This window comes from Peribacillus frigoritolerans, from assembly GCF_001636405.1.
Taxonomy (GTDB): Bacteria; Bacillota; Bacilli; order Bacillales; family DSM-1321; genus Peribacillus; species Peribacillus frigoritolerans.
In genome coordinates this window covers 2,044,037-2,505,409 of the sequence record NZ_KV440950.1, presented here as the reverse complement: position 1 = coordinate 2,505,409, position 461,373 = coordinate 2,044,037, and the positions used below count along the sequence as shown (strand labels likewise).

The window sequence follows — 461,373 nt, the reverse complement described above, 5'->3', positions numbered from 1 at the left end:
TGGGGTTTTCTAAAATATATTGTGCAATTTTCTTTTCTGATTTGGGCAGTTGGTTCAATAAACTTTCAATTCTCAATATAATATTTTCGCCTTGCATATGATTTACTCTCCTTGATCTTTACTTACTTTAAATGCTTCATTGCTATGTAGTAACAACCCAAGGTAGCTGATACGTCTTCTAAAACAAATTTCACATTTGGGTTTTCAAGTTTAATATGATTGATGAATGAGCTTTGCACCAATGGTATATTAGTCAATATGCTACCTTTTAATGCAATTGTAACATTCTCACACAACTTTAACTTCTTGATAACCTCAAGCGTTTGTATTGCAAGGTGGTACCCGGCCTGATTCAGAATATTTTGTGAGAAGTCATCACCCTTCTCCGCATGTTGGACAATTAGGGGAACAAACGCGGCAATCTCGGATTTCGTGGCGGAATAAATGAATTTCTTCAGTTCCATTACACTAAGATAGCCAAGTTTTTTCAGTATCGACTCGGTTAAATGGCTATATTCATACCCTTCATCCTCTTCTTTCGTCATTCTTATAAAAACCTGCATGGCGATCCAATAGCCACTTCCTTCATCCCCAAGAATGTGTCCCCATCCACCAGCCGATTTCTCGATTCCTTCATGGATGCCGATACTTACAGATCCCGTTCCGGATATGGTCAAAATGCCATCATTTCCTTTTAGCAATGCAGCATGAGCGATAATTGCATCATTTACAATGGTGAACGGGACCTTAAATGCCTTGCTTAATGCACTTTTTATGCCCTGCGGATTTTCAACTCCTCCATACCCGGCTAATCCTAAACAAATGTATAGGCAGCTGCCATCATCAATAGGAGTCATGCTTTGTTCAATTGCCTGTATAATGTTAGCGGTGGCTTGTTTTTCATTAATAAGCAGGTTTCCAAACCCCGCTCTGCCTTCACTAATTTTATTACCATCCATATCATAAGCCACTGCTTCAGTTTTGGTCCCTCCGCCGTCAACACCGATAATATAATTCATGTCATTCTCCTATTCAGTAAAAAAGGAAGGAATATCACCGTTCCTTCCCTGATCCATTAATATTGAATTGGAATTTCCCCCATGGTTCCAAATAATCGAGGAGAAAAATTTCCTCTTCTGCTATTCGGCCAACTACATTCGTTTTCCCCGAATTCTTCATTTCCTTCAATGCAATCTGCAATTCCCCTTTATATTGTCCATAGAGCTCGTTTTCAATTAATATATCACCGCGTCTAATATCAGGCGTATATGTTGGTTTAAATTCTTCGCTCTTATATTTAACGCGTGATTGAGTCGAGCGAATTAGATAATCGGAAACATCTCCACGGTAAAAATGGAATTCTTCCAATACTATTTTTTTCTCCAAATCTGTTATGGTTTCGTGAAGGTTAACATTAAATGTTAACAGACCGCTGTTTAACAAGCTAAGCTGTTTCAATTCATCTTCAGATGCGTAAGCATTTGCTATGATTACATCATCAATCAATCCTGTAGCATACAAATGTTTCGCTTGTGTTGTAATCGGTAATTCCCGGTGCATTTCCAATGTACATAATCCTTCCATTATAGGCCAAGGTCCGTACGTTGCTGCATGTGAGCTGATGAAAGCTGCCGTGCGGATATTATGCTTTTTGAATGACTCACAGCATTTAATGAAATGCGGATAGCTCAATCCTGCATAGCGATGGGGATAGAAGTTGTGCGATCCAACTAAATTTTCTATATTTGGTTTGTAATCCATGATATTTTCTAGATACTTCGTTGCATTACTCATGTTTATTTCAATTTTTAGACCATATGGATTATGTGTCATGATCGACTCTTCGCTGCCTGTAAAACCCATGTCCAGCCTGATTCCATACGCACCTAATTCTGCAAAAAATGATAAGTCATTATACGAAATGCCTAGTGAACCGAATACTCGGGGAGCAATATCGACCATCACTTCCATATTCAATTGATTGGCATAATGAATCGTTTCTTTAAATTCTTTTAAAATCTTCTCTTTGTCTCCTTCGACAGAAAGCAAGCAAGTAAAGATCTTTTTAAAGCCATATTTGTGTGCAAGTGCAATGTATTCCATGTCTTTTTCAACGGTTGAATGCTCTGGATAGATAGATATTCCGAGTTTACCCATTTTTAAACACCTCTTTACTGTTGTGGGGCTAGCTTTTTTACTATGCGAATCATGTGTTCTATTAGTTTTTGTTCGCTCATTGCTGTCATCAAATGATCTTGAGCATGAATCATCAATAAAGTTTTCTCACTTGGAACTCCATTCAATTCTGCTTGAATGAGCTTGGTTTGTGTCTTATGGGCCATGTTCAATTCTTCCTGGCCTTGTTTAATTAGTTCCTCTGCCTTTTCAAAATTAAATTCTTCCGCTTCTTTCAGTGCTTCGAATGCTAATCCTCTTGCATTTCCACTATATGATATTATTTCAAAAATTTCCATTTCGTTATTGTTCAGTTCAGTTGACATATCATTACACTCCCATTTTATGTTAGATTATGAAGGTTCATTGGATTACTGTAATCCAGATTCACTGCTTAAAAACACCATTCACTTGATGTTCGGAACAGCACTTTCACTGAAGAATCGCGGTAAGTATTCTTCATGCGCCTTTAAAAGTTTTTGTAAAACCATTTCCGCCAGGTCATCACTTGGGATGAGCGGGTTGATCGTTAAAGCCAATAACGCTTTATCATAAGAACCTGTAACGGCTGCCTCAGCACCAATTCTCTCAAATGATTTGATTTGTTGGATCAAGCCATGCACTTGTACGGGTAATTTACCCATAGCCAAAGGAATTGGTCCATTCTTGGTGACGATACAGCTTACTTCGACTGCTGAATCATAATCAATATCAGTAAGCGCTCCTTTGTTTTGTACATTTAGCACTTGAATGTCTTTTTTATCATTATAAATAGAAGAAATGACGTTACATGCTGCATCACTATAGTAAGCTCCACCGCGCTGCTCTAGTTGTGGAGGCTTGATGTCAAGGGTTTCATCCTTGTATAGGTCAAATAAATCTTCTTCTAATTTTTTCACAACTTCAGCTCGGGTTTTCCCTGATTTGAATGCTTCCAACTCTTCTTCTAAAATCGTTTTTGTTTTGTAATAATACCGATGGTACGGGCAAGGCACCACTCCTAAAGATTTCAAAAACCTTCTGTTCCAAGCCAATGGGGCAATATTCTTCATCGTCAGCTGAATTTCAGGATTGCCAAGCATTTCAAGCACTTTATCTGTTACTTCTTGATCATCAACGAACACATGCATCCCGAATACCATGTGGTTTAAACCGGCGAAATCTATGTGCACTCTTTTCATATCGACACCAAGCATGCTAGAAATAGACATATGCATATTAAATGGAACATTGCATACTCCAATGACTTTTTTATGTTTACTGTAGCGGAGCAGGGCTTCCGTTACCATCCCCGCTGGATTTGTGAAGTTAATTAACCATGCATCAGGGCAGAGCTCCTCCATTTCTTCTGCAATTTCCAGAAGTATGGGTATCGTTCGTAATGCCTTGGACAATCCTCCTGCCCCATTTGTTTCTTGACCAATTAATCCTAATTCCAACGGGATCCTCTCGTCCTTGATTCGTGCATCAAGTAAACCCACTCTCATTTGAGTTGTGACAAAATCAGCATCTTGCAAGGCTTGACGGCGGTCTAACGTCAGATGTATTTCCATTGGAAGTCCTGCTTTTTCAACCATCCGTTTTGCCAAGGTTCCTACAATCCCCAGTTTTTCTTTTCCTGCCTCAATATCCACTAACCACAGTTCCCTAATAGGCAGCTCATCATATCGTTTTATAAATCCTTCTATTAATTCTGGCGTATAACTGGAGCCTCCACCGATTGTGGCAATCTTCAGCCCTTTTTTCATTTCCATTTCCCCAACACCTCATCGTAAGCTAATCTGGATTCTTCATTCATTTATAGATTATTTCATAACAAACCAGTGCACTTACCGCTAATAAAGACAAGAATAATAGCGTTGCTTGTTTCTTGTTTTTAAACTTACCTTCAACAAAACAAACAACCATCGTCAATCCTGCGCTTATGGCAAAGGTATTTCCTAAGTACAGTGATAATTGTTTATCTATCTCAAAGGCATCCATTAATCTGTTAAAGATAAAATTAAAAACAAGAATGAAGCCAAAAAATAGAAAGGCACTTTTGTAACTGAAAAAGTGAATTCTGGATGTTGAATTCATGTCCTTTCCCCCCCTCAATTAATAAAAGGAGCTTGGAGCATTAGTCCCAAACTCCCTTTTAGGTATTCCTTATAAAGCGATATTTTTGTTATCCGTTGTTTCTACCATGTTTTCCTGTGCTAAAAGCTTTTTATCGTACATCTTAAAGAATGGCAGATATATAAGGACCGAAATGGTTAAATTCACCATCACGAGAACAATGGCTCTCCAATCACCGCCCGTTGAAAGGTAGGCACCTATTGGAGCGGGCAATGTCCAGGGAACCATTACATATGTCGGGTTCACAAGTCCGATGGACGTTGTTATATATGCAAGTGTTGCTCCAATCAGCGGTGTAATGATGAATGGAATAATCAGTACCGGGTTTAGTACAATCGGCATCCCAAAGATAACAGGTTCATTGATGTTAAAAATGCTCGGCACAATTGTTGCTTTCCCCATTGCTTTACTATAGCTGGACTTCGCCGTTAAGAGCATGGCTATTACTAATCCCAATGTTGCACCAGATCCACCAATCCAAATAAACCATTGGAAGAATGTTTCAGGAGCTATGTGGGGAATTGCCTTTCCGGCTGCAACTGCTGCCGAGTTATTCCCCAAGTATACTTCCCATACCGGACGAGCTACGGCACCTACTACCGATACGCCATGAATACCAAATGACCAGAAGAATGTAATCAAAAATACTGGAATTAATACACCTGGCAATGTATCGCCAGCACTGATGAGCGGTGCAACCGCTTTATCAACAAGTGAATGTAAATCAACAGCAAAAACGACTGTAATTAAAGTCATGACAAGCAGGACAATTGAAACTGGAATTAATGCTTCAAATGAACGGGCTACTGAAGTTGGTACAGAATCCGGCATTTTAATCGTGATATTTTTCGTCTTACAAAGACGTAGAATTTCGACAGCAAAAATGGATACAAGCATTCCTACAAAAAGGCCATGGCCTCCGAGATTTGTCATTGGCATAACAAACCCCACATCATCCATCATCTCTACCCCAATTGTGAACAAGAAGGCTGCCAATGATAGTAAACCTCCAGATAGCGGATCAAGTTTATAGCTTTGAGATAAGCTGTAGCCTATACCAAAAGTAATATATAGCGTCATGATAAACATCGTTAATCGATATGGAATTAAAATTTCAGCTATATGTTTTGCAGACCATTCACCTAATGCAGTATCTGCTGCAACGGGCGGAAATGCAATGATCAAGAATAAACTGCCAAAGATGATGAATGGTAACGCGGAAACCACACCATCCCGAATTGCGCGTAAATGCTTTTGCTCAGACAATTTAGCCATAGGTGTTGAAAGATTATTTTCTAAAAAAGCTACAAACTTGTCCATTCGTGTTTTCCCCTTTTACGTATAGTGATATAGTGGTCCGTTTATTATTTTGCTAGTTCCGTTACAAGTTTAAGTAGCTTAGGTCCGCCTAGAGGGCTGTAGGCTTGAGCTGGAATGGCTTCACATGGGACGCCCGCTTCATCTGCAGAAGCCTTAAAGCCATCGAAACGATGTTTGACTTGCGGAGCTACCATCGCAACATCCCAGCCATTTCGTACTTCTGCATCGAATTCTTGTGTGCCGACCGCCAATACTTCTATGTTTATACCTTGTTTTTCCCCTTCCTTTTTTAAAGCGCTTACAACGATTGCACTGGACATTCCACCTGAACATACGAATAATACCTTCATTATTTGTTCCTCCAATTTTTAATTTTTTTTATAAAAAGCGTTAAATCGTTTTTCTTATGAATCCTTGTGCCTTCACTAAACGATTTGAGGCTTCTTCATATGATACATTCGTTAATATCATGACAATGGCGATTTTAGGCTGGGCATGTGCCTTTTCTAAAAATTCATCTGCAATTTCATAGCTACAGTCAGTGGCATCCATGATAATACGTTTTGCACGTTCAACCAGCTTTTCATTAGTTAACTGTAAATCTACCATTAAATTCCCATAAACTTTTCCAACTCCAACCATTGAGGCAGTGGAAAGCATATTGCATACTAACTTTTGCGATGTTCCAGCTTTTAAACGTGTAGAACCCGTCAGGACTTCAGGCCCATTTACCACTTCAATCGCAACTTTTGCAATCTTACCTATTTCGGAACCTTTGTTACAGCTTATCGACACAGTTCCTGCACCAACTTGATTGGCATATTCCAATCCAGCAATAACATATGGAGTGCGTCCACTAGCTGCAATGCCCACTACGACGTCCCTGTCTGTCAATTCGATTTTCTTCAAATCTTCAGGACCTAATTCAAAACTGTCTTCAGCACCTTCAACCGCCTTAATGAAAGCCTTTTCCCCACCAGCTATGAGACCCACTACTTCACTCGGATCGGTATTGAATGTTGGGGGACATTCTACTGCATCCAATAAACCGATGCGTCCGCTTGTTCCTGCACCCATGTAAATTAATCTGCCGTTTTTATTCATGGCTTCAACGATCATGTCCACAGCTTTAGAAATTTGCGGAAGTTCTTTTTTTACACAATGGGCAACTTTAATGTCTTCTTCGTTCATCACTTCTAAAAATTCAAGAGTTCCCATTTCATCTAAACTCATGGTCTTTTCATTACGACTCTCTGTCGTTAAATGCTCTAGCATACATATCATCCTTTTTTATTTCAGTGGTGAAAGTGGTGAAACTTTATTAGCTAAAGAGACTATATCACTATTAAAATTTAATTTCAATATTGTGTATACATTTTTAAAAATTAATTTTAAAATAAATGTAAGGTAACTAATTGATTGTTATCTTTCTGCTAAAAATAAAGGTGAAACGAGTAGCCATTTCGTGAACCAAACCTACGATTCTTTTTATTGTTGGATTTTATCTCAGTTTTCATAGGTGATAGATTTCATATATTCATTATTTGTTAACGCTTACAAATAATTAAATATAAATATTAGTAATGAAATGAGGTTGTACTATTGATGCATGAAAGAATGACAAAGAAAAAATTCGGTTCATTGGCACTAGCCGCTTTGGTGGGAGGATCACTTCTCCTTCCAGCTGATTTGATTGCAAAAGCTGAATCAGGGACAATCCCGCAAGCAACTACTTATGTAAAACAGGAACTGCGGGCAACTTGGATTGCAAGTGTGTTAAATATTGACTGGCCGTCCAAACCTGGTTTAACCATATCAGCACAGAAAGGGGAATTCATAAAATATTTGGATGAACAAAAAGCGATGGGGATGAATGCTGTCGTTATGCAAATCAAACCCACTGCGGATGCTTTTTATCCTTCTGAATACGGTCTTTGGTCAAAATATTTAACAGGGGTCCAAGGAAAAGATCCTGGGTATGACCCTCTTGCATTCATGGTAGAAGCGGCACATGATCGCAATATGGAATTCCATGCGTGGTTTAATCCGTACCGCATTACGATGCCTTTAGGTAAAACAGCTGAAATAGCGGATATTGATAATCTTCCAGAATCTCATCCTGCTAGAAAGCATCCGGATTGGGTCATACCATATGGACAGCAATTGTACTTCGACCCAGGCATTCCTGGCGTACAACGGTTTGTGATCGATGGAATATTGGAAGTTGTTAAGAATTATGATATCGATGCAGTCCATATGGACGATTATTTCTATCCTTACAAGATTGCAGGAGTACCTTTCCCAGATGATATTTCCTATCAAAAATATGGAGCAGATAGATTTACAAATGTTGAAGATTGGCGCAGGGATAATGTAAATAATCTTGTTAAGAATATAAATGAAGAAATCAAGGCAGAAAAATCATATGTGAAGTTTGGTATAAGTCCATTTGGAGTTTGGCGCAACAAAGCAGTTGATCCCACAGGATCTGACACTGCCGCTGGACAAACGAATTATGATGATTTATATGCAGATACCCGAACATGGATCAATAACGGATACATTGATTATATTGCCCCTCAATTATATTGGAATATAGGATTGCCAGTAGCTGACTATGCCAAACTTCTGGATTGGTGGACAAAAGAAGTCGCAGGTAAAAATGTTCAACTCTATATTGGACAGGGAGACTATAAAATTAATACAGAGTCCAATGGTGTGCAAAACTGGTTCAACCCTGAAGAAATGCCAAACCAGTTAAAACTGAATCGAACATATAAGGAATTTGATGGAAGCATGCATTTCAGTGCCAAGGATTTACGGAAAAACCCTCTTGGGATAGCGGATCGCTTAAGCGAGGATATTTATAAGCATCCCGCATTGGTTCCAGCCATGCCTTGGATTGATGATCATGCACCAAAGGCCCCAAAGGTGAGCAAGGCCACACAATCAGGAGATGGGATACAATTCGAAATTCAAGATCATAAGCAATCAGATGCAACCTATTATGCCATTTATCGTTTTGATGGGAAGAAAAAAGGAAACATTGAAGATTCAACGAACTTACTTGCCACAGTGCATAAAGAAAATACAAGTCAATTGTTTAATGACGGCAGTGTAGAAAAAGGAAAGACTTACACATATGTTGTGACAGCATTGGACCGCACCCACAATGAAAGCAAACAAACTAAACAGATTGATATAAAAGTAAAATGATCTACAAGAAATAGCATGATAGTTTAAAAGACCCTCTCAGTGAACAATGGACGTAAAGCATCCATAAACAATATATTGGAAAAGGTTTTATCTTAATAGCATACACTGTTGCATATTATGCTATATCAGGATGATAAAAGAATCGAAGTAGGTGGAATGACGATGTACATAGTTGGATTAATGTCCGGAACATCACTGGATGGAATTGATGCCGCACTCGTTCGGGTGAATAATAGTGGACTCGAGACTGAAATGGAAATGATTGAGTTCATGACATGCCCGTTTCCAAAAGAAATTGAAAAAGAAATTATGCAGTCTTTATCTGCAGATACATCCAATGTACAGTTAATATGCAGTTTGAATTTTAAATTAGGGAAATTATTTGCCAATGCCGTAAAGGAAGTTTGTCATAAAGCTGGATTTCCCATTAATAAACTGGATCTTATTGGATCCCATGGCCAAACCATTTACCACCAGCCTTTACAAGAACAAAATTATATACCCTCCACTTTGCAAATTGGGGAAGCTGCAGTAATTGCTCACGATACAAACACACTTGTAATCTCTAATTTCCGGACGATGGATATGGCTGCTGGTGGACAAGGAGCTCCTCTTGTTCCTTTTACCGAATACATTCTTTATAGAAGTGAAGCAAAGGGACGATTACTTCAAAACATAGGTGGCATTGGAAATGTAACCGTCTTACCCCAGCAAGCATCTTTGGATGACATGTACGCTTTTGATACAGGGCCTGGGAATATGATCATTGATGAAGTATGCCGCCAATTGTTCAATATAAGCTATGACGAAGGTGGAAACATAGCTAAACAAGGACAAATCAATGACGAACTTTTATCTTATTGTATCAGTCATCCTTATATTATGAGCCCTCCACCAAAATCAACGGGCAGGGAATTGTTTGGAAAGCAATATGTAGTAAAACTATTAAAGATGTTTGAATCGCTTCCAAACCAAGATATTTTGGTAACAGTAACGATGTTTACAGCAAAGTCCATTGTGGAAAACTATAGAAATTTCATCTTTCCAAAAACCAGTATTGAAGAAGTGATCATTGGCGGAGGTGGCAGCTATAACAAAACGCTATTAAACATGATTCAATCACTGCTTGGAAATTCTATTCGAGTTATGACTCAAGAAGAGTTGGGATACTCTTCTGAAGCAAAAGAAGCGGTGGCTTTTGCATTACTTGCAAATGAGACTTTCCATGGTCATACAAGTAACGTTCCCATGGCTACCGGTGCTGACTCCGTTGTCATCCTTGGAAACATGACCTTTCCTCCTTCCTATCTGAAGGGACGTAAAAATGTATTTTAACCATTCAAAAAGAGTGGAAGGCACATCGATAATTGATGTGCCTTCCACTCTTTTTTTGCCTTAAGAATCATGGCGGACCCTTCCGTTTTTTACTGGCCAAGCTGCATGGAGACATACTTCACTTCTAAATATTCATCCATGCCGTAGTGTCCGCCTTCCCTGCCTATACCGCTTTCCTTCATGCCTCCAAATGGCGCTTGTGCAGTGGATGGGGCACTGTCATTAATACCGACAATCCCATATTCAAGTGCATCCGAGTAGGCAACCGCCTTATTAAGTGACTCGGTATACACATAAGCTGCCAAGCCAAAATTCGTGTTATTGGCTCGATCTATCGCTTCTTTATCGGTTCTGAATGTACTGACTGGCGCAATTGGCCCAAACGTTTCTTCCTGCATGCACAGCATATCATCCGTTACATTGGAAAGTATGGCTGGTGCTATGAAATGGCCTTGTTTTTCATCGACTTTTGAAGTGTTATGGATTATGGCGCCCTTACTTGCAGCATCCTCCAATTGAAGCCGAACCTTTTTAACTGCGGCTCCATCTATTAATGGACCAAGATCGGCTCCTTCCATTCCATTTCCAACCTTCAAAGCTAAAACGGCTTGTTCGAATGCTTGTAAAAACGGCTGTTCAATTGTCTCATGGACGAATATCCTGTTCGCACAAATACATGTTTGTCCAGCATTCCTGAATTTCGATTGAATCAAACCATTTACTGCTTCTTCGATATTCGCATCCTCAGCAATGATGAACGGAGCCAATCCACCGAGTTCAAGCGAGACTTTTTTCACTGTTTCTGACGCCTTTTTCATTAAATGTTTCCCTACTGGAGTGGAGCCGGTAAATGTGATCTTCTTAACACGTGAATCATTCATCCACACGTCTGATACATCTCCCGGTTTTCGTGTAGTTACAATATTTATCACACCAGCCGGAATGCCCGCTTCATGAGCACTTTCAACCAATAGCAAAGCGGTCAAAGGTGTTTGTTCCGCGGGTTTTATGACCACGGTACATCCCGCAGCAAGAGCTGGCGCCACTTTTCTCGTGATCATGGCAGCAGGAAAATTCCACGGGGTAATGGCAGCAATGACACCGACTGCCTGCTTTTGCACTAAAATACGCTTTGATGCAACGGAGGCTGGTATGATTTCCCCATAGTTGCGCTTTGCTTCTTCAGCGTACCATTTCACGAAACTTGAGGCATACTTCATTTCACCTTTTGCCTCTGCCAATGGCTTTCCTTGTTCCAGGGTCATGATCGTTGCGATTTCATCCAGCCTGTTCTCAATGATTGTATACCATTTCTCAAGTAATTCCGCCCTATGGTATGCACTCGTTTTCGACCAAGTCAGAAAAGCAGCTTGAGCTGCATCCACAGCAGCCTTTGCCTCTTTTTCGTTAGCGTCCGGAACATAGCCCACAGGCTCCAATGTTGCTGGATTTTCCACTACAAAATGACTTTCTGTATGAATAGGTGCTCCGTTAATATAAATTGGCCATTTTTCCACTACTTTTTTCATGATGCTTTACTCTCCTCTTCTTCTCCATGATCTGTAAAAGTCTTATCATTCTCTCCTTTGAAAAAGTCCTTGCCATATAATAGGGCACATAATAGAATGCCTGCAGCAAACGCCATGCCAGCACCTTTTATAACAAGGATGGCAGCAACGACACCTGCAATTCCGAGGTCGCGTTGGCTCTTCGCCTGCATCACGCCTACGCGTACGCTAACATATCCCTGAACCAAAAGCGTCAAGGCCAAGGCGACACCGAGAATGGGTTCCACCAGGCTGACTACCGGCAATAAGAACAACCCTGTATTCGTACCCCAACGGAACGAGCCGGCACCGCCGAAGAAAGAATTCAAGGCTTTCTTGCCATTCTTGAACCGTTCCACAACCACGACCTGCATGGCTGCCCACAACGGACCGCACATTGTTATATCAGGTCCGATAAAACTCATGATCACATTACGGCCGCCGAAAATTAAATGGGCTCTGTTTGGATTGTAGTCCACTTTTTCATCTTCCCTGACCTCATCGGATTCAGAAAGCAGCGCTTTTGTTTTGAGCACATCACCGAATACGACTAAATAAGTAGCAAATACAGCTGGAATCGCACTTAAAAAGAAGGTCAAGGCAGGAAAACCTAAACCGAAAACAGTATAGTCTGACCAAAGCGTAGCAAAATCCGGACTGCTGAATCCCCATTGGATATCAGGCCATTTTGCTTCTCCAAAAATGGGGGCTACAAAGACCGCGAGCAAAATTGCCGGCAATATCCCTAAATTCCCTATGAATACCCAAACTTTATTTCGCATTTTCAATTTTCCAAAACTTTTCGAAAAAAGCAGATAAAAAGCAAAGCCGATACAAATGCTAATTGTATAAGGAAATAAATCAAACTTTCCACCCACTTCAAAAATGGAAACGACAGCACCAATACCCGCCCCTAAAATAATGCCTGATTTGATTGCATTCGGCACTAATCGCACGACCTTACTGGCAAGCCCGGTCATCCCTAGCAATATCGATAAGATACCTAATGTTAATTGAAACGCAACGAGTGCATAGACCCGATCAGGCCCCTCCGGAAATTGCCCGACGAACAATACAAGTAATGGAACCGCAGGTGTAATCCAACCTGGTATAACCGGGTCTCCGAGTAAATGATGCGCCAAGTATAATAATCCATTCAAGATAACGACGGCCAGGGCCACATCAAAAGGCATACCGAGATGGTCTGCAAGCAGCGTTATCGCTCCAAGGTCAACTGCACACATCAATAATCCTTGAACGTAGTCAGGCCACTCAAAACGATAATGGACAAATGGCAGTCTAATCTTAAAAGGTCCCGCAGGTATATACGATGTCTCTTCTCCGTAGCGGCGTTTTTTCCATTTCATATTGTTCCCTCCACTTACAAGCCATAGGCTGAACGATATATTTTTTCGATATCCCGAACGTTTAACGCACGGGGATTATTGCGAAGTAAACGGACTTGTTTGATGGCCTCGGCAGCCATTTCACTTAAAGCCGATTCAGGAATCTCAAATTCACTTAGTGACTGTGGTATATCAACATGGCGACATATTCTGGTCATGGCTTCTATCGCTTTATCCGCTGCCTCATCATCATTTAAATGATTGACTTTCTCTCCAAGTGCTTCAGCAATGTCGCGAAACCTTTCCAAACAGGCAATTTTATTCCACTTCATGACAAATGGCAGTAATAATGAATTGCTGACTCCATGTGATAAATGGAAGCGGCCTCCAAGCGGATAAGCTAAGGCATGAACAGCTCCAACACCCGCATTGCCAAAAGCTAACCCTGCCATTAGGCTTCCAGTGATCATCGCTTCCCGTGATTCCAGATTATCCGGCGCAGCATAAGCCTTTGGTAAATGTACGGCGATTAACTTCATGGCCCCAATTGCCAACGCGTCCGTAACGGGCGACGCAAATTTGGAAATATAGGCCTCTACGGCATGAACAAGTGCATCCACTCCGCTCGCAGCAGTCACACTTGGCGGGCAAGTCAGCGTCATGACGGGTGATACAATCGCTACATCCGGTAAAAGGTACGGACTTACGATTCCCTTCTTAACCTGTTCTTTTTTGTCCGATAAAATCGAAATATTCGTCACTTCTGACCCGGTCCCTGCCGTCGTGGGTATAGCTATTAAAGGGAGACCTGGAACTTCAATCAAGTTCGTACCGAAATAGGCCTCGATGCTGTCTGAATTCGTAGCCATGACGGAAGAGGCCTTTGCAATATCAATCGCACTTCCACCGCCTACCGCAATCAGTCCATCATGTTTTCCGTCCTTGATTGTCCGTACACAATGCTCAACGATTTCAATTTCCGGTTCTGGATTCACATCCGAGAAAATACCGTATGCTGATGAAAGTAATTCCTCAACCCTTTGTACAACCCCGGCACCCACTAAAACTTTATCTGTAACGATCAACGGATTCCTCATCCCTAATCGCGTAGCCTCATCAGTCAGCTGCTGTAAAGAGTCTGCTCCTGTCATCAATTTGTTAGCCATCGAAAATATAGAAATATTCATGGTTATCTCCCCTTTCATGTTTTTACTAATGCAGGAATCATGCCAAAGTGAAAACGCTTAATTTATAAGGGAGATACCCTTTTTTCATGGGTAACAGGATCAATAATGAGTAGAAATCAAATCAAAAAAACTAATTCGATTCGTTTTCTAATCGAATGTGAAATTTTTTCATTTTTTGCACCAAAGCGCTTTGACTGATATCCAAAGAGATGGCGGCGGCCCTTGTAGTCCCATATTTTTTCATCGCATTCAATATCAGTGAACGCTCCAGCTCGGAAACGGCTTCCTTCAAAGAATGTGTTGTAGTTTTTCTTGATAAGACCGGCTGGATGAAAGATGGTAAATTAGGTAAATCTATCGTATCATCATAAGTCGTGACGACCAGCCGCTCTGCAAGACTCGCAAGCTCACGTATATTACCAGGCCACGAATAGTTCGTCAGCCATTCATAGCATTCCGGTGTCATCTTTTTCTTCTCATTATATTTTTCATTGAATTTTTTCAAATACATTTCTAAAAGCGGGATCGTTTCTTCCTTTCTCTGGCGTAAAGGCGGGACTTCAAAGGAAACGATATTAAGCCGGTAATAAAGATCTTCGCGGAAGGATCCTTCTTGCACGAGGGAGGCCAGATCACGATGGGTGGCTGTAATTAACCTGACATCCACTTCTTTCATTTCGGTAGAACCCACTCTCATAAACTTGTTTTCTTCTACCACTTTCAAAAGTTTCACCTGTAACTCTAAAGGTAAATCCCCAATTTCGTCCAAAAATAACGTGCCACCATTCACTTTTTCAAAAATCCCCATTTTTCCATTCTTAAGGGATCCGGTAAATGCCCCTGGTTCATATCCAAAAAGTTCAGATTCCACCAAGTTCGCTGGAATGGCTCCGCAATTTAATTCAAGGAAAATCTTTTCCTTCCTGGAGCTTTTGGCATGTATGTACTTGGCGATTAAACTCTTCCCTACACCCGTTTCCCCCTGTAACAAGATCTTCGCATCCGTTTTAGCCACTTTATCAGCCAGTTTGAATAATGGAGTTGTAGAAGGACCAATGATTATTTCCTGAAAATTCACCTGTTCCGAGCCAGGCAATAATTGGGAAATAGGTTGGAAAGATAACTTTTGGCTGTCAATCGTATACTTCATCCGGATTAATTCAGTAATATCCCTGACACTATTTATGACAAATATGACTTCATTTTGTGGCGATAGAATAGGTGTGGCCGATACGATAATCTTTCTTCCATTTCGAATTCTTTGTGTCAAAGTAACTTGATTCTTCGTTCGAATGGAATCTAATGAAGCTGAAACGGATATCATACCTTGCTCAATTAAATAACTCATCGGTTTTCCGATGATTTCCTCTTCTCTTATTCCAGTAATACGTTGATAGGCTTGATTGATAAATAATGTCGTTCCATCACCATCCGTGATATACACGCCATCATACAGAGCATTAAAAACAACCCTGCATAAATCACTCTCAAAGAATGCTTGAAATTGATCATATGGTATTGAGTAATTCCGTAAATTTTGCAGCGGTGCATTAACCGTAATGAAATGAGAAATGGGCTTCGTCAAATCACTCTGCTGCACTGCAGCTGATAAAGCTTCTATTGTCAAAAATCCGATGAAATCCTCTGAATCATCCAAAACTTCCACTTCTGTGCTTCCTATCGGGAAACACGATATTGCTTCCTCCACTGTCATATCCGAATAAAACTTAGTCATCAATATCCACTCCCTGACTGGTCTTTACTATTTGATAGAACGCTTCCTCCTTGATTGAAGACTTTTTGAAGGTCCTGTCGGCTTCCTAGTCTTTTCAAATTAAAGAAGGCAATAAACTTATTAACTTATATAGTGTAGGCATTATTGTAATGTTTTTTCCTTTTTCTTTTTAATGATACTATGTACGACAATCAACGACACCAAGAATAAATGCTGTACCGGTAAAACGATTCAATCTCATTGCCCTATTTCTGATTAAAACGATAAATAGCAATGGTATGTTACTTTTATCATATCAATGGTGTTTTTTATGCTCAAATCCATTTTCAATCATCACAGGAAAACTTGTCCTTTTGTTGCATAATAAAAATGCCTGCGAAATGGCTTATACCTTAAGATTGTTTAATTTCAGATACTTTAAGGGTTAAGAACTATTTGTTAAGTGTTTTAAAAAGTTTCTCGACAGTTTGAAAAAACCTAATCCGTATTTGGATTAGGTTTTTGGTTTGATTAAAGAAAGTAAGTGACGATTATTTTGGAAACCAGCCAACGGGTTTTACATTGAGATTGATGTTGATTTGTTTAATTTCCTGGTATTCGTCCAAGCCGTATTTTCCTAAACTGCGTCCAATCCCGCTCTGTTTGTAACCGCCCCATGGCGCCTCGACATATGTTGGATGATAATCATTTACCCATGTGATGCCTGCCCGTACCTTCTTGATCACACGCAATCCTTTTGCTCCATCGTTAGTGAAGACGCCGCCTGCAAGTCCGTAGTCTGTATCATTTGCCAGTTTAATAGCTTCTTCTTCATCTTTGAACTTTTGAATGACAACGACTGGACCGAAGATCTCCTCTTGTACGATGCGCATGTCAGGTGTTACATCGGTGAAGACAGTCGGTGCAATGAAATACCCTTTGTCAAGACCGTCATCAACAAGACGGTAACCACCTGCCGCAAGTGTCGCACCTTCCTGTTTGCCGATTTCAATATAGTTCAAAATGCTATTCATTTGCGCTTCGCTGACAATGGCCCCCATATTGCTGTCTTCTGCAAGTCCAGGTCCAACTTTAATTTTATTTGCGCGTTCAACATAACGTTTTACATATTCATCATAAATACTTTCTTCAACTAGAATTCGGCTGCCTGATGAACAAACTTGGCCGGCACCGAAGAAGATGCCAAATAATCCGTAATCGACGGCCGTCTCTAAATCTGCATCTGCAAAAACGATGTTAGGTGATTTACCGCCAAGCTCAAGGGAAATTTTCTTTAAGTTCCCCGCTGCCGCTTTCATGATGGAGCGGCCAACATCCGTACTTCCTGTAAATGAAACAATGTCAACATCGTTGCTTTCCGCAATGGTTTGACCGACAACGGTGCCGCGGCCCATCACCATATTAGACACACCTTTCGGGATGCCTGCTTCCTCCAGGATTTCGAATAATTTCATTGCTGTTACAGGTGTCACTTCAGCCGGTTTATATACAATGGTGTTTCCTGCCGCAAGCGCCGGTGCGATTTTCCAGACACTCATTAGAAGTGGGAAATTCCAAGGTACAATCAAACCGGCTACACCTACTGGCTCACGAACAACCATCGCTTGCACGGGAGCGGGAACTTGATACGTTTCCCCTTCTGGATGAAGGACCAAACCAGCGTAGTAACGGAAACACGCGGCGGCATCAGCAATATCGAAACCTGCCTCTGCTTTAAGTTTCCCGTTGTCCATTGTTTCAAGAATCGTTAACTCTTCGGCACGTTCATCGATTTTATCAGCGATTTTATATAGGTAGGAAGCACGCTCCTGTGCTGTTAGGCCTGACCAGATTCCACTTTCAAAGGCTGCCTTCGCTACTGAGATTGCCCTTTCTGTATCTTCTTTGGTGGCACGCGGAGCTTTTGCGATGATTTCCTGTGTTGCAGGATTGATTACCGGGATTACTTCATTTGAAGATGAGGCCTGCCACTTACCGTCGATGTAATTTTTAAGCTCTAATACTGCCGTTTCTAATATTGTCATGTTTCATTCCTCCGGTTTTCATTATTTTTTATTAATCTTAACGGAATTTAATCGTTACAGTTTTAGGACCAGTCTGTCTTCCTTCGCGCGTGAGCAGCATGTCAGGATTGACTTCCGTGTTTGACGGTTTTCTTCGCTAAGGAAGAAATCCCGGTGATCCACTTCACCTTCTGCAACATCCACCTCACAACTTCCGCACCCGCCGACTTTACAAGAATAAGGTGCATCGATCCCTTCCCTTAAAAGCGCATCAAGCAGTGTTTCACCCTCATGAACGTGGATGGACCGATCGCTGTCTGTAAGGTCGACGATGAAAGGATCTCTCGCCCCATCATTTTTTGCCGCAAATAATTCGAAGTGGATCGCATGTTCCGGATAACCATAGGAACTGGCAGCTTTTCGATACTCTTGCACCATCTCGATTGGTCCGCAAAAATAGACGTGCGTGCCAATGCGATGATCCATCATCGTCTCGGGCATCATTCTGCGTTTGTCTTCTGCCTGCGAAAAATAAAAGGTACATTGATCATTGTATTTGGCTTTCAGCAGATCATAAAAAGCACATAACTCCGGAGTGCGTGCTGCATAATGGAGTTCGAAGGTTTGCCCTTCGGCGGCCATGTCTTCCATCATTGCTAGAAATGGGGTTATGCCGATTCCAGCTGCATAAAAAGCATGATGCTTAGCTCGAAAGCTGAGAGGGAAGTTATTTTTGGGAAAACTGACTTCCAACCTGGAATCTACCTTTACTTGATCATGCCAGAAAGCCGAACCTCCGCGTGATGCCTCATCACGCCGAATGGAAATTGTATATTTATTGCGGTCCCTTGGGTTGCTGATAAGGGAGTACTCTCGCTCGAAAATCTTATCTCCAGACGGCATGTAAGTGGTCAAATGCGAACCGCCTGTAAATGCAGGCAACGGCTTTCCATCAACTGGAATCAACTCGAACTGTTTCACGAATGGAGTTTCTTGAATGATCTTGTTTACTTTCATTTGAATATTTCCTACTACCCGCATGATGATCAGCTCCCTACTTCTACTTTTCCGATCGGGATGTATGGGTAACCAATATAACCTTCCCGTACGATTGAATAAAAAGGACCTATTTCAAGACTGGCTTTGCAATGGTCACATTCTGCAATTTCTGCTTCTTCTTCGACTTCCGACACTTCGAAACATTTCATGCAATATACGTATCGCCGTTTAGGTCCGATAATCACCGTCTGGATCTCAGCTTCAGATAGACCAGCCTCCACTCCGAGCGAGAAGATCATCACGGCATTGTTCCATGCAGCCGCAATATAAAATTGGGTGCCCATCTTTTGTGACAGGATGAGTCTCTTAATCTCCTCTTTATCTTCCATTCCGTTAATGGATAGACATTCAACAGGCACAGTACCTTCGATTTCAGAAGTGAAACTTTTCGCCTGATCATATCCGGCTTGATCGGAAATGACGACAAACTTTCTTCGTTCATTCCGAGGGGTAAATTTATTTACGATCGTAATGGATTTATCAAACAATACTGGACTATTGTACAAGGCCCTATCCTCCTACTTATTATTTATCTTCGCTTTTTTCTTTTCATCGATACTCCTCAAATATTCGACCGATTGTGGAAGGAATGGGGCAATTCCTTTGTATTCAGCCATTGGTCCGGGAATATCCTGCAGTACGCTATATGTCAGATCAAACCACTCCTGGCGCAATGTCAAATCCTCTAGCGGCAGGAATTGAGTATTCAATACGAATAGAATGGCATTGCTTCGTGGCATGCGATAAAATTTTTGTTCTTCAACACGCAAACGAACAAGTTTACCTGCATTTTCCGGTGTTATTTCAGAACGTTGCGGTCCCCAGACATCCATCGTTTCATAGTTGACATCCCAACGGTCCGCCATCAGGTTCCAATTGATGCGTGTCCATGGCTTTCCTGGCTCGATGGATAATAAAAACTTACGAACGCGATCTGCGAGTTCATCACCTTTCCGTGATACGAATGGAACAGGTGCATGTATCTCATCAAAGGACATCCCTTTATTCCAGTTAGCCGAGAAGAGTGCAGCGTATGAAACTTGACCCACTTCCAAATAGAAATTACTATCGCGATGAACCATTAAAACAAAATCATTATGGAAATGGCGGCCTATATAGTCAAGCGGCTCATTTGGAAGCGTGCTGGCATCGCCATACACGAATGAATCGGTTTCCCCGAAAATGTGGTTCTTGAAAGTCCATTTGTCCCCATCTTTAATGACCTCGAAATGCTCCGGATAGCGATCAGCTGCCATGTCAATCAGCATTTCCAACACTTCCCATTGCATTTCCATTGTGTGTGAAAAAGATTGAAACCTTATATGCGGCTGTTCTTCAAGGAGACGACGCTTCGTTTCCACTTGGAGTTTGTATTCTGGTGTAACTTCAATACAGTTAACGTTTGAGAGTTTTTTCAAGTCGTTTGAATAACGATAGTTACCTGAAGTGAATGGAAATGGGAATGTATTTAAATCTGTTGTTTTGAAATCTAAACTTTGTGTAAACATTGAACAATCTCCTCTCGTTCCCTAGATTCTTTAAAGTGAGTTTTTTTCTACTTAGCTTCCTTTAATTCCACGGATGGACGCACCATGTCAACTTCATAACGGAAAATGTATTTAGATGAAACATAGTAGGTGACTAAAGCGACAAAGTATGTTGGAATTCCGGCAGCTGTATAAAGGAAAAAGTCACTTGCTTCAAAAGTCAATGGATTATAGAGTGCCCAGTAAACGATCGTTCCAATGACCACCGTGAGAACGGCAGACGGGTTAATGCCTTTCCAATAAGTATAAGAGCCTTGTGTGTCATACAAATCCCTTATTGAAATGCGTTGGCGCTTTACAAAAAAGTAATCTGCCACGACAATGCCGCCAAGTACAGCCATAATGAAGGAAATGACAGCAATGAATGAGCCAAATGCATCGTAGAACGTTGAGCTTAGAAGTAAGAATATAGTCGGTACGGTCGTTCCCATCGCAATCATCCATGATTTTTTCGGGAATACAGTTTTAAAGCTGACAGCTTGTGAGTACATAAGGAAAATGGCTGCTCCGACATTCCCTACCGAAAGTAAAATCAAGCCAATGAAGCCGCCCCAACTTCCTGCGATGGAAAACATCCATTCAGAAGGATTAAGTGAACCAGCGACTAATGCAGCAAGGGCCCCAACTAAAGCAGCGATACAGACGATGATTCCATAGCTGTAGAATCCCGCTTTAAATGCGCCTCCTTCTGTTTTGGACAAACGGCTGTATTGGCCAAGATACGGAAGCCATGAAAAGCCGAGACCGATATTTAATTCCAGGGCTGTCGCGAATGAACGAGAAGTCGTTTCAAAGGGTTCAGAAGGAAGTATATGGGCAACTTTCGTGAATCCCTGTCCAAACAAGACAATTGCGAGAAGGCCAAACATGAGAACCATAAAAACCGGCACGGCCACTGCGGTATATTTTTGAATCGCTACCGGTCCCCTCACGGTTACAAGAAATGCACAGATAAAGAGTAAAATCGAGAAAAACGGCGCCCCCATTGCTTGGCTTGAAAAAATCGCGGGCATCCCCAGCCAATTGGCAGCCTCTGCCAACGCCTGGCCGGACATAAAGAGCGCAATGGAAATGTAGCCGAGGGTTAAAATAAGAAAAACAAAGAAAAAGATATTGGATCCTAAATAACCAAGTGAACTTCGAAACCCTACAAAAGTGTCTATGCCATAACGCGCAAAATAAAGGGTAATGGGAACAATCAACAGCATAGGGAAGGCGTTACCGAATAAAATCGCTGCAAGTGACTGCTTCGCGTCAAGCATTGTACCTGTATATCCGCCAGTCAACAGCCCAAAAGATGAGAGGCCAATAACAACTTGAACTAAAATTAAATCCCGTAGGTTAAAAATCCGGTCGTTTTTACTTGCCGGTAAGAACCCAAAGGCCACATCCTTTGAAATGGAGGAATTCTCTTTGCTCACACGCTTCTCTCCCAACTATTAAAATAATGATTGTATGGCTTGGAATGAGGCTGTCATTGTTCTTCGTGACCTAAACAACATTTTAGACAAATGAATAGATTAGGTAGGCGATGATTAAAATCATGAAAAAAATAGAACCTGTCGCATCACTCCATTTCATTTTTTCGATTTTCACGGCATCTTCCTGCTCATACGCATTGATCCGCTCATTCAAATCTGAATATAGATTTTTAATAAAGGGATCTTCAGAATTGATATTCTGTTGGAACTGATTCTCTTTATTCAAAATCGCTTCTCCCTCCTTTGCAATCATGCTTCCTAGTCCCTTCTCTTTACTTATTGCAATAACCATGCCAATCAGAAAGCACTATGCTAACAAGGTTTTCAATAGGAAGAATATTCATTTTTGAAACTATTGAACAATTGTGAAATTTCTGTAATATGAAACTAGGAAGTTAAATGAAAGGCAGGTAGACATAAATGGATCACTTCACCTCTGCACTCTTGTCTATTTACGATCAGCTTATTGTGACAGATAAAAATGGCACCATCATGAAATCGACCGGTACAGGGAAAACCTTATTCCATACAATCAAATCCGCTAATGTCGGTGGTTCCATCAAGGATGTTGAACAAGATTTATTTTCCACAAGCTTGGCAGAAGAGATAATGGCCAAAAATGAGAAAAGATCTTTCATGCAGTCCTCATGGCAGGGTCATGAGCTGCTGATGACGGCATACCCAATTGAATCCGGGGCATGGGTCTGGGCTTACAAAGAAATTAAAGACTCATATCCAGATACATCAAGGGGGCAATCGGGACCATTAATGGAATCGAAAAAGCCAACTTTTCCATTTGTGATCCGCAGTAAACCGATGCTTGATGTTCTGCATAAAATGCAAATGGTTTGTGATGTCAGCGCAACCGTCCTTTTATTGGGGGAATCCGGTGTAGGAAAGGAAATAGCCGCCAGGGCCATACATAATATGGGTAATAGAAGCAACGGACCATTTATACCTGTCAATTGCGGCGCCATTCCGGAAAACCTGATTGAAAGCGAACTGTTTGGCTATGTAGAAGGGGCTTTTACCAGCGCACGGAAAGAAGGCGCCAAGGGAAAATTCACACTGGCCCATAAAGGTATCTTATTTTTGGATGAAGTGGGCGAGTTACCGCTTAACGTACAGGTAAAACTGCTTCGTGTCCTTCAGGAACGAGTCGTCACACCAATTGGAAGTACGACCTCACACCCTGTTGACATTCAAGTGATTGCCGCAACAAATAAATCGCTCGAAAAAATGGTGAAAAAAGGTGAATTCCGAGAAGACTTATATTATCGTCTTCATGTCGTGCCTATCCATCTTCCGCCGCTAAGAAATCGTGTGGATGAGATCCCCCACCTGGTTCAGTTTTTTTTACAAAAGTACAATACACTGTACAATCGAAAGGTAGCGTTCACCCCGGATGCAATCGACTTGCTTTGCATCTATCAATGGCCCGGTAACGTGCGCGAACTTGAAAATACAGTTGAAAGACTTGTGATTACTAGCGGAATACCGGAAGTGGATGTTGCTTTGGTTAAAGAGGTGCTTCCATTTAAAGGGCCCAAACCTCTTTCACTACCTGTCATCGATTTCCTAATGCCCTTGCAGGAAGCCGTTGACCTTGTGGAAGAACAACTCCTCAACATGGCGATGGAACAATATAAATCATTGAAACTGGCGGCAAAGGTATTGGAAGTCAGCCAGCCGACGATGAGCAGGAAATATAAAAAATTACGAAATAAAATGGAAGAGGCAAGCTTTTCACCAGTGGATAAACGGGCCATTTTAGAAGAACAAATAAACCAGCGGCTTCGATCCATTGCCGTTGTTACCGCAGCTATCATTCCAGCTGAAGAGGTTATCAGTCTACAAAAAAATATGAACCGGCAAACTTCCTATTCCCAGAAATTAAAACAAAAACTTACCATGATTCAAGAAAAGGAAGGCGTAATTGAATGGGTCTTTATATTTATCATGTCGGAGGAGGGACGTCTGATTCACCTTGTTGCAGACAAAGGCTTTGTAATTGAACCGGGGGAAGAATATATGGGTCCCCCGGAAATGGTCAATGTCGCTTACCAGGCGTTTAATGGTAAAGCGGGTGTTACTCCCATATACGAAGACAGGTACGGTGAGTGGAAAACAAGCTTTGCGCCAATCATCGATGATGACGGCAATATCGTAGCTATTGTCGGATGTGATTACAGCAAAGCCTATTTCAATTCAGAAATGCAGCGTCTCCGCAAACAGCTAAACATACATGTTTGATTTCGGCGTGCAGTCCCATTATCGAATTGGAGCCCATGGTAAAAAAGAAAAGCTGATAACAGGAGCCGGTTTGAACGGGCTTCTGCAATCAGCTTTTTCGTTATTATCAAACCATATATATAAATTAAAATGGCTGTAGGCTTATATAGGCAATATGGCATCTTGTTCCTCCACCAACCGTCCTCAAGAATGAAACGGTTAAGCGTATCCCGCCGAATATGGATAATCATTTGCAAAAAAACAAAGACTTACTCCGATTATACAAATGAGTGGTCATAAGCCTTTTTGCCATGAACCTATATAGCTTTCTCTTTATTTTCTCCTTTTTTCACCAAAAAATAAGCAGTAATCAAGGCTGTAATAGGAATGATCAGGGCTACTCCGGTTCCAGCACAAAATATAGTGATCATTTCAGCACTGAATATTTTTGAGTTTACGATTTCCCCAACAGAATAGGATAAATCTTTAAACCATATAAGCAATGCCAAATAGCCTCCAAAGAAAGCAAAAAATAGCGTATTCGTAGATGTTCCTAAGATATCCCTCCCAATACTCAATCCAAATGTGAATAATTCCTTCTTGCTAATGGATGGATGGTGATGATGCATTTCTCGCATGGGAGATGCAATGGCCATGGCTGTATCGATAATCGCGCCAATAGTACTCATAATAATTACTGAAGCTCCAATTTTAACAAAATCCACCCCAATATAAAGGGAAAAGACGCTAAGCTCTTCTATTTCTTCTTCACCGAAACCTTGTATCATCGCATTTTCCGTCACAATGACAATAAAAAAGAGTACAATAACAATCGTGATAATAGTAGAAATGAATGCTGTTTTTGTTGTACTGTTCACTTCGTTAATGAAAAATAAATTAATATAACTAATCACCGTACATGCAATCAATGTCACGATATACGGATCAATATATGGATTAGTCATAAAAATGATGGTGAAAAGTAACACACCAAAGTTTAGGAACAAAGCAAAAAATGAACGTGCCCCTTTTTTTCCGCCAATCAAGATCATTAATATAAATAGTATAAACGCTAGCAACACTAATACATTCATTATCTTTCCCTCTTTCGATTAATGAAAAAAATAGAGACATATAGACCGATCGGGATAGTTAACACGATTCCGATACCACCAGCTAGGGCACGGGCCAATTCCAATGTGAGGTTCATGGAAAGGGTAAAACCCAATGCGGAATCATTTTTCAAATACAAAATAATCATAGGAATGGAACCACTTATATAGGCAAAAAACAAAATATTTGTCATGGTTCCCATTATGTCTTTTCCAATCTCTAATCCTGAAGTTTTAAGTGCTTTTACTGATATGTGGTTATTCTTTTCATACAACCCGAAAATCGAAGAAGACATGGTAATGGCTATATCCATTACGGCTCCTAAAGAACCGATAAATAACCCTGCCAAAAACACCATTTTATAAGGACGAGTGATAAATTGCATCTCTTCATATCGAAGGCCCTTTTCGGAAGTTAACCACATAACAAGATAAGCGATGAGCAGAGATAAAAATGTCCCTAACAGTGTCGCAATAACGGCTGCATATGTTTTTTCATTAAAACCATTAACGAGTAAAAGGGAAAAGACCGTAAATAGTATGATGCTTATACTGCATATCAAAACCAAACCAATGTTTGATGTATTCAAATAAAAATCTAATGCATATGACAATAGTATGGCATTGACTGCCAAACTAATAATTGAAAGCAGGCCTTGTTTTTTTCCAACGATAAGTAATGTCAAGATAAAAACCCATGCTACAATCAACACAAATTTATCACGTTTTACGTCTTTTATGGTTCCAGTTAACTCTGAATTTTCTTTAGTCTTCGTATCAATCGAAACAAATAAATCATTTCCAACTCGATATTCTTGATCAAAAGCTCCGGATGAGGAATATTCATTTTTTAAATGAATTAGCTTTCCTTTTTCTTCTCCATTTTGTATTTCGGCTATTATACTCTGGGTAAATAGTCGATCTTCATTTTGATACATATCATTCAATTCAGTTGTATTTTCCAGATTTGTTTTGATGACTTTGGCTATCGGTCGTTCATAGAATGAATAATTGTGATGAACAAAGATAACAGACAAGACAAAACAAAGTGCTATGACGGCGTACAAAGAAACATGCTTGTATCCCATTTTTTTAAATTTATTTACGATAACATTCAAAATAAAACCTCCAGATATCGGGTGGGCAAAAAAAGCAGGGAGGAGCCAGAATTGATTGGCTCCACCCCGCCTTACTAGTATTTGATTTTATTTATCTTATCATGAATGAATTTGGTTTGCGAAAACAAAGTCCGATTTACCGCCTTAACGTCTCCCCGGTAGGATGGGAAGAACTAAATTTCATAAAATACTTGTCAAGCCCCTTCATTCCTGATTTTCTCACTTCATTGTCAATATCATCAGTTGTGAAAAACTAAGGGCAATACTACAATTTCCTATGTAGTATTGCCCTTAAATTCGTATAATTATCGTTTAGTAAAATCGCGAATGATTCAAGAATACTTTGAAGATCTTTTTAAAATCTAGTATCCTAGAGATGCTTGGTGGATTTCTAGAGCATGACTACTTCCATCGCTCCAACTTTGAATTCCCCTAGATTGCAATGAATGTAGGTATTTTCATTTTTTCCATCAATTGATTTTGAACAAATTCTTGCATTTCCATTGCAGTAATATTTTGTGTAAATCCAGCATTTTTAGCACTATCACTACCATCTTTTTCAGTTTCTCCACCTAATTCATCTTTAGAAACATCTCCATATACTTTTAACACAGTACTTCAACATTAAATCCTCCGGGTGCTTCTACGTAGAAAGTATATCTGTGTAAGTGTTGTGGAGGTTTTACCTTGAATCCATCCTCCTTCAACCTCTGATTGATCCTGTTAACTTGTTCTTCATTTTCTTGAATGAATCCAACATGAAAAGTTTTGGGGTATTGTACATTGCTTCCTTTCATCAGAGTCAATATGGAACCATCATCATCTTTCATTGCAGCGAACCCCTCTCCCCTGCTTCCTGCACATGTCAATCCAAAGTATGTTTCTAAAAAATCACGTGAAGCTGTAACATCATTAACTGTTAAATTTATGTGATTGATTTTCATTACTTCCCCCATTTTTAATAGTATAGTTTTCTTTTCCTTCTCTCCACATGCTTCATTGTCCTTAGCTGCATAATAAAAAAGCGATCCTGCTTAAGTAAGAATCGCATATGTTCAGTTCATATGACACGAGTTGTTAAATAGACCCATACCTTTTTACCACAGCTCCTGAAGCTTATCCAGAAGGTCGTCGAGGCGGTAAAATTGCGAGGCACATCCTTGGAATATACCCATTCCCATTACTTGCTGAAGCCCCTCGACCGAAGCGAATCGAGAACGCATGATGAGTTTTGTCTTACCCTCGTGTTCAACAAACGTCAACGTTACCAGTGTAACTGGCATACCTTCGGCTGCGTTGCCTTCTTCATCTGCAAACATGTCCGTTAAGACAATCTTCCCGGGTACGGTTATTTCTTGATAAACAGCTTTCCCCCAAGATTCTTGGCCAAAAAATTCACCTTGGTTTTCATCTGTGCACCACATGCAATAATGCCATACGCCGTCAGCTTAAAATTAAACGCCCGATTTTCCGTTTGCCATCCACTCGGTCCCCACCATCCAGCCAAGTGCTCAGAATTTGAAAATGCTTTAAAAACAAGGTCCCGCTGCCCGTCAAATATACGCTCCATGACGAGATCCCGCCCCTCAATACTCGTTATCATGTTATTAGTCACTTTGTTATCAGACATTTCCATTCCTCCTTCCTATTTTCGTAATATGATATTCCTTCTATTTCGTCAAAATGTCAGTATTCCCCTCCCGAATAATCATTCAAGTGACCGCAGCTACAAGATTAAAAAAAGGTTAACCAGTAATAACTGGCTAACCTTTTATACGAACGGGCAATCAATATAGGGACTCTATTACAATATTTTTTCATTTTCCAAGTTCGTGTTCGACTTTGCTTTCTTAGCCAATTTAAATTTATAGAATAATATACAGGCTACCAAAAATCCTATTCCATAAAACAGTCCAACTCTTTGAGTAGGGTCAAAGGCAAGGAATACTAGAATCAGCGAACAAAAGCCTAAACAAAACAACGGGACGAATGGGTAAAACGGTACTATGTATTGTAAGTCTTCCGTTTTGCCACCCGCTTTAATAAATTTCTTTCTAAACATATATTGCGATAAAGCAATTCCCATCCATGAAATCGTGACGGAGATACCCGCTATGGACATTAGTATCACGAACACAGTATCCGCCGCAATGAAGCTCGTCAATAACGAGAGAAGCGAAAAGCATATCGTAAAAAGAAGGGCATTCAAGGGTACTTTCCTTTTGGACAATAGACCAAACACTTTTGGTGCCATCCCATCATGGGCCATCGACCAAAGCAACCTTGTAGATGCATAAAGACATGAATTCCCCACTGAAAGAATGGCTGTTAATATAATGAAATTCATGATACCTGCTGCATAAGGTATCCCCGCTATCTTCATCAAAGTTACAAAAGGACTTTCCAATAAGCCTAATTCCGAAGAAGGGAATATGGCGGAAAGGATGATAATGGATGAAATGTAAAAAACAATGATTCTAAATAGTACGTTTCGAATGGCTTTAGGAATGTTTTCTTCAGGTTTTTCACTTTCACCTGCCGCAATTCCTATAAGTTCCGAGCCTTGATAAGAAAATATAACATTCATCATTGTCACAAAGATAATCGTAATGCCGCCAGCTGGAAAAAGACCAGAAGGTGCCAAGTTCTCGAAGAATGGGGTTGGACGATCAGATAAAGAGACAAAACCAAAGATACCAGCGATTCCAATCAAGATAAACAAAATCACTGCAACGATTTTTATTCCAGCGAACCAATATTCCGCCTCTGCAAAACCTCTTGTCGTTAATGCATTCAATGTAAATAAAAGCACTATGAACAAAGCACACCAAATCCAGGTAGGACTATGGGGGAACCATTGTTTCATCAATATTCCCGCTGCCGTAAATTCAACTCCTGCAGTTGCGGCTGAACCTACGAAATACATCCATCCAAGAGAGAAACCAGCGGAAGGCCCAATATATTCGGCAGCATATTTTTGGAATGATCCTGTAACCGGCATATGAACGGCTAGCTCGCCAAGGCAGACCATGACCATATACAAAATAAGACCGCCTGCTAGATAACCGATCAGGGCTCCTCCTGCCCCCGCTTGGTTAATTGTATAGCCAGCATTTAAAAAAAGGCCTGTACCAATTACGCCGCCAAGTGAAAGCATAAATAAATGGCGTCTTTTCATTGAGCGTTGCAGCTGATCATTATTCTCCAGTCCATACCCCATATAATCACGTCCTTATCTTATCTATTAGCCTATGCCTTCTCCCAAACCATCTTAGAACCTCAATGAGAGACAACTAAGACCGCCATCTTGTTTTTGAAATTCAGTCATTTCCACTTCAATCACTGTGTATCCCAATTCTTCAATCTTTTTCTTTGTACCCTCAAACCCTTTCGGGACAATAACGCAGTCGTTCATTCTGACGCAGTTACCGGAATATTCTTCTTCCTCTTTTACGATGATTTGATTAAAGCTAGAAAAAGCCTCATGATTAATGAATTCCCCTGCCACTAATAAATTATTGTCTCCCAGATAATTGACACCCGTTTTTAAATGAAAGAATTTCTTAAGGGGAATGATGGTCGTGCCATACCCATACTTACCCATGATGTCTTTGAACTGCAGAGCACCTGCTTCATTCGTTCTGGTTGAAAGGCCAACATAGAAGTGATCCTCAACTTGCATTACATCCCCGCCATCTAACATACCTGGAGATTGAATATATTCGATTGTGTCATAAAAGTCCTTTAAAACTTCTTTCATTTCATTAATCTCGCCATTCCGGCTTTCTGCTCCAGGATTGGTTACAAGGGCACATTTTGGCGTCAAAACCGCGGTATCTTCTACAAACGTGGAATCAGGATACCTCTCATCCGATTCGAGAACGGTCACTTTCACACCGCATTGTTTTAATGCTTCTACATAAGCCTCGTGTTGTACAAGCGCTTTTTCATAATTCGGGTTTCCTAAATCGGATGTTGTTAAGCCATTTACAAAACTTTTTCCAATCTTTCTTACAATCGCGTGATTAAACATATATATTCCTCCTAAATAGGTTGCTTATTTTTTAAAATGTGGGAAATTCACCTTTTTGAAATGAAATCCCTTTTTGACCTTTTTGCTGTTCAAGCAGTTGCTTAACTATGACAAAAGCGAGAGAAGAGACAACCGAAAGCCTTTCTAAATATAAGGGGTATCTCTTCTTAGTCCATGCTTTCTCGATTATTTTGATGACCGCATAATTTATCCGCTATTCCTACAAAATATCTTACTCCATACCCTAAAGCCTTCTCATCGACTTTAAATTTAGGATGGTGCAAAGGATAAGCTTTTCCAAACTCATTATCATGGACGCCTAGAAATTGCATGGAAGAGGGAACGATTTCGGAAAAAGCCGAAAAATCTTCTGTCCCAAACATGGGATCATCAACCTGGATGATATTATTTTCCTCAAAAATACCTTCCATGACCGTTCTTGAAATATCAACGGCAGCTTTATCATTCACCACCGCTGGATACCCTAAATACCAAGTGACTTCACATTTTGCCCCATGCGCTTCTGAAACCCCCTTAACGATTTGCTCTAGATACTCCCTTGCTTTCACTCGGCTATCAGCGTCCAAGGAACGAATGGTGCCGCCGATTTCTGCATATTCAGGTATGACATTGAGCGCACTTCCGGAATGGAATTGGGTGACTGAAATGACAGGTGTCCTAAGAGCTGAAATTTTTCTGGAAACGATATGTTGAATATTCGTCGTAATTTCTGCACCAATGATAAGCGGATCTACCGTTAATTCCGGAGTCGACGCATGACCGCCCTGCCCAATGATTTTAATTTCAAAATCATCGGCTGCTGCACAGAATACCCCTTCCCTTAAACATATGGTTCCTGTTCGTTCATAAGGAGTAACATGCAATGCAAATGCATAATCAACTCCTTCCATGACCCCTTTTTTCACCAATTCCTGAGCTCCTCCTGGCAGAACCTCTTCGGCATGTTGGAAAATAAACCTGATTTCTCCATTAATCTCGTCTATTTTCCCGGAGAGGACTTTTGCAGCACCTAATAACATCGCAGCATGTGCATCATGTCCGCATGCATGCATAACCCCAGGGTTTTTTGATTTATATTCAATATCTGCTTCCTCTTCAATCGGGAGTGCATCAATATCTGCACGAAAAGAAATGGTATTCGATTTTCGGGGTGATTTTTTTGCTCCTTTGAGAACCGCTAAAACACTCGTTTCGGTAGGTCTTGTCACATCTAATCCTGTAAAGGTTTTTAATTTCCTAAAAATGAATTCGGAAGTCTGGTGCTCCTGATACGAGAGCTCCGGATTTTCATGAAAATGACGTCTCCATGAAATCACTTCATCCACAACTGTCTCCTGTATTGTCTTCATCATAAACGCCTCCTAGATCAATTAGTTCGAATATTCGGATATTTCAGATCTTTAAAAAGGGCCATACTTTATGCTTTGAGCAATGATCAAAAAGATAATTGCTACGGCAACCTGTATCAAAAGATAGGGAAATACCCATTTCACCCATTTCGTAAATGATATGCCGGCCACTGCCAGTCCAGCCAATAGCACTCCAGAAGTCGGAAATATCATATTCGAAATCCCATCCCCTAATTGGAAAGCTAAAACTGCCGTTTGTCTTGTCACACCCATTAAATCCGCTAATGGAGCCATGATCGGCATCGTCAATGCTGCTTGTCCGCTTCCTGAAGGAACAATGAAGTTAAGGAATAATTGGACAATGAACATTCCGATTGCATTTATGGCGGGAGGAAGCTGCTCAACCAATCCTGCAGCATAATATAAAATGGTATCAAGCAATCCGCCACTTGTAATGATGACCAAGATTGTCTGAGCAACACCTATTATCAATGCCCCGGAAACCATATCGCCTGCTCCTGAAATAAAACCATTAGCCATCTTGGACGGAGTCAAGCCTCCGATTAGGCCCATTATGATCCCGCTTAATAAAAACAAGCCGCCAATTTCACTTATATACCATCCTAATTTAATAACTCCATAGACTAATAGGATGAAATTCACCAATAAAATAATTAAAGCAGCGCTATGTCTTTTGCTCATCCTAAAGTTTTTATCAAGTTGTCCATGTTCTTCACGCCTGAATTTCCCATACTCCCCCAGTTCAGGGTTCCTTTTAACCTTCATTGCATGAAAATAGATGTACAATACTGTAACGACATAAAAAACTGCAAGAAGAGCGATTCGCAATCCCATTCCCGAATACATGGGCAATTCTGCAATGCTTTGGGCAACTCCAACATTAAATGGGTTCGTAATGCCCGAAATGAATCCAGTCGCCAATGTTCCAAGGATGACGATCGCAAAACCAGTAAGTGCATCAAAGCCTAATGCGATCGTCATCGGAACAATGATGGCGATATAAACTAATGCATCTTCAGCAGAGCCGATCAGTGTCCCTAATGATGCGAAGATTAATACCATCAACGGAATAAGCAATTTTTCTTTTGTTCCGAATCGGATAGCCACAAACTTAATGAAAGAATCCAGTGCTCCTGTTGCCTGCATGATTCCCAGTGCTCCGCCAAACAAAAAGACGAACAAGATAATTGACGCTCCTTCAATCATCCCTGCATGAATACTGCTGAACATTTCCAATAATCCCACAGGTGTTGATTCTACGAATTCAAAAGAAGTGGGATCGACTACACTTCGGCCATCCTTTTCAATTCTTTCATATTGGCCTGCTGGTAAGATATAGGTTAGAACCGTCACTATCACAATTACGATAAACATTAATACAAAAGGATTTATCCCTTTTTCCGGCAACTCCGTTAGTTGGTTAAGTGGCTTATTATTCTGATCAAGCGGCTTGGAAGTGATTGGACCATTAGGCAGGTCATTCATCTTAATACCCCCAGTTAAAGTTTAATGCTATTAATCCAGTTTTCCTGTCGGACCATCACTTCTCAACCAAACACTTAAACATACTCTTTATTAACTTCTCAAGCAAAACGGGCGTATGGACAAAGGCGCTATCGATGTGAAGGCGCTCAGTACGCTGATGGGCATCCTTGCCGAATGGCCCCACATTAAGTACGGGTGCCTGAAGTTTTTTCATATCGGCAAAAGGAATGCTGTAAGTATCGCCCCAGACTGGTGTATTTTTTTCAAAAGCCGTCCAGCCGTCAGAGTCATCAGTATATTGAACATAGCTTAAATCGCAAAGGCCATTAAAATAATGAATTTGTCTGACTTCTTCATCAAACTTTCTGGCAGTTTCCTTCATTAATTTCACAGATTCGATGATAAGCGGATCATCGGACGAATTGACGGCTGGATAATATGGCGGTGCGAACAGCAATACAATGGCGGGTGAAAGCTCATGACATTGTATCATCAATTTTTCAGCGATCCGCACTGATTTTTCCCGTTCATCCAAATCCTTGTTTCCTTTAACTTCACTCTTTATTTGCTGAACAAAACTCCCGCCAAATTTGCCCTCGGCATATGAAAGTAACTTTTCGTAGCGCAATACTTGTACTTCGCCTACACCTTCAATTTGTTCACGCAGACAAAGTTCTTTATAAGATTCATTGCATTTCATCGCTGCTTCGTTCGCAACCTGCTCGAATAAATCCATTATTTCTGCAGCTGTTCTTTTCATGATGAACACATTATAAAGCGCGGCTGCCCGATAAGGTGTCTGTGTTGAATATTGTAGTTTTAGATCTTTTTGCTGAAGCGATACGGGTAAAGGTGTTTCCTCGCCAAGGTCACTTTCCAGAAAAAGAGTGTTCCACTCCATGAGCTGCGTGAGAAACGAGGCTATATAGTTAGCGGTTATGCCCTTTAATGGCTCACCTACATGAGTTTCTTTCCCATAAAAAAGGGCAGCGGGCATGATTTTCCCCAAAGTTCCGGAATAAATATAATGATTATTATCACCCGGTTTCTGTGAAAAGGACGGTTCACTATTAAAAAACATTTTATAGGAAAGGTCATATTTATCCCGTAAAGCCACAAGTTCTTTAACTGCAGCCCTCATTCCCGCAGAATTCACTTCCTCATCCGGAACCGTTAACAGCAGGAGATTGATCGGCCATTGTTCGATGCTTGCCTTTTCGATGATAGCCATATGAAGGGCAAGCCCCATTTTCATATCCATCGTTCCTCTACCAAACAAGTACCTTCCTGATTCCAGATCAATGCGCGCTTCTTCAGGCAGATCATCTTTCCTATCGTGAAGTTTTTTCGTGAGCTCCTCTGGTTGAAATGCAAGAGTCTCAAGGTCACCGTATTCTTCAGTATGAACCGTATCAAAATGGCTAATTAATACTACGGTCTCCCTGCTATCGGGATGTTTATAAAAGGCATTCACAAAATTCCTTCCTAAATCTGCCTCGTGAAGCGATAAGTGTGCCGGGTTCCTTTTAAAATAATCAAGCTCCCTTAATTTCTCTTGCACCTTATAAGGGAACGTTCGCTCCCCTGGTGTAAGAGTCCGGCTTTCCCAGCTAACAAGTTCACACAACAAAGCACGGAGCGTTTCTGGAGTATCCCATAGTAATTGACTCATTTCAATCCCCCTTCATCAATATTTGTACGCACCACCGGGCAGGTTAAACAGGTAGGACCTCCAGTGCCCTTGAAACTGATTTCAGTTCCTTTGTACTCATAAACTGTCGCTCCCGCATCAATTAACTTTTGCTTCGTGTAAGCGTTGCCAGAAGGTATCACGCAAACCCGCGGAGCAATGGCAAGCACATTACAACCCAAGTTCAAGTACTCATCAATCGGCACTTCGATAAGCTGAATGCCTCGCTCAATAAGCAGTTTTCTGAAAAAGACAGGCATAAGGCGGGAATGAACTACCGCTAAATCATGGTCGACCATGCTGATGAAAGACATGAGATGGAGACACTCTGCCTCTCCTTGATCATGCGGAAGCTGAACTACGATGAATTCATCCACAAGATGTGCGGTCATTTCCTTTAATTGCCGAATGGCTTCAGCGTTTGTACGATAACCATGCCCGACAACCAAGGTCTTATCATCAAGCCAAACGATATCACCGCCATCCGCGACCGCATCACCCGTTAAATACCCAATGATCGGGATGTTCTTTTCCTTACAGTATTCCTTGTATACAGTCGCTTCAGGCTGCCTCGATTTTTTCCCCGACTTTAAAATAATGGCCCCTTGGCTAGTGAATTTTACTGGATCATGCGCATATAAGGAGTCAATGCCAACTACCGAAGATGCTGGCAAATAATCGATGTTTGGGACATATTTCTCCAAAATGGATATAAAGTCACCATACTCTGTTAGCGCTTCGTTGAAATCTGGCTCTTCCAAAAAGTTGAAGTTCTCCCATGTTTGGCTTAAATGCTCTTGACTAATAAAAGCTTCTTTCGGATGTTTTACAATGACACGTTCCAATGGTTTGTACATAGACGAACAAAATGTCACTGCCTCCCCCTCCTTTTCCGCATAGCGGAAAACGTTTCCGCCAATAGGAATTTTTCTTTTATTATAAATTTAGATTTGGTATAATGTCAATATGTTTTAAATTTTCAAATAAATTAACTTTTTATTTAACTTGTATGGAAAGATAGGTGGTTTTTATATGCAATCAATTGACCGCGCCATGAACGTTATAAAGGTGCTGGTATCCAATTCTTCGGAAAACTGGCTGTCAATTACGGAACTTTCCCAAGAATGTGATCTTCCTGTCAGCTCCATGCATCGTTTGTTAAAGGCAATGTCCTTGCATGGATTAATTCAACAGGACGGACAATCCAAACAATATGGTTTGGGGAATATTTGGCTCGAATATGGTTTGCGCATGTATGACAAAATGGATTACATTAGTCAAATAAGGCCTGAACTCGAAAGGCTGATGAACAAAGTGGAGGAAAGCGTCTATCTAAGCCAACCAATCGGGATGGAATCACTCGTTATCGAAAGGATCGACAGTGAAAAGAGCCAAATCCGGGTTTATGACCAGCTTGGCTCACGTGTACCTATGCATATCGGGGCTGCCAATAAAGCGATGCTCGCCTATATGCCATATAATCAAACGAAAAAAATCGTAGATGCTCTTCTGCCAGCTCAAGAAAGAGCAGCTTTTTGGGATATATTGCAAGAGACTAAAACGAAGGGACATGGGATCAGTCACAGTGAAAGAACAGAGGGAACATGTTCTGTTGCCGTACCGATATTGAACCATTTTGGTGAGGTTCACGGTGCGGTGAGCATTGGTTTTGTCAGTTTTAACCTGACAGATGAAAGACTCGATTTCCTCATTAAGAATGTGATGGAAACTGGGAATCGGGTTTCTGCAAAATTGGGGTATAGGGGACCATGAAAATAAGAGAGAAGTGGAGGATTATCGGATAAAACAAAAAGAAGATGAATCATCTCATCTTCTTTTTGTTTGGCTCTTTTCGTAAAGATTGTTGTTTTTAAAACGAAACTATTTTAGGTTGATTGGAGCGGAAGTGCGAGACTCCTGCGGGAGCTGCGGGACAGGTGAGACCCCACAGGCGTTTTCGCCGAGGAGGCTCACCGCCCGCCCCGCGGAAAGCGAGCATCTGGAGGGGAAATCAACCACACTGCACTACTTCATAAATAGCAATAAAGTATGCGAAAACAGCCTTTCGTTTTATATTAATCGCTGCCGGTCACAAATAAATCTTCTTTAAAATAGGCGAGTACCTCGCCGGCCACCACTGGTTCGCCTTCCAATACCTCCAAAGTTTCTATTTTCCCGCTGACACCAATATCAATGATTTCCACACTTCCATCTGCCTTCTTAATCTGAAATAATTGATCCCATTCGTAAAATCTGGAATTTTTGGATATTGAAATTTTTTCAACCCTGCCATCACAAGGGCTAAGAATCACATCAACGTACATTTACATCATTCCTTCCTTCAGTATTCTTCAAAATGAAATGGGGTTTGTAAAACTAACCTTAGAAAGTTTTGGAACTCAGATATATCTTCTTGTTCAATGCCAAGAGTCGGAGCCCAGTACTGATCCAAATTAATATCATTGGCACAAAGCAGGATCATTCTTCCGCTTTGCATGGAAGTCACCATTGCTTTACCGAAAAACTGGGCCGAATATACAATGGTTACATCATATCTATAATCTTGTGACAATAAGCAATAATGATGAATAGCCTGGTTTTCTTTATTTTCGGAAAGAATATCAAAATTCAACGGATTGCCTCCTTTCTTGTAAACCCTAATTCGTTCAGAACCTGATCCACCCCCGAAGCTGGGATGCTTCTGCTATTTTGCGAATCCCTTCAATATAAGCAGCCACTTTCATGTTCACGGAATATTTTTGTGAAGTATGGTAGACATTCAAAAAGCTGGCCGTTATCTTTTCCTTCAATCGTTCATCTACAAGCTCTTCCGTCCAGTAATAACCTTGATTGTTCTGGCACCATTCAAAATACGAGACTATCACCCCTCCTGAATTCGCCAAAATATCCGGGACTAGCACTATACCTTTATCATCGAGAATCTTGATCGCTTCCTTTGTCGTCGGCCCATTTGCTGCTTCAATCAGGATTTCACATTTTAGTCGTTTTGCATTATCCTTATTCACCACTCCGCTAATGGCTGCGGGGATCAGCACATCACACTCTTTTTCCAATAATTCTTGATTGGATAATGAATCTTTGTATAAGTTCGAAACGACCCCAAAAGAGTCCCTGTTCTCCAAAAGGTAAGGAATGTCCAATCCATTCGGATCATATAAACCTCCAAGTTCATCCGCTATTCCGACAACCTTTGCCCCCATTTCATGTAAATACAATGCTAAATGACTGCCAACATTCCCGAATCCCTGGATGATTACCCGCATGCCTTCAATGGGAATCCCCTTTAAATCACAAATCATTTGAAGTGTATATAATACGCCCTTGGAAGTGGCTTTTTCCCTGCCCTTCGATCCTCCTAATCTCAGAGGCTTTCCTGTAATGAAGCCCGGTGAATCGAATTCCCTGATGTGATCATATTCATCCAGCATCCAGGCCATGATTTGTGAATTCGTATACATATCTGGTGCCGGGATATCTTTTGTAGGGCCCACTATTTGACTTACTGCCCTGACATACCCTCTGCTTAATCGTTCAAGCTCAGATGAACTCATCTGTCTCGGATCACACACAATGCCGCCTTTTGCTCCTCCGTATGGAAGATCGGTTATTCCGCATTTCAAGCTCATCCATCCGGCCAATGCCTTAACTTCTTCAGGAGTGACATCCGGGTGAAACCGGATTCCCCCTTTCGTTGGACCTGCTGCATCATTATGTTGAGCACGATACCCTTGAAACATCCTTGTCTCGCCATTATCCATTTGAATAGGAATACAGACTTCCAGAAAACGCATTGGCGCTTTCAGAAAATCAAAAACCTGCTCTGGATAGTCCAAAACATGAATCGCTTCTTTTAAGATATCCTGGAATTCTTGCAGCGGATTATCCAATTGACGTTTTTCAATAACCTTAATTTTCTCTGTCATTTTAGCACCTCTCTTTTATTCTTATTACTTATTAAGCAACTTTCATGCCAGCTTTGAGGATATTGTATGAATAGCACCATACCGCCATTTGCCCTCATCCATATCACACATACACTCATCAGGACATATGTATTAATTCATAAGCAATTCAGATTTGCATATGTAAAAAGTGATGATTAAATACAAAAAAAAGCACCAGATAAATGTATAAACATTCAGTGAGTGCTCTTTTTTTGTTTATCTTGAAAAAGAAAGTGTTGACCTGTAGCAGATGCCAAATGATGGTACAAATCTAATCAAAGGCAGCCAATCCTAGGAACCAACTGTTAAGCTTAAAAAAATACTCAAAATATATATTGAAACTTCTATTTTCCAACCAACAGGTTTAACTCATCTACAAACCTTTTTGTGATAATTTCCGGGCGAGTAATGGCCGTTCCTACTACGACTGCAAAAGCTCCACTTTCAATAGCTTTTCTAGCATGATCTTTCGTATGAATATGCCCTTCAGCGATGATGGGGATATTTAAGGCAGAAGAGAGTTTTCGAATAAGGTCATAATCAACCTCCTTCACGTATTTTGTTTCCTCTGTATACCCACACAATGTGGTTGATATTATATCAGCACCGAACTTTTCTGCGATTAGTCCCTCTTCAAAAGTCGCACAATCTGCCATCACTAAAATATTGGGATGCTCACTATTTATTTTACCTATGATTCTTTCTACCGTTTCTCCATGGGGGCGCTTTCGTTGAGTCCCATCTAATGCTACGATTGACGCTCCAGCCTCAATAATGCTTATAGCACTTTCATAGGTAGGAGTAATATATACTTCACATTCTTCGGTCCATTGCTTGTGAATACCTAATACAGGCAGTTTTGTTACCTTTTTAATCGCTTTAATATTTTCTGGCCCGGTAGCCCTAATACCAACTGCGCCTCCCTTTTCTGCAGCCTTGCTTAATGCGCCCATGATTTCCGCCCCATACATCGGCCATCCCCTTCTAGCCTGGCACGAAACTATCAATCCATTCCTAATAGATTCCAGTACGTTTTTTTTATCCATAATTACCACCTAAACAACCCCCAAGAATTTACCAGCTAATCCTACCATAAAGCAAAGGAGGATTAACCAGTAGATAGCTTTTTGATATTTAAGTAATGCCCATAAGAAACCAAGTGTTAAGAGGAGGGGTAAAAGCCCAGGTAAAATTGAATCAAGAAGTTCTTGTAAATTTATTTCTTTTCCACCAAAGTTCCATTTAGCAGCCACGGCCACTTTAACAAAATTCACTACCATTGATCCTGTTACCATTAATCCTACAATGGTAGCTCCCTGAACAAACTTATTTAGCACATCAGAGTCTTTCATTTTAAGGATGAGGCTTATCCCAAACTGGTACCCATAGACAATACCGTAGTAACGAGAAAAAATATTGAGCAAGACGTTTGGCACAATAAATATAATGGGTCCAAGTGAATTTCCATCCAACGCCAAACCAGCGCCGATTGCAGCAAAAATGGTCATAAAAGTTGCTTTAAAAACAGAATCGCCAATTCCAGAGAGCGGTCCCATCAATGCGGCTTTCGTAGAAGAAATTGTGTCGGATGTGATGGGATTACCTTGTGCCCGTTGTTCTTCAAGTGCTAGAGTAACACCTATGATGGCATTGGAAGTATACGGATGGCAGTTAAAAAATTCATTATGACGAACAACCGATTCTTTTAAATCCTGATTATTTGGATAGAGTTTTTTGAGTGCCGGCAATATCGCATAGCAGAATCCTAAACTGCCATAACGCTCATAATTTATAGACGTCATACTGAAGAATGTGCGGAAGAATGTTTTCATTAAATCCTTCCTTGTCAGAATCGTCGTTTTAGCTGTACTCTTGCGGGAGGAATCACGGGGAATTCCACTATCATTTCCTTTCGTTCCCACTGCTGTAATGCTGACCGCGATTCCAAGACCCAAAAAGGCTATCGATAGTACATTTAGTTCCAAGTAGACTGCCAGAACAAATCCAATTAGGAAAAATGACCAAAACTTCTTGAAGTTCATCATTTTCAGGAGCATGGCCATTCCAATTGCAGGTAGGATCCCTGCTGTAATCTTTAACCCTTCCATAAACCAAGAAGGCATTGAGCCTACGATATTATTTACAAATTCACTACCAAAATAAACGGCTAAAAAAGTTGGAATGAACATCACTGTAAAAAAAACGATTATTCCAAAAAGGTGAAGCCGTTCTGCCCTTTTTAGATTTAGCTCTTGTAAAGCATTGTCTGCCCGATGCACTAGATAAATATTAAAGTTCCAAGCTAGCATGATTAAAAATTGTGCTAAAATACCGATTGGTAATGCCAGAGCAATTCCAACCTCAGGCTTCCCCCCAGCACTAATCGCGAAAATAGTCCCAATTAGACCAGCAATTTGTGCATTAGGAGGAACACTACCTCCAATGGGCAAGACACCCATAAACATCAATTCCACACTGGCCCCTACAATCAATCCAGTCTGTAGGTCTCCCATTATTAGTCCCAACAATGGCCCAGCAAAAATGGGACGGCTAATCATCCAATATCCATATCCATAATTTTCGGTCATGAGAATTGCAACAAAACCACTTAACAAAATCGCTGATATTAACTCAATTTCCACTTTTCCTCCCCCTTTTTACTCTGACTATCTTTTCGACCATTAAATCTTGGTGAATAAATCAATCGATTTATCATTAGGAGAGGTTCTGATCTCACAAGGGATCCCGTGATCTCTAATCTTGAGAAAAATAGATTTATCTTCTTCATCCAAATAGACTGTTTTACTTATTTCCTGTTTTCCTACTTTATAGTACATGCCACCTACATTTATAGAAGGCAGAATGATACCTTTTTCAATGAGAGATAAAAGGACTCGAGGACTTTTTACTACAATAAACGTTTTTTCCTGATCAGACTGCTCAACCAGATATTTGACTGCATCTTCGACAGAAAGGATAGCATGTCTTTTCCCCGAAGGTACTGCCAAGCTTAGTAACAAAAGTTGTGTAGGGTCGGTTGCAACCCTATCATCAATTACAATAAATTCTGTGACTTGATAAGCAACACTCCATGAATAAGCAACTTGCCCATGTATGAGGCGTTCATCGATACGGGTAACAACGATACTCATTACAATTCCTCCTTTATGGGGTTAACTGTAGAGTTTATATAGCTAATACTCATAGAGGTATTAGCTATAAGCTCTTCGGGACTTACCGGTGAAAGGCAAGATTCAATAACTAAACCTAAATGAAAACCAGCGATTACTTGTACCCGGCTACCTTTCAACACTTGAAGTGTAGCTGCATTGCATGGGGTACCCCCTTTAATATCTGCCAGAATGATTATTTCTTTGTACCAATCCAACAATTGATTGACGGCCGATTCCAGTTCTCTTGCAAATGAATCTAACGTTACTTGATCATCCATGCTCAATGCAAAGAGTTGCTTCTGTTTCCCTGCTATAAGCTCTACACAGTCTTTCATAGTCGAAGCTAAATTTCCATGACTTACAAGTAAAATGGCCCGATTCAAACTATCTCCTCCTTATAACGTAATTTTTTGAATATTCACACAAACCAATCTTATTGAAAAAGAATTAAAAAATCAAGGTTTTATTAAAAATAAAAGAAATAAAATTTCTTTTATGGCATTTTTTTTTGCATTATGTGCAAAAAACATTTCATTTATGATATAAATGAAACAATAGGGATTTACATCATTTAATAAAATATTTAATAAAGGAGACATATCATGAGCTTAACTTTATTACAAAAAATAAATGAAAAAGCGGATTCCTTGTCTCGTGCTGAACGGCAAGTAGCCAAATATATATTGGACCATGCAGATTTGGTGCAAACTTACACGATTTCTGAAATATCTACCAACGCAAATGTTTCCCAAGCTAGTGTTGTGCGTTTTTGTAAAAGAATGGGTATAGACAGCTTTAAAACCTTTCAACATACATTGGTGAAAGAAATGAGTTCAAATAATGCCAACATTAATGACCTTTCTTTACTGCGTGAAAATGATACGCCCTATCAACTTTTCCAAAAAGTAACTATGAGCAATAAATTTGCTTTAGACTCTTTAGTACAAACGCTTAACAAAAAAGAGTTTGAAAAAGCAGTGGAATGCTTAAGCCTAGCAAAGAAAATTGCATTTTTTGGTGTTGGGGGCTCCTCTACGGCTGCATTGGATGCTAGTAATAAATTTGCTAAACTTGGCGTTACTACAGGAATGAACACTGACTTTCATACAGTTATTTCCCATATTTCCAATTTCACACCAGAAGACGCGTTGGTCATTTTCTCCACATCCGGAAAAACAAAAGATATATTGGAGATGGCTTCATATGCGAAAAAGATAAACGTACCAGTATTGGCAATAACCGCTTATACAAAGTCTCTTTTATTGAAAATAGCAAGTATACAACTTTGTTTTCCTGACATCGAACATGATCAACGAATCGGTAGTATAGCATCTAGAATCATGCAACTTAACATGGTTGATGCTCTTTACTTAAGTGTTTTTCATCGAATCGATAAAAAAACCATAGATAACTATCAAAAAGCACGTGAAGAAATTCTACGACTAAGAAGATAGCCTGCTTAAGGATGTGTTTTACTACATTTCGTTAAGAGGCTTGGTATGTATTAATTCATAGGCATTTCAGGATTGCATATAAAAAAACGCATCCTTATCGGATGCGTCAGTTTGTAGACAAAAGGAGCTTCCATCTAAAATTTTAAACATAGTTGATTGGAACGGAAGGTGCGAGACTCCTGCGGGAATAGCGAGTCTAAGGGAGCCTCCTCGGCGCAATTGCGCCGAGGAGGCTCCCGGACCGCCCGCGGAAAGCGAGTACCTGAAGTGGAAATCAACGTCCAAATTTGTAAAAGCCAAAAAAAAATGTAGACAAACTCGATTTTCATCGAGTTTGTCTACAGTCTGAAGCATCCTTATCGGATGCGTTTTTCCTTGCAAAGTCTTATAGCTGAATTTCTTCAACTTGGTATTGGGGCGGTGCCTTCCTGAATGCCTTTGTGATATATAATAGATAACAAAAACCAATAATGAACCAACTTGTCCCCATTATTAGGGAACTTGCCTCAAGGTTGATCCATAGAATGCCAATTGCTATAGCTCCAATTAAAGGCATAATTAAGTATTTAATACACCCCTTTACCGTTCGGTGCTCCTTTTCCCGAATGATAAAATGGCTGATCACTGAAAGATTTACAAAGGTAAATGCCATTAATGCACCAAAGTTGATCAGTGACGTTGCTGTCACTAAATCAAAGAATAAAGCTGACATTGAAATGACTCCAACTATGAGTACATTAATGGCTGGTGTCTTCCACTTGGGATGAATGAATCCAAACCATTTTTCAGGAAACACTTTATCACGGCCCATAACATACAAAAGACGGGAAACGCTGGCATGTGATGCTAGTCCCGAGGCTAACGTATTGACGAAAGTCGTACAAAGAAAAATGGATTGAAATAGCTTCCCGCCTACATAAAGGGCGATTTCCGGTAATGCAGCATCCGGTTCCTTAAAACGGGATATATCCGGAAAAAAGAGCTGAATAAAGAAAGATGCGGTAATGAAGATGATTCCACCCCATAGCGCAGTTAAAAATATCGCTTTTGGAATCGTTTTTTTCGGATCCGGCGTTTCCTCAGATAGGGTCGTTACCGCATCGAATCCCAAAAAGGAAAAACAAAGGATTGTAGCCCCGGTTATTATGGCCGAGAAGTCCATCCCTTCATTTACGAAAGGCATTAATGTAAACACTTCTCCTGTACCTTCTCCATCATTTAAACCTTTGACGACAAGAATGATGAACACTGCCATGATGGCAATCTGAATTATAACAAAAAGCGCATTAAAGTTAGCAAGTACATTGACGCTCCTGAGATTGAGAATGGTGACGATTGCTACGAACAATACTACCCAAATCCATGTAGGAACTCCTGGAAATAATGCTGTCAGATAAATTTTGGTCAACAATGCATTGACCATAGGTAAAAACAAATAGTCCAACAACGAAGACCATCCTACCAGGAATCCTACATGCGGGTTTATCGCCTTTTGCGTATAAGTGTAGGCAGAACCTGCAGCAGGAAAAACCTTTACAAGTTTTCCATAGCTGGCTGCTGTAAAAAGCATCCCCACCAATGCAACGATATAAGCAGTCGGCACATGGCCGCCCGTAATCCCAGATACAATGCCGAATGTATCAAATACGACCATGGGGGTCATATATGCTAACCCCATCATAACGATTTGCCATAATTTCAGTGATCTTTTCAATGTAACCTCATTTTCCACCTATCATTCCTCCTTGAAACCGCTTTCAAACCAGTGAGTTCAATTTCTTAACTAGAATAATCCCCATGCCTCCCTCTTTTTTAAAAGTTTTACCTGTATACCTTTATGCAATTTCTGTGCCACATGATTTCGGTTTATTTTGACAAACGAAAAACGCCTTAATTCCTGTATTCTTACCGGCAAATGATTGATTCACAGATATGAAGTCTTTCAGCATCTTCATTGACGATTCAATTTCCCATAACTTATTCGCCTTTGCATACACAATGCCCATGTTATCTTGTAAAAACCCTAATTAAATCACTCACAGTGACTTGGCATGATAATTGCTGATTAATCATCTATAGGAATTCATTTAATGAGTTTCAAAACTACTATAGTTATAAGAAAATGGAGGAATAGAAAAATGAAATATCCTTTATCACCTGATGTTAAACCAGAGTTTTGTACCACCGGATCATTTATGCGCTTACCTTCTTCAAGGGAAAATGCCAAATTGGCAGTGGTAGGTATGCCTTTTGATACAGCTGCTTCATTCAGGGTAGGAGCCAGGTTTGCCCCACAGGCAGTCCGCCAAGCATCCATGACGTTGTTTCCTTATCATCCCATTCACAAGGTATTTCCGTTTGACGAATGTAATGCAATTGATATCGGGGATGTTTCGGTGATTCCCCATAATATACATCGAAGCTATGAGTTAATTGAAAAGGCTATGTCAGACTTGATGAAAAATGGCATCATTCCAATAGGCATCGGAGGAGATCATTCAGTAACATTGGCTAATTTAAGAGCAGCCGCAAAAATCCACGGTCCTGTTGCACTTCTTCATTTTGATTCACATACAGATACTTGGGATACTTATTATGAAGAAAAATACTGGCACGGTTCCCCGTTTATCCGTGCATATGAGGAAGGTTTGCTCCAAACGGATAAAGTTTTCCAGATTGGCATCAGAGGTACGCTCAATCATCCAGGAGATTTAGATTCCAGTACAGAACTAGGATACAATGTGATAACTACGCCCGAGCTGAAGAAGAGAGGAATCGAAGATGTCGTGAAGGAAGTCAAGAAAACCATTGGGGATACACCATGTTTCTTGACATTCGATATTGATTTTGTCGATCCATCCTGCGCTCCTGGAACTGGCACATTGGAGGTCGGCGGTCTAAATAGCTTTGAAACCCTTGAAATGATACGCTCTCTGCAAGGATTCAACTTTATTGGGTTCGACCTGGTGGAAGTCCTCCCGCCGTATGATCCAACACAAATTACATCACTATTGGCAGCCACCATCATTCATGACTTTGCCAGTCTAGTAGCCTTACAACTAAAAGAAGAAGAAAAAAAGGAGAATTCAGCCGAAAAAAGTTTATAGGACAAACACTGGCCATACAGGCCGATACTGTTAATCGATCTGAAAGATCCAAGCTAATGATATAAAAGTCCTGAAATTCAAAAAGCACCTGTTTATGAAAACAGATGCTCAGACTGTAGACAAATTCGAAGAAAGCGAATTTGTCTACAGTCTTTTTTCTTTAAAAATGTTCCAGCTGATTTCGGAAATCCGCTCCCTTTCCGCCGACTGTCTGCCAATCCTCCTCGACGCAAGCGTCTGTGGGGTCTCGGCTAGCCAGCTATTCGGCAGGAGTGTCGCAAATTTCTTCAATCCATTGAGGGTTTCATAAAACAGAAAAAAACATTAAGGATCATCTAATCTTCCTTTAAAATCATGGTTATATGTGAAATCATTCCGAGCCCCCTTTTATCGACAAATTGAGCATCTTCTTAGGTGAAAGCAGATGCTTTTTTTCTATGTTATCTTTTACTATAGTACTGCTATTTTAACTGTAAATAATGTCATATCGGGTTGGGAAAATTGGCTCCTCATCCTGTTTCCGGCGACATAAGGAATCAAAAAAACACATCCCATCTGATAGAATGGAATGTGTCTTCATTTTATTCGTCCGATTCTATCCCGGGACGATTGGATTGTGTTGGCAGGGTGTCCCAAAAACTTGCATCGACAGTTTCAATTGAATCATCGGCAATAGCTCTGACAGCTGCATCCAAAGTGGTTACCGTTTGCTTAATTAGATAGCCATTACTTTTTTGTCCAAGCGCTACAGACTCGACATTGTGGTCCGACATACCTCGCATCTCAAAGAGCAGTGTGGCAATGTCATAACGGACAGCTGCACCATTACGGCCTATATTTTCTCCAGAACCGCCATCATACCTACCAATATGCCCCCAACCAGTTGGTTCAATGGAGTTATATACGACAGCACCCAGTTTCTTTGACGCTTCTAACACTTCAGGCTTTACGCTCGCGTTTGTAGGATGAAGAATCGAACCTGAAACAAGTTCACCATCTGTTTCGCTTAGCGTCCCTTGATGATGTAAATCTATCATGTAATCTATATCGTATTTCGCAAATACTTTTTCGTGTAAAGCCTTTACTTCTACTTGCATGGAATCAGTTTTTTTATCATGCTCACGGTTTAAGTCGATCCCATTTGCATTTGCCCGTGTTAAATGCCGATCACCTTTTGCTAAATAGTCATCAAGAGGGAAATTGACATCTCCCATGGCTCCATCTGCATTTAACATGGGAATGATCAGTATATTAACATTTTCCAATAAACCTTTAGTCTTATTCGTGCCTAGATGTTTAATGAATTCGAGAGCACCCTCGGTAGTCAGTTGTTCATTTCCATGCTGTTGCGTTAAAAATAGTATGGTTGGATTCTTAGGATTTGACATGTACTTCGCTAGGTAAATGTCCCTTCCTTTTACCGTTTCCCCGATTACTTCCAGTGCCAGCCTTTCTTGTTTAGCATCCTGCGTTTCAAGATAGCTCACCAGGCTTTCATATGTATGAAGATTTGAAGTTGTCACTTGACCATTTCCAGCACTGGGGCCATTTCCAACCGCTCCGACTGGTAACGCAACAGCTGTTACTGCGCCTAACGTCATTAAACTAGATAATGAAACTGATAGAACTTTCTTTTTAAAATTCAAAATAAACCCTCCTCATTAAATATAACAATCAAGAAATATAACTATTATTAATATTCTGACATTTTTACTACTTTATGTTAATAGTGAAAAATGACTATGTTTCCAAATAGTTTTCTTCTACCAAAAAACATTTTTGTTCCCGATGAAGAAAAACCAGACGGACACCAGTCTGTTCAGACTTTAGACAAACTTGATGAAAATCTAGTTTGTCTATTTTTATGGCTTGTACAATTTGGACGTTGATTGGAACGTAGGGCACTCGCTTTCCGTGGGCGGTCGGCCCTCGGCTTTCGCCTGCGGGGTCTCCCCTAGACGCGCTTTTCTAAGCAGGAGTCTCGAACACCCGCTTCAATCAACTTTGTCTTACCTTTTAGATAGAACACTTTTTCCTAGAGTTCCGTCTGGTTACTTCAATATAGGCTGGAAGTTGATAGAACTATCATTTCCTCAATTTTTATTATTGCCTGCCCTCCGTCAGTGGAATGGACTCGTATTGTTCCGGATTGATTTTATATACAGAGCCATCAGTAACTCCATCAATTATTCCATATAACCCTCTTTCAACTGCTTTAATAAGCATGCCTTTTTTCTTTTGGCCAAAAGACTGTGTTTGACCTCTAACTTCAAAGAGTACTGTCCCGCTTCCGTTTAAAGCAAAGGCTCCTAAAGCCGTTCCAGGAAGGTTTTGATTTTGCGGATACAAGGATATATTCCCATATGGAGAATTACCTTGTGCTTTCATGGCATTATATACCGCCACATTCAATTGTCTGGAAAAATCATAATTATAGTTTTTTGCATATTTTGCATAATCCTGCCCTGAAGGCGAGCTTGGATCAGGAACAAATTGAGCAGAAATCGAGTAGGTGACTAAATCATCCGTTCCATCAACTTCATAATAGGGAGCTTGGTGATGCAGGTCCACAAAAATCTCCACCTTACCGTATTGCTTCAGTAGAGACTTGTAAACATCACGTGTTGTTTGTGATTCAGGTGTTATGAACCAACCAGGGGTGGATGATTTTCCAGGGAAGTCTTTAGCTTGGGGAATATAATTTAAATCAGGATTAAAGTCACGATTAACATCGAAACCTGGTTTGGACTCATAATCGAATGATTCATTTTTGTATGTATAGTAATTCCAAGATGGTTTCGCTCCTGCTAACTGCGGAAACTGGTCGACGACCTCTGCCCAGGTCATATCATTTCCGCGACGGTTCAATTCAGCGGCATCGGGATTCATTTTAGGCAAAGCTACCAAGGTAATTTCTTTACGAATTTTTTCCGCTTCAGGTGTGTTGGTCCCCAAAAACTTCAAGATATTCAAGATGGCATCCGTACCAGTTTTCTCATTCCCATGGATCTCACTTTGAATGAAAACGACTTTGTCGCCAGTTCCCACGGTTGCTTTATAGATTTCTCTATGTCTATTGGAATATCCAGCTACATCCACTTTTACTTTACCTTGGCTATCACTCGCAATTTGTTCTAGCTTTTTCCCTAGTTCAGCATGATCTGTAAAACCTGAAACCGAATAAGTTTGTTGAATGGGTGTTCCCGGGGATGTTTCATTAGCTGCAAATGCTGGTGCCGCAATACTCGCCGAAAGAACGGCAACTCCCAGAGTTGAAATAACCTTCCTGTTTTTCATATGACAATAATCACTCCCTAAAAATATTCTTCTATCTCATTATACAAAATGGAAAAGTAGAAATATGTTGGAATTTGATGTCGTATTATGGCTATTTTATGACGCGGGCACCTGCTTTAGCTAAAAGTTGGGTGCTGCACTAATATATACTCTTTAATGTTAGTGCAAAAATGCATATTTTCCCACAACAACGATCTCCGACATTGTTATCTCGGACCGTTGTTGCCGGATGCCTTTAACCATATATATATATTGGCTATGCATTTAGTCGAATTGATGATTTGTACTATAACATCACAATACGTTATAATAAAAGAAAAAAATAAGAGAAAGGGGAAAATATGAAACTCAACACTCATAGTTCTACGCCATTATATATGCAATTGAAACAATCTATTATTGAAGATATAAACAAAGGGATTTACTCTCCTGGCGAAAGATTACCAACCGAAACAGAATTATGTGACATATATGGAGTAAGTCGCATTACTGTTAGAAAAGCGGTTTTGGACTTGGTGGAAGAGGGTCTTCTAATACGCCAACAAGGAAAGGGAACATTTGTCCAATATCCTAAAGTAAAAAGGGAACTATTTGCTGTTAACGGCCATGCTGAATATATGTCAGAATTAGGGAAGATACCTCAAACTAAAATCCTTTCATTTGGAATCATACCCGCACCGGCTAATATTTCTAAATCCTTGGAGATTATTCCTGAAAGTGATGTTCTTGAATTACAACGGATCTTATACTATGATAATCAACCTCTCACCTTGGAAATTTCTCATTATTCCTTAAAGGTTCTGCCTAATTTAAATGAACATGTCCATAACTCCGTTTCCATGTATGACATCATAAAGCATAAATATAATATAACTCCTGTTCATAACACGAAACTCTTAAATATGGTATTGGCAAATGCAGATGAAGCAAAATTTTTAGAGTGCGAAGTGGGAGATCCCCTTTTCAAAGTGGAGAAAGTGGCATATGACGCAAAGAAGCAGCCCATCCATTCCTCCTTCTTATATTATCCTGCCAATCGCGTGACCTTTACGATTGATAGTTCCATGTCGCAAGAAAAAGGTAACGAATCCCCCTCCTAATCCGGGATCTCGTTACCTTTTTCCATCTATAAATCATGTTAAACCAGCATATGGTCAGGAATATATTCTTTACCATACCCAAATGCTCCATAATCCTGACAGGTTTGGGAGGCAGCTAAAGCTCCTTTTTGTAAAGCTTTATTTACATCTTGCCCTTGGACATACGATGAGAGAAAACCAGCAATAAATGAATCTCCCGCCCCCAATGTATCTACAACTTTGGTTTGGATAATAGCTTGTTCATATAATTGATTTTCAATTGATAAGAGTGCTCCCTTTTCCCCACGAGTAACACATACCACTTTTGAGCCGAACGAATGCACTTTTTGAATCAGTGCATGGCACTCTGCAGTGTTTAAATTACTTCCTGAAAAAAATGCATATGTCACATACGGACAAACTTTTTGTAAATAGTGTTCCTCTTGGTTTGTCGAAAAATCAAAAGAAATGTCAATGAGTTGACTTAATGATGGGAGGTTATGCTCAATATGGCTATAAACACTTGTATGAAGAAGGTCGTGTTGCCGAATATAATCCAAATCCTTGTCATTCAGTACAATCCCCAATCTGGATTGAATTCCCCCTCTATTGGAACCAATGAAAATTCGGTCCCCGTCCTTATCCAACGCGACGACGGCCATACCATTCTCCCCTACCGCTTGTCTTACTCTACTAATCTCCATCTTTTCCTTTTGCAATACCTCCAACACATGGTCTGCCGCCCCATCATTTCCTACAATGCCAATATATGAAGATTGCTCATCATTTAAACGATTGTACATGACTGCCACATTCAATGAATTGCCGCCGGGATATATCTTTCCTTGGTCTTTATAAAAATCTACTACGTTATCTCCAATTCCAATTAGCTTCATGCCCGTTCCCCCTGTAATCATTTTACACTTCCACTAGCAATTCCACGGATAAAATACTTCTGCATGAATAAAAATAAAATGACGATAGGTGCCGCTGAAATCGTTAATCCAGAAAGCAACACTCCCCAATCGGTTTGCAATGCATCTCGGAATTGCATTAAACCGGCAGGTATCGTACGCAAACTATCATCGTCTATAAAGATGATGGCGAACATGAATTCATTCCAAGTATAGTAAGCTGTTAAAATTACCGTCGTTAATAAAATAGGTTTACTCATGGGTATGAAAATCCTAAAAAGGATTCCAAGGTTTGTGCACCCATCCAGCCGGGCAGCCTCTTCCAGTTCTTTTGGAATGGACAGGAAGTAGGCACGAATCAACAAGATGGTTAGCGGAATTCTGTATGCTACATAAGGTAAGATTAGCGCCCAATGGGTGTTATATATCCCAAGCTTCTGAATGATATTATACAAAGGGATCAGGCTTACTTGGGGAGATAGCATCAAACCGCCTAAGCATATGACCAAAATGAAAGCCTTTCCACGAAAATCGAAGCGAGATAATCCGTATGCACCTAACGCACTTACTAAAACCGTTAGCATACAAGTCATGCCAGTAACCATGACACTATTTAAAAAGTAGGAAGAAATCCCACTATTCCAAGCTGTAACATAATTTTCAAACAACCATGTATGAGGAAGTGACCAACTATGGTTGAAAATTTCCTCTGTGCTTTTGAAAGAACTGATGACCATCCATAATAAGGGATATGCAACAACAAGAAAGTAGGCGATCAAACCTGCATAAACAAGGGCTATTCTCATATTATAGGTTTTTCTTTTCCTTGCATACTCTAGATCTTCCACAACTAATTCCGGTACTCCGATCGTTGATTTAGGCATCTCCATTATTAGTCCTCCTTTCCCGTTTTAAATATTTTCATTTGAACAAGAGAAATAAGTAACGTAATAATTAAGATAACCGTTGCTATGGCAGAAGCATATCCCATCATATCTTTTGAAAAAGCCGTTTTATATAAATAGGTACTCAGGACTTCCGAAGAAGTTCCCGGTCCCCCTCCGGTTAAGATATATGGCTCATTAAACACTGTAAAGGCACCTGTCAATGTTAATATTACGGCGACGAATGTCATTTCCTTTGTTGCTGGAACCGTAATGTGAAAAAACGTTTTTATTTTATTCGCTCCATCCATTTCAGCTGCTTCATATAGTTCAGGTGAAATTTTTTGAATGGATACGATATATAGCATGGCTATATAACCAATTGATTGCCACTGTGAGACAGCAATGACTGCATAGATTGCCGTTTCACTATCACCCAACCATGGCAGTGCTAAATTATTCAATCCAATCATTTTAAGAAACTGATTTAACAACCCTACTTCCGGGTTGTAAAAAAATGAAAACAGCAATGCGATGACTGTCATTGAAACGACGACCGGCAAAAAATAGACTGTGCGAAATATAGGTGAAAATTTACGGATTAATTTATCTTCTAAAACAGCTGCAATAATTAACCCTCCAAAAACCTGGAAAACAATCGAAATGACAGCATAAAGAATATTATTTTTTAAAGCTTCATAAAATACGGGATCTTTAAATAAAGTAAAGTAATTATCCATCCCTACAAATGCTTTATCTGGTGAAAATGTACTCCAATTATACATACTATCGCCAATATTCTGGAAAATGGGAATATAAACAAGCAATAAAAAAACTAATGCTGGAAGAAGATATAGATAAGGTACAAATTTATCGGGTTTTATCATTAAAATATCACTCCCTTAATAAAACGGAAAAATGAATTCCCTTATTTCCCCGCTTCAAACCTAACGGTATCAGCAGCTTTTTGAACATCACGCATAATTTGTTTAGGTGTTTTATCTCCATTTAACATCATTTGTGTTCCGGTTAAATAGGCATCTGCAATACGCGCATCGATGCTCATGTCAAACCATGGGGCCATTTCTTTTGTGTTTAATATGCTTTGAACCGCTTCCAGCTGTTCCGGGGAAGAATTATTTTCATTCACCGTACCTTTAACTGCACTATACTTGCCTACATCAGTGACTAGTTTCTCTCCCATATGTTTAGTGGTTAGAAACTTTAAAAACTCCATCGCTTCTTTGGGATGCTTTGTCTTGGAAGAAACCATAAAGCCTTCAGGCGATCCAGTTAGATTTGTTTGATTACCCTTTCCTCCTTCTACCTCAGGAAAGTTAAACATTCCAAGTTCAAACTTAGTGGGTCCAAATAACTTGATCTCTGCCGTTTCTGCATAAAACATAGGTGCTTTACCATTTGAAAATTGCTGCCTTGCATATTCATGATCTATTGAATTAGTATTCTCATTAAAGTAAGGTAACAACTCTTGGAATTTCTCAAGCGCTTTTATGTAGTCGTCATCCTTGAATTTTCCGGTTTTCCGATTATAATCCATTGCCAGCACTTCCGGACTAACCAGACGTTGATTCAGTGTGCCCACATAATGGGAAATTGTCCAAGTATCTTGACTGCCGAATTGAAGAGCTGTGTAGTTATTCTTTTTTAACACTTTTAATACATCGATAAAATCATTCCAGGTTTTAGGTGGGTGTATGTTCAATTTTTCGAAGACATCCTTGTTATAGAAAAACATTTTCCCATCCATTGTTACGGGGACACCATACACCTTATCATTAAATGTATATGGTTTGACTTGGGATGGAACGAGTTGAGAAGACCATGTCGGATCGTTTTTATAATAAGAAGTTAAATCCAAAGCTTTATCGCCTCGCACAAACTGACTGGCAAATTCATCACTCCAAGAGAAATAAATATCAGGTGGATTATTTGTACCTGTCATTACTTTAATTTTGTCTTTATACGAATCGTTTAGGACTGCTTCGGTTTTAATATGGATATCGGGGTTTTGTTTTTCAAATTCTTTTACAACTTCATTAAAGTAGGTTTTTTCCGGTTCCTTTGGCCACCTATGGAAAAATGTTAAGGTGGTTTTTCCAACATCTGATTCTGAAGATGTTCTTTCACCAGAACATCCCCCAAGCATTAAAGATAAACTTAAAAATGATGCGAATATAAGTTTTGTTTTTCTCATGAATACCCTCCTTTTTATAAATGCTTTTATCATCAGGAAATTATACTATAATGTTATAAAACATTATAGTATAATTCGCAAATAAAATATACAGAATATTAAGTTTCCTCTGGCTATCAGTATTCTACTTTCCACATATAACGCCTTTTGCTTAATGGATGATTACGCGCTTCCGCTAATTCTTCTGCATATTGACGTAATACACGATTTAAGATAAGCGGTGCAATATATCCTTTTACTTCATCATCAATACCATCAAGATCATACTGTTTTGCATCTAACACCGTTAGCTTTTTGCCATAACGCTGAGAAAAAGATAATGCTCTTTCTTCCAATGGTCTTGTTTCATCCAATCCCAAAAGAATGATAAACGGTACATTTTCGTCAATAATTTCGAATGGTCCATGGAAGTACTCACCAGCATGAATGGCATGTGAGTGTATCCATTGCATTTCCATTAAGATACAAATGCTGAAAGAATAGGCTGTCCCATAGTTTGAACCACTTGCCATTGTATAGATAACAGGTTCTTTTGCATGAGATTGTGCGAATACCCTTGCATTTGAAGCTTCTTGCTCCAAGGCTTTTTCATACACTGGCTGTAAGTTCTCCAAACTTGATACCAGTTTTCCGAACTTTTCATTGTTTTCCGCCATATGAAGTACACCAAAAACTAATTGATATAAAACACTGAGGTTTGTATCGAAGGCGTTTACACCGTTCCCCCATTCATATTTAATATAAAGGTCAGCATTTTGGGCCAATGGTGATGCTGGTTCGTTCGTTAATGCCACTGTAAACGCACCTTTACTTTTTGCAAACTTAGCCGCTTCGGCTGTTTCAGGAGTTGTTCCGGACATCGAGCATAAAATGACTAAAGATTCCTTCCCTAGTTGTTGCGGATTGCGATGTATAAACTCATTTGAACTATACAGATCGGAGGTTATATTTTTAGCTTCACGATCCAGTATATACTTAGCTGAATACATAATGGCAGAAGATCCCCCGCATGCTACCAAATAAATATTGTTAATTTTCCTACCCTTTAATTGATCCAATACTGTTTTTACATTACTTTTTACATTCATAACCGATTTACTCATTTCCCCACTCCTTTAATATTTGATATACAACATTATGTAATGTTATATATTGTTATATTAAATCATCAGGTTTCTTTAGTCAATGAATTTGTCAGAATATTTTATTTACTACCTTTCCATGTCCCATCTAAATTTTTATGGTAATTTTTTTCATATGTAAGAAATGTCCACATGAACAAGTGACGCCCCCCTTACCTTCCCCTAATTTTCCCAACTGTTAATAATAACAATGGCAGAATAAAACATATCGTTAAGGATAATGGTGTCCAAGCTGTAGCCATAAAGTTTTGATAATGCACGATATCGGGATGCGAAAAGATGGTAAAAGTGAGAATGAGAAAAGCTAATGGGAATAGAAGAATTTTGTAATTTTTCATACCCAGCAATTGAGCTAGTCCCAAGGCGAGCCCATAAAAGCATATGGTCAACTTAAAATACTCTGTAAAAATCCATATGAAGGCCACAATGACCTCGACCCTTTCAAAAAAATCACCAATGCCTATCCTCATTCCCAGTTTATATGAAGGGTAGGTCAATCTTGTAGTATTTTCAGCACCCAATACAAGGATACAGAAAATGATCACTAAGAATAGAACGCCGCCACCTAATATAGTCCCTAAATAAAAGTTTTTCTTCATATCAGCCTTTTCCTGTACATATGGAGTGATCATTAAAAAGAAAACAAGCTGAACATAAGGCAGGGCTAAAGAGTGATATGCCCCCCTCATTATCGGTTTCATGCCTCCTTCAAATACAGGTTGCAAATTTTCGATTTTGATGTCCGGGATAAGAAATACGAATAATATGAAAAGCAGCAGTACAAGCCAAGGAAAAAAGATTAATGCCGTTCGGCAGATGACTTCCAATCCTAGCCGTGCACCAAATAAGCTTGTTATTATAAACAAGATCATAATCATTTCCATAGGTGTCTCAACCAGAACCTGTGTTGAAAAAAAATTCCCAATTTCACTAAGTAACGCTGAAGAAAGGTAATATAAATATAATAGGAATAGCAGTGCCGAGATCTTCCCGATCCATATCCCAAATATTTTTTCATTAACTTCTATATAATTCATGGATGGGTAAAGTAAGGCGAGCCGGGTAAATAAGAGAACGAAACATAACCCGATGAGAGTAGCTATAATATACGCAATCCAGCCATCCTGTTTCGCTAATGAAACAAGTACGGAAGGTAAAGTAAGTATCGCTCCTCCAATGGTGAATATGATGACCATTATAAGAAATTCACCAGAGTTGATTTTTCCTTTTTCAAGCATATTCGATACCTCCCTAGGATAAAATGCGATCCATGAAATGAGCGAGTGGACTATATATTTTCGTTATCCAGTCGATGGGGGTGGGAATGGTAATATCCTTGATTATTAAAATACTCAACGTCATGCCAATTAAAAGCAATAAAATAAAAATGACAATTTCCTTCCAGCATTTCTTTTTAATAAGAGGGGGTATTTCAAAAAATGAAATAATAGCTCCAGTACAAACTGTTCCAATAATTGCCCACATTGGTCTTTACTCCTCAATTTCTTTTTGAAAAGAATCTGATATCGTCCCTAAATTGCGAATCTTTGCAGTAACGGTTACATTCACATCCAATTTTGCGAATTCCTGTTCCCAATTTCCTTCTAAACGTTTCCATGCTTTAGGATCGGTTCTATGAATTTCTTCACCAAAACCGAGGATGTCACTTTGATACTTCTCTTGAAGCGTTTTTATCGATCCTTCTATTTTATCCCTAATGTTTTTTGCGTATCTTTTATTCAATTCTTCGATTTTTTCAGGTTTGGTTAAATCGATAGTGCATTCCACTTCACCTATACTCCCTTCTGACGTGACATTTATATCAATTTTCGGATTTCCGTTTTTCACTTCCCCCTTGATTTTCGTTTTTGAACTAGTCGTGTTGACCGTAATTTGCTCCCCTTCACATGGTATATTTACCGCAGTGGACTTAATATGATCCGTAATGTAACTAACACCTTTACTGTCGTTCCTGTTTAACCAGCCGACAAGTTTATCCTTCTTGAATACTCCAAGATAATCCAAACGCAAACCGGATTTCGGCGAGATATTTTGTGCATTCGTAACCTTGCTTCCGGATTCGGGATCACCATAAACATAAATCCCCGTTAGCATGGCCTGTCTGCCTTTGCTGACGATACTGCTGACCAGCTCATCCAAAGTGACCGTCCTTGTCGCCGCCCACCTTTTATCTGAATTTTCCAAGGAGTCAAAAACCTTATTTGCCGGTATTTTTTCAAGGGCCGTTTGCACATTAAGCGTTTCATAAGCAGTTGCCCCCTTCGCAACGGTCATATAGAAATCCGAACGCAACTCCTTTTGCCGGGAAAGGACATCCAGAGGCTTTGCAATTCCTGCCCTGGCCATTTCCTCACCAAAGACAATTTCACGAAGATGTGCGACATATAACCTTCTTGGTACATCAGTTGATAGGCTTCTTATTGCTTCAGCAATGGTTGCACCGCTTTTCCTGAAGGTTACAACTTCCGTGCGGCCAGACCTGGCATCACCTGCCAGCTCACTCGAATTCAGAACTTGGACGCTTACAAGATATCCGTCTTCCGTTTTATCGATTCCCATGGCAGTAACGATGGCAAGTTCATTCAACTCAATGCTGCTCCAACAGCCCGATAAACAAATCATAGGTAACATTAAAAATACCTTTAGCATTTTTTTCATCGTAAGACCCTCATAATTTCATCATTTTATCTAGGTGGTTTCGGAGGACTGACATCTCCTCTATCTGTATCATTTTTACTGATCAATCGGGGCCTCTTTAATAATGACCAATGTGGCATTCGAATGATGTTGTCTTTTTGATCTTGTAAAATGAATGGTGCATTTGGAGCTAAATATGGTAATCCAAAAGATCGTAAGCTATTTAAATGCAGGACCATCACGATCAGCCCCAAAATGATCCCGTACAATCCAAATGTAGCGGCAAGGATCATAAACAAGAATCGAAGCATCCGAAAAGCGCTGGCCATACTATTGGCTGGAAACACAAAGCTGCTGATGGCTGTTAAGGACACGATGATAACCATTGTTGCTGAAACGAACCCTGCTTCCACAGCAGCCTGTCCAATTACTAATGCACCAACGATGGAAATGGATGAACCGATTGCCCTTGGCATCCTCACACCTGCCTCACGCAAAATTTCAAACACTACCTCCATCAGCATCGCCTCCACAAAAGCAGGAAAAGGAACTCCCTCTCGTTGGGAAGCTAGACTTATGAGTAATGGAGTAGGAAGCATTTCTTGATGAAAAGTCGAAACAGCTACATAAAGTGACGGTGTTAGCAAAGCTAGGAAAAAGGATAAGTACCGTAATACTCGAATTAATGTGGCAATATCTGCCCGTTGATAATAGTCTTCACTGGACTGGAAAAAATGCACCATCAGTGCTGGAACGATAAGGACAAACGGCGTTCCGTCAACCATTATCGCAATCCTTCCTTCTAAAATGGCAGCGGCTACAGCATCAGGACGTTCCGTATTATAAACCGTTGGAAATGGAGTGTATACTTCATCCTGAATAAGCTCTTCAATGTATCCACTCTCAAGAATCGCATCTATATTGATTCGATTTAACCGGCTTTGCAATTCTGAAACAGTTTTATCATTGGCAACACCTTTTAAATACATAATCGCAACGTCCGTTTGCGTTTTTTCTCCAATCTGCTTTGTTTCAAGCCAAAGGTTAGGATCTTTTATTCTCCTTCGTATTAAGGCAGTATTTGTTCGCAGCGTTTCAGTAAATCCATCCTTTGGCCCTCTTACTACTGTTTGGGAGGAAGGTTCTTGAACTCCGCGATCGACCCAGCCTCTCGAGCCGAGTGCCAATCCTTTTGGGGAGCCGTCCATCAATAACATCGTGTCTCCCGATAAAACATGGTTGAAAAGCTTTTGAAAATCAGTTATTTCCACTATTCCCCCTACAGGAAGAGTATGTGATTTTATCAATTCAAAACAATCAGGGACCGCTACGTCCAAGTCAGAGTTCCGAATTTCGACCATCAAAGTGTCGAGGATTAAATCCTGGATGGAAGCAGAATCCGTTAATCCATCTGTGTAAACGATGCCTAACTTTATTTCCCCATTTTTACCTGCTTGGAAATCCCTTATAACGATGTCTGAACTATTTCCTAACGTTTTCTTAATATGGTCTATATTATATTGAAGATCAGGGGATATAAGTTTTGTTTGATGATTCTTTGAGTCCTTACTTCTGTTTTGGGATGTAACTGGATTTTGGTTTTGATTTTTAGTTTTGCTGGAGTTTGGATTTTCGCTTTGATTTAGGCTTTCTTGTTGTTTTTTATTTTTCACCGATTGTTTATCTTCAATTAACTTCCTCAATGGGATAGGAACTCGAGATTTCAATGCTAACCCCCTCATAACCAAAAGCATGTTAAAATTAGGTTTTCACCTTCGCTGCAATTATATCCATATAAGTAAAATAAATTGCTGTACAAAAAACATTATATACATGATAATCTTTTACCAAAATTTCACTTAAATCCACGATTGTTATCAACCACTTCCCGCCATCTTTTCAAACTCGGAAACAATTTGCCTTTTAGAGTCAATTCGGCAGGTTGCACAATCTAAATCAAATTCATTGGAAGTTATGTATAAAAGAATCCTATGAGTAAATGCATAGATTGCCAATATTCGCATAATCCATTATTGGACTAAATTGACAAAAGGATGGTATAGAGCAAAAAAAACCCTGCAGATTTCCACAGAGTTTTTAAAAGCTTTCAACTAATTTTTGGATGGCAAGAATTAGGGAGTAAAGAACTTTTTCCTTCAACTTGTTTTCATTCCAAGTATATTAATACCTGGTTATTCCAAACTCAACTTCATAATTGTTTTGTCCCCATTTTCCCAACACTCTTGAAGTCGCAACATTTCATTTCCGGTACATATGTACGATAAAAATACTACGCCCAATAAGTCCTCTTCCCCATCCTAATATGGGTGACAAGGCGCCGATTTCAAGCTTCCAATGTAATATATTCAGCTCCTTGTTCTTTTGCCCAATTATGTATATAACTGAGCAGATTATATCCAAGGCCACTAGGACGATGATTTACATCAGTAACCAAATCTTGTACATAAACATAGCGTTCATTATATGAATCTTCACGCCAGCTAATACCTGCTAATGCTACGATGCTTGTATCATGATATAAAGCAAATAACTGTTTACCCTCCTTACGCATATCATTTAATAAATCTAGATATTCCTTTAAAGTCAAATCTGTACGTAACTGACTCAATATAGGAAAAGCCTGTAAAAATTGATGTTCTACAGTTAACTCCACTATATTTTCCACTGGTATTTTCATATTAATTTCTCCTAACATTTTAAGTTTAACCGCTTCTCCTTGCCCTTTATGAATCCGGATTAAGTTTCTGACATTTAAGCTTATCAAATATGCTTGATAACCTAGAGCTTAAATATTTTTCAATATGTCCAACAGTTCCTCTTCCTTTCTCCAAATATTAGATATACCAATAAATCATTTGCAAGAATTGTGCCATACCAAAGGAAATGTACAAGTTCAGTGCAGTTAATATTTTCCACGAAAGTCAAGAAGGTCCCTATCAAGTACTATGAGGAATTTCTGAAAAATTAGGCCATAGTTAAAACAATATACGGTTCCTGAACCATTAAGGTTCGGGACTAAGGAATTAAATTACTTTCTCTTGGACAGTAATTCTATGATTGTATAGTAGAGCTACATCAGTAAAAAGGCAGAAAATTCGCGACCTATTGATGTAACGGGGGTGGATTGTTGAAGATAGGCAATTGATGTCCGTGTGAATAACTTGAACAAGAATAGCCAAAAATAAGGAGTATTAAGAAGGAAGGAACAAATAAATAGGTGAAAAATAATGCCTGGTAGTTTCAAAATTTCATCACATCAATTGATGATTTTAATCCTCTTGTATTCGGTAGGAACGGTTATTTTACATACTCCTTCTCCTTTAGCTGGTTTTGCAAAGCAGGATGCGTGGCTTGCTGCATTATTTGGAACAGGAATCGCATTAATTTTTGTATGGTTTTACATTAGGGTTGGAAATTTATATCCTGATCTCGCTTTAGATCAAATAAATGAAAAGGTTTTCGGTAAGTTAGTTGGAAAGATGATCAATCTCACCTTTTTCTTCTGGTCTTTTTCAACTGCTGCCGAGACCACTTATTATGTGGGGAATTTCATTAAAACTTTTTGGATGCCGGATACTCCTCTTGTAGCTTTAAATATATTGTTGGCTGCAGTAGTGATCTTTACAGTCCACCTTGGTTTTGAAACTTTTACACGCACGTTGGAAATATTCTTCATTCCCGTATTACTATTACTGACTATTTTTTTGGTTTCCATCATTCCTCAAGCAAACATTCAAAACATTCAGCCAGTATTTGAAGGAGGCGCTAAACCCTTAATACGGGCGATACTTTTTTATGTCAGCGTGTTCACGCTTTCCCCTGTTATGTTTTTAATGATTTTCCCTTCAAAAGTCAATGAAAGAAAAAAAGGGGGAAAAGCTTTTTATATTGGCACTTTGATCGGAGGAATCATATTAATTCTGGTTATCATGCTGGATATCTTGGTTCTTGGACCCGATAACACCGCGAGAAATATTGCTCCAAGTTACACGATGGCAAAAAAAATAAATGTAGGGAATTTCCTGATGCGGATCGAAGCAGTAATTGCCGCTATTTGGATTTTCACAACCTATACGAGGACGGTTATGTATTTTTATGTTTCGGTTGTCCTATTTTCAAACATTTTCAATATAAAAGATTATCGGCCGTTTACTACAGCTTTAGGGATGATAATGGTATTTTATTCATTGATTGTTTTTCCGACGGTCTCTTCATCCGGGGAATACAATAAAAATATATGGTTATTCCATGCAGCAACTTATGGTCTGGTCATGCCTTTACTATTGTTTATCACGGCTAAATTAAAAAACATCATTAAAAAGCACAATCATAGCCAATAATAATGTGATCAAATACTGAGTAAGTTGGAGAGTTTAAAAAGAACGTCATAAAAATACCCCAAATAGTCATTTTTTTCGGGTTCAATCTGGCTCGATTGGATGATCGTAATGAATATTTACGAATGAGGTGAGTATATTGAAACATAAAATAATCATTATTTTTAGTTTGGTATTTATAGCATTCATGACTGGTTTACTCATCTTTTACCTCAAAAAAGATGATTCTTCCCGATGGATGGTAGCTCTTGGGGGAATATTGGTAAGTGCCTTGCCCATTTCATTACTGTTTGTAAAAAATAATCCCTTTAACATTCCAATCCTAATCGGCTATTATGTTTTTGTTTTCTGTACGACATTTTTAGGATCCATCGCAAATTTTTATGTTGATTTTAAATGGTGGGACTCTGGACTTCACTTCTACAAAGGCATCTTCGTGGGTTTTGTGGGGATTGCCCTTTATAAACTATACATCCCTCAAAAAGCGAGAAAAGATGTTTCTAGGTGGGTCATTTTCCTTTTTGTTCTTTCACTTTCAGTCACTTCCACTGTTCTTTGGGAAATATATGAGTTCGCCGGAGATCTCACTTTTACTCATACCATGCAGCGAGGCGGTAACAAAGATACCATGTACGATATAATTTTCGGACTAACCGGCGGCCTGCTCATTTCCATTTATTCTAGTGTACAAAAATTAAAATTATGATGATTTGTTGAGGTAATCATATGAATCGTAAGCTAGTTATTTCATTAAGTTTAGTGTATGTACTTTTCATGGGGGCTTTATCTATTTATTACTATACAGCCGATGAAACTTTCAAATCACTGGTTTCGATAGGCGGTGTGGTATGTGGGGCAATTCCCCTTTCTCTGGCCTTATTTACCAAGCTTCAATTCAATTTGCCAATTATCATTTCCTATTTGATCTTCTTATTCGGTTCACAATTTTTAGGATCTATTTTAGGTTGGTATGGACTGGGTTGGTGGGACACATTTTTGCATTTGTTAAGCGGTTCCCTTCTTGCTTTTACGGGAATTGCTTTATATGAACGATTGGTATACAGAAATGCAGGCAAAGAGATATCCCCTTGGTTCGTCTTTTTGTTCACCCTTTCTTTCTCGGCACTTGGAGGTGTCATATGGGAGATCTACGAATTTAGTTCTGATCAATTATTCGGAATGACACTGCAAGGCGGGGGAAATAAAGATACAATGATCGATTTAATCGCGGATACGATTGGAGGACTTATCATTGCAGTGTGGGCTGGAGTGCGGACAAAGATTAAGTTAAAAAAGCATGCCAGTTGATTTCAGAAACCCGCTCCCTTTCCGCCGACTGTCTGCCAAGCCTCCTCGACGCAAGCGTCTCCGGGGTCTCGGCTAGCCAGTTATTCGGCAGGAGTGTCGCAAATTTCTTCAATCTAATGAGGTTTCTTTCTATTTAAATGAATAAAAAGTCATGGTGTATAACCAAGTCTGTTTTAAAATTATGGTATCCATTCCCTCAGAAAAATCGTGAAAGGGATTCGGATAAGACCATTCACCCCTATTTTGCGAATTAACTGAGACCGCCATATTCCATTATAGGTCTTTTTATTTTAAAGGCTCTTTTCGTAAAGAGTTTTTAATACGAAACTATTTAAGGTTGATTGGAGCGGAAGTGCGAGACTCCTGCGGGAGCAGCGGGACAGGTGAGATCCCACAGGCGTTTACGCCGAGGAGAGGCTCACCGCCCGCCCCGCGGAAAGCGAGCATCTGGAGGGGAAATCAACCACAACTCACTACCTGGTATATTGCAACAAAGTATGGGAAAACAGCCATTTTAAAAAACGTTCCAGTTGATTTCAGGTACCTGCTCCCTTTCCGCCGACTGTCTGTCAAGCCTTCTCGACGCAAACGTCTCCAGTCCGCCAAGGGAAACGAGTGCCCTACGTTCCAATCAACGTCCAAAATTGTACAAGCAAAAAAACTGTAGACAAACTCGATGAAAATCGAGTTTGTCTACAGTCTGAAACGACCATCTTATCGATGGTCATTTTTATGTTCATCTAAATATGATGGAAATTATTTTTTCCGTCGTCATCGCACTATCCACCACATATGTTCCAGGTCGTAATCCGTTGGCCTTGCCTTTCTTTTCAACCGCGTCGGAAAACTCATTGGCATTTTTGATGACTTTTGCTTTTTGCAGGGTTTTACCTACATCGATGCTTGTCGAGCCTTTAGACACAGTAAGAACTGTACGGTATATGATTTTTTCCGTTGGTTCTTTTATCGTTTCTTTTTCCGCCTCCGCCTTATCTTTAACTGACTGTGCTTCAGCAATCTGATCTTCCCATTCTTTTTCGGAATGTATGACATACCCTTCTGAAGCCAGAGACTCTTTCATTTCATCTTCTGATAGTTTCTCAGACGTGCCGGTCGCTTCACCTGGACCAAAGAAGTACACTGCACCGCATAAGCCTGCGGCAACAACAAGGCCTCCGGCAAAGCTGCGCATTGATTTAGATGTCATTGGCCACATTTCTCCTTTCATTCGTCGTTTTCATGTAAGGAGTAAGCATCCGTTCTATTTCTTCTTCCGGCTGTTTTGTCTTAAGTGCGATGCTTTCAAATGAATAGCCTCGCTTATGTAGGTCGAGTACTTCACGCAACATGTTTCGCTTTTCGGAAGACATTGCCAAAATGCCTGCCTCTTGCACCGTAATTTCAGCATCTATCTCGATGTTCCTGATTTTTTCCTGTAATACATTCATTTCATCCCCAAAAGTGCTGGCAATCTGTTCCAATTGACTGTCCACTTTTACAGAATCCTTTTTAATAAACGATAAAATGAACAGTAATACTGCTGCAGCGAACAAAATGATCAGAGCCCATTCCATCATTCTATGTCCCTCCTTAATCTTTGAATCTACTATCTCGCTTTCTAATTATATATTGATTTGTTTCAAAACTCGATTTAAAAGTACTAAATACCACAATAGTCACGTAATTATGACAAAAAAAGGCGCGGGAAGGTCATCCATAACTATTAATAATGAAAAAACGAAAAATAAAACTTCCATTTGAGGACCATTTTACCATAATCTATTCATCGTTCATACCACTATTTGTTTATTAAGGTAAATGATCTTTATTTCGACTCCTTATACTTCAAGAATTTTTTTCAACACATATAACAGGGCATTCCATTGATCATCCACATGTGTCACTGCGTTTACTTTTCCCCCAAAAAGGTCCAAGGGTATATTAAATGACAAACATGTTTCCAAACGATAAGATATATATAGGTTCCTTTACCTATTTCATTAATAAGTGCGATTTTACAGTGCCATTTATTTATTGTTGCAAGATAATAAGGAGGAAACAATGAATATCAAAATAAATAATATACCCAGTTTCATGCAAAACGAAATCGAACAACTTCAATTAAAGTTGTCCCCCTTGTTGAAGAAAAATATGAAATACGGTTTTTTTTCAACGGTAATGATAGGCTTTTCCATCATTAATCTTTTTTTTCTTTTATTTAAGAACGACTCTTTACCCATCTCGAAAATCGCACTTGGAATCTATGCATTGGTGGGAGCTATAGGATTTGCCTTATTAAAAGAAAACAAACACAACCAAAGAGAAATAGTGAAAATGAGTCAAAAATATATGTTGGAGAGAATCAAAAAAAGCAACTATTTAACAGATGCCCGAAAAAACAACTACTTTAAACGAGTAAATGAGCAACCGCTTACTGCCATGAATGTTTTTTTTGAGTTTCTTGCTGAAGAACAACAATGGAAGAACAAATCCTCCCACTCCGAATAAATAAAAGGAAGTTCGCAAATTTCATAACAAATAAGGTAAAAAAGGCAGCACAAAAAAAACAACTCAACCAGTATGCTCCGGTAAACTGCCGAAACACACTGGTTGGTTGCTTAGGTTTTTTTATTTACAAATTCTCCATGAACGTTCCTTTTTTAGTGCATTCCAATAGCGAGCTCAGTGGTTAGTTCTGGAGCTTATTTTCAATGAGTTCATGAAAATAGACTGCAGCATGTTCTGTTGGAGAAAAAATCCCATTTGTAAATGCCTCGGAACTTAATCCTTTTTGAAGTTTTTCCACTAGATCAAAATCTTCCTGCCGTACTTGATCAACAAATTTAAAATATTCTTCTTTTTCTATGGTTGTTTTTTCATCTAAGGAATAATCCCGATAAATACCTAACGACGTCACAGCATCAACGGGAATTACTTGAATGGTATTCACGTTTCCGTCTCCTGGATAAACGTTAATCATCATATTCGGCCAAACCCAATAAAAACGCGCTTGTTCCCCTTCGCCATTCTTGCTTGCTGTCATATATTGATAGGTGAATTTGTCATGTGTCGTTGTGCAAAAGTTTGCTAAATCAAAGGATTTTGCAAAACCAGGATGAGCAATGGAACAATGATCACATTCAAGGTAATTGTCAACAACGGCCTTCCAATTAGCTTTTACTTCACGGCGGGTTTCCCTAACTAATTTCAGTGAATCAAAGAATGGATACTCTTTCATTTCCTCTAAAAATTCCTGATATGCTTCTGCCATAGAAGGTGCATTTTTGTCAAGATTGACAAAAATCATGGCATTCTGAACTTCTAAGCGAATGGATTTCATACAGCTGTGTATTCCCAATTCATTTGTTTTAAAATTAGGGGCTCTATTTACACTTCCGTCTAATTTGAACGTCCATCCATGGTATCCGCATTGTAAAATTTTCTTATTTCCTTTATCGGCGTTTTCTACTTTCATTCCGCGATGAGGGCAAATATTGTAGAAGGCACGCAGTTCACCATCGGTACCATGTGAAACGATAATAGGCTCTCCGGCGATATCCAATGTCATGAAATCGCCTACCTTTTCCACTTGGCTTGCATGCCCCGCCAATATCCAACTCTTTCTGAAGATCTTTTTGCTTTCTTCATTGAATACCTCTGGATCGACATACCGTGAATAAGGCAGAGTTGGGCTGAACTGTACATTTTCTTTCGTGGACATTTTGAAATCCCCTCCTGTTTTTGATCTAATTTAAAAGTTTAAAAACACTTAATTTAATTTTAGTTATACCCGATCCATATAGACTGTCTTGACTTCTGTATAGAATTCAACGGCACTCTTCCCTTGTTCACGGCTGCCCGCACTTGAATTTTTACATCCGCCAAATGGCATTTGCGGTTCGGTTCCTGCCGTTTCCGAATTGACATGAACAAGACCCACTTCAACATCTTCAATAAACCGTTGAGCCGAAGTTAAATTATTCGTACAAATGGCTGCGCTCAACCCATACTCTGTATCATTCGCCATCTTAACTGCTTCCTCATAATTTCCGGCCTTAAAAAGGGCAATGACTGGTCCAAAGATTTCTTCACGCGCAATGCGGGCATGTTGAGGAACATTTTCAAAGATGGCCGGCTTGACATAAAAACCATTCGCCAATTCCGCTTCTGCCGGGATTTCTCCTCCGCACAAAAGTGTAGCTTCTGATTTCCCAACATCGATCATTTCAAGCACGCCATCGCGTTGTGATTTAGATACAGCCGGACCTATATATGTTTCTTCGTTGAGCGGGTTGCCCACTTTTAATTCTTTCGTACGCGCGACAAGCCGTTCCCGGAATGCTTCATAAATTCCTTCTTCCACAATCACCCGGCTAGTGGCTGTGCACTTTTGCCCTGTGGATTTAAAAGCTCCGCCAATGGCTATTTCCACTGCTTTTTCAAGATCAGCATCAGCTAGGACGACGAGCGGGTTTTTCCCTCCCATTTCCACTTGCACTTTCTTACCATGTTCAATGGCTTGTTTTTGAATTTGCTGACCAACTTGATTCGAGCCCGTAAAAGATATAGCCTTCACATCAGGATGTTCCACTAATGCAGCACCAATGACGGAACCCCTTCCGAATACACAATTGATGACACCAGGCGGAAGACCCGCTTCATCAAATGCTTTTATCACATGATAGACAGACTTGGGTGTAAGATCAGCCGGTTTAATCACGACTGTATTCCCGTATATCAAGGCCGGAGCCAATTTCCATACAGGGATGGCGATAGGAAAGTTCCATGGTGTAATCAACCCCACCGGACCGAGCGGGGTACGGGTAGTGTATAAAAATGTATTGGCATTGGCTGAAGGAATTACTTCCCCGAGTGGCTGCCGAGCCTCAGCAGCATAATATTCAAGTATGCTGGCAGCCCGATTGGCTTCCCCCATCCCTTCCAAGAATGTTTTCCCTTCTTCCTTTATCAAATCTTGACCTACTTCCTGCATGTTCTTTTTCAAAATATCAGCTGCTTTTTGCAAATATGAAGCCCGTTGCTGAAACGACAACTTTTTCCAGTCAGGAAATGAATTTTTTGCGGCTGCCACTGCATCATGTAAATCAGCCGCAGCACTTGATGGAAATTCTCCTAAATTTTCACCATCATGGGGACTAAGATTTTCTCTATACTCTCCTGTAGTGGGTTCTTTCCATTTTCCATTAATATAATTTAAGTAACGCATACTATTTCCTCCGTATTCTATTATTCTAGTTCTCTAAATTATAGGTTTTGCTTTTAACTGCACTTCTACATGAATCTTAAACGACCGTTTTCTTATATCTTGGATATAATAATCACTATTGAATAAAATCATTGGTCTGTTCATTTGTTAAGGCTGGCACCTCGACGTTCCTTCGCGCATATCTAAAATAGTAAAAAGTATAGCAAGCAATGACGAAACCTAATCCCCAATACAACGAAGTTCGCTGTGTCGGATCATAAGCGGTAAACACGAAAATACCTAGACACATAATGATGCAGAGAATTGGGGCAAACGGGAAAAAAGGTACTCTAAACTTCAGATTTTCAACCTTTCCTCCTGTTCTGATATACTGCTTACGGAATCTGTACTGTGCGAACGCAATCGCCATCCAAGTAAGCACCCCTCCAACCCCGCTTATGGAAAGCAGCACAACGAATAACGTTTCTTCCGCTACTACACTAGTAAGCAGCGACAGCAAGGCAAAGACCATGGTGACTAGTAAGGCGTTCATAGGTACACCGCGCCGATTGAGCTTTCCAAATGAAGAATGTGCCATACCGTTTTGAGAAAGGGAGAAAAGGATCCTGGTACAAGCAAACAGACCCGTGTTTCCTACAGAGAGGACCGCCGTCAAAATTACGAAATTCATAATGTCTGCTGCATAAGGAATGCCTACCATTTCAAACACGGTAACAAATGGACTTTCCAGTACACCGACTTCTTTCCAAGGAACGATGGCCGATAGAACAAAGATTGCCAGTACATAGAAAAGCAGCACACGTATTACGATGTTTCGAATCGCTCTCGGAATGCTTTTTTGCGGATTTTCCGTCTCTCCTGCTGCAACACCCATGATTTCCGATCCCTGGAAAGCATATACGACTGTCATCATCGATATAAAAACACCCGTCAACCCTGTAGGGAATAGTCCATCTCCTATAAAATTGGAAAGGAACGGGGCAGGTTGTGCATCCTCCATATGAATCAATCCAAACATCGCTGCTGCACCGATAATTATGAAGAGAATGACGGCAAGCACTTTAATCCCGGAGAACCAATACTCGGTCTCTGCAAAACTTCGCGTAGTCAATGCATTTATAGTGAATAAAAGGATCGTAAATATCACACACCATATCCATACTGGTATATCGGGAAACCATCTGGTCATGAGCAAACCGGCCGCTACAAATTCCAGGCCTACGTAAAGAGCCCAGCTTAGCCAGTAAATCCAGCCAATGACAAATCCAGTGGCGGGACCAATAAATTTCGTTGCATGGACCTGAAAGGAACCGGATACCGGCATCACTACCGATAATTCACCGAGACAAATCATCGCCAAGTACATTAATAGACCACCGACCAAATAGGCAACAATCGCTCCTAAGGGTCCAGCTTCACCGATTGCATATCCTGATCCCAGGAAAAGACCTGTTCCAATTACCCCACCTAAGGAGAGCATGAATAAATGTCTACTCTTCATTGAACGCTGTAATTCTTTTGGCTGATTTTCATCTTCTGTTTGCATGAATTCCCCCCCGTTCCTGATTGATAAACTGAACACTTTCATGGTTAACACAAGTTAACGAGAGTTCCCCGATAACGCTTCGGATGGCTCTTCATTTTCCGGCAAGTCGCTGATTGTCGGTTTAAATATTTCATAAGCTACTTCTCTTTGATATTTATTTTCGTTTTTAGCTTGTTTAAACAAGTGATACGTATTTTTCCTGCATAGTCTTTCAATATCATCAACGACAGCTTGTGGATTTGGTTTAACTAGTCCGAAAATAACCGCATCATAAAATCTTATCGCCCCCAGGTTGGCAACGAAATCATTGACAACATCTATTCCTCTTTGTCTTATGATCTCGTCTCCCTCGGGAGAAAGGGGAATGTTTGCCGCCTCCACAATCAAGCTCGCTTTTACGCTTTTGGCATTGGATATGTGGATGACATCCTCCAATGCGGACGGAATTAAAATGTCGCAATCTATGTCGAGCCATTCCGTGTTTGGCCTTACATCATAATGCGGTTCAAAAAAGGCATTATCCATTTCCCCGTACATATTCTTATGATCAATAAGCTTTTGGACATCCAATCCTTCTTCACACGTTACCAAAAGAGCTGCATCAGAAATTCCCACAACTTTATAACCTAACTGGGTCATTTTCAATGCGCAGCTTGCCCCTACACAGCCGAACCCTTGAATGACGACTCTCGCTCCGGCTTTTCCGCCTTTAAATTTCCATGCCTCATCTGCGGAAAATGCCACACCATAGCCTGTTACGACATCGTTTAAAAACAACCCGTCGATTTTTGTCGTCAACAGTTCATCAAAGTCTTTTATCCCTTGCAGAACATTCGGATTCTGTTTCATTGATTTCGTTAGAGGGATATCGATACCAAATTCATTAAATATTTTGAGCACATCTTCATATTTGGTGCCTAAATCACTGCCTAAAGATACCCCTATATCTACATAAGGCATCATCGCAATCAGAAATCTTCTTAACACTGCATATGCGTCTGGCGCTTTATAATCATAGGCAATGCCCGCTTTACAACCGCCAGTCGTCTCAGACTCACAGGCTACATACTTATAAGCCATCGCCTCGGCCAGCCTTTCTACCTCTTCTCTTGTAACAGTTGGGTGCATTCTTGTACCGCCGCCTGTGTATCCTTTTACAAAGTTATGGACGACCAGCCAGCCTTTAGCATCTGTTTCCGTATCATTCCATTCAACAACTATATATGGCTTTAACAACTATGATACCTCCCTTGTATGCCTTTTTTTTTGGGTCCCGCTAACTTCCAATGTTAATTGTTAGACACTAGCTTTTCGTTTACTTCCTTCTTGTCCTGGCCTACAGATAGAATCTTTGGATTGACTGCTACTTCTATTACAGCCGGCAGCCCTGAAGCAATCGCCCTTTGCAGCGCTGGTGCAAAATCAATATTTTTTTCAACCTTTTCACCATGCGCCCCAAATAAGCGGGCCAATCCGGCAAAATCAGGATTGGATAAGTCGGTTCCAACCGCCCGGTTTGGAAAATGCCTTTCTTGATGTGCTCGGATTGTTCCGTAAATATTGTTGTTCACAACAATTGATATGGTCGGAATTTTATACCTTACAGCGGTTTCAATCTCTTGGAGAGTCATCATGAAGCCTCCATCTCCTGAAATAGAAACAACCTGTTTGTGAGGCTGCGCCAGTTTTGCCCCAATAGCAGCAGGCAGTCCATATCCCATTGCACCCGACGTTGGCCCCACGTATGTGTTTTCTTGTTCAAAACGATAATATCTTGATAGCCATCCAAAAAAGTTGCCTGCATCATTTGTAATGATGGTATCCTTCGGCAGGCAGACAGCCAGATCATGCATCAATCCGTCCATATCAACGAAATCTTCTGTGTAATCGGATTTTGGTTCAGAAAATTCAATATATTTATCGTGCATTTCTTTAAGATGATCTTCGCCCGAAATAAAAGATCCTGATTCTGAAGCTTGCAGTGCTTGTTCCAAAAAGCTCTTGACATCCGCTTCAATGGCAAGAGAAGGAGCATACACTTTACCAAAAATATCGGGACAAATATCCACATGGATCAGATTTGAATTTTTAGAAAGCAAGGTGTAATCTTGTGTTCCTACTTGAGAGAATCGTGTCCCTAATGCCAAAACTACATCTGCATCCCGGATTGCATCAAGTAAATATTGAGGTGTCCCAAATCCAAGCCATCCTGCATAGCAAGGATGTGAGTTCGGAAACGCGTCAAATCGACGGAAAGCTGTAATGACAGGAAGTTTCATTGCCTCCGCAAACTGTACAAGCAACCTGTTGGCCTTAGCATGAATCACACCTCCGCCAGCAATCAAAACGGGGCGCTCCGCGTTTCGTATCGTATCCATCGCCTGTATCACTTCTTCCATATGTGGTTGAGGAGGAAGCGAGCGATATGAAGGGGTTATGTTCAACTCTGCCTCGTCTTCCAACATGTCATGCGGCAAAGCCACTAATACAGGGCCCGGACGCCCCGATCTCGCAATATGGAAAGCCCGCTGCAATAATTCCGGGATTCTTTCCACACGATCGATCTCTACCGTCCATTTACATAAATGACTGAAAAAACCCGTCAAATTCACTTCCTGGAATGCTTCCTTTTCTTTAAAAGGACGTTCGACTTGGCCAATAAGCGCAACCAAAGGGGTTGAATCCTGAGAAGCAGTATGAATGCCGATAGCTAAGTTTGTAGCACCCACTCCACGCGTTGCCATACAGACTCCCACCTCTCCTGAAGCCTTGGCATACCCTTCCGCCATAAAAGAGGCACCTCCTTCATGCCTTGCGGAAATAAGTTCTATTTCAGGATGTTGGTACAGCGCATCCATTACACTAAGATAACTTTCACCTGGTACACAAAAAGCTTTTTTCACCCCTTCTTTAGCCATTACTTCTACTACTGCTCTTCCTCCACTGACTTTCATAATCAAGCCTCCCGCTTTCGAAAACGTGTTTTTATTCTAGTAATCTACGATTATATGAATATTGGACTGATTCCCACTGTCATTTAACAATCTTTTCCATTCCTGAAGCCTGTTTATTATCTTCTTTCATCCCAATTGGAGTTTTTCTTGTAACGGCACTCACTCCCAAAGTTACTGCGATGTTGATGAATAATACAGCTAACCCTACATCAAGATCTTGTATTGCTTGCGGCAGAGATGGAAATAATGTAGCAAGTGTTGTACCTGATGTGGTCGAGTATACAACAATTAGAATTCCAACGATCATTCCGGCAAATGCTCCTTGAACCGTGACAGGATTATTTTTCCATAGACTGAAAAAAAGTGCTGGAAACAACTGTGCCATGAAGCTATATGCCATAAGATACAACGTAAAAATCGACTCCCCGCCATTGAACGTAAAATATAGAGTCACTATAGAAATGACTGGTACTAACATCCTGCTCAATCTTTGTAGCTGGTCATCCGATGTATTCGGCTTCCATACCTTATATACATTTTTTGAAAGTATCGTAGCCGTAGCCGTCAACACGAGTGAACTGGGAATAAGGGCGGCCATTGCCCCTGATGCTCCAATAACTCCGACAAACCAGGGATCAAATGACATCTTCGCCATTTTAAATAAAGCTAAATCTGCTTCTGCTCCCTGTAAATTCGGGACTTGGAGAATCGCAGAAAAACCAATAAATAACGAAAAAATGATGATTACTTGATAAATTGGCATAACCCCAGCATTCCAACGAAGTGATTTCGGACTTTTTGCAGAGAACACTCCCGCCAACATATGTGGAAACATATAGAATGCAAGTGCTGTCATGATCGTAGCCGATATGAACCAAGAGATACTCAAACCTTGTTCCGGGAAAATCAAAAATCCTTGTTTTGCTGTATCGATTGCTTCAAACATCGGCTGTATACCACCGTAATAATGAAGTGGAAAATAAATCCCCATAAAGACGACAACAGTCAGAATCATGATATCTTTAATGACAGCGGTCCACGCCACTCCATGCATCCCTGAAGCCGTTACATAAATTGTGATCGCAATTACCCCAACAACTATAGCCACATTCGGAGGAATGGACCCATAGGAGGTTTCCGATACGATAATACCTAATCCTTTTAACTGCATGATCAGATATGGAATAATTGAAATGACGCTAATTACCGCCACAAGGACACCTAGAGCAGGACTGTTGTACTTTTTGTCATAAAAATCAGATTGAGAAATGACATTATTTTTTTTGGCATACCTCCAAATAGGCGGTAACAGCCAATAGGCGATTACAAAATAGAAGCAATTGAAAGCGTATAAGGCAGGAGGCATACCAGATCGATAAGCTCCGCCGCTTGCCCCCAAAAACGTATATGTCGTAAACATTTCACCTGCTATCAAGAAGAAGAGCAAAAAGCTGCCGAAGCCTCTTCCGCCAATGGCCCATTGTTCCAAACTCATATTTTTACCTTTTCGAGCTTGAAGCCCTAACCAAATACACAAAACCAGAAAGAAAAGGATAACAAGCAGGGCTTCATTCATCAGTCTTCTTCCTCCTCGGTTGCAGGATCAAGTTTATTAGCGATTATCAAAAAAACTGATGTAAGACAGACCCATAATATGGCCCAAAAAAGAACAAATGGCATCCCTAACACATAAGGTTCAATTCGATTAATAACCACTAGCGAGCCAAGTGCCGGTATTGCACTTATCACATAGATTATTTTCTTCATTTGTTCACCACCCTTATCAACAAATGCCCAACTCGAACTGTCCAAACCTCATTTTTCAGAAAAAACAGATAATTATTATTGTATTATTACATTGACATCCCTTTAGTTAAGGGCTCATTTACAGCCCAGTTCGGTTTCGCGCCAGTAAGAACTTTTTCCACCTGCATGGCGGCATGTACAGCCATGCGTACGGAACCTTCCTTCGTCAAAGCGGCATTATGAGGACTGACAATCACATTATCCAATTTAAAAAGTGGATTCCATTTATCAGGAGGTTCAACTTCAAATACGTCTATTCCAGCACCGGCAATCTCGCCTGCTTGCAAAGCGTTTACTAAATCAATTTCCTTCACCACACCGCCCCTGGAAGCGTTTACAAAAAAGGCGGAAGTTTTCATCCAGGAAAACTCACGGCTTCCTATTATTCCTTTTGTTGTTTTCGTTAACGGCAGGTGCAGACTAATAACATCGGCGTTTCTGAATACCCATTCTAAATCTGTTGCTATCTCCAACTCCGAATTCGTGCTGGCTGTAACATAGGGGTCGTAGCCCATCACTTTCATATCGAAGCCCTCGGAAGCCTTTTTTGCCAGTATTCTACCGATTCTCCCCAGTCCGATAATCCCCAAAGTCTTGCCTTCCAAGTCCATGCCAAAAAGTTGATTACGGATAGCAAAATTCCCGCTGCGCAGCTCTTTATCAGCTAAGCTTAAGTTTTTGGACAATGATAAAATTAATGCCATTACATGTTCCGCTACAGAATTCGCATTCGCCTCTGGGGTATTTGTTACATATATGCCACGCTCTGTGGCGGCTTCGATATCGATATTGTCCAAGCCCACTCCATACTTAGCTATTACTTTGAGGTTTTCAGCTGCTGTAATAACTTCTCTATTTATTACAGCGGTTGATCTCGTTAGTACTGCATCACAACCCTTGATTTCTTCCATAAGAATTTCTTGCGACAAATCAGACCCTACTTTAATCTTAAAGCCTTTTTCTACTAAATAACTTTTCCCCTCTTTCTCAATATCTTGAGGAATATACACTAAATGACTCACACATTCCCACCAACCTTTCATGTTAACCTTGAAGGAAAAACCTTTCCTACTACATTGTTTATATACAATTATTGTGCCAACATAAAAAACATCTGTTTATTCAAGAAAGAAGCCAATTCGTTCTCAAAGTAAGAGATAAATAAAGTAAACAAATTGTTTCATAATGAATTAATTTGTTTCATTACGTTTCAATTTGTTTCGATATTCAAATTTTTCATCTTTCTCCATAAAGTCGTCCGACTCATCCCTAACTCAAAAGCAGCTTTTCCTTTGTTAAAATTCACCTTGATTAACGTTTGAACAATTCTTTCACGCTCGGATAAATGTATCCCAGGTGTTATATCCATCTCTTCGTTTTGTTCCGAAAGAAGTATTTTCTTATTACTTTTATTCGGAAAATACATTTCGATATCGTACACATCAATTATCTTGTTCTTATAAAGAGCGCATAATCGCTCACAAAAATTTTGCAATTGGCGAATATTCCCTTCCCAATTCCCTTCACTCAGCCTTTTCATGGCAGTTTCCGAAATTTTGATTTGTTTCTGATCCGAATGACCTTTCCGAATAAAGGCATTCACCAATAACGGAATATCTTCTCTGCGTTCCCGAAGCGGAGGCAATACAAGGTCCAGCACACTCAAGCGATAATACAGATCCTCCCGAAACTCATTACTCTTTACCATTTGCATGAGGTCTTTGTTCGTTGCCGACACTATTCTCACATCAACCGGGATTACTTTATCATCACCGATGCGCATGATTTCACGCTCCTGCAGGACACGCAGCAGCCGGCTTTGCATTTTTGGGGAGATTTCTCCTATTTCATCCAAAAAAATCGTACCTCTATGGGCCAGTTCAAAAAATCCTTGCTTTCCGCCTTTCATGGCTCCCGTGAAAGCTCCTTCTGCATATCCGAAAAGCTCACTTTCCAATAGATTTTCGGGAAGGGCTGCGCAATTAATGGCTACAAATGGGTTATTTTTCCGGTTGCTATGATTATGTATGCTTTGGGCGAATATTTCCTTGCCCGTTCCAGTTTCTCCAATTATAAGAATGTTTGAATCTACTTCACTATAACGTTGAGCCGTTTCAATCGTCCTCTTGATTTCCGAACTCCGATACAATATATCATCAAATGTGTACTTCGCCACATGTCCGCGTGAATGAAGCTTTCTAAAGAACTTCCCTTCCATCTCCTGAATGCGGGTAACATCTTGAAAGGCGACCATATCCCCCACTTTTTTACCTTTTAAAAATATCCCGACTTTTTTTACCGATATTTGAATGGATTGGTAAGCAACCGTATCTTTTTCGTATTCATCGTCGTTTAAAAGCATATTACGAAATTTCCCGGGCTTTATTATATCGTATATGGAATTTCCAATTAAGCTCCCCTTGGCAATGGACAAAATCTCCTGAGCCGCCGTATTAAATACGGATATTTGTCCCTTTAAATCTATAGCAATAACCCCTTCATAGGCATAATTAAGAATCGTTTGGTAACGCTTGGTCTTCTCCTGTTCCCTTCTGCTGACAAGAGCTACCCTTTTCGCCTCAATCAACGCCTGCCGAAATGATTCCTTTCCAGTATCAACCAGAATGGCCCCCAGCCCTATCTCTTCAGCATATTTACAGGTACTTAACCCACTTAACACAACCTCACAGCCATCTCTTGCGGCTAAATCCACTAAACTGACTGAGGACTCGATATCATTTAATATATAGGACTGAATTGGCAAATCAACGATATCCGAAAGGTTTTCCACACCATAAATCATATTCAAAGCCCCTATGACGGCCACTTTTTTACTGCCGAAACGTGCCTTGCAATCATGCAGGGAACGAATGAGGTCAATGCCCTGCACAGGTATATCAACGATAGGAATGGATTCATTGCATTCTTTTAATAGTTTCGTGATTAATCCCCTTGAGATGATTACATCGGCATCAAGCTTCAACTTCCCAATCTTATCGGCATCCTCTACTACTTCCTCTAAAACAAACTTCACTGAAACATTACCACCGTTTTCCGATTCTTCCAACTTGTTGAACTCCTCAAATCTTTCAAAAGCATCCGTAATATACCCTTTTCGGGGAACAACGAGTTTTATTTTTATCAAAATACCCACCTCCAGCGTAAAATCAATTTGGCTTATTGGATGTAAGCTCTGGCAGCCTGTTATTCTAGCCCAGGTCAAATAAGGACGAGATATAATAAAGGTAGCTAATACGCCGCAAAAGTTTCATTTAAAGCCGCGATAAGAAAACTAATGGCCATAAGTACGCTTGAGATTATTTCTGCATTTTATTAAGATTTTTCATTATGAAAAATAAAAAACCCTGTTATCCTGGGTTTTTAAGGATTCCGATTGATATTAATTATTACAAAAAGAATGGACATTCAACTCATCTCATTTAAACTTACTTTTCATTACTAGAGAACGATTTTTAACATCAACATCATCATAATGATCCTTATGGTGAAATTCATCATGCCTCTTAATTTCTTAAAGCGGCTTCCATCTACGTTATTTTCCATAATTCCCCTTCCTTTCACGCTAACAGGACTATATTCCTTTTATTCTTCATACAAATGTGGAATTCCTTTTGATTTTATCGTTGGTGACAATAAAATTAGCCTACAAACAGATTAACCCCGTTCAAGAATCCTGAACGGGGTGTTTATCAATAAATAAGAGCTGTTTAATTTTGAGTTTTTATGGCGTTTAGTTCTCAAACATCATAAGTCTGTTCATTCATGGTGGTTTTACTTACGAACTTAAAAAGGATCGGCGATGACAAGGATTTTCCCTGCCTTAATATCCTCTAGATATTGATCGGCTTCGGCTTCCTCCAGTCCAATGTCCATTAATGGCTTTCTCAATCCGCCTGCTCCCGATGCAGCCCCGGCTGCAGCTCCGCCAAATGTGGTGAAAATCGGCCCCGCTGCCAATATCGGACCAATTCCTGGTACGGCCAATGCACTCATTCCAATAAGCAGGCCTGTCAATCCGACAGCTCCGCCGGCTGCTGCCCCGGCTACTAATCCATCAGTTTTTGCCGGGCTGACTTCCTCTGCTTCAGTTGGTAATTTATCGATGTTTTTTGCCACTACTGATATTTGATCGGATGTATATCCTTGTTCCTTTAAATTTTTGACTGCTGAAGTCGCTTCATTTTCATTATCATATATTGCTATAAACCTCTTGTCCATGGTATCTGCTCCTTTAAAAGTAATGTATTGTACAATACCCTTAATTGAGCTTTAATAACCTTCCATGAAAGAGATGAATTTCATTTCCGGATTTGCCCCTGGCCGTATATGAAGTACTTGCTTGATGTTAAGGCAGGTAACCCCATTGGTCCGCGTGCATGCAGCTTTTGAGTGGAAATGCCGATTTCTGCGCCATAACCGAATTCAAAGCCGTCGGTAAAACGGGTGGAAGCATTGTGATAAACGGCTGCGGCATCCACTTTATTCAAAAATGCGTAAGCATTTTGTTCATCCCTCGTTAGGATTGCTTCAGAATGCTTGGAACCGTATCGGTTTATGTGATCAATGGCATCGGATACACCTTTTACAGTTTTCACGCTGAGTTTTAAAGCCAGGTACTCAGTTGACCAATCTTCCTCCGTAGCCGTTTTCGCTCTCGGAAAGGAGCTGCAAACCGCTTCATCTCCATATAATTCAATACCCTTTTCGTCCAGGAGTTCCAGAATACGCACTCCATTTTCTTCAAACCATTTTTCATGGATCAGAAGCCCTTCAATGGCATTACATACGGATGGTCGCTGAGTTTTACCATTTAAGACAATTTTTTCGACCATCGTGATATCTGCGGTCTGATCGATGAAGATATGGCAATTGCCTGCTCCTGTTTCAAGGACGGGGACAGTGGACTCCTTAATCACCGTTTCAATTAAGTTCTTTCCGCCGCGTGGAATCAAGACATCTAAATAGTCATTTAGATGAAAAAGTTCCTTAGCGGTTTCACGACTTGTATCCTCGATCAACTGAACAGCTTCTACAGGGATTTCCGTATTCTCCAATGCTTTATGAATGGAAGAGACTAGTGCGATATTGGAGTATTTGGCTGACGAGCTGCCTCTTAAGATGACAGCATTCCCCGTTTTCAAGGATAATGTAGCTGCATCGATGGTCACATTCGGCCTTGCTTCATAAATCATCCCGATTACCCCGATAGGCACCCGTTGCTTTTTAATCAATAAACCATTCTCTTTTTCGATCGTTTCCAATCGTTCCCCAATCGGATCATTTAAATCGATTAAAAGCATAATGGCCGCTGCCATGTCATCAATACGGTTACCATTCAACATAATTCGATCTAATATAGACTCGCTGAGACCTTTTTTCCTGCCATCTTCCAGATCCTTTTGGTTTTCCTTTATCAAAAAATCTTTATCGATAATAAGTTGTTTCGCAATTTTCCCAAGAGCCTCATTCTTCTTTTCCGTACTCAATCCGATTAGCTGATAACTGGCTTTTTTTGCTGCCTTTCCTTTCGCCGTCACTTCATTCATTTCCAAATGCCCCCTTTTTTCTTGAAATTGATTTTTTATGCTTTCACCCATTTATCGCGATGGATCACTTCTATGGAAGTGATTATAAGCTCGGATGTCCTCTTTCCCATCGCCTGTTTTAATTCTTCGTCGGAATAAAGGACCTCACCCCGCCCTAATAACCCATTTGCACCAAAGACTTCGACAACATCACCCTTATTGAAGGCTCCTTTAATTTCATAAATTCCAGCTGGCAGCAGACTGCTGCCATTTGAAACTAAGGCCCTTTCGGCACCTTCATCAACGAAAATTTTCCCGGATACTTTTGAATGAAGGGATATCCATTGTTTGTTTTTCGTTACCGTCGTCAAGAGATCATTCCCAATATACGTGCCATCACCATTGCCTTCAAGGATTGTTAGAAGTTTATCACTCCCCAAACCAGAACCGATGAATACTTTCACCCCCAGAGACAATGCAGTTTGCGCTGCAATCAGCTTCGATTTCATCCCACCGGTTCCGACATTGGAACCTGCACCTTCTGCCATTTGCAATAAATCATCCGTTATTTCGGATAGCTTATCAAATCGTTTAGCCCCTGGATTTGTCTGTGGATTGGAATCATAAAGCCCATTAATGTCCGTTAATATGATCAAGTTGGACGCGTGGACCAGGCCGCTTACTAAGGCGGATAGCATATCATTATCACCAAAAGTCAACTCCTCGACCGATACTGTATCATTTTCATTTATGATCGGAAGGATGCCTCGTTCAAGCAATTCCATCAATGTGGCATATGCATTTTTATATCGATCTTTTTTCGAGAAATCTTTCCTTGTTAATAAAATCTGCGCCGGAACGATTCCAAAATGTCCCAATTGTTCCATATACGATTGAATCAATAGGCTTTGACCTACAGCTGCAGCAGCTTGTTTTCCTTTGAGAGTGACAGGTCGCGTAGGGTAGCCAAGCTTGCGAAAACCTGTCGCTACAGCACCTGATGAAACAAGGACAACTTCATGTCCGGCTTTCCTTAAAGCTGCCACTGCCTGGATATGATCGGAAAATTTATTCTGGTCGATTTCACCTTGTGTGTTGGTCAAAGAACTACTTCCTATCTTTACAACGATGCGTTTCTTTTCCATCGATTACTTCCTCCAATAAATATCTAAGACATGAAAAAAAGCCCTTTTCATCCTCGAAATAAGGACGAAAAGGGCTGCTCTCCGTGGTACCACCTTCATTGAATGCAAATTCATGCATTCCACTTTGCCTGATAACGCCAGGATTTGCGCCTATGTTTTGCATAGGACTCAAGAAGCAGGTTCAGCGCATTCCTGTCGCGGGCCTTCCAGCAATTGACGCCGCTCTCTGTCACAGTGATTCTCGCATACTAATCTTCTCTCAACGTTCATTGTTTTAATATAGTATGCAAAATTATCTTCTTGATGTCAATAACATTCCTTCGATGAATGAACCTTATAGCGCCATGGCTGGGCCGAAGAATTCATAGTGGATTTTATCCGTATCTACCCCAAGCTCTTTCAGGTAAGTGATTATGGCCTTCATGAAAGGCACAGGGCCGCACACATAATAATCAGCCTCGGGTTTAACAATACTGCTCAATAATTCCTTATCAACATACCCTTGCTTTGCAAAATCCGGCAGGTTCTTATCATCCTCACTCGGATTTTTAAAGACAAAGGATAATTGATAGTTGGTAAGTTTGTGTCCTAGTTCTGTCAGTTCCATTCTGAACGGCTGTAAATGGCCATTATCGGTTGCATGAATGAATTGTACATCACGCTCAGGTGTCTGTTCAGCTACCGCATGTACCATGCTCATGAAAGGCGTTATGCCAACGCCTCCGCTCAAGAATACTGCCGGTGTTCGTTTATCCAAGTCGATGGTGAAATCACCTGCAGGAGCCGTTACGTCAATACTGTCACCCATCTGAATGGATTCATGCAAGTAGTTAGAGACCCTTCCATCAGGAGAGGTTCCCGGCTTTTCTTTTTTAACGGAAATACGGAAATAATCTTTTCCCGGAACATCAGATAAACTATACTGACGGTTGAATAAATGAGATTCACCCGGTATCTCGATCCGAACGGTAATATATTGTCCCGGAAGAAATGCCGGAACCTGATTTCCATCTGATGGCTTTAGATAAAAGGATGTGATTACGTCACTTTCCCGTACTTTTTCCACCACTGTGAATCGTTTGAAATCAGACCATCCGCCGACCTGATTGGAAGCTTCGTCGTACATTTCCTTTTCGATGCTAATGAAAACATCCGCAATGACTCCGTACGCCTCCCCCCAAGCTTGAAGGATTTCTTCTGTAGCCGAATCTTGTAACACTTCTTTGATTGCGCCTAATAGGTGTTCTCCAACAATTGGATAATGTTCGGCTTTGACGGCAAGGCTTCTATGTTTTTGTGCTATTTGCTTCACGGCAGGTAAAATCGTTTCAAGTTGATCTATATATTTAGCTGCTGCCAATACCGTGTTGGCAAGTGCAGTTTGCTGGCGCCCCTTTTTTTGATTGGCATGATTGAAAACATTTAATAATTCAGGATGTGCTTCGAAAAGATTTTTATAGAATACAGTTGTGATAGTTGTACCATGCACTTCTAATACAGGTACGGTTGATTTTATAATATCGATAGTTTTCTGGGATAGCATAGGTAAACCCCTTTTCATAAACAAGTATTTTGAATACATGTTTATATTAGAACTTAAATGCATTAAAAGCAATATTATTTATACATCTTTTCAGATAATAAGTTTTCATGTTTATAAAATGTTCACATTTATGATATAGTCAAATGGGGATAGAATGTGAGGCGATAAACATGAGGTTGACGAGTTATTCCGATTACTCACTTAGAGTGTTGATTTACCTGGCTACCCACGACCACAGCAAATTATCAAATATCAAAGAGATTTCTGAAGTATATCAACTGTCTAAAAATCATTTGATGAAAATTGTTCATAATCTAGGTAAATTAGGCTATATTGAGACGATACGTGGAAGAAATGGCGGTTTCCGGCTTGCAAAATCACCCGCTGAAATAAATGTAGGGGAACTTGTGCGGAGAACCGAAGAAGATTTTTATCTAGTGGAATGTTTTAAAGATCACGATAACTGTGTGATTTCTCCCGTATGTTCATTGAAATTTGTCCTTAACAATGCCTTGGATGCTTTTCTTCAAGTCCTTGATCAATATACGATTGCAGACTTCAGCGAAAATAAAGTGATGCTCAAAACCTATTTTGATTCGGTAAAGCAGAATGACGAAGAGCCCGATTTTTTATAATCGGGCTTTTTTCCATTAACCGATGATTCGTTCGATTTGCCATTCTTTTTCCATTCGCAAATCTATGATCTCTGTACCGGTTTTCAACAAAGCTTTAAGGGGATTATATGGATCCATCATGATGATCGTCCCGAATCGTCCATTGGTAAGCATGACTTCTTTTCCTACCAACGTGGACATAAATCGGCTTTCAAGCTCCATTAGGATCTCAGGATTGAATTTACTGAACATATTCCCTGTTCATTTGCTCAATCACCTTATAAAACGGCATTGCCTGATGATATACACGATTTGATGACATCGCTTGGAATACGTCGGCTATAGCGAAGATTTCCGCATGAAGATGGATATCCTTTCCACTCAGCCCTAGAGGATAGCCTTGCCCATCTTCCCGTTCATGGTGCTGGAGGGCTGTTAATGCAATCGATGGTGGGATTCCAGGGATATTTTTAAGTAATTCATATCCATAAATGGCATGGCGTTTCATATCTTCATATTCTGCCTCATTAGGTTTACCCGGTTTTTCCACTATATTATCCGAAATCCTTGTTTTCCCCATGTCATGCAGCATGGCTGCCAAAGTCAGGGCTGAAAGTTTTTCTTTGGATAATCCAAGCTTCATCCCTAGATAAGTGGCGATTATCCCGACACCGATATTATGCGGATACGTGTACTCGTTATCTGCATGCGGCTCATCGAAAAGGGAATAAATATCAGGATTCATTGCAGCTTCTGCAATGACAGGTGCATCTTTTGCTTTAATCAATACAATCTTTTCAAGCTGTATTTTTCTTCTTTACGTATATCTTGAAAGATGTTTTTCAATTGAAGAGAAGCTTCGTTGATTCTATCCTGAATATTTACGTTAGGTTCGCATGATCTACCCTTAAAGCAAATGCATCTTTTTTCAATTCTTTCCTTATGCAAATCAATTTGGGGTATGGTAAAAGGCTGTTTCACATGCTTCCATCTTCCATTTTCTTACCTACAATACCATATCCTTCATTTCCTTGTGTCTTAATGAAAGCAATTAAGTTCGGTCATTAAGTTCATTGCCAAGCTGTTTTAGTTTTTCACCAACCGTGCATTCTGAAATACAGAACTGATGGGCATACGTACGCCCCTTCTCTTTTCGAAAATGCTTTCTTAAGAAACAATCTTGGCAAAATGAAGCGAGAACATCTTCCACTTCTTCATATATTTTTTTCCTGTTCATTGTTGTTATGGCTCCTTTGACCCAGCAATTTCTATTTTACTGAAAATGGCCTTTCCCTGCAGTGCAAGTGTGGCCAGGCGATCGGCTTCCTGGTTTTCCTTTCGAGAAATCGGCTTGCAGACAGGAATGATCTTTAATTTATCCAGTTTCGCTTCAATGCGGTCCAGCCATTTATTTAAGTTTTCTTCCATACAAGGCCATTCACCGGAAAGTTGATTTAAGACGACGAGAGAATCACCTTTAAAGACACAGCTTTGATGGTGGATTCCAAGTTCGTCCATCTGCCTGACCGCTTCATGAAAAGCCGCATATTCAGCTTCATTATTGGATTCGAATTGCTCCAATTTCACGTTGGTGCGTAACCGCAAGAACTTCTTTCCTTGACGATAATAAATGGCAACACCAATTCCTGCCACCTTTTCATCTTTTTGAAAACCTCCATCAAAGAAGACCGTCACATCCTGCGGTTCTTCCTCAATTTCCGTCAGGAGTTTCTTTAACTCCTTCTTGGTCCATGTTGTATCGAATTCATCCTTGAATTCCACTTCTTTCAGCCTTCCTGCCTTTTCAAGATCTTCCGTAATGACCAGTGCAGTCCCGGCATCAAGCCAATCCGAAACGAAATCGGCAGATGGTTTTTTTGAAGCTTGATATGTCCATTGCATAATTACCTTCAAAGATTTCCAGCTCCTTATCCATTCACGATTCATGCAGAACAGCTTACAATTTTCATACCTTTTTTTCGTCATACCCTTTATAATATATTGTAAGCATTTTAATCACTCTTTTTAATTATAGTTCCCATATCAGCCTGAAATTCTCATGTTTCAATCTTAATTTTACATGAAACGTTATTATATCGAACATTTTAACAGTTAAACTCGAGGAGGAGCACATCTTGATCGAAGTGTATATTGATGGTGCCAGTGCGGGCAATCCAGGGCCTAGCGGTGCAGGTGTTTTCATAAATAATAACGGTGTGGTCGAGAGGCATTCCTTTCCGCTTGGGAATATGGAAAACCATGAAGCGGAGTACCATGCCTTAATTAAAGCATTGGAGATTTGTGTGGCCAATAAGTATCAAGTCGTTTCTTTTCGTACGGACTCCCAAGCCATAAACCAAGCCATTGAAAAAAGATTCGCAAAAAATAAGTATGCCCTTTTGCTGGAACGGGCGTTAAAGCTTTCCGACGAGCTTGATTTATTTTTCATGAAATGGATTCCAAATATCGAAAATAAGTCCGCGGATGAGTTGGCGAGACGGGCCATTCGATTGAATAAGGCTGAGGAAAATCATGAACAAGACAGCTGATTTTTCATTATTATTCGTTGTATTCATTTGGGGCGTCACTTTTGTCATGGTCCAAAATGCGCTATCATTTCTTGACCCCTTCACGTTTAATGCCGTCCGTTTTTTCATGGCGTTCGTATTCTTGCTCATCCCTTATTTATTTACTCAACACAAAAAGGGGAAAAACGGGAGCAAAGGCCTTTTTAAAGCTGGGTTTCATATTGGTGTATGGCTTTTTCTCGGTTATGGACTTCAAACGATCGGATTGAATTATACAACGCCTGCCAAGACAGGCTTCATAACAGGATTAAGTGTTGTCATGGTACCTGTTTTTTCCCTGCTGCTATTAAAGCATAGGCTTTCCCGCAATACAATAATAGGTGTCGCAGCCGCAACCATCGGACTTTATTTAATGACTTTCGCTGACCGCTCCAATTTGAATATCGGTGATTTGCTGGTATTTTTGTGTGCAATCAGTTTTGCCATGCAAATCATTACTACCGCTAAATATGCCAAGACCCTTCCCGCTTTAACGCTGACGTTGATTCAGGTTTCCACCGTATCTTTATTATCATTTGTTTCAGCTTTCATTTTCAAAGAGAATCATTCCGTCATCTTCAGCTCAGAGGTCATGTTACAGAGGGATGTATGGACTGCTTTGTTGGTTACGGCAGCCCTTGCCACGGCCTTTGCCTTTTTCGCACAAACTTTCTTCCAAGCCTATACTACACCTACAAGAGTGGCGCTGATCTTTTCAATGGAACCGGTTTTTGCAGCGTTATCCTCATACATATTGATAGGGGAAAAATTAACTTCCGCTTCCATCATCGGCTGCGCATTCATATTCTTGGGAATGATTTTTGCAGAACTGCCTGTTAAGAAAAAGAAACCGGTGACACAGGGGTTTTCTTGAAAAGCCCAAAATAAATCGGACTTCCAGTTACGAAGTCCGATTTATTTAAGTAGCCCCTGTTCTTTTGCAAACGATACCGCTGCACTACGCGTTTCAATGCCATTTTGTTTTAAGTTTTCCAAAAAGGAGATATAAAAGCTGCCATCAAAATTCTTTTGTACCTTTAATGTCAACTCTATTGCTGCATTGACTAAAATATCACTTGCATCCGTGTAGCGCTTACCAAAATAAATAAAACCAATCGCGTCATTACCAAAAGTGAATCCCTTACCCTCTAAAAAACTAACATACTCTTCAGTTGATTTCGCCACTTCCTCATCCACTCCATACTTCATGCCTTATTTTCATCTTACCGTATATCAAAGAATTTGACTATCCATTTTTCGACAAAAAAATCATCGTACAAAGTAAAGGACCGATGTCCCAGACTGTACAATTTGACCGTTGATTGGAACGTAGGGCACTCGCTTTCCGCGGGCGGCCCGCCCTCGGCGCAAGCGCCTGCGGGGTCTCCCTTCAACTCGCGGGCTAGTAGATCCCCAATCTCTTAAATTCAGGCGGAAATTTAAAGGGAATTTCAAAAGGGGGAGCTCCCATTGGGAAGCTCCCCCTTGTTTGATTAGATCATGCGCAGTAATGTCCTGAATTCATGATCCCTAGCCAGATTTTTGACCTTTTCGCGATCATACTGATAGACCGCATCGTCCAAAGGACATGAAATTGGTACATCACATTTTATTTCTGCTAGCTTTCTGGATAAATGAAGCATATCGACAGCGGATTCAATTTTAGCCCGTTGCCCATTCGTCAATGAAGCAACATTTTCAAGAATGCCTTCGATACTTTGATACTGTATCAATAATTTCAACGCTGTCTTCTCCCCAATTCCTTTAACTCCGGGATAGTTATCAGCTGTATCACCCATTAAAGCTTTTAAATCGATCATTTGCCTTGGTGCAATCCCTTTCCACTCAAAAAAGCTATCGGGATTATGCACCTCATAGTTACCATACCCTTTTTTTAATAATAGTACGGAAATGTTTTCATCTATTAACTGAAGCATATCTTGATCGCCAGTCAATATACCCACTCGGCTATGCTGTGCAGATGCTTTGGCAATTGTTCCGATACAGTCATCCGCCTCATAACCAGATAGTCCTATGTTAGGGATATCGAATGCTTCAACCGCTTTTTTCGCTAAGTCGAATTGAGGGATCATTTCGACTGGAGCTTCTGATCGATTCGCCTTGTATCCATCAAATAATTCATTTCTGAAAGTCTTGCTGCCCATATCCCAGCATACCGCTACATGACTGGGTGAAAAGTGATTCACCGCCGTCAGCATATGCTTCAAAAAACCTTGAACGGCATTGGTCGGGATGCCTTTGGAGTTAATCATGAATTGACCAGTAACGGCCGTTGCATAAAAAGCTCTAAATAAAAGCGCCATTCCATCGACAAGCATAAAGGATGGATGCTGCTCATTTTCTTTCATTAACACATTATCACCTCTATCATGATGTACTTCCATTTTAACATAACTGTCCCTTTTTTTAAGGATCGTTTAATTGGTAAAAATATTATTCAATTGGATTATCATCATACGAGATCCAGTCACTGAAACTGCCAATATAAATCTTCACATCTTTAAAGCCCGCTTCTTTCAGGGCGATAAAATTGGGTGAGGCCGTTACACCTGAACCGCAGTACACAATGATTTCCTTATCTTTACCAATGCTTTTAAAATTCGACTGAAGATCTTCCTTCTTTTTAAAATAGCCATTTTCCATAACGTTCGTCCACACCTTATTTACTGCACCAGGTATATGGCCGGCTTTTTTATCAATTGGCTCCTCGATTCCCTCATAGCGCTTAGATTCCCGTGAATCCATTAATACGATATCGTCAGATCTATTCAAAGTGTAATCCTTCACTTTTCGAAAAGATGCAAAAACGTGCTCATTTAAATCGATACGATATTCGGTTGGCATATAATTCATTTGAATCGAGTCAATCGGATAGCCCGCATCCCTCCAGGCGCGATATCCCCCGTTCAGGACAAAGACTTTCTGATGCCCAAGGTAGCTTAGCAACCAGACAAACCTGGAAGCAAAAGAACCTTCCCCGCCATCATAAGCGATAAGTACAGTATCGTTGGTGATTCCATTTGATTCCAGTTTATCTTTAATGGTTTCCAGGTCAGGAAGAGGATGTCTTCCGCCATGATCTTGAACCTGACCAGATAAGTCCTTTTCAAGATCGAAATAAACAGCGCCTAAAATATGGTCTTTTTTGTAATCATTATACCCTGCATCAGGAGAGCCTAGTTGAAAGCGGCAGTCACAAATTCTGATATCTTTAGAATTCAACAACGGCAACAGCTCTTCTTTTTCGATTATAAAACTCATATCATAACCCCCTATTCCAAAATGGCCCAAATCAATTCATTAAGTTCCATTTCCATGTTCTTCCCTTGATGAAGCCTAGTTATCTCATTCTTTATGGAAAGTGATTTCCCTTCTATTAGCGAAAGATTATTTTCACTTTCATTGTTGCTTATACATCCTTCCATTTGTTTTGTTTTAAATATCCGGGTCATCCTGCTTTTCATTCCTTGATCCATTGAAACCGAATCAAGTAATTCCCATACCGATAATGGTGGCAGCGAACCCCGTTGGATGATATATTCAAGGGTTAAATACGAACGGTATACTTGTACCCATATTTTTAGCCCTTTTCTTTCGGAACCCCTTGTTTTTGTCAATTGTTGAAGATTGTCGCTCATCATCCGATAGTAATGGTGCCCCAGTGCCTTTTTGGAATAGCAATCCGCTATCAAACCAGTCATCTTCCTATAATAATCCGGATGGGTGATCAACCTGATAGGTGACTGAAACAATTCAAATAGAGCAGGGTTACTCTTTAAGGTAAGTCGGGATGATTTAAAGAGATCCCAGCCTTCCATGTCAAATAGGCCTTCTTTCACTTGAATGACTTCAACTGGCTTACTCAAGCTCAAGTATGATCGCTTATCATTATGTACATATATAAACCGAACATCGTAATCCGATTGGACCGATGATAAACCAAAAGAATGGCTGCCAGTAACAGCAGCCATCAATATGGTTATATCCTCATTCTTTTCCAGGTATCTCAAGCGTGAAATAAGGTTTTCTTTCATGAATGAACCTCGTTTCTATTTCGAATGCATTTTAGCCAATTCCGCTACAGCATTTTCATAATACGGTAAATCAACCGTTTCCTCCAATGCTGCACGTAAACCTGCAAAGATATCCGATACTTCCGTCTTAAACTCTTTTTGAATCGCGAGTAGCTCTTGATCGAGGACTTCATTATACATTTCGTAAATCCGCTCCCCCTGTTCTTTTGCATATATAAGGGCAGGTTCATCCAAACGCTTCTGAAGACCTTCGCTCATTTTCGCTTTTTCATTCTTTTCAAAGAAAGATTTTGGATTCTTGAATAATGCCAATTCCTTTTTGAATTCCCCTGTATCCAATTGGGCAAAAGCTCCAGTGAATTCAAGGGATTCCCTTTCATTGGGTTCATATGTCTGTAATGAAAGGGTTCTTCTTATTTTTTGCATTTGCTGAAGCAAACTGCCCTGTTTCTCATTCAGTAATTTATTTACAAACATTTCCGTCCTTAAAGCCGTTGCCCGCATTTCCTGGGCAAGGTCAAAGCCTAACGCATCCAATAAGTTCTTCATCGATTGCTTGAGGACAATTTTCAGATCCCCTCCATCATCTTTTAAAACAGCTGGATTGAACGATTCTTTGAAGAAATCATTAAACCGGAAGAAGACCCTTTGTTTACTATAGAAAGTCAATTCGTCTATCTCTTTTTTCAACCGTTGCTTTTCGGCATCCCCTTTAATGACTGAAAGGAGTTCCGAAATGGCCTGTGACTCATGAGAAAGTGTCTCCAGGGCTTTTCGTTTCGCTTTCTCATCCTGTCTGGAAGCTGTAATTACATCTCGTAGCAATTCTTCGGTTCTTTTTACAGCCGCTTGAGCCGATTCAATCGCAAGTCCAGTTAAATCGTTTTCTATGAAAGAATCGAATTGGCCTTGGAATTCCATGATTCCGCTATTAGGAAGGAATGAATGCTTAAACGAACCAGGCGTTTGTTTTTCCATCAACGCCCCCTTACTCGTAAGCGGGAACAGTTTTGGAAAACGGATTCCGAATCCATTCAATTGATCTGTGACATAATCCATCACTTCGTCCAATTCGTCAGTCGTTTGTGCCAGGTCGACGGCATTGACGATGAAAAACATCTTATCCATAGCGAAAGAATCTTTCACACGTCCAAGCTGTATCAGGAACTCCCTGTCTGCCCGGGAAAATGGATGATTATAATAGGTCACAAATAGGATGGCGTCCGAATTCTTAATATATTCGAAAGCTGCTCCAGTATGGCGTGCATTAATCGAATCGGCCCCAGGTGTGTCAACAAGGACCATCCCCTGCTTTGTCATTTCACAGTCATAACGCAATTCGATCAGATCAACAAGACATGACTTGGACTCTTCCGCAGCAAACCGTTTAAATCCTTCAAGGTCTACCGTAACCACATTTCCTAAATCATTTTGGTACTCGGGAAGCCCTTGATGAAACGCCCTAAGAAACGATAAGTGCGTTTTACCCTTATCAACTTCCCCTGCCTTCGCAATGATTTGCCCTGCTAGTTGAAGTGCTTCATCCAGAGTCTTTGCCGATTTATCAAAAGCTGCCAATGCCAGGCTTACATCTTCCAACAGCATCGCTTCGGTCTTTAATTTGACGGTTGCCGTTCCATGTGGATGCTCAGCGTCCGAAGACATGATTTTGTTGATTGCGGCAGTTGTCGGATTTGGTGAGACAGGAAGGACGCTTTCTCCCATCAAAGCATTGGCAAAGGAAGATTTACCCGCACTGAATGCACCGAAGAGGGCAACCGTGAACGTCTGTTGTTCCAAGCGATTTGCCTTCTCTTTCAATTCTTTATAAAGCGATTGAAACCCTCTCAGAGGTTGGATCAGCTCGGCCGCCTGTTTTAAACTCGCTGCAGTTTCCATCAGCTTTTCTTTTCCGCGTAAATCCGTAGCATCAGATGAAGAAACAGTCACGGAAGGTACAGCTTCCTTGATTTCTTTAACATGATCACTTACAGATTGTTCGTTGACGGACCTTGAATTACTTACTTTATCGGTTGTCATGATTTGGACTGTAATATTTTTTTCCTCTTCATTCCATTCAGTTAACAGCATATCGATTTCACGCTCATCGACCAATGATTCAGTTTGATGGGCAATGGCCTCTAAACGTTCCGTTTGGTACTCGATTTCCGCGTTCATCGCAGCAGTAACTTTAAGAGCTTCCGCAAATTCAGAAAAACCTTCAAGTTCCTTATCGATGGACATGGACTGCTTTTCCACTATTCCTTCCATAACGGTAACCATATCATTCAAAAATCCTTCTGATACATCACGTGCTTTCTTTTTGATGGCTGATGCCAAATCATTCGTATAGTTTAAAACGTATTCACCCGTAATATCGACTTGAGGCTTCAAAGAGTTTTTTATGTAAGATTCCGTTACCTCGATCTGAAGTGCCTGAGCCTTACTTTCAAGTGTTGAATCATGGATTTCCGCTTGATTAAGCGTTTTAACCGCCAGTTCTTTAAGATGCCATTCAAGCTGGGTTTTCACCTTTTCTTGCAGATCGCTCAAGAACGCCTTAATACGTGCCTCACGTTCGGCATCCGTTTTTTTCTTGGCAAATAATAGACCCATTTTAAAGTCCGGCTGAGCCGATTCCAAGAATGATTTACCTAGGTCCCGTGTTGCCGCCGGCATGATGTATGCGCCTTTTAAAATGGTTTCCAATGCATCGGCATACTGGCCCTTGATTTCCTCTATGCGTCCAGTCAATGATTTTTTTTCTTTCAATAGGCTGTCCACCTGATTCGTCAGGTGTATCCGCTCTTCATGAGGCAGTTCTGATAATACTTCAATATCATCGGCATGTTCCTCTTCATACTGCTCCTTCAGCCAATTAAGATGTCTTTCGACAAGGGCATTAGCCGATTGCATGATGGCATCCTTCCCATCATTTAAACCTTTGCCCGCCATTTCATATATGAATTGCTTGACCACTTCTATTTCATTTTCGGTATTGTTCAAGTCTCTTACGGATGTATAAAAAATACCATCAGGATATACATTCCAGTTCGCAAAAGCTTCAGAAACGGAAAGCTTGAAGTCTTGGAATCCAAGCTCCTTCTCATCATGCTTATCGATCATATTGATAATCAAGTATGTCGGTTTTTCAGCCTCCAACAATTCTTTCGTGAATAGGAAGTTCACTTCTGATTGGACGTGATTGTAGTCCATGACATAAAAGACGACATCAGCTAGATGCAGGGCAGATTCCGTAGAAACTCTATGTGCATCGTCTGTCGAATCGATTCCTGGCGTATCCATGATCGCACATGAATCCGGCAGTGAAAAATCATTGGAACTTATCGTTATTGCCGATACTGAATCTCCATCCTTGGCAAATTTCTTGACCTCTTTAAAATCATAAGGTGCGGGAAATAAGACTGGTGGCTTATGATGGTAAAAGACTTTGGCATAGTCTTCCCCTTTTTGTACCTTTACCGTATTTGCACTCGTAGGAATCGGACTTGAAGGCAATACTTGATCACCAAGGAGAAAGTTGATCATACTAGATTTCCCCGCTGAAAAATGACCGCAAAAAGCAATGATGAACTCCTCATTATTCACTTTCATGATTAGCTGTTTCATTTTATCTGCATTGCCTGTATCACCTGCCGATTGAAATTTCTCATACATGGCAGTCAAAATCCCCAATTTGGACTGTTGCTTTAATGTTTCTTGAATCATGAATCCATACCCCTTAATCTATCGTCATTTTGATATTCTTATTGTAAACGATTTCGTTTGTTATTCATACCGTCAGCTTTATTTTACTATATGATTCATTACAGGCCATGTTCAAAAAAAAACCACCAATTGGTGGATTCGCGCAATTTGATCATATTGTTGGAATGCAAAAAAAAAACCAGGATGTTTACCTGGTTGTTGGGGTGGGGTTAAAAGCAGCTCGGTTTTCCATTGGTGACTCGGTATAAGGTTTTACTGCCTTTGCCGGTTTTTGAATATTATTCAATACATGTTTCATCACAAAACCATATGTAGCGATTGTCAATAAAATGAATACCCAAACCATTACCAACACCATCCTCTTTTATATTGATTAGCTTTTAGTTTTTAATTAAAATAAATGATTGAAATCCGAATGAGAATAATTTTCATCTTCATTTAGAATCTTATCACGAACGATAATCATTTTCAATAAGTAATTAAATTTTTTTATTATTCTCCCTTAAAAACCGTAGAATATTCCGTGTTTTCCTTTAATGCCTTCTCTTCCAGTGGGATTCTTACCATCATCATCCAAACATTCAATAAACTAAAGATGATAGCAGTATAATATGCATTGAATAATAAGGAAATAACTAAAATCTCAGTTGCCACTATGATATAGTTCGGATGTTTGAAAAATTTATAAGGACCTTTAATGACTACCTCAGCATCAGGAACCACTATGATTTTTGTATTCCAATGTTTTCCCAATGAACGGATTACCCAAATCCTTCCTGACTGCGCAATTAGAAAAAGGGTCAGCCAAATCGGCCAAAGTCCAGATATATCCCTTTCAAGGGCGACCACTTCAATAATGAGAACAATAAAAAAACTAAGATGCATCAGAACCATCCATTTGTAATGGGACTCACCGTATTCTATTGCTCCTCCAGCTTTCAACTGTTTTTCATTTTGTTTGGCGATATATAATTCAACAAGGCGCTGTATAGCGATCAAGATAATGAAAATGGCGAAGATCATCACTTCCACCTCATTAACACAAGTTCAGATGAAAACCCAGGCCCCAATGCAGCAGCCAGGCCCACCTCACCTTTATTCCCGCCCCGCTGCATGAACCTCTCCAGAACGTACAAAATAGTTGCTGAGGACATATTGCCGAATTCACGCAATACGCTCATTGACTCTCCCGTCATGCTTTCATCGAACCCGAGGGCTTCGTGATAAGCATCAATTACTTTCTTGCCTCCAGGATGAGCGATGAAATCTTTTACATCGTTTAGATCGAATCCATTCTCCATTAAGAACTCTTGAACATTCGGTTTAAGCCAATCCTTGATGATCGTAGGGATATCTTTCGAAAAAATCACGTATAACCCTTGATCTTTAACATCCCACCCCATTACATCCAATGAATCCGGCATTAGTGTCGATTGCGAATCCAAAAATTGCAAATGTCTTGCTTTTTTTGAGAACTGTTCACTCGGCACTTCATCACCGCAAACCAAAACACAGCTTACTCCGTCGGAAAATAGGGAAGTCCCAATTAAATTGCTTTTGGAGATATCATTCCTTTGAAATGTCAGACTGCATAACTCCACGCTTAAAACAATGACCTTCGCAGTCGGGTATGCTTGGCAATATTCAAAAGCACGTGATAGGCCACTCGCTCCCCCTGCACAGCCAAGCCCCCAAATCGGAATCCTTTTAGCATGCGGGTTAAATGTAAGTTCATTCATTATCCTGGCATCAATGGTCGGGGTGGCAATCCCCGTGCTTGAGATAAAGAAGAAAGCATCTAGCTCGTTTGTCTGCAGTCCTTCTTTTAAAAATTCTGTGTTGGCTAAGCATTTTTCTATAGCTTCTTTCCCAAATTTGATTGCCTGCTGTATATATAAATCATTCCGATCGGCAAAAGAATGATCCTCTTTAAACCAATCGAGATCATTTGAAAAATATCGATTTTCCACTTGTCCATTCTTAAAGGCCTTTAGTAACCGTTCTATATTCTTAAATGATGCTCCAAATATTTCTCTCGAAAATTCCATGATTTTTTCTTGTGAAAGCAAATATGGCAGCTTTACATGAGATGCAGATAATAAATACGGCATGATTCCACCCCTAAATATTCATGATATGGTTAATATACCCACCATGACACCAATTATGCTTTATAGCTAAATGGTGATATGTATGGGATGAGTAAAACGGTGAAATCATGTTTGAATCCTTTGCAGCAGAATTCGGCAGCATGCTTGCCGGTAATGTTACCGCCTCTTTAGCAGGAGACAAAACATTGGTTGGTATTACACCCCCCCACGTCATTATGGGCAATGGCGATAAAATGGCGAGGTACCCTTCATATCACCTTAATAATCGAAATGTATACACGATATAATAAAACCCCCTTACCTATAATTTGGTAAGGGGGCGCTTTCAGTCATCTTTCTTTACTGAAGATTGATTTTGCACTTGTATAATGATGTTTTGAAACTCCTCTTTTCCACACACACTGCACCTATACTCCTGGCTTAGTATGGTCCGGCAATGAATACAATATTTTTTCTCCATCCCTATCACTACTTTCCTGAACATATACTATCAATATATTCAAAAAGTGAAGAGAGTTTCCTTTTATCTGAGAAAACTCCAAATTCATTATCAATGATATGCTTCGGTTTAAATGAAAAAAATGCCCAAAATCCTCTTCACTTGAGGATTTTGGGCATGTAAACGGGTGAATCTATCAAGATTACAGAATCTATTTTTAATCAGGCTACATTTTGCCCTTCAATACGGGCTTCCTTCACTTTCCCTTTTGTAGGTATGATGTTAAAAACGATATTCAAGAATATGGCTGTCAAACTTCCGGCAACAATACCGTTTTCCGTTAAGATTTGAAAGCTTTCCGGAATTTGCGCAAATAGCTCAGGAACGACGGTCACCCCTAGTCCCATCCCTACTGAACAAGCGATGATCAATAAATTTTCTTGAGAAGCAAAATCAACTTTGCTCAACATCTTAATTCCAGCGGCAATGACCATCCCGAACATCGCCACCATTGCACCGCCAAGCACGGATGAAGGGATAATTGTCGTGAATGCACCGATTTTTGGAACAAAACCTATGAAAATAAGAATGCCAGCCGTTGTGAATATGACATTTCTTGTTTTAATGCCTGACAATTGAATCAAGCCGACATTTTGTGAAAAAGCTGTATACGGAAACGCATTGAACAAACCGCCAATCATGATGGCAAGTCCTTCAGAACGATATCCGCGAGCCAGATCGTCTTCTGAAATTTCTTTGTCCGTGATTTCACCAAGAGCATAATAAACACCAGTCGATTCCACCAAGCTGACGATCGCCACCAATGTCATTGTAATGATTGCCGTGACGTTGAATGTCGGGGTTCCAAAGTAGAAAAAATGAGGCATATGCAGCCAAGTGGCACTGACAACCGAGCTAAAGTCCACTTTCCCAAGGAAGAAAGCTGCAAATGTTCCTACTAACAGCCCCAATAATATAGAGATGGAGCGTACGAATCCTGATGAGAATTTATACATGAATATAATGAATAACAAAGTTCCGAACCCAAGAGCTACATTATTCAAGTCTCCGAAATCAGCAGCTCCTTGGCCTCCACCAAGATTGTTGATGGCAACAGGAATGAGGGTAATGCCAATAATCAAAACGACCGATCCAGTGACAATGGGCGGGAAGAACCTTGCCAGTTTTCCGAAAAACTTACTAATGATAATGACGATCAATCCCGACGCCAAAATAGATCCATAAATGGAGTTGATTCCATATTGCGTACCAATTGCAATCATCGGGCTAACTGCTGTAAATGTGCAGCCCAGGACGACCGGAAGACCAATTCCAAAGAATTTATTTTTCCATACTTGCAATAAAGTTGCTATCCCGCACATCAAAATGTCTATCGAAACTAAATAAGTTAACTGCGCTGCAGTCAATCCCAGCGCCCCACCGACTATCAATGGAATGACGACTGCACCGGCATACATGGCAAGAACATGTTGTAATCCTAATGAAGCAACTTTTAATGGTGATTGACTAGACATTGACGGCTTCTCCTTCCTTTTCCTCAGCAAACGTAATCTCACCGAATTTCAACTCAGCAATCCGTGCAAGTGATTCCACTTGAAAACCTTGTTCCCTAAGATCCTTACCACCGCTTTGGAATGCTTTTTCAATCACGATGCCGATTCCGGCCACTTCTGCTCCAACCTGCTTACAGATTTCCACCAACCCCCGTGCTGCCTGTCCGACAGCAAGGAAGTCATCGATGATCAAAACCTTATCTCCGGCTTCAATATATTTATTGGAAACCGTAATGGTATTGGTTTCTTTTTTTGTAAAGGAATGAACGGACGCCGTTACTAAATCATTTGTTAAAGTAAGTGATTTACGTTTACGGGCAAAAATGAGCGGAACTTCCAATTCCAGCGCAGCCATCAAACCAGGTCCAATGCCAGAAGATTCAATTGTCAGCACTTTCGTTATTTCCTTTTGTTCGAAACGTTTTACGAATTCTTTACCAATTTCTTTCATTAACATCGGATCCATTTGATGATTTAAAAATGAATCTACTTTTAAAATATCTTCTGATAAAGCTTGACCCTCGGACAAAATTTTATCCTTTAAAAGTTGCATGAAGGTTCCTCCCAATCTTGGATGTTTATTGATCCATAAACTATGCAATTGTTTCAAGGCATATAAAAAAGCCCAAGAAACATCGCTGCACTTTTTTTGAGTGAAGCAATACTTCTTGGGCATGAATGAAAAATGAATCAGCAAAAGCCTTCATTATGCAACAAGATCTATTACTCACCCATAGTCGAATTATTTACGGTAATCCGGTAGAAACTTGCAGGCCATATCCCTGCTATTATACGAGTGAAACTTAATATTTTATTAATATATGAATTATAACAACGCTGACTCTATTTGAAAAGTTATTTTTGTTAAAAACCGAACTTTCAATAAAAAAAATAAGCCATCATTCGTATTAATAGAAAATTGTGAAATCACTAAACCTAAATAGCATGGATTTACCTATAAAGAAAAAACATCGCTGCCACTCTAATTAACATTTTTTGGTATTTTTCTCATACCCTTTTATGGTTTGTACAATTTGACCGTTGATTTCCTCTACAGGTACTCGCTTTCCGCGGGCGGTCCGCCCACGTCGCCTTTGCTCCTGCGGGGTCTCCCCTGGACTCGCTTTTCTAAGCAGGAGTCTCGCATCTTCCGTTCAACTTTGTTTTAACTTTTAGAACCCTTTTTCCTATCAAGCATGATTCTATCCAGCGAAATCAACTGGAAATGATTACTTTATATCAACTAGTGCCAGCGAACCATTTGGTTCGTGAAATGGAGGCTGCCATTGACTTCTTTTTCACTTATGATTTGGTGAAAGATATGTATTCAGAGGTAGGACGCCAAATATTGATCAAGTCATATTAGTTAAACTGCCCTTTGGGTGAGATATTAATGTACTCCACAACATATAAAGAGGGCCATCGTGAGTACAAATCGCCAAAACACATCTGTTCAACATCCTAATCTTTATCACAGTGTACAAAAGAATATCAAAAAGTGGTGACACGGCCTTTCTGGCAAACATATGTGGAGGAGGCGTATCATCTGCGTCATCATTTAGATGTAAAAACTATATATGCGAAACGTAAAGAAACGATTGAGCGTGTATTCGGGAGATGCAAAAGAATGGTACGCAGTGGACTACTTTAAGGGGACATAAAAATTGTCGATATCAGGCGATGCTTACTTTTTTCGCTGGATTACTTTAAAAAAGATGGCCAATCGGACATAGCAAGGTCCAAAAATGGCCTAACCTAGTGGGCTTGTAGAGCCCCAATCGCTTAATTTCAGGCGGAAATTTAAAGGGAATTTCCAAAAGGGGTTCGGAATTTTTAATTCCGAACCCCTTTTGTCTACAAACTGAGAAGGCCTTTACACTTAATGCAAGTCCTTCTTCCTTTGGTTCATTTGATTTTATAAACTTCTTTATATTTATCTTCAAGATACTTTATTAAATACTGAACATTCAGGCCTTCCCCTGTCGTTTCTTTCAAAATCTCCAAAGGTTTTTTTGATTTTCCATATTTATGTATCTTTTCATTAAGCCATTCCCTGATTGGCGCAATATCCCCCGCTTCCAACAGTCCATCAAAATCAGGCAAATCTTTAAGCATCGCTTGCTTGATTTGGGCTGCATACATATAGCCCAATGCATAAGAAGGGAAATAACCAAAGCTGCCATCTGCCCAGTGTACATCTTGCAACACGCCCATGGCATCATTTTCAGGAACAATTCCCAAATAATCCTTATATTTTTCATTCCAGACTTCCGGTAAATCCTTCACTTCAAGTTCTCCATTAAAAAGAGCCTTTTCCAGTTCATACCGAATCATTATATGTAGAGGATACGTCAGTTCATCTGCTTCAATACGGATGAACGATGGTTTCGATTCGTTAATGCCCCGGTAAAATTCATCCAGTGTCACGTCATTGAATTGTTCGGGGGCATATTCTTTTAATAAGGAGAATTTATTTTTCCAGAAGCTATGGTTCCGTCCAATGAAGTTTTCGAAAAATAAAGATTGTGATTCATGGATCCCCATGGATGTCCCGGAATCAAGTAGTGTTCCGGTTAACTCATTGGCGATATTCTGTTCATAAATGGCATGTCCACATTCATGAATGGTACCAAAGATTGCCCCCCTAAAATCATTTTCATCGTATCGGGTCGTCACCCGGACATCTCCCCTATTTATTCTAATTTCGAAAGGGTGAACCGTTTCATCCAGCCTGCCAGCCTTGAAATCGTATCCTAGCTGTTTTAGAATTTCCAAATTGAGTTGATGCTGTTTTTCTTTTGGAAATTCTTTATAAAGGAACTCTGTTTCAGGTCTATGTTCGCTTGTTGCAATCTGTTTTACCAAAGGAACGATCCTCGACCGAAGCTCACTGAATACGCTGTCAAGTACATCTACAGTCATGCCTGGTTCATACATATCCAAAAGGGTATTATATTTCGTCCCTTCATATCCCCAGTATTCTACAAACCTACGGGTATACGCTACAATTTGCTCCAGATAAGGTTGAAATAAAGAAAAATCAGCTTTTTCCCTTGCCTCTTCCCATGCACTTTCAGAACGCGATTGTAAAATGACGAATTCCTTATATTCGTTTGCAGGAATTTTCTTATTCCTTTCAAAATCTTTCTTACACACTTGCACCATTTTATTAGTCGTTTCACTAAGAGGCTCCACCGAAAGTTCTGCAATGAAGGATTCCATTTCTTTACTTGTGCTCATATTAAACACTTCGGAGGAAAGCAACCCGATAACTTCGGAACGCTGCTCAACTCCCTTTTTCGGTGCACCTGTACGCAAATCCCAAAAAATTAACGCGAGTGCTTCATTATACGCCGAGATTTTCTTTACATATTCTTTAAACTCTTTTTCTATCAGATCGATACCCTTTTTATTCATGATCACTGCTCCTTCCAACTACACTTTACCATATTATACAAAAATCATTCCTATCAGAACCACTCCGATTAAATAATTAAAATAAAAAAAGAACCAAGGGGCACCTTGGCTCTTTTTTGGATAGACTTGAGTTAAAGCGTAACAGGAAGAATGGATACAATCTTCTCTTTCACCTGCTCCGAAAGATTCTTATCAATCAAAATCTGGACTGTCCCCGAATCATTGCTCGTCCTGATCAAACGCCCTATTCCCTGGCGCAAGCGAAGGAGCATGTATGGAAGGTCCACTTCTTCAAATGCGTCGGAAACCGAGTTGCGTTTAGCCTCGAAAACTGGATCGCGCGGCGGGAATGGCAGGGAGTGTATCACAACATTTTGTAATGAAGGCCCTGGAACATCAAGTCCTTCCCATAAATGATAGGAGAAAAGAACAGATTGCTCATCCTCTTGGAACTTCTTAACCAGCTCGCTGATTTCCGCTTCCCCTTCAAAATAAAATGGATACGAAGACATTGGGCAGTTTTCCTTGAACCAATGCAATTCTTCTTTTGACTGGAACAACACGAGTGTTCGACCTTCATTTTCCTCAATTGTCTTCATCGTAAATTGAAGTTTAGCCAATTGATCTCCATTTTCGAAGGAAGGCATGTTCATTTTCATGACTTCATCGTAATCAAACGGTGATTCAACGGAAAAGCTGTCATACTTTTCTATCCCTAAACTATCTGCAATGTATTGAAAGGATTTATTATCCGATAATGTTGCCGATGAAAAAATGTAAGGGATTTTTTTAGAGAATACCTGTTCAGACAAAATATCCTGTACGAGCCTTGGCATGATGACCAATGTTTTGGTCATTTCATTTTCTTCAAACCAGGAAACGGCCTGTTCATCCTTTACAAATAGAGAAAGGGAGTAGCCCAGCTGCTCTAAATATTCTTCCGTCACTTTTAAATCATAATCATTGATCGTGTACATTTCCGCTTCAAAAACTAGGTTCTCCTCTAACTCCTCAACCTTTTTGTGAAGCTTATGGGCAAAGCTTGTAATTTCTTTGGACATTGGGATTTCATAACGATTAGATCCGCTGACATGTATCGCTTTTTCATCCAACAAATCAAAAAATTCTTCATTGATATCAATTAAATCCTCAATGATGTATAAGGTTTCTTCACGAACCTGATTGGCTGTAAGCAATTCCAAAACCGAGGCAAGGGTTTGTTCCCCAACTTTATAAGTTAAAGCCTTTTGAGCAGCAAATTCCAATAAGTGGCCTTCATCAAAGACAACGCAGCTATGATCCGGCAGCAATGGCAACTGTCCTTCACGCTTACGCTTTTCCTTGGTCCATACATGCTCCATGAAGAAGTCATGTGAACAAATGATCAAATCACTTGATTTTCGATAGTGGTCCCGTGATAGGGTTTGCCCGCATCGATGGCGTTTATCACAAGTGAAACAGTTTTGGAGTTGATCCCAGCCAACTTTAGACCAGTCTTCATCATTTAAATATGGGTACTGTTTACGGTCCCCATATGCTGTATAGGCGTTCATGGATGAGTTATCATGGACAAACTTGGGAAGTTCATCATATAGCTGATCTATTCCCTCTGAATCTTCATGATTCACAGCGTAATCCAACTTCTTTAGACATACATATTGATCGTGATATTTGGCAAGCCGAACATCCACTTCAATACCTAAAGCATTCTTGATTTTTTGGATGTCGCCTTCCTCTTTGACAAGCTGTTCAATCAACGTTTCATCTGCACACGAAATAATGGCCGGTTTATTCGTATATCTCGCATAACAAATCGCATATAGTAAATAGACCAATGTCTTACCGGTCCCTACCCCTGCTTCAGCAAAACTTACATTCTTTTCCTTAAAGGCTTTTTCTAATTGAAATGCCATGAAGATTTGTTCGTCACGCAGCTCAAATCCTTTTTCGGGAAGAATATCGTAAAAGACATCACCGATCCATTCTGAAAGCTTATCGTAAAAAGAATCTTCCTTTGTTACCGAAAAAGGCAGTGTTTTAAGCATTCTGGTCTCCCCTTTTATCTATCATCAGTATATAGAATCCGAATCATTAAAATCTTAGGCAAAAGTAAATTATCCTTTATTTCACATTAATAGTCAAGATATTTACCAACCATTAGAAAAATGAAACGTATTATGTTTTTTCTATGTATGCTGCCTGGTTGTACCATTCGTAAAATAAAAGACAGGCTCCAAAAGAGAGCCTGTCTGTAAATAATATAGGGTTGAATTAAGCTTTGTTTACGTTTGATGCTTGTGGTCCACGTTGACCTTGTTCTACATCAAATGTAACGTCTTGGCCTTCTTCAAGAGTTTTGAAACCTTCGCCTTGGATAGCTGAGAAATGTACGAATACATCGTCTCCACCTTCACGTTCGATGAATCCAAAACCTTTTTCTGCGTTAAGCCATTTTACTTTACCTTGTTCCATTTTTGTTGCCTCCTAGTGTGTTCTCCACACATTATATTACTATCCTTGTTCAAAAGAATATTAAGGTATTCCTTAAATCTGAACAAAAATAATTCATTATTAGAATAACAGAAAAGGAAATGATAAGCAAGACTGGAACCTATTATGAATAAATCGTCCTGACTAGCAAAATCCTCCGTTATATTCTACCTACTTATTCACCTTGAGGCTGTCTTGGCGGCCTTTTCCCCCAATATTGATAAAGGTCAGCACGGATGAAACCATTGAACAATTTCCTTTTTTTCGTTGCAGGCTTACCATAATGCTGTTCGAAGTCAGGGTTGGAGGTAATCATGTATACTGACCAAGTATCAAGCTTCTTGAAGGCTTGGCCCATTTCCCTATACATCTGCTCAACCGCTTTTTTCTCGCCAAGACGTTCTCCATAAGGCGGGTTCCCGACAATGACACCATACTCTTTCCTGGTTGAGATATCCCTCACCTGCATTTGTTTGAATTCAATCAGATCACCAAGACCGGCTTCAAAACTATTAGCTTTAGCTATATCGACCATTCGATGGTCAATATCACAGCCGGTTATGTCCAAGTACTGATCATAATCCGCTAAATCTTCAGCCTCGATCCGTGCTTCATCCCAAACCTTGCTGTCCATCCATGACCAAGTTTCAGATACGAATTCCCTATTAAACCCAGGTGCTATGTTCTGACCAATTAAGGCCGCCTCGATGGGAATCGTTCCAGATCCACAAAATGGATCTATGAAAGGTTTATCCGCTTTCCAATTGGTCAGCATGATTAACGCAGCCGCCAATGTTTCTTTAAGAGGTGCCTCCCCCTGCCCGGTTCGATATCCCCGTTTATGCAGACCTGCACCTGAAGTGTCTATGGTAAGTGTCACAACATCTTTTAAAATAGATACTTCAATTTTAAACAAAGGACCAGTCTCGGCAAACCAAGACACTTGCTTGTATTTACTTTTCAATCTATCAACAATTGCCTTTTTGACAATTGCCTGACAATCAGGGACACTGTATAGCTTTGACTTAACGGATTTTCCACTCACGGGGAACTCGACATCGGCCGATAAGTAATCCTCCCAATTCAATGCCTTTGTTTTTTCAAACAACTCATCAAATGAATATGCTTTAAATTCCGCGACTTTAATTTTTACCCTATCGGCAGTGCGCAGCCATAAATTAGAGCGGGCAATGGCGGATTGATCCCCTTTATACGTTATTTTACCATTTTCGACTTGACAATCGTAACCAAGATCCCGAACCTCCTTGGCAACAATTGATTCCAATCCCATTGCTGATGTTGCGATAATATCGAATTGTTTCATTAATTCTGCACCTTCTTTCCATTAATCCAAATCAATGGCACCTTTTCGCGAATTTCTTCATTTATGTATTTTTAGAAGCAGGCATTGATTTTTTACATAAACCTTATTTGAAAGGTCCACTACCATTATCTTGTCGTTAGAATTCTTCATTGTTGGCCTAGCTTCTATCATGATCATATAGCGGGAACGTCTATGGATTACCGTTAAATAAAAGCTTTACTCTATTATGCACCCACTCGCTGCAATTATATGATTGAAATCATCCAAACCAATTATGTATGGTTCCCATCCATTATCCGCCTTCAGCTAACAGAAGAGTTAAGGAACCTTTATAAATAGGATACCCAGAATCAAGGAATGCTTAACATTCCAACACTATTTTTAACACCGTTTCCGAAGACTTCATTCATGCCTTTTCTTTACGCTGTACACTTTTCGAATGGTATGAAAAACTTGCCAAGTTCTAAGTTTAACACAGCGGAGTTTCAGAAAACGAAAAATAAAAGGAAATGCCCAATCTTTTTATATTAGGGCAATCTCCATAAACAAAAACTCTCCTTTTAAAAGGAGAGTTGTGCTTTTGGTGTAATATGATAACGTTTTGTAAGCCATGTTTTGTTCCTCAGTACTGCAAGCGACTCGCGTCTCGTACTTCGGCGGTAATCATCTATCTACAGAAGCATGTGCTCCTGTCCTTCTCCTCGTTCATTTCCAAGGAAGAAAGCGCCCCTACCATTAATTTGGGTTTCTCGCTCGTGGGGTTTACCTCGTTCCACCCTTTACATTTCTGTAAAGGCTACGTCACTGTGGCACTTTTATAGGTATTCATGCCATATCCAAAAGGACTTAGGCATTTTCCCAGCCGTCAGCAATCCAAGATTGCTGCCCAAGCTTATTTTTTCGCCAGGCACGAACACTACGGACATCGCAGTCCGTGCGAGCATGGACTTTCCTCTACTGCATAAATGCAGCAGCAATTACCCAAACGTTAACATAACATAATTGATTATACTCCATTATTCACGAAAACACAATACCACAATAATTTTTACTTTTACAATGCAAAACCTCAATCAAAAAGCTTGTTACCAAAAACGTGCTTTTCCAAGTTGGATAACCGTTTAAGGATGTCAAAGTTAGTAGTTCCCGGGGTAGCACTTGGAGCAGGTTGATTTGGACGTTTCGTACTCTCGTCGGCTTGTTTTTTCAATTTAAGATTTTCTTGTTTAAGATCTTCAATTTCCTGATGGAACACTTCATAATCTTTAATGATCAGATCCAGGAATTGATCCACATCTTCAGGTTTATACCCGCGCATGGCTGTTTTAAAATCTTTTTCAAGAATATCTTTAGCCGTTAATTTTATCTTATCGGATAGCATAAGACTTCACCTCAATACTTTCGCCAATACAATCGACTTTTTATTATTTTTTCAAATCTGCTTGGGTTTGTCAACGAAACACCTTTTTGTATCTTACTGTTTCAGTGAACGGTATGTATTCCCAATAAAACTGTATCTAAATTTCATAATAATATGATTATGCTTTAGAAACAACTTTTAATCCATAATTATTTTCTCTCATTCTTCGGACCATCTCGCTTCTTCCGCAGCCGATTGCAAATCATCAAAGTTTATCTGAAAGATGGGGTATGGCTGTGTTTCAGCTTTTTTCATCGCTTCGAAATAAGGATATCGGGCTGATCCTTCTTTTTCGGCTTCGAAAATGATGAGCATGGCATCGCTTTTATGGACCATATACCTATTTTTGATTTTAAGCTGTTCGGGTCCTTCATATGGTTTGTTGAAAATGGATTCAACAAAATCGGCACGGGCCAATATGGATCGGTAAAACTCTTGATTCGTTTCATTCCATGACTCTTCCTGTTTCAGGAAAGGAGTAAGCACCCCTAATTTTAGCTGATGAAATTCTTCCTGTAATTCGAAAACCACTTCGGCACCCCATAGTTCCGTACCCAACTGACCTGAGATGATCACCCATTCCAGCCCATCTTCCACCAATGGCAGGAGACGTTGTTTCATCGCTTTCTTTATATATTTTACGGCTTCATGGTCATTTTTAAATATCCCGAATTCAAAAGCTTTGTAGCCGGTCATATATAAAACCTTCATTACATAGTCAATCTCCCTTATAACATGATTATGTACGAAAACAAGGGCTTAATAAGCCCTTATTTTTTAGTATCCAAAATGCCTAGGCGGACAGCCTGGGTTATGCGGCGGCCTTCCACAGATCAAGTGTTGATTATAGCACTCGTTCACAACGGATTGAGTATGCGGGAAATAATGCTTAAACGTGTTCACATGTTTATTGACATTTGTAGTATGTGATGGATGAACGACAGGAATCACTGTGTTCGATACATTCGTATTGACATATTGCTGTGTTGGAGAGACTTGCGCTGGGGCAACTTGAGATGGAGATGTTTGTGTTGGACCATATTGCGCTGGAGACACAGCCGTTGGACTATAGGCTCCCATTACGTCAGACGCTCCCATTACGTTTGAATTTTTTTTACCGGTTGATGCGCCCATTACATTGTTTTGTGTGCCCATTACATTGTTGTGTGCGCCCATTACATTGCTGTGTGCGCCCATTACATTGCTGTGTGCGCCCATTACATTGTTGTGTACGCCCATTACATTGTTGGATGCGCCCATTACATTGCTGTGTGCGCCCATTACATTGTTGGATGCTCCCATTACATGGGGTTTATTTCCTCCACAATTACGAAAATACATTTATAATACGTCCCCTTTCATCATGATAAGTTTAGTCTTACCATTACAGACTATGAAAAAAAGGGGATACGTGTACTGATGAAATGACCTAATTATACAGAATAAGTATAAAACGATGTATGGCTGTCGATAAGTACACTATTATATGAATGCTATCTCTTCAAATATAGAGGGTGATTTCTACAAAAAGGAATAGAGACTGTCTTTTAATGAAGTAAATAAAACAATCGTTAAACAAAGGACAACAAAAAATAGAAATAAAGTCGTTTTATACATTTCTCCGCTCCGCTTTCACCTTAATTTTATTTGATGTAAAGGTATGAAATGAACACTTGGAATTTCACCCTCAACTCTTTCCATTTTACACACAATAGTTGAAGGCTACAATAATTGTATACATATTTTTTATTTTCATCCTTTTGCACTAAAAGACCATTCTCATTCCTTTATTTTATACAGAAATATCCTTTGAACCTTCTTTCTTTTTGAGCCGCCGAATCCTCTTTTCCAATTCCAATTGTTTTTTTTCCTGAGTGACCCCTTCTTTTACCATCTCTTGATGGGCGATTATTGAACATTTTAGAGCATGACCGACTTCCTTAAATTGATGTTCGTATAATTTTGCACATTCAATCTGTGCCTGTATCCTTATTTGCACATTCCCTTTTAAGGCAACTTCCTTCCAAATCTCTAAAGCTTCATTGAATTGTTTTAGCTTCTTTTTCTGGAAAGCTAAGGCATGACCAGCCATTATCCGATCTTCCTCACTTCCCGCTTCCAATATTTTTTGATATGTCTCAACTGACTCCTCTTTTTTCCCCAAATAATCGAGCCATCGTGCAATCTCCATGGACTCTTCCGTATATCCATCGATTTGGAGGATTTTTCGGGACAAATGAATATACAATGTGATCAGTGATAAGATATCCCATTCATTATGCTTCATGATCCCAAACAGAATTTCCGGATTCTTCCTCTCAACAAAATCAAAATAAATCATCGGCGCCAAATATCCAGGAATATCATCCTCTCTATGTACACCTAAAATATCTGTTTCTACCGCAGATAATTTCACTCGCTCCAATTTGTTTCTCCAAAGGCGTCTTGAAGCATGATACAAATCGAAATGTCCGAACTCCGGTAGTTTTGGTACATGTTCTTTTATCAAGGTATGTCTTGTTTTTAGCTGAGGCCAATCAAAGGATTTACCATTATATGTGACAAGGGTTTCGTAATTGATGTTTTCCAGAAAGCTTTGATAAAGCGGGATTTCACTTCCTGGCTGCGGAAGGATATGTTGCTTCACGACAACTTCTTCACCTTCTAAATACGCATAGCCAAGTAAAAAAATGGTATTGCCTGCTCCGCCTCCAAGCCCTGTCGTTTCCGTATCGAAGAAAAACAGATCTTCACTTTTAACGCCCTTGGCGGAGAGTGGATGCTCAAATGAAGCTTGATTCCACTCTTTTACGACCTTTTTCAGCTCGGAAAATGCATATAAGCCGTGTTTGTGATTTATAGGGTAGCGGACTTCCCTAATGAAACAATAGTCACCATCGAAATGAAAGGAAACGGTATCGTTCTCCAGCCACTTTTCAAAGTAAGGAATTTCTTCATTTTCTTTCTGGTCAATTACTTCTATAGGAGAAGTATGTTTCTCTAGGTTCATATGGGTTTTCATACGGTTTAGTTTATTTTTTAAAGACATGAAATTACACCTCTTTTCACGGATCCCTGTAATCTATTAATGTTTTTGCTTACAAAATTGACCTAATAATTGATTGGCATCACTCTTGGCTGTTTTCGTTGCGGATTCCGTTCCAATACAGGAAGGACAGCCGCTTTCACAAGTGCAATTCTCGATCATTGATATTGTTTCCATCAGGATGACTTCAGAGTTTTCATATACTTTATCACTTAACCCTATGCCACCCGGATAACTATCATAGATGAAAATGGTCGGTTTTTCATTATGCGCTGCCTTAACCTGCGGATACACATGGATATCATGCGGATCGCACATAACATATAGCGGAATCATGTAATTCAGTGCATGGGAGGCTCCTATCATTCCTTGTTCTATTCGATTTTCGTCCCAATTGAATATATCAGAATCCATGGAAAGCATGGCCGAACTCGTATGCAGCTCCATCTCCGGAAGACTGATTGGTCCTGAACCAATATTTTCATGAGTTTCGAATTTGATTTTCTTGAAGATCGTAGGCATTGCCCGGATTGCGACATCACCAAAAGCAGCTGCTGTGGAAGCGAAAGTTCGCTGTTTATCGACTTCCAATACAGACAACTGGACAGCAAGGTTAGCATCCGTATAATAGTCCACATTGACTTCTCGTACATAAGCTTTCTTTTCATCCCAATCAAGTTCTTCCACTTGAAATTGAATTCCCTGGTGCAAATAAATGGCTTCATCGTGGAGAAGGGTCATTGCACTGAACGTATCCATTTCCCCGATGACCCGATTAACCGGTGCATTCGTTTGGTCGATGATCACGACATTTTCCTGTGCCGCTGAACGCAGGCTGATATTGCTTGCAGGAAAAGCATCATTCATCCAATGCCATTTGTCCCCATTCAAGTGTAAGACCCTTTCTTCTGTAAGGAATTCAAGAACGTCCATAATCTCTGTTTTCCCAAATGTATCGCCTTTTTTAAATGGCAGCTCATATGCTGCACATTTCACATGATCAACCAGGATCAAAAGATTATCCGGATTGATTCTTGCCGTTTCTGGATTTCTGGTAAAGAAATAATCAGGATGCTGTACGATATATTGATCAAGGGCACTGGAACTGCCAACCATGATGATCAATGCTTCACCATGTCTTCTTCCTGCCCGTCCCGCCTGTTGCCAGGCACTCGATATGGATCCTGGGTAACCAGTCATTATGCAAACCTGAAGCTGGCCGATATCGACACCCAACTCTAGTGCATTTGTGGATACCACTCCATAAATGGAACCATCCCTAAGGCCTTGTTCAATTTCCCTACGCTGTGTTGGCAAATATCCGCCGCGATAGCCCCTGATTGATTTTGGCCCCAATTGCTTTGACACAAGTTCCTGTAGATATGTCAATAGAATTTCCACACGAACCCTGCTTCGGGCAAAAACGATGGTTTGAATTTTATTTTTCAAAAATTCATTTGCCAGCTTCCTGACTTCCAAAACCGCACTCCTGCGTATGTTCAGCGGTTTATTGACTATTGGGGGATTGTAAAACACAAAATGCTTTTTCCCACTCGGGGCTCCGTTATTATCGATAAGGACCATTTGTTTTTCCGTAAGCTCTTCTGCCAACTCTTTTGGGTTATTGATCGTAGCGGAAGTACAGATGAATACAGGGTCGCTTCCATAAAAATTGCAAATCCTCTTTAACCTTCTAATGACGTTGGCTGTATGACTTCCGAAAACGCCGCGGTAAATATGAAGTTCATCGATGACCACATACTTCAAGTTTTCAAATAAAGAGACCCATTTCGTATGATGGGGCAGGATTCCTGAATGGAGCATATCAGGATTGGTGATCACGATATGTCCGGCCTGGCGGATTTTTTGCCTGATATTTGAAGGTGTGTCCCCGTCGTATGTATAACTATTTATTTCAGCATCCATTTCATGGATCATTTCAGTCAATTCGCTTTTTTGATCATAGCTCAGTGCTTTTGTCGGAAAAATATAAAGCGCCCTGGTTTTTTCATCTTCCAGTATTTTTTGAAGGACCGGCAAGTTATAGCATAATGTTTTACCAGAAGCTGTGGGGGTCACCGCTACAAGGCTATTGCCGCTGACAGCAGTATCAAATGCAGTTGCCTGATGGGTATACAACCCATTAATCCCCCGTATTTCAAGAGCATGCTTGATCTTATCATTCATTGCTTCGGGAAAGGGAACATGTTTTGCCTCTTTTGCTTCAATGACTTGCCAATGTACTATATTTTCTTTAAAATCTTCATTTGTTTTTAGATCCTTTATGACTTCCAGTAAATTTTTTCGCAGTTTCATTTAACCACCTCATCCTCCTATTCTACCGAATGAACGTTCTATGCAAAAGGGAAACTATTTCCTATTCAAAAAAAAAAGCTGGAAACGTCAACATCTCGTTTCCAGCCCGGTCATTTTTTTCACTTAATTCTTCTCGACAAAGCGAATGATTTCTTCAATTAGTCTGCCTGGAGCTTCCAACATTCCCATATGGCCGCTGCCCTTAAGTATTACTTCATTGATATGGCTCCCTTTTACAGAAAAGGTTTTTTCAACGGGAATCACCTTATCCTTTTCACCTGCAACCAAAAGGACAGGCAACTTCGTATCTTTGAGAACATGATTTCTGTCCATTCTGTTCCTCATGGCATGTAAAGACCCTATCGCACCAATTTCACTTGTTTTATATCCGATTTCCTTTGTATGTTCAATATTGGGATCATCGGAATGAGCGAAAAGCTTTGGTATAAGTCCGTCAATGAAAGCAGGGATACCCTCACTTTCGATTTTCTCGACTGATTTTAAGCGCCCTGCCTTTCCAGTCTCATCATCCGGGAAAGCGGTGGAATGCACCAATGAAAAACCAGACAATTTCCCAGGAAACCTTTCTGCGAATGCCAAGGTGATATATCCCCCAAGCGAATGACCAAACATATATACCTGTCCGATTTCCAGTTCTTCCAAAAATGACGCAATATCAGCAGCCATATCTTCAATCGAGAATGACTCCCCTATTTCCTCACTTGCACCATGTCCCCGTAAATCAACGGCAATAACCCGGTATTCTTCCTTTAATCCAGCAATGATGTCACTCCAATATTCATGGCTTCCGCAAAATCCATGGATAAACAACAATGTCTCCTTTCCTTTCCCGGCATCTATGTAGGAAAGCTTGCTATCTGTCATATTAATCCCTCATTTCCTTTATTAATCATTCAGTACCGTTATTCCCTATGGACCTGAATCTGAAACCCAACAGTCCATTCACATTTCTTCATTCCTCACATAGCTTATAGGCAAAGGAATTTTTTAGAAAGGAGCACCGTGATGACCTCTTCTGAAAAAAATAATAACCGGAATCGAATGGAACCCTTTTCCCATTTCATTAACAAAATGGATCGGCTGTTTTCCGAAAGGCCTCCTAAAGGCATGCTGAAATCTCTTGACGATTTCTTCGGTTCGGCGAAAGAACGCAGCTTTCCGGTTGATATTCACGAAACGCATTCAGAATATACCCTTACTGCCACCTTGCCCGGAATTCCACGCAGCCAAATATCAATTGATGTACTGTCCCATGCCGTAACCATATCTGCAAAGCATGTAGATGGAAAGCATAAAAATCAAGGATTGTTCCAAAAGGAAGTTCCGGCCGGTACTCTTTCAAGAACCATCTCCTTTCCAAAACCGATTGATGAAGCAAATGTGACCGCTCGACATCGCGATGGCATCCTCACACTTCACCTACCCAAAATCAGGGGGAATCGGATTGAAATCCATTAGGCATGAATAAAAGCAGACTTAAAAAAGTGGCTGGTCACTTGTAAGTCTGCTTTTTTCTTTTATTCTCCATCTATGCTTTGAAGAAGCCCCCCACTCCTTTGACCATTGAAGATACTTGGGAAACTGTATTCATCATTTGTCCAGCTGTGTTCATCATCTTCGTTATATCCATGGAGCCATCTTGTGTTTTGAATTGATTCATGACCGATTTGAAACCCGATGGCTGGGGTTTTTGCATGAACTGCTGTTTTGGATATGGATTATGAGCCTGCTGCTGACTTTGCGGAGGTCTTTTAGCTGGCTGTAACGGATTTGCGAACGGACTAAAAGCTTGCGGCTGAAGATTGGACTGGATTGGCTGCATTTGTGCCAATGGCTGCATAACACTGTTGCCCGGATAAGCTCCCACGGGCATCGCCTGCTGCGGGACTGGTTGAAATGGGTGATACGCTGCCTGCTGATAAGGATCATGATATGGCGTCATATAGCCCCCTGTATCCTGGTGATGATATGGATACATAAATGGTTGTTCAAGATTATGATTATTTGGCGGAGGATACGGCATTGGCTGTTGGTATCCTCCCCAATTTTCCGACATTGATTGAGGAAACTGTCCTTGATTTGGGGAGATTTGGTTATAACCGGATCTCATCATCACAATAAGCCCTCCTCTTTTTCATTACATGGTTCTGATAATATATGAAAAAAGAAGGAATAAAGTGTAGATGTTTTTATGATAAAATCCGATCGATTTCCGTTTTTACATTATTAAGGATGAATTCGATCGACTGGACATGGCTTTTAAATCGCTTATAACTTGTTTTAGGAAAAAATGCCTGAACGGCCACATCAGAAAGGTTATGGGCGGTTTGTTCGATTTGCTCGGGGAAAAGATGCCTAAATTCGGTTTCTTTCATCCACTCCTTCATTCCTGTTTCCCATTCGATGCATACGGTCCTGACCTGATCTGCAAACGGCTTTACTTCCGAAAAGAAATCCTTTTCCTTTCCTTCCAGGCGTACACCCTCATAAATATCATCTGCCTGCTCCGTATATTTAATCAATTGTTCTGTTAATAGCTGCAGTTTTTCTTTTTGCACAATATATTCCTCCGTACATTTGTTTCCCTTAGTATAATCCAGTTCTCCATAAAATGAAATTCCTGAGGATTATACGTGCAATTCAGTGAAAACCTTGTGTTTTATAATTGTTTTTTCCGGAACAATGGAAAAGGAGTGGTTCACACCTTCAGCATTCACCCAATAATCCTCGGCTTTCTCAATGGCTTCCTGGGCTTCATTAACCAAAGTATATTGTTCCGCCCATAGTTTACACCGCACTGTATTTACAGTTTCCCCATATGAAATTTCCAAACGATCCAGGCTGGTACTGATCTCAGCTATCATCCTTAATATCTCTTCTGTTGCGACACTTTTATTGACCATGCTGATCCCTCCCATTCTTTACCTGTACTATTCTTTTTTTTATCTGAAAGCCCTTCATGACTGACAAAACTAGAAGCGAATCGGCAAAGAAAGTGCAATTCACTTAATTTATTATGCCCTTCGACAACAATGGCAGAATGAAGAATGGAGTTTTAAACAAGAATACAGAAAGGAGGTGATTTTATGCAGTCGAATGAAAGCAGACAGCAGAAAAACGAAAAACGACAAAAGCCGCCCACTAAAGAGGCAGGAACAGGAAACCCGAAACTTAGTGGAGAAAACCGCCCCTCTACGTAAGTAATAAATACTGAACGATAAACAGGGGAAGGCTTCATCGACGCCTTCCCTGTTTCCTATTATAAAATCCAATTTTTGATTATTGCTGCCGTGTGCAGCTGTTTTTGTTTATGATCATACCATTCCGTCAAATGCGGGTCTTTTTCCCATTTGGGTTCAATGAACCATTTTTTTTTAACCTTTTTTTTCATATCCCATTGCTCTGTCTCCCCTGCTTGATGATGAATCAATGGATATACTCCTCTTAGCATCGGGGTTTCATGGTATCTAGGCTTTTTTCGATATTGTTCATAATCATATCTGGCACCCGTTGGTTCAGTCCTGCAGGAAAATTCATAAAATAGTGGAAATAAATCTTCAGAAAATAAAAGCCCAGCCAACCTTTTCCCCAATTCAATCCTTTTATCGATATTTCTAAAATGCGCAACGGACGATCCATACAGTTCTCCATTGCAAGTAGGAAATAAAACGGTGCTAAAATGCATCCAGTCCTGCAGGAAAAATAACAGAGAATGAAAAACGAAGGATTGCTTTTTAATAACCGGTTCTTCAATGATGTTTTGTTCATTTATGATAAGCGCAGTGACTAATTTTTCACGATTTCCATATTTCCAAAAGGAATACCATTCGTTCTTCATGAATTTGGTAATAAAAAAATAATGACATAAGTGAAACAATGGACGTCCATATTTCGTCGAATAATGATAGAGAAGTAATTGCGGATATGCATCTTGGAATATTCTCCAGTTGGCTTCTTCATACGTTAGGAATAATTGATGCCTGTATTTAAGGCCAAGTAAATTGGTAAACCAAATCCCTTCAAGATCACACATATTCCAGCCTGCATTCCTGGAAACCATACCGGCTAAAAAAGACCATTGTATTTCTGGGTGGATTCTAAAAAATTGTTCATATGCTTTCGTTCTTGATATATTATCCCTATTCCCTTTTTCAGTTTGGGCTTTTATGGATTGGAGCAACTGCTTTTCCGTCTTTAACATTCGCATCTAGCCTTTCTATAGCGATGAATTGTGACATATAGTTGTACATAAATCCTATCGTTCTAAGAAACAATTCTTTTTATTCACATATTGGATTCTTTTTTTGCTAATATAGATAAGTGAAAAAAAGGAGGGGTAAAAGTGGCATTTCATTATCCCAACGGAAGAAGATTTGTACCGCAGGCTATGGAAGAAAAGAAAAGTCCACTAAAAAAAATCAGTTACAGCAACCGGGGAAAAACATTGGAAGACGATTTGAACGAAACCAATCAGTATTATTTAGCACACGGCATTGCCGTCATCCATAAAAAACCGACACCCATACAAATTGTCGATGTCCACTATCCGAAAAGAAGTGCTGCAGTCATTAAAGAAGCTTATTTCAAACAAGCATCGACCACCGATTATAATGGTGTTTATAAAGGAAAGTACATTGATTTTGAGGCAAAGGAAACGAAAAACAGCAGTTCGTTCCCGCTGAAGAATTTTCATGACCATCAAATTGAACATATGAAGCATATCGTTCAGCATGACGGAATTGCGTTTGTCATCATCCGGTTTTCCGCAATGGATGATATATATTTAATGAGTTCCGAACAACTGAGTTTTTATTGGAAGAGAATGAAAGAAGGCGGACGCAAATCTATAACTCTTCAAGAGGTTGAAAGCAGTTCACGAAAGATTACTCTTGGCTTTCAACCGAGAATTGACTATATTAAAGTAGTAGATTCGCTCATCTCAGAAAATTTTTAGTTTTTTAGAAAGGCAGGTTAGCTGTAATGGCTGAAAAATATAATACTAGAGAAGAACGCCGAAAGCAGGGGCAGACTCAAAAAAAGGGACAGAATAAAGGTCCTGAAAAGCCAACCAATATGCTTAAGCGCATTTTCCTTATACTTGTTACAATCGGAATAATAGGCCTGGTTGCCGGAGGAGCTGCAATGGCTTATTTTATAAGCGACGCTCCAGAACTTGACGACAAGCTTTTAAAAGATCCGGTCACATCCAAGATTCTCGATGAAAATGGTAAATTACTTGCTGAAATCGGAAAGGAAAACCGGGATTATGTAAATTATGAAGACATACCCGATCTTGTCGAAGAAGCTTTCCTGGCAACGGAAGATTCCCGCTTTTATGAGCATCACGGGGTCGATTTCTTACGTCTGGGCAGTGCCGTCATAGCCAACGTCAAAAACGGATGCGGCTCAGAGGGTGCAAGTACATTGACCCAGCAGGTCATCAAGCGTTCTTATTTAACGCCTGATAAGACCATTAAAAGGAAAGTCCAGGAAATGTGGCTATCCATACAGCTTGAAAGAAAATATACAAAAGAAGAAATTTTCGAAATGTATGTGAATAAGATTTTCTTTGCAAACCGTGCCAACGGGATCTTAACTGCATCGCAAACTTATTATGGAAAAGATCTTAACGAATTGAAATTGAACGAAGCGGCCATGCTTGTAGGATTACCTCAAAGCCCAAGCAGGTATGACCCGTATAAATACCCTGAACGTGCGAAAGAACGCCGTGATATTGTCCTGCACTTAATGAACAAACATGGATATATCACTGAAACGGAAATGAAAAATGCACAAAGCATCGATATAACAGAAGGACTTCAAGAAATCGATAAGAGCCAAATCGATACGACCGCATACGATGCATTCATCGATTTGGTAATTGAGGAAGTCGGAGATATGGGTGACTATAACGTATTTACCGATGGTTTGGAAATCCAGACGACCATTGATAAAGATGCCCAAGAATATGTTTATAACATGTTGAACAGTGATGAAATCATCAATTATCCTAGTAAAGATCTCCAAGCCGGAGTCACATTACTCGATACAGAAACTGGTGAAATTAAAGCAGTGGGCGGCGGCAGGAATACGACGGTTAAACGCGGCTGGAATTATGCAACGGATGCCAAGCGATCACCTGGTTCAACCATTAAGCCGATTCTGGATTACGGTCCTGCCGTGGAATATTTAAATTGGTCCACCTACCACCAAATCAAGGATGAGGAATACACTTACAGTAATGGAACACCGCTTAAAAATGCTTCCGGACGACATTATGGCACTGTAACGACTCGGGAAGCATTGGCACGGTCATTAAATATTCCTGCCTTAAAAACGCTTCAAGCAGTCGGCTTGGACCGGGCACGTGATTTTGCCACTGATCTTGGGATTCCTTTCGACAAGGAAATTACCGAATCGGCAGCATTGGGCGGCGGTAAGGATGTTTCTACACTTGAACTTGCCGGTGCATACAGTTCATTCGGAAACAATGGCATTTATAATGAACCGCATAGTGTGAAAAAGATTGTTTTACGTGATAAAACAACCATCAAAAATAAGACGGAATCAAAACCGGTCATGAAAGATTCTACAGCTTTCATCGTGACGGACATGTTGAAAAGCGTCATGAAAGAACCATATGGAACAGGAAGGTTAGCCAATATCCCTAGCCTCCCGGTAGCCGGTAAAACCGGGTCAACCAATTTCACGCCTGAACAGCGTGCAGCGAACAACATCCCATCTTCGGGTGTAAAGGATAGCTGGATGGCGGGTTATACAACCAATTATACAGTCGCGGTTTGGGCTGGTTATGATAATGCATCTGGTGAGCAAATGGAATATTTGGGTGAATCATCTCAAAGGATCCCTAAATTCATCTTTAAGAATTTAATGGAACATATGGCCCAATCAAAAGAAACGAAAGACTTTGATCAACCTGACAGTGTTGTGAAGGTTGGAGTCATCAAAGGTTCGAATCCAGCTGTTAAAGCCAATGAATATACACCAAGCAGTAAAATCACTTATGAATATTATGTTAAAGGTCACGAGCCTACACAAGTGACGACAGAATATGAAAAAATCGACGTTCCTGGCATTAACGCTTCTTACAACCAGGAAAGCAATGAAATCAATTTATCATGGTCATATCCTAAAGGTAATGGGAATACCCAATTCGAGGTTAAGATGTCCGTGGACGGCGGAGCACAGAGCGTATTGAAAAAATCGAAGGATACTAGTTTAACGATCCCTAATCCAACCCCTGGAAGTAAATATACTTTCTCAGTGGTAGCTCTAGTGGATAACCAACAAAGTGATCCTGCGAGTACATCTGTCAAAATACCTGCTGAAGCGGTAGTCCCTGAGGATACTGAGGACGAGGAAATTGAAGATCCTGCCGAAGGTGAAAATCCGGAACAAGAAACTCCTGCTGAAGGCGAAGAGGATAAACAAGACGAAGACAAAAATAACAATGGCGAAAACGGCAATAACGATAATAACGACAATAACGGTAATAATGGCAATAACGACAATAATGGCAATGGCAACAATGGCAACAATGGTAATAATGGTAATGGTAATGGTAATGGCAACAACACGGATGACGGAAATGGCAATGATGGAGAGGATGTCGAGGGCGGGGATGATACCACTGACCCTGGAACGGTAGAAGAGGAAAAACCAGTCGAGACCCCTGATCCCGATCCTAATCCGGACCCAGATCCAAACCAAGATACCGAATAAATATATATGAAGATTGACCTAAAAAAAACGTCTAAGCTTTTGGCTTAGACGTTTTTTTGGCTGTTCTTATTTTTGATCATGAACTTTACATATTGTTTTTCAAATTCTCGGAACAACTCACTGAGCTGTCTATAAGAATGAAAAAAAGCGGGTCTGGCAAGGATGAAAGAAAGCCTTTCATCCATGTTCACCGGAATATTGTTAAAGGATTGTATTTGGCACCGGATATCATTCAATGCCACTGGCTGCCCATGCATCCAGAAGACTGCGGTTAAAAATAAACCGATCCCCTGCTTCATGAGTCCCAAGGTCTGTCCCGCTTTTCGCTCAGAATATAGCAATCTGCATTCGGAATCAATTCCCTTCCAACTCTTCAGCAGTTCCTTTACATGCATTGCCCCCTTCGTCCAGGGAGCATAGGCTTCTACATTATTATAATAAAGTAACTCATACGGGAAAGCCTCGAATGGAATCGTTTCACTCCAAACTGCATATCGTTCTTTTTCCAAGATGGTTTCCTTTTCAGGAAAAAACAAATGATGGGCCAATTCTTCAGGGACTTTTAATGATATGGACTGCGTCAATTGGCTTCTTTCCTTTTCATTCTTTTTTTTCCTTCACGGCATAAATCGAGAAGCGGGCAGGTTTCACATCTTGGTGACTGGGCCTTGCAATGATAGCGTCCAAAGAATATCAGGCGGTGATGCGTAACGGACCACTCATCCTTTGGTATCTTAGCCATCAGCGTTTTTTCAACGTCGAGGACACTATCCTTCCAACGGCATAATCCCAGGCGCTTGGAAACACGCTCTACATGGGTATCCACAGCGATCGCCGGCACATCATAAGCAACGGAAACGACTACATTCGCCGTCTTTCTGCCAACGCCAGGCAATTTAACAAGCTCATCACGATCTCTCGGAACTTCCTTACCGTATTCTTCGATCAGCATGCGCGACAGCTTTTGTATATTCTTAGCCTTGTTACGAAACAAACCGATTGAGCGAATGTCATTTTCCAACTCTTCAATCGGAACGCTTATGTAATCCTCAGGCGTTTTATATTTCTGAAATAAATCCTTCGTCACTTTATTGACTAATACATCCGTACACTGAGCTGACAGGGCAACAGCAACCACCAATTCAAATGGATTGGAGTGATTCAGCTCACAATGGGCATCCGGAAACATTTCACCCATCGTATCCAGACAATATCGAATTTGAGCTTTATTCAACATATCGGTTCTCCTTCAATTTACATTACTGCTCGAGCCAGTTATAGAAAGGCACATCTTTCAATGGTTGTGCAGTTTCCGTCTTTCGGTCCCTCTTTTGATGAACTCTAAATTTTTGTCCTTGCTCCCTTGCCTGTTCCAAGGTTTTAATTCCATTCTTTTTCCACTCGAATAAAATTCGATCAATGTATCGGAAATTCAATTTTCCGGAAATGACAGACTCCCTCAGAGCTGACTTAATGATTTCAGGTTGATGGTCATCCTCCATCCACATTGCCAATGTCTCACATTCAAAGGGAGATAAAGGGCGGCCGAACTCCTGTTCAAAAATCGTATAAAGGCTCTCCCCCGCTTTTTGAATTTCTGCAGACTCTGCCTGTTTCAAAGTTTTCAAGAAACAGTCCATCATTTTTTCATACAGTGGAGACAACGAATATTTTTCCTGTCCGATTTCTTGGCTCCCCTCAACCACCATTTCAACAAATCCCCTTTGGACCAAACGCTGGATCATGAATAGACATTCCGTTTCCTGCAATGTCATTCGGTCAGAAAGTTGGGAGGGTGCAGGGAAATGATTACCTTTATCGATGAAGCTTTGCAATTGTAATAATAGGACCATTTCTTGTTCATTCAGTCCCATTGCACTATAGTTAGTCAACAAAAAGGATGGAATCGTTATCGTTCCTTCCTTAAACCACGCATATAAATGTTCTTTATTCATGTTTTTGGACACCTCTGGTTTAGTATAACATGAATACGGCTCATCGAATAAGTTTATAATTTTAACAAAAAACGGTTATCTGCCAATAGGCAAGATAACCGCTTCATAACGGAATCAAGGATATAATCGATTTAATAGACGTGGGAACGGGATGGTTTCACGGACATGCTCGACTCCACTGATCCATGCTACGGTGCGTTCCAATCCCAAACCGAAGCCTGAATGCGGCACAGAGCCATATTTTCTTAATTCCATATACCATTTGTAAGCATCTTCGCTCAAGCCATGCTCATTGATTCTCTGTTCAAGCAATTCCTGATCATGAATCCGTTCTGAACCGCCAATTATTTCTCCATATCCTTCCGGAGCGATCAAATCGGCACAAAGAACGACTTCTTCCCTGTCAGGATCCGGCTGCATATAGAAAGGTTTGATTTTGGTTGGGTAATGAGTTATGAAAACGGGCTTATCATAACTTTCCGCTATCGCAGTTTCATGCGGAGCTCCAAAATCATCACCCCATTGAATATCATCAAATCCTTGTTCATGAAGGAACTTAATGGCTTCATCATATGTAATCCGCGGGAAAGGAGCTTGGATTTGTTCAAGCTTCGATGTATCACGGCCCAGTGTATTCAACTCAAGCTCACAGTTTTTCAATACGGATTGGATGATGGAAGAAACGAATTTCTCCTGGACCTCCAGGTTTTCTTTAAATTCGATGAAAGCCATTTCTGGTTCAATCATCCAGAACTCGATTAAGTGTCGTCTTGTTTTGGATTTTTCTGCCCTGAAGGTTGGACCAAAGGAAAATACCTTCCCAAGTGCCATGGCAGCCGCTTCCATATAGAGTTGACCACTTTGTGAAAGGTATGCATCCTCATCAAAGTATTTAGTCGCGAACAATTCACTAGTTCCCTCTGGTGCGCTTCCCGTTAAAATTGGGGGATCCACTTTAACGAAGCCTTCTTCATTAAAGAATTCATATGTAGCACGGATTATTTCATTCCGGATTTTCATGACTGCATGCTGCCGTTTTGAACGCAGCCACAAATGGCGGTTATCCATTAAAAATTCAGGACCATGCGCTTTAGGTGTAATGGGATAATCCAATGATTCATGAATGATTTCAATATCTTTCACCTGTAATTCAAAACCGAACGGCGAGCGTTCATCCTTTTGAATGACACCAGTTACATACAAGGATGACTCTTGCGAAACCGATTTCGCACGAGCGAAAATCTCTTCTCCCACTTCAGCTTTCACGACCACCCCTTGAATAAAACCAGAGCCATCACGTATTTGAAGGAAAGCAATTTTCCCACTGGAACGTTTGCTGGCAAGCCAGCCTCCAATGGTTACTTCTTGATCGACGAATTTGCTAGCATCTTTTATTGTAATTTTCACGGAATTTACCTCCAAAAATAACTTAACTTACTAATGAATTTACTCTACTTATTATACCCATAGCCCTGCTTACAAGCAAATAAATCAATTGAAGCGGAGGTTCCATGCCTTTTATATCATTCTTATTATGTTTTTGTCGCGTATTCGCCAGATTGCATGGTAAATTACTTTTCACTAATGCCCATGCTCTTATTACAGTAAAATCATCTCGGTATATGCATAGGCCGACATTTCTAATATTAAACAAAGGATTGAATCCAATCAACCAATGGTAATCAAATACTCTTTACCATTCATCATCGGAATATCCCCATTCATAATCTTTCAATTTGAACTCCTAGCTTCATACTAACTAAATGTTCCAGGGGGCTTTTCTGTTGAAACCCAGGTTTTTTCTAACATTTTTTGTCTAATTATACTGAATAATCTAAATATGTTGAACTTAAACAAAAAATCATATACGATATCATATATGATTAATTAAAAAATCAAGGGGTGAGTGCCATGGCAAAAGCAAGAGTGAAACTCCAAAAGTCAGATTACTCAGAAGAAGTGGAAATACTGTCGAACCGCTATATATTAATGAACGGTGTTAAGCATGAGGTATCACGAATCAAGTTTGATAACCCTATTTCCGGAACGGTATATGGAACATTATTAAACTATAAAGGGTCATTGGAAGCATTGAAGGGAAAGATCGACCAACCGCCTTATAATGAACCCCCTAAAGGGCCGATCCTTTATATTAAACCTAGAAACACGTTTTCTTCTTATTCAAATCCAGTTCCCCTTCCAACAGGCATACCTGAATTGGAAATCGGGGCCGCACTTGGAATAGTGATCAGTAAAACGGCGACAAGAGTCAAGAAAGAACATGCCTCGGATTATATAGAAGGTTTTACGATCGCCAATGATATTAGCATTCCCCATGAAAGCGTTTTCCGTCCTGCTATCCGCCATAAAGCCCGTGATGGATTTTGCCCGATCGGTCCATGGGTCGTATCCAAGGAATCCATCTCCACCCCCGATTCTTTAGGACTTCGTGTATATATTAATGGAGAGCTAAGGCAAGAAAATTCAACTTCAAATCTAATTCGCTCCATCCCCCGGCTTATTGAGGATGTAACGGACTTCATGACCTTGAGTACGGGTGACGTCCTTCTAGTTGGAGTTCCTGAGAATGCACCGCTGGCCAAAGCCAATGATCAAGTCAGGATAGAAATAGACGAAATCGGTTATTTGGAAAATACGATCATTTCCGAGGAAAAATTATCACTGGAGGGGATTTTATGAAGAGAGCACGTGTAGCCTATGCAGGTGCCATACATCCAGCAAGTGAATATCATGGCCAGCTCCAATTGGCGGATGGCCGGCTTGTCAATGAGCAGGACGTTGTCTGGCTTCCCCCTGTGGAACCACGAACTGTCTTCGCGCTTGGCTTGAATTATGCAGACCATGCGAAGGAGCTAGCTTTTAAAGCCCCGGAAGAACCCCTTGCATTCTTAAAAGGTCCCAATACATTCATCGGCCACCGGGGACAGACAAGGCGGCCTGCTGATGCCGCTTATATGCATTATGAATGTGAACTGGCAGTGGTAATCGGTAAAAAGGCGAAGAACATAAAAAAGGAAGAAGCCTTTAATTATGTAAGTGGATATACGATTGCAAATGATTATGCAATACGGGATTATCTGGAGAACTACTACCGGCCCAATTTAAAGGTCAAAAATCGCGATACGTGCACCCCCATTGGTCCCTGGCTAGTCGATGCCGAAGATATTCCAGATCCTTCGAACCTTGCCATCAAAACTTACGTCAACGGAAAATTGACTCAGCAAGGCAACACTAAAGACATGATTTTCGGCATTGCTGATTTAATTGAATATTTCAGCAGCTTCATGACATTGAGTCCAAACGATATCATATTGACAGGCACACCTGAAGGCTTGGCGGATACTGCTGTAGGCGATGAAATCATCACTGAAATTGAAGGTATCGGAAAACTCGTTAGCACAATAGTCGGGGACGATGTATTTACTGAAATCGGGGATCGGCCTCATCTGAATATCCACAATGGAAGGGACTGATCATATGCCTCATATAATTATTGAATATACGGATAATATCAAAGATGAAATCCAGATTGACGGCTTATTAAGAAAGGTGAATGATGTACTGATATCCTATCCCTCCATCTTTCCAATTGGCGGGATTCGATCCCGGGCCATTGAATTGAAGCATTATCGTGTTGCCGATGGTACAGAGGATGATGCTTTTGTTCATGCCATACTAAAAATTGGCGCCGGACGCCAGGACAGTGATAAAACAAAAGTATGTGACCACCTTTTCGAAACGATGGAGTCCCATTTGGCATCCCTCTTTTCAAAAAGATATCTTGCCCTCTCCATGGAACTTACGGAATTCAGTGATTTTGGCACATATAAAAAGAATAATATCCATAATCGATATAATAAATGAACAATATTTCATATTTAAAGGCCTTCCATCATCGGGAAGGCCTTTAAATTTATATGTTTTGCCAGTGCTACCGGGCTCAGTTGATTTCTGCAAGGTTTTCAGTACGGTTCAAGAACTCCTTGACACGGTCCACATATTCCTGTTTATCATAGCCGTTATATAAAGCGCTAGCCATACGGACCGGATCCCCAAAAAAGAATCTTTCGTACAGCGTTTGCCTGGATCCAAATGAACTCATGCATACATCCCATGCGAGACGATACAATTTAACCCTGTCATAGGCTCCACCATTCGCAGCTTGAAGATATTTATCCAAATCCGGTCGAAGCTCCGAATTGAAATCGGCTTCATTTGGTATCGCCATTAAGCCACTAGCTCCAAGAAGCTGCATTATTTCACTGAATCTAGGGTAAATCTTCGGATAATAATTACGGGCTATGTTTAAAGGTGTGAAATCGGGTGTCATCATTCCCCACTTATCCACTTTCGCGTTTGCCTCCGAAGCTGTTATGAAAGCCTTTACCGTTTCAAGCGCTATGATGACTTCCGAGATTTTTTCCTGAACATGCTGGTATTGCCCGATATTGATGGTTTCCACCATTAGTTGCAGAATCCCCAGAATGAACTCGGTTTTGGCGATATTCTTCGCTACCACCTGATGGGTCATATGAACAACCGCATTGCTTTCATTATAAGCCTGGTTGCAAATGCCGACATCCCCATATGCAAATACCCGATTCCAAGGAACGACTACATCATCAAAAACGATAATCGTATCCATTTCCTCAAATCTTGAACCAAGAGGATGGTCAAAATGTGATTTGCCATAGTCGAATGATTCACGACAGATGAATTTCAACCCTGGTGTATTATTTGGTATGGAGAATGCGAATGCATAAGGGTTTTCTTCTTCCGATTGTTTAAGCAATGTGGAAGGGAATACCATGATTTCATCGGTTATTCCTCCTTGTGTAGCTAATAATCTAGCCCCCTTTATAATAAGCCCTTCTGAATTCTTGCCAGCAATCCGTGCAGCGATGTAAGGGTCCGGAAGCTTTGCGGCACTAACTCCCCTATTAACCTGGGGTTGGATCAGGGTATGTGTCAACGACAAGTCCTTTTCCCTGCAGAGCTCATAATAATCTTTCATATTTTTAGCAAATGCCGAATCCTGAGTGCCGAACATATCAGCTGCAGTACCGTACGCCATCATCCCACTGTTGATATAGTCAGGGGAACGTCCCATCATTCCATTATTATGCCTTGCCCATTCTTGAATCATTTTCCTCCTTTTTTCAAGGTCTTCCTTAGTCCGCGGCTGCATGAATGAGGTCCCTACTCTTTCGTTTGAAGTTGGTGAAATATAAGTCATGATGTCAGTTTTCGCGGAATCATGCTGCAAATCATATAATTCGGCCTGTGATTTCATGACCCCTTTAAAAGCTGGGTGTTGACTGATCTTATTTTTTACTTGCTCTCCATTGATCCATACATTCGCCTTTGCTTTGTCTACCCTATCGATATATTCTTTACCTGTTTTAGCCGGCATGCTTACATCCCCCTTTAGTATTAATTTAATGAAGCGCTTACAATTAAATAAATTCCAAATATTGAATTAATTCCTATAACAAAATATACCATATGTTATGATATATATATAATACTTAAAAAATTCAATATGTATATGTAAATCATATGTATGAGGTGTATATAATGGACATCCGGCAATTAAAGTATTTTGTGACGATCGTTCAGGAAGAGCAAGTAACCAAAGCCGCAAAAAAATTACATATGGCTCAACCGCCCCTTAGCCAGCAACTTAAATTAATGGAAATGGAAATCGGTGAAAAACTTTTCGATCGGAATGGAAAGAAACTTGAACTCACTGAAACTGGCAAAGTCCTTTATAAAAAAGCTGAAGCTCTATTAATCCAGTTCGAAGAATCACTACTGGAAGTGAAGGAAGTCAGTAAAGGGGTAAAGGGTACTCTTTCCATAGGGTCAGTAAAAACCTGCTTTTCTTACATTCCGCAAAGGATGAGAACCTTTAGGGTTAAATACCCTGACATTCGTTTCAAGTTAATGGAAGGTGATACGTTCCGTTTGACAGAAGGCTTAATAAACAGGGAAATCGAGTTGGCCATTGTAAGGCTTCCTATTAACGGTAAGCAATTCTCATCGATTAACCTTCCGCCGGAAGATTTTGTGCTTGTCACCCCAAAAGATTGGGATATCCCAGACTCGATGGAATTCAAACAAATTAAGGAATATCCCCTTTTATTGCTGCATAGGGTTAGCGGTCAAGGTACTTACGAACTTATATTGGATGAATGCCTAAGACATGGATTTGACCCTACGATTGTATGTGAATGTCCTGATGCTGCCATGATCTTATCTTTAGTGAAGGAAGGAGTAGGCGCTACCATCATGCCACGTACCACATCCAAATCGTTTTCAACCCAGGGGATAAAAATAGTCGAATTGATAGATTGTGAAGTACAATCGGAAGCTGCCCTTATTTGGCTCGAAGAACGCTATCTTTCCAAAGGCGCCGTCAAATTCCTAGAAACATTTTCTGAAGGAATGCCCAGTTATCCTTGAATATTAGTGCACCTGTACCTCTTTCTAGTACTCTTTTGTATTTGTTCGAATTTCTTTATCCATTGAAAAGAAAAAGCAGCCTATCATTTGATGGCCACTTTTTCAAATCCATTCACAATTGCGTTTGACGCTTTATTAATAGGCATGCCTTTACTTCATTCAATGTCGCAAAACACCCTTAACATCATGACCGGTATTGGACTTTACCAGGATTTCATTATAATTGTCTTTTGCCACCGTTTTCAAACCGGTCCTGCGATTACCGATCAAGGCACCTAAATAGCAGGCGATGAATCCAAGCGGAATGGAAACGATTCCTGGGGAATTCAAAGGGAAAATCGGGTCACCTGTCATAATGGCTGCTCCGGGGACCGGGTTCCAGACATTTGGACTGAGGGCCACGAGCAAAAGTGTACCAAAAAGACCTGTCATCATACCGACTATCGCTCCAGTTTTATTGAATTTTTTCCAATAGATCGTTAGAAGGATTACTGGCAAATTCGAACTGGCGGCCAATGTAAAGGCGATAGATGCCAGAAACGCTACATTGAATTCCTGCAGACCTAATGATAAAACAATCGCAAGTGCAGTCACACCAATGGAAGCCCATCTAGCCATCTTCATTTGCTGTTTTTCCGTCGCTTTTCCATCTTTTAATATTTCATTATAAAAATCATGTGAAAATGCCGTAGCACCTGTTAAAACGATACCTGCAACTACTGCGAGTATCGTTGCGAAGGAAACGGCCGCGATAAATGCGAATAAGATGTCCCCGCCCACAAGTTGGGCCAATAAAGGTGCAGCCATGTTACCTGCTGGATTAGCGGCCATGATATTCGATGTTCCCACCAACTTCGCAGCACCGAATCCGAGAAAAATGACCATGATATGAAATGCACCCATAATCCACATCACCCAAACAACCGACTTTCTTGCCACTCGTGCATTCGGGACAGTCAAAAAACGTATTAAAATGTGAGGCAAACCTGCCGTTCCCAGAATCAGGCCCAGTGACAAGGATGCTGCATCCCACCCACTGGCATATTTAATTCCTGCCTTCAGGTAATCAGCTCCCATCGGTGTTGCAGTTTTCATATCAGTGAAAATTCCGATGAAACTAAAATTCAACTTCCACATGACGATCATGAATAATATAAACACTCCGCCTATCAGCAGGATGGCTTTAATGATCTGCACCCAGCTCGTCGCCGTCATCCCCCCGAATAGAACAAATACCAGCATTACAATACCTACGATGATGACAGAAATATTATACGGGATGTCTAAAAGCAATTTAAATAAAGCGCCTGCAGCAACAAGTTGCCCCAGCATGTACATGACTGATATCACCAGGGTATTAAAAGCGGTCACTCCCCGGACCTGTTTATATTTAAACCTTGTAGTCACCATATCAGCCAATGTGTATTTCCCTAAGTTCCTTAATGGCTCAGCCACTAGGAATAACACGACAAGAAATGAAACAAGTGCTCCATACATCAGGAAAAATCCATCATATCCCGTTAAGGAAAATGCCCCTATCAACCCTAAAAACGTGGAAGCCGACATAAAATCCCCGGCCAATGCAAGTCCATTTTGCCTAGCGGTCAACCCGCCCCCAGCCGTATAAAAGGAGCCTGCCGTTTTAGTTTTTTTGGAAGCGAAATACGTGATGAAAAGCGTACCTATCGACATTAGCGCAAAGAGAATGATAACTGTCCAATTCATGATTCAAAGCCCTTCTTTCTCGATGATTTCTTTTATTTGTTCATCGATTCTTTCAGATTTCCTTACATATATGCTGCAAACCCATACAGACATAACCGTAATGGAGACACCGTACACCCACGCCCATGTTATGTCCCCAATGAAAGGGTGATCCAGGATATCTGTGTAAAAAACTAAGAAGGGCAAAAGCAAGGAATATCCCATAAAGAAAATCGTAAAAGGGATGACGAACTTCTTTTTGTCGGAAAGCATATTCTGAAACTCTTTGGAGGCAACAATCTTTTCATAATCCACTAGATTGGTTTGTTCCGATTCATCAAGTTTTTTTTCCAGCCGAACCATCTCTACACACCTCTTCTGATATTTATTTTTACAAGGAAGGTCCTGGTAGTATTCCTCCAATGGCACAAATCCCCCTCCATCCCAGAATACCTACAACCTCATCTGCCCAAAGAGGTTATGAAACCCATTCCCTAAGCTTTCCATACTACTTTTGTGAAACCGATGAAACTTACAAATAGGGCAGCAGTAAGCTCCCACTGCTGCCCTGTCCCAGACCATATCTTTTAAAAGGTTTGCACTTTCACAATAGTCTTGGCTCGCCTATCCTTCATCTGTTTCGACTTCTTGATACATTCACTTTTCCATTTGATATGAAACTTCTTTCCTTTCAAGGGAAGAGAATCATTGAAATGTAAGTGCCAACTCCCTTGAAAGGATCCGTCCAGTATTTGATGGGCTATTCCTTCATGAACATTTCCTGCGGTATGGATTTCGATTAAATACACTCCGGGCGGGGGTGTCAGGAATGCTTCCGATAATGAAACGATGACGTGTTGATTATCCTCGGAATCGATTGTCCCTTGACTTTCAAAATATGAGCCAAGATATGACGGGATATCTGCGAACCGACCTTCCGCAATCAAGTTTCTAAGCTAAGTAGAACTTACTTTTTCATGATCAATTTCAAATTTCTTCATTTCCGTCACTTCAAAAAATCGCTTACCTTCGATTTTCAGCGTTTCCATATTTCCTTGCCCTTAATGCCCATAGCGGAAATCGAATCCAGCCACGGCATGTTTGCCTTTAAATCCACATAGATAATCCTCGATAAAGTCAGAAGGTGAAAGAAGGGCAAATGCGGAATCGAAGTTCACGACTATCAAGGTTTCTACACCTAAATCCTGCATTAATTTTGCTTTTTGCCCTAAGGGAGTAATGTATGTTTGAGGCGTTTGATCGTTTCCAATGATTTGCTTTGGATGTGGAAAAAAAGTCATGACTGCCAATTTCAAATCTTGCTGTTTGGCAATCCTTTTGGCTAGATTTATCAATTCTTGATGGCCTAGATAACTCCGTCGAAAAATCCAAGAGCCAGCACACACGGTTCTGCTTCTGCTGAATATATACTGGAAAGTGGGTGCTGAACATCAATGATATCCAAAATCAGCTTCCTTCCTATGCTTCTTGAAAGGTTCCATTTTAGACTTAGTAAAAGGAACCCCCATAATCCAGCAGTCTTCCATCAACTTTTCACCATTTGCACAGGCGCCCTATTGAAAAGACTATGAGAGTCCATGAATTTTTGCTGAATTTACCATCTTTCATCCTAAATCCCGCTTCTTTTTAGATGATGAATTCAGGCTTACTTTTTGCCAGGATCGGTTCTTTAAGAGGAACTTCTTCTCCTGATATTATATCAAGCACAGAAGATGCCTCATCAAACCATGAATCCGGAGCTTGGGCTCCCCAGAATGTCTGGCGTCTTGGATCATTCAAATCCCAATGAATCGGTTCGGTATCCGGGTCAGATGTTAAGTAATCCCCATTGTATAATTCGATCCTGTGACCATCCGGATCTCTTAAATATAGGAAGAATGCATTGGATAGGCCATGCCTCCCTGGGCCGCGTTCGATTGACTTTGCATATCCAAGAGATGCCAGTACATCACAAGCATGGATAAGTGCAAGCGGGTCAGGCAGAAAGAAGCCTACATGATGAAGTCTTGGACCGATACCGTTCATGAATGCCTGGTCATGGACCGTTTGCTTTCTATGTAGCCACGTTGCCCATAATTTGCCCGACTCATCCACAGTATCTTCCGAGCAGGCAAAACCTAATTCTTTCATATAAAAGTCAGAGGCTTTTTGCACATTTGGCACACAACAATTCACATGATCGATTCTTTGGACCCTCGAACCCCTATGCATTTCATATCGTTGCAGCAATCTCTCGGCTTTATCCATTTTGTAAAAAAACTCTAATGGCAATCCTGAAATATCCTGAACTCGCAGTGACTTGCCTAGTGCATGCTGTGTTCCTTCCTGCATCCACTTCATTTTCATTCCCTTGGACAGGAAGAAAGATTCCAACCCTTCAAGGTCTTCCTCTTTTTCAACCTTGTATCCTATTGCTTCAACGCTTGGCTTTTCTGCCTTTTGCAAGATAAGCGAATGATGATGCGCTTCCTCTAAACCACGTAAATATATGTGGTCATTCGTTCTTTCCGTTTCAATAAAACCTAAAGCATCCACATAAAAGGCTCTTGATTTATCTAAATCTGTTACATTAAGTATCGTTCTCGCAACACGAATAATAGAAAAATTCATAGTATTCTCCCCTTCTTTAATGAACCCGGATTATTTTTCAGCAGAAGAAACGGCATTTTGTTTTACGTCGCCAAATTTCGGAATGTGATGTTCTCCAATTGCCACGTGGATAACTTGTGTTTCCGTATAGAATTCAAAGCTATAATGGCCGCCTTCACGTCCTACCCCACTATATTTCGACCCTCCAAAAGGAATCCGCAAATCCCTAACGTTTTGGGAATTCACCCAGACCATCCCACTATCGACAGCTTGAGCAAACCTATGTCCACGTTTCATATCATTGGTCCATACATAAGCAGCTAGCCCATACTTTACATCATTAGCCATTCTCAATACTTCCTCTTCAGTCTTGAAAGGAATGACTGCCATGACTGGTCCAAAAATCTCTTCTTGTGCCACCGTCATATCATTTGTACAGTTCAAAAGAAGCGTCGGGGCAATATAATTCCCTTCCTTGAATGCACTTGGTATGGCACCGCTTACAATTTCCGCCCCTTCATCTTTTGCTATATCCAGATATCGGGAGACATTATTAAAATGGTTACGATGGATCAGCGGTCCGATTTCCGTGTCTGGATCCATTGGGTTTCCAATCTTGATATTATGAACACGTTCCTTCAATTCTGCCACGAACTGGTCGATTATCGATTCATGGACAAATAATCTGGAATTGGCTGTGCAGCGCTCCCCATTGAACGAATAGATTCCCCATACCACTGAATCCAGGGCCTTTTCTAAATCGGCATCTTCAAAAATGACTGCTGGTGATTTACCGCCGAGTTCCATGGAAAAACGTTTCATTGTATCTGCACCATTTTTAATGATTTCAGCGCCGGTTGTCGTTTCTCCGGTAAAGGATATCAATTGGACTTCAGGATGGGCAACCAAGGACGCCCCCGCTGTCTCCCCAAAACCGTGAACAATATTGAATACGCCTTTTGGCAGACCGGATTGATCAATGATTTGAGCTAATTTATTGGCAGTCAATGGAGACCACTCCGCTGGTTTAAGGACACATGTATTTCCTGTAGCCAGGGCCGGGGCGATCTTCCAGGTTTCTAACATGAAAGGTGCATTCCAAGGAGTGATTAATCCTGCCACTCCTATCGGTTTATGAATCGTATAATTGATGAAAGTGTCATCCACTTGATATGACTCTCCTATCAGCCTGCTTTTCACCATTTCAGAATAAAAACGGAAATTCTCCGCTCCCCTTGCCGCTTGTTTTTTTGTCTGGCTAATCGGCAACCCTGTATCCAGTGATTCCAAAAAAGAGATTTCTTCGGCATTTTCTTCAATTAGATCAGCAATCCTATTCATGTACTTCAATCTTTCTTCCACTTTCATCGTTCTCCATGGGCCATTATCGAATGCAGCTCTTGCGGCGGCGACCGCTTGATCAATATCCTCTTTAAACCCTTCTGCCACATTATTGATTGCTTGATTATTAAAAGGGCTTAGATTTTCAAATGTTTTTCCTGAGATACCATCGACAAATTGACCATTGACGTAATGCTTCACATCCCGCACGGGAAAAGTTTGCATGATAAATCCTCCTTTAAAAATTAATTCGGGAAGATGACAAAAATCGTTTGGATTTGTGCAATCTTCCCAACTAGCCATTATGACTGGATTTTTTGGTCAATCAACCCGTATGATTGAAGGGTTTCACGCAGTTCTTTTTCCAATGGTTCCGAAGGCGGTCCCATAGGCGGCCTTAATGCCGGATTGATTTTCCCCATCATCCCCATCGCAGCTTTTAATGGTCCTGGATTGGTTTCTTTAAACAAAACATCATTCAATGGCATTAATTTGTAATGGAGGTCAAGCGCCTTATCTACATCACCCTCCACCCAAAGGTTATAAATGTCCGCCACTTCTTTAGGAGTGATATTGGCAGTAGCACTTATATGTCCTGCCCCTCCAATAGCCAACATTGGATAGCATAATAATTCAATGCCAGAATATAAGAGAAAATCCCTTCCGCAATTCAATAAGACACGGTTCACATGTTCGAAATCTTTATTAGATTCTTTTACACCAATAATATTTTCACAATCTTCAGCAAGACGTGCCAATGTCTTCACTTCTAAATTCGTCGCCGTTCTTCCGGGAATGTTATAAACGATCAGTGGGATATCAACAGCATTGGCTACGGTTTTAAAATGATTATAAAGTGCCTGTTGATTCGGTTTATTGTAATAAGGTACGATGACTAAAGCAGCATCCGCACCCATTTCCTGTGCCCTTTTTGTCAAATGCAACGTTTCTTTCTGATTGGCAGATCCGGTACCTGGTGCAACTGGAACACGGGCTTTTGCTGCTTTAATTGCCGTTTCCATCACTAATTCCCGTTCCTCAATCGTAAGTGAACTCGGCTCGCCTGTAGTCCCGCATACCGAAATTCCATGGGAACCGCTTTCAATATGCCAGTTTACTAGATTTTCAATGGCCTTTACATCAACTTCCATCTTGTCATCAAAGGGAGTGATAACGGGTGCGATGGATCCTCTTAAACGACTTTTGATTTCCTCGTACATTTTTTCTACCACCTTTTTATTATTTGAATATTCCGAATAATCTAAGTGAAAAAATCGGCTTTGCTTTTATCAATAATCAATCGACTATAATAAAACAAAGCCTGGGTCATCAAAGTGCCTGATCTTGATTAGTTTCCGCCCTTTGCTTGAAAGTGCTTATCGCATTCAGTTTATGCTTTCTCACCAATGATTCAATTTCTTCAAAAGATGCTTTTTCCTTTAGGAGCTTTATGATGCTTTCATGTTCGCGAATCGATTGGACTGCGCGTTGCGGCACCATGGTGAACATGGACTTTCTGACTCTATTCATTCTTTGTTGTGCTTGTTTGATTTCCTCCATTAAAAAGGAGTTGCCGCACTTTTCATAAATTTCCGCATGGAAACATTCGTTTAATTTACCAAACAGCTCTAATTCAAAGTTATGGAGGGCTTTTTCCATTTCATTGTTTAAATTAATTAGATTTTCAAAATCATGATCATTCATGGTTAAAGAACTGAGTGCAGCTGCATATCCTTCAAGCAGAGATAAAACAGAAAGAGTTTCAATGTATTCGCTCTCATTTATGCTTGTAACCACCGCTCCACTATAAGGCTTATATTGAATAAGGCCGTCAGATTCCAGTTGCCTGATCGCTTCCCTGACAGGAATCGGACTTAAACTAAGTTCTTTTGCCGTTTGATCGATAATGATCCGCTGTCCAGAACCATATGTTCCATCCAAAATTAATTTACGAAGGTGCTCATAAGCTAGTTGCTTTTTGCTGGGGTTTTTGCTTTTCTCTTCCATATTTTCATCATATATGAAATCATATATGATTGCAATCGATTTTCATTAAAAATCATATATGATTTTCCACATGCTTGTTTTGCATATATGGATGATCTGTGCCTATGAATAAAGAAAATCCGGCAGCCCACCTTTTCCTTTACAATGGTGAGGTGAACTAAGATGCAATGTCCCGCCTTCTTCACGTATCGAAATATAATCCAACTAAAAAAAACCTGCAGACTCAGTCTGCAGGTTTTTAATAAATTAGGCCATTTTTGAATTAACGAATGAATGTATTCTTTCAACGGCTGCTTCCAGCAGCTCCAGAGAAGTTGCATAAGAGAGTCTGATGTTATCAGGTGCACCGAACCCTGAACCTGGAATAACAGCCACTTGAGCTTCTTCAAGCAACGCAGTCGTAAAATCTTCGACATTGCTATACCCTGTTAATTCAACTGCACGTTTAACGTTCGGGAATAAATAAAATGCCCCTTGTGGTTTAATGCAGCTTACGCCTGGAATTTCAACCAATTTATCATAGATTTTATTCAAACGGCCTTCAAATGCTTGACGCATTTCCTCAACAGGCTCCTGTGTACCTTCATAAGCCGCAATCGCACCATATTGAGCGGTTGTGGTTGGGTTGGATGTGCTATGGCTAGCAAGGTTCGCCATTGCTTTAATGATGGATTCATCACCGGCTGCATAACCTATTCTCCAGCCAGTCATCGAGTGCGATTTAGAAACACCATTGATGATGATCGTTTGCTTTTTCAATTCAGGTGAAATCTCTGCAATGGATGTATGTTTAGCATTTCCATAAACCAATTTTTCGTAAATTTCGTCGGAAACGATCAAGATATCATGAGCCAGGCAAACTTCCCCGATAGCCGCCAATTCTTCCCTGGAATAAAGCATGCCCGTTGGATTGCTTGGAGAGTTGATGATAACCGCTTTCGTTTTATCGGTAATTGCTTGTTCTAATTGTTCTTTCGTGATTTTATATTGATTTTCTTCCGTACCGACTATATAAACCGGCTTACCGTCAGCAAGCTTGATTTGCTCAGGATAGCTCACCCAATATGGTATCGGAACAATGACTTCATCTTCTTCATCCAGGATAGCTTGAAACAATGTGTACAGCGAGTGCTTTGCACCTGAGCCAACTGCAATTTCAGACGGTTTGTAATCCAAGCCCTGATCACGCTTCAATTTAGCCGCAATTGCTTCTTTTAACTTCGGCAGACCAGCGGATGGCGTGTATTTAGTTTGACCTTCATTCATGGAAAGAAGTGCTGCATCTATGATATGTTTGGGCGTATTATAGTCTGGTTCACCTGCACCCAAACCAATTATATCTAAACCTTGGGCCTTAAGTTCCTTTGCTTTTGCCGTAATGGCCAATGTTGTTGATGGCGTTAATGACTGAACACGGTTCGCTAATTTCATTTTAAATTTATCCTCCATTCTAAATGCTTCGATAATACTTTAGCCATTCCCCAGTTTTAAAATCATAATAGTCATAATTAAAGCGCTCGGATTCATCAAGATACGTTACTTCCCAAAGCGGGACGTTCTTTTCCATGCCTAGCTTAACCGAAATGATTTTTTGGGGATTTAGCTTTTCTTTGACAATGTTCATGATTTCTTTTTTTGATTTACCATCTTTATAGTTTTCCACTACTATTTCTTTCTTCTTGTCCTCAGGAAGCCAGACTATTTTTTTAGCCCCTTTTTCCCCCTTACCAATGATGACAGAGTATGAATCCTGCCCATTATAAAGGTAGAATTCTTCCATGGTAACAAGGCCGCCCTCTTCCTTTGCCTTTTTAAAAGCCTCATTACCAGCCTCTTTTTTAGGCTGCAACGCTTTAATATATGCCCCGCTGACAAATCCGATAAAACAAAGGACTAGGATAGAAGCAATAATCAACCATTTTTTCAAAGCTGCTTTTCCTTCTTTCTATGTACGATAAATTGTAAATATCGCTTTTTCTTGATCTTGGGAATCCAATGCCAGACCGAACATCAAATCATCTTTTTTCAATGTTCGGTTCAAGGAATCCACAATTTTATACAGATCAGGAGAATGTTGCAACCTGACTGTTGAAATTACTTCGATTTTACTTTCCATGAAAATGCCCCTCCATTTTAATAAATTGTCAACAATCACTGGTATGAATAGGATTTGAAGGCTTTACCACCTATCACATTATACCAGTTCAGTGGTTATTTTTCTTTATAAATTCATAAAAATTCCTGGATTAATGAATTATCAAGATCCTTTAAATCCACTCTTCTATCATTTCAGCCATTTCTGAAATAGTGCCTTGGTGCCAGTCCACTTTCGGAATGGCCTTTTGAAATTCAGTTCCATATTTAGCAGTGATGATACGGCGATCAAGTATAACCAAAATCCCTTTATCTTCTGGAGTCCGTATAAGCCTGCCGAAACCTTGTCGAAACCTTAATAGGGCTTCGGGTAATGAATACTCAGAGAATGGATTGCGCCCCTGCTTCTCGAGAAGTTGGCATTTTGCAGCTGTCACTGGTTCATCCGGTGGCGAAAAAGGCAGCCTGACAATGATTAAACAAGATAAATCCTCGCCAGGGATATCGACGCCCTCCCATAGGCTGGTTGTCCCAAACAGGACCGCTTTCTCGAAGTTTTGGAAATTCCTGAGCAGCCTCATCCGGCTTCCGCCAGAAATCCCTTGTGCAAACAGGGTGAACTCATCCAGAACACCACAATCTTTGACCGAATGATAGGTTGCCCGCAGCATTTCATGCGAGGTGAATAATACCATCATTCTCCCTTTCGCTGCCTGAGCGGCAGCAATAATATGGTTTGCCGCGGTTTCGGAGAATTCCTCCACCGATAAACAATTGATATCTGGTAGATCATTTGGAACGAGTACCTTTACGAGTTTCTTATAAGGAAAGGGTGATGGAAAACTTGCTGTCTGCATAGGCTCATTCTCTAATCCGAGTTGTTCCTTAAAATACTTAAAAGAATCCTTCACCATAAGGGTTGCCGATGTCATGACCACACTTTTTTGGCGCCCGAAATAGGAATCCCATAGCCGTTTACTGCCTGCAATCGGCTGAACCGTCAAAGTCACCCCATGCTGAGGTGCTGCATTCGTATAATCAAGCCAATAAATATTTTCTTCATGCGGCTTGATGAAAAACTCATGCAAGGAGTCCCTGGTATCCTGTAAATGTCCAAGCAGCACCTCGATATCATTCAAGTGAAATAATGAATTTTTCCCTAATGGGGACTCATCATTCAATAAAAGGGCCAATCTTTTCTCTAACTCCGTGATGATGTATCCTAATAAATCCACCAACCGCTCAGCGACAAGAATCGCTTTTCCCCATCTTCCGTCATCTATTTTGAATGAAAGCCGTTTTGGACTTACAGAACGTGAAAGTTTATCCGCCTGATTGGAAAGGTAATAAAAAAGCTGTTCGAATTCATACGAAAAATCACTAAGCTTCTGATCCAATTCATGTGAAGATCTCCCGTCCGTCAGTCCGTTATTCAAAAGCATCCTGTCCAATTTATATAATAATTGCTTTTGATCCGATGTCCCCAGTCTGTTCAAAATCGTCTTCACCGAAATGTAATTAAGCCTGCTCCCAAGCTGTTTGGATGCAGCCTGTTCCAAATGGTGTGCTTCATCGAGAACCAAATACCCTTTTTTGGGAATCAAGGCGTCTTCCGTAAGAAGATCCGTCATTAAAAATGAATGGTTAGTAATGATGATATCCGCCTTTGCAGCTATTTTTTTTGCCCGTTCAAAAAAATCCAATTCAAGCCAGGGCTGTTTTAAACCGGCGTATGTAAGACCATCACTTTGAAGCCTATTCCAAAATAGCTGACCGCCGCTTGTAAGGTTCAATTCATCTTTATCACCTGTTACGGTCTCAGTAAGCCAAACCAATATCTGCATTTTCGTTAAGGCCGTTTCATAATTATCTTCCTTTTCACGCAAAGCCCTTTCGAACTTTGCCAAGCTCAAATAATTGCTTCTCCCCTTCAGTAAAACAGCTTGAAAGGTAAAAGGAAGGATTTTCTTAAGCTTAGGAACCTCGTTTTGAAGTAGTTGGTCCTGCAACTGAAGCGTATACGTCGAAACGACGACAGGTTTTTGATGTTTTTTTGCAAAATAAACGGCCGGAAGCAGATAACCTATCGATTTACCAATACCGGTTCCAGCTTCAATGATTGCATCCTGGCTGGTTTCGAAAGAATTGTGAATCAGGTTCATCATATCAAGTTGTCCGCTTCTTGCTTCGAATGCAGGGAATGCACTTTGGAGCATGGCTATTTTTTCCTCATTGTCGAGCGGGAATTTAGACCCCGTGTCTTTATGATCACCTTCATGTTCAGCCTTTTTAAAGGCAAGGCCCCTATAAGTAATTAGATCAGGTGAATGGACTTCTGCTTTAGCAAGTTTACTTGCAATGCAAGCATCTATTAATTCGGAAACCTCACTTTGTAAGGAATAAGATAATCGATACAACTGTTTAAGTGTCATGACTGGAAGATTCATCAGCTTTTTTTTCAATTCCAACAATAATAAAGCGGTGGCATATGCATCACTATCCGCTTGATGGGGCCTGGAATGATCTAGGTTTTCCTCTTTAGCCAGCTGGTGCAGCTTATATCCATCGGATGTTGGTTTTAATATTTTCGCTAACTCCACTGTATCAAGGGTGGAACCATAAAACGGCTCAAACCCGCATCGCACTAGTTCTTCCTGTAAAAAAGATAAATCAAATAAAACATTATGGGCAACAAAACAAGCCCCTTCTATAAGCCGGGCAATATTTTCTGCAACATCTTCAAAGTCAGGTGCATTTTTTACCGTCTCGTTGCTTATTCCGGTCAATTCTTCAATAAACAAGGAAATTTCCTGTCCAGGGTGGATGAATGTCGAGTATTCATCCACGATTTGGTCATTCTCGATGACCACTCCAGCAAATTGAATAATCCTATCTCCTTTTTTCGGAGAATTCCCTGTTGTTTCCAAATCGACCACTACATATCGTTGCATCATGAATTGTACACCTCAAACTTCGCTTTCTCCACTTCCTGATGGAATTCTCTTATCTTTTTTATACCATAATAATCGTAATAAAGGAAACAAGCCGTTCATCAAAAGACGAAAAGGGCCGGCACCTATATGCATGTTTCATGCACATGTGCCGGCCCTCCGCTTACATGATTGTAGCTGCAGGTTCGTTTGAAATTAAATCAATGATTTTATTGTATTCATCCATGATCGCAACTTTTGGTCTGTGATCTCCCAGTTTATCCTCAGAAACCATCACATAAGAAATGATTATCACGATATCACCCGGCTGCACCAGTCTAGCTGCCGCTCCATTCAAACACACGACACCGCTACCCCGTTCACCCGCAATCACATACGTTTCAAGCCTTGCACCATTATTATTATTCACGATGGCTACTTTCTCATTAGGCAAAATCCCCACCGCATCTATTATATCTTCATCAATCGTAATGCTGCCTACATAATTCAAATTAGCTTCAGTTACCCGTGCACGGTGGATTTTTCCATTCATCATCGTTCGAAACATCTCAATTCCCCCTGATCTTATGATTCATTCTATATATAAGGTGATATTATCAATTAGTCTTGCATGCTTGAACTTTACAGCCATTGCAATGATGATGTTTCCTGCCAGTGATTCAAGTGGTTTAAGTTCCGGGTATTGATAGACTTCAATATAGTCAATCACGCCACTTGTTTGGGCAGTAATATGTTCACTAATTAGAGCCGTGACGGTAGCTGCATTTCTTTCACCTGATTCAACCGCCTCTTTGGCCTTCAATAAACTTTGGTACAGCTCTTTAGCCTCCATGCGTTCTTGATCTGATAGATTCACATTTCGCGAACTCTTCGCTAACCCATCTTCCTCGCGTACGGTATCTACAGCAACAAGCTGGATAGGGAAATTGAAGTCTTTGATCAGTCCATCTATCACGGCGACTTGCTGGGCATCCTTCTTACCAAAGTAAGCTCTATCGGGAAGGATGATATTGAAGAATTTCGTTAAGACTGTCGCTACACCATCAAAGTGTCCAGGCCTTTGTCTCCCGCATAAAACATCCGTCCTGCTTTGGACAACAACTTTCACAGAAGGTTCTTCACCGTACATTTCATGGACTGTTGGATAGAAGAGATAATCCACTCCGCCATTGGCTGCGACATTTTCATCCCGTTCCAAATCCCGCGGATATGTTTCAAAATCCTCATTCGGTCCAAACTGCATCGGATTTACAAAAATACTCAATACCACAATATCATTTTCTTTGCGGGCCTTTTCCAAAAGGGTTGCATGCCCCTCATGCAAAAACCCCATTGTCGCTACATAGCCAATGCTTTTGTGATTGTTTTTTTCCTCTCTAAGTGCCAATTGTAAATCAGCTGCTGATGTAAAAGTTTTCATCTTTTTCCTCCGTAAAGTTCAGAAAGCTGCTCTTCCTTCATCGTGAATGTATGTTCTTCCGACGGAAAATCTTTAGATTTCACTTCATTCACAAAGCTTGTAATCGATTGCCCAATCAGTTCATTTGCATCTCCATAAACTTTTACGAATTTCGCTAGCCGGTCTACCCCATACTTGATGACATCATGGTAAACGAGGACTTGACCATCCGTTTCTGCACCTGCTCCAATTCCAATGGTTGGAATTTCGAGGTTCCGTGTGACGAGTTCCCCCACTTGATATGGAACACATTCAAAAACTACTAGCATCGCCCCTGCCGCTTCACACTTTCTCGCATCTTCCAAGAGTTGTGCTGCACTTTCTGCATCTTTTCCTTGCACTTTATATCCTCCCAGAACGCCGACGGATTGAGGAGTCAAGCCAAGATGGGCTACAACCGGGATGCCTGCCTTTGTCAATGCTGATATTTTTTCAACAACATCATCCGCTCCCTCGAGCTTCACGGCGTCCGCATGACCTTCCTGCATGATCCGGGCTGCATTCTTCAGTGTTTCATCCATAGATAGGTGATAGCTCATAAAGGGCATATCCGTCACGACAAATGTATTTGGTGCCCCGCGTTTTACTGCCTTTGTATGATGGATCATGTCATTCACCGTAACTGGAATCGTTGAGTCATAACCCAATACGACCATTCCTAAAGAATCACCGACTAAAATCATGTCTACACCTGATTGTTCGGCTAACTTTGCTGACGGGTAATCATAAGCCGTGAGCATGACAATCTTCTCTTGATTTTGTTTCATCTTCAAAAAATCTCCGGACAATTTCATTACGTTTCCTCCTTTTAATGGAGGAGATGAAAACATCAGCGAAAACTGGTGTCTATACATTCATGCGCAAAAAAAGGACTGACTAAAAAAGTATCTGTTTCGCTACGAAAAATGGCATGAAAAGCCACAATTCGATCAAAAAACAGCACTTAGCTTTTTAGTCAATCCCTTTGTTTCATCAGAAGTTTCATCCCTCCGTCCCAGTCCAGTTCTCTGGATCAAGGCAGATTTTCAAATAATTTGGTATTTATGGGGGTGCAGTTCACATGAGATACTGCCCACTTGCATTATATCAAGCAAAATTGAAATTTTCTATTTAATTTTCACGAATTTGACAAAAATCTACTGAATTTCAATATCAGCAGAATATATCGAATGTACGGTACCTTTTCCGTCTTCGAGAAGTAAAACGCCTGAATCCGTTATGCCCATTGCTTTTCCGATAATCGTGTCATTAACGGTACTGGCTTTGATTACCTGTCCAAGACTGATCGCATAACTCTCCCATAAATCCTTTATAGGCATGAACCCTTGATCTAAATAGAGTTCGTACAGATTTTCAAGACGAAATAATGCTCGTTGAATGACCTTGGACCTTGAAATCGTCCCTCCACTTTCTATGAGTAGGGAGGACGCTTTTTCCTGCAGTTCTTCAGGAAAATCCTCCAATTGCTGATTGATATTCATTCCAATTCCGATAATGACAGAATGGATTCTATCTGACTCCGCCTGCATCTCAGTCAGGATGCCCACCACTTTCTTGCGATTCACCAAAATATCATTCGGCCACTTTATCTGCGGCTTCAAATCAGTGGTATCCTCTATAGCCTGAGCTACAGCGACCGCGGCCAATAATGTAAGTTGTGGCGCCTCATGAATCGGAATTTTCGGTCTTAGGATCAGACTCATCCATATCCCGCTGAATTTTGGGGAATGCCAAGATCTCATTAGCCTTCCTTTGCCGGATAACTGCTCCTCGGCAACGACGAGGGTTCCCTCCTGAACGCCTTCATTTGCTAGTTGATGCGCAATTTTTTGAGTGGATTCAACAGTTTCCTGATAATGGATCATCTTGCCGATCGTTTTTGTTTCCAAGCCAAGTTGTATTTCGCTCTCGGACACTTTTTCCGGCGCCGATATGATCCGGTAGCCTTTTTTCCTAACAGCTTCGACATTATATCCTTCACTGCGCAGGTCTTCTATATGCTTCCAGACCGCTGTGCGTGAACAGCCAATGTATTCAGCAATTTCCTGACCGGATATAAACGCACCATCCGCTTTTGAGAGGGCTTCCATCAGCTTTGTTCTTAACTCAGATTGCATTTCACCAGCCACCTCTTAATTTCTTCTTTATCATTTCTTAATTCTTCATTCAAGACAGCCTTCAATATTTTTTCCAAGTATTCCTTGACCCATGGACCTGGCTTTTCTTGATGCCAAATCAATAAATCCGTCCCCGTGACGGCAAGATCCGACATTTGTTTTATAATAAGTTCATTGTAGCGTTGGTGTGCATTCTCTTCAGCATCCGATACATTCCCGGCATTCAGTGCAGCTCTGACTTTAGCAGCTTGTACCGTTATGCCATGACCTGCCTGAAATACATCGATGGCTGATGGTTCCTTACTCTTCACCAGCTTTATCGTACGTTGAACGTTTCTTATAGTTTTCAATGGCAGCTTCCATGCCCTCAAAGCCTCTTCGATTTCTTGATCCTTTGTGTGAATCATGATGATAGACCATATTTCTGCCGCATTCAGTTGATGGAGCGGCAGGTTCAGTAAGTCCATCAGATGATCTTTTTTACTTGAGAATAGAGGCAGGTATTGATATAACCCGCTTTCCAGCAAGAGTGAGAAAGCCTTTATCTTATTGGATCCGGCCGCTAGTTTCTCAAATTCAACCAGGATTCTTTCGACAGCGATTTCACTGATGTTCTGAGCATTCTCTTTAAGGGAATCAAAGGTTTCTTGATCCAATTCAAAATCAAGTTGACTGACGAACCTTAAAGCACGCATCATTCTCAATGCATCTTCATGAAACCTTTCATGCGGGTTACCAACCGTGATAATCCTTTTTTTTGCCAAATCGCGCTTACCATTAAATGGATCGATGATCTTTCCGGTCTTATCCATTGCTATTGCATTCATGGTAAAATCTCTTCTTTGCAAATCTTCGGTCAAAGAACGGACAAACTTTACGGCATCGGGCCTGCGAAAGTCCGAATACCCGCTTTCCGTTCTAAACGTCGTAATTTCGTATGTACCCGTATCCGTAATGACAAGCACTGTACCGTGGTCGATTCCGATATCAGCCGTATTAGGAAAAATCCTTTTGATTTCCTGGGGTGTTGCGGAAGTAGCGATGTCCACATCGTTTATTGGCCTGCCAAGGATATAATCCCTTACAGAGCCGCCAACGAAATAAGCCTCATATCCCGCTTCTTCAATCAATTCCAGAATGGGTACTGATTTCAAGAATAATCGATCCATCAGCGTCTCCTCCCTATTCCATGGATTTACCTTCAAGTGCTTGAATGTAGATGGCTTCATACTCTGACATAATCGTATCACTATGGAAATCAGTATTGGCCCTTTCCAGCGCAGCTTCAGAAAACCGTTTATGCAAACTCGGGTCGCTTAAAAGTCCAACCGCTTTTTCAGCAACCATTTTGACATCTCCCAATTCACAAATATAACCAGTCTCCCCATCAACGATGACTTCAGGTATTCCCCCGATATTCGTCCCGATACAAGGAACTCCACATGCCATCGCCTCGAGCAGCACAAGTCCGAAACTCTCTTTTTCCGATAACAGGAATATCAAATCACTGATTGAATATAATTCCGCAAGGTTATCCTGCTTACCAAGGAACAAGACCGCATCATCGATTCCAAGATCTTTAGCCAATTTCAATACGGTTGTCACTTCCGGCCCGTCTCCTACGAGCAGTAGCTTTGCAGGCATTTTCTTTTGAGTTAAATAAAACGCCTGGATGACATCTTTCACTCGCTTGACCGAACGGAAATTCGAAACATGTATGATCACTTTTTCATCTTCCCTGATTCCGTATTCATCCTTAAGGTAATCTGAATCGGATTTATGGTACTCTCTTTCATCAATGAAATTATAAACGGTTTTGATTTCCTTATCCGGCGCGATTAATTCGTGCGTTTGCTGAACAAGGGAATTAGATACTCCTGTAACGACATCTGATTGCTCTATGCCGAATTTAATCAAATTGGTCAATGAGGGATCCTGGCCCAAAACGGTGATATCCGTACCATGCAGTGTCGTTACGATCTTTACTTCATTACCTGACATCTGCTTTGCAAGGATCGCACAAACAGCATGTGGAATTGCATAGTGAACGTGAAGGATATCTAATTTCTCCCGTTTTACGACATCCGCCATCTTGCTCGCAAGCGCCAAGTCATATGGCGGATATTGAAAGACTGAATATGAGTTCACTTCAACCTGGTGATAAAAAATATTACAGTACATCTTATTTAAGCGAAAAGGGATGCTTGAAGAAATGAAATGTATTTCATGTCCTTTTTCTGCAAGCATCTTACCTAATTCAGTTGCTACGACACCAGAACCCCCAACTGTCGGGTAACAGGTAATTCCAATTTTTAATTTCATAAGATTATTATTCTCCTAACAAGTCGGCATCGATCAGTAACGGTTTTTTTGTCATGAATCCCTCCGCAAAGGCGACACCCACTTCTTTGCCAAACATCCGCTCCCGTGCCTCTACAGTCTCGATATAGCCATTAACTAACGGTGTTTCTACAGATACCTGACTTTTTTCGAATTGGCTCCCATATGCCCTAAGGCTATCCAGCTTTTTCGATATTGTAGACGTGATATCCACGACGAAGTCCGGTTTGTGAAACCCATTGATCATATAATAGTGCATATTTTGGATACGATGGGAATCCAGACCTTCTTCTTCCATATACTTTCTTACTCCTGCCGAAAAAACTGCTTCCTCGACTAATTTGGCACAGTTACCATGATCGGGATGGCGATCTTCCAAAAATGGTGCAAATACAAGTGCAGGTTTATATTGGCGAATGACCGTGATGATTTGGTTTATGTATTCCGCCTTCATGTATAGTCCCCTGTCGGGTAGATCAAGGGAAATCCTCTTCACCCCAAGGATTTCAGCAGCCTTATCGGCTTCCTCTTGCCGCAGTGGAACGGTTCCATTGGACGACATTTCAGCTTTTGTCAAATCACAAATGACAATTTTCCTGCCTTGTTGCACATATTTAGCGATTGTGCCACCCATACCGATTTCAACATCATCAGCATGTGCCCCGAAAGCCAGGATATCTATATTACTTTTGTTTATCATTTATCTCACCTTGTTTTTGCCGTAGTTTTAGCCAGTCCATATACCCATGTTTCAAACCTTGTATGAGCACTTCTGCAGTGCCCATATTTGTTGCCAAGGGAATTTCATATACATCTGATAGGCGGATAAGCGCAGATACATCAGGTTCATGCGGCTGTGAAGTTAAAGGATCGCGGAAAAATAGGACCATGTCCATTTCCCCGCGTGCAATCATTGCACCTATTTCCTGATCTCCGCCAAGAGGTCCTGAATGAAAACGATGGACAGGCAGTGATACTTCTTCCATGATTCGTTTCCCAGTCGTACCTGTTGCAAATAATTCATGCTGCTCAAATACATCTTTATAGGCTGTAACAAATTGAATGATATCTTCTTTTTTCATATCATGGGCAATTAAGGCAATTTTCATCGTAAATCCTCCTGATCCCTATTCAATAATATTTTCCAAGCCGTATACAAGAACATCCAATTTCATGACGGTATCGACAGCAAGTTTGACTCCTGACATGAAGGAAGCTCGATTAAAGGAATCATGCCTAACCGTCAATAGCTCTCCATCACTTCCGAAAAGCACCTGTTGATGGGCAACGAGTCCCGGTAGACGGACACTGTGGATGTGCATGCCATCTACATTTGCACCTCTTGCCCCCTGGATGGTTTCTTTTTCATTAGGGTGCCCCTGTTGTTTTGTTTCACGTACCGCTGCAATCATGTCTGCCGTTTTGGAAGCAGTTCCAGAAGGTGCATCCAGTTTTTGATCATGGTGCATTTCTATGATTTCCACATCCGGGAAATACTTTGCGGCCATTTGGGAAAACTTCATCATCAAAATGGCGCCAATTGCAAAGTTTGGCGCGATGATGCAACCAATGCCTTTTTCTTTTGTCAATGAATCCAGCTTTGCTAAATCTTCTTTTGTAAAACCAGTCGTTCCCACTACAGGGCGGATGCCATGATTAAGTGCCGTTTCGGTATGGAACATGCCCACTTCCGGTGTGGTCAAATCGATCAATACGTCTGCCTCTACAGAAGAAAAGCATTCATTTATATCAGAAAAAACCGGTGCTTCAATCCCGTGAAAACCTTCTATCGCGGAAAGGCTTTCCCCGTTATACTTGCGATCTATGACAGCTGCCAATTCAAACCCTTCTGTACTATGTACAAGCTTCACCGCTTCATTTCCCATTCTGCCTCGTGGACCTGCTACAATCACTTTCACTTTACTCATCTTTACCTTCCTCCTCCATTTCCTCTTCTTTTCTTGTCCATCTATCTTTATCGCGGGTTGTGAATTTTTCCATGACCAAATCATGCGAGTTTTGAAGATCAATCCCTAAAGAATTGGCAAAACAAATCAACACAAAAAGCATGTCCCCCAATTCCGCTTCAATGGTATTCTCTTCCTCTGTCGCCTTCTTTGGTTTTTCACCATGGTAATGATTGACTTCCCTAGCCAATTCCCCAAGTTCTTCAGACATGCGGGCGAGCATGGCCAGAGGGCTGAAATATCCTTCTTTAAATTGTCCTATGTATCGGTCGACTTCCGCTTGCATTTGTTGGATCGTCTTTTGCTTTTCCATATGAGTCACCCATTCTTGATTTTCGTTTTCAAACATCATACCTTCTCCATGTTAGCTAAAAGTGAAACAGATGACAACAGATACGTTTGGAATCAAAATTGCCCATAGTTGGTTAATTAGTTATAATAAGTAAATTAATGCTATGCAAACCTTTGGAGGTATGGGACATGCTTTTGGGCTTAAAATTGAAAAACATCATATTTATCCTTTTTGGGGCTGGAATATTCGCTTTTGGCCTTGTGCATTTTAACATGCAGAACAACTTGGCCGAGGGCGGATTCACCGGCCTCACCTTGATTATATATCAACTTATCGGGATAAATCCTTCTTATTCTAATTTGATTTTGAATATTCCCTTATTTTTAATCGGGTGGAAATATTTAGGGCGCACATCTTTCTTTTATACGATTATCGGAACGGTTGGCCTCTCCGTTTGGCTATGGGTTTTCGAGAGATACGAATTCGAAATCAATCTCGGTAATGATTTGATGCTTGTGGCATTGTTTGCCGGGGTCTCGGTTGGTGTCGGGCTGGGCATCATTTTTCGTTACGGCGGTACAACAGGCGGAGTGGATATCATTGCCCGTTTTGCCCATCGTTATTTAGGGATGGGCATGGGTCGGACCATGTTCATCTTTGATGCCGTCGTCATTGGCCTGTCCATCCTTACCTACCTGGATTACCGGCAAGCGATGTATACCCTCGTTGCCGTTTTTATAGGTGCCCGAGTAATCGACTTTATGCAAGAAGGAGCCTATGCTGCTAGAGGTGCAATGATCATAAGTGACAAAAACAAGGAAATTGCCGAAAAAATCATGAATGATATGGAGCGGGGCGTAACTGTATTAAGGGGCTATGGGTCCTTTACACGCAATGACCGGGAAGTCCTCTATTGTGTTGTTGGGAAAAATGAGTTAGTCCGCTTAAAAAATGCCATAACTTCTGTGGACCCTCATGCATTTGTATCAGTCAGTGAAGTTCATGACGTATTGGGTGAGGGCTTTACCCTTGATGAGAACAAGAATCCCATTGAAAGGTGATCCATTGACTGTACATACCGATTGAATGCAACCCTTATGAATGTTGCCCTGTCCAACTGAATTTTATTAGCAATGTGCAGCAAAACTCTTAAAAATGAAAAAAGGACCCCATCCCAAGATGGTGTCCTTTTCTCATTAATCTTCTTCCCTCATTCCTGTATACATAAGCAGAAGACGAACTAATTCCAGTACGGCTACAAGAGCGGCAGCAACATAAGTCATCGCAGCGGCACTTAATACTTTTTTCGTTTCCCGTTCTTCATCGTTCCGGATGACCCCGGCGGAAACGAGTTGATCCATCGCCCTAGAAGAGGCATTGAATTCAACCGGCAGGGTAATCACTTGGAACAATACAGCGGCTGCCATAAATACGATACCCGCCAATAGCAACCCAGAAATTGAAGCTAACATCCCGATTAAAATCAAAATCCAAGATATGTTAGAGCCAAAATTAGCTACCGGTACTAATGCATGACGGAAACGCAAGAATGCATAGGCTTCTTTATCTTGAATCGCATGTCCAACTTCATGGGCTGCTACCGCTACACCGGCAACTGAATGGCCGTGATAGTTATCCGATGATAAACGCACCGTTTTATCCCTTGGGTCATAATGGTCCGAAAGCATTCCAGGTGTCTCTTCGACCCTGACATTGAACAGTCCATTTTGATCTAAAATGGCCCGCGCCGTCTCAGCACCGCTCATACCGGAAGAGGCCGATACCTTTGAATATTTTTTATATGTGCTTTTCACTTTCATTTGTGCATAAATCGGGATTAAAATGATAATCGCCAAATAAATGAAATACATGGTATCCTCCTATAACTATTATTACTCTTAATTCTATGGATTGAAGGCAACCGTGTCAAATATAGTGTTCTCTTCCCCCTGTCTTTTTAATCATTATGTTCTTTCCTTGGTTTTTCCCTATCACCTTTATATTTTCTCCAGCCTACATAAGAAAGCGTCATTATTATGATTGAGCCTGTCGATATGATGACCCACCAAAGGGAAGGATCTGCATCATCTTCACCCATATCATCAAAAATGGAAGTTAGTTCGTTTTGCAACGCATCCAGTTCCTTCTGACTTTCTCCATCACTGATTACCTCCGGACGGTATTGGTTGATGTATTGAATCCTCGTGTCCAGTTGCTGCATCGTTTCTTTAGAAAGGTCGACTTTCAAGCTTGGATATATCATTTCATATTGTGATAGGAATAAGTTCAATTGGCTATTGAAGGTAATTGTGTCTTGATTGATCGCGGCATTCTTTGTCTGCTGGAAAGAATTCATCATTTGGTCCTCCATCTCTGTCCAAAGAGGCTGATGGGTGGACTTGACCGCATCAACAACAAGCCGGAACTTTGTAACAGAATTAACCTTTTCGGAATCTCCCTTGTTCATATCCTTTATTGTCATCAACGCCTCATTATGAGCTACAGTGATAATTCGAAGTTCGTCCATGTCAAGGATCTGCTCTCTCGCTGTCTCTTTTAAAAACCGGTCAGAAAAAAACGTCAGCATCTTTTCCGAATCTCCATATCGCTTCAACTTGGTCATTTCCAAGGCTCTATCGGAAATGTTATCTAATTGCTCCAAACTTGAAGAGGATTCTGCATAGACAGGGAAATGTAAGACGACAAATAAAACAGCAATGGTTAATATGAATTTTTTCAACATGCTACTCGTCCCTCCTCATATCTCTACTAAAACGATATGAAAGAAAAAACATGAGTAGACCTCGTTCAACATAAAAAAGTTAACCCTGCTTTTACAAAGCTGTATTTAGAGTTAACTTTTTAATGGATGATGGATAGGGTGGTCCGCTTTTTTCTATATCCAAAGTACCAGCCGACAAAAATGGATAGTATACTGAGCCAAAAAGTGAAATAACCTATCGATTTCATATATACCAATAAATCACGATAAATTGGCATCATTTCAAAAACATAATCGATTATGTCATTATGTATGGTCCAAATCGCAGCCACTATCAAATGCCAAGGTTTTATTCGATAAAATGGTGCATATAATACCCCTTGTATCGCCATCCCCAAATGAGAAGCCATTAACATATAACCTTCCCATGGCAATGAACCGGTTGTCACGAAGGTCATCAAATTCATTGCAACCGCCCATATTCCATATTTGAATAGTGTTATGATCGCCAACGCTTCCATAAGTCCGAAATTCCTTCTTAACAGGAACCCCAATAAAACAAATACAAAGAACAGGCTAGCTGTCGGGCTGTCCGGTACAAATGCCAAAAAAATCGCCGGAGTGTTTTCCAATTGACTACCGTACCAATAATATCCATAGGCAGTACCGAATATATTTATTAATAATAACAAAGCGAGCATTTGCCGGTTTGCAAGCAAACTGTAAATAACATTCATTCTTTTACCCTCACTTACATTCTCAAGTATATTCATTTTACAGGCCATCAACCAGAAAACCAAGTATTCATTTCAATTTCTTCTCATATACGCTTCAATTTACCAATAAAAAAGCCGACAACCGTAGTCGTCAGCTTCATTTGCAGCCTATGAAAGAAATTGATGTTGATGGCTATATTACTTTGTCGATAAACCAGATACAAATTCAGCTAATGTTTTCAGTTCTTCATCTGTACCTTTGAACATGCCAGCTGGCATGGCACCCTGGCCTTTGACTGCGATTTTAGAGATTTCTTCTGGACTTAAGCCTGTGTCAATTAAGCTTGGCGCTCCTGCTCCACCAGTTAACTCTGCTCCGTGACAGCTAATACAGCCACTGGAATCCATCAGTTTATACCCATCGCTCTCTTTATCAATGTCTGCACCTTCCACGATGGCTCCTTGCTTCTTGGAAGCTTCCCAATCGTGATGGGCTGCGGACTCCCATGTTAGATAGAAAACGCCGGCCATTGCCAATAGCATGAAGCCTACAGCAAAAGGACGTTTTGCCGGGCTCCGCTCTGGACCACGATCTAAAAAAGGTGCCAAGAGCAGCGCTCCGAAAGCCAAACCAGGTATTACCAGTGCCCCGATTGCATTATAAGGACCTGAAGCATAGGTATACTTAAGTAATTGGTAAAGGAATAGGAAATACCAGTCTGGCAGCGGAATGTACGCTGTATCTGTAGGATCTGCTATCCTTTCCAATGGTGACGGATGTGCAATTGTCAGGCAAAGGTAGCCTACAAGAAATACAGCTCCTACCATCCATTCTTTTAAAAGGAAATTAGGCCAAAATGCTTCAGTTTTCCCAGGATATTCTGAATAATCTTTCGGAATATTCGGTTTACGGTCCGCGGAGATACGCGAGTCACCTACGAATTTCATACCTTTCCCACGATGCATTGAACAATTCCCCTCCTTTATGAAAAGGTTTTTTTGGTTTTTGGTTCACCATTCTTTTATAGCGGACCTGAAATACCTTGTTTTCGGATCATCAGGAAATGAGCCGCTAGTAAAGCAAATAATGCTGCTGGCAGGAAGAATACATGAATTGCAAAGAATCGTGTCAATGTCTGTGCTCCAACGATGGTTGGATCTCCTGCTATCAATGTCTTGAGTGCCGGTCCCATCAACGGTACCGATTCGACAATTGTCAACGTAACTTTCGTTGCGAATAGCGCTTTCATATCCCATGGCAATAAATAACCAGTCAAGCCTAAAGCCAGCATGATGAAGAAAATCAATACGCCGACCATCCAGTTCAATTCACGCGGTTTTTTGTAAGCTCCCTGGAAGAAGACACGAAGAGTATGTAAAAACATCATAACGATAACTAGACTTGCTCCCCAGTGATGCATACCACGGACAATTTGACCGAAGGCAACTTCATTTTGCAAATAATAAACAGATTCCCAAGCGTTTTTAATGTCCGGGACATAGTACATCGTCAAGAACATGCCTGACAAGATTTGGATGACCGTAATAAAGAAAGTTAACCCACCAAAACAATATACGAATGCAGAAAAATGATGTGCGGGGTTAACATGTTCAGGAACCTCATGGTCAGCAATATCCCGCCATAACGGCGTAATATCTAAACGCTCGTCCACCCAGTCATATAACTTTGTTAGCAATGTTTACGCCTCCCCGTGCGGTTTTAGTTGACCCAAATAAAGTATTCCATCTTTTTCTTTCGTGTCAAAGACATCCAATGGTGAAACTGGCGGTGTCCCTTTCACATTCATCCCATCTTTCGTATACCTGCCGTAATGGCAAGGACAGAAAAATTGATTCGGATTAGTCTTATCCGTATTCCACCCTACCGTACAGCCTAAATGTTTACAGATTGGAGATAAAGCAACGATCTTACCATCATCCGTTTTGTAAACCCAAGCTGTATTTGTTTCTTCAGACTCATACCACCCATCGACCTGTTTAAAACTAAAGTCGACCCGGGTTGGTTCGGTAGTGAGTTCACCAACCTTTTGCTTAGTTGCAACGTAATCCCCGCCTTTATCAGCTGATAATACAGGATCAATTGCAAACCTAACCATAGGCATCAACATACCGGCCGCCATAAATCCACCAACGCCAGTAAGTGTGTAATTAAGGAATTGACGTCGTGAAACATTATGCTTGCTCATGCGTTTTCCCCCCCTCTATTACTATACTGAGAGCCCAAAGGACCAATAAATAGCGACACTATAAAACTAGGACATTTCCATGATATCTCAATAATTTACCAAGGTCAATATTTGTAAAACCCAAAAGGTGGCAACTATGTGTCAAATAATGCGAAAAATCCTACTTTTTTTCATTTTTCCAATTATAAGAGAAAATATCAAGGATTTGGAGAACTTGCTGGTTAATCATTTCCCTTGCTTGTTCAATTTCAAGCCCCTCTAAGGGAATGGCAGGAATCCATACTAAATTATTTTCTAATTCCCGCTCTTCTTTTTTCCACCCGAAATCCGATGTAAGAAAGAAAACATGCTCGAAATCATTTTCTTTCACTTCATTGGCCCAACGCTTTAACCGTTCAACCTTATCCATTTCATCACTTAAATAATGAAATGTCGGCAATAAAAGAATTCTACCTTTCATCTGCTTTTCAATTTCCAAGCTTAAAATGGTGAGGAATTCATTCATTGAGCCCGTTTGCTTCATTTGCCCTTTAAAAGATAGGGGAACCAAAGGAATCAAAACGGTATCCACATACTCTTTTGATTGCATATACATGTCAAGATCTTTTGCTGTCCACTTCATGTTTTTTCTTCACTCCCGATTTTTGAATCAACTCCTTATCATTTTACCATTATTTTTATAACATCTTTACCATATACCCATAGTCTTTACAAAAATGTGGATTTTATCAATGTTTTATAAAAAATAAAAACCTTTCCTGTTTACGGAAAGGTCAATTTATTTCATCCAAGTACTTTCAATTGATTCAATTGTTCGGTTAAATCCTTAAATGCTTGTTCATCATGCTTATCAAGTGCTTCATCGATTTCCTTAAGAAGACGGTCCCTTTGAAAATACAACATGCTTCTTTCTAAAAATTGTTCAGCTAGCAGCTGATCTTTTTCATTCGATGCCGTCGATTTCGGCATGAAGGGATTGTGCTCAAGTACCGCTGCATATTGATAGGAAGAGTAAGACGATTTAAAATTAAGCTGAATATAAATGTCTTCGTCCCGATTTAAACGGATATCATGAAAAGATTTCTCTGCATCGGTCGTCATGATATTGGACTTATAGAACCTGAAAGGGACCTCATCCACACAATGTGTCGACATGATCAGTCCACGTGGGCAATATTGTGCATTTTCTACAAAATGGACCTTTTTCATCAGTTGATCATGACTCATTAAGTAATTCAATATCCACACGCATTCTCTTCGTTTCAGTTGATAATGATTTAAGAACCACCGAATAAAATCCTTCTTCTCATTCACAGAAACAGGGGCAGCCACCATGAATTCCCTCCTCTGTCTTGATTTAGTTTTATTTCACTTATCTACATTTCCTCTGTGCTTTCACCTAGCCGCTCCAAGATCATTGCATACTCATCATTCGCAGGATTCATCTCAAGCAGCTTATTAAATACTTCTCTAGATGTGGCTCTGTCTCCTTCTTCAATTAAAAAGAAACCATAATCTTCAAGGAAATCTTGATTGCTCTTGAATGAATTATATGCTTTATGATAGCTGGTTAATGACTCTTTAAATTGTTCGGTATGCTGATAAGATACAGCAGCAATCCAGTCAAACTGAGGATCATCCTCTCCATATCGCCTTACTTCACCTATACACTCCAATACATCTTCATACCTTTCTTGGTGCATATACAATTTCAAAAGGGTGAGTGCAGCTTCCAGATATCCCGGATCAATGGCAAGTGCTTCTTTAAATAGATTTTCAGCCTCTTCGTCAAGCCCGCTTTTCAAGGCTATTTTACCACCGAAGAAGTAAAGTTCCTTATTGAATTCATCAGCCTTGATTCCTTCTTTGACCGTTTTCAAGGCATTTTCGAGATCTTCAAGATGTTCATAACTCTTTGCCAGGTACAAATATAGTGAATGATATTCATGATCTAATTCTTTCAGTTCAATAAACTTTCGTACGGCTGTCTCATAAAGACCTGCCTGAAAAGCTGTAAATGCATATTCAAATAGAGTATTGATTTCAAGTCCGTCCTTCAAGGCTTTCTCAAAGTACGGAAGGGCCTCCTCGAACTTGCCCGAGCTGCTTAATGCTTCAGCAAGCCTCTGATTGACATTAACACCAGCGATTTCTTGTTCCTGTTCCAAAACCTTTATGTAATTTGCAATGGCTTCCTGATCCCTGCCTTGATGAAAGAACAGTTCAGCTAGTGCAAAATCAATGATGACCTCATCTGGAAGCATTTCCTTAGCCTGCAGTAATTTCCGTTCGCTGACCTCATCCATCCCCTGCAATTGATATAGGTCCGCTTCCAAAAGCAAAGCACTTGGATATACTTCATCATCTGCACTTACTTTTTCAAGCAACAGCATCGCTTCATCTTCCTGGTCCATATCAATTAGGATTTCCGCCAACGAAACAATCAATTCTCCTTCATCGGGATAGAGTTGCAGAAGATGTTCAAAAAGATCCTTTGCCTCTTCCGCAAAGCCAAGCTGGAGCATTTCTTCGGCCAGCAATAAAATGTCCTCTGCTGACTCTGATGATTTAATTCGATTTATATGTTTAAGAGCTTCTGTTAATTCCCCTTTTTTTAAATGCTGTATAACTTGTTCCACTGTGTTCATTGTTGAATCCTTCCTTTTGCAAGATAGACTTGGTCCCTAGTCATACACACTCACGCCATAATGTAACATACTCTGCCATTAAGAACAAAATACCATGTAATCGCGAGATGCATAGTAAACAGTATTCATTAGTTTACCATACTGCAGCCTTGTATTCCATCGATGAAGTCCCCTCCCATTCTCATTAAAAAAAGGTTACTAGTTAATTCTCCATGCTACGGTAAATCTCCTTTTTGATCTTGAATCCCTTTTTCATTATTTTCATGATCAAATCAGGTACAAAATACCCCTGATGTTAGCGCTTTCAACACTTTTAAGCATTTAAAAAAAGTTTACAGACCAAATAAGGTATGTAAACTTTTTTTATATTTACTTTATCAATTGCGTCAAATGCCCAAAAAATTGTGGATATGATACATCGATGGCATCAGGGTCGGCAAGTTCCACTTCCCCTTCCGTTATCAAAGCCGCTACAGCAAGCATCATCCCGATACGATGATCCCCATGGCTTGTAACCATACCTCCATTCAGGGCTTTACGGCCTTTGATGATCAATCCGTCTGCTGTCGGGGTTATATCCGCCCCCAGGATGGAAAGCTCATTTGCAACAGTATCAATTCGATTCGTCTCTTTCACTTTTAATTCCGCTGCATCCTTGATCGTCGTTATCCCTTCTGCCTGTGTCGCCAGAAGTGCAATTACCGGTATTTCATCGATGAGACGGGGAATTAAATCACCGCTGATGGTCGTTCCTTTTAACCGGGAGCTTCTGACCGTGATGTCACCTGCAGGTTCGCCCTCGCTCGTCTTCTTCTCTATCGTGATATCAGCCCCCATCGATTTCATGACTTCGATGATTCCAGTCCTTGTCGAATTAAGGCCCACATTCTTTAATACCACTTCACTATTTTCCGTAATCGCTGCAGCCACCATGAAGAAAGCTGCCGAAGAAATATCACCCGGCACATGGATGGCCGTCCCTTTGAAGACTTGATTTCCGCTTACTTTAATCGTATGGCCGTCCTTTTCGATTTTACCGCCAAACTCCTGGATCATTCGTTCTGTATGATCACGGGTCTCTTCCGGTTCGATTATGATCGTTTCACCTTCTGCCTGTAAACCAGCCAAGATTATCGCAGATTTCACCTGTGCACTCGCTACAGGCAATTCGTAGCGAAACCCTTGTAATTTGCCTCCTCTTATGGCAAGGGGGGTATATTCGGCTCCTTTTCGGCCATCAATGGTTGCTCCCATCTGACGTAGTGGGTTGACTACCCGGGTCATTGGACGTTTGGCTATCGATTCGTCACCTGCCAAAACGGCTGAAAAATCCTGTCCTGCCAATATGCCCATCATTAACCTGATCGTGGTACCAGAATTTCCGACATCCAGTACTGATTCAGGTTCCTTTAATCCATTAAAACCTTTGCCTTCAATTTTGACGTGCTGGCCATCTTGTTCAATATGGACCCCAAGCTGCTTAAAACAGGAAATCGTACTTAAACAATCAGCTCCTGGAAGAAAATTAGTTACTGTCGTTTCCCCTTCGGCAAGGGCTCCAAACATTATCGAACGATGCGAGATCGACTTATCTCCAGGTATGGCAATCGAACCACGCAATGTTTGGATGTTCGTTTGTAATTTTTTAGTATTCATAAAACCATCCTTCCCTATATTATTATGCCAGGATCGTTTCATAATCTGTATGTCTTGAAATACACTCCGCAGCTTTTATGCGATCAACATCCGTTTGGAAACTGATGACCAGCACGCCGTATATCTCTTCCCTGGTTTCAATGATCCTTATGTTTGTAATGCTGATACCTTCTTGTGCCAAATAGCCGGTAATCTCAGAAATTATTCCGGCATAATCCGGTATATCGATATATAAATCATAAAACGCTGGTATGGCGCCTTTCGCATGTGTCGGCAAATCATCCCTGAAAATCTTGGCATCGGTAAAGAATCGAAGGATTTCTTCACTTTCTTCATTCGCAACCAGACCTTTTATATGCTCCATTTCATTCAGCCAATCATTCATTAATTCAAGCAGCACATCCCGGTTATGTAACAAAATGTCACGCCACATTTCCGGACTGCTTGAGGCGATTCTGGTAATATCCCGGAATCCACCTGCTGCGAGCCTTGAAATCAACTTGTTTTCCTTACTGTAGTTTTCTGCCTGCTTGACGAGCCCTGATGCGACAATATGTGGAAAATGACTAATGACCCCAGTCAGCTTATCGTGTGTGGCAGGACTAACAATAAGAAAGTTAGCTCTTGTCCCCTGCAGCCACCCTTTCAGCTGCTCAACTCTTTCTTCTTTGATGGTGTCCCCGGGAGTAAGCAAATAAAATGCATGTTCGAATAAATGTAATTTGGCTGCCGCAGCGCCGCTCTTATGGGAACCAGCCATAGGGTGCCCCCCAATGAAGGCCACCCCTTTATCTATCAATGGTTTCGCTGCCTTAACGACTGTATCCTTCGTACTTCCTGCATCAGATATGAGGACATCACTTTTTAAATCCATATCAGCCAATTGAGCTAAAATCTTCACGGTTTCATTGACAGGCACAGCAAGTAGAATCAAATCAGCTTCACATGCTCCCGCTTCCAAAGATGATACAGAATCATCAATGATCCCCAATAGCATCGATAGTTGAATATTCTTTTCACTTAGGTCCATACCAACAATCACGGCTTCAGGATGTGCATGGCGTACAGCCATGGCCAATGATCCGCCTATTAGACCTAAACCTATTACAAAAACCTTACCCTTCACTCTTCTCTCCCCCGCATCTTTTATGCTCCTCTAGGTATGATGAAACGTTAAAGCAGCGAATCAGAAGGTGCCTCAACTTCATTCAAAAAAGCCTTAATAGCATGGATCATTCCTTCATTTTCTTCCGTAGAACCAATCGTTACCCTCAGGCTGTTAGGAAAACCGAAAGATTTCCCCGACCTTGCGATGAAGCCGCGCTCAAGCAAATATTGAAATACCACATCGGCATCCTGTTTAAAATGGATAAAGATGAAATTACCTTGTGACGCGTAATAAGCCAAATTTTCCTTATTGCAAAATTCATAGTACTGCTTTAGCCCTTTTTGATTTTCTTCCTTGCATTTTTCAATGAAGGCCTGATCTTCCAAAGCGACGATAGCAATATTCTGTGCAAATGTGTTCACATTGAATGGTTCCCGGGATGGATCTAGTTTCTGGATGATATCCTCATCCGCCAAACCGTACCCTACCCTAAAACTGGCAAGTCCATAAATTTTTGAGAAAGTCCGGAGTATGATCAAATTTTTATATTTATTGATCCATTGATTCGTTCTAGGGTAATCCTCAGCCGTTGCATATTCACAATAAGCTTCATCCAAAACGATAAGAACATCTTCCGGCACTTTTTCGATGAACGATAATAAGTCCTGTTCCGAAATGTATTTACCTGTTGGATTATTTGGTGTACAAAGCCATACAACCGATGTTTCATCATCTATTACTTTAAGCATTCCTTCTAGATCATGAGCACCGTCAATATGAGGAACTTCCCTGATTTCCGCTCCTTCTAGTATGGCATTATGGCGATACTGCGAAAAAGTGCCTGTTGCCATGACCGTATTCTTTCCAGCTCCCAATAGACTCCTGGAGATGATTTGAATGTTCTCATCAGATCCATTTCCAAAAATAAGCTGAGTTTCTTTCACACCTGTATGTTTCGCAACAGCTTCCCTTAGCATCGTTGCATATCCATCTGGATAGATGGCAAACGAATGGGTTGAATTCCTAACGGATTCCTTGACCTTTTCCGAACAGCCAAAAGGATTTTCATTTGAAGCTAATTTCGTGATTTTTTCCAACCCGTATAGTTTTTTCACTTCATCAGTGGATTTTCCCGGTTGATAAGACTTCAAGGAAAGGACCGCTTCATTCCATTTCATGTCAATCACCTCTATATTTTTATCACTTTAAAGTAAGAAAGTGTGAGATTAGTATATCATATTCATAGATTTATGATCATCTTATATCCGCTTTGTCAAATCTGGCCGTAATACCGTAGCCCCTGCCTGGTATACATGCTGTATCTCTTTTTGAGATTTTGTCGTATTTACGTGGATCATGACCCGGATGCAAAATGGCAAGGAATTGCTCACCGGTATTTCTTTCATGCATGTAACCGGTACATAAGTCCAGCCTTCGAATTTCCTCAAGGCTTTGGCAGGGAAGACAGAACGAATCTCTTCCGTAGCAGAAAAAAATACAGAAGCTACCATATCGGGATCAACTTCGTTGACCTGAATGATCTCGGCCATCAACTTTTCGACAGCAGAAATCACTTCCATTTCTGTGTCACTTTCTACTGTAGTGGCACCCCTTATTCCTCTTATCACACATAGTCCCCCTTCTACTGAACTCTAAATCATCTCCGCCATTTCCTCTATCAGCTCAGAGTCGGCTATATCCATTAATAGCGGTGACCCTACTTCGTTTAGCAGGACAAAGGTAGCTGCATCATTGACCGATTTTTTGTCTGTTTTCATTAATTCAAGCAGCATTTCATGTTCAAGTCGGGTTGGAATGGTTATTTGATAACCTAAAGAAGAAACCCAGGCAATAAACTCATCTAGTTTGAAATCGAGATCCACTTTCTTTCTGCTTAGTTTTAGAGCGTATACCATCCCGATTAAAATCGATTCCCCATGCGTAAAGTTTCCGTATCCCATTGAACCTTCCACTGCATGTCCAAGCGTATGACCAAAATTCAAAAAGGCACGAATGCCGTTTTCCTTCTCATCCTCTTCGACAATTTTAGCTTTAATGCTAATCCCTTTTGTAATCATGGTAAGGAATTGCTCATCCGTTATATCATTCAAATCAACAATATTCGACTTTAACCATAGATAAAGCTCATTATCTGCTATCAAGGAATGTTTAATGACTTCTGCAAAACCTGACCTTAATTCTTTAAGTGGCAGAGTCTTTAAAAATTCCAGATCATAAATGACGGCTTCAGGCTGATGAAAGGCCCCAATCATATTTTTCCCCAGCGGGTGATTGATGGCAACCTTGCCGCCCACTGCACTGTCGTGGGCGAGCAAAGTCGTCGGAACCTGTATAAATGGAATCCCTCTCATAAATGTAGCTGCAACGAATCCAGCCAAGTCACCGACTGCACCGCCGCCAAGGGCAATAATCAATGACTTGCGATTAATCTGTTGTGTTAAGCAGAAGCTTTGGCATTCATAAAACACATCGAATGTTTTAGCATGCTCCCCCTCTGGCACTACATGATGCAAGACCGGTTTTCCCGTCTTGATCAGGGCGTCCTTCACAGTCTGCAAATGAAGTGCCGCCACTTTCTCATCAGTTATGATCAGAATCTTGTTTAGATGATTCAGCTCTTGTGTTATTAATTCGGGCAATTCATTGATTGCCTTCTTGCCAATTAAAACCGGATATTGCTTGGAAGCCGTTTTTATTTGGATGGATTCCATGATTTAAAACCCCTTTACTTCTTCCCGATATGATCTTATGTACTCTGCTAATTGCTCATAACGATCTGAAGGGAATTGATCAACGATGGCAGCCGCCAGTTCCCATGCCACTACCGCCTCAGCAACTACTGCTGCTGCAGGAACCGCACAACTATCGGAACGCTCGACACTTGCTTCAAACACTTCCTTCGTATCAATATCAACACTTTTCAAAGGTTTATATAAAGTGGGGATCGGCTTCATCACACCGCGTACAACTATCGGCATTCCAGTTGTCATACCGCCTTCAAAACCTCCAAGGCGATTGGTTTTCCGGTAATAACCCTGTTCTTCATCCCATGCAATTTCATCATGGACATCACTGCCGAATAGATGGGCCGCTTCAAATCCTAGACCTATTTCCACCCCTTTAAATGCATTGATGCTCATTATCGCTGCGGCAAGTTTTGCATCAAGCTTACGGTCATAATGCACATAACTTCCCACTCCCACCGGCATTCCTTCTACAATGACTTCGACGATTCCGCCGATGGAATCTCCTTTTTGTTTCGCTTCATCAATTGCATCCTTCATCTGCTGCTCTACGTTTTTGTCGAAACATCTAACGGAAGATTCTTCTGTTACCTGTTGCAATTGCTGGATCGTTTCGTATTTTGGCGGTTCTGCCTTCACTCCGCCAATTTCCAAAACATGCGATGCCACTTCTATCCCCAATAAAGACAATAGTTTTTTTGCGACAGAACCTGCCGCCACCCTTACTGTCGTTTCACGGGCTGAAGAGCGTTCCAGAACATTTCTCAAATCGCGGTGCCCATATTTAATCCCGCCGTTCAAGTCCGCATGACCAGGACGAGGCCGGGTGATTTTACGTTTAATTTCTTCAGCTTCCTCTTCTGAAAGCCCTTCACTTCCCATAATCTTTGTCCAATGTTTCCAATCATCGTTCTCGACCACCAAAGCGACCGGTGAACCGAGTGTGTAGCCATGTCTGATTCCTGAAGAAATAAAAGCCTGATCTTTCTCGATCTGCATCCTTCTTCCACGTCCATGACCTTTTTGCCGGCGTCCCAATTCTTGATTGATATCCTCATTCGAAATCGGCATTCCTGCCGGTAAACCTTCAATGATAGTAGTCAGTTGCGGACCATGTGATTCTCCCGCTGTTAAATATCTCATCTTCCAGCCCCCTTTTAGCACTTTAAAGTGTATATGTATCAATATACCACAATTTTATGAAATGTGGGTATATGTAAAACGTAAAAACCATATTGTTTGAATTTAATCACTTTTCACTCTATTTTACAAGTACTTAAACATTTTCGATATAGTTTTTCTTTTAAATCAGAGTTCTACTGGATTTGCTATTACTCGACAAACGAAAAGGACTGATCGCCAATGAGCAGAATCAGTCCCTATTTTAAAAAGTATTTACTTTTTCTTATAAAAAAATGTGTCGATCGTTTCAAATTGATATTTTCCAGGGGTGAATATTTGCTCTGTACTTCCTACAAAAAAAACCCCGCCGCTTCTTATTGATGCACTGAATTTATCATATAACAAATTTTTGGCTTCTTATAAATTAGCACATTGCGGCAAATGATTAAATCGAACCCCTGTTCAAAACGATCAGCGAGAAGATTTTGCTTTTTAAATGTCACCCTACTCTTTATTTCTTCATCAACACGATAAAAGTCCGCTTTTTTTTTCAAAGTATTTCCTTTTGATTTCTTCAGGCACTTCATTTAAGGAACGTTCAGGATACATCCCCAATTTCGCTCGCGCCAACACATTTTCATCCAGATCCGTCGCCAATATCTCTATCTGGCTAAGTGGAACCAGATTGGATAAAATCATGGCAAGCGTGTATGGTTCCTCGCCAGTTGAACAGGCCGCACTCCAAATCTTCAACTTTTTTTTGCTTGCTAATAAACCTGGAAGGATTTTCCGCTCCAACACTTCCCATCTTTTCGCATTTCGATAAAATTCGGAAACATTGATTGTCATTCTATCCAGAAACTCATTTAAAACTTCGGGATTGGTTTGAATGTCTTTATGGTATTCACGAAATGAATGATATCCTCTTTTTTCATATAGAGATGTCAATCGCCTTTTCATTTGCCCTTCCTTATATAATGCCAAATCAATGCCTGTCAGCGTTTTGATATTGTGAATAAACTCTTCATATTCTTGATGCATTCCTACGACTCCCCTGCACATAATTATTTAAGTGGTCCTTCCCTTTATATATCGGAGAGTGCCATATTTTCTTTAAACCACAATAATTCCTTACCATCCCGGGAAGCTAAAAAAGCAATGCAAAAAAAAAAACGGGTTCCATCGCATAATGACGATGAAACCCGCTTCCTATATGGTGATGAGTACTAATTAATAAACCCACTCGTTTACAAGTTTAGAATACTCAACAAGTTCTTCTTCTTTGAAGAATAAACCGATTTCACGTACAGCGCTTTCAGCTGAATCAGATCCGTGAATGATGTTTTTGCCGACAGTTACCGCAAAATCGCCACGAATTGTTGCTGCTGCTGCATCTTTAGGGTTAGTAGCACCCATCATTTGACGTGCTGTAGCGATTACATTTTCACCTTCCCAAACCATTGCGAAGACAGGACCTGAAGTAATGAAGTCCACTAATTCGCCAAAGAAAGGACGTTCTTTGTGCTCGCCATAATGTTGCTCAGCCAATTCTTGAGAAATGACCATTAATTTTGCTCCTGCAAGAAGGAAGCCTTTCTTTTCGAAACGGGAAACGATTTCACCGATTAAATTGCGTTGAACGCCGTCAGGCTTTACCATTAAAAATGTTCTTTCCATGAATGTCACTCCTAATATGTATCATTGTTATTTGCCTATATAAGGCAATACTTTTAGAATATTACCATTGTTTGATGAGTTTCGCAACTCCCATTATCAAAACTTTCTTTTTCCGATATTTTTCGCGATATCCGATAAAGTTTTTCTAGCTTTAATGGCAGGAAGACCTTTCAACTCAGTAAAAGCTTTTTCTAAATACATATCACTGATCCTCGCTGCCTGTTCAATGGCACCGGAAGTTTTTATCGCATTGATTATATGGGACATTTCATCTTTTGGCGTATCTTCCCGAACAGTTTCGATAAGCTTTTTTAACTTTGGATCCTCCATAGCGATCAAAACGGGTAAAGTGATATTACCTTGAATCAAATCACTCCCGGCCGGTTTACCAAGCTCTTCTTCCGACGCCGTAAAATCCAATATATCATCGGTGATTTGATAGGACATGCCGACATAATATCCGAATTTAAATAGCTTTTCATGAATTCCCTCTTCAACACCTGCTGAAATGGCTCCCAACTGGCAGCTGGATGCAATGAGCAATGCCGTTTTCCGTTTGATCCGTCTAAAGTATATCCGCCAATTCTGTTCGAAATTATACTTATCTTTAATTTGTTCAATTTCCCCAAGACATAGTTCAACCATGGTATCAGCGAGAATTTGATGCGCAAGCGGAGACTCGATGACCGCCATCATTTCCAGTGCACGAGCAAAAATGAAGTCGCCTGTGTACATCGCGACACGATTATCCCATTTCGACTTGATGGTAGCCGACCCCCTGCGTAAATCCGCATCATCCACAACATCATCATGTACAAGGGAAGCCGTATGAATCAGTTCCAGAGTCGCTGCGACATGCTTTACGACATGAATATCATAGTTGCCAAACTTCGCACCCAATAGGACGAATACCGGACGGATCCGTTTTCCACCGGATTGCAGTAAATGCAGGGAAGCTTCCCTTAAAACCGCGGAATCCGCTTCAATTGCGGCTTCCAGTTCTTTTTCTATTAATTGCAAATCTGCATTCAAAAATGAATACATCATCTTAAATTTCATACATTCCACCCAGCTTTGTCCATTGCTATTCTGCTTATTTTGAAGGCTTGTACCCGAAATGTGTTGCTGCTACCCCACCGAAATGGGCTTTATAACTGACATTTTCCATTCCTGCCTGCTTAAACATGTTTTCAAGCTTTTTCATGCCTGGGAAATCTCGAGCCGATTCCTGCAGCCATGAGTATTCACTATAGCTTTTTGCGAATAATTTGCCGAACATGGGCATGATGAAACGGAAATAAAAATAATATCCCTGTTTAAAGCCTAGCATCGTTGGCTGTGACGTATCCAGGCAAACGACCATACCACCTGGCTTCGCTACACGGTTTAACTCTTTAAGCACTTTCATGTAATCAGGGACATTCCGCAGCCCGAAACCGATCGTGACATAGTCAAAGCTATTATCCTCAAAAGGAAGTTCCATTGCATTCCCATGCATTAGGGAAACTTGATCCAGATTGAGTTCCTTCACCTTTTGTTCGCCGATTTTCAGCATGTTTTTACTAAAATCCAGACCAACAACCTTTCCTTCTGGTCCTACTTCATTAGCAAGGGCAATGGTCCAGTCCGCTGTTCCACAGCATACATCCAGTGCATGGGCGCCTTTTGGGACATTCATGATGGCCATTGTAGCCTTCCGCCATTTAAGATGCTGTTTAAAGCTGATGAGGGAATTCATCTTGTCATAATTTCCGTAAATCTTTTCAAAGACATGATGAACTTTTTGCTCTTTAGACTGCTCCATGATTCACCCTTCTTTCACATATGAATTTGCCATACTCTCTGTTTGTTCCAAGATGGCCTTCACTCTTTCCAGTAGTTCATCATCCAACTTTGCCAGCTTCCGCATCGAGCGCTCTACGGATTGCCTGGCTTCCCTCAGGCACTTGTCCAATTGGGTGCGCACCTGTTCTTCCTTTTCCGAAATGGGAACATCCCCACCGATCGAGTCATCAAAAGGCATTTCCCTTAGGACATTAAAAACTATTGATTCCCCCGACTTCATATACCTTCTCTTCTCGGCATGCAACCGTTTTAAAAGCAGCAGATCTTCCGATATCTCTATCCAGGCAGGCTCATTATAGTAATCCGCAAGTTTCTGAATCAGCGAAGCCTCGATCGCTTTTATCGTCATTAAAAGCGTTGGTACATCTTGAATCGACCCTTGTTGGTATAGAATGATTTTATTATCATTTATTTTTTTTATCGCGCTTGAAAGGATACGGATCATATCAACATTACCTATACTGGCAAGCCCTTGATAATATAAGCCACTATAGTAATCACCGGCAAGCACTTGTAATTGACGATTTTTCAATACTTCGGGCGACTCGATTCCTTCACCCGAATTCGAGACGATTTCATGGGTATCCAGAGCTATTTGCACTAACATGGTTGAAATGATGTATTGATTCCGTTTTTCGCTTGTAACGTCCAAATCGTTAAACAATCCCCAAAGCAACATCAGTTTATCTTCGTCCAAGCTTGGCTTTTGTATATACTTCAACAAATATGGATGTTGAGCTTTCGTTTCTATTAATCGTTTTAATTGCCTTATGTCGTCCGTTATGTTTAACAATTGAGATCACCCTTGCATCCCCGAAAGATAATTTTTTTCATACATATTGGTTTCTGTCTGTGTAAAATACACATTATTATACCATAAAAACAATCAGATGAAATGGTCAACGTTTATAAAATGAAACTTCCAAAAACAAGGAAATCATCGACTTTTGCTCTTCAAAAAATGGATGCGGGAAATTTACAGCTTGTTAAACGCGATATCAGGTGATTGATTTATAATTAACCAAGCATTGAGAAACGATCATTTGTCAGGTGAATTCTTTTTCGAATCACTTTCTATCTCTCCGAATGGAGTATAAACCTTTGCATGGCCCCTGATTTTAATTGCCGAGGTATGCTCCGTGAATTGTGCGATCATCACCTCTCCTGAGTCCAGTTTTTCGGAGTGGTGAAACTTGGTGTCCGTTCCCCTTGTCAACCCGATGACATTCACACTATCCTCAATGGCTTTGATTACGACAAAATCATTCAGAATCTTTTTATCATTCATTTTTTCCTGCCCCCATATCCTTAGTCTTTAATGAATGCCAGTACTTCAGCTCTAGTACGGTGATCCTTCGCAAACGTTCCCCTTACAGCTGAAGTCACTGTTTTAGATCCGGGTTTTTTCACGCCTCGCATGGTCATGCACATATGTTCAGCCTCTACTACAACCATTACACCATGAGGCTCGAGCTTTTCCATTATCGAGTCTGCAACTGTAGATGTGATGCGCTCTTGAAGCTGCGGACGCTTCGATACAGCCTCAACCGCCCGTGCCAATTTGCTTAAACCAGTCACTTTTCCGTTTTTCGGAATATATGCTACATGGGCTTTCCCGTAAAAAGGGACTAAATGGTGTTCACATACCGAGTAAAACGGAATATCCTTTACAAGTACGAGTTCTTCATGGTCCTCCCCAAAAACAGTATCGAAATATTCCTTTGGATCCTGATTAAGTCCAGAAAAAATTTCTTCATACATTCTGGCTACACGAGCAGGAGTATCCAGCAGTCCTTCCCTCGTTGGGTCTTCCCCTACAGCCTCGAGAAGCATTTTAACCGCTTCTTCTAATTTGGCATGATCAACATTCGCCATTTTTTGTACCTCCTAAAAAATCAATAATATTATGTATTCAGATAAAAAAACCAAAGCGCGTTGCACCCGGAAATCCATAATTGCAATTATAAAGCGACCGATTACCCAAAGATTGAAGCCCTTTAAAGGCGGTTTCGGATGGGTATTTTCTTGTGACAGATTTACCATCTGAAGCGTATCTAAAATATTCACTGTCTTTTATATTATCACAGATGGAAATTAAGAAGCAAAAAAAGGACCGCGTTTTCACGCGGCCCTTTTCGGTTAAGCACCCGTATGTAATGGTAGAATTACTTCACTGCATCTTTCAGCGCTTTACCGGGTTTGAAAGCTGGCACTTTGCTAGCTGCAATTTCGATTTCGTCACCAGTTTGTGGGTTACGGCCTTTACGAGCCGCACGTTCACGAACTTCAAAGTTACCAAAACCGATCAATTGGACTTTATCACCGTTTTTTAGAGCTTCTAAGATTGTATCAAAAACAGCATCAACAGCTTTTGTAGCGTCTTTCTTAGAAATTTCAGTTGCTGTAACAACTTCATTAATTAATTCTGTTTTGTTCATGCCATTCACCTCCTCCCAAAAGGAATCTTTATAAAAAATCATTATTACAACACTATAATAGTGATTTGATATTAGGTTCGGTCAAAAAATTTTCATTCCCTGACAATCAAGGATTACCAAGCCGATTTAATTTCCAAATAATTCATTCAGAAATTTATAAATAGGTTGAAATCGCTGTTATAACGCGTTTTCTGTATGTAGATTATCACAAATCCTATAAGCTTAGCAAGGGAATTCAAAAAATAATGGGAATCTTTTCATCAATAATTGTATATATTATAAATTTTGTCTTTCGCTATTCATCATTTCCCTTTTTTATAGAAATTAAACTTATTATATTGCTGAAAATCGCTTAACCACAAGGTTTTTTCAAGATTATACTAAAGAACAGCAGATTAATTCAAATATTAGCGTTCATAAATGATATTTTTCTTTCGATCCTGCGGTTTCTTCCATGTAAAAAGACCAATCCATAAATGGAGTTGGTCCGGCCTTAAACGTTTTCTATAAGATGATGGCAATCAAACCGCCACTGCCCTCATTAATAATCCTCTCAAGTGTTTCTTTTAATTTATAGCGTGCATTGTCTGGCATCATCGCTAATTTCACCTGAATGCCTTCCCTTACGTAGGAACTTAGGCTTCTTCCAAAAATATCGGAGTTCCAAATGGAAAGTGGATTGTCTTCAAAATCCTGCATCAGATACCGTACTAATTCCTCACTTTGCTTTTCCGTACCGATGATTGGCGAGAATTCGGATTCGACATCGACCTTGATCATATGGATGGAAGGAGCTACAGCTTTTAGCCTGACACCGAACCTGGCTCCCTGGCGGATGATTTCCGGTTCATCAAGACTCATATCGTTAAGGGATGGGGCTGCGACACCATATCCAGTTTGTTTAACCATTCTCAAAGCATCGGCCACCTGATCATATTCTGCTTTCGCATACGCAAAGTCCTGCATCAATGATAACAGATGATCCTTGCCCCGAATCTCCACACCGACAATTTCCTTCAGAATATCATCATATAGTTCATCCGGGGCGTATAGGTCTATTTCTGCAACACCCTGCCCCATCTCAATGCCTGCAAGCGCTGCACGGTCAATGAACTCGAATTCATTGAAATGACCGACTACACGATCAACATCCCTCAGGCGCTTAATGTCCTTGACTGTCTCTTTAACCGCTTCCTGGTAACTTTCCCTTAACCAATGATCCTCACGCAGAACCATTACCCAGCTCGGGAGATTAACATTGACCTCGAGAACAGGAAATTCGTACAAGGCCTCGCGCAGTACGCTGTAAACATCCGATTCCCGCATTCCTTCGACACTCATGGCCAATACGGGGATATCATACTTTTCCTGCAAGGATTCCCTCAATGCTACCGTATTCGGGTGGTGAGGCTGAACGGAATTGACAATCATGATAAACGGCTTGCCAACCTCCTTCAATTCTTCGACGACCCTTTCCTCGGCCTCTAAATAATCACTTCGCGGGATTTCTCCTATCGAACCATCCGTCGTAACGACCACGCCTAATGTGGAATGATCCTGAATTACTTTACGAGTACCGATCTCGGCAGCTTCATTGAACGGAATCGGCTCTTCATACCAAGGCGTGTGAATCATGCGGGGACCATTTTCATCCTCATACCCTTTTGCCCCGGGTATTGTATAACCGACACAATCGACTAAACGGATGTTCACGTCGAGACCTTCAGCTACTTGAATCGATGCTGCCTGGTTCGGTACGAATTTGGGTTCCGTCGTCATGATCGTCTTTCCGGCAGCACTTTGAGGCAATTCATCCTGTGCCCTGGCACGGTCCGCCTCAGACGGTATATTCGGAATGACGACTAGCTCCATGAATTTTTTAATAAATGTGGATTTTCCAGTCCTGACGGCACCGACCACCCCCAAGTATATATCGCCACCGGTCCGTTCAGCTATATCTTTAAAAATATCTACCTTTTCCAAGGTATCCCCTCCCGAATTAGAGTTTTGGGATTTCGTTTATCCATTTGCATTTATTTAGGACAATATATATCTATGATGTTGTCCTAAAAATTTATTCCATTTATTTCCCTGGTTCAATCCCTTCCTCCACCAGAAATTTTTATATAAGGGTTGTTATTTTAAAAGTAAGATGAAATAAAGATAAAAGAAATAACCCTTCCCCTACAATATATTTTGCAGAAGAAGGGTTATGCCTATTTTGTAAGAAATATTGGAGTATTTGTTTTTTCATCAATTGTATATGGTAACGAATAGGCAGGGACGAACTCCGAACTCTGCACCAGCAGTTCCCGGATATCTTCACCTTGCTTGATTTTCCCCTCATTCTTCTTCAATGCCTCAAGTAAATCCGGGGTATAATCAACAAAAATGCTGCCTTGACCATCGACTACAAGGTATAAATCTTTTTGTGAAAATGGACTCGTGACCGTCGGAGCTTCCTTCAGGCCCATCTTTTCATAATCAAGCGTGAAGACATTATCGGATAACCTTTCCTTAAACGGCGGGTATCCGTTGCTTTGCTGATAGGCAGTCAATCTCAAGGAAACATCCTGAATCTTCTGCGCCATCCTGACATCCAACAGCTTTACAGTCGGATCTTTTTCAACATTAACGAGGATGTATTGAAAGACACCCCCTGATTCAAAGGCATTGTCCGGCGGTTCAGCCATATACCTCGGCGAAATCTTAGAAAATTTTATGACATATTTTTGATAAATCGGTGTCCCTGCATCTTTAGTAACTATCGGCAGTATGCCGCCTTCATCCTTCTGAAATTGATCCACTGCACTTTGGACGGATTGTATTTGTTCTTTATAAGGCTGTTGGTTTTGCATTTTTTGCTTCTCCGGATATAAGCAGCCGGATAATGATACAGAGATGCATAATAAACATAATATTTTGAAAAAATTTCTCATCATTTCTCCTCACCTATCAAGTGGTTGGCCCGCTAAGAACAACGATAAGGATGATCAAGCCGGCCAGAATCATAAGTATGTATGCGATAATTGCTGTCAAGACTCTCCAAAAACCTTTTAATTTATAGCGGCTTAAGTAGATTAGAAATATAGAGATAACCATAAAGCCCATAGCTATAAAGGATATCCACATTTTTTGCAGAGCAGGTGTCATATCTTCATCACTCCTTTTTCCAGAAATTATTATAACATACCAAATTACGTTAAAGGAATTAAATTGTCCAATCTGTGTAATTCCCGTTTTCATTACTCGTTCTCGTGAAAAAAAATTCTGAGATCCAGTTATATAACGAGAAATATCTAATTATTCCCTCCTCCAAGCAACAAAAAAACAGCGCAATGACTGTTTCAGTTTATAAACAAACTCGATAATAATTGAGTTTGTCGACAGTTTTTTAAGGTGTTTAAAATTTGACCGTTGATTGGAACGTAGGGTACTCGCTTTACCCGGAAGGTCCGCCCTAGGCTCTATTAGCGCCTGTGGGGTCTCTCTTGGCCCCGCTTTCCAGCAGGAGTCTCGTATGTTCCGTTCCAGTCAACCTTGTGTTAACAGGAAGATAAGCTCCTTATTTAAGGATGAATACTCGAGGTGGTGAGGATACCTTTGATCAGCTTGAAATGTTTACTTAGACCACCTCTTGCAGATTAGTAAAATGTAGGTTGCCATTCATGTAAAGAAGATGGCCACCTGGACTTGACGAAGGGGAGAAATGGTCGAAATAATGACCTTGGAGATTTCATCATTATCTAAAACTGCCACAAATTCAAAAAGGTTTCGGAATGATGCCATTCCGAAACCTTTTTATCTACAGTCTGAATCAGCCCAAAGGCTGTTTTTCTGCTTTTTTTAATTAAGATTGAAGAGTCGGCAAGACTTCTTTAAACGCTTTAATTACTGTATCGACTTCATCCAGCTTAATAGTCAATGATGGCTCGATCCTGATTGTTTTGGAATTAATAAGCGTACCTGCCACCAAGATGCCTTTATCAAAAAGGGCTTTTGAGAATTCATAACCCACTTCATCTTTATGGAACTCAATACCGATCATTAATCCTTGGCCGCGGATTTCCAGCACCTTATCTTTGTGCTCAGCAGCCACTTCCCTTAACCCATTTAAGAAGTATTCTCCAACTTCCGCAGCACGCTGCGGTAAGTTTTCTTCCAAAAGTACGTCGATCGTAGCGATGGCCGCAGCACAAGCTAATGGATTTCCACCAAATGTCGTAGTATGCATGAATGGATTGTCGAACCAGCTTTTAAATACTTTCTCATTGGCTACAACAGCGCCGGCAGGCATTACACCGCCACCAAATGCTTTCGCTAAACAAATAATGTCCGGAACAACATCATATAGCTCAGAAGCGAACATTTTACCTGTCCGTCCCATTCCTGTTTGCACTTCATCCAAGATCAATAACGCATCATATTCGTCACACAATGCCCGAACCTGCTTTAAATAATCTTGCGGAGGAAGAATGACCCCTCCTTCACCTTGAATAGGCTCCAACAGCACAGCAGCAACATCTTCACCGACCAATGCGCAACTTTCAAACGTTTTTCTCATCATATCCACATCACCGAATGGTACATGACGCACACCTGGTACCAACGGGATGAACGGTTTTCTGAACATGCCCTTTGCCGTTGCCGATAGGGAGCCAAGGCTTTTGCCATGGAATGATTTTGTCGTGGAAATGATCGTGTATTTGTCACTGTACATTTTAGCCAGCTTAAGTGCAGCCTCCACGCTCTCGGTACCGCTGTTCGTAAAGAACGAATATTTTAGATCTCCCGGCGTGATTTCGGCAAGAATCTTGGCAAGCATTGCACGTAATGGATCAAGCAAGTCCTGGCTATGAAGGGCTTGTCTTTGTAACTGATCGGTTACTGCCTTTACTACTTTAGGGTTACGATGGCCAACATTATAAATACCAAAGCCACCTAAACAATCAATATATTTTTTTCCATTTACATCCGTAAAACAGGAATCTTGATCAGACCACTCCACCGAAGCGAATTGTGTGTCTTTAGTGACCGTCTTCCGGTATTCCAAAAACCCAGGGTTTACATGGTTACGGAAATTCTCGACCGTTTCTCTTGTTACCCACTGTGCATCTTCTTTTGAAATTTCTTTTTGCTCGATTAATTGAAGCACCTTTTTAATATAATCTTGAGTTGCTGATTGGTTAGCTTGAGTGTTTTTACTTTCTACGTTAATTGACATTTTATAATCTCCTTTTTTTATAGTTTTAGTTGATGGGTTAATTAAGTTTGCTTTTTTTTATGAAACTTTGATGCTTACCTCCCTTTTTTCTTATACTTACTAATCAAGCAAGAACCATGCCAAGTTAATTAACCAATAAAAACGCATTTTTTTAAAAAAATCACTCTAAAACTATGCAAATATGCATATCGTTATTTCACTTTGCATAATCGAGTTTGGGAAATCATTGAAAAGCTTCGAAAATGCCTTCATAAAAATAAAAGCCGTTGACAAGTGATTTTCATCACTCGGCAACGGCTTTTAATCAAAATGCATCATTTTCGATTTTCTTACTTTGTTCAGCTAACACTTTTTGATACTTCCTGCTCACTGACGATTGACTTATCCCAAGCGCTTTAGCCGCTTTGGTCGTGGTTTTATACTGTTTCATGGCAAGCATGATCAATTGTTCTTCCACATGATCCTGCGCTTCCTGCAGCGGAAGGATTCTCGTAATGATGGGTTTCGTTTGTTTAAAGTCACTGCCCACAGGTATGAACCTTTGAATGAAGTCAGCATCGATCATCTCTTCATCTGCAGAAACAACCAATCTTTCAATCATGTTCTGCAACTCACGAATGTTTCCCGGCCAAGTATAGACTTCCAGTATATTTAATGCATCGGGGGAAAAGTGATAATTCCGCTGATACCTTTCATTCAGTTTTTGCAGGAAATGAAAGGCTAGCGGCGGTATATCCTCCGGCCTTTCCCTTAATGGGGGCACATGTATGGGTATGACGTTCAACCGATAGAATAAATCTTCCCGGAACGTGCCCATCTCGACCATTTTTTCCAGACTCTTATTCGTGGCCGCAACAATTTGAACATCAATGGAAATGGGTGTAGTGCTGCCAATCGGAATCACTTCCTGTTCCTGGAGTACCCGCAGCAGCTTGACTTGCAGATGTATGGGCATGTCACCAACTTCATCCAGGAATAAAACACCTTTATTAGCCTGCTGAAAGTATCCTACCTTCCCATTTTTATCCGCTCCTGTAAAGGAACCCTTCGTATAACCAAACAATTCACTTTCGAGAAGGTTTTCCGGAATCGCCCCACAATTTATCTTCAGGAAAGGCTGTTTAGATCGCCTGCCCATTTTATGAATGGCTTCAGCTATCACTTCTTTACCTACTCCCGACTCCCCATTGATTAATACAGTAGATGAAAAATGGGCGATTTTCTTGACTTGGCTGATTATCTGCTCCATTTTAGGACTTGCAAAAACCAACTCTTTATAAAATTGATCCTGTTTTTTGAAAGAGTCCAGTTCTTTCCTCATTTCATTTAATTCCGATTTCAATTGTGTCGTTTCCGTTATATCCCTTGATGCAATGACTATTCGATCTATTTCCCCTTTTTCATTGAACACAGGGGTGCCGACGGAAAGGACTTTCTTATTCATTTTCGTATCTTGGACAATCGATACTTTCTTTTTTTGTTCAAGGACTAACCGGGTTACCGAAGGATTAAAAATCCCTTCATCTTCTAATTGCAAGAGATTCTTCCCGATATAATCTTTTAAGTCCTTCCCCCAGAATCCCGAGATGATGCTGTCACTATAGCGCAGCAGCTCTCCTTTTTGATTGACTACAAGTATTTCATCATAGATATTCGCTAAAATGGCATTCAAATCTTTATTCGAGCTTTTTATCAATTCTATTTCCATGGCCATTTCCTCAACCATCGGTAAATCCTGAACGATGATGATCAGGCCCTCGACTTCTTTTTCATGGTTCAGAATCGGGCTATAGTCGACAAGCACACTCATGACATCAGTAATCTCCAACTGATTCAGAATACTGCTCCCGCTGGAAAACACGCTATGTATATGCTGCTTATTGAAGATGTTCGCAGCAGGTTCATTAAGGACTTGTTCAGAAGGTTTTTTTATCATCTTCAAGCCTGATTCATTGAAGTTCACGATATTCTTTTCTTTATCAGCCACAAATATCCCCATAGGAATGGAGGTTAATATAACATTTAGCAGGTCTAAATTTTGTTTGCTGTCCTGCTTGAATAATTCAGCTAATACATCTTCCCTTTTTACATAACCGGTTAGCAGGCCATCATCCGTTTTTATCAGTACGATAGGCTCACCGATAATTTGAAACAAATGCGGCAAGGAAATGTTAGGGTGCAATTTACAGACATTATCAATCGAAAAAGCATACTGTAAAAGCTGATCGACTGTCGTTATTTTTTCATTTAACGGGAGGTCATCCATGCGGATATACGCAAACACTTGATTTTCCTTCATAAGAAAGAAGAAAGGTTCCTGTATCTCATGAATATTTTGGTCTGAAAATGTAGGCTGATCAATTGTTATAGTTATGAATGGTCTAATTTTATCATCCGGAATAGATAACACAGTTTCACTCTCCTTTTGTAACCTAACCTATATTTTATCACAATTCCGAATTGCAAGATAAAAAATAAGAGGCACCATTACTCATATCCAGCATTTACCTTTACTCATCCCACGACAAAAGGGTCCTTAAACGGACCCTTTTGACCTAAAAACCTGATATGCAGCTTAGACTTATTTTATAAAGGACCGTCCACCTTATCTTATACATTCCAATCATGTTTGAATTTTGCTTATTCCTGTTTGTTATGATTCATGGATGGCGTCCCTCGCTAGGGCTTTTTATACAGATAGGACAGCTCCCTCCATACCGTCATTACGGCTTCATACCTGTTTGCAACATTATAAGGAACCAAGGGTAAAATATATGCTTCCAATGCTTCTGCCCCCGTCACTATTCCTTATTCATCCCCCTACATAATTTCCCAGATAAATAAATACCATCAAAAGCAAGGCGACGAACATTAGTACAGCATTGCATTCGCACCCATTTTCCCAACCATAATACGGAAACCGTCACAATAATCAGTAAATTCAATGCTTATGGAAAGGTCAGTACAAAAGGAAATATATTAAAAGCAATATAATTGAAATGAATAATTAATCCATCAGTGTCGACTAACCTGCAAAAACAGGCATATGTATGAATGGACTTTTGCATATAAACCTACACCGAACCTGCCGAAGGAATGACTTTGCCAACATTACATAACCGTACGCCGGGAAAAGCATTACCATGAAAGCTCCCGGGCACCATACTAAGCGACATATTCTTGCCCTAAGCGCTGGATACATGTTGCTAACGCCATGAACGGAATAGACAACAAGCAATAGCATTAATGACCTCTTCATTTCTCATCAGCATATAACACCCTCCCTCGTGTAATGAAACAGTAGAATACATTCACTGTGCTTTTTCAAATTGGAATAGCGGAGGGGATTCCGTAAACCATTTTGTCCGATATAGAAGATAACCAATCCCAATTACCGCCCAGACTATTCCTAAAATCAAGGAACTCATCTCGAGATTAAGCCAAAGGATGAAGACCGAAGCCGCGCCTAAAACCGGGGACAGAATAGTTGAAAGAAATCCTTTAATCGTTCTGAAGCTTTTGTTTCTTATCGAATGGACGATTACACAAATATTCACGAAGGTAAAAGCGATTAATGCCCCAAAGTTTATGAGGGAAGTGGCCGTAACCAAATCAAGGAATAAGGCAACCAGTGATATCGACCCGACAAAGATGACATTAAAAAATGGCGTGTTGTATTTGGGGTGGATAAACCCAAATAGTTTTTTCGGAATCATTTGGTCACGCCCCATGACATATAGCAACCTAGAAACACTAGCGTGAGATGCAAGACCGGAGGCAAGGGTACCGCATAAGGTTCCTGCAAGAAAGAATGCCTGAAATAACTTCCCGCCCACGAAAAGGGCAATTTCCGGAGAAGCTGCTTCAGGATCGCTAAAACGGGAAACATCCGGGAAAAATAACTGTGTAAAGAATGATGCCGTCACGAATAAAACTCCTCCGATCAGGGCAGTCAAAAAGATGGCCCGGGGAACCGTTTTGGATGGATTCGGCGTTTCTTCCGATAAAGTAGTGACTGCGTCAAACCCCAAAAAAGAAAAACAAAGGATTGTAGCACCAGTTATGAGCGTCGAGATCTCCATATGGGGCCCGATGAATGGCTGAACCGACAAGACCTCTCCAGTCCCTTCTCCACCCATGACTCCTTTAACGACAAGTGCCCCAAAAATGACGATGACCAACATTTGAAAAAAAACAAGGAAGCTATTAAAGTTGGCCGCAAAATTAACATTGAATAAGTTAATGACCGTCATTAAAAGGACAAATGCCACCACCCATATCCACGGGTATACTTCCGGAAAAAGAGCAGTTAAGTATATTTTTGTCAAAATGCCGTTCACCATCGGTAAAAATAAATAGTCAAGTAACGAAGACCACCCGACGAGGAAGCCTAAATGCGGACTGATCGTTTTTTGTGTGTACGTATAGGATGAACCTGCCTGCGGATATATTTTAACCATTTTTCCATAACTGGCTGCTGTAAACAACATTGCCAAAAGAGCAATGATATAAGCGGTCGGCACATGCCCCCCGGTTTTTTCGGAAACTATCCCGAATGTATCAAAAACAACCATCGGCGTCATATATCCAACACCGAGCAATACGATATGCCACAAGTTTAATGACCTTTTCAGATTACCTGTTTGCATGTATCATTCCCCTTCCTTTTATGCGAGAAAAGTTAAGACAAACTTTTCTGGCCTCCCTTATAAATTGTTGGTCATATTACACTTCGCAATTTTCATACCAAAAAAAAGGGTCGATTTTTAACAAAAAACAAGGAAATATGTAGAATGATTTATGCAAATCTGAATAATCTATTCAATTATTCATAAATAGAAGATTTTTTGCCCATAAAAAAAAGCAGAAGATATTTAGATATCTTCTGCTCATTTGACTAAATCCCCCGTGCCGAGGTCAAATTACTAGTTTACTTTCGTTGCATTGTATGCTGATACACGGCAAGGCGCATCATCAAATGCCTAATTTAATGAAATTCTTTTATGAAAATCAACAGATTGGAGATTAATCCTGCTGCCTGCTATCCAATATGTTAAAAAGTTCTTCCATCTCATTCGTTTTTGAACGATTCATCAAAAGGTCAACTGCCTTTTTCACTTCTTCCCCATTGAATAAAACATCGTACAAGGCTTCGGTGATCGGCATATTCACTTCGTACTTTTGGGCTAGTTGATAGGCGGCTTTAGTGGTTCTGACGCCTTCAACGACCATCCCCATGTTTTCCAAAACTTCTTCAAGCTTTTGCCCTTTACCAAGCATATTCCCAGCTCTCCAATTACGGGAATGAACGCTTGTACAAGTGACGATCAAGTCGCCAATCCCAGCTAAACCTGAAAACGTTAGTGGGTTAGCCCCCATGGCCACCCCTAGACGGGATATTTCAGCCAACCCTCGAGTCATTAATGCAGCCTTGGCATTATCCCCATAGCCTAAACCATCCGTGATGCCGGCAGCCAAAGCGATGATGTTCTTTAAAGCCCCTCCGATTTCAACACCAATCAAGTCCGGATTCGTATATACACGGAAATTATTATTGATAAAGATGTCCTGAACCCTTTCGGCAGCTTTCATATTCTTTGAAGAAACGGCAACTGTTGTCGGGTGACGTAAACTGACTTCTTCCGCATGGCTCGGTCCTGAAAGAACCACTATATCCTTAAGCCATTCTGACGAAGAGACTTCTTCAATCATTTCCGATATACGAAGCAGGGAATCAGGTTCAATTCCCTTACTCACATGAACGATTGTCAACGGTTTATCATGAGCCTCTTCAATCTGGCCAAGCACTTCCCGATAGGCTTTTGTCGGAACAGCCAAGATTATTATTTCAATCCCGGCCAATGCTTCCTTAATGGAAGAATAACCTTTAATCCCCAAAGGCAATTCAATCCCAGGCAAGTATTTTTCATTCGTATGATTTTGATTGATTTCATCGATTTGTTTCTGGTTATGTCCCCATAATCTCACTTCATGCTGGTTATCAGCGATTACAAGCGCTAAAGCAGTCCCCCAGCTCCCAGCTCCAATCACTGCGATACTTTCTTTTTCTTTTACCACGGTATAACCACCTTTACTATTTTCTCTGGCGTCCAAAAATTCGTATTGGTGTTCCTTCAAAACCAAAGGCATCCCTAATTCGATTTTCTAAAAATCTCTCATATGAGAAATGCAATAACTCAGGATCGTTAACGAATACGACGAAAGTTGGCGGCTTGATGGCTACCTGTGTCGTATAGTAAATTTTCAAACGGTTGCCATTATGAGTCGGTGTCGGATTCATTGCCACGGCATCCATTACCACTTCATTCAATACATTTGTCTGAACCCGGATAGCATGATTCTCACTAGCCTGATCAATGACCGGTATTAAGGTATGTGTCCGTTTTTTCGTTAAGGCAGAAAGATAAATGATTGGCGCATAATCCAAGAACAGGAAATGAGCACGGATCTTTTCCTCAAAATCCTTCATCGTTTTTTCATCTTTCTCGATGGCATCCCACTTATTGACGACGATGATGACCGCCCTACCCGCTTCATGGGCATATCCCGCAATTTTCTTATCCTGCTCACGAATTCCTTCTTCAGCGTTCAGGACTACAAGAACAACGTCTGAACGTTCAATTGCCCTTAATGCACGAAGTACGCTATATTTTTCCGTACTTTCATACACCTTGCCTTTTTTCCGCATCCCTGCTGTATCAATAATGACATACTCTTTGCCATTATACTTATATGGAGAGTCAATCGCGTCACGAGTCGTACCTTCAATATCACTGACAATGACGCGTTCTTCACCTAACAATGCATTGACCAGAGAAGATTTACCTACGTTCGGTCTTCCAATCAAACTGAATTTAATGACATCATCAGCATAATCCGGGCCGTCAAATTTAGGGAAATGTTTAGCCGCTTCATCCAGAAGGTCACCAAGACCAAGTCCATGAGACCCGGAGATCGGGAATGGATCGCCAAAACCTAACGCATAGAAATCATAAATTTGATCTTTCATTTCTGGATTATCGACTTTATTTACTGCAAGGACAACCGGCTTTCTTGATTTATAGAGTATCTTTGCGACCTCTTCATCAGCAGCCGTTACACCTTCACGACCATTCGTCATAAAAATTATCACATCAGCTTCGTCAATGGCAATTTCAGCCTGCTGGCGAATTTGTTCTAGGAACGGCTCGTCACCGATATCAATTCCACCTGTATCAATAATGTTGAAATCATGTGTCAACCATTCACCCGAACTATAAATCCTGTCCCGGGTCACTCCTGGAACGTCTTCAACAATCGAAACCCGTTCCCCAACTATTCTATTAAAGATTGTCGATTTTCCCACGTTCGGACGACCGACTATCGCAATTACCGGTTTTGGCATTGCTATTCACCCTTTCTGCTACTATATCTCTGTCAAAGTCACGAAATTCATGAATGCATTTATTACGGTTGCTTTGCATTATTGATTTTCATAATTCCCTTTTAAAGGAAAAGGTTGTATTCATCATCATTTAAAGGAATCTTTCATCAGTAAGGATAATCCCAACTGATGTTCAGTTAAACTCATCAGGTATTCACGGGCGGTTTGTCCACTTGACGCCCCGGTTCCTTAGGTGACATGAAGCTGAACCCTCTGCATGCTAAAACTTGATTCTAAACAGCCCAAAAAAATGAAGAAAGCTTCGGCATACGGCTTCCTTTTTAATTGTTTAGAGCATTTTACGATTTATCTACAGACCTCTAACTATCCTATAGTAACAAATTTCTCGCCAATCAACAATGATTGTATGAATAAAAGCCTTCCAATTCCAATTGGTTCCATTTATATTTCTGCCTTTTGATAAAACAGCTAATACCCCATATTAATTTTCTCCATACTCATTGATTAAAATTCTCTTTTCCTTGTTTTGATAAAAATCTCGAATGGGAAATTGTATAAATGTATTGGCCAACCAGTTCCAACATTCTCCACAGTATGTTTGCTCCCAATACCAGCACGGCATTATCATGCCATGCGTAAGCAAGGGCCACATAAGGTAAAGAGTGGTAAGCAAGTAATCCGGAATATATGATATCTCCCAGCAGCATCCCAATTAAAAGGACGAACAATCGATGTTTCCAATTTTTAAAAAGTAATAATATAAGATAATTCAGGAAAATACACAAAAGATAAGAGGGTTTCATTATGAGCCATATCGGATCAAGTAAAGAAAAAAGTTGAAAACTCGCATAAGCGAGAGTGATAATAAGACTTCCGCTGATCAGTTCCATCATCTTGATGATTGTTTTCTTCCTAATATACACACACAGAATAAAGAAAAGATACGGTCCGCTCAAATGCACGGAAACCAACGGAGCCTCCAGTTTAAAGCCCGCTAATACCATTACGGCTAATAGATGAAAAAGAAAATCAAAACGAAAGGGAACCGTTTTCGGAATAAAATACATGACAATGACCCAAACTATCCATGAAATCCAATAAAATATAATTCCATCCATGCAGCGTCCCCCCTTTTAGGAACATTATGGGTTGTTTATTCAAAGTATAAACGTTAAGCACGGCATTTAATGAGGAAACGTTACCCCATTCATTAAAAAAGGAGGTGTGAACATGGGAAAAGATCGACAAGAGAAGAAATTAAGAGAAAGTAAACGGGTGGAGTCCGACAGGGACCAATCACTGGGTCATAAAGGGGCAACAAGAATGGAAAGCCCAGAAGAGGCACGAAAAAGGAATAGTTAAGTCTATCCATGAACAAAAAGGAAGCATCTCAATCGTTTCAATGAGATGCTTCCTTTTTGTGGTCATTCATTTAGCATACGCGGAACAATCAATGCCTCTTTGAGATAACCAATGATAGGTATTTCCTTTGATGACTAATTTCGATTTTCTTAGCTCTGAGATATTACCGCATCCGAGTGCTGTCATGATGACCTTTAAATCTTCATGTATGTAATGTATTTCTTTAATTAAATGCTCCAAGCCCGACTCTTTATAGAGCTTGAGGAAATGTCCAGCCAATCCGACACCTTTCGCTCCTAGCGCCAGGCTTTTTGTAATTTCCAAAGGGCTTTGAATGCCACCCGACCCAATGACTGAAAGCTGCGGTGAAACATTCACTGCTTCGACAATCGAAGCGGCTGTCGGTATGCCCCATTCATTAAAATATCCGAGTATTTTTGCTCGTCTTTCATTCTCGATTTTAGCAAAATTCGTTCCGCCAAACCCGCCTACATCAATGATTGAAACACCTACGGAATGTAATTGCCGCACCGTTTCCATACTCATCCCAAATCCAACTTCTTTTACGATGACAGGAATTCCGATCGTTTTATTGATTTTTTCTATTCTCGAAAGGGTACCCGCAAAATCCCTGTCCCCTTCAGGCATCGTCAATTCTTGGATGACGTTAATATGTATTTGAAGGGCATCGGCCCCGATCATTTCGCTTGCCCGCTTAGCCTGTTCGACTGTTGCTTCACCACCGAGATTACCAATCAACACACCATCAGGATTTTCCTTCCTTACAACTTTGAAAGAAGCTTGCTGGCTAGGATCCTTGATGGCTGCCATTTGCGATCCTACCGCCATGGCGATTCCCGTTTCCCTTGCAGCAATGGCTAGGTCACCATTCAATTTTTCCGTTTCAGGGCCTCCGCCTCCGGTCATGGCATTTATAAAAATTGGCGAACTTAATTCAAGTTCGCCAACTTCTGCTGTGAGGTTTACATTATTCAAGGAAATACCTGGTAAGCTTTGGTGAATAAACGAAATATCTTCTAGTCCGGTTTGATGCTGCTGTCCTGTCTTAAGCGCAAATTCTATATGATCTAATTTTCGTTGTTTTCTCTCCAAGGCCATCACCATTATTATCTTATTTTAGTTTTTTCAATTGATCACCGATCATTTCACCTAACTGAAAACCCTTCGATTCTTCAGGCATCTCATAATCTGATGTGTTGTAATTGGATTGGGGTTCTTCTAGTTCCTTGATGCTCAATGATAAACGCTGATCCGTTTCATTGACTTCCAGCACTTTCACTTCGACAGACTGGCCTTCTTTAAGTACTTCTTGCGGTGTGGCAATATGCTTGTGTGAAATTTGTGATATATGGACAAGCCCTTCTACGCCTGGAAAAATTTCCACGAATGCACCAAAAGAAACAAGGCGTTTGACGATACCTTCCAGTGTAGAGCCTTTGGCAGCTTTTTCTGCTATTCCTGCCCAAGGTCCAGGAAGGGTATCCTTGATGGAAAGTGAAATCCTTTCATTATCACGATCGATGGATAGCACTTTCACCTGCACCTTATCCCCTTCAGACACGACATCGGATGCCTTGTCGACATGCTGATGGGAAAGCTGGGAAATGTGGACAAGGCCGTCTACGCCACCAATATCCACGAACGCACCAAAATCGGTAATCCTTTGGACCACACCCTCAAGCACTTGCCCGCTTTCAATCTTATCCAAGACGTTTGCTTTTTGCTTTTCCTTTTGGTCCTGGACCACTGCCCGATGTGAGAGGATTAAGCGATTTTTGTCTTTCTCAAGTTCAACGATCTTGAATGTTAAAGTTTTGTTTTTGTAATCAGAAAAGTCTTCAACGAAATAGTCTTCTACTAGAGAAGCTGGAACAAAACCACGTACGCCTAGATCTACGACAAGCCCGCCTTTGACGACATCTTTAACTTCAGCCTCAAATACGTCTCCATTTTCAAATTTCAATTCCAGGTCATCCCATGCCTTAAGAGCGTCAATTTTACGTTTTGATAGAATGAGAGCTTCTTCTTCGACTTTAATGACTTCCAGCTCCAATGCATCACCTTCCGAAACGGCATCTGACGCCTTTTCGACATGCAGGCTTGAAAGCTCACTGATAGGTATGATTCCATCAGTCTTGCTGTTTTCCACATCGACAATGACCTGTTTTTCTTCTACCTTTGAAACGGTTGCTTTAACTTGATCCCCAACTTTGTAATTGTTCACTTCTACTTGGTTCATATCTTCTGTCATTACTAACTCCTCCTTAACCCATGACTGATCAGCAAATTTCCTCTTCATCGGCCACATATTTTATTTAAAGTGGTTCAATAAAAACACTTTCCCAATAAAGATAAAAACAGTTTTTTTTAGAGTAATAAAGTTATAATTCCTTTTCATCGGCAATAAGGAACAATACCCTTATTTTATAAATTCTAACAAAATCAGAAAATTGTCAAGTATGAAGGACTATTTATGCTCGGAAATCAATTTCCCAATATGCTCCATGATGATCTTGGTGGCTTCATCGGCTGATATTTTCTGTTCACGATATTCGGTAAAATTTATTGGAGGACCGTAAACGACCTTCAATGGACGTAAAAATTTATATGGGCCGATGATTGCACACGGTATGATAACGGCATCAGACCGCAACGCAAAAAATCCGGCCCCCGCCAAACCTTCTCCCAATTGACCAGTCTTGCTTCTGGTTCCCTCGGGAAACAGACCAATCGCCTTGCCCTCCTTCAAAAGCTTTAAGCCTTTCCTAAGGGATTCCCGATCGCTATTGCCGCGTTTCACGGGAAATGCATTTACTCTTGGTAATATACCCTTTAAAACAGGTGCATGAAACAACTCTTCTTTCGCCATGAAATGAATATCCCTTGGAGACGTCATGCCAACTACTGGCGGATCCAAATTATCAATGTGATTGGCACAGATCAATACCCCGCCCTCTTTAGGGATATGTTCCTTTCCGAGTGCTTTAACCCTAAACGAAGGCGTTAAAACGCCTTTTACGATGTTCTTGGCAAATGTGTAAAAATCCAATGTCATCTTTTCCTCTCTTCTATTAAAGACATGATACTTTCTGCAACTTCCTGAATCGATAATGAGGTCGTATCGATTTCGATAGCATCCGCTGCCTTTTTCAATGGCGATACCTCGCGTTCGGAGTCCAGCTTGTCCCTTGTTGCGATTTCTTCCCTTAATTTTTCGATATCTGATGGAAAACCTTTCAATATATTTTCCTGATGCCTCCGCTGTGCCCTTTCATCCACAGAAGCGATTAGAAATACCTTTACTTCGGCGTTTGGTAACACATGCGTACCGATGTCCCTGCCATCCATGACGACACCGCCATTTTCACCTAAGATTTGCTGCCTGCGAACCAATTCCTCCCGGATGCTCCGGTGCTTGGCCACTTCCGAAACGGAACCAGTCACTTCATTGTTCCTGATTTGGGCTGTCACGTCCTCGTTATCCAAGAAAACCAACTGCCCATTTTCACTTGGTCTTAATTCGATTTCCGTATTGATGAGAACTTCTGATAATGCTTGTTCATCACCAAGAAGTATCTTTTGATTAAGGGCCTTATAGGTAATGGCCCTATACATTGCCCCTGTATCCACATATATGTAATTGAACTTTTCTGCAACAATTTTAGCAACCGTGCTTTTTCCAGCAGCAGCTGGTCCATCGATTGCGACTGATAATTTTTTTTTCATAAATCCTCCCAAGAATCCTACAATCATGCTGATTATTTAGTACCTTTTCATTTTATCACAACTAGCGGGAAAATCATTAATAAAAGGGATGTGTACGTTTAAAATCACCTTTGTTCTTTTTTTGATCCCAACAGCCATCAAAAGTTATCCTTTTACTGAATATCTTCTTACAAAAAAAAGCGGGTATCACCGCTTTTACTTATGGGGCCCATTGAATGTTTCAATGATTTTCGTATAATTATTGCTGGTGACACCTTCATACCTCGAGAGCTTGGTCAAATCAAAGATTTGATCCTCCCTGCTCAAAAGGAATTGGAAAAAAAATAAGCAGGCCAATTGGATGATGATCACTTTAATTAATAGTCTTTCAAATGTTTTCATATAAGCCGCCGCACCCTCCATCCGTTTATATTAGCAGTATGGATGGAATCGCTGTTTTTCATTCAATCAAGTTAAACATGCAAACCTTTTTTCTTTAAATCCACCCGCTTTTCAAATATAAACCTCATTAATGTCTGAATATCATTTTTTGAAGGTTCAAAAAATTGGACGTGCAGCAGCATATTTCCATGCTCTTTTCCGTTACGCGAATGACTTTGCTTTTTAACCTTAAATAATGAAACTCACCTGATTTCAACGTAAGCGGCATCCACAGGTATAATTGCGAAAACGATTGAATTGCAGTGCCTATTAAAAGCCTTATGGAAGCTCCTCCAGCGCTGATATCCTCCGTTAATGTGCGAAAAGGGGTAAACTCGGAATGTTCTGGATAAATCGCCGTATCCAAGGTTACATCCAGGCGTACGAGTTTGCCTCCACTGGATTTTAACAAACGTTTCTGCTTCGGGCAGCAATAGTTGCATCATGGGTATTCTACCTTTCACTTTTCCAGGCACTTCAGACTCGAATACATAAACAGCCTGCTTTTCATTGGAAAATGTGACATTGAACTGTGTCCCATCCATAAGCAATGCAATTTTCCCAGTCTCTACATCGATGGGAAAGTCCGTATAGAAACAACCCGTTCCCATTTCTACAACCATTCAATTGAACTTTTCCTTCTGTGGTATGTATTTCGGTTCGAGCATTGATATATCACCAAATTTTAAACATCGTCGTCCACGTCCTTTTCGATAGGAGGAAACCACATAATATCCCTACGAAATTCCCCATATAATCCAATAATCATGAAGTTATTATGTCATAAGAAAAAGGGAAAGTGACTAAGCACATTTCCCTACACCTTATGATTGGCGATTGTTTTAAATTAAATTCTCATATACCGGTTCGGAATTCTTTAGTTTTTCCACCTTTTCTTCTTGACCGGTATCTGCATTAATGAAAATTCGGTAGGTATCGTCTTTAATCGTACCGAGAAATTCATAACAAAGAACTTCTTCACCAATATCATTGGTGATTAACGCCTTTCCTTCTTCCATTATTTTTACGTTGCTGTTGATTTTGTCCTTTGCTTCTTTCTCGGATATGTTCGGATTACCCACTTCCCTGGTTTTATGTGATTTTAAATACTCATCAGCTGAAAAACCTATAACGGATCCATCATCCAATGCGATTTTGACCTTGACTGAATCTGGGTAAATCTTGACTCCATTTTCTGATGTTACGAAATTCAATAATGCGATATTATCGTATTGAGCACTTTCAAATAATTCAAGTGAACTGAAATCATGTTCCTTTAAAAAAGCTTCGGCTTTTGTATGGGCTTGATTCAAATCAATATTTGTTTTGTTCACATCTCTATTATTGATATACCAAATAGGGTAACCGCCTTTTTTTGTCAAATCCATATTCAATTCAGTATCTGAATCTTTATCGAGGATGCTCACACTATAAAATCCATAATCGGAACCTTTTCCGTTTTCTTCCACATTCACCTTCAAATTTTTGCTTTTTGAGTGTGCATAGTTTTTTGCTGTCGCGATTGCTTCTTCTTTCGTAATGGTTTCACCTTGCAAATTTTTAAAATTTTCATCCCTCTGTTGTGCAGAAGTAAAAGTCGGGTTCATCTCATTTGTTTCCCCGTACCCAGATACTTTTTTCTCTACCGTCTTTAATCCGTCAATGATCGTGTTATCCGAATTTTCTTTCCCTGATGCAAGAGCCATCTCGACATCCATCCATCTTAAATTGTTTTTAAGGACTAGATACTGCACTTTCCTTAACTCGCCCTGGATGTCTCCTGCCTGTGTGTACAAGGATTGCAGTGTCGCATATTCCTTATCATCCAATGGTTCTTTTTCAAGGTCCCGTACCGCCGTTTTATAACTGAAGTCCGCAATTTTCGATAAAAATTCCTCTGTCTTGTTAAAAGGAAGCAAGGTCAATGGCAACTGCCCGACATCACTCTGGGCTTCGGAAGTGATACGCCAAACATCTGTTAACGCCGGACTTAATGAATAACGTGAATTCATGGCCAAAGTACTGCCGACCTTATCGTGCAATAAATCCACTTGATAGCTTAAATCATGAAAGGCACGCTGATACGTATTTTCCGCGTTGATTAATACAGCATTTTTTTCCTTATGTTCTTGATAACCCCAGAATGCAGTTCCCGCAACAACTACAACAAGCAGGGCAATCACTATATTCCTGATCATTTTCCTTCACCTCTTTACTTACAAAAGATATGTTTTCCGATTCTTTTAATTTGTTCCCTTGACCAGATCCATTTACTTGTTGCCGTATCGGGATTAAAGTAATATTCTGCATTACCGCTTGGATCCCACCCATTGATAGCATCCACCACGGCTTCCTTTGCCCTTTCGTTCGGTGTAAGCCAAATCTGTCCATCCGCAACAGCCGTAAACGCCCCAGGTTCAAAAATCACTCCCGAAATGGTATTAGGAAATGCAGCACTTTCCACCCTATTCAGGATTACAGCTGCAACGGCAACCTGACCTGTATATGGCTCCCCTCGCGCCTCTCCATAAACGGCATTGGCCATCAGCTGTATATCGTTTTGAGAATAACCACCTGGAAGATTGGCAGATGTCGTTGGTTTGGAAGGGGCCTTTCCGGTTGCGGTCCCTCCAGTTCCATTCCCTTTCGCTTTTACCTGTTTTTCAATGGGGACTCCCCCAAAATAGGTGAACTCGTTTCCTTTATTGATTTGCTCATGAATCCATGCTTTATTGAAATTGGACGCATTCGCTAACTTCTGTTTTGTTGTAGTCCCTGCTAAACCATCGATTGGCAGCCCGAAATCTTGTTGAAAGTTTCGAAGTGCCCAATAAGTGCCCCATCCATAGGCTCCATCAATCTTTCCCTTATAGTAACCGATGTTTTGCAGGCGTGCCTGCAGTTCAATTACATCATCTCCAACCGCACCTTTTTGAATGATTTGGCTCGAAAAGGCATTTGTTCTTGTTTCCGGGTAAATTCCGAAACATATAGTTATACACGAAAACAGCAAAAGCCATTTCCATTTTGACGAAATTCCTTTCATCAAAAACACTCCTCTTTTTCTTGAATTAATGTAATTCTATTTTCTTCTTTACTGGCTTTTTTATTCCAAACATAAAAAAAACGGAGCGGGCAAAATATGCCAGCACTCCGTTTTTTGATAGTATTCGTCATTTGCTAAGGTAGTGATTCTGTGATAGTTTTTCTGCGTGAAAGTCAGACAACAAACGTGCTTTCTTTACTTTTTTCATGCCTAACCACCATAGATAAATCATGAATGGCATAATAAAGTACACCCAAAATTTTTGGGAAACCAAAATATAATCGTAAACCCCATGTAACGAAATTGGTATGATCAATGCCAATAATAAATAGACCCTATTATTCGAAGCCGAAAATTTCGCCTTGCCCAAATAATATCCCATGATCACACCGAACAAAGCGTGACTGGATACTGGGAGAACCGCCCTGAGAAAAGCGTGTTCCACCCCGTTGGCCAGCAGGTACAAAATATTCTCCATTGTGGCGAATCCAAGGGAGACTGCAGCTCCGTAAACAATCCCATCATATGGCTCATCGAATGCCACATGCTGATAAATAACGTAAATGAGTATGAACCACTTGAAGAATTCCTCAAGCAGTGCAGCCCATAAAAAAGCATTTGCTAAATCCGTATTCAAGATATGTTCGGTTTCGAGCACATACTGTATGAACATAATCGGCAATACAAGAAAAACACCGAATATAAATGTTTTGACCACAACCGATATCGGTTCTGTCTCATATTGATCTTTCAAATAGAAATAGCTCAGTAGCGCCAATCCTGGCGCAATAGCCGCTGACAACATGACCAGCATTAGCTGACCCTCTTTTCATCTTCGTTTCCTTAATCGTACCATGGAATGAAGAAAAACTGAATCCAAGAATCAACTCTTCCATACTTTATTTAATCCTTCAGTACTTAAAGAAGGTCTCATCTATAGGGTTTTCGCTTGCCAGCATGACAGCTAACTTGATTCGTGCCTTCTTGCTGTCATAATCAGCGCCTAAAATCACACCGCGTTGTTTTAGATCAAATGCGCTGCCTTCATAATCATAAGCTGGGTACACTTTTCCTTCTTCTGCACTTGTAGTCATGATGATCGTTATTCCTTTATCGATTGCAGCTTGTATGGAGGTTACCATTACAGGGGTGACTTGTCCCCTTCCTACACCCTCGAGCACGATGCCTTTCGCACCGTTTGCAACCGCAGCATCAATAAAGAGGCCGTCAGCTCCTGTATGGCACTTGATGATATCGACCCTTGGGATGAGATTCTGAATATCAAAACACTCCCTATGTAAAGGTTTTTGATAGATGCTCACGACATCATTATCAATTATCCCCAAATATCCATAGCCAAAAGATTCGAATCCCTGTAAATTGGAAGCATGAACTTTTTTGACATACTTTGCTGAATAGATCCGCTCATTAAAAATGACCACTACCCCAACATCCCTAATAAGATCACTTGCAGCGCATAATATCGAATTCCTTAGATTGGAATATACATCGGTGCCCACTTCTTGAGGAGAACGTTGGGAGCCGGTTAATACGATTGGACGTTGGTCATTACTCGTGACATCAAGGAAATATGCCGTTTCTTCAAGTGTATCCGTACCGTGTGTCACGACGATCCCCGTAACTTCAGGATCCTCCAATTCCTTTTGTATGGCTGATTTAAGCTGCTGCATTTTCTCAAAGGACATGGACATGCTTGAAATCTGGAAAAGATCAACCACTTTAACTTCGATATCGCTGGGCAATTCGCAAAGAGAGGCCAACTCATGGCCTGTCAATGCACCAGATGCCAACATCCCATTCGCAGTTTCTTTACTGGCAATAGTCCCACCAGTCGTTATTAATGAAATTTTTTCCATACGGTCACAGCTCCTCATTTATATCATTCACTTTTCTTTAACGGCCAAATGATAGGCAATCAATCCACCATGAAACCTGCCGTTCTCGATGAAGATTTCGTTCGCATTATTTCCGGCTGCCAGAACTCCTGCAATATAAAGACCTTTAACATTCGTTTCCATCGTTTCCTCGTTATATGCAGGCCTTCCAGTCTCCTTATCAATAGTTATGCCCATTGCAGCTAAAAAGGAATGGTCAGGATGGTAACCAGTCATTGCAAATACAAAATCATTTTTAATGACTTTTTCCTCATCACCTACATGATAAATCACGCTGTCTTCCGTTATCCTATCGACATTCGCATTAAATTCCATCTTGATCGTTCCATTGCGGACTAATGATTCGAATTCCGGAAGAATCCAAGGTTTGATACTTGGAGAGTAATCCGATCCTCTGTAAAGGACTGATACCCTTGCTCCTGATTTGACCAATTCCAAAGCTGCATCCACACTTGAGTTTTTGCCACCGATGACTGCAACATCACAATTATAGTAGGGATGGCCCTCCTTGAAGTAATGAAATACTTTAGGGAGCTGTTCGCCCGGTATGCACATATAGTTAGGATGGTCATAGTATCCGGTCGATATGATCACATGCAGAGCTGTATAGTCCCCTTTCGATGTCTTTACTAAAAACTTGCCATCTTCTCTTTTTTCCACTTTTTCCACTTTTTCGAATGTATTGACCCGCAATTCTTTCCTTCTGACTACCTCCCTATAATAGGCTAGCGCCTGATTGCGGACCGGTTTACGGTTTTCGATTATAAAAGCGACATCACCAATTTCCAGTTTTTCACTCGAACTGAAAAATGTTTGATGTGTCGGATAACGGTAAATGGAATCAACCACATTTCCTTTTTCAATGATCAGGGACTGTATTCCCACTTCTTTAAGAGCGATCGCAGCAGCCAATCCACACGGGCCCCCACCTATGATAATGACTTCTTCAACATTCATCTTTATTCTCCACTGCCTTTCCATCCACTATGTGATACGTTCGTCTAAAAATAAAAACTCCTATCAATACATGATAGGAGTTTTTACAATTCATTTCAATGATAAAGCAATGAACATGATGTTAACTATATATTAAAACCGATTTGAATCCTTTTAGATCCAACCACGGAAGCGAGAAGCTTCAGCCATTTTTCTAACGCCGATCATATAAGCCGCTAGGCGCATATCAACGCGTCTTGATTGAGCAAGTTCATAAATGTTATTAAAAGATTTCACAAGGATTTTTTCCAGCTTTTCGTCCACTTCTTCTTCAGACCAGTAATACCCTTGATTATTTTGTACCCATTCGAAGTAAGAAACAGTTACACCGCCAGCAGAAGCAAGCACATCAGGAACAAGAAGGATTCCGCGATCCGTCAGGATTTGTGTCGCTTCAATTGTTGTAGGTCCGTTAGCTGCCTCGACAACGATCGATGCTTTGATATCCGCAGCATTTTCTTCAGTGATTTGGTTTTCGATTGCAGCCGGAACTAAAATATCACATTCCAATTCAAGCAGTTCTTTATTTGAAATTGTGCTTTTAAACAATTTCGTTACGGTTCCGAAACTATCTCTCCGATCGAGAAGATAATCGATATCCAATCCCTCCGGATCATGGAGTGCACCATATGCATCTGAAATACCAATGACTTTAGCACCTGCGTCATGCATGAACTTAGCTAAGAAACTACCTGCGTTACCAAAACCTTGAATGACGACCCGTGCCCCTTTAATATCGATGCCGCGTTTTTTGGCAGCTTCATTGATACAGATCGTTACACCCTTAGCAGTGGCTGATTCACGGCCATGAGAACCACCAAGCACTAGCGGCTTACCCGTAATGAATCCTGGCGAGTTGAATTCATCCATACGGCTGTATTCATCCATCATCCAAGCCATGATTTGGGAATTTGTAAATACATCAGGTGCCGGGATATCCTTAGTCGGCCCCACGATTTGGCTAATTGCGCGAACGTAGCCCCGGCTCAGTCTTTCAAGCTCACGGAATGACATATTACGAGGATCACAAACGATACCGCCTTTACCCCCGCCGTATGGCAAATCTACGATGCCGCATTTCAAACTCATCCAAATGGATAATGCCTTCACTTCACGTTCCGTTACATTAGGGTGAAAACGGATACCGCCTTTTGTAGGCCCAACAGCATCGTTATGCTGCGCACGGTAACCCGTGAAAATTTTAACCGATCCATCATCCATGCGTACCGGTATCTTCACCGTCAATAAACGCAAAGGTTCCTTCAACAGCTCAAAAACTTCTTCCGGGTAACCCAGCTTATCCAAAGCTTTATGTATTACAGTTTGGGTTGACCTCAGTACGTCGTGTTTTTCTTCTTCATTTACATGGCTATTGCCTTTTGCCGATTCCATTAAAAGTACCTCCTAGAATATCTCATCCATATATAATATTATAATGTACAAATAGTCCTCTTCATGGCTAGTATACACCTTCGTTACATTTATGCAAGAGTAAAAACGGGAAATTAAAAGTTGGAAATATTCTAAAAATGAAAACGTTATCATATCAACTGCTTTCTTACTCTTTTACCGTATATCTTGTTCGGCCGAAAGTTGACATAAAAAAAGGCAAACCGCATTTTTTTACCGAAATGCGGCTGCCTTGTCTTCTTTGTTTTACATCAGCTAAAATGTTTGAGCAAAACATGTATCGCTTCATTTTCGATTATACATGTTCCATATTCATCGATGCGGCTGAGTGTCAATGTAGATGCATGACCATACTCAGCCGCTAGAGATATGACCGTGTCATATGTCGTGTCTTTAACATTTTCGATAAGTAAATAGTATCTACCCTCAAAATGATAAAGGGTACTTTTAAGCAAACCTTGAAAAGATAATCTATGAGATAATTGGACGATATCTTCAAAGTCATCGAAAACATAAAGAATATGGGGGAAATCATCAATTTTCACCTGTAAATCCAAAAATTCCTCTTCGTCTGCCAATAGTTCCTCTTCTTCCTTTGTCACAATGATTATCAACCCTTGTGCAGGCAAGGAGAAAATTTCGATTGCAATGGAGCCACTCATTTTAAAGCTGAGTTCTTCGCACGCTTCTTCGACCATATCCTGAAATAGCTTGTGGACCTTTAAGGAATTCCCTAAAATATCTTCTTTCGTTATGCCTCTATCAATTAAATCATCAAGGGTCAAAAAAATCTTGATTTTATTATTAGTTAATCGTTCCAGCTTCATAAAAAAATGCCCCCTGGTTACCATCTTCATACATCATATGAAGCCTTGGTCTTAGAGTGCATATCCATTATTTCTCCTAATAAGGCCGTCGCTAACCTTTAAGCCACTCCTCCCATTTCGATTGCGTGTCCCCCATTAAGACTCCGCTGAAGGCAGTTCGGTCTTCTTCAGAAATAAGGCTCAAAGCCGCACCGCCAAGACCCACCTTCAAATCCGGAAAATCCTTTATTAACGCTTCAACCAGCTTAAATGTTCCACCAAGATTCTCTTTCAGTGAACATGACATGAATAGGTAAGAGGGCTTAATGATGTTTAAAACGGTGAAAAGGTCCTTATCAGCAATGGATTCTCCTAAATAAATGGTTTCATACCCTTTCCGCTTCAAAAAAATGGTGAAGATCAATAGTCCAAATTCATGTTTTTCACCGGGAGCGCAAACGGTAAGGGCTTTCGGAAGAAAACCATTAGTCGGAATTGTATGCATAACCGAACTGATCCTGGATTTTATTATGTTCGACGAAAAGTGTTCATGAGCGGAAGTAATTTCTCCCCTTTCCCACTTATCCCCAATCTGAACCATTATTGAACCGAGTACATCCACTATGGTTTGTTCGATTGTATACATACTGAATGCTCGGCTTATCAGCATATGGGCTTTATTTTCATTGAAATTCAATAGAGCTTCGATTAATTCATCCGATAACTTAATCGCTTGTTCATCCTTACGGTTCGTTTCAGGAACTCCAGGCGCTAGGGTGCCTGTACTTTCGAGAAGTGAAACGGCTTGGCTTATTGTAAAACCTTGCTTTGTTTTAGTAATGAGCCACTTAAGGATTTGCAGATGTTTTTCAGTATACAGCCGGTGCCCCGATTCATTCCTTACAGGTTCGATAAATTTATAGCGCCTTTCCCAAGCCCTAAGGGTTCCCGACTGAATGTCCAGCAGCTTTGAAACTGCCTTTATATTATATTTACCTTCTTGCATGGTTTTACAAGGCCTCCAATAATTGTACGATCATTTGATGAAATTATAGTGGATTTTTCAAGGTCTGTAAAATCCCGGTATGCTCGCTTAAAAGCAGCCTAATAGGTTTTTTCCACAGCTTCGCCTATTTCGGTGTCTGTCCCCCTTTTCAGGGTGAAGAGGTGCGTTTCAGGCTTAGCTTCAAGCCTTAAAGGCACTGCGCTTGTCCCATAGCCATTACTCGTCATATATATACAGTCCCCCTCTTTTTTAACGCTTCCGATCTGATAGGGCCCGAATCCGAATATCCGAATCTGCCCGCCATGGGTGTGACCTGACAGGACAAGACTAATATGGTGTTCCGGAGTCAACTGTTTCTTGACCAATGGATTATGGCTCACCAAAATCCGGAAATCTTCATTCCCGCAATCCGACAGGGCAAGGTCAAGCCTATCACGTTCTTCCGATATATCATCAATGCCCAGAAGAGCGATTTTGCTGCCATTCTGAGACTCAAAAGAAACAGCTGTATTATCAAGGATCTTCACCCCATGTTTCAAAAGAGCCGCATCCAGTTCATGGAAGTCTCCTTCATAATCATTATTACCCCAAACAAAATAAAGGGGAGCAAGTTCTTTTAATTTCAATATATTTTTTTCCACACGTTCTAAGGGAACCCCTCTTTCCCTAATGTCACCGCCGATTATCACCAAATCTGCCTTGTCACGTGTTTCCTCAATCAATTTATCCGCAACGATACGCCGATGAAGATCGGATATAAAAAAAATCCGCACATCGCCAAAGCCTTCAGGAAAGTCTTTGAAATATAGGTCTTGAGAAATCACCCTATCTTGCATAGCCGTACGCCACATGTAAAAGATCATGGCAAATGACAGCAGGATGATGATTAAAAATAATCCAGATAACCATAACATCATCGTTAAACCTTCTTTCCATCCTTATCCAAACGTACTTTCATATAACCATAAAACGGTATTACCCGCAATTAAATATGATTTAACGCGATCATCATTTATTTTCATGATATAAGTTAATATCATAATTCTTCTTCATCATTTCAAAAACCTTATGGCGATTTTTCCATTCTTCCTCTTTTTCCCACAATTGCTTACTTTTATTAATGATTTCACAGCGTAGCAGTTGAAACTCCTTTTCAGCTTTATCTAGCTTTTTTTTAATTAAAACCATATATCCATATAGACCAATCGCTGCCGCCAAAAAAAGGAAATGGCTAAAATGGTCGACGAAAACACTAAACATACTGAAAAAGGAATAGGAATAAGGTACAACGATATAAAAATAAAGATAAATCATAAAAAGGACAGCAACAATCATGGTTGCCCATAAGCTTTGAAGGTGCTTCTTTTTAAGTGCCTCGAATTTTTTCTTCCGATCCACGACATTTTGCAGCATTTGTTTTGTTGCTTGATCCGTTTTCTCATCCAGTAAAATGATTGTCGATTCCATCGCATTTCCTCCTCTGCTCTTTCAAATCATGATATGAAAGAGTAGAGGAAAAAATGATAATGTACCTGTCACGATGGCCATCATACTTAACCAAGTTGAACAATATTAAAAATACCCTGCCTATAAAGACAGGGTCAGACTGGCGTTTTAGGTTTTTAAAATTTGAATGTTGATTTTCACTTCAGGCACTCGCTTTCCGCAGGCGTCTCGAACACCCGCCCCAATCAACTTTGTTTTAACATTAAGGTAGAACTCCTTTTGCCTAAAGTCTTTTTTGTTTTGAAATGGAAGGATTTAAAAACTTGATTTTTTCTAAAGGTGCCATCATTATTTCTTGATTGGAATTTTCAATACCTGACCTTTGGAAATTTCATTGCCATTCAGCCCATTCCACTCCCTGATCAGAGCAATCCCTTCCTGTGATTTGTAGTAATTCATGGAAATTCGAAATAATGTTTCTTCACCTTGAACAGTATGTAAGACAACTTTGTATCCCTCTTTATCCGGTTTAGCGGCTTGTACATTTTTCTTTTCTGCTGCTGCTTTCTTTGCCTTTTCCTCAGCTTCTTGCTGTGCTTTGGCCTTTTCCTCTGCTTCTTGCTGCGCTTTGGCCTTTTCCTCTGCTTCTTGCTGCGCCTTGGCTTTAGCCTCAGCTTCTCGCTGCACTTTAGCCTTTTCCTCTGCTTCTTGCTGTGCCTTGGCTTTTTCCTTAGCTTCCTGCTGCGCTTTGGCTTTAGCCTTAGCCTCAGCTTCTTCTTTTTCTTTCTCCGCTTCAGCCTTTGCCGACTCTTTTTCCTTTATGTCCTCTGCCGTTGCTGTAGTTGGAATCGATTCTTTATCTTCCTCTTTTAAGACGACTTGGTCACTTTTAGTAACAGGTAAAGGCCTATCCTGAAAATATGTATAAAGGCTGTAAAATCCAATTGGAAGCAAAATGAAAAATAACGCTAATAATTGTATCATTGGAAGTTTAATCTTCACTTTACTTTTTTTCTTTTTATTCTGGTGGACTTTGCTCCGTTTGGGCAATGATGACTTAGCCTTCTGGCGTTCAATTCGCGAACGAAGTTCACCAGCCTGATCATTTTCTTTTTCATTCTTTTGCACCCGGCTCATTCAAGTCACCCCCTTTCTTGCTAAACCCTCTTTGCTTTTTGTTCCTGATTAAAATACCAAGGATAAAGTCAATCAAAAAGTGGGCCGTTATCGTCACGATGATATTATTAGTTATTTCAAATAGAAACCCGATAAAGAAGCTCAAAACCAATACATTTAAAAATAAAAACCAATTAAAAAGGTAACGATAATGAACGGCTGCAAAAATGAGGCTCGTAAGAAGCAAACCAAAATGTGTTTGCAACACTCCACGGAATAATACTTCTTCACTTATCGCTACCACCAAAGCTACGACAAATATCATCGGGTATGACAAATTACTGAAAATGCGTTCGTTAATACCGCCATCATCCTGATAGGAAGATGGTGTCACTTTCATAAGCAATATGTCAATTAACACGACAATGACTCCAGAAGGAACACCAATCAGCAAAATGTTCAGGTCATTAAAGATAAATAAGTCGAAAAAAGCAGAACGGTCTTTAAATAAAATAATACCTAAAAAGATGGCTAACGTTAAGAGAATAATTTGTGTAAGAAACAAATTATATAGCAACTGTCTATCTGTAAGTTGTTTAATTAATTCAGCTTGCTTATTTTTCATTGCCATTTTCCTTCTTTAGTAAGATATAAGCCAATTCCTTTTTCCAAGTTGAAAAGGAATTAGCCGGATCCACCTTTACTTCCGGCCATACATCAGCCATTTTTTCGGCATCCATCCCACAGATATCACAGCAGATGGGGTTCGCTTCCCGATGCTTTTCTCCAAAATAGTCCAGTATCCCTGAACGGCGACATTTCTGTGCATATATCCAGTGAAGGAATTTATGCAGCTTTTCTTGATTACTGGTTTTCCTCTTTTGACAATACTCTTTCATCTCTGCCACTTGATCCTGGTTATTGCCCATAATAAACTGGGTAAAAAAACGGAGCTGGATTTCGTTCAACGAAAAGGATTGCGACAGCTGCTCTTTTTCTGAGGGGGTCAAACTAGCCAGATTCTTTTGTGATTCATTAAGGAAAGAACATACACCATCGATTTGCGAATCCGTAGGCAACTGTTGCTCCATCAAATGAAGGGGAAGCCCTTCATCCCCTTCGCTATATAATAAGACAGCCACACTTTGTTTCCGGTCTCGCCCCGCCCTGCCAATCTCCTGAAGATATGCTTCCATCGTGGACGGGATATGATAATGGATAACATATCTGACATCCGATTTATTCACACCCATTCCAAAAGCACTTGTTGCGCATATGATTTTCAACTGGCCGGAAATGAATTGCTGCTGAATGAGCATCCTTTGTTCCTGCTCCATTCCACCGTGATAATAATTGACACTATCGATCCCGTTATCCTGTAAAAACCCAGCGACTGATTCCGCCACTTTTTTAGAGGAAAAATAAATAATTCCGCTTCCGGTAAATTTCCTGACAAGCTCCAGCACACGGGCTAGCTTCTCATCGTAGCTGAACATTCGCTCGATAATAATGGCAATATTCTCACGATCAACGGATGAGACCATTTCCTCGGTCTGCCCAATGTTAAGTTTAACAACGATGTCCCTCCGGACCTCATCGGTTGCAGTTGCCGTCAGGGCAAGCGTCAACGGATTATTCAGTTCACGCCTCACTTCTCCTAAATTCAAATAATCTGGACGGAAATCGTACCCCCATTGTGAAATGCAGTGTGCTTCGTCTATGACGAACAAACCTATTTCTATGGATTTCAAGGATTTTATCACACCATCGATGCTCAGCATTTCAGGAGATAAAAAGATAAATCGATAACTATGTAACCTATCGAAAGCTTTCCTTTTTTGATTAAGCGTCAAAAAAGAGTTGAGGGTCAATACACTTTTTTCGCCGCTCATCTTCAGCTGATCCGCTTGATCCTGCATTAAAGATAATAACGGGGAGACAATTATGACAGTCTTATTTACCAGATAAGCCGGCAGCTGATAACATAATGATTTACCTGACCCGGTTGGGAGCATCGCTAATGTATGACGGCCGGACATCAATGATTCAACCACTTCCTTCTGTCCAGGACGGAATTCATCAAAACCGAATTTTTCTTTGAGGACTCGTTCCATGTTCATCATCTCTCACCTATTTTCGCAAGTACAAGTCTTATTTGGAAAAAGCTTATTTGTTTATTATCGACCATCTGCTTGATAGCTTTAAGCTTTTTTGTACCAAGTTCCTCAATCGCTTCAGCAATTTCCCTCTCATCCTCGATCGTCACATAATCGGAAATCGGAAAATCTTTTTCCGATAAAACAATTTCTACGAGGTGATCTTCGATGGTGTTGACTTTCAATCTGCGGATTTCAGCTATTTCACCGAGGTTTTTCCCTTCCTGGATGTATCGTAAAGTAGTCTTTGTAGATTGTGTCAAATGAGGATTACCACTTCTTTTCCAATCATTGGTTAATGAGGATAAGAGAGGGTAATCACCACCCGTTTCCATTTCTGCAAGCATTTGATGCAATGAGTCAAGGAATGTATAGCGAACATACTCTTCTTCCGCATTTTTCCTTTTTGCAATCTGTTCAAACGTAAGACCAATCCTGTTTATCCCGGTCAATTTCAAAATGAAAATGTCTCGTTTCATATCACTTTGATTTTCTAAAAGGGATACCAGTTCATCATATAGATGTTGGGCAATCAACGCTCGATCCTGACGGTTGGCATGTAAAAATTCCTTTACGAAGAATTGGATTTTGGGATTTCGTTGTATCGGATAAAAACGTCTTTCATTGTGGACAATATGGGATATGGTTTGAATAAGTAAGTTTAACCTTCCCCAGAAAACAGGGGTGATATTGTGATACTTCCAACCATTTAAATACTCCGGAAAAGGATTATTTTTAAAGTAATCGTCCAACATTCGTTCACCTTGCAAACTAATTTCATATGCATCCGTTTTATCCGTTAAATTAATTAAGCCATGCTTAAGTGAATGTTCAATGTTTTTATTTAATTGCTGACGGGTAAATCGAGGTATTGTCCCAAAAATATCCGTTAACCCGAATAAGTGGGCATCTTGGATGGTTTGTGACGATTTCTTACCCTGCAGCATATGGTATATAGCATAAATGGAGCGCTCACCTTGAAATTTTTTTATCGCATATAGAATGATGGCCTGTAGATAATTATTCATGGGACTCACATCCTTGTTTCATTTAACCAATAAACCCATTGTAACAAAAATCTGCAAAAACCGCCGTTATTATTGATGAATACAACGGAAATTATGTGACTAAATGACGAAACATGGAAAGGTCCAAGTCAATTATTTCGATGTTTTTCGTTGACATTCAGCTACATGATAGTTATTATCAATACAATTTCTATTGAAAAGTTTGGCATTCGGTCTTACAATAAGAAAGAGATAATAATCTGAAATAAAAAGATTATCAGTTGTTAATCAACTTAGGAGGGGTTATATTCATGGCAAAATTTACTATTGTGGATAAAGAAACATGCATAGCTTGTGGAGCTTGCGGAGCAGCGGCACCAGATATATATGATTATGATGACGAAGGGATTGCATTTGTTACCCTTGACGATAACGAGGGTATCGTTGAAATTCCAGATGTACTTATAGACGACATGATGGATGCATTTGAAGGATGCCCAACGGATTCCATCAAAGTTGCTGACGAGGCATTTGACGGAGATGCACTAAAATTCGAATAAAGGTACAAGCCATTTTCAATCGAGAATGGCTTTTTCTTTTGGCCAATGTCGCATTACATCTTCCCTACCAAAAAACAGGCATGAAAAAACAACCGGATATGGATATCCGGTTGTTTTTTCATATCTATCGTCAATGCCATTAAGCATTTTTATATAATGTTTGCTTATTGATCCAGGTCTGTAATTTAATGAACAGCAACATGAATACAGATGTGATGAGCACGCCTTTAATAACGTTGAAAGGCAGGATTGCCGTCGTAACGAACTTTCTAGACTCGGGCGCCGACATGGCATCCCATCCCATAAAGAAGGTATAAGCCGGTAAAAAGACAAAATAGTTCAATACGCTCATGAATACTGCCATGGAAACTGTTCCCGCAAGTAAGGCGAACGTCATTCCTTTTTTTGAATTGATTTTCTGAAATACATAATAAGTTGGCAAGACAAAAAGTATTCCGGCTATAAAGTTAGCGATATGCCCTACAGGCACAGCAGTCAAGGTCCCTGTCATGACTAAATCCAATAGGTTTTTAATGAACTCGACTAGAATTCCAGCCATCGGACCGAAAATCAATGCCGCCATCAGTGCTGGTATGTCGCTAAAATCAACATTGAGAAAAGGCGGGAATCCCGGAAACGGGAAATTTAAAAGCATCAATAAATACGAAATGCTTCCCATCATGGCAAGTGAGACCATTTTTTTCACTTTGTTCTTTTTCATAGTTCTCTCTCCTTCTTTTCCGATCTACCTGAAAAAGAGGTTAGGATTCCAAAATATGTTGATGTTCAATAAAAAACCTTTAATTCCAATGGAATTAAAGGGATAAATTAAAGGTTACATCAAACAAACGTTCAGCAAATAACTGTTGAAACGCACTAAGGAACCTCCATCTTCTCCCATCCAGACTATACTGTCGGCTTTGGAATCACACCAAATCCTGCCTTGTAAGGCTCGCGGGCTTAGAAGTAGAAATTCCTTCATCACCGCCGGTGGGGAATTGCGCCCCGCCCCGAAGATAGACCTATAAAATTTTTTATACTTCCCATTATATCTGAAATGCCTTTTTTTTGATAGCATTTTTTCTCATTTAATGCATGTAGGATGAATATCGATTGTCGCAGTGAACGGCTTAAAACAAATGGCGGATTTACAATATGACAATTCGAAAATTTTTCGCAAAAGGAGACAAAGCCATTTATATCGCCACATTAAACGGATGATCAGAAGAAAAACATTTGTTTAAGCGCTTTCATTCAGATATGCCAAATTGACATTATCAGCATTTCAATTGTAAAATTAACTGAAATTTAAGATAATTTTTCCCTTAGGAAGGTGTTTAGACGTGTATCGGATTTTAGTAGCAGACGCCATTAAACCAGAAGGACTCGGACCGCTTTCAGAGGCATCCAATATTCAGCTCATTCAGAAGACCGTAGAGGAAGCTGCAAACGAACTTGATCAGATCGATGCAATTCTTGTGAGAAGTGCAACGAAGGTTTCGGAAGATTTAATGAACCGTATGCCGCAGTTGAAAATTATAGCACGCGCTGGTGTCGGTGTTGATAACATAGACATCCCCGCAGCGACAAAACGCGGGATTGTCGTGGTTAATGCACCTGACGGTAACACCATTTCAACAGCTGAACATACATTCGCGATGATGGCTTCATTAATGCGCCACATCCCGCAAGCTTATGCTTCATTGAAAAATGGGGATTGGAAACGTTCTTCATATACGGGAACTGAACTTCGTGGAAAAACATTAGGCATAGTTGGCTTTGGACGCATCGGAGGGGAAATTGCCAAACGTGCTAAAGTGTTTGGCATGGATGTCATTGTCTATGACCCGTTCCTGACTGTAGATCGTGCAAAGAAAATGTCCGTAACGGCCCTGCCATTGGATGAATTGCTTCCTAAAGCAGACATCATTACTGTTCATACACCACTAACGAATGAAACTAGAGGATTAATTAATAAAGAAAAACTGCTTACCTGTAAAAAAGGGGTTTATGTACTGAACTGCGCCCGTGGTGGAATTCTAGACGAAGATGATTTATATGAAATGTTAGTTCAAGGGCATGTTGCAGGGGCGGCACTGGACGTTTTCGTCGAAGAACCTCCACTTGGCCATAAACTGCTGGAACTGGACAGCGTCATTGCTACACCGCATCTAGGCGCTTCCACGAAAGAAGCCCAATTGAATGTCGCCGTACAGGTTGCCCAAGAAGTTTTGACCTATTTCGAAGGAAATCCAGTCTCAAGTTCAATCAACCTTCCAGCCATATCTAAAGAAGTGTTTGAAAAGGTACAGCCATTCCATCAACTTGTTCAGCAAATGGGATCGATTGCTTCCCAGTGCATGAATGAAGGAATTCAGGAAATCTCCGTTACATATGCAGGAGAATCTTTGGATTTCGACACCGCGATTCTTACAAAAAGTTTAATCTCCGGCTTTTTAAGATCAAGAGTCGATGCATCAGTCAATGAAGTGAATGCCTTGTTGATCGCAAAAGAGCGTGGCATAACCATTGGTGAAAAAATCTCTACGGACTCTTTAGGGTACTCGAATTTGATCAGCCTTAAAGTAAAAGGTGACAACCGAGAATTAACAATAAGTGGGACCTATATCGAAAATTACGGTTCTCGAATTGTAAGTTTGAATGGTTTCAAAATCGACTTTCACCCAGAATCGAATTTACTTTATATCCAGCATACCGATAAACCCGGTGTAATCGGTAACGTAGGTAAGGTCCTGGGTGATCACGGAGTGAATATCGCCACCATGCAGGTTGGCCGAAAAGAAGCTGGCGGTGAAGCCATCATGGTTTTGAGCTTCGATTTACCATTAGAAGACAACATGAAACAGTTTTTAATGGAAACAGAAGAAATTACGTTCTTGGCCCGTATTTCATTATAAGAAGAAAAAAGTGCCCGCAGCGCGGGCACTTTTTTTCTGTTAATGCATTCAATTCACTTGGTTCGGTGCTTCGGGCACCATTATGTCTTCCGTTAAATTCAGCTTTCCCACCTCTTCAATAGGAGCATTTTCAAACTTCACTTTTTCAAAACCAAAATCCTTAGCTATGAAGAGTATGGCTTCTAAAGCTTGAAGTGTTTCCTGACTATTTTCAATAACGGCTTGATCTGATAGGTGAATGGTCACAAGATCTCCATTAGAGCTTATCCTTTCCCATTTCAGGCCATGTGGGATTGCAGGTGAAATTCCCTCGATGTCCGCCTCCCCTTTTCCGGCTTGAAGCGCCTCCTCAAAGTCCCGATAACCCATATTGCTTGGAACAAGGAAACTTGGAGAGGACTCATCCCTTTGATAAAGAAGGTATGTGCGTTTTTTTTGATGAGGTATATCCACCTCCTTTAAATATCCCGCATGCGCAAACCTGGCACCTTGCTTACCTTCTGTGGAAAATGTCATTTTCTCTATATTGTTATAGGAAAGCGTTTCTTCCATCGAATGGAGAAAAAGTGTATCTTCAGCCAACAGTTGGCTTTTTTCTGGAAAATCGATATGTGCAGTGTTTATATCGTTTCCTTGGCTAATCTTTATATCAAGCGGAAAATAGTCAGATAGCCCATATTGCGCTTCATCAATATCGGACATTTGATTAACTAACTGATTCAGTGTATCACTTTCATCATGATGTTTAAGTTTAATTGAAATGGGAACGATGAAATTCATTTGATCATCCGGGACACCCATCGTAATGATCGAGGCATTTTTAAGGTCATCCTGGTAGATCGCTTGTTCAAATGTCTTTTCCTTTTCCCCTTTTCGCGGTTCCATTTCTGAAAACTTGTCTTTGGATTCGATTTTCGCTTGGTTACTCGAAAACTCTTGAGCTTCCTGTTTATCTTCAGAGGGCTTTTCTTGGTTACTTGAATCCTTCCGTTCAAGATCTGCCATTTCCTTACTTTCAGATAGAGATAATTTCCCACTGCTGCCGCTGTCTTCTCGACTTGTCGTTCCTTTTTTTTCAATAATGAACGATGATGCCAAAACAACCATTAAGAATAAGGAGGCAACACCCGCGAATAGAGGTATCCAGTGTTTCTTCTTCTTTTTCTTTTTATTATGTATTCTCGCATACACCTCTGCCTTGGTCCGGTCATCTTTTAATGTGGGAAGCTCGCGCAGCATGTCTTCAATTTCGCTTTCTTTCCAACGGGATCTCCTCAATGCGGTGGCCCTCCTTTCCTGATAAATCTTCCATCAACTTTTTAATGGCCTTCAAAGCTCGGTGCTGGGTCGTTTTTACCTTACTTTCACTCCAATTCAATACTTCAGAAGTTTCCGTAATGGACAACCCCTGAATATATCGTAAAATGATCACGGATCTTTGATTCGTGGTACACCGGTTTAAACATAGGTAAATATCTTGGATTTCATCGTTCTTGATAGCCACTTCCTCGGGAATGGGCTCTTCATCTTTTAGCAATTGCCTATCCCAATCAAAATTAGGAAAGATTTTGTCTTTCCAACCTTTTTGTTTCCGAAAGTGATCAATCGTCACATTTCTGGCAATCGAATACATCCACGTTTTTTCACTGCTTTTTCCTTCGAAGCGTTCATAGGCCTTCATCACCCGGATATAGACCTCCTGAACAAGATCTTCGGCGGTTTCTCGATTTTTAGTCATATAGAAAATGAATTGATATATTTCCTGATGATATTTTTCATAAAGATCGTGGAAAACGGAATCCATCATTTCCCCACATCCGTTCATAAATATAGTCGTCAATCCTAAACAAAAGTTACATACTTCGGCTTTAATCTTATTATAAAATTCCGTTAATTTCCACATATCAGGTACTTCTTATTTTGTTTCCTAAAAAAACAAAGACAAGTTGGAAAGAAATCCAATTGCCTTTGTCTTCGCAGTTCTTTATGAAACAAGATTATCTGGCGATCTACCTGTCATTCATTCAGCGTTTTCCATAATTCGAGGCAAAATGATACTGAATGTCGTCCCTTTATTAGGTAAACTGTTTACCGAAATGTAGCCATCATGGGCATTGATTATATTTTTTACGATTGCCAAACCCAATCCGGTACCCGAACGGCCGCGGGTCCTTGCTTTATCCGCTTTATAAAACCTCTCGAATACAAAAGGCAGATCTTCTTCGGGAATTCCAGATCCAGAGTCCTTCACATCAATGATCAGTCCCCTTCGATCACTTGTCCTCTGAATGACATCAATGTTACCGCCTGGGGGAGTATGACGAATCGCATTATCAATTAAATTGGTCAAAACCTGTTCAATACGGTCCGGATCGAAATGCCATTGAATCTGATTGTCTTGCAGGCTGGCTGATATAGTAATCCCTTTTTCTTTAGCCAGCCCAGAAAACTTACTTGTAATCCTCTTTAAATATGGAGAAACGGGTACACATTCATAGCTAAGATTCATTTTACCCGATTCCAATTTAGCTAGATCGAGTAGATCATTGACCAAACGTCCCATTCTCAAAGATTCATCATAGATGATGCGGGCCATTTCCACCTTTTCCTCTTCACTGCCCGCAATGTCATCTACAATCGCTTCACTATATCCTTGCAACATTGAAATCGGGGTCCTTAACTCATGGGAGACATTCGCTATGAAATCAGTCCTGAGTTTGTCCATACGTCTTTCATCACTCATATCCCTTATGATGGCCACCGCTCCCCGAATATTGTCGCCATTTGTATATAGCGGACTGACAATCAATCCCCAATTACGGCCCTGCAAGGTAATTTCACCGACTTGTTCCTTATCGAAGGACTCAGATTCATCAAAAAGATTCATCAAAACCAAAGGGACATTCACATTATCTTCCCGGTTATAGCCCTTTTCAAAATACCAGGATTGGAGAAACCTTTCCGCTGGCGGATTCGTTTCAAGAATTGTGCCGTCTTTATTGAAGGTGATGACCCCATCTGCCATACTGCTAAGAATGCTGGAGAGATGTTCCTTTTCCTGACTAAGTGCATTCATATTGAATTTCAGCTGCTTTCTCATCTGATTAAACGCTATGGCCAGCTCACCGATTTCATCTTGAGTCAGTATTGGAACCTTTGTATCAAATTTCCCCCGGGCAATCGCTAGGGCTGCTTCCCTCATCTTCACCAATGGAGCATTGATTCTTGTAGATAAAAAGAAAGCAAAAATCGTTGTCAAAATAATGGCGATGCCCGCTGCCAATAAAATGAACTGTGTAGTGGATTTTGTGGTTTCTTCCATGGACTCCAACGATTGAAATAGGAACACTTCATCCTGTTCCCCATTCAATTCAAGCGGAATGCCTACCACGATTGCGGATAAGCCCTCGTTTCCCGCATCATCCGATAGCGCCATTTCCTTTTTTACAGTCTTTCTTTCCGTAAAAACCTTGAGCAATTCGGGGTCATTTTTAATGAGTTCCGGCGTGATTTCAAACTCATTATCTCCACCGATGGATGAGAATACCATTTTGTCATCATTAAGAATGATCATTTTCGTTTCATTGCCTATTAATTCCGAAGCTATTTGTAATACCTCATTGCTGGATCCCTGATGTTCATTGGTCACCTTAATGATTTGTTCAGCCGTTTTGGTTAAATCATTTTCAATATTTTCAATTTGGAAATTCTCAAAGAATTCGACTAGCAGAACGGTTAAAACAATTAATACAAACGACACGAGCAATAAAATCGTTGCCCATAGCTTCCCTACAACACTGCCCCATAGCATCAGTCATTAATGACTTCGAACTTGTAACCTACACCCCAAACGGTCACAATCATCTTGGCTGCGTTTTCGGATATGCGGTTTAATTTTTCACGCAAGCGTTTAACATGCGTGTCTACAGTTCGAAGATCTCCAAAGAATTCATAGTGCCATACTTCTTTTAACAATTGCTCCCGGTCAAAAACCTTATCTGGGGATTTCGCCAAGAAATATAACAATTCATATTCTTTCGGTGTTAATGAAACCTCTTTGTTATCAGCAAGTACACGGTGGGCATCATTATCTATTGTTAGATGTGAGAAGACGATCACATCTTTTGCCGTCGTTTCCGTCTGCATGTAACCTGTGCTTGAAGAGCGACGCAATAAAGCTTTAACCCTTAACACGACTTCACGGGGACTGAACGGCTTTACGATATAATCATCGGTCCCCACTTCGAATCCTTGAACACGGTTCACTTCTTCCCCTTTAGCCGTCAGCATGATAATTGGAGTCGTTTTCTTTTCCCTTAATTCACGGCAAACTTCGATTCCATCTTTCCCAGGCATCATAATATCCAATAAAATTAAATCATAATCATTTTCCAGGGCTTTTGTTAAAGCCATATCTCCATTTTCAGCTTCATCGATTATGTATTCTTCCCTTTCCAAATACATCTTCAGCAGCCGGCGGATTCTTTCCTCATCATCCACCACGAGAATTTTAATAGCGTTATACATTATGTAATCAGCCTCCTATGATATATTCTACAAAATGAATACTTCCATGACTAATACTTTTTCCTTACATCGTACGATAAAGAGCCGATTTCACAAGGCTTCCATGAACCTTTCACCATTTTGTCACAAAAAAGACTCCGACCGCCCATCAAGAATGGATAATTGCTATTTCACGAAATATTCCCATTGAATGGGATTGACAGAAAAAGGGATCATTCTCTAGAAAAATCGATAAGCCAACTCTCGACGTTTCTATCAAAAGACCCCCTTCATCTAACCATTACAATACAGAATCAAGCATATGAATGCAAACCAGCAATAACAAGATTGACGAAAATCAGGTTAAACATGATGATGGCAAAACCGATGACGGCAAGCCAAGCCGATTTTTCCCCTTGCCACCCCTTTGACATCCGCAGATGCAAGAAAGCCGCATAAAACAACCAAGTAACCAATGCCCAGACCTCTTTCGGATCCCAGCCCCAGAATCGTGTCCAGGCCACTTGGGCCCAGATCATTGCAAAAATGAGGGCACCGAGTGTAAAAATCGGAAAACCGATAAGGACCGAACGATAACTAATCTCGTCCAATAAATTCAAATTCACATTTTTAACGATCGGTTTAATCAAAGCTGCCACTCTTTTGCGAGCAATCAACCTTATTAAACCATACAGGACGAGTCCCATGCCGAATGACCAAAGAACAGTATTCAGTTTCTTGGCATTGATCAGTGCAGGCATGTCCACCAGCGGTTCAAATCGATACGTCTCGATGAGTTTCCCTTCATTGGGACCTACCAATGCCGGCAGGTTGAATTCCTGTTTGACTTCGGCACCTTTTTTATCGACCCAATCAAAATTCGCCTTATAATCCATGGCAGCAAAAGAAGAAGTGATGATGACGAAACCGATGGTGCAGACTAATGTGAACATGATGACTTCAAGCCAGAACGTTCTTTTGCTTGATTGTGTCTGATCAACGAACTTGATTAAATAAATGATGGCAGTAACGAAACTTATGGCAAGGATTGACTGTCCTGCCGCTGCAGTCGTTACATGAATATGGAGCCAATCACTCTGCAAAGCAGGGATGAGTGGCGAAATTTCTGTAGGGAACATACTTGCATAAGCGATTATCAATAATGCTATCGGTAAAGCGAATAGCCCAAGTGCAGGTGTTTTATAAAGAAAATAAATTAATATGAAAGCACCGACCAGCATCATTCCGAAAAAGGTCGTAAATTCAAACAGGTTACTTACTGGGGCATGGCCGGCAGCAATCCATCTAGTGATGAAATACCCAATTTGCGCCGCGAACCCGATAATGGTGACGAAAATGCCCAGTTTTGCCCATTTGTTTTGTTTCTTTTCCTCCGCACCGCGTTTATCCTTGATCGATCCCCCGAATAAAAAGGTAGCGATCAGATATAAAATGAAAGCTGCATATAAAAGGTTACTGCTTAATTCAGCCATTTAAAACTTCCCCCTTACTAGAAGATTTCTCCTCTTCAAGTTGATCCATTGGTTCGGAAAGTGATGTTGATTCTATCGCTTGTTTTATATCTCTTTTAATGCCGTGCCAGTTTTTGTTTGTATGGCCGGCCAAAAGTATCTCATCATCTTTCCTCTTGATCCATATACGCCGGTGATTCCAATAAGACCCTTGGACAACGCCGATCATGAAGATGATTCCACCCGTGAATAAGATCCAAAGCGTTAAATCCTTCCTGACGGTCAAAGCCGTGACATCTTGGGTTTCCACACCATTAAAAGCCATTTTATAAGTGTTTTCCCCTAAAGGCTCCACAGTCTCCTTAATCGCTACGAAACTGACTTCACCCTCTGGCTTATCCGGAGTATGCATCTTAAAGATAAATGCTGGATTATTCGGAATCTTCGATATCGTTCTAGGTTCGCCTTTTTCATCGAACTCGAAATCAGGGAAGTAACTGATCAAGTCAACGGAATATCCTTCTTTCAACTCGTATTTCTTTTGAGGGTTGTTCAAATCAACCTTTAAGCTTCCATATTTCTCTTCGGTTTTTTTATTTATCAAATTAAAAGCCATCGTACTGAGCTCATCCAATTTATAGTCTACTTGGTAGAGGGCATAATGATCATGTTTCAGAGGTTCATTGACTTTGATTTTATAATCTTTAAGCTTATCAAGGTCCACTTTTTCCCCTGGTAAGGTTTCTCCCTTGCGCTCATAGAGCGTAACATCGGATTGATATGTTTTTGCGATCGTACCGGTTTTATCAATTGCAGCACTGTACTGCTTATCTTCTTCACTCTCTTTGTCATACACCTCTAAGGTAAATTCATTATTCTGAAGATAGTATTGACCATTTGTACCCGGGATTTCTTTTCTCTCGCCTTCACGCAGCCAAAGTACTTTGTCGATATACATCCCAGGGACGGAACGCAATAATGCTCCAATTAAGAAAATGATAAGTCCAATATGATTGACATAGGGTCCCCAACGTGAAAAACGACCTTTTTCGGCAAGTATATGACCGTTTTCCTCTCGTATATGATAACGCTGCCTTTTTAGTCTATCCTTTACTTCTTCAAGGTTTATATCTTGTTCTTCAAGCTTTGTCACCCCATAAATCCGCTGACGTTTCATGAAACCGTCATGACGTGTGACCCCTTGCTTTTTTAACGATCGATATAACGGAAAGAACCGGTCGATACTGGCAATCAATAGTGATATGCCCAGCATTCCTATGATAATCAAATACCACCATGAACTATACAAGTTATGAAACCCGAGTTCATAATACACCCTTCCGAACCAGCCATATTCCAGTTCATAATGCTCTGCAGGCGTCGCGGTTGAAGGGATGTACATTTCCTGGGGTAAAATCGTCCCGATAGCTGAAGCGATCAAAGCAATGACAATGAGCGTCACCCCGACCTTAACGGAAGAAAAGAAATTCCATATTTTATCGATGATCGTTTTTTTATATGTTTGTGAACGCCTGGCACTTCCTTCATATCTCATATCAATAAGCTGGTTCTCTTTTTCGTTACCAAGCACCATTCCGCATTTCCCGCATATCTTTGTGCCAAACGGATTTACATGACCACAATCGCATTTTACTTCTTTCATGTCAAAAACTCCCCAATATTATGGTTTAATTCTCTCCATATGCTTTTGGATGCTCTCTTCTGTCAAAGCTCCGGTGATGATATCTATCACTTTCCCCTCTTTATCAACCAAAAAGGAGACAGGCAATATATCCACGCGGTAAGCATTTTCCACTTCCCTACCTTTATCGATCATGACAGGAAATGTAAGGTCATGCTTTGTAATGAAATTATTGACAGCATAGTCAGATTCCCCGACGTTAACGGCCAATATCTCAACGCCCTGGTCTTTAAAGTTTTTATATTGATTTTCCATATAAGGCATTTCATATTCACACGGCTTGCAATATGTACCCCAAAAATTCAGGAAGACGCCTTTTCCCTTGTAATCTGAAAGTTTATGCTCTTTACCTTCCATATCAGTCAAGACGAAATTGGGTGCTTCGGATCCTTTTCTCAGGCTTTCATTCTTATCTTTAGTGAAGTTCGTATAAAGGGCAAACACTAAAGCTGCACCTAAAAGCAGGAGAATGATGGTTCTGCTAATGAGGCGTCGCTTCTTTTTATCCATAGAGATCCTCCTAAGGCCACACTAAATTTAACCATACCATTATACCATTTAACGCCATGTCCTTTATATTTACATTTCTGAAGGTTTTGTGACATTCTTTCCCGATTCATGAAGGAAAAGGTATTTACAGGTTGTTTTCCACCACCCATTTCTTCCAGGGGAAGAATGGGGTAGTGGTTTCAACCTATCAATACGGGAAAAATACTAGCTTACATTCTCCGCTGTTTAGGCTCGGTCGTTGCTAAAGTCCGCATTAATTTAACTTCATGTGGAGTCAGCTCCCGGGAATCCCCTGCAGTTAAACCATCCAAGGTCAAGAAACCATATTGCTCCCTCTTCAATTTAATGACGGGATGGCCAATTGCTTCGAACATCCGGCGGACTTGCCTATTCCTGCCTTCATGTATTGTGATTTCAACTATGGCCGTTTCCTTTTTCTTGTCGGTAGACAATACCCTTGTCTTGGCCGGAGCAGTCTTGCCATCCTCCAACTTGATTCCCTTATCCAGCTTTTTCAAGCTTTCACGCAAAGGCATCCCTTTCACTTTTGCCACATACACTTTATCCACTTCATGCTTCGGATGCATTAATGTGTTTGCAAATTCCCCGTCATTGGTTAAAATCAACAAGCCCGAAGTATCGTAATCCAAGCGGCCAACTGGATAAATTCGTTCATTGATGTAAGGGAAAAAGTCCGTTACGACTTTTCTGTTCTTATCATCAGAAACGGCCGAAATGACGCCGCGCGGTTTATAGAATAGGAAATAAACCGGAGCTTCTTTTTCAAGCGGGACTTCATTAACCTCAACCTTATCATTAGGCCCCACTTTCACACCTAATTCCTTCACTACTTTGCCGTTCACTTTTACCTTACCTTCTAAAATCAACTCTTCTGCTTTACGGCGGGAAGCCAGTCCAGCATGTGCTATCACCTTTTGTAATCGTTCCATCTATCTTCACCCCATAGTATAATCATTCGTTTGTTATTGTCTATACATACACAATCATACAATTATTACATATTGAGAGGCAAAAACAAAAGGTTTTTCGCGATTAAGAGCTTTTCTTTTATTATTACACCAATAATGGGACGGTTAAATGGGTTGGTTTCCATAATGAGTGTAACATAGCTTATTTTTCCATACAAAAAAATGTTTCTTTTGATGAAAGTTTGAATACACCTTAATAATGGAGGGCTGCTTTTAAGAAAAAAGACAAAAAAAAAGAAATGGAATCGTCCATTTCCCTACATTTTAATTCATTCCGAAAACCAGTGTGACGACAATAACGGCAGCTATGATTCCGATCAAGTCTGCCAAAAGGCCGACCTTAAGGGCATCACCCATTTTTTTGATTCCGACGGCTCCAAAATAAACGGTCAATACATAGAAGGTGGTATCCGTACTCCCCTGAATCGTGGCAGCCAAGCGGCCAACAAAGGAATCCGGTCCATAAACCGATATCAGGTCGCTGGTGATTCCTAAAGCTGCTGTTCCGGATATTGGTCTAATAATCGCGAGGGGTAAAACCTCAGATGGAAAATGAAGAAGGGAAAGCAAGGGATTTAGTGATTGTACAATGAAATCCAAGGCCCCTGATGCCCTAAATACCGAAATTGCCACAAGCATCCCCACCAGGAAAGGGATGAGGGAAAAGGACATGTTGATTCCTTCTTTCCCCCCCTCAACGAAGGTCTCATAGGTGGGAACTCTTTTCAATGTGCCATACAGTAATATTCCGAGGATCAAAACAGGTATCATCCAAATTGAAATGGTAGTCATCCAGTGCAACATCCTATTCCCTCCCGCTCCTCTTTCTCCTGTAATAAAAATATCGATCTATCGCGATTCCTCCAACCGCAGAAATGGCCGTTGCTATTATGGTCGGAAATACGATGTCCGTCGGGGAGTGGGCATCGTAGTTCATGCGGATCGCAATGACAGTAGTTGGAATCAACGTTACGCTTGAGGTATTGATTGCTAAAAAAGTGACCATCGAACGGCTGACCGTTGCTTTTCCTCCATTTAGTTTCTTAAGCTGTTCCATGGCTTTTATACCAAGAGGCGTAGCTGCATTCCCCAACCCGAATGTGTTTGCCATCATATTGGAAAGTATATACCCCATAGCGGGATGATTAGGAGGCACTTCAGGGAATAGCCATCTCATGAACGGCTTGAACAAGTTGGATAGTTTATCTAACAGCCCCGATTCCTCCGCTATTTTCATCAAACCCAGCCAAAAGACAAGTATGCTCATCAGTCCCAGGCAAAGGGTGACCGCTTCCTTTGCGCTGACAAATAGAGCTTCATTCACCTGATCCATCGTTCCATTAACCATGCCAAAGACGATACCGATCACGAACATCCCGACCCAAATGTAATTAACCATTGCGTCCGATTCCCAATACCGCTTCAAATACTTCAGCCCATGAAGATTGGAATGATTGTTGCTTGAAGCTTTCTTTTGCTTCCCCATAAAAAATTGACCGAGTTCCTATTTTCTTCCCATCAAGATAGATGGATGCTCTGCCGACAACCTCCGGGATTTTCCTTTTATCATCCCAAGCCTTCTGGGGCTTCAACAATTTCATTTTCACTTTGACCAATTCTCTCTCTTCGTTTGTCAGTGGGTATGAAAAATCATTTTTAATATAGACATGTCCTTTATATATTTTATTTTCCATGTTTTCCACCATGCCTGCGGGTAAAATTTCTGTTGGCTTATAATCCTTAAAGGCGGATTCGTACATGTGAATATGATCATTCCAATCATCCGGACCATTCAATGTCACAGCAATCAGGTCATGCTCGTTTTTTGTTGCCGTCGTGACCAAGGTACGTTTTGCTAGTTTCGTATACCCTGTTTTCCCCCCTGTGCAATACTCATATAATTGTGTAAGTAGGCGATTTTTGTTCTTCCATACATAATCCCATTGTTCTGTGGAATTAGGTGCCCTGTGTTCCTTTGTGCCGGCAATCTTCGCATACGTTTCATTTTGCATGGCATAACGAGTGAGAATGGCCATATCATAGGCGGTTGAATAATGGTTCTTCGTATTATCCAAACCATGTGGATTTGAAAAGTGGGTATTTTTCATCCCTATTTCTTCAGCCTTTTGATTCATCATCCAGACGAATCCATCCAGGCTTCCGCCAACCTTTTCGCTGATTGCCACTGCTGCATCATTACCTGAACGAAGCATCAAGCCATATACCAAATCTTCGAGCTTAATTTTTTCTCCTACTTTTAAGTAAAGGGAAGATCCCTCCGTCCCGAAGGCATTGCTGCTCACCTTCACTGTCTCATCCATCTGTCCCGATTCAATAGCCAAGATGGCCGTCATTATTTTCGTAATGCTTGCTATGCGATTCTTTTCATGAGCATTCACTTCATAAATGACCCTTCCGCTATCCTCATCCATTAAAATCGCGCTATGGGCACTTACGGATACATTTGCATTGGCGCTTTGTACAGGTGCCATGAAAGACAACAGGAGAATGACGATACACATACTCGATAACCCTTTATATAGAAAACGCATGAGTGCCCCCTCGTCTCTTTACTTGTTTTTGTACAAGTTTATGCAAAGGGACAAGGGTTATGAATAAAAGAATCTAAACCTTCATGATATCCACTGTTTTCAAGGGAGAATTCCCATAAAAAAAATCGATAGGGACTCCTATCGATTTAGTGTTCTATTATACTAATAGTGCAGCGATTTCATCAATTTTCTTAGCTCCGAATACCACTTGTTCATCATTGATGATCATGGCCGGCACACTCATGACTTTATATTTCTTCTTGATTTCCTGGAAATTGCTTATATCGACCATTTCAGCTTCAACGTTAGGGTTTTCAATCGCTATGCGCTGTGCACCCACAACAACGTCTGGACAGTAGTGACATGCCAATGAAACCATGACCTTAATGTTCGCTTTTTTACTGATTCCCTTAATTGAATTCAATACCGCTGAATCCAATGCTTGACCAGGTCCAGCCAGGTTATAGATGGCCAAAATGAAGGAATTCAACTCATGGCCGCCTGGTACACCGTGGAACTTGACGCCACTGTATTCACCATTTGAATTTAAGAGGGCAACGACAGGGAACTTATCCGCATTGATTTTTTCTTCGATTTCCGCATTTTCCCCTTTGTTGTATAACTCAAGATGAAGCTTATCTCCTAATTCCGCAACATCCAACAGGAAGTCTCGCAATTCGACTGATTTTGGCAAACTGTCATCGACAATGGACACCATAGTAACGTCGCTCTCCATCTTGCCGAAGATTCCCTTTAATTGGCCACGTAACGCATCACTTAATAAAGCGCTCTTGCCTGCTGGGACAGCTGCCTGTTCTTTTTTCGCCGGTTTTTCAACTTCAGGTTCATCCTTGATTCCCAGGCGATCTTTTTCTTCCTCAATATATTTGCCGGCATCCGTTGCTGCAATCGCTCCATCGGATACAGCTGTGATAATCTGGCGCAAGGATTTTGGCCTTAGGTCGCCCGCCGCATAGACACCATTCACATTAGTCTTCATATCATCATCGGTTAAAATGTAACCAGCATCATCCATTTCGATATGGCCCTTGAATATCTCTGTTTTCGGTTCGTAACCTATGAAAACGAATACGCCAAATGTATTGTCTTCTTCCTTCGCCTTATATTCAAATTCTTCTTTGGTAACGTTATTGATGAAACGTGCACTTTGAATCATCCCGTCTCCATGAACCCCAAGGATTTCCGTATTGAATTTCACTTCAATCTTATCATTTGCCATTACTTTATCAACAATGGACGGGGCACACGAGAAGCTTGATTCACGGGCGATGATTGTGACTTTTGTAGCAAAACGTGTCAGGAATATCGCTTCTTCAGCGGCTGCATATCCTGCGCCGATAACGAAAACTTCCAACCCTTCAAAGAATTCACCATCACATGTTGAACAATAAGCTACACCGCGGCCAGTGAATTCCTCTTCACCTGGAAATCCTAGCGTTCTTGGTGAAGCACCCGTTGCAATGATGACGGCGCGTGCATGGTAGTCCCCGCCAAGGGTTTTAACCACTTTCACCTCACCGGAGAAATCCACACCCGTTACATCAGCTTTGGCGAACTCAACGCCAAAATCTTCGTTTTGAAGCTTCATTTCTTCAACTAACCTAGGACCCGATATATGACGGATACCAGGATAATTGGCTATTTCCGAAGTAGTTGTAGCTTGACCGCCGCCAGTGCCTTTTTCAAGAATTATCGTCTTTAGCTTCGCTCTTCCTGCATAAACACCGGCTGAGAGGCCTGCAGGACCGCCGCCAATAATTAATAAATCATATATTTTTTTCATCTTTTGTGCTCCTTGCTGAATGATTATAACGTGCTAAACTGATTATTTTGAAAAACAAAAGGCACTTATTTTAGGTAAGTGCCTTTTGTCATTGTATCATGTCGGACGATTTGTCCAGTAATCGTAATCAATGCTGGGTATGTCCATTACCTGTAGAAATGGACCCTCCCATTAAAAATTAAAGTTTACCTACAAGGTCTAGGCTTGGTTCAAGAGTATCTTCACCTGGAGTCCATTTTGCAGGGCAAACTTTATCTCCATGTTCCGCTACGAATTGTGCAGCTTGAACTTTTCTTACAAGTTCTTCGGCATTACGGCCAATTCCTAAATCATTGACTTCGTATGCTTTAATTTGTCCTTCTGGATTTACAATGAAAGTTCCACGTAAAGCCAATCCATCTTCTTCGATCAATACACCGAATTGACGGGATAAAACGTTTGCTGGGTCAGCTAACATTGGATATTGGATTTTACCGATTGTATCTGTAGCATCAGCCCATCCTTTGTGGCTGAAATGAGTATCTGTTGAAACTGAGTAAACTTCACAACCAATTTCCTTGAATGTTTCATAGTTATCTTGAAGATCGGCTAATTCAGTTGGACATACGAAAGAGAAGTCAGCTGGGTAGAAAAAGAATACTGCCCATTTCCCTTTAACATCTTCAAGTGTAACTTCTTTGAATTCTCCTGCATGGTAAGCTTGTACTTTAAAATCTTCAACTTGTTTATTGATCAATGACATAATAAATTCCTCCAATAGCTATTTTTTTATCTGCTCCTGTTTATAATAATTATTAAATAGAAACTAGTCAATAAATATACCTTAATAATTTTTAAGTTCACAAATTGGTCACAGTTTTTATATTAATATAAATTAATTATTTTTAAAATCCCTTAGTACTTTAAATTAGCATTTTCAACACATTTCCAATATTATTTCTAGGATACAAATAAGACACATGCTCATTATTTCGTGAGATGATTTCCTCTCCTTTTCAATCTAATTATAATATCCAAATGAGAATCATAAGTAGCTTTCTAATAAAATTTTTCAGGTCTCCTTCATATCTTTCCCATATTTCCCCTAAAAAATTCTTGTTTCGAAATTTCAATCAAAAAAAAACGAACCTTGACGGCCCGTTTAGTTGTAATTGGTTCTCCAAAGACATTTCTATATTTTATCAGTTATTGCTTTTTCCAAATAAGCTTTTTCGCTTCGGTGAACCTTACGGCTATTTTCGGCCAGTTTACAACGTCCCACCATTTGTCCACATAGCCTGCCCGATTATTTTTATATTGCAGGTAATAAGCATGTTCCCATACATCAAGAACAAGGATTGGGATCGTATCCCACTGGGTCAAAACCATGTGCAATTCCGATTGAAGTATTTCTAGCCGCCGCGCACGCGGAGACCAGACTAATATCGCCCAGCCAACACCTTCTACTTGTTTGGCAGCCTCACTAAAATGACTTTTAAAAGCTGCAAAGCTTCCAAAATCCTTCTCAATCTGTTTAAGTAAATCCCCCCTTGGCTGTCCGCCCCCTCCCGGAATCATCACTTCCCAGAACAGCGTATGGAGATAATGGCCCGATCCATGAAAGGCTGCTTCCTTTTCCCAATGTTTCAACAAGGAAAAATCATTCGATTCTCTCGCTTTTTTCATCATCATTTCCGCTTTATTCAGACCATCGACATATGCTTGATGATGCTTATCATGGTGCAGATACATGATTTCCCTTGAGATCGTCGGCTCCAACGCTTCATAGGCATAAGGTAACGGCGGTAGCGTATGCTTCCCAATCGGCACTGATTGCCTTTCCTGTATATTGAATTCTCTAGCGAGTTCTTCAATTTCCTCGTAGACCCGAGCCATCTCTTCTTCAATCAGGACCATATCCTCATAATCCATTTCTTCCTCATCCATATTCTTTGCCAACCCGGAAAGCCGTTCAATATTTGACAGCAACGGCGAATCGGTGATATCGATCTTCTCAAGATATTCCATCACCCCATCAACCCAATCACTTACCTCTTTAGCATAATCTCTTACCTCAGACATCTTGCAACCTCCCCCTATTCCCATGCACATAAATCATCAAAGTATTTTATGTATCGATTAAGCGGAGATTCCATTTATAGCTAAAAAAAAACAGCAAGGCTTATTAAGCCTTGCTGTTTCATTATCTTGACTGCAACATTTTCGTCCGGTAATCCGTTTCATAAAACTCCAATTCTTCACGCATGGTCTGGAATCCACTTTCCACGGCCTTCAGGATGGATATTATGCTGTCAGGTACACTTTGGTGAAATTTAATCGAGTTTTTTCCTGTATAGGCAGATCTGCTGTCCTCAAACCACCGATCTGATTTTGGGGAAAAGTATTCTTCGATACATTGATGATAAACTCTATAAAGCGTCTTTTCAGCTGCAGCTTTATTGAAAACATCATTTTTCAGAACGATTTGGCAAGCCTCCAAGCCTTCTTCACAACTTACAAGCATTCTTCTTAAACTTGAAAGGATTCCTTTATAATAGGTTTCATCCCCGCTTTTTTCTTCTTGCAGCTTAGAATAGGTCGTCTCATTTATAAATTCTTCCAGTTGAGCCACTGTCGTTTCCAAAAAGCCCTTTACATCCTCAAGCTGAGATTTTACCAATGTATTCCCCAACCGTGAACCCTCCTCAAATTGATTAAGATTGAATATAATAGTCAACATGTGATTCTATATCATATGGTTTAGCTTGGTCAATAGATATAAACACTTTCTCCAATTTTTCAAAATCTATATTTTCGAAATAACCAGCCAGCTCTTTTTCTGCATTTATATATATTCGTTTTCGGTTAACCAGGCCCGGGTCTTTGAGTAGACAGACCATGGCGATGATGTCAGCCATATAAATATCTCTGTTAGGGCTTTTGAATAGGGGGTTGGCGGGATATGGGGTCCAAAGAGTGACCATCTCATCAAAATAGCGAAGATACAGTACATTCAGCGTCTTTTCTTCTCCATCCTTTATGTATTGTATAACGGATCGATTAAAGAAGTCCTCAGGTGAATTTGACTTTTCCTTTTCAAGTCCAAATCCATTGCATGCTACAATTCGCACCCGCAATCCCCCCGCATTCATTTTTTTCTATATTATCACAATTCAAAGAAAAATGTTATTCGATTGTTTGCTGAAATTTTTCAAAAAACAAATCGGCTTCACCACTTTCAAAGCTATCATCCGAATTATCGGCGAGAGGCGGTAATTCATCTATGGAATTCAGGCCGAAGTAATCCAAAAACTCTTTTGTTGTCCCATATAAATAAGCCCGGCCCGAGCCTTCAGCACGTCCGACCTCTTTAATTAAGACTTTGGTGACAAGTGTATGAATGGGGCGTTCCGTTTTCACTCCGCGTATTTCATCAATTTCAGCTCTAGTAATCGGCTGCTTATAAGCAATGATTGCGAGTGTTTCCAATGCCGCCTGGGATAAGCCTTGAGTGCTTGATGTTTCGACTAGTCTTTTCAAGTAATCCGAGTGCTCTTTTTTTGTCGTCATTTGATAAACGCCCGCTATTTCGATCACTTGAACCCCACGTACATCCGATACATATTCTTCCTTTAAACTTTCAACGATGTCCGTTGCTTGATATTCCGTAATTTCCAGGACCGAGGCAATTTGTTTGACAGAGAGCCCTTCATCTCCGGCAGCAAACAATAATGCCTCAAGAATCCCTTTCCAATTAATAACTTCCAACTGGTTCTACACCTTCCTTAGCAGCAATCATGATTTCAGAAAAATTACCTTCTTGTTCAACGATGATTTCATTAAGTTTCATCAGTTCCAGCACCGCCATGAAAGTGATGACGATATGCTCCTTGACCGGGATCGAAAACAGTTCAAAAAAACTTTTCTTCCCTTTAATGGACTGTAACTCAATCTTGATTTCATCCATTCGTTTCTCTATCGATATCTCTTGTTTCGTTACTTTCGTGTAAAGCGGCTTTTGAATTTTTTGCCTTCTCAGCAATTTTTGCAGAGCCCCCAACATATCATATAGACTTATATTCAACTCTTGTTTATCACTTTCCGCTTCTTTAACATAAACAGATAGATCACTTGGGGGTTTGGTGAACATCAAGCTTCTTTCTTCTTCCATCCCTTTAAATTCTTCGGCTGCATTTTTATACTTTTTATATTCTAATAGTTTTTCCACAAGCTCATCCCGTGGATCTTCCTCAAATATTTCACCATCTTCATCAATCATTTGCTCATCTTCATGCTTTGGAAGCAGCATTTTACTCTTGATGGCAAGCAGTGTCGCAGCCATCACCAGGTATTCGCTGGCCACATCCAATTCCAGATGCTGCATCGTATGGATGTAACCTAGGTATTGATCTGTAATATCAGCCATCGGAATATCGTAGATGTCTATTTCCAGGCGATTGATCAAATGCAGGAGTAAATCCATCGGACCTTCGAAAGCGTCAATTTTTATGTTATAACCCATTAAATTACCTCATTTAAATCTAATTGGCCGATATGGACCTATTTCTTTTACTAATCAAGTATAGTGGATTGCCGCCCTTTATCCAAATAATAATTTACTGTCCATAGAAAAGTTTTTATTTGGGATTACCGTCAAATGGGTCGGTGCCCAATCACATTCTGAAATCCAACATAACCTAGAAATGTAAGAATAGCAGAACAAAGGAGGTACTCATTATGGGTGCAGGTGGTTTTGGAAACGGCGGCGGATTCGCGTTTATTGTAGTATTGTTCATTTTATTAGTTATCGTCGGTGCTTCTTGGTGTTAATGGGAGACTGATGAATCAGCTGATTGCCTTGCAATCAGCTTTCTTTATTTTCCAGGAAAAAATTCTATGCTAAACTTAGTGAGTATACATAGCGGATGTTAAGCTATAAGAAAATGGCTTTTTGCCATACTTAGTTGATTCCATCAAACAAAAGGGGTGCTCCTATTGACTTACGCGGAAGACTACCTTTCTTTCCTTGTCCATTTCCATGGAACGAGGGATTACTTCGAATGTCATGAAATCCTTGAAGAATATTGGAAGGAAACCGCACCAAAAGAACGTGACTCTCATTGGGTCGGGCTCATTCAGATTGCGGTTGCCCTGTATCATGATCGCAGGGGAAACAAAAAAGGGGCTGCAAGGACCCTGTCTAAAGCCTTGGCAAATCTCCACCTAAAAAAGGCCGAGCTCCTGAAGTTGGGACTCGATCCAGAACGACTGTTCAAATTGCTCGAGGATACCCATGAGCGAATGTTATCACAAAAGCCATATAAAAGCATCAATCTGCCAATATCGGATCAAAGACTGATCGAAAAATGCCAATCCATGTGTTCGCAAGAAGGATGCATATGGGGTGCGGATAGCGACATGACCAATACATCGATAGTTGATAAGCACCTAATGCGAGACCGTTCGGATGTCATTTCAGAAAGGGCTCGACAGCTATCCCTTCGAAAAACAAGAATGGAGGACCGCCCTTAAAGGCGATCCTCCATTCAAGCTTTCATATTCAGAAATCTTCACACCTGTCAAGAAAGCTTTCCGTAAACTCATTTGCTTTTAATTCTTTGTCAGGATATTGCTCCTTGATGGCCCTGACCATCGTTTTACCGATACCTTGCTTCCGGAAGGATGGATTTACAGATATATGTTGTATCTCAATGTGGGTTGGAGAGACTTCTATACCGATCAGGCCCGTAATCTCTTCATCTTTCCATAAGAACAGCTGTAGGTTTTCATCCGTTTCATAATTCTTCATCGTATTCCGAAGCGTTTTTATCTCTTTTTCATTTGGCATGAAAGATAATAATCCCATGGCAAACTTCTCATAACTTTTCTTATACTTAATCAACATAATATCCCTCGTTACTAAATAACGTTTTTATTATCTTCCTGTTTCCAATTAATTTGCTTTGAATAATAATCCTCACATATAACATTTACATCATACATAAAAATCCCGTTCGTTTCAACATCACTTTCAGCACTTGATTTATCAATGGGCTATGTGCTAAGCGATAAACAGCCAGTATACGATTCCCCATATCAAAGCGATAATAAGCATCATAAGTAAAAGAGTCTTATTACTTTTCCTCATCCCATACTCCCTTTATGAATGGTCCAAATATTTAAATAACGAATTCATTCTACTATAACTTAACACAATCTGACAAATATCCTTGCAATCTTGCTTCAATTTTACTACATTGGTAAAGTGATCTAGGTTCATAGAGTGCCATCTTAGGTATAAAAGTCGAAGATACACCCAACTTCTTCGTTTAAATGAACGTAGCTATTTGGCTATAAATTTTTTTCAGGAATATATGTATCTTTTTTAGCCTTTGTTTCGTCAAATACTATGAATCTGATTTAAAGTGCCGCCCTTTTATTGAAAGATTCCCAATTCAGCAGGAAAGTTAAGGAGGATTATCATGAAAAAAATGAATAAATGGGTCATTGTAACCATTTTATTATGTCTATTATTGCCATATAAGGCTTTTGCAGATGCAGCTGTTGGTGAAATGATCGTCACACTTGGTGAGAATTTGACAAATGAACAAAAAAATATGATTTTATCAGAAATGAAAGCACCAAATGATGTTGAGGTTTTAACCGTTACAAATGCGGAGGAACATGAATACTTAGGAGACTATATCGCTAGCCGTCTAATCGGTACAAAAGCGATTTCATCCTCTGCGATTACTTTGGAGGAAAAAGGTACCGGTCTTAAACTTGAGTCGAAAAACATTAACTGGGTTTCCGATGAAATGTATATCAATGCACTGGCTACTGCAGGAGTAAAAGATGCTACCGTTTATGTCACCGCACCTATACCCGTTTCCGGTACAGCGGCTTTGACAGGAGTCATTAAAGCCTATGAAATATCTGCCGACAAGAAGATTCCTGAAGATGTAAAACAGGCAGCGAATGAAGAAATGGTGAAAACAGCAAAATTGGGTGACGAAATCGGTACGGAAGAAGCCTCTGCACTTGTTACGAAAATCAAAGAGGAAATGGCTGCAAATCCACCAGCCAATACTGAAGAGGTCCGCGAGGTTGTCGAGTCTTCAGCAAAAGACCTTGGAATCGCCTTAAATGAAGATCAAGTACAAAGTTTAATTGATTTATTCAATAAGCTAAAAGAATTGAATATTGATTGGAACGCTGTCGGTGATCAGCTGACTGCAGCTAAAGATAAACTTTCCAATTTTCTTGAATCCGAAGAGGGTCAATCATTTCTGGATAAATTGAAAGAAGTGTTCAGTAGTTTAATAGACGCAATCAAATCACTTTTCAGCTGATTCAAATAAAAAAAGGATGGCCAATGCCATCCTTTCAGACGTAGACAAACTCGAAAATCGAGTTTGTCTATTTTTATTGCCTGTACAATTTGACCGTTGAGTTCCACTGCAGGTACTCGCTTTCCGCGGGCGGTCCGCCCTCGGCGCTCGCCTGCGGGGTCTCCCTTTGACGCGCTTTTCCCCCAGGAGTCTCGTCCCTTCCGTTCTAATTAATTCCTGAGGTCTTGAAGGTATTGCTATTGGTTATTTGGTTCGGGAACATCATTTGAGCAAAGTTACGTTTTCCAAAGCCCTTTATTTATAAACTGAAAGGATGGCAAATGCCATCCTTTTTTCTATTCTTTATTGACGACTGCCGCTTCATGAAGGGCCAAGTCCAAATGAATAAGATCTTCGTAAGTTTCGCGTTTGATGACCAACCGGGCTTCTCCCTTTTCGGCAAAGACGACAGCCGGTCTCGGAATGCGATTGTAATTATTCGACATGGAATATCCATATGCCCCTGTACAAAATACCGCCAAGACATCACCGCGTCCGGCTTTCGGCAATGGTAAATCCCAAATCAACATATCTCCGCTTTCACAGCATTTGCCGGCAATGGACACTGTCTCTTCCACAGGGTCGAGCGGCCGGTTTGCAAGAATGGCATCATATTTAGCTTCGTAAAGAGCGGGACGTATATTATCACTCATGCCCCCATCCACGGCAATATATTTACGGACATTAGGAACTTCCTTTTCAGAACCCACCTTGTACAGTGTCACACCGGCGTCTCCTACCAATGAACGGCCAGGTTCGATCCAGATTTCAGGCATCACTAAATCAGAATCAGCAATCAGGTTCTGCACTTCCCTAACGATCTCCTCAACATATTGAGACGCCGGTAGCGGGTCGTCCTCTTGTGTATACCGAATCCCGAATCCCCCTCCGAGATTCAATACCTGTGGTTGAAACCCTACCGAATCGTGCCAATCACTCAGCTTGCCGATAATTTTTTGGGCTGCCAGAAGGAAACCGGTCGTTTGAAAGATTTGGGAGCCGATATGGCAGTGTAATCCAAGAACTTCCAGAAACTCACTATGAATCGCTTGTCGAAGGGCAGCTTCTGCCTGGCCATTAATAAGATCAAAACCAAATTTCGAATCTTCTTGCCCTGTCAAAATATAATCATGCGTATGGGCTTCAATACCCGGTGTTACACGAAGAAGGATTTTCACCTTTTGTTCACGGTTTGTACAAATTTCTTCCAACAGTGTCAACTCTGAAAAATTATCGACTACTATACAGCCAATGTCATGATCCAAAGCCATATGTAGCTCTTCTTCACTTTTGTTATTTCCATGGAAGTGAATCCGTTCTGTTGGGAAATTTGCCTTAATTGCCGTATATAATTCCCCCGCTGAGACAACATCGAGAGACAGTCCCTCTTGCTCAGCCAACTGGATCATGGCAATCGAAGAAAAGGCCTTACTTGCGTAAGCAACTTGTGCTGAAACCCCCAATTCCTCAAAAGTTCTCTTGAACCCCCTCGCCCGTTCGCGAATTAGCTCTACATCATAAACATATAATGGTGTACCAAATTGTTCGATCAATTCGATCGTGTCCACTCCGCCAATCTCCAGATGTCCACGTTCATTGACACCGCCGGTTCCGTACAAATGCATGATAGCCTCACCTTCCTGACTTAAAACTATTAATAAGAAATGAGGCAGCCTCAAATAAAGAAAACCTGCTGTAAAGGGTCTTCTATATAATCCAGCCTCATCCGAATCAATTATCCCATGTAAATATTGTTATCTATGACTGCTTAGTAGTTCGAAGGGAAAGACAGATTGGTTTAAACTCCAAAGAGTCATAGTAGCTTTATCTCTTTGTTAAGCCCAACTTTATCGCTTTATCCGAATAAAAATAAATTACCACAACTTTTCGACAACATCAACCTTTAGATTTTCTTGGCTGCCTATATAGATCCTGGGGATGTACAATGCTTGGACGTTCTATAGAACCTGGATAAGGTCTTCTAAATATTATATGTGACAAGGCCTTCGGCTGAAACGGGAGAAGCGGCCATAAATAAGGTGTATTTAATGTTTTTATACTAGTGAGCATGATCAAATAGAGTGTGATGCCTATGACTAAGCCAGGCACTTTAAATAATGCGACCAAGACTATCAGTGCTAAACGGGTAATTTTATTCGCAACCCCTAGTTCTAAACTTGGAGTGACAAATGTACCTATTGTCGCTACGGAAGCGTAAAGAACCACCTCAGGAACAAATAGGCCAACATCTATCGCTATTTGCCCTATCAAAACCGCCGCAACCAAGCCCATTGCCGTGGAAAGCGGGGTCGGGGTATGAACGGCTGCCATCCTTAAAAATTCTATCCCTATATCGGAAATGAAGATTTGGACAACAATGGGTATATGCGTTTTTTCATTCGGCCCGATAAACTCGAACTTTTCCGGCAGGAGGGAAGGCTCTAAACAAAACAATAACCAAATCGGCAGCAAGAATAACGAAACGAAAATCCCGAGAAAACGGACCCAGCGCACCAAGGTCCCGACGGCAGGTGCCTGCCGATACTCCTCGGCGTGTTGCATGTGATGGAAAAGGGTGGACGGGGTAATGATGACACTCGGTGAGGTATCCACATAAATAAGGACATGGCCCTCAAGCAAATGCGTTGCCGCCACATCAGCCCGTTCCGTATATCTGACAAGCGGGTATGGGTTATACCTTTGCTTTACGATGAACTCTTCGATCGTTTTATCAGACATCGTTATACCATCAACCTCAATATTATTCAATTCCTTACGAACGATTTCTATTAAATCCGGATCGGCAATATCTTTAATGTAGCCGATGGATATATCCGATTTCGATCGTTCCCCCACATGCAGCATTTCGAAACGTAATCTTTCATCCCGGATTCTTCGTCTGGTTATCGCCGTGTTTATGATGATATTCTCGACAAAACCATCCCTTGATCCACGGACGACTTTTTCGGTATCGGGTTCTACTGGCTGTCTCCCGGGATAACTCCTGACATCCACGACCAGCCCTATTGGTTTACCATCAACAACAACGACGATTAAACCGGATAATACCTGATCAACAAGCTCATCCATCGTCTTTATTTCCTGAACGGATTGGTGTACGAGCAAGTCTTTGACTACATCAAAAACTTTAGTAGACACGATATCGGCATTTTTGTTATGAATGAGGGAATCGAGGATATCAATGATGTACTCCGTATCCGTCAGCCCATTTATATAGTAAAGATGTACATCTTTTCTTAAAACCTTTATCTTTCTTACTCCTAAGTCAAAGCTGACGCCTAGACCTACTTTCTCTTCCATGTATGCGTCAACTTCCGCTACCCTACTCGGAATCGGCATCATGTTTTGAGGTTTCTCTGAAGTCATCATGACCACTCCTTTCCAATATGATTTCCACCGCTAGCTTCGTTATCGGTGCTCCTCTTTTAAAATCGTCCTGATGGGACATTTTTCCGATATCCCCTACCCCAACTACTATGGGAACATGTAATTGATCGATGCAATACACCGTATCTCCTGTTATCTTGCCCAGCTCAAATTCCTCGGCGCCGTATTTATCAACCCCGTTCGGTGTCAAATTACCATCACGGTCAATACAGATATCCACCTTGGTCCACTCTTCCCTTCTAGTCTTTGAAGCGACCGCTATCACGCCAAGGACATCAATATCAGGGTGTCCGGCAACTACCTTCATTGCCTGTTCGCCTGATCCTTCTCCTATAAAACCGCTATCATCAAACATGACCAATACAGGGTCATACTTCGCCTTTTTTATTAATTCAACTAACTCCAAGCCCGTATATCGTGATGGATTACCTTGGGACATGGAGATACATCTTCCCCCTATTTCCTTGGCTACATGCTCGACAGCCCGTTTTGCATACTCATCTCCATCCGTAATCAATATCACTTTTCGTTTGGTCACCATCTTGGGCCTACCTTTCATCATCAGGAATAGTTACCTCTTACACTTATAAGTCGACAAAATAAATCCATTGGAATAATGATCCGGCTATTTTCCCCAATACGAGTGCCATTAACAAATAAATGATCTTCTCTTGAATTCCGATTCGTTTTGAAAGAACTGGAAATACATTCAGGACTTCAGTTAAGGCAGCCGCAAGCATCCCATTAAATATCCCGTCAGCCAACCCGATCGGAATTAAAAGAAAATGCGGAAGTGAAAGTTCCGTTTCCTGTAATCCTAACCATGTTCCTGCGACAACTCCGGCAATGATGGCTCCTTCATAGTAATGTATCATTTTCATTGTTTTTGTCAGCTGAGTCAGTCTTGGAATCACCCCAAGTACAGTTAAAAACGCTACAAAACCGGCACCTGTTGCAAACCCCCCGGCTAAACCGACAAAGATTCCGAAGATGATTTTACCGGTCATCAAGGTGGCGCACGTTTTCCTTATTTTCATTCATGATTACATAACGGTCCAAATCCTGCTGATAGTTGAACATTTCAACCTCGAGCGGACTAGGTTCCTCATTGAAGCGTTTTTTAAAGAAATGATTAAAAAATAGAATCATGCCCATACCAAGGCCGAAGCTATATGGGATTTGGATCAATAACGGCTTATCTTCCACTTTTCCCGTTATTATAGTAAAGATTTTTTGATGCACTTCCCCCATGCTGACATCCACATGAAAATTCATGATCGTCATCCCGCCGCCGACAAATAACAAAAACCAAACTAAAGCGAATGTCAGGTATGACATTTTCTTTTTCGAGAGGATGACTTCGATGATCGTTTGGGAAGGGCCGAATGTTTCCACTTCAATAGTCGGATCCACCTTGCGGATGGCCATGATAACTTGAGCTAAATCAATGACAATAATATTCTTATCTTCCTTCTTGACCGTTAATAATATGATTTCTTCAATTTTGGTAATCACTTCTTCAGGTCCGATTATCCTTGCAATATCTTTTATCCTCACCGTTTGATTTCCCTTTGCTTGTACACGGTTCCTCATCCTGATATATACAACTGCCATTATCATCACATCCCGACCTTTTATTTCCTTATGCTAGTAGTATGGATTGGAAGCAGTTTGAAAATGCAGGAAGTGAACCATGTCCAAATATTACTAATTTGAAACCAAAAAAAGACACGCTGCAAGACAGCATGTCTCAAACTGTAAACAAATTCGATTAAAAACGAGTTTGACTACAGTTTTTTTGCTTGTACAAACTTGGACGTTGATTGGAACGTAGGGCACTCGCTTTCCGCGGGCGGTCCGCCATCGGCGCATTCGCGCCGGTGGGGTCTCCCTTGGACTCGCTATTCCCGCAGGAGTCTCGCACACCCGCTCCAATCAACATGTTTAAAAATTTGGATAGTACTCCTTTTGCCTACAGTCTTTTTTGTTTTAAAATAGATCTATTAAAATTTGAGGTGATGAGGATGCTTTCGAAACATCATCTTCAACGAGATCAAGTTGAAATGATTACTTTAGATCAACTGGTGCCGGCGAACCATTTGGTTCGTAAAATGGAGGCTTCCATTGATCCAGTCATCATCAAGATGTAAAACCTTTGTATGGGAAACGTAAAGAAACGATTGAGCATGTATTCGCAGATGCAAAAGAAAAGCATTGTATGCGTTGGATAACTTTAAGGGGACTTAAAAAATTGTTGATGCAAGCGATGCTTACTTTCGCTGCCATTAATTTAAAAAAGATGGCCACGTGGACATGGCAAGGTCCTAAAATCCTGTAACATAGTGACTCGAAGAGCCCAAATCTCTTAACCTTTGGTCAAAATTTCAAAGGGAATTTTAAAAGGGGTTCGGAATAATTCCGAACCCCTTTTGCCTACAAACTGAAACACCTGCAATGGCAGAGATGTCTTTTTGGTTTACATTCAACTATTAATGAGTGGGGAAGAAAATCAGCTGAACCAAAAATATCAATCCAAAAATATAAATGAGCGGATGTACCGATTTCCCTTTTCCGCTGAATACCTTCATTAGGGGATATGTGATGAACCCAATTGCAATCCCTGTAGATATACTTGAAGTAAGCGGCATCGTTAAAATGATCGCAAATGCCGGAAATGCCTCATCAAAAATTTTCCAATTGACTTTAGCCAGACCTTCCATCATGAAACATCCCACGATGATCAAAACGGGTGCTGTGATTGCCTGAACGGAAGAAATTGCCGATATCAATGGAGAAAAGAAAATCGATACAGCAAACAAGATGGCCACGACAGTTGCGGTTAATCCCGTACGTCCGCCTGCAGCCACTCCAGTACTCGATTCCACATAGGCAGTCGATGGGCTTGTACCAAACATCGAGCCGACTGTAGTCGCAATCGCATCACCTAAAAAGGCTTTCTTGGCACGAGGGATTTTCCCATCCTTCGTTAGTCCTGCCTGTTCTGTCACGCCAATCAAGGTGCCTGTCGTATCGAAGATCGTCACAAGTAAAAAGGCGAAGACAATTGAATATAAAGAATTCGTGAAGACCCCAGCGATATCGATATCGAAAAATACCGGTGTTGGAGGTACAGATAAGACCCCATCGAAGTTGAGCAAACCGATAAAGTAGCCAATGATTGCCGTAACGATCATGCCAATGAAAATGGCCCCTTTTATATTACGGGCCATAAAAATCAAGGTAATGAATAAGCCTGCTAACGCTAAGACGGTTCCTGGCTGATGTAAATCGCCAAGCGTCACCATCGTTGATTCATTTGGCACTACGATTCCAGCATTTTTCAATCCGATAAACGCAATGAATAAACCAATTCCGGATGTAATGCCGTATTTTAATGAGTCAGGAATCGCATCAATTATCATTTTACGCAAGCTAGTCACGCTAATTAATAGAAATAGCAAACCAGCAATGAAAACCGTACCGAATACGGTCTGGTATGAAAGGCCCTGTGCCCCCACCACGCTGGCAAAATAAGCATTCAAGCCCATCCCTGGTGCTATCGCAATCGGGTATTTTGCAACGAGCCCCATGATTAGGGTACCAATCACCGCTGATATGACCGTTGCCATGAAAACTTGTTCAAATGGAATTCCGATTGAAGACAATAATGCCGGATTCACAATAAGGATATAAACCATAGTTAAAAATGTCGTAACACCCGCCATGACTTCTGTACGGACATCCGTCCCATTTTCTTTCAGGGAGAAAAACTTTTCCATAAACATATTTTAGACCTCCAGATCTAAAGGAATCACCGACAACCGTTTGCACGAAAAGACAAGGTGTCCTAATATTGTAATGCATCGACGTTTTTCCTGTTCATTATTCATTGAAAGAAAGATAAAAAAACGAATGAGAAACGCGACCTTTACTATAATATTCGTTTTTATCCCTAAATTCAACTAAAAATCCGACCCCATCCCTAGTTTCATCTTAAATCACTTTTACTTTTTCCTAAAATCAGTATTTATTTTCAGCTCAATAAAAAAAAACCACATGAATCACTGATTCATGTGGTTTTTCATTTGCTGAAGAATCTTCTTCTCCAGCCTTGATACCTGAACTTGGGAAATACCAAGCCTTGCCGCCACTTCCGATTGCGTCTGATCTTTATAATACCTCAGGAAAACAATCAGCCTTTCACGTTCATTCAATTCATGTATGGCTTCTTTCAAAGCGATTTGATCGAACCAGGATGTTTCATTATGGTCGGCAATCTGGTCAAGAAGAGTAATCGGATCTCCATCATTTTCGTAAACCGTTTCATGGATCGATGAAGGGCTCCTGCTAGCTTCTTGGGCCATGATGATTTCCTCTGGCGAAAGCTCTAGATGTTCCGCCAATTCATTGACAGTAGGAACGCGGCCATACGTCTTTGAAAGTTCCTCTTTGGCCCTGCGAATTTTATTCGCCATTTCCTTTAATGACCGGCTTACTTTAACCGTTCCGTCATCACGGATAAAACGTTGGATTTCACCAATGATCATAGGCACAGCATACGTTGAGAATTTCACTTCAAACGATAAGTCAAATTTATCCACGGACTTCAACAGACCTATACAGCCTATTTGATAAAGGTCATCCGGTTCGTAACCTCGATTGAGGAATCTTTGCACTACTGACCATACAAGCCTCAGATTGCTATTGACAATCAGATTCCTCGCATCTTGGTCACCGCTCTGGCTGCGTTGGATTAAATTCCGCAATTCCTCATCTTTTAAATGGGGCTGGCCTTTCTTGCTCTTCTCGTTTTTAACCTCCACATCCATATGCAAGTCTCCCTTAATTGCACAAAGCTCTGCTTGTAGTTAAGTGCTTTTTTAATCGAATGATCGTGCCTTCGCCCTTATGGGAAATTATATTGATTTCATCCATGAAGTTTTCCATGATGGTGAATCCCATACCGGAACGTTCAAGTTCGGGTTTTGTCGTAAATAACGGCTGTTTAGCCTCCTCGACGTCTTCAATGCCCAGTCCTTCATCCCGGATGGTCAATTCCACAGTATCGCCTTCGATGACCACTGAAATGTAGACCCAACCTTCCGGGTCACTCTCATACCCATGGATGATCGAATTCGTAACGGCTTCTGACACGACAGTCTTGATCTCTGTCAATTCATCCATCGTCGGGTCCAATTGGGCAATGAATGCCGCAACAGTTACCCTGGCAAAAGATTCATTTTGGCTAAGTGCAGAAAATTTCGTTTCCATTTTATTTTTCATATTAGGCAACCCCCAGTCTTTGCAAAGCGTTTTTTTCGGATAGTTCCATTTTAACAATTTTAAACAACCCTGACATCTCAAATAACCGCTTTACTGCTGGAGAAATTGCACAGACCACCATTTCACCTTGCTTTTTGTTTACCTGCTTATAACGGCCCAAAATAACTCCGAGCCCTGAACTGTCCATAAAATCCAATTCTTCCATGTTGAGGATGATATGCTTGATATTATGCTTTTGAATGGCTGCCTCTGCCTGATTTTTCAGTTTTTCTGCTGTATGATGATCTAAATCACCTTTGAGACGAATGCACAATACGCGATTTTTCGCCTCCATATTAATCGTAAGACTCATTATATACAGCCTCCTTCACTGTCTTATAAAGAGTCAAATTCTCTTTTTCACCTGCCGATTCCTCCTTACTAGCAAAACTAGTGGAGTTTCGCCTAAATTAGTACGATTAACAGGCAATGCGACAATTTATTCTATTTCGCCTGGGTAAACATGCCGAAAGCCCGTTTATACAATTGCCACCAGCTGGCATTATCAACAGTTTCCTTCGCAACAATTGGAGATTCGATATATACCTTACCGTTTTTCTTCAATTCAAGCGTACCAATTTCATCACCTTTTTTAATCGGGGCATCCAAATCTTTATCAAGCGTGATTTTTTTTGTAAAGTCCTTTGCCGTTCCGTTTTTGGCTGTCAAAACTGAAATAGGTTCACTTGTGACGCCCACCACGGTTTTCTTTTGCCCTTTACTTACCTTGGCTTCACCTAACACCTCACCGCGTTTATAAATAGGATATGTGATGTATTGTGAAAATGCATAATCTAACATCTTGGTAACCTGAGCGTTTCGTTCCTTTGGAGAAACGGCTCCGAAAACGACGGCAACGACACGCATATTCCCTTTTTTGGCAGTCGCTGTCAAACAATATTTCGCTTCATTTGTGAATCCTGTTTTCAGTCCATCGACCCCAGGATAAAATTTCACTAACCTATTTGTGTTGACAAGCCAAAATTTCTTTTCGGTATTTTCACGGAGATAATCTTCATATGTACCCGTGAACCTTGTAATCGTATCGTATTTCAATAATTCCTTCGCCATGATCGACATATCATGTGCTGAACTGTAATGATCTTTAACAGGAAGTCCTGTTGCGTTTTGGAACTTTGTATTTTTCAACCCGAGGTCTTTCGCCTTTTTGTTCATTTCCCTGACAAACTCTTCTTCCGATCCAGCTAGACGTTCAGCCATAGCCACCGATGCATCATTCGCCGAACCAATCGAGATGCCTTTAAGCATTTGTTCCGTGGTCATTTCTTCACCTGGCTCGAGGAAGATTTGGGAACCGCCCATCGACGCTGCATACTCACTAGTCCTGATTTTCTCCTTCATGCTGAGTTCGCCTTTATCGATCGCTTCCATGATCAGCAGCATCGTCATGATTTTCGTCATGCTTGCCGGTGAAAGGCGATCGTCTGCATTTTTATCATAGAGAACAGTACCTGTATCCCGTTCAATCAAAATAGCGGATTTAGCATTTGCCGCCAATTCGACTCCTTTTTCTTCAGCTGCTTTTGTATGCGGGATGTTAAAACCCAATGCTACCAAAACGGTTAAAAATACAGAAAGAATCCGCTTCATCTCCATACCCTCCAATCTTTATATTTTTTATTTTTTCCATTAAACCCATTTTTATACAAATAAAGATGAATTTTGAACATATACTGGATATAGGGTAACAATGTGAACCAAATTAAAAGAGGATGCGCATGGGCATCCTCTTTTAATTATTCAATGGATAAACGTAAAAAGGCCGCTCAAAAGCGCGGCCTTTTTTGGGAAATGTTTATTCCATGATCTCTTTATAGATCAATGTAGGTTTTTCTATTTTCTCTTTGGAAATCGCAATGCTTTCATACAATTTTTCTTTCACCTTTGAAACATCTTCGAAATTGCTGTAAATCGTCACAAGTGATTCACCTTTTGCCACGGTTTCCCCGATTTTTTTACGAAGTACCAGTCCGACGGCCAAATCAATCTCTGATTCTTTTGTCGCCCGCCCGGCGCCTAACAGCATGGCTGCCGTTCCTACTTCATCAGCGATGATTTCCGATACATATCCGTCCTCTTTCGCTTCCAGCTCAAAAGTATGAGCAGCCTGCGGTAGTTTTTCCGGCTGATCTACAACCGAACCATCGCCTCCCTGTGCTTCCAGGAAAATCTTGAATGAGTTAAGTGCAGAACCATCCTTGATCGCATTTTCCAGCAAGGTTCTTGCTTCTTCCAGCGAGCTTGCCTTTTTGGCAAGGTATACCATATGGCTTCCCAGTGTTAAAGAAAGTTCCGTTAAATCTTCCGGTCCCTCTCCTTTAAGTGTATCGATGGCTTCCTTCACTTCTAAAGCATTTCCGATAGCGTAACCCAACGGTTGGCTCATATCGGAAATGACAGCCATCGTGTTTCGTCCCACATTGTTTCCGATGCTAACCATTGCATGCGCCAATTCTTCGGAATCTTCGAGAGTTTTCATGAAAGCGCCCGCTCCCGTTTTAACATCAAGTACGATTGCATCAGCACCAGCGGCGATTTTCTTACTCATGATCGAGCCAGCAATCAAACCGATACTGTTAACGGTACCCGTAACATCGCGCAATGCATATAATTTTTTGTCGGCCGGAGTAAGGTTACCACTTTGCCCAATGACAGCTATCTTATTTTTATTGACAAGTCTGATGAACTCGTCATTTTCTATTTCGACATGAAATCCTTTTACAGACTCCAACTTATCGATCGTCCCTCCTGTATGGCCAAGACCGCGTCCTGACATCTTTGCCACTGGAACACCAACAGCAGCAACCAATGGTCCAAGCACTAGAGTTGTGGTATCACCCACACCGCCTGTTGAATGTTTATCGACCTTAATTCCTTCAATCATCGATAAATCAATTTGATCTCCCGATTCGACCATTGCCATGGTTAGATCAGCACGTTCCTGCTCATTCATGCCTTTAAAATAAACAGCCATTGACCAAGCGCTCATTTGGTAATCCGGAATCGATCCATCGGTAAACCCATTGATGATGAACTGTATTTCTTCTGTAGTAAGAGCCTTTCCATCACGCTTTTTCTCGATTAAATCTACCATTCTCATATTAGAATCCCCACTTTTTAAAGACACCGATTTTCTTTAGGTGTACTTATATTTTTTTGGTTCGTTTTATATGTCTTTAACGATTTGCTTAACAAATTCAAGAAAACTGCTTTTCACTTTTTCAGTCGTTTCAATTACCTCTTCATGTGACAAAGGCTGATCCAGAATGCCTGCGGCCATATTGGTAAGGCAGGAGATTCCGAGCACCTTCATTCCGCTATGCCTTGCTACGATAACTTCCGGGACTGTCGACATACCAACTGCATCCCCGCCAAGGATCCTTGCCATTTTCACTTCTGCCGGTGTCTCATAGGTCGGTCCTGTATTACCGATATAGACACCTTCTTTAATATCCAATCCTAGTGAAGCTGCTATTTTTTTTGCTTGCGTCCGAAGGTCTTTATTATAAGCTTCCGACATATCAGGGAATCTAGGGCCGAAACGCTCTTCATTAGGACCAATCAATGGGTTTGTCCCCATTAAATTAATATGATCCGTAATGAGCATCAAGTCACCTGGTTGATAGCTTTCATTAACGCTTCCGGCAGCATTCGTTACGATTAACTGTTCAACACCAAGAAGTTTCATTACACGGACAGGGAAAGTGACCTTTTCCATGGAGTAACCCTCATAAAAGTGGAAACGTCCTTGCATCGCGACAACATTTTTGCCACTTAATTGTCCAATGACAAGCTGTCCAGCGTGTCCTTCAACAGTCGATACCGGGAATTCCGGGATTTCGTGGTAAGGAATCGTTATCGGATTTTCAATTTCATCCGCCAATACTCCAAGTCCGGAACCAAGAATCAGTCCTATCTCCGGAGAGCCTTCAATTTTACTTTTTATGAATGACGCAGCAGTCTCTATTTTATTAAACATCTATTTATTCTCCCCTAAATTTAGATCGCCCAATATATTTTTTCCGAAGGCAGGCATTTTCACATCAAAATTAGCAGCGACCGTCGCCCCTATATCAGCAAATGTATCTCTTATCGGGAGTTCGGCACCTTCTGTAAATCGTTTGGAATAGACTAACAATGGTACATATTCACGTGTGTGATCGGTTCCTTCATGGACCGGATCATTCCCGTGATCGGCAGTGATGATCAATAAATCATCCTCTTTCAATTTATCAAGGACTTCAGGCATCCGGGCATCGAATTCTTCCAATGCCTTTCCGTATCCCTCTGGGTCGCGGCGGTGACCGTATAAAGCATCGAAGTCGACTAGATTAAGGAAACTTAACCCTTTGAAATCCTGTTCTACCGTTTGGATTAATTTATCCATTCCATCCATATTGGATACGGTCCTTAATGATTCAGTGACACCTTCCCCATCAAAGATATCCGAGATCTTCCCGATTGCAAGGACATCATATCCAGAATCTTTCAATTCATCCATTACTGTCCGGTCAAACGGTTTCAATGCATAATCATGACGGTTAGGCGTTCTTTTGAAGTTGCCTGGTTCACCAGTGAACGGTCTGGCAATAACGCGTCCAACCTTGAACTCATCAGCCATTGTCACTTCACGGGCAATTTCACAAATCTTGTATAATTCGTCTATCGGGACGATATCTTCATGTGCAGCAATCTGTAATACGGAATCAGCTGATGTATATACAATCAGCGCACCCGTTTTCATATGTTCCTCGCCAAGCCTCTCAATGATTTCCGTGCCGCTTGCCGGGACATTCCCAATAATTCCCCGACCCATTTTCGCCTCGAGTTCATTGACTAATAATTCCGGGAAACCATCCGGAAATACACGGAATGGAGTCGATATATTCAACCCCATGATTTCCCAATGTCCAGTCATCGTATCTTTTCCTGTAGAGGCTTCCTTCATTTTCGTATAGTATGCGAGAGGTTGCTGAGCTTTTTCAATTCCCTTGATGTCACGGATATTGCCTAAACCCAATTTTGCGAGAGTCGGCATGTTCAATCCGTTCATTTTTTCTGCGATATGGCCGAGTGTATCCGCACCTTTATCGCCGAATAAATCTGCATCAGGTGCTTCGCCAATCCCAACTGAATCCATAACTATTACAAATATTCGTTTAAATGCTGAATTCCCTTTCATGAGTCATTCCTCCTAAAATAGTAAATCACTTTTTATACTCTCTATAATACCCTTATTCTGCTCAGTTACTCTTCATTTAAATGAAATCGCAAGAACGTCAGAAGTCTGACCTCTCTACATTGTAAACGATTACCATGATGGAGACAAATAATATATTTCGGAATGAAACAAAGTGCCATAAGATGTCCGTTAGAATCATCAGCATCCGTATAGCCGTCTCGCCGACACAGAAAAGGCTGCTCCTTCAACTGCCTTGCAGTTAAATTCACAACCTTTCTATCATTCTATTAATCCTCTAAGCTCGCGGATGGAATTTTGAATAGACATCCTTAATCCGTACGTTCGTAATATGTGTATAAATTTGAGTTGTCGAAATATCCGCATGACCAAGCATTTCTTGGACGGCACGTAAATCAGCCCCATTCATCAATAGATGTGTCGCGAAAGAATGTCTCAGTGTATGTGGTGTAATTTCTTTTTCAATTTGTGCCGATTTTACAAGTTTTTTTAGAATCTTCCAAAATCCCTGCCTTGTCAGCCTGTTTCCATGATGATTCAAAAAAAGTGAATCTGTCCTGTGCTTGGGGCTGGCCATTTTCCCCCGGGAACTTTCCAAATAATGTTCAATCGCACCCAATGCAGTTTGTCCAATCGGAATGATCCTCTCTTTATTTCCTTTCCCTACACAACGGACAAAACCCATCGATGCATGGACATCACTCACATCCATGGATATCAACTCACTGACACGCATACCCGTCGCATACATCAGTTCGAGCATTGCCTTATCGCGTAATCCGAATTCATCCATTTTCTTCGGGGCTTCCAATAGTGCTTCAACCTCTTCCATGCTTAATACCTTTGGAAGGCTTCGTTCCGGTTTTGGCGTTTCTATATGTATGGACGGATCCTGATTTGTTACTCTTTCCCTTAGAAGAAATTGATGAAAAGACCGAATGGAAGCTATATGACGCGCCACCGTCTTCGATGATTTCCCTTGATCCTTTAACTGCACGAGAAAATGCAGGATGTTCACCCGCCGCGAATCATTCCAATCTTCAATGGTTTCAACATCTTTCAGAAAGCTCCAATATGATCTTAAGTCACGCTCATACGAAACGAGCGTATTCTTGGCAAGTCCTTTTTCAATGGTTAAAAAATGAATGAAATCCCTAATTTGATTCTCCATATTCATTACTCCCCGTTTAAATAAAACAACATTAGGCGTTCAAGCCATGCATCATCACCCGTATCAACAGCCTTCGATACTTTTACAGCCATGCCTTTCGGTTCATCATAACGATGATAACTTTGATATTCCTGATTTAACCATACCATTCCTATATAAAAAAGAACAGTGAAGCTAACAAAGAGAATCATCACTTTAGCCGTGTGCAAAATAAGCGATAATGATGTTTTCATCCTTTCCCCTCCCATTCGACCCTTTGTATCAATCTATGCCCAACAGGACAAGTTTTATACGTATTTCGGAAAGGAGAAAACAAAAACAGCTCTTACTTGAGAAAACCAGCTATTAAAATGCAGAAAACCTTCTCCATTAAATGGAAAAGGTCCGACTTCATTCACCTTAATTTTCTTCTTTGTCATGACATCGATGACAAATGCCATGAAAGGTTAATCTATGGTCTTTTATCTTGAAGTTCCAGTCGCGTTCCACAATGTCTTCTACGTCTTCAAGTAGGTCTTCCTGGATTTCATCTACCGCACCACATTCCACACAAACAAGATGATGATGGAAATGCGCAGCTCCTTCTTGTCTTAAATCATAACGGGAAACCCCGTCTCCAAAGTTAATTTTATCTACTATTTTCAATTCAGTCAGCAACTCTAGCGTACGGTAAACTGTTGCCAATCCAATTTCCGGCGACTTTTCTTTGACAAGGAGGTAAACGTCTTCTGCGCTTAAATGATCCTCTTCATGCTCAAGTAAAACGCGGACGGTCGCTTCTCGCTGAGGCGTTAATTTGTAGCTGGACGAGTGTAACTGCTTTTTTATCCTATCAATTCTGTTTTCTATTTCCATACCTAATATTCCCTCCCGCGCCGCTATCTTATCCATTATATCAAAAGAGGGAAAACTGTCAAAATAGATTTCTTGTTAATGATAAAAAAATTTGCGGGAACGGTATATTTCCATCAATGACCCAATAAACTTACGACATTTTTCATTAAAGAAGGGGATAGGTACGCTTCAAATGCAGCAGCCGTAATCAAGAATAACCCTGACAAAACCAATGAGAAAATATACCGTGAAATTATCGGCTTCAGCGGTTCACGAACCTGCTTAAGGAAAATCCGGCTGATCATTTTCATGGATAGTGAAACGGCAAGGACGGTTATTACGATGAATATCGGGACGATGAATATATTTTGGGGAAGAATAGCGACAAACGATAATAAGAACCCGCTCCATCCCATTTGATTGACTAAAAAGCCTACCGTGAATCCAACGACCATCCCTTTTATAAATAACAAAACCAGGATGACAGGCAAACCGATGACCGATATTCCGAGAATCCAGATGACCCCGATATATTTTATATTATGCATAATACTTTGGCTGAACATATCATGCGAAGATGCAAATTCACCTTTGGATACTTGTCCGAAAAATTGCGATAAATAATAGAACAAGTCTTCCTTTTGGGTAAAGCTCAAACTATTCACCAATATTGCCCCAAAAATGACACCCATCAAAAAAAGCACAGTGATAAAGACATATAATGAGGAATGTTCGTTAATATGTTTCATTACGGCATTTTGTACGACAGATTTTCTTTTCATCTTTCATCCTCCCAACTCCGCTTACTAGAATCTATGTTTTCACTCTTTCATTTATGCTAAGAAAACTTTCCCCTTCAGCCGAATACATTGAACCTAATTTATGTTATAATTTTCCACATCAATGAGATGGAGGCAGGATATGAAAGCTATATTAATGGATTTTCCCGAAAAAATTGAAACCCCTCGATTATATCTAAGACCTTGTCAGCCTGGCGATGGCCTGGACCTTTACGAAGCCATTGTCCATTCTAAACCTGAATTGAAACAGTGGCTGCCGTTTGCCCATCAAGATGTTTCTTTGGAAACTTCTGAACAGAACGTCCTTAAGGCCTTTGCGGACTTTATTTTAAAAGAGGATATCAGACTCCATATTTATAGGAAAGAAGACGATCAATTCATCGGCTCCACTGGTCTGCACCGAATCAACTGGGATATTCCTAAATTCGAAATTGGCTATTGGATTGATACGAGATTCAGTAAACTGGGCTACATAACGGAGACAGTGGAAAAGTTAACTAAATTCGCCTTTTACCATTACGGTGCAAAACGGGTCGAAATCCGCTGTGACCCTAATAATATTGCCAGCAAACGGATTCCCGAGAAGCTGGGATTCACCCTTGAAGGAATTTTGCGTAATGACTGCCTTAGTGCAGACGGCATGGAAGTGCGGGACACCTCCATTTATGCAAAAACAACAAATTAAAAAAGTCCTGACAGATCTCATCTGTCAGGACTTTTTTCAGGTTAATTCCTTTTTGACCTTTCCGTACTTTCCTCCGCCCCCCACTTCAAAAGAAAGCGTCCCTTTTCTGGCAGAATCGATGTAGACCGCCAATTTTTCAGGAACGATTTCCATTAGCTGTTCAAGCGTAACTTCATGAAGGATATTCATCTCTGTTCCAAATGCCACCAGCAGTTTTTCCATGGATTTAGGCCCGAGTCCCGGGATGAAGTCGAGTGGCACTTGATGGATATACGGCGGCCTTTCCTTTCCGTCACTTCTGTCCCTCCCGGAAACGGAGAGTTCTTCAATCCTGGCCGATACCCCTTTAATAATGGAGTTATTACCACACTCAGGACATTGTTCACTATCCCTCAATACCTGATGTAAACACCCTGAACATACGGTTTGATGATACTTTCCCAATAAGGGGTTCAATCCATAATTAACGGTCACCTTGCGATTCCCTGTTTCTTTTAGGGCTTTTGCCAGCTCATTGAAACTTGGTTCTTCAAGCAGGACCTTTTGATATTCACGAGCGATTTTCCCAAGCGAATGCGCATCGGAATTTGTTACGAATACATAGGAGTCCAACTCCTTGATATCCTTGACCATTTCTGTATCTGAGCTTAAACCAAGCTCGATGGCATCAATTAGCTCCGGATCGAATACTTCAGTCAGACTGGATCGCACCCCTTTTCCATATAAGCTTTTAAATGGGGTGAAAACATGTGCCGGGATAAACAGGCCACCCAGTGACTTCACGATTTTTTGCAGCGTTCTTCCATCACAATAAATCCTTTGGGAGCTCAAGGTGATATTTTTAACATGTCCGCTCATCCATGAGGAGAATTCCTTCATCGCTTTTAAAGTGGGAAAATAGGCGAGGACATGGATCGGTCCATTACAATTATGATCATAAATTTCAATCTCCGAACCCGGAATGATGGTTGTATTCTTGTATTGAAGCCCGCCTTCAGTCTTTTCCGTGATTTCGCCATCAAGAATCCCCGCTTCGATCTCTTCGATAATTTCAGGAGAATGACAATCGATTATCCCGATTAGATCAAGGCCCTTCCTTTCACTTGCCACTTGCAGTACATTGCTGAAGGTTAACGTTTTAGCACCTGTTATTTTCACGGCCCTTCCGCTTCTCGTTCTGCCTATATGGATATGCAGGTCAGCGTAATACTCTTTCATTTATGATGTCATCGCCTTTTTCAACTGCAGATACTGAACTGCATATGCCGTTTTGGCATCCTGGATCTTCCCTTCATCCATATAAGTTTGAGCTTCCTCCAGCGTGAGTTCAAGCATCTCGACAAATTCATCTTCATCCAGCGGTGCCGCATTTTCTTTCTTTTTCAAATTGTGGGCCACATACATGTGGACCAATTCATCGGCGAAACCTGGGGATGTATAGAAGGATATGATGTGCTCCATTTTTTCACATTCATAACCTGTCTCCTCTTCCAGCTCCCGTTTAGCCGACAGCACCGGTTCTTCGCCTTTTTCAAGCTTCCCTGCAGGAATTTCCACCAAGCTTCTCTCCAGTGCTTTACGGTACTGTTCAACCATGATGATTTTATTTTCTGACGTGAGAGCTATGACGGCAACCGCTCCCGGATGCTTGATTATTTCACGTTTACCCGTTTTCCCATCAGGAAGCTCTACATCATCCACTTGCAGGCTGATTACTTTTCCTGTGAAGATTTTTTCCGAAGACAGCGTTTTTTCTTCAAATTTTTTCATCGTGACCACTCCTCTGTTCTAATTGCAGCATGATTCCTCATACATTTTACCATAATAGAGATGGAGGGCGATTTAATGAAAGTTTACGTATTGGAAAAAAGCGTTACTTTATCCGGAAAGAGCTGGGAAATCCTTCGAAAACTCAAGCAATTACAAAATCAATATGTTTATGTCAATGATTGGATTGCCGACATTCACCATCAGGTGCCACCCACTCCTTTAAAACGGATCAAGTGAATTCTTTGAGTGAAATGGATTTCTCCTTTACAATGAATGTAAAGGGAGTGGATAACATGAAAAAACGCAGACTAGGAAATTCTGACTTGCTAGTTTCTGAAATCGGGCTTGGATGCATGTCACTGGGGACTGTTGAAAATCAGGCATCCGAGATCATACAGGCCGCTTTAGATGAAGGAATCAATTATTTTGATACGGCCGATTTATATGATTTCGGTATGAATGAAGAAATCGTCGGAAAGAATTTAAAATCGGTCCGCGATAAGGTATACATAGCCACCAAGGTCGGAAACCGCTGGAATGAAAATAAAGATTCCTGGAGCTGGGACCCATCCGGCGCTCATATTAAAACGGCAGTAAAAGATAGCTTAAAGCGATTGGGGACTGATTATATTGATCTTTATCAGTTACATGGCGGCACCATTTCAGACAATATCGAAGAAACGGTGGAAGCATTTGAAGATTTGAAAAAAGAAGGCTATATCCGATATTATGGAATTTCCTCGATTCGTCCGAATGTCATCAAGGAATTCACTGAAAAGTCTGAGCTTGATTCCGTGATGATGCAGTTTAATCTGCTCGACCGCCGCCCAGAAGAGTGGCTGTCCCTTTTCGCCAACAAACAGATCAGCATGATCGCCCGTGGCCCCCTTGCCAAAGGGCTGCTCAGTGAAAAAATGCTTGAAAAGGCAAATGAGGATGGATACCTTGACTATAGCTATCACGAACTTAAAGATTTGCTTCCGCAAATAAAGGACAAACTTTCCGATAGGAAGTTGAATGAAACGGCACTTCAATATGTATTGTCCCATCAAAGCGTAGCTACCGTTGTTCCAGGAGCAAGCTCAGTACAGCAGCTACGTGATAACTGCCAAGCTGCCAACAGCCCTTCACTGTCCACAACCGAGTTGGATATCCTGAAGCGGTTGACCAAAGTGAACAAATATGAAAGTCACCGGAATTAAAAAAGAAATGTCAGGACAAACCTTTAGGCTGCTCTATCTCCGTTTAACCAACGGGATAGTCAGCCTTTTTCCGTTCCATCTTTTTTTCGCCTTCTTTACCAACTTCAAGTTTCCGATCATTCTAATTCCTTCCAAAACCCATTTAACGGTTTTAAACTTTTCATTGGACATCTCAAAATTAATATTGTACAATTCAGTTGTGCACAATCAAATGATAAAAAAGATAAGGGAGAAAAAATGATGACAAAAACATTATTTACAACGTCTGTAACAGTCGATGGCGGAAGAGAAGGAACGGCAATTTCTGCTGACGGCAACTTCACGGTTGATATTGCGATGCCTGGAACACCAAGGGCTAAACAGATGCCTGAAGCATCTAATCCGGAACAGCTTTTTGCAGCTGGATATGCTGCATGTTTTGATAGTGCTTTGCAATCAGTTGGTAAAATTGAACGCGTTTCTTTCGAGTCAAAAGTCACCGCAAGCGTCAGTCTATTGATGGGTGAGATGCATCAGTACAGCTTGGCTGTAACTTTGGCTGTGAAGGGATCCGGGGTCGACAAGGAGACATTCGAAACCCTTGTTCATAAAGCGCATCAAATGTGTCCTTATTCAAAAGCAATCAACGGCAATGTGGACGTCGCCTTTGAAATAGATGTAGACTAAATCCAATAAAAAGACGCTTGGGGGTTCCCAAGCGTCTTTTCTTCGCTAAAATTCCTGTAATGTTTTCAATAGTTGGAGCAGCGAAGCTTTTAAATCCTCGACCACCTTCTTATCCTCACCCGACATTGCCGAAATGCGATCGGGAATGAAACAGGCATCTTCCTGTAAACCGAGTCCCTTTTCCGTCAACTTGATCATGACAGACCGTTCATCTTCAGTCGAACGTTCACGGACAATCAAGCCATTCTGCTCCATTCGTTTCAACATGGGGGTAAGCGTTCCTGAGTCGAGGGCAAGGAGCTCCCCAAGTTTTTTTACTGTAAGTGTATCCTGTTCCCATAATAGAAGCAGAACAAGATATTGAGGATATGTCACTTCAAGTTTATCAAGCAGCGGTTTATATTTCTTCGTCATTTCCCGCGAACTTGCATAAAGCAGGAAACATAATTGGTCTTCCAGCACTTTTTCTATTTTATTTTGCATCCTATCACCAGCTAATAGTAGTCCATCCGATATGAAAGCATATCGAACTTATCTTTAATATAATCGTTATACTTTCTAAAATAAAGGAATATCAGCAAGCAATAAATCTTCCTGAACAGAAAAAGGGTGCCAGCCCTTTTAATTTGCTCCCTGTTCTTATTTATAGTTCTTCCAGTTCAGATTGCTTTCACCCAATAGTTCTTCGAATGATTTATTCTTCTCCCGCCGCTTTCTTTCTTCACGTTTTTTTTCTTCTTCCGCTTCCCTTTTCTCTTGTTCAGCCTCATTAAGTTCTTTTTGCTTTTGACGAAGCTGGGACATGATATCTTGATTGATCATATCACCTAGTTTCAATGAAGATGAATCTTTATCTTGATTTTTGCTTTGACTTTGTTTTCGCGGCTGTTTCTTTTTCATCCTTAAAACCTCCTGGCCATTTATGAAATTATTATATCACGACTGCCGTTTTCCTCATCATGGTTTTCAAACAGTGTTTTCCCATTTCCCTCATGGTAAAATAAAGAAAATCATTCGAGGAGGTCCTTTCATGAAGAAATGGTGGTTTACACTGGCTGGAATCCTAGCGTATATCATCGGCGTCGGTCTTTATTTTTCCAATCGGATCATGTACATGAAAAAGAAGGAAGATGATTTTATCCAGAATCGTGAAATCATGGCTAAACGCCTGATCACGGAGGATTTTGATAATCTGCCTAAATCGGAAATTTGGGTATCGTCACCATCCGGATATTCCTTGAAATGCTTGTTTATCGAACCGCATGACACTAAAAAGTGGGTGGTCATTTCTCATGGTGTGACGGAGAACAAAGTCAATTCGATTAAGTACATGAACATTTTTCTTAAGCGGGGCTTCAATGCGATCATTTATGACCACCGCCGGCATGGGGATTCCGGCGGCAAGACGAGCAGTTATGGACATTATGAAAAATTCGACCTGAAGGCCGTAATCGATGAATTGAAAAGACGTAAAGGGCCCGACCTTCATATTGGCATTCATGGAGAATCCATGGGGGCCGTAACCCTGCTTTTATATGCCGGAATGCTTGAAGATGGTGCTGATTTTTACATTGCCGACTGTCCATTTTCTAACTTCGAGGATCAAATCAAACACAAGCTCAAGCATGAAGTCCCATTTCCTTCTTGGACCGTATTTCCGCTCGGGCGTACGTTCATCAAACTCCGTGACGGATATTGGACCAATGAAGTGTCCCCAATCGATTATATGAAAAATATCCGAAAACCCGTGCTGTTCATCCATAGTGAAAATGACAGTTTCATTCCCGCTTCCATGACAGCGGAATTATATGCAGCAAAAGAGGGCCCAAAACAGCTGTACATCGCTAAAAAAGGGGCCCACGCTCAATCTTATAATGAAAATCCAAAAGAATACGAAGATCAAATCGATCAGTTTCTAAAAAAACTTGTCTGAGAAGAAATGAGAGGGTATCCACGATCCCCTCTTTTGCTTTTAGTTAGATTTTATTAAAAAAGCTCATCCTCGGATTTAAGATTTGATTCGGACTTTTTAATTGAAAGCTGTTCGCTTCCGGAACAAAGTCTATTTTCATGACTTCATCAAGAAAAATCATTTTTGATTTCTCAACATATAGCGGAATTCCGTTCGTTTCCACTTTTTCGGTACCTTCTTCAGGTTCGTTGACCCACCATAGCGCCGTCACACCACTTACCACGCAGCCGCAGCCATCAGTATCATATTTCAACTGTAAATATCCTTCTTGTCCCTGTACCTTACCGGCTATTTTCCCAGCCGCTGTTTCCGTCCATTCAATATACATGATTGCTGCCTCCCGATGTCTTTGCATTCCCCCATTATAAACGATAAAAACGTTTCTGTTAACGAAACTGCCTGCTTCCATATACAAGATCTGCCCTCACGGAAATCACTTCCTCACGGACCGTTCTAACAATGCCGATTCTCTTATGCCACGTCATTCCTTTCATCTCGATGCCGTTTCGAAAATGAAAGGCTGTCCCTTGGGGAACAGCCCTTCCGCTCATCATTCCATTATCCTTACATCCGCTATATCGGAAAGCCTGATATAGTGAGCCTGCTCAAACCGGTCAACGATATGAAGCTTTTGGGTGAGCTCATTATAATAATGGATCCTGCCGATTAACAGCTGATACCGGTTTCCTTCATAATGAGCAATCGTGACATCCTTTCTTTCCTCCATCGCTTCCCCCATTACCGCATTCATTTCTTCCAGTTGCTGCTCATCCAGGATGCGCTTCGTTTCATAGCCATCCTCCACCGCCCAATCACGGAGCATCTTCACATGTTCCGGCAACATCATCGATGTCCATTTGATACGGCCGCGATCACGAATCATTTCTTTTCCCTCCTTTCAAAGTCAGCCTTACGCCTTATGCCCACCAAGCAGCTTGCTTCTGTATACGGCTGTACCTGCTTCTGTATACGAAACTGCACGCAATAACGATTTGGCTCCATATTTGTGGCGGATTCGATCAACCGTGTAACTCAATTCCCGCTTCTTCCAGCGCGAAGCATCAAATAAAGTCAGTTGCATTTCATTATCATCCACAATATTCGAGAGTCTGACCTCTATGCTTCGAACCGTTTTTTGCTTATAGTTCTCATGGAAAAGCTCCAGGCAAACTTTATATAACTCCATCGTGATGTTGGTCGGTTCGTTAATCGAACGCGAACGATGGAAACCTCCGCCAAACTCATCCTTGCTGTAGCCAATGCCTAGGCTCACCGTTCTTCCTGCCTTACGATGGGTGCGTGCCCTTCTTCCAACTTCTTCGCAAATTTCCAGCATGACCTGCTTTACCTCATGCTCATCCTTATAATCCCGCAGCAGGATTTGACTTTTGCCGAAGCTGACCTGCCCTTCGATGATCGCTGCCCCCATATCGGATAAATCTATTCCCCAGGCATGGTGGTAAAGCTGATTGCCCATAATTCCAAACTTCGCTTCAAGTAATTCAAGATCATAATTGGCAAGCTGCCCAACCGTAAATATCCCCATTCCATGAAGGGTTTTTTCTACGCGCCTGCCGATCCCCCACATTTCACGAAGCGGGGAAATCGGCCAAAGTTTGCTTGGCACATCCTCATACTTCCATTCCGCAATCCCTTTATGTTTGGCTTCCAAATCAAGGCAAAGTTTTGCCATGAGCATATTCGGTCCAATTCCAATGGCACAGGGGAGCTGTAATTCCCGTTCAATTTCATCTTTTATCTTTTCAGCTATCATGCGGGCATCTCCCCATAAAGAAGCAGCACCATCGACTTTCACAAAACTTTCGTCCACACTATATACGTGAATCGCTTCTTTTGGCACATAACGGTTGAACAAGCGGGTGATTTCCGTCGAAACCCTTAAATAAGTCGCCATTTTAGGTTCAACGACGACAATCCTCGGGTCATTCGGGATCTCAAACATCCGCGAACCTGTCTTGATGCCAAATTCCTTCTTCATCTTTGGAGAAGCCGCAAGCACAATGCTCCCTGTCCTCTTCAAATCACCAACCACCGCAAGATAACAATCAAGCGGGTCCAGACCAAGCATGACCGCTGAACAGCTTGCATAAAAACTTTTCATATCGATACACATAATTGATTGTTTCGGCATCGTCCCATAATCCATCATTTCTTCACCCTAACAAGAATATACGTTCGCTTTATTATATTCATAACTTTAACCGAATATACGTTCTTATTCAATGGAAGTTTTCATACAAATTTCTACTTTTTATTGTAATTTCCTTGAAAACTATAATGGATACTAAAAATGGATAAAATACCAAATTTAAACTGAGTATCCATTTTGTTTTTTTGAAAAAGATTAATTGGTAGCTTGAATAATTTCAAGTAGGTCCATATGCTCGGTTTTTTAAAATTCCCCCACCCTTTTCAACAGGCTTTCGTCCTCTTGGAATCCAGTCTTAATGCTCATTTTTTGTAATGAAACTGTAACCGAAATTATGTCTAATTGTCATAATGGTATTGTAGGATAATATTGTTAACAATACTAGAGAGATAGATAGAGAGGAAATGAAAATTATGAAGAAATGGATCGCTTCAGCTGCTGTTGCATCAGCCATGATGCTAACCCCACTGCAAGCCTTTGCCAATATTGGAGACCAAACCCTCAGACCCGGAATGACACATAGTGATGTCAAACAACTACAACAACTATTAAAAACCAAAGGTTATTTCACATATTCAGGTTCACTGACTACATATTACGGCACCTATTCTGTATCCGCAGTAAAAAAATTCCAAAAAGCCAAAGGGTTGACTGCAGACGGAATTGCCGGCCGTAACACATTTAACGCGCTTGGTGTTTATAATGTCAATAATACTAGCTTGATCAGCTATGCAAAAACCTTAATAGGCAAACCCTACAAATGGGGCGGGACAACACCAACTGGATTTGACTGCTCAGGCTTCGTCTATTATGTATTCCAGAAATCACAAGGAATTACCTTACCGCGTACAACATCATTGCTCTATTCCAATACAGGTTTAAAAGTATCTTCACCAGCTAAGGGTGATCTTGTATTCTTTGATACTTCTTCTGGAAGAACAGGAGTATCCCATGTTGGGATCTATATCGGAAATGGCCAATTCATTAGTGCTACGTCTTCTAAAGGAATAACCATTACGGATATGGATAATTCTTATTGGAAACCAAAATATTTAGGTGCGAAAACTTTATAAAATCCAAGACAAACAGCCGGACAGAATTCAAAGTGATTCAGTCCGGCTGTTTTATTTTATATATAATATTTCATCCGTTACATCCTCTACTGTCACCATGAATGAAGAGTCCAAGTTTGAACGATTCATCATTTCGATATTATAAACATGCTCTGAGGGTAAATGGACGACTTCGAGAACCATGAATCGCTGACTTTCCGCTTTGCTGACATGATCCAGAGCAGCAATGACCGCCCTTTGTTCGGCTAAGCTGTTTTCATCCGTCAAAACAAGAATCAATTCAGCTTCCGCTTTCCCAGGAAATGATTTCTTCACCCCGCCCCGGTGCCATGGTTTCACTTTCATCCCGATTTCGAGTTCGGAATAATCGAGGTCATTACCATGTTGATCTTGAATATATGTATCATTGGTCACCTTATAGTACGTCCCTTTAATCAAAATCCTCTTATCATCAAGATCCGTAATGAAACCTTCTTCCCCTTTATCAATGGATTCATCCATGTTCCAATCGGGGGATTGACAGCTGCCCAGTATAAAGGCGACGAATAAATATATATAAAGGTTTACAATCATCTTCATGAAAATCCCTCCTAATAGAAATAGACGGATTCCCCATGAAATAGTTACCCATTCAAATGATAACTTCGGTTAAATCAAAAGGGGAATGTCATCGACATTCCCCTTTACCTATTATTGGACCATTTTTCGTCTGGTATCGAAAGACTAGCCTACTTTTTGAAAAATGCTTTTTTTCCTAATGTTTCGGTGATCTTCGGAAACATGTTATACCATTTCCCAGCTAAATTCATCCAGCCAGGGAGATTGATTTCCCTCTTGTTGGTCAGCATCGCCGCTACGATTTTAGCAGCGACATCTCCAGGCTTAAGCATAAATTTTTCAACGTTCTTTAAGTATGTACCTGATTCATCCGCAATGTTAAAGAAATTCGTTTCTATAGGGCCAGGATTGACTGTGGTCACAAAAACATGATCTTCCATCAGTTCGAGCCGAAGTGCGTTTGAATAGCCAAGAACTGCGAACTTGGTAGAAGAGTACAATGTTGATTTAGGAGTGGCGATTTTACCGGCCTGTGAAGCGATATTGATGATATGCCCCGATTTTCTCTGCTTCATATACGGCAGAACCAGCTTTGTGCAGGCCATTAAGCCAATGACGTTGACAGCAAACATTGCTTTCGTTTCATTCAATTCCGTATCCTGCGCTTCTTTAAACGTGCCGAAACCAGCATTGTTGACCAACACATCCACTTCACCTATTTGCTCATGGATGTCATTAAAAACATTTGTCACCTGATCAGTGTCTGCAACATCAAGCTTATAGGCATATGCATCAATCCCATATTGGGCGATCAGTTCATTCTTCAGCAGCAGTAATTTATCCATGCTTCTGGCCAAGAGGACGAGACGGCCTCCCTGTTTTGCACTTTGAATGGCAACTTCCTTGCCAATCCCTCCGGAAGCACCGGTAATAACAATAACTTTACCTTGTAACTTATTCAAAAAAAGCGGCCTCCTTCGAACATTAAGCGATTGAATACAGAATGACCCCTGATTGGATTTCTGTTTGGACTTCACCCAAGTCTTCTAAATAGTCCAGCTGACCGACCGTTTCCGAAAGTGTCAGGCCCACTTCCTGAAGGTATACTTTCGGAAACAACTGCTGACACACTTCAAAGACAGATAAAGGCTTATCTTGGAGCATGCTTTTCACCTGCATGGCACGGTTATGCTGCCGATCGAATCTATATTGAATCAAGTCTGCAACTGCATCTCCTGCCACTTCAGATCCATGTCCTGAGTAAACAGTGGATATGGGGAAATCCAATAATTTTTGAAGTGATGCATTATATTGCAGTAACGGACGAGGCCTCATGCCTCCAGGGAGTAAAGGTGGTTCCATTAATGGGTTAGGTGAAATCTTGGCAAGCAAGTGATCGCCAGCGATCATGACCCCGTCACTTTCCCGGTAAAAAGATAAATGGCTTTGCGCATGCCCTGGAGTCTCGATCACTTTCCAGCCTGGAAGACCAGGGAGCTCATCCCCCTCAGCTAAATATCCATGCAGCTTCCGTTCACTAAGGAAACGGATTTCGTCGCGGTTATGGATCAGTTTATTTTTCAGCTCTTCTGCCACTCCGAACTTTTTGGCATAATCAAGGAAAAAACGATTATGTGTTTCAAGAAACTCATCACTGATAGTAAGCCAGCGCTGATTATTTTTGTGTCCATAAACCGGGATATCCTTTTCAAAGAAATCGAGTGCACCAGCATGATCGGGATGATGATGGGTTAAAATGATTTGTTCGATATCAGTCAGTTTCAGACCTAAATCTCCAAGACCGTCAGTCAAGGCTTCCTTTGAACGTTTTGTTTTCACACCAGTATCGATTAATGTTAAAGCATCCCCTTTAACGACATAAACATTCACATCACCCACTGCAAACGGCGTGGGCAAAGCAATTTTCGCAATATCTCCATTCCAATTCGCCATAATCTTTTCCACCTTAGAAAATTATATTTATATAAATCTTTTTATACGCTAACCAGGATTCTAAGTATAGTTATCATGTATAATTAACATTTTACATGTATTTTTAAATACTGTCATTATTTTCACATAATTCATGTCTATTTTTTATCGTGCATGCATATATTATCATTGACAGAGTACTGATATATCCTTCATAATCACAAGTAATTAAAGACGGCATGGCTTTGATTAAGGCCAAGTAAATTATTGATGGCGTAAAGAGAGTGAAGCTGGAATGTGCTGAAAGGCTTCATCGCCCCCTCATTATTGAACCTACCTTATGAGCCTTCAGGAAAACCTGACGTAATTCCCGCGTTAGAGGAATCAAGTGCAGCTTTTCTGTTTATTTATTATGGAAAAGTTGAACAAAGGTGGTACCACGGAAGCTAGACCTTTCGTCCTTTATTGGATGAGGGGTCTTTTTGTTTTTCATAAAGGCTCTTTTCGTAAAGGTTGTTGTTTTTAAACGAAACTATTTAAGGTTGATTGGAGCGGAAGTGCGAGACTCCTGCGGGAGCAGCGGGAAGTGAGACCCCACAGGCGTTTACGCCGAGGAGGCTCACCCGCCCGCCCCGCGGAAAGCGAGCATCTGGAAGGGAAATCAACCACAACTCACTACCTGGTAAATAGCAACAAAGTATGTGAAAACAGCCTTCATAAAATGGCCGAAAATTCAAAAGAAAAAGGAGCGGGAAATATGAAAAAAATCGCGTTTATCGGAGCTGGATCGATGGCAGAAGCAATCATTTCGGGGCTGGTGACCCAACAGGTAATTGAACCAGAAAATATTTTTGTAACAAATAAATCAAATGATGATCGGTTCGTTTATTTAAAGGACCAATATGGTGTAACGGCAACACGATCACTGCAGTTATTAGTACAGGATGCGGACCTTGTCGTACTGGCGGTGAAACCGAAAGATATTTTAGAAACGATGCAATCAATAAAAGAATACATTCGTGAAGAAATGCTGTTCATTTCCGTTGTTGCCGGGGTTCATACAACAAGCTTGGAAGGAATCGCCAACAAGCGGTTTTCGATCGTCCGTGCCATGCCTAATACATCGGCAGCTGTAGGAAAATCAGCAACGGCCCTTGCGGCTAACTGTCATACGGAAGACTCGCAATTACAAACGGCGATTACCCTTTTTGAAACGGTGGGTACGGTGGCAGTGGTCGAAGAAGCCCAGCTAGATGCGGTAACAGGCTTATCAGGCAGTGGTCCTGCTTATATTTATTACTTGGTCGAGGCATTGGAAAAATCAGCGGAAAAAATAGGGCTCGATTCCGAAACCGCTAAGCAATTGATTCTCCAGACATTGATGGGCGCAGCCGACATGTTACAGAAATCACCTAAAACGCCTGCCGTACTAAGAAAGGAAGTAACTTCACCAGGCGGAACGACTGAAGCAGGTCTGAAAGCACTACAAGCACACCAAGTGGAAGATGCATTCATTGCCTGTGTACAAGAAGCGACAGAGCAATCGAAGCGAATGGGCAACCAAATAAGTAAAGAACTGGCCAAATATGTAGTTTCGCAGTAAGCCTCATGATGATGGCTGTTGCCTGCAACAGTGGCAGGCAACAGCCCTTTTTATGATCCATACGCCTTATAAAGGGTAAATCTTCTGAAGTGAGCGTTACTTTATAATCAGCATATCATTTTCATCGAAACTCCAGTCCTTCGAATACGCAACCTCCCAATAATAACCATCGCGGTCTGAAAAATATCCGCTGTATCCTCCCCAAAAAACATGCTGAGGTGATTTCTCGATTGTTCCCCCAGCCTTTTCAGCCCTGTTGATCACTTCATCCACTTCTTCAATTGATTTAGCATTATAAGCGAGCGTAAGACCCGGGAAACCATTTTCCTTAGGCGGTTCCATTTCATTAATGTCTTTTGCCAGCTCCTCTAAAGGATACAAAGCAAGTTTCGTACCGGCATTATTAAAAAAAAACGATTGCGGGATCGTCCTCTTTAATCAATGTACGGAATCCCAACCCGTCCCGGTAAAACCTTAATGATTGAGTAATATCCCTGACACCTAAAGTTATAATGTTGATCCTGTTCATGCTAGTCCTCCTTTTCCATGTTTTAAGGGTAAATTCGACATCTGGATCACTTTTCCCTTTTTAGCTTGATTGACCATCACCCACACCATAGCAAATGCTTCTTAAAGTTCCTAACACTGCTCACCACTTTGCAAAACCACGGGTAATTCCACCTTGGATTGCCCCTCATGCAAATTACGTAGGAATTCCACTTTCTTTGCCGAATGAATACATGTTTTGTCATCTGTAAAGGAATTCCCCCATACTTATCGAATTCAACAAGCAGAAGGGGGAATCTCGATGAATACAAGCGCAGTTGCCCGGTTACTGAATGTTTCCCATAGTACGATTCAACGCTGGGTCACCCAATTGAACATGGAAGTAGAACGGAATCAGCTTGGCCACTACCAGTTTTCGGATGAAGACATTGCATTATTGAGAAAAATCCAAGATCAGCTGAACGAGGGCATCATTCTCCAAAAGGTCAGCATCTCAGAGAAAAAGATTAGAAAAGCAACCCTCCAGAAACACTCCGAACCGAATAAAGAACATGATCAACTGCTTGAACGGGTCATCAGGCTAGAAAATGGCCTGAAAACAAAAGCGGACGATGTTGTATCCTATCAGCTTTTACAGCACAGAAGTGAAATGGAAGAAATGCACAAACTCGTTAAAAAGCTTGAAGCCCGTATCGAAGCGTTAGAAACACCAACGGGCCAGCACTTTGATTATTTCCTCGCGGCTGAAGAAGCTGCTGCCACTAAAAAGACGAAGAAAAGGCCATTCATAAAAATGATTTTCGGAAACAGAAAGAACGATAGTTCATCATGGAGCACAGCCGACAGCGATTGACATCTATTAACAAGATCTTTCATGAGCACCCCACGAATAACCATTTTTGCTAGGCAAAGCATCTCTTCAAAAATAGGACATGATCTTATTAATTACCCCAAAATAAAAAGGCCCTGACCCAAGATTAAACTCACCTGGGTCGGGCCTTTTCATCATTTTAAATCAACACTGCACGGTCATTGATCATTTTTTCGCCTTTTATGCGTTGGAATTCGTTAAGCAGTTTTTCGACGGTTAACTTCTGCTTTGCAGCGCCTCTGGCTTCAAAAATGATCTGTCCCTTATCCATCATGATCAGGGAATTTCCAAGATCGATTGCCTGCTGCATATTATGAGTCACCATCAACGTCGTTAATTGGTTCTTTTCGACGATTTCCTTTGTCAGGTTTGTAACAAGTTCTGCCCGCGAAGGATCAAGCGCTGCAGTATGTTCATCAAGAAGCAGGATTTTAGGATCGGTGAAGGTCGCCATCAGCAGTGATAGTGCCTGACGCTCCCCTCCTGACAATAATCCCACTTTTGCAGTCATCCGGTTTTCCAAGCCTAAATGAAGGGTGCCCAAACATTCTTTAAAAAGTTCTTTCCGTTTTTTTGTCACCCCAAAGCCTAAACCTCTTCTATTGGTTCTGCCATAAGCAATTGCCATATTTTCTTCAATCGTCATATGCGGTGCCGTACCCAGCATGGGATCCTGAAAAACGCGTCCAATCATTTTTGCACGGGCATGTTCTTCAATGGCCGATACGTTTTCACCATCGATGATGACTTCACCGGCATCAGGGAGAATCTTACCGGAAATCATATTCATCAAAGTCGATTTACCTGCTCCATTACTACCGATGACTGTTACAAATTCACCTTTTGTCATCTGCAGTTCCAGATTTCCAAGGGCTAGCTTTTCATCTGGTGTTCCCTCATTGAACACTTTATAAATCTGATTTAACCGAAGCATATTCTTCCCTCCCTTTCGGTAAAGTGCCATCATGACGCATCTGTATTTCTTTAAGCCGCCTTTTCTTCCGGGTTTTTTCCTTTTGTTTATCGGAAATTTTTGGAATGACAAGTGCCCCGACCACAATAAGAGCCGTAATTAATTTAACATCTCCCGTTTCAAGGAATTCAACGCGAAGTGCCAAGGTTACGACGATTCGGTAAATGATCGCCCCTCCAATGACCGCCAGCGTAGCACGTGCAATCGTTTTTGCCCCGAATAGAGCTTCACCGATTATGACGGATGCCAATCCGATGACAATGATTCCAATCCCCATGCCTATATCGCTAAAACCGTTATATTGGGCAACCAGGGATCCCGAAAAAGCCACAAGTGCATTTCCGATTGCAAGTCCTAAGATCTTCATGTTGCCGGTATGGGCGGAAAAACTCTTGACCATTGCTTCATTGTCACCAGTCGCCCGTAAGGCAAGACCAATTTCCGTTTTTAAAAACGCTGACATTCCCGCTTGGATGACTACAGCCACAACCAGCATAACGATTAATATGGCCCACGTTTTTGGCAGGCTGTCACCAAGACCCACGAATGATAAAAGACCATTCAACAAATTGTCCAGCCCAGTGCCAGCCCAGGCATCCTGGATATTCGTGATAATGGTTGTTTGGGAAAGCAACGGAATGTTGGATGCACCCATGATCCGCAAATTGATTGAGTAGAGCGCAATCATCATTAAGATACCTGCCAAGAGAGGATTGATTTTCCCTTTTGTATGAAGGAACCCCGTTATCGTCCCAGCGATGAACCCTGCCACCATGGCACACAACGTGGCTACGATCGGCGAGTAACCGTTAACGATCATAATCGCGGCAACAGAGGCCCCTGTCACAAAACTGCCTTCCACAGTCATATCCGGGAAATCGAGAATCCTGAATGTTAAATAGACACCAAGTGCCATGATTGCATAAATCATTCCCGACTCAAAAGAGTTGAATAAGGCTGAGAACATTTTTTTCTTCCTTCCCCGAACAAAAGCAGAGTTTATTTTACAAACTCAGCATCTGCTTTCCATTCTTCTTTTATTTCAACACCCATATCTTTTGCTGCTTTTTCATTGATGACCAATTTCAGTTTTTGTGGATATTGAACCGGGATATCTCCAGGTTTTTTACCATCCTTCAGGATTTCAACCGCTTTTTGCCCCGCTTCATAACCAATATCATAGTAACTGAAGCCATATGCTGCAAAACCGCCAGCATTCACGGAATCAAGCTCGCCGACAAACAAGGGGATATCTTGATCATTTGCCACGGAAATGACCGATTCCAGTGCAGAGACAACTGTATTATCAGTGATGATATAGAAAGCATCCGCTTTTCCGATTAATGATTCCGTTGCCTGTTTAACATCCGCTGAAGTCGAGACGGATGCTTCCACGACTTTCAATCCAGCTTTTTTCGCTTCCGCCTTCACATTTTTTATTTGGACGACTGAATTTTGCTCCCCTGTGTTATAAACCGTTCCAATCGTTTTGGCGCCAAGCTCTTCCGCTAGAAATTTCATTGACTTTGCAATGGCTTCAGGATGGGAATCCGTCGTACCCGTCACATTTCCGCCTGGTTTTTCCAAAGAGGTGACAAGCTCCCCCGCTACAGGATCGGTAACCGATGTAAAGACGATCGGAATATCCTTGGTCGCATTTAAAGCACTTAGAGCACTAGGAGTCGAATTCGCAAATATCAGATCCACTTTATCCCCAACGAAGTTATTGGCAATCGTTTGGCTGTTGTTTTGGTCACCCTGAGCAATTTGAAGATCATATTTTGCATTGATGTCACTATCCTTCAATGCCGCCTGGAAGCCTTCATATGCTTGATCCAGGGAATCATGCTGAACTATTTGTGTTACCCCAATGTTGATGGTATCCTTTCCGCTTTCATCCTTTGCCGCATCTTTTTCCTTTTCATTTCCACACCCAGCCAATAATAAACCTGCGACCAATGTCATGGCTGCAGTTGAATATAATTTCTTTTTCATATTTTCCCCCCGCTTTTTCCTTATTTAAAATAATGTTTTTCTAACGATGCCAGCTTTTTTCGCTTTTATTTCCTAAATTATAATCGTTTAGTCCCAATTATTCCAATATATTTTTTAACTTTTTAGAATTTTTTGAGTTCTGTGTGTAAAACATGAAAAAAGCTGCTGTGAAAGGTATGGTAACTTTCACAGCAGCTTTTTGAAAAATCAATGTTCGACAACCTGGCTGACAATTTCGGTAACGGTAGCCCGATCAATTTTTTCTTTACCTTCTTTTAGGGCTTTCAATGTAGCTTTTGCCAATTCCAAAGGTATTTTACAGAATTGGATGATGTCCTTCGTTTCAATCTCTTCAATGTACGCATCGGCTAATGCAAGATTACGCTCCGTATGGGCAAGCATCTCGTCGAAACCCCAGCCATCCGGATAAAAGTTCACACCACGTTCTGCATCTTCCTCGCGGTTACGCAGGATATTGACCGTTTGGAGTCCACGGCCAAATGCGATGGCAAGTTCACGGTCCGTTTCGGTTCCATCGTACCAGTTCCACATATCAGACAGCATGACCCCGACTAATCCTGCAACATAATAAGTGTAATCATCGAGTTCCTCTTCATTATGGATTTGCCAGTCCTTAATAACCCATTTTGCCATGCCTTCGGCCATTTCCTTTGTTGACTCCAAGACTTTGTCTTTTGCACCGGGTGGACAAAATTCAACCCAGTCCGAAAGAAACAGGGTCACCTCGGGCAGTTCATCCTTATATGGTTCAAATAACTTTTGAAGATTCTCTTCCTTGAAATCCGCATCCGGCAGCTCACTAAGGGCCTGTAACAAAGAAACCTTACTATCTGCAGGAAGACTTGGGTGGTCCTCGATCTCATCGATGGCGCGCATGCAAAGGTATGCAGCTCCAATACCCTCTTGCAATCCCTTTGGAAGATAACTGATTGGAATGAAAAAAGTCCGGCTTGTTTTTAGGAGAAAATCCATTGCTTTAGTATGTAGGTCACTTTTGTCAGTCATATTTACACTCCTTTAAATATCCAATGAACAATTGATTAATTATATCAAACATTGGCTTTGATTTCAGCTGTCCGATTCCTCTGAATACAAAGGAACTTTAATCGCCATCAGATCTTCACCCATGATCGTATTTGCAAAGATTGCTTTGCTTTCCTCTTTCAGCCTCTCAGCATCCTCTGGAGTATACCGTGAGCTGATATGCGTAAGGATTAGATGCTTAGCTCCCGCTTTCAAGGCCGTTTCTGCAGCCTGAACGGTGGTCGAATGATAATAGGCTGATGCCATTTCAGATTCTTCCGCTGAAAATGTAGCTTCATGAACAAGGTAATCCGCCGATTCAGCAAGAATGAGCGCATTGCTGCACATTCTTGTATCACCAAGAATCGTGATGATCCGGCCTTTTTTCGGAGTACTGATATAGTCCTTCCCATTTATGACACGGCCATCATCGAGACAGACCGTTTGTCCATTTTTCAATGCTTTAAAAAGAGGCCCCGGCTTCACACCTTCGGAACGCAGGCGGTCGACCAGCAGGCTACCCGGACGATCTTTTTCCACAATCCGATAACCGATGCTGTAAATGCCATGATCAAGCGACTTGGCCGTCACTGTGAATTGTTCGTCCTCAAATACTGTGCCTTCTTCTATTTCGATGATTTCCAAGGGATATTTCAAATGAGTCCCACTCACCTGTAAGCTCGTCTTAATGAATGAATCTATGCCTTGTGGACCATATACGGTCAATTTATCCACTCCGCCCTGAAAAGATCTGCTGCTTAAAAAACCAGGCAGTCCGAAGATGTGGTCACCATGTAAATGGGTGATGAAGATCTTTTCAACCTTTCGCGGTTTGACCGCCGTTTTTAATATTTGATGCTGTGTTGCTTCCCCACAATCGAATAACCAAATAGTCCCTCGTTCTTCCAATAATTGAAGGGCGATTGATGTCACATTCCGCGCTTTGGCCGGAACGCCAGCGCCTGTACCCAATAAAACGAAATCCACTCATACTACCTCCGTTGCAAATACTTTATGCCTTAACTATAGCATAACCAAGGTGCTCTTTCATTTATGACCCATTAAAACCGAAACCAAATTAAACTTTTAATGAAATCTGAGAAAAAATGCGCAAATTGATTGCTTTGAGGGAAAGCTAAACGTAAAATTAGAAATTGGTACACATACGGGAATTCCAACTTTATAGACAGATTTAACGGAAAGTTGAGGTTTTAACATGACAGAAAACAATAAACCCACAGCATTGATCATGATTTTTGGTGCTACCGGAGATTTAGCGAAAAGGAAATTGTTTCCTTCCATATATCGACTATTTCAAAAAGAGAAAATCAATAAGTTCGCGGTCGTCGGTGTGGCAAGGAGGCCATTGACGAACGAGGAGTTCCAAACAAGTGTCAAGGACTCGATTCTTACGTTCGGACATGCGGAAGAAAAGGTCGATGAATTCATTTCCCATTTCCATTATCACTCCCATGACGTCTCAAGTTCGGAATCATACTTGCAATTAAAAGACATTGCCGAACAATTAGACGGACAATATCAATTAGAGGGAAACAGGATCTTCTATTTGGCGATGGCACCTGAGTTTTTCGGTACGATTGCCGAACAGATTAAAGCTCAAGGCCTGAGTGACACGGATGGATATAAACGCCTGGTCATCGAGAAGCCATTTGGACACAGTTTTGAAACAGCACAACAATTGAATGAGCAGATTCGGACTGCATTCGCTGAAGATGAAATTTACCGCATCGATCATTATTTAGGTAAAGAAATGGTACAAAATATCGAGGTCATCCGTTTTTCCAATGCCCTTTTCGAGCCGCTATGGAATAACAGATATATATCCAATATCCAGGTCACTTCAAGCGAAACACTCGGCGTTGAAGAACGCGGGCGTTATTATGAAACCAGCGGTGCCCTAAGGGATATGGTCCAAAACCACCTGCTGCAAATGGTGGCCTTGCTTGCAATGGAACCCCCGATCGCTCTGACGACTGAAGAGATTCGAAGCGAAAAAGTACGGGCATTGCGTTCACTTCGACCAATGAAGGTCGACGAAGTCAACCAATACTTCGTTCGTGGCCAGTATGGTGAAGGAACGATAGACGGTCAAATGCTTCCGGCCTACCGAAATGAACATAATGTAAATCCCGAATCCAACACAGAGACCTATGTTGCGGGTAAATTGATGATTGATAACTTCCGTTGGGCCGGTGTTCCTTTTTATATCCGTACCGGTAAGAGAATGGATGTCAAATCAACGAATATCGTTGTTCAATTCAAAGATATTCCAATGAATCTGTATTATAAAACGGAAGAAACGCTGAATCCGAATCTTCTCGTCATCAATATCCAGCCTGACGAGGGTATCACATTGTACTTAAATGTCAAGAAATCCGGGACGACATCCAATACAAAGCCAATGAAGCTGACCGTCTCGAACAAAGGGATCGAACACATCAATTCTCCCGAGGCATATGAAAAGCTATTGTTTGACAGCATGCGCGGGGATGCTACGAACTTTACGCACTGGGACGAGGTTGCCCTCTCATGGAAGTTCGTCGATACCATTTCCAATGCATGGGAAAATACTAAAGACGAGTCTTTCCCTAACTATGAAGCGGGATCAACAGGTCCACTTGCATCCGATGAACTCCTGGCGGAAGATGGACATATTTGGTGGCAAGTCAAGAAAAACGAAAATAATGATTGAAATGAAAAAGGGATGCAGATTTGAATCTGCATCCCTTCTTCTTCATGAAACACTCTTCCTCAGCAATTTATTCCGGATAATATGAAACATTTCCTTGAACTTGGACATTTCTTCCTCTTTTTCTGAATTAAGCCAAAATGATACAACGGATTCTAAGGCAATGAAAAATAAAAAAATGGCTACAGCCCACCAGATGATGAACATAAAGTCCTCCGCTCCTTCTCTCTCTTTCTGCCTACTGTATTCTACGGCCCGCCCATCTCTTTCAATGTTTATATTCCTTTTTCCACAAGTGTTTAAACCTAAAAAAAGCAAGGATGAATGTCATACATCATACTACGTTTTCCCTAAAAAAGGTAAATTAATTGGAACTATTTACAACTAGTTCGTTTTTACCATTTCCACCCTTATCTATAAAGAATGGTAAGGCTTTGCTGAGGATACACTAAAAAAGGTGCTTAGTGACAGTACCGCTAACTTCGATGTGGAGGGATTAAACGATGGACATTCGTGAAGGATTAATTCCAACAGCCTTGGGCACAGCCGTGACAGCTGCGGGTTATGCAATGAAGCAGACCCGGGGTTCAAACAAAATGGTAGCTAATACGGTTTTCGGTTTCGGTTTGGCACATGTTGTATTAGGGGTCATTGACCTTGTAGAGCATCGGAGATAGTAATAAAAGGGGGCGCCAAGCGCCCCCTTTTTACATGATACAAAAAAGCCGGCTTAAAGGGGTTCCCCTTCCAAGCCGGCTTGAACTTTTTACTTTTCCATCCATTCGGTATGGAACGTTCCTTCTTTATCAATGCGTTGGTAAGTATGAGCTCCAAAATAGTCACGCTGAGCTTGAATCAGGTTGGCTGGCAGTGTTTCTGTACGATAGCTGTCGAAATAGGCAAGTGCAGATGACAAGCAAGGAACCGGGATTCCGTTCATCACAGCCGTTGATACTACTTCACGTAAAGCTCCTTGATAGCTTTCGACAATCCCTTGGAAGTAAGGATCTAGAAGAAGATTGTTCAAGTTCGCTTCACGATCGTACGCTTCCTTGATTTTTTGGAGGAATTGTGCACGAATGATACAGCCGCCACGGAAAATCATCGAGATTTCCCCATATTGCAAGTTCCAGCCATTTTCTTCTGATGCTGCTTTCATTTGTGCAAATCCTTGTGCATATGAACAGATTTTGCTCATATAAAGTGCTTTTCGGATACTTTCAATCAAAGCCTTTTTGTCGCCTGTAAATGAATCGGTTTTTGGACCACGAAGGATCTTACTCGCTTCGACACGCTCGTCCTTGATTGCTGAAATAAACCGGGCAAACACGGATTCCGTAATGATTGGAAGCGGAACACCAAGATCAAGCGCACTTTGACTTGTCCATTTACCTGTACCTTTTTGGCCAGCTTTATCTAAAATGACATCGACCATCGGCTTGCCGGTTTCCTCATCATATTTTTTGAAAATATCAGCAGTAATTTCAATTAAATAGCTATCAAGTTCCCCTTCATTCCATTCAGTAAAGACTTCATGGAATTCTTCAGCAGATAGTCCAAGGAGATTTTTCAGAAGGAAATAAGATTCGGAAATCAATTGCATGTCCCCGTATTCAATACCATTATGTACCATTTTAACATAATGACCTGCCCCATTCGGTCCGATATACGTGCAGCAAGCATCACCATCGACCTTAGCTGAAATATCCTTCAAAATCGGTGCAACAAGTTCATATGCTTCTTTTTGACCTCCAGGCATGATGGAAGGACCTGTTAGAGCTCCTTCTTCCCCACCTGACACGCCTGTACCGATGAAATGGATGCCAAGCTTGCTTAACTCCTCATTGCGGCGCTGAGTGTCCTTGAAGAAGGTATTCCCTCCATCAATAACGATATCACCTTTTTCAAGCAACGGTTTTAATTGCTCGATTGTTGCGTCCGTTGCCGCTCCGGCTTTAACCATCAATAAAATTTTGCGTGGAGTTTCCAAAGAATTGACGAATTCTTCAAGCGTATAAGCGGCTGTTACATTTTTGCCTTCCGCTTCCTTCATCATCTCGTCCGTTTTTGATCCTGAGCGATTAAATACGGAAATTGAATATCCCCTGCTTTCAATATTAAATGCAAGGTTCTTGCCCATTACGGCTAGTCCGATAACGCCAATCTGCTGTTTTGTCATGATTCATCTTCCCTTCTCTCTATCTTTACACAGCTTGTACGCTATTCTTTGTCAAAAGAAGGATCATTCCTCCTGGATTGCTCAAAGAAATCTTTGCTGAAGCTAGTGTCTGTTCCTATTGAACGTTTTTTCAAGAGTAATCCCTTTTTAATAATATTTTCTCCGTACTTATTTTGCAAGTGTTCCATCGCATCATACAAAGGTTCTTTTTCTGCATCCTCTTGAAAGGAGAAAATATCCAGTTGCTTGAAGGCCGACTCTTTTTCGATGACATCATAGGCTGTGACACCAAGAAGCCTGATTCCTTCCCCATTCCAATTTTTCATGAAGAGATCGATGGCTTCATCCAAAATATCCTTTTTTTCAAAAACTGGATTAGGAACCGTCCTGCTTCTCGTAATTGTCCGGCGGTCTTTGTAACGGATCGTCACACCTATTTTTTGACCAAGGAGGCGTTTATTTCTCAAGCGGACGGCAACTTTCCCGGAAAGCTTTTCCAATACACCGATCAATTCTTTTTGATTGGCGGAGTCATGCGGAAGAGTTGTCGAGTTCCCGATGCTCTTATGCTCAAAAATCGCTTCGGGATCCACTACCCTTGGGTCAATTCCATTAGCCCTATCTTTCAAACGGATGCCATTGATCCCAAGAAGCTGTTTAAGTTGACTATCATTGGCGTGTGCAAGGTCCCTGATCGTCATGATCCCGATAGTTTGAAGCTTTTCCGATGTCTTATCCCCGATGCCATGCATTTCGCCCACTTGTAAAGGCCAGAGCTTTTCCGGAATGTCCCGTTTCCTTAACACGGTGATCCCCATAGGTTTCTTCATATCAGAAGCGGTTTTGGCCAAAAATTTATTAGGGGCAATCCCGATACTGCAAGGGAGATCCATCGTATTAAAAATTCTTTCCTGAATGCTATTGGCTATATCTAAAGGCGAACCCAATTCGGCGCATTCACTGATATCCAGATACCCCTCATCAATCGAAACCGGTTCAACCATCTCTGTATATTGCCTCAAAACATCGAAAATAGCCAGTGATGCCTTTCGATAGCGCTCGAAATTCGGTTTCTGAATGACTAGTTGAGGACATAATTTTTTCGCCTGCCAAATCGGCATGGTCGTTTTAACCCCGAACTTCCTCGCCTCATAGCTGCAGGTGACGATTATGCCCCTTCTCTCTTCAACATTCCCTGCAATGGCAAGCGGTTTGCCTTTCAATGAAACATCATATGACATTTCCACTGAAGCATAGAAACTATTCATGTCTACATGGAGAATGACCCTGCCATTTTTGGGATACATGTCCTTCATGTTTGACCGTCACATCCTTGTAAAAATAAAAAACATTTCTATTAAAGTATCCCTATTCATCTTTGGTAACCACGCTGAAAGATGCTTCCACTCCAAGAAAAACAGCCATCATATCATTGATGACTGTACATATATACTTCAATACTTTGAACATCTTGACCTATTATGGGTGATTATTCCCCTGAAACTTCTTTGATGATAGTGATGACCATTTCAGCTAGCTTCGTTAATTCCTCAACTGGAATTCTTTCATTCGTAGTATGGATATCTTCATAGCCCACTGCGAGATTGACAGTAGGGATGCCAAAGCCTGCAATGACATTTGCATCGCTTCCACCGCCGCTTTTAACCAGCTCGCATGGACGGCCGATTTTCTCTGCTGCCTTTCTTGCGATTTCGACAACATGGTCACCAGCACCATATTTAAAACCAGGATACATGACGGTAACTTCAACTTCAGCACGTCCGCCCATTTCAATGGCTGCAGTCTCGAACGCCTCTTTCATTTTCGCTACCTGTATTTCCATTTTTTCAGGGATCAAGGATCTTGCTTCTGCAAGGATTTCAACATGGTCACAAACAATATTGGTTTGCTGTCCCCCCTGGAAACGTCCGATATTGGCTGTCGTTTCTTCGTCGATTCTGCCTAATGGCATTCTAGAGATTGCTTTGGCAGCGATCGTAATGGCCGAAACGCCTTTCTCTGGAGCGACACCAGCGTGAGCAGTCTTGCCTAAAATGGTTGCGGACACTTTCGCCTGAGTAGGTGCAGCAACAACCACATTGCCCACTTTTCCATCACTATCAAGTGCAAAACCGAATTTAGCCGTTACAAGGGAGCGATCCAATGCCTTTGCCCCTACCAAGCCAGATTCTTCACCGACTGTAATGATGAATTCAATTGTACCATGTTCGATATTCTGTTCTTTCAGCACTTTAAGCGATTCTAACATGACCGCTAATCCAGCTTTGTCATCCGCCCCTAAAATGGTCGTTCCGTCTGACACTATGTATCCATCTTTGATGGAAGGCTTGATTCCATTACCCGGTACAACCGTATCCATATGGGAGGTGAAATAAATGGTATCTACGCCTTCTTTCATTCCTTTTAAAGTACATACTAAATTCCCTGCACCATGACCGGTGACTGCTGTTGTATCATCTTCAAAAACTTCTACACCCAGTGCCCCGAATTTTTCTTTCAGCACTTTGGCGATGGCTGCTTCATTTTTCGTTTCGGAATCGATCTGCACCAATTCCATAAATTCATTAACTAAACGTTCTTCATTAATCATAAAATAAAACCTCCAAAAAAGTTTTCCTCTTCAATTATACTTCTAAAAGCGGCGCCCCGGCAAATAATGTGGCATGCTGGTCCTAAGACCGTTTTAAAAAGTGAATGATGACTTATTTCAAAATGATATCTTCCCCCGTATGGAAAAGAGCCCAAAACAGATCGTTAGGGCTCCTTGCAAAGATTGATCACAACGGGATATTACCGTGTTTTTTCCATGGTCGAGTTTCTTTTTTGTTGCGTAGCATATCAAGAGATTGAATGATCTTAATCCTGGTTTCACGGGGATCGATAACATCATCCACCATCCCAAGACTTGCGGCGACATATGGATTGGCGAACTTCTCACGGTATTCTTCAATTTTAGCTGCTCGTGTCGCTTCCGGATCCTGGCTATTTTGAATTTCACGGGCAAAAATGATATTTGCCGCTCCAGCAGAACCCATTACAGCGATTTCAGCATTCGGCCATGCAAACGTAAGATCCGCACCGATGGATTTACTATTAAGAGCCACATAAGCTCCTCCGTATGCTTTTCGCAGAATGATCGTCAATTTAGGTACAGTTGCTTCCGAATAAGCATATAGCAGCTTTGCACCGTGGCGAATGATACCGCCATGTTCTTGTTTAACGCCAGGGAAAAACCCTGAAACGTCTTCAAACGTAATAAGCGGAATGTTAAACGAGTCACAAAAACGAATAAAACGGGCAGCTTTATCTGATGAATCTATATCAAGTCCCCCTGCCAATACCTTTGGCTGGTTACAGACAAGCCCCACTGATTTCCCTTTGATCCGCGCCAAGCCGACCACTATGTTTTTCGCAAAGCCCTCTTGCACTTCCATAAAGGAATCCTCATCGACAACCTGCTCCAATACTTTCCGAACATCATATGGCCGGATCCCTTCATAAGGGACTACATCCGTTAAGTCCGGCCGGTAGTCATCTCCCTCATCCGCTTCCAAAACCGGCGGCTTCTCTTCATTATTTTGTGGAAGATAGCTCAGGAGCCGTCTAACGTCTGCCAAAACTTGCTCCTCAGATGCCCCTTTGAAATGGGCATTACCGCTTATGGTATTATGTACAGCCGCTCCGCCCAATCCTTCGGATGAAATCTTTTCACCTGTAACCGTTTCAATGACTTTAGGACCTGTTATGAACATTTGGCTCGTTTTTTCAACCATGAAGACAAAGTCGGTAATGGCTGGGGAATATACGGCTCCGCCTGCACAAGGTCCCATAATAACCGAAATCTGTGGAATGACCCCTGAATATATGGAATTCCGGTAAAATATTTGACCATATCCATCAAGCGAAACTACGCCTTCTTGAATTCGCGCCCCACCAGAATCGTTTAAACCTATGAAAGGGGCTCCATTTTCCGCTGCCAAATCCATAACATTGGCAATTTTCAGAGCATGCATTTCACCGAGTGCACCGCCAAAAACAGTAAAATCCTGTGAAAACAGATAAATGTCGCGGCCGTTGACCTTTCCGTAACCGGTGACAACCCCTTCTCCCGGCCCTTCTTCCTTTTCCATGCCGAAATTGGTATTACGATGTTTGATAAAAGGATTAAGCTCGATGAAAGTACCTGGATCAACTAGAAGTTCAATTCTTTCCCTTGCCGTAAGTTTGCCCTTTTCATGCTGCTTATCGATTCTTTCTTCACCGCCGCCCATTTCCACTTTTCGGCGTCTGTCATATAGGTCATTGATCGTATCATAAATGTCTGTCATTTCTGCTCCTCCTTTGATAATGCTTGTTCACAAAGCTCATATAATACTCCCGCGGTAGACTTTGGATGAACGAAAGCAACATCCGCATTGTGCGCTCCCTTTCTTGATGAATCATCAATCATGCGCAATCCAGCTTCTTTGATTTCTTTTATTCTATCTTCGATGTCATCGACGCCTAGTGCCACATGATGAATCCCTTCACCGCGTTTTTCGATGAATTTGGCGATTGGGCTTGCAGGTGACAACGCTTCCAACAATTCCAAACGGGTATTGCCTGCCAGGATGAAGGCCACTTTCACTCCTTGGCTCTCCACTGTCTCGATTCCTTCAAGTTTCAATTTCAACGTTTCCGTGTAAAACGGCAAGGCTTCATCTAGTGACTTGACGGCAATACCGATATGATCGATATTTTTAATCATCATAAAAACCCCCATGCTATGTATTATTGGATGACTCCATTAAAATACTACTAATCTTGCATTAAAGCCTTTTAAGATTCGGAATAATATGAACATTATACTTTTACTTGTTTCTACTAAATGTTCAAGTTAAAATAAAATCAATCAAACTGTATTAAGGGAGAGAGCATATGGGAAACAGGAAAATCAGAAAGATCGTCGTGTATTTAATGCTTATCTCAATGTTATTAACGAGCTTATTATCAGGTATCGCATTTCTTTTGTAATAGACACCGGGGAGGGGAGCAAAAAGCTTCCCTCTCTTTATTTTATCGCTCCGTTTTTCTTAGCCAGCGTTTTAAAATCCTCGTTCGATAGGGTGATCAACACCTTAGTGCCGATGGGGACTTTTTCGTACAAACGCTCCACATCGGATTTATGCATCCGTACACAGCCATTTGAAATATATTCACCAATCGATGATGGCTGATTCGTACCATGTATGCCGTATATCCTCCCATCGGTATTTCGCGCATCGAATCCAATCCACCGCGACCCCAAAGGGTTCCTGGGATCACCGCCAGGAATATTCTTTTTCCGGTAATATGGATTGACCGCTTTTACTTTGACCGTGAAGATCCCTTCAGGTGTCAGTTCCTGACTCTTTCCCGTACCGACCGGCAGAATCTCCTTGACCTCGTTATCATCAATGAACGCCAATTTATTGTTGGCTTTATTGATTATGATAAACGGATCGCCAGGCTTAACCGATTGAGGCTGGGCCTGTACCTGTAACGGCCACAAAGATAGCATAAGCAACAAAGAAAGGATCCATTTCATTTGTATCATTCCTTTACTTTTTTGCTTAGTTTAAGCCAAGTGCCTCTTTTTCATTCGGTTGCCGGTCAGCTTGGGTAATCCCTTGAAGGAATGCTTCAACAATAAATAGCGCTCCATTTCCTTCATGAGCTGCAGTAATGCAGCCCTGGATTCGAATTCTTCACGTGTATGCGGCAGTGCCATTCCCCTAAAATGGATCTCCATTTCTTCAAGCTTCTTCAGATAAAGGATGGCCGTATTTTGTGGGTGGACGTTTTCTGCCAAATCTTCTATAAAATCAGCCACTATCCCGCTTTGCTTGACGACCAACGGAATATTCGTGACCAGGGGAAGAATTCGTTCAATTATTTCAAATTGCTTTTCACGCATTTTGAAATAATGGTAATACAGGTCTTCTTCCCTTAAGAAATGATTTTCCACGTCCCTGAAGGCAAGGCTCTTGGCTTGATTAAGAAGGTTGGCTGTTTCGGTGATTTCCTTACCATCCCATGTGTGATCATTATCCCTCAAATAGCGGACAATTCCCATCAAGATCGCACTGAAGTTCGTTTCGATACTTTCCTGATAGGCCAGCAGTTTGTCATCGACACTGGGCATGTACAGATTCATGACAAGTGCCACTCCAACTCCAACTGCAATTAATATCGTTTCATTGATCAGCAGGGAAAAAGTGATGTTACCGGACCCATATAGGTGCATGATGATGACGCTGCTCGTCACGATCCCCTCATTAATCTTCAAGGCAACTGCCGTTGGAATGAAAATCAAGAGAATCAAACCTATTATCAGCGGATGGAATGCAATGAACTGAAATAATAGGGATGCATAGGCCATTGCGATCAAACAAGCTAAAAACCGGTGCCAGGAGACATACACCGACTTCTTTTTTGTAACTTGGATGCATAAGATCGCAATGATTCCCGCGGCAGAGAAATATTCGAGATTAAGCATTTGTGCAATAATAATTGCCAGGGTGGCCCCCAAAGCAGTTTTAATCGTCCTGTATCCGATTTTAAACATTGTTATGTATCACCTGGCTCTTTCTCCATCTATTATAATACTATCAGGAAATCAGAAATTTTTACAGTCCTTTGTGAGTTAAATTTCCAATTTTTCTAAATACATGCACGCAAAAATACATTATAGGAAAAAAATAAAAAAGGTAACTAAACGTTACCTTTTTTCACAATTATATACTATTTGCTTTAGCTTATAAAACTTTTTCCAAGAAGTCTTTTGCACGCTGGCTTTTCGGATTGGAAAAGAAATCTTCCGGAGCACTTTCCTCAACGAGCAGACCCCCGTCCAGGAATAGTACTCGATCGGCCACTTCTTTGGCGAAGCCCATTTCATGCGTTACAATCAGCATGGTCATCCCCGTATGTGCCAGTGACTTCATAACCTCGAGCACTTCTTTTACCATCTCGGGGTCAAGCGCTGAAGTCGGCTCATCGAAAAGCATTACTTCCGGGTTCATTGCCAATGCCCGTGCAATCGCGACCCTTTGTTTTTGTCCGCCTGACAGACGATTCGGATAAGTCGATTCTTTATCGGCCAAACCGACTTTAGTCAAGAGCTCACGAGCTTGTTTTACAGCCTCGGCCTTTGATAATTTTTTCACTTTCATAGGTGCATATATCAAATTCTCCAGTACGGTTTTATGTGGAAATAAATGAAAATGCTGAAATACCATTCCGACATTTTCACGCACTTTCATGATATTGGTCTTTTTATCAGTGATGATTTGATCTTTAAACCTGATTTGACCATCAGTTGGAGTTTCAAGCATATTGATGCAGCGCAAGAAAGTTGATTTTCCCGAGCCGGATGGACCGATGATCGCTACCACTTCACCCTGTCCTATCTCGGTGCTGATTCCCTTTAAAACCTCGAGCTTACCATAATTTTTTTTGAGTCCATCAATTTTAATCACTGCGTCTCATTCTCCTTTCAATCACTTTGCCTAAGATGGTGAGAATCATGACCATCACATAATAAATGAGACCGGCAAATAAAATCGGCTCGAAGAATTTATATGTCTCACCGCCGACAATATAAGCACGGCGCATGATATCCCCTAATCCAATAATTGTGACAACGGCTGATTCCTTCGTTAAGGAAATCAATTCGTTAACAAGGGATGGCAGAATGTTCTTGATGGCCTGCGGAAGGATAATATTAAGCATCATCCCTGAATAGGGAACCCCAAGTGCAAGTGCAGCCTCTCGTTGGCCTTTATCGACCGCTAAAATGCCTCCCCTGATAATTTCAGAGATATATGCAGCTGAATTTAGCCCGAATGCTAAAAATGCTGCTTGGAACGCTTCGATTTGAATCCCTAATATTTGTGGTGAACCAAAATAAATCAGCATTAATTGCAGCACCAAAGGGGTACCGCGAAAAATGGATGTATAAAAGTCAGCAATCCAATTCAATGGCTTGATTCTGCTGATTTTAAGTATAGATAATAATATTCCCAAAACAAATCCGATTACTGCCGCTACCGCTACAACCTTTAATGTAGTCGGTATTCCCTCCAGGATATATGGAAGGGAAGGCATAATCCTTTCAAATTCCAGATTCACTCCATTCATCCTCTCTTATGAAGGCCGTTATCTTGGGCCTTCCTCCTGCTTCATTTTATTGACAATAAAGCGCGGAAAAACGTTCAGAAGGCATTCTGAACGCTTTTCATCTCTCTGTTTTATTCAGTTTCACTGCCACCGAACCATTTTAATATTAATTTTTCCATTTCACCATTTTCCATCATTTTTTTCAACTCGGCATTGAATTCTTCAGTTAACTTGCTTCCTTTTTGGAAAGCGATTGCCGAACCTGCATCTTGATCACCAGACTTGATCAAATGGCCAACCAATTCTTTATTATCTTTCAAGTAGCCTTTTGCCACAGTATCTTCCATGATCACGGCGTCAAAACGTCCTGTTGACATTTCTTGAACAACCTCAGGAATACGATTCCGTTTTTCAACTTTCATCCCGATATCTTGGGATTTATTCAAGTCATTTGCCAATGTCTCCTGAATGGATGCAAGCTGTACGCCTACCGTTTTCCCTTTTAAATCTTCAACAGTTTTGATTTTACTGTCCTTTGTCGTGATGATCATGTTTTTAGCTGTATAGTAAATATCACTGAAATCGACTGATTGTTCACGTTTTTCTGTTGGAGTCATTCCGGAGATGACGAAATCGACCGATTTATTTTCCAGGGCAGGCACAAGACTATTAAAGTCAATGTCCTTCACTTCGACCTCATAACCTAATTTTTTTCCGATTGCTTTAGCGATATCAATGTCAAATCCTTGGATTTCATCACTTTTAGATGTTTCAACAAATTCAAATGGCGGATAATCCGCAGATGTTCCCATTACCAGGACCTTCTTGTCTTCATTGTCAGCTGTGTTCTTATCTTCTTTCTCTGATGTTCCGCATGCCGCTAAAATACCTACTAATAAAATAGAAGTAAGCAACAATGCTAACTGCTTTTTCAACTTCATTATTATTCCTCCAAAATGATATTTTCAATTCTCTTGTTATTAAATTAGGTTAGTTAAATTTCGAATAACTAATATTCATACACTAATGTGTATTTTAACACACTCTAATAATTATTCAATAACGTAAATAATAGATTCATTTTTCAGAATATTATCATAACTCCACATCTGGCTTCGTGCTTTCTTATCAAAGGTAATATATCCGCCTCCATATCTATCTTCTTTCCCAAAAGTTCCTGACTTATGCAATTTCATGAATAAAAAAACCCACCGATTGGGCGGGTTCAGACTGTAGACAAAATTCGAACAAAAGCCAGTTTTCATATAGTTTTTTTCTTAAAAAAGTATTTCTATTGATTCCAGAAATCCACTCCCTTTCCGCCGACTGTCTACCAAGCCTCCTCAGCGCAAGCGCCTGTGGGGTCTCGGCTAGCCAGTTACTCGGCAGGAGTGTCGCTCATTTCTTCCATCCAGTTAGGATCAATGTAAAACAAATCAAGGTCACCTGTTCTAAAACTTGGTTCGGGATGTGTCCAGCCTACAGGTTTTCTAAAAATTACATTTCTATTGATTCCAGAAATCCGCTCCCTTTCCGCCGGCTGTCTGCCAAGCCTCCTCAGCGCAAGCGCCTGTGGGGTCTCGGCTAGCCAGTTACTCGGCAGGAGTGTCGCTCATTTCTTCCATCCATTAAGGATCAATGTAAACACAATCAAGGATCACCTGTTCTTAAATTTGGTTCGGGATGTGTCCAGCCTTCTGGTTTTCTAAAAATTACATTTCAGTTGATTCCAGAAATCCGCTCCCTTTCCGCCGACGTCTGCCAGGCCTCCTCAGCGCAAGCGCCTGTGGGGTCTCGGCTAGCCAGTTACTCGGCAGGAGTGTCGCTCATTTCTTCCATCCAGTTAGGATCAATGTAAAACAAATCAAGGTCACCTGTTCTAAAACTTGGTTCGGGATGTCCAGCCTCAGTTTTTTTCTTAAAATTACATTTCAGTTGATTCCAGAAATCCACTCCCTTTCCGCCGACTGTCTACCAAAGCCTCATTAAAGCAAGCACCTAAAGGGGCATAAAAGCCAAATATCCGGGAGGGCTGTCGTAATCGCTGCAATCCAATTATGATTTAAAGTAAAAACCACCTATGAAATTCTAGACTTGTTCTAAGATCTTGGTTCGGGTGAGACCATTCCGAATCTCTTTTTGTCGACAAACTAAAACCCGCCGATTGGGCGGGTTTTTAGTTTATCGATATGGATTAAACTTCTTCGCAATATTGATCGAAGTAGTCTTGTAATTTTTCTACTACAGACATCGGGTGGTGCCCTTCAATTTCATGGCGTTCTATCATGGTGATGATTTTTCCATCCTTCAGCAATGCAAATGATGGGGATGACGGCGGATATCCTTCGAAATAATCACGGGCTTTTTCCGTCGCCTCTTTATCTTGCCCAGCAAAAACGGTTACAAGCTGATCTGGGCGTTTATCATTATGGATTGCATGGGCAGCTGCAGGTCTAGCTATTCCCCCAGCGCAGCCACAAACGGAGTTTACCATGACAAGTGTCGTTCCTTTTTGTGCAAATACTTCCTCTACTTCTTCGGGAGTGGTCAGTTCTGTATATCCAGCAGTCTTAATCTCATCGCGAGCCTGTTTGACTACGTCGTTCATTAAAAAATTAAAATCCATATTCATGGCATTTGCTCCTTCCAAGTTTTCTCTTCAATCCTATCATAACAATTGCCTCTTCGTGATTCAATAAATTTACCTGTTAAAACCGCATAATCCGTTCCGAACATGTTTAAAACGAAAGGGGAGCGGGAATCATGTGTGTAACAACAAGACTTACAAAAGGATGGGGCAGGCGTGGGAATAGATCCATGCCTGCCCCATCCCATTTATTTTTCATTAGACTTAAATGTTTCTGCAAAAGATTGAAAGGCCTGCTTAACAGCAGCAGTGACCGTTTTATTCCCTGACATCACTTGATTCTCGAGCATAGGGAGAAGACTCTTGACGGTTTCATTTTTATAAAACATCGTTTTAAGCTGGTGATCGATCAATGAATAAAGCCATTCCCTAGATTGCATTCTTCTCCGTTCTTGAAAAACACCCGATTCCTTGGTCATTTGGGAAAATTCATTCAATACATCCCAAAGTTCAGGAATTCCTTTACCGGTTATGGCGGAACAAGTATATGCCTTTCCTGCCCAACCCTTTGTGGCTGGCTGAAGGAAGTGCAAGATTCTGCTATATTCGGATTTCGTCCTAATCGCCAGGGGGAGGTTCTCGCCGTCGGCCTTATTGACAACAATTCCGTCCACAAGTTCCAGAATCCCTTTTTTCATCCCTTGCAATTCATCTCCGGCACCCGTTAGGACAAGGAGCATGAAGAAGTCGACCATACTTCGAACTATAGCTTCACTCTGACCGACCCCGACAGTTTCTATCAGTATCACATCAAAACCTGCCGCTTCACAAAGCAACATCGTTTCCCTCGTTTTGCGGTGAACCCCGCCAAGAGTTCCTTCGGATGGTGAAGGTCTTATGAAGGCATGGGGGTTTCTAGCCAGTTCCTCCATCCTTGTCTTATCGCCCAGTATACTTCCGCCATTGACCGAAGAGCTTGGGTCGACGGCTAGAACGGCAACCTTATGGCCCCTGTCACATAAGTAGGTTCCGAACGTCTCGATGAAGGTACTTTTCCCGGCACCGGGCACTCCGGAAATCCCGATGCGCATTGAGTTCCCTGTATGAGGAAGGATGCTATGCAATAATTCCTGTGCATGATCCAAATGGTGGGATGCATTGCTTTCAACCAATGTAATCCCTTTGGCTAGCTTGGCCCTGTCCCCTCTTATGATTCCCTCTTTAAGTTCATGGACCGGTATGTTTACATTATGTTTTTTGACGAATTTGCTTTTTGAAGGTTTGTTTTGGCTGGCTGCTAATTCCACACCTGGCTTTAATGAAGAAGCAAAACCTTCCTGATTGTTAAGATCGACCCACTCCGGCTTCTTGTCTTCACTCATTATTGGGCCACTTCCTCATATCCGAGGCGATTGTATATTTCCTGAAGCACTTTCTTTGCTGCCTGCGGAATGACCGTCCCAGGTCCAAAAATGGCTGTAGCGCCATTTTCCATAAGATAATCATAATCCTGTGCAGGGATGACGCCGCCTACGATCACTATGATGTCCTCTCGTCCCAAGTTCTTCAGTTCCGTCATAAGCTGCGGCAACAATGTTTTATGGCCGGCAGCAAGGGAGCTCATTCCGACTACATGCACATCATTTTCCACGGCCTGGATGGCGGTTTCTTTCGGTGTTTGGAATAATGGACCGATATCGACATCATAGCCTAAATCCGCAAACCCCGTTCCGACTACTTTAGCTCCGCGATCATGACCGTCCTGGCCCATTTTAGCCATTAACAAACGCGGTCTTCTTCCTTCATTTTCAAGGAATTCTTCCGTCATGCGGACGACTTCCTCAATTTCCGCTTCTTTTGAGTATGCCGAGCTGTATACGCCGCTGATAGAACGGATCGTTGCTTTGTGACGTCCAGCCACCTCTTCGATCGCATCGGAGATTTCACCTAATGAAGCCCGTACTCTTGCTGCTTGCACAGCCAGTTCAAGAAGGTTACCCTCTCCAGTTCTGGCAGCCATTGAAAGCGCTTGAAGAGCTTCATCCACCTTTGCCTGATCACGTTTCGCCTTCAATTCGCTCAATCGCTTAAGCTGACTTTCGCGAACTGCTGTATTGTCAATCTCCAGTATTTCAATCGGATCTTCTTTTTTCAACCGATACTTATTGACGCCTACGATCGTTTCATCTTGAGAATCGATTTTAGCCTGACGCTTTGCAGCGGCTTCCTCGATCCTCATTTTTGGAAGGCCGGTTTCAATTGCCTTCGCCATTCCTCCCAGACCTTCGATTTCTTCTAAGTGAGCCCAAGCCCGTTCGATCAATTCATTAGTGAGCGATTCTACATAGTAAGAACCCGCCCATGGATCGATTACTTTTGTGATTCCGGTTTCCTCCTGAAGATAGAGCTGTGTATTACGTGCAATACGTGCCGAGAAATCCGTTGGCAGGGCAATGGCCTCATCCAATGCGTTCGTATGGAGCGACTGTGTATGTCCAAGTGCAGCCGCATGCGCTTCAATAAGGGTCCTTGCGACATTGTTAAACGGATCCTGCTCGGAAAGGCTCCAGCCTGAGGTTTGGGAATGAGTCCTCAATGCCATCGCTTTATTATTTTTCGGTTCGAATTGTTTCATCAGTTTTGACCAAATGAAACGAGCCGCCCGCATTTTCGCCACTTCCATGAAATAGTTCATTCCTACAGCCCAGAAGAATGACAGGCGTGGTGCAAATTTATCGATATCAATGCCTGCTTTCATTCCAGTACGTGCATACTCAAGCCCATCCGCCAACGTATAGGCAAGTTCGATATCAGCCGGCGCCCCCGCTTCTTGCAGATGATAACCGGAGATGGAAATGGAATTGAACTTGGGCATATATTTGGAAGTATACTCAAAGATATCAGCTATGATTTTCATGGACATTTCAGGCGGGTAGATATACGTATTCCTAACCATGTATTCCTTTAAGATGTCATTTTGAATCGTGCCTGAAAGCTTATCCTGTGTTACGCCTTGTTCTTCAGCTGTCACGATATAAAACGCAAGGATCGGTAATACTGCACCGTTCATTGTCATTGACACGGACATCTGATCAAGCGGAATGCCGTCGAACAGGATCTTCATGTCAAGAATGGAATCAATGGCAACTCCCGCCTTCCCCACATCACCGACAACGCGCGGATGATCGGAGTCATAACCGCGGTGTGTAGCTAAATCAAAAGCAACCGAGAGCCCTTTTTGCCCCATCGCCAGATTACGTCTGTAAAACGCATTGGATTCCTCGGCAGTCGAAAAACCTGCATACTGCCGTACCGTCCAAGGACGATTGACATACATCGAAGGATAGGGACCCCTTGTAAAAGGAGCGATGCCTGGCACACTTTCCATATGCTCCAGGCCGCGAATATCTTCCTCAACATAAAGCGGTTTGATTTTTATTTGTTCATTGGTTTCAAACAGAAGATCCTCAATGTTTTTCCCAACGGCCTTTTCAACTTCCTTTTTCCATACTTCCACTGTACCTTTCATCTCGGACTTAGCAGGATTTATAGCAGAAAAATTCGGTTTTTTCATTTCAGTTCACCCCTAGCTTCTGCAATAATTCAAGTAAAATGGATATTGCATTCATTTTAACATGGATAAAATCTTTGACCCCGGCTTCTCTTAGTGTAATCTCCAATTCTTCTTGCTGCTTGCCGGCACTATAAATAGTGATTTCAGGGAATTGCTTTTTAATTTCTTTAATGATGACTGGCGCTAATTCCGAATAGTCACCATCACTGCCGCAAAGACAATAGATTGGGAGCTTGGTCGCAGCTACATATTCGATTGCTTCCTCAACGGTTTGACATCCCTTACTGCCGATTGTTTCAATACCACCTGCTGCCGCAAGACTTTGAACGAAATCTGCACGAGGTTTATAGGATTTGAGATTTATCAAATTAATTAAACCGATAGTTGGAGCCGTTCCGCTTATTCCTTTAAACTTTTCACTGCGTAGTCTTATCTGTTCGAACTGACTGGATACCCGTTCCAATTCAAGTGGGGTAATGCCAACCGGCTTCGCAACTTTCATATATGACACATGTTTATCCTTTGTGGTGGTTTTAATCTTATCAGCGGGATTCGGATATACATTCGTTCCGATGATACTTTCTTTTCTGAAAGCCGCATTTTGAACTCTTCCTTGGTAAACTTCAGCTATTTCTTTCTGAAGGGTACCTTGTTTAATTAGCTCCAGAATCCCTCCAGCTGCATCGATTTCAAGGAATTTGGCCCAAGCCTTTTCAGCCAATTCATCCGTTAGTTGCTCAACATACCATGAACCGCCAGCAGGATCGACAACTGTTGTAATATTTGTTTCTTCTTTTAAAATCAAGTGAGTATTACGGGCAATTCTTTCTGAAAACTCATCGGTTTCACCAGTTGCGTGTGTAAATGGATGGATTTGAAGATATTGAATGCCTCCAATAGCTGCTGCAAAAGCTTGGTTCGTGGTCCGTAGAATATTGACGTGCTGATCATATAGCGTTTCCGTCAACTCGGAAGTTACGGCATGTATCGTCATTTTAAAATGGTCCGATGCTGTATCGAAAGCTTCTGCAAGACCTGCCCAAAGCCTTCTGGCAGCCCTCAGTTTAGCGATGGACATGAAGTAATTTGAATCCACGGCAAACGAGAATACTATTTTTTCGGAAACCGCAGCAATAGAAAGCCCTTGCTTTTGCCCTTCCAATAGATATTGGACGGCTGCCGATAATCCGTAAGCTATTTCTTGTACGGCATTGGCTCCTCCATTATGGTAGACTGCCGTATTAATCAAAACTGTTTTTAAATCACTGCCTACCTTCTGATAATCCTGGATCGTCTTCAGCCAGTCTGCAAAATAGTTATCCGTATCTTCTGGCAGCTGACCGCAAATGAGCCATTCTGCAATTGGATCTTCAGCAATGACGCCTGTCAATTGGGTATTTTGTGCTTCGGCAACAGCTTTGAATTGAGGGAATAATTCTTTTTGTTTCCCCTTAAGGTCAATGAAAACTGGCATTTCTTTTAATGGTATTTCCTTAAACAATGTTTCAGCCCTTGCTCCCCCGGAAAGCAATCGTGCAGGGTATGCCACGACATTTTGACCGCGTTTGAATGCAGTCCTCATCTTTTCATTTGCTTCTTCAGCCGTGATACCGCTTACAGGTTGAACGGCAAGCCAAGGTTTGTCATGATATCCCGTTGGGGACGTTCCTCGGGTGAAAGGGAAAAATCCTGGCAATTCAGCTACTTTTTCCGTCGATTCCGCCTTTTCTGTATAGAGTGGATATAAAGCGATGCCCTCATATGTATTCGTTTTAAGCTTCTCTACACTTTTCCCTTTTAAACTTGCTTCCGCAGCTTCTTTCCACTCTTCAAAAGAAGGCTTAGGAAAGGTTATGTTTTTTACATCTTTCAGTTCCATCTGTAATCGCTTTCTTATCCTCATACGCCCTTTTCCTTATAGGGAGAACGAACGCTCAGTCAGTTTTGGATAAGAAAACCACCCTCCCGTCAATTTGATCTGGATTATACTAACATTCTACCATAATTTTCTTGAAATTTAAGACAATAGAAATTAGCAAACCTGTTATTAGGGAAACCACTAGCCAATTTTGCCTCTTCACATCAAGTACAGCCCCTGACCTGTATTAGAACAGCTCTTAATAAAATAATAGCAAAAATAAAATTTTTGTCGATGTTTTTCTACGGAAAAGCGAAGTGCAAAAAAAAAGGAAGGACCTTTCGGCCTTCCTTTTCTTCATTTTAGTATATGGGAGTGTTGTCTTTGGAAATCTTTTCGATGATTTCTTTAACCCTCGCGAGAAATCGTCCGCATACCAGTCCGTCCAAAACACGATGATCAAGTGATAAACAGAGATTCACCATATCTCGTACTGCAATCATGTCATTAATGACCACTGGACGTTTTACAATCGTTTCAACCTGTAAAATGGCTGCCTGTGGATAATTGATGATTCCCATGGACTGGACAGAACCGAATGAGCCAGTGTTATTAACAGTGAACGTACCACCTTGCATATCCTCTGCTTTTAACTTACCTGACTTCACTTTGGATGCAAGTTCCTGTATTTCCCTTGCTATACCTTTGATTGATTTTTCATCTGCATTTTTAATGACCGGAACAAATAGGGCATCTTCGGTTGCCACGGCTATCGATATATTGATTTCTTTCTTTTGTACGATTTTTTCGCCGGCCCACATCGAATTCAGTTCTGGAAATTCCGTAAGGGCTTGAGCAACCGCTTTTACGAAAAAGGCAAAGTACGTTAAATTATAGCCTTCTTTTTGTTTAAAATCGGATTTTAGGTTATCACGCAACTTCACCATATTGCTGGCGTCAACTTCCACCATCGTCCAAGCATGCGGAATTTCGTGCTTACTTTTCAACATATTGGACGCAATTGCCTTACGGATGCCGGTTACCGGTATTTCCTTGTCACCAGCCGCAGTCGGCACGTTTGTTACTGGACTTGTTTGACGATTGACTTGAGGGGCGATCTCTTCAGGAGCCGCATCGGAAATTGCGGAAGGCTCATCCGCCTTAGGAAGATTCCCTGATTCAACAAGTTTCAGTAAATCTTTACGGGTGATCCTTCCCTCATTCCCCGTTCCTTTAACTTTTGATAGATCGATTCCATGCTCCTGGGAAAGTTTTAACACAGCTGGCGAATAGCGAGCTTTCCTTGATGGTTCTGCCGCTTGCTGCACATCTCTTATAAGAGGTGCATCAACTTTTTCCTCATTATGAGAAACTTGCCCAGCATTTTCGTTATCCGTCTTTGCCGTTTCAACTTCAATCGAGCAGATGACTTCCCCGACTGCCAATGTTTGATTCTCATCCGCTTTCAATTCCTTGATGATGCCGGTGAAGGAAGAAGGAACCTCAGCATTTACTTTATCCGTCATCACTTCAGCTAGCGGGTCATATTTCGTGACATGATCACCAGGCTTAACAAGCCATTTACTGATGGTTCCCTCTGTGACACTTTCGCCTAGTTGGGGCATCTTCATTAATTCCATAGCCATAATTCGTTCCTCCTTCTTAACAGTCATTAATACTCGGCCAATTCCCTCATTGCTTTTTCCACTTTATCAGGATTCACCATGAATTGTTTTTCCATCGTGGGCGCATAAGGCATGGCAGGTACATCCGGGCCGGCCAATCGTTTTACAGGGGCATCCAAATCAAAAAGGCAATGCTCGGCAATTATGGCTGCGACCTCACTCATGATGCTTCCTTCTTTATTATCTTCCGTAACCAGTAATACTTTCCCCGTTTTAGAAGCTGCTTCTATGATGGCATCCTTATCCAAAGGGTACACGGTACGCAAGTCAAGAACATGTGCAGAAATTCCATCTGCAGCTAATTTTTCTGCTGCCTGAAGGGCAAAATGCACACAAAGGCCATAGGAGATGACGGTAATGTCTTCCCCTTCCCTTTTCACATCCGCCTTACCGATTGGAAGTACATAATCTTCAGTAGGCACCTCACCCTTGATCAAGCGGTATGCGCGTTTATGTTCAAAGAAAAGCACTGGGTCTTCATCGCGAATGGCAGCTTTAAGCAAACCCTTTACATCATACGGAGTGGAAGGCATCACAATTTTCAAGCCTGGCTGATTGGCAAAGATCGCTTCAACCGATTGCGAATGATAAAGGGCTCCATGAATTCCCCCTCCATATGGGGCACGGATTACCATAGGACAGCTCCAGTCATTATTGGAACGATATCTGATTTTGGCTGCCTCTGAAACGATTTGGTTAATGGCGGGCATGATGAAATCAGCGAATTGCATCTCAGCTATCGGCCGAAGCCCATACATGGCGGCTCCAATTCCAACTCCTGCGATTGCGGATTCTGCGAGCGGGGTATCGATGACCCTGTCTTCACCGAATTGGTCATATAAACCATTAGTGGCTTTAAAGACCCCACCTTTTTTTCCTACATCCTCTCCCAATACGAATACACGGGAATCTCGTTCCATCTCTTCCCTCATTGCCATTGTCACGGCATCTATATAAGAAATCACTGGCATTCTATTACCCCCTTACTTTTGTGCATAGACATGATTCATAGCACTTTCAGCCTTTGGATATGGAGCATTTTCAGCATAATCGGTTGCTTCGTTGACTATCTTCATTACTTCATCATTCATTTGTTTCTCAAGGTCATCATCCATGATTCCCACTTCTTTTAAATAGGCTCCAAATGTCATTATGGAATCCTTCGTTTTGGCTTCGGCCACTTCGTCCGCTGTCCGGTAGCTTCGGTCATCATCATCACTTGAATGTGGTGTGAGCCTGTATGAGACGGTTTCCACTAGTGTAGGGCCTTCTCCCCTTCGTGCACGGTCAGCCGCTTCTTTCACCGCAGCATACACGGCCAATGGATCATTGCCATCCACCGTTATTCCAGGCATCCCATATCCAATCGCCCTGTCGGAAACATTTTCACACGATAGCTGTTTCTCAATAGGAACGGAAATCGCATATTTATTATTTTCACACATGAAAATGACCGGTAGCTTATGTACACCTGCAAAGTTGGCCCCTTCATGAAAATCGCCCTGATTTGATGAACCTTCACCAAACGTTACGAAAGTCACCAAATCCTTACCTTCCATCTTCCCTGCAAGGGCAATTCCGACTGCATGCGGGACCTGTGTCGTTACAGGCGATGAACCAGTGACGATCCTATTTTTCTTTTGACCAAAATGACCTGGCATTTGGCGCCCGCCTGAATTGGGATCTTCCTCTTTCGCGAAACCTGAAAGCATCAAATCTTTTGCGGTCATTCCGAAGGTTAGCACCACACCTACATCCCGGTAATAAGGCAGTACATAATCCTTTTGCCGATCAAGCGCAAACGCTGCTCCAACCTGTGCAGCTTCTTGCCCCTGGCAGGAAATCACGAAGGGAATTTTCCCGGATCGGTTTAGAAGCCACATGCGCTCATCAATTCTGCGGGACAAAAGCATTGTCCGGTACATATCTAAAACCGTTTCCTCATTTAAGCCTAATTGTTCATGACGTTTTTCTACCATCATAAAACCTCCTGACCTTATTCTTTAAGAATGTATGGCACGTCCATCGACAGCAAGGGCCGCCTCCCCGATTGCTTCGGAAAGACTTGGGTGCGGATGAATTGTCTTGCCTATCTCCCAAGGTGTCGCATCAAGCACTTTTGCAAGTCCAGCTTCTGAAATCATATCCGTAACATGTGGCCCGATCATATGAACGCCCAGTATATCATCCGTTTTCTTATCGGCGATGATTTTGACAAAACCATCCGCTTCCCCGAAAACAAGGGCCTTACCAACTGCACGGAATGGGAATTTCCCTATTTTAAGGTCATAGCCTTCCTTGTTTGCCTGATCTTCCGTCAAACCGACACTTGCAGCCTCAGGGCTTGAATACACACATTTAGAAATGAGCGAATAATCCAGCGGTTCCGGTTTTTTGCCTGCAATATGTTCAACGGCCGTAATACCTTCATGGGAGGCAACGTGTGCCAATTGCAGACCGCCGATACAGTCACCGATCGCATAGATATGTGATTCCTTCGTTTGGAAGAAGTCATTGGTTTCAATAAAACCTTTTTCTTTCACAATCTCCGTATTTTCAAGGCCGATCCCTTCAACATTTGCTGATCTTCCTACGGAAACCAGCATTTTTCCAGCTGTGAATTCCTCTACCGAACCTTTGACTTCAGCAGAAATGGATACTGACTCACCCGTTTTCAGGGTTTCAGGCAATACCTTGGCACCTGTAACGAATTTGACGCCTTTTTTCGTTAGGAGGCGAAGCATTTCACTGGAAATATCATGGTCTTCTGTCGGGATGATTCTATCTGCATATTCCAGTACTGTCACTTCCACACCAAAATCATTGAGCATCGAAGCCCATTCAATGCCGATAACTCCACCGCCTACAATAATCATCGATTTTGGCAGGCTCTCAAGCTTTAGAGCTTCATCCGATGTAAGCACCAATTCCCCATCAACCGTTAAACCGGGCAGTGTCTTCGGACGCGAACCGGTTGCGATGATGACATTCTGGGGAATGAGCATTTCATTTTCACTGCCATCATTCATTTCCACGGAAATTGTCCCAGGCATCGGTGAAAATATAGAAGGACCAAGTATACGCCCTAACCCTTCATAAACCGTTATCTTTCCTTGTTTCATCAAGTGCTGAACTCCTTTATAGAGTTGATCGACCACTTTAGTCTTTCTTTCCTGCACTTTAAGGAAATCTACCTTTACATCCCCGGTAACAATACCGAATTCCTCACTTTTCACTGCAGTCTGATAAACTTCCGCACTCCTTAAAAGTGCTTTCGAAGGGATACAGCCTTTATGTAGACACGTTCCGCCGAGCTTGCCTTTCTCCACGACAGCCGTTTTCAATCCTAATTGAGCAGCCCTTATTGCCGCCACATACCCGCCAGTTCCTCCTCCGAGGATAACGAGGTCAAATTCTTCAGCCAAAACCACTCCTCCTCACAAATACATACAATTTGTCACCATTTTTACTTGCCCTATGTTTATTACGTTATCCATGTTGAAAATTCCTGTGTTTATTTAAAAAAACACAGGAATCTAATCTTGTAAAATTACATTCATTTTCTTCCATTCAGGATATGTTTTTCATTTTGCAGGAATTGGCTCCTTGAATTCCTCATGCGAGCAATCCGCTCCTCTGCCATCCTATCCGCCGCTTTATAAGTTGGGATTTGATCACGTTTTGCAATCTCGATGACTCTTTCAATTGTATCATAAACCGTTTCCACTTTCTTAAGGGCTCTTTCCCGATTATACCCTAAAAGCTCATCGGCCACGTTTATGACTCCCCCTGCATTAATTACATAATCAGGAGCATATATAATCCCTTTTTCATGAATTTGATCGCCATGAACAGTTTCCTTTAATTGATTATTCGCAGCACCTGCAATGACCTTCGCCCTGATTTGATTGATTGTTTGATCATTTATGACAGCCCCTAATGCACATGGTGCATAGATATCACAGTCGACTCCATAAATTTCATCTGGATTCACTGCAGTCGCCCCAAAGGATTCAACCGCACGGGCCACGCTTTCTTTATTGATATCAGTAACGATGAGCTTGGCGCCCTCCTCATGAAGATGACGGCATAAGTTATAAGAAACATTCCCGACGCCTTGGACTGCAACCACTTTGCCTTCTAAGGAATCTGTTCCGAATGCCTCTTTTGCAGCCGCCTTCATACCGCGGTATACCCCGTATGCCGTTACTGGGGAAGGGTTACCCGAAGAACCGAATGCAGGGGAAATCCCCGTGACAAAATCCGTCTCCTCATGAATGAGATCCATATCCTCGACCGTTGTACCTACATCTTCAGCTGTTATATAACGGCCATTCAACCCTTGGATATACCTTCCGAATGCACGGAACATTTCTTCATTTTTATCCTTACGCGGATCTCCGATGATGACTGTTTTCCCCCCGCCTAAATTCAAGCCGGCAGCGGCGTTCTTATATGTCATTCCTCTTGAAAGCCTTAAGGCATCTTCAATGGCATCTTCTTCAGATGCATACGTCCACATCCTTGTGCCCCCAAGCGCAGGCCCTAATGTTGTATCATGAATGGCAATAATCGCTTTCAAACCCGATTGTTTATCCTGACAGAATAGCAGTTGCTCGTAATCATACTTCTCAAGATATTTAAAAATTTCCATAAAGGAATCCTCCCTAGATGTTTTAATACATGTCAGATATGAGACTACTGAATTTCTCCTCATACTTACTTGTTCCTACGTTCGTTTTAAATAAAAATCCGCTACTCACATGATATTTTCCCCATGGGGAATGGTTCCCTTGAAAAACCCATGCACTTTTAAATATGCAAATAACATGCCAATAAAATACATAATCAGCACCTATTTATCCAAAAAAAGGACATGCTGGTTAATAAGTTGGGCAACTATAGCCTATAACAAATTCAAAAAAATTTCATGTCAGAAGTGGAGTCTCGCTTAAATTAAAATAAATCAGAAAATTCCATGCATTATTTTTCATAGTGTGCAAATAATTGCATGCAAAAATTTTCACAATTTTAGTTTTTCCATTTTATAATATAGATTTCTAACTGAAATCCCCAGCGCTTTTGCCGTAAGTGTTTTATTTCCCTTGTGGGTATGGAACGCTTGCTCAATGATTTCGGCTTCATACTGGTCTATTATCTCCGAGAGCGGTTTCCCCGATACGTAGCCGGAAGGCTTCATTAATAATTTCTCTTGATTTAATGGAATCCCTTCGATAAAATCCGGAATATGATGGATATCAATGATTGTCTCGTTCAATTTCATGAAAATGATTGCCCGTCCTAAGATATTTTCCAGTTCCCTCACATTTCCCGGCCAGTTGTAGATTTGCATCTTATGTATAGCTGCTGCTGTAATTCCCTCTATGCTCCGTCCATACTCCTGATTGATTTTATTAATCAAATGCTCCGCCAATTCTCTCAAATCTTCTTTTCTCTTTCTTAATGGAGCAATGAAAATAGGCATGCGGTTCAGCCTGAAATATAAGTCTTCCCTGAATGACCCGTTTGCGATGGCCTGTTCAAGATTGATGTTCGTAGCGGCTATGACCCGGACATTGATGGGGATCGGCTTCGTCCCCCCCACCCTGACGATTTCCTTTTCTTGTAAAACCCGAAGTAATTTAGCTTGGATGTTAGCTGGCAATTCACCAATTTCGTCCAAAAAGATACTCCCTTGATTTGCCTCTTCAAAAAAACCGACCTTTCCGCCCCTGCTTGCCCCGGTAAAGGCTCCTTCATCATAACCGAATAGTTCACTTTCAAGTAATGATTCCGAGATGGCCGCACAATTTACCCGAACGAATTTATTGAACTTCCTATCGCTCGCATTATGGATGGCATGTGCAAATAACTCTTTTCCCGTCCCTGATTCCCCTCTTAATAAAACAGTAGCAGGTGTTCTAGCCGATAATTTCGCCTGTTCAATGGGAAGCTTCATTTCTTCGGAAGCCCCAATTATATCATCAAAGGAATATTTAGCCTGCAATGTCCGGATGATCTGTCTTGCCCGATTAAGTTCGTGGGTCAAGGCTTGAATTTCCGATACATCATGAATGACGCCAACACTTCCTTTCAGGCACCCATCCACGATGATTGGAGCAACATTCACGATCACTTCCTTGTGTTTTGGGCCGACACGCATATTGACACCACGAACAGGTTTTTTTGTCTGAAGCACTTTCATATGCATACTTTCGCCTTCGTAAATATCGATGGAAGCCGGTTTACCGATCACTTGGGTCTTTGTTAAGCCAGTGATTCTTGTATATGCCGGATTGATCAAAAGCCCCCTTCCTTGATCATCCACAACAGATATGGCTTCATCACTGGATTGAATGATTGCCTGGAGCATCGTCTGTATCTCTTTTAAATCAGTGATCTGCTCCGCCAATTGCACAGCTTCCATCTTATTCCTAAACACGGCAAAAGCCCCTATGATTTCCTTATCGGCATTCACCAGAGGTATCCTTGTCGTTATGAGTTCCATCCCATTGCCAAGGGTGATTTCCTGATTCACTTCTTTTTGGTTCGTTTGCATCACTCGCAGCAATCCTGTTGATGGGATGAAATCTTTGATATGTCTCCCAATCACATCCTCGCGCTTTGTGTCTGATGCACGTTCCGCACTATCATTGAACATGATGATGAATCCTTCATGGTCAATCACCACCATTCCTTCACTGGTCGTATTAAGGATCAAATCCATTTTTGCGGAGGTATTCTCCAATTTACTTATTAAACGATTTTTCTCTTCAAACAACTTAGTCATAATGAGGGCGACACTTCCAGGAATGAGAATCGTTTGTTCGCCCATGTCCCTTTTTATCTTTTTATAGACAGACGGGTCACCGGTCGTATCAAATATGATGTCCAAATCCCACTTCAATCCCATGCTCCAATTAGTCACGGTAGGAATCCTTCGTTCCTTCGCAGCAAGCATCCCTTCAGCGGATTCATTCGTATCAGCCATACAAACAATGGAGAATACTTCACTTTCCGATAGGAGTTTCAACACGGTCGTCCCTCCCACTCCTCCCCCTACTATCATGACCTTTTGCATCAGCCATCCCCCTTAAGAAATAATTGCCCCTTTAAATAGATCATTCCCTGCAATTTTTTTCATACTCCACACCATTTTACCATATCGGCCCCCATTAAAAACAGCCACCAACTCCCAGTCATTATCTAGATTCCCGTTACTTGACAAATAATTTATATCCTTTATCATTTTTTAAAGATGGAATTTTCGGAAGGGATTTGACTGCATGAAACGTTTAATCGCTTTTTTGATTCTTTTTATACCCGGTGCCTTTGCTGCCTATGGCATAAAAATAATGAGGGACATGGTATTCGGTATTTTACAGCCCCCCTATCCATTCCTTTGGCTGCAATTTTTAATAGGACTGCTCATTACGATAGGCGGAATAGCCTTTATCGCCGGCTTCGTCCTACATCGAGATCGAAAACAAAATAAGGTCCAGAGCAGGTTCAATAAATTTTAAACGCAAAAAGAAGGTGCCTTTGTATGGCACCTTCTCAGTTTGTAGACAAAAGGGGGTCGGAATTAAAAAATTCTGAACCCCTTTTGTCTTTGTTAATTAGGTAGCTTTTAATCGCTGGTGTTTTATAAGCTCAATCTGCGGCAACAGCTTCCGGTTTTCCAACTTTCTCAATCACTTGTTCAACTAGTGGCTCTAAGATCTGACTGTCATGTGTATTTCCAAGTGTTACAATCGTTCCCAATACAAAACCGTTGCGGTCTGCTGCCGCGTGGAATGAATAGGCAAACTGTTCTGTTCGTTCATCTTTCACATAGTTACAACTCTCAGAATCCGTTGTACTTTCTTTAATCTCTTTGGTCTCTTCTTTATCAAATTCATCAAGGCTTTTTTCCATGGTTTTCACGATCTTGATTGATTTCTTCTTGAAGACGTCCTTGATACGCTCGTGTTTCTTTACGAACGATTTTCTTATTTCCGTTTATTCGCACTGGCTTTCACATGTGTGGAATCCACGAAAACGTGTTCAGCACTTATTAACTTATTATTAGCAGCTGTCATTAAAATGCAAAAGTTGTTCCATCTAAAAGGTAAGACAAAGTTGATTGGAACGGAAGGTACGAGACTCCTGCGGGAAAAGCGCGTCTAGGGGAGACCCCGCAGGCGAAAGCCGAGGAGGCTCCACGACCGCCCGCGGAAAGCGAGTGCCTGGAGTGGAAATCAATGTCCAAATTGTACAAGCCATAAAAATAGACAAACTCGATTTTCATCGAGTTTGTCTAAAGTCTGAGAAGGTGCCTTGTATGGCACCTTCTTTCTTTATCTTGACTTCAATTCTTCTCTTATCCGTACCGCTGCTTTGGGGAAATCGGTTATGATGCCGCTGCACCCCAATATGAATAACCGCTTCATCTCGGTTTCTTCATTAATGGTATAGGGCCTTACAGGAACACCCATACTAACCGATGATTGGATGAGTGCATCAGGGGCAGCCCGGATATTTGGGTGAATTGCACTTCCGCCTATTGCCTTGGCATATATCCACGGCATGTATAGGCCATCCCTATATAGCGGTGCCGTTTCCAATTCTGGTGCCAATCGATGGCAATTGACCAAACTGTAATGATTGAAAGAAGAAAGGATTATCCTTTCCTCCATTTCGTAGGTACGGATGAGCCGGATGACTTTCTCTTCCAAGCCTGGATACAGAAAAACCGTATTTTTCAATTCAATATTGCAAAAAAGCTGATTATCATTAAGCCAAATAAACAGTTCTTCAAGCGTGGGAATCTTTTCTTTACCAAAATTGCCCTTATGGGTTGCGGACGCATTAAGGGTTTTCAACTCCTTTAAGGTCCGGTCTTTTACATACCCCGAGGCATTCGTGGTCCGATCGAGCTTTTCATCGTGGATGATGACCACTTCTCCATCTTTCGAGAGCTGGACATCCGTTTCAATTCCGTCCGCACCGACACGGGCAGCTTCCTTGAACGCCGACATCGTATTTTCCGGATGAGTTCCTGCAGAGCCTCGATGTGCAAAGATTAAGGTCATGATGAAACGCCGCCTCTCCCAAAAATTGTTATACACCGATTTTATGAACAGAAACAGCAAATTATTTTCATCTAGATCTATTCTGCAATCAAAACGCAGGTGATTATTTTCTGCTTAGAAGGTTCCTTTCCTCAAATCACCCCACTTCTTTTACAATCTGATTTGTGCCGCTTTTTCACCCAAACAAAAACGCCTTTTATTTATGGGATTTGCTGCAAAATCCAATAAATAAAAGGCGTTTAATTTTTTTAACCGGCGTAAAAAGATTTGAAGTTGCCGATTAGAAAAAATCACGAAGCAACTTCTTCCTGTCCTTTACCTCCAGACGGAGAGTTCCTATTTATATTTAGCGGCTCTAGCCTTTATAAGGTCAATAGTTACCCTGAGTCTTAACAACCGGTATTACCCTACCCCTGTCAAGAAGCTTTATGTTCGAGGCGCAGCTTATCGGCAACCATGGCGATGAATTCGGAATTTGTAGGTTTTGCCTTGGTCATGCTTACGGTATAGCCGAAAAGAGATGATATGGATTCTATATTTCCACGGCTCCATGCCACTTCAATCGCATGCCGGATAGCACGTTCAACTCGGCTGGCCGTAGTATTGTATTTTTTTGCGATATCCGGATATAAAACTTTGGTGATGGAACCCAATAGTTCAATATCATTATATACCATGGATATGGCTTCCCTTAAATACAAATAGCCCTTAATATGTGCAGGCACTTCAATCTCGTGAATGATGCTGGTGATGCTTGCATCAAGGTTCTTCGGTTTGGATTCATTTTGGGGTCGATAGCTAAATTGACTATGATTTTTTAAAACCGCCTGCCCTTTACCGCTTACCTGACGGATATGATTGGCCAGATTTTCCATATCAAATGGTTTCAGGATGAAATAAGACGCACCCAAATCAACTGCTTTTTTCGTAACATCTTCTTGACCAAAGGCAGTAAGCATTATCACATTAGGCATGGCACCCCGTTTTACTTCACGAAGTTTCTCAAGTACACCTAACCCATCTAAATGAGGCATGATAATATCGAGGATCAAAATATCCGGATCAACGCTTTCCAGCATACCCAGGCAATCTTGACCGTTATGTGCCACCCCAATCACTTCCATGTCTTCCTGTGCAGAAATGTATTCTTCCAGAAGGCCAACAAGTTCTCTATTATCATCTACAACGCACACCTTAATTTTTTTCACGCTTGATTTCCTCCTCAACTACAATTGGTCTTTTTTTCTATATGACTAAATTCTATTGTAATTGAACTTTTCGACAATGGAAACTAAATTCCTTTTATTTTTGAAAAAATATAAGGAATTCAATATTATTCTCCGGATATCTCTTGTTTTCGACTTCGTTTGCTATTGGAATAAACCGTTTGTCGAAAAATCTTCATATCGTTTTCATTTTATCACATCGTTCCAAAAAAACCTCTATTTTTTGAAGAAATCAAAATTAATTCCGACCCAAACCTATGCTAATCATAATTTTCCATTAAAAAGGGGCATCCAAAAGGATACCCGGATTCTTAGCTTGCCTTTTCATAATTATCTTTGTCGTATATATTTATACCGGCTTCGTTTAACATCCATTCGATATGGACTCCATACCCACTTGTAGGATCATTAACGAATACATGGGTGACTGCACCGATTAATTTCCCATTTTGAATGATAGGACTGCCGCTCATACCTTGAACGATCCCACCCGTTTTTTGAAGCAATTCTTTATCCGTCACTTTTAAGACCATTCCTTTGATTGCAGGAAACTTCTGTGGGATGGAACTGACGATTTCGACATCGAATTCCTCCACTTCAGAACCATTCACCACTGTAAGGATTTTTGCTGGCCCTTCCTTTACCTCATGGGAAAGGGTGATGGGGAGTGGTTTGTCGTTAATTCCATTTTTAAAATCTTGATTTAATTTCCCAAAAATGCCAAAGGGACTATTGCGATTGATATTTCCTATTTTTTCTTTATTGGAAGAAAAGCGTGCCAATTTTTCTCCTGGATCACCATTGCTTCCTTTTTCGATGGATGTGACCGTCGATTGAACGATCTGTCCGTCCTTAACAACAATCGGCTTTTTTGTATCCATATCGGATATGACATGTCCCAACGCCCCATATTTTTTTGAATCCGGGTGATAAAACGTCATCGTTCCGATGCCAGCTGCCGAATCACGGATATACAAACCCAATTTGTAAGTTCCTTCATTCTTATCTTTTAGCGGTAATAAGGTACTATGAAGCACTTCATTATCACGGTTAATGACAATTTTCAACGCCTCACCCTTTTCACCTGCCTGCTGAACAAAAGGGGTTACATCCCCCATCTTCTTTATCGTCTGACCATTGATTTCTGTAATAATATCACCGATTTCAATTTTAGCTTTTTCTCCCGGTGATTTCTTCCCCTGCGCCGTATCAATAAGATGATGACCTACTACGAGCACCCCAAGAGTATTAAGCTTCACTCCAATGGATTGGCCTCCAGGCATGACCCTAAAGTCTTTTAACACCCTGATGTCGACCTTTTTGGCAGGCAAGCCTGCTACATCGAGTAACACTTCATTCGTACCTGGTTTCTCGGCACCAAGCGTAATCGAAGCTTGTTCATCATGAAGTGAAATTCCATCACTGGATCCCGAAGTTTTTGCAGAAACAGGCAATGATTTGGAAATACTATATTGACTTCCTTCAAATAGTACAAGATGATTTGGAATTAAAAAATATTCACGAGATGGCTGGTATAACCCTAATGTTAATAGCGAAACAAGGAGAATTCCACCGATGATCCTGTTTATCCATATAAATTTCAATCCATTCACTCTCCTCGCTCTCTGAAACTTTATGGCTACACCTTTAATTTAGCCCTCATGACAGTCATTTATAACAGGTGCAAAAAATAAAAGCTATCCGTTTTTGGATAGCTTTACAATGAATGCTTATGATAAGTTTAAATAATCTCCTTACAGGCCCATCAAGATGTAATCTTCAGCCTTTTGGCCAGCTGGATTAATTCATTGGCATGTTGTTTCGTCAAGTCCGTAATCTCTACTCCCGAAATCATCCTGCCAATTTCTTTTATTTTTTCAGTTTCAATTAGCGGCTTGACCGAGGTATTCGTGCGTCCGGCCCTTACATTTTTCGCTATGAAAAGGTGAGTATCCGCCATTGCTGCCACCTGTGGCAAATGGGATATGCACAATACTTGTGATCCAGTTGCCACTTTATAGATCTTTTCGGCAATGGATTGTGCAACCCGTCCGCTCACACCTGTATCCACTTCATCAAATATAATGGACGTTATCCCTTGATGCTTGGAGAAAATGCTTTTCAAAGCCAGCATGATCCTCGACAATTCTCCACCAGATGCGATTTTAGAAAGAGGTTTTAACGGTTCACCTGGATTGGTGGAAATATAAAATTCCATTGAATCCAGCCCTGACTGATTAATGCCCCTATCTGACAATTCATCAAAAGTATAGGCTGTCTGAAGGAAATGAGGTTCAAAAATTGTTTTTTCCATATATAGATCCTTTAATTCCTGATGAATCTTTTTGGTTAGCTGCTGAGCGAATTTCTGGCGAAGTTCAGACAGATTCTTTGCTTCGACGATAAGGTCTGCCTTGATGGATTTCATTTCCTTTTCAAGCTTCGCGATATGGGTTTCCCTATTTTGCAGCTTTTCGACTTCTTCTTCAATTGCGGCCCCATATTCCAGGATTTCCTCGATGGTCCGTCCGTATTTACGTTTTAATTGATTTATTTCATTAAGTCGACTTTCAATGAATTCCACACGTTCTGTATCATAATCCAAAGAGTCCAATTGGTCCCGGATGTTTGACACAGCCTCTTCGAGCAGGAAGTAGCTATTTGAAACGGTTTCAGAGCTGTGCTTTAAACCTTCATCAAGCCCTGCCGCTTCCTCCAAATTATTCATGGCTACGGAAAGCCAATCAATTGCATGCTGCTCACCATTTAAAGCATTATAACTGGTTTGCAGCGCTTCATGGATTTTTTCGAAATTATTAATTTTCTTCCGTTCTTCCATCAATTCTTCATCTTCGCGTAATTTCAAATCAGCTTTTTGGATTTCATCGAATTGAAACTGGATCAAATCAAGGCGGTGGACCATTTGCTGTTCATTTTGGCTCAAACCATTCAATTGTTTAGAAGCGGTTTCATATCGTTTATATAACTTTTGGTATTCAGTGAGTGCAGCTGCGATTTTTTCACCGCCGAATTGATCAAGCAGAGGAAGATGGAGTCGTTCATCCATTAATTCCTGATGTTCATGCTGACCATGGATGTCTATCAATGTTCGCCCTATCTCACGTAAAGTGGAAATCGTCACCAGTTTCCCATTTACCCTGCAAACGCTTTTACCGCTTTGTGAGATATCCCTTCGAAGTATCGCCATCCCATCATTCATATCCAGGCCAAACTCTTCCGCTTTGGCAAAGACCGGGTGTTTTTCATCTTCAATTTGGAATAATCCTTCTATTTCAGCCTTCGACTCACCATGCCGAATGAACTCTGCAGAACCACGTCCCCCAACCAAGAGATGAACGGCATCTATTATGATTGACTTCCCTGCACCTGTTTCTCCTGTCAAGACCGTCAAGCCTTTTTCAAATGAAATGGACAGGCTGTCTATGATCGCAAAATTCCTAATCGATAGTTCTGTTAACAAACTAGATCACCTCACAACATTATTAGAGCATGTCCAAGAATTTGCCGGAAATGATCTTTGCATCTTCCTCGGAACGGCAGATAATTAAACATGTATCGTCGCCGCCGATCGTCCCGAGTATTTCTTGCCAATTTAAATTATCAATCAATGCACAGATGGCCTGGGCATTACCCGGGAGCATTTTCATAACCAGCAAATTGTTGGCTGAGTCTATGCGTACAAAGGCATCGACAAGGATCCTCTTTAATTTTTGAAGTGGATTGAAACGCTGGTCGGCCGGCAGACTGTATTTATACCTTCCATCCGTTAAAGGAACTTTTACAAGGTGAAGCTCTTTAATATCCCTTGAAACGGTGGCTTGAGTTACATTGTATCCAGCTAATTTCAATTCTTCAACTAACTCATCCTGTGTTTCGATATCATTATTCGTTATAATGTCCCTTATTTTTATATGTCGTTGTCCTTTATTCATAAGTAGAAGCACCTCTTCTCAACTGTTGCTCATTTAATGGTAATGGTATCACTTTCATTTCTTACTTAAGCAAGCTGCCCAATTTGCCTCGGTATCATCCGTACGTGCAAATAGGCCGCTTTACTAAGTGGCTAATATTAATGTTATCGGATTTTTATGCAATTGTACAACTTTTTCTCTAAAATGAATACAAGTCTAATTTTTGCACTTACCTATTTTATGTATCCACCTTTAAACGATTCAAGTTCATGACGACAATGTATAGTCAAAAAGCTCCTTTAGCCAACCATTCAGCCAAAGGAGCCATACAAAGTTCTAACTATTCTTTTTTAAATTGGGCATGTGCCTCTCCAACGATGTCATCAACCGTTTTCGAAAGCAATGATGCTCCATCTTCCTTCGGCCCTTGCCAGTGTAAGTGAAGTAAGAATTCAATATTTCCATCACCGCCGGTAATCGGTGAGAAGGAGGCATCCTTAATATCATAGCCTTCCTTTAAAGAAAAAGAAATGATCTTATCCAACACTTGTTTATGGATTTTGGGATCACGAACAATCCCCTTTTTACCCACTTGATCCTTCCCGGCTTCGAATTGCGGTTTAACCAAGGCAACGACATCACTATTCGGGACGAGCAAGGTCTTTAGTACCGGTAAAATTAACGTAAGCGAGATGAAGGAAACATCAATGCTTGCGAAGTTTGGCATCTCCCCGTCGAGATCGGCGGGTGTAACATAACGGAAATTGGTTCTTTCCATTACTTTTACACGCTCATCCTGCCTAAGCTTCCAGGCAAGTTGATTATAGCCGACATCAAGCGCATAAGACATTATGGCGCCATTTTGCAAAGCACAATCCGTAAACCCGCCAGTTGATGATCCGATATCAAGCAGTATTTTTCCATTCACTTGTAAATCGAATTCCCTTAATGCCTTCTCAAGTTTAAGACCGCCTCTTGAAACGTAAGGCATGACTTTTCCTTTGATCGTGAATTCGAGATCGACCGGCACTTTTTCCCCCGGTTTTTCGTATCTCTCTTCATTCGCGTAGACAAGGCCTGCCATAACCATACGCTTCGCTTTTTCACGTGTGTCGGCCAAGCCTTGTTCTACAAGTAATACATCCACTCTTTCTTTCATCACTTTCATATTTTCAGGCCCTTTTTTCTTTTTTGGGTGTTATCATTTTAATCTTTTTGATGGCTGTCTCAGTCGTCAGACCGATTTCATCAAGAAGTTCATCGACGCTTCCATGTTCAATGAAATAATCAGGTATCCCCATTCGATCTATAATTGCCCCATAAAATCCTTGATCATGAGCATATTCAAGAACAGAACTACCAAAACCACCTTGAAGAACCGCTTCTTCTATTGTCAGGATTGGCATTTTTTCACCAAGGAGACTGCTCAGCATGTTCTCATCCAAAGGCTTAATGAACCGGGCATTGACCACCTTTACTGAATAATCCTCTTTCTCGAGCAGTTCTGCCGCTTCAAGTGCCATGGGAATCGTTGTGCCGAAAGTTAAGATGGCAGCATCCGTTCCTTCTTTAAGAACTTCCCACGAACCGATCGGAATCTGCTGTAATTCAGCATCCATCTCAACTCCCCAACCATTCCCACGAGGGAAACGCATGGCAATCGGACCATCATTATATTTTAATGCCGTATTGACCATATGCTGGCCTTCGTTTTCATCTTTCGGCATCATCAGCACCATATTCGGTACGTGGCGCAAGAAAGCAATGTCGAAAACGCCTTGATGCGTTTCACCATCGGAACCAACCAATCCGGCACGATCGATTCCTATGAATACGTTCAAATTCTGACGGCAAATATCATGCACCACCTGGTCATAAGCCCTTTGCAGGAAGGTTGAATATATAGCCAGGAATGGTTTCATTTTTTGCGTTGCCAATCCGGCTGCAAAAGTTGCAGCATGCTGCTCGGCAATCCCTACATCATAGAAACGCTCTGGGAACTCTTGAGAGAAGCCCACCAATTTCGAACCTACGGGCATTGCAGGTGTAATCGCGACAATCCGCTCATCGTCACGGGCTAGCCTGCTGACAGTATCGCTTACGAGAGCGCTCCAAGCAGGACCCTTACTAGGGGATTTCACGAAATCACCTGTCTCGATCTTATATGGGCCTGTCCCATGCCAGTTCCCGGTTGTGTCCAACTCGGCAGGTGAATATCCCTTGCCTTTTTTCGTGATGACATGCAGCAGGACCGGTCCCTTCGTTTTCTTGGCATATCTTAAATTCTCAAGCAATTCTTCATAATTATGTCCATCTACTGGTCCAAGGTAAGTGAATCCGAGTTCTTCGAAAAAGATTCCTGATACCAATAAATATTTCATGCTATCCTTCAAACGTTCAGCTGTAGCCGCAAGTTTACCACCGACTGCAGGAATTTTTTTCAAAAGCAGCTCCAATTCATCTTTTGCCCAGTTATATTTACCTGCTGTCCGCAATCTTCCCAATATCGTGTGTAAGGCACCTACATTGGGGGCTATGGACATTTCATTATCATTCAGGATGACGATCATGTCCTTTTTTTCATCACCGATATGATTCAACGCTTCAAGCGCCATCCCCCCTGTTAGGGCACCGTCTCCGATTACAGGCAAAATAAAGCTGCTTTCCCCTTTAATATCACGGGCAGCCGCCATCCCCATTGCAGCTGAAAGGGAAGTCGAACTGTGACCGGTTTCCCAAACATCATGGGGGCTTTCAATCATTTTAGGAAAACCGCAAAGACCTTTATATTTCTTTAAGGTGTCGAACTCTCCTGCTCTGCCAGTCAGGATTTTATGGACATAGGATTGATGTCCGACATCCCATAAAATTTTATCATTCGGACTGTCGAATTCTTTATGCAAGGCTATAGTCAACTCGACGACACCTAAATTGGGACCAATGTGCCCACCGGTCACAGATAATTTTTCCACAAGGAATTTCCGTACTTCCACACTTAACTCGACAAGTTCTTCATTATTCATCTTCTTCAAAAAAGAAGGGTCTTTTATAGATAGAAGATCCAAACAGGACCACTCACTTTCTGTCATTTTCGGTGGTTAGCATAAACAAAGCCACATGAAAGAGGGCTATGGAAGACTTGACCGAAAAATTGGTTTTAAGTTAAAAAATAGCCGCCAACACCCAGGTGATTTCGGCGGCTTATTATACCTATTTTATCACGTATCTCAATTTAAAAATTCATTTTGATTTTCACATATTTTTGCACAATGAGTATACCACAAAACCTCAATTGATAACAAATTTAGCCACAATCAATGATTACGGTTCGCAATTAAATCAGTTAGTTCATTCAACAAACCCGTTTGTAAGGTTGTTTTTCCTAAAGCGGCATGGGCAAGTTCTATATGATGTTCCAACTTTTGCTTTGCCCCTTGAAGGGTTAGTAAAGAAGGATATGTGCTTTTATGATTCCCCACATCACTGCCAACCGGCTTGCCGATCAACTCGACTGACCCTTCAATATCCAGAATATCATCGCGAATTTGAAAAGCAAGCCCCAGGTGGTATGCAAAGTCACGTAAATGCAGTTGCTGTTCTTCACTCGCCCCTGCTAATATAGCACCGGAAAGGATGCTTGCAGTCAATAACTTCCCTGTTTTATGTTCATGTATATACTCCAATTCCTGAAGGGTCAGCCGTTTATTCTCACCTTCCATATCGGCAACTTGCCCCCCAACCATTCCCTCGGCTCCGGCAGACTTCGCAATTTCACTTACAAGGTTCAGCTTCATTTCAGCCGTGACCTCGGGATTGGTCATATCCGTCACCAATTGAAAGCTATAAGTAAGAAGTGCATCACCTGCCAGTATGGCCACCGCTTCACCGAACACTTTATGATTCGTCGGTTTTCCGCGGCGGAGATCATCATCATCCATTGCCGGTAGGTCATCATGAATCAAAGAATATGTATGAATCATTTCAATGGCAGCCGCTGCAGGAATCCCTACCCTCAAGCTTTTTCCAAAGGCCTCCAAAACCGCAAAGACCAATAATGGGCGAATCCGTTTACCCCCTGCCTGAAGTGAATAGATCATGGCTTCTTTGACTACTGCCGGAGCTTTAAGTTTATTGACATATTCGACGATTTCCCGTTCTATAATTGCCTTATATTCATTAGAAAACATTTCAAAGGACGCCGTACCCATGTCATTCTTCCTCCTGTACAGCAAAGTTTTCAAGTTCCCCATCTTCGCGTAAAATTTGAGTCAACTGATCTTCAACAGCCTTAAGCTTTGAATGGCAAAGCCTTGATAAATCCATTCCTTGTTTATATATCGAAATGGCTTCTTCCAAGGGCACATCGCCTTCTTCCAACTGCTCTACAATTTTTTCGAGATTCTCCATCGCTTCTTCAAATGTAGCTTCCTGTTTTTTTGTCATGATTCAATCCGCTCCTTAATTTCTTTAATTTCACATTCAAGAGTTCCATCTTTTATCGAAACCGCTATCTTATCCCCTTTTGATACTTGCTGTGTACTTTTCACTAATGTCTCATCCTCAGCAAAAACCAATCCATAGCCCCGTTCCATGATTTTTAGTGGACTGAGAGCAGATAAAGTGGCTGTAATATGGACGAACTGCTGAGATTTATGCCGATAGATGGCTTCCATGGCCCTCCGTAATACCTTTGCATGCTGCTGCAGTTCATCTTTCGCATTTTTCACCGCTTGTTCAGGATGCTGCTTTTTCAAAACATCGTTCAGCTGATTCAGCTCATCTCTCTTTTTCATGAAATATCGCGTGCTGGTCCTCCCTAGCCTGTCCATCGTCTTGTCTAGTTGTTCCAGCTTCTGTTCGTACATTTTATGCGGGTAACGGAAGGCATAAGACCTCTCCATCCTGGTCAAACGGGTTCGTTCAAAATTCACTGCTTCTTGAATGGAGCGGGTCAATCGATTCTTGCGGTTCATCAGGCGTTCGAGTATTTCATTCAAGTGAGGAACCGCTAACTCTGCTGCACCAGTCGGTGTAGGAGCACGCATATCGGCGACAAAATCAGCAATCGTAAAGTCGGTTTCGTGACCGACAGCAGAAATTACAGGTATATCGGAATCATATATAGATTCAGCCACTATCTCCTCATTGAAGGCCCATAGTTCCTCGATCGACCCGCCGCCCCTTCCGACAATGAGAACATCGCTTTCCGCCCTTGCGTTCGCCATGGAAATTGCCTTGGCAATCGATTTAGCGGCATTATTCCCTTGTACAAGTGCTGGATAAACGATTATCCTGGCAATCGGATATCTCCGCTTGATGGTTGTCAGGATATCTCTTAATGCAGCTCCGGTCGGCGAAGTTATGACCCCTACAGACTTAGGGTACTGCGGGATCGGCTTCTTATGTTCGGCCAAAAACAAGCCTGCCCCCTCCAGCTTTTTCTTCAGCTGTTCATAAGCAAGATATAAATCCCCCACACCATCAGGGGCCATGCTTTTCACATAAAGCTGATACTGTCCTCCAGCTTCGTATAATGATATATCACCCTTAACAAGTACCTTCATGCCATTTTCAGGCAAGAATTTCATCCCTTTATTATTGGCGGCAAACATGACGGAGAGAAGTCGTGCCTTCTCATCCTTTAAAGTAAAATACATATGCCCGCTTGTATGTTGTTTAAAATTCGAAATTTCACCTTTTATGTATACACTTTGCAAATGGGGGTCGGCATCGAACTTCCTTTTGATGTACTTCGTTAAAGCCGACACACTCAAATATTGTTGGTTGCTCATATAATGTCTCCTTCCGATGGAAATCGGATATACAGAAAACTCACCTATAGATTATCATAAATCCATGAATGGAAAAAAGCGGTCTCCCGTTATTATAAAACAAGAGGTCCGCTTCTTTAAAATAATTTAACGTTTTTTTCAGCTTTTTAATGCTTGCTTGTTTGATTCAAGTGCTTTTTGAGCAGATTTGACCGTATTCTTCATAAGCATCGTAATCGTCATGGGACCAACGCCTTTAGGAACAGGTGTAATGTATGAAGCCTTATCTTTCACTTCATCAAACGCCACATCACCGCAAAGCTTCCCTTCATCATTCCTGTTCATTCCGACGTCAATGACGATTGCGCCTTCTTTAATATGGTCACTCGTGATCGTGTCCCTCTTTCCGACCGCTGCCACAACGACATCGGCTTGCTTGGTATAATAAGCAAGATCCTTTGTCCGTGAATGACAGTATGTAACGGTTGCATTTGCGTTTAAAAACAATTGTCCGGCTGGTTTTCCGACGATATTACTTCTCCCTACGATGACAACATGCTTACCTTCAAGGTCATAGTCGATATACTCAAGCATCACCATGACGCCGTACGGAGTACAAGGTAAAAATGCATCTTGTCCCGTCATCATCCGCCCAATATTAATCGGGTGGAATCCATCTACATCCTTTTCAGGGGAAATCGCTTCAATGATCGCCTTTTCCTGAATATGTCCAGGCAAGGGCAGCTGCACCAATATACCATGAATGCTGTCATCCTGGTTTAATTCAGCAATGCTCTGAATTAATTCCTCCTGAGAGAGATCCGCAGGCTTTTTAATTAGTACGGAATGCATCCCCAAGTCCTCACAGGCCTTTTGCTTATGGCGCACATAAGTTTGAGATGCTTGATTGTCACCCACCAGGATTACAGCTAAACCCGGAACGACATTTTTTTCCCGTAACTGTTGAACTTCCTTACTGATTTCCTGCCTAACTGACTCTGCAATTTCTTTACCATTAATGAGTTGAGCTGACATGTGTTTATTCCTCCCAAGTTAATTTTGCTAAAGAAATTGCTGAGAGAATCCTTGTTCAAGACTGCAGCTTTAGCTGCCGCTTTTCACCTTCACTTTGGATAAAACGGCATTTACAAAGCTGCTTGATTGATCATCACCGAATTTCTTAGCAATTTCAATAGCTTCATTCATTGCAACACTTACAGGAACATCTTCACTGTGAATCATTTCATAAACCGCGATCCGCAGTAAATTCCGATCAATGTTCGCCAGTCTTTCCAACGTCCAATTCTCTAAATTGTCCCTGATCATTCCATCAATTTGTTCACGATTTTCCGTTATCCCCATTACTAATTTCTTGAAATAATTATCAGTGGGAGCACCATCCAGTACGCTTTCCATTGCTTCTTCTGCATTCGAGTTGGCAATATCTATCTGATATAGTGCTTGAAGGGATTTTTCACGGGCTTCTCTTCTTTTCATAATCTTACTCCTTTTACATCTACTATTATATATGAAAATGCTAGAACAAACGAACATTAAATAACATTTTTTCAAAAATATTAAGATTCTCGCTATATTATTTATAAAAACAAGCTAAATCCCACTAAATTAAAGGCCAAAAGATTCAATATCTTGATTCAAGATTACATTTCAAGATTACTTTCCAATTAAACGGCCAACACAGTCCCATACTTTTTGAAAGTGTCAAAAAGCTCTTGCCTAGCTTTCATGCTCATATTTCACCTTTTACACTCTAACAGAAATCACCCTTGAATTAAAGGGAAATTTCCAGACACCGCCTTATTATGTTCATTTAAATTTAATATTATAAGCAGGCCCCAAAAACGGGTATCTTTGAGTTTACATTCAAAAAACAAAAACCCGGCTTTTTGCCGGGTTTTTGCAGGTGTGAATCGAATGAAGCCCACTTACACTTCTTGTTCGTAATCCGCTTCTTGTTTAGCGTTTTCAAACGCAATGCCCACTACATGAATGTTCACTTCGCCAGCGTCGATAGCGGTCATATTCAATAAAGCTTCACGAATGTTATCTTGCACTTCCTGAGCAACTTTCGGAATTGAAACACCAAACTTCATGACACAATAAAGTTCAACTTTGATGGATTCTCCCGTTAAGTCCACTTTAACACCTTTACCGTGGTTCTTTTTACCAAGCTTTTCAACAACACCCGTAGCGAAGTTCCCGCGCATATGTGCAACACCTTCAACTTCCGATGCAGCGATACCCGCAATCACCTCTATCACCTCAGGCGCAATCTCCACTTTGCCCAGCCCACTATTATAATCATTCATTTCGAGTAATTGGCCTTCCATTTCACTCATTCAAAAGCACCTCCTGTCTTCCTTTACATTATGAGTTCATTACATCATATATTTCAAGGAATTTGGTATTAAATTCCCCGGAAACAAATTGTTCATGCTGAAGTAACTTAATATGGAAAGGAATTGTGGTACTGATCCCTTCAATGACAAACTCACCCAAGGCGCGTTTCATCTTCTCGATCGCCTCTTCTCTAGTCGGTGCATGGACAATCAATTTAGCGATCATGGAATCGTAATACGGCGGTATCGAGTACCCAGGGTATGCCGCAGAATCAACACGAACCCCGTAGCCGCCTGGAGGTAAATACATTTGAATCTTACCTGCGGAAGGCATGAAATTCTTTTCTGGATTTTCGGCATTGATCCGGCATTCGATAGACCATCCGTTATATGTGACATCCTCTTGCGAAAGCGATAGTTTGTTGCCTGAAGCAACTTTGATCTGTTCTTTAATCAAATCCACGCCCGTTACCATTTCTGTAACTGGGTGCTCAACCTGGATACGTGTATTCATTTCCATAAAGTAGTATTTTCTATTCACATAGTCATAAATAAATTCTACTGTTCCGGCACCTGAATAGTTTACGGCAAGTGCAGCCGTCACAGCGGCCTGCCCCATTTCCGCACGTATTTCACCATCCAACGCCGGTGACGGGGTTTCTTCAACAAGTTTTTGCAAACGTCGTTGGACCGTACAATCACGCTCACCTAAATGGATGGCGTTGCCATGATTATCTGCCATGACCTGTATTTCAACGTGACGGAAGTCCTCAATGAACTTTTCAATATACACGCCAGGATTCCCGAATGCCGTCGCGGCTTCCTGTTGCGTGATGTTAATGCCCTTGATGAGATCTTCTTCCGTCCTTGCGACGCGGATACCTTTACCGCCTCCGCCTGCAGTAGCTTTGATGATGACTGGATAGCCCATTTCATTAGCTAGTGCTACACCCTCATCCGTATCTTTGATTATGCCTTTAGAACCTGGCACGATCGGTACACCAGCTTTGCGCATGGTTTCCCTTGCTACGTCCTTTGTTCCCATTTTATTGATCGCTTCGGGGCTAGGACCGATGAAAATGATATTGCATTCACGGCATAGCTCGGCAAAGTCGGCATTTTCAGCTAGGAAACCATATCCCGGATGAATTGCATCGGATCCCGTTTTCTTGGCTGTGCTGATAATGTTGGTTGTATTTAAATAACTGTCTTTTGATAATTTAGGACCGATGCAATATGCTTCATCAGCAATTTGAACATGTAATGCTTCTTTATCTGCTTCTGAATAGACAGCAACAGTCTCGATTCCTAATTCCTTGCATGCCCGGATGATTCGGACAGCAATTTCCCCACGATTGGCAATTAATACCTTTTTAATCATTTAGAAACAGCTCCTCATTCCGGCTTTACTAAAAATAATGGTTGACCATATTCTACAAGCTGACCTTCTTTTACAAGGACTTCCACGATTTCACCGCTTACTTCAGCTTCGATTTCATTGAAAAGTTTCATGGCTTCCACGATGCAGACGATGGAATCCCCTGTCACTTTATCGCCTGCTTTTACGTATGCAGGTGAATCCGGTGCAGGAGATTGGTAGAATGTCCCTACCATCGGGGAAGTGATTTTATGTAAATTTTCCTGTTCAGTGACGGCAGCAGCCGGTTTTGCAGGTTCAACAGCTTTCGGTACTTCAGGGGCAGGGGCCGCTGCGGGCTTGACCTCTACAGCTGCATTGGCTTGAACAACATCTGGAGCAACTGCTGCTTGGTGTAATACTGTACCCGTTTCGGTTTTTTTCAATTTAATTTTCGTTCCTTCATTTTCGAAAACGAATTCACCGATATTTGATTGATCGACTAACTTAATAATTTCACGAATTTCTTGCACTTTCATTTTGTGGCACCCCTTGTCTAATTTAATATGAGTTTGTGAGGCAATAATATTTTATGTAACCCTACCCTTAGCTTATCCTACTTTGTCCAATACTGCACAAAGTAGCCGCTTTCTTTACGCGAATGCGAATAAACTGACTACAAACCTCATCTGTATTATAACAGATATTTCACTTTCTCAAAATATTGTTTCCCTAAGAAAATTGAAAAGTTTATGACCAGCTTCTAACATCATACAATATTAGCTTATACAAATTCAATGATAGATTAATTGTTACTGAATATCCATACTTCCATCTTACACCTTTATTATAATATTGTGAATATTTATCAACTTGGGCGCCTTAACGCTTGCTCTTTAATTTTGCATTTCATTCCTGGGAAACCAGCCATAATATCCATTGTAATTACTTTTCTAGAATATTACGGATGATCATTATCACCATTTCTATTTGAGTTCCTGATTCCAATCGACATAAAAAAACTTTTCCTCAAAAGTTTCCAGGTTTGTGAGATAGTTAATAAAATCATAATAAAAAGCCTCCCATTTTTTTATTAAGGGGGCTTTCAAATTTTTATGATGTTGAACTGTTCTGTATCAGTCACTTTTTTCTGTATGTGTGTTTACTTTTCCGGTTGGAAATCGACCACTACATTTTGTGCATCGCTCACTTCTTTCCTTACGAGGCGGATAATGTTATTGGCCTCTGTTTTCGTTTGTTTATCCGCCTTGACACTTACCTTAACATCCGTTCCGTCAACCCGGACCAGTGCGGCATTGTAATCCATGGCAACAATTAAGTTTTCAATGATATTTTCTTTCACTTTCGTTTCACTTAATTGTTCGATTTTTGCATAAGCCTCGTCTCTTTCTTCAGCTGATAGTTCTGTGTTGCCCATCTTAGCAGTCAATTCTTCATTCAGCTTCGCCCGTTCATCTTCAATCTGCATCCTTAACGATTCGAACTCATCTCCAGATGCAATGGTTACTGAGGAACCTTCTGCATTTTTGGAAGTTTCTTTTTCACTTTTATTTTCCCCTTTTGTCTCTGCTTTGTTCTCTGTTTTACTTTCTGTTTTATTTTCTTCCTGTTCCATTTGCTCTGTTGCCGTCATGTCGGCGGCATTTTCTTCAGGAGCGGTTAAATAATAGACTGAAAGCACAACGACCAGACTTAGCATAGTCAATAACCAAACGGTTTGTTTTTTTAATAACATGTAGATTTTCCCCCTTATTTTTTAGGCATGACAGAAACCCTGTGACTCGGTACGTCAAGTGAGCGTGTGACAGCCTCGATGATCCACTTCTTTATTTGAATGTTTTCGGCCCCTTTAGCGACTACCAGGACTCCTCTTACACTAGGTTTTTTCGTTTCCGAAATGATCGGTCCTTCTTTTTCACCGCTCTTGACCAAAACTAGCTGTTCATCAACGGATGTGTCTTCGACCGTCCTTTTGCCGCCTTCCTGGTCGGTTTCTTCAGTGACTTGTTTTTGGGTGACTTTATTTCTTTCATATACTTTTTTCTCGGATGCATCGACGTAGATTACGACTTTCACATCCTGGACGCCTGCGATGGATTCTAGCGCTTCCTTCATTTCATTCTGTAGATATATTTCATAGTCTTTTGTAGTCTTGAACTCTGATTTCTTCTGGCCGAATGTTTCAACATCCCCATCTTCTTCCTGCTGTTTATCATTATTGAATACAGTCGTCACTTCAGATGTTTGTCCCGTCTTGTTGGTGGTTAACAAATTCCCGGCCATCATGATTCCCGATCCCAAAAGGACAACTATTAGAGCATAGACATACAGGGAAGGTTTTTTTTCCTTAGGCTCTTTTTGGTCAGGGTCTTTATTTAATAGTTTTTGCAGCCAGGATAATGGACCTTTGTCTTTGTTCAATACTCAGTCACTTCCTTTCCCCGGCGATTTCAATGATCTCTTCATCAACAGACCAACTTGTTGCCAGAAACCTTTTGACAGCATCCAGATTGGCATCATTCGAAGTGGATGGGCTATCTGTATTGATATCAACCTTCGCTACTGCCTCTATCTCCGAGTTTTCTTTCCCTTCTGCCTTTTCCAATGAGATGGTTATGTTCTGCAGATCATCAACACCCGGCTCTTCCTCATTCTTGACCCCTACATCAATTGAACTAATCCTCATGTTATAATCCGCCATCAGCTCCTCTTCCACTTCTGCCTGTAAGTCAACAGCCATTTGTTTTAAAATATATGCACCCTGGGTAGCTTGTATTTCTTTTTTCTTCATTTCTGTCAAATTTCCTAAATCTTTTTTTTTCTGATCCTCAAATTCACTAGTGGCCGCAGTGAGAATATCATCGAAATCCTTATTGAATAATCCCAATATAGGAGTGATGATGATTGCAATCAGTAAAAGCCCGATAACCATTTTGGCATACTTCTGTAAAGCTGAATTCGGCAGAAGCATATCGATCACAGTAGCCAGCAGTACAAATATGATGATGTTGGATACCCAGCCAGCTAAAAAACTCACCAAGTCCCCCTCCTTTCTAACGAACCATCAGGGTAATGTTTCCAGAGGCGATGATTACCGTGATACTTAAAAAAAACATAAGTGAGACAATGGCCAATGCGGCGAAAATATAAATCATGCTTTTACTTATAATGTCAAGGCATTTTATTACAGGTCCTCCGCCCAGCGGCTGCAAAAGACTCGCTGCCAATTTATAGACAAAAGAAATCATCAGGATTTTTATGGCGGGAAATGTGGTAATGAGCAAGAGAATGATGACACCTGACAATCCCACTGTATTTTTCAAAAGGACGGAGGCACTAATGACCGTATCCGTTGCATCGGTAAACATGCGCCCTATGACCGGTATAAAGTTACCTGTCACGAATTTGGCTGTCCTGATCGTCACTCCGTCAGCTACAGCTGAGGATGCTCCCTGAACGGATATCACACCAAGGAATATGGTCATGAATGCTCCAAGGATCCCGATGGCAAAATTACGGAGAAGTTGTGCCAGCTGTGTCACTTTGTAATGTTCGGTCAACGTGCTGACTATGCTTAAAATCGCTGCAAAGAATAATAACGGAAGGACGACGAACTGAATCAAGATGCCGCTTGTATTCATCAAAAACATCAATACCGGATGAAAGAAGGCTGCCGATACAAGTCCGCCTGAAGCAGCTATCAATGCCAAGAGTAAAGGGATGAGCGCCATTAAAAAGGAAATCATCAAATCTATCGTATCTTTTGTATATTCAATCGCCACATGAAAACTGTTAAGTGCCAAAATGATCAGCACCATATAAACGATTGCATAAGCGACCTTACTTACGGAGCTTTGCTCGAACGCATTCTGCAAAGACTGGAGGAACATGCTGAAAACGGTTAATAAAATGAGTGACCCCAGCAGCTTTCCATTCACGAGCAGTTCATGAAAAATGAATTTTGTGATACCCTTTATCCATTCATCAAATGAAAATTTCTTATCGCCGCTTACAAAATCCATGAAGCTCCCTTTCTGGCTTTCCGGTAAGAATCCTCCATATTCCGTAACGATGTCATCCCAATATTGTTTGAGCTCATCGACGCCCAGCCTTTCTATTTGGGCTTGTACCAGTTCGGACTGCATGATCGGCTCTTGATCAACTTCACCATTTTCTGGATTTTCGGCAGCTTGTCCAATAGATGCATGCAAAAAAAAGAGTAAAACGAATAGTATGGATAAGTAAGGCATCCGCTGCTTCATACATTCACCTCATTGACTAGGAGTAATCCATTAACTTGGGAGCATCTTTAGAATCGTTTCGATAATGACGGTCAAAATCGGAATCGCCATGGCAAGAATCAAGATTTTTCCGCTCAATTCTATTTTGGAAGCGAGCGAACCTTGCCCTGCATCTTTTGTAATTTGTGAAGCGAATTCTGCAATATAGGCAATTCCGATTATTTTTAAAATGGTCTCTAGATACACGGTATTTACATTCGCATTAACTGCAATTTTTTCTAACATTAGAATGATTTCGTATATCTTGTCAGCTAAAAAAAGAAAAATGGAGCATCCTACAAAAACAACAAGCAGGAATGCTAAATTTGGTTTTTGCTCTTTGACGATCAGTGCCAAAAAGGTGGCAACTAGGGCAATGGCCACGATTTTTATGATTTCAATCGCGAATCCCTCCCTTACTGAAATAGAAATACAGATTTAATTTTTTGAAATAAATCCTCTACTACAGAAGCAACCATGAATAAAATATAGATAAATCCGAAAAGTGTCACCCACTGGGCATATTCCTTCTTCCCAACCTGATCGAGTATCGTGTGAAGAAATGCCACTACAAGCCCCACACCCGCTATTTTAAATATGATGTCCACGTCAATGCCCATTTTCATTCCCCCCACATATTCCTACATCAGCAAGATGATCAATAATAGCCCTGATAAAAAACCAAGACTTTTCATCATTTTTTCATATTTCCCCTGGCGGTCGAGTGCATCGGTTTCTTCCCGTTCCAGATGTGCCATCGTTAGCATGATTTGCTTTTGCTGATGATATTTATCGCTTTTCCCAAGCGTCTCCCCAAACTGTGAAAGAATCTCGAATTCTCCCTGTTTTAAAGCAAGGGATTGCCATATTTTCTTCAAACTATCATCCCATGCTTCTTTGACGGTGGTTTCACCTGACTCGAGCCGATTTGCAAATGTATCGAAAAAGCTGGACAAAGGTTTGGCCATCTGTTTAGAAAGTTTCCTTGCCGCTTCTTTCAAAGGTGTATGACCGAACATGATTTCAGCTTCAAGCGATTGCATGGCGACTTTCAGCTGTCTCAGTTGACGAGGCCTCATACTTAATTTTTTCGCCGCTTCAAAACCTGCCCAAGTCGTCGCTATAATAATTATCGCTGCTCCTATTAACTTAAACATCCGGGTTCACACTTTCTCCTAAGTAAATGGGAATCCCTGCTGCATCAAGGACTTTGTAGCCCCTCCTACCGGATTTACTTCTTTTTAATTCAATAAAGCGTTCAAAGATGTTTTGCTTTAATATTTCAGCGATAATGGGTCTCTTCTTGATTTCATCCAGTGTATGGCCATGCGTGGTTATCATGAGTTTAATACCTGCATTAACGGCTTCCAGCACAGCCTGCGTATCCGCTTCGCGGCCTATTTCATCCACGATCAATACATCCGGGGACATCGAACGGATCATCATCATCATCCCTTCCGCTTTGGGACATCCATCGAGAACATCAACCCTTGTTCCGAATTCGAGCTGCGGCACTCCATGCACACATCCGGCAATTTCTGAGCGCTCGTCCACTATCCCCACCTTTTGAGGGGCAATGCCGAGTTTTTCATTACCACTGGATATCATTCTTGCAATATCACGTAATATGGTCGTTTTTCCCGTTTGCGGAGCACCGATTAACATGGTATGCTGCCATTCCCCGTCATATAAATATGAAGTGAGAGGTTCAGCTGCACCTATTTTTTCACGTGCAACCCGAATATTGAATGAGGAAATATCCCTGATCGCTTTGACCGAACCATTTTCCAGGATCACCTTGCCAGCAAGCCCCACCCGATGTCCGCCCGCTATGGTTATATATCCTCGCTTTAATTCTTCCTCAAGCGTATATAACGAAAATTGACCTATATTATTCAATAATTGATCTGCATCCGAATGGGTCACTTCATAGGAAAAAAAGTATGGTTCCCCCCCTACAATGACCTCAAGCGGCCTGCCAACCCGAATTCGCAGTTCTTCCATCCTATCGATCATCATCGGTGTCATACCGCGGAGTTGCTCGTATAAACTTTTCGGTAAAAAAGAAAGAATCGTTTCCATTTTGACAATCCTCCTGTATACACCACTTTCAATAAAATATATGCCGACAAGCCCATAATGATGACAGGCTATTAAAGAAATCGACCATTTATTGATTTTTTTATAACCTCCTGAATCTAAAAAAGACCGAGAAATTAATCTCGGTCTACGTCTTTTTATTTAAAAAAAGTTGCAGTTGATTTCAGTAATCCGCTCCCTTTCCGCCGACTGTCTGCCAAGCCTCCTCGGCGCAAGCGCCTGTGGGGTCTCGGCTGCCAGTTATTCGGCAGGAGTGTCGCAGATTTCTTCAATCCAGTGAGGGTTCCACTCCATAAAAAAGTAAAACATGAAGGGTGACCAAGTCTTCTTATAAAATCATGGTTTGGGATGAGACCATACGGACCTTTCAGACTGGGAACCTGAGGAGATTGGGATGCTTTTTAAACATGATCATGATTCGATCAGCATGAATGATTACTTTAGACCAACTGGTGCCAGCTTGTAAAATGGAGATTAAAGAGGACTATCGTGTGTACAAATCATCCAATTGCATTGCATTTGTGCAGGACTCGTTGTACAGAAAGTTAAGGACCTTCAGAAAGTGGTGGCACTCCATATTGGCAGGAATATTCGGAAGAAGCAGATCATCTGCGTCATCATGAAGTCCAATCCCATAAAAAATCAAAAAGGTTTCGGAATGAGACCATTCCGAAACCTTTTTGTCTGCAATTTGTGGCCGATTAATTAATCTCGGCCTTCTTTCGTTTATGCACGTGATACGTAAGAACCTTCATTTGTATTGATCAATAGTTTGTCACCTTGGTTGATGAAAAATGGCACTTGAACCGAAAGGCCCGTCTCAAGTACGGCTGATTTCGTGCCGCCTGAAGATGTATCGCCTTTAATTCCAGGCTCAGTCTCCGCCACTTCTAGTTCCACTGTGTTTGGAAGTTCGACACCAAGAGTTTCCGCTTGGAAAGTCATGATATGTACTTCCATATTTTCCTTTAGGAACTTAAGTTCACGTTCAATGCTTGAAGCCGGCAGCTCGATTTGGTCATACGTTTCGTTATCCATGAATACATGGCTGTCTCCACTTGCATAAAGGTACTGCATCTTGCGGTTTTCGATATGTGCTTTAGCAACTTTTTCACCAGCACGGAATGTTTTCTCCTGGATTGAACCCGTACGAAGGTTCCGAAGTTTAGAACGTACAAAAGCTGCACCTTTACCAGGTTTAACGTGTTGGAACTCGATAACCTGCCAAATTCCATTATCTACTTCAATCGTAACACCCGTGCGAAAATCGTTTACAGAAATCATAAATTTGTCCTCCTACATGTACATGTTTACAGAATGATTAACTCTTTAGTTGAATGAGTAAGTGCTTCGTTACCGTCAATTGTAACGATTGTATCATCTTCAATCCGCACTCCGCCTACGCCCGGTAAATAAATGCCCGGTTCAACGGTTACAGCCATACCTGGTTCTAAAATGATATCAGACCTAAAGGATAATGCTGGACCTTCATGAACTTCAAGGCCGATTCCATGTCCGGTCGAATGTCCAAAATACTGCCCATATCCCTTTTCTTCAATTAGATTTCGAGTTAGTGCATCCGCTTCCCTGCCAGTCATACCGGGTTTGATCCCAGCCATTCCTCTCAGTTGAGCTTCTAAAACAATGTCATAAATATTAATAAGTTCTTCACTTGGCTTGCCAACCGCTAATGTCCGAGTGATGTCAGACACATACCCGTTATAATATGCCCCGTAATCCAATGTGACAAAATCGCCTTTTTCGATGATTTTATCAGTAGCCACTCCATGCGGAAGTGCGGACCTAATGCCGGATGCTACTATAATATCGAAGGAAGAAGAAGTTGCCCCTTGTTTCCTCATAAAGAATTCAAGTTCATTGGATACATCCAGTTCCGAAATCCCTGGACGCAGGAAATCCAGAATATGCGTAAACGCAGCATCAGCAATAGCAGCCGCTTCCTTTAATATCTTAATCTCTGATGAAGCCTTTATCAAGCGTAAATTCTCAATAACCCCAGACACCGGCAAAAGTTGGCCATCAATGGCCGCTTCATAAGCTTTATATGTAGCATAAGTCAGGTGCTCTTGCTCAAAACCCAGCTTGCCTATATTCATCGCTTTAGCCTGCTTGCCGACTTCTTCCATTATGGTTCCTTTGTGTTGAACGACTTCATAGTCTGGTGCCTGCTTGCCCGCTTGTTCGACGTATCTGAAATCAGTGATGAATTTAGCTTCTTTTTGGGAAATGAGGACAACGCCTGCACTTCCCGTGAAGTTGGTCATGTATCGGCGGTTATATGTACTGGTGATCAAAAAACCATCAATGCCCACCTTTTCCATCGAGGCTCTTAAGCGCATTAGTTTATTCATTTAATTTCCCCCTTTGCAATCTTTGTGATCGCCTGCAACGCCAATTCATAACCGTGTATCCCCAAGCCGACAATCTGTCCCGCCGATACCGCAGCGGTCACTGATTCATGTCGAAAGCTTTCACGGGCATGTATGTTCGAAATATGCACTTCCACCACTGGAACATCAATTCCGGCTATTGCATCACGAATCGCATAACTATAATGAGTAAAAGCCCCAGGATTAATGATAATCCCGTCGATCCCATGATCCTCTGACCAATGGAGCTTGTCGATAATCGCTCCTTCATGGTTAGTTTGAAAAGAGGTTAATTCCACATTTAACCCTTGTGCTTGCAGCATTAATTGCGCTTCCACATCCGCAAGCGTCGAGGATCCATAATGTGCAGGTTCCCGCTTCCCCAAGCGATTTAAATTCGGACCATTGATAAGTAAGATTTTTGTCATCATCAAACACCTGCTCATGTTAAAAGAATGCTTTCCATGAACATTCTATCATAATTACAAATTGTCTTACTACTTTTTTACAACCAAGAAGCAATCAGCTTTCCGATTGCTTCTCGGCCTTGTTTTTATAGCGTAAATATTCCTGATGATCGTATGATATAGAAAACCCTACAAAAAGACCGTATATAATAAAAATGCATACACTTGTTATAACCGTATTTGCTGACATTTTATAAAAGGTTGGCAAATCGATGAACATCGGTTTCAGGACAAATACAAGCAAAGCCCAGCAGACCACCCCCAAAATAATACCCGGAAAAATACTCTTCATCCTTTTAAAGAGGCTATAGTATATAAAAGCGATTCCCACGGATAGAATTCCGAATAAAATCATGGTCATTACCGTACCGAGCCAATGATCGATCCAGGTCATATTTGACCACGAAGTCAGTATGAATTTTGGGCTAAAATCCATAAAGTTAACATAATGGGCTAGAATCCCGATAAAACTGGCTAAAGCCCCCCCTACAAAACCGACAGCAAGTACATTGTAGATTAACATGCTTTGATATTCCGGTTGAATTTGTCCATTTTCATTAGAAGACATATCAAACACCTCCGCTACGTAGTATGCCCTTTGTTAAATAGAACTATTTTTTTTTATTATTGGGGAGGAGAATCACTAGAGGTTTTGTGATTAATTCTGTATGATTAAATCATAAATAATCTGCTTTTTTCAGAGGAAAATCCCCTTCCTCTGTTGAAATTTATAATGTACACAGGATAATACCTTCCTGTGATTCAACATTCAAAAAGCAATTGCAGGGGATAAAGCTTCCATTCCATTTTTGGAGGACCGCCTTAAACCCTTGTGATGCTTGATAATACACATGTTAGCACCCATGAGAGAGCTACGTGAATAACTATTAGGTTGGTGTAGAAATGTCTGAGGTTCAAAAACCCGTTTATGGAGGGCAGGCTGTAGTGGAAGGCGTCATGTTCGGTGGCAAACATCACACAGTCACTGCGGTACGCCGCAAAGATTCGACGATTGTATATTATCATCTGCCGCGTGAATCGAAACCTGTTGTAAACCGCTTAAAAAAAATACCGTTTTTACGGGGTATCGTATCACTGATTCAGTCAAGTGCCAGCGGTTCGAAACATCTTAACTTTTCAACTGAACAGTATGAAGAAGAAGAAGACGGGGAAAAACAGGTCGAAACGAAAAAAGAAACGAAAGACCCCTCTAAATTAAGTCTTTGGTTAGGTGTTGCCGTGATCGGTGTGATCTCCTTCCTATTTGGGAAATTGCTTTTCACCTTGATTCCTGTCTTCCTCGCAAAATTGACAGAACCCATTTTCAGTGGCCATACGGCTCAGGTATTAGTGGAAAGCTTGTTCAAGCTGATCTTACTGCTCGTATATATTTATGTAGTTTCCTTGACGCCATTGATCAAGCGGGTCTTTCAGTATCACGGAGCAGAGCATAAGGTGATCAATTGCTTTGAAAGCGGAAAAGAATTGACGGTTGCGAATGTGCAGGCAAGTTCCCGCCTTCATTATCGATGTGGCAGCAGTTTTATTTTATTTACTGTCATTGTAGGGATGTTTGTCTATCTTCTTGTACCAACGGATCCGCTATGGGTTCGTGTCGTCAATCGCATTTTGCTTATCCCCGTCGTGCTCGGCATAGCATTCGAAGTCTTGCAGTTGACTAACAAAGTAAGGGACACTCCCATCCTGCGTTACCTTGGCTATCCCGGCCTTTGGCTTCAGTTATTGACAACCAAAGCCCCTACCGATGATCAAGTCGAAGTCGCATTGGCATCCTTCCAAGAACTGTTGAGGATGGAAAAAGAGACCGAAAAAGGTTTAGAATCAGATGTAATTGTGTAAAACATCTATACACATTTTGATGATGAAAAATCATATACTAACTAAATGAATGATCTTCATTTTTTTCAAATATTTCACAATTAGAATGTTTAAAATAAGCTAAAAATGCTTATGATGCTCTTAAGGAGGTGTCTTTGTTGAAACGTTTCATATCTTTCATGATATACGGAATCATCGCCCTCGGAGTCCTCGGACTATTGAGCCGACTATTTAATGACCCGATTGGCTTTTTTAGAAACATTCTCATAATAGCCATTGTCGCAGGGATTATTTATATGATTTATACCGGATTAACAAAGGGAAAACCAGTTAAGAAAGAGCAGCAAGCATTCCGAAAGGCTGCCCGCCAATCGAAAAAAAGGCTAAAAAACCGAACTTCGAAAAAAGATAATGTGGCTAGCTTCTCTGCAGCAAAATCATCAAAGAAAATAAAATGGAGAAAGAAAACGGATAGTCACTTAACCGTCATCGAAGGGAAAAAGAATAAAAAGAAAAATCGGGCTTCTTTTTAAGAGCCCGATTTTTTATTTATTATCAATAAGTCCATTTTTTAAGGAATTCCTTCGTACATTGCCTGCCTTTATTGATTAATTCACTCTTTTTTTCATCATTCAGATTAAAATCCATTGCAGAAATTCCCTTCATTGGGATGAATACAATATTATGGACGTGTTTCTTGGAAATATACCGTGCATCATGGGCATCTTTCATCGTTTTGAATAGTGCGGAGAACAATTCAACGGCATTATCCACCTCATGCGGTTTCCATATCTCATCGACGCTTAACCGCAAGCCAATGACCGGTCTTTCCTTTCTAACATGATCTGAATTGAATAACCACATTGGAAAATTGCTTAACACACCTCCATCAACAAAAAGGAACTTGCTTTTTCCGACATTAAGTTTGACTGGCTCATAGAAATACGGAATGCTGCAACTCATTCTTACTGCCTTTGCCACTGGAAAAGCGCTCGGGTCTATTCCATAATTAGGCAAATCATCAGGCAGTACGACCAATTTCCCATTTGAAATGTCAGAGGTTATGATACGGAGTGATTTCGGTCGAACATCCTTAAAGGTGACTACATTTCTTTCGGCAAGTTTACCGGCGACCCATGCTTCCAAGGCGTTGCCTTTATAAAGGCCCAGTTTCCAGTATAAAAGAAGCCATTTAGCAAATGGGATAGGCAAAAGACCCCGCCTCTTATCCAGCAGGCCGCTTAAATCTATATCAAGAAAAAACTTTTCCATTTCTTTTCCCGTGTACCCAGCCGCTACGAATGCTGCAATTATGGATCCTGCACTCGTACCTGCTGTTCGATGGAATACAAATCCCTTTTCTTCCAATTCCTGCAGGGCTCCCACTAAACCATAGCCTTTAATCCCGCCTCCGGAAAAAACGCCGTCAATAATCATAGCTGCCCTCCCCTAATCCGGTCTTTACATTTCTAAGCAGGATTAGAGCGATTTATGACAGTTTTAAAAAGAAAATTGCCTTGATTCAGGTAAAATACTGAATTTCCGCTTTCGGGAAGAATTCCGCTATATACCCACGAATGGTCGTTTCCAGTTCTGCCGCTTCCTCGTTTTGATAAACATATTTACCAATTCCATATCGGCCCCATTTATATTTACGCTTCGTTTCGTCCAGTTCCAATTTTGTTTTCGGATAGTTTTTTTGAATCACTTTTTTTGCTGGACCAGTGAACCGATGCTGGATTAATTCGAAAGTCAAGTCAGGGGTATCCACCCCTTTCAAGGCCTCACTCAACCGTTCGAATAATTCATGGTAGCCCTCCTTCCATGCTTCATGACGGTATATTGGAGCTACGATAAAACCTAGGGGATATCCGGCACCTGCCACTTTACGTGCCGCTTCCATCCGTTCTTCGAAGCTCGAAGTCCCGGGTTCGAAATTTTTTATCACATAACGTGAATTTATACTGAAGCGAAATCTCGTTTTTCCATTATGTTCAGCATCCAACAGATGATCGACATGATGGAATTTAGTGACGAACCTAAGAACCCCATATTCACTTTTCCCAAAATACTCTATGGCCCTTTTTAACGAATGTGTCAAATGATCAATTCCGACGATATCCGATGTACAGGCTGCCTCAAAACGGGTAATTTCAGGCTTTCTCTCATTTATATATTTTTCGGCTGCCTCGAAAATCTCGTCAAGATTCACATATGTCCGAATATATGGCTTTGATCCGAGTGTCGTCTGTAAATAACAATAGTGACAATGCCCCATGCACCCTGTAGCAAGAGGGATGGCATATTCAGCAGATGGCTTTGAAGAATCGAATTTCAATGTTTTTCTGATTCCTACCACGAGTGTCGATTTGGCGACACGATATTTTTGCAGATCATTTTCTCCAGGAAGATCCCTAATTTGGTTATGCGATGTGGTCTCACGGATTTCAATGTTCAAATCTTCGAATTTCTTCTTCAATTCCCGGCCAAGCGGGTATTCCAATGCCCTTGGCTCGATATATACTAACTGTGGCATAAATGGTTTCATTTCGATCTCCATTCTTTTTTCGATTTATTCATACTTTCAATCGAACTACACAATCTAATTCATAAGGATAGTTTTTCTTTATTCTTTTATCCTCATGATTGTTTTTACTTGGAAATTCAAAATGAAGGAGATGCGATATGGCTAATAAACGAGACTACTTGACAAATGGAATGGGAAAACAAACGATCACCGTTCAAACAGATAATAAATTTCCAAATCCAAGGAATATACCGGGAGACTCTGTCGATGAATTTTCGGTATTGAAAGATGGCAACCAATATCTAGCCGAAAAGGAAATAGGGCAGCAAAATGAAAATGGTTGATTGAACGTGAAAAGAAGACCGAATTTACGATGATTCGGTCTTCTTTATTGGTATTTAATTGAACAGACTGTCACTGCCCTGGATTAATGACTCTAAAAAAAAGCCGTTAAGATAGCTTTGCAGCATACTTAACGACTTCCATTTCATCAGCTTATAGCCCGCATTTCAATTGCGCTCCGCAATTCGTGCACGTATTGCATCCGCCCATTTCCTGAACTTCACCCTTACGGCATACGGGGCAAGTGTTACCCACTTCCGAACCAATTGTAACATTCGTCGAACGCAGCTCATTTATCGTATCGACCAATACAACTTTTTTCTTTTCTTCCACATCTGTCAATTCATCCATTTCAAGCTGCTCGTCCATTTGGTTTTCTTCCGCTTTGAGCGTAAGGACCTGACTGTCACGGCTGCCATCCACATATACCGTTCCGCCTTTTGCTCCGCCTTTGTATAGACGTTCATATACCTTTTCAACTTGTTCGACAGTATATCCTTTTGGAGCATTGACCGTCTTGCTGATCGAGCTGTCAATCCAGCGTTGAATGATGCATTGAACATCAGCATGTGCTTCTGGAGCTAATTCCATAGCGGAAATGAACCATTTTGGAAGCTCTTCTGTATCGGCTTCCGGATGGCGATCCAAGTATTCCTGTACAATGTCAGCCTTAACTTCAATGAATTTACCAAGACGGCCGCTGCGGAAATACGTGAAGGAGAAATACGGTTCAAGACCTGTTGATACCCCAACCATCGTTCCTGTACTTCCCGTAGGAGCCACTGTCAATAAATGAGAGTTACGGATACCATGTGCAGCAACACTTTCCCTGATATCTTCCGGCATTTTTTCCATAAATCCGGTTTGTGTGAAACGTGTTCTAAGCTCATTGGTTTCTTTGTCCGTTGACCCGATCAGGAACGGGAAACTGCCTTTTTCTTTAGCAAGTTCCACCGAAGCCCTGTAAGCTGTGGTCGCAATCGTTTCAAACACCTTGTCAACCAGGATATTTCCTTCTTCGGAGCCATATTCCGTTTCACAGTAGATCAACAGGTCATGCAGACCCATTACACCTAGTCCAACCCGTCGCTCGCCCAGTGCCTGTTTTTTGTTTTCATCCAAGAAATAAGGAGTTGCGTCAATGACATTGTCCTGCATGCGCACACCGACTTCAACCGTCTGCTTAAGTTTCTCGAAATTAACCGTTTTGCTTTCTTTATCAGCCATTTCAGCCAGATTGACAGCAGCAAGGTTACATACTGAATATGGAGCCAATGGCTGTTCTCCACAAGGGTTCGTGGCTACAACCTGTTGACCGTATGCTTTGGCATTCGTCATTTCATTAGCATTATCGATAAAGAAAATACCTGGTTCAGCAGAATATGTTGCACAAATGTTTATTAAGTTCCAAAGCTCTTTAGCCCGGATTTTACGGTAAACACGGACTTTATGACCCATTTTCTCCCATTCGCGAACATCGCCGACATTATGCCATTCTTCATTGTAAATGGCCATTTCTTCGGCATTATAGCTTTCAACATCAGGAAAACGCAATTCATATTCCGCATCTTGTTCAGCCGCTTCCATAAATTCCTTGGTCAGGCAAATAGAGATATTGGCTCCAGTCAAGAAATCCGAATTATGGACACTGTATGTTCCGCCTGTACGGATCTTTTCCTCTGCATCCCTAATGATTTTCTCGCTGAACCCGCCTTGGCCAGGAATCTCCTTATAATTGATGATCCCTTGATACATAGCGGTTTCCTGTTCCGTGTGCGGCGTGAATTTCAATTTATCCGTGGCATATTTCTTGATGGCTTCATCTTTAGTGTTTTCCACTAGGTAACGCAAAATCCTTGGATTTTGCATTTTGGAAATGATGAACTCTGCAATATCGGGATGCCAATCAGCAAGCATGATCATTTGCGCGCCTCGTCTGCTGCCGCCCTGTTCAACAAGATGCGTCAGTTTTGCAATATCGTCAAGCCATGACACTGAACCCGAGGATTTTCCATTTACCCCTTTTGCCAGAGTGTTTCTTGGACGCAGTGTCGATCCGTTCGTACCCACTCCGCCGCCGCGGCTCATGATTTCCATCACTTGTTTCCTATGTTCTGAAATACCTTCACGTGAATCCGGTACGAATGGCATTACATAGCAGTTGAAATAAGTAACATCCGTATTGGAACCTGCACCATATAATACTCGGCCTGCCGGGACGAAATTAAGGTTCTTTAATTCTTCATAGAATTTATTGAACCATTCCGTTCTTTTTTCTTCCGTCGTTTCCACTGATGCCAATCCCGTTGCATTACGTTTCGCAATTTGTTCATAGTATATTTCAAGAGGCTTTTCGATTATATCCAACGGACGGTTTACAATTCCCGTCTCAACTTCTTCCGGATTATCCAATACGCCACGGAATTCTTCATCCACCAATACCTTGGCTTTTTTGGTTTCCCAATCAATTTCAACGATGTAACCGAGACCCCTTGCTGGGAATTTCGGATCTTCCTTAATCGTCAACACGACGAAATCGCCTGCCGAGAGTGTGATTTTTTCAGTATCCTTAAAAGAATAGCGGTCAAGCATGACTAGACGGGACACTCCCTTATGCGCCATTTTCATATCAGCAGTTACAGGGTGAACCTGGGGAAATAAAGAAATATCCTTATTCAACCTTTCTAGATCAACCTTTAAAGCTTCTTTTATTACAACCGACATAATTCCCTCTCCTTTATATGTTTCATGATCCGTTCTTGCTGCCGCAAAAATCTTTATGTAGCCTTACATGTCCGTTTCGCTTAACAAGTACCCTAAATTTATCATAGCGAAACTCAAAAATCAACATATAGTGTCGCATTAAATATTTCAACTACTATATATTGTGTTTGTTTTGAATAACTTTTAATTTTGTCAAACGTTAAATCAATTAATATAGTTAGCAAAAGGGAGGAAAATGTCGATTTATAATAATTTTTCATCAGATTTCAATTAATTTGGACCTTGCTTTTTCCCCATCCCTTTTAGGGCTTATCCCTGCAAGGGATGTGTTATTCGGTCAAACAAATCTGAAAAAACTTTTTATTATCCACTCTAATTATGCTTCCTCTATCTCATGAAATTCCATTCATCGCTTTCATATTTGCTTTCTGCAATGGCCTTCACTTCCAGCAATTGCTTTTCGGTGAGGACATATGGCTCTAAATCGACCGAAAGTCCTTCGGCAAAACCTTTTTCGAAAGCTTCTTTCGCTTCAGGGATGGTTATCTTTCTCCCGGCAATGTCATTCATGGCCACAGCTTTGTTTTTTAAGTTTTTTTGCATCCTCTCTTTAACCCTGTCATTTGAGAATTTAAATACGCTAAAGAGCTTATCATCATCAAGCTCAAGCAAAATGGACCCATGCTGAAGGATGACGCCTTTTTGCCTGGTTTGAGCGCTGCCAGCGACCTTCCTGCCCTCAACGACCAGTTCATACCAGCTAGGTGCATCAAAGCAGACGGAAGACCTGGGCGATTTTAAAGCCGCTTTTTCCTGTTCGCTTCGAGGCACGGCAAAATAAGCATCCAAGCCCAGATTCCTGAACCCCATCAATATTCCTTCAGAAATGACACGATAAGCTTCAGTAACGGTGGTTGGCATTCCCGGATAGGATTCTGGAACGATTACACTATAAGTCAATTCATGTTCGTGCAGTACCGCCCGTCCTCCTGTCGGCCTGCGAACAAAACCAAGGCCCTGCCTTTTGACCTCTTCCAGATCAATCTCCGCTTCTGCCTTTTGAAAATAACCGATCGACAATGTCGCTGGATCCCAGCCGTAAAAGCGTATGATCGGCGGAATTTCCCCTTTGCTTTGCCAGTTTAACAGGGCTTCGTCCAGCGCCATATTAAAAGCCGGTGAACAATACCCAGAATCTATAAAACCCCATTTTTCTTTAGTCATCCTTACCCCTCGTTTCGATAGACGTTTTTCAATCCCCCACAAAAAACTCACATGTAGTAGTTTAACAGACTTTAACACTCTAAAAAAGAAAGTGCTATCAAGTCATGAAGAATTTGATGAAAATTCTTTTTGATTATTGGGTAAAGCAATTATATAATAAAGATTGTCTGTATTCGTTAAGGTAGAAGGGAGTTTTTATGTTTGGAAATATTATATACACTGCTCATCATCCTAGGAGTGGTTATTGCGTATTCACTTTTTAATTGGTACCGCCAGCGTAAAATCGTTAAAACACTAACACAGGACGAATTTATCGCCAACTACAGAAAAGTGCAGCTAATTGATGTGCGGGAACCGAATGATTTCGAAAATGGTCATATCTTAGGCGCAAGAAACATCCCTATGACTCAAATGAAAACCCGCTTGGTCGAAATTAGGCCGGACAAGCCTGTATATTTGTACGCTCAAAGCGAAATCATCAGCGGCAGAGCTGCAGCCATGCTATACAAAAAGGGCTACAGGGAACTTTTTCACTTAAAGGGCGGTTTCAAGATGTGGACCGGGAAAATCAAAGCAAAGAAATAAGACCCCATCTCGGCATGGGCTCTTTTTAATTCCATAGCTCAAGTAAAAGAAAGTCAACAGTTGGACTTTAATGGAATCTTACATAAACATGAAAAATCCCCGCCGGAAGGCAGGGATTTTTTTCGTGTAAGCTACTAATCTAGGCTTGATAACGCAAAATGGGTTTTCTTGCAGCAAGTGTTTCATCAAGACGCTTTATAACGGTTGTATGCGGAGCTTCCTGAACGACTTCCGGGGTTTCTTCCGCTTCCTTGGCAATCTGGATCATCGCATCGATGAACGCATCCAGCGTTTCTTTTGACTCGGTTTCAGTCGGTTCTATCATCATTCCTTCTTCCACGTTCAACGGGAAGTAAATGGTTGGAGGATGATACCCGAAATCCAGCAATCTTTTAGCTATATCGAGAGTCCTTACCCCCAATTTCTTTTGCCGGCGTCCGCTTAATACGAATTCATGCTTACAATGACGATTATATGGTAGGTCAAAATAAGGTTCCAACTTGCGCATCATATAATTGGCATTGATGACCGCGTTCTCTGTTACGGCTTTAAGGCCGTCAGGACCCATTGAACGGATGTACGTATATGCCCTCACGTTTATTCCGAAATTACCATAATAAGGTTTTACCCTGCCAATGGATTGCGGACGATCATAATCAAGGACGAATTGCTCACCTTGCTTGACTATAAGAGGTTTAGGCAAGTAAGGAATCAAGTCGGACTTCACACCTACAGGACCAGAACCCGGGCCGCCGCCGCCATGCGGGCCTGTGAATGTTTTATGGAGATTTAAATGAACCACATCAAAGCCCATGTCACCCGGTCGTGCTTTTGATAGGACTGCATTCAGATTCGCTCCATCATAATAAAGCTTCCCACCTGCGTCATGGACAAGTTGTGCCATTTCCAAAATATTTTCTTCAAACAATCCCAATGTATTGGGGTTCGTCAGCATCAAGGCCGCCGTATCAGGTCCGACAACACGTTTTAAATCTTCAAGGTCGACTAACCCATTTTCATCGGACTTAACTGTAATCGTTTCTAGTCCGGCAACAGTGGCAGAGGCAGGATTCGTACCATGGGCCGAATCAGGTACAATCACTTTCGTCCGTTCTGTATCACCATTCGCTTCGTGAAAAGCGCGAATCATCATCAATCCTGTCCATTCACCGTGAGCACCTGCTGCAGGCTGTAATGTCACTTGGTCCATCCCGGTGATTTCCGTTAAATGTTCCTGCAAATCAAATAATAGTCCCAATGCTCCTTGTACAGTAGCGGGATCTTGATATGGATGGATATGGGCAAAACCGTTGAAGCGTGCCACATTTTCATTTATTTTCGGATTATATTTCATCGTGCAAGAACCCAGCGGATAAAAACCCGAATCCACCCCATGATTCCGTTTGGAAAGTGCAGTATAGTGACGCATGATATCCAGTTCGGAAACCTCAGGAAGCTTTGCCTCTTCTTCACGGATGTAGTCGGCAGGAAGAATTTCTTCGAGCGGAATAGTTGCAACATCCATTTCTGGCAGACTGTACCCGATCCGGCCGGAAGTACTGATTTCAAAAATGAGTGATTGATCTTGATTATTCATGTTGATCCCCCAATTCCTGCGCAAGTGCATCAATTTCTTCTTTTGTTCTTAGTTCAGTTACCGCAACCAGCATATGGTCTTTCAATTCAGGATAAACCGTCCCTAAATCGAAGCCGCCGATCATCCCTTTTTCAAAAAGGTTTTTATTGACCTCTGAAAACGGAGCAGGCAGTTTAATGACAAATTCATTAAACGAAGGACCGTCGAAAATCACTTCCACCCCTTTTGCCATAATTGCTTTTTTCGCATAATGTGCTTTTTGAATATTTTGCACGGCCATTTCTTTGACACCCTTTTTCCCAAGCGCAGTCATTGCAACAGAAGCTGCCAAGGCATTCAAAGCTTGATTGGAACAAATGTTGGAAGTGGCTTTGTCACGGCGAATGTGCTGTTCACGAGCTTGAAGCGTCAGGACAAACCCTCTTTTTCCATTCTCATCAACCGTTTGACCGACGAGTCTGCCCGGAACTTTCCGTACAAGTTTATTAGTAACCGCAAAATATCCACAATGAGGGCCACCGAATGCCGCTGGAATGCCGAATGGCTGAGCATCCCCCGTTACGATATCTGCACCGAGTGCACCAGGGGATGTCAAAGCTCCCAATGCAAGCGGATTACTGGAAACGATAAACATGGACTTGATGCCATGAATGATTTCTTCCATTTCTTTCAATGGCTCGATCCGGCCAAAAAAGTTCGGGTATTGCACGATCACTCCTGCAATGTCATCATTCGCCAATTCCCTTAAAGCGGCTAAGTCCGTCACACCGTCTTTATGAGGAATTTCGATCACTTCCACGCGTTGCCCTTTTGCATATGTCTTCACAACTTCTCTTGATTCAGGGTGAACGGTTCCTGAAATGAGAATCTTCTTCCGCCTTGTCTGTCCTGAAGCAAGCATCGCTGCTTCAGCCAGCGCCGTCCCGCCGTCATACATGGAGGAGTTAGCCACATCCATGCCCGTCAATTCACATATCATCGTTTGATATTCAAAGATTGCTTGAAGCTCGCCCTGTGAAATTTCAGGCTGATAAGGTGTATACGCCGTATAAAACTCAGAACGGGAAAGAACATGATCGACGATGACCGGCGCGTAATGGTCATAGACACCCGCACCAAGGAAGGAAGCATAATTTTTAAGGTCCGCATTCTTTGCAGCAAGCCTTGATAATTCTTTCATTAATGCAGGTTCCGATTTAGCAGCCTTGATATCGTATTCTCCTTGAAAACGAACGCTTTCAGGGATATCATTGAAAAGTTCTTCAGCAGACGATACCCCTATCGCTCCCAGCATTTCTTGTTTATCTTGCTCTGTCATGGGTAAATAACGATGTTTCATCTAATGACCATTCCCCTCTATTTACGTGGTTTTTTATAAAAAGGTGTTTGTATTATAACGGCTTTCAAACGTTTGGAACGGATTTCCACTTCGACTTCCGCATCCAGCACCGAAAATTCCTTATCGAGAAGTACCAATCCAACGTTTTTCTTCAATGTTGGCGATTGGGTACCAGTCGTGACCTCGCCAATGACTTCATCACCGCTGTAGACCTTATACCCATGACGTGGAATGCCACGGTCAATCATTTCAATTCCCACAAGCTTCCGGGGAGCCCCTTTCTCCTTTTGCTCAGCAAGAACGGCTTTCCCGAAAAAATCAACTTCCTTATCCACTTTTACTGCAAAACCAATCCCAGCTTCTATCGGGGTGATGTCCGCCGAAAGCTCCTGCCCATACAGCGGCAGTTTCGCTTCGAAACGCAGGGTATCACGAGCACCTAAACCAATCGGCTGAACCCCCTCTTCCTTACCGGCATCCATAATCGCCTTCCAAAGTGCAGGGCCATTTTTACTGTCGCTATATATTTCAAAACCATCTTCACCAGTGTATCCAGTACGGGATACCAGCGTGGAGATACCGTTAATCATGACATCATCCTTGAACCTGAAAAATCCAATTTCACTTAAGTCAGTACTTCCGGATAGTTTTTGTAATATCTTCTCTGCAGCTGGTCCTTGAAGTGCCAGCTGTGTATAGTCACTTGATACATTCGTAATTTGGGCATCTTCCGTTAAATTAGCTTGCAGCCAATTGAAATCTTTTTCTGTATTCGCTGCATTTACCACGAGCAGATAGTCGTCCTCAGCCCTTTTATACACGATAAGATCATCAACCGTGCCTCCGTTTTCATAACACATGGCGGTATATTGGGCACCGCCCTGTTGCAGCTTTGATATATCATTGGTCAGCATCTTCTGTAAAAAGGAAAGGCTCCCAGGCCCCTTAACATCGACTTCCCCCATATGGGAAACATCGAATAACCCCGCTTTTGTCCGTACGGCTTCATGTTCATCCTTTATACCCGAAAATTGGACAGGAAGTTCCCAGCCGCCAAAATCAATCGTTTTACCTCCGTATTCACGATAAACCTCAAATAGTGGTGTTCTTTTTAAATTGGTCAAAAAATGACCCCCTTCAGATTTTTTTAAAAATTAATTGGCTTCATTATCAAAAGCTTCTTGTCATTACGCATCAGATACATCCTGATTCATGATGTGAAAAAAGCACAAAAAAGGACAGAGAAAGCCCGTTTGAGCTTTTTCTCTGTCCTGAAACCTGAAAGTTTACCTATGTAATAGGTTTTCCCCTTTGGTGGCCGTCCCATAACGGGCGGCGCTCTCCAGAGTTGCGTCCAATAAGAGTTCTTTTGCCTGAGAGATTCACTGCTAAGTTTGCTCCTTCGGCGCTACATCCGTAGTCTCTCCCCTTATCTTCACCCGCATATAAATGGTCTACCATTGAAAGGAAGCGAATAAGCCCCAAGCATCGGTAAAACCTTTGAGCATAAATGGAATGCATTCTCTGCCAATTCTCCTAAAACTTCAGAAACCGTTTGACTGATCTCCTTCAGTAATCTTGGATAAATTAGGAGCCTATAGCCCATACTAAGAAAACGCGAACTGCAAAATCGATGTACAAACATTCTTTGTAGCGTTTGGAAATTGGAATTTTCTAAATATACTTATATCCTACCCTAAGAAACTTATCTCTGCAATATCTTTTGAAGAGAAATATTTTTCTTACTTCACATATGAAATGTTCGGGTTTTGACCTTATATTAAGGAATTTATGATTTAAGAGGGAGTTATTTCTATGAAAATCAATATATCCTTCAATTCTGAATGGAATGACGAGTTTCTGCAAAAGATGGAAAATGACGGTCCATGGGGAAATTGGGAGCTTTATAAGTTGGCGGTTCAAATGGAGGAAAACCTTATCATCCCTGATTTTGAAGGTTTACAGGCGCCCAAGCACCTTCCTCAGTTAACCCCGCTTCCCCATCAATTGGAAGCGGCGAAGCAAGTAGTGGAAAAGATGAATGGAAAAGCCATTTTGGCTGATGAGGTAGGGCTGGGAAAAACAATTGAAGCAGGCTTGATCCTAAAAGAGTATATGATTAGGGGCCTTGTAAAAAAAGTATTGATCCTTGTTCCGGCTTCCCTTGTCACACAATGGGCATTTGAATTGAATACCAAGTTTCATATTCCGGCAGTCGTTCAGAGAAAAAGTTATGTTTGGGACTCCTGTGATGTGGTCATTTCATCCATTGATACAGCGAAACGCGCTCCACATCGGGATATCATCTTTACTCAGGAATATGACTTCATCATTATTGATGAAGCTCATAAACTTAAAAATAATAAGACGAAGAACTATGAATTCGTCCAAAATCTGAAAAAGAAATTTTGTTTACTCCTGACAGCCACTCCGATTCAAAATAAAGTCGAGGAGATATTCCACCTCGTTTCGTTATTGAAACCGGGCCACTTGGGAAATGCTTCGCTCTTTTCGGAAAAGTATAAAGGGAAAGGTCGGAACATCATTGAAGATGAACACCTAAAGGAACTGGTCAACACTGTCATGATTCGAAACCGGAGGGCCGATACTGGCATTGAATGGACAAAACGGCATGTAGAAACCATCACCATTGAATTTTCTCCAACGGAACAAGCATTGTATGATGCCGTTTCAAAATTTAAGCCAATTTCGGATGGATCAAAAGGAAGCGCCTTTTCGGCTCTCACTCTCCAAAGGGAAGCATGCAGCAGCAGAGAGGCTGTCTTTTATACATTAAAGAATATGAGAGATAAATATGATCAGCCTTCCCCTGATTTTTTGGCAAAGCTTGATGATTTATTTACTAAAGTGAATGAAACGGTCCAGAACTCAAAGGCTGAAAAAGCTTTGGAACTGATCAAGAAAATTGATGACAAAGTGATTATCTTTACGGAATATAGGGCGACTCAATTATATCTCCAATGGTACCTACAGCAGAATGGAATTTCTTCCGTTCCTTTCCGAGGCGGTTTTAAGCGTGGAAAGAAAGACTGGATGCGTGAATTATTCCAAAAGAATATTCAGGTATTAATCGCAACAGAAGCTGGCGGGGAAGGGATAAACCTTCAGTTTTGCCATCACTTGATTAATTTTGACCTGCCCTGGAACCCAATGAGGCTTGAACAGAGAATTGGACGGATTCACCGCCTTGGTCAGGAAGAAGATGTGATGATTTATAACTTTGCCACGAAAAATACAGTTGAAGAACATATACTGAAGTTGCTATACGAAAAAATAAATTTATTTGAAAAAGTAATCGGTGAATTGGATGATATCTTAACCAAACTGGATATTAACAACATTGAAGAATATTTAATTGATGTGGTCGGTGAGTCCAAAACAGAAGGCGAAATGAAAATCAAGATGGATAATTTTTCATCTTTGATCCAATTCGCTCAATCAATGAAGGAAGGTGAGGTTCATGCAGCAACGGGAAATTCATGATTTTTTAGTCACTTTCTTTAAAGCCAATGATTGTGAAATACTGGATAATGCACCAACCCACCTTACAGTGCAATTGACGATTGAGATGGATAAAGAATTAATGAACAGACCCTTTTATTGGCATTATCTAGAAAAAACAGGAGGTGTTCCGAACCCTGCACAAATCACTTTCATTACCGATCCAGAACAAGCTCCATCCGATTTAAAGGGAGAAATGATTCATTTTGGCTCCCCTCGCCTTCACCAGATTATTCAATCAACAAAAAAGCTGGCAGGGTATACTAGACTTTTTGAGAATACGCCTCCATCAAAAGGCAGAAATAATCCTTTGTTTCCTTGGCTGACCCTGAATGTGAAAATATCCTATCAATGCGACCGCAAAAAAGATACTTTCATGTCAATCGGACTGAATTTAATCTCTGGTGAAATAATGGAAGGGTTTCACCATCGGGTTTTACCGATTAATGTCACTCCGAAAATACCGGATTACTCCTTTACGCTTTCACCTCTGATCATGCCCAAGAGTGGATTGGCAAGACTTGATACATACATCAGAACCAGTTTCGAGGATGATGACCATTCCTGGGCGGAGGAAGCAATGCTGCGCTGGCAGAATGACTTGAATTTATTGGAGCATTTTTACAAGGATATGGACGAAAAAAGTGAGAGCTATTATACCGAAAAAGAAGCACTAAAAGCACAATATGAACCCAACATCAGAATATCCATCATCAACGGAGGATTATTTTACCTTTCAGATAGGGCGTTGGGATAAGGAAAGAACAAAAAAACAGATGTCCAAGTTCAGGACATCTGTTTTACTTTTTGATCGTTTTCCTTATAAACATCGACAAAGCAAAAGGGACAATGCCAAACCAATGTGACATACCCTGGTTTTTATCCTCTTTTCTGTGAAGGCGTTTTTCTTTTCGTTCTTTTTTCGTCAGATTGAAATACTCGACAAGCTGCTGCGTCAGATATTTAATATAAGCGTTTGTAGACATATAAAATCATCACCCTACGCAAAGTATGTCCGGTTTACGCTTTTTTTATTCCTTTCCTTGCTCCCTTCACCGTAAACCTGTCGCGTTCCCTAATAAAATGGTGTTGATTTTGCTATTACACAGCTTGCTTCTCCAACCATTCTTTCACTTCCCCCGCTTCTTTATCGTATTGAATGATGACCCTGCCCTCTCGATCATTTTTAGTTTTGGAAGAAAACTCGATATAGACGTAAGGACCTTCTTGCTTCATTAAGGAATATCGCACCACACCATTGGGATATGATATTTCCCCCTGGATGATTTTCGGAATCTCTTCGCCCCACTCTGCCGTCACATCCTTGATGGCTAGATGGACAAGATGGTCGGCCACAAGCGACTCTTCCACTTCTTTATAAAACTTTTTATCAATGATAAACTGGTCGATCATTAGTATCGTGAACATAATGAAAACACTCGCCACAATCATGACCATCGGGAAAACGACTCCTTTTTGATTATTCATCGATTTTCGTACCATTCCTAAAGAACGGATGAAATCTTCGACTGAAAGTAGTCCCTGCTTTATCCGTTATATTTATAACAATGACACTGCCATCCTTATTGACCTGGAATTCCGAAATGTTCTGCAAGATGACCTCATGCCCCATACCATCCACTCGTCTTCGGACCTTATCTTCATATTGTTCCAGCAATGCTAATTGTTCACCTGAAAGCAAATATAATTTATTTCCCATTACATCTTGTGCTTTGGAACTCCGGACCTCCTGCTTCATTTGCATGGTAAAGACCTCCCACTCCTTAGGATGCAATTTATCAACGGACCTCATCTGGGTGTGAATGATCGAGAAGAGCTGCAGAACAAAAAGCGACGTCGTCATTAAAATCAATAAAGAAAAAAGCAATTCGATCATCGTAAAGCCATCATTTTTTCGCAGCATCACAAATGGATTCCCAATTACCCGTTTCATGTTCATAGCGTACACACCCTTCAATCATTCCCGGGAAATCCCCATGGTCCTTCCAAAATAATTCAAAGCTTCTTTTTTTGTAAATGATCTCCTGACCAACTGCTTGAATCTCCCCATCCATGAACGCCGTCAATCTTTCATATAATAAATGGTGGGCTTCAGTCCTTACGGGAATATCTTTCCGCTGCGTCAATATCTCTTCAAGAATTGGTAAAATGGCAAGGGCCAGTAATATACAAATAGAAAATGCCGCCATCAGCTCAAGATAGACGTACCCTTTACAATTTCTCAATCCGGAACCTCCCTTTACCGATATTGAGGACCAGCTTGTACTTTCCCTTTGAGGTATCAATCATAATCGTTCCGGCTTTGGATGCATTTCCATATTGATTAAAATGAAAGCTGAACCCCAAAGTGCCGCTTAAAAACTGGATATCCTCTGGTATGCTTCTCTCTAAAACGATTCCCTCCTTATAAGACGAAACGGTATAAATCTTTTCGGTATTATCAATATGGAGGTAAATCAAGCTCTTATGACTGATGGCATACTGTTGAGCATAGAAAAGATCTTCATGAAATTGTGAAAGAAAAAGCCTATTTTCCATTCCTTTAGTGAAGCTGGGATATAGATTAGGACCGATGGAAATTAGGAGTACAAAAATAGCGAGGACAATAAGGGTTTCAGATAGTGTATACCCACCATCGGAATGCCGTATATTCACTTCTCTCCTACTCAACGACCGTTATCTTTCCTTTACTATCCAAACTAATTTCATCCCCATTAGGGCAGGATGTCTGTTTGAGATAGCCTTGACTTTCCAATTCACCGATACTTTCGGGCAGTTTAGCATTATCGATTTCATAGGCCTGCACCTGTGCTTGGGCCATCTTAACGAAAGCTTCACATCCTTTAGACTGGATTGTGGATTGGTTTTTCGTGATATTGGGGATTGTTATAATCAAAAGGATGGATATCACCAGTAAAACAATAAGCATTTCTATTAGGGTAAAACCACGTTCATTCATCACTTTCTTCAACATATCATCATGCTCCTAAAAGCATCTGAATACCAGATGACCTTCGGGCATTTTCACCTCCGGAATACAAAAATGAAATCCTATAAACCTTCGAGCAGTGAGAACATCGGCAGCAAAACCGCCAAATAAATGGACACGATCAAAAGACCTATCAGTGAAAACATTAGAGGCTGAATGATTTTCAAGATTGCATTCATTCTCTCTTCAATTTTCTCCAGTATAAAACGACTGTAATGAAGTAACTCGGCATCAAGTCTACCGTATTTTTGACCATTTGCAGCGACCACCGGTAAATTCCCATCAAAATATGGGAGCTCCCGAAATATCATTTCAAGTGATCTGCCCTCGATCAGATCATCCTTGATGATATTGCAAAGTTTTTGGTAAAAAGGCTGCTGTTGATTTATCGAGAATAATTTGATGCTATCGTTAATCGATAGTCCTCCGGAAAGCAAGCCACTGAATTGGCTTGCAAAAAAATAAGTTTCGTATAATTTGATGAACGTCCCGAATATCGGAATTCCCATCAAAATCCTTCGCTGCCTTAATGGGCATAATCCATTGAACCAAAATCGTTTGAGTGCATACAAGAATAGGAGCAATCCGAGTAGTAAGAAGGGTAGTGCTGGAAGAATGAACGTGGAGGCTGACATTAATCTTAAGAGAATATGCTGATCGACATCCATCGTGAAATAGATGGTCTGGAATTGGGGAAGGAGAACACTCTGAAGAATATAAAAAACGATGCTTACAAAAAAGACTAAGAATACGGGATACACCATTAACTTTTTTACTTTATCCATATCCTCGATTCTTTTCTTCCAATATCGCCCCCCTTCTTTCAACGCCCGTTCCAGGTCGCCATATTGTTCTCCATAAAATATATAACTTACAAGCTGCGGATGAAAATTAAGATGGGTCAGCACCATGTGCAACGGGTAGCCGTTCCTTAAATCGGCTATAGCCTGAGTGAAGTCTTCCGCTTTCTTCTTTGATTCCTGGAACTCAAGAAAATGTAAAGCTTCCGCCAAAGGATAACCATGATTCAATAATTCACCTAGCTTCGAAATAAAGACCGCCTGCTCTTTTACCTTCCATTTACTTTTTGGTTTCATGGTAGACCAGCCGTTCATATTCCTGAGATCCCACATAGCCCATCGCAACCGCTTTTCCGATTTCATCCTTTAATTGGCGGTAGCTGACCGTTGCCTTACCTTTTTCATCTCCCATTATCCGGAGAACTTCAGCCAGACTTTTTCCATATAGCAATTCATATACACTTGCCCTTTTATTCCTTGCAGTCATTTTGCAAGCTAAAGCACAGTCCCCTTTACACGGAAGACATCGCAATTCAACCAGCCGCTGCGCTGTCACGCCAATCAAAGTCTGTTCAACCTCAAGTAAGCTGACACCAAATTCCAGTAATCTCGAGATGGCGCCCTGGGCGTCCCTCGTATGCATGGTCGTTAGTATCAAATGACCGGTTAATGCGGCACGGACTGCGATTTTGGCAGTTTCTGCATCCCTGACTTCCCCAACCATGATCACGTCCGGGTCATGCCTCAGAACAGCTTTTAGGCCGACTGAATACGTAATGCCCGCCTTTTCATTGATTTGGACTTGCAATACCTTTTCGGATACATTTTCAATGGGATCTTCAAGTGTAATGATATTTCGATTGATCATCTCATGGGCGTGGTGAAGCAGGGAATATAGTGTCGTGGTTTTCCCACTGCCGGTCGGGCCGGTAAATATGAGCATGCCATGGGAATGCTTCAGGAGTGCAATCAATTTTTGAACGGTGTTTGGAAATAAGGATAACTGTTCTAGAGGAAGGATATTCTGTTGGGGTATTAAGCGGATGACCAAACTTTCGAGATGGGCAGTGGGTAAAGTGGAAAGGCGGAGTCCGACCACCTGGTTAGCCAAATTGATGGTGATGGCACCACTCTGGGGCCTCCTTTTCTCCCCTATATCCATCGAGGCAAGGAACTTCAAATGAGCGATCAGCCTTTCAGCTTCAAAGAATGATAATGTTTCCTGGGGAACAAGCTTATTGTCTATCCTGAATTGGATGTGAGGCCCCTCTCCGCGAAAAAAAATGTGGATATCCGATGCCGATTCCACGATGGCACGGGTTAGTATTTTTTCTGCGGTCTTTTCAATCGATATCAATTCATTCATCACCTCCTATGTTTCTTGTTGTATTGATTCGACAATCCACGACAAATTCCTGCTTCAGAATAAAAAAAATTCCCGAAAAAAATTCGAGAATCATCTCACATGCTCATTTTCAAATCAAGTCTCCGGGAAACCAAATTTCTTAATGCATCTACATTATGGCCAATCACCAGTTTTTCCCCGTCTATGAGAATGGGCCTTCTTAATAACTTCGGTTCTTTTGTTAATAATTGGATGACATCAGAAAGCATCATTTCGTCAATATTAACTTGTAAGTCTTTGTAAGCTTCACTTCTTGTCGCCAAGACTTCATCAAGTCCCTCCGATGTCAATTCAAGAATTCTTTTTAACTCTGCTACAGTTGGAGTCTCTCTGAATAAATGTCGCTCATCGAAGGATACTTGATTGGCGCTTAACCATTTTTTTGTTTTGCGGCAAGATGTACAGCTTGGATACGAAAAGAAAGTTAACTGTGCCATACTAATCACTCCCCGTTCACATTTTGTATACATTTATAGTTTATACAATTATTGTACAATGTTTGTATAATTAATGTATATATATTTGCTTTATAAAACCGTTTTAAATGTGAACGTTTTTTAAACTAAAGAGTGTTTGCCCTTTCCCTTATTCCATTTTTTTCTGCCTGCTTTATAATGGACATAGGTAAACTATGGAATAGCAGGAGGGTGTAATGGAACAAACGTTAAAAATAACAAACGTGTTAGCTGATCCCACCAGATATTATATATATCAGCATATAGTGAACAACCATGGTGATGTATCGGTACAGGAAATCGCCGATTCATTCAACATCCATCCAAATGTTGCCCGTCTACATTTGTCAAAACTCGAGGATATCGATATGTTGACCTCGATTTCCCGAAAGACCGGGAAAGGCGGCCGCCCAAGCAGACTTTATCGATTATCTGACAAAGTCATACAGCTTCATTTTCCATATTGGAACTATCAGCTGCTTGCAAAGATTGCCGTCCAGTCGATGATGACATTAGGGGAACAAGGAAAACAGGCTCTTTATGAAACGGGAAAAGTATTCGGGGAGGAATTGATCAATCAGCAACTAGCCCTGAACTCGACATCGATCGATCGGCTTGCTTTTGCGGAAAAAGTCAACATGCTTAAAAATGCGGCTACCATTGCAGGGTTATCTCCTGAAATACAAGCAAGCGAAGAAGAAAATAAAATATCCTTCCGTATCTTCAATTGCCCGTTTAAGGAAGTTACTGAAGTCGAGCCAGGAACAATCTGCTCCATGCATAATTCATTTCTAAAAGGTATGTTCGAAGCCTTGTTTGAGAATGTCACTATTGTGGAAATAGAAAATATGATGTCCAATTGTGCAGCATGCTCATACCAGGCTTCGGTTCTCACATAGAAACAAAAGGCATCCTTTACATTACCTTACAATTTCATTTATAATTATTTAGAATGTACACGACTAGACATAAGGAGGGATTCGGATGGAACGCATGTTCAGAGTATGTGGATTTTGGACAGGAATTATGGCCATTTTCTTTTATCTTGGCCATATGCATCAAACGTCTTTGCTTTTCTTTGCACAAACGATCTTTTTTGTACTTTTAAGTTATTTGAAATTATCCGAGCGCATGTATATCTATGTTTTCGGCGCCTATCTTACCGTTTTCTTTGCAGGATTTTCTTACTGGAGCGTATTTATGATGACTCCGGGTGCTGCGCATTAAGAACAAGCAATATTACATAACCCATGAATTTGGATTCATGGGTTTTTACTTGTCACCATTCAGGAAAGACCCTTACATCATCTGCTAAATTCTTCGATTGAAGCAACACTTTGAAATGTTCACTAAATCCCCCAGGAACGATTAGCCCCCGGATTGCCCGATTACGCTTTGCCGTTTTCGAGAATGGATCAGTTCCTTGATGGTCCTTCAATTCCTCTAGTATCCCTGCTTTAAGCAAGAATTCATTTTGAAGAAAAAGCCCTCGATTGGAAAGATCCTTTCTTTTTCCAATCTCGATTAATGTGTCAAAATGGATATGTGTCGTCAGATCCATCTCACCAGGATACATAAGTGCATCTTTAATCATTTGATGCCTATGATAGCCCCTCAAGCTCCCTTGAAGATGAGCTGGCTCCTTCCATTCCCTATCGGTATAGCCATAATCAATTGTAAGGAGAATACCCGATTCGATACAGGAAACGATCTTCTCATATTCACGGATCATGTTTAGCGGAACTTCGTATCGTTGTTTTTCATTTAAGGTGATTTTTCGTTCAGTAAGGTAAGAAAGAATGTCAGGGTTGTCCAAAGGTTCTCTCTCTTCTATCAAATCGCCTTCCTTTTCAGTGACGAATACCTCTACCAAGGCTCCCTTATACTTTTCAATGACATACACAGGCAACGCGTCGAAAAGTTCGTTTGAAAAGACGATTCCTTTTACATTCGTCCATTTTTCTAAACTGGCAGCAGAAACTGCCTGTTTGAATATCCCTAAACGTTCGTGCTGAACCTTTCTATGAAATGGACTGCCATCCACAAGAATATAAGTCAAAGAGTCCCATATCTGCGGTTCCGTTTCTTTTATGTAAACGAGGATGTCATACGCCAGTTTACCGTCCCCTGCGCCGACCTCGATGATTCTTGGTGAAACTCCGCATCTTTTTATCAAATATACGAACCATCTCGCCAGTGATCTCCCAAATGCATCCCCAACATTGCCGGACGTATAAAAATCCCCTCTTGGGCCAATCTTCTCTTTTGCGCGTGCATAGTAGCCTATATTTGGAGTATATAAAACAGCATCCATATAGTCATTATAGGAGATTCTTTTTTGAGGGCTTCCTGCAATCAATTCCTTTAAATGATTTTTCAACACAATAGCCTCCGTCTCCATGATTTTCCACCTAACATAGTAAATAAGTTTTTTTAACGACATTCATATATGAAAACAAATTTAAAGTTCACAAAATGTTCAAATTTTTATCTCGCAGTTATAACAGTGCATCCACTAAATGAATTTAATAATAGGCATCTTACTTCACAGGAGGTTCAAAAACATTGGGGTAGACCCTGTTTTTTTATATTCAGTATAGTTCCGGATTTGAACCATTTCAATATTTTTACATAATTAAGAACTTAAAAAACAGGTGCCATTGCGGCACCTGTATAAGTAATTATCTCAAAAAGGGATTAGTATTCTTTTCATCCAGAATCGTCGTGACAGGGCCATGACCTGGAAAAACGATAGCATCATCAGAAAGTGTCAGCAGCTTCGTTTCAATGCTATTTAAGAGCACTGACTCGCTTCCGCCTATTAAATCGGTTCTGCCAACGCTTCCTTGGAACAAGACGTCCCCAGAAAAGAGGAGACGTTCGTCCTTCACATAATACGAAACGCTCCCTGGTGAGTGTCCAGGGGTTTCGAATACTTCGAAAGTGAATCCTCCAATCGTAAGCTCTTGCTCATTTGCCAAGATGTGATCGGCAGGCTTCATTCGCATTGGATTTTCAGGGAACCAGTTTTGAGAACCATTCAATGCTGGGTCAAGTAGCCACTTGGCCTCTTTTTCATGAATATATGCAGGGATTCCATAATGATCCCGAATAGCATCCAGAGCACCGATATGGTCAAAATGTGCATGTGTCAATAAAATCGCTAAAGGCTTTAAATTTTTTGTTTGTATGTACTGTATAATTTTCTGTGGCTCTTCACCCGGATCGAAAATGATGCAATCCTGTCCATCTGAAACTACATAACAATTCGTTTGCAGCGGGCCTAGAGGAATTTGTGTCCATTTCATTTCCATCAACTCCATTATGATTTTCTATCCTTATCTTACACTAATTAAGCTGCTAATGTTAATTCAGTTTTCTCATGTCATAGAAGTGTCACCTATTAAACCTCGACAAATAATTGAAAAAATATTAAGATATTAACAAATGCAATCTTTTCTACATATTTTTGGTAGTTGCCTTATTCTCTGGGTATATTATTAGGGATTAGGTATTCATTATGAAAAAAGGGGGTTTTGACATGATATTAATGGTTGTTTTCGGACTTGTGGCTATATTAGGAGTAGCAGCTGTGTTTACCTCATTAAAAAAGAGAAACTTCTTAGGATTCATTTTTGCAGCCGGCAGTGCGGTCGTGTTTGGCTGGTTCACTGTCATGACTGTCATCAACAGCGGTTTTCCTGTTGCCCATTGAAGAAAAAAGCTCGCCAACCGGCGAGCTTTTGTTTTAGGTTATCATGTTTGTTTGAACAATCTTTGTATTTGATGGGTTTTCATATCAATGATTTTCTCAAATTGATATCCATATAAGCAGAAGTTGCCATCAAGCGAACAGCTTAATGGTTCATTTTCCATGTCCTTCATCAATTCTTCTTGTGTGCCTTTTTCCCAATTTAATTTAGTTAAGGTAAACCTTCCCTCATATTGGTCCGCATCTTTTGATTCATTAGGAATAAACGTTATGAATTCCTTGTTTTTTTCAATGAAATCATAGGATGGAATGACCCAATCTGAAAAGCTTTTCAATAGTGGCACGGAAAAAGAGTGGATCGGCTTGTTTGTTGGATCATAAAATGCATATGTACCCCGATCTTGTTTTTCTGTCTCCACTTGAATCGTCATCAGCGCTTGCTTCATTTTTTTAAAGTGAATGACATCGAGCATAAGGCTGTCTGCCCCATCCCCATGCAGCGCTTTTCTTTCTAGGGGAGCCGTCAAAGCAGGTTCTTCTTTGTCCCAATCCAAAAACATCAAGTCATTTTCACTTGCCCATTGAGCAAAGGGCTGTGGAAAGTCCAGGGTTTCCATAGTTTGTTCATCTGGATTCAATACATAACTGCTGTATGTCCAATCTTCATAAAAACTCGATACAAACAACCGGCCATCTATAAATGAATTCCACTCATAAGCTAATTCATAGGCTGGGATTGCCACGGAATACAGTGGATTCCCCGTTTTATCGAGTATTGTGATTGATGCTTTATCCGAAGAGGTAAAGGACGACAACAAAATATGCGTACCAGACGGACTGATCGATACTTCAGAAAACGCTAAAGCCGGCTGATAGAAAACGGAAGTTTCATTCGTTTCCAAATTCCATTCCATCAACTGGGATAATTCATTACCATCCCGCTTCACAGAATATAAAATGGTTTTCGAATCCAGCCATCCAAAAATGGCTTCGATTTTTTCCGTTTCTGCGGTCGGGACCTTTAAATTGCTTACTGAAGTTTCCTGGTTAGATTGGGAGTGTTCTTTTTCCGTATCATTTACGGGTTTACTAAGGTCCTTGGAAGGCTCACAAGCCGAGCTAAGAAGGATAGTGGAGATAAATAATGGGACGAAACACAACATCTTACAAATGGAAAGCCGCATACAAAGTGCTGCTTTGGATACTTTAATCTCCACACACCTCCCACTTCAAAACTAAAACGCCTGGCATATGTGAGCGAGACATTAGAAAGAGAGTAAGGATTAACCAATCGAATCCTTACCCTTTTTCATTATAAAGTAAAAAAGAGAAAATGTGGCGGATAATGATCTTATATTTTTTTGGAAGTATATTCATTAGGGGGATGCATCACATATATAGGCCTGCCATCAAAATCTTGACGGAATCTTCATATATACCAGGCAAATGGGATAGCGGAAGCGGATTGATGCCCTTTCCCAGTTCGATTGTGAATCCCCCGCGTTTGAATTCCTGAATGAACCAATCTTTATACCCAGCATGGCTGTCAACGTATTTTACGGCCCGATATCCGCTGCGCTCCTCAAACTCCCTCGCAACATTCGCTGCCTGTTCAGGTTCATGTCCCTCATATCCCCAATAGAATTCTTTTCCCTGGGTGTGAAGTGCAAGCACTCGTTCAAAATTCCGTCTTACTGCCAGCTCCTTCATGGCCAATGCTTCTGGTTCTGATAACGCGGTTTCTCCTGGAAAATCCCTCGGTGCAGGGGCTTTTGGAATCTTTCTGCGCTTTTCAACCTCCCAGTTAGCAGGATATTGGTTATTCAGGTCTACACCGCGGATATTGGCTTTCCAAGCATAAAAAGCAGGATTGCCATTATTTATTTTTAAAACATCAACCTTCCCCTCTGCCGCCTCCTCCCCCTTTAGGACAAGGTCGACTCCATCCGGATTCACCATTGGAACGATCGATATGGACATATCCCGGTAGTACGGCATACAATCCATTCCGCAAAGTGTACGATCATTCGTTACTGCCAGTAGAAAATCATTCAGCCATTTCATCAGAACCGAAGTAGTGATCCATTCATTAGCGTGGAATGAACCGTTATAATGTATGATCTTTTCACCTTGACCGATTCTTACCTCAAGGAGTTCTTTTCCCAACACACTCTTTCCGACCGACTCAACCTTAATAAAGGGGTAATGACAAGATAGAACATCAAGATCGTCAAGAAGTGATTGATATTCGTAGGGCTTGTCGGTGACAATCACGGGATTCATCACCCGGACGGGTACGGAAAAAGGCTTTTGTCCATCTTGATTCATTAATACTATCCCATCGATTGGCAGGTGATATTGTAAAGCGATTTCGGCAAAATCGATATCTAACCGGGATTCTTGCTGAACAATGTATCCAGGTATCTGTACTTCGATGCCATTTGGCAAAACTCCGCCAGTAATGGCCGGATTGGCATCCTCAATCAAAACCCGGGGAATTTGGAACAATTGACTGTAATATGCCAAATCATCCCCGCTTCTGCTCACAACTTTCATTCAGCATCCGCCCCTTTCATTGTTTTATCTTTATGAAGGAAAAAACAGAAAGATGTTCAGGAAGTCTCTTGTTTCATAATTGTAAGGAATACCGATTTCCCTGAAAAAGCGAAAAAACCTGGATTGCGCCAGGTTTCAGTAGACAAACTCGATGAAAATCAACTACAGTTTTTTTAGGTTTTGTGCAATTTGAACGTCGATTTCCTCTTCAGGCACTCGCTTTCCGCGGGCGGTCCGCCCTCGGCGCCTTTGCGCCTGCGGGGTCTCCCTGGACACGTTTTTCCCGCAGGAGTCTCGCACCTTACGTTCCAATCAACTTTGTTTTAACTTTTAGATAGAACACTTTTGTCTACAGTCTTTTTTGTATAGTATTAAAACTTGAGGTGACTAAAAAAACTTTCAAAACATGATTCTATTCAGCGATATCGGCTTGAAATGATTACTTTAGATATTTGAACCATCCAAACGATTTTTTAGCCGGCACGCTTGTAACACCAGGTATGATAGTAATTTCCTAAAGGTCTATAGTGGAAAAGTTGATTGGAAGAGTTGAAACCCGAAGCTGTAGCCGAAGATGCCTTATAAAACACCTGTGATTACGAGATACTTATTATCGTGAGTATCAACACCGAAACATAATTGCGCAACAAGTTCTTTTTTGAGCACAATGTACGGAAAGAAAAGATCCTCAAAAGTAGTGATACGTCCTAAATTGGCAAGAATAAGTGGAAGAATCACGAGAGGTCAACTGTTTCTCTATACCTGCTTCAATTCCAATAAAGAATCAAAAGGAAACCTGGATTGCGCCAGGTTTCCTTTTTCAAGGCAGCTCATAAAATCGGAGCAAATCCCCGTAAATGATTTTGTCGGAGTAATCAAGCTCCTGCTTTGCCTTTTCCAAATACTTCTCGCATGAATCCTTTGCAGTCGCCGCCCCGGTGTTTTTTTCATAGCAGGTATCCATCGTATAGAGGTAATCCTTCGTGATGAAACTGCTATCGCGCAAAACGGTGAATTCTAATTTCTCTTCTGAAAATAGATCTTTGCCGAATTCAATATAATCATCATTTTCAATTCCCAATAAATGAAGGAGAGTCGGCCTTACATCAATTTGGCCGGAAACGGTGGAAATCGTTTTTCCCTTCTGCCCGGGGACATGTATGATGAGCGGGACACGCTGAAGCTGGATCGATTCGAAAGGCGTAATTTCCTTCCCAAGGAACTGGCTCATGGCAGCGTTGTGATTTTCAGAAATTCCATAATGGTCTCCGTATAGAACAATGATGGAATCCTCATATAATCCATTACGTTTCAAATCGCCAATAAACTGCTCCAAGGATTCGTCGGTATAACGTACGGTCGGAAAATACTGATTCAATGTTTTGGAATTAGAATCGTAAGGTTCCAATGTCCGGTCTTCTTCATTCAAAGTGAATGGAAAATGATTGGTTAACGTTATGAACTTGGCATAAAAAGGCTCAGGCATCCTCTTCAAGTGAGAAATTGATTGTTTGAAGAACGATTTATCATTCAAACCCCAATTGATGGAATTCCCTTCAGACACTTTGTATTCATCACTATCATAAAACCGTTGGTACCCAAGAGAATCGTACATTATGTCACGATTCCAAAAGCTTTTATTATTGGCATGCAAGGAAGCCGTATAGTAACCTTTTTCCGTTAAGATTTCAGGTGTGGCTTTGTATTCATTTTGGGCATGAGTGAAAAATACTGCACCTCTACCTAAAGGATAGAGGGAATTCTCAATAATGAATTCTGAATCGGATGTTTTCCCCTGGCCGGTTTGGTGATAAAAGTTATTGAAATAATAGCTATCTTTAATGAATTGGTTCAGAAAAGGAGTGATTTCTTCCCCGTTAACAGTTTTATTGATGACAAAGCTTTGAGTGGATTCCAATGATATAAGAATCACATTTTTGCCTTTTGCCAGACCATAAAGTTCATCATTAACTTCTTTTTGATTGGCACGGACATAATTTTCAATTTCCGACAATTCACTGCCATCAGCAAGTGCACGTTGAGCTGATGATTTCGTCTGTAATATTGCATCATAGAGGTGATAATGGTACGTACCGATATTCTTAACGAGGATTTCGCGGTCAAACGTTCTTGTCAGGAGTTCAGGACGCGCCGCTTCCGCTAAAGCTAAGTTAAAAAATGTCACTCCTAAAGCCATTAACAAAAAGAATTTACGGTCCTGGGGATTGTATCGACTTTCATGGAATGTTTTTGGTTTGTATTTCAGCAGAAGCATCAAGAACAGAATATCGGCAAAATACAATAGATCACTCGGATTGATCAATTCATGTACACTGCTTCCAAGGTCGTTCATATTGCTCGTTTGAAAAAGAACGGGAATGGTTAAAAAATCATTGAAAAAGCGAAAAAAAACAAGATTGGCAAAGAGGACGAAGGTGATGAAAAAACTCATGATCAATAAGTATGCAGTCCGTCTATTTTCTTTTAAAAATAGATTCACGCCAAGTGTAAGTAAAAGGAAACTGACAGGATTGATGAATAGTATGAACTCCTGGATCCAATTATCAATATCTATCTCAAAACTTGTTTTATAGGCGATATATGTTTTAAGCCAAAGTGAAATCAATACGACCCAAAACAATGAATATCCCTGTTTTTTGAAGACCCTTTTCAATCTGGTCCCTCCTCATCGAAAAAGCGCTGGATCTGCGATCCAGAGCCTCAATAATGGGTCATGTTTCTCCCCCTCAAAAAGGGGGAACTATCTTTGAAGATTCCATCTCTTTTTCTTATAACCCAGATTGCCAGAGGACAGTATGGGATCACGTATTCATTTGGCTTTTAATGAGCCAGGCTGCACCTATTACCCCTGCATCATTGCCTAGAGTGGCCAGGCTGATTTTCGTTGATTTACTAACCCGTTTGAATGCATACTTTCCGAATGCAGAACGGACAGTATCAAGCAAAATGTCTCCCGCTTGTGAAACGCCGCCGCCAATGACGATTTTATCTGGATTCATGACATTCCCAACATGTGATAGTGCCAGCCCCAAGTAATTGCCTACCTTATCCACCACAGCTTTGGACAAGGGATCACCTGCTGCGGCGCATTGGAATAACAGTTTGGAAGTAACCGTATTCCCCTCTTCTACTTTTTGCTGAAGCAATGACTTTTCATCGGCGGCATTCAAGGCTTCTAAAGCCATACGGACGATTCCCGTTGCCGAAGCAACCGTTTCCAAACAACCAGTCTTGCCGCAATTGCATGGTGCCCCTCCGTCCGTTACGACCGTTATATGGCCTACTTCCCCAGCAGCTCCACTGGTACCATGGACGATTTGGCCATTATGGATGATTCCGCCTCCTACACCCGTTCCCAAAGTGACACAAACGAGGTCTTTGGCTCCATTACCGGCACCTTTCCACATTTCTCCCAAAGCTGCCATATTGGCATCATTATCGATCACAGCTGGAAGAGCTGTCTCCACCTCCAATAAATCTTTTAAAGGATAGTCCTTCCAGCCAAGATTGACGGCTTCATATATGGAACCGTTAACAAATTTCACAGGACCGGGAGCACCCATCCCTATCCCTACTATCTTACTCTTCGGTTCATTAAGTTCCACGAGCTTCGCATCAATTGCTTTGGCTATGTTAATCGTGATGTATTTTCCCTTTTCGGAGATGTCCGTGCTGATTTCCCACTTATGAATGATCTCGCCGTATAAATTGATTAAAGCCAGTTTGGTAGTTGTACCGCCTAAATCCACACCCATCAGCCACTTTTCCATCATTCTCACCTTTTTTATCAATTTTTTTCTGTTTTTCCCTTTCAAGAGACAATTGCTGCCTGATTAAAAGAATCGCCATTTGATAATCTTTCGTATCCATCATCTGCATACGGTGGAGTTCCCTTATTTCGGTCTCCATCAGTTCAAGCTCGGCTAAGCGATCGCCAATATAGATAAATGTACCAAATCTTTTCAAGTATTGTTGAAGATCATAATATGTTTTCATAGTAAACCTCTTTACTCTTTTCTTTAGGAAAGTATATCGAATCAGCACCTCTGTAACAAGCGCCCATTTCCTCTTTTGATAATTTCCCCATCCCCCTCATACATGTCCAACTGTATTCATATGATGAAATATCAAGAATGTGGACTCCTTTGATTTGATTTAACAGCTTAATGTTTTTAAACCATTCATCACGCGTGAAAACGGAGGGGAAAAATGAAAGTACAATTGAAGTATACCGTCTTTTTGGTTTTAACCACCATTTTTGTCATCCTTTATTTATCAAATCATAAACGGACAGAGGAAACCATCATTTTTTTTCCCATCGATTCCTCGCTCCATTTTGAACATGCTTCCACCAACCTGACACCTAAAGGTACCGGGGATTCCACCTATACCATCACTTGGAGGGTGGATTCTACGTTGGACCAGCCTGCTTACTTGCGTCAGGACGTATCGCTTTTATACAAAAATGGAAAATTGGCAGGGGCTTTAAAAAATTGGCGCCAAAATAAACAAGAACTCTCTCAAAAAGCGAAATATAAAGAATCCGAGAGTGGGCGTTATGAAGCTGTAACGTTTCATTATGCCGAGGTTCATCCAAGTGACACCATTTTCACCAGTGCCCAGCAGCTCAGTAAAGATAAACTCTATACAGTAACGACACCGGTTTTTCAATTTTTCCACCGCCCCCTGTCAGAAGAACAGATTCAGTGGAAAAAAACGCTGGACGGCTTGACAGATCAAACGGTTCGAAATGGTTTGGAGAAAGCCGGGCAATCCTTTCAGGTTAATCTTGATCAGTACAAAATCATTTCTTTAACAGATCTGCCTTCAAAGAAAAACCAATGGCTTGCTGCCTTCCCCCAATTCAAACGGGAAGAAATTGTGGGAAAACTATGGGAAGGACTATACAAAAATTATGTGTTGGGAGTAAAAAAGGAGGATGGCTCCACTGTGAGTCCACAAGGTAGCACCATCCCCCAATTGCTTATGGCGAAGAATCAAAGGGAAATACTTGTCTTGTTTACCCTGAAAGACGATACTCCAATCATGCTGCGTCAAGAGTTATAGTTGCTTTTCGATTTCTTCCAGTAGTTTAGTGTATGACTTATTATCCGGGGCAAGCTCAATAGCCTTATCAGCTTGCTCTTTAGCTTGATCGAATGATTCGAGATTCATGTAGACCAAGGCAAGATTGTAATGGGCTTCATGCAAATCCGGATTACTTTCAATCGCCTTTTCATAATAACCCTTTGCTTTGTATATGTCCTTTTTATCAAAAGATAAATTTCCGAGCATAAAGAGCGATAGCGGTGCATCAGGATTTGACTCCACATATTTGAATAGCATCTCTTCCGCCTTATCCTCTTCATCATCATCAATATACTTTTGGGCCAGCATTGCCATGGTATTATCATCGATAGCTGCACTTTCCTGATGATTGAATCCAAATTGCAGCAGGGAATAGGTCAGTATTACCGTCCCGACCAGAAAAGCCAGCTGCCGAAAGATATTCTTGGATTTTGGCAGATGGACCACTCCAGCAGCCAAGAACCCTCCGATCAAACCTCCGATATGCCCTGCATTGTCAATTCCCGAAACGGTGAAACCATATATTAAGTTAATGATGATCAACACGATCACCGATGAGCCCATCGAGCGCATGAATAATTTCGGATAGACGATGCCAAAGTACAGAAGTGCCCCAAAACAGCCAAAAATGGCTCCGCTCGCTCCTGCGGAAAGGTTCGGGGTCATGATGAAGCTGCCAAGGGTTCCAGCGAAACCAGCGAATATATAGATGAAAAGGAACCTGGCATTACCGTAAATCCTTTCAACTTCAGCACCAATCAAATACAGCGAAAATGTATTCATCAGTAAATGAATGAACCCAATATGGACGATCATCGGTGTAAAGAACCGCCACCATTCCCCTTGGATGATATAAGGGGAAAATTTAGCGCCAAACTCAATCAAAGTCTTGGAATTGGTGCTGCCCCCATTAAACTCCATCAAGATGAACACTGCTATTTGTACCGCCATGAATATATATGTAAAGAATGGCTTATTGGCATTTTGAAATACCTTCTGTTCGGCCTTAGCCTTTTTGACTGACTCCGAGATGGCATTCTTCTTTACTTCAAGAACCTTTTCCTCATCTATTTCATTTTCCTCAAGAACTTGAATTGAAAGTGGTTTTTTCAAAACATGTTCAAGGTTTTGCAACGAATCATGAAAGTTCTCACAAGTTAGAAGGAACGTGTTGACATTCGTTTTTTTAAAGGAGGCCACCCGTGAACTAAAGTCATGATCATCGACCGGGGCGAATTTACTAACATAGATACTTAATATGTTTATGGGCTTTTTGTATAATTTCCTTCTGATTCTTTCCCCATTCTGCAATGTTCGCTCGATATCGCGTTTCAGCCAATTAGCCCAATCCAAATCATGCCGGATGAGTCTTATGACTGGAAACTCCTTATTCTTATCGCTCTCAAGCCAAATCTCCTGATGGTTTTCCGTGACTGTGATCATTCGATAATCGTAATGGGCAGACAACTCCCTTATGGTTTCCCAAAAAAAATAATCCTCTTTAAATCCCAATGCCTTCCCCACTTTCCAATAAAACTTAAGCTACTAAAATTCCTGTTCTTTAATTAAAACTATAGACGAAATCATGTAAAAAGTAAAAAAGGAGACTGTTTTCCCGCTCCTAAAAAATAAAAAAGGAACCCCTGTTCAGGTTCCCTTTTCAAGATGCCGGCATCCTCATTTGGTCTGAGTGAACATGCTTTGCATCATTTTATCCCTGAACATTGGCATATCCAAGGATTTAGTCACTAGAAATCTTCTCAGTATGCCGTTGGACAGCGCAACATTTATCAGGCGGTACCGGTTTTTGTAACCTGCATAAACAGCTAAACCAACCAAGAAGATCTGAATAATTAATCGAAGCATAACAATCCCTCCTATCAATAGTGTGATACAGGATAGGATTTTTATGAGCTAAAAGTGATAATTAATGAACTTCTTCTTAATGGGCGTACGTGCGTATAACCTTGGATGGGGTAATGAGTTTGCCCACCGCTAGATCATGTACCTCTATCGGGAGTTCATCCATTAATTGAAGCTCGTATGTAAGGGCCAATGTATCTCCTCGGTAATTAGATAGGAAACGGTCATAATAACCCCCTCCAAAGCCTAGGCGATACCCTTCCTTGGTAAAAGCAAGGCCGGGTACGATCAATGCGTCCAATTCCTCTTTGCTGGCCTTGGCTGTTTCAGCCACTGGTTCCAGCAATCCGTAATAAACGGACTCGAGCTGATTGAAGGACGAAATTTTTTTGAATTCCATTGTCTTTTTTTCGGGATCACATTTTGGTACAGCCACTACTTTTCCTTCGCTCCATGCTTGTTCGATGATCCGTACCGTTGGGACTTCAGGCGGAATGGAGATGGTGATGCCAATGGTATCAGCATTTTTCCATTCTTCCAATGCAAATAAGTTTTCAGCGATTCTGTTGGATAGTTCTTCATGTTCCTCTTTAGTCAGCTCCATTAAACGGGACCTAACTTCTTGACGGAGCTTATTCTTGTTTTCTCTCATCTCTTCCGACTCCTTTATTCTACTTCTATCATTATCTCATAATATTTGTCCATTTACGAAAATACGGTGTCGGAAATCGCCGAATCATTGGTGCATTCTGGTGAAAATATTCACTAAAGGAAAGAGAGAAAAAAAGGACTTAAAAAAATGCATAAAAAAAACAACAGGAAAAATCCTGTTGCTTACTTTGTTTCACGGTGAGTCGTGCTGCGTTTTTCTCTTGAGCAGTATTTTTTAAGCTCAAGACGGTCTGGATTGTTACGTTTATTTTTTTTAGAAATATAGTTACGGTCTCCACATTCAGTGCAAGCTAATGTAATATTTACGCGCATTGTGTATTTCCCTCCAAACATATTGACATTTTCACATAGGACTTTTCTATAATATCATTATTCAATGCGAATTGCTAGTATGTTTTTCGGGAAATCCAACATAACTTTTTCGTATTCTTAATTGTTTACGTTTTGCATCGTCAGGAGGAGTTGATTATTTATAACTTTCGCTTCTTCTTTCGTTTCGGCATGAATGACCCAAGCCACAGCTTCCACACATTCTTTCGGTAAGATTTCCGTTTCTAGCGTAAACACACTGGTAACTTCCCCTTTAGCTAGCGGTGAATAAGCCAGGAGACCTTCTTTCAAAGATTTGAAGCATCCTTCTTGATAAAGGCTTCCCTTACCTTGGATGCAATATTGAGAGATGCTTTTTCCTTTCACCAATCCACCCAATAAGGCAATCGATTGAGGGGCTACATGTAAAATGGCCCGTTCATTCGGGCTGTAAAAAGCCACCGCCTGCCTTTCGAAAGCGTTTTCATAGTGAAAAAACACTTTTGGGCGCTTGGTCTCGAATGAGGTATTCCTGATCGTGAACTTCGAAAAGGTCACCTGCCCTTGGGTATACGTCTGTGAAAGTGTCCGGATCTCTCCATTAGGATGACTCATCATATCCTCCTCAGGATACCAATCAAAACTCTCATCCATCCATAATCCAGCCTTTAATCCCTTACGTAATAATTCCTGGTTATCCTGTGGCATATACGCGAATAGCGAATTCATATAATCATCCCTTCCCCTTCTTTTATCTTTATATTACTTATCGTTAGGCGCTGACAGTGAAACTATCCACTTTAAATTCTGCACACCGTTTTCTTATAGGATCATTGATTTTTAATAATTCAAAATATTTCGTTTTTTCGATTTATTCTATCTTTATGTTAGCACTGAATTGGCTGATGGACAATAAACACATTTTGTCGAATTTTATGTACGTTATCTTTCAAAGGTTTTTTTCCCATTTTCATGCCTAATTTTTTTCCATCAACGACGGTCACATCGCTTTTCGACAATATTTGAAAAAAAACAGACAATAAATGAAGTTTACTGCCTACTTCCGAAAATATAAAAATATGAAAATCCCCAATTTTTTTCGAATATGTGTAAACTATAAGTATATTGTCGAAAATTAACTTCTGAGGTGAAAACATGGAAACACTTATCGTCCTTCTTTTTTCATTAGCGATCGTCCTTCTCATCATTTCCTTTTTCGGTAAAGATAAAGTTGCCAAATTAGAAGAAGATTTAGAACAGATGACACTAACGTATATGCAGGATATCTACCAATTAAAGAAGAAGGTGAAGATTCTTGAAGAGGAATTCGTTATCCAGGATGACCCTGTTCCCTCTGTAAAGGATCAATCAACTGTCACTCCCAATGATATCGAACCCATACATGAGATTCTAAAAAGCCAGGTTCTATCTTTATATAGTCAAGGTCTCACTTTCGACCAGATCGCTAGACAATCCTCGTTAACGAAGGAACAAACCATTTCAGTGATCGAGCAGCAAAGATTGCGGGGTGAATGAACATGAATAAAGCAAGACTGCAAGATCTTTCCGCCGGCATCATTTTTACAACAACAATCTTTGCTGCCTTTTATTATGGCACCGGAAAGTTCGAAGGCACCACTCCCACTGCGGAGGAAGCTAAGGAATTGCTCGTAAAGAAGGGACTCGTCGTTACACTTCCTACCGAGGAAGCTAAAAAGACCGCCCAACCGAAGGATCCGGATAAGGTTTTAATGGAGAAGGAAGCTTCAACCTATACAATTAAAGTGAAAACGAATATGACCACTGCCGAGATTGCCGATCTCCTTTCCAAGGAAAAAATCATCGATGATGATGCTGAATTTGAAGCTTACATGAATGACCGGGATTTCTCGAAAAAAATACAAATCGGCGAGTTTGTCGTTACGAATAATATGACATATAGACAATTGGCCAATACATTGACACATTAATGAATAAGAGAGACTTTTAAATGGACTATGTCCGAGAAAAAGCCTCTCTTTTTTCAAATAGAATGGGGTCATTCATTCCTGCTGATATATCTTCCTCTTACAAGGAAGTAAATATTCTCTGCGATATTCGTTGTATGGTCCGCTGTCCTTTCCAAATATCGAGCAATTAGGGAAAGCTGCGTAACCTGCTGAAGGTTTTTTTCATCTGAAAGGCGTAGGAGACTTCGAATCATTTCTCCATAAAAGCGATCAACCTCATCATCCATTTCAATGATTTCTCTTGAAAGAACAACATCTTCCTTCTCAAATGCTTCTATTGAAAGTCGAATCATCTTTAATGTAATATCATGCATCTGCTTTAATGGTGTTAAAGGCAGAATAAATGGCTGGTCACCGATTCGGATCGCCGATTTGGCGATATTCACACCAAAGTCTGCCATCCTTTCAATATCCGAGGCGATTTTTATGGCAGCAATGATACGCCTCAAATCAATCGCAACCGGCTGTTGCTTAGCAATCAGTAAAATCGCAAAGTCATTTATTTCCTCTTCCAGTAAATCAGCTATTGTATCATCATCAATAACTTCAAGAGCCTCATCTACATTATTATTTTCCAGTGCGGCATATGATTTTGATATGGCACCTGAAGCTAAATTAGCCAACTTCACGATTTTCTCTTGCAGCTCTTTCAATTGAAGCTCGAAATTTTCACGAACGATCATTATCGCATCTCCTTTTCTCTTAACCGAAACGTCCGGTAATGTAATCTTCTGTTCTTTTATCATTCGGATTAGAGAAGATGGTATTTGTATCAGAATATTCGATGACTTCCCCATTTAAGAAGAAAGCTGTTCTATCAGAGATACGTGCTGCCTGCTGCATGTTATGGGTAACGATGATGATGCTGAAATCCTTTTTCAGTTCCTGGACCAATTCTTCTATTTTCAACGTGGATATCGGATCAAGGGCAGAAGTAGGTTCATCCATTAGAATGACATCTGGTTCGATTGCCAAACATCTGGCAATACAAAGACGCTGTTGCTGTCCACCTGAAAGTCCATATGCATTTTCATGCAGACGGTCTTTCACTTCATCCCAAATCGCTGCCCCTTTTAAACTCTTTTCGACAATCTCATCAAGAATTTTTTTATTTTTAATTCCATGGATCTTTGGTCCATATACAACATTTTCATAAATGGATTTAGGAAAGGGATTAGGCTTTTGGAAGACCATCCCCACCTGTGTCCTTAAATCTTCCACCTTATAGGACTGATCAAGGATATTCCTGTTCCTATATTTAATCTGTCCTGTCGTTTTCACATCCGGGACTAGTTCTATCATTCGGTTCAATGTTTTAATGTAGGTGGATTTCCCACATCCTGAAGGCCCAATGATGGCCGTCACTTCATTTTGGTGCATATCCAGATTAATATTTTTCAAAGCATGGTTTTCTCCATACCATAAATTAAGATTGGATGTTTCATACACCTTTTCCGTCAAGGCAGCTGATCCGACATTATCGATTTCGATAGCCGGTGACTCTTTTTCTCTCGTTAAGGTCATATTCATGCTTCCTTCCTCCTATCAGTATCTTTTCTGGAATTTATTTCGAATTATAACGGCTATTGAATTCATGAATATTAACAGGATGAGTAAAACGATGATTCCCGCGGCAGCAACCTGCTGGAATTCCTCCTGCGGACGAGATGTCCAATTATAGATTTGCATTGGCAGCACTGTAAATGTATCCATGACCGTTTGAGGTAAAAAGGCGATGAACATTGGTATGCCAACCACCACCAATGGCGCCGTTTCACCGATTGCCCGTGACAAAGCAAGTATTCCTCCAGTTAAAATGCCAGGTATCGCAGCAGGCAGGACCACTTTCAAAATGGTTTGCCACTTTGTTGCACCCATTCCAAACGAAGCTTCCCTTAAATCACGAGGTACGGCACGTATGGCCTCCTGTGCAGCGACTATGATGACCGGGAGAACGAGCAGGCTCATGGTCAGGCCCGCTGCCAATATGGACCGGTCCAAGGCAAGAGCACGAACGAAAACCGTTAAGCCCAGTAGTCCAAATACAATTGACGGGACACCTGCCAGATTGGAAATATTCACTTTGATAAAAGTGGTGATCCAATTCTTCCTCGCATATTCCTCTAAATAAATGGCCGTTCCAACACCGAGCAGCAGGGAAACCGGGGCCACCACTACCATCAACCATATTGAACCGATCAGCGCTGCCTTTATACCAGCCTCTTCAGGTTTCCTAGAAGCGAAATTCTGAAGGAAATCCCCATTCAGACTACCAATTCCTTGAGTGAATATCCGATAAAATAAGATGGCCAATACGAGGAGGCCAACCAATGTTGCCAAGAAGAATAATCCTTTACAAATCGTGTTAACAGCAAGCCTAGCAGGCATTTTTTTTGCAACATGACTTTTGTTTATCAGTTTCATGACTTAATATTCCTCCCTGAACTTGCGAGAGATGAACTGCGCCAGTAAATTCATGACAAGCGTAAAGACGAACAGTGTCATTCCAACCGCATATATGCTGTAGTAAATCGTTGTCCCATACCCTGCATCCCCCGAACTGACCTGAACGATATAAGCGGTCATCGTTTGAATCGATGAAGTGACATCCATGCTCATATTTGGGGTCGAGCCACCGGCAACACTCACAATCATGGTTTCCCCGATCGCTCTGGATAAAGCAAGAACGATAGATGCCACAATTCCAGAAATGGCTGCTGGCAATACAACTTTAATGGTCGTTTCAAGTTTCGTTGCTCCTAAAGCATACGCACCTTCGCGAATCGACTTCGGCACTGATACCAGGGCATCTTCCGACAAAGAAGCTATCATCGGCATGATCATGATACCTACGACGATTCCAGGACTCAGGGCATTGAACATGTCAAGGGAAGGAAATAAATCCCGCAAAACCGGTGTTACAAAAGTTAAGGCAAAAAAGCCATAAACGATAGTAGGAATCCCAGCTAAAACTTCTAAAATCGGCTTGATGATTCTCCGTGTTTTCTCTGATGCATATTCACTCAAGAAAATGGCTGTTGCAAGTCCTACTGGAACTGCAACCACCGCTGCTATGACTGTTATCTTCAACGTTCCAACAATAAGGGGCATAATCCCATAGGAAGGTGCAGTTGCAAATGGCAGCCATTTAGCTTCCGTAAAAAATTCGACGATGGATACTCTGTCAAAAAAGATGAATGTTTCAAATATAAGGGTCAGGATGATCCCGATTGTAGTAAAAACGGAAATTGCCGCCGTAAGGAACAAAAGCTTAGGCATGACTTTTTCCATATTGATTTTTTTCTTACTTTTCTTTTCCAGAATCATTTGCTGTACAGAATAGGTTTCTGTTTTTCTAAGTTCCAACTTGCATCCTCCATTTCAGACACGCAATATTTGGATTTACAAGCTGTTACCCCCGCCTTAATCGAGTCAAGGCGGGATTTCAATAGCCTGTAATATCGTTTATTTTTCCAATTCTTTTAATTTATCAAGATCTTTCTGGTACTCTTCTTCCGGCAGGCTGATATAACCCACTTCTTCTGCAAGCTCTCCTGCATTTTCAATGACGAATTGAGTATAATCTGCAACTTGTTCTTTTTCAGCTACCGACTTATTAGCTACATATGTGTAAAGTGGACGTGACAATGGTGCATACTCCCCGCTTTTAATCGTTTCATGCGTTGGCTCTACAGCACCTTTGCCGTTGTCGATGGAAATGATCTTTAACTTATCTTTATTTTCAGAGTAGTAGGCATAACCGAAGAATCCAATCGCATTTTTATCACCTTCTACACCTTGTACAAGAACGTTATCGTCTTCTGAAAGCGTAGCATTTTCCACCATTGGTTTTTCTTCAAGGATCACTTCATTGAAATAATCATATGTTCCTGAATCTGTTCCCGGAGAGTAGAATTTAATTTCTTCGTTCGGCCATTCAGGACGAATATCAGACCATTTCTTCACCTTTCCATTATCAATCCACAGTTTTTGAAGTTCTTCAACTGTTAGTGAATCGATGAAATCATTATCTTTATTGGCGACGATTGAAATACCGTCAAATGCCAGTTTCAATTCTGTATATTTAACACCTTTTTCATCAAGTAAGGCACTTTCTTCTTCTTTCACCGGGCGGGATGCATTGGCTAGGTCCGTATCACCAGCGATGAATTTCTTGAATCCCCCACCTGTTCCTGATGATCCCACTGAAACCTTCACATCAGGCTGTGTAGCCATATATTCTTCTGCAACTGCCTCCATGATCGGAAAGACCGTTGAAGAACCATCCGTAATAACTTCGCCCTTGAGTTGATCTGAAGCCGCTTCATTTCCTTTACCGCTGTTTGAAGTATCATTAGATCCACATCCAGCTGCCACTGCGATTACTCCACCCATTACTGCGGTCATAGCCATAAATTTGAAACGTCTCATTTGTAAATCCCCCTAAGAATTTTATATGAATATTTTGTCCTACTCTCACATCATACTTTCAGACTGTAAATTCCGTTTAAAGCATTTGTAAATATTCAGTAAATAATTGTGTGCTTATTGTAAAGATGTAAGAACAGTGCTGATCCGTTCTTAAAATGCAAAAAAAACACGTTTCCGGTTTTACCCAAAAACGTGTTTTTAACCTTTTATTATTCATTTTCCTGGCTTTTTCTAACTTCAGCCTGGTCCTTTTGAACGTCTTTACCATTCTCCACCTTCAAATCAGTAGAGGTTTCGGTATTTTCCTTCTTAGCCCGTTCTTTTTTCAGTTCGAAATAGGTATCCATGATTTCTTCACCTATTTCTTTACTCATGCTATGGCCCGTATGTCCTTGATATGCCCACGGGACAACGACCGCAAAAGCGACCTCTGGATTTTTAGCTGGGGCATAGCCAACAAGCGTGATGTTCATCGTTTCTTGGGGCTCGCTATAATTCATCCGGTTCGGGCCGTCATAGAATGCTTCCGCCGTCCCGGTTTTAGCTGCCACTGTATACGATTTTTTCCCAAAATAGGTATAGGCCGTTCCGCCTTGTTCCATCGCAACTTTCTCGAAACCGCTCTGAACACGTTCAATCCACTCTTCCTTCATATCAAGACGATTAAGGACAGTCGGTGAAACGTCTTCGGCAACAGGTCCCAATTCCTCATTATTATCAACCGGATCGCGGATTTCCTTAACCATATGCGGCTTCATGCGGTTACCGCCATTTGCAATCGCTGAAACATATTGCACGAGCTGCATTGGTGTGTACGTATCATACTGTCCGATAGCAAGGTCAAGCAGCTTACCTGGAGATACTTCGGAACCTTTGAATCCGCTCATTTCATTAGGAAGATCAATTCCCGTGCGAACACCCAAGCCAAACTGGGCAAATGAATTCCTCATAGTTGAAAACGCGCCTGAACTAATGTTCAAAGGTTCATTCGGTACATAATGCGCACCCGCAATATTAATGGCCGTTCTGAACATATAAACGTTCGAAGATACTTTCAATGCGGTCAAATCATTTATGTTTCCGAAGTCACTATATGAACCTTTGGGCGGTGTACCTTTGATTCTCAACTTCGTATCGTAAAAGTACGTACCCGGCTGGATCGCACCTTGCTGATAACCGGTTAAAACGGTAGCGCCTTTAACCGCAGACCCCATCGTATAGGAAGTTGTGATATTTCCTAATGCGAAGTCCTCAATGGTGGATTTCCCCGTTTTTGGGTCCTTCTCATATTTCTTACCGGCCATCGTCAACACTTCCCCTGTATCGGGATCCATCATGACGACAAAGGCCCTGTCCAAGAATTTGGTGTTACCCATTTTTTTCTTGGCAATCAATTGCTTTTCAATAATTTCCTCAGTAGCAAGCTGTAAATCCATATCAACTGTCAATATAAGATCTTTTCCTCGCGAACCTTCAGAAATCACTTCAGAATCGACGACATTTCCTGATTTATCGGTCACATTCCTTACTTTCGCTTTCTGCCCTTGAAGGATATCTTCGTATTGCGCCTCAATATAACTCTTACCTACACGGTCATTCCGGCTGTAATCACGTGCGAGGTAGTAGTCCAGGCTTTCACTAGGCAACCCTTCTTCAGAAGAAGAAACTTTACCCAATACAGATTTAAGTGTTTTATTATATGTATAAAAACGATCCCAATCTGTAGAAATATCGACCCCTGGGAGCGAATCAAGGTTTTCACTCACCTTGGCGAATTCTTCTTTTGTTACTTTCTTGTTTTTCACAATTTGCGGGGTAAGGGCATATCCGCTTGCAAATTCCCTATAGATGGCAAGAACTTCAAGATCCTTTTCCGAAAGCTTTGTTTCTTCTTCAGTAATCCGATCAATCTGAAGCTTATACAAATCACTTTCTTCCATCTCGCCCTCTTCCACTTTTTTGCGCTCTTTATCGGTAATCTTTTTCTCGGCCAGCTTCGGATTCTTCAAAATCCAAAAATCCTTTTTATCGCGTTCAGTCACCTTATCTGTTTCCTTTTCGATCAACTTCGCGAGTTTCTCAGCCGTTTCCACCATTTCTGTTTGTTTCGTACCTTGCTTTCGTGTATATGTAATTGCATCCAGTGGTTGGTTATCGACCATAAGTTTTAAATTACGGTCATACATTTTCCCACGGGGTACCGAATTATTCACGGTCACTTCCTCTGTTCTTTCAATCTCACGCCGGTAATCATCACCATAAACAATCTGTACAACACCCAAGCGTAAAATTAAAGCGGAAAACAAAACAAACACTAAAAAGAAAAGAATATTCAATCTGAAAGGCACATGCGTCTTTTTCTTTTTCTTTTTATTCACACTAAGCCACACATCCTTTTTACATAGTCATAATAGATCCTATACTATTCTATAGAACATTTGTCTTTTTTTCTACCTTAGTGTTCTAGAAATATTAAACATCTACGAACTTTACATAAAAAGTGACTTACGGCTCATAAATCCTACAACCGTAAGTCATGTAGATTGAAAAGAGGCCTCTAAGGCCTCTTTTCAATCTTGGTCAATGATATCGATTTTCCGTACAAACCAATATATCACGGTATGCCCTGCCCCGACGATCAACAGATAAATCGGCAGTAATTGCTTTAGGTCGAATAACATGACGGAAAGTATGAATCCTGATATGGATACAATCCTTCCAATATGAACGAACAATTCCCGGACAACGATATATTCAATCCTCATTTCTGCTGCTTTCCAAGCCCGGCCTATAATATCATAGGTCAGTGATATATAAGGGACCAAAAGAATAGGATAAGCGGTTGCGACAATTGCCCCATAAATGAGAAGCTTCCCGAATGTGATATCAAATGCAATCAATAAGACCCCTGCATACAACAGGATTCCTCCAATAAGTATCGCCTTTTTGCGCATCGGCTGTTTTATATATCGTGAAGCAAAAAAATACGCAACGAATGATATGGCCGAATTTAACAGACCATAGCTCCCTAAGGCAAGTTCACTATCCGTCTGAATGAAAACGGTAATCGAAATGATGAACATGAATGTGCCCTCTCGTATCCCTTGAAAAAAGTGAGCACGAGTGATCAAGCGCCAATTCCGATTATTTTTCCGTTCCTGCAATATCCTAAAGAAGCAATACCTGCCATGAGCCGGACGTCTTTTTAACGAAAAGCTAAGAAAAACCGCAACGGAAAACAATAGCAAAGACAATCCGAATACAATGGAATATCCCGTGAATTTCTCAAGCCTCGAAATGATGAACCCTGAAAGAATCGGACCGACCATTCCCCCAATGGATGATAAAATCCCTAAAAATCCATTGAAGAAATCCCTGGTTTCCGGTTCAGTTATTTCAAAAGTCAAGACATTATAGGCAAGCCAATAAAACCCATAACCGATTCCTAACAGCCCACCAAGCAACCAAAGGAAATCCGTTGCCCGTGTGCCGACCAATAGGACCGATAAATAAAACAGGGCCAAAAAGATAACACCCAGACGCAAAACAATGATTCGGTCAACCTTTTTCGCGAGCCTGCCGGCAAAGACAAAAGTAAGCGGTTGAAAAAGCACCACGGTTAGATTATATACGGCAATATCAACAATTTGACCGGATTGTTTCCACAAGTACACATTAACGAATGTATTGGATAAAGCAATACTTAGGCTGTACAGCCCGCCAATAAACAAAAGGAGGTGCAAATCCTTCTTCCCGCCCGCTTCACCCAACCATCTCTCTAAAATACCCATTGTTTTAACTCTCCTTTAAATTCCACTCTAGTGTTTGAAAAAACAAAAGAATTTATGTAAAAAAAGGTAAAGAAAACTCTTCGATTGGCGAGCCAGGTGGCGATGACAGAGAAGTAGTTGCCCTTATACTGTTTTCCTTAAAGCTCTTCCTATTAAATCACGAACAGTATAAAGAAAACTCTGCGACTGGCGAGCCAGGATGGCGATGACTGAGACGTAGTTGCCCTTATACTGTTTTCCTTAAAGCTCTTCCTATTAAATCACGAACAGTATAAAGAAAACTCTGCGACTGGCGAGCCAGGATGGCGATGACTGAGACGTAGTTGCCCTTATACTGTTTTCCTTAAAGCTCTTCCTATTAAATCACGAACAGTATAAAGAAAACTCTGCGACTGGCGAGCCAGGATGGCGATGACTGAGACGTAGTTGCCCTTATACTGTTTTCCTTAAAGCTCTTCCTATTAAATCACGAACAGTATAAAGAAAACTCTGCGACTGGCGAGCCAGGATGGCGATGACTGAGACGTAGTTGCCCTTATACTGTTTTCCTTAAAGCTCTTCCTATTAAATCACGAACAGTATAAAGAAAACTCTGCGACTGGCGAGCCAGGATGGCGATGACTGAGACGTAGTTGCCCTTATACTGTTTTCCTTAAAGCTCTTCCTATTAAATCACGAACAGTATAAAGAAAACTCTGCGACTGGCGAGCCAGGATGGCGATGACTGAGACGTAGTTGCCCTTATACTGTTTTCCTTAAAGCTCTTCCTATTAAATCACGAACAGTATAAAGAAAACTCTGCGACTGGCGAGCCAGGATGGCGATGACTGAGACGTAGTTGCCCTTATACTGTTTTCCTTAAAGCTCTTCCTATTAAATCACGAACAGTATAAAGAAAACTCTGCGACTGGCGAGCCAGGATGGCGATGACTGAGACGTAGTTGCCCTTATACTGTTTTCCTTAAAGCTCTTCCTATTAAATCACGAACAGTATAAAGAAAACTCTGCGACTGGCGAGCCAGGATGGCGATGACTGAGACGTAGTTGCCCTTATACTGTTTTCCTTAAAGCTCTTCCTATTAAATCACGAACAGTATAAAGAAAACTCTGCGACTGGCGAGCCAGGATGGCGATGACTGAGAAGTAGTTGCCCTTATACTGTTTCCCTTAAAAGCTCTCTCAAATAAAATCAAGAACAGTATAAAGAACACTCTTCGATTGGCGAGCCAGGTGGCGATGACAGAGAAGTAGTTGCCCTTATACTGTTTTCCTTAAAGCTCTTCCTATTAAATCAAGAACAGTATAAAGAAAACTCTTCGACTGGCGAGCCAGGATGGCGACGACAGAGAAGGAGTTGCACTTATACTGTTTTCCTTAAAGCGCTTCCTATTAAATCAAGAACAGTATAAAGAAAACTCTTCGCCTGGCGAGCCAGGATGGCGATGACAGAGAAGTAGTTGCCCTTATACTGTTTTCCTTAAAGCTCTTCCTATTAAATCAAGAACAGGATAAAGAAAACTCTTCGACTGGCGAGCCAGGATGGCGACGACAGAGAAGGAGTTGCACTTATACTGTTTTCCTTAAAGCGCTTCCTATTAAATCAAGAACAGTATAAAGAAAACTCTTCGCCTGGCGAGCCAGGATGGCGATGACAGAGAAGTAGTTGCCCTTATACTGTTTTCCTTAAAGCTCTTCCTATTAAAGCAAGAACAGTATAAAGAAAACTCTTCGACTGGCGAGCCAGGATGGCGATGACAGAGAAGTAGTTGCACTTATACTGTTTTCCTTAAAAGCTCTCTCAAATAAAATCAAGAACAGTATAAAGAAAACTCTTCGATTGGCGAGCCAGGATGGCGACGACAGAGAAGTAGTTGCCCTTATACTGTTTCCCTTAAAATCTTTTCCCTTTAAATCAAAAACAGTATAAAGAACACTCTTCGATTGGCCAGCCAGGATGGCGACGACAGAGAAGTAGTTGCCCTTATACTGTTTCCCTTAAAATCTTTTCCCTTTAAATCAAAAACAGTATAAAGAAAACTCTTCGATTGGCGAGCCAAGATGGCGATGACAGAGAAGTAGTTGCCCTTATACTGTTTTCCTTAAAAGCTTTTCCCTTTAAATCAAGAACAGTATAAAGAAAACTCTTCGATTGGCGAGCCAAGATGGCGCTGACAGAGAAGTAGTTGCCCTTATACTGTTTTCCTTAAAAGCTTTTCCCTTTAAATCAAGAACAGTATAAAGAACACTCTTCGACTGGGAGACGAAGGGGATGTTCATGAATTTGGGGTGTTCACTCGTGAATTCGGACTTTTACTCGTGTATTTCGAGTTTTCACTCATGAATTGGGGGGGTTACTCGTGAATCGATGCTTTTATTCGTGAATTTTGAGCTTTTACTCGTGAGTTTTGGGCATTTACTCGTGAATTTCGGGCTTTTACTCGTGAGTTTTGGGCATTTACTCGTGAGTTTTGAGCTTTTATTCGTGAATTTGAAGATTTTACTCGTGAATTTATGCGTTCTCGTAAATTCGGAGCTTTTACTTGTGAATTTCTTTCATTTCTTTTGGGAGAAACAAGCAATACGAGATGCCTTTTAATATTCCGGTTCGGTTGAAACCAAAAAAAGACGGGATTCCTTTTGTAAAAGGAATCCCGTCTTTTTTAATTACAAATTATTTTGCAGCGCTGTAACGTTTTGCAACTTCATCCCAGTTTACAACATTCCAGAAAGAATTGATGTATTCAGGACGGCGGTTTTGGTAGTTTAAGTAGTAAGCATGCTCCCAAACGTCCAATCCAAGTAGCGGTGTTTTACCTTCTGATAATGGATTGTCTTGGTTTGGTGTACTTGTTACTTCCAACTCGCCATTGTTGACTGCAAGCCAAGCCCAGCCAGATCCGAAACGAGTAGTAGCCGCTTTAGCGAACTCTTCTTTAAAGCTGTCAAAGCTTCCGAATTTTGAAGTGATGGCATCCGCTAATTCACCAGTTGGTTGTCCGCCGCCGTTAGGTGAAAGGATTTCCCAGAATAAAGTGTGGTTAGCGTGTCCGCCACCATTGTTGCGTACAGCTGTACGAACAGCTTCAGGTACTGCGTCAAGGTTAGCGACGATTTCTTCTACGCTTTTGCTTAGAAGTTCTTGGTTGCCTTCAAGCGCATTGTTCAGGTTTGTCACATATGTGTTGTGATGTTTAGTGTGGTGAATGTTCATCGTTTCTTTGTCGATGTGTGGTTCTAATGCATCATATGCATACGGTAATTGTGGAAGTTCAAAAGCCATAATAAAATTCCTCCCTATGTAAGCTGTTTTTTTGAGGGCTTCAGTTCTCGAAAGATACCTAAAGCTCGCTAGCAATAGAGTATCAAATTTTTGTAACCGTTTCAAACCATATGCCTCAATTTTTCATTTTTCTATTATTTTTCCTATGAGAATACCACGAATATAAAATATCCTATCATCAGAAGCTGTATGATGCCTTTTGTGATTACGCTGCTTATAAAACCTACAACGGAACCAAGGCCGATTTTGGAAGCAGTAACAGGGTCTTGTTTATGTACCAGGATCTCTGCCAGGAATGCCCCGATGAATGGACCTATCAGAATTCCGACGAATGGAATCACGAATGGCCCGACCAGAAGCCCAATCGTACTGCCCCAAATACCCGCTTTCGTGCCGCCATACTTTTTGACCCCGACCATGTTGGCAATATAATCGGCTGCGAATAAAAGGATGACGAATAAAATTTGGACCGTCCAGAAAAACCAGCCAAATGGTTCAAAAGAATAAAAAAGTCCATATAACAATATTCCGCCAAAAATGAACAAAACACTTGGGATGATTGGAAAAATCAGACCGACAAATCCCATTATGAACATGAGGGTGATTATTATCCAAAATAGTGTGTCCATATCTCAAAAGCCCCTTTCTCATTTAATTTATAATTTGATTTATCTCTCCATAATTACCTCATTACTGTTGTTTGAAACCAATGAAGCTGAATACAGGTTGTTTTATTTTTCCCATATAGTTAAAATTGGTTAGGAATCTTATATAGATAGGTGCTGAAAACATTGAACATATTCAAACAACTATGGGTTAGCATATTTTCCCCTAAAGATATCGCTTCCTTTCAAAACCAAGGTATCGGGAAAACGATTTTATACGTTTTCTTTATAAGTCTCATCGCCTTTCTCCCTTCAGCTTTTTATTTCGGTACAATGATAGTTGACGGGATAGATGCCATGCACGAAACAGTATCCGAAGACTTACCGGCATTTGAAATCAAAAATGGCACGTTGACGACTGAAGAAGATGAGCCATTTAGCCTGAATAAAAACGGATATCAAATTTTTGTGGATGGCACGGGAGCCTTGACCCCGGAAAAGGTAGCTGCAGAAGCTGATGAGGCTGTCGCACTTTTGAAGTCTGACCTGGTTTTCGTATCCGGAGGCAATGTGCAATCCTCTCCTTATTCAGTTCTGGAGGGAGATAATCAGGAAATATCCACTTGGCTTGATTCAGTTGAATCTGTGCTGCCGATCATCATTCCATTGCTTCTACTCATATTATACCTGTTTACTGCTAGCGGAATCTTCATTAAAGTGACAATCATTGCTGCTTTTGGTCTTTTTTTCAAGAACGCTCTTGGCCGTCCACTTTCCTACAGGCATCTTTGGAGAATTAGTGCATACAGCATAACTCTTGCCACCATATTCTTCACCATCATGGATGCTTTTCAAGCAATTGTACCATTCGCTTCCATCATTAGCTGGTTTGTTACATTAATGATGTTATATTTATCCATTAAAGAAACATCAGCCAATAAGATGGGAAATTGAGGTTAAATAAGATCCGGACCCACCTAGGTCCGGATTTTTTTGCTTTTGCACAAAACCGGGCAATCCTTGCCATTCCCTCGTATGACTACAGTCATCATTTTTTATATCTACTTAATTCGACAAAATACTCACCCAGTTATTACTATACTTATGATTGAAATAGTATTTAAGAGGTGATAGACGTGAAAGAGAGTCATATTGATGTACAGTGGTTGTTACTCATATTGGAGGCAAAAAAGAGTGGGCTGACCCAAAAGGAAATTCGCTCCTTTCTCAGCAATCATTCAAATAATAAGGATGTTACTCAACTGAAATAGACAATTTGAACGGCCACTCTCACATTCCATTTGAAAAATCGCCCATTTTTAGGCATATTTTTTGCCCCCTCCAAGTATAGATGAATTAAAGACAAGCTTGGGAGGATGGAAAATTGAAACGGCTACTGCTTTTTATCTCATTCTGTTTCACTTTATTTATTATTTATTTTGATTTGACTACGGGTACCCTGCCGGCTTCCCATCCACCTGCCTCTACAGGCGAACCGGCCGTGCCGGCCAGCCAGCCTGAATCCGCACCGTCTGCCGCTTATAAAGAAATCACAATGCAACCCGGGGATACCTTACTCTCCATCGTCGAAAAGGAAAAAGGCAAATCCAATCACCCAATCGAAACGATCATCTCTGACTTTCAAAGTTTGAATGAGGGATTGAAGCCAGAAAATATGCAGATTGGCAAAACTTATAAAATTCCCGTTTATAAATAACTTTCATATGGGGATTAGTGCCTTCACAAACACACTTAAGGGGATTTCCAAATACCAAAAACTCCCATAAATAGGAGATGTCACTTATTGAAAAAAGATTATGCGTCCTATTTCCTTGTCAAGCGGTAAGTACATTGATACAATATTTCAGAGAAACAAATTAAAAATCAAAACTGATTTTTTCCTAAAGGAGAGAATTCCACTTGAGTGAAATCATACATCGCACCAAAACGCGGCCAATTAAAGTCGGAAACTTAACGATTGGCGGCAATAATGAAGTTATAGTACAAAGCATGACAACGACAAAAACACATGATGTTGAAGCAACGGTTGCAGAAATCCTTCGTCTTGAAGAGGCGGGATGTCAAATCGTACGCGTAGCCTGTCCGGATGAAAGGGCAGCTGACGCAATCTCTGAGATAAAAAAACGGATAAACATCCCTCTTGTAGTCGATATTCATTTCGATTACAAACTTGCTCTGAAGGCAATCGAAGGCGGAGCGGATAAAATCAGGATAAACCCTGGTAATATCGGACGCCGTGAAAAGGTTGAAGCAGTCGTGAAAGCTGCGAAGGCTAAAGGAATACCAATCCGTATCGGCGTCAATGCTGGTTCTCTAGAGAAGAAAATCCTCGAGAAATATGGCTACCCGACTGCTGATGGAATGGTGGAAAGTGCTTTACACCATATCAAGATTCTAGAAGATCTGGATTTTCATGATATTATCGTTTCGATGAAAGCTTCCGATGTGAATTTAGCAATCGAGGCATATGAAAAAGCTTCAAAAGCATTCGATTATCCTTTACACCTTGGGATCACGGAATCAGGTACACTGTTCTCCGGAACCGTAAAGAGCGCTGCCGGACTAGGTGCCATCCTAAGTCAGGGTATCGGAAGCACGATTCGTGTTTCCTTAAGTGCCGATCCCGTCGAAGAGGTGAAGGTGGCAAGGGAGCTCCTAAAAGTATTCGGCCTTGCTTCCAACATGGCCACTTTAATTTCCTGCCCAACTTGCGGTCGAATCGAGATTGATTTGATTTCCATCGCCAATGAAGTTGAAGAGTACATCCAGACGGTTAAAGCACCAATCAAGGTATCAGTGCTTGGTTGTGCTGTAAACGGCCCTGGAGAAGCCCGTGAGGCTGATATCGGCATAGCCGGCGCCCGCGGTGAAGGTTTACTGTTTAGAAAAGGACAAATCGTACGTAAAGTGCCTGAAGAGACGATGGTCGAGGAACTGAAAAAGGAAATTGACAAAATCGCTGAAGAGTACTATGAAAAACAAAGAGCCGAAGCTGCTGCAGCAGCATTACTAAATAAATAAAACAAAGAATCCCGAATTTTCATTATCGGGATTTTTTGTTTTTTATCATTTGAAAAACCCTTTGATGTAAATGACATCAAAGGGTTTAACGATGCTAAAAGAACGGGGCAATAAATATGCCAACGATGATGGAGACAACACCTATGCCGATGGCCCAAGTACCCAGGTTCGATCCCCGGCTTCTTGCCACTATACCTACAATGATACCCACAATCCCTAAAATGAAAGGCATCATGAATAACGATAAAATGGAGATGATCAATGCTATGACACCAATGGCTTTTCCTCTTGATGCCACATTCCCCAAACCATTACCCTCTTCGGTTTCATCATTTTTATATGACCTGATTCGCTGAGGCGGTGTTGAAATCTCGGCAGACGTTTCTTCCTGATAACGGTTATCCATGTTGGTTATGGTCTCACCGCTCTCATATCGTCTGTCATCTTCAGGTTTATCTTCATTATAATACCGCTCATGATGCTGATCATCCACAACGGATGGTTCACTGCCCTCTTTCGTCAATTGCATTTCATCGTCAATACTGGAGTATTGATCTTTTTCCATTCGTGCATCCCTCACTTTCGTTTGTGAAGCATTTATAGTGTATGTAAAAATCGCAGGAACCCATCGTGAAAATGGTTTCATGTCTTGGAAATAAATATGGGTTTTTACCAAAGCTATGATGGGATATGTTACACTATTACAAGTATTGAAAATGAGGAGAGATTCATCATGAAAAAACGTTTTGGCATCGATATAGACGGGACTGTCACAAGACCTGATTCCATGGTTCCCTTTTTAAATAAAGCATTTCAACTGAATTTAGCATATGAAGACATAACCGAATATGACTTATTGCCTTTCGTGAATGTTCCAAAAGAGGATTTCACTAAATGGTTCATCGAGACCGAGCCGCTCATCTATTCCGAATCATTATTGGCTGAAGGTGCGAAAGATGTATTGGAAAAATGGACAGAACAAGCCAACCTTTATTTCATCAGTGCCAGGAGCTCCCGTTTATTGGATGTAACGAAGAATTGGTTCACGAGTAATCAAGTCCTATATGATCATATAGAGCTTGTAGGTTCACACGATAAGATTGCTGCAGCCAAAAAATTCGAAGTCGATCTCTTTTTGGAGGACAAGCACGATAATGCAGTGGCGATTTCAGAAGAGTGTAAAATACCCGTGATTTTATTTAATACCCCTTACAACCAAGATCCCGTGCCTGAAAGGGTGATTCGGGTCAACAATTGGCAAGAAGCCTCTGCCTGGGTGAATCAATGGATGTCAGGGAAACCGGCAACTATAAAATGAGACAAGAAAAAACCATTGACTTGAGGTCAATGGTTTTTTATGCTTCCAAAGATACGCTACATGCAGGACAGCGTCCGTAAATTTCAAATTTATGCCCCGAAACATCGTAGTCCTTCAAGCTTTCCTGAAGTTCCTGCATCGGGCACAATTCAATTTCTTTCGTTTTTCCACAGTTCAAACAGATGAAGTGGTGATGGTGGGAAGAATGACCGCATGTAAAACGAAAACGCTTTTCCCCTTCCAACTCGGTCGCTTCAAAGATGCCCAGCTCGACAAATAATGAAAGATTTCTGTAAATCGTATCGAAGCTTAAACCTGGATAATCCTGTTTCATATTCTCCAATACATCTTTGGCCGTTAAATATTTATCGCTGGAAGAGAAGAGCTGAAGCATTTCTTCCCTCTTTCCTGTATGCTTAAAACCTTTATCTTTTAAAAGTTGCATGGCAGTAGTTACGTTCAAAATACATCACCCCATCTATCGATTTTTCCACTTATCAAACAAAATTGACAAGATGAGAATTAGTACAGCTATTATTACAATGGTCCCGCCGGGAGCGAGGTCAAGGTTGTATGATAAGAATAATCCGCCTATGACGGAAACTTCACCGAATAATACCGAATAACCAATCATCTGCTTAAAGCCCTTGGCAAAGCGGAGACTGGCTGCTACCGGGAGCGTCATGAGCGAAGAAACAAGTAATATGCCAATGATTTTCATGGAAGCGGCAATAACCAATGCGACCATGACGATAAAAATAAAATGAATCGCTTTATAAGGGATTCCAGACGCTTTGGCATGCTCTTCATCAAATGATAACAGAAATAATTCTTTATACAATAAAGTGAGCATCAAGGCTACGACTAGCCCCACTGCCAAAATGACGTACAAGTCCGCACGGCTGACGGCACTGACACTGCCGAATAAATAACCATATAAATCCGTATTGAAACCATCAGCAATGGATATGAAGATGACACTAAGACCCATGCCGCCGGACATAATGATCGGGATTGCAAGCTCTTGGTAATGCTTGTACACCCCTCTTAATTTTTCGATGAATAATGAACCACCTACAGAAAACGCCATTCCAATATAAAGTGGATTCAATCCTGCTAAAGATAGAAAGCTCTTCTGCAGCAATAAACTGAACGCTATACCAGCAAGCGCTACATGACTGAGCGCATCGGAAATCATCGACATCCGCCTTACCACGACAAAAACGCCCACTAATGGCGCAATCGCTCCGATGATGATTCCGGTCAAGAATGCGTTCTGCAAAAATTCAAATTGCAATATCCCCGATATCATTGGGCTATCCTCCAAAACATATTAATGATCATGATTTAAAAATTGGACTCCATGTCCATAAATGGACGAGAGTTCACCTTCATCCAACTCATTATATTCACAGGCATCCCCATGAAAATGAAGCTTTTTATTCAAGCAGGCGACATGTGTGACTTTATCGGTCACAGTACCAACATCATGGGTTACTAAAATCAGGGTTATTCCTAATTTTTTATTCAACATCTCAAGCATTTCATAAAATTGGTGGACGTTTTTTGAATCAACGCCAACAGTGGGCTCATCCAATATCATCAATTCCGGCTCGCTGACCAGTGAACGGGCAATGAATACCCTCTGCTGCTGGCCTCCGGACAATTCCCCGATATTGCGATTTTGATATTCCAGCATGTCCACTGATTCCAGAGCCTTCTTAACCTTTTGCTTATCCTCTTTGCCAGCGAACTTAAATAAGCCTATTTTTTTGGTCAAACCGCTCTGAACCACCTCAAATACAGTGGCAGGGAATCCTGAGTTGAAGGAATTCGCCTTTTGGGAAACGAACCCGACCTTTTGCCAATCTTTAAAGCGCCGAATGTCTTCCCCGAATATTTCAATTTTCCCCTTTTGGAGCTTGAACAGACCAAGCAGCAATTTCAAAAGCGTTGATTTACCGGATCCATTCGGCCCGACGATAGCTAGGAATGCCCCTCTGGGAATTTCAAGCGAAACATGTTCCAGCACCAGATCTTTTGTATATTTGTAAGATATATCTTCAAATTTAACTATGGGGTTTACTACATTATCCAAAGAGATCACCTATTTTTTAAGAATCATTACGATTAACAATCGTTAGTATAAATCAAAGAAGTCCAGATGTAAAGAATCCGGTCCTCCGAACAAGTGCCGATATGCCTTGAATCACAAAAAAATGTTATCTGAACCAATTTCGTAATCAAACAAAGTTTCATGTTCACATACATCCACTTCCTTCATATGTTTTAACAAAGGAGGAGATCGTTTGAAATTATTTGAAATGATGGTCAATCATAAAATCAACAGTATACGCCCAGATGAACTGCTTTCCCTTGCTAAACAGCATAAGGTTGCACTCACTCAAAAACAAGCACAGGATATTACTGCACTTCTAGCCGGTAAAAATATTAACATTTTTGATATACGTCAAAGACAGAACGTACTTGGTCAAATTACAAAAGTTGCCGGAGCAAGCACGGCCAGGGAAATAGAATCCCTCTTCAACAACCTTACATCCAATTTTTAAAGATTCCAAGCCTGCTGACGACAGTCTTTATTTGAGCATACTTAATCCAAATGCAAAATGAAAGGACGATTCATCTTCATATCGATGAATCGTCCCTTTCTATTTGTGATAATTGGAATCTGATCTTTTCCAATAAATCTTCTTCAAATTGTTTATTCTTGAACATATCAATTTCGAATTTATATGGGGCCTTTTTGTCTTTTTTGTCTTCCCCTACATAAGGTGTTTCCAGGATTTTAGGAACAGAGCTTAATTGCGGATGGTGGACAATATCATTCAAAGCCTTAAAACCAATATGACCGAAACCAATGTTTTCATGGCGGTCCTTACGCGTGCCGCGTTCGTTTTTACTATCGTTTATGTGAAGTACCTTGATTCGGTCAACGCCGACCACTTTATCAAATTCATTCAGTACTCCATCGAAATCCTCGATGATATTATATCCGGCATCGTGAGTATGGCAAGTATCGAAGCAAACCGATAATTTTTCATTATGGGTCACACCATCAATGATCATCGCCAGCTCTTCGAAAGACCTGCCACATTCGGAACCTTTACCCGCCATCGTTTCAAGGGCAATCTGAACTTTATCATCGGCAGTCAGCACTTCATTCAAACCTTCGATGATTCTCTTGATTCCCAGTTCGCTTCCAGCACCGACATGCGCACCTGGATGAAGTACGATCTGCCTTGCGCCAATCGCTTCGGTCCGATCGATTTCGCTGCGTAAGAAGTTGACTCCAAGTTCGTATGTGGCTGGATTCGTGGTATTTCCTATATTAATGATATACGGAGCATGGACGACGATATCACTGATTCCATTTTCCTCCATATGCAATCTTCCGGCTTCGATATTTAAATCCTCGATTTTTTTACGTCTTGTGTTTTGAGGGGCCCCTGTATAGATCATGAATGTATTGGAGCCATACGAAGCCGCTTCCTGACTCGCAGCAAGAAGCATGCCTTTCCCGCTCATTGAAACATGCGATCCAATCTTCAGCATCTGATTTCTCCCCTATTTCTTTCTCTGTATACGACGTTCGCGTTTTTTAAAGTTTTCCACATCTCGTTGAATTTTCTTCTTGTATCCTGGCTTGACTTTAGTTGGCTTCTTAATGTGCCTGCTCGCCTTAACATCGATATCAGATTTTTGTTTTTTACGGTTTTTCCGTTTATTACGCTCGTCGATATCAACCCAATCACCGTTTTGGATATCGGCATCACGGAACTCGATGCCCATTTTTTCAAGGCGGTTCAATGCATCTTCATCGGAAGTATCGTAAATGGTAGTGGCAATGCCTGAATATCCTGCACGAGCCGTCCTTCCCGTCCTATGGATATAAAAATCCAAATCTGAAGGCAATTCATAGTTAATGATATGACTTACACCTTCAATATCGATTCCACGGGAAGCCAGATCAGTCGCAACGATGAATTGATACTCCAAATCATTGATTTGCTTCATCATTTTTTTACGCTCACGAGGCGTTAAATCCCCATGAATACGGCCGACATTCAACCCTTTATCGATTAAGGAATTAGCCACATGGTCCGCCATTTTCTTTGTGTTCGTGAAAATAATCGCCAAATATGGATTATAACGAACGATGATGTCATGAAGCAACTGCTCTTTGTTCCGGTGGCGAAGCGGTACGAGAACATGTTCGATTTTCGAAGCGGTCGCCTGCTTGGGATTCACCTGAACATACTTTGGATTCTCCATATATTTATTCAAAAACGGCTTCAATTTTTCTGGGATGGTTGCCGAAAAGACAAGCATTTGAATTTTTTCAGCCATGCGTGATGCAAATAAATCGACATCTTCTATGAATCCCATATCTAGCATAAGATCCGCTTCATCGACCACAAGCATTTTTGCTGTGTACACCTGTAATGCCTGGGCTTCAACCAAGTCCTTGATCCGGCCCGGCGTACCAATTACCAATTGCGGCTGTGTCTTCAATTTATCGATCATTCGCTGTTTATCAGTTCCACCGATGAAACAACGGACTTGAATCTGCTCATCCTCAGGGAAATGGTCAGCAATTTTCAAAGCTTCTTTGTAGATTTGGTTCGCTAACTCACGGGTTGGTGCGGAAATAATCGCTTGAACCTCATTTTTACCAGCATCAAGCCTGTTCATGATCGGCAGCAAATAGGAATGTGTCTTTCCTGTACCTGTCTGCGACTGTCCAATTAAGCTACTTCCCTTTAAAAGCGACGGAAGCACGCGCTCTTGAATTTCCGTCGGCTTATCGAACCCTAAAGTACGAACCGCATCTAGAATGTAGCTTTTCAAATTAAATCGTTCAAATTGATTTTGTTTCATCAAAAAACCCCTTTATCCTGTCAGTCATAAGACATGTCCTGTTATTATAATAAATTTTACACAAAAAGCGCAAGCGCCTGGGTTGCTCGTGAAGAAAATAGGGATTGTCCCATAAGGCGCTTTTTGCCTTGTGAGGGCAATCCTCTTTTTCACATCGAACTAGGCGCTGAAGCTGGATTACACAAAAAGCGCAAGCGCCTGGGTTGCTCGTGAAGAAAATAGGGATTGTCCCATAAGGCGCTTTTTGCCTTGTGAGGGCAATCCTCTTTTTCACATCGAGCTAGGCGCTGAAGCTGGATTACACAAAAAGCGCAAGCGCCTGGGTTGCTCGTGAAGAAAATAGGGATTGTCCCATAACGGTAAGGTCATTCGCCTTTTCCGATATGCCCCATTCATTCTAATCATAAAAGCGCATACGCTGAGGTTAGTTCTCTTAAAATGGACTCTTGCAAACGAAAAGCCCCTGTCCTGGTCATAGCGTATCCCCCGCAGACATGGAGCTAAAAGACTACCGTTACCATCTTACCTTCTTTCCGGTTACTTCACAACTGCCCAGTCACTCTTTCCTCAAACCTTTTTTGTCGAGTTGCATAATTTATATAGAAGATTACACCAGCATATAATATTCTTAGGAGGTGAAACCTATGTTCCCAAATAGAAATCGTCAACCCGGACCCGGTTTTCCGCCACCCAATGGCCGAAGGAGGCAGCAGCCCCCTGCTCCATTCAGGCAGTCACCGCAAATTCCCCATCCTTATCAGCAGATGCAGCGTCCGATGATTCCAAACAGACCGCATGTGCCACAGGGACCTCAAGGTTTCCGCGGCCCATTCAACCAACAGCAGCGGCAGGAAATGCCGCCAGCAAAGAAAGAAGGGTTATTGTCAAAAATACTCGGTAAGTCGAAACAAAAAGCAGCTTCTCCGAATTTGTTTGCGCCAGCGGGTTCCACTAACCAAAGTTCTTCAAGAAGCAGCGGAGGCGGTATCTTAGAAACATTAAAAAACCCCGATTCCCTTAATAATATGCTTTCCAACACGCAAAAGGTGTTGCAAGCGGCTGAACAATTCACGCCTATGGTGGAACAATACGGTCCAGTGATTAAAAACCTGCCTTCCATGTGGAAAGTTTTCCGAAGCATATCATCAGCCGATGAGACCAAGGACGACGGAGCTTCCGTTGAAAGCGGCCCCGCGGTTGGGGCACAAGAAAACAGTGAGGTAAAAACGGTTTCGAAGAAAAAAGAAAAAGCTATAGAAGCTAACCCCACTGCGCCAATTCGTCCCGAAACCAAAAGGAAGAGATCTTCAGGTCCCAAGCTTTATATTTAAAGGCTACAAAAAAATTACCAATAACTGATTTTATGTAAATATGATGTTTTGTAATATCATCTATGGTCTTATATAATAGAAAGGTATAAAAAGTGAGAGTTTCTTGCCTTGAAGGAGGACACATAGATGAAAGTGATTAAAATTTCCCCGCGCGGCTATTGTTATGGCGTTGTCGATGCCATGGTCATCGCCCGAAATGCGGCTTTAGATAAAACCTTGCCACGTCCCATTTACATTTTAGGAATGATCGTGCATAACAAACATGTGACGGATGCGTTTGAAGAAGAAGGCATCATCACGTTGGACGGCAGCAACCGCAACGATATCATCGAACAGGTGGACAGCGGAACCGTCATCTTTACTGCTCACGGCGTTTCGCCTGAGATCAGGAAGATCGCTGAGAAAAAAGGGCTTGTGACGCTTGATGCAACATGTCCCGATGTTACCGCAACACATGACTTAATTCGGGAAAAACAAGCGGAAGGCTATCAAATCATTTATATTGGCAAAAAAGGCCATCCGGAACCTGAGGGTGCTGTCGGAGTTGCTCCCGATGTCGTTCACCTGGTTCAAAAGGATGAAGATGTGGAAGCCTTGACTTTGAATAGTGATAAGATCATCGTCACCAATCAAACAACGATGAGCCAATGGGATGTTTTGGATATCATGGATAAAGTCAAGGAAAAGTTCCCACATGCCGAAGTCCATAAGGAAATTTGCTTAGCGACACAGGTTCGCCAAGAAGCCGTTGCCGAGCAAGCTGGCGAAGCTGATGTTTTAATCGTTGTCGGAGATCCTAAGAGTAATAATTCAAACCGTCTTGCACAAGTGTCCCAAGAGATTGCCGGGACGAGAGCTTATCGAATCGCTGACATTTCCGAGCTGAACCTTGAATGGCTAAAAGGTGCAGAAACGGTTGCCGTCACTTCGGGGGCTTCTACACCAACTCCGATCACGAAGGAAGTTATCGCATTTCTAGAACAATATGAAGCAAATGAGGAATCAACTTGGAATACCGAAAAGAAAACGCCATTGCATAAAATTTTACCTAAAATTAAAGTGAAGAAATGATTGCACAAATTCAAAGGCAGCCACTAGGCTGCCTTTTTCGTGTTATCAAATGAAGCGGAATGGGTCTGTATTCAGCCTGGATGGAATGAATTCCACATCGCAGTTCTTTTCGCGGCACGTTTTTTCAAGGAATCGTGCCACCCCTTTTTTCATCACCTTTTCAACATTGTGGCCGGGATCGACGATATTCAGTCCAATCATCATCGCGTCATGGGCTGTATGGTAATACATATCACCTGTAACGTAAACATCAGCACCCTTGAATTTTGCTGTCGTAAAGTATTTATTGCCGTCTCCGCCCAAAACGGCCACTTTTTTTATCGGACTTTGCAGATCTCCCACGACACGCACCTTTTCAACATCGAGTGTCCGCTTCACATGTTCGGAAAATTGTTCAAGCGTCATTTCTTCGGCAAGTACACCAATCTTTCCTAAGCCAAGTGACTCCCCTTTATTCTCCAGTTTATATATATCGTAAGCAACCTCTTCATATGGATGAGCTTTAATCATCGCAGCTAGTACTTTCTTCTCGATATTTTCCGGGAATATCGTTTCAATCCGCATTTCAGCTACTTCTTCAAGCCTTCCTTCAGAGCCGATAACCGGTTCACTGCCTTCACCTGGCAAGAAGCGTCCGGTACCTTCCCCCGAAAACGAACAATTGCTGTAGTTCCCGATCGCTCCGGCCCCCGCCTTGCCCAAGGCTTCCCTCACCTTTTGTTCGTCGGTCTTTGGAACATATACGACCAATTTCTTAAGAGCTGTCTCATAGGTTGGAATCAATACCTCTGTGTCCTGCAATTGAAGCGCTTCGGCAAGTAAATCATTCACTCCGCCCTTAGCAACATCCAAATTGGTATGTGCAGCATAAACAGCGATATCATGTTTGATCAGCTTTTCGATAATGCGGCCTCCAGCTGTGTTTGTATCGATCTTTTTCAATGGTCGGTAAATTAACGGATGGTGGGCAATGATCAATTCCACGCCATGTTCGATCGCTTCGTCTACAACCTCTTCCAGCACATCAAGGGCAATCAGCACTTTAGTAACCGGCTTATTTAACTGCCCGACATGCAGCCCGATTGGATCTCCCTCCATTGCATAATGCTTTGGGGAGAATTGTTCAAACATCTCAATGATTTTGTGACCATTCACTGTCTTCAACCTTTAAGCACCTCCTCGATTACCGAAATTTGGGACTTCAATTCATTGCGCTTCGTTTCCAGTCCGCTTCTTCCGCTTTCATCCAATTGTTCGATGATTCTCTCCAAATGTTTTTTCTCAAGCTGCCATTTTTTTATGAAAATTTCACTGAATTGCTCTCTTAAGAATGGACCAAAAGTGAGGCCCGTTTGCTTGTTTACACCATAAGGGCGGAGCGGGTCTCCTTTTTTGGCAATTAAGATCTCATAGATCTTCCCATCTTCCTCAAGGATCTCCTCTCCAAAAAGCTCCCAGCCATTTTCGATCAGCCAGCTGCGAACATTCGCTGCACCGACATTAGGCTGAAGGATCAGCCTTTCTGCCTTGCCGAGTTTCGCTTTTCCGCTTTCCAATATACTTGATATTAAAGTCCCTCCCATGCCTGCAATCGTAATGCATGTCGCTTCATCGGGATTCAATACTTCAAGCCCATCTCCTTTACGGACCTCTATCTTGTCTCCAAGACCCGTCATTGCCACTTGCTTGCGTGCTGACTGATAGGGTCCTTCTACAACCTCACCTGCTATGGCGCTGGCACACAAGCCGTTAGTCACCGCATAGCACGGCAAGTAAGCATGGTCTGATCCTATGTCTGCCAGGATGCTTCCTTTTGGTATATGTATGGCAACACGTTCTAATCTCATCGATAGTTTTTCATGATTCATATTTATCAACTCTCTTAATTCAAATAATGTCTTGCTATAATTACTTTCCCATTCGATTATACCAAGTTCAATCGAAAAATTACAGAAAGGAGAAATAGGGTTCTTTCTATACATGGGCAAAAGAAAAACTGCAATCTGGATTCTCCCTTTTCTGAATAAATGAAAAACTGACTCAAAAAGTTCGCTTTCCAACGATTTCTTGAGTCAGTTTCATGAATTATTTCAGTCCATGAATATATTCGGCCATGGCGTCAATGTTCTGTTCTTCGACTAAACCTGGTGGCATTGCACCTCGTCCATTAGTGATCACGTCTTTAACCTCGTCCACCGACAGGCGATCGCCAACTCCTTTTAGAGCAGGCCCGACACCGCCTTGATAGGCGTCACCATGACAAGAGATACAGTTTTGCTTATAAATGTCCTCAGGTGATGCTGAGGCACTTTCTGTTTCTTCTGTCTTTTCGCCGCCCTCTTTTTCCTTGGCAAGATCTTTGGCATCACCCAAACCTTTAAACGAAAGTAAAAACATAAGTCCAATACCAAAAACCATGATAATAATAAAAGGCATTACTGGATTGCGATTCATAGTATTTCCTCCCCTATGTAGAACCTAAACTTACCATATTTAATATTATATACAAACAGCTATATATTATTTTACTTGAAAAGAGTTTCAAGTAAAAGCCCAAAAATAGAAGATATTATATAATTTCTTAAAATTGTCAAAAACTTATGTATATTTCCAAACAATTTTACTTTTTCTTACATATGTTTCATAATACCCAAAAATCATTATTTAAAACCGCTGGAATTTCCTTGAATTATAATATTAAAAAGTAAAGAGTGACCAGTGCTCCAAAGCTTCCCACTATGGAAAAATGGAGCAGCTTCAGCTTATAGCCCAATAAAATCCAGAATCCGCAATTAATGAATAAGAAAATATAAAGGATACCCGCTTTGCCGGGTGCCATGAATTCCGCCAAACTGACTGTTAATAAAAGCAATGATAGTACCATCCCCATCAACGCCATCTGAAAAATGATTTTCCTGCCTTTTAAGCGGCGGACTGCCAGCCCAAAGACAAGTATTGAAATTGTTGTCATAAGCATTTGCATTCTTATGGTTATTTCAGTAAAATAATTCAAAAATACAATAAATGCAAAAAAAGTTCCAATCAACACCCCGAAAAAGATGTCGTTTTTTTTGCTCGCGGTTTCATTCGATTTTGATGGCGGCAGTTCGCCTTGACCGTATAATGCAAGCAGGTAATTACAATATTGCTCCGGAAGCATACGACTTTCCTTCCAAGAGTTTATTTCTTGAATGATGATTTTCTTTCTCATTTCATCCATGAATCTCACATCCTCATGATGAACTCCTTTTTAACGGCTTAGCTTTTAAATCTTTTTCCGTTATATGGAAAAATGGATAACTATTGTCCTGATTAGGATTTTTTTACATCGGAATTGAAAAAAAGAGCCGCTCCCGAACGCTGGGCATTCAAAGAGGGCTCTGTTAAGGGCATATATTCTATTCAAGGAAATCTTTCAATCGTTTGCTTCGGCTTGGATGTCTCAGTTTACGCAGCGCCTTCGCTTCGATTTGACGGATACGCTCGCGGGTGACCCCAAACACTTTACCTACCTCTTCAAGTGTACGGGTACGGCCATCATCAAGTCCAAAGCGGAGTCTCAAGACGTTCTCTTCACGGTCAGTAAGAGTATCCAATACGTCTTCAAGCTGTTCTTTCAATAGTTCATATGCTGCATGCTCCGATGGGGAAGTCGCATCCTGATCTTCAATGAAATCACCTAAATGTGAATCGTCTTCTTCACCTATTGGCGTTTCCAATGAAACAGGCTCCTGAGCTATTTTCAAGATTTCACGAACTTTTTCGGGAGTCAGGTCCATGTCCTCCGCAATTTCTTCCGGTGAAGGTTCACGTCCTAAATCCTGAAGAAGCTGTCTTTGGACACGAATCAATTTATTGATGGTTTCCACCATATGCACCGGTATCCGGATCGTTCTTGCTTGGTCGGCAATGGCACGGGTTATCGCTTGGCGAATCCACCATGTTGCATACGTACTGAATTTGAATCCCTTGCGGTAATCAAATTTTTCCACAGCTTTGATAAGTCCCATATTACCTTCCTGAATCAAATCAAGGAAAAGCATTCCGCGTCCGACATAACGCTTGGCGATACTGACAACAAGACGTAGGTTAGCTTCTGCCAAACGGCGTTTCGCTTCTTCATCTCCATCTTCAATTCTCGTCGCCAAAGAGATTTCCTCTTCTGCCGATAAAAGGTCGACCCGGCCAATTTCCTTTAAATACATGCGTACTGGGTCATTAATTTTCACGCCAGGAGGAACACTTAAATCATTTAAGTCAAACTCTTCTTCTTTTGCAAGTTTCTTCTCATCTGGATCATCTTCATCTTCGTCTTCCTCACCATCAGTGAGTATTTCGACGCCGTTTTCTGCTAACACCTCATAGAACTCATCCATTTGATCGGAATCCAACTCAAAACCGCCAATCATTTCAGCGATTTTTTCTAAAGTCAAAGAGCCTCGTTTTTTACCTAGCTCTAGTAGTTTTTCTTTCACCTGTTCAAGGCTAAATTCATTATCAACTTGTTTGGAACGTGCTGGTTTTTCAGCCATTAGTTCCCCTCCTTCCAGGACTTACACCTAAACGACTACAACATTTTACGCAATTTAATGATTTCCATGGCAATTTGTGCAGCAGTGACATAATCACTTCGTCTAACTGCATCTTTTTCTTCAACTTGTTTTTCTTTTATCTTTAACAACTTTTCATATTTCAACACTTGATTTATACAATCGGTCAGTTCTTTATCGGTAACTTCCTCATTCACTGACATCATTTCTATTTCCGAAACGATCCTTCTCAAGTTTGGATCCGGTAAATAAGTAAGGAAAAAGCTTGTATCCGGTTCGTGTCCATCTTCATAGAACGCATATAAATAGGTGATGATTGCCTGATGTTCATCTACATGAAAGACCGTTTGCCCAAGCAACTGCTGAATTTTGAAAGTCATATCCCTGCTTTTCAGCATATGGGCAATCAACTTCGTTTCAGCATTATGGTGAGCAGGTTTTAACTTATGCTCATATTGCAGGGCCATTTTCTTTTGGGCTGCTGGCTGCGGCAATGTCCCCTTCTTGCGTTCCGTAAAGAACACCTGACGCTGCTGCTGTTCCAGCGCATCCAATGAAAGGGAAAATTCAGAGGATAGCTGCCGGAGATAATGATCCCTCTCCACTGCATTGGGCAATCGCGAAATTTCTTTAAGGACTTCTTCGATATATTGAATTCGATCTCCTTCATTATTTACATTTTTCCCTCGACGCAAATAATGCATTTTGAATGCCATGTAGGTTAAACTGGCCCCTATTACTTCAGAAACAAAGCTTTTTTCACCGAATTCCTTTATGTAGTCATCGGGGTCCAGGTTATCAGGCATGAGAGCGACTTTCACGGAAAACTCATGGTCCTGTAACATATTGACTGCACGATTGGCAGCGTTCAATCCCGCTGAGTCCGAATCGTAGCAAATAAGTATCTGGTCAGTATTTCTTTTTAAAAGCTGGATATGCTGGTCCGTCAGGGCAGTGCCCATTGTAGCGACCGCATTCTCCACACCTGCGCCAACTGCTGAAATGCAATCGGCAAAGCCTTCAAAAATGACTGCTTGTTCTTTCTTTCGTATGTGCGGTCTTGCATGATGGAAATTATATAAAGTTTTACTTTTATTAAAGATTGGCGTTTCAGGACTATTCAAATATTTGGGCTCATCGTCCCCCATCGCTCTTCCTGAAAACGCAATCGTATTTCCTTGATGATCCATAATTGGAAACATGACTCTATTTCTGAAACGGTCAAAATATGACTCGTCTTTTTCCCTGAAAATAATAAGCCCTGCCTGCTCCATGTATTCCGCTGGAAACCCGCGTTTTAAAAGAAACTTGGAAACGAAGTCCCATGAATCCAAAGAGTAGCCAATTTGGAACTTTTCTATCGTCTCTTCAGTAAACCCTCGTTTAAGTAAATATTCAAGAGCATCCTGCCCCTCTTTCGTATTAACGAGGAGATGATGATAAAACTTCCTCAGCAGGTCATGGGCTTCAATCATTTGCTGAGCGCCTGCCGGCATGTTGGAACGCTTGGAATCCTTATTGATTTCAACTTCCAAAGGAACATTTCCTTTTTCAGCTAAAACTTTTGCAGATTCCACAAAGCTGTAGCCTTCTATATCCATTAAGAAGGTAAAAATATTTCCGCCTGCCCCGCAACCGAAACAGTGAAAGATTTGTTTTTCCGTTGAAACGGAAAACGAGGGCGAGTTTTCACCATGAAAAGGACATAGGCCAAAGTAATTGCGCCCCTGCTTCTTCAGCTGGACATACTCCCCAATTAAATCAACAATGTCAACAGCTTCACGAATTTGATTAATTTTCTCATCTTCTATACGGCCATTTATCATTTTTCCACCTTGCAATATTGGTGATAGTTTCTTATTCGATACTGTTTCCTAATTCCCTGCAAAGTTCGACAATGTTTTCATGAGTTTATTTGTAAAACATGCACGATCTTCCTTTGTGAATGCTTTCGGCCCTTTCGTATGCTTACCCTGCCTGCGGAGTTTCGCCGACTGATAACGCATATCCAAGAGCATGAAAATATTCTCTTCCGTGTATTCTTTTCCCCTTGGCGAAAGGACATAAACGTTTTTAGGAAGCAGTGTCCCAGCCAAACCAATATCTGCAGTAACGACAATATCACCCTTTTTTACTGAGTTTACTATATAAAGATCTGCCGCTTCTTTGTCTGCATCGACATATACCCATTTACCTTCAGGGTTATTCATCATATTTTTATATGATGCAACAAAACAGACTTCAATTTCGTGCAAACTTGCACAATGAAGGATTTCGTCTTTCACCGGGCATGCATCGGCATCGACGTGTATCGTAGGTTTATTATTCATACCTTCTAATTCTACATCTTTCTGCATAATCCTTTTTCTCCCCTAAACTTTATGAAGATATGGTGAATTTCCAGCATGATTCAGAGCGTTCCCTCTAAAAGAGCAAACATTATCCTTCAAAGAATACCTGTTTATGCAAGTGAAAGCACCTCATTTGCCTTGAAAAAGACCAGCCCTTCCTGAATTATACGGAACATGTCGAATTATTTTTATGATAAAAACCTTGACATCTCATTAACCTTTAGTTTATTCCTTATTAATTAAGTCTAAACCTTAAGATTACTTTTTTCTCACAATTTTTTATTATAGTCTATTTAATTAGAAGATGCCAACATTTAAATCCCGAATGTGTTTTCATGCAAATCAATGGATTTGCACGTGGAAACTAAGAGGAATTTTATGTAATTATTTTGAATTTATTCTTATTAATCCCTTATTTGACCTTGGCATTAAAATGTGAGCTGACACATAGAGTGTCTAGCTCACATTTTGATTTGCCTTAATTTAAGGATCAACGGTTTTTGTTTTGAAGGATATTGATGATTAAATTGGCTGTCTCTTCAACAGCTTTATTGGTTACATCAATGATAGGACAATTCAGCCTTGATATGATTTTATCAAAGTATGTCAATTCTTCTTTTATGCGCTCCACATTTGCGTAAATGGCATGATCATTGAGCCCAAGTGACTTTAATCGTTCTTTACGAATATGGTTCAGCTTTTCCGGGCTGATCTTTAAACCAATGCATTTTTCAGGAGGTACCAGGAACAGCTCTTCTGGCGGTTCCACTTCAGGCACTAAAGGTACGTTCGCCACTTTATAGCGTTTGTGGGCTAAATATTGTGATAATGGCGTTTTGGAAGTGCGTGAAACACCCACAAGGACGATATCTGCACGTAAAATGCCGCGAGGGTCACGTCCATCATCATATTTTACAGCAAATTCAATTGCTTCCACACGCTTGAAATAGTCATCATCCAGCTTTCTTACCAGACCAGGTTCATTAAGCGGACCTTTTGGAGCCCTTTCCTGAAGGATGTCCATGAGCGGCCCTAAAATGTCATAAGCAGCCAGGTTTTCTTTCTCGACCTGTGCCTTCATATACGCTCTAATTGCTGGCTTCACCAGAGTATAAGCAATGATCGCCCCATCCAACTTAGCCAGTGATATCACTTCATCCACGTTTTGTTCATCTTCAATATACGGAATTCTCTTTATGGAAAAAGCAGATCCCGAGAACTGGCTTGCAGCGGCTTTTGTGACCAATTCCGCTGTTTCCCCTACTGAATCCGATACAACATATATAATAGAACCGTTCATATTCTCCGTCATTCCTTTTGCAAGCCCCCTAATAGCCTTCATCAGCCAAAGCTACGAATGCTTTCGTAATATTGGTTTTTGTAATCCTTCCAATTACTTCATAGCCCTTTTCTGTGTCTTTGACGACCGGTAATGAGTCGATTTGTTTATCAATCAGTTTTTTGGCAACATCAATCAAAAGGTCTTCTTTTGAACACATTGTAATATTGGGCATCCTAGTCATGATGATATTGACTGGAATGGAGTTAAGCTCTTGTTTCCCAATACTCGCACGCAATAAGTCTTTCCTTGATAAGACACCAACAAGCAATGCATGCTTATCGACGACGAACATTGTTCCGACATCTTCTAAAAACATCATGACGATTGCATCGTATACGGAAATGCCCTCGTCAACGACGACAGGTATCGATTGGTAGTCCCGTACATAAAGATGGTTAAGGCTATCTGTCAAAAGCTGTGTCCCTGACCTGCCTGTATAGAAATACCCCACTCTGGGCCGGGCATCAAGAAAACCTGCCATCGTTAAAATCGCTAAATCCGGGCGAAGTGTCGCCCTGGTAAGGTTCAATCTATCCGCAATATGTTCTCCAGTAATCGGTCCGTTTTCTTTTACAATTTGTAAAATTTGTTCCTGACGCTTATTCAATTGGATTATAATCACCACCCCACTGCTTTCGCAGAGTAAAGTAACAAAAGTTATTCATTTAATAATTATATACTAAATAATTTAATTAGGGCATTTTTGTCCTATTTATTGACCATTTATCTTTTTAAGAAATCGGAAACCCATATTCAAAGGGTTTCCGATTCCATACATCCTTTCGATCATGTAAGGATGATTTTATTCATGGCAGCAAAACCTGCAACCAAATCACTGATTTCCTTCATTAAGGATAAACGGTTGTTGCGGATTGCTTCATCCTCTGCCATGACCATTGTATTCTCGAAATATGACTCTATTTCCGATTGAAGCGAAACAAGCTCTTCAAACCGCTCATTCTCATCTTTAGATTCCATATAACGCATTGCCACTTTTTGATATTTTACATATAACGCATTTTCTTGATCATTTTCAAAGGCAGCAGGGTCGACTGTCACCTGATTGTCACATTTTACGGCAATGTTCATGACCCGGCTTAAAGCTTCCAGGCTTTCCTTAAAGCCTGCTTCTTCTTTTTTCGCATCCAATACATGTGCACGTTCCACGATTGAGTGGATATAACCGATTTCATTGAACAAAACTGCGTCAATCAAATCGTAACGGATTTGCTGTTCTTGAAGCATGTGTTTGACACGTGCTTTAAAGAATGTGAACATATCCGCTTTAACTTCTTCAAGATCACGTTTTAAGATACCTTTTGATTCCGGTCCTTTAAGACCTAAAACAATAAGCTCCTCTAATGAAATATTCCATTTCTTCTCAGCTAGAATTTGGACGACACCGCTCGCCTGCCTTCTTAATGCGTAAGGATCCTGGGAACCTGTCGGAATGACGCCAATAGCGAAGAACGAAGACAAAGTATCAATTTTTTCAGCCAAACTCACAACCGCGCCAATGACTGAAGGCGGTACATCATCATCCGCATGCCTTGGCATATAATGTTCATTGATAGCCGCGGCCACTTCTTTGGCTTCCCCTTTTAAGAGAGCATATTTTTCACCCATATACCCTTGCAATTCAGGGAATTCATAAACCATATTACTTACCAAATCGAACTTGGCAATTGCCGCTGTACGAAGCGCCATTTCTTTTTCCGCCTTTAAATTCAAAGCATCCGCAAGAGCACCGGTCACTTCAGTTACCCGGGCAGTTTTCTCGGCCAATGTACCGATTTCTTCATGATAAACGATGCTGTCAAGCTTTTTCAAAGCATCCGAAATCTCTTTTTTCTGATCTTCTTTATAGAAAAATGCTGCATCCGATAAGCGGGCACGCAATACTTTTTCATTACCTTTAGAAACCTTATCCAAATGGCGGTCATCGCCGTTGCGCACGGTTACAAAGTAAGCAAGCAGGTTCCCTTCCTGATCTTTAACAGGGAAATAACGTTGGTGTTCCTTCATTGATGTGATAAGTACCTCAGCAGGAAGCTCAAGGAATTCTTCTTCAAAATGTCCAAATAACACCGTTGGATACTCTACCAAATTATTTACCTCTTCAAGCAGATCTTCATCGACAGGGATGATCCAGCCTTTCTCCTGCTCAAGCTCTTTAATCTGATCCAATATTACTTGCCGGCGTTTATCTGGATCTGCCATTACAAATTGTTCTGTCAGCGTATCTTCGTACCGTTCCGGCTGCTCGATGATGGCGCTATTGCCTAAGAAACGATGTCCTTTTGTTTCACGGCCCGTTTCCACATCAGCAATGCTGAATGGCACTATTTCATTGCCAAATAAGGCAATCAGCCATTTAATCGGACGGACGAAGCGAAGCTCCTGATTGGCCCAGCGCATATTTTTCGGGAACGTCATGCCGCTGATGATTTCACCAAGCTCAGATAAAAGCTGAACGGTCTGCTGTCCTTTTATGAATTTATTCACATGGACATATTCCACACCCTTGAGTTCTTTAAAATAAATGTCCTCTGAAGTCATGCCTTGACCCCTGACGAATCCCAATGCTGCTTTAGACCAGTTGCCTTCACTGTCCAACGCGATTTTTTTGGCCGGACCTTTTGCCTCTTCTTCGATATCCTTTTGGGATTCTTCCACGTCCTTCACCAATACGGCCAAACGTCTTGGTGTGGAAAAAGCTTCAACCGTCCCGAATTCTATCGCTTTTTCCGTTAGCCATTTCTGCACTTTATCTGACAACTGTTTCATTGATGCTGTCACAAAACGGGCAGGCAGCTCTTCCAATCCAATCTCCAATAACAAATCACGCTTGCTCATTTGTATTCTCCCCTTTCACTTTCAGGATCGGGAAGCCTAATTTTTCCCGCTCTTCATAGAAGGTTTTGGCAACCTTACGCGCTAAGTTACGGCACCGGGCAATATAACCCGTTCTTTCCGTCACCGAGATGGCACCTTTGGCATCCAAAAGGTTAAATGTATGGGAACATTTCAAAACATAATCATATGCAGGATGTACAAGTCCTTCTTCCATTTGTCGATGCGCTTCCTTTTCATACATCGTGAAAAGCTGAAACAGCATGTCAAGGTCGGAGGTTTCGAACGTATATTTCGAATGTTCGTATTCCGGCTGACCAAATATATCGCGAACAGTGAATCCATCTGTCCATTCTAGGTCAAATACGTTTTCCTTATCTTGAATGTAAGAGGCGAGACGTTCGATCCCGTATGTAATTTCCACGGAAACCGGTTTACACTCAAGGCCGCCCACCTGTTGGAAATATGTAAATTGGGTGATTTCCATTCCATCAAGCCACACTTCCCAACCGAGTCCGGCACACCCTAGAGATGGATTTTCCCAATTGTCCTCCACAAAGCGAATATCATGCTCGAGCGGATTTATCCCTAAAGCACGTAATGAATCCAAATACAACTCTTGGATATTGTCAGGCGACGGCTTCATGATCACTTGGAACTGATGATGCTGATACAGTCGATTAGGGTTCTCACCATAACGACCGTCAGCCGGACGGCGGGAAGGCTCTACGTAAGCCACGCTCCAAGGCTCCGGTCCAATGGCTCTCAGGAACGTGTATGGGCTCATCGTACCTGCCCCTTTCTCGACATCATAAGCATTCATCAATATGCAGCCTTGCTCAGACCAATGCTTTTGTAACGTTAAAATCATATTTTGAATATTCATCGTACACCTCCAGGTTATTTAAACGGCTTTTAGATTATAGGTCGGAAACCCATTACATTTTGGCAAACAAAAAACTCCCGTCCCTATGCGAAATGCATAGGGACGAGAGTATACCCGCGGTTCCACCCTAATTGCCGTTTACAAAACGGCCTCTTTTCAAAGCAACATGCTCCGGAAACGCCCTTCCCTGTAAATCCATATCCCGGCTTCCACCGTCCCGGGTTCGCTTTTTATGGAGAATGACAGATACTCTTTTCCATCAACGCAATCTTCTTATTTTGATGATTAGAATTTTATACAAACTAGCATGGAATGTCAATAGGTCAGAACCTAAAACATATCTTTCATCGTATCAATCTGTTTCAGGAACTTTTTTGATTTCAAAAGCAGACCGGAATATTCCTCATAATATGCATCGATGATCTTCCGCAGTTCTTTTTTCGTTTCAGGCTTGACGGAAATGTTTCCGAGCCTTGATAAATCTAAATAATAAAAAACACGAAGCAATTTGACGGCTGCAGGTGAAATTTTAAAATGATAAGGGTCTTTCCCCAGACAGCGGTGACAAATAAAGCCCGCTTCCCGAAGCGAGAAGGAGAATTCCCCTTCCGTTTCACCACATACGGCACACTGATTCAACACTGGGTTAATCCCATTGACGGGCAGCATCTTCATTTCAAAAATGAATGTCAAAACCTCCGCGTCATATTCCTCGTTTATGTAATGCAAGGTTTGCGAAAGCAATTCATACAAATATGGATTTGGTTTCTTATCCTCGACGCTTTTATCAAGCAATTCAACAATATATGAAGCATAAGCGGTGGCAAAAAGATCCTCCCTTATGAAACGGAGTGAATCGACCATTTCGCCTTGCTGAAGACTGCCGAGTCCGGTTGATGTGGTTACAAGAAAATACCCGGAGCAAAAAAGCTGTGTGACGGCAGAAAGCCTGCTGTTAGGTTTACTGGCCCCTCTCGCCATGACGCCAATTTTCCCTAGCTCACGGGTATATATAGTAATGATTTTGTTATTTTCTCCATATGCAGTTCGCCTTATGACAATGCCCTCACATTTTTGGAGCATACCAAGACACCACCCATGCTCGCCAAGGCTAACCTATGAAACAGGAAAATCAATTTCTGCTAGCTCATCATTCAATCCCAAGTGTCTTTCCTGTCTTTCGACTTCTATCTCCTTAAACAGCAAATAGGTGTCCACATTACCTGTTTCAGTGAATAATTCCCAGGTAAAATCCAACATATAAAGCCCACCTTTCATTTTTAACTAGCAATATGAATATCCGACCATATGATTAGCTTGACCGTTTTCCTAACTTTCATGATGCGTAAATTTTGTTAATTAATACTCGCTTTCATTGAAGCCGTAATCGCGAAGCTGGCTTGCTTTATTACGCCAATCCTTCTGTACCTTCACCCACAGTTCCAAGAAAACTTTAGAGCCCAATAGGTTTTCGATATCCACCCTGGCACGGCTGCCGACTTCTTTAAGCATTTTCCCTTGCTTTCCGATGACAATGCCTTTTTGTGAATCCCGTTCAACAACGATAGTCGCCATGACATTGATGGTGTCGCTATTGTCCATCTTTTTAATTGAATCGATGACAACAGCCACTGAATGTGGAATTTCTTCCCGTGTCAGGTGCAGCACCTTCTCACGGACCAATTCCGAAATGATAAAACGTTCCGGATGGTCGGTCACTTGGTCAGCTGGATAGAACTGGGGACCTTCAGGCAGATGATCTTTGATTTGTTCAAGCAGTGTATCCACATTATTTCCTTCAAGCGCAGAAATCGGGACGACTGCCGCAAAAGGGTAAAGCTGTTGGTATTTTTCAATGATCGGAAGTAAATCATCTGGATGCATCGCATCGATTTTGTTTACGACCAGGAAAACAGGCGTTTTTACGGATTGAAGTTTTTCGATGATAAACTCGTCCCCGCGTCCGTACCCTTCAGTCGCATTGATCATGAAGAGAATCAAATCGACTTCCTTCAATGTATTCGTTGCCACTTTCATCATGAAGTCGCCAAGCTTATGCTTTGGTTTATGAATGCCGGGTGTATCGATGAAAATCATTTGTGAATCGTTTTGCGTAAGTACACCCTGGACCTTATTTCTTGTAGTTTGCGGTTTATCACTCATAATGGCGATCTTTTGACCGATGACCCGATTCAGAAATGTACTTTTTCCTACATTAGGTCGTCCAATTATTGAAATGAAACCTGATTTGTAACCTTTTACTTGTGTATCGTCAAATAGTTTATCCATTTAAATCCTCCGGTGAAAAAGCTCCTGGAAGCAATTCCTGTACTGTTAGTTCTTTTATATCCCCATGTAAGTTGGTCAAAACGACCGGCATATCCTTTTCGCACAGTTCTGAAATAACCTGCCTGCATGCCCCGCATGGAGCGACGGGACCATCGGTATCCGCCACGACTGCAAGTTTGGTGAATTTTTTATCGTCATGGGCATAAGCGCTGAATAAAGCTGTCCTTTCGGCGCAATTACACATGCTGTATGCAGCATTTTCTATATTACAACCATGATAGACCTTTCCATCAGCGGTTAAAAGGGCTGCCCCCACCTTAAACTTGGAGTAAGGCACATAAGCTTTATCCCTTGCTTTTTTAGCTTCCTCAATCAATTCTTTTGTATTCAATTCACATCTTCCTTTCAAATTGAGTACCATTTCGGCAACCTACAGGCCAACCTTAGGCAAAAAGATAATCAATCCAACTATTATAGAAAATATAGCATATATGAATACAGCTCCGGCTGCAATATCTTTTGCCTGCTTGGCAAGCGGATGGATTTGGTCCGTTACCAGGTCCACTACCCTTTCAATCGCGGAATTAACGAGCTCCAACGTAATCGTACCGGCTATGGCCGCCAAAATGAAAAGCCACTCCATCCCATTCAATGAGAAGTGCCAACCAAAGAATACGACGATTGCCGTTAACGCGAAATGAATCTTGATATTGCGTTCAGTCCGAACAGCCTCCAAAATTCCCTGACAGGCGAAAGAGAAACTTTTTAATAAAGGATACTTTTTTTTATCCTTCTCTTGAAAGTCCATATTCTTCCAAGATCTCCTTTTGTTTTGTGAACATCACTTTTTCATCTTCTTCATTCATGTGGTCGAATCCCAATAAATGAAGAAAACCATGCAGTGCTAAAAATCCAAGTTCCCGGTCAAATGAATGACCATATTCTTTAGCTTGTTCTTTCGTGCGTTCAATGGAAATGATGATATCTCCTAACATGCGGGGCATTTCCGCTCCGACAATTTCCACCTCATCTTCTCCCATTTCTTCAAGCGCAAAAGAAATGACATCTGTAGCTGAATCTTTATGACGATATTCTTTATTGATTTCCCGAATCCTATCATTGTCTACAAATGTAACAGACAGCTCGGTGTCTTTTTCAATGTTTTCTTTTCTTGCCGCAAATTGAAGAATGCTTTCAACAAGCTGCTGAGCTTCCTCCGTTACTTCATTCGTTTCATCCATTAAATCGATAGCTAAAATCATTCTTTCACCTTCTGTCCTAATTTATCCGGCTCCGGATATTCAATCCTGGAGTGGAAGATACCATTCAGCGATTCACATAAGGAATGCTTCACGATACTTAATTCTCTCATAGTAATGTCACATTCATCAAATTGTCCATCAGAAATCCTGTCCTGAATGATGAAACTTACCAGCTCTTCAATCTTCTCCGGAGTTGGGTGCTTCATCGATCTCACTGCAGCCTCCACACTATCGGCTATGCCGATGACGGCCACTTCCTTCATTAACGCCCTCGGCCCGGGATATCGATAGGCCGCCTCGAGTGTGGCCTCATCCTGTTTTTTTGCCTTATGGTAGAAAAATTTCAATAATGTGGTCCCATGATGCTGCTCTGCAATATCCACAATCTCTTTCGGGAATTTGTGACTGCGCAGCATCTCCCCGCCATCTACGGCATGGGAAATTATGATATCCCTGCTCGTTTCCGGCTGCAGCCGATCATGCGGGTTCTCTTCACTCATCTGATTTTCGATGAAGAAGTGCGGCCGCTTCGTTTTACCGATATCATGATAATAACTGCCGACCCTTGCCAGCAAGCCATTCGAGCCGATGGCTTCACAAGCCGATTCCGCCAAATTGGCGACCATTACACTATGATGATATGTCCCCGGCGCCTCAATCAAGATCTTCCGCAATAACGGATGATTGGGATTCGCGAGCTCAATAAGCTTAATCGATGATAAAATCCCGAAACCAGCCTCGAAAAACGGTAACAGGCCCATTGTCAAAACGGCTGCACCCACTCCAGAACCTATGGCAGCAGAAGCATAATACAAGTACTCCATTCTAGTATAATGGCTGTCCATAATAAAGATGAGCGAAAAAACAAATGCCATATTGATTAAAGACAACAGCAGCCCCGCTACCAGCACCTTTGATTTGAAATTGGGCCTGGATAGGATGATGATTGCCGTCAATCCCCCGAAAATGATATAAAGCCCCATCGAGAAATCCAGATTTCCAGGTGTATCACCATTAAATATAATCGTACCATACGAACCTAATAATATGATCATTGCTACCGCTAACCTATCATTCAATAATATCTTGATGAGCATCGCCGCCATGGCACCCGGAAAAATGTATTCCAAGTTCGAGTTTTTCAGGTCTGCCAGAATGCTGACCGTTTTCATGGTAGCCATTGAAAGGATAAAGACAAGACTGAAGATCAATAACTGATTGTACTTGTTATCCTTTTTGGAAACGGAATAGTAGAAATAATAATAAAAAGCGGCAAAAGTCAGGAATATGAATAACAGCAGGCCGATATACGGGTAAATGGTGGACTCCGTACTTAAGAAGCCTGCCAGTTCAAGCTGCCTATATACATCCCTGTCCACTAACTGATTTTCTTCAACGATGATCTGACCTTGAAGGATTCTGATCGGCTCCACGCTTTCAACCGCTTTCCTTCGCTGTTCCTCGGTTTTGTCCTTATCGAAAAATACATTCTGAATGATTGCCGTACGCGCAAGGGAAGTGGAGGCTTTTTTCATATCGCCACTAATGCTCATATAACCCAATTCCTCTACAACCTTTTTCTTGGCATTTTCGACGTCACTTGCAGCGATTCGGGAGCTCATCACATTATTCACTGCCGTAATGGTCGAATCCTTCGCTATTTTCAACTCATCTTCATCCGCCTGCACTAATGCAAGGAAAACGGATTCCTCGATATTTTTATTCACTTCATCAGTCAATTTTTCTTTTAATATCGAAACTTTTTGAGCATCCGTCTTTACGGTCTCTTTTTTATCCTCATCTTCTTTATGATCTTCATCGGGGTCCGTTTCTTTATTCACCTCAATCGCTGAATCGAAAATGGATGAAATCAGATCGACTTTATTTTTGGCATATTCTTTTTTTAAAGAATAAACATCCGCCACCTGTTTTGAAATCTCTTCTTTTTCCTGTTCCGTCTTATAGGTATCTTCCACAGTCTTGGTTGATCGGATCGTTTGTTCCGCAGGCTTAAAAAGCTCTACCTGAACCCTTTCCGGCTTCACATTGGAGAACATTAAACCATACGCAAACAAACCAAGCATGATGAACAAAAGCACTTGAAAAAAACGATGGACCAACAGCCCTTTTATTTGAGTGAAAAATTTCTGGATACGATTCAAGGAAGGTCCTCCTAAAAAAATGATGTTTATTATTCTAGATATGTAAAATCATAACAGTTTTCATTTGAATTTTCACCTTCGTATTGATAAATGTAAAGGTTCTGTCATTTCATATCCACTTTTTCACCATAAAGTTCGTCATTTAGACACATCACGAAAAATCCGCCGATTGAAATGGCGGATTTTTTCTTATGACTTCGCCTGCTCGTAAGCAGTAATGATTTTAGCGACAAGCGGATGCCTTACTACATCACTTTGTTCAAAATAAACAAAGGAAAGGCCTTTAACATTCTTCAATATCTCTTCTACCCGGACAAGACCTGACTTCATGCCTTTAGGAAGGTCAATCTGGGTCCGGTCTCCCGTAATGACCATTTTCGATCCGAAACCAAGCCTGGTCAAGAACATCTTCATTTGGGCTTCCGTCGTATTCTGGGCTTCATCCAATATGACAAAGGCATCTTCAAGCGTACGCCCCCTCATATAAGCCAGGGGAGCTATTTCGATCGTTCCGCGCTCTATCATCCTTTGCGTCTGTTCCATCCCCAGGAGGTCATGGAGAGCGTCATACAGCGGCCTTAGATAAGGATCTACCTTTTCCTTCAGATCACCAGGCAGGAAACCTAGGCTCTCCCCCGCTTCGACGGCAGGCCGTGTCAGGATGATCCGTTTAACATGTCCATTTTTCAAAGCATTGATGGCCATCACTACAGCAAGATAGGTCTTCCCGGTTCCGGCAGGCCCAATTCCAAACACAAGATCCTGTTTCTTTATTGCCTGGATATAGTATCTCTGCCCGATTGTTTTGACTTTAATGGATTTCCCCTTAGCCGTTTTAGCGATTTCCTCATCATATAATTCACCGAAATACTCCAATGTGCCTTTTCTTGCCAATTCAATTGCATAAAGCACATCTCTGGAACTGATTGCAATTCCTTTTCTGACTACAGTCAATAATGCCTTGAGGATTTCCTCCCCCATCGTTACCCGCTCGATATCCCCGGCAACACTCACCGCTTCACCTCGGGTTATGACGGAAATGCCAAGTTCCTCTTCGAGCACTTTTACATTTGAATCTCCATTGCCCAATAACGCGACCGCTTCATTGGGTGATTCGATTTCGAGCTTAATTACTTTCACATCATCTGCCATTCGTTAGTCTCCTTGAATGATTGGCTGTCCAATCGCTATATCTTCAATAACTTGGTAATGTATAGACAATTTAACTTTACCATTCTCCATGCTTTCGTGCAAAATTTTTTCTTCGACGATTTCATCTTCCTCGTCTAAATGTTTTTTTAATTCCGCTTTAGCCATTTTCCGGCCTTCCTCCACCGCTTCTTTCTCCGTATAGCTTCGTACAATATCTTCCTTGCTCCTTAAGGTCACTTGTTTATAAGAAATCGGCATTTCCCATTGAAGAAAGTGAAAAGGCCTCACTGTCGTTTCCTTTTCCTGTTTTTCATATCCCGGATCCTTGAAGCCCCATACCGGGAGGGAAAAGCCCCCCATTTTCAAAAAGTGCTTGCTCGTTTCATCTCCGTTAAAAACGGAAAACTTGGTTTTTAACGGAACTTCCACTTTCGCTTTATACCACGTTTTCCCTTTTATTACTCCCTTTGCGGATACAATTTCCTGTTTATCCTCTTTACCAATCAATCCTGAAACAAGAAGTTGTCCTTTTCCTACATAATCATTCACATTAACAATAGATTGTCCTTTTTCAACGAACATATCAGCGATGATCGCTTTTTTTGATGCTACCAAATTCTGTGGAGATGTTTTCTCGACCTCTTTAGGCTGCCGTTTTTCCACAACCCGAAAATGATATGTCGTTCCCTTTAGCTCGACCCCCACCCATGTCAATGCACCGATCCGGTCCGACAGCTTACGCTGAATCGTATCCACATCATCAACAAAGAATTGCACTTTACCGATCTTCACGCCCATCTTGTCCAATTCTTTCCGGATGGCATGCTCGGTTGCCGGTTTGGCATCTCGAACCTCGATGCCCCATACCATATTGGAAAGTACAAATATACATAGCAGGAAAGCGATCATCCCCGCTAAAAACCCGCTGTTTTTCATGACTCTCTTCATCAGGAAAGGGAAACCCTTTCCCTGCATGAACTTTACTTTACAATCACTCTTACGCATGACCTGACGGAGTTTGGGGATATCCCTGATATCCATATGGAAAATCAGGGCTTCACTTCCGACACGCTTCACATCCCAGATATGAAGCCCCCTTCTCGTCAGCATATTAATTAACCGTTCTGCACCTTTTCCATAAGCCTTCACCTTTACATAGCCTGTATAATAGTTTGTCCATTGGTTTTTCATGGAGACCTCCCGGGATCATTCATTGATAAAATAAACCTTGTCAATTTTGCCTTCGAGCATGATTTCTTCCGGCAAAATCGTCTTTATGACAAAGGCATTTCCCTTTATCAGCAGCTGCCCATTTTTCAGCATCAATCGTACTTCGCTGTCTGTAAAAGCCAATAAGCCACGATGGTTTTCAATATAAATATGTAATTGTCCAATCATTGTAATTCGCGGCAGGTCCATCATGACATCTTGCGGAAGGTCCATTGTTTTGGTCATAAGCTGTTTCACTTTTTTTCCCCAATTGCGTGCCATAAAAAAGAACCCCCTTTCATCTCAATGTATGAAATGAAAGAGGGTTCTAGCACAAAATTATAAGTGAATGAAAGTCTATTTTTTCATGCTCATTTAATGACGGTCTAAAAAAAGCCCGGGGCTCCGAATCACCTTCTGGACCTCTGAAGACTTCTCTTCGCCCTTGGCGGCCCCAGCACTTCTGACATGATGATGCCATCAATCAGCTGCTTTTTGCCAAAAGACGGTCCTTTGCGATAGACCGGACTGTTATTATCAGAAATCGTAGATGTAAGTTGATCTGCCTTCGCTTTTTGATACAAACGCTCTTGATCGTACTTCTGCTGTAGCCGTCTAAGCTCCGCAATCCTTTTGTTCGCTTCGTTCGTCGTCTCATCGATCACTTCTGCAGCCTGTGCTGCCTGCTGTTCGACTTTCCTTACGGGAGCAGGTGCAGGCATTTGCTGCTGTTTCCCTTGCTGCATTTCACCTTGAAGCTCCTGCATGACCTCCTGCCATTTCTTTTTCGGAGGGGTGTTAGGATCTTGAGGCTGTTTTTTCTTTCCTAACATGGACGTTAAAATACCGATCAAGACAATGATAAGGAATGGGTTCTTGAGAAAGAAATCAATAAAATCTCCCATTTAAAGACCTTCCTTCCCTGACCTAATTATTATTATGGTTATTGTTGTTATCTTTTGGATTTTCGGATATTTTACTGATGGAACCGCGCATATCCGTATCGGCCGTGATATTTTGGATATTCATATAATCCATCACTCCAAGGTTTCCGCTTTTCAGTGCATCGGCCATGGCCAGCGGAACTTCCGCTTCGGATTGAACAACCTTCGCTCTCATTTCCTGAACACGGGCAACCATTTCCTGTTCAAGTGCAACAGCCATCGCACGTCGTTCTTCGGCCTTTGCCTGGGCTATTTTCTTATCGGCTTCGGCTTGGTCCGTCTGTAATATGGCCCCGATATTTTTACCGATATCCACTTCAGCAATATCAATGGAAAGAATTTCGAATGCCGTCCCTGAATCCAACCCTTTCGATAAAACCGTTCTTGAAATCAAATCGGGATGTTCCAGTACATCCGTATGCATTTGCGAAGCACCGATCGTCGATACGATCCCTTCCCCTACACGGGCAATGATCGTCTCTTCACCGGCACCACCGACCAGGCGTTCAATATTGGCCCGGACCGTGATCCTTGCCTTCGCTTTCACTTCAATACCATTCATCGCCACACCTGAGATGAATGGAGTTTCGATCACTTTCGGGTTAACGCTCATTTGAACGGCTTGCAGTACATCACGACCGGCAAGGTCAATGGCTGCACCCCGTTCGAAAGGTAACGTGATATTGGCGCGTTCTGCAGCAATTAATGCATTCACCACTCGATCGACATTACCGCCTGCAAGGTAATGGCTCTCCAATTGATTAGTCGAAACATTGATTCCAGCCTTATGGGCCTTGATAAGGGGATTGACGACCCTGCTTGGTATAACACGGCGAAGCCTCATCCCAACTAATGTAAAAATACTGATTTTGACTCCTGCCGCTAAAGCGGAAATCCAAAGCATGACTGGTACGAATGTGAAAAACACTGCCAATACGATGATAGCAGCAATCACTGCCAGTACAATAAATACCGTTCCTGAAGTTATCACTTAATGATTCATCCTTCCTGTATCCTTTAATTTTAATTTGAATCCGGAATTTCCCGGACGACTACCCTTGATCCTTCAACTTTAACGATAATGATTGCCGAACCTTTGGAAATAAAGCTTCCTTCGGTCACGACATCCACTCTTTCTTCTTTGACCAAGGCTGTTCCTGAAGGCCTCAAATCTGTTAGGGCCTTCCCTTCTGCACCTAATAAATCCAAACGATTCGGATTACTGACATATCCTTGTTCCGTTTTTGTTGCATCGGTTAATATCATTTTCCTGAAAAATTTCATCTGTTTTCCAAACACCTTTACAAGTAGGATGAATACCAAAATGGATACGGTGACCGCAATTAGCAAGGAGATCGTCATATGGACCGGATCACCTGTCGCAAGGAATAGACTCCCCACTACCGCTGTAAACCCGAGCAGCCCGATAATCCCCCCTGGGATAAAAAATTCAATTAGTACGAGAATGACCCCAATGATGAACATAGCTAACGATTCGTATCCGGTGATACCGGCGACAAGATGACCATAGAAGAATAAGACAAGACTGGTGATTCCAATTACGCCCGGAATTCCAAAACCGGGTGAAAACAATTCCATCACAATCCCGATTCCCGCTATCGTTAATAAAATGGGAACGACGATCGGATTGGTCAAAAAGCGGGCTAGTTTCTCAGGAAAGCTTTCTTCGATTGACCGAATATCAGCATCTTCAACTCCAAGTATACTATACAGCTCCGCTTTTCCAGAGACGGTGCCTTCGCTATACCCAGCCTTTTTTGCCTGTTCGGCTGTAAATGTCAGCAGCTTCCCTTTTTCCGCTCCATATTCGGGTAGATCGATGTCAACATCCGCCATCGCCTGGGCGTATATGGGATCACGTCCATTTTGTTCAGCAGCGGTCTTCATGGCAGCCAACCAATAAGATTGCGCTTTCTTACTTGCAGCGTTCCCTGTTGAATCAATCACAGCTGCAGATCCCATGGTGGCACTCGGAACCATATAGATCTCATCCGCACTTAAGGAAATGTATGCCCCTGCAGATAAAGCCCTGTTATTGACATAGGCAACTGTCTTTATTGGTGAATCCGCCAGTAACTTTGCAATTTCCCCCGCTGCATCCACAGCACCTCCAGGGGTATTCACCTCGAAAACGACAAGATCTGCATCTGCTGCTTCAGCAGTGGTCAGTGCTCGTTCCAAAAAGGCCGAGAGTCCCTTTTCCACCGTTTCTTCAATGGGTACATGGTAAACGATCTTCTCGTTTGCAGATACCGCCGCTCCACCAAAGGAAGACATGCTGAACAGCAATCCAAATAGGAGAACAGATAAATAACGCCAAATTTTCAACGGAACGCCCCCTTTCCCGTATTAAACGCGGTAAGTGTCCCATTATCCAGGAACTCACCAGTAAATTCAGCCCGCAACTAAAATTCGAATAAGGAGCAATTGAAGCAACCCTTTACCCTGTTCTTTAGTTATTACGTATGTATATGAAAAAGGTTTCAAAAAAAAGCAAATAAAATTAAAAGTGCCACAATTATCTTGGGCTTCGTTTCAATAATATACGCATAAAATTCATGAAATACACAAAAACCACAGGCAATTTGCCTGCGGTTAGGTTTCGAGTTTTAAGTTTAGAGTTTAAGATAGATGTTGTTGTACTAATTTGTTAACTAGAGAACCATCCGCTTTACCTTTAACTTTAGGCATTAAAGCTCCCATAACTCGGCCCATATCTGCTTTGGATGTTGCATTGACTTCTAAAATCGTTTCGTTAACGATTTTAGAAATGTCTTCTTCTGAAAGTTGCTGAGGCATATATGCCTCTACGTATACTAGTTCGGTGCGGACTTTATCCACGAGATCTGAACGACCTGCGTTTTCAAACTCCTGGAGGGAGTCTTTGCGTTGTTTTAATTCGCGAGAGAGCACTGTCAATTCTTCATCATCTGTTAAATCTTGTCTCTGCTTCAAGGCTTCGTTTTGAATAGAAGCTTTCAGCATCCGAATAACAGATAGTTTGTCCTTTTCCTTGTTCTTCATCGCTTGTTTCATATCATTATTTAAACGCTCGAGAAGACTCATCTTTCCACCCTCTCTTAGAATTTACGTTTTCTTGCAGCTTCAGACTTTTTCTTACGTTTTACGCTTGGTTTTTCATAAAATTCACGCTTCCTAGCTTCCTGAAGCGATCCTGCTTTAGATACAGTACGTTTGAAACGACGAAGAGCATCTTCAAGCGATTCGTTTTTACGAACGACGGTTTTAGACATCTCTTTCCCTCCCTCCGAAAACAACACACTAACTCAAGTTGTCAACATGTTATACATGTACTAAACAATTATAATATATCATCTTTAGCAGGTCAACCAATAAAATCAAACTTATTTTGAATATAATCGTGTTATTATCATAATTTTTCACTAAGCGATGATTCAACTTGCATGAAATTCCAATTTATAGCATGTCCCCCGGTAATGGGCCATAAGCTTACTATGAGGTGACAGTCATGCATGAGCTATTTTTATTCATTTTATTCATAGCGATATTTCTGGCAGGTATGTCAGTTTTACGAATCGGACTGTTCAATATGTCCGGTGCAGCATTAAAAACATTTCTCTCAAAGGTTACGGATAAGCCATGGAAAGGCTTCTTGGCCGGAACCATCTTTACCGGGATCCTGCAGAGCAGCTCGGCGGTCATGGTCATGACGGTCGGCCTCGTTTCCGCAGGAAGCTTAACATTCCCGCAAACTATCGGGATCATTCTTGGAACGAATATCGGATCTACCTTTACAGCAGAGTTCATGACTTTCTCTTTGGATCGCTGGATCATTCCCGGTGTCGTAAGCGGCGCTTTCCTTTGCTTCATGCCAAAAGCATTACCGAGAAGCCTAGGAATGTCCCTGATCGGAATCTCGGCCATCTTCGCGGCGATGAGCGGTTTTAAAACGCTTTCGACACCGATTGCAGCCTATCCATCCATACAAACGCTTATCCAGTACATAGAGAGCCATATGAGTTATGCCCTGATTGCCGGGTTATTATTGACGGCACTCATTCACTCCAGTTCTGCAACCATCGGGATAGCCATGAGTTTTTTGATGAATGGGGAGTTATCCGTGTCCTCGGCAATCATCATCATGCTCGGATCGAATATCGGCACTTGCATCACCGGATACATGGCCAGCATCGGTTCTGGCAGACAAGCTGCCTTCACAGCTTATGCACATATTTGGCTGAACATCATCGGGGTTGCCGCATTCCTGCCTTTTGTGGACATCCTGGAAAGTGCGGCTGCCTATTTCACCGAAAACAAAGGGACACAGCTCGCCCATGCCAGTGTCATTTTCAATATCTTGACTTCTTTGGCCGTCTTGCCATTCGCACGGCGATTCTCCAACCTCATTCTTTTGGTGCATCGGCCACACTTAAAAAAATAAGGGCTGTCCAAAATAAAGTCATTGGCAACTGACTATGGGACAGCCTTATAAACGGTTATTGAAGTTTAAAACTTCACCAGGGGCAAGGGAAATTGCCAGTTGAATTATTTTTGGAATCAATAAAAAACAGGCGAAGAAAAAATAATTCATTTTTCTCCGCCTGCTTTATTTTAGGGAATTATACGGGTCTTTACAAAATCAATAATCGGAATCAGCTGTTAAGCCCTTCACGATGGAGACACCTGCACTCGCTCCAATTCTTGTTGCACCAGCTTCAATCACATTCTGGGCATCGCTCGTGTTGCGGACCCCGCCTGAAGCTTTGACACCGATATCCGGTCCAACCGTTTTTCTCATAAGCGCGATATCTTCAACTGTCGCTCCGCCGGTCGAAAAACCAGTTGATGTTTTCACATAATCCGTTCCGGCTTTTACGGCCAATTCACATGCACGGACTTTTTCTTCATCGGTCAATAAAGAAGTTTCAATGATCACTTTTGAAAGAGCCTTACCAGTGGATGCCGCTACCACAGCACGAATATCCCGCTCTACCAACTCATCATCCTTGTCCTTCAATGCGCCGATATTGATCACCATATCGACTTCGTGAGCACCATTGGCGATGGCATCTTTCGTTTCAAAAGCTTTGGTTTCCGGTGTGTTTGCACCTAGAGGGAAGCCGATTACCGTACAAACTTTCACTTCTGAACCTTCCAAAAGTTCACTTGCATATTTCACCCAAGTTGGGTTTACGCATACGGAAGCAAAGTTATACTCTCTCGCTTCTTCGCATAATACCTTTATTTGCTCTTTGGTTGCATCTGCTTTTAATAACGTGTGGTCAATTAAACCTGCTACATTTTGTGACATTAATAAATCCTCCTCAAAAACAATCTATACCTAGTTGTACGTACCTCTCATGATACCATAGTTTATCCAATTTGACGATATATATAGTCATTACCCGAAAGCGCCAAGAAAACACATCTAAAAAAGGATAATAAAAAAAGACAGCGGTTAACCGCTGTCTTAGATATTGGATGCTTGTTGCAACGGAAAATCCTTCACGACCGTCACGAACTGACCTTCACTAAAAGGATAGCCAGATTTTGTGATTTTAACTTTGACGATTTCACCGACCATTTCTTCCGATGCCGGGAAGACGACTTTCATGTAATTATCTGAGTAGCCCTCATAAAGGCCATTTTCCAACTTCGTTTCAGGAATGACTTCCAGAACTTCCCCCTCGAATCGGGAGGCATACTCTTTTGCCAACTGATCCGACAACGTAATTAGGCGGTGGACTCGTTCATTTTTGATATCTTCATCCACTTGATCTCCCATACGGGCAGCCGGGGTCCCTGTCCGTTTTGAATAAGGGAAAACATGAAGTTCGGAGAATTTATATTTTTCTATAAAGTTATATGTCTCCATGAATTCTTCTTCAGTTTCACCCGGAAAACCTACGATGACATCAGAGGTAACAGCAAGGCCCGGAAGTGCAATTTTCAGCTTTTCGATTCGATCACCGAAGAAATCCATCGTATATTTACGTCTCATCCGTTTTAGAACGGTATCGGAACCCGATTGGATTGGTATATGCAAATGACGTACCACTTTTTTCGAATTCGTCAGCACTTCAATGATCTCATCTGTAATTTGGCTGGCTTCAATGGATGAAATACGGATGCGCTTCAGCCCATCGACTTTTTCCAAGTCACGCAGCAGCATCGCCAGATTATAGTCTTTCAAATCGTCTCCGTAGCCGCCCGTATGAATTCCAGTAAGGACTAGCTCTTTATAGCCTGCCTCAACAAGCTGTTCAGCCTGGTGAACGACTTCTTTTGGATCGCGGGAACGCATCAAGCCACGTGCCCAAGGAATGATGCAGAAAGTGCAGAAATTATTGCAGCCTTCCTGAATCTTCAGTGAAGCGCGTGTACGGTCTGTAAAAGCAGGTACATCCAACTCTTCGTAGACACGGTTTTTCATGATATTTCCTACGGCATTGATTGGTTCACGCTCAACCTTGAATTGCTCAATGTAATCAAGCAGTTTAACCCTGTCTTGTGTTCCTACAACAATATCCACACCTGGTATGGCCATGATTTCTGCCGGCGATGTCTGTGCGTAACATCCCGTCACCGCTATGACGGCATTCGGATTCTTACGAATGGCACGACGGATGACCTGACGGCTTTTCTTATCGCCAGTGTTTGTCACCGTGCATGTGTTGATGACATATACATCTGATGTATTTTCAAACTCAACACGATCATATCCCCCAGTTTTGAATAATTGCCATATAGCCTCTGTTTCATAATGATTCACTTTACAGCCTAATGTATGGAAAGCGACCGTTGCCATTTTTCATCACCTCAAAAGTTCTACATGATAAGAAACAGCGGAAAGTGCATATAAAGGTGCTGTTTCAGTTCTTAATATTCTTGGTCCAAGACCGCAAGCCATAAAACCGGCATCAGTCAGTTTTTCAATTTCCTTATCTGCCAAACCACCTTCAGGCCCAAAAACGAATAGGATGGATTGCCCAGCAGTAATATCTTTCAAGACAGAAGCGAGTACAGAAGTTTCCCCCCGTTTTGCCTCTTCTTCAAAAGCGATTAATTTATGATCGAAACCGGAAGCATACCCAGCTAGCTGATCTGCCGTCATCGGTTCCTTGATGGCAGGGATAACCGTGCGGTGAGATTGCTCAGCCGCCTCTTTTGAAATCTTCTGGAGCCTCTCCAATTTCTTGCCTACCTTTTTGTGGTCCCATTTTACCACCGAACGAGCAGCAATAAAAGGGATAAATTCAACGGCCCCCAGTTCAGTGCCCTTTTGAACGATATATTCCAATTTATCCCCTTTAGGCAGACCGCTCGCAATCACAACCCTTACAGGAAGTTCCTTTTCTTCATTCTTCCATTCAGTTACCGTACCTATTACAGCATCATCAGTAATTTCCGAAATTTCCGCAACAGCTGTCATGCCATTACCTTTCACCGTGATGATCCGCTCACCTGGCCCCATTCTCATCACTCTGGCGATATGGTGAAAATCATCACCTGATATTGTCACCATGTTTCCATTGATATCTGCTTCGTTAAGAAAATACCGTTGCACACTGCCACCTACTTCGTCTAGTCTAAATAACTTACAGGCTAACAGTCGGGAATCCAGAATGCAAGCCGTGCAAAGATTCAAGCTAAAAAAAGGTACTCTGACTATCAAAAAAACCGATAATCAGAGTAACTTTTCCAATTAAGCATTTCTTTTTGCGATTATTGCCACCCAATCTTCCATCAAGATCGTTTCCTCAACGGTGAAACCAGATGCTATAATCGCTTCCTTCACATCTTGTTTCTTAGTTTGAATGATTCCGGAAGCGATGAAATAACCGCCAGGTTTAACGACTTTCGCTACATCATCCGTAAAACGCATGATCACTTCGGCAAGAATATTAGCCACGACGATATCCGCTTGTTCATTTACACCATCCAGTAAGTTGCCTTGTGACACGGACACTTTATCCTGCACGTTATTTATTTCAACGTTTTGCTTGGCTGACTGTACTGCCACTTCATCCAAATCAAGTGACTGGATTCGTTTTGCATCCAATAATGCAGCTGCAATGCTTAGAACACCAGATCCAGTTCCTACATCAACGACTAAATCCCCAGGCGTTACTGTTCGTTCCAGCGCTTGGATGCACATGACCGTCGTCGGGTGTGTTCCCGTTCCGAAGGCCATGCCTGGATCAAGTTCAATGATCAATTCGTCACTGCTTACCGGAGTATAGTCTTCCCACGTTGGCACGATGGTAAAACGTTCGGATATCTTGACGGGGTTATAATATTTTTTCCAAGCCGTCGCCCACTCTTCTTCATTCACTTCACTAATTGAAACAACATTTTTCCCAAGGTCAATATCAAAAAGAAGGAGATTATTGATTGATTCCTTAATAGCATCAATGGTATCGCCAAGGAAGCTGTTAACGGGCAGATAAGCCTTAATGACTACACCTTCATCCGGATAATCATCGGGGTTTAAGTGGTAGATTTCGCCAAAAACATTTTCACGTTCCTTGACTAATTCTAGAGGATCCTCAATGACAACACCGCTCGCACCTGCCTCATGAAGAATATTCGAAACAGGTTCAACCGCTTCATTCGTTGTTTGGATTGCAAATTCAGACCACTTCATAATCTACCAACTCCCAATTTGTTCTTTTTTACTTTTATTCACCTATCTTTAAAAGCACGCTTCACTTTTGAGAAAAAGCCATCTTCTTGTTCATCTACACCTTGTCCGCTGATATCACTGAACTCACGAAGCAAGTCCTTTTGTTTTTCCGTTAATTTCTTAGGCGTGACAACCAATACGACCACATGCTGATCTCCTTGGCCATATCCTCTGACATTCGGAACTCCTTTGCCCTTTAAACGGAAGCGAGTGCTAGTTTGTGTACCTGCTGGAATCTTCAGCTTCACTTTTCCATGCAGCGTCGGAACTTCTATTTCATCGCCCAATGCTGCCTGGGCAAAAGTAACCGGCATTTCACAATAAATATCATCGCCATCCCGTTCAAAGAATTCATGGCTGCGCACATGGAAGACTACATACAGGTCTCCTGCGGGGCCGCCATTGATTCCAGGCTCGCCTTGGCCTGTTACGCGTAACTGCTGGCCATCATCAATTCCTGCTGGCACCTTGACTTGGATTTTTTTACGTTTTTGGACTTTTCCGTCGCCGCCGCATGTTGAACATTTATTAGGAATGATTTTCCCTGTTCCTTGACAATGGTGACATGCTCTCCGGTTCACAATCCTTCCGAAAGCTGTGTTTTGTTCAACATTCAATTGACCGGTTCCATGACAATGTGAACAGTTTTCCACCTTTGTACCTGGTTTGGCACCGGATCCTTTACATGTACCGCAATCCTCTTCACGCGGAATTTCGATCTCAGTATCTTTTCCGAATGCAGCCTCTTCAAACGAAAGCGTCATCGTATACTGTAAATCCGCTCCTTGACGCGGTGCATTAGGATCTCTCCTGCGTCCGCCGCCACCAAAGAAGCTACTGAAAATATCTTCAAAACCGCCGAAACCGCCAAAGTCCTGACCGCCAAAGCCTTGATTGGGATCTGTATGTCCGAATTGGTCATAATGGGCTTTTTTCTGTTCGTCACTCAATACTTCGTAAGCTTCCTTGATTTCCTTGAATTTATCCGCAGCATCGTCCGCTTTATTAATATCAGGGTGATATTGTTTGGAGAGCTTTCGATACGCTTTTTTGATTTCATCCTTCGAAGCACTTTTCGAAAGGCCTAACACCTCATAATAATCGCGTTTACTCATATCTAAAATCCACTCCCGATTCGATTCACATAAAGGTAATATTATCACTGAACGAAGATAATAATCAACTAGAAAAGTACAAACGGCTTTAACACATTTTTGCAAATGGCATTGCCAGCCCCAATTTGCACACATTTTTCTCTAAAATCCCACGATTCCCCATCAGTGATTGCAACAATGTTTCCATTCACTGTAAAAAAAGCCAAAGTCAAGATAACCTGACTTTGACTTTTTTACAATGGGGCAGAGTACTGCCCGATATATCAGTGTCCCGATTGGGGCACTTTTTTATTTTTTCTCTTCTTCGTTTACTTCAGTGTATTCAGCATCAACGACATTATCGTCTTGAGCAGACTCGCCAGCACCCGCTTCGCCAGCTTGCTGAGCTTTTGCCGCTTCTTCATAAAGCTTCATTGTCAAAGCTTGAACGATTTCGTTAAGTGCATCTTTTTTCACGCGGATTTCTTCAAGCTCATTTTTCTCGATTGCAGCTTTCAGTTCATCCTTCGCTTCATTCGCTTTTGTCACTTCCGCTTCGTCCACTTTACCCTCTAGATCTTTAAGCGTTTTTTCCGTTTGGAAAACTAATTGATCTGCTTCGTTACGAAGTTCAACTTCTTCTTTACGTTGTTTATCGCTATCGGCATTTTCTTCCGCTTCACGTACCATGCGTTCGATCTCTTCATCAGAAAGGCCTGAAGATGATTTGATGGTGATTGCTTGTTCTTTGTTCGTACCAAGATCTTTCGCACGAACGTTCACGATACCGTTTTTATCGATATCGAATGTCACTTCAACTTGCGGAACTCCACGCGGTGCCGGTGGAATGTCACTCAATTGGAAACGACCAAGAGTTTTGTTATCCGCTGACATTGGACGCTCACCTTGAAGGACATGGATATCAACTGCCGTTTGATTATCAGCCGCTGTCGAGAATACTTGTGATTTACTTGTCGGAATCGTAGTATTACGGTCAATCAGTTTCGTGAATACTCCGCCCATCGTTTCAATTCCAAGTGAAAGTGGAGTTACATCAAGAAGGACAACGTCTTTAACATCACCTGTCAATACGCCACCTTGAATTGCAGCACCCATAGCCACCACTTCATCAGGGTTTACACCTTTGCTTGGTTCTTGACCGATTTCCTTTTTGATCGCTTCAACGACAGCAGGAATACGTGTAGATCCACCTACAAGGATTACTTTGTCGATTTCAGATGCTGAAAGACCGGCATCTTTCAATGCTTGACGAGTAGGTCCCATCGTACGTTCCACAAGACCTGTGGAAAGCTCATCGAATTTAGCTCTAGTCATCGTTACATCCAAGTGAAGCGGGCCAGCTTCTCCAGCAGTGATGAACGGTAAAGAAATTTGAGTTGACGTTACGCCGGAAAGATCTTTCTTCGCTTTTTCAGCTGCATCTTTCAAACGTTGAACCGCCATTTTATCTTTTGAAAGGTCGATTCCGTTTTCTTTCTTGAATGCTTCAACCAGGTAATCGATGATGACTTGGTCGAAATCATCCCCACCTAGACGGTTGTCGCCGGCTGTGGACTTAACTTCGAAAACGCCGTCTCCAAGTTCCATGATCGATACGTCAAATGTACCGCCGCCAAGGTCGAATACAAGGATCGTTTGATCTTCTTCCGTTTTATCCAAACCGTATGCAAGTGCTGCAGCTGTCGGTTCGTTGATGATACGTTCCACTTCAAGGCCGGCAATTTGACCAGCATCCTTAGTTGCTTGACGTTCTGCATCATTGAAGTAAGCAGGTACAGTGATAACCGCTTTAGTGACTTTTTCGCCAAGATACTCTTCAGCGTATGATTTCAAGTATTGAAGGATGATTGCAGAAACTTCTTGAGGTGAGTATTCTTTTCCTTCAATTACTTCTTTATGGTTGGTACCCATATGGCGTTTAATGGAAATGATCGTGTTAGGGTTTGTAATCGCTTGGCGTTTTGCCACTTCCCCAACTTGCCTTTCTCCATTTTTGAATGCCACTACGGATGGTGTTGTACGGTTTCCTTCCGGATTCGGGATTACTTTTGGTTCCCCGCCTTCAAGTACAGATACACAAGAGTTTGTTGTACCTAAGTCAATACCAATAATCTTGCTCATAGTTTCACTACCTCCCAATTATTTATATGTAAATATCCTATTCGTTCACTTTTACCATTGCAGGTCGAATCACACGGTCTTTAAGAAGGTATCCTTTTTGGAATTCCTCGACGACGATGTTCGAACCGAAGTTTTCATCTTGAACTTGCATGACCGCTTGATGCAAACGCGGATCGAACTCTTCGCCAACCGAACTGATCGGTTCGATGCCTTCTTTAGCCAATGCACCAGTAATCGCTTTATAGACCATTTCCATGCCGGATAGCAAGGATTTCGTCTGTTCATTTTCCGCTTCGATTTTTGTTGCTCTTTCAAAATTATCAAGAGCCTCCACTAAATCACTAGCAATACTTTGAACTCTATATTTTTGAGCCGCCTCCATATCAAGCTTGGCACGGCGTCTTGAATTATCAAAATCGGCCTGCAGACGAAGATAACGGTTATCCATTTCTTCGATTTTCGCCTCAAGTTCGGCAATTTTTTCTTGAGCCAATTGAAGTTCATCTTTTTCAACAGGACTATCGTTTTCTTCCGCTGCTGGAATTTCTTCTTCAGCGAAAACTGCTTCTGCAGTGCTTTCCTCGATTGTTTCATTTTCCAATGTTTGTTCTTCGTTTTTATTTTCTGTCACAATCTCACCTCCCTAAAAGGGTTATACAATTTATGCTAAAGTAATATGCCAGGCCGCGGAATACACTCCTCCGCCACCTTAACAATATTACCTTTGCTACTATTTTTGATACAGTTTTGTCATCAGGGCCGTTAAATCTTTCGAGAAAAACGAAAGCAAACTGATCACTCTCGAATATTCCATTCTCGTTGGACCCAATATGGCCAATGTGCCAACTTGCTCCTGCCCGATTGAGTAGGTTGCCGTAATCAAACTGCAGTCATCGAGCACTGTGTTTTGATTTTCACGGCCGATCTTGACGTGGATGCCCGATGGATTTTGAGTAATTAGTTCATAAAATCCCTGTTCCTGCTCAATCATCGATAAAAGCGTGCTTACTTTCGCAATATCATGGAACTCCGGCTGCCTCAGCATATTCGTTTTCCCGCCGAAAAATATTTTTTCGGGCTTTGTGTCCGTCAGGGTCTCCGCAAGGACCGAGACCATCGATCCATAGTTATGAATGTGGCGGCTCAATAGAACGGCAACTTCCTTATAGATCTTATCCTTTAGATCAACTAGCGGAACATCGACCAAACGGGAATTCAATATGTTCACCATCTTTTCAATTTCGTTTATATCAAAAGAAGGCGGTAAGGAAATCATTCGATTTTCCACATGACCTGTATCCGTAATAATGATGGCTATTGCCGTTTCAGGACTTAAGGGAATGATTTGGATTTTTTTCAGCTTATGCTCATTCACTTTTGGTCCGAGTACAATCGCCGTATAATTCGTCAGTTCCGAAAGTATTTTCGCTGACTTCTGAACGATTTTTTCCAATTCATAAATTCGTTCCACAAAAACGGATTTTAATATCTTCACTTCATTCTTTTTCGGAGCTTGAGGAGAAAGTAAATGATCCACATAATATCTATACCCTTTTTCAGAAGGGATCCTGCCGGAAGAAGTATGGGTTTTTTCTAAAAATCCCATTTCTTCAAGGTCAGACATTTCGTTGCGAATTGTGGCAGAGCTGAACGTGATTTCATCTTTCTTCGACAAACTTCGTGACCCGACTGGCTGGGCAGAATGGATGAAATCCTCGATTATCACTTGTAGAATCAATAATTGACGATCAGTTAGCATGTATGATCACCTCTGTTAGCACTCTGTCTCATCGAGTGCTAATATACTAATAAATTATCAAATGCAGCTTATGATGTCAACAATGAAAACCGCTAATTCATCGTTAAAATAACATGGATTTCCTTCAGTCGGAATCAATAACGCCTAAAAATGTTTGGAACACTTCATTTCCTAGCAGTTTGCCCCGCTCAGTCAAGCGGACGAACCCGCCTTCCACCTTAAGCAAACCCTTTGCCGATCCTTCTTCGAGCGGTTTCCTGAAAATCTCCGTCATTTCTACAAAAAATTTATTCTTGAAGATTTCCAATGAAACCCCTTGCGTTTTCCGGAGACCCAAAAACATCTCCTCTTCCATCCGTTCATGAAGCGGTACTGGATGTTCTTCCAACACAGGCAGCTCGTTCGAAAGCAATGGAGTGATATATTTCTTCACAGGCCCATGATTGGCCACCCTTTTACCTCCAGTATAGCCATGTGCACCAGCACCAATCCCATAATACTCCACATTATCCCAATATGTCAGGTTGTGCCTGCTTTCAAATCCAGCCCGGGCAAAATTACTGATTTCATATTGATGCAGACCATGCTTCTCCATCTCTTCCATCAGCCTCTCATACATCGAAGCCTCGAGCTCCTGCGGCGGCAGGTTCAATTTACCTCTTCGCATCTGATTATAAAAAACCGTCTTCGGCTCAACGATCAATGAGTAGCTTGAGTAGTGCGGCAATTGAAGAGCGATCGCTTTATCCAGCGTATCCTTGAAATCTTCCATCGTTTGGCCCGGCAATCCATAAATCAAGTCGATGCTTATATTCGTAAAGCCAACTTCTTGAGCCAAATGGATCGTTTCATATACTTCTGAAGCCCGGTGAGTCCGGCCAATCCGTTTTAATAATTCATCATTGAAGCTTTGCACTCCAAAGCTAAGTCTATTGACCCCTGAATCATAAAGTATCTTGAGTTTTTCCCTTGAAAGATCCCCGGGATTGGCTTCAAATGTATATTCAGCCTTCTTAGGATCAAAAGGCAGGGTTTCATTGATTGCTTCACATAAGAATGCAAGCTGCTTTTCATCCAGTGAGGTCGGTGTCCCTCCACCGACGAAAACCGTATCCAAACCTGCAGTCGGGTATTTGGAAAGCTGCATCACCATTTCCCTTTTCATCATCTGTAAATATTCGTCGACCGGCTGTCCCTGCAAAAATACTTTATTGAAATCACAATAGTGACAAATATGTTCACAAAATGGTATATGGAGGTAGGCGCTTTTGATCATTGTGTTCACAACCTTTTAATCGAATGAGTCGATAGAAAAAGAGGCTAGATCTCCTCTACCCTCTTTTTTCTAACTATCGTTTATTTTATTTATTTTTTGGGTGTCGTATCATCCATTTTCAAAACAGCCATGAAAGCTTCTTGCGGAACTTCAACGGAACCTACTTGTTTCATCCGCTTTTTACCTTCTTTCTGTTTTTCGAGCAACTTACGTTTACGGGAAATATCGCCGCCGTAACATTTAGCCAATACGTTTTTACGCATTGCACTAATCGAAGAACGGGCGATGATTTTTTGCCCGATCGCCGCTTGGATCGGCACTTCGAATTGTTGCCTTGGAATCAATTTCTTCAATTTTTCAACAATGACTTTACCGCGTTCATAAGCAAAGTCCTTATGAACGATGAAACTTAAAGCATCGACAGTTTCAGCATTCAGTAAAATATCCATCTTCACAAGCTTGGACGGTTGGTAGCCGATCAGCTCATAATCGAATGAAGCATAGCCTCTTGTATTGGATTTCAATTGATCGAAGAAATCATACACGATTTCCGATAATGGAATTTCATAATGAATGCTCACACGAGTCTCATCGATATATTCCATATCAATGAAGTTACCGCGTTTATTTTGACAGATTTCCATGATCGCCCCGACAAACTCCGTCGGTGCCATCATTGTCGCTTTGACATATGGCTCCTCGACACGTTCGATCTTTTGAGCATCAGGCATATTGGACGGGTTATCCACTTTCAGGACCGTTCCGTCCGTTTGCACCACATCATAAATAACACTCGGTGCAGTGGTGATCAGATCGATTTTGAATTCACGTTCAATCCGTTCCTGGATGATTTCCATATGAAGGAGTCCAAGGAATCCGCAACGGAAACCGAAGCCCAATGCTTGCGATGATTCCGCTTCGAACTGCAGCGCTGAATCGTTCAATTCCAATTTCTCCAATGCATCCCGTAAATCATTGAATTTCGATGCGTCAATTGGGTATAAACCGCAATATACCATCGGATTCATCTTCCTGTAACCCGGCAATGGTTCTGTCGCACTATTCACGGCACTCGTGATCGTATCACCGACAGTCGTATCACCAACGTTTTTAATGGATGCTGTAAGGAAACCTACATCACCGACGTTCAGTTCATCCAAAAGCTGTGTTTTAGGGTTGAAAACACCCAATTCGGTAACATCGAATTCCTTGCCAGTGGACATCATTTTGATTTTGTCGCCCACTTTAATGGAACCCTCAACAACACGGATATAGGCAACTACACCGCGGTACGCATCAAACAGTGAATCGAAAATAAGCGCCTTGAAAGGAGCATCCGGATCACCTTGCGGAGCTGGAACCAATTCAACTACCTGTTCCAAAATCTCCTCGATTCCGATTCCCGCTTTAGCCGAAGCCAAAACTGCATCGGAAGCATCCAATCCAATCACTTCCTCGATTTCTCCGCGCACCCGTTCCGGATCTGCACTCGGCAAATCAATTTTATTGATGACCGGAATGATTTCAAGGTTGTTGTCCAAAGCTAAATACACATTTGCAAGCGTTTGGGCCTCAATTCCCTGTGCCGCATCGACAACAAGGACAGCGCCTTCACAAGCTGCAAGGCTTCGTGACACTTCATACGTAAAATCGACATGTCCCGGTGTATCAATAAGATGGAAGATGTATTCTTCTCCATCTTTCGCGTTATATTTCAATTGAATCGCATTCAATTTGATCGTAATTCCACGCTCACGCTCTAAATCCATGGAATCCAACAGCTGACTCTTCATTTCACGCTGAGTCATGGCGTTCGTTTTTTCAATGATACGATCCGCCAATGTAGATTTACCATGATCGATATGAGCGATGATGGAAAAGTTACGAATTTTTGATTGTCTTTTTAATTTTTCTTCTCTATTCATGACGTTCACTCCCACTAGTCGACACAATACACTATTTTTTATTATATCAATAGAAAATGCAAGATTCAACAGAATAGTTACAAAAGAAGCATCATTGCAGGACAAAGCATAAAAAAAGGCTGCATCCCGGATTCGGATACAGCCTTTTGCAGGGCACAATCAACTTATTTCCTACTCAAATCATATCAATAAGGGCTTGAAAGGCACCTGATATGGTCTCTCCAAGCGTTTTTCCGATCGATGAGAAAAAGTTGAAAGCTTTCATTTCTTCAAGCTTTTCTTTTTTCGTCTCCAAATCATGACTCGTCACTTTTTCGCCAAGGATATCCGCTTCCATCTTCCCTTGGTCCGTTTGGTTAATGATGAATGCACTATTCAAAGAGGGATCTTCATACCCCTTCATTTTTTTCATCCCGTCGTTCGCTTGCTGCATCCCGATTAGAACACCTAAAAATAATACGAGCACAATCCCTGTACATTTCAACCAAAATCGAACCATGATAAGAGAACTCCTTTCAAATTACCTCGCTTCCGAATCCCCGGTCGGGTTATCCACTGCTTTGGCATCCCAGTAAAATTCACTGAAAACCTCGGTGAAGGCATCAACGGTCAAGTACATTTCCTCGAAAGTATTATCAACACCGCCAACTTCAATAAGCATGGCATTGCCTGATAAATCCTGATTATATATACCATTATGGCTAGATCCGCCCTGTTTCATAACCCCTCGGGAAATACCTGGGTATTTTTTCTCCAATGCTTTATGAAGCTTATTGGCAAGCGCGGCATTTTTTTCATAGTTCGGGTTATTCCCCCCAATCACGAAGGCGATCTTGGCATACTCTTTACCTCTGATTGTAATTGTCGTATGTTTCTTCCGCTTTGAATCGCGGTGGATATCAATCAGGTATTCTAAATCTTTGTTATTGGCCAATGCCGTCTGGACCGATTTCCGTGATTCTTGATAAGATTTGGCATAATTCAATCCTTTATTATTCAGATTTCCCATGATATCCGTTTTATCGAGCGAGGAGCCGATCCCCTTATCAGCCAAATCTTCAACCATCCGTTCCCCGAGTTTCGTAATATTGATTTTAGAATGGTAGGCTAGGTCGGGGTCGGTCACCCCTTTTAAATATGGAAGATATGACTCCCGGTTATGGCTATGGTATATCTCGACCACTTTCCGGCCATTGGTCGTTTGATTCGGCTGATTGGTCACTCCTTTATCCGGTTCTTTAATCTCATCCAGGTTTTGAAGGGATGCATCCCTTTCTTCATTCAGGACATCCACTGGCGGTGAAGATTCATACGGCATATTCGTATAATTCGTTCCTTCCCCAGCAACGAGGATCTCATTATCAAAAATCGAAAAGCCAGGAAGCTCCCTTCCCAGTAAACTTCGCGGGTCCTCAAGTGAAATGTTGGTCGAGACTTTTATCAATTGATTCGTGATGATCGATTCCTGCTTACCTTCCGGCAGGGCATTAAAAAGATAATGATTTTCGTTGGCCAGCATCGAAAACAGCATTTTTCCCGAGAATTGATTGGCTACAGTATGTACGGAGTTAGAAGATATCCGATACTCCGGTCTTAGGGAAGTCATGACCCCACTGACTGAAAAAACAAAAAGAAGCAAGGCGAGAATACCTAGAAAAGTTTTTATTATTGTTGATCCGTGAATGGCTGTTATGATTCCTGGGGAATTTCTTCTTTTCATCCTTCCACCCTCTCTATAGCTTGTCTATTAATACCTATGACTTTGCTAGAAAGGGTAGAACACCATTTTTGGGCACTGAAAGTGATTTAACGGGTGTAATAGCCGGCATTATCTTGATTTATTGAATGATGCAAGGCTGCATTTAAACCATTGGCTATCAAATTGGCCATATCCTCGATGAAAACATCGACTTCTTTTGGTGTAACCATCAAATTATGACCAAGTGGCGAAAGCACCTCATAAATCAATTTCCGCTTCTCTTCATCAGGGAGGACACCTATCATTCCCAAAAAGGTTTGGCGTTCCTTTTCACCTGGCATATCCTCTTCGGTCAGCTTTGTCCGCTTTCCAAAACTGAATCCAGCAGGTGCCAATGAACGTGATGGTCTGTCCCCTTCATTCATTTCCTTGCCAAAATGCTTTAAAATATAATCAATCGTATCGCTAGCAATCGATACGGCATCCACGACGGTAGGTATTCCAATTGCTATAACTGGAACTCCCAGTGTAGCCTGACTCAATTCTTTACGTTTATTTCCTACACCAGACCCTGGATGGATACCTGTATCCGTAATTTGAATCGTTGCATTCACACGATCGATCGAACGGGCAGCCAATGCATCAACGACGATCAGGAAATCAGGATTACTTTTTTCGATGACGCCTTTTATGATGTCACTCGTCTCGATTCCCGTAATCCCCATAACACCGGGGGAAATCGCACTGACCGGCCGATAGCCTTCCTTGACGGATTCAGGCTGCAATTCGAACAAATGTCTTGTGACCACAAGGTTCTCAACGACTGCAGGCCCCAAGGCATCGGGGGTAACATTCCAATTACCAAGACCGACAACCAAACAACTGCTTTCTTTTGTGATTTTATTCCGTTTCAAGAAGTAAGCCAGTTCGTTGGCGAACACCTTTTCCACCCGTTGCTGCGTTTCCGTGTCCTGCTGGCGGATTCCCTGGACCTCGATGGTCAAATAGCTGCCCTGTTTTTTTCCGATTTCTTTTTCCCCCTCAGCCGTGACCTCGACTAAGGATACCTTCAAATCATCCACATCTTTTTCCTTAATAATGACCCCTTCGATGCGGGAAACATCCACTTCCTCTACTACACCTTTATGTTCAAGGGCAATCTCCTTTGCTTCAATCGCCAAATCTGTTCGAATTCCGTATTCACTAAGGTCCAAATTATTTTCCATAACGGCCTCCTGATGTTTGAATTGTATCTAATCTAGTATTTTCAATAGTCTCTCTTAAACATTCTGTCGTTTTTGCTTTTTTATTATTCATTTTTTTGGTACAATGAATGATGACGAGATGAATTTTTTCCCGAAATTATAATTCCTTTTCGATTCTCAATCTGAAGTATTGCATATTTATGAGCAGTCTGATAGAATATCACTTGTGCTATTTGATATGGATTTGAAAAGTCGAGTTCATATAATCTCGATTTCTTTGTAGGAGGTGAACGGAATGCCAAACATTAAATCTGCTATTAAACGTGTAAAAATCAACGACAAAAAACGCGTTCATAACATTACTGTTAGATCAACTATGCGTACTACAGTGAAAAACGCTGAAGTTGCATTAGCTGGTGAAAACGTCGAAGCTGCTAAAGAAGCTCTTTTAACAGCTGCTGTGAAATTAGACAAAGCTGCATCTAAAGGATTAATCCATAAAAATGCGGCAGCCCGTAAAAAATCTCGTTTAGCGAAAAGACTTAACGCTCTTAACGCATAATGACAAAAAATTAAACGATCCAATCGGATCGTTTTTTTTGTGCCGTTTTTTGCATAAAAAAGGTGACAGGATATCTGCCACCTTTTTTATCATCTAATTTTTAAAAGCAGCAGCTCAAGCGTGATTGCCTTATCTGCTTGGCCGGTCTTCATTTTATAATCCGCCTCCGCTAAGTCGTTCATGATGCTCAACAACTCGCGTTCCTGGAATTTCCCCGTCTTTTCAAGTGCCAGCTTTACCCTGTAAGGGTGCACCTTCAGTTGACCCGCAATTTTTTGCTGGCTATAGCCCTGACGGGAAAGCTCCTTCACTTGATACATGAGCCTGACCTGACCTGCCATGACACTCAAGATCTTGATCGGCTCTTCATTCTGCCTGAGAAGATCGTGCAGTATCGTCATGGCACTCTCCATTTTTCTCTGTAACACATGATCAACAAGTGTGAAGATATTCTGTTCAAGGGATTTTGCGACCAGCTTTTCCACTACCTCGACTGTAATGTGCTTCTCAGCTTCCGTATAAAGCACCATTTTATCCAGTTCATTCGTCAGCATCATCAGATTCGTTCCTGCAAGTTCAAGTAAAAGCTCTGTAGCCTGCTCATCTATTCGGACTGAAGAAGCTTCGACCCTCTCCTTCACCCACCCCTTTAACTCATGATCACCAAGCTTCTTCGCTTCAACGAGAACCGCCTTACGCTTCAGTTCCTTGGTGATTTTTTTCCGTTCATCCAGTTTCTCATAAGGTGCGGTCAATACGACAATAGAATATGGAACCGGGTCAGCCAAATACGCTTCCAGTCTTTTCACATTATGCTCAACTCTTGACTTCGTTTTTTCAGCTGTCAAAAAAAATGGGTTTTGCATGAAGACAAGGCGCCTTTCCCCGATAAACGGGAGGGTTTCGACATCTTCAAGCGCAGTTTCAACAGGCGTCTCTTCTAAATCAAATTGAGAAAAGTTAAAATCCATCTCATCTTCGTGAAGGACATTCTCGATCAATAGCTGCTTCGTTTCATTAATTAGATAGGCTTCCGTCCCATATAACAAGTATACTGGCGCGAATTGCCCTTTTTTTATACTTTTCCAAACGTCTAATACCAATAGAATCCGCCTCTTTACTATGTATTCTTCTCTAATGGTATAGGTGGATGGACCATTTGACAAGCTATAAAGGGAACTAGCCCTTAAAAGGGCTAATTCCGGATCTATATGAACACTTTCAAGAAAGGCCCGGGTAATCTCCCTTGAAAGCGGGTAGAGTATTCATGTAGAACAAATGAGCTTTTCGTTTTCGCTTGCTTTGTTTGTACTTTTATTTTGACCTCAAATTCCCAAACTATTTGTGACAACTCTTGTCAGTAAAGGAAATGAAGGAATGAAGCCTGTAGATTTTTTTTTGGTAATGTTTTATACTATTAGCAGAAATAGGAGGGGTAAATAATGAACGAATTCGAAAAGAATGTTCAATCAAAGACAGATGACGTCGCTGATTCCGCTATAGGATTCATCGGTTCTTTTGTATTTTTCGCTGCCATGTTCACCATAGCTGTCGTCATTAAAGCTGTCGGATCCTGATTTCATTCATTACATGCACTTATTTTTCCTGATGGAGGCTGCTGCTGCAGTCTCTTTCTTTTTGATTTTCTATATACTATGGGAGAGTCTTCCGAAAGGTTCCACTGCTTTTGTAATACTTGTAAATAATAGAACCATCCTCATCCGTCCTGAACACTTTTATGCCATTCCCCTCCAGATTCCCAATTACGTCTTCATGAGGGTGCCCGTAGCGGTTATCTTTTCCAACTGAAATAAGCGCCGCTTTCGGCTGCAGCTGTTCAAGGAAGGGCGCGGAAGAAGACGTTTTACTGCCATGGTGACCGACTTTCAAGATATCCGCCTGCAACTGCGGAAATGTTCTCAAAAGTTCCCTCTCCCCTTCTTCTCCCATATCGCCGGTCAATAACCATGACACTCCCCCAAGCTCAGTGAATAGAACGATGGATGAATCGTTCTTATCTTCTTCTTGCTTAAATGGACTTAGCACAGCAAACCGCGCTCCGCCCGCCACCCATTGGTCCCCCCTTTTCAGGACGGTCATTTTCATTTTTTTCTCTCTCGCCACGGTTACAAGATCCATATCCCTGTATTGCTCTTCACTCCAGCCTCCAATGCTGATCTCCGCAACTTTAAAATTATCTATTAATTCTTTTGCACTTCCCATATGATCTGCATCAGGATGGGTTAAAATCAGTTTGTCCAATTGGTGAATTCCTTTACTTTTCAATAAAGGAATAATGATATCATCCGCCGAGTTGAACTTCTTTCGCTTTATCGCCCACGTTTCGATTGGAAATGTAATTTGCCCGCCCGTATCAATTAAATAATTACCGCGATTGAAAGGCAGGGAAATTAAAATGGAGTCACCTTGTCCTACGTCGATTATTTGCACTTCACCAAAGGGCGAGAACCTTTGTAAGTTATATTGCAAAAGTAAAAGGACGATTATCATTCCGCACCAGATTTTACTTTTTCCAAAGGATACTTCCCAAGTCAGGCATAACCCTATAAGGGAAATAACAAGTAGTAACATCATGAGGAAAGTCGGCTTTCCAAACGGTATGGATGCGAGCGGTAAATCCGATGCTGCATCTGCGGCTTTATTGCAGAGTACAAAGGTGAAATTCAATAATGATATGAGAGGTTGACCAAAGGAAGGCAGTAATAAATGAATGAGGAGGGAAATCAGTGAAAGTGGCAGTAATATGATGGAATAAAGCGGAACATACAATACGTTCAGAAACACGCCAAGTAAAGATACTTCAAAAAAGTGAAAAAGCACAATCGGAAGGGCTGCCAGTTGGCAGATGGAACTGAGGATGAATAGCTGCATCGATTTCTTCGGGTATTGCAAGAAGATGCTTGAAGACATGATAATGGAGAATGTGACCGCGAATGAAAGCTGAAAACCTATATCATAAAGCATATTAGGCCGAAAAAACAATAGCGCCAAATAAGTCGATCCAATTGCGGCACCCGCCGAAATCCGCTTTTTGAATAGCAGGAGTAGAAAGAAAAGCATAGCCATTGAACAGGACCTCACCACTGATGGACTGGCACCTGAAAGTAACATGTAAACCGGAAGGAAGAGTAAGATGGCCATCATCATTCTTTCCCGTGTAATCCCAACCCTGATGCCGATGTAAAATAACACCCCCGTTAAAAAACTGACATGAAGGCCGGAAATCGCCAGTAAATGAACCAACCCCAACCGCTGATAATTAGTAAGGTCCCCTTCATCTATATATCTCTGGTCACCGAATATGAGCGCTGTGACAAAACCGCTCGACTCTTCAGGAAAGTGTTCTCTAATATATGCAATCCCCTTCAGGCGCAAATTACGAATCGAAACCAGGATCGAGTTTCCACCTTCTTTGCATTCTTGAAATGAAATGGAATCCGCTTTGAATATCCAATGGATGCCTTGGCGGAAAAGATAACGCTGGTAATCGAAACTGTTTTCATTCCTGTTTTTCTCGGGAACTTGCAATGTCCCTTCAGCCGGACAAGATAAACCGATTCGAAGAAACTGACTCAGCTTTTCCTGTTCCAATTCGGTCGTGATTTTATAACGAAGCACTAGCCGTTCGCCTTTCTCACTGCCAATGAATCCTTTTAATGAATTTCCATCTATATTCGGTTGGTCGGTAAATGTGATGATGAATTGGCTTTCCGTTCCATGATAGGCAGTTTTGTTTCGGTGATCGGAGAAGGAGGCGGCCCCTAAAAATATCCCCATGATCACCAAATGAAAACTAAGGGCCTTCCCACTTAAGCCCACCGAAAAATAAATGAAACAGAGAAAAATAAGGATAATGATCAGCAGCCTTACATGTAAAAGAGAATGGGCCGTAACACCAAATGTGGCTGAAACGGCCAGTAAGATAAGATGTCTGGCCATGCCTGCCCCCCCCCCCGTCTATTTAATTTTCAAATATCTGATTGGCCTGCTTTTCCAGTTCCAATATATCTTCTTTTCCCAGACCGTTTTGTTCAAGTTGAGCTAGCAATGAGAATACAAAGTCCTTTTTTTGTTTTCCATTAACATCGATGGCCCCTTTTGCTTCAACCTTCTCGGTCTTGACACCCGCCTGTTTGAATAATTCGAGGGCATATGGATGATTTTTGTAATCCTCGGCATAATAAACGGCCTTTATGCCAGCTTGGATGAGTGATTTACAGCACTGAAGACACGGAAAATGCGTCACATATATTTCCGCATCATCAGTCGGCACCCCAAATTTCGCACATTGTAAAAGTGCATTCATTTCTGCATGTATCGTTCTGACACAATGATTATCGATTACATAACAGCCGTCATCAATACAATGCGTCCCTCCCGCAATGGACCCATTATATCCCCCGGCAATGATTCGGTTGTCCCTGACGATGGTCGCCCCTACAGTGAGGCGTGTACATGTGCTTCTTAAAGCTAATAAATGGCTTTGTGCCATGAAATATTGATCCCAACTAATTCTGTTCATGTTGTATCCCCTTACCCCTAGAATGATTTTCTTCAATTTTACCCTCTTCCTGTCCATTTGTGTAGCATTCATTTCACCGAAATGGAATCCCGTAACCTTTCAAACGTTTTATCTCCGATTCCCGTAACTTGCTTCAATTCATCGACCTCCTTGAATTTCCCTACCGTCTCCCTGTATTCCAGGATCGCATCCGCTTTGGATGGTCCAATTCCCGTCAAGGTTTGCAAATCTTCCTGTGTAGCAGTATTCAAGTTCACCAGTCCTCCTGACGTACCCTTAGTGACGGCATCACCAGACGTCCCGACTTGTATATTCTCCAAGTTCCCTTTGTCTTCTTCACCTATTTCCGGAACATAAATGACCATTTGATCTTCGATGATTTGGGCAAAATTCACTTTATCCGTGTCGGCCTTTTCCGTAAAACCGCCCGCAGACGAAATCAAATCAATCACCCGGTCACCTGCCTGTGCAGTAAATATGCCCGGGGACTTGACCGCTCCTTTAACGTCCACTTTAATGATCTCAGGTTCGGCAGCCGATTCATTTACACTTTGTTCCATTTCAGCTTCTTTTGCAGTAACGGAAAATATATCTTCCGTATCAGCCGGATCCTCCCCTTGTTGAGAAAAAAAGTAAATGCCCCCTGCCACAAATGCCACGGCAACGGTAATCCTCGTCATTTTCCTTTTTAAAATCCCTTCCATTTCTTTACCTCCTTATTGGATTTCGCACGATACATTGTCATAGGACAGATTAAAAATACATAGTGTTTTTAGGAGAATCAATCGCTTTAAGTGAGAGGAGTTGATCGGAATTGAAGAAAATCGGTGTTATCGGAACCGGAAATATGGGTACCATTTTAATCGAGGCATGGCTGGAGGCAAAAATATTGAATCCGGCAGATCTAATCATTACAAATCGCACACTTTCCAAAGCATTGGTGCTAAAAGAGAAACACCCGGGTATCAAGGTTGCGGAAAGCGCAGCCGAAATCGCCGAACAAGCGGACTTTATCTTTCTCTGTGTAAAACCATTGCAAATTAACAGCCTATTACAAGGCATCAAACAGCATATAAAAAGGGATCAGCTGGTTATTTCCATCACAAGCCCGCTTTCCGTCTCCCAGCTCGAATCGGCAGTGAATGCACCCTGTGCCCGTTTTATACCGAGCATAACGAACCGTGTGGGTTCAGGCGTATCGTTACTGAGTTTCAGCGAGAGCTGCAGTAAGGAGAAAGTGTCAGCTTTATTTGATTTGGCCTCCGCCATATCGGCACCGGTCATCATTGAAAATGATATCACCCGGGTAGCTTCCGATATTGTCAGCTGCGGCCCTGCCTTCTTCAGCTATTTAGCTCAAGCTTTCATTGACGCGGCTTGCCAAACGACGAAGATAGATAAAGAAACGGCTACGACTTTGACTGAGAATATGCTGGTTGGCTTAGGGGAATTGCTCGGTAAAGGGGTTTATACATTGCCGACCTTACAGGAAAAGGTTTGTGTAAAAGGTGGAATAACAGGTGAGGGGATCAAGGTTTTAGAAGCTGAAACCGGGGAAATGTTCCATCATCTTTTTCAAGCGACACATGAAAAGTTTGCAGAGGATCTTCACGAAGTTGAAAAACAGTTCGGCCATCCTTATTAATATTCGTAATCAAGATTTCAATTCCTTCTAAAAATAAAAAAAAGAAGAGGTCAGACCTCCAATCGTCCTTGTACGAACGGGGATCTTGACCTCTTTATCATTTACTGGCTACAAACAAGATTCTTTCGGTTTCCGTTACAAGCGGTGCTTCTTCAAGATCCGCCAGAATTTCAGAAACCGTGAAACCTGCTTGCTCCAGCCACTTTTTATATTGTTCAACCGGATAGGTCCGTTGATAATGCAACTCATCAAAACGGTCATAAAGACCGCTTTCATCATCCCTTACGAAAAAACTTAAATCATGTTCCACACTGTAAGGTTCTTCACCCGGGAAGCAATCCCATATATAGGATACTTCTTCACCATTGACAGCAAACGTATGATCACTAAAGATTTCTTCCATTTTATAAAGGGAATGGATATCAAACATGAATAATCCGCCATCCTTCAAATGCTCATGAACCCGGCTGAACGTCTTGACGATATCCTCTTGGTCGCGAAGGTAGTTCAGCGAATCACAAAAAATCGTGACACAATCAAATTGGCCAAGTCCTTCGAGTTCTGCCATATTCTGCTGGAAAAGCGGAATCGATAATCCAAGCTTAACCGCTTTTTCATTAGCAACAAGAAGCATTTCATCAGATAAATCCACGCCGGTGACTTCGAATCCGTGCTGCGCCAATTCAACGGTCATTTCCCCGGTTCCACACGCCAAATCCAGGACTTTCCTTCCACCAATTCCATACTGTTCCAGCTTCGCCGTAAGGATCATCAGCCATTTTTCATAAGGTGCGTCCTTCATCAATTCATCGTATACATAGGCAAAGCGTTCGTAAGTCATGAAGTCAGTTCACTCTCTAGATCTTCAAAAGGTGCATCTCCCCATAGACGTTCAAGGTTATAGTAGTTTCTTTCATCTTTATGGAAAATGTGGGCCACTACATCGCCAAGATCCACAAGCACCCATTTCGCCTCGTCAAAACCTTCAAGACGTTTTACATTGATTCCTGATTCATCAGCTTTGCTCTTCATTTCACGAGCTATTGCTTGTACTTGTTTTTCAGAATTACCGTGGCAGATCAAAAAGTAATCCGCTACAAGGGAAATACCTTGCATGTTCAATGCCACGATATCCTCCGCTCTTTTATCATCCGCCGCTTTTGCTGCAATTACAAGAAGTTCACGTTCAGTCATTACATCTTCTCCTTCAAATTCATGATCAAATCATTATATGTCTTAAATGTGTCAGGGTAAATTGCCTGATTTCTTTTCATTAAAAAAACAACTGTATTCCTTAAAGCCTGGATGACAGCACGATCCAAATTTTGCTTTGCTGTCTGCCTGACTTCGTCGACACCGGGAAAAGAACGTCCCGGCTCGATATAATCAGCAAGGTATACGACTTTATCCAAAAGGCTCATGCCAACCCTGCCAGACGTGTGATAGGCAATCGCATCCAAGATTTCAGCGTCCTGAATGCCTGCTTCCTTATTCACCAGATAAGCCCCGACAGGAGCGTGCCACAGCTCCATATTGTATTCAAGTAACGCCGGGTCCATTTTTTCAGCGATTATTATTTGCTCCATTTCTTCTTTAGGACGAAATTTTGCATAATCATGGAAAATGGCTGCAAGTTCCGCTTTTTTGACGTCGGCACCATACCGTTCAGCAAGTTCAATCGCTGACTCGACCACACCCAAGGTATGAATGTACCTGCGCTCAGTGATTTGTTCTTTAACCAGCGCCAATGCTTTCTCACGATTCATATAAACCATTCCCTTTAATATACTTCACCACTGGATCTGCTATTAAATACTTCACGGTTTTCCCTGTTCTTAACTTCCTTCGTATCATGGAAGACGAAATGAACATCTGTGGGACTTTCACCATCGTGATCGGGTATAAGGTATTCTCATTATATCCAGGGCGCTTCACCCCGACGAAATTGACCATATGCACCAGCTCGTCGATACGATGCCAATTCGGTAAGTACTCAATCATATCTGCGCCAATTATGAAATAGAACTCATTGGCTGGCTCAAGTTCTTTAAGCAATTTTATCGTGTCATACGTATAAGATGTGCCTTTTCTTTCTATTTCAATACCCTCAATATAAAAAGATGGGTTTCCGGCTATCGCGTTTTCCAACATGGCCAGCCTGTCCATATCGGTTACTTCCTCCGATTTTTCCTTATGTGGAGGAACGTGATTTGGCATGAACCTGATTTCATCTAGCTCAAGGGCATCCAGCACTTCATTGGCTATAATTAAATGCCCGATGTGCGGAGGATTGAATGTACCGCCAAGAATTCCAATTTTTTTCATAGATAGGTTCCTTAAGGTAATTTAAGTTGTTTGTTTTCTTTTGATTCTTTATATAGCACAATTGTGTTGCCGATAATCTGAATCAATTCAGCACGTGCACCTTTTGATAAAGTAAGCCCCACATCATTGCGGTCCTCTTCACAGTTTTGCAGGATGCTGACCTTGATCAATTCACGTACTTCAAGCGCCTCACCAATTTGCTTGATGAGATTATCATTGACTCCGCCTTTACCAACTTGAAAAATTGGATTGAGGTGATGGGCCTTTGATCGTAAAAATCTTTTTTGTTTTCCTGTTAACATGTGTTACCTCCTAGTTTGTTCAAGACAATATCTGTCATTCTTGCTGTATCCGGCATAATGCCTGTCCATATCTCAAAGGCAAGTGCGGCCTGGTTAATGAACATTCCCAGACCATTTTGCGTTTCCGCCCCTTTTTCCCCAGCTTCACGCAGCAGCTTGGTTTGCAGAGGGTTATAGATGATATCACTGACAATTGCACCGGTTTTAAGCTGGTCGACCTTTAACGGCGAATGATCCAGTTCAGGACTCATTCCTGAAGAAGTCGTTTGGATGATTAAATCATATTGTGATAAGCTTTCTTCCGCTTCGATAATCGAGAGTGCCTTCGATACTTTATCATAAGGGCAATCAGAAACAAGCTGGGCCGCTCTTTCCTTTGTCCGGTTTGCAATATCAACTTGCTTTACCCCTTCTTTCACGAGGGTAAAATAAATCGCACGCGCAGCACCGCCCGCTCCGATCACTAACGTTTTTTTAGCCTTGATGTCACCTGATATTTCATCGCATAAAGATTTAAAAAATCCTTTTCCGTCTGTATTATACCCTATAAACCGACCATTTTTGTTAACAACCGTATTTACAGCCCCGATTGCCAGGGCCAGTTCATCCACTTCATCAAGGAAAGGGATGATTGAAGTCTTATGAGGGATCGTGATGTTAAACCCTTCTATACCAAGGGCTTTCATGCCTTTCACGGCATCGTTCAAACCTTCTTTCGTCACATGAAAATGGTGATAAACCGCTTCTATATTTTCTTTTTCAAATGCATCATTATGAATGTCCGGTGACATAGAATGTGCAATTGGATCTCCCATTACCCCATATATCTTTTTCATAGACTAGACGACCCCTATATTTAGATTAATGATTTGCGAACGATCACATTGACGCCCTTTGGAACATGTGCAACGATTTTCGCCCCTGGCTCATTGACCGTCACCCAGCCAAGACCAGAAAACACAATATCCATTTTACCATCTTTCAAGGAAAATTCATGTGGAATCAGCTTCGGAAACTCCTCGATTTGTTCCGGCCGTGGGGGAGTCAGTAATTCCCCGGCATGGTTTTTATACAATTCATCGGCATTTTCCAGTTTCGTACGGTGAATATTCAATTCGTTCGAAAGGTAGCAAGTCAATGAACGCCTTCCGCCTGAGACATAGTCCAACCTGGCCAACCCTCCGAAAAATAGCGTCTGCCCTTCATTCAGTTGGTACACTCTCGGCTTGATTTCCTTTTTCGGCATAATCACCTTGAAGTCCCGTTTGTCCACATAGTGAGCCATTTGATGATGATTAATGATTCCAGGTGTATCGATCAATGCCTGTTCATCATCCAAAGGAATTTCAATCATATCCAAGGTAGTCCCAGGGAAGTGGGAAGTCGTGATGATATCACTTTCACCGCTCACTTCTTTTATAAGACGGTTGATGAAAGTCGATTTTCCTACATTCGTACAGCCCACCACATAGACATCTTTTCCTCTGCGATACCGCTCGATCGCATCCGCCGCTGCAAGTATGTGCTTTCCCTTTTCCGCACTGACAAGCAGGACATCGATCGGGTTAAGACCCAATTCCTTGGACGATTGCTTCATCCAATTGATCAACTTGTTCGGTTTTACCGATTTAGGCAATAAATCGACCTTATTTCCGATCAGAAGAACATCATTTCTTCCTACAAATCGATGAAGGCCAGGCAGCCAGCTTCCATTGAAATCAAAAATATCGACGATTTTGACGATCAAAGAGTCGGTTTCGCCTACTTTATTCAAGATTTTCAAGAAGTCATCGTCTGTTAAGGATACATCCTGAACTTCGTTATAATGTTTCAATTTAAAGCAGCGCTGACAAACGATGCTTTCTTTTTCCAGAGCCGATTTAGGGGCGAAGCCCAACTCCTTCGGATCTTCAGTCTGTACCTTCACACCGCAGCCGATGCACACTAATTCTTGATGATTGTTCAATTGTGATCCTCCCATTCTATCATTCCTTTTCGTTTAAAAAACGCCATGATCTTTCTTTCAAAATAACGATTGATCCTTGTTCTGAATTCGTCGGTTTGTGCGACAGGGACCACTAAGATCGTATGAAACCCGCCTCTGTTCCCTCCCAATACATCCGTCAATAACTGATCGCCGATTACCACCGTTTCTTCTAATTTCAACCCCATTGTCTTACGGGCTTTATGGAAAGCCCTTGCCATCGGTTTTCTGGCCTGGAAGATAAACGGAATGTGAAGCGGATCGGAAAAAGCCCGAACCCGATTTTCATTATTATTGGACACAATCGTCACTAAAATCCCATGATCCTGCATATTGTCGAACCATTTGATTAAATCGGGGGTGGCAGTCGGCCTGTCCCATTCAACGAGAGTATTATCCAAATCGGTAATGACGCCCTTGATCCCTCTTTTTTTCAATTCTTGAGGATCTATATTAAAAATGCTTTTAACATGTTCACTCGGCAAAAATAATTTAAGCATATTGGCACCTCTATATTTTCATTAAAATTTACCGTTTCCATCATATCGAATTTTCAGCCCACTTTCAAAAAAAATTAGGAAAGAATGGCTGACGGTAAAGAAACATCATAATGTATGTTTTCTGATATGGAAAGGCATTTTTCATTAAATAATGGGAAATTTGCAGGCAGACCAGAACCAAAGAACTAATTATTCATAAAAGATTTCGACAAAAATTTCATTTATTCAACCTGTGGATAACTTTACTAACATTTTCCATACTGATAGGCACCATTTCGTTCACTTTGCAAACAACTTAACCACAGGTTATCCACTTTCATCTGTGGATAACAGAACGATTGTTCTCCACGTTTATTTCTGATACAGTAGGGGTACATCAAGGAAGACTTATCAATATATGCAAGTAAACACCAAATTATTCCTCGCAATCCCTACTGGAGGTGAGCAGCCCTTAAGTGGCGTTCTGATGCAAAAACTATCTGATGACCTGTTGCTTGAATCCTATTTTAAAGCACAGAATTTAAAGTTGAGTACCGATTTCATCCGCCTCATAGAAACGGAAATTCATCGAAGGTCCCTAACACATAAAATCCGATCCATAATTTAATATGAAATACATAGGCTGACATCAAATGTCAGCCTCTTATTTTCATTTGAAGTTAGACCGCTCTCATGAATCCGATTGTTTCACCTACACGGACATCTGCGGGAATGGATATGTTTCCTTCAAGTTCAAAACTTCCTTTTTCAAAAAGAAGCACAACTGTGGACCCAAAGCTGAAATAAGAAAACTCCTGCCCTTTTTCCAATTCATCCGAATCATCAGTAATGACGATCGAATTTATGAACATGGCCCCGACTTTCACCATTGCCAGATTTCCCGCCTCATTTTGAAGTTCAGTTATTGTCCGGTAATTTTTTGATAAAGGCTCTTTTCCATATTTCATCCCCCATTTATTAACGGGGTATGATTTCCTTCCAAGCGTCCATCGTTTGACCACGGAACCCTTGATGGGCGCATGGATCCTATGGTAATGACTCGGGCTTAAGTATAACACGAGATATTTGCCGCCTAAGTACTTTTCCAATAAAAGCTCATCCCCGAGCATTTCCTCCATTGAATATACCTTTCCCTTAACGACGATCTTTTTATCAGCGTGTATCTCCCCTGAGTCCTCAAGTACACCGTCCACGGGACAAGCTACCGCAGACGGAGCTGCCGTAATTGGCCTCGCGTCAGCCTTTAACTGCCTTGTAAATAGCTCGTGCAAATTGGTATATGCTTTTAACTCCTTACCAAATTCCTGTGTATTAAGGTTGAATGTTTTTACATAAAGTAAAATTAGGGGCCTGCTCCAACGAGATTGGCTAAAGTGTTTTAATAAACCTGATGAATACTGACCATTCGTCAGTTCAATAAGAACGCGATACAAAGACTGAAACAAAATATAACCACTCCAAATTGTAAAATTGTAAAATTATTCTAAAATCCCCTTGCATAAATTGTGTTAAATAAAATATTATTATATAATAAATACTTATGTTTACTATATTTTGTTTTAATTTGTTTCATTTGAAAGGAGTGAAAAGATGTTTTTATTACACGCCCTAGATCAAACCATTAAAAAAGTGAAAGCACAAACAGCAAATATACTTACCTTAATTAATTTATCCCTTGGTGGATTTGCGATAATTGCCGTGATGCACGGTCAATTGAATTTAAGCTTGCTTTTAATCTTCCTGGCTGCCCTAGCGGATCGCTTTGACGGTATGGTTGCACGGAAATTCAACATTGAATCGGAATTGGGTAAGCAACTTGATTCCATGTGTGACATCATATCCTTTGGCGTCGCACCGGCTCTATTATTATACCAAGGAATATTGATAGAATTCGGAGCACCTGGCACACTCTTCACGGTTTTCTATATTGGCTGTGGCGCGTTTCGTCTCGCCCGCTTCAATATAAGTGAAAGCAATGGATATTTTACAGGAGTGCCCATTACGGTTGCTGGCTGCATCGCCACTTTAAGTTATTTAGCCATTCCGTATTTCCATCCAGTCTTTTTCTTATCCCTCATGATTATATTATCATTACTTATGGTCAGTCCATTTAAACTGAAGAAAGTTTAATAAGAAAGCGGATGTCCTAAACCGGACATCCGCTTTCTTTTGTTCCTATTCCAACCTAAACCCATCTTATGCTTTTCGGACTAATGGGTCGGTCAAACGCATGAATTCTTCTACATCCTCCATACAGGCATTGACCGCTTCCTCCCAAAAATCCCGGGTCTTTAAATCGACGCCTAAATGTTTCTCCGCCAAATCCTCGACCTTCATGGAACCGGTATCCTTTAATAGAGCGATATATTTTTCTTCGAATCCTTCAGGTTCTTTCAGGGCATTCGCGTATATGCCTAATGAGAATAAGTAACCGAATGTGTACGGAAAATTATAAAATGGTACACCTGTAATATAAAAATGAAGCTTTGAAGCCCAGAAAGTTGGATTATAATCACTTAAAGCATCGCCATAAGCTTCTTTTTGTGCATCGACCATCAGTTCATTCAACCGTTCGGCACTGACATATCCTTGCTTCCTCTCGTCATAAAACCTAGTTTCGAATAAGTAGCGGGCATGGATATTCATCAATAATGCCACGGAACGCTGAATTTTATCTTCTAAAAGCACCAGCTTTTCTTCCTCACTGGCTGCTTCCTTAACAGCTGCATCCGCTACGACCATTTCAGCAAAAGTGGAGGCGGTTTCCGCCACATTCATTGCATATGACCGATTCAATGGATGGATATCCCTCATCGCATAAGAATGGAATGCATGTCCCAATTCATGAGCCAATGTCGATACATTGGACGGTGTGCCCGAATACGTCATGAAAATTCTTGACTGCTTATTTAATGGAAAGCCGGTGCAAAAACCGCCTGGTCTCTTACCTGGTCTGTCCTCAGCTTCAATCCAGCTGTCTTCAAAAGCTTTTTGGGTGAAGTTCGCTAATTGAGAGCCGAATTTAGCGAATTGCTGGATGATGAAGTCTGCACCTTCTTGATAATCCATTACTTTGGATTCTGCCGTAACAGCCAGCGGTGCATCCAAATCCGCCCAACTTAATTTATCCAAATCCAGTAACTCCGCTTTCCTTTTTAAAAATCTCACAAGCGGCTCTTTATGATCGGCAATTACATTCCACATGCTTTCGAGGGTTTCTTTTTTCATCCTTCCTATTTCTAGAGGCTCTTTCAAAATATCATCCCAGCCCCTTTTTTCATTCACACTGAGACGGAAGCCAGCCAAGTGGTTCAAAGTCCGGGCAAACAGGTCACTTTTTTCCTCCCAAGCCTGTTCCCACGCAGTAAATAATTCTTTCCGGGTCCTTTCATCAGGATCAGAAAATTTATTCGCCGCTTGGCCTACAGAAAGCTTTTCACCCTTATAAGGGATGGTCATTGAACCGACGATCGTATCATACATTTGGCTCCAACCTTCGAAACCGTCCATGGCCAATTGGGTGATTAATGATTCTTCCTTCACGGAAAGCTTTTCCTTTGCCTTTTCCCGACGTTCATTCAATACGAATTTCAATTCATTCAATGGTTCTTTTTCGAGGATTTTCATGAAAAATGCATCATCAAGCTGTATCAACTTTTCATCCAGCTTGCTTAACACCATTTTTAGTGAAGCGACTATCTTCATTTGTTTGATCCGCAGCTGACCAGCCTTCTTATCCTGTGCATTTTGAGCTTCCAGACATCCAATGAAAGCACCTGACTGCGAAGATTTCATATTTGTATTTTTAAAAAGATCAAATGCCTGGATTAAACTGAATTCATCATTTCCTACCGGATTGATATTGCTTACAAGCCTGTCCAATTCTTTTACCTCTTCGTTGAATTCATCTAAAAAAATCAGGAACTCCTTAGAAGAGCTTCCCCCTTTAAAAAAGATATCCAAATCCCATGTCATAGAATATCCCATACTAAATTGCCCCCTTTTTATCACTAACCCCATTATAGAGGTTCATTCAATATTTTTCTAATTAAAAGGAATTTTCAGTATTTTTCAGAACGTTTTTCTATATCCCAGATTAAAAGCATGTTATGATGAATATAATCTTGGGAAAGGGGTGGTTGATTCATATGAAATTCTTTATTCACATGTCTGCCATCATCCTGCTCCTTTGGACATTGCCCATACAGTTCCACAATCATGCACAGCAGCTAACCATTGAAGAACATACCGATGTTCACCATTGGGATAAGGCCGACAAGAAACAGCCTTTCATGCCGTCCTTTAGTTCATGGCAGTCACTTATCGTAATACTCATTTTCGAATTTGCCATTTTGGGCTTTCTTTATTTTCACTCGAATCTTCGACGGCGATATCTCAGTCCCGTTTTTTATCAGGCGAATTACGTAGCCTCACGCTCTGACATTTTATAAAAATAAAATGGAGGAGTGATTCATATGTGGTTTCGACTAATTATGGTAGGGGTCTTTTCTTTAACCGCTTCACGTCTGTTCCTTTTTCAGGGAATCGAGATTTATCATGCATTTACAGATTTGATCAGAAATAAATATTAAAAAAAGAGTGCGGGGAATTTCCCCGCACTCTCTTTGGTTACCATTCCTATCCTTTAGCTTTCTTTTCCTTCTCTTTTTCTGCCCTGTAAAATTCATGGAACATCTTCATCAAAGCACGTTTTTCGATCCTTGATACATAACTGCGGGAAATGCCAAGCTCTTTAGCGATTTCCCTCTGGGTTTTCTCCTTTTTCAAATCCAGTCCAAACCTGCCTACAATGACTTCCTTTTCGCGTTCATCCAAAATATCAATATACTTTTTCACTTTTTCAATTTCCATATTGAGCTGAATCGTATCGATGACATCTTCCGATTCCGATTTCAGTACATCGATTAAACTGATCTCATTACCTTCTTTATCCTGACCGATCGGATCATGCAGGGAAATGTCTTTCTTTGTTTTCTTTGTCGCACGTAAATGCATCAAGATCTCATTCTCAATGCATCGCGCCGCATATGTGGCAAGCTTCGTACCCTTACCATCCGAATAACTCTCAATGGCCTTTATCAAACCAATAGTCCCAATTGAAATCAAATCCTCTGTATCTTCGCCAGTATTCTCGAATTTCTTGACGATATGGGCAACAAGCCTGAGATTATGTTCAATCAGGATGTTGCGAGCATCACCGTCCCCTTCACTCATAAGCTTCAGGTATCTCTTTTCATCCTGAGATGACAAGGGCTGGGGAAAAGCATTGTTTTTCACATAGGAAACAAATAAGTAAAATTCTTTGATAATATAACCGACAACTGTAAGTATTCCGGGCATTGGCTTCATCCCCCGTTTCTTTGGTTTCCCTATTCATACCTATGCAACGGTGGGCTTGTTCGTGTCTGTCCCACCAAAAGAAATCACGAAAGTGTTAAATGTTCAAACCAGCCTGGATGAATTCACAAACGAACGAAGGCAAATGTTCATATAATGATAGGGAATTTTTTAGGGAAAGGGGGGTTTTTCGATGGGATATAACTATGGACCATACGGATGCAGCTATGGTTATCCGGCTCCTGCGCCTTGTTATTCAGGGTCCGGTTACGGCTTTGGTTATGGCCTGTTTATTGTCCTTCTGATTTTATTGCTCATTTTCGGGTTTTGGTGGCTGCCGGGATGTGGATTTGGTTATGGAGGGTCAGGTCCGTGCTGCTGATTCAGGCAAAGAAAAAAACTCGGCCATAGGGCCGAGTTTTCCCATTTTACCTATTCATATCTAACGTTGCGTTCCGAGTTGATCAGCGTCATGACCATCTTGATCAACATCGCTTCAATTCATCACGTTTTCCAATGGCATTTTCCGCTGTTCTTATACATACAAACCATGACAATGCTGGCCATGCACCGGCAAATACGTTAGCCGGTATCCTTCTCCTGCCAATAGCAACGCTTCTCTCCTTTTACGTAAAACAAGTTCAACATATTAACCTCCACCTTTCTTTAATTTTTTTATGAACGGAATACCTACCTCATATCTTTTTAGAAAAAAGGACGATGCTTCATCGCTTTATCTAGATGTTCTTCTCGAATCTTGTGGATTCTCTCCTGTTGCAAACATTCCTCGGCAGTCATTTTTTTCATTTTAATCGTGATTGTGAAAAAAAGCATATTCAGTGTCATAATATCACCTCCTTTAAGGGAGCGGCCCAACAAAAAGGCATAAAAAGGCCGCAGAAAGTTACGTCCTCCTGCGGGCTTTTTTAGAGAATATAAAAAGACCGCAGGATAAAACACTTCTCCCTGCGGCCGCTATGTCTGAATGATTAATAAAGCCAAATTGCTTTAGAAATATTCCGCTTGGCACAGGTCGAATGTTATGTGATTGTCATTTGAAACGGACCGGCTGATTGCGACGACTCCATATAGATACAATGTCATTTTCTTCGACCTCCTTTGGAATATTTTTTATTACTTGGTAAGTATATCCACAAATCCGATATTTGTAAACGGCTTTTGCCTATTTATTTGAAAATTTCAATCTTTCTACCCATTTTCATGAGCTATTATTACCTAAAGGAGGTAATTTGTATGTTAAATCTGCCCCTTAATGGGCTGCAACACTAGAAAAATAAAAAAACCTGATTCTTTAAAAGAATCAGGACAGACTGTAGACAAACTCGAGTTTGTCTACAGATTTAATGAGGGTTTGTAAAATCTCGAACGTCGATTTCCTCTTCAGGCACTCGCTTTCCGCGGGCGGTCCGCCCTCGGCGCTTTTGCGCCTGCGGGGTCTCCCCTCGACGCGCTTTTCCTGCAGGAGTAAGGTTTGCTTCTATTGTTGTAAAGTGTCCTGGTCATCCATTTCGGCCAAGATCTTCTTATATTTTTTTGATAATGAGAAAAATACTATGGATATGCCCAGGAACATGATTGTCGCTCCCATATAGACATATGTGTCAATCATCGCTTTGTCGCCAGTGGGAAGGATGGTTCCTATATAGAAGAACGAACCCACACATAACAAAGTGATCGCAAATTGTTTAAAATCGACCATTTTCGAACGCAGCATTGCCGCCGTTTGTTTTTTGCGGTTTTTCATGCCATTCCACCTTCTTTCAAGCTAATAAGATATCGATATCTCATTCTACCATATTTATTCCAAATGACAGGGTGTAAATAATGGCAGTCAGCTATGAATTTCTGGTCCCTAAACGACTATCCTTGCAGCGCTTGTTCCAAGTCTTCCAATAAGTCTTCAACATCTTCCAGACCTACTGAAATGCGAATCAACCCATCAGTTATCCCAAGTTCTGCACGACGCTCAGCCGGAATGGAAGCATGTGTCATCAAAGCCGGAATGGAAATCAAGCTCTCCACTGCCCCCAGACTTTCCGCAAGTGTAAAGTATCTCACTTTGTTCAAAACGGACTCGGCCTTTTCCGCACTGCCGACATCAAATGAAACCATACCGCCGAATCCACGCGATTGTTTTTTGGCAATATCATGATTTGGGTGGTTTTCAAGACCTGGGTAATAGATTTTCGAAACGCCTTCATGCCCGGATAGGAAACGAACGATTTGAGATGTGTTTTTTTCATGTTCTTCCATCCTGATTCCCAGCGTTTTAATGCCTCGCATCAGCAACCATGAATCCTGGGGCCCTAGCACGCCTCCTGTGGAGTTTTGGATGAAATGAAGGTCATTGCCAATCTTTTCATCATTCACCACGACAAGACCCGCTACAACATCGCTGTGTCCCCCCAGATACTTCGTTGCGCTATGAAGCACGATATCGGCTCCAAGTGAAAGCGGATTTTGCCAGTATGGCGTACTGAAGGTATTGTCCACAATGGTGAGGATGCCGTTTTCTTTTGCTATTTTTGATACTTCTTCCAAATCGGTGATTTTCAATAATGGATTCGTCGGAGTTTCAATGAACAGTGCTTTCGTATTGTCCTTTATCTCTTTTTCGATCGAGTGTATGTCACTCGTATTGATGAACGTAGCTTCCACCCCAAAGCGGTTAAGCACTTTAGTGATGACCCGGAAAGAACCTCCATAAACATCATCTGTCATCAATACATGATCACCATGACTGAACAGCATCATAACCGCAGTCATTGCTGCCATTCCTGATCCGAAGGCGAAACCTCTTTTTCCTTCCTCGAGATCCTTGATCAATTCTTCGAGGGCATGGCGGGTCGGGTTGCCTGTACGGGAGTATTCATAGCCCCGATGATTCCCCGGACCATCCTGTTTATAGGTGCTCACTTGATAAATCGGCACCGAAACCGCCCCTGTTTGTTCATCACCAAAAATGCCGCCATGGATCAATTGTGTTTTTTTTCTCATTTTACATTCCTCCCTGATAAATTTTTTTGCTTAAGTATCGTTCACTTGAATCCGGAAATATGACGACGATATTTGCCCCCCGGGAAGCCTTGGCCGCTTCTTTCATGGCCGCTGCAAATGCCGCACCTGAAGAACTGCCGACAAGAAGGCCTTCTTTAATCGCCAATTCCCTTACCATATGGAAAGCGTCACGATCGCTTATCGTATGGATTTGGTCAAAATACGTTTCATCCATATAGGCAGGTAAGAATTCCATCCCGATCCCCTCTGTTTTATGGGGTCCGGCTTTTCCGCCGTTTAAAATCGATCCTTCTGGTTCGACAATGACCGTTTTGACAGCAGCGTTCTTTTCTTTCAAATATCGCGATGTTCCCATGAATGTTCCGCCCGTCCCGGCACCGGCAACAAACACATCCACATCGCCTTCCATCTGTTCCCATATTTCAGGTCCCAGCGTTTTATAATAGGCATCAGGATTTGAAGGGTTGGCGAACTGCTGGGGACAATATGATCCCGGAATTTCAGCCAGCAGCGCCTTAGCCTTGGCGATTGCTCCTGTCATCCCTTCCTCTGTCGGGGTTTGGATCACATTCGCTCCAAGGGCACGCATCAATTCCTGTTTCTCGGTACTGAATTTCTCCGGAACGCAAAATATCACGTCCACCCCACTGTTTATCGCAGCCAACGCCAAGCCAATCCCGGTATTTCCGGCAGTCGGTTCGATGATCGTCCCGCCCTTTTTCACCTTCCCTGTCTGCAGCGCTTTGGCTAACAGTTCTTGACCAAGCCGATCCTTCACACTGCCTCCCGGATTGAAGTATTCCAGTTTGGCAAAGATACGGACTTCATCCGGAAGCGGGAAATGGGTGATTTCCATCATCGGCGTTTCCCCTATCAGCTCATGAATATTTTTAAAGACTTTCATATTCGGACATCCTTTCATAGTTATCCTACCAATTTAATGAGGATTATGCAATAAAGAATGATCAGCAGAAAAGCTTCCGCTGATCACTTACCATTCATTTCATTTTTTCAACCATTTTCAAAATCAGTGCCGCTGAATGAAGAGCCGCAGTTTCCAGGAATTTATCAAAGGAAATATTGGACTCCTTACCTGCGATATCCGAAAGGGAACGAATGATGACAAACGGTGTTTTGAATTGGAAGGCTACCTGTGCAATGGCTGCCGCTTCCATTTCCACCGCGTATAAATCAGAGAATTTCCCTCTGACGAATTCAACCCTGTCAGGATCATTCATGAAAGAATCCCCCGTCACGATCAACCCTTTCGCCACTTGTATATCCTCGATTTCTTTTGCTGCTTCTTCTGCGATTGCAAAAAGCTTTTCATCCGGTGTGAAAGCTGCAGGCAGCTGAGGGACTTGACCGTATTCATATCCAAAAATCGTCACATCGACATCATGGTGCCGCACTTCCGTGGATATGACCACATCCCCTACATTCAGATCTGGATGATAACCGCCGGCAGAGCCAGTATTGATGACCGCATCCGGTTTGAATTTTTCTAACAGGATTGCAGTGGACATTGCCGCATTCACTTTACCGATACCAGATTTAAGTAAAATGACCTCGATACCATTCAGTGTGCCTGTATTGAACTCGGAACCGGCAATGGTCACCTGCTCCAACCCTTCCAATTTATCACGTAAAATCGTAACTTCTTCTTCCATTGCTCCGATTATGGCTACCTTCATTAGTAAAAACCTCTTCCTATAATTTTTCCGCCTCCATGATCCAGACGAATTGATTGCAGCGCTCGAAGTTCACTTTATATCCATTTGCTTCAAGCACTTTTTCCAAAAAAGGAATCGTAGTATAATATTCCGTTTGCAAATCGTTCGCCAAATTATGAAAGCCTGCCTGCCTTGCATCTTGAATCGCCCGTTCATGAGCTTCCTTTGATTGATACATTGTGTCAGCAAACACTATTTTACCACCAGTATTCAGTAACTTTCCATAGTTGGCTATCGCTTTTTCTTTTTCTTCATCGGTTAAATGATGAAACGCGTACGTACTCACAATCGAATCAACCTGTTCCGGCTTCGGAAAATCGATAAAATCACCATCTACAATTTCCGTTTTTCCGCTCAGCTTGCTTACCGCTATTTCCCTCATCGCAGGAGAAGGTTCTATTCCCGATACCTTTAGGCCCTTCTTCAAAAGTCTTTCCGTCAAATTCCCGGTACCCACCCCGAACTCCAGCACATGACCAAAAGCCCGATTGGTGACGCTGTCCAATATGCCATCATAATGTTTAAAAACCTCTTGATACTCAATATCGTGTCCACCAACCGTATCATCATACGATTTCGACCATTCTTCAAATAAATCGATAAATTCTCTGCCCATTTTTAATCACCTTTTATAATAAGATAATAAAACCTATAAGCATAATATGATATAAACAGAGAAACAGTTCTTGTTTTTAGGCAAATTCATTAGGTTCAGATTCGGACAAAATGGTGGTAAACTAACAGTATCTGAATGTTGGAGGGGAACAGTCATGAGTTTTCAACTCGACTTAAACTTATTCGAAGATAAAATAGAATTTTTCGAGGCAGAAAGCATCAAGAATCTTGAAGAAAAAATCCAATCACAAATTGAAATCAATAAAGCGATCATGCTTCAGGTGGAATCCGTGTCACACCAAATGTATGTAAGTGAAGAAGGCAGACGTTTTTATAGTGCAGTCGTCCACTTTAAAGCTAAAAAATGAGCAATATGAAAAACCCCCGAAAAGCGGAATTCCTTTCGGGGGTTTTTCGTTTATACATTTTTTCTGAACATTATCTTTTATCGTTTGTCTTCAGCTCTTCGACTTTTACAGGTTTCCAACCTGATCCGTCCACCCATTCAATATAAACCCGGAAGGTTTTAGGGTTGTCTCCTTCAGAAACCGTACCGATTGCCGTGGTCGGCGAACCGCCGTTTTGCAGCCACCATAGCTTCATGCTGCCTTCATCGATTCCAGCTCCGCTTGCTATCGCTTTACTCATTTCATTCCAATCGACCGAGCCCTTTTCGAAGCTGGTAGTGTGCTCCCCGGATTGCTCCGTTCCTACTGGTTTCCAACTCTCACTTGTATATGTAGACGCAACATTGCCATCGCCGCTGCCTTCCACTTCCACAAGTTCGGCATCTCCTGCTTTTTCTGGATCTGCATCATCTTCAGCCTTCTCTTCTGCATCTTCCTCTGTTGCTTTACTATCTTCTTTTTCGGCATCCTCTTCTGTTGCTTCACTATCACCTACTGCGTCTTCCTTCTCTGAATCCGTTTCTTCCTCTTTGCCAGAAGGTTTGTCCACTACTTTCCCTTTTTCAGTCTCGGCGACTTGCTTTGGTTCAGTCGTGGCTTTTTTTGTTTCGGTGCCATCATCACTTAAGAAAATCGAGACTGCGACAATGACGATTAAAATGGAAACGATGGTGATGGCAATATTATATATTTTATTTACTTTTCTTTTTTGATCTCTCTGATTGAAACGTGAGCCCAAGGTCCATTCCTCCCCTTACCATTTCTTACTGCCTCATTTTAACATGATTTAGCCAGAGATAGAAGGGAAGGGTTTCCTACACTTTTCGTCAATTCTCGCTATTGTCCTGGTCCTTCGAGTACAGGACTTTTACAATATCTGAAAAAAGAGGCGTCATGCTGGAACTGTTTTCCTTCGTTTCAAAACTTACGGTAACAAGAGCATATTTGGGATCTTTATAGGGAAAGTAGCCTGCAAACCATTTATTGAGCTCCCCTTTTTCAATATTGGTCTGAGCTGTCCCGGACTTGCCGGCGACCTCCACAGGCAAATCTCTCAAGGAGGCGCCCGTCCCTTTCTCTTCCGTCACGACCTTCCTAAGAAGATGCTGCATCTTCATCGCTGTATATGGAGACAGTGTCTCGCCGCCAATGCTTTGATTGGGAAAATCGACTACGGTCGTACTATTGTTAAATTCGACCTTGGAAACGGCTTTGACCTGTTCCTTCTTGCCGCCGCGGGCAATCGTTGCCATCATATTCGCGATCGCGAGCGGCGTCGTTTGGACATCTTGCTGGCCAATTGCCGTTTTGGCAACCATTTTGGGATCTTTTTTTAAATCGTCATCATGCCAGACCTTTCCTGTTTGCTCATGATGCAGCTGAGTGACTTCCGTGTGATATACGTCCCCCTGCCAGCCCGTTTCACCAACCAGCCCTAACCTTTTTGCATATTTGTCTAAAAAGTCCGGATCCTTCTCCGCTATTTCCTGTGACAATTCGGCAAACGTCCTATTACAGCTTTGGGCAAAGCTATTTTCAAAATTAAGTACGCCCAGTTCCCTCTGTTTATCCGTTTTGCCGTCTATCGTCAAATTACAGTTAAATGTCCGGGTGGGACTGGCCGCTTCATAATCGATGGCCGCTGCTGCCGTGACCGTTTTAAAGACGGAACCCGGCGTTTTTTGAGTCAGCATCATATTGACGGCCCCTTCCCCATTCGGATCTTTTATATTAAGCGCCGGACGTGATACCATGGCGACGATTTCACTTTTTTCGATATCGATCAGGACGAGACCGCCTTTTTTTATCCCGCGTTCATCGACGAGCTTCTCCGCTTTCTCCTGAATTTCTTTATCGATCGTCGTCATGACCTTCACCGGGTAAAGCGGATTTGCTGGTTCCACATATTTAACATCGACACCGAACATCGGTCCTCCGCTAGCGTCCACGTGAAAAACGAGCTTCGATTCCCCAGCGGAAAGCAAGAACTCATCGAAGGTCCTTTGCAGTCCCGTATTGCCTATTTTCGTTTCAGGAGATAAATTCATGTCCGGATAACGGTTTTTCTTTTCCGCATCAGATATATTCGTCGTTCCGATCAATTGTGCTGCAGGCGTTTGATCATGATATAATTTCTCATTCACGGCAAAGACCCCGGGAATCTTCAATTCATTGATCGCCTTCGACTGGCTGGACGTCAACTCTATCGGTTCATCCCCGCCAAATACGAATGGTTCATCCGCTTCTTCTATCGCCCGTTTTAACTCCGCTTCCGATTTCCCTATTATCGAAGCCACTTCATCTATGGGCCATGTCATTTTTTTTAAAAAGGGAAAAAGGACGAGCGTCGGGATTTCTTCATGTGCCAGAGGTTCTCCATTTCTGTCATAGAACTTTCCGCGTCCATCATCAATCTTTAATATTTGTGAACGCTGATTCACACTTGCTTCCAACAGGTTCACATCATGCTTTGAAAAAGATTCTGTCGATACAAGTTGGATGTAGGCAAGCCTGCCTATGAGCATCAGCATGAAAGTGGTCAAAAAAAGTGCCAGCAACCTCATTCGTTTCTTTTTCATAAAATACACCTCGATAACCATTGTTGACGAGGTGCGAATTTTTAAACAATTATGAACAAATTTAACGCGGCACTTTTCCATAAGGCTCTTTTCGTAAAGATTGTTGTTTTTAAACGAAACTATTTAAGGTTGATTGGAGCGGAAGTGCGAGACTCCTGCGGGAGCAGCGGGACAGGTGAGACCCCACAGGCGTTTACGCCGAGGAGGCTCACCGCCCGCCCCGCGGAAAGCGAGCATCTTGAGGGGAAATCAACCACAACTCACTACTGGTAAATAGCAACAAAGTATGTGAAAACAGCCTTACATAAAAAGAGGATGCCCCGATGGACATCCCCTTTTGCATTTTATTTAGTCGATGGATACAATCTTGACGCTCATTTCGCCGCCAGGTGTCATGATCGATACCTTGTCGCCGACCCTTTTCCCTATCAGGCTTTTCGCGATCGGGGAATCATTGGAGATTTTTCCTTCGAATGGGTCCGCTTCAACGCTTCCTACGATGGAATATGTTTCTTCGTCACCATTTGGAAGTTCCACGAAGGTTACCGATTTTCCAAGCGAAACTGTATCTGTATTCGAATCATTGCCTTCAATGATTTTTGCATTGCGGATCATGTTTTCGATCGTTGTAATACGTCCTTCAACGAAAGCCTGCTCTTCTTTTGCGGAATCGTATTCTGAGTTCTCGGAAAGGTCCCCAAAACTGCGGGCGATTTTGATTCTTTCCACCACTTCTTTACGTTTAACCGTTTTTAACTGTTCCAGTTCCTGTTCAAGCTTTAACTTACCTTCTTTAGTCATTGGATATTCTTTTTCAATTGCCAAAACCCTTCACTCCTTCAAATTCTTTACAGCAAGTATTCGCTGTGACAAGTTTATGTACTATATCGTGCTTAACCCTAAATCGAGTCAAAATATATAATTGCGCGACTTAAAAAGTCGCGCTTCGATACTAAGAAACAATCCGTTCCTTAGTATATAAACCGACTGCGGTGAGCAGCCGGTTCGTTCTGTATCAAGAATAGAGTATTGCGTTTTCCAACATTTGTCCAGTCTTTCCCATTAAATAAATGGGATTTTTAAATAAACGGAGGAAAATGGCACCTATCATTATTTATGCTATGTTATTACAAAAAAGACTTTTGTTCAAGGATTGTTTGAATTTTTGTCACCATAAGGTCAATGGCCACATGGTTCTGACCGCCTTCTGGTATGATAATGTCGGCATAACGCTTCGTCGGTTCTATGAACTGATTATGCATCGGACGGACGACACTGATGTATTGTTCGATGACGGAATCTATGGAACGGCCGCGTTCTTTAATATCACGGGTCATCCGTCGAAGGATCCGCAGGTCTGCGTCCGTATCGACATATAGCTTCATATCCATCAGGTCTCGTAGGCGCTCATCCTCCAGTACAAGAATCCCTTCAAGGATGATGACATCCTGTGGCTCAACTGTGATGACTTCTTCCGAGCGCGTATGGATCGAATAATCATAAACCGGTTTTTCTATCGTTTCATAGCGCAGCAAAGCGTTAATGTGATCGATTAACAAATCATTATCAAATGCAAGCGGATGGTCATAGTTCGTTTTCAGGCGCTCTTCAAAAGGCAGATGACTTTGATCTTTATAATAATAATCTTGTTCGATCATCAAGATGGAATGTCCTTGGAAGAATTCAAAAATGGAACGGGTAACACTTGTTTTACCTGATCCCGACCCTCCGGTAACTCCGATGACCACTGGTTTCTTTCTTGTCATATCAATTCTCCTTCCGCATCATATTGTTCACATAAACTCTATTATCTACTTGAATGCGGACAATTTGAAGCGGATGGCGGGCTGCCTCCAGCTCCTTACCTGACTCATCCCAGATCGTACCGATTTTTTGAGTGAAGTTTTCGATTTCCGGTCCAAAAAACTCCACTTCATCCCCAGGCTTGAAGAAATTACGTTGCTGCATGGTGACGATTTTAGTTTCCTCGTTGTAATCAAGCACCAATCCTGCGAAGTCGAAGCGAGTCTTTACGGTATGATTCCCGAACATTTGCTGTTTATACCCAGGAATTTCCCCTTCCATGAACGATGATGCCGTCTCACGGTTCGCACACTTATCAAGCTCTTCCAGCCATTCTTGTTTAATCTTGAAATTGTCGGGATCGGCACAATACGCATCAATCACTTTACGATACACGCTGACAACCGTTGCAATATAATGAATCGATTTCATTCTTCCTTCGACTTTTAAGCTGTCTATGCCAATTTCAATCATGCCAGGCAGTGATTCAATCAGCTTCAAGTCTTTTGGACTCATCGCGAATGGAGCATCTTCTTTATCGAATAAAGCCTTTTCCCCATCTTGATCCAACTCATATAAATCATAATCCCAACGGCAAGACTGACAGCAGCCGCCGCGGTTCGAATCACGCGCCGTCATATGGTTCGAAAGGGTACAGCGTCCAGAATAGGCAATGCACATGGCCCCATGAACGAAAGCCTCGATTTCGATATCGACCTTTTCCTTCATTTCACGGATTTCATCAGCACTCGTCTCACGTGCCAAAACAACACGCTCCAAGCCTTCCTCTTTCCAATACTGAACAGCCTTCCAGTTCGATAGCGATTGCTGTGTGCTTAAATGGATCTCGACTTTCGGAGCGACCCTTTTACAGGTTTCGATGATTAATGGATCGGCGACGATGATACCATGAACCCCTGCCTCCTGAAGACCTTCCAGGTATTCATCAAGACCATCGATATTTTCATTATGTGCGAAGATATTTGTAGTTACATATACTTTTGCACCATACTTATTAGCGAATTCGACGCCTTCCTTCATTTCCTCAAACGTGAAGTTACCGGCATTGGAACGAAGGCCATATTCCTGACCGCCAATGAACACGGCATCCGCGCCGTAATGGACGGCAATTTTTAATTTTTCCAGGTTGCCGGCCGGAGCCAGCAATTCCGGTTTTTTTACAATGACTCTCTTTCCATCAACGATCTTGGAAATTTTATCAGCAATAGCATTCAAGGCTATTCCTCCTCTTTCTCTTACCCTTTTCTTTAATAAACCGATTCTTTAAAGAAGAACCCAGTATCCAACTCACGGTTATCCGGCTGAACCGCTTTGACTTTTTCAAAAAGTTCCGATTTGATATCATCATAGCGGTCAGGGTCTTCAGCACATACGTCAATAGCTTCCCGATATAACCTTGTCATTTCAATGACATATTCCGGTGTTTGCAGTAATCCTTCGATTTTCAGTGAATCAATTTCCGCTTCAATCAATTCCTGAAGTTCATCAATCATGCACATATCATTCGGACTCATGATATGTGTACCATTTTCATCTTCATAAATCGGGTATTTATTTTCGCGTTCCTTATCATGCAAGAACATATTTCTTTGTTCCTTCCGATTTTCCACTTCCAATGCCTTGCCTTGGTATTCAAAGTAATTACCTAGGAGCGTACGCTTCGATTGGAACATGCATGTCATGCCATGCACTTGCACCTCAATCTCCACTTCGGCATTTTCCTTCATTTCCACGATCTCGTCCAGACTTATCTCACGGGCGGCAACGGCACGGACAGCACCGCGTTTTCCCCAGTAATTACATGTGTACCAGTTCGTTACCGTCATCTCTGTATTCCAGTGCAGGGGCATATCAGGTGCCACGGCACGGACAGCCATCAAGACTGCGGGATCACCGAAAATGATCCGGTCGGCACCAGCCTCTTTAAGGAATGTAACATACCCTTCAAGCTCGTCCACTTTTTCATTATGAAAAATGGCGTTCATGGATACGTACACTTTCTTGCCCGCAGCATGTGCAAGCTCAATCGCCTTCTCTACATCTTCACGATTGAACTCCCCTGCCAGCCTTAGCGCGTAACGTTGCTCGCCAATGACGAAGGCGTCAGCGCCAGCATCGATGAGTTCTGTTATATGATCGACACTTGTCGGAGTCACAAGTAATTCAGGCTTTTTCATTTTTGTCACCTCTATGTTTACTAATGGCCACACCATCACCAATCGGCAAAATTACGGTATCGAAATGGGGATGGTCATGTAACCAGATGTTAAAGTCTCTGATTTTTTTGATAAGAGCTCGCTTTCTTCTCGTCATTTCCATTTCTTCAATGTTTTCGGCAACCAAGCCTTTGAATAAAACATTGTCAGTAATGATGATGCCAGCATCAGCAAGGAATGGTTCAAACAGTTCAAAGAATCGCTTGTACTGCCCTTTAGCTGCATCAACGAAGATGATATCGAACGGGCCATGCTCCATCACTTTCGGTCCCGCTTCAAGGGCATCCCCTTCAATGAGGGTGATCCTTTCCGACAGTCCTGCCTTCTTGAAATTAGCCCTTGCCTGCTCAATGCGGGCTTCATTCCGTTCAAGTGTGACGATTTCTGCTTCCGGAAGGGTCTCAGCCATCCTTATGGCCGAATAGCCAATTGCCGAACCCACTTCCAATATCGCCTTTGGCTGATGAAGCCTTAAAATCTGAAGCAGCACTTCAATTCCTTCGGGCTCCATGATCGGCACATTATTTTCCATCGCAAAATCTTCCAACTCCTTAAGCAAACCCGTACGCTCCGGAATTAAGGAATGAAGATATTGTTCTATTTTTCCGTTCAAAACGTTTCCTCCATTTATAAGGAAAACAAAAGCGCTTGGTCAGTAACATGAAAAAATTGATTGAACAATTTCTTCATAAGGAGCTGAAACAAGTATGCTTGACGATCTACATTTCCTTATCTTTCAAAATAAAACCCGGCATTCGCCGAGTTACGTCACCGATAAGAATCGGATCAAAAATTCACTTGTACTATTCTATCATAAAAACAAGGGGAAAGTAATATCTCTCCCCCCTCGGTGTCCTTGCATTTTTTTATTTATTTATTGGAAATATGCTCTGCCTTTTTGTTATTGTGGTCATTCAAGGTCTTGGAGTAAAGGACTTCCCCTTCAGGTGTTGCCAAAAAGTACAGGTAATCCGTTTTCTCAGGTTTCAATACCGCATCGATCGATGTCGTTCCGGCATTTGCAATCGGCCCTGGCGGCAGTCCCTTGTTCTTATACGTATTATAAGGGGATTTCACCTCAAGGTCTTTATAATACACCCTGCTCTTATGTGAACCCTTCGCATACAAAACGGTCGGATCCGTTTGAAGCGGCATATCTTCCTCAATACGATTGTAAAAGACGGAAGCTATCTTTCCGCGATCGACTTGTGCCGTCGCCTCTTCTTCGACAAGCGAAGCGAAGGTCAGCATCTCGTGTACGGAATAATCGTTCTTGTCCATTTGGCCCTCGTAAGCCTGCAATGTCTCTTCGGTTTTCTTCAGCATCTCGATGACGATCGACTCCAGGGTCGGCTTTTCTTCATAAAAGTCATAAGTAGCTGGGAAAAGGTACCCTTCCAGCGGATATAAAACCTTTTCATTTTCAATTTCCGAGGTCAATAGCTGCGGAAATTGCTCTTGCATGGAATTAACGAACTTCTTATCATTCAATTTCTTGAAGACCTTTTTCGGATCTTCACCCGTCTTCCCCGCGATGATATCGGCAATTTGGATTAGCTGCTTCCCTTCAGGAATCGTTATCTTCATTGCCGCTTCCTTCATGAGTTTTCCGGTTTTGATGCTTGTGACAATATCTTCAATCGGCATGGAAGGTGATAATTTATACTCCCCTGCCTGAAAACCGGATTCATTGCGGAATTTAATATAATATTTGAATACGCGTGCGTCCTTGATTATTCCCTGCTCTTCAAGCAGAGTTGAAATTCCGTTAACGGATGAACCGATCGGGATTTTCACTTTCTTGATGGTGTCATCATCCGGATCGACTGGTTTCATGGCTGAGTTGATATATAAAAAGCCCACAAGACCAACTATCCCAATTAGTAAAATAAGCGAAGCGATCGTAATCATGATGATTTTACGAACCAGCTTGGCTTCTCCTTGCTGTTCTAACAATTTCATTCGGATATGTTCCTTTTTAGATAGATTTTTATCTTTTTCATCCATGTTCATTCCCCCTGCAAACTCACACCAACTACAGAATGGTTTCTAGATGATGCTTTCTCTAATTAATCTTTGCTTCGAACATTATACTAAAATCAACAAATAATTACATGTTTTTTGCAAAACTACATTCATCAATACTCTATTTATGGCAAAAATGCACTTGTTTTGTCAATATACAGGTATTATTTAATAGGAAAATAGTGATATCCTTGTCTAAAGTTTTTTTGAGGGCATATTGATTTCCGCTCCAGTTCAGGCACTCACTTTGATGCGGTTTTCCCGCAGAGACCCGCTACCTTACTCCCCAATCAACTATTTATTAACTTAGAAACCATACTCGAGGAGTTGATGGTGCTGCTTGGGTCAGTTGGTTCGGGAACATCATTTGATGAAAGATATGTTTCCGAACTCCTTTTGCCCACAGTCTTTTTATGGCTTGTACAATCTAGACGTTGATTTACGCTCCAGGGACTCGCTTTCCGCGGGCGGTCCGCCCTCGGCGCTTTTGCGCCTGTGGGGTCTCCCTTGGACACGTATTCCCGCAGAAGTCTCGCACCTTCCGTTCCAATCAACTTTGTTTAAAAAAATTCAGTTTGTAACCCTTTTTTCTAAAAAAGTGGCTTGGAATGTCACAGCCGAACAATGAAATGTTATTTGGTGGTGGACTTACTTTCCACTTCAGGTTCTCGCTTTCCGCGGACTGTCTCGGGGACCAATCAACTTTAATTATTTATTCAGCTTAAAAATTTGTTCCCTGCATGTATTAGGCATTTCAAGAAATAGCAGGAATATTCATATAGGAATGCCATAATGATTTGAGGAAAAGGAAAGGTGTGAAGGAGTTGGATCAATCTTATTTTGTAGGTTGGGGGACATTGGCACTCATAAACGCCGGACTTGCTCAAGGAAAAAATAGAACGGCGCTGAACTGGTTCTTGCTATCATTATTTTTGGGCCCGTTCGCTACTTTTATGCTTTTATTCACAAAGAAAAGATAAGGGGTAACTGGTACAAAAATGAAAAAACGATCTATATGCCTACAATTTTATACAGGTTTTTACAATTCGTTGCTTTCCACTCCAGGCACTCGCTTTCCGCGGGCGGTCTCGGGAGCCTCCTCGGCTTTCGCCTGCGGGGTCTCGACACGCTTTTCCCGCAGGAGTCTCGCACCTTCCGTTCCAATAAAATTTTATAAAAAATTCAGATTGTAACCCTTTTGGCTCGGAATGTCACAAGCCGACCATAAAATGTTATTGGTGTTGGACTTAAATTTCCACTCCTGGTACTCGCTTTCCGCGGGCGGTCCGCCCTCGGCTTTCGTCTGCGCGGTCTCCTTAGACACGCTTTTCCCGCAAGAGTCTCGCACACCCGCTCCCATCAATTTTGTTATTAAATTTTAGATGAAGTCCCTTTTTAAAAAAGGCTATTTTCATACTTTGTTGCTATTTACGAAGTAGTGCAGTGTGGTTGATTTCCCCTCCAGGTGCTCGTTTTCCGCGGGGCGGGCGGTGAGCCTCCACGGCGTAAACGCCTGTGGGGTCTCACCTGTCCCGCTGCTCCCGCAGGAGTCTCGCACTTCCGCTCCAATCAACCTAAAATAGTTTCGTTTTAAAAACAACAATCTTTTCGAAAAGAGCCAAAAAAAAAACCGACCTTTAGGGGCCGGTTTTTTTCTTTTATTCTTCTTCAGCTTCTTCTTGGTCAAGGAATGTATTTAACATTTCTTCGACAAGATCCCACTCTTCTTCTGTTTCGATCGGTGTAAGTTCACCATCTTTATTATCTTCGCTCGGTACGAATGATGAAGCGTGGATTTCAATTTCTTCCTCTTCATCTTCTGCAGACATCGGATAGTAAAGTACATAAGATTTGTTGAATTTATCTGAGTCGAATGTGAAAAGGATTTCGCAAAGCTGCTCGTTTCCGTTTTCATCTACTACTGTAATGTTGTTTTCGCCGTGTTCCATTTGTATTCACCTCATATTGAATTTGTTTGTCTGTCCAAGAATCCTTGCAGAATCATGACAGCTGCCATTTTATCAATGACTTTCTTGCGTTTGCTTCGGCTCACGTCCGCCTCAAGAAGGACACGTTCAGCCGCCATAGTTGTCAACCGTTCATCCCAGAGAAACACCGGCAGCTTGAATTTGTTTTCTAATCGTTTAGCGAAATCTTGGCTGATCTCGCCTCGCGGTCCAACAGTCCCATTCATGTTCTTAGGTAAACCGAGGACAATTTTAGAAACATCATGCTCTTTTATTATTTCATTGAGGCGTTTAAAGCCGAAGTCATTTCCAGCTTCGTTAATTTTGATCGTTTCCAATCCTTGTGCAGTCCAGCCCATCGCGTCGCTCAAGGCAACGCCGATGGTTTTTGAACCTAAATCAAGTCCCATTGTGCGCATTAGTATTCCTCTCGATGGTTCTTAAGATACGACTTAACCAATTCTTCGATGATTTCATCGCGTTCAAGCTTACGAATAATGTTTCGAGCATCCATATGGCGCGGGATGTAGGCCGGGTCACCAGATAATAGATAACCGACAATCTGGTTTATCGGGTTATAACCTTTTTCCTGAAGTGCAACATACACTTGAGACAATACTTCTTGTACATCTCTTTCGAATGGTTCTTCGGGAAAATTAAATTTCATCGTTTTATCAAAGGAACTCATTAACATGCACCTCTCCTCAGCGTCCAAATCCACTATTACCTACATTGTACAACACTTTCCATTGATTATGAAATCGATAAGACCCATTCTTCAACAAAATTAAGTGCTGCATCCAATTTTTCAGGGTCTTTTCCGCCGGCTTGGGCCATATCTGGACGTCCGCCACCGCCACCGCCGCAACGGGAAGCAACTTCTTTCACCAATTTACCAGCATGGAAACCGCGGTCGATGTAATCCTTGGTCACCCCGGCAATCAAATTGACTTTATCGCCTTGGGCCGAACCTAATACGATAATGACAGAATCGAGCTTTTGTTTCAAATCATCCGCCATGGCACGCAGATTATTCATGTCGGTAGCTTGAACCTTCGCCACCAATACTTGAACACCATTTACTTCTTTTACGTTAGAAACAAGGCTGCTTGCTTCAATATTACTTAATTTTGCAGTAAGGCTTTCATTCTCGCGATGAAGATCCTTCACTTCAGCCAGTACCGTTTCAATTCTTGAAGGTACGTCTTTCAAGTTCGTTTTCAATTTAGCAGCCGCGTCCTTCAAGACACCGATTTGATCGGTCATCAATTTGTACGCCCCGGCACCCGTTACCGCTTCTATACGGCGAGTTCCTGCACCGATGCCGCTTTCGGAAACGATTTTGAACAAGCCAATCACCGCTGTATTCGGAACGTGGACACCGCCGCAAAGTTCCAAGCTGTAATTGCCTATTTGAACGACACGTACAATCTTGCCGTATTTTTCGCCGAACAAGGCCATTGCGCCCATAGCCTTGGCTTCTTCGATGTTTTTATAATCCGTATTCACTTGTAAGCTTTGCCAAATCTTTTCATTTACAATCGTTTCGATTTGTTCAATCTCATCCGCCGTTATCTGGCCGAAATGAGAGAAATCGAAGCGAAGGCGCTCAGCCTGTACGAGTGAACCCGCTTGGTTGACATGTGTACCAAGCACATCTTTCAACGCCTGATGCAAAAGGTGCGTCGCTGTATGGTTTTTCGTGATATGGATGCGATTTTCTTGATTTACCGCAGCAACGATATGGGAATCTGCTGTTAATGTTCCGGCAGTAACTGCTACACGGTGCAGATTTTGGCCATTAGGAGCTTTTTGGACATCAAGTACATCAACCTTCACCGATTCACTGGCCATCGTTCCTATATCGGCTATTTGTCCGCCGCTTTCCGCGTAGAAAGGAGTCCTGTCCAATATCACTTGAACTTCTTCTCCTTCTTGTGCCTCCGTTACAAGCTCGCCATTTTGTATGATGGCAGCAACTTTGGCTTCGACAGCAACTTGATCATATCCGACAAATTTACTTTCAACTTTAATATCGCCCAATACCCCGCCTTGGATTTGCATGGAATCAACATCTTGACGCGCTGAACGGGCACGTTCACGCTGTGCATCCATCTCTTTTTCAAATCCAGCTTGATCGACCGCCATGCCTTCTTCTGCTGCATACTCTTCCGTTAACTCAATCGGGAAACCATATGTGTCATATAAACGGAATGCATCGCTGCCCGGAATGGTCGTATTACCTTTTTCCTTTTCCTTTTTAATGACCTCAGAAAGGATGGACAGTCCATCATTCAGGGTTTCATGGAAGCGTTCCTCTTCATTTTTGATTACTTTTGCAATGAATTCTTTATTCTTGAGGACTTCAGGATAGAAGTCTTTCATGATTTCACCGACGACCGTCACAAGCTCGAACATGAATGGTCGGTTGATGTTGATTTGCTTAGCATATCGAACCGCTCTGCGAAGTAAACGGCGCAATACATAACCGCGGCCTTCGTTGGATGGAAGAGCCCCGTCACCTACTGCAAAGGCTACCGTACGAATATGGTCGGCAATGACTTTGAATGCAACATCTTTTTCTGAATCAACACCATATTTCACATCGGATATCTCTTCGACTGCGCGGATGATTGGCATGAATAAATCTGTATCATAGTTCGTCGCCACATCTTGAACGACGGAAGCCATACGTTCAAGGCCCATCCCTGTATCGATATTTTTCTTTGGAAGCGGTGTGTAAGAACCGTCCGGATTATGGTTGAATTGAGAAAATACAAGATTCCACACTTCCAGATGACGTTCATTTTCCCCGCCTGGATATAGTTCCGGATCATTCGGATCATCGCCATATGCTGGTCCGCGGTCATAGAAAATCTCCGTATTCGGACCGCTTGGGCCTTCCCCGATATCCCAGAAGTTTTCTTCCAGGCGAATGATCCTTTCAGCAGGAACACCGATTTTCTTATTCCAAAGTTCGAATGCTTCATCATCTTCAGGATGGATCGTCACAGCCAATTTATCTTTGTCGAACCCAATCCATTTTTCATCGGTCAAAAATTCCCATGCCCATGTAATGGCTTCTTCTTTGAAATATTCACCAATGGAGAAGTTTCCGAGCATTTCGAAAAACGTATGATGACGTGCCGTTTTCCCCACGTTTTCGATATCGTTTGTACGGATCGCCTTTTGAGCATTCGTAATCCTTGGATTTTCAGGAATCACCCGTCCATCAAAATATTTCTTTAACGTCGCCACCCCGGAATTGATCCAAAGCAATGATGGATCTTCATGAGGAACCAATGACGCACTTGGTTCGATGTTATGTCCTTTTTCACTAAAAAAGTCTAAATACATTTGGCGGATTTGAGCACCAGTTAAATACTTCATATATATATCCTCCTTTTAAAAATTATGTAATTTTGAGCACACAAAAAACCCCCATCCCAAAAACAGGGACGAGAGTTGACTCGCGGTACCACCCTGATTATGGACGCAGGAATTGATCCCAGGCCCATCACCTTCATAAAAGCCTTAACGCGGCGTGACGGCAGGTATTAGCTGCTCTCAGGACTAGCTTTCTGCTGCTCTTCACCTGGCAGTCCCTTTCAGCCTGGGGGACCCCTCTCTTTAGATGGACTTCAGCATACTTCATCCTTCAACGAATTATCTTATGTTATGGATTATATTCACAAGACTTTTATTTGTCAATAAGGGGCGGCTTCTTTCTAAAGTGAACGCGGGCATGAAGTACAAAAACTTTCAACACAGCCAAGATGGGAATCGAAAGGACCATGCCGACGATACCGCCTATTTCGCCTCCGGCCAATAATGCAAGCATGATGAACAGCGGATGCATATGAAGGCTTTTACCGACTATTAGCGGAGACAGGATATTTCCTTCGAGAAATTGAAGGACAAGCACGATGACCGCGATGATCAACACCATTTTCACTGACATTGTCGCGGCGATGACCACAGCAGGAATGGCCCCAATAATCGGTCCGAAATACGGAATGACATTCGTTATTCCGATTATCGCCCCCAAAAGAAGCGGATATTTCATTCCGGCTATCCAGAAGAGCAGCGAGGAAATCAAGCCGATCACGACACAGACGATGATTTGTCCGCGGATATAGCCGCCAAGCGATGCATCGACATCACGAACGAATGCCCGTCCCTGATTGCGCCATTTTTTCGGGGTCATATACCATGCCATTTTTTTTAAAACGGTGAAATCTTTCAGGATATAAAAAGCAATGAATGGAATCAACGCAATCAGGACGATGAAATCAATCATCTTCATTGCATACTCCATCGCCTTTTCAGGTATACGCTTCAGCCAGCCTTCGAAAAGGGTGACACCCTCTTCGAATCTTTCATGAATTCCGAACGGCCAAGCCGCCGTTTGATGATTGAGCTTATCAATCCTGCCCCGGTACTGTTCAACCAGTTCCGGCACGCTTTCCGACAGCTCGCGAACCTGGCTGACGATCACTGGAATCCCTTTATAAACGGCAAAACCGATCCCCCCGAAAAACAACAAATAGATGATCGTGATCGAAAGCCAGCGACGCATCCCTTTCTCATTTAAATATTCCACTACAGGGTGCAGCAAGTAACTGATGAACGCACCGACCAAAAAGGGCAGCAGTACCGTCACACATACAGTAACGGCAGGTCCCCACATGGGCTTAAGTTTCATAAAAATATAGATGACGAAAAATAAGAGCAATAAAAAACCCAGGCGATAAAACCACTTTAGCCGAATACTCACAATAAACACCCCCCGCTCATTTATTCTTCGAAAGGCGGAAGGTTTTCATACATAAAAAAGAGTGCCCTCATTATCAGGACACCCATTCCTGCTATAATAATGACTTTAATCTTTTGCGTATTTTCTTCATGTTCCGTTTGATCATCTTCGAGTTCATCAAGTCCGAACCCATATTCATTAGAGTATTGCGTGAACGTCTAGCCATTGCAAACACCTCTTCCGTTATTTACATACCGAAGCGGCGGTCATTTTCCTCAAACAAATCGTCCAATGAGCTTAAACTTCCATCTTCCTCGACTTGGTGCGTATTGATGAGCC

Annotated in this window: 459 protein-coding genes, 1 other RNA gene, 7 pseudogenes, 4 riboswitches and 1 other annotated feature (2 of these 472 only partly in view); of the genes and pseudogenes, 73 read left to right on the top strand and 394 right to left on the bottom strand. The window is 41.3% G+C overall.

What is annotated here, in order from left to right:
• The 9 genes from A6755_RS12225 to murQ form a co-directional block, all read right to left on the bottom strand.
• On the bottom strand, window positions 1–97 hold the 5' portion of the coding sequence (locus A6755_RS12225) for a MurR/RpiR family transcriptional regulator (protein WP_063590792.1). 770 nt of this gene lie to the left of the window's left edge; only the first 97 of its 867 coding nucleotides appear in the window; it begins with the start codon at window positions 95–97; its stop codon lies beyond the left edge, outside the window.
• A gap of 25 nt (window positions 98–122) precedes the next feature.
• A complete protein-coding gene (locus A6755_RS12220) occupies window positions 123–1,019 on the bottom strand; it encodes an N-acetylglucosamine kinase (protein WP_063590791.1) in 897 nt (298 codons plus the stop codon).
• Window positions 1,020–1,053: 34 nt separating this feature from the next.
• Window positions 1,054–2,157 (bottom strand): DUF871 domain-containing protein, encoded by a 1,104-nt coding sequence (locus A6755_RS12215; RefSeq protein ID WP_063590790.1) that lies wholly within the window; start codon window positions 2,155–2,157, stop codon window positions 1,054–1,056.
• A gap of 14 nt (window positions 2,158–2,171) precedes the next feature.
• The gene (locus A6755_RS12210) at window positions 2,172–2,501 is read right to left on the bottom strand and encodes a PTS lactose/cellobiose transporter subunit IIA (protein ID WP_063590789.1); all 330 of its coding nucleotides are present in this window, start codon (window positions 2,499–2,501) and stop codon (window positions 2,172–2,174) included.
• An 81-nt stretch (window positions 2,502–2,582) separates the two neighbouring features.
• On the bottom strand, window positions 2,583–3,929 hold the full coding sequence (locus tag A6755_RS12205) for a 6-phospho-beta-glucosidase (RefSeq protein ID WP_082201141.1): 1,347 nt from the start codon (window positions 3,927–3,929) through the stop codon (window positions 2,583–2,585).
• A 40-nt stretch (window positions 3,930–3,969) separates the two neighbouring features.
• Window positions 3,970–4,254: a hypothetical protein gene (locus A6755_RS12200; RefSeq protein WP_063590788.1), complete on the bottom strand. Its 285-nt coding sequence runs from the start codon at window positions 4,252–4,254 to the stop codon at window positions 3,970–3,972.
• Window positions 4,255–4,323: 69 nt separating this feature from the next.
• Window positions 4,324–5,613, bottom strand: coding sequence for a PTS sugar transporter subunit IIC (locus A6755_RS12195; RefSeq protein WP_063590787.1), 1,290 nt, complete (start codon window positions 5,611–5,613; stop codon window positions 4,324–4,326).
• A 44-nt stretch (window positions 5,614–5,657) separates the two neighbouring features.
• Window positions 5,658–5,963 (bottom strand): PTS sugar transporter subunit IIB, encoded by a 306-nt coding sequence (locus A6755_RS12190; protein ID WP_034307721.1) that lies wholly within the window; start codon window positions 5,961–5,963, stop codon window positions 5,658–5,660.
• 40 nt (window positions 5,964–6,003) lie between these two features.
• Entirely contained in the window at window positions 6,004–6,888 is an 885-nt protein-coding gene (gene murQ, locus A6755_RS12185; RefSeq protein WP_063590786.1) for an N-acetylmuramic acid 6-phosphate etherase, read from the bottom strand.
• 330 nt (window positions 6,889–7,218) lie between these two features.
• On the opposite strand from murQ, the gene A6755_RS12180 reads away from it, so the two are divergent.
• Window positions 7,219–8,829, top strand: coding sequence for a glycoside hydrolase family 10-like protein (locus A6755_RS12180; RefSeq protein WP_244889737.1), 1,611 nt, complete (start codon window positions 7,219–7,221; stop codon window positions 8,827–8,829).
• A gap of 162 nt (window positions 8,830–8,991) precedes the next feature.
• Window positions 8,992–10,164, top strand: coding sequence for an anhydro-N-acetylmuramic acid kinase AnmK (gene anmK, locus A6755_RS12175; protein WP_063590785.1), 1,173 nt, complete (start codon window positions 8,992–8,994; stop codon window positions 10,162–10,164).
• A gap of 89 nt (window positions 10,165–10,253) precedes the next feature.
• Here the strand turns inward: anmK and A6755_RS12170 are convergent, their stop codons facing one another.
• The 10 genes from A6755_RS12170 to A6755_RS12125 all read right to left on the bottom strand — a co-directional run bounded on the left by A6755_RS12170 (window position 10,254) and on the right by A6755_RS12125 (window position 22,322).
• Window positions 10,254–11,693 (bottom strand): NAD-dependent succinate-semialdehyde dehydrogenase, encoded by a 1,440-nt coding sequence (locus A6755_RS12170; protein WP_063590784.1) that lies wholly within the window; start codon window positions 11,691–11,693, stop codon window positions 10,254–10,256.
• Window positions 11,690–13,078, bottom strand: coding sequence for a solute carrier family 23 protein (locus A6755_RS12165; protein ID WP_063590783.1), 1,389 nt, complete (start codon window positions 13,076–13,078; stop codon window positions 11,690–11,692). Before A6755_RS12165 ends, A6755_RS12170 begins: the two co-directional genes overlap by 4 nt.
• Before the next feature lie 14 nt (window positions 13,079–13,092).
• On the bottom strand, window positions 13,093–14,244 hold the full coding sequence (locus A6755_RS12160) for an iron-containing alcohol dehydrogenase (RefSeq protein WP_063590782.1): 1,152 nt from the start codon (window positions 14,242–14,244) through the stop codon (window positions 13,093–13,095).
• 130 nt (window positions 14,245–14,374) lie between these two features.
• The gene (locus A6755_RS12155; RefSeq protein ID WP_084737661.1) at window positions 14,375–15,979 is read right to left on the bottom strand and encodes a sigma-54 interaction domain-containing protein; all 1,605 of its coding nucleotides are present in this window, start codon (window positions 15,977–15,979) and stop codon (window positions 14,375–14,377) included.
• Window positions 15,980–16,509: 530 nt separating this feature from the next.
• Entirely contained in the window at window positions 16,510–18,003 is a 1,494-nt protein-coding gene (locus tag A6755_RS12150; protein ID WP_063590781.1) for an aldehyde dehydrogenase family protein, read from the bottom strand.
• A 54-nt stretch (window positions 18,004–18,057) separates the two neighbouring features.
• On the bottom strand, window positions 18,058–18,999 hold the full coding sequence (locus A6755_RS12145) for a PDR/VanB family oxidoreductase (protein WP_084738198.1): 942 nt from the start codon (window positions 18,997–18,999) through the stop codon (window positions 18,058–18,060).
• Window positions 19,000–19,028: 29 nt separating this feature from the next.
• Entirely contained in the window at window positions 19,029–19,547 is a 519-nt protein-coding gene (locus A6755_RS12140; protein WP_063590779.1) for a hypothetical protein, read from the bottom strand.
• A 12-nt stretch (window positions 19,548–19,559) separates the two neighbouring features.
• The gene (locus tag A6755_RS12135) at window positions 19,560–20,549 is read right to left on the bottom strand and encodes a heme-dependent oxidative N-demethylase family protein (protein ID WP_063590778.1); all 990 of its coding nucleotides are present in this window, start codon (window positions 20,547–20,549) and stop codon (window positions 19,560–19,562) included.
• Between the two features lie 47 nt (window positions 20,550–20,596).
• Window positions 20,597–22,009 (bottom strand): purine-cytosine permease family protein, encoded by a 1,413-nt coding sequence (locus tag A6755_RS12130; RefSeq protein WP_063590777.1) that lies wholly within the window; start codon window positions 22,007–22,009, stop codon window positions 20,597–20,599.
• A gap of 82 nt (window positions 22,010–22,091) precedes the next feature.
• Window positions 22,092–22,322 carry a hypothetical protein gene (locus A6755_RS12125; protein WP_034307744.1) on the bottom strand — a complete coding sequence of 77 codons (231 nt, stop codon included), beginning with the start codon at window positions 22,320–22,322 and terminating at the stop codon, window positions 22,092–22,094.
• A 167-nt stretch (window positions 22,323–22,489) separates the two neighbouring features.
• Between A6755_RS12125 and A6755_RS12120 the strand changes: the two genes are divergently transcribed.
• Entirely contained in the window at window positions 22,490–24,322 is a 1,833-nt protein-coding gene (locus A6755_RS12120; RefSeq protein WP_063590776.1) for a sigma 54-interacting transcriptional regulator, read from the top strand.
• Window positions 24,323–24,618: 296 nt separating this feature from the next.
• Here the strand turns inward: A6755_RS12120 and A6755_RS12115 are convergent, their stop codons facing one another.
• From A6755_RS12115 to A6755_RS12065, 12 genes are all read right to left on the bottom strand, one after another.
• Window positions 24,619–25,395 (bottom strand): YibE/F family protein, encoded by a 777-nt coding sequence (locus tag A6755_RS12115; RefSeq protein ID WP_034307746.1) that lies wholly within the window; start codon window positions 25,393–25,395, stop codon window positions 24,619–24,621.
• Window positions 25,395–26,531 (bottom strand): YibE/F family protein, encoded by a 1,137-nt coding sequence (locus tag A6755_RS12110; RefSeq protein ID WP_377307304.1) that lies wholly within the window; start codon window positions 26,529–26,531, stop codon window positions 25,395–25,397. The genes A6755_RS12115 and A6755_RS12110 overlap by 1 nt, the downstream gene beginning before the upstream one ends.
• A 432-nt stretch (window positions 26,532–26,963) precedes the next feature.
• The gene (locus tag A6755_RS12105; protein WP_063590775.1) at window positions 26,964–27,143 is read right to left on the bottom strand and encodes a hypothetical protein; all 180 of its coding nucleotides are present in this window, start codon (window positions 27,141–27,143) and stop codon (window positions 26,964–26,966) included.
• Window positions 27,137–27,475 (bottom strand): VOC family protein, encoded by a 339-nt coding sequence (locus tag A6755_RS12100; RefSeq protein WP_034307748.1) that lies wholly within the window; start codon window positions 27,473–27,475, stop codon window positions 27,137–27,139. Before A6755_RS12100 ends, A6755_RS12105 begins: the two co-directional genes overlap by 7 nt.
• A gap of 153 nt (window positions 27,476–27,628) precedes the next feature.
• The gene (locus tag A6755_RS28245) at window positions 27,629–27,955 is read right to left on the bottom strand and encodes an SRPBCC domain-containing protein (protein ID WP_377307303.1); all 327 of its coding nucleotides are present in this window, start codon (window positions 27,953–27,955) and stop codon (window positions 27,629–27,631) included.
• A complete protein-coding gene (locus A6755_RS28240; protein ID WP_377307302.1) occupies window positions 27,880–28,161 on the bottom strand; it encodes an SRPBCC family protein in 282 nt (93 codons plus the stop codon). The genes A6755_RS28245 and A6755_RS28240 overlap by 76 nt, the downstream gene beginning before the upstream one ends.
• Before the next feature lie 174 nt (window positions 28,162–28,335).
• Entirely contained in the window at window positions 28,336–29,751 is a 1,416-nt protein-coding gene (locus A6755_RS12090) for an amino acid permease (RefSeq protein ID WP_063590774.1), read from the bottom strand.
• 51 nt (window positions 29,752–29,802) lie between these two features.
• Complete coding sequence (locus A6755_RS12085) at window positions 29,803–30,564, bottom strand: dimethylarginine dimethylaminohydrolase family protein (RefSeq protein WP_034307753.1); 762 nt, start codon at window positions 30,562–30,564, stop codon at window positions 29,803–29,805.
• 167 nt (window positions 30,565–30,731) lie between these two features.
• Window positions 30,732–31,937, bottom strand: a complete 1,206-nt coding sequence (locus tag A6755_RS12080; protein ID WP_134402129.1) for an amidohydrolase — start codon at window positions 31,935–31,937, stop codon at window positions 30,732–30,734.
• A gap of 48 nt (window positions 31,938–31,985) precedes the next feature.
• Window positions 31,986–33,329, bottom strand: a complete 1,344-nt coding sequence (locus tag A6755_RS12075) for a YfcC family protein (RefSeq protein ID WP_241635501.1) — start codon at window positions 33,327–33,329, stop codon at window positions 31,986–31,988.
• A gap of 166 nt (window positions 33,330–33,495) precedes the next feature.
• On the bottom strand, window positions 33,496–35,112 hold the full coding sequence (locus tag A6755_RS12070; RefSeq protein ID WP_063590771.1) for a M20/M25/M40 family metallo-hydrolase: 1,617 nt from the start codon (window positions 35,110–35,112) through the stop codon (window positions 33,496–33,498).
• Window positions 35,109–35,987, bottom strand: a complete 879-nt coding sequence (locus A6755_RS12065; protein WP_034307759.1) for a dimethylarginine dimethylaminohydrolase family protein — start codon at window positions 35,985–35,987, stop codon at window positions 35,109–35,111. Before A6755_RS12065 ends, A6755_RS12070 begins: the two co-directional genes overlap by 4 nt.
• A gap of 175 nt (window positions 35,988–36,162) precedes the next feature.
• Here A6755_RS12065 and A6755_RS12060 point away from each other — a divergent pair, with 175 nt between their 5' ends.
• On the top strand, window positions 36,163–36,903 hold the full coding sequence (locus A6755_RS12060) for an IclR family transcriptional regulator (protein WP_063590770.1): 741 nt from the start codon (window positions 36,163–36,165) through the stop codon (window positions 36,901–36,903).
• 302 nt (window positions 36,904–37,205) lie between these two features.
• Here A6755_RS12060 and A6755_RS12055 read toward each other — a convergent pair whose 3' ends face one another.
• The 7 genes from A6755_RS12055 to A6755_RS12025 all read right to left on the bottom strand — a co-directional run bounded on the left by A6755_RS12055 (window position 37,206) and on the right by A6755_RS12025 (window position 42,651).
• Window positions 37,206–37,454: a biotin/lipoyl attachment domain-containing protein gene (locus A6755_RS12055; RefSeq protein ID WP_034307763.1), complete on the bottom strand. Its 249-nt coding sequence runs from the start codon at window positions 37,452–37,454 to the stop codon at window positions 37,206–37,208.
• 17 nt (window positions 37,455–37,471) lie between these two features.
• Window positions 37,472–37,762, bottom strand: a complete 291-nt coding sequence (locus A6755_RS12050; RefSeq protein WP_034307765.1) for an SAV0927 family protein — start codon at window positions 37,760–37,762, stop codon at window positions 37,472–37,474.
• Window positions 37,763–37,796: 34 nt separating this feature from the next.
• A complete protein-coding gene (locus tag A6755_RS12045; protein ID WP_063590769.1) occupies window positions 37,797–39,074 on the bottom strand; it encodes a Glu/Leu/Phe/Val family dehydrogenase in 1,278 nt (425 codons plus the stop codon).
• A gap of 365 nt (window positions 39,075–39,439) precedes the next feature.
• On the bottom strand, window positions 39,440–40,141 hold the full coding sequence (locus tag A6755_RS12040; RefSeq protein WP_034311239.1) for an N-acetylmannosamine-6-phosphate 2-epimerase: 702 nt from the start codon (window positions 40,139–40,141) through the stop codon (window positions 39,440–39,442).
• A 9-nt stretch (window positions 40,142–40,150) separates the two neighbouring features.
• On the bottom strand, window positions 40,151–41,737 hold the full coding sequence (locus tag A6755_RS12035) for a PTS system mannose/fructose/sorbose family transporter subunit IID (RefSeq protein WP_202808327.1): 1,587 nt from the start codon (window positions 41,735–41,737) through the stop codon (window positions 40,151–40,153).
• Between the two features lie 39 nt (window positions 41,738–41,776).
• Window positions 41,777–42,247, bottom strand: a complete 471-nt coding sequence (locus A6755_RS12030; protein ID WP_063590768.1) for a PTS sugar transporter subunit IIB — start codon at window positions 42,245–42,247, stop codon at window positions 41,777–41,779.
• The gene (locus tag A6755_RS12025) at window positions 42,247–42,651 is read right to left on the bottom strand and encodes a PTS sugar transporter subunit IIA (RefSeq protein WP_063590767.1); all 405 of its coding nucleotides are present in this window, start codon (window positions 42,649–42,651) and stop codon (window positions 42,247–42,249) included. Before A6755_RS12025 ends, A6755_RS12030 begins: the two co-directional genes overlap by 1 nt.
• A gap of 216 nt (window positions 42,652–42,867) precedes the next feature.
• On the opposite strand from A6755_RS12025, the gene A6755_RS12020 reads away from it, so the two are divergent.
• The gene (locus A6755_RS12020; protein WP_084737655.1) at window positions 42,868–43,722 is read left to right on the top strand and encodes a MurR/RpiR family transcriptional regulator; all 855 of its coding nucleotides are present in this window, start codon (window positions 42,868–42,870) and stop codon (window positions 43,720–43,722) included.
• 385 nt (window positions 43,723–44,107) lie between these two features.
• Here the strand turns inward: A6755_RS12020 and A6755_RS12010 are convergent, their stop codons facing one another.
• Window positions 44,108–45,454, bottom strand: coding sequence for an APC family permease (locus A6755_RS12010; RefSeq protein ID WP_063590764.1), 1,347 nt, complete (start codon window positions 45,452–45,454; stop codon window positions 44,108–44,110).
• A 406-nt stretch (window positions 45,455–45,860) separates the two neighbouring features.
• On the opposite strand from A6755_RS12010, the gene speB reads away from it, so the two are divergent.
• On the top strand, window positions 45,861–46,829 hold the full coding sequence (gene speB, locus A6755_RS12005) for an agmatinase (RefSeq protein ID WP_034307776.1): 969 nt from the start codon (window positions 45,861–45,863) through the stop codon (window positions 46,827–46,829).
• Between the two features lie 581 nt (window positions 46,830–47,410).
• On the opposite strand, the gene A6755_RS12000 is transcribed toward speB, so the two are convergent.
• Both A6755_RS12000 and A6755_RS11995 read right to left on the bottom strand, forming a co-directional pair.
• Complete coding sequence (locus A6755_RS12000; RefSeq protein WP_134402128.1) at window positions 47,411–48,475, bottom strand: M14 family zinc carboxypeptidase; 1,065 nt, start codon at window positions 48,473–48,475, stop codon at window positions 47,411–47,413.
• 457 nt (window positions 48,476–48,932) lie between these two features.
• Complete coding sequence (locus tag A6755_RS11995) at window positions 48,933–50,126, bottom strand: M14 family zinc carboxypeptidase (RefSeq protein WP_063590763.1); 1,194 nt, start codon at window positions 50,124–50,126, stop codon at window positions 48,933–48,935.
• A gap of 341 nt (window positions 50,127–50,467) precedes the next feature.
• On the opposite strand from A6755_RS11995, the gene A6755_RS11990 reads away from it, so the two are divergent.
• A complete protein-coding gene (locus tag A6755_RS11990) occupies window positions 50,468–51,226 on the top strand; it encodes a GntR family transcriptional regulator (protein WP_063590762.1) in 759 nt (252 codons plus the stop codon).
• Between the two features lie 38 nt (window positions 51,227–51,264).
• Here A6755_RS11990 and A6755_RS11985 read toward each other — a convergent pair whose 3' ends face one another.
• The 10 genes from A6755_RS11985 to A6755_RS11940 all read right to left on the bottom strand — a co-directional run bounded on the left by A6755_RS11985 (window position 51,265) and on the right by A6755_RS11940 (window position 61,716).
• Window positions 51,265–52,101 carry a PfkB family carbohydrate kinase gene (locus A6755_RS11985; RefSeq protein ID WP_034311248.1) on the bottom strand — a complete coding sequence of 279 codons (837 nt, stop codon included), beginning with the start codon at window positions 52,099–52,101 and terminating at the stop codon, window positions 51,265–51,267.
• A gap of 17 nt (window positions 52,102–52,118) precedes the next feature.
• A complete protein-coding gene (locus A6755_RS11980; RefSeq protein WP_226990416.1) occupies window positions 52,119–52,925 on the bottom strand; it encodes a carbohydrate ABC transporter permease in 807 nt (268 codons plus the stop codon).
• Window positions 52,926–53,011: 86 nt separating this feature from the next.
• Window positions 53,012–53,890, bottom strand: a complete 879-nt coding sequence (locus A6755_RS11975; protein WP_063590761.1) for a carbohydrate ABC transporter permease — start codon at window positions 53,888–53,890, stop codon at window positions 53,012–53,014.
• A 41-nt stretch (window positions 53,891–53,931) separates the two neighbouring features.
• Window positions 53,932–55,218, bottom strand: a complete 1,287-nt coding sequence (locus A6755_RS11970) for an ABC transporter substrate-binding protein (protein ID WP_063590760.1) — start codon at window positions 55,216–55,218, stop codon at window positions 53,932–53,934.
• 116 nt (window positions 55,219–55,334) lie between these two features.
• Window positions 55,335–56,321 carry an SIS domain-containing protein gene (locus tag A6755_RS11965; RefSeq protein ID WP_063590759.1) on the bottom strand — a complete coding sequence of 329 codons (987 nt, stop codon included), beginning with the start codon at window positions 56,319–56,321 and terminating at the stop codon, window positions 55,335–55,337.
• 191 nt (window positions 56,322–56,512) lie between these two features.
• Window positions 56,513–57,598, bottom strand: a complete 1,086-nt coding sequence (locus A6755_RS11960; RefSeq protein WP_063590758.1) for a GerAB/ArcD/ProY family transporter — start codon at window positions 57,596–57,598, stop codon at window positions 56,513–56,515.
• Between the two features lie 13 nt (window positions 57,599–57,611).
• The gene (locus A6755_RS11955) at window positions 57,612–57,845 is read right to left on the bottom strand and encodes a hypothetical protein (protein WP_063590757.1); all 234 of its coding nucleotides are present in this window, start codon (window positions 57,843–57,845) and stop codon (window positions 57,612–57,614) included.
• A gap of 6 nt (window positions 57,846–57,851) precedes the next feature.
• Window positions 57,852–59,039: a Ger(x)C family spore germination protein gene (locus A6755_RS11950; RefSeq protein WP_063590756.1), complete on the bottom strand. Its 1,188-nt coding sequence runs from the start codon at window positions 59,037–59,039 to the stop codon at window positions 57,852–57,854.
• A 26-nt stretch (window positions 59,040–59,065) separates the two neighbouring features.
• A complete protein-coding gene (locus A6755_RS11945; RefSeq protein WP_377307354.1) occupies window positions 59,066–60,691 on the bottom strand; it encodes a spore germination protein in 1,626 nt (541 codons plus the stop codon).
• 671 nt (window positions 60,692–61,362) lie between these two features.
• Window positions 61,363–61,716 carry a GNAT family N-acetyltransferase gene (locus tag A6755_RS11940; protein ID WP_034311254.1) on the bottom strand — a complete coding sequence of 118 codons (354 nt, stop codon included), beginning with the start codon at window positions 61,714–61,716 and terminating at the stop codon, window positions 61,363–61,365.
• Window positions 61,717–62,266: 550 nt separating this feature from the next.
• Between A6755_RS11940 and A6755_RS11935 the strand changes: the two genes are divergently transcribed.
• The 3 genes from A6755_RS11935 to A6755_RS11925 all read left to right on the top strand — a co-directional run bounded on the left by A6755_RS11935 (window position 62,267) and on the right by A6755_RS11925 (window position 64,684).
• Window positions 62,267–63,379, top strand: coding sequence for a GerAB/ArcD/ProY family transporter (locus A6755_RS11935; RefSeq protein ID WP_063590755.1), 1,113 nt, complete (start codon window positions 62,267–62,269; stop codon window positions 63,377–63,379).
• Between the two features lie 136 nt (window positions 63,380–63,515).
• Window positions 63,516–64,082, top strand: coding sequence for a DUF2238 domain-containing protein (locus tag A6755_RS11930; RefSeq protein ID WP_063590754.1), 567 nt, complete (start codon window positions 63,516–63,518; stop codon window positions 64,080–64,082).
• A gap of 20 nt (window positions 64,083–64,102) precedes the next feature.
• Complete coding sequence (locus tag A6755_RS11925) at window positions 64,103–64,684, top strand: DUF2238 domain-containing protein (protein ID WP_063590753.1); 582 nt, start codon at window positions 64,103–64,105, stop codon at window positions 64,682–64,684.
• A 736-nt stretch (window positions 64,685–65,420) separates the two neighbouring features.
• Here A6755_RS11925 and A6755_RS11920 read toward each other — a convergent pair.
• A complete protein-coding gene (locus A6755_RS11920; protein WP_063590752.1) occupies window positions 65,421–65,891 on the bottom strand; it encodes an endolytic transglycosylase MltG in 471 nt (156 codons plus the stop codon).
• The gene (locus A6755_RS11915; RefSeq protein WP_222619893.1) at window positions 65,881–66,261 is read right to left on the bottom strand and encodes a hypothetical protein; all 381 of its coding nucleotides are present in this window, start codon (window positions 66,259–66,261) and stop codon (window positions 65,881–65,883) included. Before A6755_RS11915 ends, A6755_RS11920 begins: the two co-directional genes overlap by 11 nt.
• 484 nt (window positions 66,262–66,745) lie before the next feature.
• On the opposite strand from A6755_RS11915, the gene A6755_RS11910 reads away from it, so the two are divergent.
• On the top strand, window positions 66,746–67,192 hold the full coding sequence (locus A6755_RS11910; protein ID WP_063590751.1) for a DUF5392 family protein: 447 nt from the start codon (window positions 66,746–66,748) through the stop codon (window positions 67,190–67,192).
• Window positions 67,193–67,373: 181 nt separating this feature from the next.
• Here the strand turns inward: A6755_RS11910 and A6755_RS11905 are convergent, their stop codons facing one another.
• From A6755_RS11905 to hmpA, 13 genes are all read right to left on the bottom strand, one after another.
• Window positions 67,374–68,405: an aromatic ring-hydroxylating oxygenase subunit alpha gene (locus A6755_RS11905; protein ID WP_034307814.1), complete on the bottom strand. Its 1,032-nt coding sequence runs from the start codon at window positions 68,403–68,405 to the stop codon at window positions 67,374–67,376.
• 63 nt (window positions 68,406–68,468) lie between these two features.
• Window positions 68,469–69,911, bottom strand: a complete 1,443-nt coding sequence (locus A6755_RS11900; protein ID WP_063590750.1) for an aldehyde dehydrogenase family protein — start codon at window positions 69,909–69,911, stop codon at window positions 68,469–68,471.
• Window positions 69,912–70,026: 115 nt separating this feature from the next.
• Window positions 70,027–71,457 (bottom strand): amino acid permease, encoded by a 1,431-nt coding sequence (locus A6755_RS11895; RefSeq protein WP_063590749.1) that lies wholly within the window; start codon window positions 71,455–71,457, stop codon window positions 70,027–70,029.
• A 54-nt stretch (window positions 71,458–71,511) separates the two neighbouring features.
• Window positions 71,512–72,693, bottom strand: a complete 1,182-nt coding sequence (locus tag A6755_RS11890) for a Glu/Leu/Phe/Val family dehydrogenase (protein ID WP_063590748.1) — start codon at window positions 72,691–72,693, stop codon at window positions 71,512–71,514.
• Window positions 72,694–72,746: 53 nt separating this feature from the next.
• Window positions 72,747–74,411 carry a thiamine pyrophosphate-dependent enzyme gene (locus tag A6755_RS11885; RefSeq protein ID WP_063590747.1) on the bottom strand — a complete coding sequence of 555 codons (1,665 nt, stop codon included), beginning with the start codon at window positions 74,409–74,411 and terminating at the stop codon, window positions 72,747–72,749.
• Window positions 74,412–74,490: 79 nt separating this feature from the next.
• Window positions 74,491–75,987, bottom strand: coding sequence for a sodium:solute symporter family protein (locus A6755_RS11880; protein ID WP_063590746.1), 1,497 nt, complete (start codon window positions 75,985–75,987; stop codon window positions 74,491–74,493).
• Complete coding sequence (locus A6755_RS11875) at window positions 75,987–76,178, bottom strand: DUF3311 domain-containing protein (protein ID WP_034307824.1); 192 nt, start codon at window positions 76,176–76,178, stop codon at window positions 75,987–75,989. The genes A6755_RS11880 and A6755_RS11875 overlap by 1 nt, the downstream gene beginning before the upstream one ends.
• Before the next feature lie 86 nt (window positions 76,179–76,264).
• Window positions 76,265–77,239, bottom strand: coding sequence for a hydroxyacid dehydrogenase (locus A6755_RS11870; protein WP_063590745.1), 975 nt, complete (start codon window positions 77,237–77,239; stop codon window positions 76,265–76,267).
• 188 nt (window positions 77,240–77,427) lie between these two features.
• Window positions 77,428–79,362 (bottom strand): sigma 54-interacting transcriptional regulator, encoded by a 1,935-nt coding sequence (locus tag A6755_RS11865; protein ID WP_063590744.1) that lies wholly within the window; start codon window positions 79,360–79,362, stop codon window positions 77,428–77,430.
• A 659-nt stretch (window positions 79,363–80,021) separates the two neighbouring features.
• Window positions 80,022–80,456: a general stress protein gene (locus A6755_RS11860; RefSeq protein WP_063590743.1), complete on the bottom strand. Its 435-nt coding sequence runs from the start codon at window positions 80,454–80,456 to the stop codon at window positions 80,022–80,024.
• A gap of 80 nt (window positions 80,457–80,536) precedes the next feature.
• On the bottom strand, window positions 80,537–81,784 hold the full coding sequence (locus tag A6755_RS11855; protein WP_063592517.1) for a glutamate-5-semialdehyde dehydrogenase: 1,248 nt from the start codon (window positions 81,782–81,784) through the stop codon (window positions 80,537–80,539).
• A 35-nt stretch (window positions 81,785–81,819) separates the two neighbouring features.
• Window positions 81,820–82,908 (bottom strand): glutamate 5-kinase, encoded by a 1,089-nt coding sequence (gene proB / locus A6755_RS11850; RefSeq protein ID WP_063590742.1) that lies wholly within the window; start codon window positions 82,906–82,908, stop codon window positions 81,820–81,822.
• Between the two features lie 334 nt (window positions 82,909–83,242).
• On the bottom strand, window positions 83,243–84,451 hold the full coding sequence (hmpA, locus tag A6755_RS11840; RefSeq protein WP_063590741.1) for an NO-inducible flavohemoprotein: 1,209 nt from the start codon (window positions 84,449–84,451) through the stop codon (window positions 83,243–83,245).
• A gap of 170 nt (window positions 84,452–84,621) precedes the next feature.
• Between hmpA and A6755_RS11835 the strand changes: the two genes are divergently transcribed.
• Window positions 84,622–85,086: an RrF2 family transcriptional regulator gene (locus tag A6755_RS11835; RefSeq protein WP_034307840.1), complete on the top strand. Its 465-nt coding sequence runs from the start codon at window positions 84,622–84,624 to the stop codon at window positions 85,084–85,086.
• Window positions 85,087–85,101: 15 nt separating this feature from the next.
• Here the strand turns inward: A6755_RS11835 and A6755_RS27045 are convergent, their stop codons facing one another.
• The 4 genes from A6755_RS27045 to A6755_RS11810 form a co-directional block, all read right to left on the bottom strand.
• Window positions 85,102–85,266 (bottom strand): hypothetical protein, encoded by a 165-nt coding sequence (locus A6755_RS27045; RefSeq protein WP_174878710.1) that lies wholly within the window; start codon window positions 85,264–85,266, stop codon window positions 85,102–85,104.
• Between the two features lie 40 nt (window positions 85,267–85,306).
• The gene (locus A6755_RS11825) at window positions 85,307–85,852 is read right to left on the bottom strand and encodes an HD-GYP domain-containing protein (RefSeq protein ID WP_063590739.1); all 546 of its coding nucleotides are present in this window, start codon (window positions 85,850–85,852) and stop codon (window positions 85,307–85,309) included.
• A 264-nt stretch (window positions 85,853–86,116) separates the two neighbouring features.
• Window positions 86,117–86,302 carry a zinc-finger domain-containing protein gene (locus A6755_RS11815; protein WP_063590737.1) on the bottom strand — a complete coding sequence of 62 codons (186 nt, stop codon included), beginning with the start codon at window positions 86,300–86,302 and terminating at the stop codon, window positions 86,117–86,119.
• Between the two features lie 5 nt (window positions 86,303–86,307).
• The gene (locus tag A6755_RS11810) at window positions 86,308–86,979 is read right to left on the bottom strand and encodes a reverse transcriptase-like protein (protein WP_225988698.1); all 672 of its coding nucleotides are present in this window, start codon (window positions 86,977–86,979) and stop codon (window positions 86,308–86,310) included.
• Between the two features lie 221 nt (window positions 86,980–87,200).
• Between A6755_RS11810 and A6755_RS11805 the strand changes: the two genes are divergently transcribed.
• Both A6755_RS11805 and A6755_RS11800 read left to right on the top strand, forming a co-directional pair.
• A complete protein-coding gene (locus A6755_RS11805) occupies window positions 87,201–87,614 on the top strand; it encodes a reverse transcriptase-like protein (protein WP_063590736.1) in 414 nt (137 codons plus the stop codon).
• Window positions 87,598–88,506 (top strand): DMT family transporter, encoded by a 909-nt coding sequence (locus A6755_RS11800; protein WP_063590735.1) that lies wholly within the window; start codon window positions 87,598–87,600, stop codon window positions 88,504–88,506. Before A6755_RS11805 ends, A6755_RS11800 begins: the two co-directional genes overlap by 17 nt.
• Window positions 88,507–88,547: 41 nt before the next feature.
• On the opposite strand, the gene A6755_RS11795 is transcribed toward A6755_RS11800, so the two are convergent.
• The 8 genes from A6755_RS11795 to A6755_RS11765 all read right to left on the bottom strand — a co-directional run bounded on the left by A6755_RS11795 (window position 88,548) and on the right by A6755_RS11765 (window position 97,527).
• The gene (locus tag A6755_RS11795) at window positions 88,548–88,841 is read right to left on the bottom strand and encodes a DUF6123 family protein (RefSeq protein ID WP_034307851.1); all 294 of its coding nucleotides are present in this window, start codon (window positions 88,839–88,841) and stop codon (window positions 88,548–88,550) included.
• A gap of 284 nt (window positions 88,842–89,125) precedes the next feature.
• Window positions 89,126–90,001, bottom strand: a complete 876-nt coding sequence (locus A6755_RS11790) for a 5'-3' exonuclease (protein ID WP_063590734.1) — start codon at window positions 89,999–90,001, stop codon at window positions 89,126–89,128.
• A gap of 85 nt (window positions 90,002–90,086) precedes the next feature.
• Window positions 90,087–90,914 carry a sulfurtransferase gene (locus A6755_RS11785; RefSeq protein WP_063590733.1) on the bottom strand — a complete coding sequence of 276 codons (828 nt, stop codon included), beginning with the start codon at window positions 90,912–90,914 and terminating at the stop codon, window positions 90,087–90,089.
• 11 nt (window positions 90,915–90,925) lie between these two features.
• Window positions 90,926–91,687 (bottom strand): nucleotidyltransferase domain-containing protein, encoded by a 762-nt coding sequence (locus tag A6755_RS11780; RefSeq protein ID WP_063590732.1) that lies wholly within the window; start codon window positions 91,685–91,687, stop codon window positions 90,926–90,928.
• A gap of 15 nt (window positions 91,688–91,702) precedes the next feature.
• On the bottom strand, window positions 91,703–95,416 hold the full coding sequence (locus A6755_RS11775; RefSeq protein WP_063590731.1) for a dynamin family protein: 3,714 nt from the start codon (window positions 95,414–95,416) through the stop codon (window positions 91,703–91,705).
• Window positions 95,417–95,603: 187 nt separating this feature from the next.
• On the bottom strand, window positions 95,604–95,762 hold the full coding sequence (locus A6755_RS27040) for a hypothetical protein (protein ID WP_156404370.1): 159 nt from the start codon (window positions 95,760–95,762) through the stop codon (window positions 95,604–95,606).
• A gap of 146 nt (window positions 95,763–95,908) precedes the next feature.
• On the bottom strand, window positions 95,909–96,439 hold the full coding sequence (locus tag A6755_RS11770) for an isoprenylcysteine carboxyl methyltransferase family protein (protein WP_063590730.1): 531 nt from the start codon (window positions 96,437–96,439) through the stop codon (window positions 95,909–95,911).
• Window positions 96,439–97,527: a type III polyketide synthase gene (locus A6755_RS11765; protein ID WP_063590729.1), complete on the bottom strand. Its 1,089-nt coding sequence runs from the start codon at window positions 97,525–97,527 to the stop codon at window positions 96,439–96,441. Before A6755_RS11765 ends, A6755_RS11770 begins: the two co-directional genes overlap by 1 nt.
• A 107-nt stretch (window positions 97,528–97,634) precedes the next feature.
• On the opposite strand from A6755_RS11765, the gene A6755_RS26635 reads away from it, so the two are divergent.
• Complete coding sequence (locus tag A6755_RS26635) at window positions 97,635–97,814, top strand: hypothetical protein (RefSeq protein WP_134402126.1); 180 nt, start codon at window positions 97,635–97,637, stop codon at window positions 97,812–97,814.
• 373 nt (window positions 97,815–98,187) lie between these two features.
• Here A6755_RS26635 and A6755_RS11760 read toward each other — a convergent pair whose 3' ends face one another.
• Both A6755_RS11760 and A6755_RS11755 read right to left on the bottom strand, forming a co-directional pair.
• The gene (locus A6755_RS11760; RefSeq protein ID WP_063590728.1) at window positions 98,188–99,501 is read right to left on the bottom strand and encodes a nucleobase:cation symporter-2 family protein; all 1,314 of its coding nucleotides are present in this window, start codon (window positions 99,499–99,501) and stop codon (window positions 98,188–98,190) included.
• A complete protein-coding gene (locus A6755_RS11755; protein WP_034311269.1) occupies window positions 99,494–100,093 on the bottom strand; it encodes a xanthine phosphoribosyltransferase in 600 nt (199 codons plus the stop codon). Before A6755_RS11755 ends, A6755_RS11760 begins: the two co-directional genes overlap by 8 nt.
• Before the next feature lie 161 nt (window positions 100,094–100,254).
• Window positions 100,255–100,356: riboswitch (purine riboswitch) on the bottom strand.
• 556 nt (window positions 100,357–100,912) lie between these two features.
• Between A6755_RS11755 and A6755_RS27560 the strand changes: the two are divergent.
• A pseudogene (locus A6755_RS27560) lies at window positions 100,913–101,250 on the top strand (transposase); the annotation flags it as partial.
• Between the two features lie 195 nt (window positions 101,251–101,445).
• Here the strand turns inward: A6755_RS27560 and A6755_RS11745 are convergent.
• The 11 genes from A6755_RS11745 to A6755_RS11695 all read right to left on the bottom strand — a co-directional run bounded on the left by A6755_RS11745 (window position 101,446) and on the right by A6755_RS11695 (window position 114,438).
• On the bottom strand, window positions 101,446–102,957 hold the full coding sequence (locus tag A6755_RS11745; RefSeq protein ID WP_063590726.1) for a carboxypeptidase M32: 1,512 nt from the start codon (window positions 102,955–102,957) through the stop codon (window positions 101,446–101,448).
• 131 nt (window positions 102,958–103,088) lie between these two features.
• Window positions 103,089–105,002, bottom strand: a complete 1,914-nt coding sequence (locus A6755_RS11740) for an ATP-dependent DNA helicase (protein ID WP_063590725.1) — start codon at window positions 105,000–105,002, stop codon at window positions 103,089–103,091.
• Between the two features lie 226 nt (window positions 105,003–105,228).
• The gene (locus A6755_RS11735; protein WP_063590724.1) at window positions 105,229–105,429 is read right to left on the bottom strand and encodes a cold-shock protein; all 201 of its coding nucleotides are present in this window, start codon (window positions 105,427–105,429) and stop codon (window positions 105,229–105,231) included.
• A 193-nt stretch (window positions 105,430–105,622) separates the two neighbouring features.
• Entirely contained in the window at window positions 105,623–106,771 is a 1,149-nt protein-coding gene (locus A6755_RS11730) for a THUMP domain-containing class I SAM-dependent RNA methyltransferase (protein WP_048688389.1), read from the bottom strand.
• A gap of 599 nt (window positions 106,772–107,370) precedes the next feature.
• An RNA gene (rnpB, locus tag A6755_RS11725) (RNase P RNA component class B) lies at window positions 107,371–107,760 on the bottom strand.
• A gap of 80 nt (window positions 107,761–107,840) precedes the next feature.
• Window positions 107,841–108,152 carry a cell division regulator GpsB gene (gpsB, locus tag A6755_RS11720; RefSeq protein WP_034307876.1) on the bottom strand — a complete coding sequence of 104 codons (312 nt, stop codon included), beginning with the start codon at window positions 108,150–108,152 and terminating at the stop codon, window positions 107,841–107,843.
• Between the two features lie 198 nt (window positions 108,153–108,350).
• On the bottom strand, window positions 108,351–108,902 hold the full coding sequence (locus tag A6755_RS11715; protein ID WP_063590723.1) for an SLOG family protein: 552 nt from the start codon (window positions 108,900–108,902) through the stop codon (window positions 108,351–108,353).
• 66 nt (window positions 108,903–108,968) lie between these two features.
• Window positions 108,969–109,532 carry a CotD family spore coat protein gene (locus A6755_RS27555; protein WP_244889660.1) on the bottom strand — a complete coding sequence of 188 codons (564 nt, stop codon included), beginning with the start codon at window positions 109,530–109,532 and terminating at the stop codon, window positions 108,969–108,971.
• A 451-nt stretch (window positions 109,533–109,983) separates the two neighbouring features.
• A complete protein-coding gene (locus tag A6755_RS11705; RefSeq protein ID WP_063590722.1) occupies window positions 109,984–111,240 on the bottom strand; it encodes a ribonuclease H-like domain-containing protein in 1,257 nt (418 codons plus the stop codon).
• A gap of 36 nt (window positions 111,241–111,276) precedes the next feature.
• Window positions 111,277–113,553, bottom strand: a complete 2,277-nt coding sequence (locus A6755_RS11700; RefSeq protein ID WP_063590721.1) for a DEAD/DEAH box helicase — start codon at window positions 113,551–113,553, stop codon at window positions 111,277–111,279.
• 123 nt (window positions 113,554–113,676) lie between these two features.
• A complete protein-coding gene (locus A6755_RS11695; protein WP_063590720.1) occupies window positions 113,677–114,438 on the bottom strand; it encodes an alpha/beta fold hydrolase in 762 nt (253 codons plus the stop codon).
• Between the two features lie 141 nt (window positions 114,439–114,579).
• On the opposite strand from A6755_RS11695, the gene A6755_RS11690 reads away from it, so the two are divergent.
• Window positions 114,580–115,032 (top strand): Hsp20/alpha crystallin family protein, encoded by a 453-nt coding sequence (locus A6755_RS11690; protein ID WP_034307891.1) that lies wholly within the window; start codon window positions 114,580–114,582, stop codon window positions 115,030–115,032.
• Window positions 115,033–115,102: 70 nt separating this feature from the next.
• On the opposite strand, the gene A6755_RS11685 is transcribed toward A6755_RS11690, so the two are convergent.
• The 4 genes from A6755_RS11685 to A6755_RS11670 all read right to left on the bottom strand — a co-directional run bounded on the left by A6755_RS11685 (window position 115,103) and on the right by A6755_RS11670 (window position 117,775).
• A complete protein-coding gene (locus A6755_RS11685) occupies window positions 115,103–115,687 on the bottom strand; it encodes a YppG family protein (protein ID WP_377307353.1) in 585 nt (194 codons plus the stop codon).
• A gap of 76 nt (window positions 115,688–115,763) precedes the next feature.
• Window positions 115,764–116,132 (bottom strand): YppE family protein, encoded by a 369-nt coding sequence (locus A6755_RS11680; RefSeq protein WP_034307893.1) that lies wholly within the window; start codon window positions 116,130–116,132, stop codon window positions 115,764–115,766.
• 69 nt (window positions 116,133–116,201) lie between these two features.
• A complete protein-coding gene (locus tag A6755_RS11675) occupies window positions 116,202–116,477 on the bottom strand; it encodes a hypothetical protein (RefSeq protein WP_048688368.1) in 276 nt (91 codons plus the stop codon).
• A gap of 356 nt (window positions 116,478–116,833) precedes the next feature.
• Window positions 116,834–117,775, bottom strand: a complete 942-nt coding sequence (locus A6755_RS11670; protein WP_244889659.1) for a DUF2515 family protein — start codon at window positions 117,773–117,775, stop codon at window positions 116,834–116,836.
• A 141-nt stretch (window positions 117,776–117,916) separates the two neighbouring features.
• On the opposite strand from A6755_RS11670, the gene recU reads away from it, so the two are divergent.
• Both recU and A6755_RS11660 read left to right on the top strand, forming a co-directional pair.
• Window positions 117,917–118,528 carry a Holliday junction resolvase RecU gene (gene recU / locus A6755_RS11665; protein ID WP_034307899.1) on the top strand — a complete coding sequence of 204 codons (612 nt, stop codon included), beginning with the start codon at window positions 117,917–117,919 and terminating at the stop codon, window positions 118,526–118,528.
• Between the two features lie 26 nt (window positions 118,529–118,554).
• Window positions 118,555–121,317 (top strand): PBP1A family penicillin-binding protein, encoded by a 2,763-nt coding sequence (locus A6755_RS11660; protein ID WP_063590717.1) that lies wholly within the window; start codon window positions 118,555–118,557, stop codon window positions 121,315–121,317.
• A 44-nt stretch (window positions 121,318–121,361) separates the two neighbouring features.
• Here the strand turns inward: A6755_RS11660 and A6755_RS11655 are convergent, their stop codons facing one another.
• The 4 genes from A6755_RS11655 to asnS all read right to left on the bottom strand — a co-directional run bounded on the left by A6755_RS11655 (window position 121,362) and on the right by asnS (window position 124,679).
• Window positions 121,362–121,901 carry a YpoC family protein gene (locus A6755_RS11655; protein ID WP_063590716.1) on the bottom strand — a complete coding sequence of 180 codons (540 nt, stop codon included), beginning with the start codon at window positions 121,899–121,901 and terminating at the stop codon, window positions 121,362–121,364.
• Complete coding sequence (nth, locus tag A6755_RS11650; protein WP_034307902.1) at window positions 121,898–122,554, bottom strand: endonuclease III; 657 nt, start codon at window positions 122,552–122,554, stop codon at window positions 121,898–121,900. Before nth ends, A6755_RS11655 begins: the two co-directional genes overlap by 4 nt.
• Window positions 122,555–122,576: 22 nt before the next feature.
• Window positions 122,577–123,272, bottom strand: coding sequence for a DnaD domain-containing protein (locus tag A6755_RS11645; protein ID WP_053535560.1), 696 nt, complete (start codon window positions 123,270–123,272; stop codon window positions 122,577–122,579).
• A 114-nt stretch (window positions 123,273–123,386) separates the two neighbouring features.
• On the bottom strand, window positions 123,387–124,679 hold the full coding sequence (gene asnS / locus A6755_RS11640) for an asparagine--tRNA ligase (protein ID WP_054400296.1): 1,293 nt from the start codon (window positions 124,677–124,679) through the stop codon (window positions 123,387–123,389).
• A 504-nt stretch (window positions 124,680–125,183) separates the two neighbouring features.
• On the opposite strand from asnS, the gene A6755_RS11635 reads away from it, so the two are divergent.
• From A6755_RS11635 to A6755_RS11625, 3 genes are read left to right on the top strand one after another with little or no spacing between them, the layout of a single operon-like run.
• A complete protein-coding gene (locus A6755_RS11635) occupies window positions 125,184–125,972 on the top strand; it encodes a fumarylacetoacetate hydrolase family protein (protein WP_063590715.1) in 789 nt (262 codons plus the stop codon).
• A complete protein-coding gene (locus A6755_RS11630) occupies window positions 125,969–126,766 on the top strand; it encodes a fumarylacetoacetate hydrolase family protein (RefSeq protein ID WP_063590714.1) in 798 nt (265 codons plus the stop codon). The genes A6755_RS11635 and A6755_RS11630 overlap by 4 nt, the downstream gene beginning before the upstream one ends.
• A gap of 4 nt (window positions 126,767–126,770) precedes the next feature.
• Window positions 126,771–127,157, top strand: a complete 387-nt coding sequence (locus A6755_RS11625) for a 5-carboxymethyl-2-hydroxymuconate Delta-isomerase (RefSeq protein WP_034307909.1) — start codon at window positions 126,771–126,773, stop codon at window positions 127,155–127,157.
• A 76-nt stretch (window positions 127,158–127,233) separates the two neighbouring features.
• Here the strand turns inward: A6755_RS11625 and hpaB are convergent, their stop codons facing one another.
• The gene (hpaB, locus tag A6755_RS11620) at window positions 127,234–128,706 is read right to left on the bottom strand and encodes a 4-hydroxyphenylacetate 3-monooxygenase, oxygenase component (protein ID WP_034307911.1); all 1,473 of its coding nucleotides are present in this window, start codon (window positions 128,704–128,706) and stop codon (window positions 127,234–127,236) included.
• 164 nt (window positions 128,707–128,870) lie between these two features.
• On the opposite strand from hpaB, the gene A6755_RS11615 reads away from it, so the two are divergent.
• On the top strand, window positions 128,871–129,758 hold the full coding sequence (locus A6755_RS11615) for a LysR family transcriptional regulator (RefSeq protein WP_174878709.1): 888 nt from the start codon (window positions 128,871–128,873) through the stop codon (window positions 129,756–129,758).
• 159 nt (window positions 129,759–129,917) lie between these two features.
• Here A6755_RS11615 and A6755_RS11610 read toward each other — a convergent pair whose 3' ends face one another.
• The 21 genes from A6755_RS11610 to A6755_RS11510 all read right to left on the bottom strand — a co-directional run bounded on the left by A6755_RS11610 (window position 129,918) and on the right by A6755_RS11510 (window position 150,697).
• Entirely contained in the window at window positions 129,918–131,483 is a 1,566-nt protein-coding gene (locus tag A6755_RS11610) for a solute symporter family protein (protein WP_063590713.1), read from the bottom strand.
• 3 nt (window positions 131,484–131,486) lie between these two features.
• On the bottom strand, window positions 131,487–131,825 hold the full coding sequence (locus A6755_RS11605; protein WP_063592514.1) for a DUF485 domain-containing protein: 339 nt from the start codon (window positions 131,823–131,825) through the stop codon (window positions 131,487–131,489).
• A gap of 698 nt (window positions 131,826–132,523) precedes the next feature.
• On the bottom strand, window positions 132,524–132,868 hold the full coding sequence (locus tag A6755_RS11595; protein ID WP_063590711.1) for a nucleotidyl transferase family protein: 345 nt from the start codon (window positions 132,866–132,868) through the stop codon (window positions 132,524–132,526).
• A gap of 241 nt (window positions 132,869–133,109) precedes the next feature.
• The gene (gene hpaD / locus A6755_RS11590) at window positions 133,110–134,093 is read right to left on the bottom strand and encodes a 3,4-dihydroxyphenylacetate 2,3-dioxygenase (protein WP_063590710.1); all 984 of its coding nucleotides are present in this window, start codon (window positions 134,091–134,093) and stop codon (window positions 133,110–133,112) included.
• A gap of 30 nt (window positions 134,094–134,123) precedes the next feature.
• On the bottom strand, window positions 134,124–135,638 hold the full coding sequence (gene hpaE / locus A6755_RS11585) for a 5-carboxymethyl-2-hydroxymuconate semialdehyde dehydrogenase (protein ID WP_063590709.1): 1,515 nt from the start codon (window positions 135,636–135,638) through the stop codon (window positions 134,124–134,126).
• A 77-nt stretch (window positions 135,639–135,715) separates the two neighbouring features.
• Complete coding sequence (gene hpaI / locus A6755_RS11580; RefSeq protein ID WP_063590708.1) at window positions 135,716–136,633, bottom strand: 2,4-dihydroxyhept-2-ene-1,7-dioic acid aldolase; 918 nt, start codon at window positions 136,631–136,633, stop codon at window positions 135,716–135,718.
• A gap of 109 nt (window positions 136,634–136,742) precedes the next feature.
• Window positions 136,743–137,420, bottom strand: coding sequence for a GntR family transcriptional regulator (locus A6755_RS11575; RefSeq protein WP_063590707.1), 678 nt, complete (start codon window positions 137,418–137,420; stop codon window positions 136,743–136,745).
• A 246-nt stretch (window positions 137,421–137,666) separates the two neighbouring features.
• The gene (locus A6755_RS11570; protein ID WP_053535574.1) at window positions 137,667–138,851 is read right to left on the bottom strand and encodes a pyridoxal phosphate-dependent aminotransferase; all 1,185 of its coding nucleotides are present in this window, start codon (window positions 138,849–138,851) and stop codon (window positions 137,667–137,669) included.
• Window positions 138,852–138,870: 19 nt separating this feature from the next.
• On the bottom strand, window positions 138,871–139,347 hold the full coding sequence (locus tag A6755_RS11565; protein ID WP_063590706.1) for a cell wall elongation regulator TseB-like domain-containing protein: 477 nt from the start codon (window positions 139,345–139,347) through the stop codon (window positions 138,871–138,873).
• Between the two features lie 18 nt (window positions 139,348–139,365).
• On the bottom strand, window positions 139,366–139,536 hold the full coding sequence (locus A6755_RS25710) for a YpmA family protein (protein WP_065310840.1): 171 nt from the start codon (window positions 139,534–139,536) through the stop codon (window positions 139,366–139,368).
• 151 nt (window positions 139,537–139,687) lie between these two features.
• Window positions 139,688–142,468, bottom strand: a complete 2,781-nt coding sequence (gene dinG / locus A6755_RS11560; RefSeq protein ID WP_063590705.1) for an ATP-dependent DNA helicase DinG — start codon at window positions 142,466–142,468, stop codon at window positions 139,688–139,690.
• Window positions 142,469–142,628: 160 nt separating this feature from the next.
• A complete protein-coding gene (gene panD / locus A6755_RS11555; RefSeq protein WP_063590704.1) occupies window positions 142,629–143,012 on the bottom strand; it encodes an aspartate 1-decarboxylase in 384 nt (127 codons plus the stop codon).
• 24 nt (window positions 143,013–143,036) lie between these two features.
• The gene (panC, locus tag A6755_RS11550; RefSeq protein WP_057276302.1) at window positions 143,037–143,885 is read right to left on the bottom strand and encodes a pantoate--beta-alanine ligase; all 849 of its coding nucleotides are present in this window, start codon (window positions 143,883–143,885) and stop codon (window positions 143,037–143,039) included.
• Window positions 143,882–144,718 carry a 3-methyl-2-oxobutanoate hydroxymethyltransferase gene (gene panB / locus A6755_RS11545; RefSeq protein WP_053535578.1) on the bottom strand — a complete coding sequence of 279 codons (837 nt, stop codon included), beginning with the start codon at window positions 144,716–144,718 and terminating at the stop codon, window positions 143,882–143,884. Before panB ends, panC begins: the two co-directional genes overlap by 4 nt.
• A gap of 342 nt (window positions 144,719–145,060) precedes the next feature.
• Entirely contained in the window at window positions 145,061–146,041 is a 981-nt protein-coding gene (locus A6755_RS11540; protein ID WP_063590703.1) for a biotin--[acetyl-CoA-carboxylase] ligase, read from the bottom strand.
• Complete coding sequence (locus A6755_RS11535) at window positions 146,026–147,210, bottom strand: CCA tRNA nucleotidyltransferase (protein ID WP_063590702.1); 1,185 nt, start codon at window positions 147,208–147,210, stop codon at window positions 146,026–146,028. The genes A6755_RS11540 and A6755_RS11535 overlap by 16 nt, the downstream gene beginning before the upstream one ends.
• Window positions 147,211–147,223: 13 nt before the next feature.
• On the bottom strand, window positions 147,224–148,363 hold the full coding sequence (gene bshA / locus A6755_RS11530) for an N-acetyl-alpha-D-glucosaminyl L-malate synthase BshA (RefSeq protein ID WP_063590701.1): 1,140 nt from the start codon (window positions 148,361–148,363) through the stop codon (window positions 147,224–147,226).
• 7 nt (window positions 148,364–148,370) lie between these two features.
• Window positions 148,371–149,081: a bacillithiol biosynthesis deacetylase BshB1 gene (bshB1, locus tag A6755_RS11525; protein ID WP_034307949.1), complete on the bottom strand. Its 711-nt coding sequence runs from the start codon at window positions 149,079–149,081 to the stop codon at window positions 148,371–148,373.
• Window positions 149,065–149,490, bottom strand: coding sequence for a methylglyoxal synthase (locus tag A6755_RS11520; RefSeq protein WP_048681639.1), 426 nt, complete (start codon window positions 149,488–149,490; stop codon window positions 149,065–149,067). The genes bshB1 and A6755_RS11520 overlap by 17 nt, the downstream gene beginning before the upstream one ends.
• An 18-nt stretch (window positions 149,491–149,508) precedes the next feature.
• The gene (gene dapB, locus A6755_RS11515; protein ID WP_063590700.1) at window positions 149,509–150,309 is read right to left on the bottom strand and encodes a 4-hydroxy-tetrahydrodipicolinate reductase; all 801 of its coding nucleotides are present in this window, start codon (window positions 150,307–150,309) and stop codon (window positions 149,509–149,511) included.
• Entirely contained in the window at window positions 150,302–150,697 is a 396-nt protein-coding gene (locus A6755_RS11510) for a nucleotide pyrophosphohydrolase (protein ID WP_223255836.1), read from the bottom strand. The genes dapB and A6755_RS11510 overlap by 8 nt, the downstream gene beginning before the upstream one ends.
• A 131-nt stretch (window positions 150,698–150,828) precedes the next feature.
• On the opposite strand from A6755_RS11510, the gene A6755_RS11505 reads away from it, so the two are divergent.
• Window positions 150,829–151,701, top strand: coding sequence for a YitT family protein (locus A6755_RS11505; RefSeq protein WP_034307964.1), 873 nt, complete (start codon window positions 150,829–150,831; stop codon window positions 151,699–151,701).
• A gap of 135 nt (window positions 151,702–151,836) precedes the next feature.
• Here the strand turns inward: A6755_RS11505 and A6755_RS11500 are convergent, their stop codons facing one another.
• The 32 genes and pseudogenes from A6755_RS11500 to A6755_RS11345 all read right to left on the bottom strand — a co-directional run bounded on the left by A6755_RS11500 (window position 151,837) and on the right by A6755_RS11345 (window position 185,291).
• Window positions 151,837–152,511 (bottom strand): zinc metallopeptidase, encoded by a 675-nt coding sequence (locus tag A6755_RS11500; RefSeq protein WP_063590699.1) that lies wholly within the window; start codon window positions 152,509–152,511, stop codon window positions 151,837–151,839.
• Between the two features lie 86 nt (window positions 152,512–152,597).
• A complete protein-coding gene (ypjB, locus tag A6755_RS11495; protein WP_054400278.1) occupies window positions 152,598–153,383 on the bottom strand; it encodes a sporulation protein YpjB in 786 nt (261 codons plus the stop codon).
• Between the two features lie 119 nt (window positions 153,384–153,502).
• Complete coding sequence (gene lhaT, locus A6755_RS11490; protein ID WP_034307970.1) at window positions 153,503–154,099, bottom strand: lipoprotein heptaprenylglyceryl N-acetyltransferase LhaT; 597 nt, start codon at window positions 154,097–154,099, stop codon at window positions 153,503–153,505.
• A 177-nt stretch (window positions 154,100–154,276) separates the two neighbouring features.
• On the bottom strand, window positions 154,277–155,044 hold the full coding sequence (locus tag A6755_RS11485) for a menaquinol-cytochrome c reductase cytochrome b/c subunit (RefSeq protein WP_063590698.1): 768 nt from the start codon (window positions 155,042–155,044) through the stop codon (window positions 154,277–154,279).
• A 56-nt stretch (window positions 155,045–155,100) separates the two neighbouring features.
• A complete protein-coding gene (qcrB, locus tag A6755_RS11480; RefSeq protein ID WP_034307974.1) occupies window positions 155,101–155,775 on the bottom strand; it encodes a menaquinol-cytochrome c reductase cytochrome b subunit in 675 nt (224 codons plus the stop codon).
• 3 nt (window positions 155,776–155,778) lie between these two features.
• On the bottom strand, window positions 155,779–156,285 hold the full coding sequence (locus tag A6755_RS11475; protein ID WP_034307977.1) for a Rieske (2Fe-2S) protein: 507 nt from the start codon (window positions 156,283–156,285) through the stop codon (window positions 155,779–155,781).
• Between the two features lie 160 nt (window positions 156,286–156,445).
• Complete coding sequence (locus A6755_RS11470; RefSeq protein WP_063590697.1) at window positions 156,446–156,907, bottom strand: YpiF family protein; 462 nt, start codon at window positions 156,905–156,907, stop codon at window positions 156,446–156,448.
• A gap of 161 nt (window positions 156,908–157,068) precedes the next feature.
• Complete coding sequence (locus tag A6755_RS11465) at window positions 157,069–157,620, bottom strand: ReoY family proteolytic degradation factor (protein ID WP_034307987.1); 552 nt, start codon at window positions 157,618–157,620, stop codon at window positions 157,069–157,071.
• A gap of 41 nt (window positions 157,621–157,661) precedes the next feature.
• Window positions 157,662–158,933 carry a tetratricopeptide repeat protein gene (locus tag A6755_RS11460; RefSeq protein WP_063590696.1) on the bottom strand — a complete coding sequence of 424 codons (1,272 nt, stop codon included), beginning with the start codon at window positions 158,931–158,933 and terminating at the stop codon, window positions 157,662–157,664.
• 369 nt (window positions 158,934–159,302) lie between these two features.
• Complete coding sequence (aroA, locus tag A6755_RS11455) at window positions 159,303–160,589, bottom strand: 3-phosphoshikimate 1-carboxyvinyltransferase (RefSeq protein WP_063590695.1); 1,287 nt, start codon at window positions 160,587–160,589, stop codon at window positions 159,303–159,305.
• Between the two features lie 22 nt (window positions 160,590–160,611).
• Window positions 160,612–161,715 (bottom strand): prephenate dehydrogenase, encoded by a 1,104-nt coding sequence (locus A6755_RS11450; protein ID WP_034307994.1) that lies wholly within the window; start codon window positions 161,713–161,715, stop codon window positions 160,612–160,614.
• Between the two features lie 47 nt (window positions 161,716–161,762).
• Complete coding sequence (gene hisC, locus A6755_RS11445; RefSeq protein WP_034307996.1) at window positions 161,763–162,875, bottom strand: histidinol-phosphate transaminase; 1,113 nt, start codon at window positions 162,873–162,875, stop codon at window positions 161,763–161,765.
• Between the two features lie 81 nt (window positions 162,876–162,956).
• Window positions 162,957–163,325 carry a chorismate mutase gene (gene aroH, locus A6755_RS11440; RefSeq protein ID WP_084737638.1) on the bottom strand — a complete coding sequence of 123 codons (369 nt, stop codon included), beginning with the start codon at window positions 163,323–163,325 and terminating at the stop codon, window positions 162,957–162,959.
• Window positions 163,326–163,349: 24 nt separating this feature from the next.
• Window positions 163,350–164,429: a 3-dehydroquinate synthase gene (gene aroB / locus A6755_RS11435; RefSeq protein WP_034308000.1), complete on the bottom strand. Its 1,080-nt coding sequence runs from the start codon at window positions 164,427–164,429 to the stop codon at window positions 163,350–163,352.
• A 3-nt stretch (window positions 164,430–164,432) separates the two neighbouring features.
• Window positions 164,433–165,605: a chorismate synthase gene (gene aroC, locus A6755_RS11430; protein WP_034308003.1), complete on the bottom strand. Its 1,173-nt coding sequence runs from the start codon at window positions 165,603–165,605 to the stop codon at window positions 164,433–164,435.
• A gap of 252 nt (window positions 165,606–165,857) precedes the next feature.
• A pseudogene (locus A6755_RS11425) lies at window positions 165,858–166,625 on the bottom strand (CheR family methyltransferase).
• 189 nt (window positions 166,626–166,814) lie between these two features.
• Complete coding sequence (gene ndk / locus A6755_RS11420) at window positions 166,815–167,261, bottom strand: nucleoside-diphosphate kinase (protein ID WP_034308008.1); 447 nt, start codon at window positions 167,259–167,261, stop codon at window positions 166,815–166,817.
• 96 nt (window positions 167,262–167,357) lie between these two features.
• Complete coding sequence (gene hepT / locus A6755_RS11415) at window positions 167,358–168,320, bottom strand: heptaprenyl diphosphate synthase component II (protein WP_034308010.1); 963 nt, start codon at window positions 168,318–168,320, stop codon at window positions 167,358–167,360.
• 34 nt (window positions 168,321–168,354) lie between these two features.
• Window positions 168,355–169,065: a demethylmenaquinone methyltransferase gene (locus tag A6755_RS11410; RefSeq protein WP_034308012.1), complete on the bottom strand. Its 711-nt coding sequence runs from the start codon at window positions 169,063–169,065 to the stop codon at window positions 168,355–168,357.
• A gap of 3 nt (window positions 169,066–169,068) precedes the next feature.
• A complete protein-coding gene (locus A6755_RS11405) occupies window positions 169,069–169,899 on the bottom strand; it encodes a heptaprenyl diphosphate synthase component 1 (RefSeq protein ID WP_063590694.1) in 831 nt (276 codons plus the stop codon).
• 246 nt (window positions 169,900–170,145) lie between these two features.
• A complete protein-coding gene (gene mtrB, locus A6755_RS11400) occupies window positions 170,146–170,394 on the bottom strand; it encodes a trp RNA-binding attenuation protein MtrB (protein WP_034308017.1) in 249 nt (82 codons plus the stop codon).
• A gap of 20 nt (window positions 170,395–170,414) precedes the next feature.
• A complete protein-coding gene (folE, locus tag A6755_RS11395; RefSeq protein WP_034308020.1) occupies window positions 170,415–170,981 on the bottom strand; it encodes a GTP cyclohydrolase I FolE in 567 nt (188 codons plus the stop codon).
• Window positions 170,982–171,271: 290 nt separating this feature from the next.
• On the bottom strand, window positions 171,272–171,544 hold the full coding sequence (locus A6755_RS11390; RefSeq protein ID WP_034308023.1) for an HU family DNA-binding protein: 273 nt from the start codon (window positions 171,542–171,544) through the stop codon (window positions 171,272–171,274).
• A gap of 504 nt (window positions 171,545–172,048) precedes the next feature.
• Window positions 172,049–173,527 carry a stage IV sporulation protein A gene (gene spoIVA, locus A6755_RS11385; protein ID WP_034308024.1) on the bottom strand — a complete coding sequence of 493 codons (1,479 nt, stop codon included), beginning with the start codon at window positions 173,525–173,527 and terminating at the stop codon, window positions 172,049–172,051.
• 233 nt (window positions 173,528–173,760) lie between these two features.
• Window positions 173,761–174,483, bottom strand: a complete 723-nt coding sequence (locus tag A6755_RS11380) for an LptM family lipoprotein (protein ID WP_034308026.1) — start codon at window positions 174,481–174,483, stop codon at window positions 173,761–173,763.
• Window positions 174,484–174,499: 16 nt separating this feature from the next.
• Window positions 174,500–174,697: a DUF2768 domain-containing protein gene (locus A6755_RS11375; protein WP_048681698.1), complete on the bottom strand. Its 198-nt coding sequence runs from the start codon at window positions 174,695–174,697 to the stop codon at window positions 174,500–174,502.
• Between the two features lie 697 nt (window positions 174,698–175,394).
• Window positions 175,395–176,768: a putrescine aminotransferase gene (locus A6755_RS11370; RefSeq protein ID WP_048681701.1), complete on the bottom strand. Its 1,374-nt coding sequence runs from the start codon at window positions 176,766–176,768 to the stop codon at window positions 175,395–175,397.
• Between the two features lie 304 nt (window positions 176,769–177,072).
• Window positions 177,073–179,178 carry a sigma 54-interacting transcriptional regulator gene (locus A6755_RS11365; RefSeq protein WP_063590693.1) on the bottom strand — a complete coding sequence of 702 codons (2,106 nt, stop codon included), beginning with the start codon at window positions 179,176–179,178 and terminating at the stop codon, window positions 177,073–177,075.
• Window positions 179,179–180,079: 901 nt separating this feature from the next.
• Window positions 180,080–181,417, bottom strand: a complete 1,338-nt coding sequence (locus A6755_RS11360; RefSeq protein WP_063590692.1) for an APC family permease — start codon at window positions 181,415–181,417, stop codon at window positions 180,080–180,082.
• Window positions 181,418–181,793: 376 nt separating this feature from the next.
• Window positions 181,794–182,846, bottom strand: coding sequence for an NAD(P)H-dependent glycerol-3-phosphate dehydrogenase (locus A6755_RS11355; protein ID WP_034308035.1), 1,053 nt, complete (start codon window positions 182,844–182,846; stop codon window positions 181,794–181,796).
• Window positions 182,847–182,862: 16 nt separating this feature from the next.
• Window positions 182,863–184,173, bottom strand: coding sequence for a ribosome biogenesis GTPase Der (gene der / locus A6755_RS11350; protein ID WP_034308039.1), 1,311 nt, complete (start codon window positions 184,171–184,173; stop codon window positions 182,863–182,865).
• Between the two features lie 497 nt (window positions 184,174–184,670).
• A complete protein-coding gene (locus A6755_RS11345; protein ID WP_063590691.1) occupies window positions 184,671–185,291 on the bottom strand; it encodes a YphA family membrane protein in 621 nt (206 codons plus the stop codon).
• 112 nt (window positions 185,292–185,403) lie between these two features.
• Here A6755_RS11345 and A6755_RS25705 point away from each other — a divergent pair, with 112 nt between their 5' ends.
• Window positions 185,404–185,535 carry a YpzI family protein gene (locus tag A6755_RS25705; RefSeq protein WP_065311210.1) on the top strand — a complete coding sequence of 44 codons (132 nt, stop codon included), beginning with the start codon at window positions 185,404–185,406 and terminating at the stop codon, window positions 185,533–185,535.
• A 66-nt stretch (window positions 185,536–185,601) separates the two neighbouring features.
• On the opposite strand, the gene fni is transcribed toward A6755_RS25705, so the two are convergent.
• The 21 genes and pseudogenes from fni to A6755_RS11245 all read right to left on the bottom strand — a co-directional run bounded on the left by fni (window position 185,602) and on the right by A6755_RS11245 (window position 204,628).
• Window positions 185,602–186,648, bottom strand: a complete 1,047-nt coding sequence (gene fni, locus A6755_RS11340) for a type 2 isopentenyl-diphosphate Delta-isomerase (RefSeq protein WP_034311292.1) — start codon at window positions 186,646–186,648, stop codon at window positions 185,602–185,604.
• 19 nt (window positions 186,649–186,667) lie between these two features.
• Entirely contained in the window at window positions 186,668–187,807 is a 1,140-nt protein-coding gene (rpsA, locus tag A6755_RS11335) for a 30S ribosomal protein S1 (protein WP_053535602.1), read from the bottom strand.
• Window positions 187,808–188,023: 216 nt separating this feature from the next.
• The gene (locus A6755_RS11330; RefSeq protein ID WP_170956575.1) at window positions 188,024–188,611 is read right to left on the bottom strand and encodes a lysophospholipid acyltransferase family protein; all 588 of its coding nucleotides are present in this window, start codon (window positions 188,609–188,611) and stop codon (window positions 188,024–188,026) included.
• Window positions 188,608–189,282, bottom strand: coding sequence for a (d)CMP kinase (gene cmk / locus A6755_RS11325; protein ID WP_034308047.1), 675 nt, complete (start codon window positions 189,280–189,282; stop codon window positions 188,608–188,610). The genes A6755_RS11330 and cmk overlap by 4 nt, the downstream gene beginning before the upstream one ends.
• Before the next feature lie 195 nt (window positions 189,283–189,477).
• On the bottom strand, window positions 189,478–189,663 hold the full coding sequence (locus A6755_RS11320) for a YpfB family protein (RefSeq protein ID WP_034308049.1): 186 nt from the start codon (window positions 189,661–189,663) through the stop codon (window positions 189,478–189,480).
• A 127-nt stretch (window positions 189,664–189,790) separates the two neighbouring features.
• Window positions 189,791–190,069 carry a PilZ domain-containing protein gene (locus A6755_RS28235; protein ID WP_377307289.1) on the bottom strand — a complete coding sequence of 93 codons (279 nt, stop codon included), beginning with the start codon at window positions 190,067–190,069 and terminating at the stop codon, window positions 189,791–189,793.
• A gap of 73 nt (window positions 190,070–190,142) precedes the next feature.
• Window positions 190,143–190,313: pseudogene (locus A6755_RS28230) on the bottom strand (flagellar brake domain-containing protein); the annotation flags it as partial.
• 231 nt (window positions 190,314–190,544) lie between these two features.
• The gene (gene ypeB, locus A6755_RS11310) at window positions 190,545–191,900 is read right to left on the bottom strand and encodes a germination protein YpeB (RefSeq protein WP_034308052.1); all 1,356 of its coding nucleotides are present in this window, start codon (window positions 191,898–191,900) and stop codon (window positions 190,545–190,547) included.
• 14 nt (window positions 191,901–191,914) lie between these two features.
• Window positions 191,915–192,739 (bottom strand): spore cortex-lytic enzyme, encoded by an 825-nt coding sequence (gene sleB / locus A6755_RS11305; protein ID WP_377307351.1) that lies wholly within the window; start codon window positions 192,737–192,739, stop codon window positions 191,915–191,917.
• A 136-nt stretch (window positions 192,740–192,875) separates the two neighbouring features.
• Window positions 192,876–193,562, bottom strand: a complete 687-nt coding sequence (gene prsW / locus A6755_RS11300) for a glutamic-type intramembrane protease PrsW (RefSeq protein WP_034308057.1) — start codon at window positions 193,560–193,562, stop codon at window positions 192,876–192,878.
• Between the two features lie 97 nt (window positions 193,563–193,659).
• The gene (locus A6755_RS11295) at window positions 193,660–194,625 is read right to left on the bottom strand and encodes an asparaginase (protein WP_034308060.1); all 966 of its coding nucleotides are present in this window, start codon (window positions 194,623–194,625) and stop codon (window positions 193,660–193,662) included.
• Window positions 194,626–194,652: 27 nt separating this feature from the next.
• Window positions 194,653–195,621, bottom strand: coding sequence for a YpdA family putative bacillithiol disulfide reductase (locus A6755_RS11290; RefSeq protein WP_034308062.1), 969 nt, complete (start codon window positions 195,619–195,621; stop codon window positions 194,653–194,655).
• 153 nt (window positions 195,622–195,774) lie between these two features.
• Window positions 195,775–197,052, bottom strand: a complete 1,278-nt coding sequence (locus A6755_RS11285) for a Glu/Leu/Phe/Val family dehydrogenase (protein WP_048681753.1) — start codon at window positions 197,050–197,052, stop codon at window positions 195,775–195,777.
• A gap of 269 nt (window positions 197,053–197,321) precedes the next feature.
• Window positions 197,322–197,897: a genetic competence negative regulator gene (locus A6755_RS11280; protein ID WP_063590690.1), complete on the bottom strand. Its 576-nt coding sequence runs from the start codon at window positions 197,895–197,897 to the stop codon at window positions 197,322–197,324.
• A 91-nt stretch (window positions 197,898–197,988) separates the two neighbouring features.
• The gene (locus tag A6755_RS11275; RefSeq protein WP_063590689.1) at window positions 197,989–198,882 is read right to left on the bottom strand and encodes a MerR family transcriptional regulator; all 894 of its coding nucleotides are present in this window, start codon (window positions 198,880–198,882) and stop codon (window positions 197,989–197,991) included.
• A gap of 98 nt (window positions 198,883–198,980) precedes the next feature.
• Window positions 198,981–199,796 carry a metallophosphoesterase gene (locus tag A6755_RS11270; protein ID WP_063592512.1) on the bottom strand — a complete coding sequence of 272 codons (816 nt, stop codon included), beginning with the start codon at window positions 199,794–199,796 and terminating at the stop codon, window positions 198,981–198,983.
• Window positions 199,797–199,890: 94 nt separating this feature from the next.
• The gene (locus tag A6755_RS11265) at window positions 199,891–200,349 is read right to left on the bottom strand and encodes a YpbF family protein (RefSeq protein WP_034308074.1); all 459 of its coding nucleotides are present in this window, start codon (window positions 200,347–200,349) and stop codon (window positions 199,891–199,893) included.
• A 327-nt stretch (window positions 200,350–200,676) separates the two neighbouring features.
• Window positions 200,677–201,465, bottom strand: a complete 789-nt coding sequence (locus A6755_RS11260) for a LysM peptidoglycan-binding domain-containing protein (protein ID WP_034308077.1) — start codon at window positions 201,463–201,465, stop codon at window positions 200,677–200,679.
• Window positions 201,443–202,069 carry a CPBP family intramembrane glutamic endopeptidase gene (locus A6755_RS11255; protein ID WP_063590688.1) on the bottom strand — a complete coding sequence of 209 codons (627 nt, stop codon included), beginning with the start codon at window positions 202,067–202,069 and terminating at the stop codon, window positions 201,443–201,445. Before A6755_RS11255 ends, A6755_RS11260 begins: the two co-directional genes overlap by 23 nt.
• Window positions 202,059–203,564, bottom strand: a complete 1,506-nt coding sequence (locus A6755_RS11250) for a RecQ family ATP-dependent DNA helicase (protein WP_063590687.1) — start codon at window positions 203,562–203,564, stop codon at window positions 202,059–202,061. Before A6755_RS11250 ends, A6755_RS11255 begins: the two co-directional genes overlap by 11 nt.
• Window positions 203,564–204,628 (bottom strand): YpbB family protein, encoded by a 1,065-nt coding sequence (locus A6755_RS11245; RefSeq protein ID WP_063590686.1) that lies wholly within the window; start codon window positions 204,626–204,628, stop codon window positions 203,564–203,566. The genes A6755_RS11250 and A6755_RS11245 overlap by 1 nt, the downstream gene beginning before the upstream one ends.
• Window positions 204,629–204,918: 290 nt before the next feature.
• Here A6755_RS11245 and A6755_RS11240 point away from each other — a divergent pair, with 290 nt between their 5' ends.
• Window positions 204,919–205,167: a ferredoxin gene (locus tag A6755_RS11240; RefSeq protein ID WP_034308087.1), complete on the top strand. Its 249-nt coding sequence runs from the start codon at window positions 204,919–204,921 to the stop codon at window positions 205,165–205,167.
• Window positions 205,168–205,306: 139 nt separating this feature from the next.
• On the opposite strand, the gene A6755_RS11235 is transcribed toward A6755_RS11240, so the two are convergent.
• On the bottom strand, window positions 205,307–205,888 hold the full coding sequence (locus A6755_RS11235) for an ECF transporter S component (protein ID WP_034308089.1): 582 nt from the start codon (window positions 205,886–205,888) through the stop codon (window positions 205,307–205,309).
• A 164-nt stretch (window positions 205,889–206,052) separates the two neighbouring features.
• Window positions 206,053–206,189: riboswitch (FMN riboswitch) on the bottom strand.
• 321 nt (window positions 206,190–206,510) lie between these two features.
• On the opposite strand from A6755_RS11235, the gene serA reads away from it, so the two are divergent.
• Entirely contained in the window at window positions 206,511–208,085 is a 1,575-nt protein-coding gene (serA, locus tag A6755_RS11230; RefSeq protein ID WP_063590685.1) for a phosphoglycerate dehydrogenase, read from the top strand.
• Between the two features lie 48 nt (window positions 208,086–208,133).
• Here serA and A6755_RS11225 read toward each other — a convergent pair whose 3' ends face one another.
• The 18 genes from A6755_RS11225 to A6755_RS11140 all read right to left on the bottom strand — a co-directional run bounded on the left by A6755_RS11225 (window position 208,134) and on the right by A6755_RS11140 (window position 226,121).
• The gene (locus A6755_RS11225; RefSeq protein ID WP_063590684.1) at window positions 208,134–209,363 is read right to left on the bottom strand and encodes a rhoptry family protein; all 1,230 of its coding nucleotides are present in this window, start codon (window positions 209,361–209,363) and stop codon (window positions 208,134–208,136) included.
• Entirely contained in the window at window positions 209,329–209,889 is a 561-nt protein-coding gene (gene sigX / locus A6755_RS11220) for an RNA polymerase sigma factor SigX (protein WP_034311299.1), read from the bottom strand. The genes A6755_RS11225 and sigX overlap by 35 nt, the downstream gene beginning before the upstream one ends.
• A gap of 216 nt (window positions 209,890–210,105) precedes the next feature.
• Window positions 210,106–211,899: an ATP-binding protein gene (locus A6755_RS11215; protein WP_063590683.1), complete on the bottom strand. Its 1,794-nt coding sequence runs from the start codon at window positions 211,897–211,899 to the stop codon at window positions 210,106–210,108.
• Window positions 211,896–212,612: a response regulator gene (locus A6755_RS11210; RefSeq protein ID WP_034308096.1), complete on the bottom strand. Its 717-nt coding sequence runs from the start codon at window positions 212,610–212,612 to the stop codon at window positions 211,896–211,898. Before A6755_RS11210 ends, A6755_RS11215 begins: the two co-directional genes overlap by 4 nt.
• Before the next feature lie 293 nt (window positions 212,613–212,905).
• Window positions 212,906–214,084 carry a c-type cytochrome biogenesis protein CcsB gene (gene ccsB / locus A6755_RS11205; protein ID WP_063590682.1) on the bottom strand — a complete coding sequence of 393 codons (1,179 nt, stop codon included), beginning with the start codon at window positions 214,082–214,084 and terminating at the stop codon, window positions 212,906–212,908.
• The gene (gene resB, locus A6755_RS11200; RefSeq protein WP_063590681.1) at window positions 214,077–215,726 is read right to left on the bottom strand and encodes a cytochrome c biogenesis protein ResB; all 1,650 of its coding nucleotides are present in this window, start codon (window positions 215,724–215,726) and stop codon (window positions 214,077–214,079) included. Before resB ends, ccsB begins: the two co-directional genes overlap by 8 nt.
• An 18-nt stretch (window positions 215,727–215,744) precedes the next feature.
• The gene (resA, locus tag A6755_RS11195) at window positions 215,745–216,275 is read right to left on the bottom strand and encodes a thiol-disulfide oxidoreductase ResA (RefSeq protein WP_053535624.1); all 531 of its coding nucleotides are present in this window, start codon (window positions 216,273–216,275) and stop codon (window positions 215,745–215,747) included.
• Between the two features lie 209 nt (window positions 216,276–216,484).
• Entirely contained in the window at window positions 216,485–217,225 is a 741-nt protein-coding gene (gene rluB, locus A6755_RS11190) for a 23S rRNA pseudouridine(2605) synthase RluB (RefSeq protein ID WP_034308106.1), read from the bottom strand.
• Between the two features lie 303 nt (window positions 217,226–217,528).
• On the bottom strand, window positions 217,529–218,056 hold the full coding sequence (locus A6755_RS11185; RefSeq protein WP_376708005.1) for a spore maturation protein: 528 nt from the start codon (window positions 218,054–218,056) through the stop codon (window positions 217,529–217,531).
• A gap of 13 nt (window positions 218,057–218,069) precedes the next feature.
• On the bottom strand, window positions 218,070–218,663 hold the full coding sequence (locus tag A6755_RS11180) for a nucleoside recognition domain-containing protein (protein WP_034308110.1): 594 nt from the start codon (window positions 218,661–218,663) through the stop codon (window positions 218,070–218,072).
• Complete coding sequence (locus A6755_RS11175) at window positions 218,656–219,816, bottom strand: D-alanyl-D-alanine carboxypeptidase family protein (RefSeq protein WP_034308112.1); 1,161 nt, start codon at window positions 219,814–219,816, stop codon at window positions 218,656–218,658. The genes A6755_RS11180 and A6755_RS11175 overlap by 8 nt, the downstream gene beginning before the upstream one ends.
• Window positions 219,817–219,973: 157 nt before the next feature.
• Window positions 219,974–221,620, bottom strand: coding sequence for an FAD-dependent oxidoreductase (locus A6755_RS11170; protein ID WP_063590680.1), 1,647 nt, complete (start codon window positions 221,618–221,620; stop codon window positions 219,974–219,976).
• Window positions 221,621–221,798: 178 nt separating this feature from the next.
• Window positions 221,799–222,362, bottom strand: coding sequence for an alkyl hydroperoxide reductase subunit C (gene ahpC, locus A6755_RS11165; RefSeq protein ID WP_034308115.1), 564 nt, complete (start codon window positions 222,360–222,362; stop codon window positions 221,799–221,801).
• Window positions 222,363–222,805: 443 nt separating this feature from the next.
• Window positions 222,806–223,681: a superoxide dismutase gene (locus tag A6755_RS11160; RefSeq protein ID WP_063590679.1), complete on the bottom strand. Its 876-nt coding sequence runs from the start codon at window positions 223,679–223,681 to the stop codon at window positions 222,806–222,808.
• 121 nt (window positions 223,682–223,802) lie between these two features.
• The gene (locus A6755_RS11155) at window positions 223,803–224,291 is read right to left on the bottom strand and encodes a YpuI family protein (RefSeq protein ID WP_034308117.1); all 489 of its coding nucleotides are present in this window, start codon (window positions 224,289–224,291) and stop codon (window positions 223,803–223,805) included.
• Between the two features lie 22 nt (window positions 224,292–224,313).
• Window positions 224,314–224,730, bottom strand: a complete 417-nt coding sequence (locus A6755_RS11150) for a hypothetical protein (protein ID WP_034308118.1) — start codon at window positions 224,728–224,730, stop codon at window positions 224,314–224,316.
• A gap of 55 nt (window positions 224,731–224,785) precedes the next feature.
• Complete coding sequence (gene scpB / locus A6755_RS11145) at window positions 224,786–225,367, bottom strand: SMC-Scp complex subunit ScpB (RefSeq protein ID WP_063590678.1); 582 nt, start codon at window positions 225,365–225,367, stop codon at window positions 224,786–224,788.
• A complete protein-coding gene (locus tag A6755_RS11140) occupies window positions 225,354–226,121 on the bottom strand; it encodes a segregation/condensation protein A (protein ID WP_063590677.1) in 768 nt (255 codons plus the stop codon). Before A6755_RS11140 ends, scpB begins: the two co-directional genes overlap by 14 nt.
• 215 nt (window positions 226,122–226,336) lie before the next feature.
• Here A6755_RS11140 and A6755_RS26000 point away from each other — a divergent pair, with 215 nt between their 5' ends.
• Window positions 226,337–226,429 carry a YjcZ family sporulation protein gene (locus tag A6755_RS26000; protein ID WP_072273196.1) on the top strand — a complete coding sequence of 31 codons (93 nt, stop codon included), beginning with the start codon at window positions 226,337–226,339 and terminating at the stop codon, window positions 226,427–226,429.
• 165 nt (window positions 226,430–226,594) lie between these two features.
• Entirely contained in the window at window positions 226,595–227,131 is a 537-nt protein-coding gene (locus tag A6755_RS11135) for a DUF309 domain-containing protein (protein ID WP_063590676.1), read from the top strand.
• A 28-nt stretch (window positions 227,132–227,159) separates the two neighbouring features.
• Here the strand turns inward: A6755_RS11135 and A6755_RS11130 are convergent, their stop codons facing one another.
• Complete coding sequence (locus tag A6755_RS11130; RefSeq protein ID WP_034308124.1) at window positions 227,160–227,504, bottom strand: GNAT family N-acetyltransferase; 345 nt, start codon at window positions 227,502–227,504, stop codon at window positions 227,160–227,162.
• Between the two features lie 586 nt (window positions 227,505–228,090).
• Between A6755_RS11130 and A6755_RS11125 the strand changes: the two genes are divergently transcribed.
• Window positions 228,091–228,951, top strand: a complete 861-nt coding sequence (locus A6755_RS11125; RefSeq protein WP_034311302.1) for a DUF1002 domain-containing protein — start codon at window positions 228,091–228,093, stop codon at window positions 228,949–228,951.
• Window positions 228,952–229,286: 335 nt separating this feature from the next.
• Here A6755_RS11125 and lysA read toward each other — a convergent pair whose 3' ends face one another.
• The 5 genes from lysA to A6755_RS11100 form a co-directional block, all read right to left on the bottom strand.
• Complete coding sequence (gene lysA, locus A6755_RS11120) at window positions 229,287–230,615, bottom strand: diaminopimelate decarboxylase (protein ID WP_063590675.1); 1,329 nt, start codon at window positions 230,613–230,615, stop codon at window positions 229,287–229,289.
• Between the two features lie 271 nt (window positions 230,616–230,886).
• Window positions 230,887–232,353, bottom strand: coding sequence for a spore germination protein (locus tag A6755_RS11115; RefSeq protein WP_376708678.1), 1,467 nt, complete (start codon window positions 232,351–232,353; stop codon window positions 230,887–230,889).
• Window positions 232,334–232,939 (bottom strand): stage V sporulation protein SpoVABEA, encoded by a 606-nt coding sequence (gene spoVAEA, locus A6755_RS11110; protein WP_063590673.1) that lies wholly within the window; start codon window positions 232,937–232,939, stop codon window positions 232,334–232,336. Before spoVAEA ends, A6755_RS11115 begins: the two co-directional genes overlap by 20 nt.
• A 43-nt stretch (window positions 232,940–232,982) precedes the next feature.
• Complete coding sequence (locus A6755_RS11105; RefSeq protein WP_034308131.1) at window positions 232,983–233,405, bottom strand: stage V sporulation protein AB; 423 nt, start codon at window positions 233,403–233,405, stop codon at window positions 232,983–232,985.
• Window positions 233,395–234,012, bottom strand: coding sequence for a stage V sporulation protein AA (locus A6755_RS11100; protein WP_063590672.1), 618 nt, complete (start codon window positions 234,010–234,012; stop codon window positions 233,395–233,397). The genes A6755_RS11105 and A6755_RS11100 overlap by 11 nt, the downstream gene beginning before the upstream one ends.
• Before the next feature lie 410 nt (window positions 234,013–234,422).
• On the opposite strand from A6755_RS11100, the gene A6755_RS27925 reads away from it, so the two are divergent.
• Both A6755_RS27925 and A6755_RS11090 read left to right on the top strand, forming a co-directional pair.
• Window positions 234,423–234,548, top strand: a complete 126-nt coding sequence (locus A6755_RS27925; protein ID WP_283866039.1) for a hypothetical protein — start codon at window positions 234,423–234,425, stop codon at window positions 234,546–234,548.
• A pseudogene (locus A6755_RS11090) lies at window positions 234,548–234,736 on the top strand (transposase); the annotation flags it as partial. The gene A6755_RS27925 and the pseudogene A6755_RS11090, both read left to right, overlap by 1 nt.
• A 151-nt stretch (window positions 234,737–234,887) precedes the next feature.
• Here the strand turns inward: A6755_RS11090 and A6755_RS11085 are convergent.
• The 12 genes from A6755_RS11085 to spoIIM form a co-directional block, all read right to left on the bottom strand.
• Window positions 234,888–236,177 (bottom strand): NCS2 family permease, encoded by a 1,290-nt coding sequence (locus A6755_RS11085; RefSeq protein WP_034311306.1) that lies wholly within the window; start codon window positions 236,175–236,177, stop codon window positions 234,888–234,890.
• Window positions 236,178–236,459: 282 nt separating this feature from the next.
• On the bottom strand, window positions 236,460–237,227 hold the full coding sequence (sigF, locus tag A6755_RS11080; RefSeq protein ID WP_034308137.1) for an RNA polymerase sporulation sigma factor SigF: 768 nt from the start codon (window positions 237,225–237,227) through the stop codon (window positions 236,460–236,462).
• A gap of 13 nt (window positions 237,228–237,240) precedes the next feature.
• Window positions 237,241–237,681, bottom strand: coding sequence for an anti-sigma F factor (gene spoIIAB / locus A6755_RS11075; protein WP_034308139.1), 441 nt, complete (start codon window positions 237,679–237,681; stop codon window positions 237,241–237,243).
• Window position 237,682: 1 nt separating this feature from the next.
• Window positions 237,683–238,033, bottom strand: a complete 351-nt coding sequence (spoIIAA, locus tag A6755_RS11070; RefSeq protein WP_034308142.1) for an anti-sigma F factor antagonist — start codon at window positions 238,031–238,033, stop codon at window positions 237,683–237,685.
• Window positions 238,034–238,164: 131 nt separating this feature from the next.
• Window positions 238,165–239,331, bottom strand: coding sequence for a D-alanyl-D-alanine carboxypeptidase family protein (locus A6755_RS11065; RefSeq protein ID WP_063590669.1), 1,167 nt, complete (start codon window positions 239,329–239,331; stop codon window positions 238,165–238,167).
• 205 nt (window positions 239,332–239,536) lie between these two features.
• Window positions 239,537–240,841 (bottom strand): pyrimidine-nucleoside phosphorylase, encoded by a 1,305-nt coding sequence (locus A6755_RS11060; protein ID WP_048680161.1) that lies wholly within the window; start codon window positions 240,839–240,841, stop codon window positions 239,537–239,539.
• 66 nt (window positions 240,842–240,907) lie between these two features.
• The gene (locus tag A6755_RS11055; protein ID WP_063590668.1) at window positions 240,908–241,720 is read right to left on the bottom strand and encodes a purine-nucleoside phosphorylase; all 813 of its coding nucleotides are present in this window, start codon (window positions 241,718–241,720) and stop codon (window positions 240,908–240,910) included.
• The gene (gene deoB, locus A6755_RS11050; protein WP_034308148.1) at window positions 241,721–242,923 is read right to left on the bottom strand and encodes a phosphopentomutase; all 1,203 of its coding nucleotides are present in this window, start codon (window positions 242,921–242,923) and stop codon (window positions 241,721–241,723) included.
• Window positions 242,924–243,218: 295 nt separating this feature from the next.
• Window positions 243,219–244,112, bottom strand: a complete 894-nt coding sequence (gene xerD, locus A6755_RS11045) for a site-specific tyrosine recombinase XerD (protein WP_034308151.1) — start codon at window positions 244,110–244,112, stop codon at window positions 243,219–243,221.
• A gap of 5 nt (window positions 244,113–244,117) precedes the next feature.
• Window positions 244,118–244,345, bottom strand: coding sequence for a YqzK family protein (locus A6755_RS11040; RefSeq protein WP_034308153.1), 228 nt, complete (start codon window positions 244,343–244,345; stop codon window positions 244,118–244,120).
• 166 nt (window positions 244,346–244,511) lie between these two features.
• Window positions 244,512–244,961, bottom strand: coding sequence for a ferric iron uptake transcriptional regulator (gene fur / locus A6755_RS11035; RefSeq protein ID WP_034311309.1), 450 nt, complete (start codon window positions 244,959–244,961; stop codon window positions 244,512–244,514).
• Between the two features lie 119 nt (window positions 244,962–245,080).
• Window positions 245,081–245,728 (bottom strand): stage II sporulation protein M, encoded by a 648-nt coding sequence (gene spoIIM / locus A6755_RS11030; RefSeq protein ID WP_063590667.1) that lies wholly within the window; start codon window positions 245,726–245,728, stop codon window positions 245,081–245,083.
• Window positions 245,729–245,867: 139 nt separating this feature from the next.
• On the opposite strand from spoIIM, the gene A6755_RS11025 reads away from it, so the two are divergent.
• Window positions 245,868–246,431 carry a GNAT family N-acetyltransferase gene (locus A6755_RS11025; protein WP_054400247.1) on the top strand — a complete coding sequence of 188 codons (564 nt, stop codon included), beginning with the start codon at window positions 245,868–245,870 and terminating at the stop codon, window positions 246,429–246,431.
• A 36-nt stretch (window positions 246,432–246,467) separates the two neighbouring features.
• Here A6755_RS11025 and A6755_RS11020 read toward each other — a convergent pair whose 3' ends face one another.
• Window positions 246,468–247,649, bottom strand: a complete 1,182-nt coding sequence (locus A6755_RS11020; protein ID WP_063590666.1) for an endonuclease Q family protein — start codon at window positions 247,647–247,649, stop codon at window positions 246,468–246,470.
• Entirely contained in the window at window positions 247,650–248,201 is a 552-nt protein-coding gene (locus tag A6755_RS11015) for an NUDIX hydrolase (protein WP_053535639.1), read from the bottom strand.
• A gap of 75 nt (window positions 248,202–248,276) precedes the next feature.
• Between A6755_RS11015 and mciZ the strand changes: the two genes are divergently transcribed.
• The 3 genes from mciZ (at window position 248,277) to A6755_RS11000 (ending at window position 250,069) form a co-directional block, all read left to right on the top strand.
• On the top strand, window positions 248,277–248,438 hold the full coding sequence (gene mciZ / locus A6755_RS25995) for a Z-ring formation inhibitor MciZ (RefSeq protein WP_134402123.1): 162 nt from the start codon (window positions 248,277–248,279) through the stop codon (window positions 248,436–248,438).
• A gap of 56 nt (window positions 248,439–248,494) precedes the next feature.
• Window positions 248,495–249,403 carry an aldo/keto reductase gene (locus A6755_RS11010; RefSeq protein ID WP_054400245.1) on the top strand — a complete coding sequence of 303 codons (909 nt, stop codon included), beginning with the start codon at window positions 248,495–248,497 and terminating at the stop codon, window positions 249,401–249,403.
• Between the two features lie 240 nt (window positions 249,404–249,643).
• Entirely contained in the window at window positions 249,644–250,069 is a 426-nt protein-coding gene (locus A6755_RS11000) for an Ohr family peroxiredoxin (RefSeq protein ID WP_063590664.1), read from the top strand.
• A gap of 45 nt (window positions 250,070–250,114) precedes the next feature.
• Here A6755_RS11000 and A6755_RS10995 read toward each other — a convergent pair whose 3' ends face one another.
• Together A6755_RS10995 and A6755_RS10990 are read right to left on the bottom strand one after the other, a co-directional pair.
• The gene (locus A6755_RS10995) at window positions 250,115–250,552 is read right to left on the bottom strand and encodes a MarR family winged helix-turn-helix transcriptional regulator (protein ID WP_034308170.1); all 438 of its coding nucleotides are present in this window, start codon (window positions 250,550–250,552) and stop codon (window positions 250,115–250,117) included.
• 156 nt (window positions 250,553–250,708) lie between these two features.
• Window positions 250,709–250,969, bottom strand: coding sequence for a YqkE family protein (locus A6755_RS10990; protein WP_034308173.1), 261 nt, complete (start codon window positions 250,967–250,969; stop codon window positions 250,709–250,711).
• A 130-nt stretch (window positions 250,970–251,099) separates the two neighbouring features.
• On the opposite strand from A6755_RS10990, the gene A6755_RS10985 reads away from it, so the two are divergent.
• Window positions 251,100–252,002, top strand: coding sequence for an alpha/beta hydrolase (locus tag A6755_RS10985; RefSeq protein WP_057278766.1), 903 nt, complete (start codon window positions 251,100–251,102; stop codon window positions 252,000–252,002).
• A 43-nt stretch (window positions 252,003–252,045) separates the two neighbouring features.
• Here A6755_RS10985 and A6755_RS10980 read toward each other — a convergent pair whose 3' ends face one another.
• From A6755_RS10980 to A6755_RS10970, 4 genes are read right to left on the bottom strand one after another with little or no spacing between them, the layout of a single operon-like run.
• A complete protein-coding gene (locus A6755_RS10980) occupies window positions 252,046–252,369 on the bottom strand; it encodes an iron-sulfur cluster biosynthesis family protein (RefSeq protein ID WP_034308178.1) in 324 nt (107 codons plus the stop codon).
• A 58-nt stretch (window positions 252,370–252,427) separates the two neighbouring features.
• Window positions 252,428–252,595, bottom strand: coding sequence for a hypothetical protein (locus A6755_RS27035; protein ID WP_174878708.1), 168 nt, complete (start codon window positions 252,593–252,595; stop codon window positions 252,428–252,430).
• Window positions 252,592–252,924 carry a YolD-like family protein gene (locus tag A6755_RS10975; protein WP_034308183.1) on the bottom strand — a complete coding sequence of 111 codons (333 nt, stop codon included), beginning with the start codon at window positions 252,922–252,924 and terminating at the stop codon, window positions 252,592–252,594. The genes A6755_RS27035 and A6755_RS10975 overlap by 4 nt, the downstream gene beginning before the upstream one ends.
• 27 nt (window positions 252,925–252,951) lie before the next feature.
• Entirely contained in the window at window positions 252,952–254,211 is a 1,260-nt protein-coding gene (locus A6755_RS10970) for a Y-family DNA polymerase (protein WP_034308185.1), read from the bottom strand.
• Window positions 254,212–254,624: 413 nt separating this feature from the next.
• Between A6755_RS10970 and A6755_RS10965 the strand changes: the two genes are divergently transcribed.
• Entirely contained in the window at window positions 254,625–255,284 is a 660-nt protein-coding gene (locus tag A6755_RS10965) for a C40 family peptidase (protein ID WP_034308187.1), read from the top strand.
• 51 nt (window positions 255,285–255,335) lie between these two features.
• Here the strand turns inward: A6755_RS10965 and A6755_RS10960 are convergent, their stop codons facing one another.
• From A6755_RS10960 to A6755_RS10950, 3 genes are all read right to left on the bottom strand, one after another.
• Window positions 255,336–255,863 (bottom strand): DUF3221 domain-containing protein, encoded by a 528-nt coding sequence (locus A6755_RS10960; RefSeq protein ID WP_034308189.1) that lies wholly within the window; start codon window positions 255,861–255,863, stop codon window positions 255,336–255,338.
• 149 nt (window positions 255,864–256,012) lie between these two features.
• A complete protein-coding gene (locus A6755_RS10955) occupies window positions 256,013–256,804 on the bottom strand; it encodes an SDR family NAD(P)-dependent oxidoreductase (RefSeq protein WP_034308192.1) in 792 nt (263 codons plus the stop codon).
• A 22-nt stretch (window positions 256,805–256,826) separates the two neighbouring features.
• Window positions 256,827–257,795, bottom strand: coding sequence for an MBL fold metallo-hydrolase (locus A6755_RS10950; protein WP_063590663.1), 969 nt, complete (start codon window positions 257,793–257,795; stop codon window positions 256,827–256,829).
• 736 nt (window positions 257,796–258,531) lie between these two features.
• On the opposite strand from A6755_RS10950, the gene proC reads away from it, so the two are divergent.
• Window positions 258,532–259,377 (top strand): pyrroline-5-carboxylate reductase, encoded by an 846-nt coding sequence (gene proC / locus A6755_RS10945; protein WP_034308197.1) that lies wholly within the window; start codon window positions 258,532–258,534, stop codon window positions 259,375–259,377.
• A gap of 96 nt (window positions 259,378–259,473) precedes the next feature.
• Here the strand turns inward: proC and A6755_RS10940 are convergent.
• A pseudogene (locus A6755_RS10940) lies at window positions 259,474–259,906 on the bottom strand (VOC family protein).
• A 279-nt stretch (window positions 259,907–260,185) separates the two neighbouring features.
• Here A6755_RS10940 and A6755_RS10935 point away from each other — a divergent pair.
• The gene (locus A6755_RS10935; RefSeq protein WP_052137288.1) at window positions 260,186–260,737 is read left to right on the top strand and encodes a MerR family transcriptional regulator; all 552 of its coding nucleotides are present in this window, start codon (window positions 260,186–260,188) and stop codon (window positions 260,735–260,737) included.
• 157 nt (window positions 260,738–260,894) lie between these two features.
• On the opposite strand, the gene A6755_RS10930 is transcribed toward A6755_RS10935, so the two are convergent.
• The 5 genes from A6755_RS10930 to rnz all read right to left on the bottom strand — a co-directional run bounded on the left by A6755_RS10930 (window position 260,895) and on the right by rnz (window position 265,754).
• Window positions 260,895–261,689, bottom strand: a complete 795-nt coding sequence (locus A6755_RS10930; RefSeq protein ID WP_048678506.1) for an ABC transporter ATP-binding protein — start codon at window positions 261,687–261,689, stop codon at window positions 260,895–260,897.
• Window positions 261,664–262,695 carry an ABC transporter permease gene (locus tag A6755_RS10925; RefSeq protein WP_057278771.1) on the bottom strand — a complete coding sequence of 344 codons (1,032 nt, stop codon included), beginning with the start codon at window positions 262,693–262,695 and terminating at the stop codon, window positions 261,664–261,666. Before A6755_RS10925 ends, A6755_RS10930 begins: the two co-directional genes overlap by 26 nt.
• A gap of 32 nt (window positions 262,696–262,727) precedes the next feature.
• Entirely contained in the window at window positions 262,728–263,723 is a 996-nt protein-coding gene (locus A6755_RS10920) for an ABC transporter substrate-binding protein (protein ID WP_034308208.1), read from the bottom strand.
• A 207-nt stretch (window positions 263,724–263,930) separates the two neighbouring features.
• The gene (locus A6755_RS10915; RefSeq protein WP_057278773.1) at window positions 263,931–264,749 is read right to left on the bottom strand and encodes a squalene/phytoene synthase family protein; all 819 of its coding nucleotides are present in this window, start codon (window positions 264,747–264,749) and stop codon (window positions 263,931–263,933) included.
• A gap of 63 nt (window positions 264,750–264,812) precedes the next feature.
• Window positions 264,813–265,754 (bottom strand): ribonuclease Z, encoded by a 942-nt coding sequence (rnz, locus tag A6755_RS10910; RefSeq protein WP_063590662.1) that lies wholly within the window; start codon window positions 265,752–265,754, stop codon window positions 264,813–264,815.
• Between the two features lie 229 nt (window positions 265,755–265,983).
• On the opposite strand from rnz, the gene zwf reads away from it, so the two are divergent.
• Window positions 265,984–267,480: a glucose-6-phosphate dehydrogenase gene (gene zwf, locus A6755_RS10905; RefSeq protein ID WP_034308214.1), complete on the top strand. Its 1,497-nt coding sequence runs from the start codon at window positions 265,984–265,986 to the stop codon at window positions 267,478–267,480.
• A gap of 42 nt (window positions 267,481–267,522) precedes the next feature.
• On the opposite strand, the gene A6755_RS27030 is transcribed toward zwf, so the two are convergent.
• Window positions 267,523–267,684: a hypothetical protein gene (locus tag A6755_RS27030; protein WP_161784848.1), complete on the bottom strand. Its 162-nt coding sequence runs from the start codon at window positions 267,682–267,684 to the stop codon at window positions 267,523–267,525.
• A 296-nt stretch (window positions 267,685–267,980) separates the two neighbouring features.
• Between A6755_RS27030 and A6755_RS10900 the strand changes: the two genes are divergently transcribed.
• On the top strand, window positions 267,981–268,154 hold the full coding sequence (locus A6755_RS10900) for a hypothetical protein (protein ID WP_034308217.1): 174 nt from the start codon (window positions 267,981–267,983) through the stop codon (window positions 268,152–268,154).
• Between the two features lie 89 nt (window positions 268,155–268,243).
• On the opposite strand, the gene gndA is transcribed toward A6755_RS10900, so the two are convergent.
• From gndA to mce, 5 genes are all read right to left on the bottom strand, one after another.
• On the bottom strand, window positions 268,244–269,656 hold the full coding sequence (gene gndA / locus A6755_RS10895) for an NADP-dependent phosphogluconate dehydrogenase (protein WP_063590661.1): 1,413 nt from the start codon (window positions 269,654–269,656) through the stop codon (window positions 268,244–268,246).
• A 41-nt stretch (window positions 269,657–269,697) separates the two neighbouring features.
• Window positions 269,698–270,972 (bottom strand): DNA polymerase IV, encoded by a 1,275-nt coding sequence (locus A6755_RS10890; RefSeq protein WP_063590660.1) that lies wholly within the window; start codon window positions 270,970–270,972, stop codon window positions 269,698–269,700.
• 173 nt (window positions 270,973–271,145) lie between these two features.
• Complete coding sequence (locus tag A6755_RS10885) at window positions 271,146–272,267, bottom strand: tripeptidase T (protein ID WP_063590659.1); 1,122 nt, start codon at window positions 272,265–272,267, stop codon at window positions 271,146–271,148.
• A gap of 187 nt (window positions 272,268–272,454) precedes the next feature.
• Window positions 272,455–274,005 carry an acyl-CoA carboxylase subunit beta gene (locus A6755_RS10880; protein WP_063590658.1) on the bottom strand — a complete coding sequence of 517 codons (1,551 nt, stop codon included), beginning with the start codon at window positions 274,003–274,005 and terminating at the stop codon, window positions 272,455–272,457.
• Window positions 274,002–274,427, bottom strand: coding sequence for a methylmalonyl-CoA epimerase (mce, locus tag A6755_RS10875; protein WP_063590657.1), 426 nt, complete (start codon window positions 274,425–274,427; stop codon window positions 274,002–274,004). The genes A6755_RS10880 and mce overlap by 4 nt, the downstream gene beginning before the upstream one ends.
• Before the next feature lie 167 nt (window positions 274,428–274,594).
• On the opposite strand from mce, the gene prli42 reads away from it, so the two are divergent.
• Window positions 274,595–274,690 (top strand): stressosome-associated protein Prli42, encoded by a 96-nt coding sequence (gene prli42, locus A6755_RS27920; RefSeq protein WP_149917150.1) that lies wholly within the window; start codon window positions 274,595–274,597, stop codon window positions 274,688–274,690.
• Between the two features lie 37 nt (window positions 274,691–274,727).
• Here the strand turns inward: prli42 and A6755_RS10870 are convergent, their stop codons facing one another.
• The 15 genes from A6755_RS10870 to A6755_RS10800 all read right to left on the bottom strand — a co-directional run bounded on the left by A6755_RS10870 (window position 274,728) and on the right by A6755_RS10800 (window position 294,601).
• Window positions 274,728–275,243, bottom strand: a complete 516-nt coding sequence (locus tag A6755_RS10870) for a L,D-transpeptidase (protein ID WP_034308230.1) — start codon at window positions 275,241–275,243, stop codon at window positions 274,728–274,730.
• A gap of 30 nt (window positions 275,244–275,273) precedes the next feature.
• Window positions 275,274–276,263: an aromatic acid exporter family protein gene (locus A6755_RS10865; RefSeq protein ID WP_034308233.1), complete on the bottom strand. Its 990-nt coding sequence runs from the start codon at window positions 276,261–276,263 to the stop codon at window positions 275,274–275,276.
• Window positions 276,264–276,453: 190 nt separating this feature from the next.
• Window positions 276,454–277,176: an amino acid ABC transporter ATP-binding protein gene (locus A6755_RS10860; protein WP_034308235.1), complete on the bottom strand. Its 723-nt coding sequence runs from the start codon at window positions 277,174–277,176 to the stop codon at window positions 276,454–276,456.
• The gene (locus tag A6755_RS10855; protein WP_034311315.1) at window positions 277,169–277,828 is read right to left on the bottom strand and encodes an amino acid ABC transporter permease; all 660 of its coding nucleotides are present in this window, start codon (window positions 277,826–277,828) and stop codon (window positions 277,169–277,171) included. Before A6755_RS10855 ends, A6755_RS10860 begins: the two co-directional genes overlap by 8 nt.
• Window positions 277,829–277,947: 119 nt before the next feature.
• Entirely contained in the window at window positions 277,948–278,751 is an 804-nt protein-coding gene (locus A6755_RS10850) for a transporter substrate-binding domain-containing protein (RefSeq protein ID WP_170946886.1), read from the bottom strand.
• 1,259 nt (window positions 278,752–280,010) lie between these two features.
• Window positions 280,011–280,448, bottom strand: coding sequence for a BrxA/BrxB family bacilliredoxin (locus tag A6755_RS10845; RefSeq protein WP_034308239.1), 438 nt, complete (start codon window positions 280,446–280,448; stop codon window positions 280,011–280,013).
• Between the two features lie 203 nt (window positions 280,449–280,651).
• Window positions 280,652–281,785 carry a methylmalonyl Co-A mutase-associated GTPase MeaB gene (meaB, locus tag A6755_RS10840; protein WP_063590656.1) on the bottom strand — a complete coding sequence of 378 codons (1,134 nt, stop codon included), beginning with the start codon at window positions 281,783–281,785 and terminating at the stop codon, window positions 280,652–280,654.
• Entirely contained in the window at window positions 281,785–283,977 is a 2,193-nt protein-coding gene (gene scpA, locus A6755_RS10835) for a methylmalonyl-CoA mutase (RefSeq protein ID WP_063590655.1), read from the bottom strand. Before scpA ends, meaB begins: the two co-directional genes overlap by 1 nt.
• Window position 283,978: 1 nt before the next feature.
• Window positions 283,979–285,880 carry a methylmalonyl-CoA mutase family protein gene (locus A6755_RS10830; protein ID WP_084737623.1) on the bottom strand — a complete coding sequence of 634 codons (1,902 nt, stop codon included), beginning with the start codon at window positions 285,878–285,880 and terminating at the stop codon, window positions 283,979–283,981.
• A gap of 317 nt (window positions 285,881–286,197) precedes the next feature.
• Entirely contained in the window at window positions 286,198–287,481 is a 1,284-nt protein-coding gene (locus A6755_RS10825) for a dihydrolipoamide acetyltransferase family protein (protein WP_063590654.1), read from the bottom strand.
• A gap of 26 nt (window positions 287,482–287,507) precedes the next feature.
• The gene (locus A6755_RS10820; protein WP_034308251.1) at window positions 287,508–288,491 is read right to left on the bottom strand and encodes an alpha-ketoacid dehydrogenase subunit beta; all 984 of its coding nucleotides are present in this window, start codon (window positions 288,489–288,491) and stop codon (window positions 287,508–287,510) included.
• 12 nt (window positions 288,492–288,503) lie between these two features.
• Window positions 288,504–289,499 (bottom strand): thiamine pyrophosphate-dependent dehydrogenase E1 component subunit alpha, encoded by a 996-nt coding sequence (locus A6755_RS10815; RefSeq protein WP_034308253.1) that lies wholly within the window; start codon window positions 289,497–289,499, stop codon window positions 288,504–288,506.
• 24 nt (window positions 289,500–289,523) lie between these two features.
• Window positions 289,524–290,945, bottom strand: a complete 1,422-nt coding sequence (lpdA, locus tag A6755_RS10810) for a dihydrolipoyl dehydrogenase (RefSeq protein WP_034308256.1) — start codon at window positions 290,943–290,945, stop codon at window positions 289,524–289,526.
• 131 nt (window positions 290,946–291,076) lie between these two features.
• On the bottom strand, window positions 291,077–292,174 hold the full coding sequence (gene bcd, locus A6755_RS10805; RefSeq protein ID WP_034308260.1) for a branched-chain amino acid dehydrogenase: 1,098 nt from the start codon (window positions 292,172–292,174) through the stop codon (window positions 291,077–291,079).
• Window positions 292,175–292,543: 369 nt separating this feature from the next.
• On the bottom strand, window positions 292,544–294,601 hold the full coding sequence (locus tag A6755_RS10800; RefSeq protein ID WP_034308262.1) for a sigma-54 interaction domain-containing protein: 2,058 nt from the start codon (window positions 294,599–294,601) through the stop codon (window positions 292,544–292,546).
• Between the two features lie 205 nt (window positions 294,602–294,806).
• Between A6755_RS10800 and A6755_RS10795 the strand changes: the two genes are divergently transcribed.
• A complete protein-coding gene (locus A6755_RS10795) occupies window positions 294,807–295,043 on the top strand; it encodes a DUF2627 domain-containing protein (RefSeq protein WP_034308264.1) in 237 nt (78 codons plus the stop codon).
• 133 nt (window positions 295,044–295,176) lie between these two features.
• Here the strand turns inward: A6755_RS10795 and A6755_RS10790 are convergent.
• The 28 genes and pseudogenes from A6755_RS10790 to A6755_RS10655 form a co-directional block, all read right to left on the bottom strand.
• Window positions 295,177–295,574 (bottom strand): annotated as a pseudogene (locus tag A6755_RS10790) (IS5/IS1182 family transposase); the annotation flags it as partial.
• A 285-nt stretch (window positions 295,575–295,859) separates the two neighbouring features.
• Window positions 295,860–296,594, bottom strand: coding sequence for a glycerophosphodiester phosphodiesterase (locus A6755_RS10785; RefSeq protein WP_034308266.1), 735 nt, complete (start codon window positions 296,592–296,594; stop codon window positions 295,860–295,862).
• 416 nt (window positions 296,595–297,010) lie between these two features.
• A complete protein-coding gene (spo0A, locus tag A6755_RS10780; protein WP_063590653.1) occupies window positions 297,011–297,802 on the bottom strand; it encodes a sporulation transcription factor Spo0A in 792 nt (263 codons plus the stop codon).
• Window positions 297,803–298,131: 329 nt separating this feature from the next.
• Entirely contained in the window at window positions 298,132–299,424 is a 1,293-nt protein-coding gene (gene spoIVB, locus A6755_RS10775; RefSeq protein WP_063590652.1) for a SpoIVB peptidase, read from the bottom strand.
• A 161-nt stretch (window positions 299,425–299,585) separates the two neighbouring features.
• Window positions 299,586–301,301: a DNA repair protein RecN gene (gene recN / locus A6755_RS10770; RefSeq protein WP_063590651.1), complete on the bottom strand. Its 1,716-nt coding sequence runs from the start codon at window positions 301,299–301,301 to the stop codon at window positions 299,586–299,588.
• A gap of 22 nt (window positions 301,302–301,323) precedes the next feature.
• On the bottom strand, window positions 301,324–301,773 hold the full coding sequence (gene ahrC / locus A6755_RS10765) for a transcriptional regulator AhrC/ArgR (RefSeq protein ID WP_034308279.1): 450 nt from the start codon (window positions 301,771–301,773) through the stop codon (window positions 301,324–301,326).
• 319 nt (window positions 301,774–302,092) lie between these two features.
• Window positions 302,093–302,920 carry a TlyA family RNA methyltransferase gene (locus A6755_RS10760; protein WP_063590650.1) on the bottom strand — a complete coding sequence of 276 codons (828 nt, stop codon included), beginning with the start codon at window positions 302,918–302,920 and terminating at the stop codon, window positions 302,093–302,095.
• A 4-nt stretch (window positions 302,921–302,924) separates the two neighbouring features.
• A complete protein-coding gene (dxs, locus tag A6755_RS10755; protein WP_063590649.1) occupies window positions 302,925–304,817 on the bottom strand; it encodes a 1-deoxy-D-xylulose-5-phosphate synthase in 1,893 nt (630 codons plus the stop codon).
• Window positions 304,818–305,066: 249 nt separating this feature from the next.
• On the bottom strand, window positions 305,067–305,960 hold the full coding sequence (locus tag A6755_RS10750) for a polyprenyl synthetase family protein (protein WP_063590648.1): 894 nt from the start codon (window positions 305,958–305,960) through the stop codon (window positions 305,067–305,069).
• A 1-nt stretch (window position 305,961) separates the two neighbouring features.
• Window positions 305,962–306,195 carry an exodeoxyribonuclease VII small subunit gene (locus A6755_RS10745; RefSeq protein WP_034308286.1) on the bottom strand — a complete coding sequence of 78 codons (234 nt, stop codon included), beginning with the start codon at window positions 306,193–306,195 and terminating at the stop codon, window positions 305,962–305,964.
• A complete protein-coding gene (gene xseA / locus A6755_RS10740) occupies window positions 306,192–307,544 on the bottom strand; it encodes an exodeoxyribonuclease VII large subunit (RefSeq protein ID WP_063590647.1) in 1,353 nt (450 codons plus the stop codon). The genes A6755_RS10745 and xseA overlap by 4 nt, the downstream gene beginning before the upstream one ends.
• A gap of 138 nt (window positions 307,545–307,682) precedes the next feature.
• Window positions 307,683–308,558 (bottom strand): bifunctional methylenetetrahydrofolate dehydrogenase/methenyltetrahydrofolate cyclohydrolase FolD, encoded by an 876-nt coding sequence (folD, locus tag A6755_RS10735; RefSeq protein WP_063590646.1) that lies wholly within the window; start codon window positions 308,556–308,558, stop codon window positions 307,683–307,685.
• Window positions 308,559–308,627: 69 nt separating this feature from the next.
• Window positions 308,628–309,020: a transcription antitermination factor NusB gene (nusB, locus tag A6755_RS10730; RefSeq protein ID WP_063590645.1), complete on the bottom strand. Its 393-nt coding sequence runs from the start codon at window positions 309,018–309,020 to the stop codon at window positions 308,628–308,630.
• A 449-nt stretch (window positions 309,021–309,469) separates the two neighbouring features.
• Complete coding sequence (locus A6755_RS10725) at window positions 309,470–309,874, bottom strand: Asp23/Gls24 family envelope stress response protein (protein WP_222620245.1); 405 nt, start codon at window positions 309,872–309,874, stop codon at window positions 309,470–309,472.
• A gap of 37 nt (window positions 309,875–309,911) precedes the next feature.
• Window positions 309,912–311,264, bottom strand: a complete 1,353-nt coding sequence (accC, locus tag A6755_RS10720; RefSeq protein ID WP_034308301.1) for an acetyl-CoA carboxylase biotin carboxylase subunit — start codon at window positions 311,262–311,264, stop codon at window positions 309,912–309,914.
• A gap of 14 nt (window positions 311,265–311,278) precedes the next feature.
• Window positions 311,279–311,779, bottom strand: a complete 501-nt coding sequence (gene accB, locus A6755_RS10715; protein ID WP_034308306.1) for an acetyl-CoA carboxylase biotin carboxyl carrier protein — start codon at window positions 311,777–311,779, stop codon at window positions 311,279–311,281.
• 623 nt (window positions 311,780–312,402) lie between these two features.
• A complete protein-coding gene (locus A6755_RS10710) occupies window positions 312,403–312,996 on the bottom strand; it encodes a SpoIIIAH-like family protein (RefSeq protein ID WP_063590644.1) in 594 nt (197 codons plus the stop codon).
• A 14-nt stretch (window positions 312,997–313,010) separates the two neighbouring features.
• Window positions 313,011–313,682, bottom strand: a complete 672-nt coding sequence (gene spoIIIAG / locus A6755_RS10705) for a stage III sporulation protein AG (RefSeq protein ID WP_048681803.1) — start codon at window positions 313,680–313,682, stop codon at window positions 313,011–313,013.
• 7 nt (window positions 313,683–313,689) lie between these two features.
• Window positions 313,690–314,298 (bottom strand): stage III sporulation protein AF, encoded by a 609-nt coding sequence (gene spoIIIAF / locus A6755_RS10700; protein WP_034308312.1) that lies wholly within the window; start codon window positions 314,296–314,298, stop codon window positions 313,690–313,692.
• Window positions 314,299–314,314: 16 nt separating this feature from the next.
• Window positions 314,315–315,523, bottom strand: a complete 1,209-nt coding sequence (gene spoIIIAE / locus A6755_RS10695; protein ID WP_034308314.1) for a stage III sporulation protein AE — start codon at window positions 315,521–315,523, stop codon at window positions 314,315–314,317.
• Window positions 315,524–315,553: 30 nt separating this feature from the next.
• Window positions 315,554–315,934 carry a stage III sporulation protein AD gene (spoIIIAD, locus tag A6755_RS10690; RefSeq protein WP_237752113.1) on the bottom strand — a complete coding sequence of 127 codons (381 nt, stop codon included), beginning with the start codon at window positions 315,932–315,934 and terminating at the stop codon, window positions 315,554–315,556.
• A 23-nt stretch (window positions 315,935–315,957) separates the two neighbouring features.
• Window positions 315,958–316,161, bottom strand: a complete 204-nt coding sequence (gene spoIIIAC, locus A6755_RS10685; RefSeq protein WP_034308319.1) for a stage III sporulation protein AC — start codon at window positions 316,159–316,161, stop codon at window positions 315,958–315,960.
• A 21-nt stretch (window positions 316,162–316,182) separates the two neighbouring features.
• Window positions 316,183–316,698, bottom strand: coding sequence for a stage III sporulation protein SpoIIIAB (gene spoIIIAB / locus A6755_RS10680; protein ID WP_034308322.1), 516 nt, complete (start codon window positions 316,696–316,698; stop codon window positions 316,183–316,185).
• The gene (gene spoIIIAA / locus A6755_RS10675; protein ID WP_063590643.1) at window positions 316,691–317,623 is read right to left on the bottom strand and encodes a stage III sporulation protein AA; all 933 of its coding nucleotides are present in this window, start codon (window positions 317,621–317,623) and stop codon (window positions 316,691–316,693) included. The genes spoIIIAB and spoIIIAA overlap by 8 nt, the downstream gene beginning before the upstream one ends.
• A 744-nt stretch (window positions 317,624–318,367) precedes the next feature.
• Window positions 318,368–318,925, bottom strand: a complete 558-nt coding sequence (gene efp, locus A6755_RS10670; RefSeq protein ID WP_034308328.1) for an elongation factor P — start codon at window positions 318,923–318,925, stop codon at window positions 318,368–318,370.
• A gap of 26 nt (window positions 318,926–318,951) precedes the next feature.
• Complete coding sequence (locus tag A6755_RS10665) at window positions 318,952–320,013, bottom strand: M24 family metallopeptidase (protein ID WP_063590642.1); 1,062 nt, start codon at window positions 320,011–320,013, stop codon at window positions 318,952–318,954.
• Window positions 320,010–320,459, bottom strand: coding sequence for a type II 3-dehydroquinate dehydratase (gene aroQ / locus A6755_RS10660; protein WP_048677783.1), 450 nt, complete (start codon window positions 320,457–320,459; stop codon window positions 320,010–320,012). Before aroQ ends, A6755_RS10665 begins: the two co-directional genes overlap by 4 nt.
• Window positions 320,460–320,553: 94 nt before the next feature.
• A complete protein-coding gene (locus A6755_RS10655) occupies window positions 320,554–321,066 on the bottom strand; it encodes a YqhR family membrane protein (RefSeq protein ID WP_034308336.1) in 513 nt (170 codons plus the stop codon).
• Between the two features lie 335 nt (window positions 321,067–321,401).
• Between A6755_RS10655 and A6755_RS10650 the strand changes: the two genes are divergently transcribed.
• Together A6755_RS10650 and A6755_RS10645 are read left to right on the top strand one after the other, a co-directional pair.
• A complete protein-coding gene (locus A6755_RS10650; protein WP_063590641.1) occupies window positions 321,402–322,358 on the top strand; it encodes a DUF1385 domain-containing protein in 957 nt (318 codons plus the stop codon).
• 137 nt (window positions 322,359–322,495) lie between these two features.
• Complete coding sequence (locus A6755_RS10645) at window positions 322,496–322,870, top strand: SA1362 family protein (protein ID WP_048677789.1); 375 nt, start codon at window positions 322,496–322,498, stop codon at window positions 322,868–322,870.
• A 22-nt stretch (window positions 322,871–322,892) separates the two neighbouring features.
• Here A6755_RS10645 and A6755_RS10640 read toward each other — a convergent pair whose 3' ends face one another.
• The gene (locus tag A6755_RS10640; RefSeq protein ID WP_063590640.1) at window positions 322,893–323,774 is read right to left on the bottom strand and encodes a patatin-like phospholipase family protein; all 882 of its coding nucleotides are present in this window, start codon (window positions 323,772–323,774) and stop codon (window positions 322,893–322,895) included.
• A gap of 85 nt (window positions 323,775–323,859) precedes the next feature.
• A complete protein-coding gene (splB, locus tag A6755_RS10635; protein WP_063590639.1) occupies window positions 323,860–324,885 on the bottom strand; it encodes a spore photoproduct lyase in 1,026 nt (341 codons plus the stop codon).
• A 137-nt stretch (window positions 324,886–325,022) separates the two neighbouring features.
• Between splB and A6755_RS10630 the strand changes: the two genes are divergently transcribed.
• A complete protein-coding gene (locus A6755_RS10630; RefSeq protein WP_063590638.1) occupies window positions 325,023–325,208 on the top strand; it encodes a hypothetical protein in 186 nt (61 codons plus the stop codon).
• A gap of 151 nt (window positions 325,209–325,359) precedes the next feature.
• Here A6755_RS10630 and A6755_RS10625 read toward each other — a convergent pair whose 3' ends face one another.
• Both A6755_RS10625 and A6755_RS10620 read right to left on the bottom strand, forming a co-directional pair.
• Window positions 325,360–327,930, bottom strand: a complete 2,571-nt coding sequence (locus A6755_RS10625) for a vitamin B12-dependent ribonucleotide reductase (protein WP_048688328.1) — start codon at window positions 327,928–327,930, stop codon at window positions 325,360–325,362.
• A 387-nt stretch (window positions 327,931–328,317) separates the two neighbouring features.
• Complete coding sequence (locus A6755_RS10620; protein WP_048688324.1) at window positions 328,318–329,154, bottom strand: lipoate--protein ligase family protein; 837 nt, start codon at window positions 329,152–329,154, stop codon at window positions 328,318–328,320.
• Window positions 329,155–329,355: 201 nt separating this feature from the next.
• Between A6755_RS10620 and A6755_RS10615 the strand changes: the two genes are divergently transcribed.
• Entirely contained in the window at window positions 329,356–329,739 is a 384-nt protein-coding gene (locus A6755_RS10615) for a rhodanese-like domain-containing protein (RefSeq protein WP_034308355.1), read from the top strand.
• Between the two features lie 139 nt (window positions 329,740–329,878).
• Here A6755_RS10615 and gcvPB read toward each other — a convergent pair whose 3' ends face one another.
• The 3 genes from gcvPB to gcvT are packed head-to-tail and all read right to left on the bottom strand — an operon-like array spanning window position 329,879 to window position 333,799.
• Entirely contained in the window at window positions 329,879–331,336 is a 1,458-nt protein-coding gene (gene gcvPB, locus A6755_RS10610; RefSeq protein ID WP_063590637.1) for an aminomethyl-transferring glycine dehydrogenase subunit GcvPB, read from the bottom strand.
• Window positions 331,329–332,675, bottom strand: coding sequence for an aminomethyl-transferring glycine dehydrogenase subunit GcvPA (gene gcvPA, locus A6755_RS10605; RefSeq protein WP_063590636.1), 1,347 nt, complete (start codon window positions 332,673–332,675; stop codon window positions 331,329–331,331). The genes gcvPB and gcvPA overlap by 8 nt, the downstream gene beginning before the upstream one ends.
• Before the next feature lie 17 nt (window positions 332,676–332,692).
• The gene (gcvT, locus tag A6755_RS10600) at window positions 332,693–333,799 is read right to left on the bottom strand and encodes a glycine cleavage system aminomethyltransferase GcvT (protein WP_063590635.1); all 1,107 of its coding nucleotides are present in this window, start codon (window positions 333,797–333,799) and stop codon (window positions 332,693–332,695) included.
• Window positions 333,800–333,939: 140 nt separating this feature from the next.
• Window positions 333,940–334,023, bottom strand: a riboswitch (glycine riboswitch).
• A gap of 3 nt (window positions 334,024–334,026) precedes the next feature.
• Window positions 334,027–334,114: riboswitch (glycine riboswitch) on the bottom strand.
• A gap of 376 nt (window positions 334,115–334,490) precedes the next feature.
• On the opposite strand from gcvT, the gene A6755_RS10595 reads away from it, so the two are divergent.
• A complete protein-coding gene (locus A6755_RS10595) occupies window positions 334,491–336,179 on the top strand; it encodes a DEAD/DEAH box helicase (RefSeq protein WP_034308367.1) in 1,689 nt (562 codons plus the stop codon).
• Entirely contained in the window at window positions 336,157–336,954 is a 798-nt protein-coding gene (locus A6755_RS10590) for a YqhG family protein (protein WP_034308370.1), read from the top strand. The genes A6755_RS10595 and A6755_RS10590 overlap by 23 nt, the downstream gene beginning before the upstream one ends.
• 43 nt (window positions 336,955–336,997) lie before the next feature.
• Here A6755_RS10590 and A6755_RS10585 read toward each other — a convergent pair whose 3' ends face one another.
• From A6755_RS10585 to A6755_RS10545, 9 genes are all read right to left on the bottom strand, one after another.
• Window positions 336,998–337,183 (bottom strand): YqzE family protein, encoded by a 186-nt coding sequence (locus tag A6755_RS10585; RefSeq protein ID WP_057278811.1) that lies wholly within the window; start codon window positions 337,181–337,183, stop codon window positions 336,998–337,000.
• Between the two features lie 115 nt (window positions 337,184–337,298).
• Window positions 337,299–337,685 carry a competence type IV pilus minor pilin ComGG gene (gene comGG, locus A6755_RS10580; protein ID WP_053535692.1) on the bottom strand — a complete coding sequence of 129 codons (387 nt, stop codon included), beginning with the start codon at window positions 337,683–337,685 and terminating at the stop codon, window positions 337,299–337,301.
• Window positions 337,678–338,157, bottom strand: a complete 480-nt coding sequence (gene comGF / locus A6755_RS10575; protein WP_084737617.1) for a competence type IV pilus minor pilin ComGF — start codon at window positions 338,155–338,157, stop codon at window positions 337,678–337,680. The genes comGG and comGF overlap by 8 nt, the downstream gene beginning before the upstream one ends.
• Window positions 338,105–338,443, bottom strand: coding sequence for a hypothetical protein (locus A6755_RS10570; RefSeq protein ID WP_063590633.1), 339 nt, complete (start codon window positions 338,441–338,443; stop codon window positions 338,105–338,107). The genes comGF and A6755_RS10570 overlap by 53 nt, the downstream gene beginning before the upstream one ends.
• Window positions 338,430–338,873 (bottom strand): competence type IV pilus minor pilin ComGD, encoded by a 444-nt coding sequence (comGD, locus tag A6755_RS10565; RefSeq protein ID WP_034308382.1) that lies wholly within the window; start codon window positions 338,871–338,873, stop codon window positions 338,430–338,432. The genes A6755_RS10570 and comGD overlap by 14 nt, the downstream gene beginning before the upstream one ends.
• 7 nt (window positions 338,874–338,880) lie before the next feature.
• The gene (gene comGC / locus A6755_RS10560) at window positions 338,881–339,192 is read right to left on the bottom strand and encodes a competence type IV pilus major pilin ComGC (protein WP_034308384.1); all 312 of its coding nucleotides are present in this window, start codon (window positions 339,190–339,192) and stop codon (window positions 338,881–338,883) included.
• A 77-nt stretch (window positions 339,193–339,269) separates the two neighbouring features.
• Window positions 339,270–340,304, bottom strand: coding sequence for a competence type IV pilus assembly protein ComGB (gene comGB, locus A6755_RS10555; RefSeq protein WP_034308386.1), 1,035 nt, complete (start codon window positions 340,302–340,304; stop codon window positions 339,270–339,272).
• The gene (gene comGA / locus A6755_RS10550) at window positions 340,288–341,373 is read right to left on the bottom strand and encodes a competence type IV pilus ATPase ComGA (protein WP_371748447.1); all 1,086 of its coding nucleotides are present in this window, start codon (window positions 341,371–341,373) and stop codon (window positions 340,288–340,290) included. Before comGA ends, comGB begins: the two co-directional genes overlap by 17 nt.
• A gap of 95 nt (window positions 341,374–341,468) precedes the next feature.
• Entirely contained in the window at window positions 341,469–341,849 is a 381-nt protein-coding gene (locus A6755_RS10545) for a Spx/MgsR family RNA polymerase-binding regulatory protein (RefSeq protein WP_034308388.1), read from the bottom strand.
• A gap of 215 nt (window positions 341,850–342,064) precedes the next feature.
• On the opposite strand from A6755_RS10545, the gene A6755_RS10540 reads away from it, so the two are divergent.
• On the top strand, window positions 342,065–342,766 hold the full coding sequence (locus A6755_RS10540; RefSeq protein ID WP_063590632.1) for a helix-turn-helix transcriptional regulator: 702 nt from the start codon (window positions 342,065–342,067) through the stop codon (window positions 342,764–342,766).
• 85 nt (window positions 342,767–342,851) lie between these two features.
• Window positions 342,852–343,094, top strand: coding sequence for a DUF2626 domain-containing protein (locus A6755_RS10535; RefSeq protein ID WP_034308393.1), 243 nt, complete (start codon window positions 342,852–342,854; stop codon window positions 343,092–343,094).
• A gap of 52 nt (window positions 343,095–343,146) precedes the next feature.
• Here A6755_RS10535 and A6755_RS10530 read toward each other — a convergent pair whose 3' ends face one another.
• Both A6755_RS10530 and A6755_RS10525 read right to left on the bottom strand, forming a co-directional pair.
• Window positions 343,147–344,268 (bottom strand): class I SAM-dependent methyltransferase, encoded by a 1,122-nt coding sequence (locus A6755_RS10530; protein ID WP_174878707.1) that lies wholly within the window; start codon window positions 344,266–344,268, stop codon window positions 343,147–343,149.
• A gap of 280 nt (window positions 344,269–344,548) precedes the next feature.
• Window positions 344,549–345,175 carry an MBL fold metallo-hydrolase gene (locus tag A6755_RS10525; protein WP_057278817.1) on the bottom strand — a complete coding sequence of 209 codons (627 nt, stop codon included), beginning with the start codon at window positions 345,173–345,175 and terminating at the stop codon, window positions 344,549–344,551.
• 233 nt (window positions 345,176–345,408) lie between these two features.
• Between A6755_RS10525 and A6755_RS25700 the strand changes: the two genes are divergently transcribed.
• Complete coding sequence (locus tag A6755_RS25700) at window positions 345,409–345,582, top strand: DUF2759 domain-containing protein (RefSeq protein WP_034308396.1); 174 nt, start codon at window positions 345,409–345,411, stop codon at window positions 345,580–345,582.
• Between the two features lie 41 nt (window positions 345,583–345,623).
• Here A6755_RS25700 and A6755_RS10520 read toward each other — a convergent pair whose 3' ends face one another.
• The 5 genes and pseudogenes from A6755_RS10520 to A6755_RS25990 all read right to left on the bottom strand — a co-directional run.
• A complete protein-coding gene (locus tag A6755_RS10520) occupies window positions 345,624–346,796 on the bottom strand; it encodes a YqgU-like beta propeller domain-containing protein (protein WP_063590631.1) in 1,173 nt (390 codons plus the stop codon).
• A gap of 172 nt (window positions 346,797–346,968) precedes the next feature.
• Complete coding sequence (locus tag A6755_RS10515) at window positions 346,969–348,135, bottom strand: M14 family metallopeptidase (RefSeq protein ID WP_063590630.1); 1,167 nt, start codon at window positions 348,133–348,135, stop codon at window positions 346,969–346,971.
• An 820-nt stretch (window positions 348,136–348,955) separates the two neighbouring features.
• Window positions 348,956–350,809 (bottom strand): LTA synthase family protein, encoded by a 1,854-nt coding sequence (locus A6755_RS10510; RefSeq protein WP_063590629.1) that lies wholly within the window; start codon window positions 350,807–350,809, stop codon window positions 348,956–348,958.
• A 148-nt stretch (window positions 350,810–350,957) separates the two neighbouring features.
• The gene (locus A6755_RS10505) at window positions 350,958–351,929 is read right to left on the bottom strand and encodes an ROK family glucokinase (protein WP_063575677.1); all 972 of its coding nucleotides are present in this window, start codon (window positions 351,927–351,929) and stop codon (window positions 350,958–350,960) included.
• A gap of 13 nt (window positions 351,930–351,942) precedes the next feature.
• Window positions 351,943–352,152 (bottom strand): annotated as a pseudogene (locus tag A6755_RS25990) (YqgQ family protein); the annotation flags it as partial.
• Window positions 352,153–352,365: 213 nt separating this feature from the next.
• Here A6755_RS25990 and A6755_RS10500 point away from each other — a divergent pair.
• The gene (locus tag A6755_RS10500; protein ID WP_063590628.1) at window positions 352,366–353,223 is read left to right on the top strand and encodes a hypothetical protein; all 858 of its coding nucleotides are present in this window, start codon (window positions 352,366–352,368) and stop codon (window positions 353,221–353,223) included.
• On the opposite strand, the gene A6755_RS10495 is transcribed toward A6755_RS10500, so the two are convergent.
• The 5 genes from A6755_RS10495 to A6755_RS10480 all read right to left on the bottom strand — a co-directional run bounded on the left by A6755_RS10495 (window position 353,218) and on the right by A6755_RS10480 (window position 356,817).
• The gene (locus tag A6755_RS10495; protein ID WP_063590627.1) at window positions 353,218–354,756 is read right to left on the bottom strand and encodes a rhomboid family intramembrane serine protease; all 1,539 of its coding nucleotides are present in this window, start codon (window positions 354,754–354,756) and stop codon (window positions 353,218–353,220) included. The two genes, A6755_RS10500 and A6755_RS10495, sit on opposite strands and share 6 nt — an antisense overlap.
• Window positions 354,757–354,921: 165 nt before the next feature.
• Window positions 354,922–355,110: a hypothetical protein gene (locus A6755_RS10490; protein ID WP_034308414.1), complete on the bottom strand. Its 189-nt coding sequence runs from the start codon at window positions 355,108–355,110 to the stop codon at window positions 354,922–354,924.
• A gap of 76 nt (window positions 355,111–355,186) precedes the next feature.
• Complete coding sequence (locus tag A6755_RS10485) at window positions 355,187–355,759, bottom strand: 5-formyltetrahydrofolate cyclo-ligase (RefSeq protein ID WP_063590626.1); 573 nt, start codon at window positions 355,757–355,759, stop codon at window positions 355,187–355,189.
• A 182-nt stretch (window positions 355,760–355,941) separates the two neighbouring features.
• Window positions 355,942–356,091: a 50S ribosomal protein L33 gene (gene rpmG / locus A6755_RS25985; RefSeq protein ID WP_028391797.1), complete on the bottom strand. Its 150-nt coding sequence runs from the start codon at window positions 356,089–356,091 to the stop codon at window positions 355,942–355,944.
• A 117-nt stretch (window positions 356,092–356,208) separates the two neighbouring features.
• On the bottom strand, window positions 356,209–356,817 hold the full coding sequence (locus A6755_RS10480) for a hypothetical protein (RefSeq protein WP_063590625.1): 609 nt from the start codon (window positions 356,815–356,817) through the stop codon (window positions 356,209–356,211).
• A 426-nt stretch (window positions 356,818–357,243) separates the two neighbouring features.
• Between A6755_RS10480 and A6755_RS10470 the strand changes: the two genes are divergently transcribed.
• Both A6755_RS10470 and A6755_RS10465 read left to right on the top strand, forming a co-directional pair.
• Window positions 357,244–357,624, top strand: a complete 381-nt coding sequence (locus tag A6755_RS10470; protein WP_063590623.1) for a hypothetical protein — start codon at window positions 357,244–357,246, stop codon at window positions 357,622–357,624.
• Between the two features lie 2 nt (window positions 357,625–357,626).
• Entirely contained in the window at window positions 357,627–358,058 is a 432-nt protein-coding gene (locus A6755_RS10465; RefSeq protein ID WP_063590622.1) for an endolytic transglycosylase MltG, read from the top strand.
• A gap of 68 nt (window positions 358,059–358,126) precedes the next feature.
• Here A6755_RS10465 and phoU read toward each other — a convergent pair whose 3' ends face one another.
• The 9 genes from phoU to A6755_RS10415 all read right to left on the bottom strand — a co-directional run bounded on the left by phoU (window position 358,127) and on the right by A6755_RS10415 (window position 370,228).
• The gene (phoU, locus tag A6755_RS10460) at window positions 358,127–358,780 is read right to left on the bottom strand and encodes a phosphate signaling complex protein PhoU (protein WP_034308425.1); all 654 of its coding nucleotides are present in this window, start codon (window positions 358,778–358,780) and stop codon (window positions 358,127–358,129) included.
• Between the two features lie 19 nt (window positions 358,781–358,799).
• Entirely contained in the window at window positions 358,800–359,621 is an 822-nt protein-coding gene (pstB, locus tag A6755_RS10455) for a phosphate ABC transporter ATP-binding protein PstB (protein ID WP_048682195.1), read from the bottom strand.
• Window positions 359,622–359,642: 21 nt separating this feature from the next.
• Complete coding sequence (gene pstA, locus A6755_RS10450; protein ID WP_063590620.1) at window positions 359,643–360,521, bottom strand: phosphate ABC transporter permease PstA; 879 nt, start codon at window positions 360,519–360,521, stop codon at window positions 359,643–359,645.
• Window positions 360,522–360,524: 3 nt separating this feature from the next.
• Window positions 360,525–361,424, bottom strand: coding sequence for a phosphate ABC transporter permease subunit PstC (gene pstC, locus A6755_RS10445; RefSeq protein WP_063592509.1), 900 nt, complete (start codon window positions 361,422–361,424; stop codon window positions 360,525–360,527).
• Window positions 361,425–361,562: 138 nt separating this feature from the next.
• A complete protein-coding gene (locus tag A6755_RS10440; RefSeq protein ID WP_057278828.1) occupies window positions 361,563–362,528 on the bottom strand; it encodes a PstS family phosphate ABC transporter substrate-binding protein in 966 nt (321 codons plus the stop codon).
• A gap of 209 nt (window positions 362,529–362,737) precedes the next feature.
• On the bottom strand, window positions 362,738–364,906 hold the full coding sequence (locus A6755_RS10435) for a peptidoglycan D,D-transpeptidase FtsI family protein (protein ID WP_063590619.1): 2,169 nt from the start codon (window positions 364,904–364,906) through the stop codon (window positions 362,738–362,740).
• A 192-nt stretch (window positions 364,907–365,098) separates the two neighbouring features.
• Window positions 365,099–366,319 (bottom strand): MFS transporter, encoded by a 1,221-nt coding sequence (locus tag A6755_RS10430; protein WP_063590618.1) that lies wholly within the window; start codon window positions 366,317–366,319, stop codon window positions 365,099–365,101.
• 2,671 nt (window positions 366,320–368,990) lie between these two features.
• Window positions 368,991–369,599 (bottom strand): superoxide dismutase SodA, encoded by a 609-nt coding sequence (sodA, locus tag A6755_RS10420; protein ID WP_034308436.1) that lies wholly within the window; start codon window positions 369,597–369,599, stop codon window positions 368,991–368,993.
• 143 nt (window positions 369,600–369,742) lie between these two features.
• On the bottom strand, window positions 369,743–370,228 hold the full coding sequence (locus A6755_RS10415) for a DUF456 domain-containing protein (RefSeq protein WP_048677991.1): 486 nt from the start codon (window positions 370,226–370,228) through the stop codon (window positions 369,743–369,745).
• A 162-nt stretch (window positions 370,229–370,390) separates the two neighbouring features.
• On the opposite strand from A6755_RS10415, the gene A6755_RS10410 reads away from it, so the two are divergent.
• From A6755_RS10410 to ispG, 4 genes are all read left to right on the top strand, one after another.
• Window positions 370,391–371,158: a DUF1189 domain-containing protein gene (locus A6755_RS10410; protein WP_063590616.1), complete on the top strand. Its 768-nt coding sequence runs from the start codon at window positions 370,391–370,393 to the stop codon at window positions 371,156–371,158.
• Between the two features lie 173 nt (window positions 371,159–371,331).
• Window positions 371,332–371,475, top strand: coding sequence for an anti-repressor SinI family protein (locus tag A6755_RS28105; protein ID WP_082162761.1), 144 nt, complete (start codon window positions 371,332–371,334; stop codon window positions 371,473–371,475).
• Between the two features lie 113 nt (window positions 371,476–371,588).
• On the top strand, window positions 371,589–371,921 hold the full coding sequence (locus A6755_RS10405; RefSeq protein WP_063590615.1) for a LysM peptidoglycan-binding domain-containing protein: 333 nt from the start codon (window positions 371,589–371,591) through the stop codon (window positions 371,919–371,921).
• A gap of 212 nt (window positions 371,922–372,133) precedes the next feature.
• The gene (gene ispG / locus A6755_RS10400; RefSeq protein ID WP_187050875.1) at window positions 372,134–373,246 is read left to right on the top strand and encodes a flavodoxin-dependent (E)-4-hydroxy-3-methylbut-2-enyl-diphosphate synthase; all 1,113 of its coding nucleotides are present in this window, start codon (window positions 372,134–372,136) and stop codon (window positions 373,244–373,246) included.
• Between the two features lie 94 nt (window positions 373,247–373,340).
• Here the strand turns inward: ispG and A6755_RS10395 are convergent, their stop codons facing one another.
• Window positions 373,341–373,811, bottom strand: a complete 471-nt coding sequence (locus A6755_RS10395) for a DUF4190 domain-containing protein (RefSeq protein WP_244889657.1) — start codon at window positions 373,809–373,811, stop codon at window positions 373,341–373,343.
• 168 nt (window positions 373,812–373,979) lie between these two features.
• Here A6755_RS10395 and A6755_RS10390 point away from each other — a divergent pair, with 168 nt between their 5' ends.
• Window positions 373,980–374,564 (top strand): 5' nucleotidase, NT5C type, encoded by a 585-nt coding sequence (locus A6755_RS10390; RefSeq protein ID WP_053535718.1) that lies wholly within the window; start codon window positions 373,980–373,982, stop codon window positions 374,562–374,564.
• A gap of 37 nt (window positions 374,565–374,601) precedes the next feature.
• On the opposite strand, the gene A6755_RS10385 is transcribed toward A6755_RS10390, so the two are convergent.
• The 3 genes from A6755_RS10385 to A6755_RS10375 are packed head-to-tail and all read right to left on the bottom strand — an operon-like array spanning window position 374,602 to window position 376,662.
• Window positions 374,602–375,027, bottom strand: a complete 426-nt coding sequence (locus tag A6755_RS10385) for a Fur family transcriptional regulator (protein ID WP_034308449.1) — start codon at window positions 375,025–375,027, stop codon at window positions 374,602–374,604.
• A 15-nt stretch (window positions 375,028–375,042) separates the two neighbouring features.
• Window positions 375,043–375,876 carry a metal ABC transporter permease gene (locus A6755_RS10380; protein ID WP_034308452.1) on the bottom strand — a complete coding sequence of 278 codons (834 nt, stop codon included), beginning with the start codon at window positions 375,874–375,876 and terminating at the stop codon, window positions 375,043–375,045.
• Between the two features lie 21 nt (window positions 375,877–375,897).
• Window positions 375,898–376,662, bottom strand: coding sequence for a metal ABC transporter ATP-binding protein (locus A6755_RS10375; protein ID WP_053535720.1), 765 nt, complete (start codon window positions 376,660–376,662; stop codon window positions 375,898–375,900).
• Window positions 376,663–376,873: 211 nt separating this feature from the next.
• Here A6755_RS10375 and A6755_RS10370 point away from each other — a divergent pair, with 211 nt between their 5' ends.
• The gene (locus A6755_RS10370; protein WP_048677987.1) at window positions 376,874–377,134 is read left to right on the top strand and encodes a DUF2624 family protein; all 261 of its coding nucleotides are present in this window, start codon (window positions 376,874–376,876) and stop codon (window positions 377,132–377,134) included.
• 76 nt (window positions 377,135–377,210) lie between these two features.
• On the opposite strand, the gene A6755_RS10365 is transcribed toward A6755_RS10370, so the two are convergent.
• Window positions 377,211–378,137: a deoxyribonuclease IV gene (locus A6755_RS10365; protein WP_063590614.1), complete on the bottom strand. Its 927-nt coding sequence runs from the start codon at window positions 378,135–378,137 to the stop codon at window positions 377,211–377,213.
• A 12-nt stretch (window positions 378,138–378,149) separates the two neighbouring features.
• Window positions 378,150–379,463, bottom strand: a complete 1,314-nt coding sequence (locus A6755_RS10360; protein WP_063590613.1) for a DEAD/DEAH box helicase — start codon at window positions 379,461–379,463, stop codon at window positions 378,150–378,152.
• Window positions 379,464–380,107: 644 nt separating this feature from the next.
• Between A6755_RS10360 and vrrA the strand changes: the two genes are divergently transcribed.
• Window positions 380,108–380,794: a VrrA/YqfQ family protein gene (vrrA, locus tag A6755_RS10355; protein WP_063590612.1), complete on the top strand. Its 687-nt coding sequence runs from the start codon at window positions 380,108–380,110 to the stop codon at window positions 380,792–380,794.
• A gap of 126 nt (window positions 380,795–380,920) precedes the next feature.
• Window positions 380,921–381,865, top strand: coding sequence for a 4-hydroxy-3-methylbut-2-enyl diphosphate reductase (locus A6755_RS10350; protein ID WP_063590611.1), 945 nt, complete (start codon window positions 380,921–380,923; stop codon window positions 381,863–381,865).
• A 45-nt stretch (window positions 381,866–381,910) separates the two neighbouring features.
• Here A6755_RS10350 and A6755_RS10345 read toward each other — a convergent pair whose 3' ends face one another.
• From A6755_RS10345 to rpsU, 26 genes are all read right to left on the bottom strand, one after another.
• The gene (locus A6755_RS10345; RefSeq protein ID WP_034308466.1) at window positions 381,911–383,029 is read right to left on the bottom strand and encodes a Nif3-like dinuclear metal center hexameric protein; all 1,119 of its coding nucleotides are present in this window, start codon (window positions 383,027–383,029) and stop codon (window positions 381,911–381,913) included.
• Entirely contained in the window at window positions 383,026–383,733 is a 708-nt protein-coding gene (locus tag A6755_RS10340) for a tRNA (adenine(22)-N(1))-methyltransferase (RefSeq protein WP_063592507.1), read from the bottom strand. The genes A6755_RS10345 and A6755_RS10340 overlap by 4 nt, the downstream gene beginning before the upstream one ends.
• Before the next feature lie 217 nt (window positions 383,734–383,950).
• A complete protein-coding gene (gene cccA, locus A6755_RS10335) occupies window positions 383,951–384,319 on the bottom strand; it encodes a cytochrome c550 (RefSeq protein WP_034308472.1) in 369 nt (122 codons plus the stop codon).
• 235 nt (window positions 384,320–384,554) lie between these two features.
• A complete protein-coding gene (locus tag A6755_RS10330) occupies window positions 384,555–385,085 on the bottom strand; it encodes a hypothetical protein (protein ID WP_063590610.1) in 531 nt (176 codons plus the stop codon).
• A 178-nt stretch (window positions 385,086–385,263) separates the two neighbouring features.
• Window positions 385,264–386,397 carry an RNA polymerase sigma factor RpoD gene (gene rpoD / locus A6755_RS10325; RefSeq protein ID WP_034308477.1) on the bottom strand — a complete coding sequence of 378 codons (1,134 nt, stop codon included), beginning with the start codon at window positions 386,395–386,397 and terminating at the stop codon, window positions 385,264–385,266.
• A 35-nt stretch (window positions 386,398–386,432) separates the two neighbouring features.
• Entirely contained in the window at window positions 386,433–388,238 is a 1,806-nt protein-coding gene (gene dnaG / locus A6755_RS10320) for a DNA primase (RefSeq protein WP_098185749.1), read from the bottom strand.
• A gap of 51 nt (window positions 388,239–388,289) precedes the next feature.
• The gene (locus A6755_RS10315; protein ID WP_034311344.1) at window positions 388,290–388,745 is read right to left on the bottom strand and encodes a YaiI/YqxD family protein; all 456 of its coding nucleotides are present in this window, start codon (window positions 388,743–388,745) and stop codon (window positions 388,290–388,292) included.
• A 511-nt stretch (window positions 388,746–389,256) separates the two neighbouring features.
• Window positions 389,257–390,066, bottom strand: a complete 810-nt coding sequence (locus A6755_RS10310; RefSeq protein ID WP_034311346.1) for a pyruvate, water dikinase regulatory protein — start codon at window positions 390,064–390,066, stop codon at window positions 389,257–389,259.
• 28 nt (window positions 390,067–390,094) lie between these two features.
• Window positions 390,095–390,733: a transcriptional regulator CcpN gene (ccpN, locus tag A6755_RS10305; RefSeq protein WP_034308483.1), complete on the bottom strand. Its 639-nt coding sequence runs from the start codon at window positions 390,731–390,733 to the stop codon at window positions 390,095–390,097.
• Window positions 390,734–390,894: 161 nt separating this feature from the next.
• Entirely contained in the window at window positions 390,895–392,964 is a 2,070-nt protein-coding gene (glyS, locus tag A6755_RS10300; RefSeq protein WP_063590608.1) for a glycine--tRNA ligase subunit beta, read from the bottom strand.
• Window positions 392,951–393,847 (bottom strand): glycine--tRNA ligase subunit alpha, encoded by an 897-nt coding sequence (gene glyQ, locus A6755_RS10295; protein ID WP_034308488.1) that lies wholly within the window; start codon window positions 393,845–393,847, stop codon window positions 392,951–392,953. The genes glyS and glyQ overlap by 14 nt, the downstream gene beginning before the upstream one ends.
• Before the next feature lie 95 nt (window positions 393,848–393,942).
• Window positions 393,943–394,119: a binding site (T-box leader), on the bottom strand.
• Between the two features lie 58 nt (window positions 394,120–394,177).
• Window positions 394,178–394,930 (bottom strand): DNA repair protein RecO, encoded by a 753-nt coding sequence (gene recO, locus A6755_RS10290; protein ID WP_063590607.1) that lies wholly within the window; start codon window positions 394,928–394,930, stop codon window positions 394,178–394,180.
• Window positions 394,931–394,963: 33 nt separating this feature from the next.
• Window positions 394,964–395,107: a YqzL family protein gene (locus A6755_RS25695; RefSeq protein WP_065310843.1), complete on the bottom strand. Its 144-nt coding sequence runs from the start codon at window positions 395,105–395,107 to the stop codon at window positions 394,964–394,966.
• A 99-nt stretch (window positions 395,108–395,206) separates the two neighbouring features.
• Window positions 395,207–396,136, bottom strand: coding sequence for a GTPase Era (era, locus tag A6755_RS10285; protein ID WP_063590606.1), 930 nt, complete (start codon window positions 396,134–396,136; stop codon window positions 395,207–395,209).
• Window positions 396,129–396,527 (bottom strand): cytidine deaminase, encoded by a 399-nt coding sequence (locus A6755_RS10280; protein ID WP_048685709.1) that lies wholly within the window; start codon window positions 396,525–396,527, stop codon window positions 396,129–396,131. Before A6755_RS10280 ends, era begins: the two co-directional genes overlap by 8 nt.
• Window positions 396,528–396,566: 39 nt before the next feature.
• Window positions 396,567–396,944 carry a diacylglycerol kinase family protein gene (locus tag A6755_RS10275; protein WP_034308499.1) on the bottom strand — a complete coding sequence of 126 codons (378 nt, stop codon included), beginning with the start codon at window positions 396,942–396,944 and terminating at the stop codon, window positions 396,567–396,569.
• Window positions 396,922–397,398 (bottom strand): rRNA maturation RNase YbeY, encoded by a 477-nt coding sequence (gene ybeY / locus A6755_RS10270; RefSeq protein WP_063590605.1) that lies wholly within the window; start codon window positions 397,396–397,398, stop codon window positions 396,922–396,924. Before ybeY ends, A6755_RS10275 begins: the two co-directional genes overlap by 23 nt.
• On the bottom strand, window positions 397,395–399,560 hold the full coding sequence (locus A6755_RS10265) for an HD family phosphohydrolase (RefSeq protein ID WP_063590604.1): 2,166 nt from the start codon (window positions 399,558–399,560) through the stop codon (window positions 397,395–397,397). Before A6755_RS10265 ends, ybeY begins: the two co-directional genes overlap by 4 nt.
• Window positions 399,561–399,749: 189 nt before the next feature.
• Window positions 399,750–400,712, bottom strand: coding sequence for a PhoH family protein (locus A6755_RS10260; protein WP_063590603.1), 963 nt, complete (start codon window positions 400,710–400,712; stop codon window positions 399,750–399,752).
• Window positions 400,713–400,715: 3 nt separating this feature from the next.
• Window positions 400,716–401,903, bottom strand: coding sequence for a sporulation protein YqfD (gene yqfD / locus A6755_RS10255; protein WP_063590602.1), 1,188 nt, complete (start codon window positions 401,901–401,903; stop codon window positions 400,716–400,718).
• A gap of 15 nt (window positions 401,904–401,918) precedes the next feature.
• Entirely contained in the window at window positions 401,919–402,203 is a 285-nt protein-coding gene (gene yqfC / locus A6755_RS10250) for a sporulation protein YqfC (RefSeq protein WP_034308511.1), read from the bottom strand.
• Between the two features lie 128 nt (window positions 402,204–402,331).
• A complete protein-coding gene (locus tag A6755_RS10245) occupies window positions 402,332–402,826 on the bottom strand; it encodes a hypothetical protein (protein ID WP_063590601.1) in 495 nt (164 codons plus the stop codon).
• Between the two features lie 22 nt (window positions 402,827–402,848).
• Window positions 402,849–403,832 (bottom strand): flotillin-like protein FloA, encoded by a 984-nt coding sequence (floA, locus tag A6755_RS10240; RefSeq protein WP_370023731.1) that lies wholly within the window; start codon window positions 403,830–403,832, stop codon window positions 402,849–402,851.
• Between the two features lie 56 nt (window positions 403,833–403,888).
• Window positions 403,889–405,214, bottom strand: coding sequence for an NfeD family protein (locus tag A6755_RS10235; protein WP_063590600.1), 1,326 nt, complete (start codon window positions 405,212–405,214; stop codon window positions 403,889–403,891).
• A 294-nt stretch (window positions 405,215–405,508) separates the two neighbouring features.
• Window positions 405,509–405,952 carry a GatB/YqeY domain-containing protein gene (locus A6755_RS10230; protein WP_034308521.1) on the bottom strand — a complete coding sequence of 148 codons (444 nt, stop codon included), beginning with the start codon at window positions 405,950–405,952 and terminating at the stop codon, window positions 405,509–405,511.
• A gap of 14 nt (window positions 405,953–405,966) precedes the next feature.
• Complete coding sequence (rpsU, locus tag A6755_RS10225; protein WP_028391853.1) at window positions 405,967–406,140, bottom strand: 30S ribosomal protein S21; 174 nt, start codon at window positions 406,138–406,140, stop codon at window positions 405,967–405,969.
• A 236-nt stretch (window positions 406,141–406,376) separates the two neighbouring features.
• Between rpsU and A6755_RS10220 the strand changes: the two genes are divergently transcribed.
• Window positions 406,377–407,309, top strand: a complete 933-nt coding sequence (locus A6755_RS10220; RefSeq protein ID WP_063590599.1) for a Na/Pi symporter — start codon at window positions 406,377–406,379, stop codon at window positions 407,307–407,309.
• 198 nt (window positions 407,310–407,507) lie between these two features.
• On the opposite strand, the gene deoC is transcribed toward A6755_RS10220, so the two are convergent.
• From deoC to gpr, 13 genes are all read right to left on the bottom strand, one after another.
• Complete coding sequence (gene deoC / locus A6755_RS10215; protein ID WP_063590598.1) at window positions 407,508–408,179, bottom strand: deoxyribose-phosphate aldolase; 672 nt, start codon at window positions 408,177–408,179, stop codon at window positions 407,508–407,510.
• A gap of 159 nt (window positions 408,180–408,338) precedes the next feature.
• The gene (gene mtaB, locus A6755_RS10210) at window positions 408,339–409,676 is read right to left on the bottom strand and encodes a tRNA (N(6)-L-threonylcarbamoyladenosine(37)-C(2))-methylthiotransferase MtaB (protein WP_034308527.1); all 1,338 of its coding nucleotides are present in this window, start codon (window positions 409,674–409,676) and stop codon (window positions 408,339–408,341) included.
• Between the two features lie 6 nt (window positions 409,677–409,682).
• Complete coding sequence (locus A6755_RS10205; RefSeq protein WP_063590597.1) at window positions 409,683–410,435, bottom strand: 16S rRNA (uracil(1498)-N(3))-methyltransferase; 753 nt, start codon at window positions 410,433–410,435, stop codon at window positions 409,683–409,685.
• Between the two features lie 138 nt (window positions 410,436–410,573).
• The gene (gene prmA, locus A6755_RS10200; RefSeq protein WP_034308530.1) at window positions 410,574–411,515 is read right to left on the bottom strand and encodes a 50S ribosomal protein L11 methyltransferase; all 942 of its coding nucleotides are present in this window, start codon (window positions 411,513–411,515) and stop codon (window positions 410,574–410,576) included.
• A gap of 38 nt (window positions 411,516–411,553) precedes the next feature.
• Window positions 411,554–412,669 (bottom strand): molecular chaperone DnaJ, encoded by a 1,116-nt coding sequence (dnaJ, locus tag A6755_RS10195; protein WP_063590596.1) that lies wholly within the window; start codon window positions 412,667–412,669, stop codon window positions 411,554–411,556.
• Between the two features lie 288 nt (window positions 412,670–412,957).
• Complete coding sequence (gene dnaK / locus A6755_RS10190; protein WP_034308533.1) at window positions 412,958–414,790, bottom strand: molecular chaperone DnaK; 1,833 nt, start codon at window positions 414,788–414,790, stop codon at window positions 412,958–412,960.
• Window positions 414,791–414,827: 37 nt separating this feature from the next.
• Entirely contained in the window at window positions 414,828–415,421 is a 594-nt protein-coding gene (gene grpE / locus A6755_RS10185; protein WP_063590595.1) for a nucleotide exchange factor GrpE, read from the bottom strand.
• A 99-nt stretch (window positions 415,422–415,520) separates the two neighbouring features.
• Entirely contained in the window at window positions 415,521–416,549 is a 1,029-nt protein-coding gene (gene hrcA, locus A6755_RS10180; protein ID WP_048682856.1) for a heat-inducible transcriptional repressor HrcA, read from the bottom strand.
• Window positions 416,550–416,673: 124 nt separating this feature from the next.
• The gene (gene hemW / locus A6755_RS10175) at window positions 416,674–417,825 is read right to left on the bottom strand and encodes a radical SAM family heme chaperone HemW (protein ID WP_034308541.1); all 1,152 of its coding nucleotides are present in this window, start codon (window positions 417,823–417,825) and stop codon (window positions 416,674–416,676) included.
• 89 nt (window positions 417,826–417,914) lie between these two features.
• The gene (gene lepA, locus A6755_RS10170; RefSeq protein WP_034308543.1) at window positions 417,915–419,750 is read right to left on the bottom strand and encodes a translation elongation factor 4; all 1,836 of its coding nucleotides are present in this window, start codon (window positions 419,748–419,750) and stop codon (window positions 417,915–417,917) included.
• Between the two features lie 175 nt (window positions 419,751–419,925).
• Window positions 419,926–420,249 (bottom strand): YqxA family protein, encoded by a 324-nt coding sequence (locus tag A6755_RS10165; RefSeq protein WP_063590594.1) that lies wholly within the window; start codon window positions 420,247–420,249, stop codon window positions 419,926–419,928.
• Between the two features lie 21 nt (window positions 420,250–420,270).
• Window positions 420,271–421,470 (bottom strand): stage II sporulation protein P, encoded by a 1,200-nt coding sequence (gene spoIIP / locus A6755_RS10160; protein WP_034308549.1) that lies wholly within the window; start codon window positions 421,468–421,470, stop codon window positions 420,271–420,273.
• Window positions 421,471–421,556: 86 nt separating this feature from the next.
• Complete coding sequence (gpr, locus tag A6755_RS10155; protein ID WP_063590593.1) at window positions 421,557–422,675, bottom strand: GPR endopeptidase; 1,119 nt, start codon at window positions 422,673–422,675, stop codon at window positions 421,557–421,559.
• A gap of 274 nt (window positions 422,676–422,949) precedes the next feature.
• Here gpr and rpsT point away from each other — a divergent pair, with 274 nt between their 5' ends.
• Entirely contained in the window at window positions 422,950–423,216 is a 267-nt protein-coding gene (gene rpsT, locus A6755_RS10150; RefSeq protein ID WP_034308554.1) for a 30S ribosomal protein S20, read from the top strand.
• 89 nt (window positions 423,217–423,305) lie between these two features.
• Here rpsT and holA read toward each other — a convergent pair whose 3' ends face one another.
• On the bottom strand, window positions 423,306–424,319 hold the full coding sequence (holA, locus tag A6755_RS10145) for a DNA polymerase III subunit delta (protein ID WP_034308556.1): 1,014 nt from the start codon (window positions 424,317–424,319) through the stop codon (window positions 423,306–423,308).
• Window positions 424,320–424,658: 339 nt separating this feature from the next.
• Between holA and A6755_RS25690 the strand changes: the two genes are divergently transcribed.
• The gene (locus A6755_RS25690) at window positions 424,659–424,793 is read left to right on the top strand and encodes a YqzM family protein (RefSeq protein WP_034308559.1); all 135 of its coding nucleotides are present in this window, start codon (window positions 424,659–424,661) and stop codon (window positions 424,791–424,793) included.
• 76 nt (window positions 424,794–424,869) lie between these two features.
• On the opposite strand, the gene A6755_RS10140 is transcribed toward A6755_RS25690, so the two are convergent.
• From A6755_RS10140 to A6755_RS10130, 3 genes are all read right to left on the bottom strand, one after another.
• Entirely contained in the window at window positions 424,870–427,176 is a 2,307-nt protein-coding gene (locus A6755_RS10140; RefSeq protein ID WP_063590592.1) for a DNA internalization-related competence protein ComEC/Rec2, read from the bottom strand.
• 22 nt (window positions 427,177–427,198) lie between these two features.
• Window positions 427,199–427,759 (bottom strand): ComE operon protein 2, encoded by a 561-nt coding sequence (locus tag A6755_RS10135; RefSeq protein ID WP_063590591.1) that lies wholly within the window; start codon window positions 427,757–427,759, stop codon window positions 427,199–427,201.
• A 68-nt stretch (window positions 427,760–427,827) separates the two neighbouring features.
• A complete protein-coding gene (locus tag A6755_RS10130) occupies window positions 427,828–428,463 on the bottom strand; it encodes a helix-hairpin-helix domain-containing protein (RefSeq protein WP_063590590.1) in 636 nt (211 codons plus the stop codon).
• 110 nt (window positions 428,464–428,573) lie between these two features.
• Here A6755_RS10130 and comER point away from each other — a divergent pair, with 110 nt between their 5' ends.
• A complete protein-coding gene (comER, locus tag A6755_RS10125) occupies window positions 428,574–429,404 on the top strand; it encodes a late competence protein ComER (protein ID WP_095392851.1) in 831 nt (276 codons plus the stop codon).
• A 97-nt stretch (window positions 429,405–429,501) separates the two neighbouring features.
• Here the strand turns inward: comER and A6755_RS10120 are convergent, their stop codons facing one another.
• From A6755_RS10120 to A6755_RS10085, 8 genes are read right to left on the bottom strand one after another with little or no spacing between them, the layout of a single operon-like run.
• Window positions 429,502–430,245: a class I SAM-dependent DNA methyltransferase gene (locus A6755_RS10120; RefSeq protein ID WP_063590589.1), complete on the bottom strand. Its 744-nt coding sequence runs from the start codon at window positions 430,243–430,245 to the stop codon at window positions 429,502–429,504.
• Window positions 430,242–430,598 carry a ribosome silencing factor gene (gene rsfS / locus A6755_RS10115; protein WP_034308569.1) on the bottom strand — a complete coding sequence of 119 codons (357 nt, stop codon included), beginning with the start codon at window positions 430,596–430,598 and terminating at the stop codon, window positions 430,242–430,244. The genes A6755_RS10120 and rsfS overlap by 4 nt, the downstream gene beginning before the upstream one ends.
• A complete protein-coding gene (gene yqeK, locus A6755_RS10110) occupies window positions 430,598–431,170 on the bottom strand; it encodes a bis(5'-nucleosyl)-tetraphosphatase (symmetrical) YqeK (protein ID WP_063590588.1) in 573 nt (190 codons plus the stop codon). The genes rsfS and yqeK overlap by 1 nt, the downstream gene beginning before the upstream one ends.
• On the bottom strand, window positions 431,160–431,729 hold the full coding sequence (locus A6755_RS10105; protein ID WP_034308571.1) for a nicotinate-nucleotide adenylyltransferase: 570 nt from the start codon (window positions 431,727–431,729) through the stop codon (window positions 431,160–431,162). Before A6755_RS10105 ends, yqeK begins: the two co-directional genes overlap by 11 nt.
• A gap of 11 nt (window positions 431,730–431,740) precedes the next feature.
• Window positions 431,741–432,031 (bottom strand): ribosome assembly RNA-binding protein YhbY, encoded by a 291-nt coding sequence (yhbY, locus tag A6755_RS10100; RefSeq protein WP_063590587.1) that lies wholly within the window; start codon window positions 432,029–432,031, stop codon window positions 431,741–431,743.
• Window positions 432,025–432,867, bottom strand: a complete 843-nt coding sequence (gene aroE / locus A6755_RS10095) for a shikimate dehydrogenase (RefSeq protein ID WP_063590586.1) — start codon at window positions 432,865–432,867, stop codon at window positions 432,025–432,027. Before aroE ends, yhbY begins: the two co-directional genes overlap by 7 nt.
• A 20-nt stretch (window positions 432,868–432,887) precedes the next feature.
• Window positions 432,888–433,997 (bottom strand): ribosome biogenesis GTPase YqeH, encoded by a 1,110-nt coding sequence (yqeH, locus tag A6755_RS10090; protein ID WP_377307282.1) that lies wholly within the window; start codon window positions 433,995–433,997, stop codon window positions 432,888–432,890.
• Window positions 433,994–434,515 carry a YqeG family HAD IIIA-type phosphatase gene (locus tag A6755_RS10085; protein WP_063590584.1) on the bottom strand — a complete coding sequence of 174 codons (522 nt, stop codon included), beginning with the start codon at window positions 434,513–434,515 and terminating at the stop codon, window positions 433,994–433,996. The genes yqeH and A6755_RS10085 overlap by 4 nt, the downstream gene beginning before the upstream one ends.
• 466 nt (window positions 434,516–434,981) lie before the next feature.
• Here A6755_RS10085 and A6755_RS10080 point away from each other — a divergent pair, with 466 nt between their 5' ends.
• The gene (locus A6755_RS10080; RefSeq protein WP_063592506.1) at window positions 434,982–435,122 is read left to right on the top strand and encodes a sporulation histidine kinase inhibitor Sda; all 141 of its coding nucleotides are present in this window, start codon (window positions 434,982–434,984) and stop codon (window positions 435,120–435,122) included.
• Window positions 435,123–435,174: 52 nt separating this feature from the next.
• On the opposite strand, the gene A6755_RS10075 is transcribed toward A6755_RS10080, so the two are convergent.
• Window positions 435,175–435,960, bottom strand: coding sequence for a phosphatidylserine decarboxylase (locus A6755_RS10075; RefSeq protein ID WP_063590583.1), 786 nt, complete (start codon window positions 435,958–435,960; stop codon window positions 435,175–435,177).
• 145 nt (window positions 435,961–436,105) lie between these two features.
• On the opposite strand from A6755_RS10075, the gene pssA reads away from it, so the two are divergent.
• On the top strand, window positions 436,106–436,645 hold the full coding sequence (gene pssA, locus A6755_RS10070; RefSeq protein ID WP_034308587.1) for a CDP-diacylglycerol--serine O-phosphatidyltransferase: 540 nt from the start codon (window positions 436,106–436,108) through the stop codon (window positions 436,643–436,645).
• Between the two features lie 66 nt (window positions 436,646–436,711).
• On the opposite strand, the gene A6755_RS10065 is transcribed toward pssA, so the two are convergent.
• A complete protein-coding gene (locus tag A6755_RS10065) occupies window positions 436,712–438,502 on the bottom strand; it encodes a M3 family oligoendopeptidase (protein WP_063590582.1) in 1,791 nt (596 codons plus the stop codon).
• 161 nt (window positions 438,503–438,663) lie between these two features.
• On the opposite strand from A6755_RS10065, the gene A6755_RS10060 reads away from it, so the two are divergent.
• Window positions 438,664–438,966: a hypothetical protein gene (locus tag A6755_RS10060; protein ID WP_063590581.1), complete on the top strand. Its 303-nt coding sequence runs from the start codon at window positions 438,664–438,666 to the stop codon at window positions 438,964–438,966.
• Window positions 438,967–439,153: 187 nt separating this feature from the next.
• On the opposite strand, the gene sigK is transcribed toward A6755_RS10060, so the two are convergent.
• Window positions 439,154–439,876: an RNA polymerase sporulation sigma factor SigK gene (gene sigK, locus A6755_RS10055; RefSeq protein WP_048682796.1), complete on the bottom strand. Its 723-nt coding sequence runs from the start codon at window positions 439,874–439,876 to the stop codon at window positions 439,154–439,156.
• 190 nt (window positions 439,877–440,066) lie between these two features.
• Here sigK and A6755_RS10050 point away from each other — a divergent pair, with 190 nt between their 5' ends.
• A complete protein-coding gene (locus tag A6755_RS10050) occupies window positions 440,067–440,255 on the top strand; it encodes a hypothetical protein (protein ID WP_057278866.1) in 189 nt (62 codons plus the stop codon).
• Window positions 440,256–440,578: 323 nt separating this feature from the next.
• On the opposite strand, the gene A6755_RS25975 is transcribed toward A6755_RS10050, so the two are convergent.
• The 6 genes from A6755_RS25975 to A6755_RS10025 all read right to left on the bottom strand — a co-directional run bounded on the left by A6755_RS25975 (window position 440,579) and on the right by A6755_RS10025 (window position 445,261).
• Entirely contained in the window at window positions 440,579–440,719 is a 141-nt protein-coding gene (locus A6755_RS25975) for a YrzI family small protein (protein WP_072273247.1), read from the bottom strand.
• Between the two features lie 652 nt (window positions 440,720–441,371).
• Entirely contained in the window at window positions 441,372–441,638 is a 267-nt protein-coding gene (locus A6755_RS10045) for a YrhC family protein (protein WP_034308601.1), read from the bottom strand.
• 116 nt (window positions 441,639–441,754) lie between these two features.
• A complete protein-coding gene (locus tag A6755_RS10040; RefSeq protein ID WP_034308604.1) occupies window positions 441,755–442,891 on the bottom strand; it encodes a bifunctional cystathionine gamma-lyase/homocysteine desulfhydrase in 1,137 nt (378 codons plus the stop codon).
• 1 nt (window position 442,892) lies between these two features.
• Window positions 442,893–443,816, bottom strand: a complete 924-nt coding sequence (locus A6755_RS10035; RefSeq protein WP_063590580.1) for a PLP-dependent cysteine synthase family protein — start codon at window positions 443,814–443,816, stop codon at window positions 442,893–442,895.
• Between the two features lie 94 nt (window positions 443,817–443,910).
• Window positions 443,911–444,606 (bottom strand): 5'-methylthioadenosine/S-adenosylhomocysteine nucleosidase, encoded by a 696-nt coding sequence (gene mtnN / locus A6755_RS10030; RefSeq protein ID WP_034308609.1) that lies wholly within the window; start codon window positions 444,604–444,606, stop codon window positions 443,911–443,913.
• A 16-nt stretch (window positions 444,607–444,622) separates the two neighbouring features.
• Entirely contained in the window at window positions 444,623–445,261 is a 639-nt protein-coding gene (locus A6755_RS10025) for a class I SAM-dependent DNA methyltransferase (RefSeq protein ID WP_034308611.1), read from the bottom strand.
• Window positions 445,262–445,415: 154 nt separating this feature from the next.
• Here A6755_RS10025 and A6755_RS10020 point away from each other — a divergent pair, with 154 nt between their 5' ends.
• On the top strand, window positions 445,416–445,628 hold the full coding sequence (locus A6755_RS10020) for a DUF2536 family protein (RefSeq protein ID WP_048682770.1): 213 nt from the start codon (window positions 445,416–445,418) through the stop codon (window positions 445,626–445,628).
• Window positions 445,629–445,698: 70 nt separating this feature from the next.
• Here the strand turns inward: A6755_RS10020 and A6755_RS10015 are convergent, their stop codons facing one another.
• The 14 genes from A6755_RS10015 to A6755_RS09940 all read right to left on the bottom strand — a co-directional run.
• A complete protein-coding gene (locus tag A6755_RS10015) occupies window positions 445,699–446,406 on the bottom strand; it encodes a YrrS family protein (protein WP_063590579.1) in 708 nt (235 codons plus the stop codon).
• A gap of 88 nt (window positions 446,407–446,494) precedes the next feature.
• The gene (locus A6755_RS10010; protein ID WP_063590578.1) at window positions 446,495–448,246 is read right to left on the bottom strand and encodes a peptidoglycan D,D-transpeptidase FtsI family protein; all 1,752 of its coding nucleotides are present in this window, start codon (window positions 448,244–448,246) and stop codon (window positions 446,495–446,497) included.
• Between the two features lie 348 nt (window positions 448,247–448,594).
• Window positions 448,595–449,071 carry a transcription elongation factor GreA gene (greA, locus tag A6755_RS10005; RefSeq protein WP_034308617.1) on the bottom strand — a complete coding sequence of 159 codons (477 nt, stop codon included), beginning with the start codon at window positions 449,069–449,071 and terminating at the stop codon, window positions 448,595–448,597.
• Between the two features lie 302 nt (window positions 449,072–449,373).
• The gene (udk, locus tag A6755_RS10000; protein WP_034308619.1) at window positions 449,374–450,012 is read right to left on the bottom strand and encodes a uridine kinase; all 639 of its coding nucleotides are present in this window, start codon (window positions 450,010–450,012) and stop codon (window positions 449,374–449,376) included.
• 1 nt (window position 450,013) lies between these two features.
• Window positions 450,014–451,285: a peptidase U32 family protein gene (locus A6755_RS09995; protein WP_034308621.1), complete on the bottom strand. Its 1,272-nt coding sequence runs from the start codon at window positions 451,283–451,285 to the stop codon at window positions 450,014–450,016.
• A 32-nt stretch (window positions 451,286–451,317) separates the two neighbouring features.
• Window positions 451,318–452,247 (bottom strand): peptidase U32 family protein, encoded by a 930-nt coding sequence (locus A6755_RS09990; RefSeq protein WP_053535758.1) that lies wholly within the window; start codon window positions 452,245–452,247, stop codon window positions 451,318–451,320.
• On the bottom strand, window positions 452,234–452,899 hold the full coding sequence (locus A6755_RS09985; protein ID WP_034308624.1) for an O-methyltransferase: 666 nt from the start codon (window positions 452,897–452,899) through the stop codon (window positions 452,234–452,236). The genes A6755_RS09990 and A6755_RS09985 overlap by 14 nt, the downstream gene beginning before the upstream one ends.
• Window positions 452,900–453,156: 257 nt before the next feature.
• Window positions 453,157–454,293, bottom strand: a complete 1,137-nt coding sequence (mltG, locus tag A6755_RS09980; RefSeq protein ID WP_377307281.1) for an endolytic transglycosylase MltG — start codon at window positions 454,291–454,293, stop codon at window positions 453,157–453,159.
• A 1,676-nt stretch (window positions 454,294–455,969) separates the two neighbouring features.
• On the bottom strand, window positions 455,970–456,260 hold the full coding sequence (locus A6755_RS09965; protein ID WP_034308630.1) for a DUF1292 domain-containing protein: 291 nt from the start codon (window positions 456,258–456,260) through the stop codon (window positions 455,970–455,972).
• 11 nt (window positions 456,261–456,271) lie between these two features.
• Window positions 456,272–456,697 carry a Holliday junction resolvase RuvX gene (ruvX, locus tag A6755_RS09960; protein WP_034308633.1) on the bottom strand — a complete coding sequence of 142 codons (426 nt, stop codon included), beginning with the start codon at window positions 456,695–456,697 and terminating at the stop codon, window positions 456,272–456,274.
• On the bottom strand, window positions 456,697–456,966 hold the full coding sequence (locus A6755_RS09955) for an IreB family regulatory phosphoprotein (protein WP_034311358.1): 270 nt from the start codon (window positions 456,964–456,966) through the stop codon (window positions 456,697–456,699). Before A6755_RS09955 ends, ruvX begins: the two co-directional genes overlap by 1 nt.
• Before the next feature lie 65 nt (window positions 456,967–457,031).
• Window positions 457,032–459,668 carry an alanine--tRNA ligase gene (gene alaS, locus A6755_RS09950; RefSeq protein ID WP_063590575.1) on the bottom strand — a complete coding sequence of 879 codons (2,637 nt, stop codon included), beginning with the start codon at window positions 459,666–459,668 and terminating at the stop codon, window positions 457,032–457,034.
• A gap of 310 nt (window positions 459,669–459,978) precedes the next feature.
• Window positions 459,979–461,055, bottom strand: coding sequence for an AI-2E family transporter (locus A6755_RS09945; RefSeq protein ID WP_054400170.1), 1,077 nt, complete (start codon window positions 461,053–461,055; stop codon window positions 459,979–459,981).
• A gap of 226 nt (window positions 461,056–461,281) precedes the next feature.
• Window positions 461,282–461,373 carry the 3' end of a hypothetical protein gene (locus A6755_RS09940; RefSeq protein WP_034311361.1) on the bottom strand. It continues 124 nt past the right edge of the window, so the window shows 92 of its 216 coding nt (coding positions 125–216); the start codon falls outside the window, past its right edge; the stop codon is at window positions 461,282–461,284.

Excerpts from the sequence above, each read along its gene's own strand:
- A6755_RS10915 (WP_057278773.1), bottom strand. The coding sequence starts at position 264,749 with ATGACTGACAAAAGTGACCTACATACTAAAGCAATGGATTTTCTCCTA.
- A6755_RS12115 (WP_034307746.1), bottom strand. The coding sequence starts at position 25,395 with ATGAATGTATTAGTGTTGCTAGCGTTTATACTATTTATATTAATGATC.
- A6755_RS11690 (WP_034307891.1), top strand. The coding sequence starts at position 114,580 with ATGACCTCTTCTGAAAAAAATAATAACCGGAATCGAATGGAACCCTTT.
- A6755_RS10535 (WP_034308393.1), top strand. The coding sequence starts at position 342,852 with ATGGAACGCATGTTCAGAGTATGTGGATTTTGGACAGGAATTATGGCC.
- A6755_RS12055 (WP_034307763.1), bottom strand. The coding sequence starts at position 37,454 with ATGTACGTTGATGTGATTCTTAGCCCTTGTGATGGCAGGGTTGAAAAA.
- A6755_RS11375 (WP_048681698.1), bottom strand. The coding sequence starts at position 174,697 with ATGACACCTGCTCTGCAAAAAATGTGGATATCCTTTATAGCTATGGGC.
- A6755_RS11250 (WP_063590687.1), bottom strand. The coding sequence starts at position 203,564 with ATGAACATGGAACGAGTCCTCAAAGAAAAATTCGGTTTTGATGAATTC.
- A6755_RS10480 (WP_063590625.1), bottom strand. The coding sequence starts at position 356,817 with ATGAATTCGCTATTCGCGTATATGCCACAGGATAACCAGGAATTATTA.
- bshB1 (WP_034307949.1), bottom strand. The coding sequence starts at position 149,081 with ATGATAAACAAAAGTAATATAGATATCCTGGCTTTCGGGGCACATGCT.
- A6755_RS11695 (WP_063590720.1), bottom strand. The coding sequence starts at position 114,438 with ATGACAGATAGCAAGCTTTCCTACATAGATGCCGGGAAAGGAAAGGAG.
- scpA (WP_063590655.1), bottom strand. The coding sequence starts at position 283,977 with ATGAAAAAACCGAATTTTTCTGCTATAAATCCTGCTAAGTCCGAGATG.
- A6755_RS10165 (WP_063590594.1), bottom strand. The coding sequence starts at position 420,249 with ATGGTTCGATTTTGGTTGAAATGTACAGGGATTGTGCTCGTATTATTT.
- A6755_RS27555 (WP_244889660.1), bottom strand. The coding sequence starts at position 109,532 with ATGTATTTTCGTAATTGTGGAGGAAATAAACCCCATGTAATGGGAGCA.
- A6755_RS10950 (WP_063590663.1), bottom strand. The coding sequence starts at position 257,795 with ATGGCGAATTGGAATGGAGATATTGCGAAAATTGCTTTGCCCACGCCG.
- hemW (WP_034308541.1), bottom strand. The coding sequence starts at position 417,825 with ATGATCAAAAGCGCCTACCTCCATATACCATTTTGTGAACATATTTGT.
- A6755_RS10490 (WP_034308414.1), bottom strand. The coding sequence starts at position 355,110 with ATGCTTCGATTAATTATTCAGATCTTCTTGGTTGGTTTAGCTGTTTAT.
- A6755_RS10710 (WP_063590644.1), bottom strand. The coding sequence starts at position 312,996 with ATGTTATTAAAAAAACAAACCGTTTGGTTATTGACTATGCTAAGTCTG.
- A6755_RS10500 (WP_063590628.1), top strand. The coding sequence starts at position 352,366 with ATGAAAGTACAATTGAAGTATACCGTCTTTTTGGTTTTAACCACCATT.
- A6755_RS11510 (WP_223255836.1), bottom strand. The coding sequence starts at position 150,697 with ATGTTTGAAAACGAAAATCAAGAATGGGTGACTCATATGGAAAAGCAA.
- A6755_RS10430 (WP_063590618.1), bottom strand. The coding sequence starts at position 366,319 with ATGGGTATTTTAGAGAGATGGTTGGGTGAAGCGGGCGGGAAGAAGGAT.
- A6755_RS10380 (WP_034308452.1), bottom strand. The coding sequence starts at position 375,876 with ATGATATCGGGGATATTGCAATTTGAATTTTTGCAGAACGCATTCTTG.
- A6755_RS11960 (WP_063590758.1), bottom strand. The coding sequence starts at position 57,598 with ATGCTTGAAAAAGGAAAAATCAACTCTGGTGAATTTCTTATAATGGTC.
- A6755_RS11180 (WP_034308110.1), bottom strand. The coding sequence starts at position 218,663 with ATGGTTAATTACATTTGGGTCGGGATGTTCGTGATCGGTATCGTCTTT.
- A6755_RS11320 (WP_034308049.1), bottom strand. The coding sequence starts at position 189,663 with ATGAAAACATTTGAAAGACTATTAATTAAAGTGATCATCATCCAATTG.
- resA (WP_053535624.1), bottom strand. The coding sequence starts at position 216,275 with ATGGATAAAAAGAAGCGACGCCTCATTAGCAGAACCATCATTCTCCTG.
- A6755_RS11360 (WP_063590692.1), bottom strand. The coding sequence starts at position 181,417 with ATGCAAACAGGTAATCTGAAAAGGTCATTAAACTTGTGGCATATCGTA.
- spoIIIAE (WP_034308314.1), bottom strand. The coding sequence starts at position 315,523 with ATGAAGCAGCGGATGCCTTACTTATCCATACTATTCGTTTTACTCTTT.
- rpsU (WP_028391853.1), bottom strand. The coding sequence starts at position 406,140 with ATGTCTAAAACCGTCGTTCGTAAAAACGAATCGCTTGAAGATGCTCTT.
- mtaB (WP_034308527.1), bottom strand. The coding sequence starts at position 409,676 with ATGGCAACGGTCGCTTTCCATACATTAGGCTGTAAAGTGAATCATTAT.
- A6755_RS11370 (WP_048681701.1), bottom strand. The coding sequence starts at position 176,768 with ATGTCAATTAACGTAGAAAGTAAAAACACTCAAGCTAACCAATCAGCA.
- A6755_RS11330 (WP_170956575.1), bottom strand. The coding sequence starts at position 188,611 with ATGACATTGGATTTTTACACATTTGCCAAGAACATCGTAAAAGGCGTT.
- folD (WP_063590646.1), bottom strand. The coding sequence starts at position 308,558 with ATGTCAGCTCAACTCATTAATGGTAAAGAAATTGCAGAGTCAGTTAGG.
- A6755_RS11020 (WP_063590666.1), bottom strand. The coding sequence starts at position 247,649 with ATGAAAGAGTATTACGCTGACCTGCATATCCATATAGGCAGAACGAGA.
- A6755_RS12180 (WP_244889737.1), top strand. The coding sequence starts at position 7,219 with ATGCATGAAAGAATGACAAAGAAAAAATTCGGTTCATTGGCACTAGCC.
- A6755_RS10020 (WP_048682770.1), top strand. The coding sequence starts at position 445,416 with ATGAGTTTTCAACTCGACTTAAACTTATTCGAAGATAAAATAGAATTT.
- mtrB (WP_034308017.1), bottom strand. The coding sequence starts at position 170,394 with ATGAATGATAAAAAGATTCTGAATGATTTTGTCGTAATCAAAGCCATT.
- A6755_RS11880 (WP_063590746.1), bottom strand. The coding sequence starts at position 75,987 with ATGAATGAAGCCCTGCTTGTTATCCTTTTCTTTCTGGTTTTGTGTATT.
- prli42 (WP_149917150.1), top strand. The coding sequence starts at position 274,595 with ATGGGAAACAGGAAAATCAGAAAGATCGTCGTGTATTTAATGCTTATC.
- speB (WP_034307776.1), top strand. The coding sequence starts at position 45,861 with ATGAAATATCCTTTATCACCTGATGTTAAACCAGAGTTTTGTACCACC.
- A6755_RS12125 (WP_034307744.1), bottom strand. The coding sequence starts at position 22,322 with ATGATTGCAAAGGAGGGAGAAGCGATTTTGAATAAAGAGAATCAGTTC.
- A6755_RS11015 (WP_053535639.1), bottom strand. The coding sequence starts at position 248,201 with ATGAAAAAATTTGAAGAAAAAACGCTGTCTTCGGAAAAAATCTTCACA.
- A6755_RS11185 (WP_376708005.1), bottom strand. The coding sequence starts at position 218,056 with ATGACTACCATTTCAATTTGGATGATACCTGTTTTGATCCTCGGAATA.
- A6755_RS11240 (WP_034308087.1), top strand. The coding sequence starts at position 204,919 with ATGGCAAAATTTACTATTGTGGATAAAGAAACATGCATAGCTTGTGGA.
- lhaT (WP_034307970.1), bottom strand. The coding sequence starts at position 154,099 with ATGAATGTTATTTACAGTTTGCTTGCAAACCGGCAAATGCTCGCTTTG.
- A6755_RS10350 (WP_063590611.1), top strand. The coding sequence starts at position 380,921 with ATGAAAGTGATTAAAATTTCCCCGCGCGGCTATTGTTATGGCGTTGTC.
- phoU (WP_034308425.1), bottom strand. The coding sequence starts at position 358,780 with ATGATCGTTCGTGAAAATTTCGAGCTTCAATTGAAAGAGCTGCAAGAG.
- A6755_RS10130 (WP_063590590.1), bottom strand. The coding sequence starts at position 428,463 with ATGGAAGGGATTTTAAAAAGGAAAATGACGAGGATTACCGTTGCCGTG.
- aroA (WP_063590695.1), bottom strand. The coding sequence starts at position 160,589 with ATGAATACTAAAAAATTACAAACGAACATCCAAACATTGCGTGGTTCG.
- mciZ (WP_134402123.1), top strand. The coding sequence starts at position 248,277 with ATGAAAGTTTACGTATTGGAAAAAAGCGTTACTTTATCCGGAAAGAGC.
- accC (WP_034308301.1), bottom strand. The coding sequence starts at position 311,264 with ATGATTAAAAAGGTATTAATTGCCAATCGTGGGGAAATTGCTGTCCGA.
- comGA (WP_371748447.1), bottom strand. The coding sequence starts at position 341,373 with ATGAATGAATTGATATCGATTGAAAAGACCGCAGAAAAAATACTAACC.
- A6755_RS11910 (WP_063590751.1), top strand. The coding sequence starts at position 66,746 with ATGAATATCAAAATAAATAATATACCCAGTTTCATGCAAAACGAAATC.
- A6755_RS10650 (WP_063590641.1), top strand. The coding sequence starts at position 321,402 with ATGTCTGAGGTTCAAAAACCCGTTTATGGAGGGCAGGCTGTAGTGGAA.
- A6755_RS10815 (WP_034308253.1), bottom strand. The coding sequence starts at position 289,499 with ATGGTAGAAAAACGTCATGAACAATTAGGCTTAAATGAGGAAACGGTT.
- proC (WP_034308197.1), top strand. The coding sequence starts at position 258,532 with ATGAAAAAAATCGCGTTTATCGGAGCTGGATCGATGGCAGAAGCAATC.
- A6755_RS10260 (WP_063590603.1), bottom strand. The coding sequence starts at position 400,712 with ATGGCAGATGATGTGAAAGTAATTAAGCTCGAAATCGAATCACCCAAT.
- A6755_RS11500 (WP_063590699.1), bottom strand. The coding sequence starts at position 152,511 with ATGTATTTCATTTATTTGGCGATTATCATTTTAATCCCGATTTATGCA.
- A6755_RS11280 (WP_063590690.1), bottom strand. The coding sequence starts at position 197,897 with ATGAAGCTGGAACGATTAACTAATAATAAAATCAAGATTTTTTTGACC.
- rluB (WP_034308106.1), bottom strand. The coding sequence starts at position 217,225 with ATGGAACGATTACAAAAGGTGATAGCACATGCTGGACTGGCTTCCCGC.
- efp (WP_034308328.1), bottom strand. The coding sequence starts at position 318,925 with ATGATTTCTGTAAACGATTTTCGCACGGGTGTTACGATTGAAGTAGAT.
- A6755_RS11965 (WP_063590759.1), bottom strand. The coding sequence starts at position 56,321 with ATGAGTAAATCGGTTATGAATGTAAAAAGTAATGTAAAAACAGTATTG.
- A6755_RS11740 (WP_063590725.1), bottom strand. The coding sequence starts at position 105,002 with ATGCTTAAAACACTGCCTTTTTCGGTAACAAAGGAAGATTCTTTTTAC.
- spoIIAA (WP_034308142.1), bottom strand. The coding sequence starts at position 238,033 with ATGAGTCTTACGATTAATATGGAGGCGAAAAATCGCGTATTGTGCATT.
- A6755_RS11140 (WP_063590677.1), bottom strand. The coding sequence starts at position 226,121 with ATGGGTTATAACATAAAAATTGACGCTTTCGAAGGTCCGATGGATTTA.
- A6755_RS12045 (WP_063590769.1), bottom strand. The coding sequence starts at position 39,074 with ATGACAGAGAAAATTAAGGTTATTGAAAAACGTCAATTGGATAATCCG.
- A6755_RS11535 (WP_063590702.1), bottom strand. The coding sequence starts at position 147,210 with ATGGATCGATTATTCTTGAAATCAGTACCCATTCTGGAATTGATTGAA.
- A6755_RS11270 (WP_063592512.1), bottom strand. The coding sequence starts at position 199,796 with ATGTTATGGTTATCTGGATTATTTTTAATCATCATCCTGCTGTCATTT.
- yhbY (WP_063590587.1), bottom strand. The coding sequence starts at position 432,031 with ATGTTAACAGGAAAACAAAAAAGATTTTTACGATCAAAGGCCCATCAC.
- A6755_RS11980 (WP_226990416.1), bottom strand. The coding sequence starts at position 52,925 with ATGAGAATAGCCCTTGTTTATGCAGGTTTGATCGCCTACTTTCTTGTT.
- panB (WP_053535578.1), bottom strand. The coding sequence starts at position 144,718 with ATGAAATTGTCCGGAGATTTTTTGAAGATGAAACAAAATCAAGAGAAG.
- A6755_RS27925 (WP_283866039.1), top strand. The coding sequence starts at position 234,423 with ATGCTTTCGAAACATCATCTTCAACGAGATCAAGTTGAAATGATTACT.
- A6755_RS10620 (WP_048688324.1), bottom strand. The coding sequence starts at position 329,154 with ATGACTAAAGAAAAATGGGGTTTTATAGATTCTGGGTATTGTTCACCG.
- A6755_RS10465 (WP_063590622.1), top strand. The coding sequence starts at position 357,627 with ATGAATAAAGCAAGACTGCAAGATCTTTCCGCCGGCATCATTTTTACA.
- gcvPB (WP_063590637.1), bottom strand. The coding sequence starts at position 331,336 with ATGAATAATCAAGATCAATCACTCATTTTTGAAATCAGTACTTCCGGC.
- aroE (WP_063590586.1), bottom strand. The coding sequence starts at position 432,867 with ATGAAAAAGATATATGGGGTAATGGGAGATCCAATTGCACATTCTATG.
- A6755_RS11610 (WP_063590713.1), bottom strand. The coding sequence starts at position 131,483 with ATGAATTGGACAGTTATCATTCTCTTTGCGCTAATGTCGATAGGTACG.
- A6755_RS11995 (WP_063590763.1), bottom strand. The coding sequence starts at position 50,126 with ATGAAAAACAGGAAGGTTATTTCAACTCTGGGAGTTGCCGTTCTTTCG.
- gcvPA (WP_063590636.1), bottom strand. The coding sequence starts at position 332,675 with ATGAAACATCGTTATTTACCCATGACAGAGCAAGATAAACAAGAAATG.
- lepA (WP_034308543.1), bottom strand. The coding sequence starts at position 419,750 with ATGAATAGAGAAGAAAAATTAAAAAGACAATCAAAAATTCGTAACTTT.
- ypjB (WP_054400278.1), bottom strand. The coding sequence starts at position 153,383 with ATGTTGAAAAAATTCATATTAACCATTGCTGTTTTATTTGTCGTCTTA.
- rsfS (WP_034308569.1), bottom strand. The coding sequence starts at position 430,598 with ATGACTGAACGTGAACTTCTTGTAATTGCAGCAAAAGCGGCGGATGAT.
- A6755_RS11935 (WP_063590755.1), top strand. The coding sequence starts at position 62,267 with ATGCCTGGTAGTTTCAAAATTTCATCACATCAATTGATGATTTTAATC.
- A6755_RS11575 (WP_063590707.1), bottom strand. The coding sequence starts at position 137,420 with ATGGAAGAGAAAAGCAAAAACCCCAGCAAAAAGCAACTAGCTTATGAG.
- A6755_RS12205 (WP_082201141.1), bottom strand. The coding sequence starts at position 3,929 with ATGGAAATGAAAAAAGGGCTGAAGATTGCCACAATCGGTGGAGGCTCC.
- A6755_RS11010 (WP_054400245.1), top strand. The coding sequence starts at position 248,495 with ATGAAAAAACGCAGACTAGGAAATTCTGACTTGCTAGTTTCTGAAATC.
- A6755_RS10025 (WP_034308611.1), bottom strand. The coding sequence starts at position 445,261 with ATGGGCAGAGAATTTATCGATTTATTTGAAGAATGGTCGAAATCGTAT.
- A6755_RS10395 (WP_244889657.1), bottom strand. The coding sequence starts at position 373,811 with ATGGAAAAAGATCAATACTCCAGTATTGACGATGAAATGCAATTGACG.
- A6755_RS10980 (WP_034308178.1), bottom strand. The coding sequence starts at position 252,369 with ATGTATATTGAATGGACGGAAACAGCGGCTGGGAAAATAGCCGGTAAG.
- A6755_RS11790 (WP_063590734.1), bottom strand. The coding sequence starts at position 90,001 with ATGAAAGAAAATGAGCAGCATCCATCCTTTATGCTTGTCGATGGAATG.
- yqeK (WP_063590588.1), bottom strand. The coding sequence starts at position 431,170 with ATGAATCGTGAGAAAGCATTGGCGCTGGTTAAAGAACAAATCACTGAG.
- A6755_RS11115 (WP_376708678.1), bottom strand. The coding sequence starts at position 232,353 with ATGATGCCGATTCCGAGTAGGGTAGCGGAAGTTGACGCATACATGGAA.
- gpsB (WP_034307876.1), bottom strand. The coding sequence starts at position 108,152 with ATGCTATCCGATAAGATAAAATTAACGGCTAAAGATATTCTTGAAAAA.
- rpoD (WP_034308477.1), bottom strand. The coding sequence starts at position 386,397 with ATGGCTGAAAAACCAGCACGTTCCAAACAAGTTGATAATGAATTTAGC.
- bshA (WP_063590701.1), bottom strand. The coding sequence starts at position 148,363 with ATGAAATTAAAAATTGGAATTACCTGTTACCCGACAGTTGGGGGTTCT.
- xerD (WP_034308151.1), bottom strand. The coding sequence starts at position 244,112 with ATGGAGAATCAAATTAGGGATTTCATTCATTTTTTAACCATTGAAAAA.
- A6755_RS11060 (WP_048680161.1), bottom strand. The coding sequence starts at position 240,841 with ATGAGAATGGTAGATTTAATCGAGAAAAAGCGTGATGGAAAGGCTCTT.
- A6755_RS11950 (WP_063590756.1), bottom strand. The coding sequence starts at position 59,039 with ATGAAAAAAATGCTAAAGGTATTTTTAATGTTACCTATGATTTGTTTA.
- A6755_RS11775 (WP_063590731.1), bottom strand. The coding sequence starts at position 95,416 with ATGATTCAAGAAACATTAAAGCAACAGTCCAAATTGGGGATTTTGACT.
- A6755_RS11770 (WP_063590730.1), bottom strand. The coding sequence starts at position 96,439 with ATGATCTTCGCCATTTTCATTATCTTGATCGCTATACAGCGCCTTGTT.
- A6755_RS10965 (WP_034308187.1), top strand. The coding sequence starts at position 254,625 with ATGAAGAAATGGATCGCTTCAGCTGCTGTTGCATCAGCCATGATGCTA.
- A6755_RS11125 (WP_034311302.1), top strand. The coding sequence starts at position 228,091 with ATGAATAAATGGGTCATTGTAACCATTTTATTATGTCTATTATTGCCA.
- hisC (WP_034307996.1), bottom strand. The coding sequence starts at position 162,875 with ATGAAATGGAATGAAGCGGTCCTTTCCTTGAAGTCTTATCAACCGGGA.
- xseA (WP_063590647.1), bottom strand. The coding sequence starts at position 307,544 with ATGAGCAACCAACAATATTTGAGTGTGTCGGCTTTAACGAAGTACATC.
- sodA (WP_034308436.1), bottom strand. The coding sequence starts at position 369,599 with ATGGCTTTTGAACTTCCACAATTACCGTATGCATATGATGCATTAGAA.
- mltG (WP_377307281.1), bottom strand. The coding sequence starts at position 454,293 with ATGGATGAAAAAGATAAAAATCTATCTAAAAAGGAACATATCCGAATG.
- sigX (WP_034311299.1), bottom strand. The coding sequence starts at position 209,889 with ATGGATTCCGTTTTCCACGATCTTTATGAAAAATATCATCAGGAAATA.
- A6755_RS11245 (WP_063590686.1), bottom strand. The coding sequence starts at position 204,628 with ATGAATAATTATCTACAGGCCATCATTCTATATGCGATAAAAAAATTT.
- A6755_RS10830 (WP_084737623.1), bottom strand. The coding sequence starts at position 285,880 with ATGAGGATAAGAAAGCGATTACAGATGGAACTGAAAGATGTAAAAAAC.
- A6755_RS11915 (WP_222619893.1), bottom strand. The coding sequence starts at position 66,261 with ATGATGGAATGGGCTCTGATCATTTTGTTCGCTGCAGCAGTATTACTG.
- A6755_RS11860 (WP_063590743.1), bottom strand. The coding sequence starts at position 80,456 with ATGGACAAGAGGTTTATAGCAATATATGATAATGAAAATGAAGCGACT.
- A6755_RS11905 (WP_034307814.1), bottom strand. The coding sequence starts at position 68,405 with ATGTCCACGAAAGAAAATGTACAGTTCAGCCCAACTCTGCCTTATTCA.
- A6755_RS10595 (WP_034308367.1), top strand. The coding sequence starts at position 334,491 with ATGAAAATCAATATATCCTTCAATTCTGAATGGAATGACGAGTTTCTG.
- splB (WP_063590639.1), bottom strand. The coding sequence starts at position 324,885 with ATGAAACCATTTATGCCACAGTTAGTATATATCGAGCCAAGGGCATTG.
- hepT (WP_034308010.1), bottom strand. The coding sequence starts at position 168,320 with ATGAAATTTAAGATGATGTATTCATTTTTGAATGCAGATTTGCAATTA.
- A6755_RS25975 (WP_072273247.1), bottom strand. The coding sequence starts at position 440,719 with ATGACACTGAATATGCTTTTTTTCACAATCACGATTAAAATGAAAAAA.
- A6755_RS12120 (WP_063590776.1), top strand. The coding sequence starts at position 22,490 with ATGGATCACTTCACCTCTGCACTCTTGTCTATTTACGATCAGCTTATT.
- A6755_RS11390 (WP_034308023.1), bottom strand. The coding sequence starts at position 171,544 with ATGAACAAAACAGAATTAATTAATGAAGTTGTTACAGCAACTGAAATT.
- ccsB (WP_063590682.1), bottom strand. The coding sequence starts at position 214,084 with ATGGCTGAATTAAGCAGTAACCTTTTATATGCAGCTTTCATTTTATAT.
- A6755_RS11380 (WP_034308026.1), bottom strand. The coding sequence starts at position 174,483 with ATGAGAAATTTTTTCAAAATATTATGTTTATTATGCATCTCTGTATCA.
- A6755_RS11700 (WP_063590721.1), bottom strand. The coding sequence starts at position 113,553 with ATGAAACTGCGAAAAAATTTACTGGAAGTCATAAAGGATCTAAAAACA.
- A6755_RS12040 (WP_034311239.1), bottom strand. The coding sequence starts at position 40,141 with ATGGATAAAAAAAACGTACTGGAATCTATTAGGAATGGATTGATAGTT.
- dapB (WP_063590700.1), bottom strand. The coding sequence starts at position 150,309 with ATGAGTAAAGTGAAAGTGATTGTAGCAGGTCCACGAGGCAGAATGGGA.
- A6755_RS10825 (WP_063590654.1), bottom strand. The coding sequence starts at position 287,481 with ATGGCTATGGAATTAATGAAGATGCCCCAACTAGGCGAAAGTGTCACA.
- A6755_RS10060 (WP_063590581.1), top strand. The coding sequence starts at position 438,664 with ATGAAATTCTTTATTCACATGTCTGCCATCATCCTGCTCCTTTGGACA.
- hmpA (WP_063590741.1), bottom strand. The coding sequence starts at position 84,451 with ATGCTATCCCAGAAAACTATCGATATTATAAAATCAACCGTACCTGTA.
- A6755_RS25710 (WP_065310840.1), bottom strand. The coding sequence starts at position 139,536 with ATGGAAAGTAAAATCGAAGTAATTTCAACAGTCAGGTTGCAACATTCT.
- A6755_RS11570 (WP_053535574.1), bottom strand. The coding sequence starts at position 138,851 with ATGAAATTAGCGAACCGTGTTCAGTCATTAACGCCATCAACAACATTG.
- A6755_RS12155 (WP_084737661.1), bottom strand. The coding sequence starts at position 15,979 with ATGACTAAGTTTTATTCGGATATGACAGTGGAGGAAGCAATATCGTGT.
- A6755_RS11785 (WP_063590733.1), bottom strand. The coding sequence starts at position 90,914 with ATGAGTTTTATAATCGAAAAAGAAGAGCTGTTGCCGTTGTTGAATTCT.
- A6755_RS11765 (WP_063590729.1), bottom strand. The coding sequence starts at position 97,527 with ATGCCGTATTTATTATCTGCATCTCATGTAAAGCTGCCATATTTGCTT.
- A6755_RS11900 (WP_063590750.1), bottom strand. The coding sequence starts at position 69,911 with ATGCGTTACTTAAATTATATTAATGGAAAATGGAAAGAACCCACTACA.
- spoIIIAA (WP_063590643.1), bottom strand. The coding sequence starts at position 317,623 with ATGGAAACGATTCTTTCTTTTTTACCGAAAAGTTTATACGAGCAACTC.
- alaS (WP_063590575.1), bottom strand. The coding sequence starts at position 459,668 with ATGAAGTATTTAACTGGTGCTCAAATCCGCCAAATGTATTTAGACTTT.
- A6755_RS11990 (WP_063590762.1), top strand. The coding sequence starts at position 50,468 with ATGAAACTCAACACTCATAGTTCTACGCCATTATATATGCAATTGAAA.
- A6755_RS10230 (WP_034308521.1), bottom strand. The coding sequence starts at position 405,952 with ATGAGTCTTCTCGAGCGTTTAAATAATGATATGAAACAAGCGATGAAG.
- A6755_RS10970 (WP_034308185.1), bottom strand. The coding sequence starts at position 254,211 with ATGATGGATTATGGGACGATGCCGAAACAATCAATTATGTGTATCGAT.
- spoIIIAB (WP_034308322.1), bottom strand. The coding sequence starts at position 316,698 with ATGTTTAAGTTAATAGGAGCAGCGATAATTATTATAGCGACGACTTGG.
- A6755_RS10315 (WP_034311344.1), bottom strand. The coding sequence starts at position 388,745 with ATGAATAATAAACCTACGATACACGTCGATGCCGATGCATGCCCGGTG.
- A6755_RS10340 (WP_063592507.1), bottom strand. The coding sequence starts at position 383,733 with ATGAATCATGAAAAACTATCGATGAGATTAGAACGTGTTGCCATACAT.
- A6755_RS11635 (WP_063590715.1), top strand. The coding sequence starts at position 125,184 with ATGGCAAAAGCAAGAGTGAAACTCCAAAAGTCAGATTACTCAGAAGAA.
- A6755_RS10485 (WP_063590626.1), bottom strand. The coding sequence starts at position 355,759 with ATGAGAGAAAACAAGAATAAGCTCCGTCAAGAAGTTAGGTCCCGTTTA.
- A6755_RS11275 (WP_063590689.1), bottom strand. The coding sequence starts at position 198,882 with ATGCAAGAAGGTAAATATAATATAAAGGCAGTTTCAAAGCTGCTGGAC.
- A6755_RS28240 (WP_377307302.1), bottom strand. The coding sequence starts at position 28,161 with ATGTCTGATAACAAAGTGACTAATAACATGATAACGAGTATTGAGGGG.
- A6755_RS10985 (WP_057278766.1), top strand. The coding sequence starts at position 251,100 with ATGAAGAAATGGTGGTTTACACTGGCTGGAATCCTAGCGTATATCATC.
- hrcA (WP_048682856.1), bottom strand. The coding sequence starts at position 416,549 with ATGCTAACTGATCGTCAATTATTGATTCTACAAGTGATAATCGAGGAT.
- A6755_RS11940 (WP_034311254.1), bottom strand. The coding sequence starts at position 61,716 with ATGAAAATACCAGTGGAAAATATAGTGGAGTTAACTGTAGAACATCAA.
- A6755_RS11160 (WP_063590679.1), bottom strand. The coding sequence starts at position 223,681 with ATGTCTGAGGTAAGAGATTATGCTAAAGAGGTAAGTGATTGGGTTGAT.
- ahrC (WP_034308279.1), bottom strand. The coding sequence starts at position 301,773 with ATGAATAAAGGACAACGACATATAAAAATAAGGGACATTATAACGAAT.
- A6755_RS11285 (WP_048681753.1), bottom strand. The coding sequence starts at position 197,052 with ATGGAATCGGCAAAAGGCAATAGCCATGTAAATGAAGAAGAAAAACAC.
- A6755_RS12065 (WP_034307759.1), bottom strand. The coding sequence starts at position 35,987 with ATGTACAAACCATTGGAACGTGTCATTGTAAAACATCCGAAAGAAGCT.
- bcd (WP_034308260.1), bottom strand. The coding sequence starts at position 292,174 with ATGGAAATTTTTAAATATCTTGAGAAGTATGATTACGAGCAACTGCTA.
- A6755_RS11085 (WP_034311306.1), bottom strand. The coding sequence starts at position 236,177 with ATGGAAAAGTTTTTCTCCCTGAAAGAAAATGGGACGGATGTCCGTACA.
- A6755_RS11130 (WP_034308124.1), bottom strand. The coding sequence starts at position 227,504 with ATGTTGATTAAGTATAAGAAAAGTTATGAGAAGTTTGCCATGGGATTA.
- A6755_RS10310 (WP_034311346.1), bottom strand. The coding sequence starts at position 390,066 with ATGAACGGTTCTATTATATATGTTGTATCGGATTCAGTAGGGGAAACA.
- A6755_RS11735 (WP_063590724.1), bottom strand. The coding sequence starts at position 105,429 with ATGGAACAAGGTAAAGTAAAATGGCTTAACGCAGAAAAAGGTTTTGGA.
- A6755_RS11460 (WP_063590696.1), bottom strand. The coding sequence starts at position 158,933 with ATGAACACAGTGGAACAAGTTATACAGCATTTAAAAAAAGGGGAATTA.
- pstC (WP_063592509.1), bottom strand. The coding sequence starts at position 361,424 with ATGATTCTGGAAAAGAAAAGTAAGAAAAAAATCAATATGGAAAAAGTC.
- A6755_RS11410 (WP_034308012.1), bottom strand. The coding sequence starts at position 169,065 with ATGGAGCAGTCTAAAGAGCAAAAAGTTCATCATGTCTTTGAAAAGATT.
- A6755_RS10540 (WP_063590632.1), top strand. The coding sequence starts at position 342,065 with ATGGAACAAACGTTAAAAATAACAAACGTGTTAGCTGATCCCACCAGA.
- A6755_RS11800 (WP_063590735.1), top strand. The coding sequence starts at position 87,598 with ATGAACAAGACAGCTGATTTTTCATTATTATTCGTTGTATTCATTTGG.
- spoVAEA (WP_063590673.1), bottom strand. The coding sequence starts at position 232,939 with ATGGTGACCAAACGAAAAGTGATATTGATTACGGATGGAGATGAGTAT.
- A6755_RS10470 (WP_063590623.1), top strand. The coding sequence starts at position 357,244 with ATGGAAACACTTATCGTCCTTCTTTTTTCATTAGCGATCGTCCTTCTC.
- A6755_RS25705 (WP_065311210.1), top strand. The coding sequence starts at position 185,404 with ATGGGAAAAGATCGACAAGAGAAGAAATTAAGAGAAAGTAAACGGGTG.
- glyQ (WP_034308488.1), bottom strand. The coding sequence starts at position 393,847 with ATGAATATTCAAAATATGATTTTAACGTTACAAAAGCATTGGTCTGAG.
- A6755_RS11920 (WP_063590752.1), bottom strand. The coding sequence starts at position 65,891 with ATGACATCTAAATCAATGCGCAGCTTTGCCGGAGGCCTTGTTGTTGCC.
- A6755_RS11985 (WP_034311248.1), bottom strand. The coding sequence starts at position 52,101 with ATGAAGCTAATTGGAATTGGAGATAACGTAGTAGATTTTTATAAAGAC.
- A6755_RS11715 (WP_063590723.1), bottom strand. The coding sequence starts at position 108,902 with ATGAAGGTTTTATATATGACCGGCTACAAAGCTTTTGAATTCGGGATA.
- A6755_RS10795 (WP_034308264.1), top strand. The coding sequence starts at position 294,807 with ATGAAACGTTTAATCGCTTTTTTGATTCTTTTTATACCCGGTGCCTTT.
- A6755_RS10725 (WP_222620245.1), bottom strand. The coding sequence starts at position 309,874 with ATGGAAGGCCAATTACTCGAAATGAATGATTATAATAGTGGGCTGGGC.
- zwf (WP_034308214.1), top strand. The coding sequence starts at position 265,984 with ATGACAGAAAACAATAAACCCACAGCATTGATCATGATTTTTGGTGCT.
- spoIIAB (WP_034308139.1), bottom strand. The coding sequence starts at position 237,681 with ATGAAAAATAAAATGGAAACGAAATTTTCTGCACTTAGCCAAAATGAA.
- A6755_RS10590 (WP_034308370.1), top strand. The coding sequence starts at position 336,157 with ATGCAGCAACGGGAAATTCATGATTTTTTAGTCACTTTCTTTAAAGCC.
- A6755_RS28245 (WP_377307303.1), bottom strand. The coding sequence starts at position 27,955 with ATGTGGTGCACAGATGAAAACCAAGGTGAATTTTTTGGCCAAGAATCT.
- A6755_RS10440 (WP_057278828.1), bottom strand. The coding sequence starts at position 362,528 with ATGAGACGTTTCAAATTTATGGCTATGACCGCAGTAATGGGTGGAGTA.
- meaB (WP_063590656.1), bottom strand. The coding sequence starts at position 281,785 with ATGAGTGAAGACAAGAAGCCGGAGTGGGTCGATCTTAACAATCAGGAA.
- ahpC (WP_034308115.1), bottom strand. The coding sequence starts at position 222,362 with ATGTCATTGATCAATAAACAAGTTGAAGATTTTAAAGTACAAGCTTAC.
- mtnN (WP_034308609.1), bottom strand. The coding sequence starts at position 444,606 with ATGAAGGTAGCCATAATCGGAGCAATGGAAGAAGAAGTTACGATTTTA.
- A6755_RS10085 (WP_063590584.1), bottom strand. The coding sequence starts at position 434,515 with ATGCTTAAATTATTTTTGCCGAGTGAACATGTTAAAAGCATTTTTAAT.
- rpsA (WP_053535602.1), bottom strand. The coding sequence starts at position 187,807 with ATGACAGAAGATATGAACCAAGTAGAAGTGAACAATTACAAAGTTGGG.
- A6755_RS11895 (WP_063590749.1), bottom strand. The coding sequence starts at position 71,457 with ATGCAAACAGAAGATGAAAATCAGCCAAAAGAATTACAGCGTTCAATG.
- A6755_RS12075 (WP_241635501.1), bottom strand. The coding sequence starts at position 33,329 with ATGTTTATCGTAATTGTGATAGTGACGGTTCTAACCTATATCTTACCA.
- rpmG (WP_028391797.1), bottom strand. The coding sequence starts at position 356,091 with ATGCGCGTAAATATTACATTAGCTTGCACTGAATGTGGAGACCGTAAC.
- A6755_RS10220 (WP_063590599.1), top strand. The coding sequence starts at position 406,377 with ATGCATGAGCTATTTTTATTCATTTTATTCATAGCGATATTTCTGGCA.
- comGG (WP_053535692.1), bottom strand. The coding sequence starts at position 337,685 with ATGAATAATCAAAAAGGAGTCGTTTTCCCGATGGTCATGATTGTGGCG.
- A6755_RS12080 (WP_134402129.1), bottom strand. The coding sequence starts at position 31,937 with ATGATGAAGACAATACAGGAGACAGTTGTGGATGAAGTGATTTCATGG.
- A6755_RS10135 (WP_063590591.1), bottom strand. The coding sequence starts at position 427,759 with ATGAACAGAATTAGTTGGGATCAATATTTCATGGCACAAAGCCATTTA.
- A6755_RS10515 (WP_063590630.1), bottom strand. The coding sequence starts at position 348,135 with ATGAAAGTTGTGAGCAGAAGCGGGGATGATTTGGCATATTACAGTCAA.
- A6755_RS11875 (WP_034307824.1), bottom strand. The coding sequence starts at position 76,178 with ATGAAGAAAATAATCTATGTGATAAGTGCAATACCGGCACTTGGCTCG.
- A6755_RS11780 (WP_063590732.1), bottom strand. The coding sequence starts at position 91,687 with ATGAAAGAAAACCTTATTTCACGCTTGAGATACCTGGAAAAGAATGAG.
- A6755_RS11925 (WP_063590753.1), top strand. The coding sequence starts at position 64,103 with ATGAATCGTAAGCTAGTTATTTCATTAAGTTTAGTGTATGTACTTTTC.
- gndA (WP_063590661.1), bottom strand. The coding sequence starts at position 269,656 with ATGACAAAACAGCAGATTGGCGTTATCGGACTAGCCGTAATGGGCAAG.
- hpaI (WP_063590708.1), bottom strand. The coding sequence starts at position 136,633 with ATGTACGAGGAAATCAAAAGTCGTTTAAGAGGATCCATCGCACCCGTT.
- aroQ (WP_048677783.1), bottom strand. The coding sequence starts at position 320,459 with ATGACAAAAATCTTACTTATCAATGGTCCGAATTTAAATCGCTTGGGG.
- A6755_RS10035 (WP_063590580.1), bottom strand. The coding sequence starts at position 443,816 with ATGAAAGTCTTTAAAAATATTCATGAGCTGATAGGGGAAACGCCGATG.
- A6755_RS11670 (WP_244889659.1), bottom strand. The coding sequence starts at position 117,775 with ATGTTAAAGACGGAAAAGCAGTTGCTCCAATCCATAAAAGCCCAAACT.
- A6755_RS11835 (WP_034307840.1), top strand. The coding sequence starts at position 84,622 with ATGAGGTTGACGAGTTATTCCGATTACTCACTTAGAGTGTTGATTTAC.
- A6755_RS11645 (WP_053535560.1), bottom strand. The coding sequence starts at position 123,272 with ATGAATAAAGAACATTTATATGCGTGGTTTAAGGAAGGAACGATAACG.
- A6755_RS10880 (WP_063590658.1), bottom strand. The coding sequence starts at position 274,005 with ATGACAGACATTTATGATACGATCAATGACCTATATGACAGACGCCGA.
- A6755_RS11760 (WP_063590728.1), bottom strand. The coding sequence starts at position 99,501 with ATGTCTAGTCAATCACCATTAAAAGTTGCTTCATTAGGATTACAACAT.
- A6755_RS10900 (WP_034308217.1), top strand. The coding sequence starts at position 267,981 with ATGGACATTCGTGAAGGATTAATTCCAACAGCCTTGGGCACAGCCGTG.
- A6755_RS10365 (WP_063590614.1), bottom strand. The coding sequence starts at position 378,137 with ATGCTGAAGATTGGATCGCATGTTTCAATGAGCGGGAAAGGCATGCTT.
- spoIIP (WP_034308549.1), bottom strand. The coding sequence starts at position 421,470 with ATGAAAAGAAGAAATTCCCCAGGAATCATAACAGCCATTCACGGATCA.
- A6755_RS11175 (WP_034308112.1), bottom strand. The coding sequence starts at position 219,816 with ATGCGTTTTCTATATAAAGGGTTATCGAGTATGTGTATCGTCATTCTC.
- sigF (WP_034308137.1), bottom strand. The coding sequence starts at position 237,227 with ATGGATGTGGAGGTTAAAAACGAGAAGAGCAAGAAAGGCCAGCCCCAT.
- A6755_RS12150 (WP_063590781.1), bottom strand. The coding sequence starts at position 18,003 with ATGACAATATTAGAAACGGCAGTATTAGAGCTTAAAAATTACATCGAC.
- A6755_RS11470 (WP_063590697.1), bottom strand. The coding sequence starts at position 156,907 with ATGAAGTGGACAGCAAAAGATCTTGACATGTATATGCAATCAAAAGAG.
- A6755_RS12165 (WP_063590783.1), bottom strand. The coding sequence starts at position 13,078 with ATGAAATGGAAAAAACGCCGCTACGGAGAAGAGACATCGTATATACCT.
- comGC (WP_034308384.1), bottom strand. The coding sequence starts at position 339,192 with ATGTTGAAGAAAGTGATGAATGAACGTGGTTTTACCCTAATAGAAATG.
- A6755_RS26635 (WP_134402126.1), top strand. The coding sequence starts at position 97,635 with ATGTTTGAATCCTTTGCAGCAGAATTCGGCAGCATGCTTGCCGGTAAT.
- ruvX (WP_034308633.1), bottom strand. The coding sequence starts at position 456,697 with ATGCGCACAATGGGACTTGATTTAGGTTCAAAAACCATCGGCGTTGCC.
- hpaE (WP_063590709.1), bottom strand. The coding sequence starts at position 135,638 with ATGCAAACTTTTCCCGTGCGGGATGTGAAGCATTACGTCAATGGTCAA.
- A6755_RS27045 (WP_174878710.1), bottom strand. The coding sequence starts at position 85,266 with ATGTCCACGTTGGTAGGAAAAGAAGTCATGCTTACCAATGGACGATTC.
- A6755_RS12220 (WP_063590791.1), bottom strand. The coding sequence starts at position 1,019 with ATGAATTATATTATCGGTGTTGACGGCGGAGGGACCAAAACTGAAGCA.
- A6755_RS11975 (WP_063590761.1), bottom strand. The coding sequence starts at position 53,890 with ATGATAAAACCCGATAAATTTGTACCTTATCTATATCTTCTTCCAGCA.
- A6755_RS11100 (WP_063590672.1), bottom strand. The coding sequence starts at position 234,012 with ATGGCAGTTGTATATATCAGGATGAGGAACCGTGTACAAGCAAAGGGA.
- A6755_RS11605 (WP_063592514.1), bottom strand. The coding sequence starts at position 131,825 with ATGGTTCGGCTGGAAAAAAAACTTGATGAATCGGAACAAACCAATCTA.
- lysA (WP_063590675.1), bottom strand. The coding sequence starts at position 230,615 with ATGCATTTGTACGGAACCGGCGGTGTCAATGAACGTGGACATCTGGAG.
- A6755_RS11055 (WP_063590668.1), bottom strand. The coding sequence starts at position 241,720 with ATGTTTAATAAAATAGAGACTGCTGCGTCATTCATAAAAAGTAAAATT.
- A6755_RS10390 (WP_053535718.1), top strand. The coding sequence starts at position 373,980 with ATGAAAAAACGTTTTGGCATCGATATAGACGGGACTGTCACAAGACCT.
- A6755_RS26000 (WP_072273196.1), top strand. The coding sequence starts at position 226,337 with ATGGGTGCAGGTGGTTTTGGAAACGGCGGCGGATTCGCGTTTATTGTA.
- A6755_RS10080 (WP_063592506.1), top strand. The coding sequence starts at position 434,982 with ATGCAAAAACTATCTGATGACCTGTTGCTTGAATCCTATTTTAAAGCA.
- A6755_RS27030 (WP_161784848.1), bottom strand. The coding sequence starts at position 267,684 with ATGTTCATCATCTGGTGGGCTGTAGCCATTTTTTTATTTTTCATTGCC.
- A6755_RS11685 (WP_377307353.1), bottom strand. The coding sequence starts at position 115,687 with ATGATGAGATCCGGTTATAACCAAATCTCCCCAAATCAAGGACAGTTT.
- A6755_RS10665 (WP_063590642.1), bottom strand. The coding sequence starts at position 320,013 with ATGAATAAACTAATGCGCTTAAGAGCCTCGATGGAAAAGGTGGGCATT.
- A6755_RS10820 (WP_034308251.1), bottom strand. The coding sequence starts at position 288,491 with ATGCCAGTGATTTCTTATATAGATGCCGTGACAATGGCAATGAGGGAA.
- folE (WP_034308020.1), bottom strand. The coding sequence starts at position 170,981 with ATGGCGAATGTTGATCATGCCAAATTAGAAGAAGCGGTTAAAATGCTT.
- A6755_RS11265 (WP_034308074.1), bottom strand. The coding sequence starts at position 200,349 with ATGGAATCGACAATCATTTTACTGGATGAGAAAACGGATCAAGCAACA.
- A6755_RS11815 (WP_063590737.1), bottom strand. The coding sequence starts at position 86,302 with ATGAACAGGAAAAAAATATATGAAGAAGTGGAAGATGTTCTCGCTTCA.
- A6755_RS11295 (WP_034308060.1), bottom strand. The coding sequence starts at position 194,625 with ATGGAAAAAATTTCATTAATAACGACTGGTGGGACTATTGCCAGTAAA.
- A6755_RS10275 (WP_034308499.1), bottom strand. The coding sequence starts at position 396,944 with ATGGACTTTCAAGAGAAGGATAAAAAAAAGTATCCTTTATTAAAAAGT.
- A6755_RS11660 (WP_063590717.1), top strand. The coding sequence starts at position 118,555 with ATGGCTGAAAAATATAATACTAGAGAAGAACGCCGAAAGCAGGGGCAG.
- A6755_RS12170 (WP_063590784.1), bottom strand. The coding sequence starts at position 11,693 with ATGAAAAAAGTAGTGGAAAAATGGCCAATTTATATTAACGGAGCACCT.
- A6755_RS11795 (WP_034307851.1), bottom strand. The coding sequence starts at position 88,841 with ATGAAGTATGGAGTGGATGAGGAAGTGGCGAAATCAACTGAAGAGTAT.
- era (WP_063590606.1), bottom strand. The coding sequence starts at position 396,136 with ATGGATAAACTATTTGACGATACACAAGTAAAAGGTTACAAATCAGGT.
- A6755_RS12160 (WP_063590782.1), bottom strand. The coding sequence starts at position 14,244 with ATGAATATTTCTATATTTTCGATGGCTAACAAATTGATGACAGGAGCA.
- A6755_RS10745 (WP_034308286.1), bottom strand. The coding sequence starts at position 306,195 with ATGACAAAAAAACAGGAAGCTACATTTGAAGAAGCGATGGAGAATCTC.
- A6755_RS10785 (WP_034308266.1), bottom strand. The coding sequence starts at position 296,594 with ATGACCTTAATCTTTGCACATCGAGGCTCTGCAGGAACTCATCCGGAA.
- A6755_RS27035 (WP_174878708.1), bottom strand. The coding sequence starts at position 252,595 with ATGATGAGCGGAAGGGCTGTTCCCCAAGGGACAGCCTTTCATTTTCGA.
- A6755_RS11065 (WP_063590669.1), bottom strand. The coding sequence starts at position 239,331 with ATGAAGCGGATTCTTTCTGTATTTTTAACCGTTTTGGTAGCATTGGGT.
- A6755_RS10525 (WP_057278817.1), bottom strand. The coding sequence starts at position 345,175 with ATGAAATGGACACAAATTCCTCTAGGCCCGCTGCAAACGAATTGTTAT.
- A6755_RS11255 (WP_063590688.1), bottom strand. The coding sequence starts at position 202,069 with ATGAAAAATAAGCAAGCTGAATTAATTAAACAACTTACAGATAGACAG.
- A6755_RS10415 (WP_048677991.1), bottom strand. The coding sequence starts at position 370,228 with ATGGACACACTATTTTGGATAATAATCACCCTCATGTTCATAATGGGA.
- A6755_RS25695 (WP_065310843.1), bottom strand. The coding sequence starts at position 395,107 with ATGTTGGATTTTACCTGGGAATTATTCACTGAAACAGGTAATGTGGAC.
- udk (WP_034308619.1), bottom strand. The coding sequence starts at position 450,012 with ATGACAAGAAAGAAACCAGTGGTCATCGGAGTTACCGGAGGGTCGGGA.
- dnaK (WP_034308533.1), bottom strand. The coding sequence starts at position 414,790 with ATGAGCAAGATTATTGGTATTGACTTAGGTACAACAAACTCTTGTGTA.
- A6755_RS10530 (WP_174878707.1), bottom strand. The coding sequence starts at position 344,268 with ATGGAGACGGAGGCTATTGTGTTGAAAAATCATTTAAAGGAATTGATT.
- A6755_RS12090 (WP_063590774.1), bottom strand. The coding sequence starts at position 29,751 with ATGGGGTATGGACTGGAGAATAATGATCAGCTGCAACGCTCAATGAAA.
- A6755_RS12070 (WP_063590771.1), bottom strand. The coding sequence starts at position 35,112 with ATGAGTCAATTACTATGGGATACTCCAGAAACGCTCCGTGCTTTGTTG.
- A6755_RS11475 (WP_034307977.1), bottom strand. The coding sequence starts at position 156,285 with ATGAGCAAGCATAATGTTTCACGACGTCAATTCCTTAATTACACACTT.
- A6755_RS12100 (WP_034307748.1), bottom strand. The coding sequence starts at position 27,475 with ATGAAAATCAATCACATAAATTTAACAGTTAATGATGTTACAGCTTCA.
- A6755_RS12085 (WP_034307753.1), bottom strand. The coding sequence starts at position 30,564 with ATGTTTAATCACGCGATTGTAAGAAAGATTGGAAAAAGTTTTGTAAAT.
- A6755_RS10750 (WP_063590648.1), bottom strand. The coding sequence starts at position 305,960 with ATGGGTACGGCGTCCTTTGAAATGTTTTCTAATGAATATAAGGCAATT.
- A6755_RS10120 (WP_063590589.1), bottom strand. The coding sequence starts at position 430,245 with ATGACTTACGAACGCTTTGCCTATGTATACGATGAATTGATGAAGGAC.
- A6755_RS10930 (WP_048678506.1), bottom strand. The coding sequence starts at position 261,689 with ATGCTTCGGTTAAATCAGATTTATAAAGTGTTCAATGAGGGAACACCA.
- A6755_RS09955 (WP_034311358.1), bottom strand. The coding sequence starts at position 456,966 with ATGAGTTCCTTTGATAAAACGATGAAATTTAATTTTCCCGAAGAACCA.
- A6755_RS11105 (WP_034308131.1), bottom strand. The coding sequence starts at position 233,405 with ATGACCGGTAAAATCATCTTCGGAATCTTTGTCGGTTTAGCCGGGGGG.
- A6755_RS10935 (WP_052137288.1), top strand. The coding sequence starts at position 260,186 with ATGAATACAAGCGCAGTTGCCCGGTTACTGAATGTTTCCCATAGTACG.
- A6755_RS10585 (WP_057278811.1), bottom strand. The coding sequence starts at position 337,183 with ATGTCTACAAACGCTTATATTAAATATCTGACGCAGCAGCTTGTCGAG.
- murQ (WP_063590786.1), bottom strand. The coding sequence starts at position 6,888 with ATGCTAGAGCATTTAACGACAGAGAGTCGTAATGAAAAGACCATGAGT.
- A6755_RS09965 (WP_034308630.1), bottom strand. The coding sequence starts at position 456,260 with ATGGAACACGGCGAAAACAACATTACAGTAGTAGATGAAAACGGAAAC.
- cccA (WP_034308472.1), bottom strand. The coding sequence starts at position 384,319 with ATGAATCGCAATCCAGTAATGCCTTTTATTATTATCATGGTTTTTGGT.
- A6755_RS10655 (WP_034308336.1), bottom strand. The coding sequence starts at position 321,066 with ATGTCTTCTAATGAAAATGGACAAATTCAACCGGAATATCAAAGCATG.
- A6755_RS11260 (WP_034308077.1), bottom strand. The coding sequence starts at position 201,465 with ATGAGCCGGGTGCAAAAGAATGAAAAAGAAAATGATCAGGCTGGTGAA.
- dinG (WP_063590705.1), bottom strand. The coding sequence starts at position 142,468 with ATGATGCAACGATATGTAGTGGTCGATTTGGAAACAACAGGGAATTCT.
- A6755_RS10800 (WP_034308262.1), bottom strand. The coding sequence starts at position 294,601 with ATGCAAAAGGTCATGATAGTAGGGGGAGGAGTGGGAGGGACGACCGTG.
- yqfC (WP_034308511.1), bottom strand. The coding sequence starts at position 402,203 with ATGGCACGCAATTGGGGAAAAAAAGTGAAACAGCTTATGACCAAAACA.
- glyS (WP_063590608.1), bottom strand. The coding sequence starts at position 392,964 with ATGAGCAAGCGTGATTTGTTATTGGAGATTGGATTGGAAGAGCTGCCT.
- A6755_RS10890 (WP_063590660.1), bottom strand. The coding sequence starts at position 270,972 with ATGAAGGACATGTATCCCAAAAATGGCAGGGTCATTCTCCATGTAGAC.
- hpaD (WP_063590710.1), bottom strand. The coding sequence starts at position 134,093 with ATGAATTTTTCTATTATTCGTGTTGCGAGAACGATACTTAATGTAACA.
- A6755_RS10870 (WP_034308230.1), bottom strand. The coding sequence starts at position 275,243 with ATGAAATGGATCCTTTCTTTGTTGCTTATGCTATCTTTGTGGCCGTTA.
- A6755_RS12210 (WP_063590789.1), bottom strand. The coding sequence starts at position 2,501 with ATGTCAACTGAACTGAACAATAACGAAATGGAAATTTTTGAAATAATA.
- A6755_RS10845 (WP_034308239.1), bottom strand. The coding sequence starts at position 280,448 with ATGAATATGGATTTTAATTTTTTAATGAACGACGTAGTCAAACAGGCT.
- recO (WP_063590607.1), bottom strand. The coding sequence starts at position 394,930 with ATGCTCCAAAAATGTGAGGGCATTGTCATAAGGCGAACTGCATATGGA.
- rpsT (WP_034308554.1), top strand. The coding sequence starts at position 422,950 with ATGCCAAACATTAAATCTGCTATTAAACGTGTAAAAATCAACGACAAA.
- A6755_RS11290 (WP_034308062.1), bottom strand. The coding sequence starts at position 195,621 with ATGAATGTTGAAGAAGTCATTATCATAGGTGGGGGCCCGTGTGGATTG.
- A6755_RS11540 (WP_063590703.1), bottom strand. The coding sequence starts at position 146,041 with ATGCAATCTGAGTTAAGAACAAAGCTGATGGAAGCCCTCTCAAAAGCG.
- A6755_RS12030 (WP_063590768.1), bottom strand. The coding sequence starts at position 42,247 with ATGAGTATCGTTGTTACCCGTATCGATGAACGCCTCATACATGGGCAA.
- A6755_RS11485 (WP_063590698.1), bottom strand. The coding sequence starts at position 155,044 with ATGCATCGTGGGAAAGGTATGAAATTCGTAGGTGACTCGCGTATCTCC.
- A6755_RS12145 (WP_084738198.1), bottom strand. The coding sequence starts at position 18,999 with ATGAAAGTAAACAAGATCATTCAAGAAACTCCATTCGTGAAACAGTTC.
- comGB (WP_034308386.1), bottom strand. The coding sequence starts at position 340,304 with ATGAAACCAAAAAGTAAATGGAAGGTAAAAGAGCAGGCGGTCTTTATT.
- aroC (WP_034308003.1), bottom strand. The coding sequence starts at position 165,605 with ATGAGATATTTAACAGCGGGAGAATCACATGGTCCGCAACTGACTACT.
- A6755_RS12200 (WP_063590788.1), bottom strand. The coding sequence starts at position 4,254 with ATGAATTCAACATCCAGAATTCACTTTTTCAGTTACAAAAGTGCCTTT.
- aroB (WP_034308000.1), bottom strand. The coding sequence starts at position 164,429 with ATGGAATCCATCCAAATAAAAACGGCTTCCAAGCAATATCCGGTTTTA.
- A6755_RS11675 (WP_048688368.1), bottom strand. The coding sequence starts at position 116,477 with ATGGTCAATAAAAGTGTCGCAACAGAAGAGATATTAAGGATGATAGCT.
- panC (WP_057276302.1), bottom strand. The coding sequence starts at position 143,885 with ATGAAAACTTTTACATCAGCAGCTGATTTACAATTGGCACTTAGAGAG.
- ypeB (WP_034308052.1), bottom strand. The coding sequence starts at position 191,900 with ATGATCAGGAATATAGTGATTGCCCTGCTTGTTGTAGTTGTTGCGGGA.
- ndk (WP_034308008.1), bottom strand. The coding sequence starts at position 167,261 with ATGGAAAGAACATTTTTAATGGTAAAGCCTGACGGCGTTCAACGCAAT.
- A6755_RS12195 (WP_063590787.1), bottom strand. The coding sequence starts at position 5,613 with ATGGACAAGTTTGTAGCTTTTTTAGAAAATAATCTTTCAACACCTATG.
- A6755_RS10545 (WP_034308388.1), bottom strand. The coding sequence starts at position 341,849 with ATGGCACAGTTAACTTTCTTTTCGTATCCAAGCTGTACATCTTGCCGC.
- nth (WP_034307902.1), bottom strand. The coding sequence starts at position 122,554 with ATGTTGAATAAAGCTCAAATTCGATATTGTCTGGATACGATGGGTGAA.
- prmA (WP_034308530.1), bottom strand. The coding sequence starts at position 411,515 with ATGAAGTGGTCTGAATTTGCAATCCAAACAACGAATGAAGCGGTTGAA.
- A6755_RS11520 (WP_048681639.1), bottom strand. The coding sequence starts at position 149,490 with ATGAAAATTGCCTTAATTGCCCATGATATGAAAAAAGAAGATATCATT.
- A6755_RS10045 (WP_034308601.1), bottom strand. The coding sequence starts at position 441,638 with ATGAAAAACCGCAAAAAACAAACGGCGGCAATGCTGCGTTCGAAAATG.
- hpaB (WP_034307911.1), bottom strand. The coding sequence starts at position 128,706 with ATGCCGGCTAAAACAGGTAAAGAATATATCGATAGGGTAGACAAAGCA.
- A6755_RS10505 (WP_063575677.1), bottom strand. The coding sequence starts at position 351,929 with ATGATGGAAAAGTGGCTGATGGGTGTGGATTTAGGCGGTACAACTACC.
- A6755_RS12190 (WP_034307721.1), bottom strand. The coding sequence starts at position 5,963 with ATGAAGGTATTATTCGTATGTTCAGGTGGAATGTCCAGTGCAATCGTT.
- panD (WP_063590704.1), bottom strand. The coding sequence starts at position 143,012 with ATGTTTCGAACGATGATGAATGGAAAAATCCACCGTGCACGGGTAACT.
- A6755_RS11730 (WP_048688389.1), bottom strand. The coding sequence starts at position 106,771 with ATGAAACAATTCGATATTATCGCAACATCAGCAATGGGATTGGAATCA.
- A6755_RS10920 (WP_034308208.1), bottom strand. The coding sequence starts at position 263,723 with ATGAAAAAGAAATTATATTCAACTGCAGCCATGACATTGGTCGCAGGT.
- A6755_RS10040 (WP_034308604.1), bottom strand. The coding sequence starts at position 442,891 with ATGAGAAAAAAAACACAATTGATCCATGGCGGCATTTTTGGTGATGAA.
- A6755_RS10960 (WP_034308189.1), bottom strand. The coding sequence starts at position 255,863 with ATGAAGATGATTGTAAACCTTTATATATATTTATTCGTCGCCTTTATA.
- yqfD (WP_063590602.1), bottom strand. The coding sequence starts at position 401,903 with ATGAAAAACCAATGGACAAACTATTATACAGGCTATGTAAAGGTGAAG.
- A6755_RS10995 (WP_034308170.1), bottom strand. The coding sequence starts at position 250,552 with ATGCAAAATAAAATAGAAAAAGTGCTGGAAGACCAATTATGTTTCCTG.
- A6755_RS11745 (WP_063590726.1), bottom strand. The coding sequence starts at position 102,957 with ATGAATAAAAAGGGTATCGATCTGATAGAAAAAGAGTTTAAAGAATAT.
- A6755_RS10065 (WP_063590582.1), bottom strand. The coding sequence starts at position 438,502 with ATGGGATATTCTATGACATGGGATTTGGATATCTTTTTTAAAGGGGGA.
- A6755_RS10360 (WP_063590613.1), bottom strand. The coding sequence starts at position 379,463 with ATGAAACAAAATCAATTTGAACGATTTAATTTGAAAAGCTACATTCTA.
- A6755_RS09990 (WP_053535758.1), bottom strand. The coding sequence starts at position 452,247 with ATGAAAAAGCCTGAATTACTTGTGACTCCGACAAGTGTCGATCATATA.
- A6755_RS10140 (WP_063590592.1), bottom strand. The coding sequence starts at position 427,176 with ATGGCCAGACATCTTATCTTACTGGCCGTTTCAGCCACATTTGGTGTT.
- comGF (WP_084737617.1), bottom strand. The coding sequence starts at position 338,157 with ATGAACATGAAACGGGTAATTGGGAATCCATTTGTGATGCTGCGAAAA.
- A6755_RS11040 (WP_034308153.1), bottom strand. The coding sequence starts at position 244,345 with ATGAAAACATCATTATCGCTTATTTTGCACACGGCTAAAGTGATGATT.
- A6755_RS10990 (WP_034308173.1), bottom strand. The coding sequence starts at position 250,969 with ATGAAAAAGAAACAGCCGCGAAAACAAAGTCAAAGCAAAAATCAAGAT.
- A6755_RS11025 (WP_054400247.1), top strand. The coding sequence starts at position 245,868 with ATGAAAGCTATATTAATGGATTTTCCCGAAAAAATTGAAACCCCTCGA.
- prsW (WP_034308057.1), bottom strand. The coding sequence starts at position 193,562 with ATGCTGGTCATGTTGTCAGCGGCTATTGCGCCAGGATTGGCGCTACTG.
- proB (WP_063590742.1), bottom strand. The coding sequence starts at position 82,908 with ATGGAAAAGAAACGCATCGTTGTAAAGATAGGAAGTAGTTCTTTGACC.
- der (WP_034308039.1), bottom strand. The coding sequence starts at position 184,173 with ATGCCAAAACCGGTAATTGCGATAGTCGGTCGTCCGAACGTGGGAAAA.
- A6755_RS11000 (WP_063590664.1), top strand. The coding sequence starts at position 249,644 with ATGACAAAAACATTATTTACAACGTCTGTAACAGTCGATGGCGGAAGA.
- A6755_RS11235 (WP_034308089.1), bottom strand. The coding sequence starts at position 205,888 with ATGAAAAAGAACAAAGTGAAAAAAATGGTCTCACTTGCCATGATGGGA.
- A6755_RS10050 (WP_057278866.1), top strand. The coding sequence starts at position 440,067 with ATGGGATATAACTATGGACCATACGGATGCAGCTATGGTTATCCGGCT.
- dnaJ (WP_063590596.1), bottom strand. The coding sequence starts at position 412,669 with ATGAGTAAACGCGATTATTATGAGGTGTTAGGCCTTTCGAAAAGTGCT.
- accB (WP_034308306.1), bottom strand. The coding sequence starts at position 311,779 with ATGAAAGTGCAAGAAATTCGTGAAATTATTAAGTTAGTCGATCAATCA.
- A6755_RS11505 (WP_034307964.1), top strand. The coding sequence starts at position 150,829 with ATGCTTTTGGGCTTAAAATTGAAAAACATCATATTTATCCTTTTTGGG.
- A6755_RS10330 (WP_063590610.1), bottom strand. The coding sequence starts at position 385,085 with ATGGATGAAATGAGAAAGAAAATCATCATTCAAGAAATAAACTCTTGG.
- spoIIIAC (WP_034308319.1), bottom strand. The coding sequence starts at position 316,161 with ATGGGCATTGACGTGGACATCATATTTAAAATAGCGGGTGTGGGGCTT.
- A6755_RS11345 (WP_063590691.1), bottom strand. The coding sequence starts at position 185,291 with ATGGATGGAATTATATTTTATTGGATTTCATGGATAGTTTGGGTCATT.
- A6755_RS11465 (WP_034307987.1), bottom strand. The coding sequence starts at position 157,620 with ATGGTGGCTGCCCCTGTTTCTGTGAATGAGAAGAAGGATTTTATTCGG.
- A6755_RS11615 (WP_174878709.1), top strand. The coding sequence starts at position 128,871 with ATGGACATCCGGCAATTAAAGTATTTTGTGACGATCGTTCAGGAAGAG.
- A6755_RS25690 (WP_034308559.1), top strand. The coding sequence starts at position 424,659 with ATGAACGAATTCGAAAAGAATGTTCAATCAAAGACAGATGACGTCGCT.
- nusB (WP_063590645.1), bottom strand. The coding sequence starts at position 309,020 with ATGAAAAGAAGAGAAGCCCGTGAAAAATCCCTTCAAGCACTATATCAG.
- pssA (WP_034308587.1), top strand. The coding sequence starts at position 436,106 with ATGTTTTTATTACACGCCCTAGATCAAACCATTAAAAAAGTGAAAGCA.
- pstB (WP_048682195.1), bottom strand. The coding sequence starts at position 359,621 with ATGACCTTAACGAGAGAAAAAGAGTCACCGGCTATCGAAATCGATAAT.
- A6755_RS11970 (WP_063590760.1), bottom strand. The coding sequence starts at position 55,218 with ATGAGAAAAACAAAACTTATATTCGCATCATTTTTAAGTTTATCTTTA.
- A6755_RS10885 (WP_063590659.1), bottom strand. The coding sequence starts at position 272,267 with ATGATTAATGAAGAACGTTTAGTTAATGAATTTATGGAATTGGTGCAG.
- A6755_RS12060 (WP_063590770.1), top strand. The coding sequence starts at position 36,163 with ATGCAATCAATTGACCGCGCCATGAACGTTATAAAGGTGCTGGTATCC.
- A6755_RS10105 (WP_034308571.1), bottom strand. The coding sequence starts at position 431,729 with ATGAAAAAAATTGGAATTCTTGGCGGTACATTCAATCCTCCGCACATC.
- A6755_RS12135 (WP_063590778.1), bottom strand. The coding sequence starts at position 20,549 with ATGTTTACACAAAGTTTAGATTTCAAAACAACAGATTTAAATACATTC.
- A6755_RS11885 (WP_063590747.1), bottom strand. The coding sequence starts at position 74,411 with ATGAAAGTCAGTGGAGGAAGAGCAGTAGTAGAAGTAATGGCTAAAGAA.
- A6755_RS10865 (WP_034308233.1), bottom strand. The coding sequence starts at position 276,263 with ATGTTTAAAATCGGATACAGGACGATTAAAACTGCTTTGGGGGCCACC.
- A6755_RS27040 (WP_156404370.1), bottom strand. The coding sequence starts at position 95,762 with ATGGTTTGGGTATTCATTTTATTGACAATCGCTACATATGGTTTTGTG.
- cmk (WP_034308047.1), bottom strand. The coding sequence starts at position 189,282 with ATGAAAAAAAAATTATCAGTCGCAATCGATGGACCAGCTGCTGCTGGA.
- A6755_RS10975 (WP_034308183.1), bottom strand. The coding sequence starts at position 252,924 with ATGATTCGTGATCGCGGCCGTATCAAATGGACATCGATGATGTTGCCG.
- A6755_RS10760 (WP_063590650.1), bottom strand. The coding sequence starts at position 302,920 with ATGAAAGTGATGAAAGAAAGAGTGGATGTATTACTTGTAGAACAAGGC.
- A6755_RS10630 (WP_063590638.1), top strand. The coding sequence starts at position 325,023 with ATGGCTAATAAACGAGACTACTTGACAAATGGAATGGGAAAACAAACG.
- spoIIM (WP_063590667.1), bottom strand. The coding sequence starts at position 245,728 with ATGAAAAGAAAATCTGTCGTACAAAATGCCGTAATGAAACATATTAAC.
- A6755_RS10925 (WP_057278771.1), bottom strand. The coding sequence starts at position 262,695 with ATGTTCTCAGCCTTATTCAACTCTTTTGAGTCGGGAATGATTTATGCA.
- ybeY (WP_063590605.1), bottom strand. The coding sequence starts at position 397,398 with ATGATTTTAGCTATCGATTTAATGGATGAAACGAATGAAGTAACGGAG.
- vrrA (WP_063590612.1), top strand. The coding sequence starts at position 380,108 with ATGTTCCCAAATAGAAATCGTCAACCCGGACCCGGTTTTCCGCCACCC.
- mce (WP_063590657.1), bottom strand. The coding sequence starts at position 274,427 with ATGATGATTAAAAATATCGATCATATCGGTATTGCCGTCAAGTCACTA.
- A6755_RS10245 (WP_063590601.1), bottom strand. The coding sequence starts at position 402,826 with ATGGGAGATTTTATTGATTTCTTTCTCAAGAACCCATTCCTTATCATT.
- pstA (WP_063590620.1), bottom strand. The coding sequence starts at position 360,521 with ATGAAACTGATAAACAAAAGTCATGTTGCAAAAAAAATGCCTGCTAGG.
- A6755_RS11625 (WP_034307909.1), top strand. The coding sequence starts at position 126,771 with ATGCCTCATATAATTATTGAATATACGGATAATATCAAAGATGAAATC.
- A6755_RS11755 (WP_034311269.1), bottom strand. The coding sequence starts at position 100,093 with ATGCAACTTTTAAAGGATAAAATTTTGTCCGAGGGTCAAGCTTTATCA.
- gpr (WP_063590593.1), bottom strand. The coding sequence starts at position 422,675 with ATGGAAAATAATTTGGACCTTAGTGAATACGGAATTCGAACAGATTTG.
- A6755_RS11170 (WP_063590680.1), bottom strand. The coding sequence starts at position 221,620 with ATGAAAAAAATATATGATTTATTAATTATTGGCGGCGGTCCTGCAGGC.
- sigK (WP_048682796.1), bottom strand. The coding sequence starts at position 439,876 with ATGCCCGGAATACTTACAGTTGTCGGTTATATTATCAAAGAATTTTAC.
- A6755_RS11705 (WP_063590722.1), bottom strand. The coding sequence starts at position 111,240 with ATGTCTTTAAAAAATAAACTAAACCGTATGAAAACCCATATGAACCTA.
- anmK (WP_063590785.1), top strand. The coding sequence starts at position 8,992 with ATGTACATAGTTGGATTAATGTCCGGAACATCACTGGATGGAATTGAT.
- A6755_RS11630 (WP_063590714.1), top strand. The coding sequence starts at position 125,969 with ATGAAGAGAGCACGTGTAGCCTATGCAGGTGCCATACATCCAGCAAGT.
- A6755_RS25700 (WP_034308396.1), top strand. The coding sequence starts at position 345,409 with ATGATATTAATGGTTGTTTTCGGACTTGTGGCTATATTAGGAGTAGCA.
- A6755_RS11210 (WP_034308096.1), bottom strand. The coding sequence starts at position 212,612 with ATGTATAACGCTATTAAAATTCTCGTGGTGGATGATGAGGAAAGAATC.
- A6755_RS11955 (WP_063590757.1), bottom strand. The coding sequence starts at position 57,845 with ATGTGGGCAATTATTGGAACAGTTTGTACTGGAGCTATTATTTCATTT.
- A6755_RS11855 (WP_063592517.1), bottom strand. The coding sequence starts at position 81,784 with ATGAATGAAGTGACGGCGAAAGGAAAGGCAGCAAAAAAAGCCAGTTAT.
- deoB (WP_034308148.1), bottom strand. The coding sequence starts at position 242,923 with ATGAAAGGGAATTCAGCATTTAAACGAATATTTGTAATAGTTATGGAT.
- resB (WP_063590681.1), bottom strand. The coding sequence starts at position 215,726 with ATGAAAGAAGTAAAATGCGATTGTGGTCATGTAAATCCGTTTGGCACA.
- A6755_RS10010 (WP_063590578.1), bottom strand. The coding sequence starts at position 448,246 with ATGAAAAAGAAACGAATGAGGTTGCTGGCACTTTTTTTGACCACTTTC.
- A6755_RS12215 (WP_063590790.1), bottom strand. The coding sequence starts at position 2,157 with ATGGGTAAACTCGGAATATCTATCTATCCAGAGCATTCAACCGTTGAA.
- A6755_RS10640 (WP_063590640.1), bottom strand. The coding sequence starts at position 323,774 with ATGATTATTGACGGCGTTTTTTCCGGAGGCGGGATTAAAGGCTATGGT.
- deoC (WP_063590598.1), bottom strand. The coding sequence starts at position 408,179 with ATGTCACAAAATGTAGCAGGTTTAATTGACCACACGTTATTAAAAGCA.
- A6755_RS10625 (WP_048688328.1), bottom strand. The coding sequence starts at position 327,930 with ATGTCGGTTGTAATAAAAGAAGCTTTAAAGGTTGATCTAGAAAGGTTG.